General features: G+C 53.9%; 423 protein-coding genes, 5 pseudogenes and 2 riboswitches (2 of these 430 running past the window's edge). Of the genes and pseudogenes, 219 read left to right on the forward strand and 209 right to left on the reverse strand.

The window, feature by feature from the left end:
• Together gabT and gabP are read left to right on the forward strand one after the other, a co-directional pair.
• Nucleotides 1-1,272, forward strand: the 3' portion of a protein-coding gene (gabT, locus tag ACMGGP_RS20675) for a 4-aminobutyrate--2-oxoglutarate transaminase (protein WP_163641182.1). The gene continues 15 nt to the left of window position 1, outside the view; 1,272 of the gene's 1,287 nt are visible here — the last part of the coding sequence; its start codon lies off the left edge, out of view; it ends in the stop codon at nt 1,270-1,272.
• Between the two features lie 76 nt (nt 1,273-1,348).
• Nucleotides 1,349-2,764, forward strand: coding sequence for a GABA permease (gabP, locus tag ACMGGP_RS20680; RefSeq protein WP_167423134.1), 1,416 nt, complete (start codon nt 1,349-1,351; stop codon nt 2,762-2,764).
• 316 nt (nt 2,765-3,080) lie between these two features.
• On the opposite strand, the gene ACMGGP_RS20685 is transcribed toward gabP, so the two are convergent.
• The 3 genes from ACMGGP_RS20685 to ACMGGP_RS20695 all read right to left on the reverse strand — a co-directional run bounded on the left by ACMGGP_RS20685 (nt 3,081) and on the right by ACMGGP_RS20695 (nt 5,209).
• On the reverse strand, nt 3,081-3,383 hold the full coding sequence (locus ACMGGP_RS20685) for a YmdA family protein (RefSeq protein WP_062758956.1): 303 nt from the start codon (nt 3,381-3,383) through the stop codon (nt 3,081-3,083).
• 486 nt (nt 3,384-3,869) lie between these two features.
• Nucleotides 3,870-4,289 carry a bleomycin resistance protein gene (locus ACMGGP_RS20690; protein ID WP_061703275.1) on the reverse strand — a complete coding sequence of 140 codons (420 nt, stop codon included), beginning with the start codon at nt 4,287-4,289 and terminating at the stop codon, nt 3,870-3,872.
• Between the two features lie 38 nt (nt 4,290-4,327).
• Nucleotides 4,328-5,209 (reverse strand): LysR family transcriptional regulator, encoded by an 882-nt coding sequence (locus tag ACMGGP_RS20695; protein WP_498798822.1) that lies wholly within the window; start codon nt 5,207-5,209, stop codon nt 4,328-4,330.
• Between the two features lie 146 nt (nt 5,210-5,355).
• On the opposite strand from ACMGGP_RS20695, the gene ACMGGP_RS20700 reads away from it, so the two are divergent.
• The gene (locus ACMGGP_RS20700) at nt 5,356-6,207 is read left to right on the forward strand and encodes a Vmh family MBL fold metallo-hydrolase (protein WP_498798823.1); all 852 of its coding nucleotides are present in this window, start codon (nt 5,356-5,358) and stop codon (nt 6,205-6,207) included.
• A 90-nt stretch (nt 6,208-6,297) separates the two neighbouring features.
• On the opposite strand, the gene ACMGGP_RS20705 is transcribed toward ACMGGP_RS20700, so the two are convergent.
• Both ACMGGP_RS20705 and ACMGGP_RS20710 read right to left on the reverse strand, forming a co-directional pair.
• Entirely contained in the window at nt 6,298-6,969 is a 672-nt protein-coding gene (locus tag ACMGGP_RS20705) for a hypothetical protein (RefSeq protein ID WP_480255487.1), read from the reverse strand.
• A 281-nt stretch (nt 6,970-7,250) separates the two neighbouring features.
• Nucleotides 7,251-8,162: a LysR family transcriptional regulator gene (locus ACMGGP_RS20710; RefSeq protein WP_498798824.1), complete on the reverse strand. Its 912-nt coding sequence runs from the start codon at nt 8,160-8,162 to the stop codon at nt 7,251-7,253.
• A 97-nt stretch (nt 8,163-8,259) separates the two neighbouring features.
• On the opposite strand from ACMGGP_RS20710, the gene ACMGGP_RS20715 reads away from it, so the two are divergent.
• Nucleotides 8,260-9,318 (forward strand): SDR family oxidoreductase, encoded by a 1,059-nt coding sequence (locus ACMGGP_RS20715; protein ID WP_498798825.1) that lies wholly within the window; start codon nt 8,260-8,262, stop codon nt 9,316-9,318.
• 58 nt (nt 9,319-9,376) lie between these two features.
• On the opposite strand, the gene rluF is transcribed toward ACMGGP_RS20715, so the two are convergent.
• Nucleotides 9,377-10,255, reverse strand: coding sequence for a 23S rRNA pseudouridine(2604) synthase RluF (rluF, locus tag ACMGGP_RS20720; protein ID WP_498798826.1), 879 nt, complete (start codon nt 10,253-10,255; stop codon nt 9,377-9,379).
• Between the two features lie 103 nt (nt 10,256-10,358).
• Entirely contained in the window at nt 10,359-10,829 is a 471-nt protein-coding gene (locus ACMGGP_RS20725) for a GNAT family N-acetyltransferase (protein ID WP_033760746.1), read from the reverse strand.
• Between the two features lie 311 nt (nt 10,830-11,140).
• On the opposite strand from ACMGGP_RS20725, the gene sfnG reads away from it, so the two are divergent.
• Nucleotides 11,141-12,226, forward strand: a complete 1,086-nt coding sequence (sfnG, locus tag ACMGGP_RS20730; protein WP_498798827.1) for a dimethylsulfone monooxygenase SfnG — start codon at nt 11,141-11,143, stop codon at nt 12,224-12,226.
• Nucleotides 12,227-12,371: 145 nt separating this feature from the next.
• Here sfnG and ACMGGP_RS20735 read toward each other — a convergent pair whose 3' ends face one another.
• Nucleotides 12,372-14,345, reverse strand: a complete 1,974-nt coding sequence (locus ACMGGP_RS20735; RefSeq protein WP_498798828.1) for an autotransporter outer membrane beta-barrel domain-containing protein — start codon at nt 14,343-14,345, stop codon at nt 12,372-12,374.
• Nucleotides 14,346-14,549: 204 nt separating this feature from the next.
• A complete protein-coding gene (locus tag ACMGGP_RS20740; protein WP_064690918.1) occupies nt 14,550-15,440 on the reverse strand; it encodes a MurR/RpiR family transcriptional regulator in 891 nt (296 codons plus the stop codon).
• Nucleotides 15,441-15,899: 459 nt separating this feature from the next.
• On the opposite strand from ACMGGP_RS20740, the gene ACMGGP_RS20745 reads away from it, so the two are divergent.
• Both ACMGGP_RS20745 and ACMGGP_RS20750 read left to right on the forward strand, forming a co-directional pair.
• Complete coding sequence (locus ACMGGP_RS20745) at nt 15,900-18,020, forward strand: TonB-dependent siderophore receptor (RefSeq protein WP_498798829.1); 2,121 nt, start codon at nt 15,900-15,902, stop codon at nt 18,018-18,020.
• Complete coding sequence (locus ACMGGP_RS20750) at nt 18,007-19,149, forward strand: ABC transporter substrate-binding protein (protein WP_498798830.1); 1,143 nt, start codon at nt 18,007-18,009, stop codon at nt 19,147-19,149. Before ACMGGP_RS20745 ends, ACMGGP_RS20750 begins: the two co-directional genes overlap by 14 nt.
• Here ACMGGP_RS20750 and ACMGGP_RS20755 read toward each other — a convergent pair.
• From ACMGGP_RS20755 to ACMGGP_RS20775, 5 genes are all read right to left on the reverse strand, one after another.
• Nucleotides 19,138-20,121 (reverse strand): XdhC family protein, encoded by a 984-nt coding sequence (locus tag ACMGGP_RS20755; protein WP_167430111.1) that lies wholly within the window; start codon nt 20,119-20,121, stop codon nt 19,138-19,140. The genes ACMGGP_RS20750 and ACMGGP_RS20755 overlap by 12 nt on opposite strands.
• Complete coding sequence (locus ACMGGP_RS20760) at nt 20,118-20,684, reverse strand: nucleotidyltransferase family protein (protein WP_498798831.1); 567 nt, start codon at nt 20,682-20,684, stop codon at nt 20,118-20,120. Before ACMGGP_RS20760 ends, ACMGGP_RS20755 begins: the two co-directional genes overlap by 4 nt.
• 95 nt (nt 20,685-20,779) lie before the next feature.
• Entirely contained in the window at nt 20,780-23,164 is a 2,385-nt protein-coding gene (locus ACMGGP_RS20765) for a xanthine dehydrogenase family protein molybdopterin-binding subunit (protein WP_111534268.1), read from the reverse strand.
• Complete coding sequence (locus ACMGGP_RS20770) at nt 23,161-24,153, reverse strand: FAD binding domain-containing protein (protein ID WP_498798832.1); 993 nt, start codon at nt 24,151-24,153, stop codon at nt 23,161-23,163. The genes ACMGGP_RS20765 and ACMGGP_RS20770 overlap by 4 nt, the downstream gene beginning before the upstream one ends.
• Nucleotides 24,150-24,638, reverse strand: a complete 489-nt coding sequence (locus ACMGGP_RS20775; protein WP_022624540.1) for a (2Fe-2S)-binding protein — start codon at nt 24,636-24,638, stop codon at nt 24,150-24,152. The genes ACMGGP_RS20770 and ACMGGP_RS20775 overlap by 4 nt, the downstream gene beginning before the upstream one ends.
• Before the next feature lie 439 nt (nt 24,639-25,077).
• On the opposite strand from ACMGGP_RS20775, the gene ACMGGP_RS20780 reads away from it, so the two are divergent.
• Nucleotides 25,078-25,971, forward strand: coding sequence for a LysR family transcriptional regulator (locus ACMGGP_RS20780; protein ID WP_010246903.1), 894 nt, complete (start codon nt 25,078-25,080; stop codon nt 25,969-25,971).
• Between the two features lie 20 nt (nt 25,972-25,991).
• On the opposite strand, the gene ACMGGP_RS20785 is transcribed toward ACMGGP_RS20780, so the two are convergent.
• The 4 genes from ACMGGP_RS20785 to ACMGGP_RS20800 are packed head-to-tail and all read right to left on the reverse strand — an operon-like array spanning nt 25,992 to nt 29,420.
• Nucleotides 25,992-26,831, reverse strand: coding sequence for a metal ABC transporter permease (locus ACMGGP_RS20785; protein ID WP_346459415.1), 840 nt, complete (start codon nt 26,829-26,831; stop codon nt 25,992-25,994).
• Nucleotides 26,831-27,691 carry an iron/manganese ABC transporter permease subunit SitC gene (gene sitC / locus ACMGGP_RS20790; RefSeq protein ID WP_010246899.1) on the reverse strand — a complete coding sequence of 287 codons (861 nt, stop codon included), beginning with the start codon at nt 27,689-27,691 and terminating at the stop codon, nt 26,831-26,833. The genes ACMGGP_RS20785 and sitC overlap by 1 nt, the downstream gene beginning before the upstream one ends.
• A 2-nt stretch (nt 27,692-27,693) precedes the next feature.
• On the reverse strand, nt 27,694-28,509 hold the full coding sequence (locus tag ACMGGP_RS20795; protein WP_498798833.1) for a manganese/iron ABC transporter ATP-binding protein: 816 nt from the start codon (nt 28,507-28,509) through the stop codon (nt 27,694-27,696).
• Nucleotides 28,506-29,420 (reverse strand): metal ABC transporter substrate-binding protein, encoded by a 915-nt coding sequence (locus ACMGGP_RS20800; RefSeq protein WP_061902333.1) that lies wholly within the window; start codon nt 29,418-29,420, stop codon nt 28,506-28,508. The genes ACMGGP_RS20795 and ACMGGP_RS20800 overlap by 4 nt, the downstream gene beginning before the upstream one ends.
• A 458-nt stretch (nt 29,421-29,878) precedes the next feature.
• On the opposite strand from ACMGGP_RS20800, the gene ACMGGP_RS20805 reads away from it, so the two are divergent.
• The 4 genes from ACMGGP_RS20805 (at nt 29,879) to ACMGGP_RS20820 (ending at nt 31,549) form a co-directional block, all read left to right on the forward strand.
• Entirely contained in the window at nt 29,879-30,172 is a 294-nt protein-coding gene (locus tag ACMGGP_RS20805) for a hypothetical protein (RefSeq protein WP_061902332.1), read from the forward strand.
• Nucleotides 30,173-30,419: 247 nt separating this feature from the next.
• On the forward strand, nt 30,420-30,665 hold the full coding sequence (gene ycgZ / locus ACMGGP_RS20810) for a regulatory protein YcgZ (protein ID WP_010246891.1): 246 nt from the start codon (nt 30,420-30,422) through the stop codon (nt 30,663-30,665).
• A gap of 174 nt (nt 30,666-30,839) precedes the next feature.
• A complete protein-coding gene (locus ACMGGP_RS20815; protein WP_010670560.1) occupies nt 30,840-31,133 on the forward strand; it encodes a hypothetical protein in 294 nt (97 codons plus the stop codon).
• 161 nt (nt 31,134-31,294) lie between these two features.
• The gene (locus tag ACMGGP_RS20820) at nt 31,295-31,549 is read left to right on the forward strand and encodes a biofilm/acid-resistance regulator YmgB/AriR (RefSeq protein WP_010246887.1); all 255 of its coding nucleotides are present in this window, start codon (nt 31,295-31,297) and stop codon (nt 31,547-31,549) included.
• A 473-nt stretch (nt 31,550-32,022) separates the two neighbouring features.
• On the opposite strand, the gene ACMGGP_RS20825 is transcribed toward ACMGGP_RS20820, so the two are convergent.
• Nucleotides 32,023-32,217, reverse strand: a complete 195-nt coding sequence (locus tag ACMGGP_RS20825) for a hypothetical protein (RefSeq protein ID WP_010246886.1) — start codon at nt 32,215-32,217, stop codon at nt 32,023-32,025.
• A gap of 424 nt (nt 32,218-32,641) precedes the next feature.
• Here ACMGGP_RS20825 and ACMGGP_RS20830 point away from each other — a divergent pair, with 424 nt between their 5' ends.
• Together ACMGGP_RS20830 and ACMGGP_RS20835 are read left to right on the forward strand one after the other, a co-directional pair.
• Nucleotides 32,642-33,658 (forward strand): substrate-binding domain-containing protein, encoded by a 1,017-nt coding sequence (locus ACMGGP_RS20830; RefSeq protein WP_033779911.1) that lies wholly within the window; start codon nt 32,642-32,644, stop codon nt 33,656-33,658.
• 116 nt (nt 33,659-33,774) lie between these two features.
• Nucleotides 33,775-34,170, forward strand: coding sequence for a (R)-mandelonitrile lyase (locus tag ACMGGP_RS20835; protein ID WP_010246880.1), 396 nt, complete (start codon nt 33,775-33,777; stop codon nt 34,168-34,170).
• A 20-nt stretch (nt 34,171-34,190) separates the two neighbouring features.
• Here ACMGGP_RS20835 and ACMGGP_RS20840 read toward each other — a convergent pair whose 3' ends face one another.
• Complete coding sequence (locus ACMGGP_RS20840) at nt 34,191-35,075, reverse strand: LysR family transcriptional regulator (protein WP_010246879.1); 885 nt, start codon at nt 35,073-35,075, stop codon at nt 34,191-34,193.
• A 99-nt stretch (nt 35,076-35,174) separates the two neighbouring features.
• On the opposite strand from ACMGGP_RS20840, the gene ACMGGP_RS20845 reads away from it, so the two are divergent.
• Nucleotides 35,175-35,900, forward strand: a complete 726-nt coding sequence (locus tag ACMGGP_RS20845; RefSeq protein WP_498798834.1) for an SDR family oxidoreductase — start codon at nt 35,175-35,177, stop codon at nt 35,898-35,900.
• 46 nt (nt 35,901-35,946) lie between these two features.
• On the opposite strand, the gene ACMGGP_RS20850 is transcribed toward ACMGGP_RS20845, so the two are convergent.
• The 4 genes from ACMGGP_RS20850 to ACMGGP_RS20865 form a co-directional block, all read right to left on the reverse strand.
• Complete coding sequence (locus ACMGGP_RS20850; protein ID WP_029519590.1) at nt 35,947-36,687, reverse strand: YoaK family protein; 741 nt, start codon at nt 36,685-36,687, stop codon at nt 35,947-35,949.
• Nucleotides 36,688-36,898: 211 nt separating this feature from the next.
• Nucleotides 36,899-37,228 carry a DHCW motif cupin fold protein gene (locus tag ACMGGP_RS20855; RefSeq protein ID WP_498798835.1) on the reverse strand — a complete coding sequence of 110 codons (330 nt, stop codon included), beginning with the start codon at nt 37,226-37,228 and terminating at the stop codon, nt 36,899-36,901.
• A gap of 33 nt (nt 37,229-37,261) precedes the next feature.
• Nucleotides 37,262-37,954, reverse strand: coding sequence for an aspartate/glutamate racemase family protein (locus ACMGGP_RS20860; RefSeq protein ID WP_346464258.1), 693 nt, complete (start codon nt 37,952-37,954; stop codon nt 37,262-37,264).
• Between the two features lie 67 nt (nt 37,955-38,021).
• Nucleotides 38,022-39,182: an MFS transporter gene (locus ACMGGP_RS20865; protein ID WP_498798836.1), complete on the reverse strand. Its 1,161-nt coding sequence runs from the start codon at nt 39,180-39,182 to the stop codon at nt 38,022-38,024.
• Between the two features lie 134 nt (nt 39,183-39,316).
• Between ACMGGP_RS20865 and ACMGGP_RS20870 the strand changes: the two genes are divergently transcribed.
• Nucleotides 39,317-39,823, forward strand: coding sequence for a MarR family winged helix-turn-helix transcriptional regulator (locus tag ACMGGP_RS20870; RefSeq protein ID WP_010670568.1), 507 nt, complete (start codon nt 39,317-39,319; stop codon nt 39,821-39,823).
• 5 nt (nt 39,824-39,828) lie between these two features.
• Here the strand turns inward: ACMGGP_RS20870 and ACMGGP_RS20875 are convergent, their stop codons facing one another.
• The gene (locus ACMGGP_RS20875) at nt 39,829-40,431 is read right to left on the reverse strand and encodes a helix-turn-helix domain-containing protein (RefSeq protein WP_010246868.1); all 603 of its coding nucleotides are present in this window, start codon (nt 40,429-40,431) and stop codon (nt 39,829-39,831) included.
• 43 nt (nt 40,432-40,474) lie between these two features.
• Between ACMGGP_RS20875 and ACMGGP_RS20880 the strand changes: the two genes are divergently transcribed.
• Both ACMGGP_RS20880 and ACMGGP_RS20885 read left to right on the forward strand, forming a co-directional pair.
• Entirely contained in the window at nt 40,475-41,170 is a 696-nt protein-coding gene (locus tag ACMGGP_RS20880; protein ID WP_132499224.1) for a B3/B4 domain-containing protein, read from the forward strand.
• Between the two features lie 115 nt (nt 41,171-41,285).
• Nucleotides 41,286-41,606, forward strand: coding sequence for a hypothetical protein (locus tag ACMGGP_RS20885; protein WP_498798837.1), 321 nt, complete (start codon nt 41,286-41,288; stop codon nt 41,604-41,606).
• A gap of 294 nt (nt 41,607-41,900) precedes the next feature.
• Here the strand turns inward: ACMGGP_RS20885 and ACMGGP_RS20890 are convergent, their stop codons facing one another.
• Together ACMGGP_RS20890 and ACMGGP_RS20895 are read right to left on the reverse strand one after the other, a co-directional pair.
• Nucleotides 41,901-42,239 carry a type II toxin-antitoxin system RelE/ParE family toxin gene (locus ACMGGP_RS20890; RefSeq protein WP_010246865.1) on the reverse strand — a complete coding sequence of 113 codons (339 nt, stop codon included), beginning with the start codon at nt 42,237-42,239 and terminating at the stop codon, nt 41,901-41,903.
• Nucleotides 42,240-42,253: 14 nt separating this feature from the next.
• Complete coding sequence (locus ACMGGP_RS20895; protein ID WP_010246864.1) at nt 42,254-42,529, reverse strand: hypothetical protein; 276 nt, start codon at nt 42,527-42,529, stop codon at nt 42,254-42,256.
• A 456-nt stretch (nt 42,530-42,985) separates the two neighbouring features.
• Here ACMGGP_RS20895 and ACMGGP_RS20900 point away from each other — a divergent pair, with 456 nt between their 5' ends.
• Nucleotides 42,986-43,357, forward strand: a complete 372-nt coding sequence (locus ACMGGP_RS20900) for a RidA family protein (protein WP_498798838.1) — start codon at nt 42,986-42,988, stop codon at nt 43,355-43,357.
• A gap of 25 nt (nt 43,358-43,382) precedes the next feature.
• On the opposite strand, the gene ACMGGP_RS20905 is transcribed toward ACMGGP_RS20900, so the two are convergent.
• The 3 genes from ACMGGP_RS20905 to ACMGGP_RS20915 are packed head-to-tail and all read right to left on the reverse strand — an operon-like array spanning nt 43,383 to nt 44,601.
• Nucleotides 43,383-43,910, reverse strand: coding sequence for a DUF4865 family protein (locus tag ACMGGP_RS20905; RefSeq protein ID WP_498798839.1), 528 nt, complete (start codon nt 43,908-43,910; stop codon nt 43,383-43,385).
• A complete protein-coding gene (locus ACMGGP_RS20910) occupies nt 43,907-44,296 on the reverse strand; it encodes a tautomerase family protein (RefSeq protein WP_187496423.1) in 390 nt (129 codons plus the stop codon). The genes ACMGGP_RS20905 and ACMGGP_RS20910 overlap by 4 nt, the downstream gene beginning before the upstream one ends.
• Entirely contained in the window at nt 44,296-44,601 is a 306-nt protein-coding gene (locus ACMGGP_RS20915) for a carboxymuconolactone decarboxylase family protein (protein ID WP_010246860.1), read from the reverse strand. Before ACMGGP_RS20915 ends, ACMGGP_RS20910 begins: the two co-directional genes overlap by 1 nt.
• Nucleotides 44,602-44,697: 96 nt before the next feature.
• On the opposite strand from ACMGGP_RS20915, the gene ACMGGP_RS20920 reads away from it, so the two are divergent.
• Nucleotides 44,698-45,579, forward strand: coding sequence for a LysR substrate-binding domain-containing protein (locus tag ACMGGP_RS20920; protein ID WP_033779946.1), 882 nt, complete (start codon nt 44,698-44,700; stop codon nt 45,577-45,579).
• Here ACMGGP_RS20920 and ACMGGP_RS20925 read toward each other — a convergent pair.
• From ACMGGP_RS20925 to ACMGGP_RS20935, 3 genes are all read right to left on the reverse strand, one after another.
• Entirely contained in the window at nt 45,566-46,132 is a 567-nt protein-coding gene (locus ACMGGP_RS20925; protein WP_137241048.1) for a TetR/AcrR family transcriptional regulator, read from the reverse strand. The two genes, ACMGGP_RS20920 and ACMGGP_RS20925, sit on opposite strands and share 14 nt — an antisense overlap.
• A 127-nt stretch (nt 46,133-46,259) precedes the next feature.
• Nucleotides 46,260-46,391, reverse strand: coding sequence for a hypothetical protein (locus ACMGGP_RS20930; protein WP_022624561.1), 132 nt, complete (start codon nt 46,389-46,391; stop codon nt 46,260-46,262).
• A 143-nt stretch (nt 46,392-46,534) separates the two neighbouring features.
• Entirely contained in the window at nt 46,535-47,086 is a 552-nt protein-coding gene (locus ACMGGP_RS20935) for a GNAT family N-acetyltransferase (protein WP_498798840.1), read from the reverse strand.
• A 407-nt stretch (nt 47,087-47,493) separates the two neighbouring features.
• On the opposite strand from ACMGGP_RS20935, the gene ACMGGP_RS20940 reads away from it, so the two are divergent.
• The gene (locus ACMGGP_RS20940; protein ID WP_498798841.1) at nt 47,494-48,111 is read left to right on the forward strand and encodes a pyridoxamine 5'-phosphate oxidase family protein; all 618 of its coding nucleotides are present in this window, start codon (nt 47,494-47,496) and stop codon (nt 48,109-48,111) included.
• A 123-nt stretch (nt 48,112-48,234) separates the two neighbouring features.
• Here ACMGGP_RS20940 and ACMGGP_RS20945 read toward each other — a convergent pair whose 3' ends face one another.
• Nucleotides 48,235-48,630: a VOC family protein gene (locus ACMGGP_RS20945; RefSeq protein ID WP_498798842.1), complete on the reverse strand. Its 396-nt coding sequence runs from the start codon at nt 48,628-48,630 to the stop codon at nt 48,235-48,237.
• Between the two features lie 166 nt (nt 48,631-48,796).
• Nucleotides 48,797-49,804 carry a hypothetical protein gene (locus ACMGGP_RS20950; protein ID WP_062759005.1) on the reverse strand — a complete coding sequence of 336 codons (1,008 nt, stop codon included), beginning with the start codon at nt 49,802-49,804 and terminating at the stop codon, nt 48,797-48,799.
• A gap of 309 nt (nt 49,805-50,113) precedes the next feature.
• Here ACMGGP_RS20950 and ACMGGP_RS20955 point away from each other — a divergent pair, with 309 nt between their 5' ends.
• Complete coding sequence (locus ACMGGP_RS20955) at nt 50,114-51,304, forward strand: MFS transporter (protein ID WP_498798843.1); 1,191 nt, start codon at nt 50,114-50,116, stop codon at nt 51,302-51,304.
• Between the two features lie 109 nt (nt 51,305-51,413).
• The gene (locus ACMGGP_RS20960; RefSeq protein ID WP_498798844.1) at nt 51,414-55,940 is read left to right on the forward strand and encodes an ATP-dependent helicase; all 4,527 of its coding nucleotides are present in this window, start codon (nt 51,414-51,416) and stop codon (nt 55,938-55,940) included.
• Here ACMGGP_RS20960 and ACMGGP_RS20965 read toward each other — a convergent pair.
• The gene (locus tag ACMGGP_RS20965) at nt 55,905-56,852 is read right to left on the reverse strand and encodes a LysR family transcriptional regulator (protein WP_061703309.1); all 948 of its coding nucleotides are present in this window, start codon (nt 56,850-56,852) and stop codon (nt 55,905-55,907) included. The two genes, ACMGGP_RS20960 and ACMGGP_RS20965, sit on opposite strands and share 36 nt — an antisense overlap.
• A gap of 95 nt (nt 56,853-56,947) precedes the next feature.
• Here ACMGGP_RS20965 and ACMGGP_RS20970 point away from each other — a divergent pair, with 95 nt between their 5' ends.
• Nucleotides 56,948-57,802, forward strand: coding sequence for an aldo/keto reductase family oxidoreductase (locus ACMGGP_RS20970; RefSeq protein ID WP_498798845.1), 855 nt, complete (start codon nt 56,948-56,950; stop codon nt 57,800-57,802).
• A 39-nt stretch (nt 57,803-57,841) separates the two neighbouring features.
• On the opposite strand, the gene ACMGGP_RS20975 is transcribed toward ACMGGP_RS20970, so the two are convergent.
• From ACMGGP_RS20975 to ACMGGP_RS20990, 4 genes are all read right to left on the reverse strand, one after another.
• Entirely contained in the window at nt 57,842-59,341 is a 1,500-nt protein-coding gene (locus tag ACMGGP_RS20975; RefSeq protein WP_346441464.1) for an alpha/beta fold hydrolase, read from the reverse strand.
• Nucleotides 59,342-59,359: 18 nt separating this feature from the next.
• Nucleotides 59,360-59,920 carry a lipid IV(A) palmitoyltransferase PagP gene (gene pagP / locus ACMGGP_RS20980; protein ID WP_010246837.1) on the reverse strand — a complete coding sequence of 187 codons (561 nt, stop codon included), beginning with the start codon at nt 59,918-59,920 and terminating at the stop codon, nt 59,360-59,362.
• Nucleotides 59,921-60,262: 342 nt separating this feature from the next.
• A complete protein-coding gene (locus ACMGGP_RS20985; protein ID WP_010670588.1) occupies nt 60,263-61,714 on the reverse strand; it encodes a sugar porter family MFS transporter in 1,452 nt (483 codons plus the stop codon).
• A 199-nt stretch (nt 61,715-61,913) separates the two neighbouring features.
• On the reverse strand, nt 61,914-62,816 hold the full coding sequence (locus tag ACMGGP_RS20990) for a LysR substrate-binding domain-containing protein (protein WP_498798846.1): 903 nt from the start codon (nt 62,814-62,816) through the stop codon (nt 61,914-61,916).
• 197 nt (nt 62,817-63,013) lie between these two features.
• On the opposite strand from ACMGGP_RS20990, the gene ACMGGP_RS20995 reads away from it, so the two are divergent.
• From ACMGGP_RS20995 to ACMGGP_RS21010, 4 genes are read left to right on the forward strand one after another with little or no spacing between them, the layout of a single operon-like run.
• Nucleotides 63,014-63,763 (forward strand): SDR family NAD(P)-dependent oxidoreductase, encoded by a 750-nt coding sequence (locus ACMGGP_RS20995; RefSeq protein ID WP_498798847.1) that lies wholly within the window; start codon nt 63,014-63,016, stop codon nt 63,761-63,763.
• 54 nt (nt 63,764-63,817) lie between these two features.
• Nucleotides 63,818-65,116, forward strand: coding sequence for an MFS transporter (locus ACMGGP_RS21000; protein WP_498798848.1), 1,299 nt, complete (start codon nt 63,818-63,820; stop codon nt 65,114-65,116).
• A 12-nt stretch (nt 65,117-65,128) separates the two neighbouring features.
• Nucleotides 65,129-65,971 (forward strand): transketolase, encoded by an 843-nt coding sequence (locus ACMGGP_RS21005; protein WP_031292457.1) that lies wholly within the window; start codon nt 65,129-65,131, stop codon nt 65,969-65,971.
• A 1-nt stretch (nt 65,972) separates the two neighbouring features.
• Complete coding sequence (locus tag ACMGGP_RS21010) at nt 65,973-66,983, forward strand: transketolase family protein (protein ID WP_010246826.1); 1,011 nt, start codon at nt 65,973-65,975, stop codon at nt 66,981-66,983.
• Between the two features lie 1,144 nt (nt 66,984-68,127).
• Here the strand turns inward: ACMGGP_RS21010 and ACMGGP_RS21015 are convergent.
• The 3 genes from ACMGGP_RS21015 to ACMGGP_RS21025 form a co-directional block, all read right to left on the reverse strand.
• Nucleotides 68,128-69,099 carry a ParB family protein gene (locus tag ACMGGP_RS21015; RefSeq protein WP_010246824.1) on the reverse strand — a complete coding sequence of 324 codons (972 nt, stop codon included), beginning with the start codon at nt 69,097-69,099 and terminating at the stop codon, nt 68,128-68,130.
• 7 nt (nt 69,100-69,106) lie between these two features.
• Nucleotides 69,107-70,306 carry an AAA family ATPase gene (locus ACMGGP_RS21020; protein ID WP_010246822.1) on the reverse strand — a complete coding sequence of 400 codons (1,200 nt, stop codon included), beginning with the start codon at nt 70,304-70,306 and terminating at the stop codon, nt 69,107-69,109.
• A gap of 1,811 nt (nt 70,307-72,117) precedes the next feature.
• Complete coding sequence (locus ACMGGP_RS21025) at nt 72,118-73,047, reverse strand: RepB family plasmid replication initiator protein (protein WP_010246820.1); 930 nt, start codon at nt 73,045-73,047, stop codon at nt 72,118-72,120.
• 459 nt (nt 73,048-73,506) lie between these two features.
• Here ACMGGP_RS21025 and ACMGGP_RS21030 point away from each other — a divergent pair, with 459 nt between their 5' ends.
• Complete coding sequence (locus tag ACMGGP_RS21030; protein WP_498798849.1) at nt 73,507-74,877, forward strand: aldehyde dehydrogenase family protein; 1,371 nt, start codon at nt 73,507-73,509, stop codon at nt 74,875-74,877.
• A 3-nt stretch (nt 74,878-74,880) separates the two neighbouring features.
• Here the strand turns inward: ACMGGP_RS21030 and ACMGGP_RS21035 are convergent, their stop codons facing one another.
• On the reverse strand, nt 74,881-76,059 hold the full coding sequence (locus ACMGGP_RS21035; RefSeq protein WP_045139965.1) for an NAD(P)/FAD-dependent oxidoreductase: 1,179 nt from the start codon (nt 76,057-76,059) through the stop codon (nt 74,881-74,883).
• A 92-nt stretch (nt 76,060-76,151) separates the two neighbouring features.
• The gene (gene zigA / locus ACMGGP_RS21040) at nt 76,152-77,381 is read right to left on the reverse strand and encodes a zinc metallochaperone GTPase ZigA (RefSeq protein ID WP_064690942.1); all 1,230 of its coding nucleotides are present in this window, start codon (nt 77,379-77,381) and stop codon (nt 76,152-76,154) included.
• 119 nt (nt 77,382-77,500) lie between these two features.
• On the opposite strand from zigA, the gene ACMGGP_RS21045 reads away from it, so the two are divergent.
• The gene (locus ACMGGP_RS21045) at nt 77,501-77,839 is read left to right on the forward strand and encodes an ASCH domain-containing protein (protein ID WP_187513828.1); all 339 of its coding nucleotides are present in this window, start codon (nt 77,501-77,503) and stop codon (nt 77,837-77,839) included.
• Here the strand turns inward: ACMGGP_RS21045 and ACMGGP_RS21050 are convergent, their stop codons facing one another.
• On the reverse strand, nt 77,840-78,388 hold the full coding sequence (locus ACMGGP_RS21050; protein ID WP_033787216.1) for a helix-turn-helix domain-containing protein: 549 nt from the start codon (nt 78,386-78,388) through the stop codon (nt 77,840-77,842).
• Between the two features lie 111 nt (nt 78,389-78,499).
• On the opposite strand from ACMGGP_RS21050, the gene ACMGGP_RS21055 reads away from it, so the two are divergent.
• From ACMGGP_RS21055 to ACMGGP_RS21070, 4 genes are all read left to right on the forward strand, one after another.
• Entirely contained in the window at nt 78,500-79,168 is a 669-nt protein-coding gene (locus tag ACMGGP_RS21055; RefSeq protein WP_176442687.1) for an AzlC family ABC transporter permease, read from the forward strand.
• Entirely contained in the window at nt 79,165-79,488 is a 324-nt protein-coding gene (locus tag ACMGGP_RS21060; protein WP_089414698.1) for an AzlD domain-containing protein, read from the forward strand. The genes ACMGGP_RS21055 and ACMGGP_RS21060 overlap by 4 nt, the downstream gene beginning before the upstream one ends.
• Nucleotides 79,489-79,595: 107 nt before the next feature.
• Nucleotides 79,596-80,498, forward strand: a complete 903-nt coding sequence (locus tag ACMGGP_RS21065; RefSeq protein ID WP_236352436.1) for an alpha/beta hydrolase — start codon at nt 79,596-79,598, stop codon at nt 80,496-80,498.
• Between the two features lie 56 nt (nt 80,499-80,554).
• Nucleotides 80,555-81,247, forward strand: coding sequence for a DJ-1/PfpI family protein (locus ACMGGP_RS21070; protein ID WP_187491787.1), 693 nt, complete (start codon nt 80,555-80,557; stop codon nt 81,245-81,247).
• On the opposite strand, the gene ACMGGP_RS21075 is transcribed toward ACMGGP_RS21070, so the two are convergent.
• The 3 genes from ACMGGP_RS21075 to ACMGGP_RS21085 are packed head-to-tail and all read right to left on the reverse strand — an operon-like array spanning nt 81,233 to nt 86,341.
• Complete coding sequence (locus ACMGGP_RS21075) at nt 81,233-82,198, reverse strand: acyltransferase family protein (RefSeq protein ID WP_498798850.1); 966 nt, start codon at nt 82,196-82,198, stop codon at nt 81,233-81,235. The two genes, ACMGGP_RS21070 and ACMGGP_RS21075, sit on opposite strands and share 15 nt — an antisense overlap.
• The gene (locus tag ACMGGP_RS21080) at nt 82,191-85,253 is read right to left on the reverse strand and encodes an efflux RND transporter permease subunit (protein ID WP_498798851.1); all 3,063 of its coding nucleotides are present in this window, start codon (nt 85,251-85,253) and stop codon (nt 82,191-82,193) included. Before ACMGGP_RS21080 ends, ACMGGP_RS21075 begins: the two co-directional genes overlap by 8 nt.
• Nucleotides 85,253-86,341 (reverse strand): efflux RND transporter periplasmic adaptor subunit, encoded by a 1,089-nt coding sequence (locus tag ACMGGP_RS21085; protein WP_187511182.1) that lies wholly within the window; start codon nt 86,339-86,341, stop codon nt 85,253-85,255. Before ACMGGP_RS21085 ends, ACMGGP_RS21080 begins: the two co-directional genes overlap by 1 nt.
• A 514-nt stretch (nt 86,342-86,855) precedes the next feature.
• On the opposite strand from ACMGGP_RS21085, the gene ACMGGP_RS21090 reads away from it, so the two are divergent.
• Complete coding sequence (locus ACMGGP_RS21090) at nt 86,856-89,585, forward strand: cation-transporting P-type ATPase (protein ID WP_187511181.1); 2,730 nt, start codon at nt 86,856-86,858, stop codon at nt 89,583-89,585.
• Here the strand turns inward: ACMGGP_RS21090 and ACMGGP_RS21095 are convergent.
• The 3 genes from ACMGGP_RS21095 to ACMGGP_RS21105 all read right to left on the reverse strand — a co-directional run bounded on the left by ACMGGP_RS21095 (nt 89,574) and on the right by ACMGGP_RS21105 (nt 91,687).
• Nucleotides 89,574-90,605, reverse strand: coding sequence for an AI-2E family transporter (locus ACMGGP_RS21095; RefSeq protein WP_033760863.1), 1,032 nt, complete (start codon nt 90,603-90,605; stop codon nt 89,574-89,576). The genes ACMGGP_RS21090 and ACMGGP_RS21095 overlap by 12 nt on opposite strands.
• A 171-nt stretch (nt 90,606-90,776) precedes the next feature.
• Nucleotides 90,777-91,247 (reverse strand): RES family NAD+ phosphorylase, encoded by a 471-nt coding sequence (locus ACMGGP_RS21100; protein ID WP_045139959.1) that lies wholly within the window; start codon nt 91,245-91,247, stop codon nt 90,777-90,779.
• Nucleotides 91,244-91,687, reverse strand: a complete 444-nt coding sequence (locus ACMGGP_RS21105) for an Xre family toxin-antitoxin system antitoxin (protein ID WP_033760867.1) — start codon at nt 91,685-91,687, stop codon at nt 91,244-91,246. The genes ACMGGP_RS21100 and ACMGGP_RS21105 overlap by 4 nt, the downstream gene beginning before the upstream one ends.
• Before the next feature lie 153 nt (nt 91,688-91,840).
• Here ACMGGP_RS21105 and ACMGGP_RS21110 point away from each other — a divergent pair, with 153 nt between their 5' ends.
• On the forward strand, nt 91,841-92,089 hold the full coding sequence (locus ACMGGP_RS21110) for an aldo/keto reductase (protein WP_498798852.1): 249 nt from the start codon (nt 91,841-91,843) through the stop codon (nt 92,087-92,089).
• Nucleotides 92,090-92,123: 34 nt separating this feature from the next.
• Here ACMGGP_RS21110 and ACMGGP_RS21115 read toward each other — a convergent pair.
• Nucleotides 92,124-92,357: pseudogene (locus ACMGGP_RS21115) on the reverse strand (LysR substrate-binding domain-containing protein); the annotation flags it as partial.
• Between the two features lie 370 nt (nt 92,358-92,727).
• On the opposite strand from ACMGGP_RS21115, the gene ACMGGP_RS21120 reads away from it, so the two are divergent.
• The 7 genes from ACMGGP_RS21120 (at nt 92,728) to ACMGGP_RS21150 (ending at nt 98,783) form a co-directional block, all read left to right on the forward strand.
• Nucleotides 92,728-93,330 carry a TetR/AcrR family transcriptional regulator gene (locus ACMGGP_RS21120; RefSeq protein WP_498798853.1) on the forward strand — a complete coding sequence of 201 codons (603 nt, stop codon included), beginning with the start codon at nt 92,728-92,730 and terminating at the stop codon, nt 93,328-93,330.
• Nucleotides 93,331-93,380: 50 nt separating this feature from the next.
• A complete protein-coding gene (locus ACMGGP_RS21125; protein ID WP_498798854.1) occupies nt 93,381-94,280 on the forward strand; it encodes an alpha/beta fold hydrolase in 900 nt (299 codons plus the stop codon).
• A gap of 241 nt (nt 94,281-94,521) precedes the next feature.
• Complete coding sequence (locus ACMGGP_RS21130) at nt 94,522-95,709, forward strand: M20 metallopeptidase family protein (RefSeq protein ID WP_187493042.1); 1,188 nt, start codon at nt 94,522-94,524, stop codon at nt 95,707-95,709.
• A gap of 21 nt (nt 95,710-95,730) precedes the next feature.
• On the forward strand, nt 95,731-96,579 hold the full coding sequence (locus ACMGGP_RS21135; RefSeq protein ID WP_022624593.1) for an ABC transporter substrate-binding protein: 849 nt from the start codon (nt 95,731-95,733) through the stop codon (nt 96,577-96,579).
• A gap of 6 nt (nt 96,580-96,585) precedes the next feature.
• The gene (locus ACMGGP_RS21140) at nt 96,586-97,311 is read left to right on the forward strand and encodes an ABC transporter permease (RefSeq protein WP_498798855.1); all 726 of its coding nucleotides are present in this window, start codon (nt 96,586-96,588) and stop codon (nt 97,309-97,311) included.
• An 18-nt stretch (nt 97,312-97,329) separates the two neighbouring features.
• A complete protein-coding gene (locus ACMGGP_RS21145; protein ID WP_194709514.1) occupies nt 97,330-98,007 on the forward strand; it encodes an ABC transporter permease in 678 nt (225 codons plus the stop codon).
• Nucleotides 98,004-98,783 carry an ABC transporter ATP-binding protein gene (locus ACMGGP_RS21150; RefSeq protein WP_498798856.1) on the forward strand — a complete coding sequence of 260 codons (780 nt, stop codon included), beginning with the start codon at nt 98,004-98,006 and terminating at the stop codon, nt 98,781-98,783. The genes ACMGGP_RS21145 and ACMGGP_RS21150 overlap by 4 nt, the downstream gene beginning before the upstream one ends.
• 124 nt (nt 98,784-98,907) lie before the next feature.
• Here ACMGGP_RS21150 and ACMGGP_RS21155 read toward each other — a convergent pair whose 3' ends face one another.
• Complete coding sequence (locus ACMGGP_RS21155; RefSeq protein WP_158132408.1) at nt 98,908-99,633, reverse strand: glutathione S-transferase; 726 nt, start codon at nt 99,631-99,633, stop codon at nt 98,908-98,910.
• Between the two features lie 136 nt (nt 99,634-99,769).
• On the opposite strand from ACMGGP_RS21155, the gene ACMGGP_RS21160 reads away from it, so the two are divergent.
• Entirely contained in the window at nt 99,770-100,339 is a 570-nt protein-coding gene (locus ACMGGP_RS21160) for a TetR/AcrR family transcriptional regulator (RefSeq protein WP_033787231.1), read from the forward strand.
• An 89-nt stretch (nt 100,340-100,428) separates the two neighbouring features.
• On the opposite strand, the gene ACMGGP_RS21165 is transcribed toward ACMGGP_RS21160, so the two are convergent.
• Nucleotides 100,429-101,025: a TetR/AcrR family transcriptional regulator gene (locus ACMGGP_RS21165; protein WP_498798857.1), complete on the reverse strand. Its 597-nt coding sequence runs from the start codon at nt 101,023-101,025 to the stop codon at nt 100,429-100,431.
• 141 nt (nt 101,026-101,166) lie between these two features.
• Between ACMGGP_RS21165 and ACMGGP_RS21170 the strand changes: the two genes are divergently transcribed.
• Entirely contained in the window at nt 101,167-101,592 is a 426-nt protein-coding gene (locus ACMGGP_RS21170; RefSeq protein ID WP_010246770.1) for a RidA family protein, read from the forward strand.
• A gap of 98 nt (nt 101,593-101,690) precedes the next feature.
• Here the strand turns inward: ACMGGP_RS21170 and ACMGGP_RS21175 are convergent, their stop codons facing one another.
• Nucleotides 101,691-102,461 carry a helix-turn-helix transcriptional regulator gene (locus ACMGGP_RS21175; RefSeq protein WP_010670608.1) on the reverse strand — a complete coding sequence of 257 codons (771 nt, stop codon included), beginning with the start codon at nt 102,459-102,461 and terminating at the stop codon, nt 101,691-101,693.
• Nucleotides 102,462-102,564: 103 nt separating this feature from the next.
• Here ACMGGP_RS21175 and ACMGGP_RS21180 point away from each other — a divergent pair, with 103 nt between their 5' ends.
• Nucleotides 102,565-103,644 (forward strand): zinc-binding dehydrogenase, encoded by a 1,080-nt coding sequence (locus tag ACMGGP_RS21180; protein WP_029519261.1) that lies wholly within the window; start codon nt 102,565-102,567, stop codon nt 103,642-103,644.
• A 248-nt stretch (nt 103,645-103,892) separates the two neighbouring features.
• Here ACMGGP_RS21180 and ACMGGP_RS21185 read toward each other — a convergent pair whose 3' ends face one another.
• Nucleotides 103,893-104,474: a TetR/AcrR family transcriptional regulator gene (locus ACMGGP_RS21185; protein ID WP_010246759.1), complete on the reverse strand. Its 582-nt coding sequence runs from the start codon at nt 104,472-104,474 to the stop codon at nt 103,893-103,895.
• Between the two features lie 145 nt (nt 104,475-104,619).
• On the opposite strand from ACMGGP_RS21185, the gene ACMGGP_RS21190 reads away from it, so the two are divergent.
• A complete protein-coding gene (locus ACMGGP_RS21190) occupies nt 104,620-105,072 on the forward strand; it encodes a nuclear transport factor 2 family protein (protein WP_010670611.1) in 453 nt (150 codons plus the stop codon).
• Nucleotides 105,073-105,280: 208 nt separating this feature from the next.
• Here ACMGGP_RS21190 and ACMGGP_RS21195 read toward each other — a convergent pair whose 3' ends face one another.
• Nucleotides 105,281-105,649 carry a winged helix-turn-helix transcriptional regulator gene (locus ACMGGP_RS21195; RefSeq protein WP_050679222.1) on the reverse strand — a complete coding sequence of 123 codons (369 nt, stop codon included), beginning with the start codon at nt 105,647-105,649 and terminating at the stop codon, nt 105,281-105,283.
• 100 nt (nt 105,650-105,749) lie between these two features.
• On the opposite strand from ACMGGP_RS21195, the gene ACMGGP_RS21200 reads away from it, so the two are divergent.
• The gene (locus ACMGGP_RS21200) at nt 105,750-106,496 is read left to right on the forward strand and encodes an NADPH-dependent F420 reductase (RefSeq protein ID WP_341575695.1); all 747 of its coding nucleotides are present in this window, start codon (nt 105,750-105,752) and stop codon (nt 106,494-106,496) included.
• A 289-nt stretch (nt 106,497-106,785) separates the two neighbouring features.
• Here the strand turns inward: ACMGGP_RS21200 and eptA are convergent, their stop codons facing one another.
• Nucleotides 106,786-108,435 carry a phosphoethanolamine transferase EptA gene (eptA, locus tag ACMGGP_RS21205; RefSeq protein WP_167423248.1) on the reverse strand — a complete coding sequence of 550 codons (1,650 nt, stop codon included), beginning with the start codon at nt 108,433-108,435 and terminating at the stop codon, nt 106,786-106,788.
• 516 nt (nt 108,436-108,951) lie between these two features.
• Nucleotides 108,952-109,818, reverse strand: coding sequence for an SDR family oxidoreductase (locus ACMGGP_RS21210; protein WP_498798858.1), 867 nt, complete (start codon nt 109,816-109,818; stop codon nt 108,952-108,954).
• A gap of 109 nt (nt 109,819-109,927) precedes the next feature.
• Here ACMGGP_RS21210 and ACMGGP_RS21215 point away from each other — a divergent pair, with 109 nt between their 5' ends.
• On the forward strand, nt 109,928-110,803 hold the full coding sequence (locus ACMGGP_RS21215) for a LysR family transcriptional regulator (protein WP_061902305.1): 876 nt from the start codon (nt 109,928-109,930) through the stop codon (nt 110,801-110,803).
• Nucleotides 110,804-110,869: 66 nt separating this feature from the next.
• Here the strand turns inward: ACMGGP_RS21215 and ACMGGP_RS21220 are convergent, their stop codons facing one another.
• Together ACMGGP_RS21220 and ACMGGP_RS21225 are read right to left on the reverse strand one after the other, a co-directional pair.
• A complete protein-coding gene (locus ACMGGP_RS21220) occupies nt 110,870-112,105 on the reverse strand; it encodes an NAD(P)/FAD-dependent oxidoreductase (protein ID WP_498798859.1) in 1,236 nt (411 codons plus the stop codon).
• Between the two features lie 408 nt (nt 112,106-112,513).
• Nucleotides 112,514-113,122, reverse strand: a complete 609-nt coding sequence (locus ACMGGP_RS21225; RefSeq protein WP_498798860.1) for a dTMP kinase — start codon at nt 113,120-113,122, stop codon at nt 112,514-112,516.
• Nucleotides 113,123-113,559: 437 nt separating this feature from the next.
• Here ACMGGP_RS21225 and ACMGGP_RS21230 point away from each other — a divergent pair, with 437 nt between their 5' ends.
• The 6 genes from ACMGGP_RS21230 to ACMGGP_RS21255 all read left to right on the forward strand — a co-directional run bounded on the left by ACMGGP_RS21230 (nt 113,560) and on the right by ACMGGP_RS21255 (nt 123,732).
• Entirely contained in the window at nt 113,560-114,348 is a 789-nt protein-coding gene (locus ACMGGP_RS21230; protein ID WP_498798861.1) for an enhanced serine sensitivity protein SseB C-terminal domain-containing protein, read from the forward strand.
• Between the two features lie 553 nt (nt 114,349-114,901).
• On the forward strand, nt 114,902-116,119 hold the full coding sequence (locus ACMGGP_RS21235) for a cupin domain-containing protein (protein WP_033743902.1): 1,218 nt from the start codon (nt 114,902-114,904) through the stop codon (nt 116,117-116,119).
• A 606-nt stretch (nt 116,120-116,725) separates the two neighbouring features.
• A complete protein-coding gene (locus ACMGGP_RS21240) occupies nt 116,726-120,850 on the forward strand; it encodes a BapA prefix-like domain-containing protein (RefSeq protein ID WP_346455000.1) in 4,125 nt (1,374 codons plus the stop codon).
• 349 nt (nt 120,851-121,199) lie between these two features.
• Nucleotides 121,200-121,550 (forward strand): cupin domain-containing protein, encoded by a 351-nt coding sequence (locus ACMGGP_RS21245; RefSeq protein ID WP_250489331.1) that lies wholly within the window; start codon nt 121,200-121,202, stop codon nt 121,548-121,550.
• A gap of 200 nt (nt 121,551-121,750) precedes the next feature.
• A complete protein-coding gene (locus ACMGGP_RS21250) occupies nt 121,751-122,356 on the forward strand; it encodes a hypothetical protein (RefSeq protein WP_124890465.1) in 606 nt (201 codons plus the stop codon).
• A gap of 371 nt (nt 122,357-122,727) precedes the next feature.
• On the forward strand, nt 122,728-123,732 hold the full coding sequence (locus ACMGGP_RS21255) for a hypothetical protein (protein ID WP_498798862.1): 1,005 nt from the start codon (nt 122,728-122,730) through the stop codon (nt 123,730-123,732).
• Between the two features lie 217 nt (nt 123,733-123,949).
• On the opposite strand, the gene ACMGGP_RS21260 is transcribed toward ACMGGP_RS21255, so the two are convergent.
• The 3 genes from ACMGGP_RS21260 to ACMGGP_RS21270 form a co-directional block, all read right to left on the reverse strand.
• Entirely contained in the window at nt 123,950-124,363 is a 414-nt protein-coding gene (locus ACMGGP_RS21260; protein WP_498798863.1) for a hypothetical protein, read from the reverse strand.
• A gap of 188 nt (nt 124,364-124,551) precedes the next feature.
• Nucleotides 124,552-125,082: a GDYXXLXY domain-containing protein gene (locus ACMGGP_RS21265; protein WP_346455004.1), complete on the reverse strand. Its 531-nt coding sequence runs from the start codon at nt 125,080-125,082 to the stop codon at nt 124,552-124,554.
• Nucleotides 125,075-127,285, reverse strand: coding sequence for a DUF4401 domain-containing protein (locus ACMGGP_RS21270; protein WP_346455005.1), 2,211 nt, complete (start codon nt 127,283-127,285; stop codon nt 125,075-125,077). The genes ACMGGP_RS21265 and ACMGGP_RS21270 overlap by 8 nt, the downstream gene beginning before the upstream one ends.
• 241 nt (nt 127,286-127,526) lie before the next feature.
• Here ACMGGP_RS21270 and ACMGGP_RS21275 point away from each other — a divergent pair, with 241 nt between their 5' ends.
• Nucleotides 127,527-127,619: a terminase gpP N-terminus-related DNA-binding protein gene (locus ACMGGP_RS21275; RefSeq protein ID WP_072044066.1), complete on the forward strand. Its 93-nt coding sequence runs from the start codon at nt 127,527-127,529 to the stop codon at nt 127,617-127,619.
• Nucleotides 127,620-127,967: 348 nt separating this feature from the next.
• Here the strand turns inward: ACMGGP_RS21275 and ACMGGP_RS21280 are convergent, their stop codons facing one another.
• The 3 genes from ACMGGP_RS21280 to ACMGGP_RS21290 form a co-directional block, all read right to left on the reverse strand.
• Nucleotides 127,968-128,531 (reverse strand): TetR/AcrR family transcriptional regulator, encoded by a 564-nt coding sequence (locus ACMGGP_RS21280; protein WP_045139943.1) that lies wholly within the window; start codon nt 128,529-128,531, stop codon nt 127,968-127,970.
• A 250-nt stretch (nt 128,532-128,781) separates the two neighbouring features.
• The gene (locus ACMGGP_RS21285; protein WP_010670628.1) at nt 128,782-129,483 is read right to left on the reverse strand and encodes a glutathione S-transferase family protein; all 702 of its coding nucleotides are present in this window, start codon (nt 129,481-129,483) and stop codon (nt 128,782-128,784) included.
• A 510-nt stretch (nt 129,484-129,993) separates the two neighbouring features.
• Entirely contained in the window at nt 129,994-130,386 is a 393-nt protein-coding gene (locus ACMGGP_RS21290; RefSeq protein WP_498798987.1) for a helix-turn-helix domain-containing protein, read from the reverse strand.
• A gap of 341 nt (nt 130,387-130,727) precedes the next feature.
• Between ACMGGP_RS21290 and ACMGGP_RS21295 the strand changes: the two genes are divergently transcribed.
• From ACMGGP_RS21295 to ACMGGP_RS21315, 5 genes are read left to right on the forward strand one after another with little or no spacing between them, the layout of a single operon-like run.
• Complete coding sequence (locus ACMGGP_RS21295; protein WP_033780025.1) at nt 130,728-132,431, forward strand: ABC transporter substrate-binding protein; 1,704 nt, start codon at nt 130,728-130,730, stop codon at nt 132,429-132,431.
• A gap of 44 nt (nt 132,432-132,475) precedes the next feature.
• A complete protein-coding gene (locus tag ACMGGP_RS21300; protein ID WP_498798864.1) occupies nt 132,476-133,435 on the forward strand; it encodes an ABC transporter permease in 960 nt (319 codons plus the stop codon).
• Nucleotides 133,435-134,382 (forward strand): oligopeptide ABC transporter permease, encoded by a 948-nt coding sequence (opp4C, locus tag ACMGGP_RS21305; RefSeq protein ID WP_033780026.1) that lies wholly within the window; start codon nt 133,435-133,437, stop codon nt 134,380-134,382. The genes ACMGGP_RS21300 and opp4C overlap by 1 nt, the downstream gene beginning before the upstream one ends.
• Complete coding sequence (locus tag ACMGGP_RS21310; protein ID WP_122890147.1) at nt 134,379-135,359, forward strand: ABC transporter ATP-binding protein; 981 nt, start codon at nt 134,379-134,381, stop codon at nt 135,357-135,359. The genes opp4C and ACMGGP_RS21310 overlap by 4 nt, the downstream gene beginning before the upstream one ends.
• Nucleotides 135,356-136,330 (forward strand): ABC transporter ATP-binding protein, encoded by a 975-nt coding sequence (locus ACMGGP_RS21315; protein WP_122890148.1) that lies wholly within the window; start codon nt 135,356-135,358, stop codon nt 136,328-136,330. The genes ACMGGP_RS21310 and ACMGGP_RS21315 overlap by 4 nt, the downstream gene beginning before the upstream one ends.
• A gap of 304 nt (nt 136,331-136,634) precedes the next feature.
• Here ACMGGP_RS21315 and ACMGGP_RS21320 read toward each other — a convergent pair whose 3' ends face one another.
• Complete coding sequence (locus ACMGGP_RS21320; protein ID WP_187511162.1) at nt 136,635-136,970, reverse strand: nuclear transport factor 2 family protein; 336 nt, start codon at nt 136,968-136,970, stop codon at nt 136,635-136,637.
• A 236-nt stretch (nt 136,971-137,206) separates the two neighbouring features.
• Nucleotides 137,207-137,482 (reverse strand): annotated as a pseudogene (locus tag ACMGGP_RS21325) (integrase core domain-containing protein); the annotation flags it as partial.
• On the opposite strand from ACMGGP_RS21325, the gene ACMGGP_RS21330 reads away from it, so the two are divergent.
• Nucleotides 137,471-137,824 (forward strand): alpha/beta fold hydrolase, encoded by a 354-nt coding sequence (locus ACMGGP_RS21330; protein WP_207253817.1) that lies wholly within the window; start codon nt 137,471-137,473, stop codon nt 137,822-137,824. The pseudogene ACMGGP_RS21325 and the gene ACMGGP_RS21330 overlap by 12 nt on opposite strands.
• A 132-nt stretch (nt 137,825-137,956) precedes the next feature.
• Here the strand turns inward: ACMGGP_RS21330 and ACMGGP_RS21335 are convergent, their stop codons facing one another.
• Nucleotides 137,957-139,282 carry a hypothetical protein gene (locus ACMGGP_RS21335; protein WP_242640427.1) on the reverse strand — a complete coding sequence of 442 codons (1,326 nt, stop codon included), beginning with the start codon at nt 139,280-139,282 and terminating at the stop codon, nt 137,957-137,959.
• Between the two features lie 570 nt (nt 139,283-139,852).
• Between ACMGGP_RS21335 and ACMGGP_RS21340 the strand changes: the two genes are divergently transcribed.
• The 3 genes and pseudogenes from ACMGGP_RS21340 to ACMGGP_RS21350 all read left to right on the forward strand — a co-directional run.
• Nucleotides 139,853-140,257 carry a tautomerase family protein gene (locus ACMGGP_RS21340; protein WP_050679430.1) on the forward strand — a complete coding sequence of 135 codons (405 nt, stop codon included), beginning with the start codon at nt 139,853-139,855 and terminating at the stop codon, nt 140,255-140,257.
• Nucleotides 140,258-140,377: 120 nt separating this feature from the next.
• Entirely contained in the window at nt 140,378-140,830 is a 453-nt protein-coding gene (locus ACMGGP_RS21345; RefSeq protein ID WP_033760123.1) for a GNAT family N-acetyltransferase, read from the forward strand.
• Between the two features lie 466 nt (nt 140,831-141,296).
• Nucleotides 141,297-141,626: pseudogene (locus tag ACMGGP_RS21350) on the forward strand (NUDIX hydrolase); the annotation flags it as partial.
• A gap of 173 nt (nt 141,627-141,799) precedes the next feature.
• On the opposite strand, the gene ACMGGP_RS21355 reads toward ACMGGP_RS21350, so the two are convergent.
• Complete coding sequence (locus ACMGGP_RS21355; protein WP_033786794.1) at nt 141,800-142,702, reverse strand: LysR family transcriptional regulator; 903 nt, start codon at nt 142,700-142,702, stop codon at nt 141,800-141,802.
• Between the two features lie 118 nt (nt 142,703-142,820).
• Here ACMGGP_RS21355 and ACMGGP_RS21360 point away from each other — a divergent pair, with 118 nt between their 5' ends.
• Entirely contained in the window at nt 142,821-143,546 is a 726-nt protein-coding gene (locus tag ACMGGP_RS21360) for an SDR family oxidoreductase (protein WP_010670636.1), read from the forward strand.
• A gap of 406 nt (nt 143,547-143,952) precedes the next feature.
• Here the strand turns inward: ACMGGP_RS21360 and ACMGGP_RS21365 are convergent, their stop codons facing one another.
• The gene (locus ACMGGP_RS21365) at nt 143,953-144,279 is read right to left on the reverse strand and encodes an ArsR/SmtB family transcription factor (protein WP_010670637.1); all 327 of its coding nucleotides are present in this window, start codon (nt 144,277-144,279) and stop codon (nt 143,953-143,955) included.
• A 72-nt stretch (nt 144,280-144,351) separates the two neighbouring features.
• Here ACMGGP_RS21365 and ACMGGP_RS21370 point away from each other — a divergent pair, with 72 nt between their 5' ends.
• A complete protein-coding gene (locus ACMGGP_RS21370; protein WP_498798865.1) occupies nt 144,352-145,344 on the forward strand; it encodes a threonine ammonia-lyase in 993 nt (330 codons plus the stop codon).
• 205 nt (nt 145,345-145,549) lie between these two features.
• A complete protein-coding gene (locus tag ACMGGP_RS21375) occupies nt 145,550-145,990 on the forward strand; it encodes a GNAT family N-acetyltransferase (RefSeq protein WP_029519728.1) in 441 nt (146 codons plus the stop codon).
• 151 nt (nt 145,991-146,141) lie between these two features.
• On the opposite strand, the gene ACMGGP_RS21380 is transcribed toward ACMGGP_RS21375, so the two are convergent.
• Both ACMGGP_RS21380 and ACMGGP_RS21385 read right to left on the reverse strand, forming a co-directional pair.
• Nucleotides 146,142-146,762: a protein phosphatase CheZ gene (locus ACMGGP_RS21380; RefSeq protein ID WP_400368882.1), complete on the reverse strand. Its 621-nt coding sequence runs from the start codon at nt 146,760-146,762 to the stop codon at nt 146,142-146,144.
• Nucleotides 146,763-147,090: 328 nt separating this feature from the next.
• Entirely contained in the window at nt 147,091-147,774 is a 684-nt protein-coding gene (locus tag ACMGGP_RS21385; RefSeq protein ID WP_498798866.1) for a hypothetical protein, read from the reverse strand.
• A 631-nt stretch (nt 147,775-148,405) separates the two neighbouring features.
• Here ACMGGP_RS21385 and ACMGGP_RS21390 point away from each other — a divergent pair.
• Nucleotides 148,406-148,735 carry a hypothetical protein gene (locus ACMGGP_RS21390; protein ID WP_022624631.1) on the forward strand — a complete coding sequence of 110 codons (330 nt, stop codon included), beginning with the start codon at nt 148,406-148,408 and terminating at the stop codon, nt 148,733-148,735.
• Here ACMGGP_RS21390 and ACMGGP_RS21395 read toward each other — a convergent pair.
• Nucleotides 148,707-149,528, reverse strand: coding sequence for a DUF4225 domain-containing protein (locus ACMGGP_RS21395; protein WP_045139932.1), 822 nt, complete (start codon nt 149,526-149,528; stop codon nt 148,707-148,709). The genes ACMGGP_RS21390 and ACMGGP_RS21395 overlap by 29 nt on opposite strands.
• Nucleotides 149,529-149,964: 436 nt before the next feature.
• On the opposite strand from ACMGGP_RS21395, the gene ACMGGP_RS21400 reads away from it, so the two are divergent.
• Nucleotides 149,965-150,276 (forward strand): cupin domain-containing protein, encoded by a 312-nt coding sequence (locus ACMGGP_RS21400; RefSeq protein ID WP_010259799.1) that lies wholly within the window; start codon nt 149,965-149,967, stop codon nt 150,274-150,276.
• Here ACMGGP_RS21400 and ACMGGP_RS21405 read toward each other — a convergent pair whose 3' ends face one another.
• Entirely contained in the window at nt 150,277-151,014 is a 738-nt protein-coding gene (locus tag ACMGGP_RS21405; RefSeq protein ID WP_498798867.1) for an alpha/beta hydrolase, read from the reverse strand.
• Between the two features lie 171 nt (nt 151,015-151,185).
• Nucleotides 151,186-151,791, reverse strand: a complete 606-nt coding sequence (gene gstA, locus ACMGGP_RS21410; RefSeq protein WP_163641467.1) for a glutathione transferase GstA — start codon at nt 151,789-151,791, stop codon at nt 151,186-151,188.
• Nucleotides 151,792-151,920: 129 nt separating this feature from the next.
• On the opposite strand from gstA, the gene ACMGGP_RS21415 reads away from it, so the two are divergent.
• Nucleotides 151,921-152,811 carry a LysR family transcriptional regulator gene (locus ACMGGP_RS21415; protein WP_181955673.1) on the forward strand — a complete coding sequence of 297 codons (891 nt, stop codon included), beginning with the start codon at nt 151,921-151,923 and terminating at the stop codon, nt 152,809-152,811.
• A 196-nt stretch (nt 152,812-153,007) separates the two neighbouring features.
• Here ACMGGP_RS21415 and ACMGGP_RS21420 read toward each other — a convergent pair whose 3' ends face one another.
• From ACMGGP_RS21420 to ACMGGP_RS21435, 4 genes are all read right to left on the reverse strand, one after another.
• Nucleotides 153,008-154,525, reverse strand: a complete 1,518-nt coding sequence (locus ACMGGP_RS21420; protein ID WP_498798868.1) for a hypothetical protein — start codon at nt 154,523-154,525, stop codon at nt 153,008-153,010.
• A 230-nt stretch (nt 154,526-154,755) separates the two neighbouring features.
• Complete coding sequence (locus tag ACMGGP_RS21425; protein ID WP_424995671.1) at nt 154,756-155,718, reverse strand: YiiG family protein; 963 nt, start codon at nt 155,716-155,718, stop codon at nt 154,756-154,758.
• A 141-nt stretch (nt 155,719-155,859) separates the two neighbouring features.
• Nucleotides 155,860-157,719, reverse strand: coding sequence for a M48 family metallopeptidase (locus ACMGGP_RS21430; protein ID WP_422431278.1), 1,860 nt, complete (start codon nt 157,717-157,719; stop codon nt 155,860-155,862).
• A gap of 376 nt (nt 157,720-158,095) precedes the next feature.
• The gene (locus tag ACMGGP_RS21435) at nt 158,096-158,533 is read right to left on the reverse strand and encodes a DUF2628 domain-containing protein (protein WP_498798869.1); all 438 of its coding nucleotides are present in this window, start codon (nt 158,531-158,533) and stop codon (nt 158,096-158,098) included.
• Between the two features lie 401 nt (nt 158,534-158,934).
• Between ACMGGP_RS21435 and ACMGGP_RS21440 the strand changes: the two genes are divergently transcribed.
• Both ACMGGP_RS21440 and ACMGGP_RS21445 read left to right on the forward strand, forming a co-directional pair.
• Nucleotides 158,935-159,276, forward strand: coding sequence for a hypothetical protein (locus ACMGGP_RS21440; protein ID WP_498798870.1), 342 nt, complete (start codon nt 158,935-158,937; stop codon nt 159,274-159,276).
• 30 nt (nt 159,277-159,306) lie between these two features.
• Nucleotides 159,307-159,906 carry a hypothetical protein gene (locus tag ACMGGP_RS21445; protein WP_010259156.1) on the forward strand — a complete coding sequence of 200 codons (600 nt, stop codon included), beginning with the start codon at nt 159,307-159,309 and terminating at the stop codon, nt 159,904-159,906.
• A gap of 230 nt (nt 159,907-160,136) precedes the next feature.
• Here ACMGGP_RS21445 and ACMGGP_RS21450 read toward each other — a convergent pair whose 3' ends face one another.
• Nucleotides 160,137-161,255, reverse strand: coding sequence for an ABC transporter ATP-binding protein (locus ACMGGP_RS21450; RefSeq protein WP_052271250.1), 1,119 nt, complete (start codon nt 161,253-161,255; stop codon nt 160,137-160,139).
• Between the two features lie 325 nt (nt 161,256-161,580).
• On the opposite strand from ACMGGP_RS21450, the gene ACMGGP_RS21455 reads away from it, so the two are divergent.
• From ACMGGP_RS21455 to ACMGGP_RS21480, 6 genes are all read left to right on the forward strand, one after another.
• Nucleotides 161,581-162,801, forward strand: coding sequence for an extracellular solute-binding protein (locus ACMGGP_RS21455; protein WP_033780055.1), 1,221 nt, complete (start codon nt 161,581-161,583; stop codon nt 162,799-162,801).
• Nucleotides 162,802-162,842: 41 nt separating this feature from the next.
• Nucleotides 162,843-164,150 (forward strand): carbohydrate ABC transporter permease, encoded by a 1,308-nt coding sequence (locus tag ACMGGP_RS21460; protein WP_498798871.1) that lies wholly within the window; start codon nt 162,843-162,845, stop codon nt 164,148-164,150.
• Nucleotides 164,151-164,160: 10 nt separating this feature from the next.
• Nucleotides 164,161-165,012: a sugar ABC transporter permease gene (locus ACMGGP_RS21465; RefSeq protein ID WP_010259151.1), complete on the forward strand. Its 852-nt coding sequence runs from the start codon at nt 164,161-164,163 to the stop codon at nt 165,010-165,012.
• 3 nt (nt 165,013-165,015) lie between these two features.
• Nucleotides 165,016-166,209, forward strand: coding sequence for a glycoside hydrolase family 53 protein (locus ACMGGP_RS21470; RefSeq protein WP_033761006.1), 1,194 nt, complete (start codon nt 165,016-165,018; stop codon nt 166,207-166,209).
• A gap of 41 nt (nt 166,210-166,250) precedes the next feature.
• Nucleotides 166,251-168,326: a beta-galactosidase gene (locus ACMGGP_RS21475; protein ID WP_498798872.1), complete on the forward strand. Its 2,076-nt coding sequence runs from the start codon at nt 166,251-166,253 to the stop codon at nt 168,324-168,326.
• A 420-nt stretch (nt 168,327-168,746) separates the two neighbouring features.
• On the forward strand, nt 168,747-169,070 hold the full coding sequence (locus ACMGGP_RS21480; RefSeq protein WP_010259145.1) for a PTS sugar transporter subunit IIB: 324 nt from the start codon (nt 168,747-168,749) through the stop codon (nt 169,068-169,070).
• Nucleotides 169,071-169,153: 83 nt separating this feature from the next.
• On the opposite strand, the gene ACMGGP_RS21485 is transcribed toward ACMGGP_RS21480, so the two are convergent.
• A complete protein-coding gene (locus ACMGGP_RS21485; RefSeq protein ID WP_022624645.1) occupies nt 169,154-170,416 on the reverse strand; it encodes a maltoporin in 1,263 nt (420 codons plus the stop codon).
• A 265-nt stretch (nt 170,417-170,681) separates the two neighbouring features.
• On the opposite strand from ACMGGP_RS21485, the gene ACMGGP_RS21490 reads away from it, so the two are divergent.
• Complete coding sequence (locus tag ACMGGP_RS21490; RefSeq protein ID WP_033768647.1) at nt 170,682-171,752, forward strand: LacI family DNA-binding transcriptional regulator; 1,071 nt, start codon at nt 170,682-170,684, stop codon at nt 171,750-171,752.
• Nucleotides 171,753-171,936: 184 nt separating this feature from the next.
• Nucleotides 171,937-172,263, forward strand: a complete 327-nt coding sequence (locus ACMGGP_RS21495) for a hypothetical protein (RefSeq protein WP_010259140.1) — start codon at nt 171,937-171,939, stop codon at nt 172,261-172,263.
• Nucleotides 172,264-172,364: 101 nt separating this feature from the next.
• Here ACMGGP_RS21495 and ACMGGP_RS21500 read toward each other — a convergent pair whose 3' ends face one another.
• The 5 genes from ACMGGP_RS21500 to ACMGGP_RS21520 all read right to left on the reverse strand — a co-directional run bounded on the left by ACMGGP_RS21500 (nt 172,365) and on the right by ACMGGP_RS21520 (nt 176,783).
• A complete protein-coding gene (locus tag ACMGGP_RS21500) occupies nt 172,365-173,138 on the reverse strand; it encodes a COG4705 family protein (RefSeq protein ID WP_498798873.1) in 774 nt (257 codons plus the stop codon).
• 406 nt (nt 173,139-173,544) lie between these two features.
• Complete coding sequence (locus ACMGGP_RS21505; protein WP_010670658.1) at nt 173,545-174,288, reverse strand: SDR family oxidoreductase; 744 nt, start codon at nt 174,286-174,288, stop codon at nt 173,545-173,547.
• Between the two features lie 54 nt (nt 174,289-174,342).
• Nucleotides 174,343-175,446, reverse strand: coding sequence for an alkene reductase (locus ACMGGP_RS21510; protein WP_498798874.1), 1,104 nt, complete (start codon nt 175,444-175,446; stop codon nt 174,343-174,345).
• A gap of 53 nt (nt 175,447-175,499) precedes the next feature.
• Nucleotides 175,500-176,081, reverse strand: coding sequence for a TetR/AcrR family transcriptional regulator (locus tag ACMGGP_RS21515; protein ID WP_029519282.1), 582 nt, complete (start codon nt 176,079-176,081; stop codon nt 175,500-175,502).
• A 63-nt stretch (nt 176,082-176,144) separates the two neighbouring features.
• Complete coding sequence (locus ACMGGP_RS21520) at nt 176,145-176,783, reverse strand: TetR/AcrR family transcriptional regulator (protein WP_010259135.1); 639 nt, start codon at nt 176,781-176,783, stop codon at nt 176,145-176,147.
• A 233-nt stretch (nt 176,784-177,016) separates the two neighbouring features.
• Here ACMGGP_RS21520 and ACMGGP_RS21525 point away from each other — a divergent pair, with 233 nt between their 5' ends.
• Together ACMGGP_RS21525 and ACMGGP_RS21530 are read left to right on the forward strand one after the other, a co-directional pair.
• Nucleotides 177,017-177,400 carry a nuclear transport factor 2 family protein gene (locus ACMGGP_RS21525; protein WP_498798875.1) on the forward strand — a complete coding sequence of 128 codons (384 nt, stop codon included), beginning with the start codon at nt 177,017-177,019 and terminating at the stop codon, nt 177,398-177,400.
• A 433-nt stretch (nt 177,401-177,833) separates the two neighbouring features.
• Complete coding sequence (locus tag ACMGGP_RS21530; protein ID WP_033761029.1) at nt 177,834-179,081, forward strand: sensor domain-containing diguanylate cyclase; 1,248 nt, start codon at nt 177,834-177,836, stop codon at nt 179,079-179,081.
• Between the two features lie 358 nt (nt 179,082-179,439).
• Here the strand turns inward: ACMGGP_RS21530 and ACMGGP_RS21535 are convergent, their stop codons facing one another.
• Complete coding sequence (locus tag ACMGGP_RS21535) at nt 179,440-179,823, reverse strand: winged helix-turn-helix transcriptional regulator (protein ID WP_050679451.1); 384 nt, start codon at nt 179,821-179,823, stop codon at nt 179,440-179,442.
• A gap of 98 nt (nt 179,824-179,921) precedes the next feature.
• On the opposite strand from ACMGGP_RS21535, the gene ACMGGP_RS21540 reads away from it, so the two are divergent.
• On the forward strand, nt 179,922-180,650 hold the full coding sequence (locus tag ACMGGP_RS21540; protein ID WP_022624654.1) for an SDR family NAD(P)-dependent oxidoreductase: 729 nt from the start codon (nt 179,922-179,924) through the stop codon (nt 180,648-180,650).
• 250 nt (nt 180,651-180,900) lie between these two features.
• Here the strand turns inward: ACMGGP_RS21540 and ACMGGP_RS21545 are convergent, their stop codons facing one another.
• Together ACMGGP_RS21545 and ACMGGP_RS21550 are read right to left on the reverse strand one after the other, a co-directional pair.
• Nucleotides 180,901-181,287, reverse strand: a complete 387-nt coding sequence (locus ACMGGP_RS21545; RefSeq protein WP_498798876.1) for a hypothetical protein — start codon at nt 181,285-181,287, stop codon at nt 180,901-180,903.
• A 345-nt stretch (nt 181,288-181,632) separates the two neighbouring features.
• Nucleotides 181,633-181,833: pseudogene (locus ACMGGP_RS21550) on the reverse strand (amidase family protein); the annotation flags it as partial.
• A gap of 173 nt (nt 181,834-182,006) precedes the next feature.
• On the opposite strand from ACMGGP_RS21550, the gene ACMGGP_RS21555 reads away from it, so the two are divergent.
• Nucleotides 182,007-182,717, forward strand: a complete 711-nt coding sequence (locus ACMGGP_RS21555; protein WP_187511141.1) for a YnfC family lipoprotein — start codon at nt 182,007-182,009, stop codon at nt 182,715-182,717.
• 158 nt (nt 182,718-182,875) lie between these two features.
• Here the strand turns inward: ACMGGP_RS21555 and ACMGGP_RS21560 are convergent, their stop codons facing one another.
• From ACMGGP_RS21560 to ACMGGP_RS21575, 4 genes are all read right to left on the reverse strand, one after another.
• On the reverse strand, nt 182,876-183,424 hold the full coding sequence (locus ACMGGP_RS21560) for an aspartate/glutamate racemase family protein (RefSeq protein WP_498798877.1): 549 nt from the start codon (nt 183,422-183,424) through the stop codon (nt 182,876-182,878).
• A 500-nt stretch (nt 183,425-183,924) separates the two neighbouring features.
• A complete protein-coding gene (locus tag ACMGGP_RS21565; RefSeq protein ID WP_250489324.1) occupies nt 183,925-184,350 on the reverse strand; it encodes a hypothetical protein in 426 nt (141 codons plus the stop codon).
• Between the two features lie 61 nt (nt 184,351-184,411).
• Complete coding sequence (locus tag ACMGGP_RS21570) at nt 184,412-185,614, reverse strand: sensor histidine kinase (protein WP_498798878.1); 1,203 nt, start codon at nt 185,612-185,614, stop codon at nt 184,412-184,414.
• Between the two features lie 185 nt (nt 185,615-185,799).
• Nucleotides 185,800-186,477, reverse strand: coding sequence for a response regulator (locus ACMGGP_RS21575; protein WP_010259845.1), 678 nt, complete (start codon nt 186,475-186,477; stop codon nt 185,800-185,802).
• Nucleotides 186,478-186,683: 206 nt separating this feature from the next.
• Between ACMGGP_RS21575 and ACMGGP_RS21580 the strand changes: the two genes are divergently transcribed.
• Nucleotides 186,684-187,520 carry a MipA/OmpV family protein gene (locus ACMGGP_RS21580; protein ID WP_010259842.1) on the forward strand — a complete coding sequence of 279 codons (837 nt, stop codon included), beginning with the start codon at nt 186,684-186,686 and terminating at the stop codon, nt 187,518-187,520.
• 1,163 nt (nt 187,521-188,683) lie between these two features.
• Here ACMGGP_RS21580 and ACMGGP_RS21585 read toward each other — a convergent pair.
• Nucleotides 188,684-189,592, reverse strand: coding sequence for a LysR family transcriptional regulator (locus ACMGGP_RS21585; protein WP_010670668.1), 909 nt, complete (start codon nt 189,590-189,592; stop codon nt 188,684-188,686).
• A 121-nt stretch (nt 189,593-189,713) separates the two neighbouring features.
• Between ACMGGP_RS21585 and ACMGGP_RS21590 the strand changes: the two genes are divergently transcribed.
• The 3 genes from ACMGGP_RS21590 to ACMGGP_RS21600 are packed head-to-tail and all read left to right on the forward strand — an operon-like array spanning nt 189,714 to nt 192,666.
• On the forward strand, nt 189,714-190,643 hold the full coding sequence (locus ACMGGP_RS21590; RefSeq protein ID WP_010670669.1) for an alpha/beta hydrolase: 930 nt from the start codon (nt 189,714-189,716) through the stop codon (nt 190,641-190,643).
• A gap of 56 nt (nt 190,644-190,699) precedes the next feature.
• Nucleotides 190,700-191,680 (forward strand): TIGR03571 family LLM class oxidoreductase, encoded by a 981-nt coding sequence (locus ACMGGP_RS21595; RefSeq protein ID WP_010670670.1) that lies wholly within the window; start codon nt 190,700-190,702, stop codon nt 191,678-191,680.
• A 14-nt stretch (nt 191,681-191,694) separates the two neighbouring features.
• On the forward strand, nt 191,695-192,666 hold the full coding sequence (locus tag ACMGGP_RS21600; protein WP_080571089.1) for a nuclear transport factor 2 family protein: 972 nt from the start codon (nt 191,695-191,697) through the stop codon (nt 192,664-192,666).
• Here the strand turns inward: ACMGGP_RS21600 and ACMGGP_RS21605 are convergent.
• Entirely contained in the window at nt 192,649-193,578 is a 930-nt protein-coding gene (locus tag ACMGGP_RS21605; protein WP_022624662.1) for a LysR family transcriptional regulator, read from the reverse strand. The genes ACMGGP_RS21600 and ACMGGP_RS21605 overlap by 18 nt on opposite strands.
• Nucleotides 193,579-193,697: 119 nt before the next feature.
• Between ACMGGP_RS21605 and ACMGGP_RS21610 the strand changes: the two genes are divergently transcribed.
• The 5 genes and pseudogenes from ACMGGP_RS21610 (at nt 193,698) to hemH (ending at nt 197,879) form a co-directional block, all read left to right on the forward strand.
• Complete coding sequence (locus ACMGGP_RS21610; protein ID WP_010670674.1) at nt 193,698-194,795, forward strand: alkene reductase; 1,098 nt, start codon at nt 193,698-193,700, stop codon at nt 194,793-194,795.
• A gap of 339 nt (nt 194,796-195,134) precedes the next feature.
• Nucleotides 195,135-195,587: a GNAT family N-acetyltransferase gene (locus ACMGGP_RS21615; RefSeq protein ID WP_498798879.1), complete on the forward strand. Its 453-nt coding sequence runs from the start codon at nt 195,135-195,137 to the stop codon at nt 195,585-195,587.
• A 120-nt stretch (nt 195,588-195,707) separates the two neighbouring features.
• A pseudogene (locus ACMGGP_RS21620) lies at nt 195,708-195,788 on the forward strand (hypothetical protein); the annotation flags it as partial.
• A 199-nt stretch (nt 195,789-195,987) separates the two neighbouring features.
• Nucleotides 195,988-196,278 carry a Bor family protein gene (locus ACMGGP_RS21625; protein WP_010259114.1) on the forward strand — a complete coding sequence of 97 codons (291 nt, stop codon included), beginning with the start codon at nt 195,988-195,990 and terminating at the stop codon, nt 196,276-196,278.
• Between the two features lie 629 nt (nt 196,279-196,907).
• Nucleotides 196,908-197,879 (forward strand): ferrochelatase, encoded by a 972-nt coding sequence (gene hemH / locus ACMGGP_RS21630; protein ID WP_498798880.1) that lies wholly within the window; start codon nt 196,908-196,910, stop codon nt 197,877-197,879.
• A 255-nt stretch (nt 197,880-198,134) separates the two neighbouring features.
• Here the strand turns inward: hemH and ACMGGP_RS21635 are convergent, their stop codons facing one another.
• Nucleotides 198,135-198,659: a VOC family protein gene (locus ACMGGP_RS21635; protein WP_340279442.1), complete on the reverse strand. Its 525-nt coding sequence runs from the start codon at nt 198,657-198,659 to the stop codon at nt 198,135-198,137.
• Nucleotides 198,660-198,702: 43 nt separating this feature from the next.
• A complete protein-coding gene (locus ACMGGP_RS21640; protein ID WP_031292513.1) occupies nt 198,703-199,269 on the reverse strand; it encodes an NADPH-dependent FMN reductase in 567 nt (188 codons plus the stop codon).
• Between the two features lie 127 nt (nt 199,270-199,396).
• On the opposite strand from ACMGGP_RS21640, the gene ACMGGP_RS21645 reads away from it, so the two are divergent.
• Together ACMGGP_RS21645 and ACMGGP_RS21650 are read left to right on the forward strand one after the other, a co-directional pair.
• Entirely contained in the window at nt 199,397-200,326 is a 930-nt protein-coding gene (locus tag ACMGGP_RS21645) for a LysR family transcriptional regulator (RefSeq protein ID WP_033760048.1), read from the forward strand.
• A 172-nt stretch (nt 200,327-200,498) separates the two neighbouring features.
• Nucleotides 200,499-201,602: an MFS transporter gene (locus ACMGGP_RS21650; protein ID WP_498798881.1), complete on the forward strand. Its 1,104-nt coding sequence runs from the start codon at nt 200,499-200,501 to the stop codon at nt 201,600-201,602.
• A gap of 199 nt (nt 201,603-201,801) precedes the next feature.
• Here ACMGGP_RS21650 and ACMGGP_RS21655 read toward each other — a convergent pair whose 3' ends face one another.
• From ACMGGP_RS21655 to ACMGGP_RS21670, 4 genes are all read right to left on the reverse strand, one after another.
• Nucleotides 201,802-202,278 (reverse strand): glutathione peroxidase, encoded by a 477-nt coding sequence (locus ACMGGP_RS21655; RefSeq protein WP_033773751.1) that lies wholly within the window; start codon nt 202,276-202,278, stop codon nt 201,802-201,804.
• A 148-nt stretch (nt 202,279-202,426) separates the two neighbouring features.
• A complete protein-coding gene (locus ACMGGP_RS21660; RefSeq protein ID WP_498798882.1) occupies nt 202,427-203,461 on the reverse strand; it encodes an NADP-dependent oxidoreductase in 1,035 nt (344 codons plus the stop codon).
• Nucleotides 203,462-203,663: 202 nt separating this feature from the next.
• Entirely contained in the window at nt 203,664-204,446 is a 783-nt protein-coding gene (locus tag ACMGGP_RS21665) for an SDR family NAD(P)-dependent oxidoreductase (protein WP_498798883.1), read from the reverse strand.
• A gap of 75 nt (nt 204,447-204,521) precedes the next feature.
• Entirely contained in the window at nt 204,522-205,610 is a 1,089-nt protein-coding gene (locus ACMGGP_RS21670) for an alkene reductase (protein ID WP_498798884.1), read from the reverse strand.
• A 133-nt stretch (nt 205,611-205,743) separates the two neighbouring features.
• On the opposite strand from ACMGGP_RS21670, the gene ACMGGP_RS21675 reads away from it, so the two are divergent.
• Nucleotides 205,744-206,286, forward strand: a complete 543-nt coding sequence (locus ACMGGP_RS21675) for a TetR/AcrR family transcriptional regulator (RefSeq protein ID WP_498798885.1) — start codon at nt 205,744-205,746, stop codon at nt 206,284-206,286.
• Between the two features lie 180 nt (nt 206,287-206,466).
• Here the strand turns inward: ACMGGP_RS21675 and ACMGGP_RS21680 are convergent, their stop codons facing one another.
• Both ACMGGP_RS21680 and ACMGGP_RS21685 read right to left on the reverse strand, forming a co-directional pair.
• Nucleotides 206,467-207,267, reverse strand: a complete 801-nt coding sequence (locus ACMGGP_RS21680) for an SDR family oxidoreductase (protein WP_498798886.1) — start codon at nt 207,265-207,267, stop codon at nt 206,467-206,469.
• 433 nt (nt 207,268-207,700) lie between these two features.
• Nucleotides 207,701-208,327, reverse strand: a complete 627-nt coding sequence (locus ACMGGP_RS21685; RefSeq protein ID WP_498798887.1) for a LysE family translocator — start codon at nt 208,325-208,327, stop codon at nt 207,701-207,703.
• Nucleotides 208,328-208,799: 472 nt separating this feature from the next.
• On the opposite strand from ACMGGP_RS21685, the gene ACMGGP_RS21690 reads away from it, so the two are divergent.
• The gene (locus ACMGGP_RS21690) at nt 208,800-209,273 is read left to right on the forward strand and encodes an Lrp/AsnC family transcriptional regulator (RefSeq protein ID WP_010259098.1); all 474 of its coding nucleotides are present in this window, start codon (nt 208,800-208,802) and stop codon (nt 209,271-209,273) included.
• Nucleotides 209,274-209,764: 491 nt separating this feature from the next.
• Here the strand turns inward: ACMGGP_RS21690 and ACMGGP_RS21695 are convergent, their stop codons facing one another.
• A complete protein-coding gene (locus tag ACMGGP_RS21695) occupies nt 209,765-210,739 on the reverse strand; it encodes a nitrilase family protein (protein WP_498798888.1) in 975 nt (324 codons plus the stop codon).
• Between the two features lie 100 nt (nt 210,740-210,839).
• Here ACMGGP_RS21695 and ACMGGP_RS21700 point away from each other — a divergent pair, with 100 nt between their 5' ends.
• The gene (locus tag ACMGGP_RS21700; protein ID WP_498798889.1) at nt 210,840-211,715 is read left to right on the forward strand and encodes a LysR family transcriptional regulator; all 876 of its coding nucleotides are present in this window, start codon (nt 210,840-210,842) and stop codon (nt 211,713-211,715) included.
• A gap of 153 nt (nt 211,716-211,868) precedes the next feature.
• On the opposite strand, the gene ACMGGP_RS21705 is transcribed toward ACMGGP_RS21700, so the two are convergent.
• Together ACMGGP_RS21705 and ACMGGP_RS21710 are read right to left on the reverse strand one after the other, a co-directional pair.
• Complete coding sequence (locus tag ACMGGP_RS21705; protein WP_311973653.1) at nt 211,869-212,339, reverse strand: DUF1203 domain-containing protein; 471 nt, start codon at nt 212,337-212,339, stop codon at nt 211,869-211,871.
• Between the two features lie 308 nt (nt 212,340-212,647).
• Nucleotides 212,648-213,532 (reverse strand): LysR family transcriptional regulator, encoded by an 885-nt coding sequence (locus tag ACMGGP_RS21710; RefSeq protein ID WP_409390948.1) that lies wholly within the window; start codon nt 213,530-213,532, stop codon nt 212,648-212,650.
• Nucleotides 213,533-213,662: 130 nt separating this feature from the next.
• Here ACMGGP_RS21710 and ACMGGP_RS21715 point away from each other — a divergent pair, with 130 nt between their 5' ends.
• The 3 genes from ACMGGP_RS21715 (at nt 213,663) to ACMGGP_RS21725 (ending at nt 217,602) form a co-directional block, all read left to right on the forward strand.
• A complete protein-coding gene (locus tag ACMGGP_RS21715; RefSeq protein WP_409390950.1) occupies nt 213,663-215,048 on the forward strand; it encodes an amidohydrolase family protein in 1,386 nt (461 codons plus the stop codon).
• Nucleotides 215,049-215,562: 514 nt separating this feature from the next.
• Entirely contained in the window at nt 215,563-216,543 is a 981-nt protein-coding gene (locus ACMGGP_RS21720) for a DUF1852 domain-containing protein (protein WP_064690709.1), read from the forward strand.
• A 27-nt stretch (nt 216,544-216,570) separates the two neighbouring features.
• Nucleotides 216,571-217,602, forward strand: a complete 1,032-nt coding sequence (locus ACMGGP_RS21725) for a methionine synthase (protein ID WP_062759120.1) — start codon at nt 216,571-216,573, stop codon at nt 217,600-217,602.
• A gap of 127 nt (nt 217,603-217,729) precedes the next feature.
• Here the strand turns inward: ACMGGP_RS21725 and ACMGGP_RS21730 are convergent, their stop codons facing one another.
• Nucleotides 217,730-218,308: a helix-turn-helix domain-containing protein gene (locus tag ACMGGP_RS21730; protein WP_010247513.1), complete on the reverse strand. Its 579-nt coding sequence runs from the start codon at nt 218,306-218,308 to the stop codon at nt 217,730-217,732.
• A 63-nt stretch (nt 218,309-218,371) separates the two neighbouring features.
• Between ACMGGP_RS21730 and ACMGGP_RS21735 the strand changes: the two genes are divergently transcribed.
• From ACMGGP_RS21735 to ACMGGP_RS21745, 3 genes are all read left to right on the forward strand, one after another.
• Nucleotides 218,372-218,884: a GNAT family N-acetyltransferase gene (locus ACMGGP_RS21735; protein ID WP_498798890.1), complete on the forward strand. Its 513-nt coding sequence runs from the start codon at nt 218,372-218,374 to the stop codon at nt 218,882-218,884.
• Nucleotides 218,885-219,079: 195 nt separating this feature from the next.
• Nucleotides 219,080-219,709, forward strand: coding sequence for a LysE family translocator (locus tag ACMGGP_RS21740; protein WP_010247507.1), 630 nt, complete (start codon nt 219,080-219,082; stop codon nt 219,707-219,709).
• Between the two features lie 185 nt (nt 219,710-219,894).
• Complete coding sequence (locus ACMGGP_RS21745; RefSeq protein WP_337030045.1) at nt 219,895-220,323, forward strand: GFA family protein; 429 nt, start codon at nt 219,895-219,897, stop codon at nt 220,321-220,323.
• Between the two features lie 89 nt (nt 220,324-220,412).
• On the opposite strand, the gene ACMGGP_RS21750 is transcribed toward ACMGGP_RS21745, so the two are convergent.
• Entirely contained in the window at nt 220,413-220,967 is a 555-nt protein-coding gene (locus ACMGGP_RS21750) for a P-loop NTPase family protein (protein WP_495927736.1), read from the reverse strand.
• Nucleotides 220,968-221,242: 275 nt separating this feature from the next.
• Here ACMGGP_RS21750 and ACMGGP_RS21755 point away from each other — a divergent pair, with 275 nt between their 5' ends.
• From ACMGGP_RS21755 to ACMGGP_RS21790, 8 genes are all read left to right on the forward strand, one after another.
• On the forward strand, nt 221,243-222,130 hold the full coding sequence (locus ACMGGP_RS21755; RefSeq protein WP_498798891.1) for a hypothetical protein: 888 nt from the start codon (nt 221,243-221,245) through the stop codon (nt 222,128-222,130).
• Between the two features lie 268 nt (nt 222,131-222,398).
• Nucleotides 222,399-223,517, forward strand: coding sequence for an alkene reductase (locus ACMGGP_RS21760; protein ID WP_064690712.1), 1,119 nt, complete (start codon nt 222,399-222,401; stop codon nt 223,515-223,517).
• A gap of 16 nt (nt 223,518-223,533) precedes the next feature.
• Complete coding sequence (locus ACMGGP_RS21765; protein WP_010247494.1) at nt 223,534-223,848, forward strand: ArsR/SmtB family transcription factor; 315 nt, start codon at nt 223,534-223,536, stop codon at nt 223,846-223,848.
• A 248-nt stretch (nt 223,849-224,096) separates the two neighbouring features.
• Nucleotides 224,097-224,642 carry a cysteine hydrolase family protein gene (locus tag ACMGGP_RS21770; RefSeq protein ID WP_061703397.1) on the forward strand — a complete coding sequence of 182 codons (546 nt, stop codon included), beginning with the start codon at nt 224,097-224,099 and terminating at the stop codon, nt 224,640-224,642.
• A 63-nt stretch (nt 224,643-224,705) separates the two neighbouring features.
• Nucleotides 224,706-224,825, forward strand: a riboswitch (TPP riboswitch).
• 131 nt (nt 224,826-224,956) lie between these two features.
• Nucleotides 224,957-225,895: an FAD-dependent oxidoreductase gene (locus tag ACMGGP_RS21775; RefSeq protein WP_060679027.1), complete on the forward strand. Its 939-nt coding sequence runs from the start codon at nt 224,957-224,959 to the stop codon at nt 225,893-225,895.
• Nucleotides 225,885-226,082 carry a sulfur carrier protein ThiS gene (gene thiS, locus ACMGGP_RS21780; RefSeq protein ID WP_010247485.1) on the forward strand — a complete coding sequence of 66 codons (198 nt, stop codon included), beginning with the start codon at nt 225,885-225,887 and terminating at the stop codon, nt 226,080-226,082. The genes ACMGGP_RS21775 and thiS overlap by 11 nt, the downstream gene beginning before the upstream one ends.
• A gap of 2 nt (nt 226,083-226,084) precedes the next feature.
• The gene (locus tag ACMGGP_RS21785) at nt 226,085-226,843 is read left to right on the forward strand and encodes a thiazole synthase (protein ID WP_167423215.1); all 759 of its coding nucleotides are present in this window, start codon (nt 226,085-226,087) and stop codon (nt 226,841-226,843) included.
• 9 nt (nt 226,844-226,852) lie between these two features.
• A complete protein-coding gene (locus ACMGGP_RS21790; RefSeq protein ID WP_498798892.1) occupies nt 226,853-227,821 on the forward strand; it encodes a HesA/MoeB/ThiF family protein in 969 nt (322 codons plus the stop codon).
• Nucleotides 227,822-227,830: 9 nt separating this feature from the next.
• Here the strand turns inward: ACMGGP_RS21790 and ACMGGP_RS21795 are convergent, their stop codons facing one another.
• Nucleotides 227,831-228,244, reverse strand: a complete 414-nt coding sequence (locus tag ACMGGP_RS21795; protein ID WP_010670725.1) for an ASCH domain-containing protein — start codon at nt 228,242-228,244, stop codon at nt 227,831-227,833.
• Between the two features lie 252 nt (nt 228,245-228,496).
• Nucleotides 228,497-229,039, reverse strand: a complete 543-nt coding sequence (locus ACMGGP_RS21800) for a DsbA family protein (protein ID WP_167423214.1) — start codon at nt 229,037-229,039, stop codon at nt 228,497-228,499.
• Between the two features lie 317 nt (nt 229,040-229,356).
• On the opposite strand from ACMGGP_RS21800, the gene ACMGGP_RS21805 reads away from it, so the two are divergent.
• Both ACMGGP_RS21805 and ACMGGP_RS21810 read left to right on the forward strand, forming a co-directional pair.
• Entirely contained in the window at nt 229,357-229,626 is a 270-nt protein-coding gene (locus ACMGGP_RS21805; RefSeq protein ID WP_010247470.1) for a hypothetical protein, read from the forward strand.
• Between the two features lie 148 nt (nt 229,627-229,774).
• A complete protein-coding gene (locus ACMGGP_RS21810; RefSeq protein WP_031593382.1) occupies nt 229,775-230,302 on the forward strand; it encodes a sterol desaturase family protein in 528 nt (175 codons plus the stop codon).
• On the opposite strand, the gene crtB is transcribed toward ACMGGP_RS21810, so the two are convergent.
• From crtB to ACMGGP_RS21840, 6 genes are all read right to left on the reverse strand, one after another.
• Nucleotides 230,241-231,170 carry a 15-cis-phytoene synthase CrtB gene (gene crtB / locus ACMGGP_RS21815; RefSeq protein ID WP_031593381.1) on the reverse strand — a complete coding sequence of 310 codons (930 nt, stop codon included), beginning with the start codon at nt 231,168-231,170 and terminating at the stop codon, nt 230,241-230,243. The genes ACMGGP_RS21810 and crtB overlap by 62 nt on opposite strands.
• Nucleotides 231,167-232,645 (reverse strand): phytoene desaturase, encoded by a 1,479-nt coding sequence (locus tag ACMGGP_RS21820; RefSeq protein WP_010670728.1) that lies wholly within the window; start codon nt 232,643-232,645, stop codon nt 231,167-231,169. Before ACMGGP_RS21820 ends, crtB begins: the two co-directional genes overlap by 4 nt.
• Complete coding sequence (crtY, locus tag ACMGGP_RS21825; protein ID WP_498798893.1) at nt 232,642-233,802, reverse strand: lycopene beta-cyclase CrtY; 1,161 nt, start codon at nt 233,800-233,802, stop codon at nt 232,642-232,644. The genes ACMGGP_RS21820 and crtY overlap by 4 nt, the downstream gene beginning before the upstream one ends.
• Nucleotides 233,789-235,084, reverse strand: coding sequence for a glycosyltransferase (locus tag ACMGGP_RS21830; RefSeq protein ID WP_498798894.1), 1,296 nt, complete (start codon nt 235,082-235,084; stop codon nt 233,789-233,791). The genes crtY and ACMGGP_RS21830 overlap by 14 nt, the downstream gene beginning before the upstream one ends.
• Nucleotides 235,085-235,093: 9 nt before the next feature.
• Entirely contained in the window at nt 235,094-236,005 is a 912-nt protein-coding gene (locus tag ACMGGP_RS21835) for a polyprenyl synthetase family protein (RefSeq protein ID WP_250497559.1), read from the reverse strand.
• A gap of 215 nt (nt 236,006-236,220) precedes the next feature.
• Nucleotides 236,221-236,769, reverse strand: coding sequence for a YtfJ family protein (locus ACMGGP_RS21840; protein WP_498798895.1), 549 nt, complete (start codon nt 236,767-236,769; stop codon nt 236,221-236,223).
• 154 nt (nt 236,770-236,923) lie between these two features.
• On the opposite strand from ACMGGP_RS21840, the gene ACMGGP_RS21845 reads away from it, so the two are divergent.
• Nucleotides 236,924-237,151 carry a hypothetical protein gene (locus ACMGGP_RS21845; RefSeq protein WP_010247439.1) on the forward strand — a complete coding sequence of 76 codons (228 nt, stop codon included), beginning with the start codon at nt 236,924-236,926 and terminating at the stop codon, nt 237,149-237,151.
• A gap of 44 nt (nt 237,152-237,195) precedes the next feature.
• Here the strand turns inward: ACMGGP_RS21845 and ACMGGP_RS21850 are convergent, their stop codons facing one another.
• From ACMGGP_RS21850 to ACMGGP_RS21860, 3 genes are all read right to left on the reverse strand, one after another.
• Nucleotides 237,196-237,873 (reverse strand): pirin family protein, encoded by a 678-nt coding sequence (locus ACMGGP_RS21850; protein ID WP_498798896.1) that lies wholly within the window; start codon nt 237,871-237,873, stop codon nt 237,196-237,198.
• A 126-nt stretch (nt 237,874-237,999) separates the two neighbouring features.
• A complete protein-coding gene (locus ACMGGP_RS21855; RefSeq protein ID WP_498798897.1) occupies nt 238,000-239,730 on the reverse strand; it encodes a DUF2534 family protein in 1,731 nt (576 codons plus the stop codon).
• 45 nt (nt 239,731-239,775) lie between these two features.
• Nucleotides 239,776-240,195 (reverse strand): DUF2946 domain-containing protein, encoded by a 420-nt coding sequence (locus ACMGGP_RS21860; RefSeq protein ID WP_010247431.1) that lies wholly within the window; start codon nt 240,193-240,195, stop codon nt 239,776-239,778.
• A gap of 223 nt (nt 240,196-240,418) precedes the next feature.
• Here ACMGGP_RS21860 and ACMGGP_RS21865 point away from each other — a divergent pair, with 223 nt between their 5' ends.
• Together ACMGGP_RS21865 and ACMGGP_RS21870 are read left to right on the forward strand one after the other, a co-directional pair.
• Entirely contained in the window at nt 240,419-241,357 is a 939-nt protein-coding gene (locus ACMGGP_RS21865; RefSeq protein WP_498798898.1) for a D-2-hydroxyacid dehydrogenase, read from the forward strand.
• 214 nt (nt 241,358-241,571) lie between these two features.
• A complete protein-coding gene (locus ACMGGP_RS21870) occupies nt 241,572-242,501 on the forward strand; it encodes an Rpn family recombination-promoting nuclease/putative transposase (RefSeq protein WP_010670735.1) in 930 nt (309 codons plus the stop codon).
• A 138-nt stretch (nt 242,502-242,639) separates the two neighbouring features.
• Here ACMGGP_RS21870 and glsB read toward each other — a convergent pair whose 3' ends face one another.
• From glsB to fucO, 5 genes are all read right to left on the reverse strand, one after another.
• Nucleotides 242,640-243,560, reverse strand: coding sequence for a glutaminase B (glsB, locus tag ACMGGP_RS21875; RefSeq protein ID WP_029519319.1), 921 nt, complete (start codon nt 243,558-243,560; stop codon nt 242,640-242,642).
• 88 nt (nt 243,561-243,648) lie between these two features.
• Nucleotides 243,649-244,848 (reverse strand): CynX/NimT family MFS transporter, encoded by a 1,200-nt coding sequence (locus ACMGGP_RS21880; RefSeq protein ID WP_033787258.1) that lies wholly within the window; start codon nt 244,846-244,848, stop codon nt 243,649-243,651.
• A 175-nt stretch (nt 244,849-245,023) separates the two neighbouring features.
• Nucleotides 245,024-245,194, reverse strand: coding sequence for a YdgH/BhsA/McbA family protein (locus ACMGGP_RS21885; RefSeq protein ID WP_010247418.1), 171 nt, complete (start codon nt 245,192-245,194; stop codon nt 245,024-245,026).
• Nucleotides 245,195-245,298: 104 nt separating this feature from the next.
• Nucleotides 245,299-245,472 (reverse strand): GhoT/OrtT family toxin, encoded by a 174-nt coding sequence (locus tag ACMGGP_RS21890; RefSeq protein WP_010247416.1) that lies wholly within the window; start codon nt 245,470-245,472, stop codon nt 245,299-245,301.
• Between the two features lie 320 nt (nt 245,473-245,792).
• Nucleotides 245,793-246,941, reverse strand: a complete 1,149-nt coding sequence (gene fucO, locus ACMGGP_RS21895) for a lactaldehyde reductase (RefSeq protein ID WP_010247415.1) — start codon at nt 246,939-246,941, stop codon at nt 245,793-245,795.
• Nucleotides 246,942-247,199: 258 nt separating this feature from the next.
• Between fucO and ACMGGP_RS21900 the strand changes: the two genes are divergently transcribed.
• Nucleotides 247,200-248,837 (forward strand): dihydroxyacetone kinase subunit DhaK, encoded by a 1,638-nt coding sequence (locus ACMGGP_RS21900; protein ID WP_010247413.1) that lies wholly within the window; start codon nt 247,200-247,202, stop codon nt 248,835-248,837.
• Here ACMGGP_RS21900 and ACMGGP_RS21905 read toward each other — a convergent pair.
• A complete protein-coding gene (locus tag ACMGGP_RS21905; RefSeq protein WP_307595071.1) occupies nt 248,834-249,721 on the reverse strand; it encodes a LysR family transcriptional regulator in 888 nt (295 codons plus the stop codon). The two genes, ACMGGP_RS21900 and ACMGGP_RS21905, sit on opposite strands and share 4 nt — an antisense overlap.
• Before the next feature lie 257 nt (nt 249,722-249,978).
• Here ACMGGP_RS21905 and ACMGGP_RS21910 point away from each other — a divergent pair, with 257 nt between their 5' ends.
• The gene (locus ACMGGP_RS21910) at nt 249,979-250,527 is read left to right on the forward strand and encodes a YbhB/YbcL family Raf kinase inhibitor-like protein (protein WP_010247409.1); all 549 of its coding nucleotides are present in this window, start codon (nt 249,979-249,981) and stop codon (nt 250,525-250,527) included.
• Nucleotides 250,528-250,579: 52 nt separating this feature from the next.
• On the opposite strand, the gene ACMGGP_RS21915 is transcribed toward ACMGGP_RS21910, so the two are convergent.
• Nucleotides 250,580-251,446, reverse strand: coding sequence for an alpha/beta fold hydrolase (locus ACMGGP_RS21915; RefSeq protein ID WP_010247407.1), 867 nt, complete (start codon nt 251,444-251,446; stop codon nt 250,580-250,582).
• Between the two features lie 176 nt (nt 251,447-251,622).
• On the opposite strand from ACMGGP_RS21915, the gene ACMGGP_RS21920 reads away from it, so the two are divergent.
• The gene (locus tag ACMGGP_RS21920) at nt 251,623-252,210 is read left to right on the forward strand and encodes a CGNR zinc finger domain-containing protein (protein ID WP_010247406.1); all 588 of its coding nucleotides are present in this window, start codon (nt 251,623-251,625) and stop codon (nt 252,208-252,210) included.
• A gap of 53 nt (nt 252,211-252,263) precedes the next feature.
• Here the strand turns inward: ACMGGP_RS21920 and proP are convergent, their stop codons facing one another.
• Nucleotides 252,264-253,730 (reverse strand): glycine betaine/L-proline transporter ProP, encoded by a 1,467-nt coding sequence (gene proP / locus ACMGGP_RS21925; protein WP_010670739.1) that lies wholly within the window; start codon nt 253,728-253,730, stop codon nt 252,264-252,266.
• A 309-nt stretch (nt 253,731-254,039) separates the two neighbouring features.
• Nucleotides 254,040-255,218, reverse strand: coding sequence for an aminotransferase class I/II-fold pyridoxal phosphate-dependent enzyme (locus tag ACMGGP_RS21930; protein ID WP_498798899.1), 1,179 nt, complete (start codon nt 255,216-255,218; stop codon nt 254,040-254,042).
• Between the two features lie 219 nt (nt 255,219-255,437).
• On the opposite strand from ACMGGP_RS21930, the gene ACMGGP_RS21935 reads away from it, so the two are divergent.
• The 11 genes from ACMGGP_RS21935 (at nt 255,438) to ACMGGP_RS21985 (ending at nt 266,044) form a co-directional block, all read left to right on the forward strand.
• Nucleotides 255,438-256,250, forward strand: coding sequence for a MetQ/NlpA family ABC transporter substrate-binding protein (locus ACMGGP_RS21935; protein ID WP_010247400.1), 813 nt, complete (start codon nt 255,438-255,440; stop codon nt 256,248-256,250).
• Entirely contained in the window at nt 256,247-257,281 is a 1,035-nt protein-coding gene (locus tag ACMGGP_RS21940) for a methionine ABC transporter ATP-binding protein (RefSeq protein ID WP_010670742.1), read from the forward strand. Before ACMGGP_RS21935 ends, ACMGGP_RS21940 begins: the two co-directional genes overlap by 4 nt.
• Entirely contained in the window at nt 257,265-257,933 is a 669-nt protein-coding gene (locus ACMGGP_RS21945; RefSeq protein ID WP_010670743.1) for a methionine ABC transporter permease, read from the forward strand. Before ACMGGP_RS21940 ends, ACMGGP_RS21945 begins: the two co-directional genes overlap by 17 nt.
• Nucleotides 257,934-257,936: 3 nt before the next feature.
• The gene (locus ACMGGP_RS21950; protein ID WP_498798900.1) at nt 257,937-260,252 is read left to right on the forward strand and encodes a molybdopterin-dependent oxidoreductase; all 2,316 of its coding nucleotides are present in this window, start codon (nt 257,937-257,939) and stop codon (nt 260,250-260,252) included.
• 131 nt (nt 260,253-260,383) lie between these two features.
• Nucleotides 260,384-261,403, forward strand: a complete 1,020-nt coding sequence (locus ACMGGP_RS21955; protein WP_010670745.1) for an isopenicillin N synthase family dioxygenase — start codon at nt 260,384-260,386, stop codon at nt 261,401-261,403.
• Nucleotides 261,404-261,419: 16 nt separating this feature from the next.
• A complete protein-coding gene (locus ACMGGP_RS21960) occupies nt 261,420-262,229 on the forward strand; it encodes a MetQ/NlpA family ABC transporter substrate-binding protein (RefSeq protein WP_498798901.1) in 810 nt (269 codons plus the stop codon).
• Nucleotides 262,222-263,010 carry a methionine ABC transporter ATP-binding protein gene (locus tag ACMGGP_RS21965; RefSeq protein WP_050498567.1) on the forward strand — a complete coding sequence of 263 codons (789 nt, stop codon included), beginning with the start codon at nt 262,222-262,224 and terminating at the stop codon, nt 263,008-263,010. The genes ACMGGP_RS21960 and ACMGGP_RS21965 overlap by 8 nt, the downstream gene beginning before the upstream one ends.
• A complete protein-coding gene (locus tag ACMGGP_RS21970) occupies nt 262,998-263,666 on the forward strand; it encodes a methionine ABC transporter permease (RefSeq protein WP_022624728.1) in 669 nt (222 codons plus the stop codon). The genes ACMGGP_RS21965 and ACMGGP_RS21970 overlap by 13 nt, the downstream gene beginning before the upstream one ends.
• A 9-nt stretch (nt 263,667-263,675) precedes the next feature.
• Nucleotides 263,676-264,746: an iron-containing alcohol dehydrogenase family protein gene (locus tag ACMGGP_RS21975; protein ID WP_191923947.1), complete on the forward strand. Its 1,071-nt coding sequence runs from the start codon at nt 263,676-263,678 to the stop codon at nt 264,744-264,746.
• Nucleotides 264,747-264,843: 97 nt separating this feature from the next.
• Nucleotides 264,844-265,446 (forward strand): NAD(P)H-dependent oxidoreductase, encoded by a 603-nt coding sequence (locus ACMGGP_RS21980; protein WP_498798902.1) that lies wholly within the window; start codon nt 264,844-264,846, stop codon nt 265,444-265,446.
• Nucleotides 265,436-266,044: a TetR/AcrR family transcriptional regulator gene (locus tag ACMGGP_RS21985; protein ID WP_498798903.1), complete on the forward strand. Its 609-nt coding sequence runs from the start codon at nt 265,436-265,438 to the stop codon at nt 266,042-266,044. Before ACMGGP_RS21980 ends, ACMGGP_RS21985 begins: the two co-directional genes overlap by 11 nt.
• An 86-nt stretch (nt 266,045-266,130) precedes the next feature.
• Here ACMGGP_RS21985 and malG read toward each other — a convergent pair whose 3' ends face one another.
• The 3 genes from malG to malE all read right to left on the reverse strand — a co-directional run bounded on the left by malG (nt 266,131) and on the right by malE (nt 269,943).
• A complete protein-coding gene (gene malG / locus ACMGGP_RS21990; RefSeq protein ID WP_010247369.1) occupies nt 266,131-267,021 on the reverse strand; it encodes a maltose ABC transporter permease MalG in 891 nt (296 codons plus the stop codon).
• Nucleotides 267,022-267,171: 150 nt separating this feature from the next.
• Entirely contained in the window at nt 267,172-268,695 is a 1,524-nt protein-coding gene (malF, locus tag ACMGGP_RS21995; RefSeq protein ID WP_498798904.1) for a maltose ABC transporter permease MalF, read from the reverse strand.
• A 57-nt stretch (nt 268,696-268,752) separates the two neighbouring features.
• Nucleotides 268,753-269,943: a maltose/maltodextrin ABC transporter substrate-binding protein MalE gene (gene malE / locus ACMGGP_RS22000; protein WP_498798905.1), complete on the reverse strand. Its 1,191-nt coding sequence runs from the start codon at nt 269,941-269,943 to the stop codon at nt 268,753-268,755.
• Nucleotides 269,944-270,305: 362 nt separating this feature from the next.
• Here malE and malK point away from each other — a divergent pair, with 362 nt between their 5' ends.
• The 6 genes from malK to ACMGGP_RS22030 all read left to right on the forward strand — a co-directional run bounded on the left by malK (nt 270,306) and on the right by ACMGGP_RS22030 (nt 275,126).
• A complete protein-coding gene (gene malK / locus ACMGGP_RS22005) occupies nt 270,306-271,415 on the forward strand; it encodes a maltose/maltodextrin ABC transporter ATP-binding protein MalK (RefSeq protein ID WP_010247360.1) in 1,110 nt (369 codons plus the stop codon).
• A 43-nt stretch (nt 271,416-271,458) separates the two neighbouring features.
• Nucleotides 271,459-272,760 carry a maltoporin gene (locus ACMGGP_RS22010; protein ID WP_033760237.1) on the forward strand — a complete coding sequence of 434 codons (1,302 nt, stop codon included), beginning with the start codon at nt 271,459-271,461 and terminating at the stop codon, nt 272,758-272,760.
• 102 nt (nt 272,761-272,862) lie between these two features.
• On the forward strand, nt 272,863-273,801 hold the full coding sequence (gene malM / locus ACMGGP_RS22015) for a maltose operon protein MalM (RefSeq protein WP_498798906.1): 939 nt from the start codon (nt 272,863-272,865) through the stop codon (nt 273,799-273,801).
• Between the two features lie 188 nt (nt 273,802-273,989).
• Entirely contained in the window at nt 273,990-274,205 is a 216-nt protein-coding gene (locus tag ACMGGP_RS22020) for a type II toxin-antitoxin system Phd/YefM family antitoxin (protein WP_284672518.1), read from the forward strand.
• Nucleotides 274,206-274,304: 99 nt separating this feature from the next.
• A complete protein-coding gene (locus ACMGGP_RS22025) occupies nt 274,305-274,649 on the forward strand; it encodes a type II toxin-antitoxin system PrlF family antitoxin (RefSeq protein WP_033773852.1) in 345 nt (114 codons plus the stop codon).
• 6 nt (nt 274,650-274,655) lie between these two features.
• Nucleotides 274,656-275,126: a type II toxin-antitoxin system YhaV family toxin gene (locus ACMGGP_RS22030; protein ID WP_010247344.1), complete on the forward strand. Its 471-nt coding sequence runs from the start codon at nt 274,656-274,658 to the stop codon at nt 275,124-275,126.
• 189 nt (nt 275,127-275,315) lie between these two features.
• Here ACMGGP_RS22030 and malQ read toward each other — a convergent pair whose 3' ends face one another.
• Both malQ and malP read right to left on the reverse strand, forming a co-directional pair.
• Complete coding sequence (gene malQ, locus ACMGGP_RS22035) at nt 275,316-277,391, reverse strand: 4-alpha-glucanotransferase (protein ID WP_498798907.1); 2,076 nt, start codon at nt 277,389-277,391, stop codon at nt 275,316-275,318.
• A gap of 8 nt (nt 277,392-277,399) precedes the next feature.
• On the reverse strand, nt 277,400-279,802 hold the full coding sequence (gene malP, locus ACMGGP_RS22040; protein WP_324701063.1) for a maltodextrin phosphorylase: 2,403 nt from the start codon (nt 279,800-279,802) through the stop codon (nt 277,400-277,402).
• Nucleotides 279,803-280,084: 282 nt separating this feature from the next.
• On the opposite strand from malP, the gene malT reads away from it, so the two are divergent.
• From malT to ACMGGP_RS22075, 7 genes are all read left to right on the forward strand, one after another.
• A complete protein-coding gene (malT, locus tag ACMGGP_RS22045; protein ID WP_498798908.1) occupies nt 280,085-282,787 on the forward strand; it encodes an HTH-type transcriptional regulator MalT in 2,703 nt (900 codons plus the stop codon).
• Nucleotides 282,788-283,706: 919 nt separating this feature from the next.
• Nucleotides 283,707-283,853: a hypothetical protein gene (locus tag ACMGGP_RS22050; RefSeq protein ID WP_498798909.1), complete on the forward strand. Its 147-nt coding sequence runs from the start codon at nt 283,707-283,709 to the stop codon at nt 283,851-283,853.
• Between the two features lie 48 nt (nt 283,854-283,901).
• The gene (locus ACMGGP_RS22055; RefSeq protein ID WP_498798910.1) at nt 283,902-284,324 is read left to right on the forward strand and encodes a hypothetical protein; all 423 of its coding nucleotides are present in this window, start codon (nt 283,902-283,904) and stop codon (nt 284,322-284,324) included.
• Nucleotides 284,325-284,440: 116 nt separating this feature from the next.
• Nucleotides 284,441-284,689: a hypothetical protein gene (locus tag ACMGGP_RS22060; RefSeq protein WP_010670286.1), complete on the forward strand. Its 249-nt coding sequence runs from the start codon at nt 284,441-284,443 to the stop codon at nt 284,687-284,689.
• Between the two features lie 152 nt (nt 284,690-284,841).
• Nucleotides 284,842-285,087, forward strand: coding sequence for a hypothetical protein (locus ACMGGP_RS22065; RefSeq protein WP_498798911.1), 246 nt, complete (start codon nt 284,842-284,844; stop codon nt 285,085-285,087).
• Between the two features lie 642 nt (nt 285,088-285,729).
• Nucleotides 285,730-286,086 (forward strand): hypothetical protein, encoded by a 357-nt coding sequence (locus ACMGGP_RS22070; protein ID WP_010670287.1) that lies wholly within the window; start codon nt 285,730-285,732, stop codon nt 286,084-286,086.
• A gap of 384 nt (nt 286,087-286,470) precedes the next feature.
• The gene (locus tag ACMGGP_RS22075; RefSeq protein WP_045140149.1) at nt 286,471-286,956 is read left to right on the forward strand and encodes a GNAT family N-acetyltransferase; all 486 of its coding nucleotides are present in this window, start codon (nt 286,471-286,473) and stop codon (nt 286,954-286,956) included.
• A 183-nt stretch (nt 286,957-287,139) separates the two neighbouring features.
• Here ACMGGP_RS22075 and ACMGGP_RS22080 read toward each other — a convergent pair whose 3' ends face one another.
• On the reverse strand, nt 287,140-288,090 hold the full coding sequence (locus ACMGGP_RS22080; RefSeq protein ID WP_031592446.1) for an AraC family transcriptional regulator: 951 nt from the start codon (nt 288,088-288,090) through the stop codon (nt 287,140-287,142).
• Nucleotides 288,091-288,198: 108 nt separating this feature from the next.
• On the opposite strand from ACMGGP_RS22080, the gene ACMGGP_RS22085 reads away from it, so the two are divergent.
• A complete protein-coding gene (locus tag ACMGGP_RS22085; RefSeq protein WP_187494873.1) occupies nt 288,199-289,425 on the forward strand; it encodes an MFS transporter in 1,227 nt (408 codons plus the stop codon).
• A gap of 331 nt (nt 289,426-289,756) precedes the next feature.
• On the forward strand, nt 289,757-290,203 hold the full coding sequence (locus ACMGGP_RS22090) for a GNAT family N-acetyltransferase (RefSeq protein ID WP_157353375.1): 447 nt from the start codon (nt 289,757-289,759) through the stop codon (nt 290,201-290,203).
• A gap of 175 nt (nt 290,204-290,378) precedes the next feature.
• On the opposite strand, the gene ACMGGP_RS22095 is transcribed toward ACMGGP_RS22090, so the two are convergent.
• The gene (locus ACMGGP_RS22095) at nt 290,379-291,920 is read right to left on the reverse strand and encodes an MFS transporter (protein WP_498798912.1); all 1,542 of its coding nucleotides are present in this window, start codon (nt 291,918-291,920) and stop codon (nt 290,379-290,381) included.
• Nucleotides 291,921-292,041: 121 nt separating this feature from the next.
• Between ACMGGP_RS22095 and ACMGGP_RS22100 the strand changes: the two genes are divergently transcribed.
• Nucleotides 292,042-292,932, forward strand: coding sequence for a LysR family transcriptional regulator (locus ACMGGP_RS22100; RefSeq protein ID WP_498798913.1), 891 nt, complete (start codon nt 292,042-292,044; stop codon nt 292,930-292,932).
• Nucleotides 292,933-293,277: 345 nt separating this feature from the next.
• The gene (locus tag ACMGGP_RS22105; RefSeq protein ID WP_498798914.1) at nt 293,278-295,215 is read left to right on the forward strand and encodes a methyl-accepting chemotaxis protein; all 1,938 of its coding nucleotides are present in this window, start codon (nt 293,278-293,280) and stop codon (nt 295,213-295,215) included.
• A gap of 865 nt (nt 295,216-296,080) precedes the next feature.
• Here ACMGGP_RS22105 and ACMGGP_RS22110 read toward each other — a convergent pair.
• A complete protein-coding gene (locus ACMGGP_RS22110; RefSeq protein WP_033760284.1) occupies nt 296,081-297,100 on the reverse strand; it encodes a LacI family DNA-binding transcriptional regulator in 1,020 nt (339 codons plus the stop codon).
• A 709-nt stretch (nt 297,101-297,809) separates the two neighbouring features.
• Nucleotides 297,810-298,961 carry an aldo/keto reductase gene (locus tag ACMGGP_RS22115; RefSeq protein WP_262419640.1) on the reverse strand — a complete coding sequence of 384 codons (1,152 nt, stop codon included), beginning with the start codon at nt 298,959-298,961 and terminating at the stop codon, nt 297,810-297,812.
• A gap of 14 nt (nt 298,962-298,975) precedes the next feature.
• On the opposite strand from ACMGGP_RS22115, the gene ACMGGP_RS22120 reads away from it, so the two are divergent.
• Nucleotides 298,976-299,893, forward strand: coding sequence for an AraC family transcriptional regulator (locus tag ACMGGP_RS22120; protein WP_010670295.1), 918 nt, complete (start codon nt 298,976-298,978; stop codon nt 299,891-299,893).
• Between the two features lie 188 nt (nt 299,894-300,081).
• On the opposite strand, the gene ACMGGP_RS22125 is transcribed toward ACMGGP_RS22120, so the two are convergent.
• Together ACMGGP_RS22125 and uraH are read right to left on the reverse strand one after the other, a co-directional pair.
• On the reverse strand, nt 300,082-300,573 hold the full coding sequence (locus ACMGGP_RS22125; protein ID WP_010247306.1) for a GlcG/HbpS family heme-binding protein: 492 nt from the start codon (nt 300,571-300,573) through the stop codon (nt 300,082-300,084).
• A gap of 5 nt (nt 300,574-300,578) precedes the next feature.
• Nucleotides 300,579-300,989, reverse strand: coding sequence for a hydroxyisourate hydrolase (uraH, locus tag ACMGGP_RS22130; RefSeq protein WP_010670296.1), 411 nt, complete (start codon nt 300,987-300,989; stop codon nt 300,579-300,581).
• A 136-nt stretch (nt 300,990-301,125) separates the two neighbouring features.
• Between uraH and hprR the strand changes: the two genes are divergently transcribed.
• Together hprR and ACMGGP_RS22140 are read left to right on the forward strand one after the other, a co-directional pair.
• The gene (hprR, locus tag ACMGGP_RS22135; RefSeq protein WP_187506822.1) at nt 301,126-301,806 is read left to right on the forward strand and encodes a response regulator transcription factor HprR; all 681 of its coding nucleotides are present in this window, start codon (nt 301,126-301,128) and stop codon (nt 301,804-301,806) included.
• Nucleotides 301,799-303,157 (forward strand): heavy metal sensor histidine kinase, encoded by a 1,359-nt coding sequence (locus ACMGGP_RS22140; RefSeq protein WP_187506821.1) that lies wholly within the window; start codon nt 301,799-301,801, stop codon nt 303,155-303,157. Before hprR ends, ACMGGP_RS22140 begins: the two co-directional genes overlap by 8 nt.
• 263 nt (nt 303,158-303,420) lie before the next feature.
• Here ACMGGP_RS22140 and ACMGGP_RS22145 read toward each other — a convergent pair whose 3' ends face one another.
• The gene (locus ACMGGP_RS22145) at nt 303,421-303,753 is read right to left on the reverse strand and encodes a DUF1330 domain-containing protein (RefSeq protein ID WP_498798915.1); all 333 of its coding nucleotides are present in this window, start codon (nt 303,751-303,753) and stop codon (nt 303,421-303,423) included.
• Nucleotides 303,754-304,115: 362 nt separating this feature from the next.
• On the opposite strand from ACMGGP_RS22145, the gene ACMGGP_RS22150 reads away from it, so the two are divergent.
• From ACMGGP_RS22150 to yfiB, 4 genes are all read left to right on the forward strand, one after another.
• Nucleotides 304,116-305,021 carry a LysR family transcriptional regulator gene (locus ACMGGP_RS22150; RefSeq protein WP_124890551.1) on the forward strand — a complete coding sequence of 302 codons (906 nt, stop codon included), beginning with the start codon at nt 304,116-304,118 and terminating at the stop codon, nt 305,019-305,021.
• Between the two features lie 147 nt (nt 305,022-305,168).
• On the forward strand, nt 305,169-305,729 hold the full coding sequence (yfiR, locus tag ACMGGP_RS22155) for a regulatory sequestration protein YfiR (RefSeq protein WP_010670301.1): 561 nt from the start codon (nt 305,169-305,171) through the stop codon (nt 305,727-305,729).
• Nucleotide 305,730: 1 nt separating this feature from the next.
• A complete protein-coding gene (gene dgcN / locus ACMGGP_RS22160) occupies nt 305,731-306,939 on the forward strand; it encodes a diguanylate cyclase DgcN/YfiN (RefSeq protein WP_010247285.1) in 1,209 nt (402 codons plus the stop codon).
• Nucleotides 306,940-306,941: 2 nt separating this feature from the next.
• Nucleotides 306,942-307,415, forward strand: coding sequence for an outer membrane lipoprotein YfiB (yfiB, locus tag ACMGGP_RS22165; protein ID WP_124890552.1), 474 nt, complete (start codon nt 306,942-306,944; stop codon nt 307,413-307,415).
• 158 nt (nt 307,416-307,573) lie between these two features.
• On the opposite strand, the gene iolG is transcribed toward yfiB, so the two are convergent.
• From iolG to ACMGGP_RS22185, 4 genes are all read right to left on the reverse strand, one after another.
• The gene (gene iolG, locus ACMGGP_RS22170) at nt 307,574-308,584 is read right to left on the reverse strand and encodes a bifunctional inositol 2-dehydrogenase/D-chiro-inositol 1-dehydrogenase (protein ID WP_010670304.1); all 1,011 of its coding nucleotides are present in this window, start codon (nt 308,582-308,584) and stop codon (nt 307,574-307,576) included.
• Nucleotides 308,585-308,593: 9 nt separating this feature from the next.
• Complete coding sequence (locus ACMGGP_RS22175; RefSeq protein ID WP_010670305.1) at nt 308,594-309,421, reverse strand: TIM barrel protein; 828 nt, start codon at nt 309,419-309,421, stop codon at nt 308,594-308,596.
• A gap of 98 nt (nt 309,422-309,519) precedes the next feature.
• Nucleotides 309,520-310,968, reverse strand: coding sequence for a sugar porter family MFS transporter (locus ACMGGP_RS22180; RefSeq protein WP_010670306.1), 1,449 nt, complete (start codon nt 310,966-310,968; stop codon nt 309,520-309,522).
• 321 nt (nt 310,969-311,289) lie between these two features.
• Nucleotides 311,290-312,192 carry a LysR family transcriptional regulator gene (locus tag ACMGGP_RS22185; protein ID WP_010247278.1) on the reverse strand — a complete coding sequence of 301 codons (903 nt, stop codon included), beginning with the start codon at nt 312,190-312,192 and terminating at the stop codon, nt 311,290-311,292.
• Nucleotides 312,193-312,292: 100 nt separating this feature from the next.
• Here ACMGGP_RS22185 and ACMGGP_RS22190 point away from each other — a divergent pair, with 100 nt between their 5' ends.
• Both ACMGGP_RS22190 and ACMGGP_RS22195 read left to right on the forward strand, forming a co-directional pair.
• Nucleotides 312,293-313,360, forward strand: a complete 1,068-nt coding sequence (locus ACMGGP_RS22190; protein WP_124890555.1) for an SDR family oxidoreductase — start codon at nt 312,293-312,295, stop codon at nt 313,358-313,360.
• Nucleotides 313,361-313,448: 88 nt separating this feature from the next.
• Nucleotides 313,449-314,105 (forward strand): SDR family oxidoreductase, encoded by a 657-nt coding sequence (locus ACMGGP_RS22195; protein WP_033786953.1) that lies wholly within the window; start codon nt 313,449-313,451, stop codon nt 314,103-314,105.
• An 87-nt stretch (nt 314,106-314,192) separates the two neighbouring features.
• On the opposite strand, the gene fumA is transcribed toward ACMGGP_RS22195, so the two are convergent.
• Together fumA and ACMGGP_RS22205 are read right to left on the reverse strand one after the other, a co-directional pair.
• Nucleotides 314,193-315,839, reverse strand: coding sequence for a class I fumarate hydratase FumA (gene fumA, locus ACMGGP_RS22200; RefSeq protein ID WP_498798916.1), 1,647 nt, complete (start codon nt 315,837-315,839; stop codon nt 314,193-314,195).
• A gap of 156 nt (nt 315,840-315,995) precedes the next feature.
• Nucleotides 315,996-317,432, reverse strand: a complete 1,437-nt coding sequence (locus ACMGGP_RS22205; RefSeq protein WP_250489002.1) for an anion permease — start codon at nt 317,430-317,432, stop codon at nt 315,996-315,998.
• Nucleotides 317,433-318,092: 660 nt separating this feature from the next.
• Here ACMGGP_RS22205 and ACMGGP_RS22210 point away from each other — a divergent pair.
• Both ACMGGP_RS22210 and ACMGGP_RS22215 read left to right on the forward strand, forming a co-directional pair.
• Nucleotides 318,093-320,873, forward strand: coding sequence for a flavocytochrome c (locus ACMGGP_RS22210; protein ID WP_031592419.1), 2,781 nt, complete (start codon nt 318,093-318,095; stop codon nt 320,871-320,873).
• A gap of 63 nt (nt 320,874-320,936) precedes the next feature.
• Complete coding sequence (locus ACMGGP_RS22215) at nt 320,937-321,899, forward strand: FAD:protein FMN transferase (RefSeq protein WP_498798917.1); 963 nt, start codon at nt 320,937-320,939, stop codon at nt 321,897-321,899.
• On the opposite strand, the gene dcuR is transcribed toward ACMGGP_RS22215, so the two are convergent.
• Nucleotides 321,893-322,612: a two-component system response regulator DcuR gene (gene dcuR / locus ACMGGP_RS22220; RefSeq protein ID WP_009093030.1), complete on the reverse strand. Its 720-nt coding sequence runs from the start codon at nt 322,610-322,612 to the stop codon at nt 321,893-321,895. The genes ACMGGP_RS22215 and dcuR overlap by 7 nt on opposite strands.
• Nucleotides 322,609-324,198 carry a sensor histidine kinase gene (locus ACMGGP_RS22225; RefSeq protein WP_498798918.1) on the reverse strand — a complete coding sequence of 530 codons (1,590 nt, stop codon included), beginning with the start codon at nt 324,196-324,198 and terminating at the stop codon, nt 322,609-322,611. The genes dcuR and ACMGGP_RS22225 overlap by 4 nt, the downstream gene beginning before the upstream one ends.
• A 354-nt stretch (nt 324,199-324,552) precedes the next feature.
• Between ACMGGP_RS22225 and mqo the strand changes: the two genes are divergently transcribed.
• Entirely contained in the window at nt 324,553-326,199 is a 1,647-nt protein-coding gene (gene mqo / locus ACMGGP_RS22230) for a malate dehydrogenase (quinone) (RefSeq protein ID WP_498798988.1), read from the forward strand.
• A 73-nt stretch (nt 326,200-326,272) separates the two neighbouring features.
• On the opposite strand, the gene ACMGGP_RS22235 is transcribed toward mqo, so the two are convergent.
• Nucleotides 326,273-326,587 (reverse strand): VF530 family protein, encoded by a 315-nt coding sequence (locus tag ACMGGP_RS22235; RefSeq protein ID WP_498798919.1) that lies wholly within the window; start codon nt 326,585-326,587, stop codon nt 326,273-326,275.
• Between the two features lie 204 nt (nt 326,588-326,791).
• Here ACMGGP_RS22235 and ACMGGP_RS22240 point away from each other — a divergent pair, with 204 nt between their 5' ends.
• Nucleotides 326,792-328,105 (forward strand): MFS transporter, encoded by a 1,314-nt coding sequence (locus tag ACMGGP_RS22240; protein ID WP_498798920.1) that lies wholly within the window; start codon nt 326,792-326,794, stop codon nt 328,103-328,105.
• 279 nt (nt 328,106-328,384) lie between these two features.
• Here the strand turns inward: ACMGGP_RS22240 and ACMGGP_RS22245 are convergent, their stop codons facing one another.
• Nucleotides 328,385-328,519, reverse strand: a complete 135-nt coding sequence (locus ACMGGP_RS22245) for a hypothetical protein (protein ID WP_254920067.1) — start codon at nt 328,517-328,519, stop codon at nt 328,385-328,387.
• A gap of 387 nt (nt 328,520-328,906) precedes the next feature.
• Nucleotides 328,907-329,911 (reverse strand): NAD(P)H-dependent flavin oxidoreductase, encoded by a 1,005-nt coding sequence (locus ACMGGP_RS22250; protein ID WP_498798921.1) that lies wholly within the window; start codon nt 329,909-329,911, stop codon nt 328,907-328,909.
• A 168-nt stretch (nt 329,912-330,079) separates the two neighbouring features.
• Between ACMGGP_RS22250 and ACMGGP_RS22255 the strand changes: the two genes are divergently transcribed.
• The gene (locus ACMGGP_RS22255; RefSeq protein WP_191924013.1) at nt 330,080-330,955 is read left to right on the forward strand and encodes a LysR family transcriptional regulator; all 876 of its coding nucleotides are present in this window, start codon (nt 330,080-330,082) and stop codon (nt 330,953-330,955) included.
• A 152-nt stretch (nt 330,956-331,107) separates the two neighbouring features.
• Here ACMGGP_RS22255 and ACMGGP_RS22260 read toward each other — a convergent pair whose 3' ends face one another.
• From ACMGGP_RS22260 to ACMGGP_RS22270, 3 genes are all read right to left on the reverse strand, one after another.
• Nucleotides 331,108-332,574 carry a pyridoxal phosphate-dependent decarboxylase family protein gene (locus ACMGGP_RS22260; RefSeq protein WP_498798922.1) on the reverse strand — a complete coding sequence of 489 codons (1,467 nt, stop codon included), beginning with the start codon at nt 332,572-332,574 and terminating at the stop codon, nt 331,108-331,110.
• Nucleotides 332,575-332,588: 14 nt separating this feature from the next.
• The gene (locus ACMGGP_RS22265) at nt 332,589-333,974 is read right to left on the reverse strand and encodes a diaminobutyrate--2-oxoglutarate transaminase (RefSeq protein ID WP_022624771.1); all 1,386 of its coding nucleotides are present in this window, start codon (nt 333,972-333,974) and stop codon (nt 332,589-332,591) included.
• 472 nt (nt 333,975-334,446) lie between these two features.
• Nucleotides 334,447-335,022: a TetR/AcrR family transcriptional regulator gene (locus tag ACMGGP_RS22270; RefSeq protein ID WP_010670320.1), complete on the reverse strand. Its 576-nt coding sequence runs from the start codon at nt 335,020-335,022 to the stop codon at nt 334,447-334,449.
• A gap of 104 nt (nt 335,023-335,126) precedes the next feature.
• On the opposite strand from ACMGGP_RS22270, the gene ACMGGP_RS22275 reads away from it, so the two are divergent.
• Complete coding sequence (locus ACMGGP_RS22275; RefSeq protein WP_010670321.1) at nt 335,127-336,020, forward strand: ABC transporter six-transmembrane domain-containing protein; 894 nt, start codon at nt 335,127-335,129, stop codon at nt 336,018-336,020.
• A 141-nt stretch (nt 336,021-336,161) separates the two neighbouring features.
• Here the strand turns inward: ACMGGP_RS22275 and ACMGGP_RS22280 are convergent, their stop codons facing one another.
• Nucleotides 336,162-336,911: an NAD-dependent epimerase/dehydratase family protein gene (locus tag ACMGGP_RS22280; RefSeq protein ID WP_323170056.1), complete on the reverse strand. Its 750-nt coding sequence runs from the start codon at nt 336,909-336,911 to the stop codon at nt 336,162-336,164.
• Between the two features lie 293 nt (nt 336,912-337,204).
• On the opposite strand from ACMGGP_RS22280, the gene ACMGGP_RS22285 reads away from it, so the two are divergent.
• A complete protein-coding gene (locus ACMGGP_RS22285) occupies nt 337,205-338,401 on the forward strand; it encodes an MFS transporter (RefSeq protein ID WP_033760352.1) in 1,197 nt (398 codons plus the stop codon).
• A 424-nt stretch (nt 338,402-338,825) separates the two neighbouring features.
• The gene (cspE, locus tag ACMGGP_RS22290; RefSeq protein WP_003855207.1) at nt 338,826-339,038 is read left to right on the forward strand and encodes a transcription antiterminator/RNA stability regulator CspE; all 213 of its coding nucleotides are present in this window, start codon (nt 338,826-338,828) and stop codon (nt 339,036-339,038) included.
• A gap of 179 nt (nt 339,039-339,217) precedes the next feature.
• Here the strand turns inward: cspE and lplA are convergent, their stop codons facing one another.
• Nucleotides 339,218-340,234, reverse strand: coding sequence for a lipoate--protein ligase (gene lplA / locus ACMGGP_RS22295; protein ID WP_033786978.1), 1,017 nt, complete (start codon nt 340,232-340,234; stop codon nt 339,218-339,220).
• Between the two features lie 255 nt (nt 340,235-340,489).
• Between lplA and ACMGGP_RS22300 the strand changes: the two genes are divergently transcribed.
• From ACMGGP_RS22300 to ACMGGP_RS22320, 5 genes are all read left to right on the forward strand, one after another.
• A complete protein-coding gene (locus ACMGGP_RS22300) occupies nt 340,490-341,377 on the forward strand; it encodes a DMT family transporter (protein WP_498798923.1) in 888 nt (295 codons plus the stop codon).
• A 144-nt stretch (nt 341,378-341,521) separates the two neighbouring features.
• Entirely contained in the window at nt 341,522-342,751 is a 1,230-nt protein-coding gene (locus ACMGGP_RS22305) for an MFS transporter (RefSeq protein WP_050679371.1), read from the forward strand.
• A gap of 26 nt (nt 342,752-342,777) precedes the next feature.
• Complete coding sequence (locus tag ACMGGP_RS22310) at nt 342,778-343,839, forward strand: sugar phosphate isomerase/epimerase family protein (RefSeq protein WP_371006180.1); 1,062 nt, start codon at nt 342,778-342,780, stop codon at nt 343,837-343,839.
• 54 nt (nt 343,840-343,893) lie between these two features.
• The gene (locus tag ACMGGP_RS22315) at nt 343,894-344,874 is read left to right on the forward strand and encodes a LacI family DNA-binding transcriptional regulator (protein ID WP_498798924.1); all 981 of its coding nucleotides are present in this window, start codon (nt 343,894-343,896) and stop codon (nt 344,872-344,874) included.
• Nucleotides 344,875-345,038: 164 nt separating this feature from the next.
• On the forward strand, nt 345,039-345,764 hold the full coding sequence (locus ACMGGP_RS22320; protein WP_010670327.1) for a pirin family protein: 726 nt from the start codon (nt 345,039-345,041) through the stop codon (nt 345,762-345,764).
• A gap of 40 nt (nt 345,765-345,804) precedes the next feature.
• Here the strand turns inward: ACMGGP_RS22320 and ACMGGP_RS22325 are convergent, their stop codons facing one another.
• Genes ACMGGP_RS22325 through ACMGGP_RS22340 form a run of 4 tightly spaced genes read right to left on the reverse strand, consistent with a single transcriptional unit; the run spans nt 345,805 to nt 350,591 of the window.
• Complete coding sequence (locus ACMGGP_RS22325) at nt 345,805-346,626, reverse strand: alpha/beta fold hydrolase (RefSeq protein ID WP_010247190.1); 822 nt, start codon at nt 346,624-346,626, stop codon at nt 345,805-345,807.
• Between the two features lie 47 nt (nt 346,627-346,673).
• Nucleotides 346,674-348,302: an MFS transporter gene (locus ACMGGP_RS22330; protein ID WP_191917425.1), complete on the reverse strand. Its 1,629-nt coding sequence runs from the start codon at nt 348,300-348,302 to the stop codon at nt 346,674-346,676.
• A complete protein-coding gene (locus ACMGGP_RS22335) occupies nt 348,289-348,711 on the reverse strand; it encodes a DoxX family protein (protein WP_010670329.1) in 423 nt (140 codons plus the stop codon). Before ACMGGP_RS22335 ends, ACMGGP_RS22330 begins: the two co-directional genes overlap by 14 nt.
• Before the next feature lie 2 nt (nt 348,712-348,713).
• Nucleotides 348,714-350,591 (reverse strand): amidohydrolase, encoded by a 1,878-nt coding sequence (locus tag ACMGGP_RS22340; protein WP_010247182.1) that lies wholly within the window; start codon nt 350,589-350,591, stop codon nt 348,714-348,716.
• 287 nt (nt 350,592-350,878) lie between these two features.
• Between ACMGGP_RS22340 and ACMGGP_RS22345 the strand changes: the two genes are divergently transcribed.
• The 5 genes from ACMGGP_RS22345 to ACMGGP_RS22365 are packed head-to-tail and all read left to right on the forward strand — an operon-like array spanning nt 350,879 to nt 358,076.
• Nucleotides 350,879-351,571, forward strand: coding sequence for a hydrolase (locus ACMGGP_RS22345; RefSeq protein ID WP_498798925.1), 693 nt, complete (start codon nt 350,879-350,881; stop codon nt 351,569-351,571).
• Nucleotides 351,572-351,630: 59 nt separating this feature from the next.
• A complete protein-coding gene (locus ACMGGP_RS22350) occupies nt 351,631-351,852 on the forward strand; it encodes a XapX domain-containing protein (RefSeq protein ID WP_033773924.1) in 222 nt (73 codons plus the stop codon).
• A 2-nt stretch (nt 351,853-351,854) separates the two neighbouring features.
• Nucleotides 351,855-352,109 (forward strand): XapX domain-containing protein, encoded by a 255-nt coding sequence (locus ACMGGP_RS22355; RefSeq protein WP_010247172.1) that lies wholly within the window; start codon nt 351,855-351,857, stop codon nt 352,107-352,109.
• Between the two features lie 43 nt (nt 352,110-352,152).
• On the forward strand, nt 352,153-352,536 hold the full coding sequence (locus ACMGGP_RS22360) for a response regulator transcription factor (protein WP_010670332.1): 384 nt from the start codon (nt 352,153-352,155) through the stop codon (nt 352,534-352,536).
• On the forward strand, nt 352,536-358,076 hold the full coding sequence (locus ACMGGP_RS22365) for an AAA family ATPase (protein WP_498798926.1): 5,541 nt from the start codon (nt 352,536-352,538) through the stop codon (nt 358,074-358,076). The genes ACMGGP_RS22360 and ACMGGP_RS22365 overlap by 1 nt, the downstream gene beginning before the upstream one ends.
• Nucleotides 358,077-358,105: 29 nt before the next feature.
• On the opposite strand, the gene ACMGGP_RS22370 is transcribed toward ACMGGP_RS22365, so the two are convergent.
• On the reverse strand, nt 358,106-358,726 hold the full coding sequence (locus tag ACMGGP_RS22370; protein WP_033760375.1) for a response regulator transcription factor: 621 nt from the start codon (nt 358,724-358,726) through the stop codon (nt 358,106-358,108).
• Between the two features lie 821 nt (nt 358,727-359,547).
• On the opposite strand from ACMGGP_RS22370, the gene fdhF reads away from it, so the two are divergent.
• Both fdhF and ACMGGP_RS22380 read left to right on the forward strand, forming a co-directional pair.
• Nucleotides 359,548-362,520, forward strand: coding sequence for a formate dehydrogenase subunit alpha (gene fdhF / locus ACMGGP_RS22375; protein WP_498798927.1), 2,973 nt, complete (start codon nt 359,548-359,550; stop codon nt 362,518-362,520).
• Complete coding sequence (locus ACMGGP_RS22380) at nt 362,520-363,005, forward strand: helical membrane plugin domain-containing protein (RefSeq protein WP_050679362.1); 486 nt, start codon at nt 362,520-362,522, stop codon at nt 363,003-363,005. The genes fdhF and ACMGGP_RS22380 overlap by 1 nt, the downstream gene beginning before the upstream one ends.
• A 16-nt stretch (nt 363,006-363,021) precedes the next feature.
• On the opposite strand, the gene ACMGGP_RS22385 is transcribed toward ACMGGP_RS22380, so the two are convergent.
• Both ACMGGP_RS22385 and ACMGGP_RS22390 read right to left on the reverse strand, forming a co-directional pair.
• Nucleotides 363,022-363,432: a GFA family protein gene (locus tag ACMGGP_RS22385; protein WP_033769017.1), complete on the reverse strand. Its 411-nt coding sequence runs from the start codon at nt 363,430-363,432 to the stop codon at nt 363,022-363,024.
• A 156-nt stretch (nt 363,433-363,588) separates the two neighbouring features.
• On the reverse strand, nt 363,589-364,359 hold the full coding sequence (locus ACMGGP_RS22390) for a DeoR/GlpR family DNA-binding transcription regulator (RefSeq protein ID WP_301248267.1): 771 nt from the start codon (nt 364,357-364,359) through the stop codon (nt 363,589-363,591).
• Between the two features lie 120 nt (nt 364,360-364,479).
• Here ACMGGP_RS22390 and ACMGGP_RS22395 point away from each other — a divergent pair, with 120 nt between their 5' ends.
• Complete coding sequence (locus tag ACMGGP_RS22395) at nt 364,480-365,631, forward strand: MFS transporter (RefSeq protein WP_236352318.1); 1,152 nt, start codon at nt 364,480-364,482, stop codon at nt 365,629-365,631.
• Between the two features lie 82 nt (nt 365,632-365,713).
• On the opposite strand, the gene ACMGGP_RS22400 is transcribed toward ACMGGP_RS22395, so the two are convergent.
• From ACMGGP_RS22400 to ACMGGP_RS22415, 4 genes are all read right to left on the reverse strand, one after another.
• On the reverse strand, nt 365,714-366,355 hold the full coding sequence (locus ACMGGP_RS22400) for an NrsF family protein (protein ID WP_191920312.1): 642 nt from the start codon (nt 366,353-366,355) through the stop codon (nt 365,714-365,716).
• Entirely contained in the window at nt 366,342-366,896 is a 555-nt protein-coding gene (locus ACMGGP_RS22405; protein ID WP_236352317.1) for a sigma-70 family RNA polymerase sigma factor, read from the reverse strand. Before ACMGGP_RS22405 ends, ACMGGP_RS22400 begins: the two co-directional genes overlap by 14 nt.
• A 71-nt stretch (nt 366,897-366,967) precedes the next feature.
• Nucleotides 366,968-368,209, reverse strand: coding sequence for a protein-disulfide reductase DsbD family protein (locus ACMGGP_RS22410; protein ID WP_010247150.1), 1,242 nt, complete (start codon nt 368,207-368,209; stop codon nt 366,968-366,970).
• A gap of 24 nt (nt 368,210-368,233) precedes the next feature.
• Nucleotides 368,234-368,791 (reverse strand): peroxiredoxin, encoded by a 558-nt coding sequence (locus tag ACMGGP_RS22415; protein WP_010670341.1) that lies wholly within the window; start codon nt 368,789-368,791, stop codon nt 368,234-368,236.
• Nucleotides 368,792-369,159: 368 nt separating this feature from the next.
• Between ACMGGP_RS22415 and ACMGGP_RS22420 the strand changes: the two genes are divergently transcribed.
• Nucleotides 369,160-370,368 (forward strand): aldose 1-epimerase family protein, encoded by a 1,209-nt coding sequence (locus tag ACMGGP_RS22420; RefSeq protein ID WP_258996174.1) that lies wholly within the window; start codon nt 369,160-369,162, stop codon nt 370,366-370,368.
• Nucleotides 370,369-370,573: 205 nt separating this feature from the next.
• Complete coding sequence (locus ACMGGP_RS22425) at nt 370,574-371,674, forward strand: alpha/beta hydrolase family protein (RefSeq protein WP_498798928.1); 1,101 nt, start codon at nt 370,574-370,576, stop codon at nt 371,672-371,674.
• Here ACMGGP_RS22425 and ACMGGP_RS22430 read toward each other — a convergent pair.
• The 3 genes from ACMGGP_RS22430 to ACMGGP_RS22440 all read right to left on the reverse strand — a co-directional run bounded on the left by ACMGGP_RS22430 (nt 371,616) and on the right by ACMGGP_RS22440 (nt 374,888).
• Nucleotides 371,616-372,653, reverse strand: a complete 1,038-nt coding sequence (locus tag ACMGGP_RS22430) for a helix-turn-helix domain-containing protein (protein ID WP_346439756.1) — start codon at nt 372,651-372,653, stop codon at nt 371,616-371,618. The genes ACMGGP_RS22425 and ACMGGP_RS22430 overlap by 59 nt on opposite strands.
• A gap of 463 nt (nt 372,654-373,116) precedes the next feature.
• Nucleotides 373,117-373,512 carry a DUF4440 domain-containing protein gene (locus tag ACMGGP_RS22435; RefSeq protein ID WP_172609077.1) on the reverse strand — a complete coding sequence of 132 codons (396 nt, stop codon included), beginning with the start codon at nt 373,510-373,512 and terminating at the stop codon, nt 373,117-373,119.
• Nucleotides 373,509-374,888 (reverse strand): MFS transporter, encoded by a 1,380-nt coding sequence (locus tag ACMGGP_RS22440; protein ID WP_346441549.1) that lies wholly within the window; start codon nt 374,886-374,888, stop codon nt 373,509-373,511. Before ACMGGP_RS22440 ends, ACMGGP_RS22435 begins: the two co-directional genes overlap by 4 nt.
• Nucleotides 374,889-375,013: 125 nt before the next feature.
• On the opposite strand from ACMGGP_RS22440, the gene ACMGGP_RS22445 reads away from it, so the two are divergent.
• From ACMGGP_RS22445 to ACMGGP_RS22455, 3 genes are all read left to right on the forward strand, one after another.
• Nucleotides 375,014-375,925, forward strand: coding sequence for a LysR family transcriptional regulator (locus tag ACMGGP_RS22445; RefSeq protein WP_346439759.1), 912 nt, complete (start codon nt 375,014-375,016; stop codon nt 375,923-375,925).
• A gap of 452 nt (nt 375,926-376,377) precedes the next feature.
• Nucleotides 376,378-377,148 carry an ABC transporter substrate-binding protein gene (locus ACMGGP_RS22450; RefSeq protein ID WP_129063363.1) on the forward strand — a complete coding sequence of 257 codons (771 nt, stop codon included), beginning with the start codon at nt 376,378-376,380 and terminating at the stop codon, nt 377,146-377,148.
• A 37-nt stretch (nt 377,149-377,185) separates the two neighbouring features.
• Nucleotides 377,186-378,259 carry a DUF2817 domain-containing protein gene (locus tag ACMGGP_RS22455; RefSeq protein ID WP_045140107.1) on the forward strand — a complete coding sequence of 358 codons (1,074 nt, stop codon included), beginning with the start codon at nt 377,186-377,188 and terminating at the stop codon, nt 378,257-378,259.
• A 2-nt stretch (nt 378,260-378,261) separates the two neighbouring features.
• Here ACMGGP_RS22455 and ACMGGP_RS22460 read toward each other — a convergent pair whose 3' ends face one another.
• Nucleotides 378,262-379,035, reverse strand: coding sequence for a HalD/BesD family halogenase (locus ACMGGP_RS22460; RefSeq protein WP_061703469.1), 774 nt, complete (start codon nt 379,033-379,035; stop codon nt 378,262-378,264).
• Between the two features lie 99 nt (nt 379,036-379,134).
• On the opposite strand from ACMGGP_RS22460, the gene ACMGGP_RS22465 reads away from it, so the two are divergent.
• Nucleotides 379,135-380,043 (forward strand): LysR substrate-binding domain-containing protein, encoded by a 909-nt coding sequence (locus tag ACMGGP_RS22465; protein WP_122459803.1) that lies wholly within the window; start codon nt 379,135-379,137, stop codon nt 380,041-380,043.
• A gap of 98 nt (nt 380,044-380,141) precedes the next feature.
• Here the strand turns inward: ACMGGP_RS22465 and uca are convergent, their stop codons facing one another.
• The 6 genes from uca to ACMGGP_RS22495 all read right to left on the reverse strand — a co-directional run bounded on the left by uca (nt 380,142) and on the right by ACMGGP_RS22495 (nt 387,966).
• On the reverse strand, nt 380,142-383,753 hold the full coding sequence (gene uca / locus ACMGGP_RS22470) for an urea carboxylase (protein WP_498798929.1): 3,612 nt from the start codon (nt 383,751-383,753) through the stop codon (nt 380,142-380,144).
• 164 nt (nt 383,754-383,917) lie between these two features.
• Nucleotides 383,918-384,553: an urea amidolyase associated protein UAAP2 gene (locus tag ACMGGP_RS22475; RefSeq protein WP_010670353.1), complete on the reverse strand. Its 636-nt coding sequence runs from the start codon at nt 384,551-384,553 to the stop codon at nt 383,918-383,920.
• Nucleotides 384,554-384,563: 10 nt separating this feature from the next.
• Nucleotides 384,564-385,292 carry an urea amidolyase associated protein UAAP1 gene (locus tag ACMGGP_RS22480; protein WP_064690779.1) on the reverse strand — a complete coding sequence of 243 codons (729 nt, stop codon included), beginning with the start codon at nt 385,290-385,292 and terminating at the stop codon, nt 384,564-384,566.
• On the reverse strand, nt 385,289-386,074 hold the full coding sequence (locus ACMGGP_RS22485) for an ABC transporter ATP-binding protein (protein ID WP_033787023.1): 786 nt from the start codon (nt 386,072-386,074) through the stop codon (nt 385,289-385,291). The genes ACMGGP_RS22480 and ACMGGP_RS22485 overlap by 4 nt, the downstream gene beginning before the upstream one ends.
• Complete coding sequence (locus ACMGGP_RS22490) at nt 386,071-386,886, reverse strand: ABC transporter permease (RefSeq protein ID WP_498798930.1); 816 nt, start codon at nt 386,884-386,886, stop codon at nt 386,071-386,073. Before ACMGGP_RS22490 ends, ACMGGP_RS22485 begins: the two co-directional genes overlap by 4 nt.
• A gap of 24 nt (nt 386,887-386,910) precedes the next feature.
• Nucleotides 386,911-387,966 (reverse strand): putative urea ABC transporter substrate-binding protein, encoded by a 1,056-nt coding sequence (locus ACMGGP_RS22495; protein ID WP_256849652.1) that lies wholly within the window; start codon nt 387,964-387,966, stop codon nt 386,911-386,913.
• 60 nt (nt 387,967-388,026) lie between these two features.
• Nucleotides 388,027-388,125, reverse strand: a riboswitch (guanidine-I (ykkC/yxkD leader).
• 287 nt (nt 388,126-388,412) lie between these two features.
• On the opposite strand from ACMGGP_RS22495, the gene ACMGGP_RS22500 reads away from it, so the two are divergent.
• Together ACMGGP_RS22500 and ACMGGP_RS22505 are read left to right on the forward strand one after the other, a co-directional pair.
• On the forward strand, nt 388,413-389,462 hold the full coding sequence (locus tag ACMGGP_RS22500) for an ABC transporter substrate-binding protein (RefSeq protein WP_498798931.1): 1,050 nt from the start codon (nt 388,413-388,415) through the stop codon (nt 389,460-389,462).
• On the forward strand, nt 389,462-390,148 hold the full coding sequence (locus tag ACMGGP_RS22505) for a molybdate ABC transporter substrate-binding protein (protein WP_498798932.1): 687 nt from the start codon (nt 389,462-389,464) through the stop codon (nt 390,146-390,148). Before ACMGGP_RS22500 ends, ACMGGP_RS22505 begins: the two co-directional genes overlap by 1 nt.
• 70 nt (nt 390,149-390,218) lie before the next feature.
• On the opposite strand, the gene ACMGGP_RS22510 is transcribed toward ACMGGP_RS22505, so the two are convergent.
• The gene (locus tag ACMGGP_RS22510) at nt 390,219-390,800 is read right to left on the reverse strand and encodes a DJ-1/PfpI family protein (RefSeq protein ID WP_022624327.1); all 582 of its coding nucleotides are present in this window, start codon (nt 390,798-390,800) and stop codon (nt 390,219-390,221) included.
• 151 nt (nt 390,801-390,951) lie between these two features.
• Nucleotides 390,952-391,335, reverse strand: a complete 384-nt coding sequence (locus ACMGGP_RS22515; protein ID WP_498798933.1) for a cupin domain-containing protein — start codon at nt 391,333-391,335, stop codon at nt 390,952-390,954.
• Nucleotides 391,336-391,619: 284 nt separating this feature from the next.
• Between ACMGGP_RS22515 and ACMGGP_RS22520 the strand changes: the two genes are divergently transcribed.
• Nucleotides 391,620-392,417, forward strand: coding sequence for a MetQ/NlpA family ABC transporter substrate-binding protein (locus tag ACMGGP_RS22520; RefSeq protein ID WP_010247110.1), 798 nt, complete (start codon nt 391,620-391,622; stop codon nt 392,415-392,417).
• A gap of 26 nt (nt 392,418-392,443) precedes the next feature.
• On the opposite strand, the gene ACMGGP_RS22525 is transcribed toward ACMGGP_RS22520, so the two are convergent.
• Nucleotides 392,444-393,256 carry a phage antirepressor KilAC domain-containing protein gene (locus tag ACMGGP_RS22525; RefSeq protein WP_498798934.1) on the reverse strand — a complete coding sequence of 271 codons (813 nt, stop codon included), beginning with the start codon at nt 393,254-393,256 and terminating at the stop codon, nt 392,444-392,446.
• Nucleotides 393,257-393,646: 390 nt separating this feature from the next.
• Between ACMGGP_RS22525 and ACMGGP_RS22530 the strand changes: the two genes are divergently transcribed.
• Together ACMGGP_RS22530 and ACMGGP_RS22535 are read left to right on the forward strand one after the other, a co-directional pair.
• On the forward strand, nt 393,647-394,081 hold the full coding sequence (locus ACMGGP_RS22530; protein WP_010247107.1) for a 6,7-dimethyl-8-ribityllumazine synthase: 435 nt from the start codon (nt 393,647-393,649) through the stop codon (nt 394,079-394,081).
• A gap of 55 nt (nt 394,082-394,136) precedes the next feature.
• Complete coding sequence (locus ACMGGP_RS22535) at nt 394,137-394,610, forward strand: nuclear transport factor 2 family protein (protein ID WP_010247104.1); 474 nt, start codon at nt 394,137-394,139, stop codon at nt 394,608-394,610.
• A gap of 45 nt (nt 394,611-394,655) precedes the next feature.
• On the opposite strand, the gene ACMGGP_RS22540 is transcribed toward ACMGGP_RS22535, so the two are convergent.
• Nucleotides 394,656-395,051, reverse strand: coding sequence for a hypothetical protein (locus tag ACMGGP_RS22540; RefSeq protein WP_010247102.1), 396 nt, complete (start codon nt 395,049-395,051; stop codon nt 394,656-394,658).
• A 361-nt stretch (nt 395,052-395,412) separates the two neighbouring features.
• Here ACMGGP_RS22540 and ACMGGP_RS22545 point away from each other — a divergent pair, with 361 nt between their 5' ends.
• The 3 genes from ACMGGP_RS22545 (at nt 395,413) to ACMGGP_RS22555 (ending at nt 398,435) form a co-directional block, all read left to right on the forward strand.
• A complete protein-coding gene (locus tag ACMGGP_RS22545) occupies nt 395,413-396,183 on the forward strand; it encodes a MerR family transcriptional regulator (RefSeq protein ID WP_172609089.1) in 771 nt (256 codons plus the stop codon).
• Between the two features lie 122 nt (nt 396,184-396,305).
• A complete protein-coding gene (locus ACMGGP_RS22550) occupies nt 396,306-396,695 on the forward strand; it encodes a DUF1090 domain-containing protein (RefSeq protein WP_010247098.1) in 390 nt (129 codons plus the stop codon).
• 465 nt (nt 396,696-397,160) lie between these two features.
• Entirely contained in the window at nt 397,161-398,435 is a 1,275-nt protein-coding gene (locus ACMGGP_RS22555; protein ID WP_010247095.1) for a Glu/Leu/Phe/Val family dehydrogenase, read from the forward strand.
• A 42-nt stretch (nt 398,436-398,477) separates the two neighbouring features.
• Here ACMGGP_RS22555 and ACMGGP_RS22560 read toward each other — a convergent pair whose 3' ends face one another.
• A complete protein-coding gene (locus tag ACMGGP_RS22560; protein ID WP_033787030.1) occupies nt 398,478-399,647 on the reverse strand; it encodes an ROK family transcriptional regulator in 1,170 nt (389 codons plus the stop codon).
• A 297-nt stretch (nt 399,648-399,944) separates the two neighbouring features.
• On the opposite strand from ACMGGP_RS22560, the gene ACMGGP_RS22565 reads away from it, so the two are divergent.
• The 5 genes from ACMGGP_RS22565 to ACMGGP_RS22585 are packed head-to-tail and all read left to right on the forward strand — an operon-like array spanning nt 399,945 to nt 404,974.
• Nucleotides 399,945-401,192, forward strand: coding sequence for an extracellular solute-binding protein (locus ACMGGP_RS22565; protein ID WP_191919204.1), 1,248 nt, complete (start codon nt 399,945-399,947; stop codon nt 401,190-401,192).
• Between the two features lie 6 nt (nt 401,193-401,198).
• Nucleotides 401,199-402,110 (forward strand): ABC transporter permease subunit, encoded by a 912-nt coding sequence (locus tag ACMGGP_RS22570; RefSeq protein ID WP_250489035.1) that lies wholly within the window; start codon nt 401,199-401,201, stop codon nt 402,108-402,110.
• On the forward strand, nt 402,100-402,939 hold the full coding sequence (locus ACMGGP_RS22575; RefSeq protein ID WP_010670366.1) for a carbohydrate ABC transporter permease: 840 nt from the start codon (nt 402,100-402,102) through the stop codon (nt 402,937-402,939). Before ACMGGP_RS22570 ends, ACMGGP_RS22575 begins: the two co-directional genes overlap by 11 nt.
• Nucleotides 402,940-402,941: 2 nt before the next feature.
• Nucleotides 402,942-403,889 (forward strand): carbohydrate kinase family protein, encoded by a 948-nt coding sequence (locus ACMGGP_RS22580; RefSeq protein ID WP_010247086.1) that lies wholly within the window; start codon nt 402,942-402,944, stop codon nt 403,887-403,889.
• A gap of 2 nt (nt 403,890-403,891) precedes the next feature.
• The gene (locus tag ACMGGP_RS22585) at nt 403,892-404,974 is read left to right on the forward strand and encodes an ABC transporter ATP-binding protein (RefSeq protein ID WP_033760468.1); all 1,083 of its coding nucleotides are present in this window, start codon (nt 403,892-403,894) and stop codon (nt 404,972-404,974) included.
• 473 nt (nt 404,975-405,447) lie between these two features.
• On the opposite strand, the gene ACMGGP_RS22590 is transcribed toward ACMGGP_RS22585, so the two are convergent.
• On the reverse strand, nt 405,448-407,358 hold the full coding sequence (locus ACMGGP_RS22590) for a methyl-accepting chemotaxis protein (protein ID WP_498798935.1): 1,911 nt from the start codon (nt 407,356-407,358) through the stop codon (nt 405,448-405,450).
• A 552-nt stretch (nt 407,359-407,910) separates the two neighbouring features.
• Here ACMGGP_RS22590 and ACMGGP_RS22595 point away from each other — a divergent pair.
• Nucleotides 407,911-409,038, forward strand: coding sequence for a Fic family protein (locus ACMGGP_RS22595; protein ID WP_498798936.1), 1,128 nt, complete (start codon nt 407,911-407,913; stop codon nt 409,036-409,038).
• A gap of 68 nt (nt 409,039-409,106) precedes the next feature.
• On the opposite strand, the gene ACMGGP_RS22600 is transcribed toward ACMGGP_RS22595, so the two are convergent.
• The 15 genes from ACMGGP_RS22600 to ACMGGP_RS22670 form a co-directional block, all read right to left on the reverse strand.
• Nucleotides 409,107-410,501 (reverse strand): glycoside hydrolase family 1 protein, encoded by a 1,395-nt coding sequence (locus tag ACMGGP_RS22600; protein WP_124890588.1) that lies wholly within the window; start codon nt 410,499-410,501, stop codon nt 409,107-409,109.
• 12 nt (nt 410,502-410,513) lie between these two features.
• The gene (gene bglF / locus ACMGGP_RS22605) at nt 410,514-412,376 is read right to left on the reverse strand and encodes a PTS beta-glucoside transporter subunit IIABC (RefSeq protein WP_498798937.1); all 1,863 of its coding nucleotides are present in this window, start codon (nt 412,374-412,376) and stop codon (nt 410,514-410,516) included.
• A gap of 137 nt (nt 412,377-412,513) precedes the next feature.
• Nucleotides 412,514-413,347: a BglG family transcription antiterminator LicT gene (gene licT, locus ACMGGP_RS22610; RefSeq protein WP_010247080.1), complete on the reverse strand. Its 834-nt coding sequence runs from the start codon at nt 413,345-413,347 to the stop codon at nt 412,514-412,516.
• A gap of 615 nt (nt 413,348-413,962) precedes the next feature.
• Nucleotides 413,963-414,307 (reverse strand): YebG family protein, encoded by a 345-nt coding sequence (locus tag ACMGGP_RS22615; RefSeq protein ID WP_111534203.1) that lies wholly within the window; start codon nt 414,305-414,307, stop codon nt 413,963-413,965.
• A 158-nt stretch (nt 414,308-414,465) separates the two neighbouring features.
• The gene (locus ACMGGP_RS22620) at nt 414,466-415,260 is read right to left on the reverse strand and encodes an SIR2 family protein (protein WP_010247078.1); all 795 of its coding nucleotides are present in this window, start codon (nt 415,258-415,260) and stop codon (nt 414,466-414,468) included.
• Nucleotides 415,257-415,817, reverse strand: a complete 561-nt coding sequence (locus tag ACMGGP_RS22625) for a non-canonical purine NTP pyrophosphatase (protein WP_010247077.1) — start codon at nt 415,815-415,817, stop codon at nt 415,257-415,259. The genes ACMGGP_RS22620 and ACMGGP_RS22625 overlap by 4 nt, the downstream gene beginning before the upstream one ends.
• A 156-nt stretch (nt 415,818-415,973) precedes the next feature.
• Nucleotides 415,974-416,873, reverse strand: a complete 900-nt coding sequence (locus ACMGGP_RS22630) for an ABC transporter substrate-binding protein (RefSeq protein ID WP_498798938.1) — start codon at nt 416,871-416,873, stop codon at nt 415,974-415,976.
• Nucleotides 416,870-417,664 carry an amino acid ABC transporter ATP-binding protein gene (locus ACMGGP_RS22635; protein WP_022624346.1) on the reverse strand — a complete coding sequence of 265 codons (795 nt, stop codon included), beginning with the start codon at nt 417,662-417,664 and terminating at the stop codon, nt 416,870-416,872. Before ACMGGP_RS22635 ends, ACMGGP_RS22630 begins: the two co-directional genes overlap by 4 nt.
• On the reverse strand, nt 417,648-418,574 hold the full coding sequence (locus tag ACMGGP_RS22640) for an amino acid ABC transporter permease (RefSeq protein WP_010247074.1): 927 nt from the start codon (nt 418,572-418,574) through the stop codon (nt 417,648-417,650). The genes ACMGGP_RS22635 and ACMGGP_RS22640 overlap by 17 nt, the downstream gene beginning before the upstream one ends.
• A gap of 9 nt (nt 418,575-418,583) precedes the next feature.
• Complete coding sequence (locus ACMGGP_RS22645) at nt 418,584-419,102, reverse strand: GNAT family N-acetyltransferase (RefSeq protein WP_498798939.1); 519 nt, start codon at nt 419,100-419,102, stop codon at nt 418,584-418,586.
• A gap of 10 nt (nt 419,103-419,112) precedes the next feature.
• Entirely contained in the window at nt 419,113-420,054 is a 942-nt protein-coding gene (locus ACMGGP_RS22650; RefSeq protein ID WP_498798940.1) for an ABC transporter substrate-binding protein, read from the reverse strand.
• Nucleotides 420,055-420,065: 11 nt separating this feature from the next.
• Nucleotides 420,066-421,379 (reverse strand): LLM class flavin-dependent oxidoreductase, encoded by a 1,314-nt coding sequence (locus ACMGGP_RS22655; protein WP_022624348.1) that lies wholly within the window; start codon nt 421,377-421,379, stop codon nt 420,066-420,068.
• A gap of 80 nt (nt 421,380-421,459) precedes the next feature.
• Nucleotides 421,460-422,611, reverse strand: a complete 1,152-nt coding sequence (locus tag ACMGGP_RS22660) for an amidohydrolase (RefSeq protein ID WP_033768958.1) — start codon at nt 422,609-422,611, stop codon at nt 421,460-421,462.
• 23 nt (nt 422,612-422,634) lie between these two features.
• On the reverse strand, nt 422,635-423,633 hold the full coding sequence (locus ACMGGP_RS22665) for an MsnO8 family LLM class oxidoreductase (protein WP_033780263.1): 999 nt from the start codon (nt 423,631-423,633) through the stop codon (nt 422,635-422,637).
• Between the two features lie 553 nt (nt 423,634-424,186).
• On the reverse strand, nt 424,187-424,921 hold the full coding sequence (locus ACMGGP_RS22670; RefSeq protein WP_010247068.1) for a GntR family transcriptional regulator: 735 nt from the start codon (nt 424,919-424,921) through the stop codon (nt 424,187-424,189).
• Between the two features lie 576 nt (nt 424,922-425,497).
• Between ACMGGP_RS22670 and ACMGGP_RS22675 the strand changes: the two genes are divergently transcribed.
• From ACMGGP_RS22675 to ulaA, 3 genes are read left to right on the forward strand one after another with little or no spacing between them, the layout of a single operon-like run.
• Nucleotides 425,498-425,947, forward strand: coding sequence for a PTS sugar transporter subunit IIA (locus tag ACMGGP_RS22675; protein ID WP_010247067.1), 450 nt, complete (start codon nt 425,498-425,500; stop codon nt 425,945-425,947).
• 48 nt (nt 425,948-425,995) lie between these two features.
• Nucleotides 425,996-426,268, forward strand: a complete 273-nt coding sequence (locus ACMGGP_RS22680) for a PTS sugar transporter subunit IIB (RefSeq protein WP_010247066.1) — start codon at nt 425,996-425,998, stop codon at nt 426,266-426,268.
• A 39-nt stretch (nt 426,269-426,307) separates the two neighbouring features.
• Nucleotides 426,308-427,681, forward strand: a complete 1,374-nt coding sequence (gene ulaA, locus ACMGGP_RS22685; RefSeq protein WP_033773374.1) for a PTS ascorbate transporter subunit IIC — start codon at nt 426,308-426,310, stop codon at nt 427,679-427,681.
• 115 nt (nt 427,682-427,796) lie between these two features.
• Here the strand turns inward: ulaA and ACMGGP_RS22690 are convergent, their stop codons facing one another.
• Nucleotides 427,797-428,210 carry a helix-turn-helix domain-containing protein gene (locus ACMGGP_RS22690; protein WP_498798941.1) on the reverse strand — a complete coding sequence of 138 codons (414 nt, stop codon included), beginning with the start codon at nt 428,208-428,210 and terminating at the stop codon, nt 427,797-427,799.
• Nucleotides 428,207-428,518, reverse strand: coding sequence for a type II toxin-antitoxin system HigB family toxin (locus tag ACMGGP_RS22695; RefSeq protein WP_010247063.1), 312 nt, complete (start codon nt 428,516-428,518; stop codon nt 428,207-428,209). The genes ACMGGP_RS22690 and ACMGGP_RS22695 overlap by 4 nt, the downstream gene beginning before the upstream one ends.
• Nucleotides 428,519-428,958: 440 nt before the next feature.
• Between ACMGGP_RS22695 and ACMGGP_RS22700 the strand changes: the two genes are divergently transcribed.
• From ACMGGP_RS22700 to ACMGGP_RS22755, 12 genes are all read left to right on the forward strand, one after another.
• A complete protein-coding gene (locus tag ACMGGP_RS22700) occupies nt 428,959-430,512 on the forward strand; it encodes a pyridoxal phosphate-dependent decarboxylase family protein (RefSeq protein WP_010670382.1) in 1,554 nt (517 codons plus the stop codon).
• A gap of 10 nt (nt 430,513-430,522) precedes the next feature.
• Complete coding sequence (locus ACMGGP_RS22705; protein ID WP_498798942.1) at nt 430,523-431,815, forward strand: lysine N(6)-hydroxylase/L-ornithine N(5)-oxygenase family protein; 1,293 nt, start codon at nt 430,523-430,525, stop codon at nt 431,813-431,815.
• Nucleotide 431,816: 1 nt separating this feature from the next.
• A complete protein-coding gene (locus ACMGGP_RS22710; protein ID WP_124890596.1) occupies nt 431,817-434,171 on the forward strand; it encodes a GNAT family N-acetyltransferase in 2,355 nt (784 codons plus the stop codon).
• A 77-nt stretch (nt 434,172-434,248) separates the two neighbouring features.
• On the forward strand, nt 434,249-435,475 hold the full coding sequence (locus ACMGGP_RS22715; protein WP_187506785.1) for an MFS transporter: 1,227 nt from the start codon (nt 434,249-434,251) through the stop codon (nt 435,473-435,475).
• Between the two features lie 223 nt (nt 435,476-435,698).
• Nucleotides 435,699-437,333: a TIGR04028 family ABC transporter substrate-binding protein gene (locus tag ACMGGP_RS22720; RefSeq protein WP_187506784.1), complete on the forward strand. Its 1,635-nt coding sequence runs from the start codon at nt 435,699-435,701 to the stop codon at nt 437,331-437,333.
• Between the two features lie 12 nt (nt 437,334-437,345).
• Nucleotides 437,346-438,287, forward strand: a complete 942-nt coding sequence (locus tag ACMGGP_RS22725; protein WP_163763416.1) for an ABC transporter permease — start codon at nt 437,346-437,348, stop codon at nt 438,285-438,287.
• Nucleotides 438,284-439,135, forward strand: a complete 852-nt coding sequence (locus ACMGGP_RS22730) for an ABC transporter permease (protein WP_163763417.1) — start codon at nt 438,284-438,286, stop codon at nt 439,133-439,135. Before ACMGGP_RS22725 ends, ACMGGP_RS22730 begins: the two co-directional genes overlap by 4 nt.
• Nucleotides 439,132-440,751, forward strand: coding sequence for a dipeptide ABC transporter ATP-binding protein (locus ACMGGP_RS22735; RefSeq protein ID WP_159226820.1), 1,620 nt, complete (start codon nt 439,132-439,134; stop codon nt 440,749-440,751). Before ACMGGP_RS22730 ends, ACMGGP_RS22735 begins: the two co-directional genes overlap by 4 nt.
• Complete coding sequence (locus ACMGGP_RS22740; RefSeq protein ID WP_010670390.1) at nt 440,748-441,755, forward strand: putative FMN-dependent luciferase-like monooxygenase; 1,008 nt, start codon at nt 440,748-440,750, stop codon at nt 441,753-441,755. The genes ACMGGP_RS22735 and ACMGGP_RS22740 overlap by 4 nt, the downstream gene beginning before the upstream one ends.
• Nucleotides 441,752-442,852: an alkylhydroperoxidase domain protein gene (locus ACMGGP_RS22745; protein WP_498798943.1), complete on the forward strand. Its 1,101-nt coding sequence runs from the start codon at nt 441,752-441,754 to the stop codon at nt 442,850-442,852. Before ACMGGP_RS22740 ends, ACMGGP_RS22745 begins: the two co-directional genes overlap by 4 nt.
• 2 nt (nt 442,853-442,854) lie before the next feature.
• Nucleotides 442,855-443,994, forward strand: a complete 1,140-nt coding sequence (locus tag ACMGGP_RS22750) for an amidohydrolase (protein WP_187501437.1) — start codon at nt 442,855-442,857, stop codon at nt 443,992-443,994.
• A 20-nt stretch (nt 443,995-444,014) separates the two neighbouring features.
• Nucleotides 444,015-444,860, forward strand: a complete 846-nt coding sequence (locus ACMGGP_RS22755) for a VOC family protein (protein ID WP_498798944.1) — start codon at nt 444,015-444,017, stop codon at nt 444,858-444,860.
• Nucleotides 444,861-444,930: 70 nt separating this feature from the next.
• Here the strand turns inward: ACMGGP_RS22755 and fhuE are convergent, their stop codons facing one another.
• Entirely contained in the window at nt 444,931-447,153 is a 2,223-nt protein-coding gene (fhuE, locus tag ACMGGP_RS22760) for a ferric-rhodotorulic acid/ferric-coprogen receptor FhuE (RefSeq protein ID WP_498798945.1), read from the reverse strand.
• Nucleotides 447,154-447,597: 444 nt separating this feature from the next.
• On the opposite strand from fhuE, the gene pagP (ACMGGP_RS22765) reads away from it, so the two are divergent.
• A complete protein-coding gene (gene pagP / locus ACMGGP_RS22765) occupies nt 447,598-448,167 on the forward strand; it encodes a lipid IV(A) palmitoyltransferase PagP (RefSeq protein ID WP_498798946.1) in 570 nt (189 codons plus the stop codon).
• Nucleotides 448,168-448,185: 18 nt separating this feature from the next.
• On the opposite strand, the gene ACMGGP_RS22770 is transcribed toward pagP (ACMGGP_RS22765), so the two are convergent.
• Nucleotides 448,186-449,292 carry a tyrosine-type recombinase/integrase gene (locus ACMGGP_RS22770; RefSeq protein WP_498798947.1) on the reverse strand — a complete coding sequence of 369 codons (1,107 nt, stop codon included), beginning with the start codon at nt 449,290-449,292 and terminating at the stop codon, nt 448,186-448,188.
• Between the two features lie 295 nt (nt 449,293-449,587).
• Between ACMGGP_RS22770 and ACMGGP_RS22775 the strand changes: the two genes are divergently transcribed.
• Together ACMGGP_RS22775 and ACMGGP_RS22780 are read left to right on the forward strand one after the other, a co-directional pair.
• Nucleotides 449,588-451,774 (forward strand): TonB-dependent siderophore receptor, encoded by a 2,187-nt coding sequence (locus ACMGGP_RS22775; protein WP_033743907.1) that lies wholly within the window; start codon nt 449,588-449,590, stop codon nt 451,772-451,774.
• A 288-nt stretch (nt 451,775-452,062) separates the two neighbouring features.
• Entirely contained in the window at nt 452,063-452,287 is a 225-nt protein-coding gene (locus tag ACMGGP_RS22780) for a hypothetical protein (RefSeq protein ID WP_498798948.1), read from the forward strand.
• A 175-nt stretch (nt 452,288-452,462) separates the two neighbouring features.
• Here the strand turns inward: ACMGGP_RS22780 and ACMGGP_RS22785 are convergent, their stop codons facing one another.
• The 3 genes from ACMGGP_RS22785 to ACMGGP_RS22795 form a co-directional block, all read right to left on the reverse strand.
• Entirely contained in the window at nt 452,463-452,645 is a 183-nt protein-coding gene (locus tag ACMGGP_RS22785) for a hypothetical protein (RefSeq protein ID WP_073999505.1), read from the reverse strand.
• Nucleotides 452,642-453,280 (reverse strand): TetR/AcrR family transcriptional regulator, encoded by a 639-nt coding sequence (locus tag ACMGGP_RS22790; protein ID WP_158149870.1) that lies wholly within the window; start codon nt 453,278-453,280, stop codon nt 452,642-452,644. The genes ACMGGP_RS22785 and ACMGGP_RS22790 overlap by 4 nt, the downstream gene beginning before the upstream one ends.
• Before the next feature lie 171 nt (nt 453,281-453,451).
• The gene (locus ACMGGP_RS22795) at nt 453,452-453,763 is read right to left on the reverse strand and encodes an antibiotic biosynthesis monooxygenase (protein WP_498798949.1); all 312 of its coding nucleotides are present in this window, start codon (nt 453,761-453,763) and stop codon (nt 453,452-453,454) included.
• A 321-nt stretch (nt 453,764-454,084) separates the two neighbouring features.
• Here ACMGGP_RS22795 and ACMGGP_RS22800 point away from each other — a divergent pair, with 321 nt between their 5' ends.
• Nucleotides 454,085-454,597: a hypothetical protein gene (locus tag ACMGGP_RS22800; RefSeq protein WP_010247039.1), complete on the forward strand. Its 513-nt coding sequence runs from the start codon at nt 454,085-454,087 to the stop codon at nt 454,595-454,597.
• Nucleotides 454,598-454,747: 150 nt separating this feature from the next.
• Here the strand turns inward: ACMGGP_RS22800 and ACMGGP_RS22805 are convergent, their stop codons facing one another.
• Entirely contained in the window at nt 454,748-455,155 is a 408-nt protein-coding gene (locus ACMGGP_RS22805) for an ABC transporter permease subunit (RefSeq protein WP_498798950.1), read from the reverse strand.
• A gap of 270 nt (nt 455,156-455,425) precedes the next feature.
• Here ACMGGP_RS22805 and ACMGGP_RS22810 point away from each other — a divergent pair, with 270 nt between their 5' ends.
• Nucleotides 455,426-455,661, forward strand: the 5' portion of a protein-coding gene (locus tag ACMGGP_RS22810; protein WP_498798951.1) for a VOC family protein. It continues 145 nt past the right edge of the window; the window shows 236 of its 381 coding nt (coding positions 1-236); the start codon lies at nt 455,426-455,428; the stop codon falls past the right edge of the window.

Genomic DNA, 455,661 nt, shown 5'->3' on the forward strand with positions numbered 1-455,661 from the left:
AACCTGTTGCAGCAGCGCAAAGCACAGGCTCTCCCCAAAGGTATCGGTACGCTGTGCGACTGGTACGTTGCCCGGGCAGAGAACGCCACCTTATGGGATCAGGAGGGTAATAGCTGGATCGACTTCGCGGGCGGCATCGCGGTACTGAACACCGGCCACCGCCATCCACGCATTGAACAGGCGATTGCCGATCAATTAACAAAGTTTACCCATACGGCTTTTCAGATCACCCCTTACGAAAGCTACATCGCACTGGCCGAGCGTATTAATCAGCGGGTTCCCATCGCAGGTGCGGCGAAAACGGCCTTCTTCACCACCGGGGCGGAAGCGGTAGAGAATGCCGTTAAAGTGGCGCGTGCCTATACCCGCCGTCACGGCATTATCACCTTTGGTAACGCGTTCCATGGCCGCACCTTTATGACCATGGCGATGACCGGAAAAGTGGCGCCCTATAAGCGGGATTTCGGCCCGATGCCGCCGTCAGTCTTCCATGCACGCTATCCCAGTGCGGTTCAGGGGATCAGCATCGAGGCGGCACTGACCAGCCTTGAAGAAATTTTTACGCAGGACATTGCGCCTCATGACGTCGCCGCAATCGTGCTGGAGCCGGTGCAGGGCGAAGGTGGATTCCATGCGGCACCCGCAGAGTTTATGGTGCAGTTGCGGGAGCTGGCTGACCGGCACGGCATTCTGCTGATTGCGGATGAAGTCCAGAGTGGATTTGCCCGTACCGGCAAACTGTTTGCCATGGAACACTACCCGGTGAAGGCCGATATCATCACCATGGCGAAAAGCCTTGCAGGCGGGATGCCGCTCTCCGCGGTCGCCGGTCGTGCAGAGGTGATGGATGCACCTGCACCAGGTGGGCTGGGCGGAACCTATGCCGGAAACCCGCTGGCTATCGCCTCGGCCCATGCGGTGCTGGATGTAATAGAAGAGGAGCAGCTCTGCCAGCGCGCCGTTGATCTCGGTGCCCGGCTTGAAGCAGAACTCCAGGAACATCAACGCAAACATCCGGACATTGCTGAAGTGCGTGCGCTGGGTTCGATGGTGGCGATGGAGTTCTATCAGGCCAGCACCGCGCAGGCGGTTCAGAAGATGGCGATGGAACAGGGCTTGCTGCTGCTGACCTGCGGAGCCAAAGGCAACGTTATCCGCTTCCTCTACCCGCTCACCATTCCGGATGCGCAGTTCAGCCAGGCGCTGACCATTCTCTCTACGGTGATCAATCACTGTGTCGCACCCGCCGGACATCCCGTCGTCCCGGCCTGATTTCGCTGATGCGTTAACGCAAGTTCATCCCCGTTCGTCCGGCCATCCAGGCCGGACGTCGACAGGAGACGTTTACATGACGATGACTCAGAGTGCGAATGCAGATTCGCTGGCTCAAAACCTGAAACCGCGCCACGTGCGTATGCTCTCAATTGCGGGCGTGATTGGCGCCGGGCTATTTGTTGGCTCCGGCCATGCTATTTCTGAAGCGGGCCCCGCTGTGTTGATCTCTTATGCCGCTGCCGGTGCGCTGGTGGTCCTGATTATGCGGATGCTGGCCGAGATGGCCGTCGCCTCACCCGATTCAGGCTCGTTCTCAACCTACGCCGATAAAGCGCTGGGACGCTGGGCCGGATTTACCATCGGCTGGCTCTACTGGTGGTTCTGGGTGCTGGTGATCCCGCTGGAAGCCAACGCTGCGGGAACCATTCTTCATGCCTGGTTCCCCGATGTCGCCATCTGGCAGTTCACGTTTGCTATCACCCTGTTGCTGACCATTACTAATCTGCTCAGCGTGAAAAATTATGGTGAGTTTGAGTTCTGGTTTGCATTGATCAAGGTCGTTGCCATCATCCTGTTCCTGGGCGTGGCAGGTGCGGCAGTGTTTGGTCTGCTGCCTGACAGCAATACCAGCGGCCTGTCGCATCTCTATGACACTCACGGATTTATGCCGAATGGTATCGGCGCGGTAGTGGCTGCCATCCTGACCACCATGTTCTCTTTTATGGGCACAGAAATTGTCACGATTGCCGCCGCAGAGTCGAAGAATCCCGGCAAGCAGATTACTCAGGCGACTAACTCCGTCATCTGGCGTATTGCACTGTTCTATCTGCTGTCGATTTTCTTTGTGGTGGCGCTGGTGCCGTGGAATGCGCCAGGGCTGGTTGAACAGGGTTCATGGCAGACGGTGTTACAGGCGATGAACATCCCGCACGCCCGACTGATTGTCGATCTGGTGGTGCTGATGGCGGTGTGCAGTTGTCTTAACTCTGCACTTTATACCTCTTCGCGCATGCTCTACTCTCTGTCACGCCGCAAAGATGCACCGGCGGCTGCCTCACGCACCAATCGCAGCGGCACGCCGTGGATTGCTGTGCTGCTCTCTACCGCGGCTGCATTTCTGGCGGTGATCGCCAATTATCTGGCGCCCAGCGTGGTGTTTGAATTTTTACTGGCCACGTCGGGAGCGATTGCACTGCTGGTCTATCTGGTGATCGCTGCGTCCCACCTGGTGCTGCGTAAAAAGCGCGAGAAAGCGGGTGAAGTCCTGAGTTACCGGATGTGGTTATTTCCTGGCCTGACGTGGGTCACTATCCTGTTTATCGTCACGGTGCTGGTAATCATGTTGTTTGATGCGAAACATCAGGCTGAATTACTGGCAACCGGCGGTTTGACGCTGCTGATTATTACCACCAGCCTGGTGCTGCGTCGTAAAAAGGAGAAGCGTCAGAGCACGAAATATTTTACTCAGCGCTCTTCTGACTCTTACTGATCTTCACGCAAGCTTTTTATAAATTAAACCCACCTTTGACAGCAAAGGTGGGTTTTTTCTGCATATCAACAGATGCAACGCGTGTTAACCCTCAATTATGCAGGGGTTTAATAAGATGCGCACACTATCTGATGATCAATCCGGTAAAATGAATTCCCCGATGCTGACTTAAAAATTTCAAAGAAGATACTTCACTGGCTCTTAGTGACTTAATGATAAACCCTGTATTGGCTATGGGTTTATATCTTTAGGTTCCATGTCACCGTTGCTGCTAAGGCATTGCACTGTCGTTCAGAATAAAACCTCAAGAGAAGCGTTAAAGATAGGTAACGTAAAGTATCCCTTTGCTCTTTTCAGGATTAAACCAGTGCATTTTTACTTCCAGAGGTAACTTGGTCAGCGATTCGGGATTCATCAGGTCAGCAGTAGTGACCACAGCCTTACCACTGGCGGGATCAAAACAGTCAAACACGACAGGATTTTGTCCGACATTCATATTACATGAACCATTAGTAATGGCTCCGCTGAAGGTTATAGTGCCAGAATCTGAATCCGCAATAACCGGTCCGGCCAGGGCAATCAGCAGCGTGCTAATGCCGACAGATAAAAAAGATTTCATTGTGCGTCCTCCTGAGTATGTATCACCTGTTATCGGCTCACATTCCCAAAGATTAAGTGCTGAGTGAACGAATAAATGTAAATGTACGAACGCTTAGCCCAATGAAATCCCTTAAAAACCTTTGTTGAGAATAATCCTAATCCAGCCAGCTAACGAGAGTGTAGATCATCGCTGGATAAATTTTCTTTCTTACATTCATTTTTTTATTATGGCTTTGTAGCAGCAAATCACGGCCGCCTGTGACTTAATGACGCTTTGCAATAGTTAACACGCTATGCATAGCGCCTTCCGTTAGTGGAAAAGGTCATGATTAATGTGACGGTGGTAAACAGCAGGTAACTCTTCGCGCTTTAGATGACTTTACTACGCTGCTATTAAAGGCTTCCGTTGATCATGATTGAACAGTCAATATAAAATATCCGAAGAGAATGTCTATTTTACTCAAGCCATTCTCCTGCTGATTAATATTGCCAAAACACGTTCAGCTTATTCCAGATACTGGCTGAAACGCAGCAGATAACCATCGGGGTCCTGCACCAGAAACTCCCGCTGACAGGCGGTGGTCTCGCCGATGTCATAGTGGTTGTCCCGAAGCGGCCGATAGAGCGGAACAGCATGCTGCTGCAAACGCATCAGTACAGCCTGAACATCGTCGACTTCAATCTGGAAATTAATACCCCGCCCCAGCGGCCAGCGCAGATCGGCTATGTTCCAGCCCTGCGGATGGAACTGCTCAATCATCAATTGCACCTCTCCATAGCAGAGGTAAGCAAAATCAGGCTGCTGGCGCTGTATTCTCACACTGAAACCCAGCACCACGGTGTAAAAATGCAGCGAAGCAGTAAAGTCAGTGACGGTCAGTTCTGGCACCATAGGGTTCCAGTAAAGGGTTTGATTATCACTCATAGTAAGGTTCCATTTTGATCGGTTACTTTCCCCTCTCATCACCGGCTCTGGATTCTGCTTTGCAGCTCATCCAGCATCAGCCGCAGTGCGGCAGACTGGTGCTCACGCGACAGGTAAAGCCCCCATATGCCAATACGTTGCGGCTCATAATCGGGCAGTAATTTTACCAGCTTCCCTGCTTCCAGTGCGTGGCGAGCCTCCTGCTCAGGCACCATCGCTATCCCGCAATGCGCTATCGCCGCGTCACACAACAGTGAAGAGATACCCGCACTGAAATTTCCTCTGACGGCAACCGCGATTTTCTCCCCGCCAGCCGCCGTAAAATGCCAGCTCTGTCCGGCAAAGCGACTGTAGTAGAGGCAATTATGCTGAGCCAGATCGTCCGGGGTTTCCGGGTTACCCCGCGCCTTAAGATACTCAGGTGAGGCGCAGAGTACCGAATGACATTCGCCAAGACGGCGTGCGATCGCCCCCGGCTCTGGCGAGTCGGTGATGCGAATAGCGAGATCGATACGCTCACCAATCAGGCTTACTGGCTGATTGTTAATTTCCAGCTCGATGCGCAGTGCCGGATAACGCGCCAGAAAATCGGGGATCACCGGGCCGACAAGATGAAGAGCCGTAAAGTGGGCGCAGGCGATGCGAAGCGTTCCGGCCGGGACGCCCTGGGTGGTTTCCTGCTGGATCGCCTCTGAGATCAGGGCCAGCTGACGGGTTTTTTGCAGGATCGCCTCTCCGGCAGGCGTAAGGGTCAGCTGGCGCGAAGAGCGATGCAGCAGACGCGTTCCCGCCCACGTTTCCATCTCCTCCAGATAACGGCTGACCATCGGGCGGGAGATCCCCAGCGATCGTGAGGCAGCACTCAGGCTGCCCAGTTCACATATCCGGTTGAAAACGGCTGCCGCCGTGACTCTGTCCATCCACTCCACCTGTTCGGATTATGAAACTCAGCATCTCTGATTGCGGGAATTCTAACAGATAGCCAGATGCGTAGAATAGCACCACTGATACTGAACATTGCCCGTTACGCCTGCCTGAATGGGGCATTTATCTCTGAGGATCCTCAATGAAAACTACGCTGTTACCTGTGATGCTGGTGCTGGCCTCGGCCTCCGCCAGCGCGGCCACCCTGCAACTGCAAACCTATAATCCGCAGGAAAAGGGCATCTTTGCCGTCTCCTCAACGCTGGTTAGTGGGCCAACCGAAGCGATTTTGTTTGATGCCCAGTTCAGCACCCAGGACGGTGAAAAACTGGCAGAGATGATTAAAAAGAGCGGAAAAACGCTAAAGGAAATAGTGATCACTTCTGGCGATCCCGATTTCTACTTTGGTCTGGAGCCGATTGTTAAAGCCTGGCCGGATGTAAAGGTGGTTGCCGCGCCGGCGGTGGTGAAGCATATCCAGCAGACGCATGACGCCAAGCTGAAATACTGGGGTCCACAGATGAAGCAGGGCGCGCCGGATAAGGTGTTCGTGCCTGAAGTGACCCATCAGACCCGCTTTAGCGTCGACGGCGAGGTGCTGGAGCTGCGTCATCCGGAGCAATACGCCGCTTATATCTGGATCCCGTCTGCGAGCACCATTCTGGGCGGTACCGCCCTCTCCTCGGGCATTCATGTCTGGACGGCTGACACTCAGACCGTTCAGAGCCGCGCTGAATGGCGTCATATCCTGACCGAAATGCAGACGCTGAACGTGAAGAACGTGATTCCGGGTCACTATCTCGGTGCCCGTCCGGCCGGTTCACAGGCTGTGGATTTCACCCTGAATTATCTGAAGAGTTTTGAGGCGGCGCTGGCGCAACATAAAACCTCAGCGCAGGTGATTACCGCCATGAAAGCCGCCTGGCCGAAACTGGCAGAACCGGCTTCACTGGAACTCAGCGCCAAAGTCAATACCGGCGAGATGAAGTGGTAAACCCCGCTGAGAGGTCAGCTGACTACCGGGTTTGCAACGTTTAAGCAGACCCGGCTGAACCCATTGACCTGATCTGAAGATGCCCGGGCGCTATCTTTTAGCCAGATAGCGCCTGTCATCGCGCGCCTGCAACCGCGCCTCCGCTGGTGAGGGGAAGATATAGTGAAACAGATCGCGGTAAAAACTCAGGTGCTTCAGCAATCCTTCCTGTATGGATCTACTGATGTCTTTGATCAGAAATTCCTGGGTGGTGCTGAAGTTAGTCATGCTAAAAAAGGTTTTGTCATAGACGTTGACCACACCTTCCCATTTCATCACCTGCTCTTCCGGGGAAGCCCCTTCAGAGGCGACGAATATCCCTTTATGGGATTTCACACCCTGCTTGCTGATATAGGTAGTTAACGCATCATAGCCGCGCTTGTTACGCCAGCGGCAGAATTCGTAGGGCACATCATAATGGGGCAGCACAAAATCCGGACTACGAAAATGTTCATCACCAATTAACCCATCCAGCGTAACCGTGAAATGCAGAAAGTCCTGCAGGAAGTCGAACTGGCGGGTTTTAGTCAGTGTGACATTAATGGTGTAGTGACCTGCATGCACATACCAGTAATTGGTAAAGCCGGTGACCAGAATACAGAACGCCTGCCAGTCACTGAGTCTTCGATCCCCCGCCAGCCCCCTGAAACGACTGATCATCATCCGTGATTTGGGATGCTGATACGCTTTCAGCAGCGGATCGTTCATACCTTTCAGTAACATCAGGCACACTCCTTGATAGATTGCGCTTATCCTGCCACGCCCTGATCAGGGTGAAAAGTGTCGTTGGTCTGAATGTGACCCCCTTAAGATTGGGCGGGAGGCGTTGAGCGGACTGCGGGATTGGGGGAGAGGGGTTTTAAATTCTTCAGAGAGGGTAAACCGGAGGCATCGATAATGAAACAGGATGCCAGCCATACGGGCTGGCCTGTCAGAGCTTCGCGAGCGTCTTCAGCGTTTCTGGGTTCTGCTGCACCATGCGGATCAGTAAAACAGCCTGGGCGTTAGGTCTCGCCCTGCCCTGTTCCCTGCAACCGCACCAGCTCCTGAGTTAACAACGTGACCAGCTTCCGCACTTTATTCGGGATAAAGCGGGCATCGGGGAACACAGCATAAAGATAGCGGTCGGGAAGCCGCCAGTCCGGTAAAACCCGCACCAGTCGGCCGGATGCCAGCGCGTCTGCGCCGATAAGTGTTTGTAACCCACCGATCCCCAGCCCCGCTTCAAGGGCCTGCATCAATGCATCACTGTTTTTAGAACGAAATGCACTTTCCACCGGCACAGACACCCTCGTGGTCGCGGACACCAGCTGCAGCGGCGCATCGGGCGACACGCCGCTAAAACGTATGTGGGGATGGTGCTGCAGGTCACCGGGAGTTTGCGGCGTGCCGTTTCGCGCTATCCACTCAGGGGAAGCCACCAGCACGGTTTCAACCGTGGTGAGTGAACGGGCAGCCAGTGTAGCGGGCGGCGATTCGCTGAGGCGGATAGCCACATCAACGCCTTCACCAATGAGATCCGACAGGCGATCCTCCAGCGCAATATTCAGACGCAGCGCGGGATGCGCCTGCTGGAATGCAATCAGATGCGGCATAAGCCGCTGCCCGATGCCGCTCGGCAGTTGCATATAGAGTTTGCCGTGCAGAGGCTGCGATTCAGGCCGTAGTTGCTGCTCCAGCTCTTCCATCGCGCTGAGCAGCTGCCTGACCTGCTGCAGATAATGCTGACCCTGCTCCGTCAGCGCCATTTTTCGTGTGGTGCGGTGCAGTAACACAACCCCCAGCGCCTCTTCAAGCGCGGCAATCTGCTGGCTTACCGCCGACTGCTTCATGCCGTTTTGCCGGGCCGCCGCCGAAAAAGATCCCGCTTCCGCCACCCGGATGAAGGTCTGAATCGCATTCAGTTTGTTCTGCATTTATTGATTTTCCTGATAAGTGACATCCGGTTCAGGGGATTTAATCAGAAATAAACGCAGGTGAGAATGCGGCTTCTCTCTTAACAGGGCAATGATCATGAAAACGACGCAGGATAACAAGGTTGCGCTGGTGGCGGGTGCCAGCGGGATTGTCGGTCAGCAACTAAGTCAGGCACTGGTAGCAGACCACTGGCAGGTCAAAGCACTGACGCATCGGTCAGACTCTGCAGTCAGCGGAACAGAGGTTATTGCGGTTGATCTGCGCGATAGTCAGCAGTGCCAGCAACAGCTGGCATCACTCACCGACGTCACGCATATCTTTTACAGCGCCTGGCTGAACGCTTCTGACTGGGGAACGATGGTCGGGCCGAATCTTGCCATGCTGCAGAATCTGGTTCGGACAATGGAAAATGTCGCCCCACTTGAGCATGTCAGCCTGATGCAGGGATACAAAGTGTATGGCGCCCATCTCGGACGCTTTAAAACGCCGGCGCGGGAAAGCGATCCTGGTGTACCGGGTGCTGAGTTTAACGCCGCGCAGCTGAACTGGCTGAGCGCACAACAGCAAGATAAAGCCTGGCACTGGAGTGCGCTGCGGCCCGGTGTGGTCGGCAGTGACAGGCCGGGCAACAGCATGAACCTGGCGCTGAGCCTGGCGCTGTACGCTTCAATCTGTCGCGCGGCGCGACTGCCCTTACGCTTTCCCGGTTCGCCGGAAGCCTGGCACAGTATGGTCGATTTTACCGATGCCACTCTGCTGGCCGACGCGACGATCTGGGCCGCACGCACTTCTGACGCACGCAATCAGGCGTTTAATATCAACAATGGCGATCTCTGGCGCTGGAGTGAACTGTGGCCGGTCATTGCAGCGTGGTTTGAACTGGAGATCGCGCCGCCGGTTTCGCTGTCGTTCCGGCAACTATTTCAGGATTATCGTACGCTGTGGCGGGAAATCGCCGCTGCCGACGCGCTGCTCCAGCCCGATATTCTGGCGCTCAGTGATGGTGTCTTCGCTGATTTTGTTTTTGGCTGGGATTACGACATGTTTGGCGACGGCAGCAAGCTGCGGCGGGCGGGATTCCACGGTTATCGCGCAACGGATAAGATGTTCTGCGATCTGTTTGCCCGCTTCCGGGCGGCCCGGATCATTCCGTGATGATCCGCTGATTACAGATGCAGAGAGCAGGAAAGTCGCTCTCTGCATCGGGCCATTATTAGCGCCCTTTCTTCTTACGTCCCGGCTGTACAAAGCGCTTGCGTGAGGCACCGTTAGCATCCGCTTTTTCAGCGGGTTTCGCCGCACTCTTCTGCGGTTTTTTGGCGGCGGCCGGTTTCGCCGGAGCTTTAGCTTTCTTCGCTGGTTTATCTTCTGAAGAGGAGTTCTCCAGCAGTTTAAACAGCTCAACGAGTTCGTCGTCAGTGAGATCGCGCCATTCCCCCAGCGGCAATCCCTTGAGATTGACGTTCATGATGCGGGTGCGCTCAAGCTTCGTCACTTCAAAGCCAAAATGCTTACACATACGGCGGATCTGGCGATTCAGCCCCTGGACCAGCGTGATGCGGAAGACAAACGGCGCTTCTTTCTTCACTTTGCACTTTTTGGTCACCGTGCCCAGCATCGGCACGCCTGCGCTCATTCCGGCAATAAACTCATCGGTGATCGGCTTGTCGACCGTAACGACATACTCTTTTTCGTGGTTGTTACCGGCCCGCAGGATCTTGTTGACCAGATCACCGTGGTTGGTAAGGAAAATCAGGCCCTGAGAATCTTTGTCGAGTCGGCCAATCGGGAAGACGCGCTTGCTGTGATTGACGAAATCGCTGATGTTATCGCGCTCGCCCTCTTCCATGGTGGTGATAACCCCCACCGGCTTATTCAGGGCAATCAGCACCAGATCGTCTTCATCGCGCGGCTCGATAAGCTGACCATTGACCTTCACCACATCGCCTGCAAATACCTGCTCGCCTACAGTGGCGCGTTTGCCGTTAATGAAAACGTTGCCCTGCTCGATGTAACGATCGGCGTCACGACGGGAGCAGATGCCGCTCTCGCTGATGTATTTATTAAGACGAGTTGATGAGTCAGTCAGCATGATTCCTCCAAAAAACGCGGACTATACCTTACCGGCGGGGGCTTGCGAAGTCTTTGCACCGGAAACTTTTGCTCTGCTTTGCCAGCCTGACGGCAGCGGGCATTCACAGATCAATCGCCATCTCAGTACAGCGTAAATCGCTGCCCGCCAGCTTTGACGGATAGAAACTTTCGCCCAGCGGCCGGAAGCCATGCTGCTGGTAAAAGCCCACGGCGTTCGGCGTCGAAGCGAGCGTCAACCGGTGGTAGCCACGCTGCAGCGCCTCCGCTTTGATGGTGTCGATGATCAGCCCAGCCATTCCCTGTCCGGTAAATCCGGGCAGGGTAAAAATGGCTTCCACGCTGGCGGCGGCAAGGTCCAGCGATCCGGTAGCAACCGGCACGCCGTCCGGGCCATCAATCACGAAGAAGGGATTCATGCGGATCATTGCAGGAAAGCTGGCGGGCATGCGGTCTGGCGTCCAGGCGGCGAGCACGTCGGGTGGATAAGCATGCTGGCAGCCATGACGGATGGCCAGATTTCTGATGTTCCATAAATGGTGCGCCTCTTCGGGCGATGCCTGTCTGACAATCATAGTGCCCTCCGGCTCTGCAACAGAACCGCTACGTTATCACATCGCTTTGCGGCTATCTGCGAATACCGCCGGGTTCAGTGCCCCTGGCCTCGCCGCAGTTACGCGCGGTCATGAAGCGCTGCTGCATCAGCAACCGTGCTGTTTCTGTGTTGCTGCATTTGCAACAGCTCGCTTATGCAAAACTGGATTTTAATCCTTTAACTTCAATTATTTAATCTCTGGCATGGTTACTGCTTGGTCTTTTCTTTTATATCTGAAAGTTTGGAAGATTTAACTGTTCCATTAATCCAGCTATATGCCAGGAGTAAACCATGTCACTGAACCAACCTTTACAGTTCGCCTACTGGGTGCCGAATGTCTCGGGCGGACTGGTGATCAGTCAGATAGAGCAGCGTACCCGCTGGGATGCCGAATACAACCGCAAACTGGCGCAGATCGCTGAACAGGCGGGTTTTGATTACGCGCTGACGCAGATTCGCTTTACTGCAGGATATGGCGCAGATAATCAGCATGAATCGGTCACATTCTCGCAGGATTTACTTAGTCACACCTCGAAATTAAAAGTGATTGCCGCTCTGCTTCCCGGCCCGTGGAATCCGGTATTGGCGGCAAAGCAGATTGCCACTATCAGCCATCTTTATGGTCCACGCATCGCCGTTAATATTGTCAGCGGCTGGTTCCGGGGCGAATTCAAGGCAATTGGTGAACCCTGGCTCGATCATGAAGAGCGCTATCTGCGTTCAGAAGAGTTTATTCGCTGCCTGCGCGGCATCTGGCGTGAAGAGAGTTTTAGCTTTGCCGGCGATTTTTATCGCTTCCGCGATTACGTGATGAAACCCAAGCCGTTGTCACCGCTCCCGGAAATTTTCCAGGGTGGCAGTTCACGCGCGGCGCGCGACATGGCCGCCCGGGTGTCAGACTGGTATTTTACCAACGGTAATACCCCGGACGGCGTTCGTCTGCAGGTCGCGGATATCCGTGAAAAAGCCGGACGTCATCAGCATCAGGTCAGAATCGGGCTGAACGGTTTTGTGATTGCCCGCGAGAGCGAACAGCAGGCGCAGGCGGTGCTTCATGAGATCATCAGCAAAGCCAACCCGGATGCGGTAAAAGGCTTTCAGCATGAGGTCAAAAATGCTGGCAGTGCCTCACCCGAAGGAGAGGGGAACTGGGCGAAATCGTCGTTTGAGGATCTGGTGCAGTACAACGACGGCTTTAAAACCAATCTGATTGGCACACCGCAGCAGATTGCTGAACGTATTATCGAACTGAAGCAGGCCGGAGTGGATCTGCTGCTGCTGGCATTTCTGCACTTTCATGAAGAGGTCGAATTCTTTGGCTGCGAAGTGATACCGCGGGTCCGCGAACTGGAGGCGCAGGCTTTGATCGAAGCGTGAAAAAGGTACGCCACAGAAGAGAGTTATACCCGACTGCATCCGGGGTGTGATGAACGCTCAGATCTGCTGCAACGTCGCCCGCCGCTATCATTATGAGAGCGACGGACAACGTCTGCAGGGCTTTTCACTCCGCAAAGCAGATCCGTTAAAAGCGGGCGTTAAGCCCGACGTTCCATGTCACCTGATGCATGTCGCTGTTGCCTGTTACCGCCGAGACGCCCGCAAAGGCATTCACCGAGGTGCCAAGCGGCACGCTCGCACCCACCGCCATATCGATCCAGTTATCATCACTGGAATCGCTGCTGCGGGTAAAGGCGGTGCGGGTCGATTTCAGTCCGGCGGTGACCGCCGAATCGCTGTCACCAAACTGGTGATTGTAGCTGACCTGCGCCCAGGGATTGATCAGCAAATCTTTGCTGTCGATACGCCAGCCCACTGCGCCGATTTGAGAGTGCAGCGTCTGGTCGCCAAAGCGCATTGAGGTGCTGCTGTTGCCTTCCTCTTTATAGCCATCGACCTGGGTGTAGTCGAGCGCATAGCTGGCCACCGGGCCAGTAGAAACATAGCTACCCAGCGGCAAATCCCAGCCGGTCTGCAGCCGCATTCCCAGCACCTTACCATTGCTGTTGCCCTTTTCCGTGCGGGTCGCCGGTCCCAGCCTGATCTGACGCTCAATATCATCAAAGTCGAGATCGGCATAATGGGCGTCCGCATTAATCCATCCCCGATCGAGATAATTCAACTGACTCCAGAGTGCCACCAGATTGCCGCGTAAACGGTAATCAAAGCGCGACGAGGGATCCTGACGTTGCGAGGTCGTAGAGAGCATGGCACCGGCCTGCCAGTGATCGGTCAGCTGATAGCCCACACCCACGGTGCCGCTGGCGCTGGTCGCATCGCCATCCTGCAGGCTGTCGCCGCGGAAATCACGCTGCTGCCCGGCATAACCGCCGAAAACAGTAAACTCGCCAGCACTGGCGGGCTGCTGACGCTGCTGCTGCAGATGTCCATCCAGCGTATTGCGCGCATCGCCCACCAGCATCGACGGCGCCTGACTCAGTGCAGCTACCTGCAGCGGCGCATTCAGCACCGACTGAATGTAATCGGCGATCAGCGCATGGACCGCCGGGCTGGGATGCAGTCTGTCTGCAAACAGATACTGCTGTGACTGCGAAAATCCTGTCGTCGAGGAGGTGCAGTCCATCGCCGAGACACCTGGCGGACAGGCCATTCCGGCCGTATTCGTGAGTCCATACAGGCCCGGATTATCGATCACCTCATTAAACAGGCCATTGATATCCACTCGTGCGATGTTCCCGCGTGCGGTCACCAGCCCCTGCTCTTCAGCCTGGTTGTAACGGTCGGTGAGTGTCGCCGCCTCCTGACTCAGTAACTGCCAGGCGGCAATCAGCTGCTGCGCAATGGCATCCCGGATCAGCGGGATTGAAGAGATTTGTCCGGCCGCCTCGCCAAGCGCGGTTTCAATCGCCTGCTCTCTTGCGGCACGGTCAGGCGTAGTGGTAGTGCTCAGCGACTGAAACAGCGCCGCCGTGGCAGGTTGTGCCGAGGGGCCAAGCACCTGCAGAATCGCCTGCAGCAGGGCGGGCGTTGCCCCTACATTGGGTACCGTCGGTACAATCACCGTTCCGGCTCCGGCATCCAGCAACCGGCTGACCTGTGAGGCCGCTGCACTGGCGCTGTTATCCACTATCTGCCGGGCAGCGAGGGGGGCAAGAGCCGCCGCCGCTAAGTCATTGCCGCCAATCCAGTGAATATAGAGACCATCCGAATCAGCCCGCCCGCCCCGCGCCGCAAGGTAGTTATCAAGCTGATCCTGAGTGTTAAACAGGGGATTAATCGCAGGCACCGCAACTGCGCCACCTTCGGCATAGTTGTTTCCGCCCTGCGATGAAGGGCGCAGGTTATCACCCAGCGACTGCGCTACGATCTCGTCATAGAGCGGATGGGTCGCGCCATCATAGGTAAAGCGCCCGACGTTCCCGCCATCACTCAGGCTATCGCCAAAGACGGTGAGGTCGCTCCAGGCCATCGCAGGCAGCGGCGACAGCAGGCTCAGGGTGGCACAGCAGAAAAGGTATTGCGCGTGAAGGGGTTTCATCAGCAGCTCCGCACAAATCAAATGAAAGTCAGAATGAGTAAGAACCGCGCCGGCTGGCGCAGCAAGCTGTAAGCGTAGACGGCTGAGGAAAGGGGTGGCAGAAAATACGGGATCGCGCTCGCAAAGCGGAGAAATTTGACTTAAAGATCAGCCGTGCTGGTTCAGGTGAAATACCGGGAACCCACCACGGCGTCGTTACACTGGCTACTTTTTGCTGGCGGGCTTCAGCCCGCGATTAAGATCCTGTAACCGTTTCATCGTCTTAACGGTACGCTGTGGCAGCGTTGAGGCAACGGACAGGATCAGCATCTCCAGACAGACCATAATCGTGCCGTGCAGGGGAATGCGTCCCTTCTCGCCGCCGCGCGGCACATTGATTACGACATCCGCCTCGCGGGCGAAAAAGGAATCGGTGGCGTTGGTCAGCAGAATAATCGGAATATCCAGCCGCTTCGCTTCACGTACCACGGTTGTCCCTTCCCGGTGCGCCGACTGTTGCGCCATCATGATCAGCACGTCGCCACGCTGTAGCGCCAGCATCTGCTCTGCCAGCGCAATTCCAGCGCGGTTAAGGGAAAAGGCGGGCAGACCGATACGGTTGAGCAGCCGCACGCTGTAGTCCGCCAGAATACCAGAGGCGTTGATGCCGAAAATAGCGACCTGCCGCGCTTCGCCCAGCAGCGCCACGCTATCCGCTACCGCCACCCGATTCATTGGCTGCGACAGCACCTCACAGGCGTGACGGTGGCCCTCCAGCACAAAGTCGATGGCGCTGTTCACATCACTGGTCACCTCACTGACGGTGGTAATCATCTTATCTTCAGAGGTCAGCGAAGGACCAAACCAGGCCTTTAGTGTCTGTTTGAGGTCACGCAGTCCGCTAAAGCCCAGCGCCTGAATCGCGCGGATTACAGTGGCATCAGAGGTGTGATTCGCCACAGCGATCTCCATCGCGGTGCTCTCCAGCACCGTTTCCCGCTGCTGATCGATATAGCGCGCCACCGCCAGCAGGCGGGGTGAAAGCTGCTTTTCACGGGCGCGAAGACGTTCTGCCACCACATCCACTCTGTTTTTAACGGGCCTGCTCTGTTTCATGCTGCACCTGCAACTGGGGTTAACGTGTGAAAAGGCTCATTGCTAGTCTGGCTAAATAGATAGTTTCAGGGCCGGGAGATGTAGTAAAAGCGTCACGCTGTTTTATATTTCACCTGAAGAAGATGTGGATTTAACCAAAAACCTCACCTTCATATAAAAATATATTCATTATTTTCAATAGGATAAAAATTCCAGCCAATCTTTTTGCAGCGATAAACGATACGGCAAAAATGTAGTCAATTCTATTCAATTTATGTTTACTACTACAATAGCGGATGTTTGAATGATTCTCAATTACAGATGAGAAAGGTTGTCGTCCGGCCGGCATAATGACCTTGAAGGCCTGATACTGATCTCCTCTGTTTAAACGCTGCATATTGCAGAACACCTCCAGGGTAGACCTGCAAGACAGACAGATTGTCAGTCGTCAGGTCCTTTGCTTCAGATACGAAAAGAAAAATGAAAAACAAAGACTCACGATATCCGGCCCGGCACCCCGCTCTGGTCGTGGCGATCTGCAGCAGCATCATGCTGCCACAGGTCAATGCAGCAACCGACAGCGCCCCGGATATGACCGTGACCGCGGATGCCAGTTCAGAGGGAAATTACAGCGCCAGCCAGAGTAGCGTTGCCAGTAAAATGCCGACCGCGCGGATCGATGAGGCGCAGTCGGTCAGCGTGGTCACGCAGCAGCAACTGGACGATTACCAGGCAAGCTCACTGGCGGATGCGATGCGCTTTGTCAGTGGTGTGACCGAAGCGAACACGCTGGCTGGCACCGAAGATGGCTTTGTACGACGCGGATTTGGCAGCAACGCCGATGGCTCCATCTACCGGGATGGCATCCGCAGCAGTCAGGGATTGAATTTCGATGCCACGACCGAGCGGGTTGAGGTGCTAAAAGGCTCCTCCTCGCTGCTGTATGGCATTCAGAATCCGGGCGGCATTATCAATGTAGTCAGCAAAAAGCCGCAATACAGCTGGCACTCCAGCGTCAGCGGACGTTACGCCAGTGAAGGTGGCGGTGCGGGCACCCTGGATGTCACCGGTCCGCTGGGCAACGGCTTCGCCTTCCGGCTGATCGCCGAAAAGCAAAATCAGGATTACTGGCGCAACTTTGGCAGTGAAGAGCACACACTTCTGGCACCCTCTCTGCAATGGTATGGCGAGCAGGCAAGTTTTCTGATCAGCTATGCCGACTACCGCTATGACATTCCCTACGATCGCGGCACGGCCTTCATTGACGGCAAGCCGATCGACATCGGTTATAAAGATCGGCTGGATGACAAAGCCAATCACGCCTGGGGCCATAACAAAACCCTGAATGCTCATTATGACTGGCAGTTTAATGATGAGTGGCGCACCCGGTTAACCCTGGGCTGGAACCAGCGGCGCTATGACAACAATGAAGTGCGCGTGACGGCGGTGAACGCCAGCAGCGGCGTGGTCACACGTCGCGCCGATGCCAATCGCGGGTTTAACCACAAAACCAAATATCTGAGCTGGGATCTGCTGGGTAATCCCGAAATTCTGGGTATGCAGCACGCGCTGGTGGTGGGCACCGACTATGAGATGAACCAGACTTATCGTGCCCATCAGTATCAGGGCAAGGTCAACCGCCAGTTCAACTATTTCACGCCTGAATATGACCTGCTGTCACCGGTCACGGACGCCAGCACGGAAAATAGCGCAGCCGCCAATAACCTGAACCGCATTCATAGCCGGTCGCTCTACGCCAAAGACAGCATTTCTGTGTCACCCGACTGGATTGTGGTGCTGGGCGGTCGTTATCAGCATTATGAACAGCGCGCCTCGCGCGGCTTTAATCCGCAGGTGGAAACCCTGAATGATGAGGGTAATAAGTTTCTGCCGCAGGCGGGGGTGATCTACAAATTCACACCTGATCTCTCTTTCTACACCAGCGTCAGTAAGTCGTTCACCCCGTCAACCGACGTGGATGATGATGGCAATGTCGGCAAACCGGAACAGGGCACCAGCTGGGAAGTTGGCAGTAAATGGCAACTCTCGCCGAAACTGTTCGCCACCGTCGCGCTCTATCGGATAGACGAAAAAGCGATGTCGCTGAATATTAATGGCAGCACGCGGGCCATTGATAAAGCCCGATCGACCGGCGCTGAGTTTGAGCTGAACGGCGAAATTTCACCCGGCTGGGATTTGAGTGCGAACTACAGCTATGATCAGGCAGAGATCGTAAATGACCGGGTTAATCCGGATAACAATGGTAATCGTCTGCAGAATGCGCCGCGCCATGCCGGTGCGCTCTATCTCAGCCATGAGATGCAGATCAGCAGCCTGCCCGGCTCGTTCCGGCTCGGCGGAGGCGCACGCTATGTCGGCAGCCGTGCAGGCGATCCCGATAACAGTTTCACCCTGCCCGACTATGTGGTGGCAGACAGTTTCGTGGCATGGAACAACCGCCTGTTCGGTGAAAAAACGCAGCTGCGTCTGAACATCAATAACCTGTTTAACCAGCACTATTACAGCTCAAGCGGCGGCAACCTGCGCGTCCGTGAAGGTGAAACCCGCAATCTGATGGTACAGGCCCGTGTTGAATTTTAAATCGCTGCGCTGTGCGTTATTAATGCTGAGCGTGATACTGGCCAGCGCTGGCGCACACGCCCGCACGCTGACCGACATCACCGGCCGCGAAGTAGAGATACCCGACCATCCGCAGCGTATTGTGCTGGGTGAAAGCCGGATGCTCTACAGCGTCGCGCTGCTGACGCCCGGCAATCCGCTGCAGCATATCGCTGGCTGGCCACAGGATCTGAAAAAGTATGATCCCCAGACCTGGCAGATTTTTGCCAGTAAGTTTCCGCAGATGGAGGACATTCCGGTACTGGGTCTGGATGGCGTCAATGACATGAATCCCGAACAGGTGATCGCACTGAAACCGGACCTGGTGATCCTGCCGCAGCTGGCGCGCGGCAGTGAAAGCGGAGCAGTGCTGGAGAAGATGCTCAGCGCGGCGCATATCCCGGTGGTGAGGATCGATCTGCGGGTTGAGCTGCTGAAAAATACCGAGCGCAGCATGACCCTGCTGGGCGAGGTGCTGAATCAGCCCCAGCGGGCTGCTGACTTCAATCGCTTTTACCGCAGCCACATGCAGCGCATTGAGAACCGACTGGCGGACTATCACGGAGCTAAACCTAAAGTTCTTTTGCAGCTGCATCTCGGGCGGCGCAGTGAATGCTGCGTGACGTCGGTGAATGGCAACCTGGGTGAGCTGCTGCGCTTTGCCGGGGGCGACAACATCGCCAGTCAGCAGATCAAAGGCGTGTTCGGACGGCTGAGTGAGGAGAGTGTGATTGCGGCACAGCCCGACTTTTACTTCGCCACCGGCACCGGCAGCGCCGATGAAGCGGGAGCCTTAAAACTCGGCCCCGCCGTCATAACAGCGCAGACCCGGCAGAGCCTGCTGGCGCTGACCGGTCAGCAGAATGCGCTGAAGCAGCTGACGGCATTGCGGGACGGTCATGCCGGGGCAATCTGGCACAACTTTTACCTCAGTCCGTGGCACGTGGTAGCGACAGAATTCTTCGCCACCACGCTCTATCCGCAACTGTTCCGCGATGTCGATCCTGAACAGACATTGCGGCAGCTGTTCCATGATTTCCTGCCGATCCCCTATTCGGGCAGCTACCTCTATCGGCTCGCACCGAAGGCGACGCCGGACTCAGGCGGCTGATAGCCCGCGATTTTTCACCCGGACGATATCGGCCATCACCGACAGCGCAATCTCCGCCGGGGTTTTGCTGCCGATAGGCAGGCCGATGGGCGCATGGATGCGGTCCAGTTCGGCACGATCCATGCCGGCGATCTGTTGTAGTCGCGCCCGTCGTTTCTCGCTATTTTTCGCCGAGCCCATGATGCCGATATAGAACGCGGGTGTCGCGATCGCCTCCATCATCGTCAGGTCATCAATGCGGGGATCGTGGGTCAGTGCCACAATCGCCACCGCTGCATGCGCGCCGTTCAGCTCCAGCCAGCGCGCCGGATGCTGTGACACCAGCGTCACGTTGTCCGCAGCGCTGAAGTGGCTCTCCAGCTCCGTCAGCATCTCCGGTCGGTGCTCACAGACCCGCACGTGAAATCCCAGCATCTGCCCGAGCCGGATGCACTCATATGCCACAGTCGAGTAGCCCGCGATCAGCAGTTCCGGTATCGCACCAACCGGCAGTAACATCTGCTGTTCACTGGCATCCAGCGCAGGCAACACCCTGTCAGGGGCGAGCACTTCCCACTGCGCACGTTCGCCGGGTCGTATCATTTTCACCATCGGCTGCTGTCCGCTCAGCGCGCGCTGCATGGCCGTCAGCAGCGCCAGCGTGGCATCATCGGGCGGCAGAAACTCAATGACGATCTCCAGGCTGCCGCCGCACGGCAGGCTGACGTCAGGACGCATTCCGCCTTCACCGTACCGCACCCGCTGACTGCTGGCGCGATAGGCTCCTGCCGCCAGTTGCGCCAGAAAGTCCTCTTCAATGCAGCCGCCCGACAGCGATCCGCAGTAAGCACCCGTTTCGTTGACCGTCATCAGGGTGCCAGGCGCGCGCGGCGAAGATCCATAGGTGCGCAGCACCGTGCAGAGCCAGACCTGCTGACCCGCCAGGCAGCTGCTCAGTGCCGCATTAATCACACGTTGATCCAGCGTAATCATGAAAATTCCTTTATTAACTGCAGATCAGCAGGGAGATCGATATCACACAAACAGCCGCGATCCTGAAGCGGCAGCCGGACGGCGAGTGACTTCACCGCCGCCTGCGGCCCGGCATCGCCCTGTAGCGTGCTCAGCATCGGGTAGCAGGGGTTCTGAAAGCCCACCGGATGGCCCGGCCTGCCGTCAATCCACGGCCTGACGATCGGCGCGTAAGCCAGCGCAGCGCTGACGGCGCGGTAACTTTCAGGCGTGACAAACGGCATATCGCCCAGCGCAATCAGCCAGCCGTCATAGTCACGGCTGGCTTTGACACCTGCGGCGATCGATTCGCCCAGCCCGCCGCTGTCACACAGCACCAGGGTAGCCTGCGAGCAGAGCGCCTTAAGTGCAGCGGCGTCCGGGCGCGTGACCACAAACAGGTCAAGACCACTGGCAACGGCCTGCTCCAGCGTGCGTTGCAGCACCGGTTTGCCATCCAGGTCGGCCAGCAGCTTATGCTCACCCGCCTGCTGGCGAAAACGGCGACTCAGCCCGGCGGCCAGCACAATCAACGCTATCTTCACTCTTTCTCTCCGCTAAGCGTGAAAAACGGGCGCAGGTTTCAGCCCGCGCCCGCATATCCTCACATCGACCTGCTGGCAGCAGGTCAGGAACAGGCTCAGATAATCTTATCGAGAGTAATAGGTAAGTCGCGCACCCGCTTACCGGTGGCATGGAACACCGCATTACTGATCGCTGCCGCCACGCCCACGATACCCAGCTCACCCACGGCTTTACCGCCCATGGTGGTCGCCTCAAAATCGGGCTCGCCAACGTTGATGGTGGTAATGCTCGGGATGTCACCGTTAACCGGCACCAGATAGTCCGCCAGGTTGTTGTTGATCACCCGACCATTGCGTGGATCGACGATGCCCTCTTCCATCAGCGCCTGACCGACGCCCATGATCATGCCGCCAATCCACTGGCTGCGCGCCAGTTTAGGGTTGTAGAGACGACCGCTGTCGAGCGCCGCCACCATCCGTTTGACCCGGATAGTGCCGAAATCTTCATCGACCCGCACTTCCACAAACTGCGCGCTCCAGCTGTGGGCCGAGAATTTTTCAGGGCGGCTCATGTCATTAAGGTTGCGCACCATCTTGTCGCGCTCGCTCTGTGACAGATCGTCCGGGAAAGTGCCGCCTTTCACCGTCAGACTCTCCGCCGGTGCCAGGCTTGCCAGCCGGGCAAATGAGACCGCCAGACCGCTGCGCAGATTATGCTGAACCCCGTCGCCTTTCAGCGTGAGCTGAGATGCCGGAGTGCCATTCAGTGGCGACTGTGGCAGCTCGCTGGCGAGTTTCAGCAGCTGGTCGCGCATTCGTCTGGCGGTATCGTTCACCGCCGCGGTCACGTTGCCCGCAAGCTGCGATCCACCTGCGACACCGGCACGCGGCAGCTCAGTATCACCCAGCTGAACCTCAATGGTGGTGGAGGCGACGCCAAGAATGTCGGCAGCGGTCTGCGCCAGGATGGTATAGGTCCCGGTGCCGATATCCGCACCGGCGCACTGCACCACAAATTTACCCTGTGGGGTCAGGATGATTTTTGCCTCAGCAGGCAGTTTGTTGACCGGATAGGTGCCAGAGGCCATGCCCCAGCCAATCAATTCACGCCCTTCGCGCATCGACCGCGGCGTCATAATGCGCTTATCCCAGCCAAAGGCCTCAGCCCCTTTCTGATAGGCTTCTTTCAGGCGACGCGAACTCCACGGCAGATCGAGCTGATAATCTTTGTCCGCCCAGTTGCGCAGACGCAGTTCCAGGGGATCGATATTCAGGGCATAGGCCATCTCATCCATCGCCACTTCAAGACCAAAGGCGCTGGGGTTTTCGCCTGGCGCACGCATCCAGCCTGGCGTCACGGTATTGATCGGCCTGACCTGATGCTGGGCGGAGACGTTGCCCACCGCATACATGCGGGCGGTGACTTTGCTGCAGTTCTCAGCAAACACATCGATTAATGAGGTTTCACTGAAGCTGCGCTGGATAATCGCCTGGATTTTGCCGTCACGCGAGGCACCCAGTTCCAGCTGCTGCGAGGTGGCGGGACGTCCGCCCAGACCGGTAAAGGTCTGCGGTCGGGTCAGCGACACTTTGATAGGACGCTTTAGCGCCCGCGACGCCACACTGGCCAGTGCGACGTGGGTGTAAGGCACCGGCTTGGACCCAAATCCCCCGCCGACATAGGGCGAAATGATCCGCACATCTTCAACGTCAATGCCCATCCACTCGGCGATTTCCACCTGCGCGCCTGCCACCCACTGACTCGGCTCCCAGACGGTAATGCGTCCATCCTGCCACTCAGCGACACAGGCGTGCGGTTCCATCGGCATGTTGTATTCGCGCGGCGTGGTATAGCGCTGGCTCAGACGCACCTCGGCCTGCTGCATCGCCGCCTGTGCATCGCCCATATCGATATCCTGTTTCGATACCGGTTTCGGTTCGACACCCTCATCGGTGGCAAAAATCAGTGCAGGCGAGGTTTCATAGTCGATCTCCACCAGCGAGGCGGCATAAGTTGCCTGCTCAAACGTCTCTGCCACCACCAGACCGATGTTCTGGCCGTTGTGAATAATCACATCGTCCTGAATCGGGGTATAGGTTGACTGCGCCGCGCCGCCGTCTGCAATCGCGGTAGGTTTGTTGATCTTCAGGCTATTCAGATGGGTATAAACCGCCACCACTCCCGAGGCCTGCTGCGCCTTTTCCGTCGACATCCGGCTGATACGGCCGCTGGCAACAGTAGACTGGATCACCACGCCATAGAGCGGATTTCCCGGCTGATGTTCTACCGCATACCGCGCCTCACCGGTGACTTTTACTTTGCCGTCACCCCGCGAGCGCCCGGCGCCCAGTCCCTCAATCGGATCGGTGGTTTCTGGTTCTGCCGTGGCAGTATCACTGGCACTGGCGCTTTGCATACTCAGACCCAGGCTGCCCGCCGCTGAGATCGCCGCCGTCGCCTTCAGTAACTCCCGACGTGATTTGTCATTTACGTCACTCATGCGGTTTCTCCTGCTGCCATCAGCGCACGTGCAATCACACGCGGCGCCAGTTTTACTTTATAGGCGTTGTGGGTCAGCGCCTGCGTCTCCTGAGTAATCCGTTCTGCCGCCTGGAAAACCGTCTCTTCATTAAACGGCTGGCCCTCCAGCGCCTGCTCCACCGACCTGACCCGCCAGGGTTTGGTGGCGACGCCGCCCAGCGCAATATGGACCTGACGCATCACGCCGTTCTCCAGCGTGAAGCCTGCGGCCGCGCTAGCTGCAGCAAACTCATAAGAGCTGCGGTCACGGACTTTAAGATAGTGTGAGTGTCGCAGTGACTCGGTTTGCGGCACTTCAATGGCCACAATAATTTCGTCATCGCGCAGATCGTGCTCACGATCAGGTGTGTCACCCGGCAACAGGAAGAAATCATCAATCGCGATGCGACGGGTTTCGCCCTGCTGATTCTGCAGGACCACGATGGCGTCAAACGCCACCAGCGCCACCGCCAGATCGCCGGGATAGACCGCGATGCAGCTGTCGCTGGCGCCCAGGATGGCATGATTGCTGTTAACGCCATCCAGTGCGGCGCAGCCGGAACCCGGATTGCGTTTGTTGCAGGCGGAAAAGGTCGCCGCATCGCGGTAATAGGCGCAACGGGTACGCTGGCGTAAATTACCGCCCAGCGTGGCCATGTTACGAATCTGCGGTGACGCGGCCTGCCACAGGCTGCCGTAGATGGCTGGCGCGTTCTGCTGGCAGGCGGGATGATCTGCCAGGCCGCTCATGGTGACCAGCGCGCCGGCCGTGATCTTATCGTCGTCAAACTGCAGGTTTTTAAGCCCGGCCAATCCAGTGATGCCGATGAGCTGCGGCGGCGTGAAGACCCCACACTTCATCAGATCGAGTTGTGTGGTGCCCCCTGCCAGAAACTGGCTGCCAGACTGCTGTTTCAGGGCTGCGGCTTCCTCAGGCGACTGCGCGACTTTCCAGCTGAATTCATTCATGCGGACTCCTTCGCCATCTCTGCTGCGGCCTGTTTAATCGCATCCACAATGTGCGGATATGCTCCACAACGGCAAAGGTTGCCGCTCATATACTCACGGATCTCATCTTCTGAACCCGCATGGCCCTCTTTGATGCAGGCGACGGCGGACATAATCTGACCCGGTGTACAGTAGCCGCACTGGAAGGCGTCATTCTCCATAAAGCAACGCTGCACCGGGTGCAGCTCACCTTCGGTGGAAGCCAGCCCTTCAATGCTGGTCACTTCGGCGCCATCCGCCTGAGCCGCCAGCGTCAGGCAACTCAGCACCCGCTGGCCATTAATCAGTACCGTGCAGGCACCGCACTGCCCCTGATCGCACCCTTTTTTGGTGCCGGTCAGGTTAAGATGCTCACGCAGCGCATCAAGCAGGGTGACACGGGGATCGACCTGCATCTGCTGCGACTGACCATTAACCTGCATTGTTAGCGATATTTTTTCCGACATTGTCTGCTTCCCATTGTTGGGGGCCAAAAGATTTAATTTTTTATAGGTTTATTTCTGACGGGGTTCGAATCGGGGGAAAATCGTGATAACCCTAATCTTTACGCGCGTATCTCTGCTTTAAGGTTTAGCAGCTTTTTGGCAATTTTGCGGGGAAGCCGGGAAAAGTAAGTGTTATCTGAATGGCGGAGCGAGGTTGAATCAGGATAAATACGTGTTCATACAACGCTCATCTAAATGATTTTATTAATTTTATTGAAAAAAACTTTTATAGCCGTCGTTCATAGGGTTTATCTGTGCACCTCATTAATCCTGCCGCGAAATGTGCAACCCTGAAAGACTATTTCGGGTCTGATAGCAGGTCGGGTAGCGAAGCCGTAGTTAACGTCGATAAATCGGCCTGTCCCGACCAGGATAACCGATCAAACAGGTCAGAGGGCCTATGCTGAAAGAAAATTTTAACGATCTGATCTATCTGGTGGTGGTAGCAGAAGAGCGCAGCTTCACCCGGGCAGCGGCGAAGCTGGGTGTGTCGCAGTCGGCACTGAGCCACGCGATTCGCGCTCTGGAAGAGCGTCTTAGCGTCCGGTTGCTGACGCGCACTACACGCAGCGTTGCCCCGACAGAAGCGGGTGAACGGCTGATCACTACCCTCGCCCCGCTGTTCAGCGAGATTGAGTCTGAACTGGTCAATGTCACTGACAGTCAGGGTAAAATCTCCGGCAACATTCGTATCACCGCAGGCGAACATGCGCTCACCTCTACACTCTGGCCGCTGCTCAGGCCCTTTCTTCAGCAATACCCCGATGTCCATGTTGAAGTGTCGGTGGATAACAGTCTGACCGATATTGTTAGCGGCCGTTTCGATGCGGGCGTGCGACTGGGTGAGCAGGTCGAAAAGGATATGGTGGCGGTGCGCATCGGGCCGGACTGGAATATGTGCGTGGTGGCAGCCAGCAGCTATTTTGATCAGCACGGCAGACCTGAGACTCCCTATGATTTACAGCATCATAACTGCATCAACCTGCGGCTGCCGACGCTGGGTGGCCTCTATAACTGGGAGTTTATGCGTGATGGCAAGGAGATCAGGGTCAAAACGCAGGGTCAGTTAATTTTTAATCATCTCGCATCGCGCATTGATGCCGCACTGAGCGGGATGGGGATCTGCTATGTGCCGCAGGATAGCGTTGCGGAACACCTTAAAAGTGGCCGTCTGGTTCAGGTTTTGGCTGACTGGTGTGAGCCTTTTCCGGGTTATTATCTTTACTATCCCAGCCGCAGACAGCACACCAGCGCCTTTACACGTTTGATTGATGCGGTGCGCTATCGCGGTTGAGAGACAGCCGCGATAGCCAGTCAGCTGGCATTAAGCCGCTGTCGTTCAAGCTGCCGCGTTTTGCGGTCTGAAATCACCATCGCCACGATAAACACCAGTGCAAACAGCACCACGATCGTGGGTGCTGGCGCGCTGTCGATAAAGAACGAGAGATAGACCCCACTCAGCGACACCAGCACCGACACCACGACCGCCACCAGAAGCGCATGTGAAAAGCGGCGGGTAAGCAGAATTGCGATAGCACCGGGTGCAATCAGCAGGGAAATCGACAGGATAATCCCTACTGCTTTCAGCGTAGCCACAATGGTCAGCGAGACCATGCAGAGCAGCCCATAATGCAGCCAGCGTGCGGGTAAGCCAGAGACCTGTGCCTGCTGCGGATCAAAACTGAACAGCATAAAATCACGCCATTTCACCGCAATGACCCCGACGATCACCGCTGCGATAAGCGAGGTCTGAATTATGTCAGCGCCCGTAATACCCAGCATGTCACCAAACAGAATGTGATCAAGATGCACCTCCGGTTTCACGGCGATATAGAGGATCAATCCCACCGCGAACATGCCGGAGAAGACGATTCCCAGCACCGTATCCTGCTTGATGCGACTGTTGTCCTGCAGAAATCCACTGGCAACGGCACAGAACAGACCTGCGACAAACGCACCCACCGCCAGCGGCAGCCCGGCCATCCAGGCGAGGACGATGCCGGGGAATACCGCATGGCTCATGGCATCGCCCATCAGCGCCCAGCCTTTCAGCACCAGAAAGACCGACAGCAGCGCACAGGGGATCGCCACCACCAGCGCAATCAGCAACGCACTGTTCATAAAAGCGAACTGGAAAGGTTCAAAGATCCACATCAGCCAGGCTCCTTTTCGGGACGATGGCGGCCACGACGCCGGTTAGCCAGCAAGCCATGTTTGGGCGCAAAGACAAACGCCAGCAGGAACAACAACGTCTGCGCCACCACGATGATGCCGCCCGTTGCGCCATCCAGGTAGTAACTCGCCCACGCACCGAGAAAACTGGTGATACTGCCAATCGCTACGGCAATCATCAGCAGACGCGGGAAGCGGTCGGTGAGCATCCAGGCCGTCGCGCCTGGCGTCACCACCAGACAGATCACCAGAAATGCACCGACGGTTTGCAGCGCCGCCACGGTTGAGACTGCCAGCAGGGTAAAGAAGAGGACTTTCAGTCGTTCAGGACGCAGTCCGATAGCGCGCGCGTGATTCTCATCAAAGAAGGTGACCATCAGATCCTTCCACTTAAACAGCAGAATGATGATCGACAGCCCGCCAATCAGCGCCAGCTGAAGTATATCTGCGGGCGCAATCGCCAGAATATTGCCGAGCACAATGGTCTGAATGTTTACCGCGGTCGGATTGAGCGACACCATAAACAGACCCAGACCAAAGAAGGAGGAGAAGATCAGGCCGATGATTGCATCTTCTTTTAAGCGGGTGCGCTGATTGAGTAACAGCATACTGCCCGCCGCCAGCCCACCTGAGAGAAACGCGCCCAGCGCAAAGGGCAGTCCCAGCATGTAAGCACCCGCTACGCCCGGCACGATGGAGTGCGACAGCGCATCGCCAATCAGCGACCAGCCTTTGAGCATCAGATAGCAGGAGAGAAACGCACACAGGCCGCCGACCATGGCGGAGACCCACATCGCGTTGAGCATGTAGTGATAACCAAAAGGCTCCAGTAACAATTCCATGGTCAGTTTCCGTCTTCAGGTGCCGTACGTGGCGCAATAAAAGGCCGCTCATCGTCGGTGATAATCTGATCGTCCAGCCCTTTCACCATCACATGACGCAGCACCCCACTGAATGCACGCTCAAGGTTGGCGGCGGTAAAGGTGGTGCGCGTCGGGCCGCTGGCCAGAATGGTGCCTTTGACTATCACGGTGTAATCGCAGAACTCCGTGACCGATCCCAGATTATGCGTTGAGACCAGCATGGTCTTGCCTTCATCGCGCAGCTCACCCAGCAGGCTGATGATTCTGGCCTCAGTCTGAACGTCCACGCCGGTAAACGGCTCATCCAGCAGGATAACGCTGCCCTGCTGGGCAATGGCGCGCGCCAGAAATACCCTTTTCTTCTGTCCGCCGGAGAGTTCACCGATTTGACGATGGCGGTAATCCAGCATATCGACCCGCGCCAGCGCATCACTGACAATCTGCTGGTCGTGCGGTTTCGGTCGACGCAGCAGGCCCATATGACCGTAGCGACCCATCATTACCACATCTTCCACCAGCACCGGAAAAGACCAGTCCACCTCTTCCGACTGCGGCACATATGCGACCAGACTCTGACGCAGTGCTTCACGAGTTGGCATGCCGAGCACTGAGATGCTGCCGCTGGCGAGCCGGACAAAGCCCATCAGCGCTTTGAACAGGGTTGACTTACCTGAGCCATTGACGCCCACCAGCGCCGCAATCGATCCGCCCGGCACGCTGAAGCTGGCATCATGCAACGCGGTGTGACCGTTGCGATAGGTCATGGTGACATCCGAAACAACGATGGTGTCTGTCATTGCGCTTTCTCTCCCGCTTTAATGCCCTGCGCCAGCGTCTCCGTGGTGACTCTGAGCAGATCCAGATAGGTCGGCACCGGTCCCTGAGCGTTGCTTAATGAGTCGACGTAAAGCACCCCACCGTAATGCGCACCCGTTTCCCGCGCGACCTGGCGGGCTGGCTTATCCGACACGGTGCTTTCACTGAACACCGCTGGAATAGCATTTTTCTTCACCTGGTCGATCACTTTTCTCACCTGTTGCGGCGTGCCCTGCTGATCAGCATTTACAGGCCACAGGTAGAGTTCTTTCATACCCAGGTCGCGAGCCAGATAGGAGAATGCGCCTTCGCTGGTCACCATCCAGCGTTTATCCTCCGGGATGTCGGCAATCTGCTGGCGAAGCGGATCCAGCGCTGCGGTGATTTTTTGCTTATAGGCGGCTGCGTTCTGACGATAGGTCTCCGCATGCGCCGGGTCATATTTCACCAGCGCATCACGGATATTATCGACATAGATCAGCGCATTGTCCGGAGACATCCAGGCGTGCGGATTTGGTTTACCGTTATAAGGCCCCTCGCCGATACCGATCGGTTTTACCCCGGCAGAGACAATCACTTCCGGCACCCCATCCAGATGCTGATAAAAGCGCTCAAACCAGCGTTCGAGATTAAGCCCGTTCGCCATGATTAACTGCGCACCCTGCGCCCGTTTGATATCGCCGGGCGTCGGCTGATATTCGTGTATTTCAGCACCCGGTTTGGTAATGGAAGTGACTTCGGCCGCATCGCCCGCCACGTTTTTTACCATGTCAGCGATGACCGTAAACGTCGTCACTACCTTAAATTTTTCTGCTGCATAGCTGCTGGTCGCCATCAGGGTTGTCAGTAGCGCACTCAGTAGCATTATGGTTATTTTTCTTTTCGGGACCATAGGGCGATCTCCAGAGGTGATTAAAAACAGAACATAATTAGCATAGGCTATTTTTTATAGCACAGGCTATACCTTTGTAACAGCGAAGGGTTGTGAAGTTTCTTCAGCGTCCGGGCCCGAACGTGAAGTTTTGTAAGCGAGTCGCTTTACTTGTTGATATGTAAAAATTTAATTTCAATGATGGGAAGTTTATGGAAAGCGTGACGTATAGCTATAACCGGGTTTTACGCCTTTCTTATACCCGGCTGCGTAAACTGCAAAAGCGATAACAGGATTACAAAAAGGCCATCCTGGCTGTGCAATTAACCGAACAGCGTTCTGACACCGGGCGTCACCCACATGACACGCACAGCAGACCGACAATTAAAATAATCTTATTGATAGGCTGAATTGATTAAGCTTCGTAAATTTTTTTGCTACAGTTAATGTTACTTACCGCAATCACCCAGGAGGATAATTTGTATTTTTCCAGCGACGAAAAAGCGAATGTCATCATTGGCGAAGCCGCAATGAACCTGTTTAATGCCGGTCAGGAAGTGAATGTTGAACTGCTGATTAATGAGCTAAAGGTCATGGCTGACTCTGAAGTTAATGAGAGTCGCCTTGAGCAGATGCAGCATGCGCTTCAATGGCTGATGGGGTTCAAAACCATCGGTTCTCGCAGCACCGCCCCGGCGAACTGGCTTGCCAAAACCATTGGCAAAGAGCCCGCTGCTCCCGTCTCTGCTGATGACATCTTCTTTAAACACTAACCCAGGTCTGCCGTTCCTCTCCGGCCTTAATATTCAGGTCGGAGCGTCGCTGGGGTGTTAATGATACAAGAATCTGGTACAATTTTTACCTCGCTACAAACTCCTCGTAACACCCTGTTTTAAAAGCCTTAGCACTTTTTGCACAAAAAAATTAATCCCAAAAATCCAAAATTCTGTACAAGTTTTGCAAAGATGTATAACTTGCGCATCCAGAGTGCATACATTTAAATCACCTGAGGACAACAACATGCGTCAGAACGGACAAGCCCCGGAAACGATCAGCGATATTGCCCGTTACTTCAATCAGGCCAGCTCACCGTCGCAACAGGAGACGCTGGGTTCGGTTGTGGTGGAAATTCTGCGCGCAGGTCACAGCCTTAGTCGGAAAACGATTTGCAGTAAACTGCTGAGTCGCCTTGAACTGGCTGCCACGCCAGAAGAAGAGAGTCATCTGCATGAACTCATTGCGATGCTTTTTCGTCGCGAAGATTAATGCCCTCTCACGGTCGTGTATGTTAATCAGGACGCCTGTTTCAGCCATCACCCAGGAAGATCTATCCTAGCAATAAAGCCCAGTTCTGCTTCCCGTATCGGGTGCACTAAGTCGCACCCGCTGACGCATACGGACCCGCAGCATGGCCATTGATTCGCAATCAGAGAAGCCAGTATGTACAGAAGTGAAGATGAGAAACTGACAGATGTTATGATCGGCGAAGCCGTTCTGACATTACTCAAGTCAGACAAACCGGTATCCAGCAACGCCTTAATCGCACAGCTCGAACTGATGGCTGCTGATGCTGACGACGCCGTGAAAGTGTCAGTGATTCGCAAAGCCATCACTGAAGTCCGTAATGGTATGGTTGCCGCGCGCAAACGCGTGCAGGGCGACGGTGCCGAACGTGATAACACGGCTCATCGTATGAACAGTGATGGCCCGCCTGAAGGTTCGAAAAAGCACTGATTGAGCGTACTGCGTACCTGATACATGCGGCTAATTTTAAGCGAAGCGGCAGACCTGAACAGAATTTTTAAGGCGGGCTGGGCAAAACGAAAACTGCGCCTACACTCGTTTTTGACTTCAACCATTGCATCTGACCCATTTTCCTCAGAGAAAGAAAAATCATGCAGCATTCATCATCAGATTCTTCAATCATTGACTACTTCCGTAGCGCAGGCGATCAGCTTGCTCCGGAAACTGAACTGCTGGGCGCAGTGATTCGTGACATTGTTGCTGATCAGGGACGTGTAACCAATAAAGCGATCATCCTCTATCTGATCGCGGAACTGGAATGCACTTCAGATGTTGTCAGGCTGGATGTGTTACGCAAAACGCTGGAAATCGTGGTTGGCCGCACGCCAGACGATACCGGCATCTGATACGCCATTCTGCGTTACCTCTGGTAACGCAGGATACTCTTCCCCCTCGCCCGCTTTTGTTTCCTTCCCTCAATTTCGCTGTATACCCGATATGCCACACAGAAATTATCCGATATAAAAATTCTTTTGCAGGTTAATGATGTAGCAGGGATTTGATCCCGACGATAACGCTTTTTTGCAATCATGCCAGAGGATGATCATTCAGGCTTAATAAGACCTGCCAATGAAAAGGCGAACTTCTTTATCAGAAATTCGCCACCCCTAATGAATAATCAACAGAAAGATCTGACTGACATTTTTAATGCGGTCATCAACCGTCACGCTGAATAAAAAAGAAACAAACGACTCACAAAAAATCCGTTTTAATGGCTGCCAGCAATATGCAATGCCTCTTATTCTCGCCGATGTCAAAGGTAGCAGGGCCGCTATCATGACACAGGCCGGGACAACGCCCGGCATCAGGCCTGGCAACCTTAATGCATCTTACGAGTGAAAAAGCTTATCGCTTCCTGACACAATGCTTTCAGCCTGCTGTCACGCGTCTCTTCGCTCAGGCGAAACAGCGCGTCCGTAATGTCGTGGAAATGAACCGGCTCTCCCGCCTTGATCAAATCACTGACTACCGCACCAACCAGCGCACGGATTTCATTATCGTTGTCGTACTTCACACGACCTCCCGATGGTGTATGCATATACAGTCTATCATTAGCGGGAGCCAAAAAACAAAAAAGCCGTCAAGCGGGAAATATAAGCGAAGCGGCAAAAAGGTTATTAACTATACAACCTCAGAATATTATCTTGCTTTATTTTCACCCCATGCAGCCCTGAAGCTATAAATAGCCAAAACGTGGTAGCAACCGCTGTAATCTATTTATGCCCATGTATATTGAGAGTTGGATAGTTATATATCGCGGAAACAGACTTTTGGCTGAATGTGTTATAAACACTTTTTCGACTCACTGTTTTTTGCGATAACCTGCGCGGCAGGCTTCCCTGCCTGATATGTTCTGACCAGCCTGTGTTAAATGATCATCTGACAATGGCCAGCAGTATGATAAAACTATCGTCATCCTCTGGTGTCACGAGCAGCACATGGCTAAATTTACCCTGAAACAGATTGCTGCCCAGTCGGGACTCAGTCTGGCGACCATCGACCGGGCCCTGCATCAGCGCGGCAACGTGCATGCCACGACCCAGCACCGAATCCAGCAGGCGATAGCGGACCTGGAACTGATGCAAAAAGCGGGACTCGCTAGGGGAAGAACGATCTATTTCGACGTCATCATGCATACACCTGACCGCTTTCAGCCACTGATACGTGAGGCGTTCAGCAGTCAGATTGCCAGTTTTACTGCCTTTAAACTTCAGCTGCGTTTCCACTTCGGCGCGAATTTGACTGCGGAGGCGATTAACGCGCTGCTGAATAAAAAAGCGTTGCATAGTCACGGCGTCATTCTTAAGGCAGCCTGTTCTGGTGAACTTCATCCCACCCTTGAATCACTGCTGAAACAACGCGTTCCGGTGGTCACCATGATGAGTGACCTGCCCGGCAGCGCGCGCCTGCGCTATATCGGCATGGATAATTTTGATGCCGGTAAAGTGGCGGCTTTTCTGATGTCAAAATGGCTGCGGGTGAGTCGTTCACATATTGTGGCTGTGACCGGCAGTCACGATTTCATTGGCGAACAGGAGAGAATTCAGGGGTTTCAGCGAGCAATGCAGGAGTTTGCGCCCCAGCATCAGGTGAGCGTGGTGGCAGGCGGTTATGGCATTGACGCCCGGATGCAGCAGTCGGTGACACAGTTCTTGCAGAGCCATCCGGATGCAGATGCGGTCTACACAGTCGGTGGCGGTAATCCCGGCATACTGCGCGCTTTTGCCGAACAAAAGCGGACGGTTAACGCTTTTATTGGTCACGATCTCGATCGTGAGAATCGTGCACTGCTGCAGGCCGGTAAAATTGATGCATTAATCGAGCATAATTTACAGCTTGATGCGCTGCACGCCTTCAGAACGCTGCTGTCGTTTCATGGATTTTTGCCCGCCTCAGAACCGGCCGCACCCTACTCTAAAATCAACATCATCACCCGTTACAACATGACAGCCTGAAAAACTGTCTGGCAATTAATGAGCCCTGCTCATAACCGTTTGCCGACTAAGCGGGCTAATCACGCTCCGGCTTGCCGGTTACACTGTGCATGACACGTTAACAACAGGAGTGAGTAATGAAAATTATCGCCAACGGATCGCTGCCTTCGCGTAAAGGACCTGCTGAATATTTTACCGGCACGGTTCGGATTGATGCACCATTCCAGGCAACCGAACCCGCCCGCGTGGGTGGCGCAACGGTGACTTTTGAACCGGGTGCCCGCACCGCATGGCATACCCATCCACTCGGGCAAACCCTGATCGTCACGCATGGCCAGGGCTGGATTCAGTGTGAGGGTGAAGCCATTCAGGTGATGAACACCGGTGATATCGTCTGGATCCCGGAAAACGTGAAGCACTGGCACGGTGCAACGCCGGATAACGCCATGACGCATATTGCTATCGCTGAGTCACTGAACGGCTCGCCGGTTGACTGGCTGGAGCAGGTCAGCGATCAGCAATATCAGCGCTAAATCAGACGTGCACTCTGTCGCTAAAGTCTGACGTGATCGATCAGCGCCCTCAGCTTGGGGGCCAGATTTTTGCGGCTGGGAAAATAGAGATAGAAGCCGGCAAAGGCAGGCAACCATGCATCGAGCAGGGTCACCAGTTCGCCACGTGCGATGTAAGGCTGGAAGGTTTCTTCCATGCCAAAGCTGATGCCGCCCCCGGCGCAGGCGGTGCGAATCATCACCCCCATGTCATTTGTGGTGAGTTGCGGATTGACGGCAACATCAAACTCGCGTCCCTGCTCTGCGAACTCCCAGCGATAAGGGGCCAGACCAGGCCCTTTTCGCCAGCCGATGCAGCGATGATTGACCAGATCCTGAGGATGTTGCGGCGTGCCTGCGCGAGCCAGATAGGCGGGTGACGCCACCGCCACCTGACGCTGCGCATTGGATACCGGCACCGCAATCATATCCTGAGCAATCACCTCCCCCAGCCGCACACCCGCGTCATAGCCCTGCCCGACAATATCAAACTCCTCATCGGTGACGGTGATATCCACCTCCACCTGCGGATAAGCGGTAATAAAGCTTGCCAGCAGTTCTCCCCCCAGCATCCGCTCAGCAATCGAGGAGATCGCCAGCCGCAGCTGGCCCCGAGGTTCCGCAGCCAGTTCGGCAATATCGGTCACGGCGCGATTGAGCTGGTTGATCGCCGGCGCCACTTCGGCATAGAGCCGCTGTCCGGCTTCTGTCAGCTGAACCGATCGTGTGGTGCGCTGCATCAACGTGATGTTAAGCCGGTCTTCCAGACGCCGCAGACTCTGGCTGATCGCCGGACGCGTAACACCCAATTGTTCTGCGGCCAGCCGGAAATTTCGCGTCTGCGCCACAATCACAAAAACTTCGAGAGCATTTTTATCGGCATTCATTGGTCAGATTGAGTTACCAGTGCGTAAAGCGTTCGGTGGATTATCTTTATAATCCAGTCGCCGTATGATCGCCAGTGACAACCTGACTGGAGAAACAAAATGACTCAGAAAGTGATTTTAATTACCGGCGCCTCAAGCGGCATCGGTGCAGGCATTGCACGTGAACTGGCGAAAACAGATGTCATTCTGCTGCTGGGTACGCGGCGGGAAAGCCGCCTGGCCGCGCTGGCTGAAGAGCTGCAGTTCAATGGTGCAGAGGTGGCGATCAAAGCGCTTGATGTAACGCGCCGCGAAGAGATGACGCAGTTCGTTGAGTATGCGCTGGAGAGATGGGGCCGGGTGGATGTAATGATCAATAACGCCGGTATTATGCCCTTGTCACCGATGGCGTCGCTGCGGGTGGAAGAGTGGGAACAGATGATCGACGTAAACATCAAAGGGGTGCTGTATGGCATTGCGTCAGTGTTGCCGACCATGCTGGCCCACCAGCGCGGCCACATCATCAACGTCGCGTCGATAGGGGCGCTGGCCGTGTCGCCCACCGCAGCCGTCTACTGCGCCACTAAGTTTGCGGTGCGGGCGATTTCCGACGGATTACGGCAGGAGAACAGTCAGCTACGGGTGACCTGTGTCCATCCCGGTGTGGTTGAGAGCGAGCTGGCATCAACCATTACCGATCCGGCAGCCGCCGAGGCGATGCAGCACTATCGCGCTATCGCGTTGCAGCCGGACGCCATTGGTCGCGCCGTTCGCTATGCCATTGAACAGCCTGAAGAGGTGGATGTGAACGAAATCGTGGTGCGGCCAACCCGAACGCAGCAGTAAGCAACCCGCCCGATGCGCTGTGTGCATCGGGCGGGCGGTTTTACTGTCAGTAGAGGCTTCTGCGGGTACGCTGCACGGTGATGGCGATGGCCGTCAGTGCCACCAGCATCAGAAATATCCCCAGTCCAACCATGGCGTTAAAGCCATAGACTTTAAACAGCAGCAGACCGGCAATACAGCCGCTCAGGAATGAAAACACGGTAGTCAGATGGGTGTGCAGAACCTTCTGGAAAAAGCGACGATCGTCGGTTTCAAGATGCACGGCGTGAGAAGTATGGGCAAAGATCCACGACCCCAGCGCAATACCCGCATCGGTCAGCGTGCCAGTAATGTGGGTCGATCTGACGCGGCCATTGGAGAGCTGCGTCGAGGTCGCATTATGAATCCCCATTAAAAAGCCCAGCATTAACAGCACTTCCCCGTTAAAGCTTGGCCGGTAGAACACGATTTCAAAGATTGATGCCGCCGTCAGTGCCGCCCCTTCCGCCAGAATGATCAGACAGAATATGGTGCGTAACTTATGTCTGATCCCCACTACCACCGCCAGCCGGGCAACGGTACAACCCAGCACAAAGGCAATAATCAGTGCCATCAAAAACAGCATGGTATGGAGGTCGCTGGTGGTCACTTCCTGGGAGATTTGCGACGTGTTACCGGTCATATGCGATGGAAAAAATCCAAACGCGCCCAGCGCCATGGCATTAAGGATGCCGGCGGTGGTGGCAAGCACCAGCGCCAGCAGTCGATCTTCGGTATGCGAACGAACTTTCTTCTTTTTTATCAGCACAGGCTTCCCCACCTCAGGTGAATGCAAAACGTTCTTATAAGGCTTCCAGCATACAGCCTGATGGAAATTATTCCTGTCAGAACCAGATAACTCTGATGAAATAAACCATTAATTTTGCTGATTTTTATAAAGCTGATTCAGTTTACTTTTAAAAGTGTCAACGACGCGATGATTCACCAGCAGGTGATCACCAGAGAGGCTGATGGTGAACTCAGTCAACGATGAAGAGTTGCGCGCCTGTGGACGTAAAGGAGCGATGTGGTTCAGCATCGTCCGCCACCTGATAGCTGACGCCCGGTGTCAGCACGAAACGGCGACCATCTGCCAGTTCAGTGTGCAACTCACCCGCCATGCACAGCAAAATATGGCCCTTTGTGCACCAGTGATCGGCGACATAGCCTGGTGAATAGTCGACCATCCGCACCCGGATATCGTTAAACTTCACGGTTCGCCAGGTCGCCTGCCCCTGGTCGCCGGGATGAATCGTCTCTTCAATCTGATCCCACCGGGTCAGGCCAAACGGCAGATTTTCAATTTTCATGCGATTCCCTCAAGGTTAAGTGCAGGATAAACGTCAGGCCAGCGCCTGGGTAACGGCCTCTTCCGCGTGGATAAGCGTGGTATCAAACAGTGGCACGCTGGCATCCGTGGCATCCACCAGCAGTGTGATTTCGGTGCAGCCGAGAATAATGGCCTCCGCCCCCTGCGCAACCAGCTGCTGCATGATCTCCCCATAACGGCGACGCGACGCGGGATTGATCTCGCCCAGACAGAGCTCGTGGTAAATCACCTCATGCACAAAAATCCGATCCTCTCTATCCGGCGTGATCACCTCAAGACCAAACTGCTGCTGAAGTCGCCCGCGATAGAAATCCTGTTCCATGGTGAATCGCGTCGCCAGTAATCCGACCTTACGCACCCCGGCCTGCTGAATGCGCCGTCCGGTGGCGTCGGCGATATGCAGCAGCGGGATGCCCGTTGCGGCGCTGATTTGTGTTGCCACTTTATGCATGGTGTTGGTACAGAGTACGATGAACTGCGCGCCAGCCCGTTCCAGATTGCGTGCCGCTTCAGCCAGTATCTCTCCCGCCTGCTGCCAATCGCCCGCGGCCTGTAGCTGCTCAATGCGCTGAAAATCCACGCTATAGAGCACCAGCTCCGCCGAGTGCAGGCCGCCCAGCCGCTGTTTAACCTGCTGATTGAGAATACGGTAATAAAGCGCGGTAGACTCCCACGACATACCGCCTAACAGACCAATGACTTTCACAATGCACTCCGGGTTCAGGGGTTTTATTCCAGCATGCCAGATCGACATTGATCGGCAACGGCTTTGTTCAGTTGATACTGTTCTGAGGTCTGAAGCGTCGGGCAATCACCATCAACAGCACCACGCCAGCGCTCATGATCAGCCAGGCCTGGGTCATTGACGTGCCGCTATCACGCACCCAGCCTGCCAGCAGCGGCATCAGAGCCGCAATCAGATATCCGCCTCCCTGCACGCGTGACAGCAGAATGCCCGCCTCTCTGGCACTGCGCGCATGATCCAGCGTGACAATCAGCGACAGCGGAAAGAGCGCTCCGATGCCCGTACCCAGTAACAGTGAAGAGAGTATCGGCATCGTGCCCGGGTAAAAGACCAGACTCAGCAGCCCCAGCAGCAACAGGGCCAGCACGCCGAGCAGCAGCGGACGGCGATCGGGAAAGCGATGTAACGTCGCCGAGACGATGAATCCTGCCACCACTTCGGTTAACGTCAGCGCGGCGAGCAGATAGCCACTGTGGCGAGCACTCCAGCCCAGTTGAATATAGAATGGCGGCAGCCAGGCCAGCACCAGCGTATAAGCACCCGTGCCAATGCCGAAAAAGAGCATCAGCAACAGGGTACGCCGCACAGGCAGCGTCGCTGCATCAGAGGCCACGCTCACCTGCGGCGATCGTCTGACTAAAGTCAGCCAGATCAGCAGTGTGACCAGCGTTAACCCGCCGGAAAGCGCCAGCGCGGGTTGCAGGCCCAGCCATGAAAACAGCGGGTCGGCACCGGCAGCAGTCAGTGCCGCGCCCGCCATAATGCCCGTGCTGAACAGCGCCATCAGCGTCGCCGCGGCCTCAGCAAAGCGTTGCCGGATCAGAGCGGGCATCAGCGCCTGTATCACGCCAATTCCTGCGCCCCCCGCCAGCGCGGTGAGCAGCAGCTGAGAGGGAGTAAGCGTAACCCCGCGCCACAGGCAGGCAAACGTCAGACAGAGCAAACCGGCGGCGATTCCCTTTACCGGCCCGATGCGGGCGATCAGCCACGGGCCAGAGAGTGCGGCCAGGCCCATCATCGCCACCGGCAACGTGGTCAGCAGACTGAACGTCGTCGCCGACAACCCGGCCTGCAGTTGCAACACCGGGAACAGCGGGCCGATAATCGCCAGCATTGGGCGCAGGTTCAGCCCGATAAGAAAAGCGATCACGGCAAACAGAATGGGGAACAACACCTTATTTTTCATCATCGACGCCTTAACAGAGGATTGGCGATGACAGCAACGGGCTGCCAACATTTATCTTAACGTTAAGATAAATTCCCCCCGGTGTTAAGAGGCTGCGCACAACCCGACAACATAACCACAATATTTAAAGGTGATTTATGCATGACCATATTGATTTCGTTGTCAGTCAGTGGGACGACGCGATGCCCGATCTCGACGCCTCTTCAATGCGGATCTTCGGCAGGGTGCTGCGTCTGATGAAACATCTGGCGAAAGCGCGCAGTCAGGCACTGGAGCCTTTTGGTTTTCAGGAGGGAGAATTTGATGTGCTGGCGACATTGCGACGGGCGGGATCGCCTTTTCGCCTGTCGCCCACCCAGCTCTACCAGGCGCTGCTGGTGACGTCCGGTGCGATGACAAATCGTCTGAACCGGCTGGAGCAGCAGCATCTGATTGAGCGTATTGCCGCGCCAGAGGATAAGCGCAGCATGCTGGTCGGGCTGACGCCGCACGGGCAGCAGCAGATTGAGCATGCACTCCGCGTCCATACCGCTACGCAGGAGGCGGTGCTGGCACCGCTTGGCGCTTCAGAGCGTGCCGAACTGGAAAGGTTGCTGAAAACGCTGCTGCTGGCGTGTCCAGGCGAAGCGACCGCCGCAGAATAGCGCCGTCAGCGCTGCAGTTCGGCCACTGTCATGGTGAAGATAACCGGCAGGTGATCGGCACTGGCATAGGCATGCGGCATATCGGTTCGCGCTACGGCTGCACAGCCCTGCTGCACCACCAGGGTCTGCTCACCCACCGTTAAGGCGAGCGTGCCCTGCTCGACATGCAACAGTTCGAGTGTGCCTGAGGAGTGACCGGTTGAACGGAAAGCTTCGCCCGCAAACATCTGCCAGCGCCAGAGCTCGATCATATCCGGCCCACGGGTTCCCGCCAGCAGCTGCGCATAACCGCCCTGCTCGCCCTGCCACAGCCGGGGCATTTCGCTGTTCTCAATCAGCCAGACGTCAGGCGCATGCGAAACGTTGACGATGTCTGCCACCGAGACGCCCAGTGCGGCAGCCACTTTACAGAGAATGGCAATGCTGGGGTTAGCGGCGCCCTTTTCGATCTCCACCAGCATGCCTTTACTGACGCCAGCCCGGCGCGATAACTCATCCAGCGAGAGTTTCTGACTTTTACGCCAGCTTTTGATGCTGTCCGAAATAGCCTGATTGACACTGGCGACATCGGCACCCGCATCGGTCGTTATATTGACTTTTTTGGTCATCAGTCATTACTATGAAATAAATTAGTCACTGAGAGAGTATCCGATGTTATCTGTTCACCCGTCAATCGATCCTGCTGTTTTCGCGCTCGCTCCCGCCTTTCGTGCCATGAGTATTGTGGTGGAAGCCACACCGATTACCCGACCAGACGTTGCCAGCGATGCACTGAAAAGCGCATGCCAGCAGGTGTTAAATGATGATGCGACGTGGGCAGACGCGCATCTCGCCGCCTGGGCTGAGGTATTTAAAGCCTTTGGTGCCAAAGCGAAACGTACACCCTGTTCGGCAGAAGCATTGCGTAAGCGTGTGCTGCGGGATGGCGCATTGCCTGCCATCGATCCGGTTGTCGATCTCTATAACGCCATCAGCATTCGTTATGCGCTGCCGGTCGGAGGTGAAAATATCGAGGCCTATGCTGGCGAGCCACGCCTGGTGATAGCTGACGGCAGTGAACGTTTCGATACCGTTAAAGAGGGCGAGGTGGTTTATGAGTCGCCGGAACCGGGCGAAGTGATCTGGCGCGACGATCAGGGCGTGACCTGTCGCCGCTGGAACTGGCGTCAGGGTGTAAGAACCCGACTGGATGCCAGTGCGCAGCAGATGTGGTTCATTCTGGAAAGTCTGCCCGCTATGCCGCTCTCCGCGCTGCAACAGGCCAGCGACGATCTGGTTTCGGGATTACAGCAGATGATGCCGGGTGCGCAAATCAGTACGACGCTGATTGAAGCGCCAGCAAACTGAACATTGCCTCAACAGCGGCTGAACAAGGTTAACGGTGAGCGGAAACTGTGGCAGGATACGCGCCCTGCGTCTGGCCATACCCGGCTGACTTAACGGCACTCAACCGGTGACTAAAATGGCTAAAGTAAAATATATCCTGCCCCTGCTGCTGATCCTCGCCCTGACCGCCTGGTGGTTTATCCCACAGGACAGTGAGGAAGATAAGGCGTATTACGTCGCGGTGTTCTGCGCGATTGATCATGATAGTAAGCAGCCCCTCGACCGGCAGATGCAGAACGTCATTGAAGGCGGCAACTCTGATTATGCGCTGCAAAAAATCACTTATAAACCGGGGCTGGGCAGCAGCGTGATTGCTCGCTGGCAGCAACTGACACCTGATGAGCAACAGCACGCCGTGCAGGATAACCTCGCCTGCCAGCAATTGCTGAAACGCTGATTTCTGACGGGCGTGTTCATATCGTTATTCATATGATTTCGCGCTGGTCATCATTATGGCCGCGCCCGTCCTGGCTTATCCCTACGCATCTGAAATTACCGTGTTTTTTGTCTACGACTTACAGGTAAGCGGGCTTATGAATCCCTGATAACCTGATGCCGGAAGAATATGGGCTTATGGCTGAGAATCCGCAAATCTCAAAAATTGAGTGAAACTAAAACGGGGATGCTGACAGTGGCACTTACGTTCATAAGCTTTCATTATGCAAAAGCCCGCATTAGCGGGCCCTGAGCGTCATTTCAGTATGTTGTATCTGTAGAGCAAATTTCCGAAATCCTGTTTCATGCTAACGAAAAGAAGAATCTGGATAGTATTGTCCACGAAATCGTACAGAACACGATACTCTCCTTCAACATCAAGACGTTCGCGTAACAAAAGCCCGCGCTCTGAAAGATAAGCATTGTAGCGATACCTTTCAGGATCCTGACTGATATTGTCGACTGAATCCATGAGTAGATTATCGACAAATGCAGCCGCTTGCTGCGCCCCAACTGTTCCGCTCTTATAGGACTCAATGTCCTTGAGACACTGTTCAGCCAGAGGCGCGATTACCAGCTGATATTGTTCTGACACTCCAAGCCTCTCTATTATTTTCTTGCGGCACGTAACCTTCCCAGAACGTCTTCAGGGGTCATGCCTTTGCCATCAGCGACTTCCTTTTTAGCTTGCAAGGCCAGCTTGAAAAGGGCGTTTATGTTTCTTTCCTGCTCGATCTCTCTAATCTCAGCCTGACGCTCAGCAGCAGTCTGGATGAAGAGTTCAGAGACGCCGTTTTTTGTTACGTATACTCCTCCTTCGAAGGCGGCAGCATTTCCGAGACTGTCTCTGGCAAGCTTCTGGGACATGGTTTGATTTGAGTTCATACATGATTTCCGATTAGACAGGACGGGTAAAATCAAAGGGATTGCCGGTAGAGCCATCCAGATTTCATCGTTGATTAAAAAATTTCACAGACCGTAAGATTTGAACTGCCCCTCTCTTTTCCGAGGGTCATAGGATGAATATAACCTACGAGTGAAATCGTGTACATATTTATCCACCCTATCCACGTTACTGAATCTGGATGGCAAGGCATCGTCCTGATAGGTTTAAAATCAGAAGGTAGTCATGCTATTCAATGTATTGTATATAGCACGCAACACAGGATCGGCGTTGATGTCTGAAATCGACTGAAATCGTCAAAAGATCGCCTTAACCACCAGCAATCACCTCTTCTGCCTGTTGCCGATTTGTTAACACAACCCGCTATCGACTCTCAGCCTGCTTTAATGCCAGTAGCCTGTATGGTATGAAATCACTTAAAAGAGGAAAATATGACGATGCCAGAACGCAAAAATTATCCGCAACTGGGCGAAGTAAAAGCGCCTTATGTCCACGCAGTGAAACATGGCGTGACGCTGTATGTCTCTGGGCTGACCGCTTTCGGTACGGCGGCTCAGCAGGGAGATATGGCTGAACAGGCAGAGGCTATTTTTGATCAACTCAGGGCGGTTGCCGCGGCTGAGCATACGTCGCTCGCAGCGCTGCTGAAGGTCACGATATTCATCACCTCTTTCACAGAGATCACCGCGCTGCGGGAAGTGCTTTATCGCAACTACGGCGAGCATCTGCCCGCCAGCTCGCTGGTACAGGTCAGCGGACTTTTCTCCGCTGACCTGCGCATAGAGATAGAAGCCATTTTTGCCCTGTGAGTAGAAAGCAGCGACATTCCCGATGCTAGAGTTGCAGATCCGCGGCGGCTGCACCCCGTGCCAGATAACCGATCCGATAGACTTCCTGCTCGCCAGCGGGGCGCTGGTGTGAAGCGTTAACGTCTACTCCCTGCCAGCGGCTCACATCCCAGGCGCTGATCCCTGTTGTTACCGGCAGTGTCGTAAGGTCTGAATGCGGTGGAATCGACCAGCGGTTCAGCGTTATAAAGCGGGCATCGGCCAGATCCGGCATGTGGGTCTGCCCCTCAAGCGCCAGCCAGCTTTCGATGATCGGCCAGCCAAAATCCCTGACCAGCGTCGCAAAGCCAGGACTTTGCAGGAAACGCTGCATACCACTCGCCTCCCGCCAGAAATAGAGCGGCGCATAACGGTTTTCATTCTGTCCGTCATCATCACGGCAGGTGTAGAGATACGCCTTGGCCACCAGCCCTGGAAAGCCATCAAGCCGGGCTCCGTTCAGACTGATGCGCTGTTCGATGATGCCCATGTCGTAGTCAGCGGGCAGGGTAAAACGGTAGTGCATGATAATCATAACGCCTCCTGTGCCAGCATCCGGCCGCCGCTAAAGCTCCACTCTTCGGTGCTGTTAAACTGAATGATGATCATCACGTCGTCAGGATCGATCGCCATCTCCGCCTGAAGCGTCGTACAGAGTGAATGATAAAACTGCTGCTTCTGTTGTCGGGTTCGCGGTCGGCCTGCTGTCACCTGAAACAGCACGAAATTATCGCTACGCCCGCCGCTGAGATAGTGACGATCAAATACCCGCTGTCCGGCGGGCAGCATCTCAATCACCTGAAAGCAATCATGCTCAGGAACGTCAAATTCTGCGACCAGCGCCTGCTGAAGCAGCGTGGAGATCTGATGCAGAGCCGCCTCGCTGTAGCCCTGACGCAGGGTAATTCGGGTATAGGGCATCAGTGATTATCCTCCAGATAACCCAGCGCGGTGACGGCGGCGGGCCAGCCTGCGTAAAACGCCAGATGGGTGAAGCTCTCCACCAGCTCATCCTGCGTCAGTCCATTTTGCCGGGCGAAATCGATGTGCCACGGCAGCTGCTGGACCCGCCCCAGCGCGGTTAACGTTGCCAGCGTCAGCAGGCTGCGTTCACGCGGTGACAGCAGTTCGCGCTGCCAGATATCGCCAAACAGCACCTGCTGTGTCAGTTCGGCTAGTTTTGGCGCGCGCTGCGCCAGTGTTTCCCGATCAAGCGATTTTTTCATTGCACACTCCTCAGTGGTGAGACAGAGTGTCACTCAGGCCTTCAATCCTGAAAATCAAATTAATCAGCTCTTACCATCCATAATTACAGGACAATAATGAACAAGGTACCGGAGTCCCTCGATATGGATGCGCTGCGCAGTTTCGTCGCGGGCATTGATGCCGGCAGCTTTGCCCTGGCGGCACAGCATCTGTGTCGGTCTGCCTCGGCCGTCAGTGCGCAGCTTAAGAAACTTGAGCAGCAATGCGGCACGGCGCTGGTGATGAAAAAAGGGCGGCATGTGCAGCTGACCCGCAGCGGTGAACAGCTGATGAGTTACGCCAGACGCCTGCTGTCGCTGAACGATGAGACATTGCGGGCAGTGAAAGGCGAAGCGTTACAGGGCGAAATACGCATCGGGATGCAGGAGGATTTTGGCGAGGCATTGATGCCGGACATTCTCGGCGCGTTCAACCGGCAGCATCCGGAGGTGATGCTGACCGCACGCGTCGACAGAAATCTGCCGCTGCTTACGGCGCTGGCCCGTCATGAGCTGGATCTGGCGCTGCTGTGGCAGGCAGAGCAGCAGGCTGGCACGCAGTTAATTGGTCAGTGTCCGTTAGCCTGGATACAGCATCCGGCGTTTGATCTGGCGGGATATCTGCAGCGCGGCGAGCCGCTGCCGCTGGTGGCATTCGATGCGCCGTGTGTCATGCGATCGCGCGCCATCGAGGCGCTGGATAAGGCAGGTATTCCGTGGCGGGTAGTGTTCACCAGCCACAGTCTTAGCGGGATCTGGGCGGCATTACAGGCCGGGCTGGGCATCACCCTGCGCACCCGCGCCGGGTTGCCGGAGACGCTGGTGATTGAATCACACCGGCTGCCAATGCCCGGCTATCTGGGTATCGCGCTCGCCCGCTCAGATCAGGGTGACGATCCGGCGCGAGCACTCTTGCAGCATCTGATCACGCAAGCCGCCCTGCCCTTTATTCAGCGCTGACTGCTGTCTGAAGTGCCCGCTGAACCAGAGACGAACAGTATTCTGCTGAGATGTCGCGGTCACCGAACAGAATATGAAACATCACCGGCGCCACGACCACATCGATGATGCGATCAACGTCAAAACCTGATTCGCCGCGTGCCTCAGCCCGACTTTTCAGTGTTTCAAGATGCTGATAGGTAAACCCACAGCATTTCTGGCTCGCCACTTCAGCCTGACTTCCTATCACATCAGCCAGAAGCTCACGACCGACTTTGGACGACATCTCTTCAGCATACTGCTGGATGAACGCGGTAAGATCGCCGGCCGTCGATCCGGTATCTTCCGGTTCTGCAATGGGCCGCATCCGTGCCACGGCCACATCCGCCAGCAACTGGGACAGATCGCCCCAGCGCCGATAGATCGTGGAAGGTGTCACACCCGCCTGTTCGGCGATCATCGGCACTGTAATAGCTGAACGATCAAGCGTTTCAAGCAAGCGGTTAACGGTATTATGCACTTCCGCCTGAATACGTGCGCTGCGCCCACCCTGCCGAATCATCTCCCTCGCCATCTCTTTCTCCCGCTTTTATCAGCCTGAACGTCATGGTTAAAGCAACGAAGTTGCATTAACAGATACCGGCAGTGTACCGCATCTCAGGCTGAGCAGGCGCTAATGTGTGCTATCGGGCGATTGAGAATCAAGGCTGCAGCTTACTCAGGACAGATTTAACCGGCTCGGCGGTGAGACGTGACGAACGGTTATCTGATGCGCCTATCCATAAAAGACTGACTGCCATAACTGCTGAAATAAAAATTGTACGAATATCCATAAAGCCTCCCCCTGATTAAGATGGCTAAAGTAATCCACACAGCGGAGTATTAATCGCGGGATAAGAGAGGGTTTAAAGGGACCTGGTGCGAAAAGGTGGCGCAGATTTCGCCACGCCTGAATCACAAACGGGAAAGATCAAACTTATTCGGTAACGATGTTGCCAGCCGCAAGCCAGTCACGTCGTGTCAGGGTGTACATCAGGCTGGGAGGCAACCCCTCAGGATCGTCGACCTTTTTCAAAAAGGTCAGGCCCGCTTTTTCCAGTACCCGCCGCGAAGCCAGATGGTTTTCGCGCGTCACACCCGTAATGATGCTCAGCCCGGCCTCTTCGAATCCGTAGCGAATGGCTCTGCGGGAAAGCTCGGTGGCATACCCTTTTCCCCAGGCAGCAGGCTCAAACCGGTAACCGAGATTATTCGTCTGACGACCGTCAAACTGGCTTCTGAAAACGCCCCCAAAGCCAATGATTTTATCCGGATGGGCTTTCTCAAATATCGTCCAGTCGCCAAAACCCTGTTCCTGATAGCTCTGTAATATGCGCTCTATGGCCTGAATGGCATACGTTCTGTCGGGCCATGGACCTCGCGGGTTAAATTTATGCGTTTCGGGGTCGCCATAAATTCTGAAGAGGTCGTCAAGATCCTCGCGAAGAGTATATCTACAGAGCAGCCGCTCTGATTCCCAAACCATCATGCGCTCCTTTTGGGTGCTGAATAAGCAATCTTTACTCTTTATATCAGCAACTTCTGCTGTCACCAACTCTGTTAATACGCTTAACGAACGGCGGCTAATTTCAGTGCACAAGTCGCGGTTTTCGTGCTCATCTGATTGCAGAATATGGACCTCTCATCAGAGGCTGTCACTACGTTGTGTTGTGCTTCTGATATTGGTAAAGGGTGGAAAGAGGTTGCCGCCCCAGGTAATAAGCTGTTTTAGCGGCGGGAAGACGGGTTCACCTGGGGCGATTGCCATAAAGGGTGGCGCACGGGTTCTGAATACGCTGCATGGGTGTTAAAGTGCTGCTTAAACTGGCGCGTCGGGTCTGTGTAGTCTCACCTTCAGCGTTATGAGGATCTGAATAGTGAAAGGAAAGTGCAAAAATGTCTGAACAGAGCAGCATTATCACTGAACTTACCGAACTTGAAGGTCTTTACGGCACGGTCGCCCGGCCCTCTGTCGCTAAAGAGACGGATCATATTCATCCCGCCTATCGTCCGTTTATCGCCGCCTCGCCTTTTGTGGCGCTGGCAACGTCGGGGGCTGAGGGACTGGATGTTTCACCGCGCGGCGATCCGGCCGGATTTATCGAAATCGAAGATGACAAGACCCTGTTATTACCCGACAGACGCGGCAATAACCGCATCGACAGCCTGCGCAACATTCTGCATGACAATCGGGTAGCGCTGCTTTTTCTCATCCCTGGCATTGGCGAGACGTTGCGCGTGAACGGCACAGCGGCGATCAGCACCGACCCGGCGCTGCTTGAGCGCTTTGCCATCAACAATCAGCTGCCAAAAACCGTATTGCGCATCACTGTGGAGAGCGTTTTCTTTCAGTGCAGCCGGGCGATTATTCGCTCCGGATTATGGGATGCCGAAACGCAGATCTCACGGCAGTCGCTGCCCAGCACCGGTTCGATCCTCAAACAGATTGCAGAGATTGATGGCGATGCCTACGACAAAGCGCTGCCTGAGCGATTGAAGAACTCACTTTATTAATCGCCGTTCAGGGCCTGGAGGCTTAACTTCCTCCAGCGTGCTGATGAGTGAAGTACTTATACTTTCGGAGCGGAGATCACAGTGCGCCTGCAGTCACGCCTCTAAGCGCAAACTGCGATAGCGTTACGCAAAGCTCTCCAGTATCTGCTTTGCATGCAGGTAGTCGTAAGAGGTCACTTCAATTTTATTATTACTGAGATCGCTGAAATAGACGGACATCGACACGTCGTGGTCACTGACGCTGAAAGGGATTTTATTCTTACGGAGTACAGGCATAAGTTCGTTGAAAGATGAGGCTGCCACCCCGAAAGCCACCGTATGGCCTGGTGGCTGAGATTTTCGCAGGAAAAGAGAGAGTGATGCCCTGTTATTTCTTATGACCAGCGGCCCACCCTGTTCAAACCAGAAGTACAGGGAAGGGTCGCGTTCAAAGCCCAGGATCTCGTTGTACCACTTTTCTGCCTGTTCAATATTTTCAACGTAGAGATGGATATGATCGATCTCAGCTATCTTCATCATCTGGCTCCCTGATTGTTATTAACAGTGAGACTCGCCGAAACATTATTGATAAACAACCCGAAAAGCACATGACAACATGAAATTTACCATGATTCTTTATGGCGGACAGAGATTACCCTAAAGGCTCCTGCGACAATCATATTGCTTAGCTTGTTTAATTAAAGCCTCACTTATCCTTTTTTAAGCAGACCAGTGCAAACCTTCCTCGTTCCGCTACAGATTCTGATATATCGGAAGCCAGTTGAGTGGCCATGGAAAAGGCTTCATCACATATATTTTCTAATTCTTTAATCAGCATTTCTCCGGCTATACGCCGTACCATCGGTGAGCGGTCAAGTATGGCCATCCTTAAGATATCAATAAAAGGCCTGGAAACGGCTATTGTTTTTTCATTTAAAACAGGTACACGCCGTCGTACGCCAAAGGCTTTATCAATCCACTTCCATTCCATCCCCTCGGACCAGATAATTTTGCCTTCGAACAGGCAGCGGTACGCCTTCGCACGCAGTGAGGGCTGAATGGAGGATTCAGCAATCTCAGACAGAAAATTATCTAATACTGACGTGCGTCCTGCTTGGGTAAAGACAGTTGCAGCAGGCCCCGAAGAAGTGCAGATAAGTCTTTTTTTCAGAGAGGCAGTGACGTTCTCCATTGAAATAATGTCTGTGAGTACCTCGTGTTCCTTCTCACCCGCTCTTCCCCATGAGGTCCAATAGGGAAGCGTTATAAACAAGACATCCACGATAACTTCCGGGTCAGAAGCTGCTGCGATTGAGGGAAGTGCTTCACGGGCGGCTTCTCTCACCTGAGGAACCCAATCATTTAACCTTCTGACGGCTAAGGCAAATAAAAAACTGTTGGGTGCACCAACTGATAATGTTCGTAATGCGCGTTCCCGCCGAAAACCATCTGCATGACATAAGTCCATCCACCTGAGAGAACCCACCTGCTGGATCTCAGCACCTGTCCGTTTATAACCTGATGTATAAAAAGATGAGTCAATCTGCCAGCGTATTAATCGCTCCCAGTCATCAAGACTTTTCAATGGCAGTTGTGACGTTGCAGCCACGAAAGCTGATATATCAGGCCGTATTCTCTGATAAAAAATATCGAAGGTGAGTGATTTTTTGACTGCTTCAGTAACTTCCTGTTTAAGGCTTTCCTGCAATAGCATGCGCCCTTTTCCCCAAATTAAATTTATAAAGGTTTGAGCTTATCTATAAAGTCACGGTGGCCCAAAGTCAACGTGCCTCTGCCAGCACATGAACTCCCGTCAGTAGAGGGTCAGTACATCAAATATCCTGATAAAAGGCTTGCCTCTGTCAAAAAGCAGACGTAACACCTTGAAGAGCTCTCACCGTTACAAACTCTCAGACACGCCTTCAGCCCCACCGCAATAAACGTTAAAGCAAAGATATTGCATTAAGGTTCAGATAGCCGTATACCTTATTAAAAGCTAATACTTTGCATTAAGGTGATTTCCATGAACCCCACATTGACGCCTCAGGCTGCTGCCCGCACCACGCTTTTCAGTTTTACCGGTGCGGCGCTGATCTCCGCCACCAGCAGTGCGCCAACGCCGCTCTACCCACTTTATCGCAGCCTGTTCCATCTGACGCCGACCATGCTGACGTTGATCTTTGGCGCCTATGCTTTCGCGTTGCTGGCCGCGCTGCTGACGGTGGGTAAAGTGTCCGACTATACCGGCCGCCGTCCGCTGATGCTGCTGGCGCTGGCGATCAATGCGATCGCGCTGGTGATCTTTATGACTGCCGGTTCTGCGGCGACCTTAATCGCCGCCCGGCTGGTGCAGGGCTTTGCTACCGGTATTGCCTTGCCGACCTTTGGTGCCAGCCTGATTGACGCCAGTAAAACCCGTGGGCCACTGCTGAACTCATTCACCGCCTTTCTGGGGATGACGCTGGGCACGCTGGCGGGCGGCATACTGGTCACCTTTGCGCCCTTTCCCACGGTGACGCTCTATGCGCTGCTGCTGCTCCTGATGCTGGTTGCCATGGCGCTGTTGCCGCTGATACCAGAAACCATTGCGCCTCAGCCGGGTGTTCTGGCCGCACTGCGACCTCAGGTCAGCATACCGCGACGCGCGCTGGGCCCGCTGTTAATGGTGACGCCGGTTAACATCGCAACCTGGATGCTGGGCGGATTTTACCTTTCACTGATGCCCTCAATGGTGGCGAACGCAACCGGCCTGACATCGCCTTTTATCGGCGGCTCGATTGTGGCGACGCTGATGCTGAGCGCAACGGCAGCAGTATTTCTCTTTCGCCCGTTACCGCCTGCGCGGGCATTAGTTATCGGTACGCTGATGCTGATAGCGGGCGTCAGCGTCACGCTTGCGGGCCTTTCTCTGCACAGCGTGGCCTGGCTCTATCTCGGCACTGCCATTGCGGGTCAGGGATTTGGATCGATTTTCTCCAGCGTGCTGAAGATCATTATGCAGTTAGCTGAAAGTCATGAACGCGCCGGACTGTTCTCCGCCTTTTTGATCAAAAGCTATCTCGCCTTTGCCCTCCCTGCGATTGCCGCCGGAATGGCAGCGCCGCATATCGGGCTGAACCAGACCGCCTGGTTCTATGGCATGACTATTATCGTGCTGGCACTGGTGTCGCTGCTGGCGATCAGAGGTCGCGCTTTAGCCGGAGCGGCCAGTTAATAAACCCGCCCGACGCGGCCAGATATCTGCCGCGTCATCCACAAACGGCAATTTTCACTTACACTCAACGGATTAATTTCAGGCGCAGTTGCTGCGTGATACCGTGAGTATGATGTCGAAATCCCAATCTGATGCGGTTTTAGCCCGGTTTTCATCCGCCACACGACGCTGGTTTTCTGCCACCTTTGCTGCACCCACGCCGGTGCAGCAGGCGGCATGGCAGGCGATAGCCAGCGGAGGGCATGCGCTGGTGATCGCCCCGACCGGTTCAGGGAAGACGCTGGCGGCTTTCCTCACCGCCATCGACACGCTGTTTCAGTTCCGAACCGCGCAGCCCTCACCTGCACGTGAAACGACCACCCGCATACTCTATATTTCACCGGTTAAAGCGCTGGCCGCGGACGTACAGCGCAACCTTAATCTGCCGCTGGCAGGCGTTTACGCTGAGCGGCAGGCGCTGAATGAGCCAGAGATCACTCTGAATATCGGAATGCGATCCGGCGATACGCCCGATGCAGAGCGCGCCAGGCTGGTGCGCCGCCCGCCCGATATCCTGATCACTACACCCGAGTCACTGTTTCTGATGCTGACCTCAAAAGCGCGAACGACACTACAGGGCGTGGCCACGGTCATCGTCGATGAGGTGCATGCGGTGGCGGGAACAAAGCGGGGTTCCCAGCTGGCGCTGAGCCTGGAGCGGCTGGATGCGCTGCTGCCACAGCCCGCCCAGCGTATCGGGCTTTCCGCCACGGTACGACCGGTTGAGCGGGTGGCCGCCTTCCTTGGCGGCTGTCAGCCCGTTCAGGTCGTTAATCCGGCCGCCGATCGGACGCTGCACCTGACCATCGAGGTTCCGGTCGAAGATATGACCGATATCGCCAGCCCCGATGACCTGACCGGTGAAGCCACCTCTGCCAGCGGTTCGATCTGGCCGCACATTGAAGCGCGCATTCTGCAGCAGGTCATGTCCCATCGCGCCACGCTGGTGTTTGTGAATTCGCGTGGCCTGGCGGAAAAGCTGACTGCGCGGCTCAATGCGCGTTATCTGGCGCAGCAGACAGCCGCTGGCGATCGGGATGCAGAACCGGACGACAGTGATGATCTTATTGCCCGCTCGCACCACGGGTCCGTCTCGAAGGAGCAGCGAGGCGAGATTGAAGCCGCACTGAAGCTGGGCAGACTGCGCTGCGTAGTGGCGACTTCCAGTCTGGAACTTGGCATTGATATGGGACCGGTGGATCTGGTGATCCAGGTGGGCGCACCGCTTTCAGTCGCCAGCGCACTGCAGCGCGTGGGACGCGCCGGACATCAGGTTGGCGGCGTATCAACCGGTATCCTGTTTCCGCGCACCCGGCGCGATCTGCTGGATTCGGCCGTCATATTGCAGTCGATGCGTGCGGGCCAGCTCGATGCGCTGGCTCCGCCGCGTAACCCGCTCGATATTCTGGCGCAGCAAACCCTGGCGGCCGTCGCAATGGATCCCTTACAGGTCGATGATTGGTATGCGCAGGTCTGTCGGGCCGATCCGTTTCGCACTCTGTCGCGTCGGCTGTTTGATGCCACGCTCGATATGCTGGCGGGTAAGTTTCCCTCAGACGCTTTTGCTCAGCTGCGGCCGCAGCTGGTGTGGGATCGTCAGAGCGGATTGCTGACGCCGCGACCCGGCGCTCAGCATCTTGCAGTGACCAGCGGCGGCACCATTCCCGATCGCGGCATGTTCAGCGTCATCCTGCCGGAAGGCGAAGAGCAGGCTGGCTCACGTCGTGTCGGCGAACTGGATGAAGAGATGGTCTATGAGTCGCGGGTAAATGACATTATTACCCTGGGCGCAACGTCGTGGCGGATTCAGCAGATTACCCACGACCTGGTACTGGTGGTGCCTGCGCCAGGCCGTCCGGCTCGTCTGCCTTTCTGGCGCGGAGAAGGTGTGGGTCGCTCGGCCGATTCGGGTGCCAGCCTCGGGCTGTTTCTGCGTCATCTGAGTACGGCTTCACCGGTGGACGCGCAGGAGCAGTTGCGCGCGCTGGGGCTGGATGCCCGCGCAGTCACAAATCTGCTGGCTTTGCTGGCTGAACAACGCACCGCGACCGGCGTACTGCCGGACGATCGCACATTGCTGATCGAACGCTGCCGTGACGAAATCGGCGACTGGCGGGTGATCCTGCATTCGCCCTGGGGAAAGCGGGTCAATGCGCCCTGGGCGCTGGCGATTGCCGCCCGAATCCAGCAACGCCTGGGCATTGATGCTTCTGTTGCGGCCAGCGATGACGGCATCGTGGCCCGCTTTCCCGCCAGTGAGGGAGTGTTACCCGGCGCTGACCTGTTTATGTTCGACGCCGACCAGTTGACCCGGGAGATCACTGAGAGTGTCGGTCAGTCGGCGCTGTTTGCCGCCCGCTTCCGTGAATGTGCCTCACGCGCTCTGCTGCTGCCGAGGCGTAATCCGGGCAAACGTTCGCCGCTCTGGCAGCAGCGGCTGCGCGCCGGTCAATTGCTGGAAGTTGCACGACAGTATGACGATTTCCCCATCCTTATCGAAACCACACGCGAATGTCTGCAGGATGTCTACGATCTGCCTGCCCTGCACCAGCTGATGGAACAGATGGCACAGGGAAAGGTAAAGCTGGTCGAGGTGACGACCGAACAGCCCTCCCCTTTTGCCGCGCCGCTGCTGTTTGGCTATGTTGCAGAGTTTATTTACGCCAGCGACGCCCCCCTGGCAGAACGGCGCGCCTCACTGCTGGCGCTCGACAGTAACCTGCTGGGTGAGCTGCTCGGCCAGACCAGCAAGCGTGATTTGCTGGCACCTGACGTCGTTGAGCAGGTTGAACAGGAACTGCAGCGCATCGATTCCCGCTATCAGGCGCAGCACACCGAAGGCATTATCGATCTGCTGCGCGATCTTGGCCCGCTCCCGGTTGCCGGTATTGCGGCACGTTTCAGTGGCAACGCCCAGCAGATCGCGGAAGCCATAACGCAGTTCGCGGCCGCGCAGCGAATGATTACGGTCACCCTCGCTGGTGAAGAGCGCTGGGCGATCATTGAAGATGCAGCCCGCCTGCGCGATGCACTGGCCGTTGTACTGCCTGACGATCTGCCCGAAACATTTCTGGAGCCGCAGGCCGATCCGCTACGCGATCTCATTAATCGCTACGCCCGAACCCATACCCTGTTCACTGCCCGACAGCTGGCCACGTATTTTGGTCTGGGTATCGCCATTGTGAATGAGGTGCTGCTTTCCCTGCATCAGCAGGGTAACCTGCTCAATATGGGTTCGCCAGAGGGGGCATCGGAAACGGAGTGGGTTTCCACAGAGATCTTCAAACGGTTACGCTTACGTTCACTGCAATCAGCACGTGAAGCAACCCGGCCTGTTCCACCTGCCGCCTGGATCAACCTGCTGCTGGAGCGTCACGGTGTGCTTAATACGCAGCGTGAAGAGCATCAGGGGGTTAGCGGGCTGTTGCGGGTAGTTGAGCAACTTGCGGGCGTGCCGCTACCGGCCTCGCTGTGGGAGTCACAAATCCTGCGCGCCAGGATAGCCGACTATCAGCCCGCGATGCTCGATGAACTGTTAGCCAGTGGCGAGGTTACCTGGTGCGGACATAAAGCGCTGGGTCAGAATGATGGGTTGATCTCGCTGCACCTCACGGAATATGCCGCTGAAACACTGCCGGTGATTGACACCACACAGCCTCTGACGCCGACTCAGCAGGCGACTCTCGACGCCCTTAGCCGGGGTGGCTCGTGGTTTGTTCATGAGATCATGGCACAGATGGACGAGGCAGAGACGCAAACCACCGACGTTTATGCTGCCCTGTGGCAACTGGTGTGGCAAGGCTATGTCACCGCCGATAGCTGGATTGCGGTGCGTGGGCTGCTGACCACGCCAGGCGCCCCCCGTTCACGTCCCACGCGTACCCTGCGCACCCGTTTTGGTCAGCGTTTTACCCCGGGCGCACTTTCTGCACGCCGACCGGCGGTCAACACGCTGGCTGGTCGCTGGTCGCGGATTAACCGACAGGAGATTGATCCTGCCCGGCTGGCCCTGTCGCTGGTGGAAAATCTTCTCGACCGTTATGGGGTGATCAGCCGGGGTAGCGCGATATCGGAGCAGATCCCCGGAGGATTCCCGGCGTTACAGCCGGTATTACGCAGCATGGAAGATGCCGGACGGCTGCTGCGTGGCCGGTTTGTCGCTGGTGCGGGTGGCGCGCAGTTTGCCTACCATAACACCATTGAGCGGCTGCGGGAGCTGGCAGAAAAGCCGCTGACCGCGACGGTGGCGCTGGCCGCACCGGACCCGGCGAATCCATTTGGTGCGTTACTGAGCTGGCCGCTCCACGCCAGCGGCATCCGCCCGACCCGCCGTCAGGGGGGTCGCGTGGTGATTGCAGGCGGCGCGCTGGTACTCTACCTGACGCCGGGAGGCAAAGAGTTGCTGACATTCACCGACGATCCCGCGCTGCAGCAGGTCGCGGTGGCGGCGCTGGGCCTGGCACTGAAGCGTGAAAAGCCCGCGAGTTTCACGCTTGAGAAGGTAGATGGTGAACCGGTTTCGCAGTCACCGCTGCTTAACGCGTTGCGACATGCCGGATTTTCACGGGTGCCACAGGGGTTTAGCTGGTATAGCTGAGTTGTTTTCGCGCCCGTTTTTTTCGCGCACAAAGTCGATAAATGCCTGAAGCGGGGCGGGGATCAGGCGGCGATCGTTGTAATAGAGCCACGGACCGGAGAAAGTCAGCCACCAGGGTTGCAGCAGCGGTTCCAGCCTGCCGCTGTCAAGGGCTGGCCTGAGCCACTCATCAAACAGATATATCACGCCGCTTCCGGCGATGGCCGCCTCCACCGCCAGATCCATTGCGCCACCGACCGAAACCACCAGCGGCCCGCTGGTTTCAACGCTGATCTCTTCGCCCTCGTGGCTGAAGGTCCAGTCAGCCATGAGGCCGCTGGCATAACGGCCACGCAGACAGCGATGATGGATCAGGTCGCGCGGATGTTCCGGTCGGCCATGTTCTGCCAGATAAGCCGGAGAAGCCGCCAGCGCGAACCGTTGCTGTCTGGGGCCAATTGGCATCGCCACCATATCCTGCTCCAGCCGCTCATCATAACGAATCCCGGCATCACAACCGTCACGAAAGACATCCTGCACGCTGCTCTCCGCCACAATTTCCAGCCGGATGTCGGGATAACGCTGCAAAAATTCTGGCACCAGCGCGGGCAGTACCAGCCGCGTAGCACTGACCGGCACATTCAGCCGCAGCGTGCCACCAGGGGTGTTTCGGTAGCGATTCACCGCATCCAGCGCGGCGTTAACTTCATTGATCGCGGGCAGCAGACGTTCCATCAGCGCCCTGCCCGCTTCGGTTAACACCACGGTGCGGGTGGTACGGTGAAACAGACGAATACCCAGCTGTTGTTCCGCCCGTCGTACCGCATCGCTCAGGCGTGACGCATTGCTGCCGGTGACGCGTGCCGCTTCCCGAAACCCTCCCGCTTTTGCCACCGCCACGACGGCATCCAGCAGCGCCATATCGATCGCCATTGTGCATCACCCCGTACAGTCTGTCCTGATTTCACCGGATAGTTGCACAGCTGAATCACCGTTACAATTGATCTACATTCACGCAGGAGGTTTTCATGTCAAACACCACCATGACTTTTACGTTAGGCGATCGTGAAGTTAACCGTATCGGCTACGGCGCAATGCAACTGGCCGGGCCGGGCGTGTTCGGCCCGGTAAAAGATGAAGCCCGGGCAATCCAGGTTTTGCGCGATGCTGTCGCGGCAGGCGTTAATCATATCGACACCAGCGACTTTTATGGCCCGCACGAAACCAACCAGCTGATTAAAAAGGCGCTCCATCCCTATCCGCAGGATCTCTGCATTGTCACCAAAGTGGGTGCCCGCCGCGACGCCAAAGGCGGCTGGCTGGCGGCGATGGAGCCAGAGGCGCTGACGCAGGCAGTGGAAGATAACCTGCGCAACCTGGGGCTGGATGTGATTGAGGTGGTGAACCTGCGCAGTATGTTGCATCCGGCCAGGCCCAAAGAAGGCTCTCTTAAGCCACAACTGGAGGCGCTGCTGGCGTTACAGGCACGCGGACTGATTCGCCATATTGGACTGAGTAACGTTACCGCCACGCAGATCGCAGAAGCTCAGGCGATGACGCCGATTGTCTGCGTGCAGAATATGTATAACCTGGCGCATCGACAGGATGATGAGCTGGTGGATCAGCTGGCGCAGCAGGGAATTGCGTATGTGCCGTTCTTCCCGCTGGGCGGCTTCTCTCCGTTGCAGTCGGATCAGCTTAATGAAGTGGCTGCATCCCTGAATGCCACGCCGATGCAGGTCGCGCTCGCGTGGCTGCTGCGGCGATCGCCAAATATTCTGCTGATTCCAGGCACCTCTTCCCCGGAACATCTTAAAGAGAATCTTGCCAGCGACAGCCTGGAACTGTCGGATGATGTGATGGAAATGCTGAACGCTATTTAACATCAGGCCCGCACGATGCGGGCCTGATGCTGTACTGATTCAGAAACTGCTGAGACAGGCCGCAAGTTGCGGCTTGTCGCTACAACTGATGTGGTGATCGATTCGGTTAATCATATAAGGATAAAACGGGTTAGAGGTGGCGCGCATAATCGAGTCCAGCCCGACAATCAGCACCGCACTCTCGCCGCGCAGTGACAACGTCCCAAAACTGATACCAAACTCATTCTTCTGCGCGGGCGCGCTGCCATATAACCCATCCTCGGCCGGGAATGGAATCGCAACGTGCGACAGTGAGTAGAGACCCGCCGGATAGGCAATTGCCAGCGGCTGAATCCGTTCCTGCATCTCTCCCGCGGGAACGCTTTTCGTCACCATCTCCAGTGAGGTGGCGGAGGCATTGGTGATCACTGTGGATGAGTAATTCCGACGCGCCGCAGGCAACAGCTGATTAACCGCGGTATATGAGGAGTGGCGGAATAACGGACTGACGCTGACCGCCTGATTGATATCGAACAGCACCAGTTCGCTGCCGTTCACTGGCAGATAATTATAGAGCGAGCGGATGACCGAAGGCGTACTGACGGTGGAATCCATGACCGACTGAAAGGTTAGCACGGGCGGGAAACCGGAGAGCTGCTGATTACGCGCATATTGGAGGATCTCTTTCTGCAGCGCCTGCGTCAGCAAATAGGTCTGCCGGGCAGCGTGAACCGGAAAAGAGTTGTATTTAAACGGATTAAACTCCGGCACGATATTCAGCCAGGCCGTTTTCGAGAAGGCAGGGAAAACAGAGGGCAACCCGGCAACACCTGCGAACCGGGCAAAACGAGTCACACCGATCATCGGCGATAACAGAATCAATTGCTGCGGACGACGCAGCGTGTGATCGCCCAGGCTGTCGAGCGCATATTTTACCGCCAGCGCCCCGCCGTTCGAGAAACCCACCAGATGCAGCGGCGTCTGCGTGCCCGCCAGCCGGGTCGCTTCCCGCACCGCCAGGCGTGTGGCGGCCATCCAGTCCTGCCAGTCAACATCGGTCAGACCCGCAGGCACCGTACCGTGACCCGGTAACCGTATCGCCACTGCCACATAACCCTGCTGACGGTAAGCCTCTGCCACATGCCGCAGACTGTAAGGACTGTCGGTCAGTCCATGTAACAGCACCACCGCACCGCGCGGCCTGCCCGTCGGTTGCAGAATATAGGAACGGTTCCAGTCCTGCGCAAAATGCCCCGGATAGATCATGCTGCCAGCATAGTATCGGTTGAGTGGCGTTTTATCTTCCGCATCCAGCCGGTTGCTGACCTGCTGCTTCATCTCGTCGAACAGATGATTTTCGGCCTTGAGGTAGTCGGCATAGGTCGCATTATCAAGCTGTTCTACTGTCAGTTCATGCGGGACCCAGGTGTGCCAGCGATGTAACTCCGGCCCGCGCTCCGCCTCATAGATTCGAATTATCAGTAGCAGCAGTAACAGTACTCCAGACGCAATCGCAAGGCGCCAGAGCCTGCGGGTGACGGTTTTCCACCTCCGGGTCATAAATCCTTTCCTGAAAAATTAAAATGCATAGCGAAACCACGCGAACAGCACGTTGCCATTATTGTACGTGCCCGGAATATAGGTGAACTGTACATTCAGCGCCTTATAACCGGCAGAGAACAGCGGCAGAATAATCGGTAGCGGAATATAGTTACCAAAATCTTCGCGTGCGGTGATGCCGGCGGTTAATCCCGCGCCAAGACGAAAGTCCTGATTCGAACCTGGATACCAGCCCTTTTCCCAGCCATAACCGACAATCGGCTGCCACTCATTGTGTGAGTCTTTGAAAGCCATTGCATAAAGCGCGCTCCAGTTGCCGCTGTCGCTGTAGCGGGAAATGCCCAGACCGCCTCCCCAGGGATTCTCGTTATAGTTATCGGTTTTTTCTTTGTCGTACATAAAGCGGGCGTGCCAGCTGATAAATGGCAGGTAGAGATCGGTATGCTGAGGCGCGTTCCAGGTCTGCGCAACATCGTCAGTGAATCCATTCCACCAGGAGGAGATTGGTGTGTTTTCAGCATGCAATGGCGCAGCAGTCAGCAATGCGGCAAAAACTGCCGTGGTGGTTGAAATTTTCATAGTGCCTACCGGTCAGCGTGCGGAGCAGATGAAAAATGAGTATAGCGCAGAGCCTGAGGCAATCTTTGTCAGCGGTCATGCTTCGCTTAACCGGTAGTTTCTGAAGACAATAACGACAGCTTATTCAGTCAGGGTCTGGCGATTTCAGCCTGAAATCGCCAGACCTGTTTGAAAATTAATCGAGGAAAAATGGCTGATTACAGTGAATGTTGTCTGCTGGGATTTAGTGAGGATAAGGACCGGGAAAATGCGGTGCAACGGTATGTAAGTAAGAAGATAACAAGATAAGGAGGTAAGGAGGTAAAACCGGATTCAGCCGGTGGGCTAAATCCGGTGGGAGACTCAGGAGGCTTCAGCCTCTTTCGGCTTTTCACCAAACTTCTCTTTCATGTGTGACTCAATCTCTTCCAGGCTTTTGCCCCGCGTCTCTGGCACCATCGCCATCACGAAGAACAGCGACCCGACGTTAATCGCGGCAAAGATGAAGAAGGTGGTGCTACCAGCATATTCCATTATCGGTGGAAAACCGAAGGCGACTATCGCGTTAAAGATCCACTGTAGTGAGACAGCGCCGCCGGTTAATACGCCACGCAGCTGCATCGGGAACAGCTCCGACATCATCAGCCAGTAGACCGGCGAGATGCACATCTGCATGCAGAACAGGAACAGCAGAATACAGGCCAGGGCGAGGTAGCTCTGCATCAGGCTGGGAGCGATAAAGGTCATCACGCTGCCCAGCATAATCTGCGAAGCGACCACCAGACACAGGCCGGTAATCAGCATCGTCCGGCGCGGGAAGCGACTAACCGCCCAGATACCGACAATCGCCGCCACCACTGAGACCACGCCGTTACCGATGGTCGCGGCAATCGAGGCGCTGGTGCCAAGTCCGGTCTGTTTAAGGATGATCGGGGTGTAATACATAAAACCATTTACCCCGGTGAACTGGGCGACAAAGCCCAGACCGACGCCGATAACCATCAGGCGAATCACCCACTTTTCACGGATCAGGGTTTTCGCATCCGGCCCACGTTCCGCCGCCCTCGCCTGCTTCTTCATCTGCGCCATCTCATGGCGCACTTCACGCGGCGTTTCACGCAGATACTTCAGGATCTTTTTAGCCTCTTTCAGACGCCCTTCCGCCACCAGCCAGTGAGGTGAGGCGGGAACGAAGAACGTGCCGATAAACAGCAAAAGACCCGGTACCATGGCAATTGCCAGCATGTAGCGCCACAGGTGCTCATCATGCAGCAGATAGCTCAGCAGCGTACTGGCAACATAAGCAATGAGCTGTCCGGTAACGATCATCAGCTCATTGCGGCTGACCAGCGGCGCACGCAGGCGCGGTCCGGCAATTTCGGCGATAAACACCGGCACGGTAGAGGAACCGCCACCGACCGCAATCCCCAGCAGGAAGCGCATTGCCACCATGACATTGACAGAAGGCGCCAGCGCTGTTCCCAGTGAACCCAGCACAAAAATAACCGCCAGGCTGCGTAGTGTAATACGCCGGCCAAACCGGTCAGAGAAGAAACCACTCAGGAAAGAGCCTATCGCGGCACCGAACACCAGCGAAGAGGCTACCAGCCCTTCAGTGAATGAATTCAGTCCAAGTCCACCCTGATCGGGTGGTGAGGTCATGTAGGGTAACGCACCCGAGATTATCCCGGTGTCATAACCAAAAGCCAGCGCGCCCATAGTGGCAACCAGTACCACTAAAAAAATGCGCTGGCGTACCGTATCCGCAGGCGCGTGATCACCCGCTTCACCAGAGTCTGGTGTATTCGTACTCATAATATCCCTGCCATTAATTAGTTAAACATCCGTTTGATTAAATTTCATACGGAATAGAAATGGAACATATTTACCGAGTGGGTAAAGAAGTGTAGACGGTATTTAAAAGTTAGCTTTAGCAATGCGATTTTTATAACAGGGATAGTTAACCGGATAAATAAGCCGGCGCAATAATGACGACGTGAAAGTTATTTTAACATTAGGTTAACACTTTCAGTTCCTGCTGGATCCAGCTCAGGAAATGCGCGACGCGGGGAAACTGGGCAAATCCACGCGGGAAGACCAGATGATGGGCGCTGACGGGCAGACTCTCCTGTTCGGACAAGACTCTGACCAGTTTTCCACTGCGCAGATAATCCTCCGCCAGCAATTCACTTTCAAATATAAGACCGTGGCCTAACATCGCCGCCTCAAGACTCATATAAGAGCGATCAAAGCGAAATAACCACTCTTTATCTGGCTGAGGTAATTGCTGAGAAGCAAACCACTGCGGCCACTGAATAAGCGGCGACTCCGATAATATCAGCGCATGATGAATTAAATCAGCGGCCTGATTAACAGGATGTTTTTTCAGATACTCAGGCGAGGCCAGCACCGACATTCTTTCGTGGCGGATCGTTTTAATCTCGAATGAGTTCCAGTCCGGGAATCCATGGCGTATCGCAATATCAATATTGTCGCGGCTGAAAGATAAATTCTCGTAAGAGCAGGAGAGCGTGAGCTGAAACTCGGGATAGCTGTCGCGAAATTTATGGATGCGCGGCAACAGCCACAGCAGACCGAAACTGGGCGCGCAGTGGATCCTGAGGTTGCTGCGGGCTTTCTCGTTACTGATGCGTGCAGTCGCCTGCGTCAGACTCAGCAGTATCGGACCAATCTCCCTGAGGTAATGCTCACCCGACAGCGTCAGCACTACGCCCTTTGCCGAACGATTAAACAGAATACAGCCCAGTTCACGCTCCAGTTTTGCCAGCTGATGACTGGCCGCCGAAGGCGTAATACTTAATTCCTCGGCCGCACGCGCGACATTACCAAAATGGGCCACCTGCTCAAAAACCCGCAGTGATTTAATCGAAGGTAAGTGATCAGACTGCTTTCCCATCCGCCTCTCCACACTGGAATTTTGTGATGTGTGCCCATTTTTAAATCGCAGAATTGTTAACTGCATCAAACCAACAAATTCATTCAGCATCAAATGAATTTTTTTGCATTGCCAATATTAGCCGCTTTATCAATTCTGATCGTGACCCTGCCGGTAGCGATACCGAACCACTAATAATTATTTTTCTGGAGTGGACAATGTTACTCGAAAATAAAGTTGCGATTATTACAGGTGCCGCCTCTCAGCGCGGCATTGGCCGGGCAACAGCCGCCTGTTTTGCTCAGCATGGCGCGCGCGTGGTAGTGCTCGATTTAGATCGGCAGGCCGCCCAGGCCAGTGCACTGTCTTGTGGTGACGGGCATCTCGGCCTGGCCACAGATGTGACCGATCCCCTCTCTGTTCGTCGTGCCATCGACCAGGTTCTTGAGCACTTCGGCCGTATTGATGTGCTGGTCAACAATGCAGGTATTACTCAGCCGGTTAAAACACTGGAAATCGGCATCGAGGATTACAACCGTATTCTTGATGTCAATCTGCGCGGCACGCTGCTGATGTCTCAGGCGGTGATCCCCACCATGCAGCAGCAGAAAGGCGGCAGCATCATCTGCCTGTCCTCGGTCTCAGCACAGCGCGGCGGCGGGATTTTCGGTGGCCCGCACTACAGTGCTGCTAAAGCGGGCGTTCTGGGCCTGACTAAAGCGATGGCGCGCGAATTTGGCCCTGACCAGATACGCATTAATGCCCTGACGCCCGGTCTGATCCAGACGGACATCACTGGTGGCCTGTTACAGGATGAACGCCGCCACGCCATTCTCGACGGAATTCCGCTCGGCCGACTTGGCACCGCCAGTGACGTCGCCAACGCTGCGCTGTTTCTCGCCAGCGATCTCTCCGGTTATCTCACCGGCATCACGCTGGATGTGAACGGCGGCATGCTGATCCATTAAATAGCGCCCTTCCCTGCCCGCACGCCTGGCGGGCTAACTTCGGGAGTGAACACCATGACCACGCTTAATCTGGGCGCAGCCTCTGCTGCGCGCGATATCACCTACCGCAAAATTGCCTGGCGCCTGATGCCCTGGCTGATGCTCTGTTATCTCTGCGCCTATCTTGACCGCGTCAATGTGGGCTTCGCTAAATTACAGATGATGGATGATTTGTCTCTCAGCGAAACCGTGTATGGACTGGGTGCCGGGATCTTTTTTATCGGCTACTTCTTCTTTGAGGTGCCGAGTAACCTGATCCTGCACCGTGTCGGCGCACGCCGCTGGATTGCCCGCATTATGATCACATGGGGAATCATCTCGGCCCTGTTCGCCTTTGTAGAAACCGCATGGCAGTTCTACCTGCTGCGCTTTCTGCTCGGCGTCGCCGAGGCCGGTCTTGCGCCAGGTTTACTGCTCTACCTGACCTACTGGTTTCCATCACACCGTCGCGCGCGTATGACCGTGCTCTGGTTTGTCGCCATTCCACTTTCAGGGATGATTGGCGGCCCGCTCTCAGGCTGGATTATGGCGACCTTTGCAGGCTTTCACGGATGGGCCGGCTGGCAGTGGATGTTTATGCTGGAAGCTATCCCCACCCTTGTTATGGGATTAGTGGTACTGCTGGTTCTGAAGGATCGTGTTGAACAGGCAGAGTGGCTGGACGAAGATGAGAAACGCCGGGTGCGCGCCGATCTGGATGAAGATAATCAGCAGAAAGCCTGTCATGGCACGGTAAAAGCCTTTGTCGCCGACCGTCGTCTGTGGCTGCTGGCGCTGATCTACTTCTGTGTGGTGATGGGTCAGTACGCCCTGACGTTCTGGTTACCGACGCTGGTGAGAAACTCAGGCGTCAGTGAACCGCTGCATATTGGGCTGCTGACCAGTCTGCCTTACCTCTGCGCCATTATCTTTATGCTGCTGGCCGGGCGCAGTGGCGACCGCTATCGTGAACGCCGCTGGCATCTGATTGTTCCGATGCTGATCGGACTCACCGGACTGACGCTGGCAACTCTGCTGAGCCATAGCGTCTCCCTGTCACTGCTCTCCCTTTGTATTGCCGCTGCGGGCATTCTTTCCGCCTCATCGCTGTTCTGGATGTTGCCGACCAATCTGTTAGGTGGCGTCTCTGCCGCCGCAGGCATCGCCGCCGTGAACTGCATTGCTAATCTGGCCGGTTTTTTCTCACCGTGGCTGATAGGCACCATCACCACCGCAACCGGTACGCCCGCTTCCGGAATGTACTTTATTGCTGCCGTCCTGCTGGGTGGCGCGCTATGCGTGCTGCGCATCCGGGCAGCGGACGTTAATCGTTAATCAGGAGGTAATATGACTGACTCTCGTCACGCTTCACACGTGCTCTCATTGCAGCAACGAGCCACCAATATTCGCCGCCATGCCTTATTAATGGGGCAGATTCAGGGGCAGGGATATATCGGTCAGGCGCTGGGTGCCGCCGATTTGCTTGCTGTCAGCTATTTCCACGCCATGAATTACCGGCCGGATCAACCTGAGTGGGAAGACCGCGATCGCTTCTATCTGTCGATTGGCCATTACGCTATCGCCCTTTACGCCGCCTTGCTGGAAGCAGGCGTGATACCTGAAGAAGAAAGGGAAACTTATGGGACTGATGAGAGCCGCTTGCCGATGTCCGGCATGGCTGCCTATACCCCAGGCATGGAAATTACCGGCGGTTCACTGGGTCATGGCTTAGGTATTGCTGTGGGTGCCTGTCTGGGGCTGAAACAGAAAGGCTCGCAGGCACGAGTCTATAACCTGCTTTCAGATGGTGAACTCAATGAAGGCTCTACATGGGAAGCGGCAATGTCCGCCTCACACTGGCAACTTGATAACCTGATCGCCCTTATCGACGTCAACAATCAGCAGGCTGACGGCCATAGCAGTGAGATTCTCGCTTTTGAACCCATAGTGGATCGCTGGCAGGCTTTTGGCTGGTACACCCAGCGGGTTGATGGCAACGATATCTCTGCTTTGCAGGCCGCCTTTGATGCAGCTCGCAGCTGGCCCGAACCCCAGCCGCGCGTCATCATTTGCGATACCCGAATGGGCAAAGGGGTGCCGTTTCTGGAAAGTCGTGAGAAAACCCACTTTATTCGGGTCGATGCCGATGAGTGGGACAAAGCCCTGACTGCACTTGAGCAAGGAGTCTGAGATGAGTTCACAACCGCAAAAAAAACGTCTGACCACATCCGCCATGATCGCCTCGATCGCCGCTGAAGGCCAGCCCACGGTTTCAGCTCCTTTTGGGCATGCTCTGGTCTCTCTGGCAGAGCAGCGCTCAGATGTGGTGGGGCTGACGGCTGATTTAAGTAAATACACCGATCTGCACCTGTTCGCAGAGGCTTTTCCGAAACGCTTTTATCAGATGGGCATGGCGGAACAGTTACTGATGAGCGCCGCAGCAGGTATGGCGCGTGAAGGCTTTATGCCTTTTGTCACCACTTATGCCGTCTTTGCTTCCCGCCGCGCTTATGACTTTATCTGCATGGCCATCGCCGAAGAGAATCTGAACGTTAAAATCGCCTGTGCGCTGCCGGGCCTGACCACCGGTTATGGACCGAGTCATCAGGCGACTGATGACCTGGCAATCTTCCGAGGCATGCCGAACCTGACTATCATCGATCCCTGCGATGCACTGGAGATTAGCCAGGTGATACCGGCTATTGCTGAACATCAGGGCCCGGTCTATTTACGCCTGCTGCGCGGTAAGGTTCCGCTGGTGCTGGATAAATATGACTATCGCTATCAGCACGGTAAGGCTCAGCGCCTGCGCGGCGGTAAGCATGCCATTATTATCAGCAGCGGATTGATGACCATGCGGGCGCTTGAGGCCGCTGAAGCGCTGGAGAAGCAGGGGATTGAGGTCGGTGTGGTTCACTCACCCATGATTAAGCCTCTGGATGAAGAGACCATCCTGCGTGAGGCGGGAGTAGCACTGCATCATAACCAGCTGGTTATCACCGCTGAAAATCATTCGATAACCGGTGGCTTAGGCGAAGCTATTGCCGGTCTGTTAATGCGAAACCATGTGACGCCGCGCTTTAAACAGATTGCGCTGCCGGATGCTTTCCTTGCAGCAGGCGCACTACCGACGCTGCATGACCGTTATGGCATCTCAACGGATGCCATGGTTAAGCAAATCACCGCCTGGCTTGAAGCCTGATTCATATCAAAACCGGGCCTGGCCCGGTTTTCTTCTGCATAGGTTCGGTTCTGCCGTGGAAGATCATCATTGCATTACGTCACTTCACATCGGTCTGATTACTGATTGCAGTGGTCAGCACTCTCTGCGCATCAGCAACTACGCTGTATGCCGATAACAGCCACTGATAACCCGGTTCAATGCCATACAGACGTTATTTCTCGCCATTCACTGTAAACAGCAGTGCAGTGAGCCATCGCCTTTTATCAGGTAGGCCGATAGGGGCTCTTCGTCCGTAAGCTGCCGATTTCATCTGCTTTACCCAATACAGTGAATCTGATGCCATGCAACTACCTTTCCGTCATGAGCAGACTGTGACAATCTTTTCGCGCTGATCAGGTTTTAATGGAGTTCCCTGCCAAAGCTGCATCTTGTATCGCACCTCTTCAAAAAAAATTTTATCGCGCAGAAAAAGTTATCCACTTTTTCTGTGGATAAGTGAGGGATAGTTTCTGAGTATCTTTTTTCACTCTCTGTTCAGGACTTTACTGCTCTCAAGATACGCCTCTTTTCTGATCTTATCCGTTCGCCCTCAGGCCTGAAACGAGGGAGCGTTTAACTGCAGGCATGGCGATTTCAGGCTGAAATTTTTTAATCTTTTATACTAAAAACAAACAGTTAATTACGAAATATCGCTGGCGGGCTAATGTTTGGAGAAAGGCTAAGCAGAGGGTTTAGCGGAGTGTGTGAAGCCGGTACGCTGTGACTGAGGTTTAGTAAAGTTGATTGGTCACTAATGAACCAGCCCCGGAAAATCATTACTTGCAATATTCTGACCGTCGGATGCGCGCTGGCGGCGATGAGATTCATCAACGATAGCATCAGACGAAAAACGTTATCTCTGTTTATAGTGACCTGTGCGGTTTGGAAGCGGCTTCGGTATCTGGCGAAAGAGTTCAGCGAAGTGGCGATTTCATGCAGTTTTTCAGCAAGACACAATAGATTAATTTATTATATTTCAATAGCTTAACCATGAATTCACACTTGAAAATCTGGCGATTTCAGCCTGAAATTTGGGTGTCCGCCATCTCTTTTAACGACGACTCGCTACAAAAATCGAAAAAAAAGCCAGCGTTTATCGCTGGCTGATTTGAGTGCATATACGTTAACGGTTGAGATATTTTTTCAGGGTCTCCGCAATAACTTTATCCAGCTCTTCCTGCAACTCTTTCGACTGCCGGTTAAATTCATAACTGAACATCCGTCCGCGTACCTTTTTTCGGGCGAACCGATCTTTATCAGCAAAAGACCAGAGCGCAGTCGCCTGGGTTTTATCTTTCTCCGGTTCTTTGATCAGAGTCTGGCTGCCCTGTCGAATCAGACGCAGAATATGATTTTTAAGCTCGTCCTCGGCCAGACCTTCACGGGCACAGACCACATCAATTTCCCTGGAAATGGATTTGATCAGAGCTTCAACGCTTTGCCCGGACTCACTCAACTTGTCAGCAGCCTGTAACAACGCTTTATAGTCGGGATAGGTCAGCTCAGCGTGATTAGGAAAAAGTGAAATCAAATCTGATGGAACGCTGGCGGCCTGCAGGGCACGCGTCACTTTCGCCTGGGACAAACCCTGATTTTCAGCAATCTCCTTCTGCGACAAACCGCCATCTTTAAGTGTTAACAGACGCATACCCACTTCGCGCAGATTGTGTTCCCGTGCCGTCTGAATATCCTGCGCCAGTCGGCGGGCTTCATCAGCGGTGATGGCCGCGTCAGTGATCAGCACGTCCAGGCCGGTTTTGCAGTAGAGTGCGGCTGCACGACGACGTGAGCCATCCAGGATTTCGATGCGGTCATCGCGCATCACGCCAATAGCGGGAAAGAACTGCTGCAGCTTAATGGTCCGGATAATGTCGCGCAGCGAATCAGGTGTCAGGCCTGCCTGATCGCGACCGTTGGTTTCCATTGTGACGAACGTTTTGCTTTCAACGTCGCTGGCGGCAATGCGTTCAAAGCGAAACAGGGCGCGCTTGCCCGTTGCCAGAACGAATGTCTGGTTGTGCTGGCTGTCTGGCGTGTCATTTTCCAGTGGAGTCTGGCTGAAGGTTCTGCCAATCGTAATTCTTTTTGCGCTCATACAAACCTCAGTTCAGGCGAATAAATTCGATACGGTCGAAGACGGCTTTAGCAAAGTCTTCTGCGGCGGATCGTGCATTCTTCAACGCTTCGCTGCTGCCGACGTAGGTCGAAGGATTGGCGGAGATAACCGTATCAAAGGATTCGCCACAACGTTCGAAACCATCAAGGCGGGGAAGGGCAGCATCAAGCATGTCGCCACCAAAAATCTCTTTTGCCAGGCTATGACAGAGTTTGTGGTCTGCTTTATTGGAGAGCTTCGACATGAAGCCAATATTACCCTGCAGCCGACAGGTCGCGCCGGAGTCTTCGATAATCGCAATCAGTTCCGGAAGACGTGTCAGGTATTTTAGTGTCGAGTGAAAGTCTACCTGAGCCGGTGGCACTGGAGTCATCAGAAGATCAGACGCTGCAATCGCATTCTTCAGGAAAGCATCAAGATGCGGGCCGCTATCGATAAAGATGAAGTCATAATCTTTTTTCAGTTTGGCAATAACGTTGTCATACAACACGGCGTGAACGTTCTGTTGCGGAAGATGCTCAGCACAAAGCTGATCCCAGCTTGAGGCGATAAAGGCGTCATCAATCGATGCTGGCAGCACATCCACACCCGGAATGATCGACGGAACTATAAACTCGTTGACCAGCTCATCTCGTGAGACATTCTGCAGCATTGCCTGCGCCGCAGTCGCTTCCACCAGCCCGACGGAGCGCTCGTGGTTCAGAAACATGGTTGCTGAGGACTGCGGATCAAGGTCGATAACCAGGATGCGCAAATCTTCAAAAAGCAGATGGGGATGTGCGCGCAACGCATGTGCCAGCGAGACGGTTGAAACCGTTTTGGAGACACCGCCCTTCAGATTACCGACAAACAGGGTGTAAGCGTCACTATGGCGATCGCGATACTTCGGCACGCCACGATGATGATAGATATCGATAATATTCTGAATCGACATAGCATATTTAACGGAAGAACCGGCCGCACGTTTATCAAATTGATAACCGCTCTCTTCCATCTCATTGACTGCGTAATCCACACTGGCTCGGGTCAGTTTGGGCAACTTTGCCAGCGCCGCTTTGGCATAGACCTGATAGTAGGTATTTTCATGCAGTTCCTGCTTTTGCGCCTGAATTTGCTCGGTGAGGCTTAGCAGCATGCGTTCTGAACGCTGCGCAACCTTCATCACCTGCTTGTCATCATTAGCCATAGTTGCTCCAAACATGTAGGATTTATGACTTTATACAGAAATCCTGCACGTGAGGCAATAAATTATCTTCTCAACATAATCTCCGTTTTTATGTAATCACACGGGTTTTGGTGAGCTTCATCACATTATTTCGTCTGGCCGAATATATTTTGCAGGTTAATTGCGGTCAGCATTCACTGTAATCAGCAAAACATTTACTGTAGTGAGCAAACAGGTTTAAAAAATCATCAGACAAACTGGGAACAGTGAGCGGGAAAGGGGAGAACACAGAAGACGAACCTTGAGATCAAACGTTCACTGTAGTCAGTAAAGCTTGTGTCTCTTTCGGTGACGCTATGGAGCAGGCGAAAGAGCGATGGATACATTGATAAATGGATTTCAGGCAGTGACTGCAGGTTGCAGTGCTGATCTTTGCCACTGCATCACTTCAACATTCACTATAGTCAGTAGCGTTTTACGTGTTCAGCTCTGTGAAGAGCAACGTTCACTGTAATCAGTAAACTTGCCGATCAGGAGCCAGAAGAGGGAGCAGGGCAGAGTAAACGTTCACTGTAGTCAGTAAGGATGGGTTGAAAAATCCTTAGCGGATGATAAAAGCATCGGAATCTGGAGAGGGAATATACACCGGCAACGTCACAACCGACTCTGGTCTGCGATACAGAAGCGTAAAGCCCATAAACGTTCACTGTAATCAGTAAATCCAGAAAGCAGTAAACATTCACTATAGTCAGTAACATCACAAACAGAAGAGGCATTAGAAGGAGAACAACCGCGCAAACATTCACTGTAGTCAGTAGTCAGCAGTAAGTAGACAGAAGCGATTCTGTTCTGAATCAGCGCGTGCCGACAGGGTCGTAATATGAGTCAGTAGTTAGCAGTAAGTAGACAGAGGCGATTCTGTTCTGCATCAGAGTGTGCCGACGTTGTTCCGAGTCATGAAGTGACCAGACCTTGCGAGCAACGGCTTCTTCTGTCGCCCTTCAGCCAGTCATGCACCAGCCCCGTATCGTATACATCAGCAATGCCGTCAGCAGGTTCACTTTAACGTTCACTGTAATCAGTAGAATGCACGATGCCTTCAGGTACACCGCAGCAAACATTCACTGTAATCAGCAGAACGTTCACTGTAATCAGTACAAGATTAGCATCTCGCCATGGCAGTTATGACTCGCTTAAGACCGGACATCTGGCAACAACGTTCACTGTAATCAGTAGCGATTCGGAAAGCCGTTAAAGAGATTCAATGGTGAGGCGAGGGTAGCGCCCATCAGCAAACATTCACTGTAATCAGTAACAGTGTCACGCTGTTCTCTATGGTTACGTGTGTCATTCAGGTCATACGTATCATGTGAATCACGCTGAGCAGACCCCTCATGGTAAACCGCATCCAGCCCTGATTTGCTGGCCAGCCAGTAATGCTCTTTGAGAACAGGGCAGAGCAAAGGCATTCACTGTAGTCAGTAAAAAGGATTCACTGTAATCAGCAGAGAGAGGCTTAGCCAACCGAAGTAAGGGCATTCACTGTAATCAGTAAACACAGTATAATTGAGTGCTAACCAATATGAGAGTAAGCACTAACTTACTTATAAGCCCTTGTTATCAGGCGCATTGAAGGGGGGTAGGGTCTGAACACACTTTTGCACGGCGGCCCGGATACTGATTACAGTGAACGTTACTGATCACAGTGAATCTCTGGAGAGTACTGATTACAGTGAATGAAGAGTGGATGAAGAGTGGATGGCGCAATGTCACCGGTGACGCAGAAAGTGACACTGCCACGCAGGAATACTGATTACAGTGAACGTGAGGGGTTAATCATCAAACTCGATCTCATCCAGCGAATCGATGCTCTCCAGATTACTGATGCCATCAAGCTTAGGCGTACGGCTGTGGATAATAAAAAAGACTGAGCGGCCACGCTTCACTTCTGAGTAATCCAGATAACCGATCTCTTTCAGCTGCTCCATCGCGCGCCGCACGACATGGTTCTGCGTGGTGGTCTTAGAGCCGAGGTTCAGGCGCATACGCAGGCGTGCAAGCGAGATAGGCGCCGGATTGGTTGGCAGGCTTTCCAGGAAGGTGTAAAGCGCCTGCGCAGACTCTTTACGCTTCAAACGGGATATTGCACGGAGCTGAAGCAGGACCTTGTGGTCGAAGTTATAGAGTTCGAACAGCTTGGGGTCGGCCTGGATGCGCACAATATCTTTTTCGCGATCGTAATAAGCAGACTGAACAAGGTGGGTGTGATAGGCCTTGCCGTTACCTTCAAAAGAGAGCGTATTGGTCGCGATACGGCGCAGAGAGGCATCAAGACGCTTGCGCAGGGCGGCTGAAGAGTTGGCAGAGGGAATGCCACACATCTTAACAAAGTCGATAAACGGCAGCGTGACAGTATCGCCTTTGGTCGGATAGCGGGAAAACGATTGAATAATACCCGCCCAGGTTTTGAAATCGTTATCCATATCCAGCCGCGCGCCGGTAATGGTAATCTTTTCGTAGCCTTCCGCTTTCACCAGCGTCAGATTCTTCAGCTCTTTCGTCGCATCCGTTGATGCCATCGCACCGGATTTACCGCGTGCAGTAGATTTCAGCGTCGGCACGAACAGCCCAAGACGCATTAAAGCGACAGGCTGAACGGTATTATTCTTGTTGGGATGAAGCTGAATAACTTCACCGCTGTTTTTTGTCACTGACAGAAAAGGTTCAAGTAACGCTTTGTTTTCGTTGTCTTTATCTGCCATGGCGTAAGATCTTCATTCTGTGGATGAAAGGGATCGTTTTCTGACTACAGTGAACATTAGCACTGTTTACAGTGAACATTCTACCTGGTACAGTGAATAAAGTACTGATTACAGTGAACACTTTACTGATTATAGTGAACGCGATCACCCTTTCAGCCCTTGTGGGGTGCGGCCTGCGACGATCGGGGATCTCTTAGGATCTCTATATGATCTATTAAGGATCGTTTATTAGGATCTGGTCACTGTATAAGTGGAAAACTTAAGGCGTAACATCATTTTCAGACGTGCTGACCACCAGCAAAAACTGGCCCGCAATCTGCCCACTGCATGACCGACTAATCGGCAATAGCTGCATTCATTCTCAATCGATAAACAACTTCCTCACTATTATTCATTTTTCATCATCAACTACAGCGCGTATCGTCTCTCCATCACTGACAGAATGAGGAAAACGGCACCATGACTGAACATGCCTTATCACGTAACCCTACAACTGGTGAAATTCTGGCACGCTATCCTTTGCAGAACAGTGCAGAGCTGGAACAGACACTAACTGAAAGCGCATCTGCTTTTGCAGCATGGAAACAGAGCAGCATGACGGACCGCGTTCGCGTATTACGTCAGCTTGGCGAACAGATCCGTCTGCGTGAGCAGGATCTTTCCCGCATGATCACCCTTGAGATGGGTAAACCCATTGCACAGGCACGCGCTGAAGTTCTGAAATGCGCTAACTTATGCGACTGGTATGCGGAACATGGCCCTGCAATGCTGGCCGATCAGCCTACTCAGATTGCCGATGCGTGGCAGCGATTCCGTCCCATCGGGGTGATACTGGCTGTGATGCCATGGAATTTCCCCCTGTGGCAGGTTCTGCGGGGCGCAGTGAGTATGTTGCTGGCAGGCAACACCTATCTGCTTAAACACGCGCCTAACGTCATGGGAAGCGCCACACTGATGGCTGAGCTGTTCAGGGCAACCGATCTGCCTACTGGCGGCTTTAACCTGATCAACGTTGACAACGATGGTGTCTCCGTAGCCATCAAAGATGACCGCATTGCCGCCGTTGCCGTTACCGGAAGTGTCCGGGCTGGCGCCGCGATCGCTGCACAGGCGGGCGCAGCACTTAAGAAAACCGTGCTGGAGCTGGGTGGATCCGATCCCTTTATCGTGCTGGCGGATGCCGATCTTGATGAAGCGGTTAAATCAGCCGTTATTGGACGTTTCCAGAATACCGGGCAGGTGTGTATGGCTGCCAAACGCTTTATTGTGGAAGCTCCGATCGCTGAAGAATTTGAAAAACGCTTCACTGCCGCGGTCCAGGCACTCACCATGGGCGATCCGCTGGATGAAAATACCTTCCTGGGCCCGATGGCACGCGCCGATCTGCGTGACGAACTGGATGGACAGGTAAAGGCCACGCTGCGTGAAGGTGCACGTCTGGTACTGGGCGGCGAGAAAGTGGCAGGGCAGGGTAACTACTACGCGCCGACCATTCTCGCTGATGTCACCAGCGACATGACCGCGTTCAGGCAGGAGCTGTTTGGCCCGGTAGCCGCTATTGCGGTCGCCAGGGATCCACAACATGCGCTGGAGATCGCCAACGACAGCGAATTTGGCCTCAGCGCCACCGTCTGGAGCGGTAATGAAGAGATTGCCGATCGGCTGGCGCTGCAGCTGGAAGTCGGTGCTGTGTTTATTAATGGCAACGGCGCGTCCGATCCGCGCGTTACCATTGGTGGTGTGAAGAAAAGCGGCTACGGCCGTGAACTGTCGCACTTTGGTGTGCACGAATTCTGTAACGTGCAGACCGTGTGGAAGAATCGTCGCTAGTGTTTACTGTGCCGATGGAAGATAAGCGGGCGCTGTTTTAGCGACCGCACTGAGCGGACGCAGCAACCGATGCGGTGCAAACGCACTCAGCATTGGTGAGCCTGTGCCGCTCAGCATCTCCTCAGCCACCAGTCTGCCCAGCAATGGGGCAAGTGTCATGCCGCTATGGCTGATCATCAGATAAACGCGTGCTGACTCGCTGATGTAGCCTAATGCCGGCAAGCCATCTGCCGGACGCGACCGCTGTCCTGTTTCAATCCGCTCAATTCTCGCGCCTTCCGTGTTTTTAAACAGCCGCCGCAATCGACGCAGCATCTCTTTGCCAATCAGTCCATCCGGCGAGACCGGCCGCGCCGGATCGGCATGCTGATCCAGATCCAGCGCCTGCAGCATCAGACGGCCACCGCCATCCGGCCGCACATTCAGTTCCGGGGTAATCAGATTGCATTTAAGTGGGATCGGCAAAGGCTGGGTCTGCGCCAGAAAACTGCAGGCAACAGGATCGGCTCGATTCGCATCGGTCATCGCCAGTTCAAGCCCGCACTGACTTATCAGTTCCGGTGCCCAGCGGCCGGTCGCCAGTACCAGCTGATCGCCGCGCCATTCATCACCACTGGCCAGCGTAAGATGGACATCCTGCGCCGATTCAGTGAGCGTCGTCACTTCATTGTTGCAGACCAGCTGCCCGCCACTGGTACGCAGGTCTGCCAGCAGAGAGGCGATAAACAGGCTCGGATAAAGCAGACACTCCGACGGGAAAGACCAGGCGTGCTGAACGCGGGGATCAAGCCGCAACTCGGGCATTGCACCCAGAAGTGCGGCGCGGCTACGTTTCTCTACGGGGTAATCGAGCGTCGTAAGCTTTGCTGCGCGCTGCGCCAGCTGGCGCAGGGATGATTCATCGGCCGCCCACTCCAGCGTGCCGGTTTCCAGCAGCCATCGGGGTGATGCAGGATGGCTTGCCTGCCAGCGCTTGTGCTCGTCTATCGCATGGGCATTAAGATCATGGTAGCTGGTGGGTTCTTTGCCGTTGGCATTGACCCAGGCATAGCTGATCTGACTGGTTCCGCTGCCAGGATAGTTTTTATCGAAGACGGTGACCTGTGCGCCCCGTCGCGACAATGACTGCGCGACGGCTAAACCCAGCACGCCTGCACCGATTACGGCAATACGTTGTGGCATATCTGGTCTCTCCTGAACAGGGATTAGTGGAAAACTGCTACCCGCCGGTTCGTTTACTATTGCGAAGTCAAAGAAGTACGTCAACCGCAGCGTCAGGCGGTGGTTTCATCGAACCATGCGGGCACCGGATCGGCCAGGGTGATCCAGTGTTCAGGCCCCGCAGCCATCTCCTGTGGTGTCAGCAGCGCATGATCCAGCGCGGCACGGACGCTCTTCTCGTCCATCTCAATGCCGATAAAGACCAGTTCCTGGCGCGCATCGCCGGTACCTTCCTGCCACTGTTCAGCGATAAAGTTGAGCGAATCTGCATCCTGTGGCCATTCAGTCCGCGGCACGCTGACCCACCAGCGCCCGGCATAACCCTGACGTGCCACCGCGCCCGCCTGCGACCACATTGCGGCATATTCCGGCCGACTGGCCAACCAGAAGTAGCCTTTAGAGCGGATAACGCCGTCAAGCTGGTGGTTTACTGCATGCCAGAAACGCTGCGGATGGAACGGACGACGGGCGCGATAGACAAAGTTACGAATGCCATACTCCTCCGATTCCGGCTGATGCTCACCGCGCAGGGTCTGCAGCCAGCCGGGTGCCTGCGCTGCCCGGTCAAAATCAAACCGGCCGGTATTCAGCAGGCAGTCCAGCGGAACCTGCCCAAACTCACTGTTCACAATAAGCGCGTGCGGGTTAAGCGCCTGCAGCATGCCCTTCAACTGGTGCAGCTGCGCCGGGCTGAGCAGGTCCGTTTTGTTCAGCACCAGCAAATCACAAAACTCAATCTGATCCACCAGCAGATCAACCACTGAGCGCTCATCCTGCGCGCCCAGCGATTCGCCACGTGACTGCAGATCATCGGCTGAACGATAATCGCGCAGGAAGTTAAAGCCATCGACTACGGTGATCATACTGTCCAGCCGGGCATAGGCTGACAGACTTTCACCCGCTTCATCTTCAAACGTAAAGGTTTCGGCAACCGGCAGCGGTTCAGAAATGCCGGTAGACTCAATCACCAGGTGATCGAAACGCCCGGCCTGAGCCAGACGTTTTACCTCCAGCAGCAGATCTTCACGCAACGTGCAGCAGATGCAGCCGTTACTCATTTCGACCAGCTTTTCATCGGTGCGGGAGAGCTGCGCGCCGCCATCGCGCACCAGCGCAGCGTCAATATTAATTTCAGACATATCATTGACGATCACCGCGATCCGCCGTCCTTCGCGATTGTTCAGAATATGATTAAGCAGGGTAGTTTTACCGGCACCGAGAAAGCCGGAGAGAACGGCAACCGGCAGACGAGGATCGTCGGATGTCAGAGCAGAGAGTGTCATGATGTTACCTGTAAGAACGGGATTATAGATACGTTATAACATAACATTAGTGAGTTTGTTTTCAATCCTGATTTGTGTTTTTGTTGTGGGTACCAATGAGCGTTTAAAAGGGAGTGGAAATGCAACAACTCACGCTTGTCCCGCGTCTGATGCCAGCCGTCAGGTCCGGAGAGAAAACCTCGACGATTCGCTGGCATGAGGGCGATATCATCATGGGTCCGCTGAGACTGGTGAATCAGCACGATGAAACGGACGCGGTAATCGTGTGGGTGAAGCAGGTCGACACGCTGCGCTTAAGCGAAGTCGCCGCGACGCTGGGGAAACAGGAGGAATGGCCTGATGAGGTGCTGCTGGAAGGGATGCGCGAGCACTATCCTGAGATCAGGCTGAGCAGTGAGGTGCAGCTAATCACTCACCTCACGCCCGCAGAAACCCTGCAGAAGCTCACTAAACAGTGATCAGCTGTGCTCAATCACCAGCAGCGCCATCGTATCGGCTTCCAGCGCCCGAAAGATATGCAGCTCATCGCCCGGATAGGTAATGTAATCACCCACATTCAGCTCCACCGCACTGTCGACCGGACCCACCAGCGCACGCCCTTTAGCGATAATAATATGCTCAATGGTATTGGGGATATGGGGCTGTGAAATGCGTTCGCTGCCGGGCTGAACTTCCAGCAGATAGATATCACGCCGAACGCCGGGCGGGCAGGAGGCCAGCAAAACGGCCTGATAATCGGCAAGATCGGCGGTAACCGTCAGGCCCTCTCCACGCCGAATCACCTGCAGACGACGCGCATCCGGCTCCAGCAGACGTGAAAATGGAATGTTCAGCGTTACGCAAAGCGACCACAGGGTTTCAATGCCCGGATTGCCATTACCCGCTTCCAGCTGTGACAGCGTAGATTTGGCGATCCCTGCTCTGCGCGCCACTTCAGCCAGTGAAAGACCGGCTCGCTGACGTTCACGTACTAAGGCATTGGCAATAATGCTGATAGGGGTATTCAAACGCACTCCTGATAACCTGAATGTTTTTTATATCGAACATAACGTTCATCTTGTAAAACGCTTTCGCGGTGTTCATTATATCGGATTATATGTTCATTATGAGACAGAGTGATGCTTTTTCCGCAAATGCAGTTGCTGGACAAAGGGGTGATCAAAGCGATTTTTCTGGTCTGCCTGGCTGATGGAATTGTTGGTTTATCCTATGGCTCGCTGGCGTCGGCCGACGGGTTTCCGCTCTGGGTGCCGCTGGCGCTCTCAACGCTGGTGCTGGCGGGGGCGTCGGAGTTCCTGTTTATCGGCATTGTGGCCGGTGGCGGCAGTCCATTTACCGCCGCCGCAGCGGGCCTGCTGGTAAACGCACGTCATTTGCCGTTTGGCATCGCGGTCAAGGATCTGGTGGGGCAGGGTCCGTCAGGCTGGCTGGGCTGTCACATCATGAACGATGAAAGTGTGGTGTTTGGGATTTCTCAGCCGCAACTGGCGCAGCGCCGCAGTGCTTACTGGCTGTGCGGTATCGGTATCGGCTTGATATGGCCGGTCAGCGTCATGATCGGGGCAGCAATCGGGCAGTTTATTCCTGATGTCTCGGTGATCGGACTGGATGCGGTGTTTCCGGCGATCCTGATCGCCCTGATCTTCCCGGCACTGCGCCAGCGACGCACCCGGCTCCCTGCGACCGTCGGCGCGCTGCTCTCCTTGCTGGCGACGCCACTGGTTCCGGCGGGCATGCCGGTGCTGTTTTCACTGCTGGGCCTGCTGACATGGAGATCGCGCAAATGACACATCAGGGAATGATTATCGCCGGGATTGCCCTGCTGGCTGTCGGAACCTATCTGATGCGGTTTGCAGGCGTCAGGCTGGGAAACCGTCTGCCGATCAGCGAGCGCACCCAGCAGATGCTCTCCGATGCCGCCACGATATTGCTGCTGGCGGTAGCGGCCACCACCACGCTGTTTGAAGGCCAGCATTTTGCCGGTGTGGCACGGGTGGCGGGTGTAGGCTTTGCCCTGTTGCTGGCGTGGCGTCGGGCGCCGCTGATTATGATTATTCTGGGGGCGGCGGCAATGACGGCGCTGTTGCGTTTTCTCGGCGTGCCCTGAGGATGTCATTAACCCCGGCAAAAGCGGGGATGTTATCGCGGTGAAAATTTGTCAGGATGGCACTCTCTCAGGCGTGATTAGCCCGATAACCTTGCAGGGATTGCTGAATGAACACTATCCGTACCTGTTTCCTCCTGATGCTGCTGACCGTGATGACAGCCGGTTTAACCGCCGTTCCGGCCATTGCCCGACCCGATATGCGTCCGCTGGGCAAGAACATCGCCGACACAGGTTCCGCCTGGTATCGCTTCCAGAGTAAAAAGTTTGTCTCACAGGATGGGGAACGGCACTATCGGGTGTGGCTTGCTATCCCCAAAAGCGATGCGCCGCCAGGCGGCTATCCGGTGCTCTGGCTACTGGATGGCAATGCGGCGATGGCACATTTGACAGAACCTCTGCTTAAAAAGCTGAGCAGCGGCACGCCGCCAGTGCTGGTCGCGGTAGGTTACGACACCCATTTGCCCTTTGATGTGGTGGCGCGTAATTACGACTACACCCCACCCAATGATGCGCCTGATACTCTGGTCACTCAGCCTCATGGCCGCAAAGGCGGAGGCAGCCATCAGTTTCGTCAGCTGCTGCTGAACACAATTGTCCCGTGGGCAGAACGCATTGCGCCCAGTAATCCGCAGCGGCGTGCGCTCTGGGGTCACTCCTACGGCGGACTGTTCGTGCTGGATACCTTCTTTCATGCCGCCTGGTTCAGCCATTACTTTTCGGCTGCTCCCTCGCTGAGCTGGAATCATCAGCGCATTCTTACCCTGGCCCGACGCGCCGACGCCGGACCGCTTAAACATCTGTCGCTCTATCTGATGGAGGGCGATGGCATCACCGAACGCCGAACCGGCCACTCTGACGATCTTCAGCAGGAAGAGCGTGCACTTACCGACATCCTGCGCCCGAGCGGTGCCAGACTGATTCTGACGCGTTATCCCGGTCAGAGTCACGGCCAGATATTACCCTCATCGCTGGTGGATACGCTGGAAATAGTTTCCGGTAGCCGGGATTGATATCTGACCGGGCATCGCGGCATGATGGCGTTTCATCACCTGCCCGGAGTTCACGCATGAATCGTCCGCTACAGATTGGTCTTTTGCTGTTCCCTGATGTCACTCAGCTCGACTTAACCGGCCCGTGGGAGGTGTTTGCGCGCACGCCTGGTGTCGAATGCCATCTCATCTGGAAAGATCGCCAGCCGGTGCGTTCCGATCGCGGCCTGTCGATATTGCCGACCACTACGTTTGCAGATTGTCCGCCACTGGATGTGATCTGTGTGCCTGGCGGGCCGGGACAGATCGCCCTGATGTCGGATGACGTCACGCTGAATTTCCTTCGTCAGCAGGCCGAACAGGCGAAGTGGGTTACGTCGGTCTGTACCGGTTCGCTGGTGCTGGGGGCCGCCGGACTGCTAAAGGGATATCGTGCGACCTCGCACTGGAGTTCCATCGATCAGCTGGCACTGCTGGGCGCGGAGCCGGTCAGTGAGCGGGTGGTGCGCGACCGCAATCGTATCAGCGGCGCAGGCGTGACCTCTGGTATCGATTTTGCCCTGACGCTGGTGGCAGAAATTGCGGGTGACGCGGTGGCGAAATCGGTTCAGCTGCAGATGGAATATGATCCTGAACCGCCGTTTACCAGCGGTTCGCCGCATACCGCATCGCCACAGGAAGTGGAGCAGGCGCGGGCGAAAATGGCTGAGTTTCTTGCCACTCGTCGTGCGGCAACCGAACGAGCCGCCCTGCGACTACAGGCTGATTAGCTTACTGACGCCGGGGATGCGCAACAGCAGCAGTGACAGCGCCATTGAGAAGATTAACGTCAGGGCGATGACCAGCAGTTTATCGCCCAGCGTCTGGATGCGGATTGCCGCCGCCAGCAGGCCAAAAATCAGATAGTGCAGGATATAGACGCCGGTCATGGTCTTCCCCAGGGTCGTCAGAAACGGCGTCAGCCACTGGACTTTTTCCGGCAGGCGAATGGCGTTAATGCTGATCACAATCAGCACCACCAGCAGATAAACCTGCGAGCCCGTCAGCACCACATCGTTATGGGTCGCCAGAAAACGCGCAAGAAAGTAATGACGCTCATACAGCCAGGTAAAGAGATAAACCGCGGGCAGCAGCAGCAGGCTGATCTTTATCACTCTGGGTGATGTCAGCAACTGCATCACGCGCGGCGCGGCCATCAGCCGACCTGTGAGGTAGTAGAGCACCCAGGTCCAGATTCGGTATTGCGGCAGCAGCGATAAGGCCCGCTGGCCCGGGTAGAGGCTGGCGAGCAGGTCATAGGCAAAAGCTAACACCAGCAGCAGTAAAATCCCCGATGCCATCAGCCCAAGCCGCTGAATGAGTCGGTCAATCAGCGGATGCGACACATAAATCACAATCAGCGCAATTACAAACCACGGCTGAATCAGATAGCCCTTATGATGCATCCCGGCAAACCAGAAAAAGCTGAACCAGAAGATAAAAATCAGCAGAATGCGGCGAATTTTGCCGAGCTGCCACGCGGGCGTATGCAGCTCACCGGCGTCGATATAGCCGCTGAGCAGAAAATAGAGCGGCGTGGCGATCGTCGAAACAAAACTCAGCACGTTCAGCGTCAGATTAATGTCGTAATGGTAGCTATCGTAGCTCTGGTAAAGCGTGAAAAACGAGACGGCGGTGATACAGGCCAGCGTCTTCAGCATTGCCAGTCCGCTCTTATTCACCGTGCGCCTCCCGGCCATGGAAGCAACGATAGATGACCGGCAGCACCAGCAGGGTCAATACTGTCGCGAACCCGAGGCCAAAAATAATGACCACCGCCATGCTCTGGAAAAAGACGTCGCGCAGCAGCGGCAGCAGGCCCAGCACCGTGGTGAAGGCGGTCAGCAGAATAGGACGCAGACGTGAGGTCGCCGCATCAATAATCGCCAGCTGCAGCGATTTCTCCTGCCGGAACAGCCTGATCTCCTCAATCAGCACGATCCCGTTACGGATCAGCATGCCCGACAGGCTCAGCAGCCCAATCAGCGCCATAAAGCCAAACGGAATACCGGTGAACAAAAAGCCACAGGTGACGCCAATCAGCGCCAGCGGCGCGGTGATCCAGATAGCGACGGCGTCGCGCAGCGAGTTAAACATCAGCACGGTAATGATGAACATCGCCAGGAATCCCACCGGCAGCGAACTCAGCAGCCCGCTCTGCGCTTCACGTGAACTCTCCAGCTCACCTCCCCATTCAAGCCGGTAGCCCGCCGGGAGTTTAAGCTGGTCGATCTGTGGCTGAACCCGCGCCACCACCTGTGCGGAGGTTAACCCTGAAGCGGGATCGGGATCGGTCTGCACCGTCAGCACGCGCGTACGATCGCGGCGCATAATCAGCGGATTCTCCCACTCCAGCCGGAAGTCGGAAATCACATTGCTCAGTGGCACAAAGTGCTGCAGGGCGGCACTCCACAGCTGAATATTCTCGATGTGATCGACACTCTGCCGCTCTTCATCAGCCGGATAGAGCATCACCGGCATCAGCCGCGAACCGTCACGGAAAATGCCCACCGCGTCACCGCTGAAATTCATTCTCAGCGCCTGATCGATGTCACGTTTATCGATACCCAGTTCCTGACCACGCAGCGCCGAATAGACCGGGCGGATCACTTTGCTGCGCTCCTGCCAGTCATTGCGCACCGGAAACGTTGAGCCATCCGCCAGGAAAATGGCATCCAGCTGGCTGCCGATGTGGCGCAGCACTTCGGGATCGGGGCCGATCACCCGCAGGGCAATGGCGCTGTCACTGGCGCTGCCAAACTGGATACGTTTGATGCGCTGATTCACCTGTGGGAAGTTCTGCTCAATATAGGCCTCGGTTTTCAGCGCCAGCGCATCAAGCTGTCGGCCATCCTTAACCCGCACCATAATCTGGGCGAAGTTGCTGTACTGCCGTGCCGCGTCATAGGTCAGGGTAAAGCGCAGAGCGCCCTGGCCCACCGTCGTGACCGTGGCTGCGACCTCAGGATCCTGATTAATGAACCGGGCAATATCCGCCGCCGTATTCGCGGTGTAATGAATATCGGTGCCATAGGGCAGCCAGAGATCGGTGAAAAAGACTGGCGTGCTGGAGGAAGGGAAAAAGTTCTGCTTCACCATGGTAAAGCCATACAGCGACAGAGCCAGCAGTGCCACCATTACCGTCAGCGTGGTCAGGCGGAAACGCAGCAGGCCGCCCAGCGCCTGACGATAGAGCCGGAATACGATGCCCTGATAAGGCGTGGAGGGTTCAGTTTGCTCAGGCTGAGCCGTGCTGCGGCGCTTCTCACTCCAGTTGATAAATACCGGCGTTAAGGTCAGCGCCGTGACCCAGCTCAGCATCAGTGAAATCAGCAGCACCTGGAACAGTGATTTACAATATTCGCCGGTCGAATCCTGCGACAGGCCAATCGGTGCAAAGGCGAGAATTGCAATCACCGTGGCACCCAGCAGCGGCAGGGCAGTGCGCCGCACCATGCGGGCAATGGCCTGCTGTAAAGGGTGCCCGCGCTGATGATCGATTTTGACCCCTTCGACCACCACAATGGCATTATCCACCAGCATGCTGAGCGAAATAATCAGCGCGCCCAGCGACACCCGCTGCAGCTCAAGTTTAAACAGGTACATGATCAGGAGTGTGCCAAGCACGTTAAGCGCCAGCGAGGCGGCAATCACCATGCCGCTGCGCAGGCCCATAAATAGCAGCAGCGTTCCCACCACAATCGCCAGCGCCATCAGGAAATTGAGGATAAAGCCATCAACCGACTGTTTCACCTCATGGGCCTGGTTATAGAACACCTTCAGGCTGATACCGGCGGGCGTATCCTGCTGATAATGCGCCATTCGGGCGGAAAGCGCGTCGCCAACATCAATCACATTGACGCTAGGCGCGAACGAAATGCCGATAGCCAGAGCCGCTTCACCGTCTGCGAAGTAGATATTGGCGGGATTGTCGGTAACGCCACGCGTCAGGGTGGCGATATCGCGCAGATGCACGTTCTGTGGGTTGCCAGCGGGCAGAATCGGCAGATTAGCCAGATCGTCCAGCGTCTGCAGTTCGCCGGTGGGATGAAAACGGATCGATTCGCTGTCGACCCGCAGCGTTCCGGCACTGGCAACGCTGTTATTCCGGCTCAGCAGATCGGCCACGCGCTGCGGCGTCATACCATAGGCGGTCATTTTGCTGGCGGAGAGAGCGATGCGGATCTCCTCCTGCTCGACGCCCGCTACTGCAACTTTAGCCACACCCGGCACCAGCACCAGATCGCGCCGCAGCTGATCGGCGTAGTTGCGCAGTTCGCTGTTGGTAAAGTCTTTACCGTGAATGACGAAGAAGTAGCCGTAAACATCGCCGAAATCATCGTTAACCAGCGGGGCCTGAACGCCAGGCGGGAACTGCCGGGCCGCATCGCCGACCCGACGACGTAACTCATCCCAGATTTGCGGCAGCTGATCGGCCAGATAGCGGGTATGAATATTAACGGTAATCTGCGACAGGCCATTGCCAGAAATGGACGTGACATTGTCCAGCGACGGCAGGCGCTGCAGCGCATTCTCCAGCGGCAGCGTTACCTCCTCTTCAACCTGCTGTGCGGACGCGCCGGGATAGTGGGTGACAATTACTGCCGACTTAATGGTAAACAGCGGATCTTCGAGGCGGCCAATGTTGAGCAGCGCATAGATTCCGCCCACGCCCAGCAACAGAATGACCATCCAGATGCGAATGGGTTTATCAAGAAAATGCTCCTGAATACGCATTATAACCCCCGCTCGCGCTGCCAGATGCGCACCGCTTCACCGTCACGCAACTCACCCACACCGGCGGCAACGATACGGTCGCCCGGCTTCAGCCCGCTGATGATTTCAATGCCCTGGGCGGTGAGACGACCCACTTCGACAGGTCGATCTTTGATGCGCAGCGCCTCGCCATCCTGCTCAACCAGCCAGACGTGCGGCTGATTGGTGGGGCTGCGATCGGGATTGAACACCGCCGCCGCAGGCACGACCAGACGCGGCTGGACAGGGGCATTTGGCAGGTTATGCAGCCTGACGCGAACCGATCCGCTGAGGCCGGCAACGCCAGGGAGATCAGCCGGACGCGGCATGGTCAGCACCACCTGATAGGTCAGCGTGGCGGCATCCGTCTGGCTGGTATGCTCTTTGTATTGTGCGGTGAAAAAGCGGCCTGGCAGGGCGTTAAACTGCACCTCAGGCTGATAGTCAATATTCTGGATATCGAGGCTGGTGAAGAGGGTTTCGGGCAGCGTAAAGATGACGTCGAGCAGATCGGCACGGGTCAGCAGCGCAATGGGCTGTCCGGCGGCCACGACCTGATGATTACGCGCCTGTACCCTTGCAATCACGCCATCAAACGGCGCGCGAAGGCTAAGAAACCGTAACTCCTCCTGTGCGATTTTCAGCGCAGTCGCGGCGGCATCGCGATTAGCACGCTGCACATCCATTTCAGACTTTGAAACGGCGCTGCGCTGGGCCAGCGTATTGAAGCGCTGAAATTGTCGCTCCGCCAGTTGCAGTGCAGTCTGGCGGTCGCGTACCCGTAGTTTCGCATCTGCATCATTCAGGGTAGCGAGAAGCTGTCCCGCTTTCACGGGCGTTCCGTCACGAATATTAAGCTGTACCAGCTGGCCTGCCCGTTTAAACGCAAGATCGGTATTATCACCCGCCTGAATACGCGCAGGAAATACCCGGATATTTTGAGCGATGTCCGATTCAAGGGTGAAAGTTTTAATTACGCGGGGCGGGGGAGCATCCGGTTCTTTTTTTTCATCGCACGCTGTCATAAAAAAACAACAGAGCAAAATGAGGATAACCTTGCGTTTAATCATTTTCTTCGCCTTAACATCAGCTTTTAAACTGCGGTTTGATAAGCATTAAGGCGTAATAAACCCTGATGCTTATCGCGACCGGGATAAACTTATTTTTAATCTTCGTCATATAAGTTTAACGAAGCGGCAGAGCCGCTTCGCCTGAATCGGCTTACGCCGCCATCTGAGAGACCACCAGCCAGGTCAGTAAGCCCACCAGAGTCGTTGCGGCGACCGCGAGAATAACGAAACCGCAAAGCATGATAATGCTCTGTTTTTTCATCAGAGTTTCCTTTTGCGAGCCAGAGTATAAACCGATGCACACTGCATCAGCATACTTAAACCTTAGCTAAACAAAAACAACGTTGTCATTCTCATAATATAGGTTAGATTTAATTTAGCCATTTTATGTTATTCGTCAGACGTTTCTTACGTAAATATGATATCGGTCATTACCTGCAGGAGGGGCTGCCTGCAAAATGCATGTCTTTTAATTGCGCCTTTATTTCATCGCTAAATGGCACGAGGTTTATATATGCTAAATAATGATAAGCAGGATAAAGCGTTTGCTTTATCTGAGCGCCCCTGGTATCAGCGTAGTGTGGCAGAGATATTCTCCGAACTGCAGAGCTCATCAGCAGGATTATCCACCGCCACTGCGCAGGAACGCCTGCAGAAACACGGTCCCAATGCCCTTCCGCAAAAAGCTGAGAAATCGGCTCTGCTCAAATTCATCGCGCATTTTAAAGATGTGCTGATCTATATTCTGCTGGCCGCGGCGGTGATCACCGCGATCATGGGTCACTGGGTCGATACCTTTGTCATTATCGGCGTGGCCGTCATTAACGCCCTGATCGGCTTTATTCAGGAGAATAATGCCGAGAAGTCACTGAAAAGTATTCAGAACATGCTTGCCAGTGAAGCGATGTTGGTACGGGATGGCAAACAGGTCACGGTCGCGACGCGCGATATTGTGGTCGGTGACGTGGTGATGTTACGCCCCGGCGATAAAATCCCGGCTGATCTGCGACTGTTTGAGGTCAATAATCTGCGGGTTGAAGAGGCGATTCTCACCGGAGAGTCGACGGTGGTGTCGAAGAACACCGATACGCTGAGCGGTGAAAAATCGCTGGGCGACCGTCTGAATCTGGCTTTTTCAGGCACTACCGTCAGTTCCGGCACCGCCGCAGGCGTGGTGATCGCCAGCGGCGGTGATACTGAGCTGGGCCATATCAACGAAATGATCAGCGGCATAAAAGAGGTTAAAACCCCGCTGCTGGTGCAGATCGACAAACTCGGTAAAGCGATCTTTTTCATCATCCTGCTGATGATGGTCGCCCTGTTTATCTTCGGCTATCTGCTGCGTGACATTCCACTGGGCGAGTTGTCGCTGTCCGTCATCAGCCTGGCGGTTGCTGCGGTTCCGGAAGGTCTGCCTGCCATTATCTCTATCATCCTGTCGCTGGGTGTGCAGTCGATGGCACGCACCCAGGCGATTATCCGTAAGCTGCCGACTGTTGAAACCCTGGGCGCGATGTCGGTGATCTGCTCCGATAAAACCGGCACGCTCACCATGAATGAGATGACGGTGAAAGCGGTGGTGCTGGCGAAGAGCCGCTGGCGCGTCAGCGGAAACAGCTATGAACCCAAAGGGGAGATTGTTGCTGAGCAGGGCGACGCAAGTGGACTCTCTGCGGCACAGGATCCGCTGTTTCAGCAGTTCCTGCATGCGGTAGACACCTGTAATGAAAGCCAGCTGCGTCAGGAAAGTCAGGGACACTGGACGATTGTTGGCGGCCCAACTGAAGGCGCGCTGAAGGTGCTGGCGGCGAAGGGCCAGACGACACCTCAGCCGGTTGAGGTGGTGAGCAAGCTGCCGTTCGATTCCCTCTATAAATATATGTCGGTCAGCTGTGTTGCCAACGGCGAATCTTATGTGCTGCTGACCGGTGCGCCAGACGTGCTGCTGACGCTATGTCAACAGCAGCAAACGCCGGAGGGTGCAGAGCCGATAGACCGTGCGTACTGGGATGCCGCCATCACCACCTACGCCAGCGAAGGGCTGCGCACCGTTGCCGCCGCCTGGAAGAGAACCTCTGCACCCGTTACCGCGCTGGATCATGCCGATCTGAAAAGTGACATGGTGCTGCTGGGTCTGGCCTGTATGATGGATCCCCCACGTCCCGAGGCGATTGCCGCCATTGACGAGTGCCAGAAAGCGGGCATTCGCGTCAAAATGATCACCGGCGACCATCAGGAAACCGCTATGGCGATTGGTCAGATGCTGGGAATCGGCAACAGCCAGGCTGCTATCACTGGCTACCAGCTTGAACACATGAGTGACGCCGAACTGGCGGACGCGGCAAAAACCTATGACATTTTTGCCCGCACCAGCCCGGAACACAAACTGCGTCTGGTGAAAGCGCTGGAAGCGAGCGGCGAGATCGTCGGCATGACCGGCGACGGCGTCAATGATGCTCCGGCGCTGAAACAGGCCAACGTCGGTATTGCGATGGGTATTAAAGGCACCGAGGTGACAAAAGAGGCGGCCGATATGATTCTGGCCGACGATAACTTTGCCACCATCGCTGCGGCAGTCAAAGAGGGACGTCGGGTTTACGACAACCTCAAGAAAACCATCCTGTTTATTATGCCCACCAACCTGGCGCAGGGTCTGCTGATTATTATCGCGATTCTGATGGGCAATCTGCTGCCGTTAACCCCGGTACAGATTCTGTGGATGAACATGGCAACATCCGCCACGCTGTCGTTTGGTCTGGCGTTCGAGCCTGCTGAAGCGAATGCGATGCGCCGGCCGCCGCGCAATGTCAAAGCGCACGTGATGGACGCTTACGCCATCTGGCGCGTGGTGTTTGTCGGTCTGCTAATTTCAATCAGTGCCTTTGTGCTGGAAGCCTGGCTGCAACCGCGTGGCTACAGTGCCGAGTTTATCCGTACCGTGCTGCTGCAGATGCTGGTGACTGCGCAGTGGGCCTACATGCTTAACTGCCGTAACTCGGATGGCTTCTCACTGGATCGCGGTCTGCTAAAAAATCGCGGTATCTGGCTGGTGACGCTGGTACTGATTGTCCTTCAGGCGATCATTATTTATGTGCCATTAATGAACACGCTGTTTGGTACCCGTCCACTGCCGATCAACTACTGGCTGATTTCGCTGATTGTCAGTATCGCGATCTTCATCATAGTTGAGATTGAAAAACGCCTCACCCGCGCATGGCAGGTGAAGACGCCATCACTGAGTTAATTCTGTCTCCGGGTCCTGCTGCGGATAGCTCGCCAGCAGGACCTTTTTAATCAGATAGGTCAGTGGAATAGCCAGTATCCCGCCCGTAATCCCCAGTAACGCCTGCCAGAACAGAAACGCCAGCAGCTGCGTGGTCAGCGCCAGATTGAGTCGCTTCCCAATCAGCAATGGTTCGATCACCGAACTCAGACAGAGGTTCAGCACCACAAAGAATCCAGCTACCGCCAGCGCGATCTGTAAATCAAACATGATGTAACTCTGGATCACCGGCGGAATCGCGGCCAGAAAGGAGCCAAGCACCGGCACGTAATTAAAGATGAACATCAGCACGCCCCAGAAAAAGGCAAACTTCAGCCCGATCAGATGCGCACCGACGCCCACGATTAACCCGCCCAGAATACTGGTCAGCGTTTTCACTCTGGCATACACAATCACGCTCTGAATTCCCTCCTGCAGCGCCAGATAAAAGGCCTGATGTTTTCCCTTTACCCGCTGTTGCAGTGCAGCTTTCAGCAGCGGCATCTCATAGAGCATAAACAGCAGCATCAGGAACACCATGATCCACCATGAGATGACGCCAGGGATTTGCGTCAGAAATGCAGTGACAATGCGCACTATCGCCCCAGCATCCACAAAGGTCAGCAACTGGTCGGGCGTCATACCGATATCAAGCCGGGCAAAGGCCAGCGTCAGCTGTTCAAGCCGTGCCGCCAGCAGCACGGGCGCCTGACGGCTGAGCTGCATTAAATCGGGCGTCAGCACGGTTAACTTGAGGATAGTGACCACCATGATCAACAGCATCAGCATAATCACCAGAAGTGACGAGACGATGCGCGGTATGCGGTTGTTTTCCAGCCGGGTAATCAGGGGATCAAGCATGATGGCCAGTAACATCGCCAGCAGAACCTGATTGATCAGCGGTGCTGCCAGATAAAGGCCGGTCAGAATAATGGTCAGACAGGCGAGGATAAACAGCACGCGTGCCAGTGGCGGCCAGAGGGTGAACCAGCTCAGTCCCATGATTGGGCTCCTTCAGCAAAGATAAGCTGCAGTATAGATGAGGCTTAAGCTTCAGTGCCTTGCGTCAGGTCAGAGGGAGAAAGGCTTGTCTCAGGGCTTAAGAGACGATCATCGGTGGCTCCTGACCCTTGTTCAACGCACGAATGCGCGACCAAAAGCTATCCGGATAGTTTATTTACGATCCGGTTTCAGCCGACGATCAAACCGGAACGGAATGGCCTCAGCCTGTTGAACTATCCGGAAGAACTCGGGATGTTCAGGATTCAACAGGTAGTTATATTCTACAGGGGAGAGGGCACTGGGAACACGCAACGCAACCGCATCGCAGGCAGAGCACCAGGCGTCTCCATAGTCAGCCAGTTCTGCCGGTGCGTCTTCATCGGCCCAGTTTGCAGGCAACTCAGTGATATCAGCGGTCTGAATCAGCACATCGGGAACATCGATGCGCAGAAGTGTGAAAGCATCCAGGATGTGTGCTGAGTGCAGATGGACCAGTGTTTCCAGCAAAGTCAGCGATGCTGTTTCAGAAACATAAACCATGGAGATGCCGATGCTGTTCCAGCGGCCGCCCGCCTCTTTTGCGCCAAATCCCGTCCAGGCTGTCGAAAGATACTTTGTCTTGGTCAGCCTGTAGAGAATCAAGAGTAAACTCCGTGCTCCAGGCGCGTGATTAATTTCATGACCTCGTAAGCCCCGGTTTCAGACGCCATCAGTTCTGCGGGCATTTTCCAGCTCAGCGCCCTGTTAGGCTCATTCAACCATTTTTGCGCTTCATCCTTATCACCTTCGAACAGTTCAACTGCGCGATCAATGACACGGATAATACGTACCAGTCGTTCACTTTGTTCAGCGCTGAATTTCGCTTTCACGCTTCGGCTGAACGTCGTGGAGGGAATACCGGACATTTTGCGCAGGTCGTTTTGCGTAATCTTCGCCCAGTTGACGATCAGGTGAGCTACGTTGCCATCAAGGCCTTCATTAATCTGGCCCAGCAGGGCGACACCATCAGCGTTGTTCAGGCCTGCGGCCTGCCATAAGCGTGGCGGCCTGGTTTTGTTCGCAGAAAAGCTGAATGTTTTCATCTGTCACCTCCAATTGGTCATTTAACTATAACCATTTGGTGGGAGGGGCGCAAATTTCAGGATCTGATAAATCAGGAAAGCCGGTCACTCTGAACCTTTCAGGGTCATGTGTCAGATCAAGTCGCGACTCACACATATTCATAAGTTTCATTAATGGGTGAACTGGCTGCCGGAAAAGGGGTTACGTCTGCACAAATAGCACTGGCATGGTTGCTGGCACAAAAATCGTGGATTGTTCCCATCCCCGGCACTACTAAACTGCACCGGCTGGATGAAAACCTGGGTGCTGCCGACATCACGCTTTCACAGGACGACGTGCGGCAGATAGAAGAGGCGCTTGAAACGATAGAAATCGTCGGCGAGCGTTACTCCCCTGAGCATCAGGCTCGTGTGGGCCGTTAAGATTCAGGCGGGTCTGCATCGAATTGCAGACCCGCTATTCCGGGTGCTGTTTACGGCTCGGATAACAGAGATAATAACCGGGAAATGCAGGGCACCAATCCTGCAGAATCTGAATTAGCTTTCCGGATTTTACATGCTCCCTGATCGTATCTTCAGGAACACAGGCAATACCAAAACCCGATAATACGGCATCGATTCTTTCTGACAGAAAATTAAACGTGACCTGTCCTTCAACTCTGACACGTAACGATTTTCCTTCCTTCACGAACTTCCAATGATAAAAGTTTTAATTTCGGCCATACGAGAGTTTGAGCTGCATGCTCCCCTGCGGATAAACGGATATTGCCAGAGAGCGTTCCATTGAGTTGAACCTGAAATTCATGCTCCTGCTCAAGATCGGCAATACGTGGCTCAGATAGGCCTGATTACATAACGCGAGATTAAAACGGCGTGCCTGACGTGCCGAACATGTCTGGGCCTATGCCTTTCACGCGCCGTCGAAACGGTGTTTTATCTGAGAAGGTCATGGTGAGGGGCGAGTTCCATTTCCAGGCGAGCCCCAGGCATAAGAAAGCCTTTATCTGGCGGACAAATCAGTCTATCTTTAAGGAAATGATCATTCTCTAATGGTGTTTGTGATGAACGATAACCGTTATAAAGAGCGGGGACGACCGCGGGCGTTTGATACCGATGCGGCACTGGACAGCGCAATGCTGGTATTCCGGCAAAAGGGCTATCACGCCACTTCGATCGGCGATTTGGGCCAGGCTATGCAGCTCACTACCGGCAGCATCTATAAAGCTTTTACCGACAAGCGCACGCTGTTTGCAAACGTCTTTGCTCGCTATCTCTCAATGCGCAACAGCAGTTTAGCCGCGCGGCTGGCGCAATGTGAAAATGGCCGTGAGCAACTGGCGGCGCTACTCAATTTTTATGTGGATTCAGTGCGCGATGTCGAAGGTGAGCGCGGCTGTCTGGTGGCTGTCAGCGCCGTGGAGCTGCAAACTCTGGATGAGGAACTTGCCGGAGCCGTCAGCGCGGCGCTGATACGCAACCAGCAGAATCTGCAGCAGATAATCAGCCTGGGTCAGCAGGATGGTTCGGTCAATCCTGCACTGGACAGAGACGCCACCGCTTCGCTAATGCTTTGCATTGTTCTGGGGATGCGGGTCGCCGGTAAAGTTGCTGCGACCCGGCCCGATGCCAGCATCATCCCCCTGGCGCTGAAGTTACTCGACTAAATTTTTTACTCATTAAGGAAGTGATCGTTTCCTTATTGTCCGGAGGTTTTATGCACGTATATCCACTCTACCAGCACCATTTTATTAACATTGACTCGCAGCGGCTACACTACCTCAGCGCAGGCAGTGAACACGCTGAGGCTGTGGTTTTGCTCGCGGGTTTCCCGCAAAGCAGTTATGCCTCGCGGGAGGTTATTCCCTTGCTTGCCAGCCGCTTTCATGTGATCGCACCCGACCTGCCAGGGCAGGGTGATTCTGACTTTCCAGCCAGTGGTTACGACACTGACAGCGTGGCAGAGCGCATACTGGCGCTGCTGAACCAGCTGGGTATCAAACGCTTTCATCTGGCCGGGCATGATATCGGGGCGTGGGTCGCCTGGTCACTGGCGGCAGGCCATCCCGAAAAGGTTAGCCGTCTCGCGCTGCTGGATGGCGGTATTCCCGGTATCACGCTGCCTGACTTAATGCCAATGGTGGGTGATAGCGCCTGGAAAACCTGGCATTTTGGATTTCACTGTGTGGATGATTTACCGGAAGCGCTGATCACTGGCAGAGAGGCGATCTACCTCGACTGGTTTTTTAACCGTAAGTCAGCCAATCCACATCGCATAGATGCGGCGGCCCGTCATGAATATTTGCGCGTTTTTCAGCAGCCCGGGGCCCTGCGGGCCGGACTGGCTTTTTACCGCGCTTTCGCACAGTCGGCAGAGCAGAATCGACAGCGCGCGTTAAAAGGCAAACTGGCTTTACCGCTGCTGGCTGTCAGTGCCGACCAGGGATCGATACCCGATATGGCCACCCCGCTGCGCACCGTAGCGCATCAGGTAAGCAGTGAAACTGTTCTCAACTGCGGTCATTTTATTCCCGACGAACAACCCGAGAAATTAGCGGAAATACTGGCAGACTTCTTTATTCCCTCTCCGGATAAAAGCGAAGTATCACCTCAGTGACAGTAGTGAAAGTAATGTCGTGTGGCGGATTATTAATATTATTGCTGATCCGCTGTTATCTCATACAGGTTTCCAATAAATAACACTATCTTATTGATTTTTAAGTATGTAGAGCAGGCTGTTGCGCGTTGCTTTCTGTCGCGTGCTGTGAATAAATAAACGGTCATCAACGTCCGTCATCAGGATGAGATTAAAATAGCGGTCGGCAGCAGAGTGCCGATCGCATATTGCCGGGGCTGCTATGAATCAGGAAAAAGCACGACTGGCCGGGGAAATAAAAGCCAGAGTTAATGAACTTGAATCGCAGTTAGTGGCGATTCGACGTGATATCCATGCGCATCCGGAATTAGGCTTTGATACGCTGCGCACCGCCAGTCTGGTCACAGAGTATTTGCAGGCGCTGGGACTTAATCCCCGCACCGGCGTTGGCCGCAGCGGTGTTGTGGTGGACATCGACGGTGCAGAGCCGGGTAAGACCCTGCTGTTGCGCGCCGACATGGACGCGTTGCCGATCCATGAGCAGACCGGTTTACCGTTTGCCAGCCGCTATCCCGGAAAAATGCACGCCTGTGGGCATGATATTCACACCGCAACGATGCTGGGTGTCGCAACGATCCTGCCGCACTATCGTCAGCAGCTCAAAGGCCGGGTCCGGCTGATATTCCAGCCCGCGGAAGAGACGCCAGAAAGTGGCGCTGAGGCGATGATTGCGGACGGCGCGGCAGATGGCATCGACTGGGCCGTGACCCTGCATAACAAGCCTGAACTGGCTGCGGGGGAAGTCGCCCTGACGCGCGGGGCCAGCACTGCCTCCAGCGATGAATTCGACGTTACGGTGCATGGCGTATCGACCCACGCGGCACGTCCTCACATGGGCACCGATCCTATCATCGCGACCGTGCATCTCATCAGCCAGCTACAGACCCTCATCTCGCGTGAACGCGATCCCGCTCACTCCGCCGTATTAACCATCGGGCACATTCAGGGTGGTACCACCCACAATATCATTCCCGATAGCTGCCTGTTTCAGGGCACCATCCGTACTAAGTCGCCGGAAGTACGCACTGCTATGGAAACCTCGTTTAAACGGATGTGCGAAGGGGTGGCGCTGGCGCAAAACGTACGGGTGGAGGTTAACTTCCAGCGTGGCGTGCCGCCTCTGATGAATGACGATCGCCTGATCGATTCACTGGAACAGATTCTGTCGCATCAGTTTGATAAGCCTATCATCGCGCAGCCCAGCGCCAGCTTTGGAGCCGAAGATTTTTCACTGTTCACGGAACGGGTACCGGGCTGCCAGATTCATATTGGATCGGCCACGCCGGGCCGTGACGATCACCTGCATAACTCCGACTATCAGCCGGACGAACGCAGCATTACCGCCGGGACGCAGGCGCTGACCCGCCTTGCAATTGATTTACTCTCTTAATAATAAATAAATGAGGTTTATATGATGATGCGTAACCGCCTGTTCACGGCTTCTCTGACCGTGGCACTGCTCGCCACTTCCGCGTTCAGCCAGGCGAAAGATTTCGGCACCCTGAAGTTTGCGACTGAAGCGGCTTATCCTCCTTTCAACCAGACCACACCGAGTGGCAAAATCGTCGGCTATGAGCCGGATATGGTGGCGGAGCTGGCTAAACGTGCTGGCTTTAAATATGAAATCATCGCCCAGAAATGGTCGGGCATGATCCCAGGTCTTATCGACGGTAAATATGATGCGGTGATCGATGCGGTGACCGTAACGCCAAAACGTGCTGAAGCGATCGATTTTACCCATCAGTACACCGTCAGCGTCTCCAGCTTTGTGACTGCGAAAAAAAGCCCGCTGGCCACGCTGCCAGGCAGCGGCACGATTGTGACGGCGGATGATGACGCCGGCATGAAAAAAGCGATCGACGATCTGAAAACCACCTTCAAAGGGAAAACCATCGCGGTGCAGGTCGCCACCATTCAGGCGGATTTCCTGCAGAAATACCTGGGCGACGTTGCCACTATCCGCACCTATCAGGCGGGTCCTGAAACCTTCGCCGACCTGATGAATGGCCGGGTGGATGCCGTCATGGCGTCTCGTACCAACCTCAACGCCTTTGTGAAAAAACATGCTGAGGCGATCAGCAGCAGCGGCTATGGCTTCTCCGGTGGCGTGCTGGGCGCAGGCTCGGCGATTGGTCTGCGTAAAGGCAACAGTGAGCTGCAGCAGGTGCTGAATCAGGCGCTGGACTCCATGATCAAAGATGGGACGCTGAGCAAACTGTCGATCAAATGGTTTGGCGAAGATGTCGCGCCGAAAGCGTAACCGCTGATGCTGATGAATATTGACTGGCAGATACTGGGCTTCGGGGATGAGGGCTGGGGTGGCGTGCTGCTTAACGCCGCCGCCGTCACCGTCAGCGTGTCACTCTGCGCCTGGCTACTGGGTGCGTTGCTGGGCAGCGTGCTCTGCTGGATGCAGATTGCCGGTTCACGCTGGCAGCAGCGACTGGCGGCAGGCTACATCACTCTGTTTCGCGGCGTGCCGGAACTGCTGGTGATCTACCTCTTCTACTTCGGTGGACGACAGGTGGTCTCCACCGTGGGCACCGCGCTGGGCTTCCAGGGACCGTTTGATGTGAACGGTTTTGTGGCGGGCGCGATTGCCATCGGGCTGATCTCCGGAGCCTATCAGAGCGGGGTATTCCGTGGCGCCTTCTACGCCATTCCCGGCGGAACGCTGGAGGCGGCGACCGTGACCGGCATGGGACGGCTGATGATGTTTCGCCGCATTATCGTGCCGCAGGCGTTACGCACTGCGCTGCCCGGCATGGGCAACCAGTGGCAATCGGTGATCAAAGAGTCGGCGCTGGTCTCGGTAACCGGACTGATGGAAACGATGAACCAGGTCTCCACCGCAGCCAACTCCACCCAGATGTCCTTTTTCTTCTACAGCGTGGGTGCGGTGATCTACCTGATTATCACCACCTGTTCCGATATGGTTTTCCGCTACGTGGAAAAGTTTGCGATGCGCGGTCAACAGCGCGTGAAGGGGTAAGGAGTCCACGTGGATATCATGTTTTTACAGCAGACGCTGCTGGCGCTGCTGAAAGGATTGCCGCTGACCATCAACCTGGCGCTGCTCTCACTCTTTGGCGGCGGCGTGCTGGCGCTGCTGCTTAACCTGCTGCGCATGACGCGTGTCGGCAGCGTTTTCTGTCGCTTCTACGTCTGGCTATTTCGCGGTACGCCACTGCTGATCCAGATCTTTATGGTCTATTACGGCCTGGGCAGTTTACCGGCGGTGCGGGAAAGCTTGTTCTGGCCGCTGCTGCGCGATCCCTACTGGTGCGGCTTACTGGCGCTGATTCTCAATGATGCCGCCTATACCTCGGAGATCCTGCGCGGCGGGCTGCGTGCCGTCAGTCAGCAGTCGCTGGAGGCCGCTAAAGTCTCAGGCATGTCGTCGTATAAAATCTTTACCCGCATCACCTTACCGATTGCGATTCGACAGGCATTGCCGGCCTACAGCAATGAGATCATCTCGATGATCAAAGCAACGTCGCTGGTCAGCACTATCAGCCTGATGGAGATGACCGGCATTGCCGACTCGATAGTCTCTTCCACTTTCCGGGCGCTGGAGGTGTTCCTGAGCGCGGCGGTGATCTACCTGATACTTACCATGCTGGTCAGCAAAGGCGTATCGATGCTGGAACGACGCTTATCACCTTACTATTTTGGAGCACGCTCATGACCGCACCTACCATCATGCTGAGTCATCTCAGAAAGAGTTATGCGGGACACGAAGTGCTGCACGACATCAGCCTGACCGCGCAGGATGGCGATGTGATATCGCTGATTGGAGCCAGTGGGTCGGGGAAAAGTACGCTGCTACGCTGCATTCCGTTTCTTGAAGTGCCGCAGGCAGGCGAAATTGCGGTAGGCGAGGTGAACGTCACGCTGGATAACGCCGACGAAAAACTGAGCCGCGAGCAGCGCCGTCGCATCAAGCTGATGCGAATGCAGCTCGGCTTTGTATTTCAGAGCTTCAACCTGTGGCCGCATAAAACGGTGATGCAGAACATCATTGAAGCGCCGGTTCATGTGCAGAAGCGCAGCCATAAAGAGGCGATTGAAGAAGCAGAAGCGCTGCTCCATAAAGTGGGACTCTATGCAAAACGCGATGCCTGGCCGTCGCAGCTTTCCGGCGGACAGCAGCAGCGTGTGGCGATTGCACGGGCGCTGGCGCAGCAGCCGAAAGCAATACTGTTCGATGAGCCAACTTCCGCGCTGGATCCGGAGCTGGTGGGCGAAGTATTGCGGGTGATCCGCAGTCTGGCGGAAGAGGGACGTACCATGATTATCGTCACCCATGAAATGGGCTTTGCGCGCGACGTGTCGAACAAAGCGGTGTTTCTGCACCAGGGAATGATTGAGGAGTCAGGTTCACCGGAACAGGTGTTTTTCGATCCGATCTCGCCACGCTGCCGCGCCTTTGTGAACAGCCACTTTGAGCGTAATGCAGGCTGAAGCGGCGTTCTGATAAGGCTGACGCGCGGAAATTTCATGTTTTGAGATCACAAAACCCCGGAAGATTTTCCGGGGTTTTTTTAATAGCCGCCAGACCACGTTATCCAGAACGATCAGCGCGATCTTACGCCCGGTCCTGAGACGATGCAGCAGCAGCAGGGCGGCCCGCTTCAACCATTGCCTGCCATTGCTGATAGCTGGGGCGGCTCTGGATTTTTGCATACCACGCTTTCAGGGCGCGACACTCGTCAGGAACAGCAAGATTCACCAAAGCCGCGAAAATCATTCCGCCGGTTACGGCGATATCCGCCATCGAAAATGTATTGCCCGCGACATAAGGTTGTGAGCGTAAAACGCCGTCAAAGTAGTGCATCCCTCTGATGGCCTTTTCACGCATCTTCGCACCCCATTCCGGATTCTGAAAGAGCTCCACCTCCGGCCCCAGTCCTGCTGTGGCATGATGGAAATAGACGCTGACCGCATCAAGAAATTCGATCTCAGCCCGTTTGGTCATCATATGGATAACGCCTTTTTCTGCCGGCGTGACGCCAGTCAGAACCGGATTCTCATCCAGCACATCGAGATATTGCGTAATGGCGGTGCATTCAGCGATCAGCGTTCCGTCATTCAGCGCTAGAACCGGCAGTGTTCCTGAATAATTGATCGCTAAAAATTCAGGTTTTTTATGCTCACCTTTCCACAGGTTGACCGGAATAAATTCGACCTCAGAAAGTAATCCCTTTTCCGCCAGGGCAATCCTGACCCGTGCAGGATAAGGGCCATCATACCAGTCATAAATCTTCATCGCGGGGAGTGACGGAACTGCAGATGCATTGTGGATATCAGTCATGATTGAGTTACCTACCTGTCAATTGGTAGGTGGATTGTGATGCCGAACTTTTCTCCTGTCAATCCCTGTCTACCAGTTGGCAGGTAAATATTTTCCCCTTATAATGCGTCTCCACCTCCTGAAGGAAAACTGAGTTATGAGCCTGAACGCGCGTGAAGCCATTCTGGCCGCAGCAAAAAGTGCTGCCCAGAATCATGGCTATAACGGGATTAATTTTCGCAGCATCGCTGACGAGGTAGGCATCAAGAATGCCAGTATCTATTATCACTTCGCCAGTAAGGCCAATCTGGGAGCCGCGGTTGCCAACCGATACTGGCAGGATACGGCTGAGGATTTAAAGACTATACGCGAGCAAAGTGCCTCACCGGATGAAGCGTTGCAGCGCTATCCGCAGATTTTCCGCAAGTCGCTTGAAGATGCCAACCGGCTCTGTCTCTCCAGCTTTATGGCGGCGGAATATGAAGATCTGCCCGAGGAAGTGAAGCGTGAGGTTCAGTGTTTTGTCGATGCGAACGTCGAGTGGCTGACAGAGGTCCTTTGCGAAAAGTCGCCCGATAACGCGGAGAAAAATGCGCAGCGTGCGCTGGCAATTTACACCGCAGTTGCTGGCGCGCAGTTAATAGCCCGCACGCGCCAGGATATAACCATTTTTGATAACCTGATTGCGACCTATCAGGAGAGCGGCCTGATTCCGCTGTCACACTGAATTAAAACGACACCGCGCCTGAAAGAGATGCAGGCGTCAGCACTCAGAGCTTCAGGGCTATCAGTGAAAGCAGCAGTGAGCATTCAGGGTTAAATCGCACTATGGCGCAAGCCGCCTGCCAGTTTTGTGAACACGTCGATCATCTTTGGCAGCGCCTTTTCCGGCTCGCTGCTGGAAGCGACCCACAGTGCGGCATTCAGCGCCGCGCTGTTCAGCAGATGAGCGGCGGCATCGGCGTCGACCGGCTTCATTATCCCGCTGTCGATAAGACGGGTAATCGTTTCACGCGTGGCTTCCAGGCAGCTGTTCTGGCTGGGCCATTGGGAAGGATCTCCCAGAAAAGCCGGGCCATCGCGCAGCACAATGCGTTGCACTTCGGCATCCATTGCCATGCGGATGTAGGCGATGCCTTCAGCCACCAGCTTTTCCCACGCATCGCTCACCCCAGACGCTGCCGCTTTAGCCTGCTGGGCCATTTCGCCATCAACCTGTGCGACGACCGCCGCAAGCAGCCCCTTTTTATCACCAAAATTGTGGTAGAGCGCCCCGCGTGTCAGACCTACGCTGGCCGTCAGTTCATCCATTGACGCAGCGGCAAAGCCTTTTTCGGCAAAGGCTTTGCGTGCTGCTGCAATCAGTTTTGCCCGGTTCTCTTCCATTGTTTCAGCGCGACGTTTAACGGCCATACACTCTCCTTTCACATACGCGAGGTATATTAATTGACATACTCGGCGTATGTGTGATTAATGTGACATACGCCGCGTATATTAAATCAAACTCGTGTGCGCTGCATCCTGCAATCCGCTAAAGGCTATTGAGGAAATTCTATGATCACCCGCGAACCCATTTTTCCTGCTAATCGTCACGCTCTCTATGAGCAACATGGTTATTCAGCGGCTATCCGCTCAGGTGATCTGCTGTTTGTCTCTGGTCAGGTGGGCAGCCGTGCCGACGGCACGCCGGAGCCCGATTTTGCTGCTCAGGTAGAACGGGCATTTGAAAATCTGGCAGCCACGCTCGCTGCGGCAGGGTGTACCTTTGACGATCTGATCGATGTCACCACGTTTCACACCGATCCGGAGCAACAGTTCGAAACCATCATGCAGATAAAGCAGCGCGTTTTTCCGCAGCCTCCTTATCCTAACTGGACAGCGGTGGGTGTGACGTGGCTGGCGGGATTTGATTTTGAAATTAAGGTGATTGCGCGCATTCCCGATCAACGGGACCAACGGAGCCTGTCACAGAGTGCATAAAGCATGAGTGGCAATCTGCCTGGCCTGAAACGGGTAGCAAGGGGATAGCGAACGCGGTCAGCTATCCCGCTATGAACCAGGTGGAGGAAGAAGAAATGTTAACCTTCAGGAACATATATCGACATCTTCAATGAGTGCGCATCATTCGACATAAAACTGGAATAACTAAAGGTTCTCCTCACACCATCCTTGCCTGTCAGGCACTTTACTCCGGAGACGGGCGCTGCGATGACATGCTGGTTCCACCATTCGCTGAATTCCTGGCACTCGTGCTCAAGTCGGGTAATGAGTGACTGAAAAGCGGGGTTGTGCGCATTTCGATCGTAGTCAGCATGAAACAGACCCAGCATTCTCTGGGCTTCCTGATGCCATGTCTCGCCGAACAGCGTCCGGGCCTCAGAGGTGGTCAGCATGAAAATCAGGATGTTCCTGTCTTCATCGGATAACAGGCTGAAATCTGTGATCAGGTCTGCTGCTGCGCTGTTCCAGACCAGCACGTCCCAGTGTGCGTTGGTAATGTAAGCGGGTTCTGCTAAGCCCTGAATCAGTTTTATCAATCCCTCAGTAATGACCGCGTCGTTGTCGGGAACGGATTTCCTGCGGGTCAGCGACTGCAGATGCAGTACTTCAACTTTATCAAGCTCAAGCGCCCGGCCAAGCGCACTGACAATGCGATCAGAGAGCGTCTCCACCCGTCCCTGTTCGATTTTCGTATACCATTCTGTGCTGACGCCAATCCTGGCCGCGACTTCTTCGCGTCTTAATCCCGGCGTGCGACGCCTTTCACTTGTTCGTAATCCCTTGTTATCAGGCTTGATGCGAGCGCGGCGGGAACGCAGGAAATGACTTAATTCACTTTTTGGCTGCATGGGTTAACCTGGTCGTGATTTATACCTGTATAAAACTAGTCTATTCTCGCCGCTGTTAAGGCCTTTTATAGTCACCTTCTCTACATAAGATGAGGGTGAAACTATGAAAGCAGCTGTGCTCGAAGCGTTCGGGAAACCACTCAGCATTCAGGATGTACCGCCACCGATCCTCGGAACAGGGGAGGTGATTGTGGATGTTTTTGCGGCACCGATTCTTTCTTACGCCAGAGAGGTATTCAGTGGCGAAAGAAAATATCTTTTACCCCCACCGGTTATTCCCGGCTGTGGGGCAATTGGTCGGGTACGTGAAACCGGCCCCGATGCGGCCTGGCTTAAACCCGGCGACTGGGTTTTTTGCGATCCGACAGTCCGATCGAGAGATAACGCTCAATCACCTGAAATCGTATTGCAGGGCTGGAGTGCACGAGGTGAGGGCGGGCAAAAAATCCAGCAGTATCATTTGAATGGCAGCTTCGCTGAACAGATTCGTGTTCCCACTGAAAACGCACTGCCAATCGGTAATATCGATCCTGCTGACGCCTCAGCCTGGTGTGCCATCAATACGTTGCTGGTGGCTTATGGCGGTTTGCTGGCCATGGAGCTTAAAGCCGGTGAGAACGTGCTGGTAAGTGGGGCCACCGGTAATTTCGGTAGTTCAGCGGTTCTGGCCGCTATCGCAATGGGTGCCAGTAAAGTCATTGCACCCGGACGCAACCCGCAGGTTTTACAGGATCTCAGGAAACGGTTTGGTTCGCGGATAGAAACCGTCACGCTGAGCGGCATGGCCGATAAAGATATCAGCGCGATGAAAAGCGCGGCGGGTGGGCCAATCGATGCCGTGCTCGACCTGCTCCCGCCTTCAGCTGAGGCATCGGCGGCGCGCAACGCCATTATGTCGGTAAGGCCTTATGGTCGTGCTGTGCTGATGGGAGGCGTTGGCATGCTGGGCGGCGATGATCTGGCACTCCCTTATCCGTGGATCATGCGTAATCTCATCACGATTAAAGGACAGTGGATGTATGAACATGAGGCTGTTTACACACTGGTGGGGCTTATCCGGGCAGGACTGCTGGATCTCAGCCATTACGCAGTAACGGAATTTGCACTGAGTGAGATTAATCATGCCATTATTCACGCAGCCGAAAATAGTGGCCCCTTTAAACTGACGGTAGTTCGTCCATAACTTTCTGTAATCAACAAAGGTCTCTGCGCCTGTTTCACGCATCAGGGCTTCATGTCGCCCGGAGACCACAGCAATAAACCGTGCGTCCCTACATCGGGCAATCTGCACCGCAAGATGTCCACCGCCGCCTCCCGCAGCGTTAATCAATACGGTTTCCCCTTTAATGCAACCGGCACGTGGGGAAAGATGCAAAAGATTGGGGGCATCATGGCCGGTTTTTCTGGATCAGCGACAAGGGTGTCCCGGGGTCATCGGGACCAGCCAGAAACGACATAATCCACCATCGGCTGGAGTTTCTCTCTCGTTACGCCAGCCTTGGCCTGAACAGCCATGCCCTGCGCTATAGTCATAAGGTATTTAGCTAACATTTCACAATCAGCGGATGAAGAAAGCTCGCCCTCGTGCTTTGCACGTTTGAGCCTCTCCAGCAAAGCCGTCTCCGAGCCAATGCGGCGAGTGATCAATTCCTGGCGAATGGTCTCAGCCCCCTCTGAACATGCCAGAGCGCCATTAATACCGAGACATCCCCGGCATTCACCACCGAGCGTGTGAGTATCCAGCATGCCATTAAGAATGAGTCGCACCGCATCATGAACGTTTGGTTCCTGGAGTGCTCCGGTCATAAAAGCCATATATCTGACTTCATATCTCTCCAGCGCTTTACGGAAAAGGCTCTCTTTGTTTCCAAAGGTGGCGTAAAGACTCGGACGCGCAACGCCCGTCGCACGTGTCAGGTCATCAAAGGAGGTGCCTTCGTAACCGTTTTTCCAGAACACCACCAGGGCTGCTTCTAAAGCGACCTCCGCGTCAAATTCCCTATGTCTTCCCATTTACCCTCCGATTCTATAACGGTCATTATAAAAAAATTGACGGGCTGCGTCCAACTCTGTAGTAATAATACTGTAACGACCAGTATTGAATTTTTTTTGCTGGCGCAGATGATAGCGTCTGGCCCGAAACAGAGAAGGGAAGAGCATGAACGAAGAGCAGCAAAACCAGCGCGTTGCCGTTGTTAAGGACTATTTTCGCAAACTTGACTCGGGCGATTCGTCAATGATGGATCTTCTGACAGACGACATTCAGATCTACTTTCCAAAGTTCGGTGTGGGATACGGAAAAGCTGAAGTGGCTCGCGCCGCTCAGGGAATGATGAGCACCCTGCAAAAGATCGAGCACGACTTCGAGCGGATGAATATTCTGGTTGCGGGCGATCATGTTGTCGTTGAAGGGTTTGAGAGTGGAATCAGCGCTAACGGAACGCCCTGGCCTGTAAAGGATCGCTCTGAAGGCCGTTACTGTAACGTTTTCCAGTTCGATGGGCTTAAAATTAAGCGGCTTCACATCTATACCGATCCCGATTTCAACAGCACGCATGAAGAGCGATTTTTGTGGCCAGCGGTCGGCATGACCCGTTCAGATGACATCTGATTGGTGAAGTGACATGCGTTCAGGATGGATCTCCATGCTGACGCAGCTGCTAACCTGTGCAATCACTATCGAGCTCTTTGCACTCTTGGCGCGGTTCCTGAAGCGTTTAAGCTCATACTCATGTTAAGTAAATCGACGTGCCTGAGAAGATATTTTAAGCGTTTTCTGCGCTCAGCCACATCGGTATAACTGGGTTGAAATGCGAGCTTCAGGCGCCATCAAGCCCCAGCGTTTCACGACGCAGGAAGGCCCAGTCAATCAGAGCAGTCATTGATGGCCCAAGCGCTTTTCCCAGATCGGTAAGTGAGTACTCAACACGCGGAGGGACTTCGGGATAAACCGTGCGAGTCACGATGCCATCCTGTTCCAGTTGCTTAAGCTGCTGGATCAGCATTTTTTGATTTACGCCCTCAATCCGGCGCTCCAGCTCGGAAAAGCGCAGCGGGCCTTTAGCGGCGAAAAGCTGACAGATAATAATTGTCTTCCATTTACCTTCAATAATCTTCAGCGCTTCGGTGGTAGCCTTAGCCCACACCAGTCGCTGCTCCGGAATATCACAACGCCAGTCTCTTTCCATACTTACCTTCAGGTTAGTAACCCACTATTTTGTCGGTTCTTGTTGTTTATTCAGTGAATATATAGGGTATCTCACTTCAACACAGAATCAGGAGCGAAATATGAAAATCGGCGTAATTGGCACAGGTAATATCGGTGGTACCCTGGCACGGAAGCTCAGTGAAGCGGGGCACAAGGTAAAAATCGCTAATTCACGCGGAGTTGATGGCGTGCGTGGTTTTGCGGGTGAAATTAATGCAGAACCCACAGACATCAGGGGAGCGGTTACAGACGTCGAAGCCGTGATTCTCTCCATTCCGCTGCCGGCACTTAGCAGCCTGCCTGATGGGCTTTTCGATCACCTTCCACCCCATGTCCCGGTGATCGACACCAGCAACTACTATCCTGGCCTGCGCGATGCACCGATTACTGCACTGGATAATGGGCAGACCGAAAGCGAATGGGTTCAGGAGCAAATCGGGCATCCTGTGGTTAAAGCTTTTAATAACATCCTTGCCGACTCGCTCGCCGATCTGGGCCAGTCGCAGGGAAGTCGGGGTCGTCTGGCAGTTGCCGTAGCGGGAGATCATCCTGATGCTGTGCAGACGGCCATGTCACTGGTTAACGACACCGGTTTTGTTCCTGTGTTCTCTGGGACTATCGCTGAATCATGGCGTCAGCAGCCCTGCACACCTTGTTACTGCTGTGACTGGGAAGCGCCCGTGATGCTGCGAGCTCTGGCGTTGGCCAGAAAGGGAGAAGGTCAGGCTCGGTTGCCACAGCTTTATGCCAGTTTCGCGACGCTGGGTGATGCACCCTCTCATCAGGATATTATCGAAAACAACCGTGCCATAAACTGGCCGGTTTGAATTGCGTGGGAAGGATAATCTGTCTGCATTGCAGATCTGGCTAAGGTGACTTAATAATTCACTGATTTCGTATTCTTTATCGGCACTGCCATAATCATGATGCCGTTGAGGCTCGCGTCGGGTTCGCTTTAATCAATATCAGATAGCCACACTGTGTCGTTCAGGTGAGAGAAATCTCTGAGCAAACCTGACTGTGATAATCGACGGCCAATGGTTTATCACCCGGCCCTTTTGATTTTGCAGATATCGTCCTGTCAGATTAAAGCCCCGTTCCGGGGCTTTATCACTCTCATTTTTGACCCGACTTATTTCTGCATGACGCCACTATATCGTCAGAACTGACATATTCCCGGGTCTGAACACCTGTAATGCCCAGCATGGTTGAGAAAAGGTTGTCCTGAGAATATTTTTGCGTGGTGGCTTGCTGGCTCAGGCACTTGTAGTCCACGGCATAACGCTGCTGGTAATCGGGCGAAAGCCAGATAAGCAGCGGCACGCGAGTCTGGGCTTCAGGCGCGATAGCATAGGGCAGGCCATGCAGATAGACACCTTTCTCTCCCAGCGACTCACCATGATCGGAAAGATAAACCAGACTGGTCGTAAACTCCTCCTGATGGGCTTTGAGTAATTCAATCGCTTTGTCGACGATATAGTCCGCATACAGGATGGTATTGTCATAAGTATTAATCAGCTGGGCCTGAGAACATTCCTGAATCTGTTTGGTTTCACAGGTGGGCGTGAATTTTCGGAACGCCGGGGGGTAACGATGGTTGTAGGTTGGCCCGTGGCTGCCAATAGTATGCAGAACGATAAGACCATTGCCCTGAAGCTGTTTGATATACTCCTCCAGACCATGGAAAAGCACCTCATCATAGCACTCGCCTTTAATACACATTCCCGGAAGATTCAGGGCTGTCATATCCTGATTAGGGACCCGATCGCAGGCCCCTTTGCATCCCGCATCGTTCTCATTCCATAAAACACTCAGCCCTGCACGCTGAATAATATCCAGTAGCCCCTCCTGATGACTGGCCAGGGCATCATCGTAGTGCTTGCGCGGCATGTTCGAAAACATGCAGGGAACGGAGACCGCCGTGGATGTGCCACAGGAGGAGACGTCAGGAAAATAGACGACGTCATCTTCCGCCAGCAGTGGATTGGTTGGCCGTGAATAACCTCCCAGAGAAAAATTGGCGGCGCGTGACGTTTCACCCACAACCAGAATCGTCAGGTTTTTTTTAGGGCCGTTCAGCATGTGGGGGAGTTGATGCGCATCTTCGCCTATTTTCACCAGGGGAAGATTCGCCCGCTCGCGGTGATTATAGTAAGAGAGCGAGGCGGCAATAAAATTAGACGGACTCAGGGATTTCACCAGCTCGTGATTATTACGAAACAGTGAGGCGTAATCCTTATAAAACAACATGGCTATCACGGCTATCAACACAACAGAAATCACCAGACTTAAAGCGCGCTCAAGCACTCCTTTCCACACCGGAACCGACTTTTTAAACGCGGGCCAGAAGGCAAGTACAGCCATAAAAATGCCGGTAAAAAATATTACCACTATCATCTTAGGCGTCAGCAGCGCCATGCTTTCTGCTGGCGTGGTATCCACCATGTTGGTGATCATTGAACGGTCAAGAATGATGCCATAGTGCTGAATAAAGTACTGAGCCGTGGCAGAGACAAAGATAAATAGTGCAATGGTTATCCTGTCCAGCCAGAGAAATGAGGCAATAGTCACCACAATATTGATGACGCTAAAAGCCACAAGGGGCATGGAGAACAAAAAAAGAATATTTTTAAGCTCATTTAGCGGTATAAGTGAATATGCCTGCCGGTAAAAGGCGAGATTGAGAAAAACCGAGATATAAATTGAGAATAATATAATAAACGTAACGCGGTGCATCACGGGCTGACTGATTGTGAATCGTGGCATAAAGGTATTCCGTAACCTTGAAAAAATTGAGCCAATACAGATTATTTCTGAATTGATTAGTGATAATTAATAAAATTCATGTGCTGTGAACCACAGGTAGAAGAAGCTAATGACTATGATCATAGAAATTACCACTGTAAAACATTCACTTGATGATGGTCTGAGCATGACAGGTGCCTGGGAAAGAAAGGGTTCATAATTGTGAATGTTAAGTAAAAATTAACCTTTTGCTACAGTTTGTGCGGTTAACTTTTCTATTATGTGGTCGGGTTCACACTTTTACGGTGAAGATGCTGAAAAGGATAAGATAGGGGCGTGAGATAATTGAGACGCCAGAGAGCAGCTGTCGCCGAAGATAAGAACAGGCACTCACAGAATAAATTGTGTCAGTACCTGTTGATACTGCTCAGTACAATCTATGAGCCGCTGAATTCCCCAACTGAAAGTGGTGCATCGTAATAGTTAGCATGCGCAGCATTGCTCTACAGGCTTGTCCTTAAGCCTGAGAGATCCAGATTACTCTCCGGCGAGTGCGGTAATAAAGTCACGATAGGTATGCAGTGGGCGGCCAAGCAGGGTGACCAGACGTTCCCGGTCGCCCTCTTGTGGAATCATCCCATCACTGACGTAACGTTCAGCCATCAGCCGCATTTCATACGCCATCCAGCGCGGCATAAACTCCGCCATATTGGCTTCGAATACATCCGGATTATCTCCTCCATAAATTACCGGACGGCCCAGAAGCTGTTGCCAGGCTGCTGCTGCCTCTTCTCCGTTGAGCGTATCCGGCCCCACGAGATTGAGCGTTTCGACCGGTAATTCTTCGCTGGCCTGGTCGCGCCTTATCAGTTCAATTGCCGCCACTTCAGCAATATCCCGTGTATCGACCATTGCCAGGCCAGTCATGCCGATCGGCATCGGGTAAACGCCGTGGTTGATGATCACATCTTTGATCATCACCTCATTATCGATGAAGTAGGTGGGGCGCAGAATAGTAGCGCTAAACCCCATCTCTTTCAGCATGCGCTCGACACCATATTTGACGGCAAAATGCGGCACGTTAACCGAAATGTCTGCGCCAAAAACCGACAGGTAGACGACACGCTTAATGCCGCACTCTCTGGCAATATTGAGCGTGATGATTGTCTGCGTATATTCATCTGCAGCGACCGCGTTCAGTAAAAAAAGCGTTTTGATGCCGCTGAAGGCGGCGCGCAGGGCGTCGATATCCAGCAGATCGCCTTTAACAACGTCGACATTGTCCGCAAAGCCCGCTTTTGCCGGATCGCGTGTCAGAACACGGAAATCAGCACCGCGGTGGATAAGCTGATCGACAAGGTGGCGGCCAACACGGCCAGTGGCGCCGGTAACAAGAATCGTCATGATGTTTATTCCATAATGTCTGGGTGGGTGTGAGCAAACAATAAGCCGATCCATTTCCCACGAATAGACGCTAATATTGAGACGAGTTGTTCCATAAATGAGACAGCCTGTGGATATTAACGCGCTAAAAGATTTTCATCTGATTGCCGCCTGGGGAGGGTTGGGTGCTGCCAGTCGCGCCAGCGGAAGGCCCAAAGCCACGCTATCACGCAGGCTGGCTGAACTTGAAGAGGCGGTTGGTGTGCGGCTGATTGAGCGGGGCGGCCAGCGACTGCGGGTCACCGATGCTGGCGAACGTTTGCTGGCACGCACCGCCGGGCCAATACAGGAGATTGATGAAGCCGCGCGATCAGCACGCGACGAGCGGACAAAGCCTGCGGGCACCCTGCGTATCGCCGCACCGCTGCTGTTTTCGCAACTGGCGCTTGGCGGCCTGCTGGCTGCGTTTCAGCGACGCTATCCTGACATCCTGATTGAAGCTATTTCAGAAGATCGCATGAGCGATCTGGTGGATGAGCAATTTGACGTTGCTATTCGTATTAATCCACAGAAAAACAGTTCGCTGGTCGGCCGGTGTTTTGCCCGTGATAAGCAGGTGCTGGTGGCGCTTCCCGCGCTTGTCATGCCAACAGGCGATCCGCATAACCCGCCGGAAATACCGGCAGTTGTGATGTCAACGTTTCAGCCTGGTGAGCTCTGGGCCGTACAGGACGGAGAGCGATGTTTTACGCCACAGCCTCTGATGCGTCTGTCATCCATTCTGACGCTCCGGGACGCCGTTCTGGCGGGTGCTGGTGCGGCGATGCTTCCGCAATCCCTCGTCAGCAAACAGCTGGAAGAGGGAGAGCTTGTCTGCTGGGGAGAGGAGGAAAATCTTACTGAGCTCTGGGTGCTGCACACTTCCCGCCATCTCCAGAGCATCAGGGTTAAGGTTTTCGTGGAATTTATCTGTGAACACTATCCTGCGGGCTGGTTCGTGACCTGAGCCGCAGGGTTCAGGGGATTAACGTCAAACAGCCTATGCCGCTTCCCGCCCATACCAAAAGGAGGATCAGACCTCTTTACGGCCCAGATAACGCTCTTTCATCAGTGACAGTTTTATGCCGATATCCAGCGCCGGCGATGGCGGCATAAAACTGGCCTTACCCAGCGACAGCATATCCGCAATATATGGGTTGTCCTGTTTCATCATGAAATCCGCCAGAAGACTGCCCGCCACGGTCTGTTTTGAAACACCTGCACCGTTACAGCCACTCGCCGTACAGATAAATTTGTTCAGCATGCCCCATTCAGGCGCGCTGTTTCGCGTAACGCTGATGGTGCCGGACCAGGTATGGGTTATCTTCACACTGCCCAGGGTCGGATAGACTTTATGAAATAAGCGCTGATGCAGCTGGGTTGCCTGCCAGGTCTGCGCGGCATTCACCTGACCGCTGAGTGCGGGTATTACGTGCTGGCGAATCAGGAAACGGCGGTCTGTGGTAAAACGGAAGGTTGCACCGGCAATCGCATTAACCGGCGTAAGCCCCCAGCTCTGCATAGGAGGCAGGGTGGCCAGTTGTTCATCCGTCAGCGGATCGGTAATGCTGGCGAAGGTCGCCATTGCAGCCTGCCGCGAAAGCCCGGGTCGCAACTCGGGCGATAATGCGTTGGTGGCCAGCATCACCTTTGGCGTTTTGATGATGCCAAACGGTGTCAGCACTTCAGCCATGCTGCCGTAGCGAATCCCCAGCACCGGCGTATTATCGAAGCGTTGAATATTTTCAGGTAAAGAGTGGTTTAGCCCGGCGATCAACTGCGCCGGATTAATCAGCACACAGCCAGGTGTATATATCCCTTTGCTGTAAAAGCGCGTACCAAGTTTTAAGTAAAGCTCTTCGCTGTCTGACATCTGCCATGGCTCATCCATTAAATCGAGCTGGCTGGCGTACTCTTTTAAAATACGATCACTGCCACGTTCAGCCTGGCAGTGATATTTACCGACCTGTTCCCAGTCGCACTGAAGATGATGCTGAGAAATAACCTGCTCCAGCTGACGAATGCCTTCCTGAAGCAGGTTACGGTAAGCGTTGGCCTTTTTTAATTCAGCGGTCGAACTGCCAATATTATGAGGCAGACCGATAACAAACCCGGAATTACGTGCCGATGCGCTTTCCCGTGTGCTGTGCGCGTCGACGATGATAATTTTCAGGTCGGGATTAATTTCAGCCAGGCGTCGCGCAAAGGCAACACCTGAAAACCCCGCGCCGACGATAACCCAGTCGGCAGTGATATCCTCTCGCAGCATGGGCTGCGGCGTAAAACAATGCTCACCCGCAGGCCAGCCCAGTTGATTGTGATTAAATGGTATCGATGCGTAGCGCAATTCCCTGTGCCTTATCTGAAAAATAAAGCAATTTTATAAGTTAAAGCGGGATATCTGTGCCAGCGGTAATCTGATTATTGTTGATTTCAGACAAGTAAAATTCAGGTGGATGATTTTTGAGTTAACAACCAAAGGTGACACGAATTTTCGAAGAAGAGATGATAACGCGACTGTTATGTGTTTTATTTGCTGGTGTCAAAGACCGAAACCAGTGATCTGCAAAGCGGTATTCATAAAGCGCGAGCAGGGGAGAGCGAAACGGAACAGGTCGCGCTGTTAACTGGCAATTTCGAGTAGGAATCAGCCCCTGAAACGGATAACTGTAGGGCATCAAAGCGTTTTATAGATTTCAGCAATGACCTGCATCGTTGCCTCTTCTATAGTTCCTTCATTGCGACATAAAAACCAGCCGTGGTTAGTCATCTCCTGCTCGAACGCTCTGGTGCAAGCGACATGCTCTTCCAGCCTGTGAATCACTGTACTCCCCAGCCCACGCGATCGTGCCGCGGCTCGTTCCCATGAAATCTCAGGTGCCGTGACCACCCCGACATGCAGATCTGGCGCTCGCACATTGAGCTTAATGTTTCGCTGCAAAATCTCTGCAAAGGGCACCATCCGCCGAAACGCGGCATCAGACGGATACCAGCGATCCATCAGGATAATGCAGTTCCCGGGCTGTTTAGTGAGTACATTCTGTGAAATCCAGGCACGGCTAACGGCAAAGCGTTCACAAATATCCTGTTCAAGATCAACGGAGGGATTTCTGGCGAGCCTGTTAACCAGTGCCATTGTTTCCACCCTGAAGGGATCGCTTTTTTGCTCGCTAAGTCGGATCACCTTCCTGTTATCTGCTCTTAGCACTTGCGTAATGGACTCCAGCAGAGTGGTTTTACCGGTTCCCTTGGGCCCATCCAGAGAAACAAAAAGCTGACGACTCATGCCTGGAATGAGAATTGAGGAAAGATTTTTGTGAATCGTGCATCCGGTAAAAACATCTTATTTTCCTGGTTTAATAGCTGAAGTTACATCGTTCTCTGTAGCAGTATGGCATGTCAGCGTGAGCATGATTTTAAACAAACACTGATAAACACGCTGGTAACGGTTCTGACTCACGAGTTTATAGAACAGGATGTTAGTCAGATAAGCTTAATAGTTGAGGCCTGTGCGGTGTAGTTTAAGGGAAGCGTCTGGAAAACGGAAAAGATCGTGCCTGTTCTGCCATTTACCCATTCAAACGCATGTCCTTAATCGCAATAACGAGCCCTCAAAGGCAATCCCCCGGTACGTGCAGGAATCTGGCGAGTAGAAATTATCTATATTATGCTCATAAGCCCTTGTTAAATTGATCCTAATCCAATCCTGCCTAAGGTGGTTAAATGTCTGACGAAAGGGAAATCAAACTGGAGACTGCTTTAAAACTGGCGGCCGATCATCCAGCAGAACGACCTGAGTTTTACCGGGTACTGTTAGATTCATCTCTTTACGTCCTGGGTAGTTCCGGAGGGGCAACGGGTGATGGTGAGGTCGAACTAAAGGCGGGTGAGAATATCTCGATTCAGCACTGGGAAAAACCGGATGGAACGCCTGTCATTCCGGTATTCAGCTCGCTTGCCACCCTGCAGCGCGCCATCAGCCAGGAAAGTAAATACATGAAGTTGCCTGCCAGAGCCTTTTTTGAAATGACGCGGGGAGAGGGTGTGTTTCTTAATCCCAGGTCGGATTACGGAAAGGAGTTTGTGCCGGAAGAAATAGAAGCCATGCTGGCGGAAGGAACGGGTCGCCTGCCGCAGACAAGGGTGGTTGAGGAAGAAACACAGGTATTAGTGGGAGTACCTGCCGTTGTTCCGGACAGGCTTCTGAAAGAGTTATCAGCCTGGTTTGCAAAATGTCCCGGGGTCAGCCGTGCATTCCTGGTTTTAATGCACGACCCGTCAGTCGATGATAAACCGCATTATCTGGTGGGGGTGGAAATGAGCGGTGATGTGCAAGAGGTGATGCGTGATGCGGGTCTTGTCGCAGCGGATACCTCTCCGGATGGGCAGGCGGTGGATCTGATGCGCCTTGGCCAGAACGACAAAGGTCTGGACTCACATATCAGGTCGCAGTTTACGCCATTCTATGTGCGGAGCATGAAGCAAAAACTAAAGGGCATGTTTGGACGCTGAACGGCTTCTGAATGTTGTCTTGTAACCAGCGTAGTAAATCGGGGGTGACTTTGATCTCCGGTTTCAACAGTGCCAGTGATAGTGACTGAAATAGGTGATCCAGGGCGGATTTATCTATGTCCGCTATGAGTGAGGAGTGGACTTTATGCTTCGGGCTTAATCAGGCGTAACAGAGCGGCCCTGCACATGCGCCTCGTCTATCTGAGTACGTGCGTGAAAGCTCACGCATCAAAGGCTCAGGCCTCGTTAAACCCCTCAATTCGTAAAAATTCTTATCAGCAGTTACCGATCACCGGGTAAATGAAAATCAAAAAGACCCACATTAATTGACGATTAGTGCGCTTAAGCACAGGATAATCCCTTTATAACTATACGTTGATTAAACAACATTAATCTTTCTTAATACATTCAATTATCTTTACTATTTGCGTGAAAACTGCACTCTTTCCACAGTGTTACAAAGTTGTTTTTCCCTCCGCATTCACCCCGCTTATAACTTTATGGCGGTAACAAAAATAATACCGTTTATAAAAGATTCTTAAGAGGGATGAATATGAAAACACTGACAAGAAGACATTTTATGGCTTTTGCTGCAGGAGGAACGGTCGCGCTTGCGGCGGGTCAGGCCATGGCACATGACAACGGCGTAAAGACGTTTCCGGCAGGGAGCGGAGGACGAGATCCCGGGCCACATGATCCTATTCGTGAGGCTGAAAGTCCGGACATCGTAAATCCGCCCGTTACCGACAGCGGAACGCTGCCAAACCTTCACTTTTCTTTCAGTGATGCGCACGTACGCAAGGGAAGCGGTGGCTGGACGCGTCAGGTGACGCAGCGGGAGCTGGGCATATCTACGACGATTGCGGGTGTGGACATGCGCCTCAATGCCGGAGGTATTCGCGAACTGCACTGGCATAAAGAGGGGGAGTGGGCTTACATGACTTATGGCAACGCGCGGATTACCGCTTTTGACGCCAGCGGAGGATGGTTTGTTGATGATATCGCTGCAGGTGACCTATGGTATTTTCCGCCCGGTATTCCCCATTCGATTCAGGGTCTCGGTCCCGACGGCTGTGAATTTTTACTGGCTTTTGACGACGGAAATTTTGATGAGGATAGCACTTTTCTGCTGTCAGACTGGTTAAGGCATATTCCCCCGGAAATTCTCGCCAAAAACTTCAGGGTTCCGGTATCTTCATTTTCTCACCTGCCTTCACCTGATGATGAGTACATTTTTGCCGGCAACGTTCCGGGCAGCCTGGAATCAGACAGTATAAAAGGCGGGGTGAAGTCGAAAATCCGCTTTACCCACAAAATGCTGGCTCAGGATCCGGTACGCGCGCCGGGAGGAACCGTCAGGATCACGGATTCATCCAATTTTCCGGTTTCAAAAACGATTGCTGCCGCACTGGTGGAAATTGAGCCAGGCGGACTGCGCGAGCTGCACTGGCATCCTAACAATGATGAATGGCAGTATTACCTTGAAGGAGAGGGACGGATGGGGGTCTTTGCATCATCCGGTCAGGCAAGGACTTTTGACTACCGCGCCGGCGATGTGGGATATGTTCCTTTTGCTATGGGACACTACATCGAAAACACCGGTAAGGGACCACTGCGTTTTCTTGAGCTTTTTAAAAGTGATTACTATGCCGATATTTCGCTTAACCAGTGGCTCGCCAGTACACCAGCTGAACTTGTCCGGCAACACCTGCACCTGGATGAAGAGTTTATGAACATGCTTTCACTCAAAAAGAACCCGGTGGTGAAGTAACCGGCTCAGTCGTTACCTGATTAATAAGGATTGACGCTGACCTATTCCTGTTTAAATTAAAGTGTCCGCTTTTAGCATAAAGCGGACACTTATATCGGTAATGCAATATCTCACCTGCCACTTAAAATGGTGCAATAGCATCAGCATTGCTCTTACAGGGATGGGGAAGTCGTTACTAAACTGAGACAGCAGGGCAGTTAAATCATCAGGAAGCATCTGCTATTAACAGGGGACATTTCCAGATTTTACCTGGTAGCCAGACATGAAAACGAAGTTTAGCTTATGTCTATCCAGCATCAACTATTCACTTTTCCTGACGATACGTCGTTGAAGTCAGTAAAGGTTAATTGAGCCGATGCCCGGACTCTTGCAAAGAATGGTACTTTTTATTTTGCCAGCAGAAATAATCTGTTTTCAAAAACGAATATTTAATCTGGCTCTGGTTATGCCCTTTATTGTTGCTACGAATTGCGTTTAATGCGTTGAGTGCCGGCTCTGCCTCAGCACCTTTATTGGCGCTGGCCGTTGCGTGCCTGAAATAAGTAAAGCGTCGCTTTATTTCCAACGGCATTGCCTACTTAATAACTGGTATATAAGGAGATTTCCATGGCATTTTCAGGAACGGGCCGCGCCACGGTCATATCGCTGAAAAGCGGTCACCCATTGTCTCAGTCCACTGAAGGAAAATCACAATCTATTCTGAGCGAACCCGCTCTTATCACGCTGCAAAGCTCACCTTCTCAGATTTCTTCTTTTCAGAAACAGGGTGACGATCTCATTCTTAACCTGCACGAGAGCGATACGCTTCGCTATCAGAATTTCTTTACTGAGGTTGCAGGCCAGCAGAGTAAAATGCTTTTCCAGCAGGGAAGTTTATTTCAGGAGGCACAGTTCAGCACAGACGTTTCCGGCGATGCTCAGACTGTCACCACGCTGACACCTGTCTGGCAATCTCCAGCTTCTGCAACATCTCCAATGCCATTCCCTGCCAGTCCAGAGTCAGATCCCGCGTTATCAGTGGTAGAGTCTTCCCAAAGCCAGATTCTGATCCCGTCAGGCACGCCGTTAAACGGAGCAGCTGTCGCCCTGAGGGCGACGACCAGTGAAGCCGATTCAACCTTAACGCTTACGCCCCAGGTTGAGTCAGCAACAGCTTCAGATGCCCCCGCCACCTCCGACGCTATGAAGGCCAGCCCCATTCCATTACCGGCGCTGACTCTTGATCCGGTTACCGGCGACAATGCGGTCAGTTACCAGGAGGGGATATACGGGATTATCTTCACCGGCTCCGCCGCCCATCTCCCCTCCGGCACGCCGGTTGAACTGACCCTTGACGGCAGAACCTGGCAGGGCAGCGTCTACCAGGATCAGTGGCAGGTTCAGCTCTCTGACAGCGACGTGAAAACTATCAAGGATGGCAACTATACCATTCAGGTCAGTGCAACGGATCTGAATGGAAACAGTACCAGCCTCAGCCAGAATCTGCTGCTGATTACCCACTACAACAGCAGCAACCCAAAAGTCACCGTTAACGACATCACACTGGCGGATGCGGTCCAGCATGACGGTCAGACCTGGTACGTTATCAGCGGCACGCTTGAAGCGCCGCTGCCGCTTAAGACTTTTGCGGTGCAGGTTTCTGATACCTTCCACTGGAATTATGCCGTGGTAGAGGCAGATGGCAGCTGGCGCGCGGAAATCAGCGCGTCGGAGCTTTCCCAGGGCGGCAACTTCCTGTCGTTTGGCGTGCTGGATGGCGCCGGAAACTGGTTTGAGCAGAGTGGCAATGTCACAGCCGACCTTATTACGCCCGTTGAAGGCGGCAATGGGGTTCCGCCGGTTATCGATGACAATCCAACGGATGGTGGCAATACGCCACCCGCCGATGGTGGCACGCCGATTCCGCCTGTCAGCACGCCCCCTTCTTTAACCATTAACAGTTTTACTGGTGACGGCGTGTTAAGCGCTGAGGAGAAGCTCTCCCCACAGACGTTCAGCGGCACCACAGCGAACCTCGCCGCAGAGAGCACGCTGACCATAATGCTGAACGGTCAGACCTATACCACAACGCTGGCCGCTGACGGCAGCTGGAGTGTTACCCTGCCGTCTGCCGATCTGCAGGTGCTGCCGGTAGGGTCTAACCACATCAGCGTAACCTTTGAAAACAGCGTTGGCGGTACGACCACCGCAAACAAAGTCATTACCGTAGAGGCGTCAGCACCGCCATCAGACGCTATCCCGCCACAGCCGACTATAGACACGCCGTTTGTCGACGGGTTTATGAACGCACATGAACGCTTCGAGCCTGTTACGCTGAGCGGCTCCACTGGTGTGACCGGGGCGGGCCAGAAGATCGATCTGACCGTAGATGGTGTTCACTATGCGGGCGCTGTGGACAGTCTGGGCAACTGGCTTGTCTCACTCTCCACCGGGCAGCTGATGGAAGCAGATTTAGCCGAGGGGAGTCATTCCGTTACGCTAACCGCCACCGATCGCTGGGGCCAGTCCGGTATTACGGAGACGACGTTTATTACCGATACGCAGGATCCTCTTGTCACGATTAATACACTGGCAGGGGACGGGGTGATCGATAGTCATGAAATCAGCAGCCCGCTGGTGATCTCTGGCAGAGGCGAAGCCGGCAGCACGATTGAAGTTAATTTTGGGGCCTCCCACTGGAGCGGCATCGTCGATCAAAATGGCCAGTGGCAGTTCTCAGTTCCCGCGGAAACGCTGCAGGGAATGGAGGAAGGGAGCTACCGTGCTATTGCTGAAACAACCGACGAAGCGGGAAACAAAGGTTATGCCTCAGCAGGCGTGCAAATCTTCGCTACTGAGGCGTTGCCGCAGCTGACCCTTGATCCGATCACCGGCGACAATGCGGTCAGTTACCAGGAGGGGATATACGGCATTATCTTCACCGGCACTGCCGCCCATCTTCCCTCCGGCACGCCGGTTGAACTGACCCTTGACGGCAGAACCTGGCAGGGCAGTGTCTATCAGAATCAGTGGCAGGTTCAGCTCTCTGACAGCGACGTGAAAACTATCAAGGATGGCAACTATACCATTCAGGTCAGTGCAACGGATCTGAATGGAAACAGTACCAGCCTCAGCCAGAATCTGCTGCTGATTACCCACTACAACAGCAGCAACCCGAAAGTCACCGTTAACGACATCACGCTGGCGGATGCGGTCCAGCATGACGGTCAGACCTGGTACGTTATCAGCGGCACGCTTGAAGCGCCGCTGCCGCTTAAGACTTTTGCGGTGCAGGTTTCTGATACCTTCCACTGGAATTATGCCGTGGTAGAGGCAGATGGCAGCTGGAGCGCGGAAATCAGCGCGTCGGAGCTTTCCCAGGGCGGCAACTTCCTGTCGTTTGGCGTGCTGGATGGCGCCGGAAACTGGTTTGAACAGAGTGGTTACGTCACAGCGGATCTGACTTCTCCGGTCAGTGATAACAGCGGCGATCCGTTGCCACCGGTCACCCCCGATAATCCCACCGATGGAAGCAATACTACGCCAGTGGTCGATATTCCAGGTCAGCCTGCACCTGAAATTGATACGCCATTTGGTGACGGCTGGCTGAACCGTGCGGAGAAAAAAGAGGGCTCGATGCTGACCGGCACAACGGGCGTCACCGGCAGCGGGCAGACGGTATCGGTGATTATTGGTGGTAAACATCACAATGCGGCAGTAAGCGACGACGGTCACTGGAGCCTGCCACTGGCGCCGGGGACGATGAAAACAGGTTTCGGCAAGGGGCAGCATGACATTGTCGTGACTGCTAGCGACGCGGCTGGCCATACGGCTACGATAACGACCAGCTATCAGGTGGATGTCTGCGCACCCAAAATCGCTTTTACTCACCTCACAGAGGGGCAGCAAATCAACCTTGCCTCCAGCCATGATCAGCATGTATCAGGTACGGGTGAAGCCGGTGATATTGTTACTGTCAGGCTTGGCGACCACGAGTGGCAAACCAGTGTGACCAGCAAAGGCACGTGGGCCGTGCAGCTTGAAACGCTGGACGCACTCACGCCTGAACCGGGAGAGCACAGGATAACCGCAACTATTCGTGATGCTGCCGGAAACGTTAACCTCGTTTCGCAAAACGTCGAGCTTTATATGGCCGAGCCGCAGCCGAAGCTGAGTATTGCAACCGCAGCGCAGGACAACCTGATCAATGCCACAACTGTGATCAGCAGCAACACAGAAGATGGCAGCAATTCGGAAAGCCATAGTGCTATCACACTGGAGCACGCGTCTCTTCATCCTGATATGGCTGACAATCTCCATCTCTCTGGAACAGTAAACAGTGAAACGCTCTCGCTTTTATATTCAAATCTGCACACCAGCCTGAACGGTGCTGCCGATGACGATTCGTTTCAGCTGAATGGTGCGCATGAGGCGTTTGATTTTGCCACGCTTGGGCTGAGATCAGGCAACGCTGAGGTCATTAATCTGGGCGCTTTCAGCAGTAATAGCGTCAATCTGGGGCAAAAAGAGCCGTTGCCAATGAACGACAATGCGAGTGAGGCGCCGACGATAAAAGACGCGGACGGCAATGTGGTTACGCTAAGTAACATTGAAGGCGGCGTCTGGAGCGAGGATGGGCAGCGTATTAGTAACGGTCAGCAGTACGACCTGTATCACAATGCCTCTGCCAGCCATGAAGGTTCGCTGGCTGATATCCTGATGCAACATAATCTTCACTTAAAACTGGCTTAAATCAGATGGCCGGGGCGGATTTTCTTCCCTGGCCATTTTCCGCAATTAAGATTGCCAGTGAAGCGCATACGAGTGCCCAGCGTAGCTATTCTCTAATGGCGTGCGAACCTACGCTGCCGGTATAGGGAAGACTGACGTCAGGCTAATTTCCGCTATGAGCGAAAAGCGGACATTATAGGCAGATAAAATTCTGCTTTCCCAATACATTGATAACTACCAGATATATTGAACGATGCAGTTCAGATCTTTAGGTAAATAATCAAAAGCATAACCTGTTGAGAATCGATACTACATCTCGGTATCACTTTCTTAAGATGTTGATAGATGGGCGCGTGTAAACAGGAGAAGGATGATGATTTCAAAGGAAAATGCAGAGCATTATTTCTGGGGCGACAATTGCGATGGTTGGTATCTGGTAAACCGTCAGGATATGCTGGTTATTCATGAGAAAATGCCTGCCGGCACTTCTGAAAAGCGACACTTTCACTCCGTTTCCAGACAATTTTTCTTTGTTCTCGATGGTGTTCTTTCAATGGAACTGGAGGGTAAGATGCATAATATTAAAGCCCTGCAGGGGCTAGAAATTCCACCGGGGTCAAAACATCAAGCCAGAAACGACACTGAGTTTCCTGTAGAGTTTATTGTAATTTCGCACCCAACGACGCGAGGAGATCGTTCTGACCTTCCTTCATCCTGCTGACGAATTATGAACACCGCAATGGCTTGTCTTAAGGTAAGGACTGCGCGCCAGGTGTTAACTTAACTGAGTATTTGCAACGCCTGCTTCAGGCACAAACCTGACCTGCGTTTCGGTAGGTCCGCTATGAGCGAAAAGCGGAACATTAAAAATAATGACATTGCTCAGACCCCATTTCCGCAGCTGACTAAAGTGAAAATAAAATGAACAAAAGCAGTCTTAAAGCGTTTTCCCTGTTACGTGTTCTGACGTTGACGTGTGTGCCCATGTTTTTACTGGGTTGCGCCAGTGCACTTTGCCCTTTTGGCACCACTGAAGGCACGGTACCGGACTTTAAAAATAGTTACTGGAGATCCACAGATAAAAAACCGGCTAAGACTAATGAACAAGTCCTGGAGGAATGCACCCATGCTGCCGATGCTGAGGAGCAACGGCTTTCGCAGATCTATCTGCAGATGTGTAAAACCGGACGTTTAACCGCAGAAAATCAACAATTTGCACAGAAATTACTCGGCAATCCACTCTATTCTGGCCTGGAACCAGTAAAAGCCGTCCCCCAGCATCAATCAGATGATTCAGTTGAAGCTCAGCTGAAATGGTCGATGTCTTATAGCGATAATCCTCAGGAGTTCAAAGAAAATTGTGGCTCTTACATTGAAAATAACGCAGCGGAACGGTCCAGCACCATGCTGGGTTTACAGGCGGGCCGTTACAAAGAGCAGGTTTTTAAACAGTGCATGGCAGAAAACCATATGGCGCTCATTGTTCCAAAAACTGAATTCAGTCAGTGCAAGTCGATAGGGTGGTAAGCAACCACAGGCCTGACCTCTATACCAGGCAAAATATAATGTGTCCGCTAAAACTCATCATCTATTTATGTCTGTAAACCGGGTTCATTAGCCGTGCCCAGCACACCGGGGTTTTTAAACCTGCGCCACCAGACAAGGAAGCATGGGAAGATGAGAAAATGATTACACTGAAGATTTACGCTCCGTACCCCAAAGAAACAGTGTTATGTGGGCAGATATAAAATTAAATGCGGGCTATGCTGCAGAATGCATGATCCCGGAAAAGCATTAATTATGTTGAATAGCGTTCATGCCAGGCGGCGCGCTTGCCGTTTACCTTCGGTCTGCACTATCTGATGTGATACCAGGATAGCGGTTAAAGGGAATAACACATGAAGTCAAACCATAGTATCTTTGTCAGGATAGGGTTAATTATTGGAGTGTTTCTGATTTTTATTTTCTTAAAATATATTTTCGATGCAAGTCGGCCAATGCAAAGCGATGTGCGTGGCAGGCCTGTCCTTAATGTCTGTAGCGAATCTGTTCATGGTAAATTTAACCAGAATGGTGAGAGAGATAACTTATTTCAGGTAAGTCAGCAATGTTCAAATGATATACGGCCTGTTTTCAGTAACTATGTATCCATTAAGAACAATATTTACTGGGTGAGTAAAATTAATTACGAACACTCTCCCTGCATTACTGGGGCGGGCGATACTTCAGGTTTAATTTATAACATCACTTCCTGGGGTTGCTTAACAGCAAAGCCCATGCAGGTCAATAAAATAGAAAAGCGCGATCTTTATTTAGTGGCTAAATACTCCTCTACGTTTCGACCGGTTAATTACGTTAAGACTACCCGGCCATACTGGCAATCGGAACAATTAGCGAGCTACGCGCAAGATGAATCGTCTGTATATTTCCGGAGCGAGAAGATAAAAGAGGTTAACCCGGAAGATTTCCAGGTTATTTTTCCATTTGGAAAGGATGATAAATGGCGTATTTACAATGTCTTCAAAAGTAATGGCTCAACCTATGTCGGTGGCTATAATGTTGGTGATTTAGATCTGAGTAAATTTCATCTTCTTTCTGTTGTCTCCTGTCCGGAGCATGGGCTCACCAGATGCACGGGATATAGCAATCCAGATACCTTTTTTCGTGCGGGAAACTGGGGGCGCGGAGTGATTGGTCACATCGGGAATGATGTCATCTTTTTACAGCCCGAAGTGATAAGTCGCTTCTCAAATATGGTTTCACCAGACATGTTTATGTTTGCGTCATCCGAGCGTATTTATCTGTATACTTACAGTAAATTTTACGAAGTGGTTGAAGGGGAGGCAGGATTACAAAAGAAACTTGTCGAGATGGATAAACAGTATTTCGAGCGGAATCCATGATTATCTGGCAGGCAAAATGTGATCACGTGCTGTCTCGTAAACATTATCTAATTAACATCCAGGTGAGTCTGTAATTAAAACTGCTCTCAGGGGGGGGGAACATCCGAATTCCGACACTCTGGACTCACCTGTTTCTATATGTCTGGCTGAAAAATGATACCATTAGTTCTTTTCATTAACGGTCCTGCTGCCCCGATCCTGATTGATATGATACGCATCAATCCCAGTAAACCAGATAAGCAAGTGCGGCAGCTGAACAGAAGGCATAGGGGCTTAAAAGCACAATATCCGAATAAGGCGTTTCACATATCCTGATAACAGGCCATGCCAGTACAACCAGCCACATGAAGAGCGCAGAGCATATGATAAAAAAGCTCCCCTTCAGGGAAGCGTCAGGATAAAATCGCTTTGAAATCATCGCTAATGGCATGCCGATTATTAAAGAGCCCATCGTGGTCCCAATAATACTCGTCATAACGATGAAAAAATAAGTAAAAATTAAACCCACTACGGGTGTACTGCTTTTCCCCAAGGAAAGATAGGTTAAAACCAGTAATGAACCCACGACACTACTAAATATTGCTGATATCACAGATATCCTAATCCAGTTGTCGTCAATAATGTTCGGCATAATTTTCTCTATGTCTGAGCAGCTATATTGATGCAGCGTACCCGCTTAAATTTTCGGCACGAGGCTTGATCGCAAAACAGGATGCCGGCGCAGCATCCTTTTGCCGACCTGTGACGGGCATCCGGGCAATAAGGACATTAAGGCCGCCTGTCAGGTTTTTGGGGCAGGTCAGTGAGCGTCTCGCATCCTTAAGGCTGAATCACCTTACCCTGCTCATCAAGCAGATCCGTCAGGAGTGCTGTGCCATCGCTTCCCACCCGAAATGCCCCGTAACGCGCCTGGGCGAATCTGTCGGTATGACCTTCCTGAAAGAAATAAGCGTTAGTACCGACGGTCAGCGAGCCATCATGCTGATGGTACTTCACCCGTAGCTGATTTGGCTGCAGAGGTTCACCCTGATCAAAACGGGCCTGAGTCGCATGACGCTGCGCATCGAGGTCAACAATCAGGGTTCCGCTGGTGGGCAGGCATGGCGCTGACAGGGTCGCGCCACAGGACTCAGCCTGTTGATACAACGTCAGTTCCAGTGGGCGGGTGAGGGCATAATTCAGCGCCATGTAATCACCCTGCATCAGGGATCGCGGGTCAACCGGGGCAAGAGGTAAAATCATGACCGCGCCTTGCTTCAGCAACTGCTCTTTTTGCCAGATACTGACATTGACGGCTATCAGCGCCAGCGCTATCACAGCGCCAGCCAGCCATCGGCTCTGTTTATGCATTTTCACTGGCACCTCCGATTTGTGCAGGTAATACTTTTTTGACTCCCCATGCCAGCCCCAGTAAAACCAGACCACTGACCAGCAGCAGCAGGGATTTCTGCAGCAGAATTACCTCCAGGAAGTAATACCAGCCAATGACATACAGCACCATGAAACCGCCACTCACTACCAGCAACCCCATACTTCCCTGATAACGTGCCATCAGAATTAACCACAATCCCAGCCCTATACCCGGTGCATAGAGGGCTGCGGCCCCGCAGATAAGCGCAGCGGGCAGCGTGATAATCGAAAACAGCGGCTGTCTTCTGTGCCTTTTCTGACTGAGCGCACTCAGCACTAAGCCAGCCGCGATCCCTGTACCTGTCCCAGACTGAAGCGTGGAAAATTGCGATGCTGACCAGAGGAAATCCGTGAGATAAGCCGCGTTTATCCCAAGGAAACTCAGCAACATCAGACCACACGGGATGCCATACAGCAGAGCATGTACCGCGTCAGCATACGGCCCTGCCTGTAACCTCAACTGATGACTGACAGTCCACATCCACAAAAATATAACCGCCGCCACCAGTACGGACACAGCAAGTCGTGCAGCCATCGGAGACAGGTAAAGCCGGGCCACAGAATGGCCCGCCAGCACCAGGAAAAAGGTCAGGGCAGTGATGGCCATAAACCGATAAGTACGGTCGGGCATCGCCATCGCCATCGCGGCCAGGATCGGCAAGGCAGTCAGTGAACTCAGCATAATAAAGCTGGCATCATTGCTCTGGATTTGCAGCAGAACGCCAGTTATCAGCCCGCACGTTGCCGCAATCGCCCATGCCAGCCCGAGATGATGTTTACCGTCATGCTGACTGCTTAACAGGCCACGCGCAATGGCGGCAAGCAGCAGCGAAGGAATAATAAGGGTCGCAGCGTTCGGGTCTTCCAGCAGATCAGTGGCATAGAGCATCAGTATCATCAGTAACAGAATGATGATCGCTGCCACCCAGCCTCCGACGCTTAGCGCCAGCCTCAGATACCAGGGCAGGTCGGATGCGTGACCGCGCTGCTTAATTTCCTCAACCTGCGAGGCGCTCAGCAAACCCTGCTGACGCAAAGTGTCTGTCAGTAAGGTCAGCCTGGCCGGAGCCAGATCGATTGGCCCCTTTTCAACCAGTTTGCGTTGCCATTTCAGCAGAATTGAACCATTTACCGCCACCCAGAATGCCATCAGGATGCCAGTCAAAAACAGATCACCCGTATCGTAGGCTAAAAGGAATAACTGCATGATTAGCGCACAGCCAACCACGGTCAGGCTGGCGATGCCCAGCGTCAGCATGCAGAGATCCGGATAGCGGTAACGGTACAGGTAATAACCTGCCAGCAGGGTGATCACCCAACCGCCCGTGATATAAGGAAGGTGGTCACCGCCGGCCCAGTCAGAGAGGTTCCCGGCCACAATGGCGGTCAGCTGAAGCAGTAAAAATCCCACCATGATTCGCGAGAACCAGCGGCTTGCCAGCCAGCTCTCGGGCTGATGCGTTATCGCGCGCCACGCCAGCGCTTCCCTGACAATCAGGCAGGCTGCCAGCAACGCCAGATATGCGTAGAGCACAGTGGTCGGGAGCCTGGCTAAACTGTCAGACGCGGCGAGATCCAGCAGTGACGACGGCAGGGTGTTGTAATAGAGCTGGAACGCCAGGTTAGCGACCAGCCAGCTGCAAAACCACAGGCTGTTTTGCCGGGCAATCAGCGCCAGCGGCAGAAGAACGTATAACCAGGCCCGGAATAGCTCCCAGCTGTCAGCACCGGTCTGATAAATCTGTCCATACAGCGCAAAAAGGGCACCGAAGCTTAGCCCTGTCGCCAGTAATGCGTTGCGTGCCAGCGTGCTGTACCAGCGCCACCAGACAACCACCGCCAGCGCGACGATCAACAGCTCGGCCAGGGCAAATTTCGCCATTTTCGGCAGCCAGGCCCAGTTCCAGGCAATAAAGAACACCGCTCCGGCAACCAGAGACAGTAATCCCAGACAGGAAAGAACCGGGATAAGAAACTGACGCCACTGAGCATCTGACGGTCTGATTCCACAGAAAGCAAAGATACGCTGGCAGGTCTCCGGGGTCAGGCTTCCTCCTTTCAGCAGGCGTGCGATCTGGCGACAAAGATACTCTGCCGTCCGTGACGGCATCCCGGTGATGCCATCGGGTGCAAGCTCCCTCATTCTTTCCCTGCCTCTGTTTGCGGTATGACTTTGATGATGAAGTTAACAGCTGTTCTTCCCTGCGATCAATTCGCGTGTCGGTCAGTGACGCTCTGCTGAGCGGCCGATAATTTTGCTGAACAAATGTAAACATCTTTTCCAGGATATAACAGCGTAAATCAAAGGCGAGGGGGGAACTCTGCGCAATCTGCCGCATTATTGTGATCAAATGGTGTCGCGGCCGTATTTGGGCTGCGTGAACATGACATCCGCCCCCGACGAACGCGATCCCCGCAGGCAGGCTTTACTGCTGTACTCTCAGGGTTACCGCATCACCCGCATTGCTGAAAGGTAAGAAGCGTAATGATTATCAGGTGACTGAGCAGGGGAAGCTTACGGTTGATGATAAGCTTATTGCCACGACTATTGGCCAGAAGCCGCTAAAGAAACCGCAGTCGGACAGCAAATTGTGGATTGTTAGCTACCTGAACCGCTGAAATAAACGCTTTCCTGAACCGAGGTTTCACTCCTTTATTGCAGGTGATGATGAGACACGGCGTAATACTTTTACCCTGGCCCGTCGCGCATTGATTCAAAGGGGTGAGTTCCTGAGTGGAAAAGCGCATACGCTACCGGACGCCGCGCCGCATTGGGCGCGCGTGCAGAAAATCGCCCATTCGCTGAATCGGATTGCGGGCAGTTGCTATTCTGGCAGAGGTCCGAAGGCGCTGTATGAATCCACCAGTGAATCAAAAAGCGAGATATCTGAGCGACTTCTGGCGATAAGCTGGGCACCGGCAATGGCCGTGAAAATTGCACGTGCTCTGGATTCACTCTCACCTGAATCGCACACCTTCGCAGCCACCAGCAGTCTGTTCAGCCATGCAATGTTCACATCAGCAAACTTCTGTATTTCTGCATTCATTTCAGGAGGTAAGGTATCTTTTTCAGCGCCCATGAAACTGCCCAGGCAGAGACGATTTTCGGCCTCAAGTGATCTTCGGAAGATTTCAGGAAAGCGACGCAGCGCGTCAATGGGTGATGGGCTTTCTGATTCGATCATCTCGAGTGCGAGCGCACCGTCCTCCCAGTATCGTCTGGCAACGGCAATACCCAACTCGGCTTTGCCTGGAAAATAGTAGTAAATACTCGCCGCTTTGATACCCACATCCTGCGCGAGGTCGCGGAAATTCAAACCGTTATAGCCCTGAGATTGGGCAATTTTCCTGGCCGCCTGCAAAATGGCTTCCCTGGTGTTGACGCTCATCTTGATGCCTTTGGTATTGGGATGATCTCTTAAATAGAGAATGCTAATTTACAGCAAACGCTTACCGGGTGACAGGGTGATTGCCATGGAAAACAGTAAGTTCAGTGCATCCAGGGTGCTCAGGCAGACGTCATTGCATCATGGTTTAGCAAGTAACATCGACAGCCGACGCTATCATAAGCACTCTGGTCACCGGGAAAGTCAGTAGATAACGAACCCGGCGTACCGCAGTTTACATCGAGTGGCGCTATTACCGGGCTGGCGAATCCAGCTCAGGAATGCCGCTGTTGCGATCGGCGTAGGCCGCCTGGAAGGCAGGACGTTTTGTCCAGCGCTGCCAGTAGGCATCTAAGAACTCAAAACGCTCGTCCAGTGGAGTGGCATTGACCGGGAATTTCGAGAAGGCGATCGCGGTTGCCAGAGTAATATCCGAGAAGGTCGGCGCATCGCCGCCGAGCAGCCATTCGCGGCCGTCTGACAGATGGCGATTAACCAGCGCGGCGTGAGCCAAAGCTTCTTTACGGCAGTGTTCACCCCAGGCCTCATTTTTGGTCAATTCCAGCTTGAAGCCGAGGCCGGTGTGCAACACGTGGAACGCTGTAACGATGCGGTACAGGATATGCACCCACACCCGGTTATCCCACATATTATCCAGCCCCTGTTCCAGTGCTGTTTCTCCCATAATCTTGCGGCCCGGATACTCCTGATCAAGATAGCGAACGATGGCAGCCGTTTCAGAAATATAACTCCCGTCAGCGAGTTCAAGGGTAGGCGTTTCGCCCCACGGATTCATATTCAAATGTCGCCAGCCACGCTGCTCTCCTCCAGGGGACATGTCATAGATGGTCTCGGCAAACTGGTCAGCGATGCCCTTTTCATGCATGAAAAGCCGCAGGCGCTGTGGATTAGGAAAGGCCGAGGGTGATGTAAAAAGCTGAAGTTTAGCAGTCATGGTCGATCCTACAGGTTGATGGTTGGGGTATCTAACTAACGTTAGGTAGGCAAACATTAGCGGGCAAATCAACACACGTCAACATCTGTCTAACACTTGTTAGGTTAATTTTTTGGTGACCTTCATGCTTGATACGATATTTCAGCGGAGGCATAGCTGAAGGAGGGGGACAATGACGCCCGAGGGTTGAAAAATGCAAATGAGTGGAGAGGCTCGATTCAAACGGTTTTTCAGGTGAGTTACATACTGGCAATTGCTGCCGACTGGTTGCTGGCCAACAGGAAGAGCCGGCTGATAGTCCGGAAGCGCAAGGGCCACGGGGTGAGGTAGTAGCGGTTAGATCAACCCATGAAGCCGACTGGTGTCGGCATCATCACTGGTCACAAAAATGAGCGGCCGCTGTGAGCCAGGAGCGGACGTGGGGATTTCAAATACCTTAAAACTGCATGTAAAAAGTAACAGGATCGGAAAAAGACTGTTTCATACAGCAAGCATTCTGTATTGACTCATTTAACTCTGATTTCTTTCATGTTTGTCGGGTATGACTATTTTCACCTGTGACAATCCTGGCGTTAAGTTAACGCTGGATATCGTGAAATTCCGTCTCTGACATTCGGTGATCGGTAAACTCCAGCAGGCACACTCTCTCCTGCTCTTTGGCACAGACAAACATAGGCCCAGTGTAGTGGTAAACCAGTGAATGACTATAATCTGAGAGGGAGCTGCGCCAGTGAGCCGCTTGTAGATGTAACCAAACCCACTCAGGGATTCGTAGCCATTGTCCAGTGCTACGTCAGTCGCCGCACGTCCGCTTTTCAGCTCCTGCAGGGCAATATTTACCCGCTGCATTCGCTGGAAGGCCTGAAAAGTGATGCCGTGCTGTTGCAGGAACCAGCGCCGCATCCGCTCCGGGCTGATTCCATGCTGACGAAGATCCGCATCGGATATACGGGATTTGATATCGCGCCTGACAAGCGCAAGCGCCTGTTCGACAAACAATGGCGCGCTGTGCCGTGGTTTTTCACATTATTGATTGTCAAACCCCTTACGATATCAGAACTCTTCGACTGCCCCGCGTAATGTCTCATCTTCTTTAGATGAAATTAAGCATTGCTTTCTTATAAATCTACTAATGATAATTTGCTATAAGCCAGATTGTTTCGTTGTTAGACAGGGGGCGGTGCGGCTTTTATCTTTCGTCATGATTTGTAAATTCCATACAAACATTTGATGAGGGAGCCATTTTGTCCATCCTACTGAAAAGCATAAAAACAAAACCCACGCGTTTTACTCTGGCGCTTAAAATCGCGTTACTCAGCAGTATGGTGGCTTTCTCTTCAGCCTCTTTCGCCGATGTACCCTTAAAAGAGGGCATTACACCAGCCACCGATGCCAGCCAGATTCCGGCAGTGGCTAAGCTGCGTAAAGACACTGTGGTGGCTGGTATCTCTGAACCGCAGGGTATTTTTAACCCTTATTTCTTTGTTAACGGCTGGGACGAAAACGTCACCAACGTGATTTTCTCACGTCTGATTGACTGGGATAGCCACGGTAAGCTGGTGCCAGGCCTGGCCGAAAGCTGGAGCGTTAGTCAGGATAACAATGTCTATACCATTAAGCTGCGCCCACACCTGACTTTCAGCGACGGCTCGCCCCTCACCGCCGAAGATGTGGCGTTTACCCTGACCGTGCTGCATGACCCGAAATATGATGGCGATACTGACATCACCCTCGCCAACATTGTGGGCGGCGCGGAGTATAAAGCCGGAAAAGCTGATAGCGTCAGTGGCCTGAAAGTGATCGACCCGCTGACATTACAGGTCACCACCGGGCAGCCTGGCGCGACAACGCTGGCGAAAATTGGCGGCCCGGTGTTGTCGAAAGCGTATTATGGGAAAGGGTATCAGCGCGGCAATCTCGACTATCTGCGCATGTTGCACGGTAAACCGCTGGGCAACGGACCGTATGTCTATGACAAATATATTCCGGGCCAGGAGATTCGTTTCCACGCCAATACCCATTTTTACCGTGGCACACCACCGACGCCGCGCTTTATCTACCGCGTAACCAACCCGTCCACTAACTTCCAGTTGTTCCAGACCGGCGAAACCGATTACGACTCGTTTACTTCTCGCCCTGATGATATCGAACAACTGAAAATGCTGGGCTTCGCCAATATCAACCTGTTTGGCTCCAGTGACTACAGCAAAGTGGAATTCAACGTACGTCGCCCGGCGTTGCAGGACGTGAAAGTGCGACAGGCGCTGATTTATGGTCTCGACCGCCAGAAGTTGATTGATGTGGTTTATCAGGGCTATGGAAAAGTGGCAATTGAACCTATTGCCCCGATTTCATGGGCGTATAACACAGATGGCGTGAATCCATACAAATTTGACCCGGCACAGGCGAAGAAACTTCTTGATGAAGCGGGCTGGAAACCGGGGCCTGATGGCATCCGCGTGAAGGACGGTAAACGTCTGGAGTTGACGCTGCTGGTGAGCAAGAAAGTGCTGAATGATGCGCTGATCCCCATCGCCAAAGAGAACTGGCAGCAGATTGGCGTGCTGTTGAAGCCGCAGGTGGTGGATTTCAACGCCCTCATGGCACAGCGTAAAGCCGGTAACTATGACCTGGCCTCTTTCAGCACCAGCACACTCAACGATCCACATGATGGCGTGTGGGATTACTACAGCACGGAAGCGAAAGAGTCCGGCTATAACAATCCGCAGGTTGATAAGCTGATCAACGAAGGTAATGCGGTGCTGGATGTGGAAAAACGCAAACCAATTTATCACCAGCTGTATAAAGTGCTGGCGGACGATCCGCCGGTGATTCTGCTGGGTAACCGCGAGATTTTATCGGCCAGTAGTGCCCGCGTCACCGGCTTTAAACCAGATATCTACAACGGGCTGACCGGTAGCCTGCCGGATGTGAAAATCATTAAATAACAGTAACAACTGCCGGGTCTCCCGGCAGTTGTCATGAGAAAGCTATGCGAAATTTTATCCTCAGGCGACTGTTGCAAACCCTGCCAATGCTGCTGCTCGCATCACTGATTATTTTTATGCTTTTCGCGAAAACGCCAGGCGACTTTATCGACGGTAACATTACCCTCACCGCTGCGCGCGCCGCCGAACTGAAAGCTATTTATGGACTCGATCAACCGATCCTTACCCGCTATCTGCATTGGCTCGGCCAGTTGCTGCGCGGCGATTTGGGGTTCTCGCTGCAATACCAAATTCCGGTGAGTCAGCTACTTAACCAGTACATCTGGAACTCTTTCCTGCTGGCAAGCGTTGCGCTGGTGTTTTACTGGAGCATCGGGCTTGCGGTGGGCATTGCCTCGGCGCTGAAACCCAATTCGCTGTTCGATCATCTGGTGAGCGTGTCGGTGTTCGCCGCCATGTCTTTCCCAACCTTCTTTCTCTGCCTGTTGCTTATTAAGTGGTTCGCAGTCGATCTGCACTGGTTGCCAGTGGGCGGCATGACCAACACCGGCAGCGACGATAACGGCTGGGTGTGGGTGATGCAGGTTGCGGCGCATCTGGTGTTACCGGTCATGGCGCTGGTGATGTTGCAGGCGGGCAGCCTGACGCGCTATTTCCGTGCCAGCATGATTGACGTAGTGAAGATGGATTTTATCCGCACCGCGCGTGCTAAAGGGCTGCGCGAACGCACAGTGATCCTTAAACACGCGCTGCGCAATGCGTTGCTGCCAATCATCACCCTGTTAGGTTTTGAGCTGCCGGGGTTGTTTTCCGGCGCGATCATCACCGAAAAGGTGTTTAACTGGCCGGGCGCAGGGCATATTCATATTGATTCTCTGGCCGCCCGCGATTATCCGGTGCTGATGGGGTTCACCCTGTTTCTTGCGGTATTAACCATTGTGGGCAACCTGATTGCCGATATATTGTACGCGTGGGCCGACCCGCGCATTCGCGTGAGGTCGTGATGTTCGGTTCCCTTTTCTCTACGAATCGCCGCTTACGCAAGGCGGTAATTCCGGCGATGGCGCAGGCCACACCTTCTCCGTGGCACCAGGCGTGGAAAGCGCTGCGCCACAATCATCTGTCGATGCTGTGCCTGGTTCTGCTGGTAATCATGACCATCTGGTGCGTGCTGGGCCCGGTGTGGTCGCCGTGGAAAGATGACGCCACCGATGCGCTGATGATCAACAAACCGCCTGGCGCAGAACACTGGCTGGGCACCGATTTTCTTGGCCGCGATATTTATACCCGCCTGCTGCTTGCCGGTCGTATCTCGCTGATTATTGGCCTGATGACCATGCTACTTTCGGTGGCTCTGGGCTACCTGCTGGGTGCGGTATCCGGCTATGCCGGCGGCTGGACGGACAAACTGATTATGCGCATGGCGGATCTGGTGATGACGATCCCCAGCCTGCCGCTGCTGATTGTTGCCGGAGCGATGTTGTCTGAGCTGGATTTTTCGTCTGATTCGCGCATCTACATGGTAGTAGTGATGCTTAGCTTGCTGGAGTGGCCGAAGCTGGCGCGGCTGGTGCGCGGGCAAATCCTGTCACTGCGCGAACGTGATTTTATGCTGGCGACGCAGGTCCTGGGCCTCTCTTCGCGCCGCCGCCTGTTCGGTCATCTGTTGCCGAACACCATACCCATTCTGGTGGTGATGGCGACCATGGCGGTGGCCAACGCCATCCTGATGGAATCCGCGCTTAGCTACCTCGGCCTTGGCGTCGTACCGCCAACGCCCTCATGGGGCAATATGATGGACGCGGCCAACAGCCTGATCGACTTTCAGCGTCGCCCATGGCTGTGGATGCCGCCGGGCATTGCCATTTTTCTGACCGTCATCGCCATTAATGTGCTGGGCGATGGCCTGCGCGATGCGCTGGATCCGAAGATGAAACGGAGCCTGAAATGAGCGAGCCGCTAATTACCTTTAATAACTTATCCATCTCCTTCGCCAGCGAGCAGGGGCGTGTGCGCGCTGTACAGGATGTCTCCTTTACCATTCAGGCAGGGCAAACCATTGGCGTTGTTGGTGAATCTGGCTGCGGCAAAAGCGTTACCGCCATGTCGCTGATGGGACTGTTACCGCCGCAGGTTGCGCGTATCGACGGCGGAGAAATCCGCTTTGAGGGCACCGATCTGCTTGCCCTGAAGCCGTCGAAAATGGCCGATCTGCGTGGTAATCAATTAGCGATGATCTTTCAGGAGCCGATGACAGCGCTCAATCCGGTGCTGACCATTGGCGAGCAGCTTTGTGAACCGCTGATACGCCATCGCGGCGAAACACCAAAAGCGGCCTGGACGCACGCCACGCAACTGATCACCGATGTCGGACTCGGGCGTGCGGAGAGTCTGATGGGTTGCTATCCGCATCAGCTTTCCGGCGGCATGTTGCAGCGCATCATGATTGCCATGGCGTTAAGCTGCCAGCCGAAGCTGCTGATTGCCGACGAGCCAACCACGGCGCTGGATGTCACCGTGCAGGCGCAAATCCTACGCTTACTGCGCGACCAGGCGCGGGCGCAGCAGATGGCGCTGATGCTGATCACTCACGATTTGGGGGTTATCGCGCAGATGGCGGAACATGTCGTGGTGATGTACGCCGGGCGCATCGTTGAGCAAGGCCCGACTGCCGATGTGCTACACAACCCGCTGCACCCTTATACCAAAGGGCTTATCGCATCGCGCCCTGTTCCGGGCGAGCGCCGACGCCGCCTCTACTCCATTCCCGGACAGGTGCCTGACCTGGCCGAACTGCCGCCGTACTGCGCGTTCTATGATCGCTGCGAACGTAGAACCGCGCAGTGCCACGCGGTCATTCCGCCGCTGATCGGGCATACGCGGCAAGCCGCATGTATTCACAGTGAGTTAGCGGAGCCTATCGCATGAGCCAGCAATATGTTATTGAAGTGGACGAGTTGAAAAAGCATTTCTCGCTACGCGACGGGATTTTTGGTCAGAAAACCGGACAGCTACGCGCTGTGGACGGCGTCAGTTTTAACATTCGACCTGGCACTATTTTTGGCCTGGTGGGCGAATCCGGTAGCGGTAAAACCACCGTAGGACGCACGCTGCTGGGGCTTTATGACAAAACGGCAGGTAGCGTGAAGTATCGTGGTCAGGAGTTGCAGGATCTGACGCCGAAACAGATGCGCGCGCTGCGCCCGAAAATCCAGTTGGTATTTCAGGATCCTTACAGCTCGCTGAATCCACGCATTCGAATAGGTGATGCAATTGGGGAAGCAATGCTGGAACACACGCTGTGCAGCAAAGAAGAACTGCGCGACAAAGTGCTGGAGGTAATGAAAATCTGTGGACTGGCGCCGCAGCATTACAATCGCTTTCCCCATGAGTTTTCCGGCGGCCAGCGCCAGCGTATCGGCATCGCCAGAGCGCTGATTCTCAACCCGGATTTTATTATTGCCGACGAACCCATCTCGGCGCTGGATGTCTCTATTCAGGCGCAAATCATTAACCTGTTTTCCGATTTGCGTGATGACCATGGCGTTACCTTCCTGTTCATCTCTCACGATCTCGGTGTCGTGGAGCATTTGTGTGATGACGTGGCAGTTATGTATCTGGGGAAACTGGTGGAAACTGCCAGCCGCGATGCGCTGTTCAGCCAGCCGCTTCACCCCTACACCCAGGCGCTGCTGGCGGCGGTGCCGACGCTTGCCCCTGGAAGCTTATCCGTGCCGGTGGTGCAGGGGGAAATTCCGGATCCTTCGCGCCCGCCCTCTGGCTGTCGCTTCTCTTCTCGCTGCCCGCAGGCAACAGTACGCTGCCGCACAGAAATTCCGGAACTGCGCGAAATGCGCCCCGGCCATCAGGTGGCGTGCCACTGGGTGCAGTTGACGTAATAAAAAAGAGAGGATTCATCCTCCCTGGTTGATGGAGTCTGACGTTCAATGATGTAAAAAACCACGCCAGTCAGTATCAGAAATTAATCCTGATACGACCCTGTCTGAAAAGGTCATAAAAACCTATCTGACCTGCTCCCAGCAAACTGACATAGCAATGTAAGCAAGTTCCGCTTCTGGTAAAAAACTGCCTGCTGAAAAAGGCGGATGTCCGCTATTAGCGAACAGCGGACCTTTGACAGCGTTTCTCACTCAATGTGAAAACTGGGATACGTTAGCTCTCAACCAGCGATTAAACGCACAATCAGGGGAAATAGAACCATGCTGTAGAAATGAGGTCATTTTTGATTTCAAAAACAGCAACGCTCTCCAGAGGCTGTTCAGATAAACCATATATTAATTCGTGATCGAAAACTTTATTACCCATTACGATTCTGGAAATAAGTTCTGCTCTAAGCAACGGATTGTTAAAGCGATTATTCATGTAAAACTCACGTAATGATTCTTTACCAACAGTTGAAGGACGCTCACTTGGCATCCGATAACCTTTGAAATCCTCTGAAAAGCAAGACATGAATGCTTCAATATTGTGTGCATTATAGGCTTCAAACTGAGCTTTAACGGGTGAATCGGTAGACATAAAAGCACCTCATATGATTTTATATTCATTTTAATTGCATATAAAATCATACGAGGTGCGTAATAACAAGTTCAAAAATAAACTGAGTCAAATTTTGATGCAGTCCGCTTCTGGCACAAAGCGGACGCTAACACCGCCTTCTTTGTCTGCTATGAGCGAGAAGTAGACGCTCCATCACTCATATCAGCCGAACTGACAGGCAATACATGACCTGCCCCCAGTATTAGATACAACCGTCAGTTTGTAATGTCGGTTTGTTTACCTTCACATTTTCCATATCGCCACCGTGCTGCAAACTCTGATGGCGTCTGATAATTCAGCGCGGAGTGCGGGCGGCACTCATTATAATCCTGACGCCATTCACTGATGGTTTTCCTGGCATGACTGACGTCACTGAACCCGTGTTCATTCAGGCATTCATCGCGAAAGCGTCCATTAAAACTCTCAATAAACCCATTCTGCGCTGGCCTGCCCGGCTGGATTAAGCGCAACTCAACACCATGCTCAAAGGCTCATTGGGAGACGAAGAATACAGTGAGTTCAGACGAGCCATCTACGATCCGGAAACGGTACATGGGATGATAGAGGGCTATCGCGCCGGTCTGGGTATAGACAATAAACACGAACTTCATAATCGTCAGATCGGACGGATGATTGCATGCCCGACTCTCTGTTTATGGTCAAAATACGACGATCTGGAGGCGTTATATGGCGACATTGTGGGGATCTGGAAAAACTGGACACCCGATGTTACGGGTGAAGCCATCGCCAGCGTTCACTATATGGCAGAAGAGGCACCATACGAATTAACAGCCGAACTCCGTCATTTTGTTTTACAGCACGTCCCACCCTGAAATAACCTCTAGCTGCGTCTGAGACATATAATCGACCGATCGCTGGTTCTGACCGCGAGAGTGCATGACTTAACCCTCAGGGGATTATTCAACAATCAGGCTCACCGACTAAAGCGGCGAGCCTGATTATTATTAACGTATCACTTTGACATCTTCCAGCGTGACCAGGCTTTCAGGTTTACCACTTATTTGCGTCGCGACCGGGACAAAAATATTGAGGTCCTGCATCCAGGCAAATTTATCACTGCTACCTGGTTGTCCTTCGTCAGTTTCATCACACTTAACCAGCAGATATTTCCCACTAAACTCAGGTGAAATTTCATGCGCCTCCCCCTGATCGGTTACGTCGCAACGTAACGCTGAAGCAGTGACTTTCTTATCGGCATCAATGCTTTCCCATTTCGCCTGATAGCGTTGTCCGGTCACTAACGGGAAGCGCAGATCCGTCTGCAACGTGTTGAGCCTCGAAGCACCATTACTGATGGACATAGTGAACTTCAGCTGTAGCTGATTAGCCAGCGTTAAACGTTGCACCGTCCAGATACCATAGTCTTCCAGCTTGCGTATATAACCATCTGCTTGTGCATCCAGCTGTACTTTAACCTTACCCAGCGCGCTGACCGTGGTATAGCGAACCTGCTTAAAGCGCGGAAGCGCCCAGGGTTTAATCAGTGACTGTGCCTGATGCTCCATTGCCGCTGAAAGAGGAAATTTACTCAGCCATTGCGGATTATTATTGTTCAGATCGGGCATTGATGGCCCCATCAGCGTTGATGCGGGTTTATTAGTCGCAGGGACAAAGTGTCCTTCGGCTCTGAAGGTTTTTCCTGCGGGTAACTTGCAGAGTTGCTCAAAGCGTTGTGTCATTTGGCCGTCAATTTTAAAGCTACTCTTGCGGCGAATGATATCAGCAGTGATGAGTGAATCGGTAACGCGGCCTTCACTGTCGAAGTTCATCGCAGCAACAGCATCACCCTGATGGGTTTTACAGTTATACAGGTAATGCTCAATCTTTAATTCAAGCGGGGCGTCATAAGGCGGTTCCCAGATGATATCTGCAAAGTCATATCCCATGCGCACCGATAAAATATTACCAATATGCTCAATGCTATTCACATCGACAAGATTGGTAGTACCGTACTCAGACGTGGCTGATAATTTTTCCCAGCGTGCATCTTTTATGGGTAACTGACAAACCTTGCGAATATCCTCTGCCGTCATTTGACTGTCATCCTGTGCCGGCGCATAGCGGAGGTAACTGTTGCCGTAAAAGCGAGCTTTAGTAAGCCCGCTCTCATTCAATAAATCCTTGTACAGAAGCTGTGCCGTGCCGTGCTTACAATCAACGGATCGCCATTGCTGAGCTGTTTTTCCATTATTGAAGTTTAATGACACCATGTAATTCACACGATCGTGGATTTTGGTGACCGAAAAAGGGTTAGTTTTGCCGCCGTTCAATACAGGATTATCCGCAGCCTGAACCAGAGAAAAGGGCAGCAGCGTCAGAAAAAAAAAGTGGGCGGATTAAAGGGCGTACGCAGTACATACATGTTCCTTCATATAGTGTAAGAAATGGAGTTATCGACATCAGAAACGGGATCGTTAGTGTTACGCGCCAGAAAAAACATAGCATGAGGTTGGTGCTGCCGCTTTTGCATAAAATTGACAGCTGCTTGTCGTGCCGCATGCGACGAGAAAAAGAACTTCATTCCGGCAAACAAACGGAGTGCGTCATCAACGACATTGCATTGTTCCGCCCGGTTTATCATTCAGTCAGAACAGATAATTACCTGTCCGCCCGGCTAAGCGAAACCCTACAATTTTACCTTTGTTCTGAATATACCAATGGGCGTTCGCTACTGGCACAAAGCGGACTTACACGTTGGCCCATGTCCGCTATGAGCGAGAAGGGGACGAAAGTTGCCCTCACGTTTTTGATTATGCCATCTTAGTCATCTCGTATCGTTCAAAAAATGTGGCAACACTTTTAATAATCAAGCTAAGTAATGACACATTTAAGGAATCATTATGCCTGGAATAACGCTCACATTGTCTGGTTGCAATGATCAAAAATTAACCAAAGATTGTGTGCTTTTAGCTACTCAAATCACATGTGAGATATTGAAGAAAAACAGCTTTGAAACCATGGTCATAGTAAGACATGTGGACGATGATGACTGGTTTATTGATGGCAAGAGTCTGGCTGAATGGGGGAAAAATTCGTTTAGACTTGAAGTTACTGTCGTGGATGAAACATGTAGCAAAGATCAGAAAGCAGCGTTTCAAAAAGCAATTTACAAAGCTATGGAACAAGCTATTGGTAACCTACATCCTCAGTCAAATGTGCATGTTATTGATTGTAAAGCTGCTTCATATGGATATACAGGGATAACGCAAGAATACAGATATCAGCATAAAGATGAGTTTTACTAACCAAAATTTCTTTTCTATTACCGTTAATGTGGCGCATGGGAAGTATGAGAGTGCCATTGTCATACTGGACACAATCATAATTCTGTCCAGACTATGCAGATTGAAATCACTGGAAAAATCATGGATATCCAACTCATAAGCGTCACCCCGGACAGCCCAGGATTTGCTGAGTTAAGATCGCAGAGCATGGCTGAAGGATTTAACATGTTACGCCGACTGGAAGATAACTGGCTTAGCGGACAGAACCGCTTTGATAGACCCGGAGAAAAACTAATTGGGGCTTCAGTAGATGGAGTAATCGTTGGCGTTGGTGGACTCAACATCGACCCGTTTACGCTAAAAAATGGCATCGGACGTCTGCGACATCTCTACGTAGACTCAGGATGGAGGAAAAGGCAGGTTGGCAGCGCCCTGCTCAGTGAGATACTTAAGGATTCTGGCCACTGGTTTGATTTTATCAACACAAACGCTCCTCAATCGGCATTCACTTTCTATGAACGAGCTGGCTTTGTTGCTTTGACGGGCATAGAAAAAGTCACGCACCATCTATGCCTCAGAGACCCAGCGCGTTGATATAGTCACGTCATGGATAGACCGCATTTTCTGTCCACTGAACCACTTTTCAGGAACGCCTGCCGAGATACAGCCCTGACTTAACCAAACCGAACCAATTTCAGGGAAATCAGAGCCATTACAGTTAAATCCGCACCGCCCTGGACACACTGCGTTTCTGACCAGGCATTCAGAACGGCGGCTTAAACATCTTCAGGAAATCAAAGGAACTGACTGGCAGCTTTGAGCGAAAAGCGGACGTTGTGTAAGATTAAAGCTGTAAGAAAATACAGACCTATAGGCCGATTCAGGCTGCAATTTATGTTTATATAAATATCAAGAATTAGTATTTAAGCTTTTTTAAGGGGGGTACGTGCGCATTCGACCATCATCTCGACTGATCATTGTTTCGCCTGATAATCGCGTCCTGCTCTTTAGGTTCTGTCATAAAGATGGAGCTCTGAGATGAAAAACATACTGGGCAACACCGGGTGGAGGGCTTGAAAAAAATGAATCTTTTGAGCAGGCCGCTATACGCGAATTATTTGAAGAAACGGGTTTGATAAGGACATTAACAGGACCACAGATAGCGTCCCAAAACTTCACAATGATGCTACCCAGTGGGGAGACTGTACTTGCTGAAGAGCGTTTCTTTATGATTGATGCAAATACAGTTGAGCTCGACCACTCAGGGTGGAGTAGCAATGAACAGGAAGTCATACGCGATTATCATTGGTGGACAATTGAAGAGCTCATACACACCAATGAGACAATTTTTCCACGCGATTTAATCATTAACATACTTGAAAGGGAGTAAGCCGGACCTTCAACATTAACTGCAACATGATACCCTGAACGTCCGCTTCTGGCACAAAGCGGTCTGAAACGCGGACCCATGCCTCCAGTGCGTTTTAACCTGCCACAACCTGTCAAAAAAGAGGTGAGCTTGTTAGCCGAGCTCAATATCGACTGGCGGGCCTGCTACTGCAGTCAATCGAGCGGTTCAGGCATTGACTGTACCTTTTTCAGGAAATCCACAAAAGCGCGCAGAGGTGCTGACATAAAGCGGCTGGGAAAGTAGAGCCAGGGACCTTCAAATTCGGGCCACCACTCCGGAAGCACAGGCAGCAGTTCACCCGTCGTAAAGCAGGGCTGCAGCCAGTTTTCAAAGACGGCGATAATGCCCTGACCCTTTTTTGCCAGCTCAATTGCGCCTGATGCGCCATTGACACCGATAGTCAGACGACCAGCAGGGTTGACGCTGACGGTTTCTCCGTTGCGTTCAAATTCCCAGGGTATCAGCGCGCCGCTGGAATACTTAAGGCGGATGCAGTGATGTTCGGCCAATGCCGTCGGGTGAACGGGGAGACCGCGCGAAGCAAGGTAGTCGGGTGCCGCCGCGAGAGCCAGACGCTGGCGGCGAGGGCCGACAGGAACGGCAACACTGTCCCGGGCCAGATGTTCGCCATAGCGTATGCCTGCATCGCAGCCTTCCGCCGTGGCATCAACTAGGCGATCGTCCACCATAATCTCCACCCGCAGCAACGGATGGCGATCGAGAAATTGCTCAAGCAGGGGCGGAAGAATATCGACCATCACCGCACCCGTCACGTTCAGCCTGAGTAGCCCGCGCACCTCCCGTTGAGAACTTGCCACGTCATTCATCACCGATCTCATTTCGCTCAGCAGAGGTGCCATGCGATCGGCCAGCATCCGGCCTGCTTCGGTGGGCGTTACGCTGCGGGTTGTGCGGATAAACAGCGGAACGCCCAGGCTGACTTCCAGCGCGGTAATCCTCTCACTGACCGTTGAGGGTGCCAGGCCTAACGTTTTAGCTGCGGCCCGGAAACCCTGACCCCTGAAGACGGCAAGAAATATCGCGACATCATCCATCTCAACTTCCGTTACTGTTCGCTTTTCCGAACAGCGTATTCGTATTGCGGCCTCTTATCAAACAGCTCTGAGAGATTTATAACTCAGATACACCTGCATAAATCACTGAGGCAACAACATGAAGAAGAGAACGGTTTTAATTACCGGCGCAAACAAAAGTATTGGCTTTGAAACGGCCAGAGTGATGGGGAAACTGGGATTTAATGTCTGGCTGGGTTGCCGCGATGGGGGGCGCGGTCAGGATGCTGTCAGCCGGTTGCTGTCGGAAGGCATTAAAGCGCGGCTGGCTATCATTGACGTGACAGACCAGGAAAGTGTTGATGCGGCTGTCGGGCAGATAAAGTCAGAAGATGGAAAACTAGATGTGCTGATCAACAATGCGGGTATTCCCGGAACCTGGCCCATCGCGCCTGAGTCGCAGAGCATCAGCGATATTATGACGGTGTATAACACCAACGTTTTCGGCGTCATCAGAGTAACGCAGGCTTTTCTGCCGCTGCTCAAACTGGGTGAGGAACCCCGGATTATCATGGTCAGCAGCGGGCTGGGATCGCTGGAATGGGTATCTGACAAAGCGCATCCTTACTCTCAGGTAGCGGCACTGGGCTATACCAGTTCAAAAACGGCATTAAATGGCGTTACGGTGGCATTTGCCAATTCACTGTCTGAGTATGGCATCAGCGTAAACGCAGTTGACCCGGGATATACGGCCACCGATTTTAACGGACATACCGGTTATCGAACTGTATCCCAGGCGGCCAAGGGGATCGTCTGGCTCGCTGCTGAAGTATCCCAGACAATCACCGCAGGATTCTTTTTGGATGGAGAGCGTGCACCCTGGTGAATCTCGTCTAATAAAAGCATTCCACCAGCCTGAATGGGGCAGGTTGGTTGACGGGTTGCGGCAGAACGCCAGGCGTGTCGTGCGCAGTCGGTTCTCAAATATGTCCGAATCATCCTGAAGGAAAATAAGCGGCTCAATGTTTCTTAGCGCATCTGAATGTAATTAATGGCCGCCTCAGGCACGGATCGTACAGAAAGTTAGGTCATAAGGTCCGCTTTGAATGAAAAGTGGACCCAGACCTACAGCCTGGTCATCAGCCGGGGTAGTTTCTAAAGTTAAACGGCAGTTTTGCAAAAGATGACAACAGATAACGATGACCGAATTAATTTATCTGAAAGGCGGTCACGCCAGGAGCGAGATACACACACACTGGATTTACTGCCCTGTAAATACACATACTGACCAATTATGGCTGTTCAGGTGAATCAGTCGCCTGCTTCCCATATCCAGACAACATTGCCGTAGCTTCATCCATCCGTTGTCGATCAAGTTTATAGAACACCCAGTTCTTGATACGTTTCGATGTCACAATCCCAGCCTTAGCAAGAATTTGCAGATGGCCTGTCACGGTGGGCTGACTCAGACCAATTTTTTCGGTGATAAATCCGACACACACACCATCCTTAACCAGATCGCCGTCCTGCTGCACCGGAAAATGTGACTCTGGATCGGACAGCCATTCAACAATCACGAGCCGATGCTCATTACCAAGGGCACGAAAAATATCGGCCATTAATGTCTTTGAGTTGTGCATATAGTCAATCGCCTATATAGTCATTTTCTTATATAACTTTAGGGGCATACTATGACAAACCACAGACAAAGGCTAACAGACAGTGTCACGCTGAAAGATATTTATGCAGCTTCCGGGCGAAATAAATCAACAGTATGCAAAACTCCGCTGGAGCTTTCGCACCCGCTGTCTGCTCTTGTCGGGACGGAGGTCAGGCTTAAGATGGAAAATCTTCAGCATACGGGTAGCTTTAAGCTGAGAGGTGCTGCAAACGTTCTTGCCAGTCTTAATGCAGACCAGCGACGTGCCGGCGTCATCGCCCCGACGGCAGGGAATCATGGTTTAGGGCTTGCCTGTGCGGGACATGCGGCAGGCATACCCGTATCCATATTCTTACCGTTTTCAGCAGACCCGATTAAGGTTTCTGCAATGAAAAGTTATGGTGCGCAGGTTACGTTTTTTGACAACATTGAAGATGCAAGGCAGGAAGCCATTGTCGCAGCGCAACAGTCCGGCGCTACGTTCGTCTCAGCCTACAATAATCAGCAGATGATTGCCGGAGGCGGCACCGTCGGTCTGGAAATCATGGAAGACTGGCCAGACGCTGACGTTATTCTCGTGAACATTGGCGGCGGCGGGCTGGCCTCCGGTATCGCAACAGCCATCAAGGGCATAAACCCTGCAGCCGAAGTGTGGGCAGTGCAGAGTGAAGCAAGCCCGACGTTTGAGCGCTGGAAAGAAGCTGGTGAGGCGATCCCAGTGGAAATATCGTCGTCAATCGCCGAAGGCATAAGTGGCTATATAGAGCCTGAAGCGATGACCTGGCCACTCATACGCGATCGCGTCGATCGTGTTCTTCTGGTTTCAGAAGTCGAAATTAAAGCAGCGATGCTGTTAATGCTTAATCTGCACAGCCATGTTGTAGAGCCTTCAGGCGTACCCGCAGTTGCGGCAGCCATCCGTTATGCAAAAGAACTGAGCGGGCGTAAAGTTGTCTGTGTGGTGAGCGGTAGAAACATATCGGGTTCCCGCTATCTCAAATTAGTTAATGAGGCGTCACTATGAAGAAACAGAGCGGAGTTAAGGTCGGCTGAGCTCATATTGCACAACGTTCTTATCATAACGGCTTCATTCATTACGCAGGCTTTGAGGTAGTGCCGCCTTTGACGGCCTGCCGTTTAACAGCCTTTTCGCTTAAAATTCTATGGTTCGTTTAAGGGAATGTCAGGCATCATCAAAAAATATTTTTGTCATACAAGGAGTAGGACTAATGAATATAAATATAAGAACAGCCCGGGCTTCTGATGTTGATAGTATTTTCGAAGTCAGAACCTCAGTACTCGAGAATTATTTGAGTCGTGAAGAAATGCGTCAGCTGGGGATCACCGAAAGCGTCGTGGCCGATATGATTGAAAAGAATTTATGCGCCTGGGTTGCGGCTGAAAACGAAAAAATAGTCGGCTTTTCAATGATTTTGCCGGATGAAGGCTGTCTTTTTGCGGCCTTTGTTCTCCCGGAATATGAAGGCCAGGGGATAGGTCGCAGGCTGGTTTTTCTCGCCGAGCAGGAATTATTCAAACATCATGAGATTGCCTGGCTGGAAACCGATAAAAATAGTCGCGCGGCGAAATTTTACATGCAGCTCGGCTGGGGCAATAAAAAAGAGATTAACGATACCGATATCAAACTGGAGAAATATCGCAGCGTGTAATCCACTGCCATTTTCATAAACGTCTGCCTCTGGCATAAGGCGGACGTTTAGCCAAAATAACATCTTTGCTGTCAGCAAGACCAATTGGGTGGCCTGGCGAAAATCTCTAATCATTAATCGTCCTTTCTCAGAGCGATTTTATTACGTCGGCTTACATTCCCAGACTGGCCAGCAGGTCGTCCACATCATCCTGACTGGCAGGAGTCTCTGGTGCGGAGGAAGGTTTAGACGGCGCAGTGCGTTCGGCGGTGCTGTGTGAGCCGGTATTATCGCGGATGACCTGTATCAGCTGCTGCTCAGCCTGATTCAGCACGGCCATCATAGCCTGCACAATCTGTCCTGTGAGGTCCTGGAAGCCCTGTGACATCATAATCGCGTGCAACTGCTGTTGCGTCAGACCCGTGACGCGGGGGACATCATTCAGCAAGGCAACGGTATCTGCCGCTAATGCCTGGGTCTGTTCTTTGTCTGGCAGCGTACCGGAAGTGGCATCCCAGCGTTGCGTGAGTTTCTCCGCTTTTTCTCCCAGATCGGTTTGCAGAGGCTGCGTGATTTCCACGCTGTTGATTACGCCCTCTGCTGCTTCGCGGGTCATTGTGACGACATAACCCAGCCTTTCACGGGCGTTAGGGATGCTTCCCGCCACATCGGCGATGGTTTTATCAAGCCCCAGCTGTTGCAGACTGTCGCGAAGCTGCCGCAGGATGAAGCCAGCACGCGCCGTAATTTCGCCAATCTCCTGATGCTTACTATGGGTGTCGGATGGTGACATGGATGTTGTTTCCTGCGTACAGAGTTTCGATACCTGAGGTTATCGGCAGCTCGCGGCGGTTTTTTAAATTTCCTGAGGTTTTTACTGGTGTAAAAAGTGACATGATGTGAATGAGACACCATAGAGCTAACGACATCAGGGTTGTAAAAGGCAGAAAGTGTTGCGCGCAGGCCCTGTTTTTTCAGCCGGAGGGGGGTGTCAGGTATAGAGCGGAATGTGGGCGGGTTAATGACTGTTTTGAGCGAAAAAAGGGGCGTATTACCCACTTCTGAAACGTTTACGCGAGGACAGGCAGTATCTTATTTATCATGTAATTTCTTCGTCTTAATTAATCCGCCAACGGATAACATTTTGTCCAGTTGTAGTTAACCCTCGCCAGTTTTAATTCTCCATCTACATCCCCAAAATTAATGGTCTGACGTCCATAAATAAACTCACGCACGGGTGCAGGTAAAAAATCAGCGCCGTAGCGCAGAATCGTGCTGTGCCAGAAGGGTGCCGGTAATGGGCTGCCGGTATGACGCATCAGCAACTCATTTTTCCAGTGCGAATCCAGAACTTTTTCGCAGAATGAGTGGCGCATGGCTATTGCCGAACTATCAGGGATCCCCGCAAGCAATAACTGACTGGGCAATGCAACTAACCGCAGATCTCTGATAACAATTTTTATCGCATCAAATCCGCTCCAGATATTCGTCAATTCATCGATTTTTTCGGGCAATGGCTCGTTTTCGTTATAGAGCGGCAGAGTCAGGGGCAGGAAGGTAAAATGGAAACCCTGTGTGGGCAGAATATCGGCAAGGGGATCATCCTTTGTGAGCTGCTGTAATTCACAAATAAGACGTGAGACATCAAAGGTCACCGGCGGCTGAATGCCCGCTGCAAGAGCCAGCCTTACAGGATCGTAGTAGTTCCCCTCTTTAACAGCCCCAACTCCTGCATTTTCCGACCAGATGGAGAGGGTGTTCTCGTTGGCAGAGCGATACAAGCTTTCCAGATTTATCGATTTCATTACAGACCTTTGGCATTGGTATGAACAGAGGCGATTCGTCATTAATAGTATTTCTGTCTGGTATTTTAGGCTATTCGATTAATTTTTAAGGGATAATAAGGATTTGAGAAGTGAGTTGTTATTACTGCCCATAACTTATCAGGCATATCCCCTTTGCTGACCGCAAACATATCACCATATTTTCAACGTCTCGCACATCTTTAAGGATAGCGTTGCGTCGATTCGTCCAGGTCACAGGAGATGGCGAACGCAGTCTACCCGTACAGTGGCCACTGATGACCAGTTAGCGAACAGATTTAAACGATTGTATTACATGGTTATTCATGGTCAGGATGACGGGTCAGGGCTGGCTGATGAGTTGGCAATCCCTCAGTAAATGCCAACAGTATCTGGAAATCCCGATTAGCCGCAGCTGTTTCGCGGTCAGGATTACATCCACAAGGGGCACTATCTGATAGATCAGGAAAAGCGCACTGGTACATCATGCTGATCCCAGCTAACCACCCGCTCTGTGGATAATGGACGTTTACAAGTATCACGCGACAGAAAGCCTGCGCTTCACGGGTTTTTTAGTGCCGTTTTCAGGTAAACTTGCTTAAGCTATTCAGGTAATTTTTAAGGATGAAAATCTATGAAAGTGAGTGAAAAAGCACTACTGGAATCCGGCTTTAGTCATGCAGATCTACTAAAACTGAAAAACAATATGGCTAATTATGGTGGCTCACTGGATTCCATGATCCATGATCTTGCTAACCGCTTTAACGCCTCGAAGTGGATTACTATTATTGCCTTTATCATACTTGCTCTTACGCTGATGCTGGCATCCGTAGATACCAGCATCACGCTGGCGGCCACACTTGCGATTGTATTGCCTTTTATATGGTATTTAGCCCCAGCAAAGCTTGCATACAAGTCATGGCGCTATCGCAGAATCACGGCTCATTCAGAGCAGCATCAGTGACATACATAAGGTCAAATATGACCTTAGCTTTAACACCATAACCGACTATATTCATTGTGAGTTTTGGACGGCTCATAGTGCTGACTTTCCTGAAATAATCCGCGGGCAAATATCTGAACAGACGCCAGGTTCCAGGGCGTCTGAACAGACCGAATACGCTATAGGCATTTGCAACAAGCGAGATTGATTTATAGATTCCCAGCCCGCTATCAGGGCTGAACCCCATGAATGCAGCAGTGGACATAGCGGCATCAGCAACCAATCCTTCAGACTGTTTGTTATCCATTACATAGTGCGCAATTTCTTTGCTTATGCCGTTCGCACCATCAGTAACTAAAACTGCACCGGCCAGAACGCCCAATGGTGTCATAGTTCCTATAAGGGTCAGGCCAGCAGCTATTTCAGCCCCCGACAAAACTACATTTACAGCCGAAATGACATACCCGACAATTTTATTATTTTCCCTGACGAACTCCACTTTGGCATAGAGTTTCGCCGTTTTCATGCGCAGCATTCTGTCCTGCTTCTGAAGGTTTTCCGTTTCTTCCCTCAGATTTTTAATACAGGCTATGCATTCTTCTTCTGATTTTGCACGTCGGGCAGACGCAAACTGCTGCTCAACCAGATCTCTGATCTCCTGAACAAACTTCACCTGAGTCATGCCATTCGAAAGATGGACTGAGGACACATGATTAGCTGTATTAATCAGCTTTCTGGCCTCAAGGTTAATCATTGTTTCAGCCCAGTTTTTACTTCTGCCTGAGCGCATCATTTCGATCAATGCTACATCCATTTATCTTCTCCCTGTACATAATATCGCCGATAATACCCCATTATTTACAGGTGTAAACCGTCGTTACAGTTGAAAATATGTTGCTTCGGATAACACGTTAGAGGATGAACTATCAGGATTTATTTCAAATGATCGTGGCTCTCACACTTATACAGAGGCCATTCGCATGACAGCGAAAACCGACCCAAAGCGAAACTCATGCAATTGAGATCGCCAGCGCATCGGCCGCGTTACGCTTTATCAGCATGTCGCGCCTGTCTGGCCGATTCAGTAAAAGAGGGCAGGTCAAACTGATCGTCACAACCCCCGCTCTGCCCCTAAACGGACAACCAGAGGACAGATCAGGACAACAGATGCCTGACGTATAGAATCGATCAACTCTCTCTGATATTGATGATGTCGATGGCGTTAAATCACTCCTGTTGAGAGAGCTAAAATGAATTTTTATTGCAGTAAGGAATTTACCGGTTCGAAGGCCTGGGACTCACAGCATATTGCCAGCTTCGATAATGTCAGCGTGAAACTTCACTGGACCGATCAGCCTTATAAGTGGCACATCAACGATGGTCAGGAGGTTTTTGCTGTCATGGATGGATGCGTTGAAATGCAATATAAAGAGCAGGGCGAAGTTAAAAGCCGGGTACTCAACGCTGGTGATATTTTTTATGCCAGTGAAGGGACAGAACATATTGCGCGTCCACAGGGCGTCGCCCGCGTGCTGGTGATTGAAAAAGAGGGATCGGTTTAATTAAGGTGATTCATTATCTGGCTGAGCCAACAAGCCAGTGACAAAACGGGCGATCTCTTCTCCCAGATTGATAAGAAAGGCGTCGCGTGATGGGTGGGTGTCAGTGATATGCGGCGGCAGGATGTTCATGAAGGTGAAATGCCCGGCATCTTTAACCACGCAAAGTTTTGTCTCAGTTCGATTATCTAATTCTTCTTTGATGAACAGCGCTTGCGATGGCGGTGTCAGGGTGTCCTTCTCGCCAGTCCAGATCCTGACAGGCACTTTCACGGAGGCGAGGGCCGAGGGTGCTCTGAAAAAATCCGCAGGTGGCGCTAACAGCACCAGTTGATTCAAATCCTGTCTGCCTGCATATGTCACCTTCTCTCTGGTGCGAGTCCAGGCCGTCGCCCCGGCGTGCATCAACAGAATCACGGTGCCGAGTGAGTGCCCGACGCCGGTAATCGAGGCATAATGTTGACAAAACGCATCGCGGGCGAGGACAAGTCTTTGGCTGCGTTCCAGTAAGTCAGCCTTTGAGGGCGTGGAAGAGGTTAACCGTTCGAAATGGGGCGCTACCACTGAAATACCATTGCGGCTAAAGGTCTGCAGAAGCTCAAGATGACGCAATGGACTTCCGCCAGCACCTGCTGCAAAAAGGATACACTGGCTGGCCTCATTCACCTTCAATAACGTGACGTCAAAATTCCTGTCGGCATGCCTGATGACAGAGGTTTCCGCCCTGGTATTGTTAATCATAAAGCCGACTCCCCGCTAAAAGGTCAGTCTGGAGATACTAACCTGTTCCCGGTGAAACGATAAATTTCCGTCTGCTTCTGGCTCCAGACTACTGTTATGCAAGGTGTAAGCAGCAAATCAAAGCGGACCGGTTATTCATACTCTGGCGTCAGGCCACCAATCTGTCCGCGCTTACTGCGTCGCCTCTGCCCATAATGCCGCCTGTACAGCAGGGCGCGCATTGATATTTGCTCTGTACGCCAACAGCGCAGGCCAGCGATCTAGTTCAATGCTGAAGAACTTACACCAGCCCAGTACAGTGAAAAGGTAGGCGTCAGCAACGCTGAATGATGGCCCCATCAGAAACGCTTTTTCGGCGAGCGTATCCTGCAGAAAGTCGAACCGCCGGAAGAGCTTTTCACGAAACAGTGACAGGACAGCGTCGGGCAGTGCCTGGTTAAACAACAGAGCGGAACCCGCGTGGATTTCACTGGTAATGAAGTTCAGCCACTCCTGCAGTCGAACACGCGCCCAGCTGCCTGCTGGCGGTGCCAGCCCGCTTTCCGGCCTCAGGTCGGCGAGGTACTGCACAATCGCCGGCCCTTCAGTCAGTATCTGCCCGTCGTCCAGTTCCAGTGCAGCAACATAGCCCTTGGGGTTGATAAGGCGAAAGTCGCGTCCGTCAGAGGTGAGCTTGCTCCTGTTATCCACTTTAACCAGCTCAAACTCCAGTGCGAGTTCACGCAGCACGATATGGGGTGACAGCGAACAGGTATCCGGGGCGTAATAAAGTTTCATGTCTTCTCCGTTAACATTGAAAGCGATGTGAGATTCTCTTTGTCGTTACGGAACAGACTGTGCTTAACGCAGAGAATTCTGTAAAATTAATGCTTCAAAAGTTAACTATTAGCTGAGCTACTGATAACCATGATGAATCTTCTGCACTGGCGCTTGCTGGTGGCGGTGGCCGATGCCAGCAATATTTCGCGTGCTGCTGAAACGACAGGCATGACACAGTCCGGTGCCAGCCAGGCTATCGCCCAGTTAGAGTCATCACTCGGGTTCCCGGTATTCGTGCGTGAGCGCCGGCACATCGGTGTTACCGCGCTGGGAGAGCAGGTCATTGAACATGCCAGAATTATGCTGTCGCAGCTCAGCGCGATCCGCGTGCTGGCTGATGAGAGCCGGGGTTTAAAGGGCGGACGCATCTGGCTTGCCAGCTTTCCCTCTGTGACGTCCACTCTCCTGCCTGGCCTGTTGCGTAACTTCCGGCGTCTGCATCCGGGCATTGAAGTGGTGGTGCTGGAAGGGACGGATGAAGAAGTTGAGGAGTGGCTTGCAGCGGACACCGTTGAGCTGGGGGTGGTAATGAACCCCACACCCGGACGTGCTGATGTGATACTGGGACAGGACGCATGGGTCGCCGTCATGCCAGCCAGCGCTCCGCACATCGGTCAGTCAGGCGCGAACGGTATAACCCTGCAGGAACTGGCAGACCAGCCCTTTGTGCTTGCAACAGGCGGATGCGTCGTTAATGGCAAAAGCCTGATGGAACAGTCAGGATTCCACCTCTCTGACGTGCGCGTAAAGGTCCGCGACTGGATCAGCGCCTGCATGCTGGTGCGTGAAGGCATGGGTGTCGCGCTGGTGCCGGAATCAGCCCTGCCAGCGGAACGGCGCGGCCTGTCAGTGATGCCGGTCATCCCGCCTCTGCACCGTGAATTCGGGCTGGTCTGTTCGCCTTCCGGAAAAGCTTCTGGCGCGACGCAGGCGCTCCTGAACGGACTGCGTAAAGGGCAGGGTAATATCTCCGGATAAACCCACTGCACAGCTGACTTTATCCGCCGTTACCCGATCATAAACAACAGAATGGCTGGCTGGGAAAGAGAGATCGGCAGACTCTCCCGACCGCGATCCTTTCTCAACTCGCGTCTTAACGCTTTGCCGCATAGGGTGATCGGGGCGAATAACGGTTTTATGGCGTGGCGGAACACGCCTGAATCATCGGGATGGCTCAGAATTCGCGTAACTGGTCGAACAGCTGATACAACCGCGGCTGATCCACAAGCGTGGCGCCTTGCTCGCCCAGTTTCTGCTCCAGCGGGTTCAGAACATCGCACAGCACACTGTAGATCTCCTCACGCTCGACCGTCTCAATCGTCTTTGAACGCCGGTCGATGAGATTAAAGGCTTCGGTGTAGGCGGTTACAGCGGCGGTTAACAGGCTCGCCACATCCATGCTGCTATCGATGATGTTCGTGGCAGCCCGCAGGTTTTTGTAAGCCAGCGCTGCTTTTTTGGCATAAGTGGCCGAAATATGTTCGCGGCCATCCCAGTCCCGGAAAGGATTGTGCAGATTCTCAGCCAGCCATTCCGGCTTGCGTGCTTTACTCAGCGAGAGATCCAACCCCTGAGTTGTCGCCTTTTTATAAGCGGTTCTGACAGAGCTGATCACGTCAAGCGGGACGCTGGTCATCCACAGGCATGAGAGATTGGGCAACGCTTCTGGTGAGGGAAAGTCAGCCGCGCTGAAGCCAAACAGGTCGAAGAAGGTCAGCATCTGCAACTGTGGCAGTGCGGCAATACGATGCATATTGCTGGCTACGCCGGGATTTCCCCAGATGCGCAGCTCAGTTAAGCAGGTAAAGCGCTCAACGACTGACGCCAGGTCAATCTCTTTAACGCCTGTCAGTGACAATGCCCTGAGCCGGTCAATACCCTGCAGCACAGGCAAAGTCTGCGAACATTGCAGGCACAGATTGCGTCCCTCCTGATCGGCCTCTACCTGAAAACCTGAAGAAGGCGTTGCGGTGAGTGACAGCAGGGAGAGATCAGGATTCAGACGCACGCAGCTGACGCCTTCAGGGTGCAGAATAAAACGCGACAAACGAGTCGCCCCGACATCGATTTCGCTGACGACAGCGGATTGCCAGTGCAACTCATTAATGAAGTCATGCTGCTGTATATAGGCCATCAGTTCCGGGGTGCCATGGCGGGTTTCGATGGTCATCAGGCAGGGCAGGCGATCCAGTTCAGAGAGATCGGTCAGGGTTTGCAGGAGGTGGTCATTGATACGGGTGGTGTCCTGGCGAAGTGTGTGGCCGCCGACAACCACGTTGTGCGCGCCTGAAGCAGCCTTGAACCGCACACGGCTGGCCGGGTCGATCTTCTCCCAGTTTCGCTGACCAACAAGACTGTCTCCCACGTCCCAGCCGAACTTGTAGGCGTTTACTTCCTGATCTGCCAGCGGCGGCAGGTTGGCAATTAATACATGTCCCGGTGGGACATTGGCGGAGACATAACCGTGATCGAAGCTGTCTTTGACAAAATAGTAGCTACAGCGCAAAGGCTGCATACGGCTGGCTTCCGCCCTGTCAGGCAAATGATCACCTGCCCAGTCGAGCTGGAGTATGGCTGCAAGGACTTTACCTCTGGCATTAGCAGGCTGCTGGAGGTGTGTCACCTGACAGGCGACGTACTGCTGCAACTGCGGGGAATACACGCTGTAGATATCGCCGACCTTTGCTTGCACTCTCACTCCTCTCAGTCAAAATCTGATATAGCGCGCATCCTGCTCAGGGGTGCGCTTTGCCACGGATCTCAGATCCATCCAGCACACTAGCCTGGCATAACGTTTTAACGAAATGCTGGCGCGTGAACATTTTTATTTTTTTTTCGCGGCAGGTGACAGCGTCAGTCGGGTTGCACGCAGCAGCCCGACTGACGAAGCCTGCCCGGAGGCATGCGGGGCAGGTATTCAGCTTACAGGCGGTTACCGGCCTCAACCAGTTCGTTATAGGATTTTAAAACACGCATCGGTGAACCCGATACCATCCAGCCTGAATTGCCGCTTCCTTTCAGCAGACTCTGCTCACCCGTGCTGTAAGGTGTTTTATCGCGAATCCGACGCATGCGATCCTTGCAGTCTTTCAGGAAAGTTCCGGCATTATCCTGGAAGATGGACCAGGTTAATGGCTTGCCCGCTTCGCTGGCCGTTGCCTTTTCTGCCTCACTCAGCAGCGTACTGTAAGCATCAATCGCTTTTGTCATCTCTGTCACGTCGGGAGCGGAAGAGGTAAACAGGGTCGCCAGCGGTTTGGCCTGTGTGACTAATGCCAGGCGGTAGTAGCGACTATGACGGCCCTCAGACTTTTCAATCTCAACGAGTTGCGCAGCAACGACCTCATTGTTCTCTTTTTCAACTTCGGCACCGAACTGGTCGCTGGATTTCATAAAGCTGTTAAACGCCTTCATGAGTGGCGGATGCATTTGTTTGGCTTTCGCGAAGCCATCATCCTTGTAATCTTCCTGACTGTAGTAAAGATGAGCCTGCGAAACCAGCGGCTGCAATGTCGTTAAATCCGCCAGATACTGTGTTGCTGCAGCATCCAGCGCCGGTAACGTCGGTTTAGCCTTTGATGCCTGATTGATGGCTTTAGTGCAGCTCTCCAGTTCATAAGGCGTGACCTCGCCCAGTACGTTGACGCTGCGCTCTTTGCCGGTTGGCCCCTTTTCAGCATTCGCCATCCAGCTCACATAGCGCAGGGCACTATCGCGAACCGATCCATCCGTAGTGTTAAAGCAACCCACATAGGCGTTTAATTTTGTGGTGAGTTGCGCAGCGCTATCCTCCGCAACAGCCTGGGGTTGACTCTGCGGGGCGGGTTTTGCATCCGCTTTGTCACTGTTGTCACATGCTGCCAGCGGCAGCACAAGGGCAGTCACCAGCATCCCGGGTATCATGGCCCTGCTTGCTCTTTTAAACACAATCGTTCCTTTATTTATGTGGTCAGAAATAGAGAATGAAAATAAATGTTCGCATTGGCTCCCTTTTCAGCTGCGAGGAGGGAGCCGATGACAAACGGGTTATGCGCTTTGCGTCGCTGCCGCCGTTTCTTCTTTCAGCAACGCCCTGACTGTCTGATGACGATGCCAGTAATAGCCGAGGGTGTTTTTAAAGGCTTCAATCTCCTTTTTCAGGCCCGGCAGAGGGATCTCACTGCGTTTTTTTCCCTGCGAGTTTGGCTGCACATGTTGCACGTAGAGCTTATCCCGGCCGAAGCTACGAATGACGTTGATGTTTTTAACGTTATCCCACTCCAGCACTTCGCCGGTTTTCGGCGACACGATGCCCTGCCAGGTGATGACGATCTGCGAGCCATCTTTCAGGGTATAAGGAACATTGGGGAAATGCTTCAGCACCAGCGCGGTTTCCATTTCACCATCAGGTTGATAGCGCCAGGCCAGGCTCTCTTCATGCACAGAAGAGAAGTCGCGCTCATATTTCTGCCACAACTGCTGTTCAATCTCGTTGGCAACCGGCATCAGATCGACCCAGCTCTGGGCCGGGAAATCGGCGGCGATCGCTGCATAGTCAGCTTCGTTAATCTCATATCCTACGTTGCGCATCCTTTCCGCCAGCGGCGGGTGTGAATCAAACGGGTGCGGCACATTCTGCTCACGGATGACGCTGATAAAGTCCGGAGAGGCGACATGTTCTGGCAGACCGGCAGCAATAGCTTTACTGATCCCCAGTTCATTTTCGTGCAGCGTCTGATTATTAAAGAAGTTTCGCTCAACTTCATTCCGGTAGCTGGCATACGCAGATACTTTGATCAGTGATTCGATAATCGCGGCAGGGGAGACCAGCGTTGATGCATTGCGATCCGCGACAAACTCACGTTCACGGCTGTTACGCTGCCACGCCAGTTCAAACAGCATGCGATAAAGATAGAGCGGATAGAAGACGATCAGCGTGGCCACATTCTGACCCATCAGCTGCATATAGAGATCAAACCGATGCAGTTTCGGTCCCAGTAATGCGCCGGAGGCGGTGTCGCCTTCATGCAGGTGGGTCAGCTCATGGACCATCACGCCATCAGCCTGCGCAACGGTGAGCTGACGCAGGAGCGGAATACTGACATAGAGCTTACGGCCGGTGAGCGGATTCCCATTCACGTTCAGCGGAGCTTCGGTCACGTAGAAGTTGGTGTCGATACCCGCAACAATATGATCGGGTGGCGTGGTGCCCACTCTGGCGGCGAGCATATCAATCTGTGACCAGAGTGCCGGGGCCGCTTCGCGGGTCACGACTTCGCCTTCAATACTCTCTTCCGGTGGGAGTTTTTTGAAGATGCCTTTAATCATGTAATACATACCGGCCAGCACCAGCAGTCCTACTGCCATCACCAGTTTGGGATAGTAGGTCTGCGTGAAGAAGGCGGTGCCCCAGAATGAGAGCCATACCAGCATGCCGCCCTGTACCATGACTTCCAGCGAACAGGCCAGCATCAGGAACTTGCGGGCCAGCGCCAGGCTGATAACCTGTCCCTGGCGGCTTTTAAAGGCCAGCGCACTGAACAACAGCACCATCAGCAGGACAGCGCCGCTGCCGATCAGTGTCCAGAATGCCACTTTATCCATCATGTAGAACTGCCACAGTTCGGATTGCGGTTCGCAGACGGCGTTTTTGTAATCCTGCAGATTTTCATCTACCGGGCCGCAGACACTGGAAGGCGGGTTCTGCTGCAGAAACGCCTGTAGTTTGTCCGTATCCTGATGTTGTTCCCGCGCATCGTCCATGAAGAACTGCGTGTATTGCTGATCAAGTTGTTTGTTGCCATATTCAGCAAAAAACAGGGTAATGACAGGGACGAGAAACAGTGTGAACAGCAGCCAGAAAAATACCTTTAGATAACCCTTTTTCAATTCCGTTAATGTATTCAAAATAGTAACTTCCTGCATGTCTATGAAAGGGAGAAGCTGCTGCTATCAGGAAATTCCGAAAAGAATATCCTGGCCCCGGTTAAACGGTGCGGAAATATTTATGCGAGCTTCACGATATTATAATTATTGCAGAGCGATTATAAGCCAGCCTGAACCCGTTTTGAAAAGGTATAGACGGATATTTTCGGCGATTTTTTTCTTTTCCGTCAGGTTATTTTTCTGGCGGCTTCCGGTGGTTCTGCCACGACAGCACTAATTTGAGTTAGTGCTCATCACTTATTCTGTCCGGTCTCCTGACCGATGGCTAATCCCCGCCATCTGTCTGCATCAGATACACCATAATCCTATATTTTACCATCAGAGCGGTGCGAAAAAATTACCAGCGCATCCCTTTGAAGGGATTCCAGCCGTTATCGCCTTTTTTCTCTTTCAGGTAATAACTGTAATTGGTGCTCATGCCGTACAGGGCATTAAAGCCATAGCCCAGGCCAACCTGAAGATACCGTGGAAATTCCATGCCCGCTATCGCTAAGGCGATGATCAAAATAGTATAAACAACTACCATAATTAAAATCAGCATGATGTTCTTCTTCCACAGGCCGAGTACGAACAGATAAATCGGGCCGAAAAGGAAGGCAATTAAATTCATGTTCACTTTTAATTTTTGCCTGAAAGGCAGTTTTTTCAATGCCTGTCTGAAGCCTGGTGTACTGGGAGCACCATGAAGGTCGAAAAAATCAAATCGGGTCTGCCATTTCGCACTGTACTCTTTAGTTGCGTTTACTTTATTATTATTTTCAATAGGTTGATTCATGGTTGCCTCAATATCCTGCGCAGAAAACTACAGAGACCGACACTGTTTCAGACGGATGACAGCCGCATGAATGGTGCTTATCGACCGCCAGAACAGCGCATAAGAATTTTAAAAACAGGGAAGCCGCGTTAATTCGCACCAAAATAATATCGGTACGGTACAAATAGCCATGCTACACCCTGGGTGCGCTATTAGCTGCACGGGTGCCGGATTCAGGTTAAACAACAATATTTGAAAATAAATCCATCAGAATCAGTAATGTGAAAATTGCACAGGCCGGACATCTCCTGTGCTGGATGTAATTGATATTAGCACCAAAGAAAATATCGCCACAATGATAAAAATATGTTAATTTTCAAAAAAAATATTCCTCGTTCCTCACACCTTAGAAGGATATAAAGATGATCGCATGGAGCGGAGTGGGTTTTTTCGTCGCAGTATTAATTTCTGCCGCCTACCTCCTGTGTAAATGGCTGTTAGATATTTATTACTACGACGGTTTCTTTGTCTCCCATCTATGGGCGACAGGGGCTACGCTGATCGTTTCTGCCCTTTTTTGTGCGGCCTTTGTCTGGGTGCTTCGGCAGGAAAAATGGCTGGACTCCCTTGCACAAGCAACGAAAAGCCAGCCAATGATGGCCCCCGAAAAAACCCACAACTTCTTTTTTATTCCCGTTCTCTACTGGCCGCTTATTCTGTTTCTGCTCGGCTCAGGGATCTGTATTTACGACCTGACCCGATAACACTTCACATCACTGATACAGGCCATACTGATGCTGTATCAGCGAAATGGAAATATCATCAATACGAAGGAGTTCATGGTGAAATTAAGAAAATCATTAAACATTATGGGTGCGATCTGCCTGGCAACTGCCATCGGGGCTACTTCTCTGATGGCATCAGCCGCTGAGACAGCACCAGCTGCAAACACGCAGACTCAGACGATCTCTTTGCTGGATGGCAAACAGACGTTCAAACTGCAGGGCTATGAAAAGCAGCCTGTGCCGGGCGGCGGACCAGGCACCATGTATGTGAACAAGCAGGAAAAACGCGTATTGATCATTGGCGAAGAAGAGATCCCATTGATTGCGCGCGGTGGCAGTGACGCTGATTTTCTTGAAGGCGGGAAGTCTATCAAAGACAAGCAGAAGCAGGCTTCACCTTCTTATACGGTGATCAGTGAGAAAACTGAAAATACCAACGGTTTGCCGGTCTATCATATTGAAGCCACCGACAAAATGGGTGGCAACGATGTGCAACAGGCGACGCTGCTGGCGGTCGCCAACAAGAAATTCACCGTTATTCAGGTGATTTCAAACCACAAAGACAAGGCTGGCCACCTGAAAGCAGTAAACAATATCCTCGGTAAGTAAGGCCTCAGTCGATAAGCCCGGTTAGCTGATCGACCCGGATAAGGGGTTGCCGGTGGGGTTCATGAGTTTACTCAGAACACACCTGCAATGCCTTGTCTGAACAATGCTCAGGCGTCATCACGGCTTGCCCGCAAACCCCTTTCCTGACCTCTTTCTTCAGGCGTTATGCCAGGCCTGAAAACAGAAAAGGCCGTCTCCGGCCTCTCGTTAACGCTCTGCAAACATCTGCTTCAGGCTGCGCGAACCTGCGGCATCGCTATATCCGCGCTGATACGAGCACCTTCAGCATCAAACACCATGCAGTGGTGCGGATGGAAGGTGGGGCGCAGCGTCTGATAAGGACGGAAATGCACATCGCCGGGCAGCAGCATCTTGAAGCCGTCGTGGCCGTGGCTCTGACCAAACAGATAGGTGTTGTTGCCAAGTCGCTCAACCACTTCGCAGTGGAAATTGATATTCAGTGGCGCATCGCCGTTGATCTGCAACTGCTCCGGCCGGATACCCAGCGTGATCTCATCACCAGGCTGCAACTGGCGGATGGGCGAGGGGAGCTGCAGCCGATGCTCGCCGTCATTGATCAGGGCGACAAGGCCAGCAGGGCCGCACTGCTCCACGCGCGCAGGCAGGAAGTTCATCTTAGGTGAGCCGATAAAACCGGCGACAAAGCGGTTAATCGGGTTGTAATAGAGCGCCATCGGTGAACCCACCTGTTCAACCTTGCCGTAGTTCATGACCACAATCTTATCGGCCAGCGTCATCGCTTCCGTCTGATCGTGCGTCACATAGACCATGGTGGTTTTCAGCTCCTGGTGCAGCTTCGCAATGTGCAGCCGCATATCGACACGCAGCTCCGCATCCAGGTTCGATAAGGGCTCATCAAACATAAACACCCGGGGATTACGCACGATTGCGCGACCAATGGCGACACGCTGACGCTGACCGCCGGAAAGCTGCTTTGGTTTACGATCCAGCAGATGCGCAAGCTGTAGCGTCTTCGCCACCATCTCTACCTGATGCTGAATCTGCGCTTTCGGCAGGCCGTTCACCTTCAGGCCGTAACCGATATTTTCCGCCACCGTCATATGCGGGTAAAGCGCATAAGACTGAAACACCATTGCCACTCCACGGTGCGAGGGTGCGACATCATTCATGACCTCATCACCAATCAAAATCTCACCGTCACTGATCTCTTCCAGCCCGGCGATCAGCCGCAACAGTGTGGATTTACCGCAGCCTGACGGACCGACGAAGACCGCAAACTCACCGGCCTCAATATCAAGCGCGATATTTTTCAGCGTTTCTGTTTTACCAAAGCGTTTGGTGACGTTTCTCAATCTGATGCTGGACATGCTGATCCTCATGGCAAGGGATTTGGCGGCTGAAATGTATGACGTATAACAGTTTGTCTTTTTACACGTCAGCCCTGATGGTGCCTGCGCTGACTATATCGTTCCGCCAGAGTGCGCCCTACCGCTGATTTTGATTTCTGTAATAGCGATCACACATTGATGCGAACGGGCTGGAGCGTGGTACGCATTCCGCGTAGCGTATGGCTAAAATGCGATACGTTATTCACACTTCATATGCTCAATAATTCCTTGTTCAGCATGTGCCTGAAAAAAGAACATCAGCAAATGACAGCTTAAAATGTCATACCTTCACACGAGGACAGTAATGAAAATCAAAATCAGCGTTACGCTACTTCTTTCCGCATTGATGCTTAATCAATCCGCCTGGGCCGCTCAGCAACTTACCGTCTGGGAAGACATTAAAAAATCAGACGGCATCAAAACGGCGATCGCCGATTTTCAGAAACAGTTCGGCGTTGAAGTAAAAGTTCAGGAGATGCCGTTTGCACAGCAGATTGAGAAGCTGCGTCTTGATGGCCCGGCGGGTATTGGCCCGGATGTCCTGGTGATCCCTAATGACCAGCTCGGCAGCGCGGTCGTACAGGGATTACTGGCACCGCTGAAAATAGATGCAGCAGAGCAGAGCGCTTACACCCCCTCAGCAATGGCGGCTTTCACACAGAACAGTGTGGTCTACGGCGTACCCAAAGCGGTGGAAACGCTGGTGCTGATCTACAACAAAGATCTGCTGCCGTCGCCACTGAAAACGCTGGAGGAATACCGTGCCTTCTCCCAGAAGCAGCGTGAGGCGAAGCAGTATGGCCTGCTCGCTAAGTTTGACCAGATTTATTACAGCTGGGGTGTGATGGCTCCGATGGGCTCTTACATCTTTGGCAAAGACGCCAAAGGCGCAATTAACACTCAGGATATCGGTCTGAACACCCCGGGCAGCGTTGAAGCGGTGACTTATCTCAAGCGCTTCTTCAGTGAAGGATTGCTGCCAGGCGGCATCATGGGCGACAACGGCCTCAACGCCATCGATTCGCTGTTTACCGAGAAGAAAGCGGCGGCGGTGATCAATGGGCCGTGGGCATTCCAGCCCTATCAGGCTGCCGGAATCAACTATGGCGTGACACCGCTGCCGCTGCTGCCTAACGGCAAGCCGATGAGCTCCTTCCTGGGCGTCAAAGGCTATGTGGTCTCTACCTGGAGTAAAGATCAGGCGCTGGCGCAGAAGTTCCTCACCTTCATCAACCAGCCGCAGTACGTGAAAGAGCGTTATCAGAAAACCCAGGAGATCCCACCGGTCACCGCGCTGATGAACGATCCGATTATCAAAGATGATGAGAAGGCCAACGCGGTCGCGGTGCAGGCGGCGCGTGCGTCAGCGATGCCAGGCGTGCCGGAAATGCAGGAAGTGTGGGGGCCAGCTAATGCTGCCCTGGAGCTGAGCGTATCCGGCAAGCAGGAGCCAAAAGCGGCACTGGATAATGCAGTGAAGCAGATCACCATGCAGATTGAAGCGATGCAGGCCAGCAACCAGTAATGCAGGTTCACGGGATAACCGTACAGGATAAGGATCAGGGTGTGGCTATATCTTCCGATGAAAATCTGGTGACGGCTAAGCGTCCGCGTCGTCATGCGACCTCCGGTGCGCTGTTGGCACTGCTGCCTGGCTTCGGCCAGTTTTACCACCGCCAGTGGGCTAAAGGGCTCTGTTTTCTGATTTTGCTCAGCAGTTTTACCGGCGTCTTCCACGATTTTCTGCGTGAGGGATTCTGGGGGCTCTATACGCTGGGCGAATCGGTGCCGCGTGATAACTCCATTTTTCTGCTGGCAGAGGGCATTATCAGCGTACTGATTGCCGCCTTCGGCGTGGCGGTCTGGGGAGTGTCAATGCGCGACGCCTGGGTCAATGGCGTCAGGCGCGACAAGGGTCAGCAGCTGAACAGCGTGCGCCAGCAGTATCAGTTACTGCTGCGCGATGGCTTCCCCTATCTGATGATTTCGCCAGGCTTTATTCTGCTGGTGTTTGTAGTGGTGTTTCCGATTCTGTTCGGTTTCGCCATCGCCTTCACCAACTACAACCTCTATCACACGCCACCGGCAAAGCTGGTGGACTGGGTGGGGTTCAAAAACTTCATCAACATTTTTACCCTGTCGATCTGGCGCTCCACCTTCTTTGATGTGCTGCAATGGACGGTGGTCTGGACACTGCTCGCTACCACGCTGCAGTGCACCGTGGGCGTCATGCTGGCGATTCTGGTCAATCAGAAGGACCTGCGCTTTAAGCCGCTGATCCGCACCATCTTTATTCTGCCGTGGGCGGTGCCGGGCTTCGTCACCATTCTGGTCTTCGCCGGAATGTTCAACGACAGCTTTGGGGTGATCAACAACGCTATTCTCGACTTCTTTGGCATTGCACCCAAAGCGTGGATGACCGATCCATTCTGGACCAAAACCGCGCTGATTATGATGCAGACCTGGCTCGGTTTCCCGTTTGTGTTTGCGATGACTACCGGCGTCCTGCAGGCGATCCCTAACGATCTCTATGAGGCGGCGATCATGGACGGTGCCAGCGCCTGGACGCGGCTGAAAACCATCACGCTGCCGCTGGTGCTCTACGCCATTGCGCCGATCATCATCACGCAATACACCTTCAACTTTAATAATTTCAACATTATCTATCTGTTTAACAACGGCGGTCCGGCGGTGGCGGGGTCGAATGCCGGAGGAACCGATATCCTGGTGTCGTGGATCTACAAGCTCACCATGTCGTCGTCGCAATATGCTATCGCCGCCACTATCACCATTTTGCTGTCGATTTTCGTGGTAGGTCTGGCGCTGTGGCAGTTCCGCGCGACCCGGTCGTTTAAACAAGATGAGATGGCGTAAGGAAGCAGTTATGGCGAAGTCCGGCAGTATTAAACGCGAAAGGTGGATACGCCTGTCGCTGACCTGGCTGGTGGTGCTGGCCGTCTCGGCCATCATTATCTATCCGCTGGTCTGGACAGTAGGAGCATCCCTGAATGCAGGTAACAGCCTGCTCAGCAGTTCGATCATTCCGGAGAATGCGTCGCTGCAGCATTACCGCGACCTGTTCAATGGCACGGTGCCTTACCTGACGTGGTACTGGAATTCGATGAAAATCAGTTTCCTGACCATGGTGCTGACGTTGATCAGCGTCAGCTGTACCGCCTACGCTTTTTCCCGTTTTCGGTTCAAGGGGCGGCAGAACGGACTAATGCTGTTTCTGTTGTTACAGATGATCCCGCAGTTTTCGGCGCTGATCGCGATTTTCGTGCTGTCGCAGCTGCTGGGGTTGATCAACAGCCATCTGGCGCTGGTGCTGATCTACGTTGGCGGGATGATCCCGATGAACACCTGGCTGATGAAGGGTTATCTCGACTCGATTCCCAAAGATCTCGATGAGTCGGCGCGCATGGACGGTGCGGGCAACTTCCGCATCTTTGTTGAGATCATTATGCCTCTGTCGAAGCCGATCCTGGCGGTAGTGGCGCTGTTCTCCTTCACCGGCCCGCTGGGTGATTTCATCCTCTCCAGCACCATTCTGCGAACGCCAGAGCAGTTCACGCTGCCGATTGGCCTCTATAACCTGGTGTCGCAAAAAATGGGCGCCAGCTACACCACCTATGCCGCCGGTGCTGTGCTGATCGCCGTGCCGGTGGCGGTGTTCTATCTGGCCCTGCAGAAATACTTCGTTTCTGGCCTGGCCTCAGGCAGTACTAAAGGATAAATCATGACGCCAAAAACATTGATTCTCGCCCTGGCACTGGCCTGGGCGACACCGCTGCTCGCCGCCGATCAGCCTGTCATCGGCTCTGCCGGGCCGTGGCCAGCCGATTTTATCAAAGGTGCGGATATCTCATCGCTGGCTGAACTGGAGAAGCAGGGTGCGAAATTCTACAACGCAGATAACCAGCAGCAGGATGCCATCGCCATCCTGAAAGCCAGCGGCATCAACACCATACGGCTGCGGCTGTGGGTGGATCCCCGCGACGGCAGCGGTCAGACCTACGGTGGTGGCGGCAACGATCTGGCGACCACGCTGGCGCTAGCGAAGCGCGTTAAAGCGGCGGGCCTGAAGCTACTGCTGGATATTCATTACAGCGATTTCTGGACAGATCCAGGCAAGCAGTTCAAGCCCAAAGCCTGGCAGTCGCTGCCTTTTCCGCAGCTGGAAACCCAGGTTCATGACTACACCCGTGACACCATCGCTCGTTTCAAAGCGGACGGTGTGATGCCGGATATCGTGCAGATTGGCAATGAACTTAACGGTGGCATGCTCTGGCCGGAAGGCAAAAGCTGGGGCCAGAACGGCGGTGAGTTTGATCGGCTGGCCGGTCTGCTGAAAGCCGGGATCAGCGGGGTGCGTGAGAATCTCAGCGACCCGCATCAGGTGAAGATCATGCTGCACCTGGCTGAGGGCACAAAGAACGACATGTTCCGCTGGTGGTTCGACGAGATCGTTAAGCGTGATGTGCCATTCGATGTGATTGGCCTATCGATGTACACCTACTGGAACGGCCCCATCAGCGCCCTGAAAGCCAACATGGATGATATCTCCCGGCGCTATGACAAAGACGTGATGGTGGTGGAAGCGGCCTACGGCTACACGCTGGAAAACTGCGATAGCGCGGAGAACAGTTTCCAGGCCAAAGAGGAGCAGGCGGGCGGCTATCCCGGCAGCGTAGCAGGCCAGGCGGCTTATCTGCACGATCTGATCAAAGCGGTGCTGGCGGTGCCGGACCATCGCGGCAAGGGCGTGGTCTACTGGGAACCGGCGTGGATCCCTGCGCCCGGCAATACCTGGGCGACGCCCGCTGGCATGAAATATATCCACGACGAATGGAAACAGGGTAACGCCCGCGAAAACCAGGCGCTGTTTGACTGTCACGGCAAGGCGCTGCCTTCGCTGCAGGTTTTTCATTAACCATTAGCGCAAATGCTGATGTCTACCTCTGAGGAACAGGTATGAATAAATTTCCCCCGCTCAGCGCACGGGTTAACCGGCTGCTGCATGGTGCTGACTACAATCCCGAACAGTGGGCGCACCAGCCGGGCATTATTGATGACGACGTCATGATGATGAAGCAGGCGAACTGTAACGTTATGTCGGTGGGTATTTTCAGCTGGGCGAAGCTGGAGCCGGAAGAGGGGCGCTATGAATTTGGCTGGCTGGATGAGGTGATTGATACGCTCTGGCTGCAGGGGATATCCGTGTTTCTTGCTACCCCGAGCGGGGCCAGACCAGCCTGGATGTCGCAGGCGTATCCGGAGGTGCTGCGTGTGGGGCGCGATCGCGTGCCGGCTCTGCATGGTGGTCGTCATAACCACTGCATGATCTCGCCGGTGTATCGCCAGAAAGTGCAGGCGATGAACAGCCGGCTGGCTGCGCGTTATGCGCATCATCCGGCGGTGCTCGGCTGGCATATTTCCAATGAGTATGGCGGAGAATGTCATTGCGATCGCTGTCAGCAGGCGTTTCGCAGCTGGTTGCAGCGCCGATATGAGACGCTGGAGAACCTGAATCTCGCCTGGTGGAGTGATTTCTGGAGTCATACCTACAGCGACTGGTCACAGATTGTGTCGCCAGCGCCACAGGGTGAGATGTCGATTCACGGTCTGAATCTGGACTGGCGGCGGTTTATGACCGATCAGGTTACTGACTTCTGTCGTGAGGAGATTAAACCGCTGAAGCAGGCCAATCCCGATCTGCCTGCGACCACCAATTTTATGGAATATTTCTACGACTACGATTACTGGAAGCTGGCACCGGTGCTCGATTTTATCTCCTGGGATAGCTACCCGATGTGGCATAACGAGAAGGATGAGACCACGCTCGCCTGTTATACCGCGATGTACCACGATTTGATGCGCACACTGAAGCAGGGCAAGCCCTTCGTGTTGATGGAGTCGACGCCGAGCGCCACCAACTGGCAGCCGACCAGCAAGCTGAAGAAGCCGGGGATGCATATTCTGTCGTCACTGCAGGCGGTGGCCCATGGTGCGGACGCGGTGCAATATTTTCAGTGGCGCAAGAGCCGGGGTTCGGTCGAGAAGTTTCATGGCGCAGTAGTCGATCATGTGGGTCATCTTGATACGCGCACCGGTCGTGAGGTGATTGAGCTGGGCCGGATGCTGGCCGCAATGACGCCGGTGATGGGCAGCCGGGTTGAGGCGCGGGTGGCGATTATTTTCGACTGGGAGAGTCGCTGGGCGATGGATAATGCGCAGGGGCCGCGCAATCTCGGACTGCATTATGAGCGCACAGTGAACGAGCACTATCGTGCTTTCTGGGAGCAGGGCGTGGCGGTGGATGTGATTAACGGCGACTGCGATCTCAGTGGTTACGATCTGGTGATTGCGCCGATGCTGTATATGGTGCGGGATGGTTTTGCGGCGCGGGTGGAGCAGCATCTTGAGCGGGGCGGGCATTTCGTTGCCAGCTACTGGAGCGGCATCGTGAATGAGAGCGATCTGTGTTATCCCGGTGGCTTCCCGGGGCCGTTGCGGCCGTTGCTTGGCATCTGGTCAGAAGAGATCGATAGTCTGACTGATGAGGAGTTTAATGGTGTACGCGGGGTGCGCGGCAATGAGCTGGGTCTGAGTGGGCCTTATCAGGCGCGAGAGCTTTGCGAGCATATTCATCTGGAAGGGGCAACGGCGCTGGCCAGCTATGAGAGCGATTTTTATGCCGGTACCCCGGCGGTGACGGTGAATCGCGTGGGTCAGGGCAAAGCCTGGTATATCGCGTCGCGTAATGATCTGTCGTTCCAGCGGGATTTTTATGGTGCGTTGATTAAGCAGCTGGCGTTGCCGCGCGCGCTGGCGATTGATCTGCCTCCGGGCGTGGTCGTTCAGCGGCGCACTGATGGCGAACAGGCGTTTCTTTTTGTGCAGAATTTTACCGGTCAGGTGCAGCAGCTTTCGTTGCCTGCTGGGCTCAGCGATTTGATCGATGGCTCGGTTGTGGGGGAATCGCTGGTGCTGGCGCCGTGGGGATGTCGCGTTCTGAGTGTGATGCTAACTGAAGGCGCAAGCCTTTGACGTTAGTTTAATGCCGTTTGCTGGCAGGTTTAGCATCGGCTCAGGGGGCCAGTACCTTCCGCAAAGACGCAAAAGATGGCATCCCTGCCAGCTCAACACGGGCAATTACGCACCTCATCCCTGAGGTGCGCCCGTTCCCGGGCCAACGCGTTGCGTTGTTCAAAAACGCTCCCGGCGTTTTTGTCCCTGGCCCGTGATGCTTTGCTACAGGTACTGGCCCCCATCGCTTTGCGCATGGGAGTTGTCTGTTGGAAGTTTTGGACCGGCTTTAATTGCGGACTTTGTGGCGGAGGAATAGGGTTTGAGGGCAGGAAGAGTGTATTTTCTGTGAGTGCCCTGAAGCCATTCCCCCTCGTTTTCGTTTATCAGTCGTGAGTGGCGGGCAGCAGCCCGCCTTTTTATTATCTGGAGGAGAACAACATGGTGAGTCTGAAATCGTTTAAGCAATATTTCAGTCGGCAGCCGCTGACGGCGGAAGAGGTTGAGATTGACAGTGCGCTGCTGGAGCGTCTTGTAGAGTGCTTTGGCGGGCGTGAAAATATTCAGCAGGTGGACGCCTGTTTAACCCGGCTGCGGGTGAAAGTGACATCGCTGAGGGCGGTAGATACGGCAGGATTACAGAAGGCGGGGGCGATTGGCGTGGTGATTCTGGGGCAGGAAGTTCATGCCATCTTTGGTACGCAATCCGACCAGCTGCGTCAGTTGCTGGAAGCCCGATTCTTCAAGCCGCTTCAGCCGGAGTAAAAAAAATGGATAACCGTCGCCGGTTATCCAAATAAGCCCCTGCATAAGAGCTTAACAATGATCACAATGAGGAGACTGCTTGGTTACCACCAGGCTTCGACCTGTACGCCGAAGTTCCAGGTGTTGTTACTGGTGTTGTCCTGGAAACTGTGTCCGTCTTCTGAGTCATTCAGGTAAGAGGCAAACAGACGCAGTTCCGGGCGTGACATAAATTCGGGACCGGCTGCGAGACCCAGCGCCAGCGTATATTTCTGACCCGCCTGTTTATAGTCACTGCCCACTTTGTTCTCATCTTTCTGCCAGAAACTACCCACTTCGCCGATGCCGCGGACATACTGTGTGAACTGATACTGACCACGACCCACCAGCGACAGCAGGGTGCTTTTGCTGGTCTGCGCGGTGACGTCATCCGCTGAACCCCAGGTAAAGACCTGATTCAGGGAGAACTTGTCGGTGATTGGCAGCAGGCCGGTATTGATTACGCGGTAGCCGGTGGCATCGCGGGTATCGTTCCACATGTCATACCAGCCGCCGCCCTGTGAAATCATGTTTTGTGCCAGGCCTTTATTGGCATACTGGAATACCAGTTTCTGATAGCCGCCCCACATATCCTGACTGATTTCACTGGTGAGCATAACGCCGTTTTCCGCATCATACAGGCCACCATACTCTTCCTGCTTTTTAGTCGTGTTCGGCATGGCGTAATCAATACCAAACTCGGTCCAGGCGCCGCTCCACGGTTTCCAGCCAGCATACCGAAGATCGAGGTAGTTAATGTTGACGTCGTTATCGCCATCCACCCTGTAATCGACGTCATTGGCATCGCCACGGATCCAGGCAAAGGAGATCGCGCCCGGGCCCAGAGTGTAATTTTCGATACCCGCACCGGAGCCGGAGATATTCCAGTATTTGGTATCAATGATGTGCAAATCGTGACGCTGGTAGTAACGTTTACCGCCCCAGATCACCGCATTCTTGTCACCCGGCACCAGCCCTTTAATCTGCAGATTAAGCTGACGCAAACCAAACTGCGCATCGTCACCGAAGGTGGTTTCGTTATCGTTAGAACCGTCGGAGAACATGCTGACCATGGTGTCGACGTAAAAACTGACGTCATCCTTTTTGTAGACTTCGCTGCCCAGCTCAACCTCGCCGTAGGTGTCGGCTTCATTGCCGAGACGGCCAATCTTGTTCTTTTGATACTCTTCAATACCGCCATCCTGCGATACGCCAACGCCACCACGCAGATAGCCATGGAAATCAATGTTGTCGATAGCAGCATAGAGCGTCGGGGAGGTCAGGGCCGCAGCAAGCGCCACAGCAGCAGTACGTAACCTTGTTTCCATGTTATCCTCAATTTTATTTGTAATACGTTCACATGACAGCGGAAGTTAACGCTTTTTGTCAGATGAGTGACAAACAAAATCGCGATAATGTGTGATGCAGTGCAAATAAAGTGGCGGTATTTGTAACGATTAGTGAATCAGATCACCAAATCTCGTGATGTGAAGGTATGACTTTTACTTTTTATCTGCGCAATGTGACTGCGGTAACCTGGCTTATTCGGCTGCTGTGATACCATTCCGCCATCGGTAATCAGGGATGCGAATTATGAAATCAAAAAATGCCACCTTAGAGGATGTCGCCCGCCATGCTGGCGTCTCTTATCAGACGGTTTCGCGGGTTTTGAATAAGTCGGCAAACGTCTCAGAATCAACGCGGCGCAAGGTGGAGAACTCTATTGAAACCCTGCGCTACGTGCCAAACAGACTGGCGCAACAGCTGGTGGGTAAGCAGAGCACAACGCTGGGTCTGGTGACCACATCGCTGGCGTTGCATGCTCCTTCGCAGGTGGCCGCTGCGGTTAAACGATATGCCAATGCCGCTGACTATCAGGTGCTGATCGCCATGATTGATGAGAACGTCAATCAAAGTCTGCAGAACTGTATCAATGAGCTGAAGTCGCAGCGCGTGGATAAGGTGATTATCAACGTTCCGCTGGAGAGCAGTGATGCGGAGCAGATCGTGCAGGAGAACGACGATATCCTGTGCCTGTTTCTTGATGTTGATCCCTACAGCGCGGTGTTTAACGTTTCGTTTAACCCGGCTGACGGCACCCGTGCCAGTGTCAAATATCTCTACGAGCAGGGGCATCGGGAATTTGCTCTGCTGGCCGGGCCAGAGCAGTCCGTTTCTGCCAATTTGCGGTTAAAGAGCTGGCTGGATACGCTGGAGAGCTATCGTCTGAAGCCGGTCAGCGTCAGCCACGGTAACTGGGATGCGCAAAGTGGTTACAACGGCGTGCTGCAACTACTGCGTGAAGCGCCGGAGTTCAGCGCGCTGCTGGTGGGAAATGATCAGATGGCGCTGGGTGTGCTGAGCGCGCTGCATCAGCGCGGTGTAGCGGTGCCGGGGCAGATTTCGGTGATTGGCTACGATGACACCTATGAAAGCGCCTTCTTCCATCCGGCGCTGACCACGGTGTCGCTCGATCTTGATTTACAGGGCAAAGAGGCGGTCGCGCGTCTGTTGTTAGCCAGTGAGCAGGATGAGCAGCGTTCCTCTTCTATCCTTCCGGCAAAACTGGTGGTACGCAGCTCGACGGGTATCGCCGGTCAGCAGCAGCGTGATCTGAAGCAGATTGCTGAGCAGCTGCGGCTGCTCGCCAGTCGTCTTGAGTAGCAGAGCACCGCAAGCAGATAAAAAAAGCATAAGAACGCGCCGCTGCTATGCTCAGATCAGGATAACGATTCTGCATGTCGGAAAATTATCCGATCACTAAATCGGTCAGTGAACGGGCATTCTGCTTCGCGGTAATGCAGCCGACACGTTCAGCCCGGTTTCTCTACTCTCAGGGAGTGACATTATGCTGTGGCTTGAACAGGGGCTTTACCTCAGGATTGAAGAGTTAGCGCATGGCCCCAGGCCACTGCCGCTTTCCAGCGGTTTTACCCCGCAGACGGCTTATCGCGCGCTGGGCTGTTTTAACCCCTCTGAAACATCAGATGCTTACTACATTCTTTCAAATGACCGCGATGAAATATGGTTCATCTGTAACCGTCATCTGAGAACCGTTTTCCTTGATGCCAGCAACACGGCGTTTCGGGTGAAAATGCAGGAGCCAGCAGAGAGTCTGCCGGTACTCTCTGCTGCACCCGATGGTCAAATCGTCTCCTTTGAGCGCTCTGTCTGATGTAGCCTGTTACGCATCAGATAATAAAAAAGCCGCCATCGCTGGCGGCCCTGATTACGTTTAAGTCGATGCGTTATCTGTACATCTGCCAGTAACGTTTTTTAACTCGCCGTGGCGGTCTTGATTGCCGGACGCTGGGGCAGTATTACCAGAAGAGCGATGATGATTAGCGCCAGCGTCAGTGAGGCACCGTAGCGGCTTAGCGCGAGTCCGCCTGAGGCAAGGGGTTTGTCCAGAAAGTCGCCGACCACGGCACCCAGTGGTCGGGTCAGGATAAAGGCCGCCCAGAAGAGTCCCGTACGCGAAAGTGATGTAAAGCGGCTGGCCGCCCAGATGATTGCCAGCGCGCCAACAAATAGCAGTATCCCGCCATCGTAGCCCAGCCCTTCAGTGTCTGCCGTCCAGTCACCTAAGGCCGTGCCCAGGGTTTGTGAAAACATAATAGTGACCCAGTAAAAACTCTCTGTGACGCCGTTGCTCACTGAACTGACCGCAACCGTACCGCAGGTGATTTTCCACAGGAAAAGCGAAAGGATAAGCAGTGTGCTCAGCAGCACGGTGCCTCCTAAATATCCTATGCCCAGTGAGCGATCGGCAAAGTCTGCCATCGTCGTGCCGACGGTGGTTGTGGCCACCACGGTGAACCAGTAAATCCATTTGTTGAAACTGTGGCGATTTATCTGCACCACCACCGCGATCAGAAAGATGATGGCGAAAATCAATGTCCCGGTCAGGTAACCGAGATTCATCGACATGGTCACCGCATCGCCGCCGGTTTCACCCAGGGTAGTCGCAGCGATTTTGGTTAACCAGAAAGCCGCGGTAACTGCCGGAACTTTACTGAGAGCGTGAGAAGCTGTGTTGTTATTTTGCATAGGGTGATACTCCGGAACAGCCCAACATGGGCTAATACAGAGACGATGTTATAAGATTAATCTTAAGAAAAGGTTAAGCTAAAGAAAACTATGACAGGAATTTTGATCACAGCTTGTCACTCGCTAAACCGGTATTTACCCTATGATTTAATGTAATATTTGCCCTGTCGGAGTGCAGTGTTTGGGCTGTTTCCCCTGTTAACCTATAAGAATTAATTCTGAGTTACTCTGTTTTCTTCTTAATTTTCAGGCGATGCAACGAGTGATAGCCCGGCGGGTTAATCAGGTAAAAATTGCAGAAAAAGTAGCATCAGGGCGTGCGAGCCATGCCGGGGTAGTATTGCCCTGATAATCAGCATCGGGGCAGGGTGGATGGCATAGCAACCCCGACGCTGTTATCCGGATATCACCAGTTTTGTCTGGTGGGAGAAACGATCAGGTCGTTGACGGTAACGTTCTGCGGCTGATTAAGTGCATATACCACCGCATTAGCCACATCCTGTGGGCTGATGGCTAATTTATTGAGTTCCTGAGCCACTTTACGGCCCTGAGGATCGCCGACTTTATCGGCCCAGCCGGTATTGATAACGCCAGGGCTGATGGTATTGACGCGTATCCCGTTATTAACCCCTAAGTCTTTGCGCATCGATTCTGTCATGGCATGGACGAAGAATTTTGTTGCACTGTAAACCCCTGCACCCGCATCAACCTGATGACCTGCAACCGATGCCATATTCAGGATCTGTCCCTCATTTTTCTTCAGCATAACGGGTAACACAGAGGCAATGGCGTTCAGATAGCCTTTGATATTGACGTCGACCATTTTGTTCCACTCTTCCCATGCAACGTCACTCCAGCTTGAGAAAAGCATCAGGCCCGCATTGTTAATCAGTATGTCTATGGAGCCGAAGGTGTCACTGGCGAACTTCACCAGCGCCTGGGTTTCTTCCAGACGCGTAACATCGGTTACCAGGCCGACAGCGCGTCCCCCTTCAGCTTCAATCTGGCGTACCAGCGTATCAAGGCCGTTCTGGTCCAGTGCTGCCGCCACAATATTCACGCCATGACGCGCAAGTTCCCGCGCGGTAGCCGCACCAATCCCGGAGGATGCACCCGTAATAATGGCTGTTTTCTGTTGCAGGTAATTCATTTTTAATTCTCCTTCTGGTGAAAGGGGCGGGTAGTCACCCGCCATAAACCGTTATCAGCAGCTGGCTTCCGGCCAGTCGGTATAACCCTCTGCACCACCGCCGTAATAGGCTTCTTTCGGCGCGATGGTCAGCGCGGCACCGTAACGCAGACGCTTAACCAGATCCGGGTTGGAGATGAACAGGCGTCCAAAGGCAACCGCATCAATAATTCCGGCGTTGCGGCGGCTGATGGCCATCTCAAGGTCATAGTTGTTATTGCCAATAAACGGACCGTTGAACTGGGCGCTCAGCGCGTCCATGTCCACATCGGCAGGCACATCACGAGAGGTGGCCGTCGCGCCTTCAACGAAGTGCAGATAAGCCAGGTTGAACCGGTTAAGTTGCTGAATGAGGTAGCCGTACATCGCCATAACATTGCTGTCTGGCGGGGTGTTACCGGCATCAGGCGTGACCGGAGAGAGGCGGATACCGACTTTGTCATTGCCCCAGATGTTGATGATGGCTTCTGTCACTTCCAGCGTCAGGCGGGCGCGGTTTTCAATAGAGCCACCGTAGGCGTCAGTACGGTGATTGGTGGAATCACGCAGGAACTGATCGAGCAGGTAACTGTTGGCGGAGTGCACCTCAACGCCGTCAAAACCGGCACGCAGGGCATTTTCAGCTGCACGTTTATATTGCTCAATAATGCCGGGGATTTCTTCTGTTTCCAGCGCCCGCGGCGTCGATACCGGCACAAAACCGTTTACGGTGTAAGTCTGTCCATCAGCTTTAATAGCAGAAGGTGCAACCGGACGCTGGCCCTCAGGCTGCAGTTCCACGCTTGAAAAACGGCCCACGTGCCATAACTGGCAGACGATTTTGCCGCCTTTAGCGTGAACCGCATCAGTGACTTTTTTCCATCCAGCCACCTGCTCTTCGCTCCATATCCCCGGCGTAGCGGCATAGCCGCGTCCCTGCTGAGAGATGTTGGTGGCTTCAGAAATAATCAGGCCAGCCCCGGCACGCTGTGCATAGTAGGTAGCATGGAGTTCATCAGGCACACCCTCTTCACCGTAACGGCTACGCGTGACCGGTGCCATGACAATGCGGTTTGACAGCTGAAGGCTGCCCATCGAAACAGGTGAGAATAAATCGGTACGGGTACTGTTGTCAGTCATATAAACCTCTTAATAGTTGACCGGTCGTCTAGTAAATGGATAAAAAAAACCGGCTACCCAAGTAGCCGTGTTGTTGCGTTCATTGCCTGACTGAACGCTTTGTCAGGATCGTGGATTTTCGCCATCAGGGAAGCCCCCAGCCAGAGCTGATAGAGTTCTTCTGCCAGTTCAGTGGCATCCGTTACGGCGGGCAGGGAGCCATCTTCCTGACCGAGCCGGAGGCAGGCGGCAATTTTGAGCACAATTTCATGGGTGCCCGTTGCCAGCACATGCCGCATGTTATCGTACTGGTCGCAGACTTCCGCCCCCAGCTTGACCACGAGACATTTACTTTCAGGCAGGTCTGCGCCCTGGGTGGTTTTCCAGAAGGTAAAATAGCGCAGCAGTCGCTCTCTCGCCGTTCCTGTTCCGCCTAGCTGATGCTCTACTTCCAGCAAATAGTGGCTGAAGTAGTGCTCCAGCAGCGCCTCTGCAAACGCTTCCTTCGACGGAAAGTAGTAATAGAACGAGCCTTTTGGGATATCCGCCGCTTTTACAATCTCGGAAATCCCGACGGCGCTGTAGCCCTTATGAGTAATGATCGCCCTGGCCACATCAATGATGTGCTGCCGCATATCTGTCACGTTTCTTTTCATAATGTGCACACTCTAGTGAAAAACTGACCGGTCGTCTAGTAACTTTTAACCTTTTTCATGCTTTCAGTTTCTGATTGTGAGCGGGTGAAGCAGTCGGGTGGCGTGCTGGCCGATCAATTTCAGGCTCTGAAGCGTCGCACCGTCTTTCGCCTCTATCGACATGCCTTCCAGCAGCGTATTCAGAACGGTAGCCAGCGCGACGGTGTTGGTATCTGCGGGCAGTTGCTTCTCCTGAACCGCTCTGACCAGCCTTTTTTCAAACAGATCTTTTCCTTCCTGCCTGAGAACGCTAACCGCCCTGACAACATCCGTCGATTCTGCTGAAACATTGATGGCTGCCAGCACCACCATGCAGCCGCAGGGCGCTGAAGGGGAGAGCAGAATATCGGCTGCTTCGCTAAAGAAACCGTCAATCGCTTCACCAATATCCTGCCTCTCATCAAGCCGCAGCCAGGTCGCTTTCCAGTACTTCGTTTCGTAGTAGTTCACGGCCTCCAGAAAAAGTTTTGCCTTGTTGCCAAAGGCGGAATAGAGGCTGGGTGGGTTGATTTCCATGGCGGCGCAAAGTTCGGCAACCGATGCCGGCTCAAAACCTTTGCGCCAGAAAAGATCCAGCGCCTTCAGCAACGCTTTATCACGGTCAAAGCTTCGTGGCCGGCCTTTCGGCTTTTCAGTGGCAGCAGGCTGGTCAGGTATTTTCATAGACGGCCTCAATCATTCTCTTGACATATTACATAGTGATCACTATACAATAATACTATTACGTAGTGCTCACTACAGAATTAAATCGACACAGTGGCTCGCCTTTTATCCCGCCTGCTCTTCCCCGGCAGGCTGATGTCGCGCTGAGTCGGTACATGTCTGTGTCAGAAAATATCACCCAAAAGCGGGGTGTCTGAAGGGATACCTTGTTAATCAGAACGGAGAGAAAACAGATGAATAACACGACCTATGTGCAGGACTATAACGCCATCGTGGCAGTGCTGAATCAGTATAACGAGGGAGGAAAGCAGGCGAAAAGTGAGCTCATGAAGCCCGCTTTCAGCGACAGGGCGACCATTTTTGGTCTCGACAGTGACGGCAACCTCAGCGGCGGTCCAGTTCAGGGATTGTTTGACACCATCGACACCGCATTCCGTCCTTCACCCGAAGCAAAAGCGGCTATCGTGCGCGTAGATATTGTTGGGTCTGCCGCCAGTGCCCGCATCGACACTGACGACATTTCTGGTTTCCGTTTCACTGATTTTTTTAACCTGCTGAAAGTGAATGATCGCTGGACCGTGGTCAGCAAGATCTATCACACACATACGGCAGACTGATCCAGGTCTGGTCAGCTGACCGTTGCAGCCTGCGTTTGCTGCGGGCTGCAAAAAGGGATTGAGACGACTAAAACAGTAAGGTGATTTTACGCCTGATTATCCGGTTGCTATTAATCAACATAATCATACCCCAGCGCTTTTGGCAGAGGTGGCATCATTAAAGATTCTGGCCCGATCGGCCGATAAACACTGGCTCATACTTCTGACACTGAATCCCGGATTCGCTCACTTTTGTGCGGGCAGGGCGGCACCTCAGCAGCTGCAGACGGACAAGCGCAGCGTCAGCCGCCGTCAATGGCGGGTATTCTCGCAATGGTGAACCTGTCTCCGGATCCTCCTTCAGCTACAGGCGGACATTAACGGTTATAATCAGGTCTGTAGCGACGAGTATTGAGCCTGTTTAATATCGTCAGCTACGTCGGAGTCGGCCGCCATGAACACAATGATCAAACCCTCTTTTACCGCTGTCTGGTCTACAGATGCCCAGGGTATCTGCGTCGCCAGTCAGGAAAGCCCTGCTGGTCTGATGCCTGAACTAAAGGGTGTGACGCTGAGTTCATGGCTGAGACTGGCACAGGCCGACGACGATGCAAAGATCGCGCTGCAACTGACCGCCGCGCTTGATTTCCTGACGCCTTTTCATATTGAAGTGCCGATCAACTGTCTGGATGGCAAGACGCGTCGGGTTATTGTATCTGGCCTGCCGGATCGCCAGCCTGGCACGTCCCGTCTGCAGTATAACGGCTTCATTCTTGATGTGACCGGACAGCGTAAAGCGCTGGAAGATGCGCTGCGCACGGCGGCAGAATATCGTCTGTTAATTGAAAACAGCACCGATCTGATTGCCCATTGCGACGCGGATGGCCGGTACGTTTCAATCTCGCCCTCTTATAGCGAAATGATTGGCTGGACAGCCGAAGAAGTTGTCGGTCAGCTGGTGGTGGATTTCCTGCATCCCGATGACCGCGGCCCCGCTTCTGAAGCTCTGGCCTGCATCTTCAGCGGGGGAGTGCTCCCGGACGTCGTTGAGGTGCGCAAGCTGCATCGTGACGGCCACTATATCATTCTGGGCACCAAAGCCTGTGGCGTCATCAATCCCTCTACCGGCAAAAATATTGGTGCAGTTCTGGTGTCGCGCGACATTACGCGAGACAAAGAGAGGATGCGCAATCTGGAGAAGCTGGCAACGCTGGACACGCTGACCGGGCTGCATAATCGTACCTGGATCAACGACCAGGTCGGGCGCATGCTGGCGAAGGTGGATGATGAGGCCTATACGACGGTAATGTTTATCGATCTGAATGGCTTTAAAGCGGTGAACGATTTGATGGGCCACGCGACAGGGGATGCCTTGCTGCAGCAGGTCAGTGAACGGCTGCAACGCTGTATGCGTCCGGGCGACTCACTGGCGCGACTGGGCGGAGATGAATTTGTTGTGGCGGCAAAGTGCAGAAATCGCGATACAGCCGCTGCCATTGCCCTGCGTATTATTGAAAGTCTGCACGCGCCATTCGCCATTGATAATATGGATGTGCGCATTGGCGCGGCTATCGGTATCAGCCTTGCCCGCTTTGGGACGGCATCGGCCAAAATATTATTCGAAAACGCGGATAAAGCGATGTACCAGGCCAAAGCCCGACGTGATGGGTCGTATCAGTTTTTTGAGTCAGAAGAGCCTTAGTCGATGCATATGATTGCTGGTATGACCTTCCGGATTTGAAGGTAATAGATCTTACGTTTAACGCTTTGCCGCCTGTTCCCGCAAGGATACATTTCCTGAACGCCTGATTAACCCGCCTTCTATTCTGAAACCGCGCGCCACGTCAGAAAGATTTTCTGTTTCAGGCACAAAAAGAAGTCTGTTGCTGATGACCAACATCTATGTGCGAGACAGGCTACTGAATTCCCTCAAACGTCTGTGATGGACTGGCCTGAGTGACTTCGCGGAACTCCGCGTACGGTCACTTATTGTTCCTGCTGGACTCATCTGGTCATTAACCTGACGTTATCGACTTGCAGGAACGCCACCCTGGCGGAGTTCATACAGACTCATCGATATCCCGTCCATTATCATAAACCGTCTGCGCCTGTTCCATCACTCCCCCATGTTGCTTTGCCCAGCTCACCAGCGCGATAAAAGGATCCTGCAACGTTCGGCCCAGCGGCGTAATCGCATATTCCACCGCCACAGGGGAGGAGGCAATCACGTGGCGGCTCACTAATCCATTGCGTTCCAGCCGTCGTAATGCCTCCGTCAGAGACTTATGTGTGATGGGGTCGAGCCTGCGCTTGATGGCGTTAAAACGTGAGGGCTGGGAGCACAACACGGTCAGGATCAGTACTGACCACTTGTTTGCCACCTGTTCCAGGATAGGGCGCGTGCTGTTGATCTCGGCCAGCACTACGGTGATATCAGTGGTCATTTGGTTTCCTTGAGGATATCTGGTGTACATCAGGTGCGTAATTGACACTAAATATAATAAATATACCATCAGGTGTCTAACCCCTATCCGGAGTGGTAATGATGAAACTAAGTGGAAAGATCGCCCTGGTCACCGGTGGTAGCAGCGGTATTGGCCTCGCTGTTGCTCGCCGTTTTGTTCAGGAAGGCGCACGGGTTTTTATAACGGGCCGACGTGAAGCACAGCTGGCTGAGGCTGTAGCGCTGATTGGCGGTGAGGTCGAGGCGATTGCGGGTGACATCACCCACACAAGCGACCTTGAGCGTCTGTTTGAAACCCTCAATGTCAGGGCTGGCAGACTTGATATCCTCGTCAACTCGTCTGGCGTGTCAGAACCTGCGAACCTGCAAGAGACCACGGAGGAGCACCTTGATCGCATCTTTGATCTGAATGTGCGTGCCATGGTGTTGACGGTGCAGCACGCGGTACGGCTCATGGGGGAGGGCAGCAGCATCGTGCTGGTGGGGTCGATCGCGGGAAGCATTGCTAATCCTGGCTATGCTGCCTATTCCGCCAGCAAGGCAGCGGTGCGATCCTATGCCCGCACCTGGAACAGCGAGCTGGCACCGCGTGGCATCAGAGTTAATACACTCAGCCCTGGCCCAACTGATACACCGATGTTTAGCCAGGCCAGCGATGAAGTCAGGCAGACACTCAGCGAACGGATCCCGGCAAAGCGGCTGGGTAATCCTGATGAAGTCGCGGCTGCGGCCCTGTTTCTGGCCTCCGATGAAAGCAGTTACGTCAGCGGCACCGAACTGGTGATTGATGGCGGGATGACTGCATAGGGGATTAGCGGCGGACGTTGCGGGGTTGCTCGATGTCATGGGGGAGGGTTTTGACTCATTGAGAAGCTCTCCCCATGCTATTCCAGCTAAGAACATTTCTAAGACTGGTATTTCATTCCTGGATTTGTTCTGGTCACCCTTTATTATTCAGATTCAGAAATAACTTCGCAGCGTAAAATCATATTGCGTCAGTTTATTATTTCTGTTGGATTTTCACTTTCGGGAGACCAAAATTTAGTACTCATTGTATTCATTGTGAGGCAGAACGCCGGTCCATGATTTCTTTCACGTAATGCTCTATAACAATGTGATGTTCATGGCTTATCTGAGAAATGAATGTTTGCAGGAAATCGGGTGTGGAGTGAAGGGTGTTCGTGACCAGTTTATCGAAGTCTTTCTGGGTGAAGTGGTCATAGCCTTTTAGCGTCGAACGCTGGAGAAAAGTATGCGCAGTAATTTCGAGCACGGCACGTCTGTAATCATCGGAAAGCAGAATATCCAGATCGTGCCGGCTGATCTCAAAGGCAAATTCATAGCTGATAAAACCAGAATCGACAGGCAATGAGTAGGTCAGTTTACCTTCCTCCTGTGTCACATGAGGTTCGTATCCGTCACCCATGAGGCGAACTGATTGCATATTAATCCTCCTTCTATTTCAGCCCTGAGTTGTTACTTCAGCAGATTAAAACCACCGATATCGATATTATTCCGCTTCTGACGACGAGCGCAAATACTCACAACATCAGATCGTTTGATAGCGTAAGTTCCCGGTTGTTCACCTGTTCGCTAACGGCAAAACTGACAAAGTGGTATGCCTGTTACGGAGGGTCATGTCAACCGTGAGCAGTGAGCTAAAGTTTTCCAGGTGACTTTATGAGCCGGTCGCCTCTCCCCGCTATTTTTGAGACAAAAAATAGCAGAGAGGAGGTCATCGCTTACACGTCCTGGAAAAAAGCATCAGGCGATGCTTCTGAAAGGGTCTTTAGCGACCAGCCCACACCGCTGGTTTTCTTGTCTGCCACGGATAGGCGCTTTCAAGCTGACCCGCCTGTGCCAGCAATAAGTTCTCCTGATTAAATTCTGCGCAGAACTGCATGCCAATCGGCAGATTACGGGAAGAAAGGAAGCCCAGAGGAACAGACATCGCGGGGGTTCCGCACACGTTCGCCAGCGCAGTAAACGGTGACTGATTGAAAACGTGATGTTAGCGCATCGACTGGCTGCTTTGAGCGAGGAGCGGACGCTTAAATTGTGACATGGAAGCATCTCGATTATTCGTGTCTTTACGCATAGAATTTGATAACTTGAGTTGCCCCACCACCTTAGAGTGCGATCCTACTAATAAAGGAATAAATAATGAAAGCAAGGTTGCTTTTAAGTCTATTACTTTTGGCAATGTCATTTAATGTCGCTGCATTTACTCAATTCAAACCAGCAGTCTTAAATGCTGCTCTTTTGTTCGAGCATGATGCAACTACCGGGAACGTAAAACATAGCCTCCAGTGGATCCGAGATATTTACGGTAAACTTCAGGCGATGACAGAAGTTAGATACGATCGTAACGGGTGCTTTACTAATATCAACATGGTTGATAAGGCAAATGGCCATGAATTCCATTTGGTAAACAAAGATGGTGTACTGACCTCTTTTAAAGGTCAGAGTATTACCGGAAAAATCAATGAACGCTGCGAAATCACTGAGCTTGAGGATGAAAAAGGCAATTATGTACTCAGCTATAATGTGCGCGGATTGCTTGAAACAATCGCGGACAAAGACACGGGCGAAGTTGTAAAGCGATATGAATATCACAATAGCCAATTTCCTGTGCGTATAAGAAACTATAAAGATCGGAAGGACACGCGTATCTTTTATCCATCCGGAAGTGCGCAATTTGTTGACTCAGAGAGCGTATCAAAAACAGGGGACTTAATTGTCCGACTGAAGCAAAGCTGTGCTTACACCGCTGATGGTAATGCAGATAAATGCTCGCTGATCGCCTCCACTAAAGACGACTATCGTAGCTCAATCTTGATATGGATCTCTAATCACGAAACGGAATATTTCTGAATCTATTAAAAATATCAAAGCCAACGCAACCTCTCCCGAGAGATTGTCCTGCTTCCTAATTTTTAATGCCATTGAAATATTATCAATGTCCGCTCCCAGCACGAAGCGGACAAGCTAACTGAGCTAGAGGCCGCTATGAGCGAGGAGCGGACATCAGGTTAGCCGGTATTATGGGTGCCGCCTGTAATTTTCCCGGACATACGTCTGTAGTTTTTAATGGTCGCACTGGAAAGGCTTGCTGCCGTATCTACGATGACAAAGCTGAAAGTGTTTTCAGTTATCAGGGGACTAAGATCTGTACAGGCAATAAGAAGAGCCTCCACATTAAGATTTGCCACTACAGACATTAAATTCATCCACTCTGCCTGTACACCGGAGTCATGAAAACCTTTCGTTTTAATCCGTCCAATTAGCGATGTGGTCATCTCACGAAGCAGAGGTGGATCAATAATCTCTTTGCCAGAAGCTTCTATCCGCGCCTGATAAAAACCCGCTTCCAGTGTAGGTTCCGTAGCCAGTACAGCAATCCTGGTTGCCTCTGCAGGCAGTGACTCAAGTGCAATGTCTGCGATATGCAGAAGTGGGATACCGGAGCTCACCGCCTTCATTTCGGCAAAGTAGCAGTGCGCAAGATTACAGGGAACAGCTATCAGACTCACTTTGGCCCTGACGAGTTCGGTAATACCCTGCTGCAGGGTTGCGATCATCGCATTATCATCAACTTTCTTGCCAGGTCAGAAAGGTGTCGGTAACGAGATAATATGCATTTTAGGAAAATCCATATCATATTTCGCTCCGTACCCGATGTAACAGTCTGTTACCAGCATATCAACGAAGGGGGCTGTGGAGCGGGGTCCCATTCCTGCAAGCACACCTATAGAAAAAGTCATTGTCAGTGCCTCCTTTTAAGATCTTCTTTCCGCTTAACAAATTATCGATAAGTTGCCTGCAAAATTACAGACGAACGGAATGAACATGCCGGAGGTCACTCAGAAAGGTGCAGGTGAACTGCCGCAATTGATCAACACATCATGATGCGGAGAGAGCAGGCTTCAGGCACAAAGCGGACCTACGCTCCGGAAGGTCCGCTATGAGCGAATAGCGGAAGTTTGAAGTGGCTCTCACCTCTGATGAAGGTATTACTTAGAATTGCGGTGTTAATCAATGTGGCGCAAGTCATATAACTGGAATGCTTCGCGGTGTCGCGCTAGCACGTTTTATCGCCGTCAGCCCAGCGCTTGATATCAATTATCTTTGGTGACCGGATTCCCGTGCTCAAGACGTTCTTGGTTGTATAAAGGGAGACCTGTGCGTTGTCACCATGCCGACTTTCGATCTCAATTAGCGTGTTATTTATCAACAATCCCTGTGAAAGGAACTTTTGATTAATCTCCCCTGCTTTGCGTTCACCATCAAATTCGCTCAGTACGATGACCGGATTTCCTGAATATGCCTCATATTCGAGGCACTGTCTTGCCATGTACCTTAGGGTTCGATAAGTATCAGATGAGCCTGCCTTGCTCACGAAACTGCCGTCAAAAGAGGATTGGCTGCTTTTTAGTTCACTGACCGTAATAGCGCACCCGCTTAGTGAGAGCGAAATTAACAGGCTTGCAAGAACAACGTATTTCACGTTTAACTCCATCATTCAGGTAACGGCCATTCGCCGGGGCGGATCAACGTTGTCCTTGCTTTCAGGCGGACTTGTGATTTGGGAAATCAACCGAAACCATCAGCCCACCTTCTGCCGACGTACTGAGGCTTACGCTGCTGTTGTGTTGCTGCGCAACGGCTTTAACGATGGCAAGCCCCAGCCCACTCCCGCTTTGCAGCTGGTTAGGATCACGAAAAAATCTGTCAAACACGCGCTCCCTCAATTCAACGGGAATGCCAGGCCCTGCATCTGAAACACGTAACTGCGTGGATTGATTTAAGGATCGTAATTCCACCTCAATCCTCCCGCCCCAGGGGCTATACTTCACGGCATTTTCGACTACGTTATCGATAAGCGACATTAACCGTTCCCTGACGCCAGTCACCCAGATTTCCTCTTCGGCGTAAAATTCAAGTTCAATCCTGCGTTCCGCCGCGAGCGGTGCCAGCCCGGCCATACGTTCTTGTATGAGCGTTGTCAGCGGCAAAGGCTCCATAACCATGTCAATGCGCGCTTCGCTGTGCATCAGCAGCAGCAACTGATTGACCAGACGAGCCGCACGGCTGTTGCTGCGAACAATGCCCGCAAGCAACTCTTTTTGGCTGTCACTGCTCACATAAGATTCCAGCGCCTCAACATTGATTCGCATCGCCGCCAGGGGGGTACGCAACTCGTGAGCGGCATCGGCAATGAAAACGCGTTCCCGTTCAGTGCTTTCCCGCACCCTGGCAAGAAATCCATTAACCGCGTCAACCATCTGGCGAAGCTCCCTGTGCTTTGGCACTGCTTTTAAGGGCGAGAGATCGTCCGGCGTGCGTAAGGACACTTCATTTACCACTTTATTCCATGGGCGCATTGCAATGCGGATCGACAGCCAGGCAGGGAACAAAAGAAAAGGAATGCATACCAGCAGCGGCATCACGTAGTAGCCACGCGAGTTCAGATAGATAAAGAAATTCCAGCCTCCAGCAGGGGTGATAAGCGTGACCTCTGTGTCGACGTTCCCGGACTTTAAGGTACGGCTGTTCCAGGCGCGACCATCACTCTCCACGCGCTCAATTTTTCCATAACGGCTGTTTATCACTCCGACTGGCGCACCATCAGAGGCATAAATTATCTCTTTATTCTCGCGTACGATAAGGCTGATTGAGAGTGCTGGATCTTCACCGCCGCCATAATTTTCCCGTACTGCCTTACTTAATGCAGCCAGCACATGCGTTCGCTCCTGCGGGCGATCGTCCATACTCTTAACCACAGTAAAAATGGTTTCGTACGTCTTGCTGCCCGTTAATATCGCCGGACTACGTAAGTCCTCCCACAAAACGTAAGTCAGAAAAAGACACCAGAGCAGAGTGAGCAATAGCATCTGCGCTACCATAATTCGCCGCACGAACGTTGGGGTTCTCAGATGGCGCCAGACATTTCGCATCAACCTGCTCCCTTCTGAATGGGTACGGTATCAATGACATACCCAACGCCCCTCACCGTTCGTACATAGCCTTCGCCGATTTTGCGACGCAAATTCCCCATATGCACATCAAGCGCATTACTCATATTTTCTTTTGCGCCGAAGATCCTTTCTTCCAGAAAACTGCGAGTAAGCACGCGGTCAGTGCGTAACATCAACGTTTCAAGCAGCGCGTATTCACTTGCCGTCAACTCAATATGCCGTGCATTCACGGTCACGCGTCGTGTGGGCACAAAAAGTGATAATCCCCGAAGTTCTATCGCCTCGTTCTGAAAACCATAACTGCGGCGCGCAAGCGCTCTCACCCTCGCCAGCAACTCGGCGAGAACAAACGGTTTGACGAGATAGTCGTCTGCACCCGCGTCCAGCCCGGAAAGGCGATCGTGCAGTGTGCCTCGCGCCGTCAGGATGATCACGGGAATGCCCTTGTGCTGCTGACGCAGGCCCACCATCAGACTCATGCCATCGCCGTCGGGTAATCCGAGGTCGAGCAACACAAGTTCAGGCACGCAGACATCAAGCTGATGCAGCGCATCCTCTTTGCGGCGAACCCATATAACATCAAATCCTTGATCTGCAAGGGCAATACGTATGCCGTTACCGAGATCCAGGTCGTCTTCAATCAGGAGTATTTTCACAATGGTTACGGTATCAGCAGTGAATGAAGAACGTCTGAAGAAAAAAACGGTATCAGGAAATCTATCAGCTTTGCAGCATCTGTGGTTGCTTCACCCTTTCTTCATTTTTGGCTCATGAGAACTTTAGCGGGCGCATTCAAAATGAACGTTCTGGCGTTTACAACCCGCTTGCATCGTAATCATTTGAATGCATAAGGACTTCTTTAATGAGAAATAACACACTGCGTCATAAGTTCCCCCTTTCACTCACGGGGTACAGCCTGAAAAAAATGTTGTCGGGCGCAGTCCTGGCGTTACTGACCACCCCGATACTGGCGGCAGCACAGAATCAGGGCAACGCGTTGACGGTGGGAGGCGGCGCGAACGTGACGCCACGTTATTCTGGTTCGGACAAAAGCCGCGTCACGACTTCCCTGGTGCTTGATTACACCATGGAAAATGGTTTCTTCGTCAGCTCCACGCGGGGCATCGGTTATGGCAATAACATCGGCAAATTCGATTACAACGCTGCGGTGAGCTATCGCGCAGGCCGTAAGGATCGTGACGTGGACAGTGACTCCCTAAGCGATGGCAGCGACTATTTGCGAGGTATGGGGGATGTCAAAGGCTCGGCTCTCGGTGTATTTGGCTTGGGATACGGGGTGACCGACTGGCTTAATTTGCAATTGCAGGCTGAAGTGCCATTTTCTGAGCAAAACAATGGCACGGCATTGCATTTTGGCATTAATAGCCCGCTCTATACCTCACCGAATAATACAGTAACGCTGGCGCTGACCGGCAGCTGGGGGACGGACAAATACATGCAGACTTACTACGGAGTCAGTGCATCTCAATCGGCTGCATCAAGGTTTATCCGATATGATGCCGGATCGGGAATTTATGCCTGGTCGATGAATCTTGACTGGACACACAAGTTCAATGAGGACTGGAGCGTGATTGCCGCAGCAGGCGTTACGCAGTTAACGGGAGATGCGCGCAATAGCCCGATTGTGCAACGAGAAATATCACCCACAGGAAGCCTGCTGGTGACATACCACTTCTGATCGTTATTCAATGTGTGTTTCCCGCCAGCTTATGGCTCTTCTCTGCCAATAAACACGCTTTCTAATCCACCCTCTTTTCAGCTAACGGGGCAGTACGCAACAGATTGCAAAACCTAAAGCTTCAGCCCCGAACATGTATAACATCTGTTCACCTCCGCTGGCGCAACAGCAAAAGCGCGCGCGCCGAAGAACATGCCTACCTTGCTGGTGTTGCGGAATTCGCCAGCAATGCATCGGCGATATCCAGTATGGACCGCAGCGATCGATATGCCGGAGATAATAGTGACATCCCTCGGCGGCATTTGAATACTCTGCAATCCGGCGATGGCGTCGCCATGAGTCCCTGGCAGCATGGCGGCAATCCCTATTCCCCGATGGCACATCTGCGCCTGAACGTCCCGACAGGTGCTGGTGAACATGCACCGCGATTGAGGGAATCTATCGGGCAACCAGGCGACGTAAAAAAAGCGGGATGTACCGTATTAATAAGAATAAGCCCAGTGTCGTACATACAATGAAGCGAGCATGCGATAGAGCGAGTTGCCTGCCTCCGCCACGGTGATGGATTAAGACTCGGAGTAAAGACGGTCACAAGGATAATGCCGACTACTTACTTTTTGAGAACAGTCTCGGACATAAGCTTAACTATACCCACTCAGAAAATGATATGGCTGTAGATTGCTCCCTGCATATGAGTACATCTTGATGTCAGTAATGTCAGCTTATGGCACCAAGCGGCCAGTCTCATCAGGTGCTGGGTCCGCTAAGAGCGAACAGCGGACATTGCCAGAAGCATTTTATGAGAATTATCAGGGAGCAGATCGATCTTGGGATGTTATGTTAAGCAACATATTAGTGAAAATCTAAACAGGATGTCATTCCAGTGAATGTAAACACTTGCCAGACCTGCGGCCAACCGGTGAGCAAAACACCAGAAACTATGAATTTTGACTGTGGCGGCGATTGTTTATATTGCATGGCTCGCCATGGTGATCCAGACGCAATTGAGGCTATTGAGAGACTTACTGGCAAAAAAGTTAATGTCTGGGGAAGTTTATATAGTTCAAGTGAGGCTAAGGGACGGTCATGAGCGAACAGCGGACGTGGAACCTGTAAATGAATGCCACATAACTGCGTTTGGAAGTCCTGTACGGACATTTCCCTTATTCCCAGGGTAAGCCTTGCTCCCAGCTTTCAACCAGCAGGTCGATAAAGGCGCGAATGCGCGGGGATAAATGTCGTTTACTGGGGTAAATGATCCGAACAGGTTCAGGGGGGAAGGGATAGTCCTCAAGCACGGGTATTAATTTACCGCTACGCAAATCTTCTCCAAGCAAATAGGTTGGTAAGTGGACTATACCAAATCCGGAAATTGCCGATGCCCGCATGGCTTCCGAACTGTCGAGGTTTAGCCGCCCGGGTCCTTCATACACAAAAGTGCCTTCCGGAGTCGCAAACCGCCAGCTGCGTCTCTTTTCTGCACTCAGAAGAAAAATAGTGTCATGCCTGGTTAAGTCTGAGGGCGTTTCTGGAATGCCCCGTGAGGACAAATATTCGGGAGATGCACAAGTGACAATGTGCTGCGAAGCAATCGTTCGGGTAAGAATGCGCGAATCATCGCGAGGTTCACCGATGCGAATGGCAATATCAAAGCCTTCTTCAATCAGGTCGACAAACCTGTCGCTAAAGGACACCTCCGCACGAAGCTCCGGCCACTTTTTCAGATAAACATCAAGAATGGGAAGGATATGGTGCTGACCAAAAGAAAGCGGCGCACTCAGCCGGAGAGTCCCCGTTGGCTTACCTCTGCGCATGGCCATCGCGGCATCAACCTCTTCCAGGTCATCCAGTATCTGTCGGCAACGCTCGAACATGATCCTCCCTTCATCGGTCAGACTCAGACTCCGGGTGGTACGGTTCAGAAGGCGAACCCCCATGCGCGTTTCGAGCCTGACAATACTCTTACCAATGGCAGAACGTGTGAGCCCGAGGGAGCCCGCTGCGTGGGTGTAACTCCCGGCTTTTACCGCCGCGACGAACGCGGCGATATCACCAATGCTGTTGATCTCCATGCTTTATATATCCTCTTTAATACGGGCGTTAACGTACCCCCATACGGGAAGCACATTCCCCAAATGTTTATATATTATAGATTCCTGTTATTTTTTAACGCAAATACAAACAGGAATAAAAATGCTGAATCAACAAACCAAACAAGCCGTAAAAGAATGGTCAGAAAGCCTGGCCGGCCTGGGTCCAATCCTTACCGGTGAGGATACCGTAACGCCTATGAGTGAGGTGCGTGACGCCTACACCCGTATGCTGGCCAAAAATCCTGCACCTTCCGGTGTCAGTTTTGCTGAGGTAGACATGGGAGGCGTGCCGGGAACGCTGGTAACCCCCGACAACCTTGAAACTGATGCCATCGTTATGTACATCCACGGCGGTGCTTACATTGTCGGTGAACCGGCGGGCTATCACGGCATTGGTGGTAACTACGCCAGCATGCTGGGCGCACGGGTTTACATGCCGGATTACCGTCTGGCACCGGAGTATCCCTTCCCTACGCCCGTTACCGACACTGTTCGTGCGTATGAGTGGTTGATTGAGCAGGGCTTTGACGCCAGCAAAATCGTACTGGCGGGCGAGTCTGCGGGCGGAGCGATGGTGGTTACCGTTATGGTAGCTGCACGTAATAAAGGCCTGCCGCTTCCTGCTGGCGGTGTTTCCATTTCCCCATGGGCCAACCTTGAGCACACGGGCGTCTCCATGACCAACCGGGAAGGCCTTGATCCTCTGAACACCAAGGCAGGTCTGGATTTCCTGGCACGCACCTTCCTGGGCGATGCGTTGCCTAATCACCCAATGGCATCACCGGTGTTTGCCGATGTGACAGGTCTGCCGCCGGTGCTGGTTCAGATTGGCGAAAACGAACTGATGCTGAGCGACGCTATGCGGCTCGCAACTCATCTGGGCGATCACCGGGTTCGCGTAAATCTGGAAGTCTGGCCGGGTATGTTCCACGCATGGCATTTCTTCTCCACGCTGCAGCCAGAAGCGGTGCAGGCACTGGAAAGCTCCGTCGTGTTTATGAAGCAGGCCCTGCAGGATGCAGCGAAGTAATCATCAGTGATGAACTAAATAACGGGCGCAACTGATTGCGCCCGTCAGGAGTGAAAATGCCCCCTTTACAGACACAACTCACTTATCCGCCGGATCTTGCCTCACATAGCGCATATAAGCGCGTATTCAGCCCGGGCCGACTGACCTTCGGCTTTATTATGCCACTTGAAGGTTATCCGGATTCACCTTTCCCAACTCTGGAGGATCATCAGGCGCTGGCAAAATTTGCTGATGACGCCGGTTTTTCCGCTCTCTGGATGAGAGATGTACCCTTTTATGACCCGCGGTTTGGTGACACCGGACAAATGCTGGATCCTATGGTCTACCTTGGATTTCTTGCCTCCCAAACTAAACGCATAACCCTGGGTACTACCGGTATGGTGTTACCTCTGCGGGACCCGATTATATTGGCCAAGCAGGCAGCCTCTGTGGACCAGCTAAGTGGTGGGCGCCTTCTGCTGGGATTGTCCAGTGGGGATCGCGCTGTAGAATATCCTGCGTTTGGAGCCGATTATGATAACCGTGCCGAACGCTATCGGGAGGCGTTTGGTCTGATTAAAACCGTCAGTGAGACGTCCTTCCCGGTGGCTGAAACGGCGTTTTACGGAAGGCTTTCAGGCAACCTTGATCTTATTCCTAAACCTTTTAAATCCCGCATTCCGATGATTGTGGTAGGGCGGGCGCGGCAGGACCTGAGCTGGATAGCTGAAGAAAGCGACGGATGGATATGGCATCTGAGTGACTTCTCAACGCTCCCGGAATTGCTTGAATTCTGGCGTGGCGATTACGATGACAATCGTTTCAGACCTTATGGCTATGCCACCTTTTTTGACCTCGATGCTAACCCTGACGCCCCGCTTCGCAGATTGATGAATGGCATCACTGTCGGCCGCAATGCGCTGATAAAGCTATGGAAGGAGCAGGAACGCCAGGGGGTAAACCACGTTGCGTTAAATCTGAAACCGCTGACACGGCCCGCAGCCGAGGTGATGGCTGAAATGGCAGAATTCGTGTTACCCGAGTTTCCTTCTGAATAAACGCAGGACAATAAATGAACAGTTCATTTCATTCTTCGGTGCAGAGCCTGATTAGTTTTTGTGAAACCTGGTCAGGAAATGCTTGCTCAGACAATAGCCAATGGCTGGACCCCTCGGTCAGATTAGTCAGCAGTCATCGTGGAACAGTTTCCGGCCGTGAAAATGTCACCGCCCTTTTGCAAAATGACTTTGCTGACCTGGATAACGTATCCGTTACGCTGACAAACACCGTTGAGCGCCGGAACGATAAAGATTACGTCGCCAGTGCATACCTGCACGGGCAGGCTTCGCGCAAAGGTTCCGGACGTCATAACCAGGTGCGGTTTGGGGGGACGGTCGTGATGAGGGCAGGCACAGATGAGTCCCAACCTGTTATCCATACTCTTCACCTGCAAATAACCTGGACTTCAGGTGCAAGGCAGTTGTTATCGGGATGGCTGCTACCGGCTGAAGAATCCGGCTGGCATCAGGGATTTCCGCAAGTCGCCATCATCAGTGAACTTGACGCCCCCTGGCATATTGTGCCAGAAAACCACCGTGATACGAGTGAAGAACAGGGAGTCATCGATACCTGGTATCGCTATGCGTGGGCGCTGGACCAGGCAGATTTCAAACTTTTCAGCACATGCTTTAGTGAAAATGCTGCGGGTAATTTTACCCCCCTGGGCTACATATCAGGGAGGCGGAATATTATTGCCGCAATGAAAGCCTTCCGGCTTCCGTGGCCCTGGATGCAGCATTATGGTGAACCGCTGAAAGTATGTATCCAGTCCGATCGTCAGTCGGCCATCCTGATAATAGGCCGTATTATCGCGGAGAAAACACACGACTCAGGGGAGCGCGAAATCTACGGCGCGCATTACCGGGTTGGAATGGAAAAGGATTCTCACAATCGTTGGTCAATATGCTGGAGCGAATATAATCCAGGCTGGCTTTCAACAGACGATGTATCCGGTATTGATACCGCATTACCGCGTAACAGATGAACGCTGCGCGCTCGGCAAGCGTGCCGGCAACTCTTTTTTCAGTTCTTCAATCAAGGCTCTCACTTTAGGAAGGACCGTGTGAGTCCTGGGCCAAATTGCAGAAATGGGGGTGGGCGGTGCCTGAAATGTGGGTAGAATTGCACGAAGCTGCCCCTTTTTGATGGCATCACCGCATAACCAGTCCGGAAGTTGCGTCACCCCACATCCGGCAATAGCCGCTTCCAGCATGGCTTGACCATTATTAAAACGGTAGGCTGAGGAAACAACATGCCTTACAACGTGTCCCTCTTTACCCCGGATTAGCCAGTAAGTTTGCCCGTCTGACGGTAACCCTGAAATGCATCTGTGTGATGAAAGCTCACGAAGATCAATGGGGGTGCCTGCTCGTTCAAGATAGCCCTCAGAGGCGCAAATGGTAAGCCTTTGCTCGCCCAGGCGGGTGGCAACCAAATCACCTGAGTCAGGCAGGGGGCCAAGCCTCAGCGCCAGGTCAAAGCCGTCTGTCGCCGGGTCGCGAACCCGATCACTGAAATCAACTTCGATATTCAGGGCCCGGTATTTTAAAGCCATGATATTGAGTAAGGGCATAATGAAAAGGTGCCCAAAGGCCACGGGAACCGTCAGCCGCATCAGTCCAGATGGCTCGACTATTCCCGCCTCTATTCTGCTTTCGGCATCTGAAATCATATCCAGAGCAGCAGTGCAGCGATTGAAATAGATCTCACCTTCCGGTGTCAGCGACAGGCTTCGCGTACTGCGGTTGAGTAAACGAACCCCCAGCCGAATTTCAAGACGCTTGATGCTTTTGCTGAGTGCAGAACGCGTCACGCCTAAACCCTCAGCTGCAGCAACGAAACTGCCTTTTCTGACGACTTCAGTAAATTCCTGTACGCCATTGAGTTGTGCCGTCACAAATATTGGTTCCTTTATCTCAACACTGAGGGGCTTTTTGCCCAGGTAATCATGGCCTTCAAATAAGGATAAGATCGTTGCTAACAGATTTTTACCATGAAATGGCTTCAGGAGACAGAATGAGCGAGTTGCTGAATATCTTTACAATGAATGGAATAAAGCTTAGCAATCGTGTCGTTATGGCACCAATGACACGATCGCGGGCCTATAACCTTGTTCCCACTGACAGTATGGTCACCTACTATCGCCAGCGCGCAACAGCAGGTTTAATTGTTTCCGAAGGTTCACCTGTTTCAATGGAAGGCCGTGGACAGGCTTACACGCCGGGAATTTACACTGACGAACAGATAGTGGGCTGGAAAAAAGTTACTGAGGCAGTACATGCGCAGGGTGGGAAAATATTCATCCAGCTATGGCACGTAGGACGTTCCTCTCACATTGCTCACCAGCCTGATGGGCAGGCACCGGTCAGCTCCGTATCACGCGTTGCAGAAGGCTGCACCACTCACATTCCCGGTGATAACTGTCAGTCTGTACGCGTATTTCACAGCCAGCCCCGCGCATTAGCAACGGATGAAGTCCCGCGAATAACGCAGGATTTCGTTCGGGCGGCTAAAAATGCTATCGAGGCGGGTTTTGACGGTGTGGAGATCCACGCGGCTAACGGCTACATCTTCGAGCAATTTATCAATGGTGGACTTAACGACAGAACAGATCGTTATGGCGGTAATATTGCCAATCGTCTGCGGTTTACGCTGGAAACTGTGGATGCCGTCTCTGCAGCCATCGGGAGTCATCTGACAGGTATCCGTATTGCGCCCTATGGCCGTCTGCAGGATATGCATGCTTTTGATGATGAGCAGGATACCTGGTTATCTTTGGCTATCGAACTGCGTCGTCGACATCTCGCATATGTGCATTTGAGCGATCAGGAATCACTCGGAGCTCAGGCCATTCCAGCTGGCTTCCTGACAAAGTTTCGTGAGGCCTACGAGGGAACTCTTATTGTCGCGGGCAGCTATACACAGGAGCATGCAGAACTGGCACTCAGAGAAGGATATGCCGACTTAATCGCATTTGGGCGTCCTTTCATAGCCAATCCTGATCTCGTTAATCGCATGAAAAATGGGTGGCCGATAGCTATTCCTGATAAAGATACGTTCTATACCGGGCGAGATACAGGTTATATAGATTATCCCACGTATCACGTGGATTAAGTTCCCATAAGCTGGAATGTATCCGAAATGCCTCCGATCCTAAAACAGCTCCGGTTTTCACGCGATTGGGAGAGGAGTTATTCAATTAATAGTTAAAATTCCAAATAAATAAATTTCAAATAATTACTTCGTTAGCGTGGTTTTACATCATGGGCCTTCAAATCCCGTGTCCGTTTTTGGCACGAAACGGAGGCTGGTGTCAGGCCAGCTATGATCGAGGAGCGGACATGACATCCCAAGGATGGTTTGAATAAGTGTTGTCCCATCACCCGTTTTAGGCTGATGCTTTCCTTAACAGGATGCTTTAAGTTGGTCACATTTATCCTGCAGGATATAACCATGATAACAGTAGAAAAATCAGATCCATTTTCGTCAGAGTCCCATCGCTTAGTCGAAGTTCTATCAGCAGAACTTGCCGCTATTACTGGTGATAACGGCAAAAGCAATTTCACCGTCGAAGCAATGAGTGATGACAATGCTTTATGGGCATTAGCAAAGAATTCTCAAGGCAAAGCTTTGGGATGTGGTGCTATACGGCCATTAACTAAAAGTATAGCCGAGATTAAAAGGATGTTTTCAGACCGAAGTGCGTCAGGGATTGGCGTTGCTTTACTCACTTTTCTTGAAAAATCTGCAAAAGAGATGGGATATATCGAAATTAGGCTGGAAACCCGACACATCAACTATCGTGCTGTAAATTTCTACATGAAAAATGGTTATGTCCCTATCGAGAATTACGGCCCATATATAGGCAGGGCAGAAGCTGTCTGTTTCTCAAAGGCATTACGCTGACTATATTAATTGGAACTGATGTCCGCTTCTGGCACGAAGCGGACTGACGGCAGCCCAGGGTCCACTATGAGCGAGAAGCATAAGTCGCTGCTGCGTGAGCCGGAATAGTGCTTTGGTGGTGCGGCGGGCGAGAAGAACAGTCCGCATTCAAAAAGCTTTCTCGATGGCGTCAAAAAGTTCTTCTACGATTTGACTCGCTAAGCGGAAACGCTGCGGTAAACATAAAAAGCTCCTGCTGTGCAGGGGCTTTTTTTATTGCTGTACGATTCAGCAAAACGTATCCGTTAGGCGTACTTAAAAATTTTTCTCATGTTTCCGCTTTCGTTGTCGATAACCTGATTGCTGGCTGAGTGATGATTTCACTCAGCATTTTTTTTCATTTCAGGCGATAAGGATATTTATGAACAAGCTTTGTGTTGCGGCGTTGTTGGCTCTGAGTTTAACCGGCTGTGCGCAGCAGACTTTCGTAATGAAACAGAATCAAGTTGGCGCGGCGACGAAAACCACCAGCCAGCCGTTCTTTGTTTCAGGTATCGGTCAGCGTAAGAGCATTGATGCGGCGCAGGTGTGCGGCGGCCAGGAAAAAGTTAACCGGGTTGAAGTGCAGCAGACGTTTGTTAATGGCTTACTGAGCGTGGTGACGTTTGGTATCTACACGCCACGTGAAGCGCGCGTTTATTGCGCCATCTGATAATGCCTCAGGCCGGTTCGCCGGCCTAATCCTGCGCCTGTTATTAAATCGCATTAGTATATTGTAACTATTAAATTCTGCTCTCGCACCGCTGCGCGGCTCGCCTGCTGACGACGATATCCGAAACGAGTTCAGGCAACGTCGTCCAGCCTGGTAAAAGCAGTGGTAAGCTGTTGATGCGTGTCAGGCCGCTTTGAGCGAGTAACGGACATTGCTAAAAGCGTTCTGTAAGAATTGACAGGGAGCAGGTAAGTCGCCTTCATCACTTATACGCATAAAAAGATCAAGCCTAAGGCATGCATCTGCGCGGGCATCCAGATGCGGTTTTCTCACCTCCTCCAGCTAACTCCTCCACACGCCGACTTCAATAATGACGTCGCGTAGCCCCGCACCGGTTAAATCTGACGATAGAGAAAGTAATGTTTTCACTGATGATTTGTCCTAAAATCATGATCATTGAGTAAAAACGATTGCTGCAATCAGACTCATAGCATCATAAGCCGTGAAACAGTCAATCTGCATTTCAATTATTTCTACAAAATGAGGTCAAATTGAGGCCTTTAAGACAAGCTGCTACGGAGTGACTGGCATGAGTGAGTTAGTGACAATGGCCTTGAGGATCCCACCTGATGACGAATAAACAGGGTGTTTTGATTGTTAACCTTGGAACACCAAAAGAACCAACGCCTGTTGCAGTAAAGAAATTTTTATCTAAATTTCTGCATGACTACAGAGTGGTCGACTTACCAAGAATCATTTGGTGCCCCATTCTACATGGCGTGATTATCCCATTACGTGCAAGGCGAGTGGCGAAATTATATTCTTCGATTTGGATGGAGGAAGGCTCCCCTCTCATGGTTTACAGCGTCAGGCAAGCCCGTGCGCTTGAAGAAGTGACAGGTATGCCCGTCGAGCTGGGGATGAGTTATGGCGAGCCCAGTATAGGTAGTGCAATTGACAGGCTACTGGAAAAAGGCGTCGATAAAATTATCGTCATTCCTTTGTATCCCCAGTTTTCATCTTCGACCGTTTCTTCTGTTTGGGATAGCGTGAGCCGTCACCTGCAGATAATGAAGAACCGGTATACACCCTCCATAAATTTCATCAATGACTATGCCGATCACCCTGCCTACATTGAAGCGTTAAGAGCATCCGTTCAGGCATCTTTCGAAGCTAACGGCGTTCCAGATGCATTGTTAATTTCATATCATGGTATACCGGTAAGGTTTGTCAAAGAAGGGGACCGATACCAGGAAAGATGTGAGTTAACGACAAAATTACTCATTGAAGCAATCAATATGCCGTCACTGAAAATATTGATGACGTTCCAGTCAAGATTCGGCAGAGAGCCATGGTTAACGCCTTTTACTGATGAGACAATTAAAAATCTACCGAATGAAGGAATAAAAACCCTGCAGGTAATCAGCCCGGGGTTTGCATCAGACTGTTTAGAAACGCTTGAGGAGCTTGATGAGCAGAACAGGGAGATTTTTATGCATGCGGGTGGTACATCGTTTACTTACATACCGGCGCTTAATGATAAACCGATTCATATCGAGATGCTGCGACAACTTGTGAACCTTAATCGGTTTCAGGGATGATTTTCACACTCTTGTGAGCGGATGTTGCAGGTGTCAACATTCATAGTGAAACCAGAAGTGGGCCCTCCCGGACATGTATGTGATACGTGCCGGGGCGGCGTTATAGGGGCCGCCTGGAAACCCGCTACTCCAGCTGCAAGCAACTGTCTTGTACGAGGGTATGAGTCGGAGATTATTCGTGGGCAAGTCAGCTATGAGCGAGGAGCGGACGTTTAGTATTTACGGGTACGCCTGCGCTGGCGCACCCGGTTACACTCAGGGCTTCCAGCGGCGCAGAGAGGTATGGTCTTCATACGGCAGCTTTGAAGGTAAAGAAATTAGTTCAATGACGCTACCCCACGGCGTGCGGCCGTAGCAGAAAAAGTTCTTCTCTCCCACCTCAGTTGGAAACATCAGGGGCTGAGGAGAAGTAAACATTTTCCCGCCAGCCTGCTCGAACAGGCTGATAGCCCCGTTGATGTCATCAACGTAAACAGCAAAATGCTGCAGGCCATAATCACTGGGTCGCACGGGCTGACTCTGCTCTGGCCCCTTCATTTCAAAAAGTTCCAGTCCCGGGCCGTGCTTCAGCTTCATCATTCTGACCGTGGTAATTTTCGTTCCCGGGAACAGGTTCAGAATATTTTCCGTTTCTTCGCCTTTTACGTCATCGTCTGAAGGCGAGACGGAGTCATAAATAACTTCTGCACCAAAGGCGTCAGAAAAGAAGCGGGTAGCCTCATCAATATCAGAAACGGTAATGCCGACATGGTCCATACCGCGAATAACGTTGGTAGACATAGTTTTCTCCCTGTGGTTGTTCAGATGTGAGTGATGTTATTAATCAGCCCTGGCGGGCCGCCATTGTCGCGAGCGCACTAAGCTGAGCCGAAATATGGTCACGGGTGTCCGCATCCGTTATGCGGCCGGATTTTGGATCAAGCCGGGATGAGGCCTGTCCAATCATGACCTCTGGCTTGTTAAGCACTCTGCCGTCAAGAAAGACCAGAATCTGACGCAGGTGATACTGCGCCCTTGCGCCACCTATGGCACCGGGTGACGCAGTGATTATGGCGACAGGCTTACCGGCGACAGGGGTATCCGGAAGACGTGAAAGCCAGTCCAGCGCATTTTTCAGGGCACCCGGCACAGAATAGTTATATTCAGGTGTGACAATAATCAGGCCGTCTGCTGCCGCTATCGCTTGTCCCATTTCCACAACCGATTCAGGAAACCCCTGAGCCTGCAGGTCAGCGTCGTAATGCGGTATTTCCCCGACAGAACTGAGCGCGCTGACATCCACGCCTGCCGGCGCCAGCAGGCTAAGATTGCGGGCTACGACGGCGTTAAAAGAATCCGCGCGAAGACTGCCCAGCAGTGAGACAAATTTCAAAGGTCTTGTCTGTGACATGACTGCTCCCTGTGTTTTTAATATGGATACGCCGACAGGTGCCGGCACTTTGTTTTCAAACTGACTTAAGCCTGGTATAGAATTACACATCGATAAACACGCTATGAGTCGCCAGAGAGTCAACTTTATGTCTACCGGGTTTACAGCCGAATCCTTGCGAGGGATCACTACTTTTGTCACAACGGCCAGGTCCAGCAGCTTTACTGAAGCTGCGGAGCAATTGGGCATTACAAAATCTGCCGTCGGAAAAAGCGTGGCGCGGCTTGAGGAGAGGCTGGGAACGCGTCTGTTTCACCGCTCAACCCGTAAGCTAAGCCTGACCAGTGACGGAGAGGCCTATCTCACCAGTTGCCTCTCTGCGCTGGAAATTCTGGACTCGGCTGAAAATACGCTCAGCCGGCGGCAGGACAATCCTGCCGGAACGGTGCGTATAGACATGCCAGCATCATTCGGACGCAATCTGATGATGCCGGTGCTGCTAGAAGTGATGAATCTTTATCCAGCCCTGCGTCTGGTGTTGACCTTTAACGATCGTCTGATTGATCCGGTTGAGGAGGGCGTTGACCTGGTACTGCGCCTGGGCGAACTGCAGAGTACCGATGAGCTGATTGCGCGTCGTCTGAGCCGGCAGCGCCTCATGCTCTGCGCATCTCCCGCTTATGTTGAGCGGCATGGTCAGCCCTTTGATGTCGATGCGCTAAAAAAACACTGCTGCATTATGGGGTACCGGCGGGGGGCACCGCTTGCCTGGCGGCTGCGGCCAGCCGGGGAGCGGGAAATAAAGTTTATCTCGGCCTCGGCACACCAGATAAGCGACGGAGACGCCATGCTTCAGGCCTGCCTGGCAGGAGCAGGTATTGCCCAGTTTCCGGAATCGATGGTGAACAGCCATATTGATGAGGGCAGGCTTGTTGCTGTTATGCCCGATCATATGCCCGTACCCGTCGGGCTGAACGTTGTCTGGCCCCGGACAAGGCATCTGATCCCCAGGGTCAGGCTTATTGTCGATGAACTGCTGAGTAAGGCCGAAAAAGGATACTTTGGCACTCTTAAGTAGAATTTTTATCACCACTCAGGCGATTTCAGGGCTGTTTATCAACTCTAAGCAAGCTTATATCCTGTCTGTCCTGCTGCCATCGCCGTGTCATGTGCCGGTTCTCTAAACGAAAGCCGGCACGTGTTATGCGCAGCTCAGACAAAAAAATAGGTTAACTGACAGGATATTTGTTATGCCACTTGCTCTCTGGGCGCTGGCGATTGGTGCATTCGGTATCGGTACGACTGAATTCATCATTGCCGGCCTGCTTCCCGTTATTGCCGCTGATTTCAACGTTACTATTCCCGTAGCCGGAAATCTGGCAACGGCTTATGCGCTGGGTGTTTTTGTCGGCGCGCCGGCCCTGATTATTCTGGGCTCAAAAGTGCCCCGAAAAGCCATGCTGGTTTTTCTGATGCTGCTGTTTGTGGCGGGTAACCTCGTTACGGCCTTTGCGCCCACGCTGGGCATTGCCATTCTGGGCAGGATCATCACGTCTCTGACTCACGGCGCCTTCTTCGGTATTGGTTCGATCATTGCTGCCGATATGGTTGCGCCATCTAAGCGGGTAAGGGCGATTGCATTCATGTTCATGGGACTGACCGTAGCAAATCTTATTGGTGTTCCCGTCGGTACCTGGATCGGGCAGCATCTTTCCTGGCGGGATGCTTTTATGGTTATTGCCGCAATTGGAGTTGTTACGGTTATCAGCGTCGGTATGCTTATCCCGCATCAGCCCCGTCCGGTGAACCATAATTTCGCACACGAGTTTAATGCCTTCCGCAACGTCAATGTTCTGCTGGCGATGGGCATAACGGTCTTTGGGCCGGGTGCATTTTTTACCTCCATTACCTATATCGCACCCATGATGATCGGGCTGGCCGGATACAGCGAAAGCAGCCTGGCATGGCTGATGCTGCTGTTCGGTCTGGGGCTATTTGTCGGTAATCAGTTGGGCGGCAGATATGCCGATCGCGCGCTTATGCCGATGCTTTACGTCACCCTGGCTGCTCAGGCCCTAGTCCTGCTGGTATTTAACTTTACTGCCCACAACCAGGTCATGTCAGCGGTCTGTATTTTTCTGATGGCTGCGTTTGGGTTTGCGACCGTGTCCCCCATCCAGAAACTGGTGATGGACAAAGCGCGAGCGGCAGGGGCTCCGACGCTGGCTGCAGCCGTTAACATAGGTCTCTTCAATCTCGGTAATGCCCTGGGTGCATGGCTAGGAGGGGCAGTTATAGCGGCGGGCTTTGTCTTCAGTCGCCTGACTGGGCAGGCGCGATACTCTCGGTTATAGCGCTGATTCTGGCGGTTATATCCGGACTGACTGACAAAACCGGGCATAGCGCTGCTATGCGTTCTGCTTCTCACAGTGAGTAACGTCTGCTTCTGGCCCTGAACAGACGTCGATGAGTTAAATGCGCTGCCAGGTGGAGCGGAAAGAAACAGTTTACTGGTAATCCCGTCATTGACAGTGAGATGGTAAAACACCTCACTTAAAGAGCAGCAAGAATGGCGGATTCCATTTTCTCCGGGGTGGTGGTCGGGGCAAAGCGTTTGATCGGTTTTCCGTCGCGCCCGATCAGGAACTTAGTGAAGTTCCACTTAATACGACCACCCAGCACGCCGGGTAATTCATCTTTCAGGTAACGGAAAATCGGGTGCGTTGAGGTGCCATTGACCTCAACTTTCCCGAACATCGGAAAACTCACACCATAGTTGATGTGGCATGTCTGCGCGATTTCTTCGGCACCGCCGGGTTCCTGCTTTCCGAACTGGTTGCAGGGAAAACCCAGCACCACCAGCCCCTGCGCGGCGTACTTTTTATAGAGCGATTCAAGACCTGCGTATTGTGGCGTGAATCCACAATGGCTGGCGGTATTAACCACCAGAACCACCTTGTCAGCGTAGTCGGCCATCGGAATAAGCTGGCCATTCAGACTGGTGGCAGTGAGTTGATAAAAGGGAGACATGTCGCAATCCTCAGAGCAAAAACCGTGTGACGTTAACATTACCACAGAGTGCATAACGAGAGCGGGGTCTGGGAAGCAGATGCTTAGTTAGCAGGTCACGCATCCTGGCTTCAGGTGCTACCACCTGAGTTAATGACTATTTCCCACGTCAGATTTGGTTGTTATTCCTGATGATTTTAACCACGACTTTACCCTTTGCATGTCCCTGTTCAAGGTAAGCCAGGGCATCTTTTGTGTCTGCAAATGGGAACACCCTGTCGATTACCGGTTTGATGTGTTTTGCTTCTATAAGTTTGCCGATTTGGGTGAGTTGATCGCCATCAGGACGAACAAAGAGAAATGAATAATCCAGACCGCGCTTTTTTGAAAGGCGCATAATTTTGCGGCTCATCAGGGCAAAAATCATCCGCAGGATGATATTCAGCTGCCGGGCTCGCGCGAAATTAACGTCTAATGGACCGACCAGAGAAACAATCTTTCCACCAGGTTTAAGAATCTGCATGGATTTTTCAATGGAATCCCCCCGCAGCGTGCCGAGTACGAGATCGTAGCCACTCAGCACGGTTTCAAATTCCTGCTTTTTATAGTCGACCACTTCATCTGCGCCCAGCCGACTCACCCACTCTACGTTGGCTGAACTGGTCGTCGTCGCTACCCTGGCGCCAAGATGCTTTGCCAGCTGAATCGCAATAGTGCCAATCCCTCCCGAACCTGCCGGAATAAACACTTTTTGGCCTGGCCGCAGATGTGCTCTCTCTGTAAACGCCTGCCAGGCGGTGAGGCTAACCATCGGCAGTGAAGCAGCCTCAATGAAATCCAGATTTTCAGGCTTAAAAGCCGCGAGACTTTCAGGAACGCATGCAAAATCGGCGAGTGAACCTGTTCCCCTGTCGAAAATGCTGGCGAAGACTTCATCGCCCGGCTTGAAATGTGTCACCCGACTTCCTGTTGCAATCACCACGCCTGACAAATCACTGCCCAGCGTCGCCGGAAGTTTAAAATGCAGAATCGGTTTGAAAATTCCGCCGGGGATCATGTTATCAATGGGATTCAGACCAACGGCATAGACTTTTACCAGGATTTCATCGGCACCGGGGGAAGGGTAATCTACATTTTCAAATCCCAGCTCAGGTGACTTCCCGTAGCGTTTAAACGTAAAGGCTCGCATCGTCCTGGTTTTCATTTGGTGTTTATCCTCTGATGTTTAGCACTGACCTACTTTCAGGTGCCTCTGTTGCTGAGCAAAAAAGCGGCTCCGGGGAGAAATGTAATAAATAATGGAATAAGGTTTTGCCGGTTAATATGCTCATGCCGCCATTAAGACATTCATGGTCGATTTACCGCTCAGCAGAACCCTGTAAAAGGTTCTGCTGAGCAGGGCTTGGCTAAAGGGTTTTGTATCGCTCTGCGGCCTCTTCCTGTCTGATGTCCGAGATCAGACCCTGACGGGAGGCATCAAGAACATCCCAGCGATCAGCTTTATGTAATGGCGGAATCGTCACGTGTTCGCGGCGGTCAAAACCCGCCAGAGCGGCGTCAACCAGTTCGCCCACTTCCATCATTTTTGAGGAGTTACTGATGTCGATACCGGCACGATCCCAGATTTCGGTGTACGTACCTGCAGGGAGCACCGCCTGGATATAAATGCCTTTTGAAGAGAGCTCAACGTTCATTCCCTGAGAGAGGAAAAGAACAAAGGCTTTTGTTGCGCCGTAAACCGTCATTGCAAATTCCGGGGCGAGTCCGACTACGGAACTGATATTGACGATCGAACCTTCTCCGGCTTCTGCGAACCGGCGTGCTGCAGCAGTGGCCAGTCTCGTCAGGGCAGTGACGTTAAGCGCGATAAGGCGTTCGATGGAATCAGGCGTCTGCTCGGTAAACGTGCCGGACTGAGCGATACCTGCGTTATTGATAAGAGTGCCTATCCGCGTGTCTTCCCGGAGGCGTGCTTCAACAGCAGCTAAATCACTCGCCAGCGTGAGGTCGGCAGGCAGCACATCGACGGAAATATGATTTTCCTGTCGCAGCCGTTCAGCAAGCGCCTCTAATTTCAATTTGTCGCGAGCAACCAGAACAAGGTCATGTCCACGACGTGCAAAGCGCTCAGCGTAAACAGCACCAATACCCGTTGATGCGCCTGTAATGAGGACTGAAGTACGAGTCATAATTTTATCTTCTTCATTTGTTTGATAAAAATCGCTGTTAGCGATGTAGGGTTAACCGTGATACCTGAAGAGTGATTAACTGTTACCGCTAAGCGATGGATAGTCGGTGTAGCCCTCCGCACCTCCGCCATACAGTGTTTCAGGATTAAGCCGGGCCAGAGGTGCTCCCGACTTAAGTCTTTCGACAAAATCGGGGTTAGAAATGAAGGGGCGACCGAATGCGAACAAATCGGCTTTGTCCTGTGCAAGATGGTCAGACGCCAGCGCCAGGTCATAGCCATTGTTACCGATGTAGGTGTTTTTAAAGCGGCGACGCAGCGAAGCGTAATCGAACGGTGAGACATCACGGGGACCTCCCGTCGCGCCTTCAACAACATGCAGATAAACGATACCTGAAGCATCAAGTTGCTCTGCCAGGTAGTCATATTGTGGCTGCGGATCGCTGCATGAAATCGCATTAGCAGGTGAGACCGGTGAGATGCGAACGCCCGTCCGCGCTGCGCCGATCTCATCTTTCACGGCCTCCACGACCTCTAGTAGCAGACGCGCACGATTCTCAACTGAACCGCCATATTCATCTGTGCGCTGATTGGCACCATCTTTCAGGAACTGCTCAAGCAGATAGCCATTCGCACCGTGTATCTCTACGCCATCAAAGCCTGCGGTAATGGCATTGGCTGATGCCTTTCTGAAATCGGCAACAATGCCTTTTATTTCCTTCAGCTCAAGCGCTCTGGGTTCTGAAACATCAACAAAATGGTTGTTCACGAAGGTTTTGGTTTCAGCACGGATAGCTGACGGCGCGCCTGGTGCGGCACCTTCTGGCTGTAAATCGACATGTGAAATTCGACCTGTGTGCCACAACTGCACAAATATCCGTCCGCCTTTGTCATGTACCGCGTCTGTGACTTTACGCCAGCCCTCAATCTGGGCCTGCGTGTAGATCCCCGGCGTATCCTGATAGCCCTGCGCCTCTGCTGAAATCTGGGTGGCCTCGGTAATCAGTAACCCTGCTGTGGCACGCTGAGCGTAGTAAGTCGCTGCCAGTTCACCTGGCACCAGGCCTGCGCCTGCCCGGTTACGTGTCAGCGGAGCCATCACGATGCGATTCGCAAGCGTGACAGATCCCAGTTCATAGGGCTGAAATAAGGATTGATTCGTCATGGTTATTCCTTTGCGGATTAGCGGGTCAGTAAACTGATTTAATGATGATGATCGTAATCATTAAAGTCAACTGGTTTGATTATGATCATCATCAATGTATACTTAAACTCAGTTTCAGGAGGAAAAGATGAAAGTGTCAAAAGAGCAGGTTCGCGAAAACAGGAACCGAATCGTTGAAACGGCGTCAGAACTTTTTCGTGAGCGGGGTTACGATGGGGTAGGCGTCGCTGAACTGATGTCAGCCGCAGGGTTAACGCATGGCGGGTTCTATAAGCACTTTGGGTCGAAAGCCGATTTGTTAGCCGAAGCGATGAACTGCGGCTTCGCGCAATCGGCGGAAAAAACTCAGGGTGTGAGTCGGGAAAAGTTCGTTGAATATTACCTTTCCCGCCAGCATCGCGATGATATGGCAAAGGGGTGTGTCATGTCGGCCCTGGGCACCGATGCAGCGCGCCAGTCTGAATCCATCCGCGAGACCTTTGCGGCCGGAATTGAACGACAGCTTGCCGTTTTAGAAACGGAACAGGTCACGCGTGCGGATCTGATCAATACGCTCGCGCAGCTTGTGGGTGCCCTGATGCTTTCGCGTGCCTGCCCGGATAATTCCGGGCTTGCTGATGAAATTCTGGAGGTCTGCCGTACGCGTCTGATCAGCCCGGATGCCTGTAAAGATTGAATCGATGCTCTTCCCGTTCAACCTTACTGAAGCCGTTGCGGCATGGACTGAACGCACCAGCCCGCTGGCGTTTTATTATGAACGGCGGGAAAGCGTAATCCGGACTTCCCGTTCCGGATACCATTCCCATCAACGGGCTATCGATCAGTCGGCCATCCACCTGGGACAGTGACGCATCACTCAGCCGTTGTCGCGGAATCCGGGATAAAGGCTCATTCCACCATCGATAAAAAGCGTGGTGCCATGAACGTAATCAGAGAGATCACTGGCAAGCCAGACGACGGCATTCGCCACATCTTCAGCCGCACCGATACGCCCGTAAGGGATGAGCTTTAACAGCGCTTTGCCCGCTTCACCCTGGGTGCTTTCCTCGTTGATGGCGGTAGCGATAGCGCCGGGTGCCACTGCATTGACACGAATACGTTCTTCACCCACTTCCTGAGCCAGCGTTTTCATCAGCAAGTCAACGCCGCCTTTTGATGCGGCATAGTTGACGTGTCCGGCCCAGGGAATGAGCTGGTGAACCGAACTCATATGAATAATCTTACCGACAGCTTTGCTGATGTCCTGGCGATGCTCCTGCCGCTTGAACTGCCGCAGCGCAGCGCGCGCGCAGAGGAACTGGCCAGTCAGGTTCACGTCCAGAACGGTATTCCAGTCCTCTAGCGTCATCTCAATGGACGGGGCATCTTTCTGCAGTCCTGAGTTCGCCACCAGGATATCCAGCCTGCCAAATTCCCTGATCGTCTGGTCAAAAAGATTCTCTACATCCGCCTCTTTCGACACGTCACCTTTGACAGCAATTGCACGGCCTCCATCGGCGCGGATTTTCTCAGCCAGCTCCTCGGCCGGTTCCGTCTGGCTATGGTAGTTAATCACTACACAGGCCCCTTCTTTAGCGAGTGCTTCTGCGCAGGCATAGCCGAGACCCGAGCTGGCACCGGTAACCAGCGCAACCTGATTTTTGAGAGAAAAGATCATGAGGCATCCTTATTTCTGTAAATGATGAGCGTCTTAAACCCGGCCGGCATCATCAGGAGAGTGAATATCGATGTATCGCTGACACTACGACGTCCAGCCACCCCCAAACTGATTAATCGGCTAGCCGGATCGGGCGCATGGGCCTGAGTCACTGAATTATAGATGTGAAGTACAGGGTTAGCCGCTAATGCGCCCTGGGTGGATAGTCAGGAAACGTTGAAGCAGGAACATAAGCAGTAAAAAATGGGATATCTGAAAGGCAAAAAAGCAGCTATCAGAAGATAGCTGCTTTTGACGCTCTGGCTTTTCTGGCTGGAATCCCTTTTACTATTTATTGCTTATTGCCTGATAACCAGGCCAGAGCTTGATCATTTTCTATCAAGACCACGAGACCGGCCCCATTTTCCTGAGGCAGAGGAGGTGGTAATGAACGCTAAAGAGTCTTTACCACCATTCCAGCCGCGGCCAGCATCATGATGGTACCGGCTGAACGGAAAAGGAGTCGTTGCGCTTTAGCGCTGGTCAGGAGGTGGCGTACCCTGAGGGCTGCAAAAATAAAAACGGCTCCCACACTCAAAAGGACTAACACGGTAAGCGGAACAAGCAGTCCTCCCCACATCTGAAAAGATACATTATCGAGAGAGATAACCAGAGGCAGTATAGCCAGATAGAAAGCGATGGTTTTAGGGTTTCCCAGCGTTATGGTCAGTCCTGAAAACCAGGCTGATGCCAGTTCTCGTTTTGTCGCTTTTTGATCGATATTTATTGCCTGAGGCTGGTGGCACCAGAACTGCCATGCCAGCAGGCATAGAAAGAGTGAGGCAGCCCAGTTAATCAGCGTAAAGAGAGAGGTATAGGTATGAGCGATCACCGCCAGACCAAATACCGCCACAGATAAATAAATCAAATCTCCGAGAATGAGACCGGCCAGCATCGTAAAGCCTGTTATTGCGCCCCCACTCACGCTGCGAGCGACTAATGCAGTCATCCCCGGACCCGGAATTGCAGCAGCCAAACCGAGCGCAGCAATATAAGATAGTATTTCAGTAGTTCCTGACATAGTTATTCCTGTTGAAATGCACTTCGGTAAAAGGGAACAGCGTTAGTTGTTCAAAAATGCCTGGTTATGAACGATGGTTGTCATATAAAAAGCTTAATTAAGGGTTAAAGATATGCATCCTTTTTATCAGTTGGTTTAACGTTGAAAGTGCAGGTTCGATTATTCCAAAGCGGATATTGCTGCATTAATTTAACTACGCAGATGACAAGTTTAATTTTCATGTGCGCGCAGTGCTTTATCCGATCCTCTCTTCAAGAGATGATCAGATTCCTGCATTCTTTAAATTAAATTGGACTATATGCATTAAATCAGGGTTCAGTTTTCCCTTATATTGTTTGTAATAACAGGCTGGAAAAGTAAATGTATTATGCAGCAGGAAAGCGGAAAATTGTTACCTATATTATTTACTTAATGCCTGTTTTTAGGTAAAAGCAACCCTAAACCACCTCCATAAAGAAAGGAATTTCCCCTTATGACGCTCAGCTCGACAGATATGAAAATTCTCGAAATTTTACAGGACGATGCCCGGGTAACTAACCAGGTGCTGGCGGAGAAGATAAACATTTCAGCATCTCCCTGCTGGCGCAAAGTTCGTAAGCTCGAGGAAGATAAAGTGATTCAGGGCTATCGTGCTGTTCTTGACCGCAAGAAAATTGGGCTGGGAGTAATGGTTTTCATTCGGGTCGTCATTGACAGCCATAGCGAAGCGGAGGCCAGAAAATTTGAAGAGGAAGTGACTGCCCTGGAGGATGTGGTTGCCTGTTATAGCATCGGTGGGGATGCTGACTTTCTGCTACAGGTTGTGGCTTCAGATCTGGACTCCTATGCTGATTTTGCAATGTCAGTGGTACGCAGATTGCCAGGAATTAAAGAAATGCAGAGTATGTTTGTGCTTAAAGAGATCAAACCACTCGTTAGTTATCCTATTAAGAAAATCTCTGAGTAGTCTATTGCTGACGGGATGCCCAGTGACTGATTATCAATTCCGCATAGAGCGGATTTAATGATCAGGCACGCTACCTGCGTTATTCATCGCACAAAACTGTTATCCGGCATGATCTTACACAAGTTAATAGTGGCATAGCGTTAGCGAGCGTGCTGACTCTCCTCATTTTTCTGCTTTAACAACACGAGTATTTGTGATGACTTGATTGTTGATAACGACCAATAGTGCCTTTCAAACCGGAGCAGCCAGCAGCTTAAACTTTAATTCATAGCCTCTCTTCAGCCTCTGTCAGCTTAAAAAGAGACGCTTATTTACATGAAATTATGCCATCAATCTTCCCCCAGCCATAAAGTCCATGCTTTACCGTGACGATAACCGTTGTACCGGGATTTGCCGGCGTAGTTTAAGCTTTAATGTCAGGGCGGGGTTTTCACGATGCCGCGCACTGACAATCTTTCTTGCGACTGGTTGATTTCAGTCGCCGAGCCTATTTAAGGCGTCTCATCAGAAAATCGGGCGCTAATCGCATCACGTTCGTAGCCCTGCGGTTGTGTCAGAATATGGTATAAATCAGGACGGCGACCATGGATCCAGCGACGTCCGGTACTCATTGCAAGCAGACTCAAATCAAGGTCAGCGCTGACCATAAAATCTTCCGCTGCCCAGGTTTCATTAATGATTCTTCCATAGGGATCCAGGATCATTGCATTACCTGTGCGCACCTCATCATCATCTGCACCTACGCCGTTACTGAAGAGAATAAATAAGCCGTTGTCATGCGCACGAGCTGGCAGCCACCTCATCAGCCATTCCCGACCATTTGCCCCTTTGAATGCAGCAGTAATTTCTTCCCTTCGCGTTTCCCGTTCCGCCCAGAGCGTCAGCGGAATGGGTTTCATCGCATAAGGACTGCGGGAATCGGTACCGCCTGTCTGATGTGGCGCGAGAAGAATATCTGCACCCAGCAATGCCGTTGCACGCACATTTTCTACCAGATTATTGTCCCAGCAAATGAGGATACCTACTTTTACTCCCCAGGGCGTTTCAAAAACGGTAAAGCGGTCACCGCTGCTGATTGACGGATGTTCAAAAGCGTGGAGTTTGCGATGAGTGTGCATTGAGCCGTCCGGCATACAGGCAACATACGCATTATAGAGGCGGCCATCATCGGCTCTTTCGATAAGCCCGGCGCCAATCAGCATTTGATGTTTCATCGCCAGGGAGCGAATCAACGTAAGGGAAGGACTCCCCTCGATCGGCTCGGCGAGAGCAGTTACCTCAGCCGAGGTGAGTTTGGGTACATGCCAGTAGCCGGTAATACACATTTCCGGGAATGTGAGGATTTTCACCTGCTCAATCGCTGCCTGTTCAATAAATTTCTCCATTATCAGCAGATTATAATTTTTGTCATTTGCCAGATGCTGAAATTGCACGGTGGCAGCTTTTAAGGATGTATGGTTGCTCATGGTACTTCTCCGGTAGTAATCGAAACTGAATTACATAACCATTGCTGATAACTGTATAATCAAAACATTTCCGGTTTCGATAACCTTTTGGAATGTAAAAATGAACATCCGCTTGCTTAAGGCCTTTTTGATACTGGCTGAAAAAAGAAATTATGCCGACGCGGCACGGGCGTTGTTTATTTCGCAACCTGCATTGACCAAGCAGATTAATCTCCTTGAGTCCCTGGTGGAAACGTCACTGTTTACGCGGGGGCGACATGGAGCCACACTCACGAGCGGTGGCAGATGTCTGCTGCCAGAGGCTGAAAAAGTGGTCAGGCAAACCCGATTATTTATGCATCATGCAGAGCGGGTTTCAAAAGGGATTGAAGGGCATATAGCCGTGGGGTTCGGTCTCTCAAGTTTTTACCTTGCACCACGCTGTATGGCAGAATTTCGTCGGGAGTGTCCGGGGATAGAGATGTCATTGACAGATCTTCCTTCCTTCCAGCAGTACGAACTTTTGCAAAATGATGAGCTCCAGGTCGGTTTTGTCAGAGTTCCGCCTCCTGTAGCGCTGGATTACCTGCCATTGTTTACCGATCGGTTGGTTTTGATTGCGCCTGCAAGTTCACCTTCAGTGCCTGCTGATGACTGGCTGAAGAAACGCCCTCTGTTGCGACTTCATGCCGAGCGAGGACGGGGTTTAAATGCGCAAATTGATCGCTTTCTTCATGACAACGCGCTTTTCATATCATCCACTCAATTGAGTGATGATATACAAACTATTGTCGCGCTGGTCATCGCGGGCACGGGTGTTGCCCTTGTGCCATACAGTGTTATGCATATTGCACCGCCGGAGCTGGTTATTATTCCGTTAACAGGTGAGTCAATAAGCTGGAAAGTTGGCATTGCCTGGAACGCGAACCACGAGGATATAATCCGTGATAATTTTATTGCCAGTATTAAAAAGGGCATCGCGCTTCATGACGTCTGACCCTCCAGAAACAGGCACTCCTTTTGCCATATTGGATAGGGCAGGATTACTGACATAATTCTTAGCACCTTCTTCAGAAGATGGTCATGATACGGAAGCGACCCTGGAGACGAATAATTTCCTGTTGCGGATAGGGCTTCTCAATACAAACCGTCATTCAAAACGTTCTGCACAGCAGGAATAGCATCCCCGTTTCGCATTATGTATCTGTATATAACTAATCTGCGGATCGGCAAAAAAATGGCCGATGAGCTTTTCAGCAAGTTTCCCCTCAGCTATATCCGCCTCTTTTAAAAAATGCTTTCCGTCATAGGCCCTTAATGACAGCGTTCTGCTTAGCAGGACTTCAGGTAATTCATTGATGTAAATGCCTTGCCGGGTGCATCCTTCCCATATATAGATTGCATGAGTACCAAAATAGGGCGTGTCGGCAGGCTGATAGATGTGATTAATCAGGAGGGCGCTTTCTCCAACGGGGATATCGCACAATGAGATTCTGTCGGGATAACCCGGATAGCACTCTACCGTTTGTCGTACTGCATGGTGTTTTCTCAGATATTCATCGCTCTGTCCAAAAAGATGAGCAAATTGCCCGGCGTTCAGGCCAGTAATTTGGTATTTCATAGCATCCCTCTCTTTTCACCGTAACACCGCGAACAATGACGTTATCGAATACTGTGAGGAGAAACTCGCCGTTATCGGTCAGGGAAATATCAGTGATGTTGTTAAACGAAATTCAGGAGTCGATGCCGATTGTAGAGAAACAGAGCTGATAAAAATGCGTGCACCTGAGTAGCCCGGCAAACTTAATTTTAGCGGTTTCTGTTTTTGCTCACGGTTTATACCGCTACAGGCAGGGTAGCGGATTGTTAACCGGACATTGACTCGGCCGCTTAAGGCGTGTGCAGCCATGAACTTCAGAATCACCATTATCAGATGATTTCGTCCATCCACTCTGCAAACGCGCGCACGGCGGGAGAGAGAAAACGCTGATGCGGATAGAGCATTGTCACCGGCACTGAGGACGGCTGCCAGTCGGCCAGAACCTCGATCAGCCTGCCTTGCTGAAGATGCTCAGCGATCACATTCTCAGCAAGCTGTGCCAGTCCGAAGCCATCAAGACACATTTTGATATAGAGGCCCGTTTCGTTAACGGCTGCATCTCCATTTACCGGGACGGAGATGCTTTCAGTGCCACGCGTGAAACGCAGTTCATTCGTCCGTCTTCCCGTGCTGGAAAAGTAATGAATCGCCCGATGCTGCGACAACGCTTCCGGCGTCTCAGGGACACCATACTCCCTGAGATAGTCCGGAGAGGCGCAGGTTACCCAGCGAAACCGGCCAAGCGGACGGGCAACCAGTGTGGAGTCCGTTAATTCCCCGGTTCTGATGACGCAATCTACGCCATCGTGAACAAGATTAACCTGTCGGTCACTGACCCCAATCATCAGGTAAATATCCGGATAGCGCCGGTGAAAATCTTTCAGTTTCGGCATAACGATAAAATGGGCGATCCCGCCAGGCATATCCACCCGCAGCCTTCCCTGGGGGCGCCTGACAGATTCGGTCAGGCTGGATTCGGTGTGTTCAATCAACGACAGGATCTCCCGGCACTGCGCCAGATACTGCAAGCCTTCAGGAGTGAGGCTGACGCGCCTTGTCGTCCGGTTAAGCAGACGCACCTGCAGATATTTCTCCAGTGTTTTAATCGTGCTGGTGACGGTGGAAGCGGGCAGTGACAATGTTTCTGCCGCGCGCACAAAGCTTCCGGCTTCAGCGACCCGCGTAAAAATCTGCATAGCCTGGATTCGGTCCATTCTCTGGTTCCCCGCCGGAGGTGCATTTTATTATTCGAGAATTATGAATGATGAAAACATTTTAAGCATCTTTTTCGGGGTAATGGCGTGGCGTATCGTTTCCCCATTAATCAGGAAAGAGGCAGGTTTAATGACCGACTACATCAGAAATATTGTTAACAAACAGAATGTCACTTCACAGATAACGTTAATTCGTGGCGCGACGATACTGAGCATTGATGAGCACGTCGGTAACATTGAACGCGGTGATATTCTTATCAACGGTTCAACAATTACCGCCGTAGGCCCGAAACTGGATGCGCCGGATGCGCATGTCATGGATGCGACCAATATGATTGCCATGCCGGGAATGGTCGATTCTCATCGTCACGCATGGGAAGGACAACTGCGCCGAATTAACCCAAATGCTACCTGTCTGGACGACTACAGCGATGCCACGCACTTCTCGTTCGCTAAATATTATCGTCCTGCCGATATCTACGTCGGTAACCTGCTGACGGCGCTGGGTGCTATTGACGCTGGCATCACCACGATGATTGATAATTCGCACAACAGCCGTACCGCAGCGCATTCCGATGCCGCCGTCGAGGCCCTGCTTGATTCCGGTATTCGCGCAATCCATGCCTCCGGCGCACCGGTAGCAGGCGAATGGGATAAAGCGCACTGGCCGGGTAACTGGCAGCGCCTGCAGGAGAAGTATTTCACCAAAAGCCCTGAAAGCCTGGTTACTCTTGCGGTCATGGCCCAGCTGGAGCCAGAGTTGTGGACCGAGGCCCGCAGGCTGGGACTGTCGATTGTCACTGAGTTCTTTGGTGCGGAGATGGGGGCTGAACTTAAATCACTGCATCAGCAGGGGCTGCTGGGTCCGGACAATATTTTTAATCACTGCACAGCGCTGCCTGACGAAGGGTGGAAAATTCTGCGCGAAGCCGGTGTCCGGGTAAACGTCTGCCCGCGCTCTGATTCGCACTATGGTATCGAAAGCGGGATGTTCGCTATGGAGGCCGCGCAGCGCCATGGCATCAACCCGGGCCTGAGCGTTGACAACGAAACCTCATACAGCACCGACATGTTTATGGAGATGCGTGTGGCTTTTTACCTGCAGCGGGTGATGGGCATGCACCAGCAGCAGTGCTGCAATTCTGAACATGCGCTGAAAACGCTTCCGGCGGCACAACTCCTTAAAGCCGCGACTCTTGATGGCGCGGGCTGTGCAGGTCTGCAGGATAAAGTGGGCAGTCTGACGCCAGGCAAACAGGCTGATCTGATTCTGATTAACACCCGCGACCTCAACCTCTACCCGTCCGGCAATGCCTTTGGCACGGTGGTTCATGCCGCAGAGCGTAGCAACATCGACACCGTCATGATCGGCGGACGCATCGTCAAACAGAACGGTAAGGTACTGGGCGTAGACAGAGCGCGACTGCGTACTGCCATTGATAATTCGCGTGAGCACCTGTTTACCGCCTCTGGCTACCAGCCTGACATTTTTGCTGACACCTTCCTGGCGCTGTAGCAGGCAGACTGCTGCCCAGTCTGACCTTGCCAGTGATAGCGGGTCCGGCAGTATTTATGGTGGGGAATACTGATTTTACGCAACCGTGCAGCGTTCCGCGTCGACCGGCAACATCAGCGAAAATCTCCGCCTGAAACTGGCCAGCCTGTTTTACGTACGCTGGCGCACTACGGATAATGTCGCGATTGATTAAGATAGTCTCTGCGTGAGACTCTTACGCTTTGTTTTATCAGGTACAACGCATACCCCCCTTAGTGCGAGGCTTTTTACACCCGGATTTTACATCAGGTGTTAAAAGGCTCGCAGCCTCATGAAAATTTTCCCGCTTTACTGCCCCAACATGAATTTCCTTCATGTTCGTTGAAATTTAATCACTTTTTTTCAACCGGGTGTTGAGGCATAAAGTAAGAATTGTTAATAACTTTGAGTCATATGAATAGTTGTAAAGGGATAGCCACGCTGGATAACCCTTAAAAGCAACAACGCATATCAGCGACCAGGATACCCGATAGCGATGAACAACTTAGCCTTTACCCTCAAGCGCATTCGTTTCGACGAAAACTATAATCCTTCGAAAAATACGCGGGCGACGACTAACTTCGCTAATTTAGCGCGCGGCGAAAAACGTCAGGAAAACCTGCACAACGCCCTGGTGATGATCGACAATCGTTTCAACTCTCTGGCGCACTGGGACAATCCAAAGGGCGACCGCTACTCAGTTGAACTTGAGATTATTTCTGCTGAGCTGAATCTTCGTCCCGGAAGCAGCGACGAATCGTTCCCGGCGATTGAGATTTTAAAAACGCATATCGTGGATCATAAAACCGGTCAGCGCACCGAGGGGATTGTCGGCAATAACTTCTCTTCCTATGTGCGTGATTATGATTTCAGCGTTGTTCTGTCAGAACATAACAAAGGTCAGACTGAATTCAGCCTGCCGGATGATTTTGGTCAGCTGCATGGCAATATTTTCAAAAGTTTCGTGAACTCAGCGGTCTATAAAGAGAACTTCAGTAAATCGCCGGTTATCTGCCTGAGTGTATCGAGCAAAAACACCTACGTGCGCACCGGTAATCAGCATCCGGTATTGGGCATTGAATATCAGCAGGATGAACCTTCCCTGACTGACTTCTATTTCGGAAAAATGGGTCTGAAAGTGCGTTTCTTCATGCCGCAGGGCAGTGTTGCGCCGCTGGCTTTCTATTTCCACGGTGACCTGCTCAGCGATTACACCAATCTCGAGCTGATCAGCACCATCAGCACCATGGAAACTTTCCAGAAGATCTATCGCCCTGAAATTTACAACGCGAATTCTGCTGCGGGACAGTGCTATCAACCCACGCTGCAGCATCAGGATTATTCGTTAACCCGGATTGTTTACGATCGCGAAGAACGCAGCCGCCTGGCCGTCGAACAGGGTAAGTTTACTGAGACGCATTTTATTAAGCCGAATCAGACACTTCTCGCGCAATGGTCTGCTGAATTCGTTCTTTGATTAATTAAATATAGAAGGTCACCTGCTATGAAAACCTTATTACCGACATCTACTGCTGGCAGCTTGCCTAAACCCTCCTGGATTGCGCAGCCAGAGGTGCTCTGGTCACCCTGGAAACTGCAGGATGAAGAGTTAGTTGACGGCAAAAGAGATGCGTTGCGTCTGTGTCTGGACGATCAGGTTCGGGCCGGTATTGATATCGTCAGTGATGGCGAGCAGACCCGTCAGCACTTCGTGACGACGTTTATTGAACACCTCAGCGGTGTGGATTTTGAAAAGCGTGAAGTGGTTCGAATCCGTAATCGCTATGATGCGAGCGTCCCGACCGTGGTGGGTGAAGTCTCACGTCAGAAGCCCGTGTTTGTTGAAGATGCGAAAATCCTGCGTAAGCTGACCGATCGTCCTATTAAGTGGGCGTTGCCGGGTCCGATGACGATGATCGATACCCTTTATGACAATCACTATAAAAGTCGCGAAAAGCTGGCCTGGGAATTCGCAAAGATTCTGAATCAGGAAGCCAAAGAATTAGAAGCCGCTGGCGTGGATATTATTCAGTTTGATGAACCTGCGTTTAACGTCTTTTTCGACGAAGTGAATGACTGGGGCATCGCCGCGTTGGAGCGCGCTATCGAAGGTCTGAAGTGTGAAACCGCGGTTCATATCTGCTACGGCTACGGCATTAAAGCGAATACAGACTGGAAGAAAACTCTGGGTACAGAGTGGCGTCAGTACGAAGAGGTCTTCCCTAAATTACAGCGTTCAGCTATCGATATTGTCTCACTGGAGTGTCAGAACTCGCGGGTTCCGATGGATCTGATCGAGCTGATTCGCGGTAAGAAGGTGATGGTCGGTGCCATCGATGTGGCAACCCATACCATCGAGACACCTGAAGAAGTGGCGAATACGCTGCGCAAAGCGCTGCAGTTTGTGGATGCTGAAAATCTCTATCCTTCAACCAACTGCGGCATGATTCCACTGCCGCGTCAGGTTGCTAATGGCAAACTGCATGCGTTAAGTGCTGGCGCTGAGATTGTCCGCAGAGAGATTCTGGGGAGATAATTTTTCCCTAAGCAGATTCAGTCCGGCTGACGATTTGATTCCTGAAAGGCGATCAATAGCCGGACTGAGTAACAATCATCCCTCTGCTAATGGCCGATTTACTCAGGGATTTATGCCGTCTGCCTGCTCAGGCAGGCCGGAGTACGATAACGGCATATCGACAGCCCTGAGTCGTTTTATTTCTGAACACGCAATCAGCTGGATCGCCCAGTTCCAGACAGTCGCCAGCAGCCATCTCATAGGTGCTGGAACCTGCTTCAAAAGTCAGCGTCCCTTCAATTACCCATATCAGCTGGCGTCTTGAAACATAGGAGATTGCCGGCATCGGCACAGCGGTATTTGCCGGCAGTTCGACACTGACCAGATCGACCGGCATCTCGCCCGGTGAAACGTGGCGACGCAGATAGCCGGTTTCCGGATCCTGCCACACCGGCTGATTTTCATGCCTGACCAGCGTCCCGGTTTGCACTTCAGTCTGAGCAAGCAGCTGAGAGATGGTCATATCAAACGAGCCTGAGAGACGCGCTAACAGAACCGCCGTCGGGCTGCTCTCCCCACGCTCAATCTTATGGATCATCGCCCGTGAAACGCCTGAGTTATCAGCCAGCTCGGTAAGTGACCAGCCGCGTTTTTCCCTTTCCTCTTTTACCTTCTGACCGATGCGGAAGTTCAGGCTGTCTTCTTTGCTGGACTTTTTATCTAACATAATGGATAACTATCATAGTGAACAATTCATCTACTTTAGTGAGTGAGCAAAGGGGTGTCCACCATGATTATCCGTGCGGCTGTAGAAAGCGATGCTGAAATCATCGCAGAGATTTATAACGATGCGGTGCTTAACACCACAGCCATCTGGAATGAAAATCGTATTGATGTGGCTAACCGCATCACGTGGATAAACAGCCGCCAGCAGGCCGGTTTTCCTGTGATTGTGGCGACATACGACAATGATGATCCCGTGCTGGGATATGCCTCTTATGGTGACTGGCGTCCCTGGGACGGATATCGTCATACGGTTGAGCATTCGGTTTATGTTCATAAAGATGCACGAGGTAAAGGCGTGGGTGCCGCCCTGATGCAGGGGCTTATCCAGCTTGCTCGCGAAGCCGGGAAGCACATTATGGTGGCGGCGATTGAATCGGAAAATGCGGCATCCATTGCCCTGCATAAAAAACTGGGATTTATTGAGTCTGGCAGAATGACGGAGGTTGGAACTAAGTTTGGACGCTGGCTGGATTTGACATTTTTGCAGCTGCGTCTGGATGACCGTAAACGACCCTGAGTTGTCCCTTAAAGCGAATCCTTTGATGATACTTCCGGCAGGATGCCGATCCCCGCAGAAGAAAGCTATGTCTGGAAAACGTTTGATTGCGCAGATCGTTTAAAGTGAGAAACGAAGTCGCAGCGAACCAGGAGATAGCAAATTTGCACGTCAGCCGATATAACAGATAAATAACAACCCATCGCAGAGGACATCATGGCGCTTTCGCACGAATTAATCCTGATCTTCACCACCTACTTTGTCGCTACAGCCAGTCCCGGGCCAAGTAATATGGCGATAATGGGAACGGCAATGAAAAAGGGCAGGGGTGCCGCACTGGCGCTGGCTGCGGGTGTCGTGAGTGGTTCGATGCTCTGGGCGCTGCTGGCCGCCTGCGGTGTGCTGACAGTGCTGGCCACCTTCGCACAGTTGCTGATCGTGTTAAAAATTGGCGGAGGGTTATATCTGTTATGGCTGGCGTTTAAAGCCGGCAAATCTGCTTTACGCCGCACTGAGGCCAGCGATTTTAAAGCCAGCGATGAGCGTGTCGCGTATGGCAGACTGTTTCGTCAGGGTATCCTGATGCATATCGGCAACCCCAAAGCGATTCTTACCTGGGTGGCCATTATGTCGTTTGCACTGAAGCCGGATGTGGTCGCCGCCACGCTGCCGATAATCATCTGCGGCTGTGCGGTGATTTGCGTGGTTGTGTTCGGCGGTTATGCTCTGCTGTTCTCAACCGCCATGATGGGCGCATTCTACCGTCGCATTCGTCGCGGACTCGATGCGCTATTAGCCTGCTGCTTTGCGCTGGCAGGGCTGAAACTGGTATTCAGCCGCAGTTAATACTGATGAAGGTGTACGAGGGGTTATCCGCTTCTGGCTCAAATCCGCAAAAGATCATGTAATGAGCCGGAGCGGCATTAAATTAACAAGGTTGCGGTAGCGCTTCAGCAGCCCCTTACTTTAACACCACTATGATCAGGCAAGTAGTCAGACAAACCAGGAATCTGAGTGAACAGGATGATGAAATGAAAGGCGCATGTCTGTGTGAAACCGTTGCTTTCGAAATATCAGTAACCCCCACGCGCTATTACCGTTGTCACTGTTCTTTGTGCAGAAAACAGAGTGGAACCGGCTATAACCTGGCAACGATCGTAAAAGAGAGTGACTTTAGCTGGGTTTCCGGGGAGAGCCAGATCGCGTCATGGCGCAAACCCACAGGTTATCGCAACGATTTTTGCGCCAGCTGTGGCTCCACAGTGCCTAACCGGTTGCGTGGCAGGCCTTATATCTGGCTTCCGGTTGGTTTACTCAATGAGCCTGCCGATATGCAGTGCACTGGTGATTATTGTACTGATGACGCCATGCCCTGGGACACAATCCGTTCAGAGACAAATCATGCCGGGCCGGTAGAATCGCTGGACTCTCTTCTGACGAGCTTAATGCTTTTTGATTGATGGCAGTGATGCTTCTTTGTTATTCAAAAAGTTACTGAGTCAAAGCGACCCCATTAACGGAAAACAGACGTTATTCCGGCAGCCTGTGTTCATCGATCATTTTTCGTTAGCTGTAATCCCCAGTAGTCAGAACAGGCTTTAACATCGCGAGGAGAAGGAAGCAGAAGTTTTGGCAGTCTGACCTGGTCGTAAAGCTTTTTATGGCGCTTTCGATTCTGCGGGGCAGTACGGAGAATATATTTCAGCATCTCCAGGTTCATCTGCTCTCTGCCCATCCCCAGACCGCCAATACGCGGCGTGGATGAATAACATCTGCGAATGTACCGCAGCAGTGCCACTGTCACTTTTACATCCAGCAGAATTAAGCCTGTGGCTCGAGCGAATCGTACTTCAATGCATTTGGTGTAATTACCCTCCATCACCCATCTTTCCTGGCTCACCGCTTCAGCATGCAAACGGAGAAATTCTGCCGGTGCTCTGGGCATCCATTGACTGTCCGGAATATGGTGAAGCTGATCCAGATGAACTGCTGGTAGATCTGTTTTGCGAGCAATGGCCTCAGCTAAGGTCGATTTTCCGCTGTTCGATGGACCCATAATACAAATGCGTGGCCCAAGCGCGTCTAATGGAAGTGCACTATTCACAACGTTTCCTCTGAATTAACCCTGTCTGAAAATGGATAAATGCGTACTGCTCTGAAACTTTCCTGTGCACCCCGCAAAGTCTTAAACGCTGCCGGGAGCCGTTGGCTGGTCAGCCTGGGGATTCTGAACCTTTTCTGGATCAAAGTCAGGCCGCAGCGGCGATGATAGCCAGACTTGCCCTGAGACGTCTTAACCCAGGCAGCAATAAGATTTCGGTAAAGATTGGTTACATTTTGCCGATAAATTGTTCAACCAATCAAACCGTAGAGGGCATTATGGGGTTAATCAATGGCGTGACAACAGAGGTGGCAAGAGGATATTTAGCCACGCTCACCGTAACAAACAGATCTGAGAACACGACTAAAGAAACTATTACCGGAAAAGAATTACCTGCCAGTGTGGTGGTGATCTCATCCGAGGCAAGAGCGCGCCTGGTGCAGGCTATCGCTGAGCCCGTTACGGCAGAGCAGCAGGCTAAAAATTCAGAGGAACTGGCAAAGACAAAGTCATCCGGTGAGGGACCGTCCGTTAACCTCGGATATGCGTTATTCAACGATCCTTACACCAGCTGGGACGCCAGAACATTTACTCCGCTTCTGAGTATGACGGCTGCTAATACGCAGACCGCTATGGATGAGTTTGCCGCTGCACTCCATGAGGTGCTGGCTGAAGGCCAGGTGGGCCGTAATCAGTACGATAATTCGGATACCTCGGAAGCCATGGCGCTGACCCTGACGCAGTCTAAGCTCCATAAACTGATAGAAAAATATGTCTCCGGCGATAACCAGAAGCAGGCGAATGAGATTGCTGATGAGATGATAAGCGTCAAAGTCGCCATTCGTGAACGTCAGACGTTGCTGGGAGCACAGGATACGCTGGCGTTAGCCATACGTCATGGAACACGCGACATGCAGGAGAGCGCACGTGACTATCTCAGCCAGGTTAAGAGCGCAACCGCACGGCCACAGGTGGAGCTGGCCGGGATGATGGAAGCCATGAAGTCGGGCCGTGATATGGACTCTGTCTTCAGCACCTTTGCCGATTTGATTCGTGCCACGCCGAATCCTGACAACAAAGCACAGCCCTCCATTGATGGCGCACTCAGTCAACTGGAGGTTTATCGCCAGCAGTGGCAGGCGTTCACTGAAAAATACGCTTCTTAATGTTCTTATGATCCTGCAGGCAGCACCTCCGTCCCGGCGAAGCAATTTGCCTGAAAGCGGCGTCTGCAGGATCTCCTCCTGACGTTACGCAGTCAGGCGCTGCGATGAGGGACTGTTAATCCCACGCGCTGTCACCACTCCACCCAGAAAGTGACCCTCTGCCAGAAACCACAGATACCGCCCTGGACAAAAAGCACAGATTACACATTTACAAATTTAAATGTGTAAATATAATGTCGCCTCTTCACACATCAGAGGACTTTTTGTCATGCCGTCACTTTTTACCCCCTTGAATCTGGGCGACCTTCAGCTTCGTAACCGCATTGTACTGCCGCCGCTGACGCGCTGCCGCAGTGAACAACCGGGCAACATTCCCGGCGAGATGATGGTGGAGTACTACCGCCAGCGTTCCAGCGCGGGACTGATGATCACCGAAGGCACCCAGATTGAGCCTCGCGGGCAGGGCTATGCATGGACGCCGGGGATCCACAGCGAAGCGCAGATCGCCGGCTGGAAAAAGGTTACAGAGGCAGTACATCAGCAAGGGGCCACGATTTTCTGCCAGCTCTGGCATGTTGGCCGCGTGTCGCATAATGAACTGCAGCCGGGCAAGCAGGCACCCGTTGCCCCTTCAGCCATTGCAGCCGATAACGTCCGGGTATTTATTGAAACCGGACCCGGCGCCGGCATATTGACCGCACCCAGCGAGCCACGCGCACTGACTACATCGGAAGTTAAAGAGATCGTAGAGCTTTACCGACGCGCGGCGGAGAATGCCAAAGCGGCCGGTTTCGACGGTGTGGAACTGCATTCCGCCAACGGTTATCTGATTAACCAGTTTATTTCTGAGCACACCAACTTCCGTACGGATGAATATGGCGGATCTGCTGAGAATCGTCTGCGCTTCCTGCGAGAAGTCGTTGAGGCGGTCAGCTCGGTATTTGGCAGCCACCGCGTTGGCGTCAGATTTGCGCCTCTGTTTACCAGTACCGACGAAGAGCGCGTCTATCTCGGCCTGGTTGAAAGTGATCCACACGCGACCTACATCCGCGCAGCAGCACTGCTGAACGAGCTGGAAGTTGGCTATCTCTCCATTGCTGAAGCCGACTGGGACAACAGTCCGGAGATGCCAGAGAGCTTCCGTGTCGCGCTGCGGGAAATATTTCGCTCTCCGATCATCTATTCGGGTCGCTACACGGCTGAAAAAGCGCAGCATGTGCTGGAAAAAGGCTGGGGCGATCTGTTTGGTTTTGGCCGCTCATTTATCGCTAATCCCGATCTGCCCGCGCGGATTAAATCAGGATATCCGCTGAATGAGGTCGATCACGCCTCCCTGTATGGCGGCACTGAGAAAGGCTATACTGACTATCCATTTTACCCATCCTGATATTCTGTGAGGCGGCATGTCCCCCGAAAATGCCCTGAAGTTACTGTCCAACCCGACCAGAGTGGCAGTGCTGAAGTGGCTTAAAAATCCTGACGAAGCGTTTGCGGGCTATACCCAGCTCTATCCCTTCGATCAGTATGGCGTCTGTGCCAGCCTCATACAGGACAAGGCGGGCTTATCACAGCCCGCCACCTCGTTATGCCTGAAAGCACTTCACAATGCGGGGCTGGTTGAAGCCAGCAAAGTCGGAAAATGGACTTACTATCGCCGCGCCGAACCGCGCATTCGTGAAATAACCGATGCGGTAACCCAATCGCTGCAGGCGCTTTAAAAGCGACGGCGTACAGGGTAATGTAGATGTCAGCACCATCCTTCTGAGGGTGACTTCACCGAACGCATTAACTCAGGGTCAGAAAATGTTTATGTCAGTTCTGTCTTTCACAACCGTCACCACCACCACCGCCTCTGGCGGCGGCGTGAGCGACTCTGTGACTGGCACCTGACACAACAGATTCTCACTCCCCGCCGAACCGGACGGGGAGCTGTTCTCCGTTCTTAAAAACTGAATGGAGACAGGTCATGGTTACATCTGAAAGTGCACTTTTAATTATCGACATGCAGCAGGGCCTTTTTAATGGTCCCGAGGCTCCCTTCGCCGCAAATTCGATCTTGTCGAACATCTCACTTCTCATTACTAAAGCCCGGGCTTCTGCCGTCCCCCTCTTTTTCGCACGCCATATCGGCCCGGATGATTCCCCTTTTAACGAGCAAAGCCCGCTGACGCGCCTGATCCCGGAATTGCAGGTTAACCCGCAGAGTGATGTCGTCTTCACCAAAAGATATCCCAGCTGTTTCAGGGATACTGGCCTGCAGCTTCAGCTGAGGCAAAAGGGCATTAAGCAACTGGTGATTGCGGGGATGAAAACGGAGTTCTGTATTGATACTACCTGTCGGGCAGCCCCGGAGCTGGGTTTTAACGTCGTACTGATTTCCGATGCGCACACCACCGTCGATAATCCCCACCTCTCTGCGGAGAAGATTATTGCGCATCACAACCAGACGCTGGCGGGCCCCTTTTTGACGCTGGCAACCGCAACTGACTGGCATTTCGGTTCTGCCGGTTAAGTCCGATTTTCTGACCCGGTTCCATGCAGTCTGCTTGACGAAGCTGTCTGCTTAACTTACAACTAAACCCGTCAGGGGAGTCTCGCCAGAGAGACTGAGAGGCTAATAGCGCACCGCGCGGCTTAGCGACCCTTAGAACCTGACCCAGTTGATACTGGCGTAGGAAGACGGGTATCTCATCAGATACTTGCCGCAGGGGCGCATTCGCAACGTTCCTGCCTTTTCCCTCTGTATCACGGGTCTTCGTTAACGGATAACGAGGCCAAAATGAAAAATCTCATCCTGAATCTTTCTTTTCCTGTCCGGTGGACACCATGAGCCGCTGGTCGGTGCTCGGCAGTGGCGTGGCCGGGCTTTGTGTCGCCACGCTGCTGCTGGAGCGGGGAGAAACGGTCGAAGTTATTACTCAGCCTGACTGCCGTGCGGCCTCGCACTGGGCGGGTGGCATGCTCGCGCCCTGGTGTGAAGCAGAAAGCGCACCGCCACAGGTGATCGAATGGGGCCAGCACGCGGCCAGCTGGTGGGCGAAACGCGTTGATGGCGTGGAACAGCAGGGCACGCTGGTGGTTGCTCCGCCGCGTGACAGCCGCGAACTGACGCGCTTCGCCAGCATGACGCAGCAGCATCAGTGGGTCTCTCCCGGTGACATTGAACCCGCACTGGAAAACCGCTTTGCCCGCGGCCTGTTTTTCGCCGCAGAGGCGCATCTCGAACCGCGCCGCGCCTTGCAGCAACTGCGCGACAAACTGCAACAGGCTGGCGTCCCCTTTCACAGCGGTAAACCCGGCGGCAAAATCATCGACTGCCGTGGCATCCACGCCACCGATCGGCAGCCAGCCCTGCGCGCCGTGCGGGGCGAAATGGTGATCCTGCACACATCCGACGTACAACTCTCCCGTCCTGTCCGGTTGCTGCACCCACGCTTTCCCTGCTATCTGGTACCGCGTGCCGGGGGCCACTTCATGCTGGGTGCCACCATGGTCGAAAGCCACGACAGCAGCCCGATCAGCGCCAGGGCGATGATGGAATTGCTCAGCGCCGCTTACAGCCTGCATCCGGCACTGGCCGAAGCGCGGATCGTGGAGAGCGGCACCGGTCTGCGTCCTGCTTACCGGCAGAACCTGCCGGAAGTCCGCTACGAAAATGGCCGTTTCTCACTTAACGGCCTCTACCGCCACGGCTTTTTGCTGGCCCCGATCATGGCTGAAAAACTTATGTTGCAACTGACTCAGGAGATGACTCATGCGCGTTGAACTGAATGGCCGCACGATTGAAACCGGCGCAACGACGCTGGCGGAGCTTATGGCGGAGCAGCAGATCGATCCGCGGACCGTCGCCACCGCGCTGAACGGGGAGTTTGTACCGCGTAGCCGCTATGCCAGCCAGCAACTTGAGGCGGGCAACCAGCTCGAAATCCTGTCACCGATGCAGGGAGGTTAACCATGTTCTATCAATTTACTCCGCAATCCCGATTTCTGCTCGGCACGGCCGGTTATCCGTCACCGGACATTCTGCAACAGGCGATCAACGCGTCAGGCGCGGAGATTATTACCGTCAGCCTGCGACGGGAAGGCAGTGAAGGCGGCGCTTTCCGCACGCTGCTGCAACAGCTCAACAAACGTATTCTGCCGAATACGGCGGGCTGCCACACGGTGAAAGAGGCGGTGACGACGGCGCAGATGGCGCGTGAACTGTTCGACACACCGTGGATCAAGCTGGAGGTGATTGGCCATGCCGACACGCTGCAGCCCGATCCTTTTGCGCTGGTTGAGGCCGCACGGATTCTCTGCGCTGACGGGTTCCAGGTGTTTCCCTACACTACGGAAGATCTGATTGTCGGCGAAAAATTGCTGGAAGCGGGCTGTGAAGTGCTGATGCCCTGGGGCGCGCCGATCGGCTCTGGCCAGGGGCTGCGTAATATCGAGGGACTGCGCGCTATGCGTGCGTGGTTTAAAGATGTGCCGCTGATTATTGATGCGGGCATTGGCGCGCCTGGCCAGGCGGCTCAGGCGATGGAGATGGGTTTCGATGGCGTGCTGCTCAACACGGCGGTGGCAAAAGCGCGCGATCCGGTGCGCATGGCGGGTGCCTTTGCTGCTGCGATCCACGGCGGACACGAGGCGTTCCAGGCGGGATTGATGGAGCAGCGCGACATGGCGTCTGCCTCTACGCCCATTTTTGGTCTGGCACAATTCAGTTAAGGAGCAGCGATGGAGCGTTATCAGCGACAGACGATGTTGCCAGAGATTGGTGAAGCGGGGCAGCAGCGGCTGAGCAGGGCAAGGGTGCTGGTGGTGGGGGCGGGCGGGCTTAGTGCGACGCCGCTGCCGTTACTGGCAGGCGCGGGTGTGGGATTTATCCGTCTTTACGATGGCGATCGGGTTGAACTGCACAACCTCCACCGGCAGACGCTGTTTGGCGTCGACGATGTGGGTCAGCAGAAAGTATTTTGCGCTCAGCGTGCGCTGGCGCAGCGCAATCCTGACTGTCGCGTTGAGGCGCATCCACACGCGCTAAGCGCCAGTCAACTGCCGCAGGCGCTGGAGGGAATCGATCTGGTGGTGGATGCGGCGGATAACTTCGCTATTACTTATCAGCTCTCCGACGCCTGTTATCCGGCAGGCCTGCCGCTGATCTGCGCCTCGGTGCTGGGACGCAAGGGCTATGTTGGCGGATTCTGTGGCGGTGCGCCTGGCTATCGCGCGCTGTTCCCGCAGCTGCCCACGGCCTCGGGTAACTGCAATACTGCAGGCGTAATGGGACCGGCGGTAGCGACGCTGGGCGCAATGCAGGCGCAGATGGCGCTGAGCGTATTGTTAAAACTGACGCCATCGCCGCTCGGCTGCATGATCCACTGTGACTTTGTTGACTGGCATATCAGGCAGTTTCGTTTTGATGACGCACCTGAACCTGACGCGCCCGGCACGCCCTTTATTGATCGGGCCATGCTGATGGAGGATGATTGCATAGTGGAGTTGCGCAGCCTGGAAGAGGCACCGGTCAGTGTGGCCGAGCGGGTGGTGCGAATTCTGCCGCAGCAGATAGCGGCCTGGCAACCGCCGGTCAATCAGCGTGTGGTTCTGGTGTGTGCCAGTGGCATGCGCGCAGCCCAGGCGGCTGAGAACCTTGCCGCGCGGGGGATTGCGCGGCTTGCGCTGGTGGCGGCAAACACCCTGTAGCGTGCCGGTTTAGACTACCTCGACCAGCTGGAACGTCTCGAAGATCAGCTCCATTTCGCTGTGAAAATAGCCAGCGCGCTCGAAGTAGCGCTGATGTTCCTGACGCCAGTGGTCGAGGCTCAGATCGCCTTCACCCTCCAGCATCGCCATCTCTGGCGTGACGCGATCAAAGCGCGTCAGGAACAAGCCGGTGGTGCGGATCACGCAGACGGGCTGCTGTTCGCCGTTGAGAACAATGCTGTAACCGCCCGGTTGAGGCAATGCTTCCTGATCCTGCCAGCTCCGCAACGACCCGCAGGTGGCCACTTTCTTACCGGCAATAATCAGCGTTGCGAGCTCGCTGGCTAATTCCGGGGAGTCACCAAATGCATCTGTGAAGGCACCCGGATATTTGTCCTGCAGTTGTTGCAGCGTCATCGTCATCAGCAAATCCTCAATGAATTAGGCGTGCGGGCCCGGCGTAACGTCAGGTTATCGCCATGCAGGCCAGCGGTGCCGTTAAGATGAACAACAGCAGCGGCTTTAATCCCACCGTCTGCTGCTGATAGCGGTACAGCTTACCCGGCCTCCACATGGGAAAACAGGCTTAATTATCAGGATATTGAGTTTGAGCGTGAGTGGGGTCGCAAAGGAGAGACTCAGTCTGGCGCGGCCGGGCACAGCCGCGCACTAATATTAACGAATCAGAAAGCTTGCCCAGTGCGCTATATCGTCACCGCTGCTGATTTCGGGCTGTACCAGACCGTTTACCATAAAGGTCGGTGAAACGTGAATGCCGTTCTGACGGGCATACTTGCAGTGCCATTTAATGGCGTTCTGCAGGTCGGGCTGATCAAACGCGGCGCTGGCATTCACGCCGCTGTAATCTTTCAGGCGGGCGAGGATCTGATTCGGCGTGGCATCGCGGTTCGGACCGGTACAGTGGTCGGTGAACTCAAACTCTTCACGATGATCGGCTACCGCCTGCATCACCTTTTTCGCGGCCTCTTTGCTTTCGCAGGCGGCGGCAAGGATATAGCGCACTATCAGCCCGGAATAGAGGTGCCACGGCTGTGATTGCAGACGGATCTTCAGGGTGATGTTCTCTTCACCTACGTGCGCCAGTAACGCGTCGAATTTATTGAAGGCGCGCACCGAAAAAGGACACGTGGGTTCCAGAAAGACTTCAAAGATTTCAGGGCCGTGGCCCCATACCAGTACATCAGCGTGCTGACTCATCGACAACTCCTTGAACATTAACCACACGGGAAACCTGTTTACCCTGGCAAATCCCTCTGACATCAGCCAGTTAAGAATCAGCTGTAATTGTTACAAAAAACAGCAATCAGCTGATGAGTCGCGTGTAATACGCGACAGGCAGGTCCATTAGTCGTTAGAATTGCCAACTTTGGCATTTTCAACTGCTGGCACGGCGTAGCCGCCCACGAACAGCTATAGTTGTCAGCAGTGTGCAATCTTTTGCAGGATGCAGCCATTTAAGCTGCTTCACTGCTGTTTGTTTGCCCGGAGCTGATAAGCGTTAGAAGAGGTTAATTTTGCATACCGATCTCACCTGGAAAACTCTCCATCACGTCATCAATCAGACGATCTCTGACATGCTTGACGAGCAGCAGACCATTGATGTGTTATCACTGCGCGCCCGGCTGCATGAACTGGCTGAAAAAGAGGAGGATGAGGTCATGCTGCTCTGTTACTGGCAGGCGAGCAAAATTCTGATGCGCTTACCCACGACCGTCACCGCCAGTCAGTTAATGACCGCGGCACGCCACGCTTTTCGTACCCCGCTGAATCACGATCTGCTTTAAAGGCTGCGTCCTACACAAATATCAGGATGGTCCTCACTCAAGCTTCAACAGCGTGTTCCCTTATTTTTCTCCTGAACACTGTTTTCCCCAATCTCTGTTAAAATTGAACCTCTGCGCCACTTTGCAGGATGCATGTTCGGGAGAAACTATGTTGTGGATTTGGAATGCCCTGATTGTTCTGGTCACTGTTATCGGAATGGAGATAACGGCTGCACTGGCGCACAGATACATTATGCATGGCTGGGGTTGGGGCTGGCATCTGTCACATCATGAACCGCATAAAGGCTGGTTTGAGGTTAACGACCTCTATGCCGTAGTGTTCGCCGCTCTGTCGATCTTGCTCATTTATCTGGGCAGCACGGGTGTCTGGCCGTTGCAGTGGATCGGCGCGGGTATGACGCTCTACGGCCTGCTCTATTTTATTGTGCATGACGGCCTGGTGCACCAGCGCTGGCCATTCCGCTATGTTCCGCGCCGGGGTTATTTACGCAGGCTTTATATGGCGCACCGCATGCATCATGCGGTACGAGGCAAAGAGGGCTGTGTCTCGTTTGGCTTTCTTTACGCGCCGCCGCTGTCAAAACTGCAGGCGACGCTGCGAGAACGTCATGGCGTTAAACGGGGCGCTGCCAGAGGTCAGCGGGGCGTGGAGCGTGACGCGCCACCCGGGAAGTAACCGCCTGACCCGATGCCGCCACCAGCAGTGCCAGTTTCTCTGGCGTGCTGGTGGACTGGCGTTGATCCCACGCCTGTGAACCCGCCTGAACCACCTTCATACCGATTTTACGATAGACCTGCTGCGCGGTAGCAATCGCCCATGCTGAACGCAGCGGTAAACCCGGCAGGCCAGCCGACGCCGATCGATAATAGGGCTCTGCCGTTTCCACCAGCCGACGGGCGACGCGGCTTAATGCCTGGCGATTTTGCGGATCGGCCAGATTCTCTCGGGTCAGCCCCTCTTCAGCCAGCCACGCAGCGGGCAGATAGCAGCGTCCCGCTTCAGCATCTTCAACGATATCGCGCGCAATATTGGTCAGCTGAAACGCCAGACCGAGATCGCAGGCGCGATCCAGCGTGGCGTTGTCGCGTACGCCCATAATCTGCGCCATCATCAGGCCAACCACGCCCGCGACGTGGTAACAGTAACGCAGCGTATCATCCAGCGTCTGATAGCGTGTCTCATGCACGTCCATCGCAAAGCCCGCCAGATGATCAAAAGCGTAAGCAGGCAGAATATCGTGTGCCATTGCCACCTCCTGAAAGGCCGCAAAGGCGGGCTCATGCATCTGGGACCCGGCATAGGCCTGACGCGTTTTCATCTCCAGCTGCGCCAGGCGCTGTTCGGCGGATTGCAGCGATGGCGTATCGTTGCTGAATCCCAGGACCTGATCGTCAATCACATCATCACAGTGACGGCACCAGGCGTAGAGCATCAGCACGCTGCGTCGGGTTTTGGCATCAAACAGTTTTGACGCGGTGGCAAAGCTTTTCGATCCCACCTCCATGGTGTCTACGGCATGATCGAGCAGTGACGGACTATTCAAGCCAGATCCTCCAGCATCAATCCTGCGGTAGCCTTGGCCGAGCCAATCACGCCTGGAATACCCGCGCCAGGATGGGTACCTGCACCGACCAGATAGAGATTATTAATATTTTTATCGCGGTTGTGAGGCCGGAACCAGGCGCTTTGCGTCAGGATCGGCTCCACCGAGAAGGCCGAGCCCTGATACGCATTCAGCTCATCGCGGAAATCAAACGGCGTGAAGATGCGATGCGTGACCAACTGGCTACGCAGGCCCGGCATATAGTGCTGTTCCAGATAGTCAAAAATGCGATCGCGCAGGCGCGGACCTTCAACGGCCCAGTCGATATCGGCGGTGCCGAGGTGCGGTACTGGCGCCAGCACGTAGTAGCTGCCGCAGCCCTCCGGCGCCAGTGAGGGATCGGTCACGCAGGGCGCATGCAGATAGAGCGAGAAGTCCTCTGCCAGGCCATCTTTGTTAAAGATCTCATCAATCAACTCACGATAGCGCGGACCAAAGCAGACCGTGTGGTGCGCCAGCTGATCGTGATGATGATTCAGGCCAAAATAGATCACAAACAGTGAGTTGCTCATGCGTTTGTTTTGCAGTGATCGTCCCTGCGCCTGCGAAGCGGGATGCTGGCTCAGCAGTTCGCGGTAGGTGTGAACCACATCTGCGTTGGAGGCAACCGCGCGGGTTGGGAAGACCCGGCCATCTTTCAGGTGTACCGCGGTAATCCTGTTTTCCTGGGTCTCCAGCCGGGCAACGCTGGCATTGAGCTCCACTTCGCCGCCCAGATCTTCAAACAGTTTCACCATGCCCTGCACCAGCGCGCCCGTGCCACCGCGCGGGAACCAGACGCCCCATTCACGTTCCAGCGCATGAATCAGGGTATAGATTGAGGAAGTGGCAAACGGATTTCCGCCCACCAGCAGTGAGTGGAAAGAGAAGGCCTGACGCAGATGCTCATCTTCAATGTAGCTCGCCACTTTGCTGTAAACGCTGCGCCATGCCTGAAGTTTTGCCAGCTGAGGCGCGGCCCGCAGCATGTCGCGGAATGACAGAAACGGCACGGTGCCAAGCTTCAGATAGCCTTCAGCAAACACCGCTCGGGAATAGGCCAGAAAGCGACGATATCCTTCAACGTCACGCGGATTAAACGCGGCAATCTGCGCTTCCAGCGCGGGCTGATCGTTGTCATAACTGAACACCTTGCCGGACTCCCAGCAGAGGCGATAAAACGGCTTCACCGGCATCAGCTCGACATAGTCAGAGAGCTTTTTACCCGCGAGGGTGAACAGCTCTTCAATGGCGCTGGGATCGGTGATTACCGTGGGGCCGGCATCAAACGTGAAGCCCTGATCCTGATAGACATAAGCCCGGCCGCCCGGCTTGTCACGCTGCTCCAGCAGTCGGGTGGGAACGCCTGACGCCTGAAGGCGAATGGCCAGGGCCAGACCACCAAAGCCTGCGCCAATTACTGTAGTTCTATTCATTGCATCGCCTGTTGACGGTGAGGAGTCATAATAGCCTGTAACGCCGCCAGAACGGGGACCGGGGGCTTGCCGCTTAAGATGCGCAGCCGATCAGGCAAAGTGAGTTTTCCCGCATAAAAACGGGCGATCAGACCTTCGGGAAGGCCGTAAAAACGTTGCATCACCTGCCAGCGCTGGTCAGCCGGGCCCGCCAGAAACAGCATACGGTTCAGCATGCGGAAGAAGCGCTGTTGCTGCCAGGCCTGACTGGCGAATTGCTGAATGATGGCGTGCAGGGTCTCAGAGGTAAACGTCTGCATCTGCGCCAGCCGGTCAGCCAGAGCAACCGCCAGTGGCAGAGAATAGCCGGTAGTGGGATGGAATAAACCGGCACGCAAACCGCTGCAGGGCAGATCGTGTTTCTGCCAGAAGGCGGCCACGTCGCCAGTCAGCGTAATGGGTAACGCGCCTTGCTCTTCGCGTAGCAGCCGGTCTAATCGCCATCCCTGCTGCGCGGCATAGTCGCGGATATTCTGACGGGCGCGATCGCCTTCCAGCGTGGCGTTATCTATGTAATGGGTATCTTCAATCAGCAGGGTGTCTGCAGAAAAGGGCAGGCTGTAGACAAAGCGATAGCCTGCCTGCTGATCTACCGTGGCATCCATGATGATCGGCGCGGTCAGGCCATGTGGCTCGCTGAGCTGCCACTCCTGTCCGACAAACGACTGGAAGCCCATGCGCAGCGCGGCATCGGGCTGGTAGCCACGGCCATCAATCACTGCGTCACTCTCCAGCACCCGGCCATCGTCCAGCGTAACCGCGCGTGAAGCGATGCTCGCAACCCGGGTATTCAGCAGCAGATCCGGCGCAAACCTGTCGCGGATGACCTGCGCGAAGCGCTCCGCAGTCACGCAAAAATAGCCACTGTTCAGGCTGCGACTGCGTTGGGGAAAGCGGACCTCATAACCGGACCAGTGATGTACTACCAGCGGAGCGATCCAGCGATGCTGCGTTTCGGTGAGATCTTCCGCATGAAACGACCAGGTGTGATTGGCACCCGGTTCACGTTCGGCGTCAATCAGCAGAATGCGCAGGGAGGGCCGCTGCTGTCTCAGGCGCAGGGCGATCAGCCCGTTGGCCAGCCCCGCGCCCACCAGAATCAGATCATACCGCGGCATAGTCTCTCCTGGTGAGCACCGGCTGGCGGGTCAGCATCGCCTGTTCGACGATGTCCGCCGCCAGGGTGGTTCCGCCCGCCTGACGAAGTGCGCTACGCAGCGTTTTCATCTGCTGAACGTAGCTTTCATCAGCCAGTAAGGTCTGGAGCTGACGTGCCATGGAGTGGCTGGTGGTAAAGCGTGAGGCGCGACGTCCGATACCGTGCCAGACCACTCTGGCAACCACACCCGGCTGATCAAAGGCCAGCGGGATCGTCAGCAGCGGCGTCAGGTGGTTAATCCCATCCAGCACCGTATTCATGCCGCCGTGCGTAATGGCAAGATCGGCCTGCGCCAGTGCAGCCGCCTGGTCGGCAAAATCGACCACCTGAACATGGCTGGCCTGCGCCAGTTTCTCCGCCTGGAAAGGTGACAACCGACCGCAATGCGCCAGCAATAACTGAGCATCGATCTCCTGGCAGGCGCGGACGATGGTTTTAAACAGGCCGTAGCGATGTCCCTGCAGCGTGCCGAGGGAAGCAAAAATGCGCGGTCTGTCACCATGCGGGAAGTAGCGAGGCTGCGCCTCGGCGGGTGCCGGTTCAGTGGTACGCAGCGGGCCAACCGAATGGAAATGATCGGGTAGCGCCTGGCGGGGAAAATCCAGTTCCGGGATCAGCTGGCTGATCTGCGCCAGCGGTGAAAAACAGTGATGCAGTTTTTCCCGTGGGGCTAATCCCATCGCATGAGCGTTGCGGGCGATCACCCGATCGTGACGTCGCATCAGCCAGTCATAGATTTTTTCACTGGTGCGATAGCGTTCCCGTGCCTGATCGGTTCTGGCATAGTCAAACGGCATCACGGCCAGCGGGAAATCCGCTTCACGGTTAAGTGGCAGCGCACAGGCAACCGAAACATAAGGCAGGTTCAGCGCTTCAGCCGCCAGTGCACCGGCAGGCTCCATCTGATCGACGATCACGCCATCAATCGCCAGCGTGCTCAGCACCACGGGCAGTTCACGACAGAGCATATCGGTGCTGCGGGCCATCTCATTGATCAGTTTCAGCATTGAGGGGCCGAGAGGATGCGCCGCCAGTTGCAGGGTGTGTGCCAGACTGCCCGCCGGATGCGAGGCTAAACCCAGCGGGAAAAAGCCGATACGGCTATCGGTGAGTAGCGCGCCAACGTCCGTCTGCTGGATGAAAGTGATCTGGTGTCCGCGTGCGATTAAGGCCTGGCTAAGGTGCTGAAGCGCCTGCACATGGCTATAGAAAGGCGGTGCAATGACCGCAAAGTGGCTCATGCAGCATCCTTAACTGACGGCAGCGAGTTTTTTCTCAAACCAGGCCTGAACAAAATGGTGTGTGGCATAACCGTCCTGGCAGGCCGATAACAGATGCTCGCTGGCGCAGCGCAGATGATCGCGCAGTCGCGTTTCAACCGCCTGTGGTCCCAGCAGATTCACCAGCGTTGATTTCCCCTCATCCTGATGGGCATCTTTACCGGTGTCGGCCATGCCGTCAGTGAGATCGTCTAATAACTGGAAAGCCTGACCAAGATTAAGCGAAAAACGATGCAGCTGTTCGCGGGCTTCACCTGAGGCTTCAGCCACAATAGAGGCCATCTGCATGGAGGCGCAGAACAGGGTGCTGGTTTTATAGTGATTGGTCATCAGAATGGCGTCAGCGCTGCGTGGCTTGTCACCTTCGGAGAGATCCTTAAACTGCCCCTGCACCAGCCCCTGCATGCCGACTGCGTGGGATAATTCTGCCACAGCGTCGGCTCTGGCGGTTGCCGTTAAGCCTTCTGCCGCAGCGACCACGCCGAATGCCTTACTCAGCAGGGCCACCGCGGCCAGAATCGCGACATGTTCACCATACTGGCAATGAATGGTCGGACGTCCGCGACGCAGTTGCGCATCATCCATGCAGGGCATGTCATCCAGAATCAGTGATGCGGCATGCACCATCTCTACCGCGCAGGCGAGATCAAGCAGGCCGGCAGGCGTGGCGTTGCAGCCCAGATCGCGCGCTGCCAGCAACAACAGCAGTGGACGGATACGCTTTCCTGGTGCCAGCGCACCGTCGCGCATGGCAGCGCCCACTAAGTCACGTTCGCTTTCAACCGGTAAAAGCTGATCAAGCCGTTGCTCAATGTCGTTCAACAGGCTGGCTGCATCGCTGTGTATGAAATTGACGTGTTGTTCTGCACAGACCGTCATCATGGCTGTCCTTATCTACAGAGGAAGTCACAGCAGGTCGAATGATTCGATGCCATCTTCAATAATCGTCCCCGACTGCCATAGCATAGTTGGCAGGTTTTCAAAGAACGGCGGGTTAATCCATTACAACTAAGAGTAGTTCACAATAATAAAAATGTCGGAGAATTCAGCAGCCTTCCGCGTTTTGCGGCGATAGCCGGATGGGCATTATGCGTGATTTAACCCAGTAATGCGCGTAGCTGTTTCATCACGCTGGCGACATCCTCCGCAGATAATGCGCCATCTTTAGCAAAGCGCACAATGCCTGCCGGATCAATCACCACCACGGACGCGCTTTCCGGCTTAAGATGCCAGCTGTGCGCGGTTACGCCACTGCTGTCGATAATGAATTGCTGCCACGGTGCCGCTTTTTTACTGGAAGCGATGCTGCGCACCACAAAAATGGCACTGCCAGGCAGCGCATCGTCAGTATTCACGATGGTAGTGGTCTGAAAACGGTCACGCGGCAGGCTGGCCTGCTGAATGGCTTCGATTAATCGTGCACTCTGATCCTTCGCTGAGAGACGACCCGCCACATGAATCACCAGACGCACTTTTCCGGTCAGAGTCTGACTGTTCCAGCGCTGATAATTTATGTCGCCCTGATTCAGCACCATTTCGCCTTTATCGGCAACGAAGACAGGTGGTACAGGCTGACCAGGGATCAGGGTGTGAGCGGTGGCAAAGCCGGAAAACAGCAGGGCAATCATCAATCCATAATGGCGCACGGGTTCCTCACTTCTTTCTCGGTTTGCGTCAGACGCGGTGAACGCTCTCATTAGCAGGCAGAAGATTAGTACCACATCTATGTTTCAGATCAATAAAAGCATTCAGGATTTGGCCTGAAAATGCAGGGGAGATTGTGTTTACAGGAGGTGGGAAATGAGTACAGCATTGATGACATTACCTGAATTTGCCCGTTATATCGGCATTGCCACCCCAACGCTGGCGCGTGCCTTTTGCTGCCGGGGATCGCTGGCGGGTGTGCCGCTGCCGCAGGCGCTGGATGATGCTCCGCTGACGCAACGCCACTGGCTGCGCGATGATGTACGTCAGTTCGATCATGCCTATAAACGGGTTCAGGCGATGCAGCAACGTAGCACGCTTTAATCTGCTTAAAGCAAGAGATGAGCGCGGGAAGTTCCCGCGCTTTTTTATGCAAAATTATCGGGCTTTATCAGGAAGCAGACCAGATTGGCATCCCGATCGCCCACGATCTCAATGCTGGAATCCAGCCCGCTGACGGCATCACCGCGACCCAGTCGCAGATCGCCGACGCGAATAATCCCTTCAAGCACGGTGAGATAAGCGACAAAGCCCGGCATCGACGGCACGTCCAGCGTATGGTTGCGCTCAAGCAGTGTGTCGAAGATGTAGACTTCCTGGCGAAGTTCCAGCGGCGCATCAGACTCTTCCGGCCCGGCCAGTTCGGTCCAGCCATTGGTCATAATGCCCTGATCGCGCTCCAGCACCTGGGTCATCGCTTCACCGCCCTGCTGTGCAGGCCGGATAACCGCCTGCAACAGCTCCGCTTCATACAACGGCACCGACTCTTCATATTGAACGCCATCACCCGCGTTCACCACCATCACGCGTTTTGCAGAGAGCTGGGTACGTTCGCCATTACTGTCCTGATGCTGCATCGAACCACGCCACAGGTAGGTGAAAACTTCTTCATCCTGATGCTGCTGCATCGGAATCCGGGCATCGAGTTTTAGCGACATCAGATCAACACTGACCAGCGGGCTTAACGCCTCGCCAGGACGCTGGCGCCGGACGGTAAAAGGACCGTACTCAAACAGTTGTTCAGGATTAGCTCGCACAATGTTCATGATTTGCTCTCAAATAAAGTGACTCATAACAACGATCATAGACCTCAGGCGGAGAATGAGAAGCCGGGAGTTTTGCCCGGCTTCGTCAGTTATTTTGAATAATAGAGTTTAGGGTGTCTTGCCAGCTTACTTGCCCTGTTCGTCGCTCTCACCGAGGAAGAAATACCAGAGTGGAATCGACAACAGCCCGGTAAAGACGGTGGAGTAGAGCAGGATCATCATCGCCTGGGTGATATACATGGTCAGCGACCAGTGACTGAAGGGGATCTGATACTGATCAATCACTCCGCCAATCATCGCATTCGCCATCACCGTAATGACAATCAGCGCCAGCACCGTCACGCTGCGCAGAAAATAGCGCATCTCTTTGCGCTTCCCGGCAAAACGCGACTGGACGATGGCCAGCGGCGACTGTTTGTCCGGAGCGACATCCACGCGGACGACCGCGGCGCGCTGTGCGCTGCGCCAGCGCTGAATATCCAGCAGCACCAGCACCAGCAGGCTGATACCCATAACGGGCAGGGCATATCCCAGCGCCAGCATCACTATCAGGCTGGTGCCCTGCGCATAGCGCGGCAGCGCTAGCCAGGCGGATAACAGCGTCTGCGAGGGGTTGAGCTGCGGAACAGCCGGGCGACGAATCCACCACATGCGGTAGCCCAGCACAATCATTGTGCAGAGTCCAAAGCCAGACAGCGCCAGAATCAGCTGATTAGGCAGGCCAAACAGCATGCCCATATGCGCATCCACGCCCCAGCGGGTCAGTTTCGCCACCAGCGGGAAGCTGGCGAACTCAACGCGGTCAACCACGCTAAAATCAGTCGGGTTAATTGAAACCGCATCGACCTGGCTTGGCCAGCTGCGGTCAATCTCCGAAACCGTCCACGCCTGTTCAGCGTTCTTAGGCTGGCGTAGTTCCAGTTTCGCTGCGTGCAGTCCGGCCTGACGCGCCGCTGCCAGCGCCTGATCCCAGCTGGCATTCGGCTGATTGAGAATCACAGGCGCAGCGGTTTTCGCTGGCATGGTCATTCCGGACATCGTCATCCCTTCCATTGCGCCGCGATGGTCAGCATGGGGATCGGCGGCTTCAGCGGGCGCGTTACCGTTTAGCGCGGTATTAACCTGCGGCGTTTTCCAGCCAAAGTCGCTGCGCATCTTTTCAATATTATTGCCCGCCCACTGTGACCAGGTCAGCCCGGTTACTGAAAAGAACACCAGTCCGATTGCCAGCAGCAGCCCCAGCGTGACATGCCAGTGACGGGTTGCCGCGAAGCCGCTCCGTGCTTTACTGCGGATGCGCGGCGGCCGGGTGCCGGACCATAAGACAATCCCACCCAGCGCAGCGACCCACAGCCAGGAGGCTGCCAGTTCACTGTAGTTTCGGCCAAAATCACCCAGCAACAGGCCGCGATGCAGCTGATCCAGCCACATGCGCAGCGGCAGCACACCGCTGGTGCCATACACCGTCATATCGCCTTTCACCTGCAGGGTGTAGGGGTCAATAAACAGCGATCGTGATTCCGATGGGCCAAGCTGTGGCTCGGCAAACTGCACGCGGGTTGTATCCTGCGGGCCGGGTGCCGGACGCACAGCGTAAATGCGTGCTGATTCACCGGCACGGGCTCGCGCAGCGGCAATCTGGGCGGACAACGGTTGGGCCTCACCCTGGGCATCGGTGGTCAGGGCATCATGGTAGATAGCCTGTTCCAGTTGCGGCGTCAGAACGTAGAGCGTGCCGGTGAGTGCCGCGACAAAAATAAACGGCGCAATAAAAAGGCCGATATAAAAATGCAGGCGGCGAAAGAGATTAAACACCGTGCCGCGCGGTGCAGGGGACATTTCCTGAGAAGAGGACATAGCATTCCACACTTTTCAAAAGACAAAGACGATCAGGTGACGTTGTCACGCAATCGGATTAGTAAGCAGTGAGTGTGACGCGATAAAGGGTGGCGCGCGCGGTCGATGAAGACGCAGCAGCCGTTGCCATTGGGGTGGATTGATAGCCGCTGGCGGCGGGGCGCGGCTGATCAGGCACATCCACCAGATAAACGGGATAAAAACCCAGAGCATCAGCGGAACATGCACCAGCAGATCGCAGTAGCCACAGGCAAAGCCCGGGCCCATCATCATCCCGTGATCCGCCATCGACATCTCGCTGTGATGATCCATCATCGGCATCTCTGCGCTCATGATCGAAGCGCCTTGCATCCTGGCATGATGTTCAGCGAGATTCTTTGAGATCATCGGTGCAACAAACAACAGCAGCACGGCCAGTATCGCAATACCGGCGGTGAGTCGTTGTCTGAGTGAAGATCCCGGCATGATTTCAACGGTCGTATGAGGTCAGAATTCAGGGCGGCAGTGTAACGCGAAGGGAATAAAAGAGTTAAATAAAGTGGCATTTGTTCCGAAAAATTTCGCACTCTTTGAACATTTTCACTTTAATTTCAGCATCATTTAACTTAGTTGTTACTCGCGGTGCACATACAAATAACATTAATCATTCGCCTGCGGTTTAACCAAACCTGATGAAGGAATAAAAAAAATGAAAATTGTAATGCTGGATGGTGACACGCTGCCTGTACCCCTGCCGACCGGTCAACTGCAGGCTGACTGGGAGATTCGCGCGCAGACTCCGGCTGAAGACATTGTGTCTTCGCTGGCGGGCGCAACGGTCGCTATCACCAATAAAGTGCCGTTGCGGGCTGACACACTGCAACAACTGCCTGAACTGCGTTTTATCTGTGTCGCAGCGACGGGCTATGACTGTATCGATCTTGATGCCTGCCGCGCACGCGGCATCGTGGTCAGTAATGTTCCAGGCTATTCAACTCAGAGCGTTTCAGAGGCGGTGATAGCCGCGATTTTTGCCCTGCGCCGTCAGCTGATGGCGTATGCCAGCAATACCCGCATCGACTGGCCCCAGGCTAAGCACTTCTGTGTGCATCATCAGCCGATAGGGGATATTGGCGGTGCCACGCTGGGCATCGCGGGTAAAGGCGACATCGGCCAGGCGGTCGGCAGGCTGGCCCAGGCGCTGGGAATGCAGGTGCAGTACGCCGAGCGAAAAGGCAGTGAAAGGGTGCGTGACGGTTATATCAGCTTTGAGCAGATGCTGGCGACCAGCGACATCATTTCGCTGCACTGCCCGCTGAGTGACAGCACCCGCCAGATGATTGATCGCGAGGCGCTGGATAAAATGAAGCCACAGGCGCTGCTGATAAACACGGCTCGTGGCGGACTGATTAACGAAGCCGATCTTGCTGCCGCGTTAAAGCAGGGGCAGATTGGTGGTGCGGCGCTGGATGTGCTGAGCAGCGAGCCGCCCGCTCCGGATAATCCGCTGCTGGCGGATCTGCCAACGCTGCTGCTGACACCGCACATCGCCTGGGCAAGTCGCAGCGGCGTAGAGAATCTGGTGGCTGGCGTGATGACCAATATCGCGGCCTTTATTCAGGGCGAGCCAATTAATGTGGTGAGCTGAGTCAGATGGAATAGTTTTTAATGCCCGACAGGGGTTGATATTCAGAGCAACCTCGTAGATTTCAGGAAAAGCGTTTTACGCTGTTTAGTCATCAGGGTATTAATTTCATTATTTCCATCAGGACTTTAAACGTTCGTGCGCTACAGGAATTAGCGTCTTTTACTGGCTGAATCAGCCGTTGTAAGCGCTTCAGGAACAGAAAGGATTCTGGCCGGTGAAAAAGAAGAACAGCACGCCTGTGCCTCATGATGCCACATTCCGGCAATTTCTGACTCAGCCGGATATTGCCCGGGATTTCATGGAGCTGCATTTGCCGCCAGAGCTGCGCATATGCTGTGATCTCAGCACGCTGAAACTGGAGTCGGGGTCATTTGTCGAGGATGACCTCCGGCAGTACTTCAGCGACGTGCTTTACAGTCTTAAAACAACCGCTGGCGATGGATATATCCATGTACTCATTGAGCATCAGTCTGTGCCAGACAAACATATGGCATTTCGGCTGATGCGCTATGCAGTGGCTGCCATGCAGCGCCATCTTGAAGCAGGGCATAAGCGGTTGCCGCTGGTAATTCCCGTACTGTTTTACACTGGCAGACGCACTCCCTATCCCTATTCGACCCGGTGGCTGGATGAGTTCGACGCCCCGGCGCTGGCGGACAGGCTTTACAGCCGCAGTTTTCCGCTGGTCGATGTCACGGTGATTCCTGACGATGAGATCATGCAACATCGCAGCATGGCGGCTCTGACCCTGTTGCAGAAGCATATCCGGCAGCGTGATCTGGCTGAAATGATGGACAGGCTGGTAACCATTTTGCAGGCTGGTTATCACTCTTCATCACAGGTGATAACGCTGGTACACTACATTGTACAGGCGGGTGAAACATCGGACGCCAAAGCCTTTGTACGGGAGCTGGCACAGCGTGTGCCCCAACACGAGAACGCACTTATGACTATCGCACAACAGCTTGAGCAGATAGGGCTTGAGAAAGGCATTGAACAGGGTATTGAACAGGGACGGACAGAAGGTAGTCGTGGAGCAAGCCTCAGAATTGCCCACACCATGCTGAAGAGTGGCATGGATCGCAATACCGTTATGCGGATGACTGGTCTGAATGAAGACGATCTGGCGCAGATTTCGCACTAATTAGTTTTTTGAGTTCTGATTATCGCTGACGACTCAAATCGCCAGCGGACTACACGGAAAATGCAAAATCAGCTTCCCGAAATCATGGGAATCCCGCCGCATTTCACCACAGCGAGCCTGTGACTTGCGCGCTCAGACTCAGAATATCGATCGCCCCAGCTTCTCGGTCAGCAATTCCAGCACAGCGGTACCGGCCAGAGAATTGCCCGCGCTATCCAGCCCAGGCGACCAGACGGCAATGCTCATCTCACCTGGGATGATGGCAATAATCCCGCCACCCACGCCCGATTTTGCGGGCATCCCGACTCTCCACGCGAATTCGCCAGCGCCGTCGTACATCCCGCTGGTGATCATCAGTGCGTTAATTTGCCGCGCCTGACGTGGAGTAATCATCTGGCTGCCATCCAGCGTTTTGCCCTGATTCGCCAGATAGATAAACGTGCGGGCCAGCTCAACGCAGTTCATCGACAGGGAACAGTAGTGGAAATAGGTCTGCATCACGCTGGTGACATCGTTGTCGAAATTTCCAAACGACTTCATCAGCCAGGCGATCGCTGCATTGCGGGCCGAATGTTCGAACTCAGAGCGGGCAACGTGGCGATCGTAATTGATATCGGACTGCTGACTCAGCTGGCGCACAATTTCCAGCATTCGCTGACGCGGGGCGGTCAGTCGGGTTTCCAGCAGATCGCAAATCACCAGCGCACCGGCATTAATAAACGGATTACGCGGCTTGCCCTGTTCCAGCTCCAGCTGAACCAATGAATTAAATGGCTGGCCAGAAGGCTCTTTGCCGACCCGCTGCCAGATTTCGCTGTCCTCATAGCGGGTCAGTGCTACGGTCAGAGAAAGCGCCTTGGAGATCGACTGAATCGAAAAGCGCGTTTCAGCATCGCCCGCCTGAAAGAGGGTGCCATCACGCAGGCAAACCGCTATTGCCAGATGATCGGCAGCCACATCCGCCAGCGCAGGGATATAGTCAGCCACCTTTCCCTGATGGATCAGCGGACGCACCTGATCCAGGATCTCCTGCAGCAGAGCATTATTCAGTTCAGACACGCACATTCTCCCGTCGATTCCCGCCGACCCGTGATGCTAAGCATCCGCGATCGGCGAGTCATTTATTGTTAACGGCTCCGCCGCATTTTCAGCTAATGGGTTTTGACTGCGCTGCCAGCGGAGCCAGCAGCATCTGTAACAGGCTCAGCATTGCCAGCACGCTGAAGGGCAGCGTCCAGTTACCGCTCTGCTCATGGAGCACGCCAAAGAACAAAGGGCCAAGTGCCGCCAGCGCATACCCGACACACTGTGCCATGCCCGACAGCTGTGACGCCTGACGGTGATGAGTGGCTCGCAGATTAAACAGTGAGAGGCAGAGCACCAGTGATGCGCCTGCGCCCAGTCCGGCCAGTGTCAGCCAGATGACGGCCCACTGCGGATTGAACAATAGGCCCAGCATGCCGAGGAAAATGCCTGATGAAGCAATGAACGCGGTAAGCCGGGCATCTTTTACGCGCTTCAGCGCCACCATGCAGCCCAGGTTAGCGACGATCGCAATTGCCTGATACCAGAACAGCAGCCAGCCTGCGTGGGCCTGACTGAAGCCGTTATCCTGGGCAAACAGCGTAAACCAGTCAATCAGGGTATAAAACGCCAGCGATTGCAGCGCCATAAACAGTGCGATTTGCCAGCCGCCGGGCGTTCGCCACGGATGGCGATATGCAACGGGCGCGTCGGCGGACGCTGCGGTTGACCGCCGTTGACGTAACAGCGGCAGCCAGACGAGTAGCGCAATCAGCCCCGGTAGCGCCCAGACAACCAGCGAGAGTCGCCAGCCTGCCGCTGAAAGCTGGCTCAGCGGAACGGCAATGCCAGATGCCAGGCTGGCAGTAATCGACATGGTGGCGGCATAAAGGCCAATATATTTAGCAGTGTGGGCGGTGAAATCGCGTTTAATCAGTGGCGGCAGCAGCACGTTGGCGGCGGCAATACCTGCGCTGAGCAACAGCGTTCCGCTCCACAACGCCGCTTCAGCAGGCAGCCAGCGCAACAGCGAACCGGCAGTGATCAGGCATAGCGCGCCCCATAAACTGCGCTCAAGCCCGACGCGATTTCCCAGCCAGGCGGCCAGTGGGGCGAGCAGGGCAAACAGCATCAGTGGAATAAAGTTAAACAGACCCGCTTCACCGACACTCAGGCCAAAGGTCTGGCGGATATCCTGTAGTACCGGGCCGATGACAGTAATGGGCGCACGAAGATTAGCCGCGGTCAGCAGCAGGACGAACAAAAAAAATGTGGCGCTGGAATACGCAGCGAGAGGTTTAGCTGGGTGTTGTACAGGCATCATGGCAGGGATCATCACATGCAGCAGTGCTGCGGGGGCGTTGGTTGACGTTAACGCTTACGCATCAGAATTGATGTCTGGGCGCTACTTTACTGACCGGTTAGCAGCGTGTAAAGCCTTGTTATGCGATGAAATAGCGTAATTGAGATCTCACAGCAGCGATCGCCTTGTGACAGGATCAATGGAATTCAGGTTCAGGGAAATGACCGCAGTCGTTCTGGCTGGGATTGGAGCCTGGCTGGCAGGTCTGTTGGCGGGTTTCGGCCGCCGGAACCGGTTTTTCAGCATGCCATGGGGCACTACAGGCACTGAGAAGAGAAACCAGAATCATCACACTGATAACGCGCATATCCGCTCCTTATTAACCGTCATGAACAAGGCCACGTCGGTGATCGGCGGTTTGCAGGTCAGGGACGTCTTACCTGAGTGTGGTATCTAAGGGGATAATGTCAATTAAAACAGAGCAAACATCAGCGCGACAGGAAAACTCATCGGCCAGGTGGCCCCCACCAGAAAGGCGCTCAGCAGTTTGATGCTCAGCTTATCTTTGGCGATGAAGAACGTGATCAGCGTAGCGATCAATGCAACAACGGCATAGAAAATTAGCATACCCTGGTACAGTGTCATTGATATCTCCGCAGCGTCATTAAGGTTTTCGCTGCGCATGATGCGGATTTTTGTGATCCAGATCAAGTGAATCAGGGTTTAGCATCTAAAGAAATCATGGGTAAGGGCAGTTGGTTCGCTCGCTGAACTTCATCGTAACAGCGGGCGATTTCAGGCTGAAACCAGGCAGGATAAACGCGGCTAAAACCTTGGCTGATGCCGTAAGTCAGACTGAACAACCTCTGGCGAAGGCTCCCGGATTAAGCGTTGCCATGACGTAAAAAAGCCCGCCAGCGAGGACGGGCCTGTTATCGGCAGTGCATCACTACAGGATATGCGCTTTAACTCTGGCGGTATAACGCCATCACGTCCTCCAGGTCCGGCGTACGTGGGTTGCCGCCGGTGCAGACATCATCCAGCGCGGCCTGTGCCAGTGCAGGGATATCCGCCTCTTTTAAGCCCACTTCACGCAGCGAGCGGGGAATACCCACATCGCGACAGAGCTGACGCACCGCGGCGACCGCCGCTTCCCGTGCCTGATCCAGCGACAATGACTCAACCTGTTTCACACCCATTGCACGGGCAATGTCGCGATATTTTTCGCCAGTGCCTGAGGCATTCCACGCCATCACCTGCGGCAGCAAAATGGCATTGGCTACGCCGTGCGGGACATTGTAAAAAGCGCCCAGCGGGTGTGCCATGCCATGCACCAGACCAAGGCCGACATTAGAGAAACCCATACCGGCCACATATTGTCCCAGCGCCATCTGCTCAACTGCCTCAATATTTCCTGCCACCGATTCACGCAGTGACTGGCTGATAATCTCAATGGCTTTGAGGTGTAGCATATCGGTCAGGGTCCAGGCTCCGCGTGTGATATAGCCTTCAATGGCATGGGTTAGGGCATCAATACCGGTCGCAGCCTTCAGCGACGCTGGCATGCTCGCCATCATCTCCGCATCAATGATCGCCACTTTCGGAATGTCATGGGGATCGACACAGACAAACTTACGGCGATTCTCTTCATCGGTAATGACGTAATTAATCGTCACTTCTGCGGCGGTGCCTGCCGTGGTCGGGATGGCGATGATCGGCACGCACGGATGACGGGTGGGGCTGACGCCTTCCAGGCTGCGGACATCTTCAAACTCAGGGTTATTAATAATAATGCCGATCGCCTTGCTGGTATCCTGTGGTGAGCCCCCGCCAATGGCGATCAGGTAGTCGGCACCTGACTCTCTGAACACCGCAACACCCTGCTGCACAACCCGAATGGTAGGATTCGGCACCACCTCATCATACACCGCCCAGTCAAGCTGATGTTGCGCCAGCAGATCGGTCACCCGCTTCAGCGCACCCGCCGCGACCAGCGCTTTGTCAGTGACGATCAGTGCTTTTCGCATCCCGCGACGTTGTACCTCTTCCGGCAAATGGCGCAAAGCACCAGCACCAAACCAGGCGGTTTCATTGAGAATCATACGTTGGGTCATTAAAACATCCTCTGTTAACAAATGAATTTTTACCATCCGTGATCCCCGGTTCATGTTCTGCGCAGAACCTCTCACTTTCAGGTAAAGACATTTGATAAAAATCAATCAATTAGTAAAAATCACTGCGTCTGTGTCAGCTGGTTTCCGTGCGGTATGTCTGAAATCAGGCTACAGATCTGTTGATGGATTTCTCACTGTCGTCAGTGGTATGTAACACTGGGTCATCAGCAAACCCGCATGCCTATGAGGAAAGAAGACATGACCCGATTCGTAATGAATAAAAAGGATGATCTCGTCGACAGCGCGTTAGATGGCATGATTTACGCCAGCCCGTGGCGCAATCTGGTCCGGTTGCAGGTCGATCCGCGCATTCGCATCGTGATGCGTAATGACTGGCAAAAACAGCAGGTCGCGCTCATTTCCGGTGGTGGTTCAGGCCATGAGCCGGCCCATGTCGGCTTTATCGGCAAAGGGATGCTGACGGCTGCCGTCTGTGGCGATGTTTTTGCTTCCCCCAGCGTTGACGCGGTTTACAACGCCATCATCAATATTACCGGTGAGGCGGGATGTCTGCTGATTGTGAAAAACTACACCGGGGATCGCCTCAACTTCGGTCTGGCGGCAGAAAAAGCGCGCAAAGCGGGATTCAGCGTCAATATGGTGATTGTCGGTGATGATGTTGCGTTGCCCGATAACCCTCAGCCACGCGGCGTCGCGGGCACGTTGCTGGTGCATAAAGTGGCGGGCTTCGTCGCAGAGCGGGGTGATGACCTGACGGCGGTGACCGAGGCAGCAGAGGCAGCCAGTCGTGCTATCGCCACCATGGGCGTTGCGCTCTCAAGCTGCCATCTGCCGGATGAACAGACCGGCCAGCGGGTGCCAGACGGCAGCGTTGAAATGGGGCTGGGGATTCACGGCGAACCGGGTGTTGACGTCATGCAGACGCAAAACAGTCAGCAGATTGTGCAGCACCTGCTGGAGAAAGTGATGCCGGACAACGATCAGCCACGCGCGCTGTTAATCAATAATCTTGGCGGCATGTCCGCGCTGGAGATGAGTCTGGTCACGCGTGACCTGATTGAGTCGCCGCTCAGCCGGGGCAGTGATTATCTGATTGGCCCGGCTCCGCTGATGACCGCGCTGGACATGAAGGGCTTTTCCGTCACCTCCATGACGCTGACGCCGTTGTTCGAGGAGGCGATTTGCGCGCCGGTTGAGGTCACCGGCTGGGTTCAGGCGGTTAAAGTCGCGCCGCTGCAGCCGGTTAACGCGACAAAAGAGGCAACAGCGCATCCGGCGCAACCCTCAGATAACCCGACCGTCGCTGCGTTTGTTAACAGCATCTGTGAAACCCTGATCGCCAGCGAAAGCGAGCTGAACAAACTGGATGCGCAGGTCGGTGATGGCGATACCGGTTCGACCTTTGCTGCTGGCGCACGCCAGATCCAGCGCGAATGTGCAGATAATCAGCTGCCGTTAAATGCCTTGCCCGATCTGCTCGCGGTGACGGGTGAGCGACTGGCTACGGTGATGGGCGGCTCCAGCGGCGTACTGATGGCGATCTTTTTCACTGCTGCTGCGCAGCAGCTGGCCGAAGGCGATGCGCTGCCCGCGGCCCTGCAACAGGGTCTGGAGAAGATGAAGCAGTATGGCGGGGCACAACCAGGAGATCGCACGCTGATTGATGCGCTGCAACCGGCAATCGAGGCGTTGGTGGCGGGTAAATCGCTGGCAGAGGCGGCTGATGCGGCACAGCAGGGCAGTGATGCAACCGCCAGCATGGGGAAAGCAAAAGCGGGCCGATCATCTTATCTTAACAGTGCTAACCTCAACGGCGTGTCTGATCCGGGTGCCGTCGCTGTCGCCAGGGTCTTTGCGGCATTAAAAAAACTTTAGTGCTGTCTCGACGCTAAACGCGTTTGGAGAAAGGCCAGTAACTGGCGGTTTACTTCGCTGCGCTGACGGTGCTGCGGGTAAACCGCATTCAGGGAGAGCGGGGGCGGCAGATAGTCGTCCAGCACGGTCACCAGCTCACCGCGTTGCAGGGCTGTCTCAACGATAAAGGCGGGTAACAATACCAGTCCTAAGCCTGCCAGTGCGGCATCACGCAGAACCTCGCCATTGTTACTCACCATCGGGCCCTGAACCGCCAGCCACTTCGGTTTACCATTGACCTGCAGTTCCCAGCCATTCTGACCTTCACGTCCGTAGCGCAGACAGGCATGTTGCAGCAAGGCTTCTGGCTGCTGCGGCACGCCTGCCCGTTCCAGATAGCGGGGGCTGCAGCAGATAACCCGCTTCAGCTCGCCGAGCGGACGGGCAATCAGTGTGGAATCAGCCAGCGTACCGATGCGAATCGCCATATCAACGCCTTCGCCAATCACATCGGCATAGCGGTCAGCCAGCTCAATATGAAACTGCAATGACGGATGGTGGCTCAGAAATTCGGCAATCAGGGGGGAGAGGTGGCTCATGCCAAAGGACATCGGCAGATTGATTCGGAAGGTGCCGCGCAGCGCCTGCTGCTGCTCTGACACCGCCAGTTGCGCTTCCTGAATCTCATCCAGAATGCGCTGAGCATGTTGCGCGAACAGTAAACCTGCATCCGTTACAGACAGCTTACGGGTGTTACGGATCAGCAGTCGTACCCCTAATGATGCCTCCAGCGCAGCCATGCGGCGGCTGACATACTGTTTCGATAGCATCAGATGCTCAGCTGCTGCAGTAAAGTTGCCAGCATGCATTACGGCAACGTAAATCCGGAGATCTTCAATCTGCATAGTGTCCACTTATCGGTGACAGTGACGATGATTCAGGCGAAACTTCAGCCAGACGCGTTAACTTATATCGGGTAATGCGTCACAGGGCAACGCGCCAGCTCTCTCAGCCAGCGCGACGGAGATCATAGATTTGCCGTTTCCTTACCCCTGAACAGGCGGTCAGTCGGGTCAATCGCGTTAAAGCCGTTATAGTAATCAGGCTGTGACGCAATCCATACGGAACATAATCTCTTGAGTAATCTGATAAGGAGTGGCTGGTGAAAAAATTACTCTGCGCGACGGTGCTGGCCGTTTTGCCAATGACCACGCTGGCGGCGTCGGTATTTACGCTGCAATCACAGGACTTCAGCGATAATGCGCTACTGGATAAAAAGTTTGCCGGTGCCAATAAAAGTAATCCTTCCTGTACCGGTGAGAATATCTCTCCCGAATTGAACTGGTCTGCGATTCCGGCGGGCACCCGCAGTCTGGCTCTTCTGATGACCGATCCGGTCGGGGCCAAAGGGCTCGGCGTTACCCACATGGTGGCCTATAACATTCCCGCCAGCCGCTCGTCATTTGCGCAGGGTGCTCTGACAAAGGGCAAGGACTACACCGGCGGAAAAAATACCCCAGGGACGCTGCACTATTATGGCCCTTGCCCGCCTGCAGGCAGTGGGCTGCATCACTATAACTTTGTGCTGATCGCCACCGATTTGCCGGTGGGTCAGTTGAAAGCGGGGTTAACCCAGGCAGAGCTGGTTGCACAGCTGAAAGGCCATGCGCTGGGCGCGGCCAGCACCGTTGGCCGCTTTAGCAATGAGTGACCTGCACGCTTGCAGAGGCAGCGCTGAATAGCCTGCCTCTGCGCGCAGCGGGTCAGTCGCCACTGAACATCTCGCGGATGCGCGACGCAATGTGATGCGTGTGCGTCTCCAGCGCGAAGTGGCCGCTATCCAGCATCTCGACCACCGCCTGTGGATTATCCCGCTGCCAGGCCACTGCGCCCGGTGGAATAAAGAACGGATCGTGCTTGCCCCAGATCACCAGCGTTGGCACCTGCTGCTGGCGAAAGAACGCCTGAAATTCCGGATAACGTTTCAGATTACTGGCGTAATTGAGAAACAGGGCCTGCTGAATATCTTTGTTACCGGGGCGCTCCATCAGCAGAGTATCCAGGGTATAGGTTTCCGGGGCGATCTGCTGCGGATCGCTCACCCCATGCAGATACTGCCACTTCACCCCTTCCAGCGTCAGGATGGCGTCACGGATCACCTGACCATTTGCTTCGCTGGGATCGTCCCAGTAGGCGCGGACCGGCGCCCAGGCCTCTCCTAATCCCTCAAGATAAGCGTTACCGTTTTGTGATATCAGTCCGCTGACGCGATCGGGGTAAGCCAGTGCCAGTCGCAGACCGGCAGGTGCGCCATAGTCGAAAACATACATCGCATAACGTTCCAGCCCCAGTGCATCGACAAAGGCGGTCAGCGTCTGGCCAAGCGCGTCGAAGGTCCAGGAATAGTTGCGCTCAGCAGGCACTTCAGTGAAGCCAAAGCCCGGCATATCGGGTGCGATGAGATGAAATTTATCGGCCAGAAGCGGGATCAGATTGCGGAACTGATGTGAAGAGGTGGGAAAGCCATGCAACAGCAGCAGTACCGGCAGGGAAGGATCGCCCGCTTCGCGATAGAAAATATTGACGCCATCGGCCTGCTGGTAACGATACGAAATGGATTGATCACGCATGCTGAACTCCTGTAACTGGTTAAATGATGTTTATGGGGTTACTAAGAGTCATTATGCAGCCAGAATGTAACCTGTCAAATCAATTTATGATGGTTACAAAAGGTGCAGCGTAACTATTCAAATAGTACTTTGTCGGTTACAGTGGCCTCAGCAGAGTTAACAAGGGAGGCAATATCATGGCGGAAACGCAATCACACACCGCCCAGGGACCGTGGTTTCTGGCCGATCATCCGGCGCTGGATTTCATCAATACCCTGGCCATCGTGGAAGGCCAGCCGCACGACTTCTGGCAAACCGATCAGGATGTTGAAGCCTGGCTACACCAGGCCGGACTGGCACCAGATGCCCCGGCTCCGCAGCATGAACCGGGTGCACTGTTGGAAGCAGCGCGTCACTTACGTCAGATCATTCGTGATAACGTGCAGCAGCACAAAGCGGGAGAGGGCGTTGATATTCAGGCGCTGAACGCCTGGCTGGGTGAAGCGACCAGCCATCTGCAAATGACCGGGGAGCCGGGTGCCTTAAAAATCAGGCGGGTCTATGCGGGCCAGAGTGTGATGCAGCGGCTGGGACAGGTTGCGGAACAGGCTGCGATGTTGCTGGCGCAGGAGGATTTCAGCAGAGTCCGTGGCTGTGAACATCCCGCCTGTACACTGTGGTTTTACGATCGCACCAAAGCGCATCGCCGCCGCTGGTGCAGCATGGCGCTGTGTGGCAATCGGGCGAAAGTGGCGCGTTTCAGGGCAGTTAAATCAGCTGGGTAAACAGATCGGATGGCAGATAAAAAAACACCCTGCAGAGCAGGGTGTCAGAACAGTTATTTCGCGGTGGTCGCTGATGGCTTGTGCCGCTTGCGCAGCTTGTCGATCAGGCGATGCGCTTCCGCTTTGGTCGCTACCGCAGGGGATGAACCGGTCAGCGGTTGACGGGCTGTTTCACGTACCGTCAGAATGGTGAGCAGGCCAATCACGCCCGCGCCCATCATGTAGTAAGCCGGCATCATATTGTTTTTAGTGGTATCCACCAGCCACGCGGTAATCAGCGGTGTCGTACCCCCAAACAGCGATACCGAAAGGTTGAAGCCGATGGCCAGCGCACTGTAACGGATATCGGTAGTAAACAGCGCAGGCAGCGTCGAAGGCATAGTGCCGCTGAAGCAGGTGTGCAGTACACCCAGAATCATCAGGCCGCCAAATACCGCCCACATATTACCGGACCCGATCAGCATAAAGCTCGGGATGGCGAGCAGGATCAGACCCACCGCACCAAAGGCAATCACCGGACGACGACCGATGCGGTCAGTCCAGCGACCCCACAGCAGCGTCAGCGGCATCATCACGAACATCGCCACCATCACCAGCAGCAGGCCACTCAACTCTGGCAGACCCAGCACGCCGGTCAGATAGCTCGGCATGTACGAGGTCAGCATGTAGTTAGAGACGTTAAACAGCAGTACCAGACCGATACATTTCATCATCGGTGCGCGGTATTTGCTCAGCATCTGCATCAGCGTCAGACGCGGCTTGCTTTGCTCCAGTGCTTCCTGTTTTTCCATGTGCTGCTGGAAAGCCGGAGTCTCTTCCAGCTTCAGTCGCACATAGAGACCAAACAGGCCCAGCGGCGCGGCGATAAAGAACGGCACGCGCCAGCCCCAGGACATCATCGCCTCATTCGACATCACGGTGGTCATCACCGTGACCAGGCTGGCACCCAGCAGGTAACCACCGATGGTGCCGAATTCCAGGAAGCTGCCCATAAAGCCCCGGCGTTTATCGGTAGAGTACTCCGCGATAAAGGTCGCTGCGCCGCCATATTCACCACCGGTTGAGAAGCCCTGGATCAGACGTGCCACCAGCAGCAGAATCGGTGCCATGATGCCTATTGAAGAGTAAGCCGGGATCAGACCGATACAGAACGTACCAATCGACATCATGATCATCGTCATCGCCAGCACTTTCTGCCGTCCGATGCGGTCACCCAGCGGGCCAAATACCAGGCCGCCAATCGGACGTACCAGGAAGGCCGCGGCAAACGTACCAAAGGTGGCGATTAGCTGCACCGCGTTGTTGGCATCCGGGAAGAAGACTTTGCCGATGATCACGGCGAGATAGCTGTATACGCCAAAGTCGAACCATTCCATCGCATTACCTAACGCAGCTGCGCCAACTGCACGCTTCAGCATGTCGTTGTCGATTACGGTAATGTCGTCAACAGTCAGCTCTTTTGGCTTCCTGTTCCAGAAATGTTTCTTTGGGTGTTCAGACGATGAGTTTCTGGTGTCCATATTCTCCTCAGGTGCATCAATGAAGGAGTCTTATAGCTTTCGCAGCCGCAAACAATGTTCAGAAGAAACCGTGGAAATGAAAGCTATAAGAAGCCGAATAATTTTTAAGTGAAGCGGCAGAAACCGCAGCCGGTAAACTCTAGACTACGATTGTAAGTTTTTGCAAGTTTTCAGCCGAAATAACTGCATTTACTGACAAACCCAGCATAGTGAACTTATTCACGCCTGCTTACGGGTCTGAACATTTGGTAATAACTTGCGGCTGGTGCTCTGGTTATATCTGGAACTGGTTTTCCCGGTGCTGATGCGCTACTTAAACAGTTTCAGTTCGTCGATGCGATCCAGCGCCTGCAGTAATTGCTCCGTCCCGGTTGTCAGGCTGATGCGAATATAATCACGACCCGCTGCGCCAAACCCGTTACCCGGTGCCACCAGCAGATGACACCGGGCCAGTAGCAGGGCGGCGAATTGCTCCCCGGTGAAACCAGCTGGCGCTGCCAGCCAGAGGAAAAAGGTGCCCTGACGGGCGCGAACCGGCCAGTGCATTGCTGCCAGCCTGGCTAAAATCACTCTGCGCCGCTGATGGTAATGCTCTGCCAGCAAGCTGAGTTGTTCAGCGGGCAGCGACAACGCGGTGATGGCGGCATCCTGCACCGCGCCATACACCGTGCTGTAGCTATGAGTATGAAGTTTTTTAAATGCTGCAATCATCGAGGCGTTTCCCACCGCAAATCCCACCCGCCAGCCTGCCATGAGTGCGCTTTTTGACAGCGTGTAGATTTCCACGCCCCAGGCTTTGCCATCGGGCTGTGCCAGCAGACTCAGCGGCTGTTCGCCCGACTCACTGCCCAGCGTGGCATAGGCGAAGTCATGAATCAGCGGAACATGATGCTGGCGGGCGAAGGCCAGCGCGTCGGCGAACAGCGCGGCTGTCGCCAGTGCGCCAGTGGGATTATGGGGATAATTGAGCAGCAGCAGACCGGCACGCGCCGCGACCTCGTCCGGCACCTGGGTGAAATCGGGCAGGAAATCATTGCACGCCTCCAGCGGAATGCCATAAAAATCGGCACCTGCCTGACGGGCCGCTGAGCGGTAGAGCGGATAGCAGGGATCGGTAGAGATCAACACCTGCCCCGGATTGAGCAGGGCGCGGGGAAAACCGTTGACGCCAATGTGCGCGCCCTGGAACAGCGCCACTTCAGTTTCAGGATCGAGCGTGACGCCGTAGTGACGCTGGTAAAAGGCTGCGATAGCACGGCGCAGCGCGGGTTTGCCCCAGAACGAGGGATACTCATGGTTCTCCGGTTTCGCTGCCGCAGCCTGTAATGAAGCGATTACCGCGGGCGGCGTTGGCTGACGTGGACTGCCGGAGGAGAGATCGATCAGCGGTAACAGCGCATCATCCAGTTGTGCTGCCTGCTTTTCAAGCATGCTGAAGAGGTTCTCTTCCAGCCCTGCGACCATCTCTGAAGCTGCAAACTCCGCCATATCTCTCCCGCAATAAACAGTGTTAAGCGAGGAAGGATGACACAGCTGACATTAAAATCTTTAGCAGAAATAACGCTGTTATTTGCAAGGATTCGAATATCCAGCATGTGACTATCGTTAGCATAAATAAGCCAAAGTCGGGGCTGGGTTTTGCCTGTTCCTCTCCGCGATGGCTGTGATTAAATCGATCGCTCTCACAATAATGAATCAGGGCAAACAATGCAGATCACATCCCGGGGAATTATTCTGGCACTGACCACCGCCAGCCTTTTTATTTCTGCCGCTCAGGCAGCCGACCAGAAGAAAATACGGATTGGATTTAATCCAGGGCCTTATAAAGAGCAATTTGAAAAAGGCGTCGCGCCCTTATTAATCAGGCAGGGGTATACTCTGGAGTATAAAGATTTCAGTGATGGAATTCAGGTTAATGATGCTGTTCATCGCGGGACGATTGACGCCAATATCATGCAGCATCCTGTCTATCTTAAGTCGGTAAATGACCGGCTTGGCATTGATAACGTTGGGATTGTGCAGGTGCCGACCCCGCCAATGGGGCTCTACTCTGGGCGCGTGAAAACGCTGACTCAACCCGCGCCGGGCAGCACGGTCTCTGTGCCCAATCAGCCCTCAAATGAGTACCGGGCGGCGCTGTTACTCCAGAGCATCGGCTGGCTCAAAATCAGCCCCGATAGCGATGCTGCCACTTTTTCGCAGAAAAATATCACGGAAAATCCCTACAAAATCGTGCTCAAAGAGATGGATAACGCTCAGCAGGTGCGTGCACTTCCCGACGTTGACTATGGAGTCATTCAGGGCAACTTCGCGGTATCCAGTGGCATGAAACTCAATTCGGCACTGAAACTGGAAGCGGCAACCAGCCAGTTTATTAACGTGGTGACGGTTGCCGGTAAAAATAAGCAGGCTCAGTTTGCCCGTGACATTATTGCCGGCTACCACTCAGCAGAATTTAAAAGCTATATCACCGGTAATGCGCAGTATGCGGGCTATCTGCTGCCAGATTATTTCAAATGAGTCAGGTAGCCATTGCGTTTCGCCATGTCAGCAAAACGTTTGCGCGAAACGGTGCAGAAGTGCAGGCGCTGAAGGAGATTAATCTGCGCATCAACCAGGGTGACATCTTTGGCGTCATCGGCACCAGTGGAGCCGGAAAAAGTACGCTGCTGCGCCTGATTAATCACCTGGAGACTCCCACAACCGGCTCGGTTGAGGTGCAGGGTGAAGCGTTACAAGGGATCAGCAAAAAGCGCTTAATTCAGGTCAAAAAGCAGATTGGCATGATCTTCCAGCACTTCAATCTGCTCAATGCCCGAACGGTGTTTCACAACGTCGCCATCCCACTGATTTTACAGGGCCGGGATAAAGATTTTATCGCCACCCGCGTGGCGGAGCTGCTGGCGTTTGTTAACCTCAGCGACAAAGCCCACAGCTACCCGGATGAACTCTCCGGCGGTCAAAAACAGCGCGTCGGAATTGCCCGCGCGCTGGCAACCAATCCCGCGATTCTGTTGTGTGATGAGGCGACCTCCGCGCTGGATCCCCAGACCACGGTACAGATTCTGCTGCTGTTACAGGAGATTAATCAGCGTTACGGCATCACCATTGTCCTGATCACCCATGAGATGTCGGTGGTCCAGAAGATCTGCAACCGGATGGCGGTGATGGAGCAGGGCCGTATCGTTGAACAGGGCGATGTCCTGTCGCTGTTTGCTGAACCGCAACAGTCGGTGAGCGCCAGCTTTGTGCAGTCCGTTATTCACGATCGCCTGCCACAGCAGACCCTTGCGCTGTTAAGCCAGCATCCGGCTGTCGACGTGTTGCGGCTGGAGTTTGTCGGCAGCACGGCACAACAGCCGATCATCAATCGCCTGATCCGTGAACATGAGGTTGAAGTGAATATCCTGTTCGCCAGCATGACGGAAGTACAGCGTACCATTCTGGGTTTCATGATTGTGCAGATCAAAGGCGAGCCCGCAAGACGCGAGGCGGCCATCCAGTTTCTCATCGCGACCGGAGTGAAAATCAGTGATGTCAGAACTCTTTGAAACCGCCGTTACCGGCGATCAGTTCCTGACGGCGATGCAGGACACGCTGATTATGGTGGCGCTGTCGCTGGGCTTTGGTTCGCTGCTGGGCCTGCCGCTTGGCATTGTGCTGGTGATCTGTCGTCCGGGTGGGATACAGCCGAATCGACTGGTACATCAGTTGCTGAACCCGATCGTGAATATCATCCGTTCACTGCCGTTTATTATTCTGCTGATCACTATTCTGCCGCTGACGCGCCTGCTGGTGAACACCACCATCGGTACGGCGGGGGCCATTGTGCCACTGGTGATATTTATCGCGCCCTATATTTCACGGCTGGTGGAGAATGCCCTGCTGGAGGTGGATGAGGGCATTCTGGAGTCAGCCAATGCGATGGGTGCCACCACGCTGCAGACCATCTGGTATTTCATGATACCGGAAGCCGCCTCGTCGCTGGTGTTAGCCCTGACCACCGCCACTATCGGCCTGCTGGGTGCGACGGCGATGGCGGGCACGGTGGGCGGCGGCGGCATTGGCGACCTCGCCATCACTTACGGCTATCAGCGCTTTGATGCCTTTGCCACGATTTCGACTGCGCTGGTGCTGATTGTCATTGTCCAGCTACTGCAAACCCTGGGTACGCGTCTCTCGCGCCGTATCCGACGCGAGTGAGCCATGAAAAAGAATGATTTAGCTGTTATGCACTGGGGCACGTATCACGTCACCACCGAAGGGGACACGCTGACGTCGGTCAGGCCGGTGGCGTGGGACCGTAATCCCTCTGCGATCGGGCAGTCGTTACCGGGCGCGGTGCAAAGCGAAACCCGGGTCAAAAATCCGGCCGTCAGGCTCGGTTATCTCCAGAACAGAAGCGCATCCCGCAACGGGCGCGGCAAAGAGCCGTTTGTGGAGGTGAGCTGGGATGTTGCGTTGCAGCTGGTGGCGGAGGAACTGGAGCGTGTCAAAACAGAGCACGGCAATCAGGCGATCTACGCCGGCTCTTACGGCTGGTCGAGTGCCGGACGTTTCCATCATGCCCAGAGCCAGCTTCATCGATTCTTTAACCACTATGGCGGCTACACCGCCAGCACCAACACCTACAGCATTGCGGCCGGTGAACGCACGCTGCCGCACATCATCGGTAACCTGGATGAGTTACAACGTCACCATACCCATTGGCCGGTTCTGGCAGAGCACTGCGAACTGTTTGTGGCTATCGGGGGTTTGCCGCTGCGCAATGCGCAGGTCAATGGCGGCGGGGCTAATGACCATGCGCTTTCTCATTGGTTAACCACGCTGCGGCAAAATGGCACCCGATTTATCAATATCAGTCCGGTCAGAAACGATCTCGCTGGGGTGGCGGATGCGGAGTGGCTGGCGATACAGCCCGGCTCCGATACGGCGCTGTTACTGGCAATCGGGCAGGTGTTAATTACTGAATCTCTCTATGACGCGCCATTCACAGAACGTTACACGGTGGGCTTTGACCACTATGCCGCCTACCTATTGGGTGAACGCGACGGTATAGCTAAAACGCCAGAATGGGCCGCTCCGCTGACCGGGCTGGCGGCCGCGGAAATCCGTGCGTTGGCACGGCAGATGGCGGCGCATAAAACGATGGTGAATATTGCGTGGTCAGTGCAGCGGGCGCGGCAGGGCGAGCAGGCTTTCTGGGCCACCGTTGCGACTAGCGCTCTGCTGGGTCAGATCGGCACGCCCGGCGGCGGGCTGGGCTTTGGTTACGCCTCAACCAATCTGGCCGGTGCCGCCCGGCGACAGTTTTCCGGGCCTCGTCTGCCCGCCGGTCATAATCCGGTGCAGGAGACGATTCCGGTGGCACGCATCGCCGACATGTTGCTCAATCCCGGAGGGCACTATGAGTTTGATGGGCAACAGCGGGTCTATCCCGACATCCGGCTGGTCTACTGGGCGGGCGGCAATGTCTTTCATCATCATCAGGATATCAACAAGCTGATACGCGCCTGGCAGCGGCCGGACACTGTAATTGTGCATGAGCAGTTCTGGACGGCGCAGGCAAAATTTGCCGACATCGTGCTGCCTGCGACCACGTCGCTGGAGCGTGAAGATATTGGCAGCGCCAGCAACGACGGTTTTATCATCGCCATGCCGCAGCATCTGCCGCCGTTTGCAGCTGCAAAATCGGATTACGCAATTTTTGCCGCTCTGTCGCAGCGGCTCGGTTTTGCTGACGCCTTTACGCAGGGGCGTGATGAGCGCCAGTGGCTTCAGTCACTCTATGAAGATTCCCGGCCACGCGCGGCAGCGCAGGGCATCGAACTGCCGCCCCTTGAGGCGTTCTGGTCACAGGGAGTGGTGGAGTATCCCGCGCCAGAGACGCCGCAGATCCTGCTAAAAGCGTTTCGCGATAACCCGGAGTCAGCCCCGCTCAGCACGCCGTCGGGGAAAATCGAGCTTTTTTCTCAGCAGGTGGCCGATTTCGGGTATGACGAAGCGCCCGGATTTGCCTGCTGGTATGCGCCGGAATACCAGGCGCAACAGCAGGAAAAGCAGCAGTGGCCGTTGCATCTGCTCTCAAGCCAGCCACGGACCCGGTTGCATAGTCAGTACGATCATGGACGGGTCAGCCGGGCCACCAAAATTGCCGGGCGTGAGCCACTCTGGATGCATCCTGAAGATGCTGCTGCGCGCGGCATTGAGGAGAACAGCATCGTAAAAGTCTTTAACGGACGCGGCGCGCTGCTGGCGGGCGTGCATCTGACGCAGGATATCCTGCCGGGTGTCGTACAGATGTCGACCGGCGCCTGGTATGACCCGCTCGATCAGCAGGAGGGCCAGCCGCTGGATAAACACGGCAATCCCAATGTGCTGACCCAGGATAGCGGCAGTTCACGACTCGGCCAGGGGTGCAGTGCGCAGACCTGTTTTGTCGAGATTGCGCTTTATCAACAGCCTTTGCCTGAGATTACGGCATGGTTACCGCCGGCATTCGTGGCGTGGAGCGCAGAGTAATCTGCGGGTTTAAAGCCCGCGGCGTGGTGGGATATTCCCATCCGTCGCATATACATAGCAGGATTAGTTGGTAGTTAACGCATAAATGAAATGGCAGTGTAAAGCGATTCCATGCCAACAGAGTGTCAATCATGAGCGCGTTAACCACAGCAGAATTGCCGGTAATTGATTTCGCATTATTGTCAGGTAATCAACAGCAGCAGCAACAGGTCCTGGAAAAATTAAGCCAGGCCGCGCGTGATGTCGGTTTCTTCTATTTAATCAATCACGGCATCGACCGTGAACTATTAGATGAGGTTCAGCACGTCGCGCGGAAATTTTTTGCCCTGCCACAGGCGGATAAATCCGCAGTGGCGATGGCGAACTCGCCGCATTTTCGCGGCTATAACCTGGCGGGGGTTGAAATAACCCGCAGCCAGCCTGACTATCGCGAGCAGTTTGATATTGGTGCGGAACGGGAAGCGCTGCCCGTTACCGCCGATTCACCCACCTGGCAACGGATGCAGGGGCCGAATCAGTGGCCTGAAGCCTTACCTGAACTGCAAACGGTGGTCACCCGCTGGCAGCAGCAGATGACAGCGGTGGCGCTGGAGCTGCTGCGCGCCTTTGCCGGGGCACTGAATCTGCCGCGCAACGCCTTCGATAACCTCTATGGCGACTATCCCAACGAACATATCAAACTGATCCGTTATCCGGGCCGCACGGAGGGCGAATCACGCCAGGGTGTTGGCGCGCACAAAGATTCAGGCTTCCTGACGATGTTACTGCAGGACGATCAGCCGGGCTTACAGGTGGAAGTGACGCCGGACAACTGGATCGATGCCTCACCACTGCCGGGCGCGTTTGTGGTGAACATTGGCGAGCTGCTGGAGCTGGCAACCAACGGTTATCTTCGCGCAACGGTGCACCGTGTGGTGTCGCCACCGCAGAGCAGCGAGCGCTTATCCATCGCCTTTTTCCTTGGCGCGCAACTCGACGCCGTGGTGCCGATCTATCAACTGCCTCCTCAGCTGGCTGAACTGGCACAGGGACCGAGCAGCGATCCGCTTAATCCGCTGCTGCGCGAAGTGGGCTGGAACTACCTTAAAGGCCGGCTGCGTTCGCATCCGGAAGTTGCCCAGCGTTTCTACCCCGAACACAACACCCACTGATAACGATAAGAGATAAATGATGATGATTAAAAAGCGCTTTCTGGCCCTTGCCGGTCTTTCACTGCTGATTGCCCAGAGTTTACAGGCCGCGCCGCTGCGCGTAGCGGCCGATCCGCTGCCCCATGCGGAAATCCTGGAGTATGTCAAAACCCTGGATCCGAAACTGGATCTCAAAATTGTTGAGCTGAGCGGGGGCGTGAATGCCAATGAGCTGCTGGCCGCCGGGGATGTGGATGCCAACTACTTCCAGCATCTGCCTTACCTGAAAGATCAGGAGAAGGCGCTGGGGAAAACCTTTGCCGTGGCCGCCAGTGTTCACATCGAGCCGCTGGGTATCTATTCGCGGAAAGTGAAAAGTTTAGCGGCGCTACCTGAAGGGGCCAGCATTGCGGTACCGAATAATACCACTAACCTGAGCCGCGCACTCTGGCTGTTGCAGGACAAAGGGGTGATCAAACTCAACGCGCAGGGTGAAACGGGTTCGACGCTGGTGACGCCGAAAGATATCAGTGATAACCCGAAGAAAATTAAGATCGTTGAGATTGAGTCGCCGCAACTGCCACGCTCGCTGGATGATGTGGATGCCGCAATTATCAACGGCAACTACGCGCTTGAAGCCGGTCTGACCCCATCGAAAGATGCGCTGGGACTGGAGTCTGCAGCACATAATCCCTACGCCAACCTGCTGGTAACGACGCCAGAACTGGCGAAAGATCCCCGCGTGTTACAGCTGGCGAAAGATCTGCGCTCGCCGCAGGTAGCGGAGTTTATCCGTAAAAATTATCAGGGCTCAGTGATTCCGGTTGCGGACCAGCAGCATGATTAAACTCAGTCATCTCAGCAAACAGTATCCTGGCGCATCTGCGCCAGCGTTAGACGACATCTCACTCACCATCGAAGAAGGGACCATCTTTGGCATCCTCGGTCGGAGCGGAGCGGGAAAAAGTACACTATTGCGCTGCCTCAATCGGCTGGAGAGTCCCACCAGCGGCCTGATTGAAATTGACGGGCAGGATCTCGCTGCGATGAGCCTGGCGCAACTGCGTCAGCAGCGACAGCAGATGGGGATGATCTTCCAGCACTTCAATCTGCTGCATTCGCGCAACGTGCAGGACAACGTCGATCTGGCGCTGGAGATTGCCGGTGTGCCTGCGGCTGAACGTCGCGAGCGGGTCGCATCGCTGCTGAAACTGGTGGGGCTGGCCTCCTTTGCTGCGGCCTGGCCGTCGCAGCTCTCCGGTGGACAGAAACAGCGCGTCGGCATCGCCCGCGCGCTGGCCGCCCGACCCCGTTATCTGTTGTGCGATGAGGCGACCAGCGCGCTGGATCCCGAAACCACCACTTCGATTCTCGATCTGCTGGCCGATATTCAGCAGCAGCTCAATATCACCATTGTATTGATCACCCATGAAATGGCGGTGGTGAAGCGGATTTGTGACGGGGCGGCGCTGCTTGAGAATGGCCAGCTGGTTGAGAGCGGCAGCCTGAGCCAGATCATGGGACGTGAAGAGGGACGCCTGCGCAAAATGCTGCTGAAGGATGGCGAAGCAGACCGGGCGTTTATCGAAAAATATCAGCATGAGGCGTTAACCCGATGCGTAGCATGAGTAGTGAGCGGTTTCAGGAACTGCTGCTGAACGCCACTGGCGAAACACTGTATATGGTGTTGCTGGCGGCCCTTTTCACGGTCGCGATAGGGCTGCCGGTGGGCGTGCTGCTGTTTCTGACCCGGCCAAAAGGCATTCTGCCCAATCGCGCGATTTCACTGCTGCTGAATACGCTGGTAAATACCGGACGCGCCTTGCCGTTTGTGGTACTGCTGATTGCGCTGATCCCCTTTACCCGTCTGCTGGTCGGCACCACGCTGGGCAGCACTGCCGCCATTGTGCCGATTACGCTGGGGGCATTTCCCTTCTTTGCCCGCATCGTGGAGAACGCGCTGGATGAGGTCGACCGCGGCCGTATAGAAGCGGTGGTATCAATGGGCGGTACCCTGTGGCATATCGTCAGCCGTGTGCTGCTGCCGGAAGCGCTTCCCGCGCTGGTGGCGGGCGTTACCCTGACGATTGTGATGCTGATTGGCTTCTCGGCGATGGCGGGTGTGGTTGGCGGTGGCGGGCTGGGCGATCTGGCGATTCGCTACGGTTATCAGCGTTTCGATAACCAAATCATGGCGGCCACCATTGTGGTGCTGCTGGCGCTGGTGATGCTTATTCAGAAACTCGGCGACCGGCTGGTACGCTCGCTGGCTTATCGTCGATAAGGAGCAACCATGTTTCGCGTGATGTCGCCGAAAGGCTATCTGCAACGGCCAGGGCTGCGGGCCGGGGTGGGAGAAATTATCCGGCCGCTTGCCTCGCATATTCACATCTTCACCTCGCCGCGGGCCTGGCAGGCGGTGAATCCTGACATGAGCATAAGTCTGGAACGGGCGGGGATCCGCTGGCAGCTCGACACGCTGACCGGTGAGTGTACCGATGCGGCGATTGCTGCGCTGCAACAGCAGGTGCAGACGCACGGCGCTACCCTGATTCTGGCTGTGGGTGGCGGGCGGGTGCTGGACTGTGCCAAAGCGGTCAACGACGCGCTGCCGGATATCCGGCTGGTGAACTTCGCCACGCTGGCCGCCACCTGTGCCGCCTGGTCTCCGCTGGCGATTATCTATGATGAGCGCGGCGGCCATCTGCGCAGCCAGCCGCTTAATGCCATGCCGGAGCGGATTCTGGTGGACAGCGAGGTCATCGCCCGCAGCGAGGTACGCTATCTGCGGGCCGGGATCGTGGATGCGCTGGCCAAATGGTTTGAATTTGAGCCTTATCAGCGACAGACGCCGCACCAGCTGGCGCTGGATCTTAAAGTCGCAGCCGCCTGGCAGGCGGTGACGGTGCTGAAACGCTGGGGAGACACGGCGGTGGCCGATAACATCAGGCAGCAGGTCACCCCGGCGCTGGAGAAAGTGATTGAAGCCAACATTGTGCTGGCGGGGCTGGCTAACAGTATTCAGGATGAGATGGCAACCCCCGGTTTTGCCCATATCATCCACGATCGCCTGACTCACCAGCCAGAGCTGCATAACTGGCTGCATGGTGAAAAGGTCGGCTTTAGCTTGCTGGTACAATCCTGGATTGAACAGCAGGGTAAGCAGGTGGAGCCTGAACTGCTGGCGCTGCTGCGCCGTTTCCACTCTCCCCTGACGCTGCCTGCGGCGATTAACGCGGACAGGGTAAGAGAGATTGCGCAGCAGATCCATTTCCCCTCCGCCAGCCTGGCGCACCTTCCCTTTACGTTCGATCACCCTCTGCTGGAGCAGGCCTTGCTGGCGACTTCTGCGTTTAAACAGTAAGTGCGGTGAGCGAATCGATCAGTGGTCGCCGCTTGCTAACCTACCAATAGTAACTTACCTTTAGTAGCTTAATGACTAATCAGGTAAGGTGACGACGATGCATGCATTAATAGTGACTTCCCATCCCAATCAGGACGCTCACACCCACCGCGTGGCGGGCCAGCTGGCGCAGGGCATTATCGCGACAGGCCATCATACGGCTGAAAAGGCCGATCTGGCGGCAGAAGGGTTTGATCCACGTTTTACGCTCAGCGATCACAGACATTTCAACGGTCTGGCGCCGACGCCTCCCGACGTGCTGGCAGAACAGCAGCGGCTGGATCGTGCCGATGCACTGGTGCTGGTCTATCCGGTCTACTGGTGGTCATTTCCGGCACAGCTTAAAGGCTGGATAGACCGCGTCTTCATCGCGGGCTGGGCCTTTGATGAGCAGGATGGCCATATCGTAAAACGCCTCGGCCATCTTCCCGTGCATCTGCTTGCGATTGGCGCGGCTGACACCCGAACCTTTCTGCGGCGCGGCTATTTCGCCAGCATGCGGAATCAGATTGATCACGGCATCTTTGACTATTGCGGTGCGCCGGTGGTGACCAGTGAACTGTTGCTTAGCGGCGATGAAGGTTATCCTGAGTCACACTATCAGCTGGCGCATCAACTGGGCCAGCGTCTGTTCGCCCATCAGGAAAAACATGACCGTTGAAAAAACACCCCGTAAGCGTCTGACACGCGAGACACGACGCAGGCAGTTGTCAGACGTCGCGTGGCAGATAATGCAAACCGAAGGCAGCGAGGCACTGACGCTGGCCAGAGTCGGCGACGCGGCGGGGGTCAGTAAACCGGTGGTTTATGACCACTTCACCACCCGTCATGGATTGCTGGCGGCGTTGTATGACGATTTTGATCGTCGCCAGACCGAAAAGATGGAAGCGGCGATGAATGCCGCACCGATGGTGATGCAACAAAAAGCGGAAGTGCTTGCGGCCTGTTATGTGGATTGTGTGATGACGGAAGGGCGTGAGATTCCGGAGTTGCTGTCAGCGCTCAGCACCTCGCCGGAACTGGCTGCCGTCAAACGCCACTATCAGCTCGACTTTATCGCCCGCTGTCAGCGCTGGTTTGCCCCTCTGGCTGGCAGCAGCGGCATTCCGGAAGCAGGCATGTGGGGCTTGCTGGGGGGCGCGGATGCCATCGCAGGCGCGGTGGCACGCGGCGATGTCAGCAAACCGGAAGGAGAGCAGGCGATCACTGCCATGGTCGTGGCGCTGGTGGCAGGCAGCCGTGCGTCGGAATCGGATTAGCATAAAAAAGGCGGCCCGCAGGCCGCCGAATCCTTCAACCACAACAGGCGTTGTGTAAGTAGTGGCAACGTACAATGATGATCGTTTTAGCCTTTCACTCCGCCCGCGGTTAAACCGCTCACCAGCCAGCGCTGCGCCAGCAGGAAAACCAGGGTGATCGGAATCGCGGAGAGCACCGCCGCAGCGGCGAAATCGCCCCACAGATAGTTCTGCGGATTGAGGTACTGCTGCATCCCGACCGCCAGGGTGTAGCTGTTTACATCTCGCAGCAGCAGCGAGGCGACCGGCACTTCAGTCACCGCGGCGATAAACGCCAGAATAAACACCACCGCCAGAATCGGCACCGACAGCGGCAGCAGCACCAGCCGGAACGCCTGCCACGGCGTTGCGCCATCCAGCGCGGCCGCCTCTTCCAGTGACCCGTCGATGGTTTCGAAATAGCCTTTGATGGTCCAGACATGCAGCGCGATACCGCCCAGATAGGCGAAGATCACCCCACCGTGGGTGTTCAGCCCGATAAAGGGCAGATACTGACCGAGACGATCAAACAGAGCATAGAGCGCCACCAGCGACAGCACCGCCGGGAACATCTGGAATATCAGCATTCCTTTCAGCAGGCTGGCACGGCCGGTAAAGCGCATACGGGCAAAGGCATAGGCGCAGGTGGTAGAGAGCGCCACGATGCCCAGCGCACTGATTGCCGCAATCTTGATCGAGTTCCATAACCAGAGCAGCACCGGGAAGGGCGGCGGTGTCACCCGGCCATCCGCATGTTCCACGCTGAAACCCAGCGCCAGCCGCCAGTGCTCCCACGAGATCTGCTCCGGGATCAGGCTGCCGGTGGCGAAGTTCCCGGCACGCAGCGAAATCGCAATCACCATCAGCAGGGGAAAGAGAATCGCCGCGATAAATAACAGCAGCAGCAGATGCGTGGTGAACAGACGCAGCCGTTGCGATTTCGGTTGTACCATAGCCATAACAACTCCTCAGAGCCTGGTCCATCAGGCTATTTTATTTGTCAGTCTGAACCCGGGCAGTGCTCACAATCCTCACCTCCCAGGTTGCGGTTGTTCCACGCTCTTCGCGTCCGGACTGCCTGCAACCATGACGCCTGTCGGGCCAGACGCTTAGTCGAATTTCATCCGCGAGGCTTTCAGGTTAATCACCGCCAGCGCACCCACCAGCAGGAAGATCAGCGTGGCGATAGCGGCGGCCAGCCCAAAGTCCTGCCCGCCGCCGCCTTCAAAGGCGATGCGCCAGGTGTAGTTCACCAGCAAATCGGTGTAACCGGCTGGCGTGGTGGTGCCGAGGCGATCCGGCCCGCCGTTGGTGAGTAACTGCACCAGCACAAAGTTATTAAAGTTAAAGGCAAAGCTGGCGATCATCAGCGGCATCAGTGGTTTCAGCAGCAGCGGCAGAGTTATCAGGAAGAAGTTCTGCAGCGGTCCTGCACCGTCCATCGCCGAGGCTTCATAGAGATCGTCCGGAATCGCCTTCAGCAGGCCCATGCAGAGGATCATCATGTAGGGGTAGCCGAGCCAGGTATTGACGATAATCAGCATGGTGCGCGCCAGCGTCGGGTCGCTGAACCAGGCCGGCTTTACGCCAAACAGCGCGCTGAGCATCACGTTGATTTCACCAAAGCTCTGGTTGAACAGTCCTTTGAAAATCAGGATCGAGATAAACGCCGGCACGGCATAGGGCAGAATCAGCATTACCCGATAGACCGCTTTGCCGCGCAACGCCTCCCACTGCACCAGACACGCCAACACCATCCCCACCGCGACGGTCAGCACCACGGTGATCAGCGAGAAGAGTAGCGTCCAGCCAAATATCGCCAGGAACGGCTTCTGAATCCCTTCGTCAGTAAACACCCGCACGAAGTTTTTCCAGCCGGTATTCACGGTAAAGCCGGGACTCAGGGTTTCGTTCGCCCAGCTGCCGTCGGCGTTAATCGCCTGGTAGAAACCAGTCTGCGGATTAGCGCGATAGCGCGCGTTGCTCTGCTGATTGATCAGCTCATTCTGCGCACCCACCCGATAGAGCGGCTGGGTGCCGGAGAACTGGCGCAGCGAAGTCATCCGCAACTGACGACCATCCGGCAGTTCAGCCCGGATCTGGCTCAGCGCCTGACGATGGGTCGTGATCGCTCTGAAGTTCGCCCGTTCACCTGACGGTGGTGCGGCAGGGGCCATTTTCAGCGTCTGTTCAGCGCCAAACTGAAACGGCGGCGAAACATAGTCTTTGCCATCATTCAGCACCAGCTGCCAGCGATCGCCGGCCGGGAACAGAGAAAAACTGACTGCTTCACCCGACTGGAAGGTGCGGCCCAGCAAAACCTGCTGCGCCCGTTCAAAGGTGAGCTGGTTGCTGCTGCTATAGTTGGTAAAGGCAATGGCAATCGTGCAGGCAAGGGGAAACAGTACAAACAGCGCCATTCCCGCCACGCCGGGATAGACATAACGCCACGCATAGGCGCGACGGTTAGCAAAAATCCACAGTCCGGTCGCACTGAGGATCAGCGTCAGCAGCGCAAACAGATATTCGCCCTGCGCGTACATCAGCACCAGCAGATAGCCGACCAGCAGACAGCAGATCCCGATGAGAACGCTTTTCAACAGCACACTGCGCGTTTTCGGTTTTCCTGACATGATGCGGTTTTCCTTAACGGTCACTCAAGCCGGGTTGCCCCGGCTGCAAGGGGAGAATTACTTCTTCAGACGGGCCTGAGCATCTTTCAGTGCGGCGTCGACGCTCTGACGACCGCCCAGCGCGTTCAGGGTAGCGGTGCGCATCGCATACCAGAATGCCGCCATCTGCGGGATATTCGGCATGATGTCACCCTGACGGGCGTTGTTCATGGTGGCGGCGATACGCGAATCTTTTTCCAGCGTCTGCTGGAAAGATTTCAGCGCCACAGCACCCAGCGGCTTATCTTTGTTGACCGCATCCAGACCGGTGTCAGTCAGCAGATAATTCTCCAGGAACTCTTTCGCCAGCTCTTTGTTAGGACTGGCGGCGTTGATCCCGGCACTCAGCACGCCGACAAAGGCCTTCGACGGTTTACCGTTCAGGGTTGGCAATTCGGTGACGCCATAGTCTATGCCGCTCTTGTCGAGGTTGCCCCACGCCCACGGACCATTAATGGTCATGGCGGTTTCGCCTTTGTTAAAGGCGGCCTCAGCAATCGAATAATCGGTGTCCGCATTCAGGGTTTTGGCTTTAACCTGATCGACCAGGAACTGCATGCCCGCTTTAGCTCCGGCGTTATCGACGCCGACATCCTTCACGTCATAATGTCCGTCGGTGAGCTTGAAGGCGTAAGCCCCGCCTGCGGCCAGCAGCGGCCAGGTGAAGTAGGGCTCCTGCAGGTTAAACATGATGGCGCTTTTGCCTTTGGCACGCAGTTGCTTGTCGAGACCGGCAATCTCTTCCCAGGTTTTTGGCGGGGTCGGCAGCAGTTTCTTGTTGTAGATCAGTGACAGCGACTCAACGGAAATCGGGTAGCCAATCAGCTTGCCTTCGAAGCGCACCGCGTCCCAGGTGAACGGGAAAAGCTTCTCGCGGAAGCTGGCATCCGGCGTGATCTCAGCCAGCAGGCCTGACTGCGCATAGCCGCCGAAACGGTCATGTGCCCAGAAGATAATATCCGGGCCATCGCCGGTCGCCGCGACCTGCGGATACTTCTCTTCCATTTTGTCAGGATGTTCGACCGTGACTTTGATGCCGGTCTCCTGCTCAAATTTCTTACCCACTTCGGCAAGGCCGTTGTAGCCCTTGTCACCGTTGATCCAGATGACCAGTTTACCTTCCTCAATTTTTGCCATCGCGCTGGCCGAAAAGAGCACGGCAGAGAGGGCAGAAAGGGCCAGAATTCTTGCTCCGGTTTTCATCGTCATAAATCCATCCTGTTAGCGGAAGTGGTGAATGCTGTACCGGCATCATTGTGCTTATCCGCCACGGCTTCTCATCCTCCTCTGCTCTACGCCCCTCGGCCTGCCGCTGTGATCGCGCTGGCAAAAAGCCCCTCAAGCGGGCGCTTACGCGACAAAAATTCCTGCGGGTCTGCGTTAGCGATCACAAAAAAGCGCGTCAGCGTGCGGGCCGCGGCGTCAGCCCGCGTTTCTCCTCCTCCCGCCTCCTCCCCCAGCGGAATGCATTGCGGTGGAGGATGTTACCGTCAGTTTCCTCTCGCATAGTGAGCCCCGGAACCCGTCTGCCGCTGGGCAGACACGACTATGCAGCTAAGAGGGAAGGGATCATGGCGAGCGTTGTGTTACGCAATGTCACGAAAGCCTGGGGCGATACGGTGGTGTCGAAAGATATCGATCTCACTATTCGTGAAGGGGAATTTGTTGTTTTCGTCGGCCCATCAGGCTGTGGCAAATCGACGCTGCTGCGCATGATTGCCGGGCTGGAGACCATCACCAGCGGCGAGCTGTTAATCGGCGACCGGCGCATGAATGAAGTGCCGCCCGCCGAACGCGGCATCGGCATGGTGTTTCAGTCCTATGCGCTCTATCCCCATCTGTCGGTGGCGGAGAACATGTCTTTTGGCCTCAAACTGGCCGGGGTGAAAAAAGCGGAGATCCAGCAGCGGGTTAATCAGGTGGCGGAGATTCTGCAACTGGCGCATCTGCTCGATCGCCGTCCTAAAGCCCTCTCTGGCGGGCAGCGTCAGCGCGTGGCGATTGGCCGCACGCTGGTGGCGGAACCGCGCGTCTTCCTGCTGGATGAACCGCTGTCGAACCTTGACGCCGCGCTGCGCGTTCAGATGCGCATTGAGATCTCCCGTCTGCATAAGCGCCTGAAGCGCACCATGATTTACGTGACCCACGATCAGATCGAAGCGATGACGCTGGCCGACAAAATCGTGGTGCTGGACGCCGGACGCATTGCGCAGGTCGGTAAGCCGCTTGAGCTGTATCACTATCCCGCCAACCGTTTTGTCGCCGGATTTATCGGCTCACCAAAAATGAATTTCCTGCCGGTCAAAGTGACCGCCACCGCCATCGATCAGGTTCAGGTGCGGCTGCCGAATCAGCAGCTGGTCTGGCTGCCGGTTGACAGCGCCGGTGTGCAGGTCGGCAGCAACATGTCACTGGGTATTCGCCCGGAACATCTGCTCTCCAGCGATATCGCCGACGTCACCCTGGAAGGGGAAGTGCAGGTGGTGGAACAGCTGGGGCATGAAACACAGATCCACATCGAGATTCCCGCTATCCGTCAGAACCTGGTTTACCGCCAGGAGGACGTCGTGCTGGTAAAAGAGGGCGCCATCCTCGGTATTGGCCTGCCGCCCGAGCGTTGTCACCTGTTCCGCGAGGACGGGAGCGCGTGCCGCAGGCTGTATCAGGAGCCGGGTGTATAGCCCTGCCAAAAACAATAAAAGCAATGACCTCAGGAGATAGAAAATGTTAACTCTGCGCAAACTTCCCATCGCCGTTGCCGTCGCGGTGGGAACCCTCTCCGCCCCGACGATGGCGGTTGATTTTACCGGTTACGCCCGTTCCGGCATTGGCTGGACCGGCAGCGGTGGTGAACAGCAATGTTTCCAGGCCACCGGCGCTCAAAGTAAATACCGTCTGGGCAACGAATGTGAAACCTATGCCGAACTGAAATTAGGCCAGGAAGTGTGGAAAGAGGGCGACAAAAGCTTCTATTTCGACACCAACGTGGCTTACTCCGTGGCACAGCAGAATGACTGGGAAGCCACATCGCCCGCCTTCCGTGAAGCCAACGTAAAAGGTAAAAACCTGATCGACGCGCTGCCAGGCTCTACCATCTGGGCCGGTAAGCGTTTCTATCAGCGTCATGACGTCCATATGATCGACTTCTACTACTGGGATATTTCCGGTCCGGGTGCCGGTCTGGAAGATGTCGATCTCGGCTTCGGTAAACTCTCTTTCGCCGCAACCCGTTCATCTGAAGCGGGCGGCTCTTACACCTTCTCCAGCGATCGTATCCGTGACTTCGCCACCAGCACTGCCAACGACGTGTTTGATGTGCGTCTGGCCGGTCTGGAAACCAACACCAACGGCGTGCTGGAGCTGGGTGTCGACTACGGTCGCGCTAATGCCCGTGACGACTACCGTCTGGAAGAGGGGGCTTCTAAAGATGGCTGGATGTTCACTGCTGAACATACCCAGAGCATGCTGAAGGGCTATAACAAATTCGTACTGCAGTATGCCACCGATGCGCTGACCTCTCAGGGCAAAGGCGTGCCGCAGGGCACCAGCCTCAACAACAATGGTGACATGTATCGCATCCTCGACCACGGTGCGATCTCACTGGCCGAACGCTGGGATCTGATGTACGTCGCTATGTACCAGAACATCGATCTGGACAACAACCGCGGCACCGAGTGGTACACCGTGGGTGTGCGCCCGATGTACAAATGGACGCCGATTATGAGCACGTTGCTGGAACTGGGCTACGACAACGTCAAATCGCAGCAGGCTAACGAACGCAACGGCCAGTACAAAGTGACGCTGGCGCAGCAGTGGCAGGCGGGCGACAGCATCTGGTCACGTCCGGCTCTGCGTCTGTTCGCGACCTACGCCAAATGGGATGAAAAATGGGGCTACAACAAAGATAACTCAGGCGATCTCACTACCTTCGCCTCTGCGGACACCAGCGGCAACGGCATCCTGACCAACAGCCGTGGTAAAGACGATGAAGTGACCTTCGGTGCGCAGATGGAAATCTGGTGGTAAGCCAGCACCTTTTCTGACAGGCGCGCCTGCGCCTGATGGATCTCTTTGGTCGCGGTGTGCCATTGCCTGGTTCACGCCGCGACCTGCAATAAGGTAGACATAATGAAAATGACAAAACTGGCTGCACTCTGCCTGAGTGCGGCGTTACTGACAGGACACGCGCTTCCCGCCCTGGCGGATGTCAATCTGGTGCCGCAGGATCTCTCGTCCGCACCGGTCGTGGCACCCGAAACACTGCAACGCCTGAGCTGGCAACCGTTGGCTGCTTCTCAGACACAGACAACAAAACTCGCTAACAGCGGACAGACGCTGAATGCGCCACACATTGCCGGTCCGGTCGCGGCCTACAGTCTGCCCGCCAATATCGGCGAACTGACGCTGACGCTGAGCAGTGAAGTGGCGAACGGTCAGGTTTTCGCGCCGAACGTGCTGGTGCTGGATGAAAACCTGCGTCCTGCGGCCTGGTTTCCCAGCCGCTACTTTACCTATCAGAAGCCGGGCGTGATGGCGGCAGATCGACTGGAAGGGGTGATGAAATTAACCCCGGCGCTGGGTCAGCAAAAAATCTACCTGCTGGTGTTTACCACCGACAGCGATCTGACACAAACCACCACGCTGCTTGACCCGGCCAAGGCCTACGCGCAGGGCACCGGTCATGCGGTACCGGATATTCCCGATCCCGTCGCCCGCCACAGCCGGGAAGGGACAATCAAGCTGAAGATGCAGACCAGTTCCGGCTCATCCATTCTGGTCGGGCCGCTGTTTGGTTCATCCGGCCCGAGCGCGGTGACCGTCGGCAATACCGCACCTGCGGCAGCGTACAGCGCAGCACCGGCGCCTGCACCCGCCGCAGCGCCCGCGCCAAAAGCCCGTGCGGAACCGATCATGAGCGACACCGAGATTTACTTTAACCAGAAGATCAGACAGGCAGTGAACAGCGGTAATATCGATAAGGCGCTGAAACTGCTGGATGAAGCCGAGCGGCTGGGTTCCACCTCTGCACGGCAGACCTTTATCAGTAGTGTTAAAGGCAAGGGGTGAAGCTGCCCCGACAATACTGATGTTGTTCCATCTGGTGCGCTGCGGCGCACCTTTTTTTGTTGCAGAGATCCTGATTGCATGATTTTTTTGCGTGGTTTTACGCATTGCGTAAGTCATGCTGTGGGCAATAGCGTTTGATGAATATAGGCTAACTAAGCTGTTTCAGGGATGACTTTTCTGGAGGCTATATGCGAAGTTACACGACAACACAGGCCCGAAAATTTCTTGCTGAAATCATGGATATCGTGAGGGCGGGTGAGCCTGTGATTATCACCCGCCGGGGCGGCTCTGCTGCTGTGCTTATCAGTCGCGAAGAGTTTGATGTCTGGCAGGAAATAAAACAGGGTGCCAATTTTTCAGTCGATACGGAAAAGCGTAATCAGAAACTTTTAATGAAGACTTAGTAACAAAACATTCGCTCTTATCGCGATCAATGCATTTGCATTGCCAATGCACTTGCATTACTGTTGCGCTATCTTGTTTTTTTCTAGTGAGAATCCGCAATGGGAACTCTGACTCATGCAAACATCTCTCTGCGTGCTTCATCAAAACTGACAGCGCGCAGCCAGACCACTATCCCTGCCGCAGTTCGTGATGCGATGAATCTGCAACCTGGTGAGAATATCGAATACGCTGTTCTGCCGGGCGGCAAAGTCCTTATTACCCGTCAGGAAACGGTGACTGATGATGATCCAGTGATGGCGAGCTTTCTGAGTTTTCTTGCTGCTGACATACGCAACACACCTGCAAATATTAAAACGCTGGATCGAGGATTATTAACTCGCATTACATCGTTGACCGAAGGTATGGACGTTGATTTGGATGCTCCACTCATGGACGATGAGTAATTAAGTATGGAAGACAGCACGGTTATAAATGGATGGCACGTTTATGTTCATCCCTGTTTTGAATCGCAGCTGATTGCGCTGACCAATGAAGTGGAGTTACTCAGGGCTAAATATCCTGAAAGTTACCAGCGAAAAGCGACGACGAAGCTTTTAGCCGCTGTGTTTAAAGTTATCAATAGTGAGATTTGCGCCGATCCACATCAGGCAAAGTTTCGCCAGGGCGATACGCTGGGAGAACAAAATAAGCATTGGTTCCGTGCAAAGTTTTTGATGCAGTATCGTTTGTTCTTTAGATTCAGCGAGCAACATAAAACCATCATCCTTGCATGGATGAATGACGCTGAGACCAAACGTGCTTATGGCAGTAAGCGTGACGCCTATAAAGTATTTTCAGGAATGTTGCATAACGGCTATCCACCTGACGACTGGGCATTGCTGTTAAAGCAATCTCAGGATTGGGCGAATACAAATTCTTAAGTTCATTAAATCCTGAACAGAATCCGGTGTGCTTTTTTCAGACGCTCGTGCTCAGGGTGATCTTATCACTGTTGAGAGGCGCTGATTACAGTAGCAGAGTGCGAGCCGTTGCCGGCCCGCACGCTGTAATAACTGAAAATTATGTAAAACAGGCTGCGTCAGAGACGAGTCTGAGTCGCGCGTTGACCTTCAATTGCGCAGTAGTCGCTTCCGGCGTGCCGTCAGATCACGCAGCAGCGTGTCAGTGGCAGGATCGCTGAACAGCGTTTCCAGCGTGGCGCTGAGCTTGCGTCGCCAGTTCGGATATTCATCGCTGGTGCCCGGAATATTGACCGGCGCTGCCATATCCAGCCAGTCCTCCGGTTGCAGTCCCAGCAGGGCGCTGTGGCTATCAGCCAGATAGCGCTGCATCGCCCGGTTTAATGCCTTGCTCATGCCGGTGCGACGTGCATCGCGTCCGGCACGTTTCGGCAGGGCACCAACGCGATGCAGACTCTGCAGCAGCGCCTGCTTTGCCCGCAACCGATCCTGATATAGCCCGGCCAGCACCACCTTGTCGGGATAGAGGCCGAGTTGTGCGCCGGTGGTCAAATCATCGCTCTGCCACCAGCCACGCAGCGTCGGAAGATCGTGAGTAGTCGCGACCGCCATTGCCTGCCGTGGCCATTCGGCGGGCGGACGGAAACGCTGGGCTGACTCCTGCTCAAAATAGAGCACCTTATAGGAGTAGACCCCGCCATCACGCAGCTTATCGACAATCGCTTCCGGCACCGTACCGAGATCTTCGCCAATTACCATGCAGCGATGACGCTGACTTTCCAGCGCCAGAATCGCCAGCAGATCGTCGATGGGATAGTGCACGTAGGCACCGTGCATCGCGCTATCACCGGCCGGAATCCACCACAGCCGCATTAGCGCCATCACATGGTCAATGCGCAGTGCGCCGCAGTGGCGCATGTTGGCGCGCAGCAGGGCGATCCACGGCTCCCAGGCGCGCTGACGCATCACCTGCGGATCCATGGGCGGCAATCCCCAGTCCTGGCCGCGCGGGCCGAGAATATCGGGCGGCGCACCGATGCTGGCCTCCATGCAGTAGAGATCGCGCTCGCTCCAGGTCTCTGCGCCACCCTGCGCAACACCCACCGCCAGATCGCGGTAAAGTCCAATCGGCATCTGCTGCTGCTGGCAGATGTCCCAGCAGTCGGCAAACTGCTTCGCGGCCAGCCACTGCAGCCAGAGCCAGAAGCGCACCTGATCGGCGTGCTGTTGCAGGAAGGCCTGCACGGCCGGACTGCCGGGATCCTGCAACGCCTCCGGCCACACCGGCCAGCCCCAGCGATCACTATCCTGTGCTATCTGATCGGCGTGCAGCGCATCAAACAGCGCCTGATGCTGAAGACTCTCGCCTCCTTCACGTATAAATCCATTAAACGCCTGCACCTCGGGATCGCTGGCGTCACGCTGAGTAAACTGCGGCCACGCCAGTCTCAGCGCGTCCATTTTCAGCCGGGTCACCGCCGCATAATCCACCCAATCTGCTGCGCGAGCCTGTTCCAGCGCCTGCTCTGTTTCCGGACGTTGCCACCAGGCCTGAGCGGCAGCGCTCTGCCGGAAGTCAGTGACTGCGCTCACATCGATGTAGAGCACATTAAGCCAGCGCCGGGACGAGGGGCTGTAAGGGCTGGCACTCTCCGGGCTGGAGGGAAACAGCGCATGGATAGGGTTAAGACCGATAAACGCGCCGCCGCGTGCGGCTACCTCCGGCAGCATCCGGCGCAGATCGCCAAAGTCGCCGATTCCCCAGTTCTCCGCCGAGCGCAGGGTATAGAGCTGCACGCAGGCGCCCCATATTGACTCACCTGCCAGCAGGGCCGGGGGTTCATAACAGCGGGCCGGGGCAATTATTATCCGGCACGACCACTGCTGCGCACCCTGTTGCAGCGTCAGCTCATGATAGCCTTCAGGCAGCGGCGGCAGATGCAGCGGCTGAGCGGGCTGGCAGCGACCTGAGCTGATTTCACCTGCTTCACTGGTGAGATGCCAGTGGGCATCGTCAGCGAGCTGTGGTGACAGGCTCAGAAGATCGCCGCTGCGAAAAATCACCACCGGTGGCAGCGGCGTGCTCAGCGGATGGGAAGGCTGCATCACCGCCAGCAAACGCTGGCGGGTCAGGGTCGGGATCGCCTGTGGCTTGCCGTGAGCATTGATATACTCAGCGGCGATGCCCGCCCGGGAGAAATCGTCCATAACCGGATCTGTTTTCATGGCGTTCCTTAGCGTTTCGCTTGCCAGATGCGCTGCTGGTAATCGCGGATAGCGCGATCGGAGCTGAACATGCCACAGCGTGCGGTATTGAGGATGGTGGCACGTGTCCAGGCCTCCTGATCGCTCCACAGCGCTTCTACCTGCGCCTGTGCGTCAAGGTAGGGCTGGAAGTCAGCCAGTACCAGATAGGGATCACCGCCTTCCGGGCCGAGACTCTGCAACATCGCATCAAAGGCGTGGCAGTCGCCCTGGCTGAAGGTGCCATCTTCCAGCGCCAGTAAGACCTGATTGAGCTGCGAATCTTTCTTGCGCCACTGCGCCGGGGCATAACCGTCTGCTTTTAACGCCACCACCTGTTCCACGGTATGCCCGAAGATAAAGATGTTCTCGCTGCCAACCTGCTCAGCGATCTCGACGTTCGCTCCATCCAGTGTGCCTATGGTCAGTGCGCCATTCAGCGCCAGTTTCATATTTCCGGTGCCGGACGCTTCTTTACCGGCGGTGGAGATCTGCTCAGAAAGGTCGGCGGCGGGAATCAGCCGCTCGGCGACGGAGACGTTGTAATCGGGAATAAACACGACTTTCAGCCGGTCACCGATACGGGGATCCTGATTGATCACCTCGGCCACTTTGTTGATGGCATAGATGATGTTTTTCGCCAGTGCATAGCCGGGCGCGGCTTTGGCACCAAACAGCACCACGCGCGGCGTCCGGTTAGCCTGCGGATCGGTGACCAGCGTCTGCCACAGCGCAATGATGTGCAGCAGGCTCAGATGCTGGCGTTTGTACTCATGCAGTCGTTTGATCTGTACGTCAAACAGCGCGGTAGGGTCAATCTCAATGCCGGTCCGCTGTTTTACCCAGTGCGCCAGCGCGACTTTGTTCTGCTGCTTGATGGCGCGATATTCCGCGCAGAAGGCGGCGTCATCCGCAAAGGCTTCCAGCCCCTGCAAGGCATCGAGATCGTTCAGCCAGGGTTTTTGCAATGTCCGGGTGATCAGGGCACTCAGCGCCGGGTTGCACTGATTGATCCAGCGGCGCGGCGTAATGCCGTTGGTCACGTTGTGGAATTTCTCCGGCCACATCTGGTGATATTCCGGGAAGAGATCCTGCACCACCAGTTTCGAGTGCAGCGCCGCCACACCGTTGACCGCGAACCCGCTGGTGACGCAGAGGTTTGCCATCCGCAGCTGGTTATTATGCACCAGCGCCAGTCTGGCCCACTTCGCTTCATCGTCCGGCCAGCGCGCGGTGACAGCCGTTTTTAGCTGCGCGTTCAGGATATTGATGATCATCATATGGCGCGGCAGCAGGCTGCGCACCAGACGCACATCCCAGCACTCCAGCGCTTCCGGCATCAGGGTGTGATTGGTGTAGGCAAAAGTGTGCTGTGTGATCTGCCAGGCGCGATCCCAGCTCAGCTGATGCTCATCCAGCAGCAGACGCATCAGCTCCGGGATGGCCAGCGTCGGATGGGTGTCATTAAGCTGGATCACTTCATGATCGGCCAGGGTTTCGATGCTGCGGCCGGCCCGATGATGGCGACGCAGAATGTCAGCCAGCGCGCAGGCGCACTGAAAATATTGCTGCATCAGACGCAGTTTTTTACCGTTCTGATGATTGTCATTGGGGTAGAGCACTTTAGTCAGTTTTTCAGCATCAATACCCTGTTGTTCCGCGCGCAGAAAGTCGCCGTCGTTAAAGCGACTGAGGTTAAACGGCTGGGCATGTTTCGCCTGCCATAGACGCAGTGGCTGGCTGATACCATTCTGATAACCCACCACCGGCAGATCCCAGGCTTCACCGAGCAGTTCAAACGCCGGTTGCCACTGTGGCTGACCCGCAACCGTCACCACTTTACCGCCCAGCCCGACCCGCACGTTAAGCGCGGCGTTGTGGTTAAACCACGGATAGCGGTCGCGCTGCCAGTCATCCGGGCCTTCAATCTGCGCGCCCTGTTCGAAGCGCTGGCGGAACAGACCGTACTGATAGTTCAGACCGTAGCCCGTAGCGGGCTGACCCACATTCGCCATGGAATCCAGGAAACAGGCTGCCAGGCGACCCAGGCCGCCATTACCCAGCGCCGGATCTGTTTCGGTTTCCAGCACGTCAGTGAGTGAGATATCCCAGGCGGCCAGGGCCTCGTTGACCGCGTCATACCAGCCCAGGTTCAGCAGGTTGTTGCCGGTCAGGCGACCGATCAAAAACTCCATCGACAGATAGTTAACATGGCGCAGTTCTGTCGGGGCCGGGGGAGCAGGCTGCGCGACCAGCATATCGGCCAGCGCACCGCTGAGTGCCTGCCACCACTGTGTCGTGGTCATCTCCTGCGCATCGCGCAGGCCAAAACGCTGCCACTGACGGGTCAGGGCAGCATTGAACTGAATCGGGTTGAAATCGGGCTGTGTCATGGTTGATGTCCTGTGAAAACGGAAAATGGATCAATGTGGCGACAGTCTGCCCGCGCGGAAACCCTCGCTCATCCTCCTGCAAAGAATTAGCGGAGGAGGATGGGGAGGGTGGAGAGGATGAGGCTAATCCGAAATCGTTGAAGGAGTGTGATTGCGCACGCTTTTGTAAAGTTTAATTAATGGGTTTGCTTGCATTCATCTGACGAAATGCTGAACCTGTGTAAGGAATAATTACGAAGCGTAAAATAATGATGCGCTCGACAAATGGAGAAACGCGCGCCCATGTTAATACCCGCTAAACTCAGCCGCCCGGTGCGTCTTGAAGGCACTGTGATTCGGGAGAGATTGCTGCAAAAACTCACCGCTGCCGGTAACTATCGGCTGGTGCTGGTCACCAGTCCGGCGGGCTACGGTAAAACCACACTGGTGTCGCAGTGGGCGGCAGGGAAAAGCGATCTGGGGTGGGTTTCTTTAGATGAGGGCGATAATCAGCCGGAGCGCTTTGCCGATTACCTGATCGCTGCACTGCAACAGGCCACCCACGGTGGCTGTCCGCGCAGTGAACTGCTGGCGCAGAAGCGGCAGTATGTGAATCTCAATGCGCTGTTTTCTCAGCTCTTTATCGAGCTGGTGGAGTGGCAGCAGCCGCTGTGGCTGATCGTTGATGACTACCATCTGATCACCAATCCGGTGATCCACGACGCGATGCGCTTTTTCCTGCGCCATCAGCCAGAAAATCTGACGCTGATTCTGATGTCACGTAACCTGCCGCAACTCGGTATCGCCAACCTGCGGGTGCGTGAGCAACTGATTGAACTGGGCAGCCAGCAGCTGGCTTTTACCCACCAGGAGGCGCGACAGTTTTTTGACTGCCGACTGGCGGCCCCGCTGGAAAGCGAAGAGAGCAGCCGACTCTGTGATGATGTAGCGGGCTGGGCCACTGCGCTGCAACTGATCGTACTGTCGGCGCGACAGGGTGCCAGTTCGGCTCAGCATTCCGCCCGGCGTCTCTCTGGCATTAATGCCAGCCACCTCTCCGATTATCTGGTTGAGGAAGTTCTGGATAACGTCGATCTGCCTACCCGCCATTTCTTACTGAAAACCGCGCTGCTGCGTTCAATAAACGATGAACTGATCGCCTGTGTCACCCGCGAAGAGAACGGCCAGATGCGGCTGGAAGAGATTGAGCGTCAGGGTCTGTTTCTGCAGCGCATGGACGATTCAGGCTGCTGGTTCAGCTACCATCCGCTGTTTGGTAACTTCCTGCGTCAGCGCTGCCAGTGGGAACTGGCGGCGGAACTGCCCGCGCTGCATCGGGCTGCGGCAGAGAGCTGGATGGCGCAGGGTTTTCCCGGCGAGGCGATTCATCATGCGCTCGCCTCTGGCGACGCCACTATGCTGCGGGACGTGCTGCTGAAGCACGCCTGGACGCTGTTTAATCAGAGCGAGCTGCCGCTGCTGGAGAACTCCCTGAAAGCACTGCCGTGGGAGATGATGCTGGAAAATCCAATGCTGGTACTGCTGCAGGCGTGGCTGATGCAGAGTCAGCATCGCTTCTCAGAAGTCGACAGTCTGCTGGCGCGTTTTGAACAGGCCAGCCGCTGCGAGATCGATACAGCACTGCGCGGTGAATTTAATGCGTTGCGCGCCCAGGTGGCGATTAACGATGGTAATACCGATGAAGCGGAGCGGCTGGCGAAAGTGGCGCTCGACACCCTGCCAGCGAGCCGTCACTACAGCCGCATTGTGGCAACCTCAGTGCATGGTGAAGTGATGCACTGCAAAGGCGAGCTGGATGATTCACTCAAACTGATGCGGCAGACCGAACAGATGGCGCGGCGCGATGAAGTGTGGCACTACGCCCTCTGGAGCCTGATTCAGCAGAGCGAGATTCTGTTTGCTCAGGGCTTTTTGCAGGCAGCCTATGAGATCCAGAGCCGCGCCTTTGTGCTGGTCGACGAGCAGCACCTGGCGCAGTTCCCGCTGCATGAGTTTCTGCTGCGCATCCGCGCTCAGTTGCTGTGGGCCTGGGGACGGTTGGAAGAGGCGGAGCAGGCGGCCCGGGAAGGCATCAAAGTACTGAACGGTTTCCAGCCGCAGCAGCAGATTCAGTGTCTGGGATTGCTGGTGCAGTGCTCACTGGCACGTGGCAATCTGGATAACGCCCGCAGCTACCTGAACCGGCTGGAAAACCTGCTGAACAATGGCAACTGGCACAGCGACTGGATAGCCAATGCCGACAAAGTCCGGGTCATTTACTGGCAGTTGACCGGCGACAGCCAGAACGCCCGTGACTGGATGCGGCAGACGCCTAAACCCGCCTTCGCCAATAACCATTTTCTGCAGGGACAATGGCGGAACATCGCCCGCGCGCAAATCCTGCTGGGTGATGTCAGCCAGGCGGAAGTGGTGCTGGAGGAGCTGAATGAGAATGCCCGTGCCCTGCGCCTGATGAGCGATTTAAACCGCAATCTGTTGCTGCTGAATCAGATCTACTGGCAGACCGACCGCAAAGCGGAGGCGCAGCGTGTCCTGATTGAGGCGCTGAAACTGGCGCGCAGCACCGGTTTTATCAGCCATTTTGTGATTGAAGGCGAGATGATGGCGCAGCAGTTGCGGCAATTGATTCAGCTGAATACCCTGAATGAACTGGACAGCCACCGTGCCCGGCGCATCCTGCTGGAGATCAACAAATATCACCGTCATAAATTCGCCCATTTCGATGAAGGCTTTGTCAGCCGGTTGCTTAACCATCCTGACGTGCCGGAGCTGATCCGAACCAGTCCGCTGACGCAGCGTGAATGGCAGGTGCTGGGATTAATCTATTCTGGCTACAGCAACGATCAAATCGCCGGTGAGCTGGCGGTGGCCTCCACCACCATCAAAACCCATATCCGCAATCTCTATCAGAAGCTGGGCGTCACCCATCGCAGCGAAGCGATGAATCAGGTGCAGTCGCTGCTGAAAATGATGGGCTATGTCTGACGACAGGCGTATTCAGGGGCGGCTTTAGCCCGCTCCGCCGCATAACAGCACACCGTCGAAACAGGCGGTCTGTATCAATGGGAAGCGGGGCAGTTACTTTACTGCGCAACATGCAGCTCTGATTTGCCGGATTTCGGGCCCTGATTTCTTCCAGCCGGTGCATAAATATCACATGCATCAGCGCGTTACGGGCTTCACCTTTATTCAGCCCCGCGAGGTCCCGCCTGCAGCAGTTAGGGTAGTGCTTCCTGAAATTACGGATTTCTGAGGTTCAGGAAAATTAATTCTGAGTGGTTAAACAGTGTCCCCTTACCATACCTCTTAAAAGTCAGATGAATTATAGAAAATGATATATGCTTTTGCTTTTTTTTGAGTTCAGGATTGTCATTCCCTGCTTATGAAAAAAGTGCCTTAATAAAAATGCAATATGTATTATTTCATGAAAAGAGTAAATTGTTAGCAGGGTAATTATTAGCCTTTAATGTCATTAGCTATTAACTAGTTAGTTAAAAAATAGCATCCCCGAAAATTTTTTTTAAAATTAAACGAAAACATTCTAAAACAACGAAAACGTTTCATTACACTCCATAGTTTTTATTTTTTAGATAATTTACTTTTAATGAAATAGCTCATTAGCTATGGGGTGGGCCAGCGATTATCTCATGTATTTATTATCTTTAAGGATGGATTATGAGACATAAAAAATTAACGCTTGCTTTGGCTGTTTTTGTTCTCTCTGCGGCGCGACTTGCAGTCGCTGCACCGTTACATAACCAACCGTTTACGAATCACTCCCCACAGACCTTCTTACTTGTCGGCGATGCTAATGGAGGTGACGGCGGCAACGGGGGTTCTGGTTCTAATTCTCCTGGTGGCCCTGGCGGCGATGGAGGAAATAACAGCGCCAGCGGTAACGGGAATGGCAGCGGTAATGATAACGGCACTGGCAACGGCTCCGCTAACGGTAATGGTTCCGGAGACGGTGACGGCGGCGGTGATGGTGGTGATAGCGGTGGTGGTGGTGGTGATGGCGGCGGTGCGTAATCAGGCTGCAGAATCTAACTAAAAATGGTCGCCTCATGAAGGCGGCCATTAATTAAAGGATGAAACTTCTATGTCAAAGCTACACAACACGCTGATTTTTTTTCCACTATCTGCAGGGCTGCTCCTTTCCCTGCCGGTATTCAGTCAGACACTCCCGCAGGACGCTATTCAGCTGTCTGCCTGTGAGAGCCTGAACGGACAAGATGGGAACGGCAGTTCGCCTGATGGAGAAAGTGGTAAAGACGGCGTGCCCGGTACAGGCTGTCTGAACGGAGGTAACGGCGGTAACGGTTCTGCTACAGGTGGTAACGGCGGAAATGGGGGAAATGGGGCAGGCGCCGCGACTGAACCCTACCATAAACACCACAAACATCATAAAAATGGACAGGGTAGCGCCAATGGTGGCAACGGGGGTGATGGTGGTTCAACTGACAATGCGCCCGGAGGTGCTGGCGGTGATGGAGGTAACAATGACCAGTCAGAACATCTGTAAACGATACCGTACCCTACTAAGGTGCTCCACTCTGATACTGGTGATTTTTACACACTACGGTTATGCCTCTCCGGCCTCCCCGATTCCTTTTCCTGATTCCTTATCACTGATTTCTGATGGTGGAAACGGCGGGGACGGTGGTCCGGGCGAAAACGGAGGGGATGGCGGTAACGGCGGTAATGCTGGTACAGGCTCCAACTCAAATGGCGGAGATGGCGGAAATGGCGGCACTAACGGAGCCGATGGAGGGGATGGTGGCAACGGAGGAAGCGGGAACAACTCATCCGGTGGTGATGGTGGTGATGGTGGTGATGGTGGTGATGACGGTGATAGCGGTGATAGCGGCGGCGGCATATAAGTCATAGCGCAGAGGATGATATGAAAAACCTTCTCATGAAAGCTGTATATCTCATTATTCTCACCTCAGCATTACTGAGACCTTTCATGGTCGTACTCACGGTAACCTCTTCTCTGGCGGCCGGAATATTCAGCACTGCGGCATGGGCAGACGGCGACGGTGGCGACGGTGGTGACGGTGGCGGTGACGGAAACGGGGGAGACGGAGGGAATGCTGGTTCTGGCAGCAACGGAAATGGCGGCGACGGCGGTAATGGTGGTGAAAACGGAGGAAATGGAGGGAACGGCGGTAATGGTGACGGATCAGGTAATGGCGGAAACGGAGGCGATGCGGATCCTGGCGGCGTCGGCGGGCAGGGTGGCAGTGGCGGGAATGAGGGAGGACATGATGGTTCTCCCGGAATGAGTGGAGCTAAATAGTTATCCCTATGCAGTTAACGTGGTTTGCCGGAGGTTGATGACCCCGGCGACTTCATGCATACAGACTAAGCAGACAGCAAGGCAATGCTGAGACACCGGGTTGCCAGGCCTGAACTGCAAAGCCGGTGAAGTCATATCAGTCGTTTTTACCGGCACCAGTAAATCCCGATCTTCCTTAAAAGACATCGCATAGTGTCAGCCTGAGTGATGGCAGTTTATCCGGCACCACCCAACGATCCATTTCCCGCCCGGCCTCTGCCGACTCCTGTGACATAACCCCGGCCTCTTCTGCAGGGGAACGGGTTGAATCGCGGCATGCTGGTCACAGATGTTATGTTGCATTAGAGCTGAAAGCCGTTCTTATCAGGCCAGGATATTAAGGATCGCAACATAAAAAGAAGATACATGTGGTGAGTGTCCGCTATGAGCAAGGAGCGGACGTTCCGTTCTTAATGACTGACTGTTACCATTGCATCCAACATAGCACCCGGCTCATCTAACCTTACCCACAACAAAAATTAATATCCATAAATCAGCTCTATACACGTATGACATCACCAACTCCTCAAGTCACAAAATATTTTGCTGATAACGATTTTTTAACGATCCAAAGTCCTGGAAGACAGATATGAATAAATTTGTTTATTGTATGATTGCTTTGTGTTTTTCCGGTTTATGTTCCGCAGCTGAAGATTTAGGCTTGGGGACATATTTATGTGATGTCCGGATAACCAGCTCTCATACAGAGACGCAGCTTTTGCCAAAAGCTGCTGTCGTTGAAGACAATGGAAGTAACTACAAAGTGAAAATGCTGGGTAATGAGGTAACATCCCCAGCGCTTGAAAGTGTCATGGGTGGTATTAAACAGCAGGCTACTGTTAACGGAATAACCTTCGTAAGACGTCCTAATTACGATGATCGTTTTATCATCGAAAATGCGCATTCCGGCTTCTTTTATAAAATGAGAAACTGCAAAAAAAACTAATATTTTTTCCGCTGATGCTTTAAGCATTAGTATAGGATGGCTTTTAAATTAATTGTGTTTTAAAAGTCCCTGTTTACTATATTATCTTGATTGTGAACCTCATATCTTTGCAGCCATGTTATGATTAAAATGCTTCGACAAATTGCTGTCACCTATTCGGCCGATGAGCAATTTAAACTGCTATCATGTCCGTATGCCTTCCAGTTTAACGTTCAAGCTGTATTACCTTTGTATTAATTTCTGGCAACAGCAATGAGGCGGGCCAGACTAAGTTCAGATTTATGTACGCTATGAGTGAGGAGCAGCCATGACCCCAGGGATGGTTTGAATAAGTGATATCCCTTTACCCGTTTTGAGCTGATGCTTTTTTTAGCAGGATGCTTTATGTTGGTCACACTCATCCTGCAGGGTATAACCATGATAAAAGTAGAAAAATCAGATCCATTCTCTTCAGAATCCCATCGTTTAATCGAAATGCTATCAGCAGAACTTGCCGCTATTACTGGTGATAACGGCAAAAGCAATTTCACCACCCAAGCAATGGGTGATGACAAAGCTTTATGGGCATTAGCAAAGAATTCTCAAGGCAAAGCTGTGGGATGCGGTGCTATACGGCCATTTACCCAAAATATAGCCGAGCTTAAAAGAATGTTTTCAGACCGAAGTGAGTCAGGGATTGGTGGTGCTTTACTCACTTTCCTTGAAAAATCAGCAAAAGAGATGGGATATATCGAAGTTAGGCTGGAAACCCGCCACATCAACTATCGTGCTGTAAATTTCTACATGAAAAATGGTTATGTCCCTATTGAGAATTACGGCCCATATATAGGCAGGACAGAAGCTATCTGTTTCTCAAAGGCATTGCGCTGACTATATTAATTGGAACTGACGTCTGCTCCTGTCACAAAGTGGACTGTCATCGGGCTGATGACCGCTATATGCCAGTAGCGGACACTGTTTTTAATGTGATTCATTTTGTTCTGCACTTCCTGGAGCACAAAGGAAGTAAAACTACGTAGCGATTATTGCTATCCCCGCTAAGGATAAAACCCATTAGCTAAGCAAACGAACCGCGCCTGGAGACTTGCCCGTAACACGCTTAAAAGCCCGGCTGAAAGCAGCCTGAGAGGAGTATCCTAACCGTTGCGATGCGGTGTCGACGGTAATATTTTCTGACGACAGCCAGCGGACAGCGAGATGCATCTTTACTTCTGTTGCATACCGTAGCGGTGGGACGCCGATAGTGGTCTGAAACCTTTCGGCGAATGCGGAGCGGGATATATGCGATTCGGCGGCGAGTTCTGCCACGCTCCAGTCCCGGCCCGGTTCGCGATGAATCGCCAGGATGGCCTGAGCCAGACGCGGATCGCGCAGTGCTGCAGCCAGGCCAGGGCTATTGCCGCAACCGTCTTCCACCCATCCTCTGATAAACATCGCTCCAGCCACATCGGCAAGCCTGGCGAGAATACCTGCATAACCCACGCGTCCGGAGCATATCTCACGCTTCATCGCATCAAGTATATGCATGAGTCCCGGCCACTGAATCCCCTTTGCATCGGCATGCATAATTTCAGGCAGCACATCCGCCAGCCGCTGCATGCTTCCCAGATCAATTTTCATGCAACCAAAAAACAGCACAGCGCCTGGCGTTTCCTGAGTACTCGGGCAGGTATCAATCCCACTCACTTTTTCATCCAGTGGTGCCGTTTCAATATTGTCGATATCCAGCACGTCGGCGGCTGTTGCCGACAAAAGTTGATGCCGTTCGCCGTGGGGAAGAAATACAGCCTCTCCGGCTGAAAGCGTAAGAACTTCGCCGTTTGCACTATGGAGCACCATCTCCCCCACAGCGACGTAGTGCAGATAAGCATGACCGGGCCTGCTTGCGAAGTTCAGGCCAAACGTATCTCCCGTCTGGATACGCTGATATCGCACGCCGTATAGCCGCAGGCCGGAAAGCAGCTCGCTGATGAGTTCTGATGACAGAGCGAAGGATGAAGTCATATGCCTGTTCGGGTTTTGGGTAAAAAAGTGAGGGGTTTAGAGCATAGATCATCCAGCTGCGCCTGAATAGACTTCTTCTCCTGAAACGACTTTCCAGGAGACTTAGAAATGACGGATGAAACTTCTATCAGGGTTCACAAAGAAAGAGTGCAAAGAGATGAGAAAATCCAGCCAGCCTGGCTTGCGGTTTTTTCGTTAACCATGGGTGTTTTTGGCCTGCTCACCGCAGAGTACCTGCCTGCCAGCTTATTAACGCCTATTGCACGGGATTTGGGTGTGTCAGAATCTCTTGCAGGACAGGCCGTAACAGTGACGGCGGTGATTGCGTTATTTGCCGGATTACTGATACCGCGATTAACGCGTGCGCTGGACCGGCGCGTCGTGTTGTTGAGCTTTACCGCCCTTATGATCTTCTCAAATCTGCTCGTGGCGCTCTCTTCAGGTATTGTCATGCTGCTGGCAATGCGCATCCTGCTGGGTATCGCGTTGGGTGGATTCTGGAGTATGGCAGCGGCGGTAGCGATGAGGTTAGTGCCGGAGAGGCTGGTACCGCGGGCGCTGTCGATCATTTTTAGTGGAATCGCGGTAGGTACTGTTGTTGCCGTACCGCTGGGAAGTTATATGGGCGAGATGTCTGGCTGGCGTAGCGCGTTTATTGCCGCTGCTGCGGTTGGCGCACTCTCTTTTATTTTTCAGTGGCTGACGCTGCCCGGAATGCCGCCGGTAGTCAGGACCAGGACGGCATCCGTATTTTCTCTGCTCCAGAGGCCGGGCGTGAGCGTGGGCATGCTGGGGTGCGTGCTTGCACACACCGGCCAGTATGCGCTGTTTACCTATATACGGCCTGCGCTGGAAGGACTCGCACACATAGATGCAAAAGGGCTGGCGTTAATACTTCTGGTGTTTGGCGTTGCTAACTTTATCGGGACACTGTCGGCAGGGTGGCTGATGGAACGCAGCCTGCGTTTTACGCTGATTATTATGCCTGCTCTGGTGGGAGCTGCGGCACTGGGTATGATCACTCTGCCGTTATCAATCGCCGGGCTTACGGCGCTGGTCATGCTGTGGGGGCTGGCATTTGGTGGCATACCGGTGGCGTGGTCAGGTTGGGTCGCCCGGACTCTTCCTGATGAGGCCGAGAGCGCAGGGGGTATGGTGGTCGCCGCCGTTCAATCCTCCATTGCCGCGGGTGCAGCAATAGGTGGCCTGATATATGGCCTCAACGGGGTGACGGGGGTATTCATTACAGCTGCCTGTATCATGCTCACTGCTGCGCTGGTTATTGCATTCCGGGTCAGAGTCTCGTCATCAGCTGAAGGAACGCAAAGCATATAATTTCAGTGACATTTAAGATGTCAGGACACCTCAATCGAGCATCTTAAGATCCCCGGACCGTACAGCGTTCCGGGCCTGCTGGCTGAGTGTGATGGCAAAGGGGCGGGTTAACTGCTGAAGCTGGTTAAATGCGTTTTGAGCGAGGAGCGGAGCTTAGCAATAATCAGTAAGTGCCGTTTACTCGCTATTCTGAAATATCACCATTCTCAGTGGTGATTCAAACGTGCAGAGAAAACATTCCTTAACAGAGAAGCTTGAAAAACAGTTTCCAGGTGATATCTTCAACACATAACTACCTCATCAGGAAGACAGTGTGATTACTCTCAGGAATATGAATGAAGAAGAATTCGTAAATTATCGTTCTCTTTTCATCCATGAATATTCGCAGGATCTGCAAAACAATCGCGGATATCTTTCCGAAAAAGCACGAATCAAAGCCATAGAATCTATTGATACAGTGTTAACAAAGGGAGTTGTGACCCCGGCTAATCAGCTGTGGTGTATCCAACAGCCTGATGAACCAGAGGACGTTATTGGCATCCTCTGGCTGTCGATCACCGGGTCATCAGCCTGGATAAGTGATTTCTACATTTATCCTGACTGGCGCGGCCGTGGATTCGGTGGTCTGGCCTTATGCGAAATGAAAAGATTGCTAAAAATAATGAACATCGATGAGGTCGGACTTAGGGTAGCTCCGAATAATGCCTCAGCCAAAGCACTGTATCAGAAGAATGGCTTTCATATTACCGGCATCAATATGTCTCAAAATTTAAAATAAATAATTTAATAAAGCGTTCTTACCAGTAGCCAAAGAGAATATCTTTTTTAAAGACCCCGCCGTGCAGCGCCTCATAATACACATTTGAGGAAATATTTTTTACGACACACTGCATTATTCTCCATAACCCGCTGAGCAAAGAACGGCCCCTTAATCACAACGGGTTTAGGATTTTTCACTCATCTCTGGCCAGCGTATTGCCTGCAGCACAGCCTTGCCTCTGCCGACCCAGCGTGATCCAGACCATCAGCGCGCAAATCAGCGTGACAGCAGCCAGAACTCTAAAAAGAAACGTATACGCAGTGTCATAACTGTCCTGAAGCAATAATCGTGAAATACCGGGTAACATCGCAGCGGCCTGCTCAGTACTGCCGCCCCCCAGCCATGCGGCAGCCTGGTGAATGACCTCTGGCGCATACTCGTGAACGGTGTTTTTCAGATTCAAATCATTCATTTCTGTTAAAAATGCTGACGCCATCGCCAGAGCGATCCCTTCTCCGGCAACGCGAACGGTATTAAAGAGGCCTGCGGCCATGCCCGCTTTCTCCACAGATACAGCTGAAAGTGCCAGACCATCCATCAGTCCCCATGGAAGCGCAGCGCCGGTACCCGTCATAATCAGTGAAAGCACAAGAAAATTACTGCTGTTACCCGGTAGTGCGTATCCGAGGAAAAGCAGCCCGACTGATGCAATAATAAGTCCCGCAGCTGAAACGGTTCCCGGAGAAAACCACCTTGTCAGCAGTGCCGCAATGGACGGGAAAACCAGCATTGGAGACGTCAGCGCCATAAGATAAAAAGCGCTCCGGGACTCACTCATCCCGTCACCGCCCATAAAATGCAGCGGAATAATAATCAGCAGCACAACATAGCAATAGCATGTTGCTATCGGCAGTAGCAGAACGCCGGCAAAGCGCGGGCGCAGCAGCAGAGAGATATCCAGAACAGGATTTTCAACCCCCAGGCAACGCACTACAAACCCGCTGAAAAGCAGCATGGCGGAAATGAAAAGGGCGAGTGTGGGAAACGATAAAAACCCAAAGGCAGGTATAAGCATTACCGCTGATGTAAATAACATCAGGGCTGCAGTAAACATGATTAATCCTGTGCCGTCTGGTTTCTGATGTCCGCTCTCTTCTGATGCTGGCAGAAACGCAGCACCGGTCAAAAGTACAATGCCTGAAAGCAGAGCTAACATGGCATACAACCATCTCCAGCCCAAAGCATCCGTAATGAAACCCATCAACACAGGGCCGAACGCCAGGCCCACGCCAAACATAGTGCCAAGTACGCTGAAGGCCCGTGTCCTGTCCGGACCTTCATAGAGACGGGCCAGTGCGGCGCTGCCGCTGGCCAATATCAAGGCCGCCGCAAGACCCTGCAGTGACCTGAACAACCCAGCCATAAAGATATCCTGTGTCAGGCAGATCATAACGCTGCTCAGGCAAAACAGGGCTGAGCCTGCGGTAAAAATGCGCTTTCTGCCAGTAACATCCGCAGCAACACCGGCTGACAACAAAAAACTGCCGAAAGTCAGCATAAATCCATTCGTCAGCCATGACAGCGCGGCAGGCGAGCCGCCAAGAGCCTGTTGTATTGCCGGCGTGGAGATTACACCACCGGTAAAGCTTAACGGCAGCAATATAGCCGCCAGATAGACAGAAAAGGCTGCCATATCCCTGGCATATGGACTGGGTGTTCTGGCTGAAGTTGCCATTGGGTGACCTTATGTTCTCGAAAAGCGGATGGGTTAACAAACTTCAGCAATGTTATTGCAGACATCAGAGTGAATAAATACACTGAAAATCTCTTCTTAACGGACATTAAGTTTATAATCAATGGACAGTCTGACCTCTCTTACTTCGTTTGTCCGGACAGCGGAGACGCTGAGTTTTGTACAGGCCGCAAGGTTGCTTGGGATTTCTGCCTCAGCAGTCGGGAAGAATGTCGCCAGACTTGAGCATAAACTGGGCGTACGTCTCTTAAACCGCAGTACAAGAAACGTGAGTCTGACAGCGGAGGGTGCTGCTTTATTAATCCGCTGCCAGCATATCCTTGAGCAATTACAGGAGGCGGAGTCAGAACTGACGAGCAGCTTAGCGCAGCCTGCCGGGAAGCTCAGGGTTTCACTTCCTGTCATTGGCTACAGGTTGCTCCTTCCTCTTCTGCCGGACTTTTCCCGCCGTTATCCTCATGTAGAACTCGATCTCGATTTCAGCGACCGGCTGGTAAACATCATTGATGAAGGATTTGATGTAGCCATACGAAGCGGTGAACTGACGGACTCCCGACTGAAATCTAAAAAGGTTGGTGATTTTCGTTTTGTGCTCTGCGCCAGCCCTTCCTATTTGAATGAATATGGCGTACCCGGCTCGCCAGCGGATTTAACAATGCACAGGTGCATTTCTTTTCGTTTTCCCTCAACGGGGCTGCTCCAGCCCTGGGAACTGCGCGGTATGTGCCCGGGTACTGACTTGAGGACAGCCCCTGTACTGACCGTAAATAATATAGAGGCTTCTGTTCGCCTGAGCCTGTCAGGTATGGGGATTTGCTATGTGCCCGGTTTTGTCGTTCGCGAATCTTTGAACACGGGGCAACTGAAAGAGGTATTGCCAGGTAGCTGTACCAGGCAGGGGGTTTTCTCGGCACTCTGGCCAGCCAGCCGGTATCTCTCACCGAGAATACGCTGCTTTGTCGATTTTATTGGTGAGTCCGGCCTGTCTCTGTAATCTGTACCAGGCAGTTAATGCTTTCTGAAATCGTATGCACTTTTATGCTTATCTTAAAATCATGAACGTCCGCTCCTGGCACAAAGTGGACATGAATCATGTATAAAATTCGTTAAGAGAGAAGTTGATATTAACAATCTTTCCTACCTCTTATGAGGTAATTGTTAACATCAGTATTGTCTAATTACTGGGTAACAGGTTAGACCTTGTTGCGATTCAACCTAAATATTCTCTTTCTTACGCCTGCTATAAAGTTAATGAATAGTTAACCGATAATGATGATTAAGATGCTTTTAATCTGCATTATTTGTGTTCTTATAAAAATTAATTCAGCAGGGTGTAAAAATGAGTAATATTCTTAACAATATTAATCTTACCGCTAAGTTTGCAATTCTGGGCTTGTTTTGCCTTGTTCTTTTTTCAGTTCCTACCGTGCTTTTTGTGTCAGAAGGTAATAAATATATTCAGGACAAGCGGAAAGAAGTAACAGGAGTGCCTGCTGAAAACAAAATCCTTGCCCTGTTGAATCTGATACAGCGCCATCGCGCTGAAACAGCCCTCGCTATTGCGCAAAAAAATCCTGCCACCTCATCGCGTCTAAGTGTTAGAGATGACATTGTTACTATCACCGATGCCATCAAGAAAGAGATGGCGCAGACAGAAGGCAGTGCGGGTTTAATCGAAAAAATCAATGGGGTGCGTGCACAGTGGGACGCGCTGCAGCAGGACATTGATGCTTCGAAACTGAATCAAACGACCAGTCTTGACGCACATGCGCAACTCATCCGCAAACTTCTTAACACAAACCGCGACGTGCTGGATTTTTACGGTTTGTCGCTTGATTCAGATATCAGTACGTACCGCCTGATTATCAGCAATTTCTCATCATTGCCTGAGCTTACCGAAAGTCTGGGTAAAATTCGTGCGTTCGGGACTTCACTGCTTGCCAGGAAAGAAGCCGTTAGTGAGGCTGACTCTGTCCGTATGGAATCATTAATCAGCACGGGTGCCTATAATCTGGATATGTTTGCTCAGGACTCAGAGAAGCTTTTTTCGTCTGATACAGGGCTGAAGCAGAAATTCAGTGCCGATGCAGACGCGGCCGTGCAGGAAGCCCAAAATGCCCTGAAAACTGCAGGGGCGTTATTTATTAGCCGCAGTATGACGAATCAGAATCCTCAGGACTATGCCGCAATTTTTACCAGCGCGATTAACAGATTCAGCACCTACGCGATTGCGGGCGGTAATGAACTGAATGACATGCTGAACCAGCAGATTACGGACCACCGGAATGCACAGTATGGTTTGCTGAGCGTTCTTCTCTTTATGGTCCTGCTTTCTGTCTTTTTCGCATTGATCATTATCCGTTCTGTTACACGACCTATCGGTACCGCGTCAAAGCTTGCGCTTGAAGTAGCAGAAGGCGATCTGACAGCATCTTTTTCCGTGACAGGACGCAATGAAACAGCCGGTCTGCTTAAGGCATTACTGCAGATGAGTCAGCGCCTGACGGTGACGGTAGAAAACATTAAATCTAATGCCGTCACCATTGCCACCTCATCTGAGGAGATTGCCCGCGGTAACGGCGATCTTTCTGCGAGGACGGAAGAACAGGCTGCATCACTGGCTGAAACAGCCGCCAGTATGGAACAGCTCTCTTCGATCATCGGCAACAATGCTGAAAACACCCGCCATGCTGCAGAAATGGCCAGCTCGGCTACCAGCGCGGCATTGCGTGGCGGTCAGGCAATGGAATCAGTGCTGGGTTCCATGGAAAAAATCAGCAGCAGTGCAGGGCAGATTAAGGAAATCATTTCTGTCATTGATGGGATTGCGTTTCAGACGAATATTCTCGCGTTAAACGCGGCTGTTGAAGCTGCCCGGGCCGGTGAGCACGGTAAAGGCTTTGCCGTTGTTGCGGCGGAAGTCAGGTCGCTGGCACAGCGCTCGGCTGGCGCGGCGAAAGAAATTAAAGGACTGATCGAAAAGTCTGTGGAGAATGCTGAGCAGGGCATTTCGATGGCCCGGGATGCAGGTGAAAAAGTGAAGGAGAGTATGGATGCGATTGAACAGACAGCACAGCTGGTGAGAGAAATTTCATCTTCTTCAGAAGAGCAAAGTGCAGGGGTATCGCAGATAAATATTGCCGTTACTCAGATGGATCAGGTCACACAGCAGAATGCCGTGCTCGTTGAAGAGTCAGCATCGTCTGCTGATGAACTTGCAAGTCGAGCCGCTAATCTGAGGGACGCTGTTAGCGTGTTCCGCACAAACGCTGGTTAAAATTTCCGTTAAGTGCTTCTTTTATATGTCTGTAAACGGCGTGCTGTCGGCGCATTTCTGAGGTCTGTCATCTCAGTAACAGTATCTCATAAGCCATCCTACGGGATGGCTTAATTCCTTCCTTACGTAACTTTGGCACAAAGCGGACATACGTGCTGCAAGGTCCGCTTTGAGCGAAAAGCGGCCGTCAAATGTACGATGACAGTGTAGTTTTGCCAAAATAGACATAACATACCTATCGCACATGCAGGCGACAGGCAAAAAACCGCCATCTGAGTGGGTCAGCTGCGGAAGCAGCCGGGGAGAAAAGGTTATGCATCCCGGAAAATCCGGCGTTCAGCGAACGCTGTCACCTGTAAGCCTTGCTAAAAAAAAAGCGAACGGCACAAACCATGTGCTGCCGATCACGTAACGCCGAGAGAAGAATAAAAAAACCGCCGTGCAGGCGGTTCAAAGAGGTATTCAGTGGCTTTTGCTCTTATCGTGGCCGGTCGGAGCAGCCGCCGTTTGAGCTTAATGATAAAAGGCATCGGCAAGATAGCAAGCGTATCTCGGGCAGCGTTCCGGACGGATCCCACGGTATCTGCAGGATAAATAACCCGCTTTAGGCAAAAAAAAACCGCAGGGGGCCGAAGACGTGCAGTGGCTGAAAACTCCTGAATCCCTGGCCTGGTGTTGGCTTGCCGCTTATCTTGAATCTACTATGTGTAGTATCGATAGTAGCTTAGAAAACTACAACATATTGTATCTGCGACAGCTCGTTGCGGTCCGACATTCAGAGTTATAGGGGTTTTACCAACCAGCGGAAGATTAAGAGTACTAATGAGGGGGCCATTATTCTGAATCAATCGTAACCAATTTTATATCACCTATAATTTTCAGGAGTGTACAGCATAAAATCAACCTTTCCTGACTTATATTCATCAGGCTGCTCACCCATTTCAAGATAATGTAGCGCCAGTGTTATTGCCAGCTGAGCATGCCTCAACGTATTTTGATCTATGGTCAATGTCAGCACTCGTTGTTCGAGTAATTGCCGTGTTGTATTGTAAAGTTCATGAGTGACGTAAACTACTTTACCTCTAAGATTATAATCATTCAAAATCTCACTAACCTGAGTGTTACCCATGCCTGTATTATAAATTCCGACAATATCTTTATCAGATGCAAGGGTTCGGTTTAATAAAAGACTGATAAGCTCCCGTTCATCCTGACTGTAAATAGGTTCGCGCACATTGATTTTAGGATAAAATTTCTGCATTACTGAAATAAAGCCATCGACACGCTGACGATGGACTGCGTATTGCGTACGGCCGCTAATTATCACCACGTCCCCATGTGATGGTAGCATACCACCAAGTACAAAGCCTGATGTACGGCCTGCGCTATATTGATCAATTCCTACGTGGCACAATCTATCAGATCCTGGTAAATCTGCCACAAGGGTTATTACCGGGACACCGCGAGATTTACACAGGGTCAGCATTTCATAAATAAGTGGGCTCTCATGTGCAAATATAATCAAAGCGTCCATTTTTTTACTGCTGGCTTCAATGTGTTTTGCCATTTTTTCCGGAGAAGCTTCAGAGAATAAAGTTTTATGAAGTGTTATTCTGCGATAGCCTAAGTTATCCGCCAGCATGGAAAAATCTTTAGCAAGCTGTTCGAAAAAAAAAGATTTATTACTGCTCAACAGGACCTCAAGCTGCCAGGAGGGTCTATGCTTTTCCGGCAGAATACGCTTAAGTCCCGCATCACGGGCGGCCTTGAGTATTAGATTCTCCATGGCCGGCGATACTCCACCCCGATCATTAAGCACCCGATCAACTGTTGCAACACCTACACCTATTTTCTTTGCAAACTCAGTAATAGTTAATTTTTTCATATTTTATCGTATTTACTTTAACAGGTTTCGTCACTATCAAACTATAGTAAGTAATCTATAACACTGCCAGCGTTACAATCTTAACTTCAATTTATATTCTTTTCACATAAAAGACAAATAAATTTCACTTAAAATTAAGAGTAACACTCCAACAAAACTCTACTTTAAGAAATACATAAAACTTACTCGCATAAAAATTAACTTGAACTTATAGAACTTTTTCAAAAGCAACGCTGCGAGACATCGCATTCCTTACGAACAAATCAGCCGACTCTAAGTTTGACCAAAATGGCATTTAATTTTTAACAGAATCATATCATTAAACAATGAGTAGAATTATTTGCCACAATAAATAATGGCAATATTTAAAGTATTATTTACTCTGGATTTTTAACGCGATTTAAATATAGACCCTTTTTTCATGCAACAAATAGATGCATATGAAAAACATTAATATTCAGCCTTACCATGTCAATCAGCTTTTATATTAGATTATACTTAATAATAGTTTGATAGGATAAAATTTTACTCTCTACGAAAGTTTTCAGCCGGCGTAAGGAACTAACAGCATGAGTGAGTTAAATTGAAGATGTTAACAGCAATAGATGCTAACCATAATGTTCACTGCCTGAGTCAGCAGAGCCCGTCAGGAACCCGGACTCAGCAAAGTTATTAAAAGCTTAGTTATTTTTATAGCTCTGAGCCCGTGTTAAACAGGGGATTCACCTAATATCCAGTTAGGCCCGGTATCAGGAAAGCCTGCCGGATAGCGGCTCGCGGCATTATATGACTGAATCCATCCGGGATAACGTGTACCCGGATGACTGACCTTGTCCAGCATTTCTTTTTCCTCCTCGCTGAGATTAACAGACAGCGCGCTAAGGTTATCTCTGAGCTGATGCACATTGCGCACACCCGCTATGACGCTCGTCACCTGCTTAGAAGACAGCAGCCAGGCTATTGCGATGCTGGCAGGAGTAGTGCGGTGTTTTTCAGAAATTGTTTTGAGAACATCCACGATGTCCCATGCCAGGCTTTTATCAACGGGTGGAAATTCAATTTTTGCGCGTCTTGCAGAGGCCTCATGACTACCACTGCGGTCAAATTTGCCTGAAAGCAGGCCTCCTGCAAGAGGGCTCCAGCATAACAGTCCGGTTTGGCTATCCTTAATTGCCGGAAGGAGTTCATGTTCAATGTCGCGGCAGGCCAGTGAATAAAAAGACTGTACGCTGGCAAATTTCTCCAGCTTATGTTCACCTGAAATACCCAAAGCTTTGGCAATCTGCCAGCCGGCATAATTCGAACAGCCTATATAGCGAACCTTGCCCTGACGCACCATGTCGTCCAGTGTCCGCAGAACCTCTTCAATCGGTGTTACGGTATCAAAATTGTGGACCTGATAAAGGTCAATGTGATCGGTCTTAAGCCTTTTAAGGCTGGCTTCCAGCGCCTGCATAAGGTGATAGCGCGACTGCCCTGCATCGTTTGCGCCCGCATTCATTCTGCTGTGCGCTTTTGTTGCAAGAAAAACCTGACTGCGTCGCTGTGCCAGCACTTCGCCCAGCACGCTTTCAGAGCCCCCCATACCGTAGATATCCGCGGTATCAATAAAATTGATGCCGGCGTCCAGCGCCTCACCAACGATAATGTCCGCCTCTTTGCCCGTCAGGCGGCCGATGGCATTACCGGCGGCATTATCCGCCCCGCCAAATGTCATCGTCCCGAGACAAATGCGTGAAACATAAATCCCAGTTTTACCCAGTTCTGCGTATTTCATTTTGTTTTCTCCGTTAAGTTTCAAATGATAATGACGCAGACAAACGCTTTCTTTTATTATAGAAATCCCTTTTTTATTATTCATTCGTCCAGGAAGTTATGGATCCGTTGTCTGATATTCTTTCACTTCTGAAGGCAGAGGCCATCCTTACGGCCCGTATGGAAGCACGTGGCCCCTGGGCAATGCGGTTTCCCTCTTATAAACACATTAAGTTCGGCACTGTGCTTGAGGGGAAATTCTGGCTTTGGATGGACGGAATGCAGCCTCTGCTGCTTGAAAAAGGGGACTTCTATCTTCTGACTTCGGGTGACGCTTACTGCTGTGGCTCAAGTCCGGCATTGATGGTAAGTGACGGACGGCAGATATTCTCTTCTCACCGTGAAGCGGATGGTGTGGTCCGCTACGGACAGGGAGAACTTATCAGTGAGGGGATTGGGGGGAGATTCGTATTTGAGGAGGCTTCCAGCCCGCTGCTTTTAAAACATCTGCCTCAGGTGCTGGTTTCACGACGAGAGGAAAGTTCTTCTCCTGCACTCACCGCCCTTATCACTTTGCTTTCGCATGAAACATCAGCGCTTCGTCCCGGACACGACATTGTGGCCAGTAGCATGGCAATACTTGTTCTGGTGCAGATGCTGAGGGAATACTTAGAGATTAATCAGAAAGGGACATCCTGGCTGAATGCCCTCGGTGACAGGAAAATAGGACCCGCACTGACACTGATACATTCTTCTCCATCTGCAGACTGGACGCTGGCAAGTCTGTCTGCAAAATCGGCTATGTCCCGCAGTGCGTTCGCCAGTAGGTTTCATCAGCTTACCGGTTCAACGCCCGGGAATTATCTGACGTCATGGCGAATGGAGCTGGCATGCGCTGAACTCAGAAAGCATCACTTAAGTATTACTGAGATAGCCAGATTAACCGGATATAAATCTGTTCCCTCTTTTTCTCTGGCCTTCAAACGTCATACCGGAAGAACGCCAGGAGGCTATCGTAATCTGCATAAGAACTGTTAACAGGCCACTCCGATAATTGTCTTTTTAATGCATATGCATAATTATCAAAAATTTATCGCAGTATTCAAATATACAATGTCCGCTTCTGGCACAAAGCAGCCGTTCTGGCGGCGACTTATCTAAACAACATGGGGAACAGTTTATTCCCCATGTATGGCAGGAATATACCCGCCGCGCGTTCATCATGATTACGGTTGCTTGCTGTTACCCAGCACTTTGTTAATCGCTTCGGTCCCACATTGATCGTCGGATTCCGCGCCGCCGGTGCCCGCCATGCCGATAGCGCCGATCCACTGGCCGCGATATTGCACCGGCACGCCGCCGCCAAGCAGCAATAGCTCATTAACCGTATTCAGGTTGACGCTTTCCGGTGAGGATTGCGCCTTTATGGTCAGTTGTCTGGTTGGCGTTTTGGTGGAGAGCGCAGTAAACGCTTTACGCCATGCCGCCTGAGTGTTGTGCGGCCCCACGTTGTCATCCCGCATCAGCGTGACCAGATTTCCACCCCGATCTACCACGGCGACTACGCCTTGACGATTCATATTATGGCAGGCGGACAAGGCCTCCGTTGCCAGTTGATTACTCAGCGCCTGCGTCATGTCATAGACGGAGGCTGGCTCAGCAGCGAGCGCCACGGCAGGTCCGGTAGTCAGCATCAATGCCAGCAGTAAACGTTTCATTTATTTCAGCTCCCGCGATAGGTGGAATATCCGTACTGGCTCAGCAGCAACGGAATGTGATAGGTGGTCGTGGTATTGGTGATATGGAACTCCACCGGGATTTCGGGGAAGAAACTCTGCTGTTGATGTGCCGCAAAATAGTGACCGGTTTTAAAAATCACCCGATAATCACCCGCCTCAAAGGGCTTTGCTGGCCAAAGGGCATCAATCCGACCCTGCTGATTAGTATTGGCGGTATTCAGTACTTTCCAGCTTTCTCCATGTTTCTGCTCAAGCATTACCTCAACCTCTGAGGCCGGCAGCCCGGTCTGCTGGTTCAGCACGTGAACGCTCAGCGGATTTTTACTGGCCGCGAAGGTGACCGCGGGAACGGCAAGCAGCGTAGTGAGGGCCAGGGCAGTGAGACTCTTTTTCATTTTTTAATACTCCGGTGTTAATCACCCCGCTGTTATACCTGTACGGTTGTTCGTTCTGCCTGTCAGAAAGATGACCATATTGTCTTCTGTGGCTGAAACACTGTGGCGGTCATAAATTTCATGGCAAACTGCGCCGATGAAACTATTACTGATTGAAGATAACCAGAAGGCGAGCGCCTGGGTGCGTAAGGGGCTGGAAGAAGCGGGCTATATCGTGGATTACGCCGCAGACGGCCGGGATGGCCTGCATCTGGGGCTGTCACATCCCTACAGCCTGGTGATACTGGATATTATGCTGCCGGGGATGGATGGGTGGCAGGTGCTGAAAACCCTGCGTACCGCCAGTCAGATTCCGGTAATTTGCCTGACTGCCAGAGACTCGGTGGATGATCGGGTGAAAGGGCTGGAACTGGGGGCCAATGATTACCTGGTTAAGCCGTTCTCTTTTGCAGAGTTGCTGGCTCGGGTAAGAAATCAGCTCCGGCAGCAGCAGCCGCACAGTAGCGTACTACGGGTGGGCGATCTGGTGCTGGACTCAGCGCGCTTTCAGGTTCTGCGTGACGGTGTCACTCTTGCACTGACGCGCAAAGAGTTCATGCTGTTAGGGCTGCTCGCCAGCCGTCACGGTGAGATTCTGCCGCGGACGCTGCTGGCCAGCGAAATATGGGGCGTTAATTTCGACAGTGAAACCAATATCGTCGATGTTGCTATCCGCCGCCTGCGCCGTAAAGTCGACGACCCCTTTCCTAAAAAGCTCATCACTACGGTAAGGGGCATGGGATATTGCCTGTCAGAAAAAGGAGGCGAGGGTGACTAGCCCTTCTCTGACGCTGCGGCTGACGGCGATTTTTACGCTGATCATGGCGATGGCCTGTGGCGGCATCAGCCTGATTCTGTATAAAGCGTTACGCAGTGAACTGGTCTGGCGGGACGATCAAACATTGATTAACCGGGCGGCGCAGTTAAGACAACTGCTTGAAGATGGTGCCCATCCCAGCTCGCTGCCGCTTTACTTCAATCGGATGGTCGATATCCATCAGGACATTCTCAGCATCCGCTCGCAGCATGAGCAAAACGTCAGTATTAATCATACCGGGATAACGTTGCCCGCGATCTCGCCCACGCCGGTCAGCACGCCACCCAGTGAGAAACAGCTGCACCGCTGGATCAATGCGGATAAGACGGAAGCGTCGGCGTTAAGCCTGCAGGCAAACTCCTCGCTCGGGCCGGTAACCATTACGCTTGCCCGGGTCGCGCGGGAGCGAGCACTGATGCTGGAGCGTTATCGCCAGCAAAGCATTCTGGTTTCACTGGCGGCCATATTGCTGTGCGCCGCAGTCAGTCCGCTGTTGATTCGCAGAGGGCTAAGGGCGATCGGCCGGTTAAGTAAGATCGTGGCAGAAACGGCCAGTGACCGGTTAAATCAGGCCGTGCCGCTTCAGGCTATCCCGCAGGAGCTCCTACCGATTGGCAATGCGCTTAACGCTATGCGTCAGCGCTTATCCACGGACTTTATCCGTCTGACCCAGTTTGCCGACGATCTGGCCCACGAAATCCGCACGCCCATTAATGTGCTACTGGGCCAGAATCAGGTCGCGCTGGGTCATGAACGTTCAGCCGCTGAATATCAGACGCTGCTCGAAGGCAACATTGAAGAGCTTGAGAGTCTGTCGCGTCTCACTGAAAACATTCTCTTCCTGGCTCGCGCCACGCACCACAATATCAGACTCAATAAACAGGACTTCCTGCTGCAGGATGCGCTGGAAGCGCTGATCGACTTTCTTGAACCGGTTGCGGAAGAGCAGGAGAGGGCCATTGAGCTGAGCGCCGCAGGCAGCCTCACCGCAGATAAAATGCTGTTCCAGCGTGCGATGAGTAACCTGCTGATCAACGCCATTCGTTATTCGCCAGAAAAAGGGACGATTCAGGTCAGTACCTGTCATCACGCTGACTACGTAGAGATTGAAGTGTCGAACGCGGGCGAAGCGCTGGAGGAGCCTGAAAAATTATTTGAACGCTTCTGGCGGGGCGATAACGTCCGTCATACGGCCGGAAGCGGGCTGGGACTGTCGCTGGTACGCGCCATCGCCGCTTTACATGGCGGAAGTGCTTACTACCGGCATGAGAACGGGCACAATATCTTTGGCCTGCGCCTGCCCCGAAAGTGAGTGTCTGTACGAAAAACCTCATCCGTGCAGCTTTAATGAAAGCAGAGGGGGATGGAAGCGATCTGCGGAAGTCATAAAGTCAGACGCAGCCACCCCCTTGCCTGTTGCACGTTACCTAACCGGCACGGTGGTCAGGTAGCGTCAATTACCAGAATATACCTTGTCACTTTCTCGGGTAAATCCCGGCACCAGTGAGCATACTGGTGACATCCTGCAGGCCCCAGGTTCGCTGGAGTCTGCATCGGCACATGACGGTGAAGTGTTTAAAGGCTGGCCCCTTCAACCAGCACAAACGTCCCGTGCGCAGCCCCTGCACGCAACAGCCTGGCAGCCTGATACGCAGGGCTTTCATAAAAACCTTTGGCTTCGGCAAAAGATTCGAACTCAAATACCACATGCCGTTCATGCGCCTCTCCCTCCAGATTTTCATACTGCCCTGACCAGGCAACGATCTTCGGATTAAACGCCTGCATGGCTTCGCCTGCAGCTCTGGCATAGTCAGCGTATGCGACAGGGTCCGATACGGTCACGTGAGCGATTAAATAACCTTTGTTCATTTCTCTTTTCCTTCCTGACAGGGGGTTAAAATCCAGCATAAGGCAGCGCGACTGGCGTTAACCAAATCCGGAATGGGGGCTAAGTTTTCAAATCTTCCTTCGGGTTAACGGATTGAGTGGTGAGTAACAACCTTTTCACTGAGTGCTTCCCGATCCCCTGAGCAATGTTTGCCGCGAACCGACAGTGCTCTGAATGATGCGGGGATCTGAGCCAGTGCTTATGTACACAAATCTGCATGGCAGTTCGCAACGGCGTTAAGCCTTTCAGAGAGACGATTCACCCTCATAACGTTCAGATCGCGTTCTGCAATATCCGCGGTGTGAAAGCAGTCTATTACCCATTAATATGGTGATAAATAACGTAAGAAATAACGCACTGTTACTCTGAAGGAGAACAATGAATGAAAAACCTTGAGGCGCTGATTATTTTTGCACGCGTGGCGGAAATGAAGAGTTTTACTCAGGCAGCTGAAAGCCTGGGAATTCAGAAAGGACGCGCCTCACTAGTGGTGCGCGAACTCGAAAGGGAGACAGGCGCGACGCTTCTGCATCGCACCACGCGAACAGTGCAGTTAACGGAAGATGGACGGGCTTTTTACTCACGCGCCCGCGATCTGTTATCGGAAGCCGAAGAATTACAGTCCATGTTCTCTCACGAGGGGATGTCACTGCGGGGCCGGATACGCGTTGATATGCCTGCCGTGCTGGCACAATGCGTGGTAATCCCCGCGCTGCCGCAGTTGCTGGAGGCACACCCTGAACTGGAGATCGAGCTTTCAAGTACCGATCGGCGCGTTGATTTAGTTCATGAAGGATTTGATTGTGTCATCCGTCTGGGGCCAATCGTTGATGACACGCTTATTGCTCGCCCGCTGGGGCAGCTGCGCATGATCAATGCCGCCAGTCCCAGCTATCTGGCGCGCTTTGGGATACCGCAGACGATTGATGACCTTCTCAGTCAGGGCCACCAGATGGTTCATTACCAGCGGAGCTTTGGTTCGAAGCCAGATGGCTGGGAGTATCCGGCGGATGACGGCTATCAATTGCTGATGTTACCCGGCGCCATAAGGGTAAATAGCGTACCGGCCTATCATGAGGCGGGACTGGCCGGGCTGGGCTTGATCCAGGGCGGTTACTCAACACTGGCGCCCTATATTGAGCGCGGTGCGCTGGTTGAAGTCCTTCCCAATCTGTGTCCTGAGCCGCTCAGTGCCTCTTTTGTTGTCGCACACCGACGAAATCTGTCGCGGCGTGTCAGAGCCTTTATGCACTGGACCGAAGAAATTTTAAAACCTTATTTTGACTGATAGCACAGTGATTCTTACGCCAGATAAAAGTACAACAACAGGGTATGTGGCGAACCAATCCAGAAGTACAATTTTAATCACCGCTATGCTAATATTTCCGCGCTTATTAAGGCGTCCTGCCATGCGTAGAATTTTTGGGAACGCAGTATGATCGATAAATATCAAATTCATCATGACGTCGATGTGCTGCTTTTCATACGCCACATCTGCAAACTCGTTTATACGGGACTTATTTTGCTGCTGCTTATTCCTCATATTGCCAGTGCCGAAATAAAAGATGGCAAAGCCAATGATATCGTCAGTGGTATTATCAGCTTCACCCAGTGGACGGGCTTAAAACAACCGCCTCAATTATGTATTTTTTCTTCAGCCCGGCATCTCTCCTTGCCGGACAATGCCTCCTCTGCGGCAGCCACATTCACCGTTGTTTATCTTGCCAGCGCAGGCGACCTGCCGTCGCACAGATGCGACGCCGTCTATTTCGGCGATCAGACGTCACAACAGCAGGTGGACCTGATTCAGCAGTTTAAGGGCAGAGCCGTCCTTACCCTCGCGGAGAACAATGCGGATTGCACGCGGGGCGCCGCGTTTTGCCTGATTTTTCATCCGGGCCACACGCTTTTTTCCGTTAACCTTGATTCGCTTGCCAGAAGCGGTGTCAGGGTGAGTCCGGACGTGCTTTTGCTGTCCCGCGAGAGAAGCGAATAAAATGAAATTCGATAAATTAAGAAATGACAAATCATCGATACGCAATAAACTGCGAAAAATAAGCACCATCAACGCTGCGGTGATATTACTGTTGTGCTGGCTGTTGCTCTCTTCGACGTCGCTGCTATTCATTAAAAATTACGAGAAGCGAAACCTTGAATTAATCGGCGCAACCCTCAGCACCACGCTAACCGCTGCGACCGTTTTTTCCGACAGTTACGATGCGCACAATAAAATTGCACGGCTCGGCAATGAAGGGATGTACGCGTCTGCGAAACTGGTCACTAAAGATCAAATTGTTCTGGTCAACTGGCATGCTCAGCAGGAGCAGACGGGCTGGTATTCGCGGTTATTACGTGAGTGGATTTATCTTAAACCGCTTAACGTCAGTATCATTCACTCTGACGTTGCTGTCGGTACATTAACGCTGGAAGGCACCGTGACCGGCGCGGTGAGTTTCATTCGATACTCCTTCATGATTCTGACCAGCGGTATGCTATGTGTACTGATTATCTCCCTTTTGCTGAGTGAATTTCTGCATCGGGGTATGCTCGCTACACTGCGCAACATTACCAGCTCGATTCACTATGTGATTCATTCCGGTGATTTTTCCTTGCGTATACCGGAGAGCACGACGAGTGAGTTTCAGCTATTTTCAGATGATCTCAATTCGTTGCTGAGGGAAATGCAATCGCTAAAGGCTTCGCTTATCCGAGATAATCGCTCGCTGGCAGCCAAAGCGCTGGAGGACCCGTTAACCGGTCTTGCAAACCGCAGCGCGTTTGCTGCTCACCTTTCCCGGCTTCTCGACCAGCAATATGCTGAGGAGCGTTTTGCCTTACTCTTTCTTGATGGCGACCGCTTTAAAAGTATCAATGATAACTGGGGCCATGCCGCCGGGGATGAGGTATTAAAAGCGATAGCAGCACGGCTGTTATCACTGGCATCTGAACAGGATCTAGTCGCCCGGTTAGGTGGGGATGAATTTGCCATGCTGGTGAGCAGTCAGGTCAGTGAGGAGCAATTACAGCAACTCATGCAGGACATCCATGACCTCATCATGGAAAAAATCATCCTTGCAGAAGGTACGCCGATAAATACCTCGGTTACCATTGGCTACGCCTGGTCACAACACGGCGATACGGTTGAGTCTATTCTCGAACGCGCTGACATGAATATGTACAAAAATAAGCGAACAAATAAGGCTTAAAGATGAAAAAAAATATTTCCCTGATGCTGCTTATTTTGGCGCTGGTCGGTTGTCAGTCTAAAGAACGTTTTAGTGAGGCGCAGATCGCAGCGATGAAGCGTGCGGGATTCACTCAAAATAGGGAAGGCTGGGGATTAGGCTTATCAGATAAGATCCTGTTTGGTGTAAACGAATCAGAACTTACACCCTCCAGCAAAAGTAACATTCAGGGGATGGCAAAAAACCTGGTGTCGACCGGTATTAAGCATGTGCGAATTGACGGGCACACCGATAATTACGGCAAACCGGATTATAACCAACAGCTGTCGCTAAAAAGAGCTAACGCAGTCGCGGCACAGTGGGCGGAAGGGGCTGCTATACCGCGCGAAAATATTATCACACGTGGATTAGGCATGAGTGCACCGGTTACCAGTAACAATAGTGCACAGGGACGCGCGCAAAATCGGCGTGTGGCAATTGTGATTACTGCGCCGTGATAATGAGTTAACAGTGGGCTGTGCTGCGCGCTCAGGCCGGTATGACTCAATGTCCTGCCTGGCGGCTTTATTCGGTTACCGATGATGCGTGAAGCGCCGCTGGAAAAGATGAAACGGAGGGGGAAATGCACGGCGGAACCCGCCGTGCAGCGTTGCTATCAGCGATAAAAAGCCGGTCTTGCTGGCATAGTGACCGGCACAATCTCACCGGAAGTCTGGGCCGCGACGCAGGCATCAGCGGCCACCGCGGCGGCGTAGCCATCCCAGGCTGAGGGACCGGTCATCTCACCGCTGATGACGTTGTTGATAAATGCCTGTAACTCCACGTCATACGCATCGATAAAGCGCTTTTTCCAGTCAGTCAGAATGGTGGTGGAGAGCTTAGCCGCGCTGCGAAGCTGCACAGAGACCGGCTCCGGCAGACGAGCAATGCCGCTTTCACCCACCACTTCACACTGAATGTCGTAACCATATTCACAGTTCACGAAGATTTCGACATCAATGCGCGCCCCTTTGGTGGTCTCAAGCAGCACGATTTGCGGATCGCGCAGATGTGACGACGCCTTACGGGTTTTACGCGGGAAGATCACCTGCACGCTGGCATAATCATCATCCAGCAGCCAGCGCAGCACATCGAGTTCGTGGATCAGGGTGTCGGTGATCGCCATGTCGGTGGTGTAGCTGTCGCCCACTTCCGGGTTGCGGTGTGCGCAGTGCAGCATCAAAGGCTCACCAATTTCGCCGCTGTCGATCACCGCTTTTAGTGCGCGATAGCCGCTGTCATAAGGGCGCATAAACCCGACCTGCACCAGCTGACGTCCTGCCTTAATTTCTGCTTCCACAATGTTCATGCAGCCCTGCGCGGTGACCGCCAGCGGTTTTTCGCAGAACACCGCTTTACCCGCCTCAATGCAGGCCAGCACGAAGGCTTCATGCGTCGGGCCCCAGGAGGTGACCAGCACCGCATTGACCTGCGGATCGTTAATCAGATCGATAGCATTGTCATAAATACGCGCTTCCGGCGTCAGCTCGTTAACGATTTGCTGGCAGTTTTCACGGTTGATATCGTTAAGCGCCACCACGCGCGCATTTTGTAACACGGTGCTGCAACGGCGGATGTGTTCGCGACCGATTGCGCCGGTGCCGATGACGCCAATATTAATAGTCATGATAATTCCTTAAGCTGAGTAGTTTAACAGCTGGATGCTGTCGCGAATTTCGCGGGCAATGTCCGCTTCCTGCCAGCTGTTCATCACTGAGGAGAACGGCTCAAAGGCGTAAAGGCCGGTGTAACCCATCTTCTCCAGTCGCTCGACCTGCTGCTTACTGCGCAAGCGGTCGTCCGCGCTGAGCATGATGCGCTCTTCGTCGGTTAGCTGATTAACCGGGCGCGGGTCGGTGACGCCGGAAAGGTGAACCAGACCGATCTGCTGAATATCGATCTCCTGTTCGAAAGTCTGTTCCGCATCTTCAAACAGATGATGATGGAAGGTATCGATCAGCAATCTGAATGGCACACCCGCTTCATGGATCAGCGTCTGAGCCTGAGTTGCTGAACGCAGCGAGCTTTGCGGGAAGCCCAGCGGTTCCACCAGCCCCTGAATTCCTGCCTCAGCGAACAGCGGGGCCAGGGTTTTCAGCGCGCTTACGGTGTCGGCAGCGCTGATCGGCGTGCCGTCATTAAGCGGGCAGAGCACCAGCGATTCAGCGCCGACCGCCTGCGCATCACTTAACAGCTGGCGGGTGCGTTGCAGCACCTCTTCATTCAGCTGATTAAAGGGATAGAGCGCATTAATGGTGACAATCCGGATGCCTGACTCACGCGCCAGGGCTTTTACCTCGTCGCCGCTGAGATCGTCGGTGACGCGGCCGCTGGGCATATCATTACGCAGTTCGACATTATGGATACCGAGCTGGCTGACCAGTTTAAAAAACTGCGGAAGGGTGAGGCTGGGCGCAATTTTACGGTTGATGCAAAAGCGCGCGTTGGGAATATTCAGGCTCATAACAATTTCCTTGAATGTAGGGGTACAGTGTTAATAGCAATCGGGTAGTCAGCGTAATGACGCGGGCCGTGGATTATTCAATACAGACGTTTCAGGCACTATTTTTTGCCGTTGCCGTTATAAAGCGCATAGAAATAGTGCTCGACCTGCTCAAGACTTCTTCCCCGGGTCTCGGGAATAAACTTCACAACAAAAACAGAACCGCCGATGCCGATAGCCGCGAATATAAAGAAGGCTCCGGCCAGACCAAATGCGGCTAATAACAGCGGGAAGGCCATGGAGATGGCGAAGTTGGCGATCCACAGTGAGAAGACAGCGCCACCCATACAGATGCCACGCATCCGTGCGGGAAAGATTTCCGACAGCAGCAGCCAGGTAACAGGAGACAATGCGCCCTGCTGGAAGCAGAGGAACATCAGCATGCCCGCCAGCACCAGATAAGCCCGCAGCAGGTTGACCGTGCCGTTGAGGTATTCCGGCATCAGCCAGCAGACCAGCCCGATAAAGAACAGGCAGCAGGTGCAGCCCATCTGTCCGATTAACACCAGCGGACGGCGTCCCACTTTGCCGATTAGCCAGATACCCGCCAGCGTCATCACCACGGAGATCACGCCATTGGCGATGGTGGCGAACAGCGCGGCATCGTTGCTCAGTCCGGCAGCGGTCAGCATGGTGGGGGCGTAATACATAATGGTATTCACCCCGGTCAGCTGCTGGATGGCGGCAATACCCACGCCCAGCAGGAAGATTTTCATCAGCCAGGGTGTGGCGAGATCGCGCAGGCGGCCTTTGCCACGCTGACGGTTCTCTTCAATGGTTTCCTCAATCTCTTCCAGCTCCCACTCGACATCTTCGGCGGCACGGGTTTTTTCCAGGACCTCGCGCGCTGCCTGACTGCGGCCTTTCATTACGTGCCAGCGCGGGGTTTCAGGCATAAAAATCATGCCGATCCAGAGCAGAACAGCAGGGACAATCGACAGCGCCAGCATCCAGCGCCAGGTATTTTCGCCGCCCCAGATATCGTTAAAGGTGGCGTTGGAGATGTACGCCAGCAACTGACCGCTGACGATCATCAGCTCCTGCAGGGTGACCAGCTGGCCACGTTTATTGGCGGGGGCGATTTCTGCGATGTAGACCGGCACGGTCGCGGCAGCACCCCCCACGGCAAAGCCCAGGAACAGGCGAGAAGCGATCATCCAGGTGACATCAGGCGCCAGCGCCGAGCCGACAGCGCCAAAAGCGAAGATAAGCGCCAGCGCAATGATAATGCGTCGTCTGCCGAGGCCATCCGCCAGATGACCGGCTGCCAGCGCGCCGAAGGCTGCACCAAACAGCAGGGAGCTGGTGACCAGCCCGGTAGTAAATGGGGTGAGATGCAAATCGCCGCGCATAAACAGTAATGCGCCTGAGACTACACCGGTGTCATAACCAAACAGCAATCCACCCAGGGTGGCGACCAGCGCAATAATCTTCACAAAAGGCTCGGTGCGGGTGGTGCTATTTGGACCGGATGCCGGGTTCGACGAGATATAAAGTTCTTTTTCCATGAATACTCCTGGTAATAACGGCAAAGACAAAACGTCAGAACATGAAGAAGACATCACCCTACTGATATTTTTATTTCGGGTTAAATTATATTTGAAACTTAGTTTTCATTATGTGAGCTCAACCCTTCCGCCATTTTTATTTTGATGGGATTCCATCAGGGCGAAAATAAAAACATTAAATTTAAGCGGGTTATAGGGGAGATCGATAAGTTACCGGCGGTTCAGGCAGGGAAGAACAGGGGGAAATCAGCGTGTAGAAAGATTAAATGATCGCAGTCAGGATGAAACATCCCAACCGCGATAAACAGATAGCAGGGTGGGTTAGCGGATTTCCAGCGCGGTGAGCGCCGATAACAGTGCATCGACCTTAGGCAGGAACTGTTTACGGCGTGGCCACACCACGCTCAGCGTCAGCCCCTCGGGCTGCAACTGCGGCAAAATTATCTCCAGATCGCCCTGTTTCACGGCATGCTGAATCAGCCACGAGGGCATTTGTGCCACACCCAGCCCGGCGATGACAGCCTGCAGCTGGGCATCAACGTCGCCCAGTGCCAGCCGGTACGGCACCTCGCGCCAGTGCGGCTGACCATCTTCGGTGGTGAACAGCCAGGGTTTGGTGCTGCCATCTACACGCTCATAAAGGATGGCGCGGTGGTTCAGCAGCGCCGCCTCATCTTCAGGTCGTCCCTCGCGTGCCAGATAAGCGGGTGAGGCACAGAACTGCATCTGCTCGCGGCCCATATTACGCCAGCCCAGCGAAGCAGGCAGGTCGGGCGCGCCGCCGATCCGTACCGCCACATCCACGCCCTCTTCAAACAGGTCAACAAAGCGGTCAGAGAAACTCAGGCTCAGAGCCAGTTCCGGGTGTTGCTGACAAAAGGGCATCAGCAGCGGCATCACATTGAGGCGGCCATAGGTGGTGGGCACCGCCAGGCGCAGGCGACCGGAAGGAATCGTTCGCTGTGCCGCCAGCACCGCTTCGGCTTCGGCCAGATCCTCCAGAATGCGCAGGCAGGTCTGGTAATAGGCGCTGCCCGCGTCGGTGAGGTGCAGGCTCCGTGTGGTGCGCTCCAGCAGTCGCGAGCCTAATCGTGTCTCCAGGCGGCTGACGCTTTTACTGATCGCCGATCCGGTCACGTGCAGACGCTCCGCAGCGGCGGTAAAACTGCCACACTCTACGCTGGCAACAAACGGCAGAATATCTTTGAGGCGATGATCGTGCATCGATTAATGAACTCAGGTTGAGAATGCTGTGAATAAATGCCAGAGATAAGAACTGAATTCTCTATTAGGCTTAGCATTACGCAAAATGAGGAGAAATCAAATGAAAAAGCATGCTTTGATTGTGGGCATCAGTGGCGTTATTGGTCGCGGACTAGCAGATAAATTACAGAAGGAAGGCTGGCAGGTCAGCGGTCTGTCACGCGGACGTGGCGCGGTACCTGAAGGTGTCACCAGCCTGACGGCCGATCTGACCGATGCGGATGCCGTCCGTGACGCGCTGAAGACAGTGAAACCGGATGCGCTGTTCTTTAGCGTCTGGGCGCGTCAGGAAAATGAAAAAGAGAATATCCGCGTTAACGGCGGCATGGTGCGGAATGTGATTGAAGCACTCGGCGACCGTTTACAGGGTTCGCACGTGGCGCTGGTAACCGGACTGAAGCACTACCTGGGTCCGTTTGAAGCTTACGGAAAAGGCGCTGTGCCAGTCACGCCGTTCCGTGAAGAGCAGGGCCGTCAGCCGGTCGATAACTTCTACTACGCGCAGGAAGATGAAGTGTTCGCTGGTGCAGAGAAGTTTGACTACCGCTGGAGTGTGCATCGCCCGCACACCATCATCGGTTATGCCGTGGGCAATGCGATGAATATGGGTCAGACACTGGCGGTCTACGCAACGCTGTGTAAAGAGAAAGGCTGGCCGTTTATCTTCCCTGGCTCACCTGAGCAGTGGAACGGTGTCGTTGATATGACCGATGCGGGCCTGCTGGCTGAGCAGCTGCACTGGGCGGCGACCTCACCTAATGCCGCTAATCAGGATTTCAATGCGGTAAACGGCGATGTGTTCCGCTGGAACTGGATGTGGCCAAAACTGGCTGACTATTTCGGCATTGAAGCAGCGGAATACCCGGCGCAGATGATGCCGCTGGAAGATCGCATGCAGGAAGCCGCCAGTGCGTGGCAGGCGATTGCAGAGCAGCATCAGTTGCGTGAATCGGATGTCACCAGACTGGCTTCCTGGTGGCATACCGATGCCGACCTGGGACGTCCGATGGAAGCCTTTACCGATATGAGTAAGAGCCGCAAAGCGGGCTTCACCGGCTATCGCAGCACGCTCGACTCCTTTATTCAGCTGTTTGATAAGCTGAAAGCGGAAAAAGTGATCCCGCAATAACCCAGCAGGCGCCGCATCAGGCGCCTGTTTTGTTTCTGACTGATAGCTATACTCTGGCACTCAATCAGTAAATAGAGGATTGGATCCTATGGCGACATGTTTCATTATCGGCGCAGCGGGCAAAGTGGGCCAAAAGCTGACTCGTCAGCTGAGCAGTAAAGGCCATACAGTGACGGCGCTGCACCGCAAACCGGAACAGGCAGAGACGCTGCAGTCCGCAGGTGCTAAACCGGTGGCTGGCGATATTCAGCAGCTGAGCGTGACGGCACTGGCAGATCTGATGACCGGTCACGATGTGGCTGTCTTCACGGCGGGTGCGGGCGGTGCCGGGATCGAGCTGACCAATGCCATTGACGGAGAAGGGCTGAAGCTGGCGGTTGCCGCAGCAGAGCAGGCGGGGGTATCACGCTTTATGCTGGTTTCCGCTTTCCCGGATGCGGGCCGCGGTAAAACTCCCTCAGAGGGATTTGAGAATTACATGCGGGTGAAGCGTCTGGCGGATGCGGAGCTGGTAGCGAGTAAGCTGGAGTGGGTGATCCTGCGACCGGGTACGCTGACCGATGAAGCCGGTACCGGCCGGGTTCATGCCGATCTGGCGATTCCGTATGGTGAGATCCCGCGCGAAGATGTGGCGGCGACACTGGTCGGCCTGATTGAAAATCCGGCGATTAAGTATCAGATCATCGAACTCACCAAAGGTGATGTGCAGATTGATGTGGCGTTGCAGCGGTTGCAGCGGGGCTAAAAAAGGCTCGTTATCACAGCCAATACGCCTGAATGCGTAACAAATAAAAGCCCCGAAGTCGGGGCTTTTTTCTTCTTAACGCATGTGCTACTTAACGCATTTCGCGCAGTGCGCGCGCTCAATGTGCTGGAAGAAGTCGTTACCTTTGTCATCGACCAGGATAAAGGCAGGGAAGTTCTCCACCTCGATTTTCCAGATCGCTTCCATTCCCAGCTCGGGATACTCCACGCATTCCAGACTTTTGATGCTCTGCTGCGCCAGCACCGCTGCCGGTCCACCAATGCTACCGAGATAGAAGCCGCCATGTTTATGACAGGCATCCGTCACCTGCTGGCTGCGATTGCCCTTGGCCAGCATGATCTTACTTCCGCCGTGCGCCTGCAGCAGATCCACGTAGGAATCCATACGACCGGCAGTGGTCGGGCCGAGTGAACCAGAAGCATAACCTTCAGGCGTTTTCGCCGGACCAGCGTAATAGACCGGATGATCTTTGATGTACTGCGGTAATCCTTCGCCGTTATCGATGCGCTCTTTGAGTTTTGCATGTGCAATATCGCGCGCCACGATAATAGTGCCGGTCAGTGACAGGCGGGTTGAAACCGGATAAGCAGACAGTTGCGCCAGAATCTCTTCCATTGGGCGGTTGAGATCAACCTGCAACGCTTCACCTTCGCCCTGCTGACGCAGTGCTTCCGGGATCAGGCGGCCTGGGTTGGCTTCCAGTTTCTCAATCCAGATACCTTCACGGTTAATCTTCGCTTTGATGTTACGGTCAGCCGAGCAGGAGACGCCCATGCCGATCGGGCAGGAGGCGCCGTGACGTGGCAGACGCACCACGCGGATATCATGTGCAAAATATTTGCCGCCAAACTGCGCACCCAGACCGAGCTGCTGCGCCGCTTCCAGCAGTTCCTGCTCCAGCTGAACGTCGCGGAACGCCTGACCGTGCTCGTTGCCTTCAGTGGGCAGCCCGTCGTAATAGTGAGTTGAGGCGAGCTTCACGGTTTTCAGGGTGCTTTCTGCCGAGGTGCCGCCGATGACAAACGCAATATGGTAGGGCGGACAGGCTGCGGTGCCGAGGGTATGCATCTTATCCACCAGGTAATTTTTCAGCTTGCCCGGGCTCAGCAGCGCTTTGGTTTCCTGATAGAGATAGGTTTTATTGGCGGAACCGCCACCTTTAGCGATACAGAGGAACTTGTACTCATCGCCATCCACGCTGTAGAGGTCGATCTGCGCTGGCAGGTTAGTGCCGGTATTCACCTCTTTATACATATCCAGAGCGGCATTCTGCGAATAGCGCAGGTTATCTTCGATATAGGTGTTGTAGATACCCTGTGACAGCGCAGCTTCATCACCGCCGCCGGTCCAGACGCGCTGGCCCTTTTTGCCCATGATGATCGCGGTGCCGGTATCCTGACAGGTTGGCAGCACGCCTTTGGCGGCAATTTCAGAGTTTCTTAAAAACTGCAGGGCGACATATTTATCATTGTCGCTGGCTTCCGGGTCATCAAGGATGGAGGCGACCTGCTGCTGGTGGGCCGGACGCAGCATAAAAGAGGCGTCGTGGAACGCCTGCTGGCTCAGTAACGTCAGCGCCTGAGGATCGACTTTAAGGATCTCCTGACCCTCAAACTCGGAGACGGAGACATGCTCACGACTCAGCAGATAGTATTCGGTATCTTCGTGGGACAGCGGGAAAGGGTTCTGATAGACAAAAGGCTTGTTCGACATTTTTTCTCACTTAATGACCGGCTGAACCTCCGCGGACAGGCTGCGGGGCGCAACATCATAGGCGAATTAATTGTTTATTATGCTTCCCCACCGCGGGTGCGGTGGGGAAGTGCAGGAATGGTATCTTATAACGCGTTGATCTGCATGTTGTATCCGTCAGAACAACCACACCATCCACGGATAGGCAATCAGCATCATGGAGCCTAAGAAGATGGCACCGAAGATGGTTCCCAGACGCCAGTAGTCTTTGGTAGGCAGATAACCGCTGCCGTAGTAAATCGGGCTTGGACCCGTACCGTATGGCGTGATGATGCCCATCACACCCAGAGAGGTACACAACATCAGGCAGAAGACCGGCATATTGATGCCCGGAATGGAGGCTGCAATGGTCAGCATGGCCGGTAACAGCGCGGTGGTGTGTGCGGTGGTACTGGCAAACAGGTAGTGCAGCAGGAAGAAGGCGATTAACAGCACCACGGCCGAAACCTGTGGGTCATAACCCTGCAGCAGCATGCCACCCTCTTTACCTAACCAGGTAATAAAGCCAACGCGGGCCAGACCATCGGCCAGTGCCACCAGGGTGGCGAACCAGGCAAAGGTGTTCCAGGCCGGTTTATTACTGGTGATGTCATTCCAGGTCAGTACGCCGGTCCACAACATCAGAACGACCACCAACAGCGCCGCCATGGCAGGTTCGATCCACGAGGTGGCGAAAATCCACATCAGCAGTGCACAGACTACAAACACCAGCAGCAGGATTTCATTGCGGGTCAGTCTGCCCAGTTTTTCCAGTTCAGCGATGGCCCATTTCGGCACTTCATCATTGATTTTAACTTCAGGTGGGTAGAACCAGTAAGCCAGCAGCGGCATGGTCAGAATCAGCAGCACACCCAGCGGCAGGAAGGCCAGGAACCACATGCCCCATGAGATATCAAAACCGACGATGCTTTTTACCAGTGCCAGTGCCAGCAGGTTAGGTGCCAGCGCAGAGAGGAACATGGAACTGGTAATACAGGCCGCGGTAATCGCTACCCACATCAGATAGGAACCGATTTTTCGGGCGCTCGGGTCGTTAGGTTTAGAGCCGTAAAGCGGCGGCAGGTTGGCGATAATCGGGTAGATGGTACCGCCACTGCGCGCGGTATTTGACGGCGTAAAGGGCGCAAGAAGCAGGTCAGCAAAGGTAATAGCATAACCCAGTGTCAGACTGCGGCGACCCAGATACTTCACCAGAATCAGGGCCAGGCGGCGACCAAACTGCGTTTTGTCATAACCCGCGGCGAACATAAAGGCACCGAAGATCAGCCAGACCGTGGAGTTGCCGAACCCACTTACCGCCCATTTGAACGACTCACTGGCGACTTTGAATTTCGGGTTAGCCAGTTCAGCCGGGCTGAAGAGCAGAAACTGGCTGAACAGCGCGATGACTACCACGCCGGTCAGGCCGATCACCGCGCCTGGCAGGGGTTCAAAAATCAATCCGACAATCACGCCGACGAAGATGGCGAAGAAGTGCCAGGCGTAGGGTTCGAGTCCGGCTGGTGTGGGCACCAGCAACAGCAACACGGCAACGAGCACCGGCAGAGCAAGCATGATAGCTTTCTTTTTACCCGGCGCCGCAGGTGCGACTTTTGGGGGTTCAGTTACAGCTGAGAGTGGTTTCATAGTATTTTATCTGCAAGTTAAGAAGAATGCGATTTGCGCCCCGGACCTTCACTGATGACTTTCTTTCTTATTCTTAATAGTGTGAATAAACCGCGATGCACTGATTTTTTAATCGACTGCTTAGCTATTGAGCTGCATTTTTAAATCCATGTAAATATGATGCGATTTTTGCAAATATAGATTTTGATCCAGATCAAAGAAATTAATTCATTATTCCCCATTTTTAACATTTATTTTTTATTTATATTTACGGCATCGACATTTTGACGGTTCTGTGAAGCTGGTCGACAAATCATCAGCTAACGCAAACTGAATGCCCTGCTTTAACTTCTTGATGATAAACGATTTATTTTTTATGTAAACGAATGGTTGATTTTTGGTTACCCATGGTTAACAATTAATATAACTTCACTTTATGCATTCGGCAAATAAAAACTCTAAATGATTTAAAAGTTAAAAAAGTAAATTTATCGCTTATGAAAGCAAAGAAAAGGGTATATTAGTCTCATGACATCGGACCACTTAATTAAGCGATAATTTGCGTCCGCTAAAAAATTTCCAGACTTTTAAATCTTGGAGTTTATCGCAATGAAATCTCTCACCCCCATCCTTAATCCACTGACCCTGCCTAATGGCGCTGTGTTGAAAAACCGACTGGTAATGGCACCGATGACCACCTGTACCGGCTTTTATGACGGTACGGTCACCAGTGAGCTGGTCGAGTACTATCGCGCACGTGCAGGCAGCATCGGAACCGTGATCGTTGAATGCTGCTTCATTGACAACCGTGGCCCGGCATTTCCGGGTGCCATTGCTATCGACAGCGACAACAAAATCCCTGGTCTGAAACGCATCGCGGACGCGATTAAATCTGAAGGCTCTACGGCCATTTTGCAGATCTATCACGGCGGCCGTATGGTGGAACCGGAGCTGATTGGTGGCAAAACGCCGGTTGCGCCAAGCGCCATCGCGGCACCGCGTGAAGGGGCAACCAAACCCCTGGCGCTGAGCGCCGAAGAAGTCGAAACCATGATCACCAAATTTGGTGATGCGGTGAACCGCGCTATCAAGGCCGGTTTCGATGGCGTCGAAATTCATGGTGCTAACACCTACCTGATTCAGCAGTTCTATTCGCCGAACTCTAACCAGCGCGATGACAAGTGGGGCGGCAGCCGCGATAACCGCGCACGCTTCCCGCTGGAAGTGCTGGAAATCACCCACAAGATGGCTGAGCGCTTCGCCCATAACTCTTTCATCATCGGCTATCGCTTCTCGCCGGAAGAGATCGAAGTGCCCGGCATTCGCTTTGACGACACGCTCTATCTGCTGGAAAAACTGGCGGCGCGCGGACTCGATTACGTCCATTTCTCGGTAGGTCAGCTGCTGCGTCCGTCAATTGTTGATACCCAGGATCCGACGCCGCTGATTGAGAAGTTCGTCGCGATGCGTTCGCCTGTGCTGGCAAAAGTGCCGGTGATTGGTGTTGGCGGCGTCGTCAATAAAGCCGATGCCGAGCTGGCGCTGGAGAAAGGCTACGATCTGGTGGCGATTGGTAAAGCCTGCATCGCTTACCCGAACTGGGCTGACCGCATCATCAATAACGAACACCTCGATCTCTACATCGACAGCAACAAACGCGAAGAGCTGCAGATCCCGGAACCGCTGTGGCGCTTCTCCCTGGTCGATGCGATGATCCGCGACATGAGTGAATCGGGCCGTAAATACAAAGCGGGCGTCTATCAGGAAAAAGTCGAAGCCGAAGCGCTGAAACTGAAAATCAACGTCACGCTGGATACTGACCGTATCACTGACATCTCGCTGGTGCCGGATGACACCCTGGATGTGGACTTCACCACCACCTTTGAAAGCCTGCGTAGCCGCATCCTGGTGGCCAACAGCCCACACGTCGATGCGATTACCGGGGCGACTACCCAGAGTGAGGCGCTGAAAAAAGCGGTTTCACGCGCGCTGACCACCTCCAGCAAAGAGCATGTGATTGAAGAGGGCGGCAACCCTAACGCACCGCAGAATTACGATGTGGTGATTGTGGGCAGCGGCGGCGCCGGCCTTGCGGCGGCTATTCAGGCGCACGATGAAGGGGCGCGCGTGGTCATCATCGAGAAGATGCCGACCATTGGCGGTAACACCATTAAAGCCTCAGTGGGCATGAACGCCGCGGAAACCCGTTTCCAGAAACTCAAAGGCATCGAAGACAGCAAAGAGCTGTTCTACGAGGAGACGCTGAAAGGCGGTCAGTTTAAAAATAATCCGGTGCTGCTGCGTGAGTTTGTAGAGCTGGCACCGGAGGCGATTGAGTGGCTGGCGAATCACGGCATTGAGCTTAACGACATCACCATCACCGGCGGGATGAGCATCGATCGTACCCACCGTCCGGCGGATCGTTCAGCGGTGGGTGGCTTCCTGATCAGCGGTCTGGTTAAAAACATCAACAGCCGCAATATCGAAGTCCTGCTGGAAACCTCAGTCTCAGAAATCCTTTATGAGAACGGCGCGGTAGCGGGTGTGAGAGTGGTCGATGAGTACAACGACAGCCGTATCCTGAACGCGAAAAGCGTGATTGTGGCGACCGGCGGATTCAGTGCGAACCGTGAACTGGTAGTGAAATATCGCCCTGAACTCGATGGCTTTGTCACCACCAACCACAAAGGTGCCACCGGCAGCGGTATTGCCATGCTGGAAAAAATTGGTGCCGGTACCGTGGATATGGGCGAAATCCAGATTCACCCAACGGTTGAACAGACCACCTCTTATCTGGTCTCTGAATCCATTCGTGGCGGCGGTGCTATCCTGGTCAGTCAGGCGGGTGAGCGCTTCTACAACGAAATGGAAACCCGCGATAAAGTCTCGGCGCAGATTATCGCCTTGCCAGAGAAGAGTGCCTGGATTGTGTTTGACGAGCAGGTGCGGATGAATAACAAAGCGGCTGACGAATATATCGCCAAAGGCTTTGTAGTCAGCGCGCCAACCGTGGCAGAACTGGCGGTGAAACTCAACATGAGTGAGCATCATACGCTGGAAGCCACGCTGGCCCGTTACAACAACTTCGTTATCATGCAGAAAGATGAAGACTTCGGTCGTCAGACCGCGCTGCGTCATCCTCTGAGTGAAGCGCCGTTCTACGCGATTCGTGTTGCACCGGGCGTACACCACACCATGGGCGGCGTCACCATCGACACCACCACTGCGGTGCTGGACAGCCAGAAACAGGTGATTAACGGCGCCTGGGCCTGTGGCGAGGTGGTTGGCGGCATCCACGGCGCGAACCGCATCGGCGGTAACGCAGTCGCCGATATCATTATCTTCGGCATTCTGGCCGGTGGTAACGCCGCCGCTTACGCCCGACGTTAAGGGTCGTCTCCGGCATCCGCGCTCTGCGGATGCCGCTCTTTTCTCTCTAAAGCAGAGTCGCCTATGTTAACTGATGCGCGTGTCTATGCTTACTCCGCTGTCTTAATGGGTTCACCCATCCTGCTCAAACTCTTCAACGATAATCAGACCCTGGCCGGACAGGTCTTCCGCCTGATTAAACAGCAGGAGAATCTCTTCACGGTTAACCGCGCGGCGTCGGAAGTGATGGCGATTAATCACGCGGCAGGGCAGCATCCGGTGGTCGTGAGTCAGCCGGTGTTTGACCTGATCGCCTGCGCGCATGCGGTGAGCCTGCTGCCCGACAGCCTGTTTAATCTGGCTATCGGCCCGCTGGTGAAATGCTGGAAAATCGGCTTTCAGGGCCACCGTGTTCCATCAGAGACAGAACTTCAGGCGCGTATGGCGCTGACGAATCCGCATGACGTTATTCTTGATGACGCAAGCCGCAGTGTCATGCTGGCGCGACCTGGGATGGAGATTGACCTGGGCGCCATCGCCAAAGGCTATATCGCCGATGTTGTGCAGGCTTTTTTGCGCCAGCAGCAGGTCAGCAGTGCGCTGATTAATCTGGGGGGAAATGTGCAGACGGTGGGTGCGCCGCCAGAAGAGGCGGGCTGGGCAATCGGCCTGAAAAAACCATTTGGTGAGGCCGATGAGCTGATCGGGGTGATCGGGGTGAATAATCGCTCGGTGGTGACATCCGGTATCTATGAGCGTTATTTCGAGCTGGATGGCGTCTGTTATCACCACATCCTCGACCCGCGAAGCGGTTATCCGCTGGATAACGACCTGCTGAGCGTCACCGTGATCTCTGAACGTTCACTGGATGGCGACATCTACACCACGCTGCTTTACGGCCTCGGCGTTGAACAGGGCATTGCCTGCCTGGCGGAGCAACCGGGCATTGAAGCGATATTTGTGACCCGTGACAGGCAGGTGATCTGCTCGTCACAACGTCACTTTTCTTTTCAGTTACTGGACACCGATTACCGGCTGGTTCACTGACAATATTGTTTGAGTAAAGTGTGATACTCCGGCTGCAGGCGATAGCGATAAACCGGACGGCCCGTGACCCCATAATGAATGCTGGTGAACAGAATATTAATCTGCGCCAGCCAGATCAGATACTTGCGGCAGGAGACGCGAGAGATATTCACCTCGGTTGCCAGTTCGTCGGTGGAGAACTCGGTACCCGGATGGGCGTCGATCCACAGACACAGCGTGCGCAGCGTCTGCGGTGTTAATCCTTTCGGCAGTCGCTTCTGCTCGCTGGCCCCCGGCGGATTGCCATGCAACAACTGATCAACGTCCGACTGCTGATAGAACTGATGATTATCCATCAGCGATTTTTTCTGTCGCCAGCCAGTCAGCGCCTCTTCAAAGCGGGCAAACTGGAAAGGCTTGATCAGATAATCCACCACACCGTAGTTGAGTGAGGTTTTGATGGTGGCGGCATCTGCTGCTGACGAGATAATAATCACGTCAACCGGACGTCCTGCGCTGCGCAGTTCCGGTAACAGGTCGAGACCGTTCTCCTGCTGCATATAGATATCCAGCAGGATCAGATCAACCTGAGGTTCGGCCTGCGCCAGCCGCTCTTTGGCCTGCTGTAAGGTTGAGGCGGTGCCGCAGCAGGTAAAGCCTGGGATCTGCCCGATATAACAGCGATTCAGCTCGGCTACCATGGCGTCATCATCGACAACTAACACATTGATCATTGGGTAATCATTCCTCTCTCCCACGGAAGTTGTACTAAGAATTGGGTGAATACACCCGGTTCCGACTCGACACTGACACTGCCGCCCAGGCTTTCGGTCTGCTGCTTAACCAGAAACAATCCGACACCGCGATCTTCGCCTTTTGACGAGACGCCACGCTCAAAAATGGCGCTGAGCTGCGTGCCGTCGATCCCGGGTCCGTCATCACTTACTTCACAGGCTAACCAGCCATTCTGATAATGCAGCAAGAGGTGGATCTCCCCTTCGGTTTCCGGATCCAGCGCCTCAAGCGCATTTTCAATTAAATTGCCCAGCACCGTAATCAGTACCGCGCTCTGCTCCTCGCTGCCGCAGTCGGGCAGAAAACTCGCCTCATCGATAATCAGCTGATGGCCTTCATCGGTCACCCGGTTGATTTTGCTGAGCAGGAAACCCGCAATGATGGGCGATTTGATCTTTTGCAGCAGCGAACCAATCTCCGTCTGATAGGCGTTGGCGGTTTTCAGGATGTACTCTTCCATCTGCGCATAGTTTTTCATATGCAGCAGGCCCAGAATGACATGCAGCTTGTTCATGAACTCATGGGAACGTTCACGTAACGCGTCTACATAGTTTACCATGCCGTCCAGACGCTGCATCAGCTGGCTGATTTCGGTCTTGTCCCTGAAGGTGGTCACCGCGCCGATAATGCGGTCACGACTGCGAACCGGCACGGTATTGCTGATCAGGATGCGATTACCCAGCGTCAGCTCCTGATCGTGCCAGGCTTTGCCCGCATGCAGCGCATCCTGCTGATGGCGGTGCATCACGCTCTCTTCAGCAATCAGATCGCCGCTTAATGGCATCTTGCGGGTGGTCTCATGCAGCAGCTGCTGCGCCGCGTGGTTAATCAGGCTGACGCGTGACTCATCGTCGACCGCAATCACACCCTCTTTAATAGAATTGAGGATCGCCTGACGCTGCTCGAACAGGCTGGAAATTTCGTGCGGCTCCAGCCCGAGCAAAATGCTCTTCAGGCGCCTGACCAGAATAAGAATCCCCAGCAAACCCACCAGGCCGCCAAATAAGACAGTCCAGACGATGTTCCAGCGGCTTTTGGCAATCTGCGCCGCCACATCATTCAGCGCAATGCCGATCGCCACCACGCCAATCTGCTGATGCTCTGCGTTATAAACCGGGGTAAATACCCGCAGTGCCTCTACCAGCACGCCGTGATTTACCGCCACATTTTCCCGCCCGCTGAGGGCCGGATAGATATCGTTGCCGACAAAATGTTTGCCAATCACCGCCGCGTTTGGGTGTGAAAAGCGAATGCCACGCATATCCGTCACCACCACAAACAGCAGGCCGTTGCGTTTGCGCGCGGCTTCGGCCAGTGGCTGAATCTGGCTGCTGCCATCCGGTAACAGCAGCCCACGCTGGACTTCAGGGCTGTCTGCCAGAGTGCGTGCCACCGCCATCGCTTTATCTTTAAGATGCGACTGAGCAAAGTTATCGATCTGCACAAAATAGAGCAGATGGACAGCAAGCAGCACGGTGACGATAACCGCGGTCATCATCAGGGTGGTCAGGGTACTGAGTTTCATGGGTCGTTTAGTCACGGCATGTCGGTTCTGTGGTTGGCTTGTCATTGGCGTTCAGCACGGGTGGAAGATCGCCCGGAAACATACGCTAACTGACCGCATCAGTACAGTTTTAGCGGTCTGCGCGCGGGCAATCGCCGGAGAACAATATTTGTGTTAGGGGATTGTATAATTCAAAGGACACCCTTAATGTGTGGTTAAAATATGTGAGCAATTCGGTAAGCCTTTTGTAATTAAATTAAGGCTAAATTGCTATTTTTAATTTTATAACTATTTTCACATTAACTCACAAATAACATTATTTTAAACTTTAAGGACTTTTTTTAACCAGTACCGTCTGAGCTGTAGATTAAAATGATGAATTCAAAGAAAGTTATCCCCACTCTTTCCCTCGCGGCCTTGTTAGTTTCTTCAGCACTGCATGCTGAAACTTCACCAGAAAAAACCGACGTCCTGTTAATTGGTGGTGGCATCATGAGCGCCTCAATGGGCACCATGCTGGAAGAGCTGCAGCCTGGCTGGAAACAGATCATGGTTGAGAAGCTGGATGGTGTGGCACTGGAATCCTCTAACGGCTGGAACAACGCCGGTACCGGTCACTCTGCCAATATGGAGCTGAACTATACGCCAGAGCGTAAAGACGGCTCGATCGACGTGACGAAAGCGCTGGAAATCAACGAAGCCTTCATGGTTTCACGCCAGTTCTGGAGTTCGCAGGTCAAAGAGGGTGTGATGCACGATCCGCGCTCTTTCATCAACTCAACGCCACACATGAGCTTCGTCTGGGGCGACAACGTCGACTTCCTGACTAAACGCTATGCGGCGTTACAGAAAACCGCGCTGTTCCAGGGCATGAAGTTCTCTACCGATCACAAGCAGATCGAGCAGTGGGCACCGCTGGTGATGGAAGGTCGTGATCCCCAGCAGAAAGTGGCCGCAACCTGGACGCCAGTTGGCACCGACGTAAACTACGGTGAAATTACCCGTCAGCTAATCGGCAGCCTGAAGAAGAATGACAACTTCCGTCTGGAAACCTCGTCTGAAGTCACCGATTTCAAACGTAACGGCGATAACTCGTGGCACGTCACCATTAAAGATGCCAAAAACGGCAACGAGCGTGCGGTTGACGCGAAATATGTCTTTATTGGTGCTGGCGGCGGCGCGCTGAAATTACTGCAGAAGACCGGCATCCCGGAAGCGGAAAACTATGCAGGCTTCCCGGTCGGTGGTTCATTCCTGGTAACCGAAAACAAGGCGATTGCCGATCGTCACCTGGCGAAAGTATACGGTCAGGCGTCTACCGGAGCACCACCGATGTCCGTTCCGCATCTGGATACCCGTTATCTGGATGGCAAACGCGTCGTGCTGTTTGGACCTTTTGCGACCTTCTCAACCAAGTTCCTGAAAAATGGTTCACTGTTTGACCTGCTGAGCACCACCACTACCCATAACATCGTGCCAATGACCGATGTGGGTATGGATAACTTCGACCTGGTGAAATACCTGGTTGGCCAGGTGATGCTGACAGAAGAAGATCGCTTCGAAGCGCTGAAAGAGTACTACCCGGACGCGAAGAAAGAGGACTGGAAACTGATTCAGGCCGGTCAGCGCGTACAGATCATCAAGAAAGATGCTGACAAAGGTGGCGTGCTGAAACTGGGTACAGAAATTGTGACCGATCAGCAGAAAACCGTGGCGGCACTGCTGGGTGCTTCTCCTGGTGCATCGACCGCTGCGCCTATCGCGTTAAGCGTGATGCAGAAACTGTTCCCGGAAGAGTTTAAGTCAGCGGAATGGCAGGCAAAAATCCACAAGATGATCCCAGGCTACGGTCAGAAACTGAATGACAACGTGCCGATGCTCCAGCAGGTATGGAATGACACCGCTGCGACTCTGCAGCTGACCACACCGCCGGTTATCAACATGGATGGCAAAGCAGCCGAGGCGCCAGCAGCACAGCCTGAGCAGGCAGCGCCTTCAGCGAAGCACGACATGGCGCTGTAACAGCGACCTGACGTAAAAAAAGCCCGCACAGGTTATCCTGCGCGGGCTTTTTTATTGCCGCGTTGTCTGCCCGTTACTCCGGCTGGTTACCGCGCCAGTTGCCCCAGGGATCTTCTGCGGGTGCTTGATCCGCCTCTTCAGACGGTGCTTCGCGGGAGGCCGGTTCCTCTTTTAACGAGGCGAGATAAAGCGCTTCGACTTCAGCCCGCGCCCAGGGCGTGCGCCGCAAAAACTTCAGGCTTGATTTAACACTCGGATCGCTTTTAAAGCAGTTAATGTTGATCCGTTTTCCCAGCTCCGCCCAGCCATACTGCGCGACTAAACTGTTTATCTGCATCTCCAGCGTTACGCCATGCAGAGGATCTTTTGAGGTTTGTGCGTTCATCATCTATCCGCCTGATTCATTCAATGCCGCACATCCTGACAATCGTAAAGCCGTTGTGCAAGGCGTGAAGGTGAAAAAGGGCATGCCGTGGCGCGTTAAGCGCAGATTTCTGTGTCTGAGTTAACGTGACAGGCAGAAGAGTGCGCAGGCGTGCGGCGATTGTGCTAATCATAAGCGACTGATGATGCTCAAAAAGGATCCCCTGCCATGTCTGTGCCCGTCGATAATCTGCTCAGCTCCGCCAGCCGTAAACGTGCTCTGATTGCCGGTTCGGTAGGTAATTTCATTGAATGGTATGAGTTTGCCGTCTATGGCTTTCTTGCCACCGTGATAGCGCAGAACTTTTTCCGGCTGGAAGGGGAGTCAGCGCTGACCGGGCTTCTGCTGACCTATGCGTCATTTGCCATCGCCTTTTTCTTCCGTCCACTCGGAGCAATCATTTTCGGCCGGATGGGTGATCGCATCGGGCGCAAACCCACGCTGATTTTTGTGTTAATCATGATGACGCTGGCGACGGCGGCTATCGGCCTGGTGCCCACCTATGCCCAGTTGGGCATCCTGGCGCCGCTGATCGTGACCGGTCTGCGTATTCTGCAGGGTCTGTTCGCGGGGGGTGAGTATGGCGGGGCGGTATCGCTGATGACCGAGTTTGCACCGCGCGGTAAGCGGGGCCTTTATGGGGCGTGGCAATCTTTTACTGTGGCGCTGGGATTACTGGCTGGCGCGGGCATCGTAGCGCTGCTCTCACTGCTGCTGTCGCCGGAGCAGATGCTGAGCTGGGGCTGGCGCATCCCGTTCTTCATTGCCCTGCCGCTGGGTGTCATCGCGCTCTGGCTGCGGGTTCAGATGGAGGAGACCCCGGCGTTTATTCAGCAGCAGGCAAAACCCGTTGTAAAAGTTGACGCCAGCCTTGGCGATACGCTGAAAACGATCCTGCTCGGTATCTGTCGGCTGATGGTCTGGTCGGCGGCCGGTTACACCTGGCTGGTGATTATGCCGACGTACCTGCAGGCATCGCTGCACACCGGTTTTAACCAGGCGTTGCTGATTGCGGTGATATCGAACCTGGGCTTTGCTGCCACCATCATCCCGGCCGGCATGCTGAGTGACAGGATTGGCCGCCGTGCGGTGATGGTGACAGCGGCGGTATTGCTGCTGGTGCTCTCTCTGCCGCTGCTTAACATACTTCAGGCAGAGAGCACCGGGCTGCTGCTGAAAGCGCTGGTGGTGTTTATCGCGGGCGGAGTAGTCGGGTTGCTGGCCGGAGCGGGGCCTGCAATGCTGGCAGAGATGTTCCCGACGCGGGTGCGTTATACCGGACTGGGTCTGGCCTATTCGCTTTCTAACGCGGTGTTTTCTGGCTGTGCCGGATTGATCATCACCGGGTTGATTAAACAGACCGGTAATCCCGATATCCCCGCCTGGTATGTGATGGCGACTGCGCTGGTCAGTATTGTTGCGTTGATGACCCTGAACAAAGATGATCATCTGCGGCTACTGGATGAGCCACCGTCGCGCTAAGTGTCGGCAAGCAAGCTGAGCGGGAAATTCAGGCTGCATAAGTGTTATGCAGCCTTTTTTACTGACAGGTCTGCCGGGAAGGGCAACAAACAAGCCTGCTTATCAGAAATGCAGCTGTAATATCACTGGCGTAACGTGCCGCTCTGTTCAGGCCGATGTAACAGGGTTTTATTCCGTAAGCGATTCAGCCGGATCAACGTCACTGACCTTCTCGCGTCATCAACACCGCCAACAGGTCTGAAGCCAAAGAGGATGCTGGAGAGAAGGATTCAGACAAGGTCATTCACTTTGCGATGATGGCAAACTGAAAACCTGATCACGGCAATTAACTTTATGAGCATGGTTGTCGGCAATAATGATGACAGCAGCCATAATCATACCGAGAAGAATGATAACTATTTTACGCAGGAGCATAAGCGTTAATTCCTGTGAAATTAAACTATTCTTATCTGTAATATGTTATTCAATTTTATCAGTGACTTAACGTGAGTGTTGATTAATTATGGCTGAAGTAACATCTTTATATATTGATCGCGATGCGGTTTTCCAGACTCTGCTGAAATAAAGGCGTCATGCAAATTATAAAATAAACGAAATCTAAATGAGGGAATAAAAGCTGTTAATTTATCTTGTGTCTGTTTGACTGAAAAGGGTTGAACCTGTATGGCTTCAGGCTGTGAAGAGGAAAAGCTGAATAACGGCCCACAGTTGAATACTGCGGGCAGCACGCTGGACCCGGTCCGGACTCATCCGACAACCGGATCCCGCTGGTGGCGGCAGTCATCACTAACTTTAAACAGATTACAGACTGAGAACGGTGTCGTCAGATTTCTGTTTCTCCGGCTGAGTGATGAAATCCTGTGCCAGATCGGCGACGATGGCTGCAACGGTTCGCACCGATTTGATCATCGAGATGCCGGTGCCTGTCGAAACGACGCCTTTGTCAAAATTGCCCAATCGCATCGCCTGCCATAAAGAGTGGTAGCCATTCATTGCAGTGAACAGCGTTTCACGGTCAGCGCCCTGCGCATCAAGTTCTGCCAGCCTGGGGCCGAGCGGCGTGGGCAATGTCCGGTAATAAGCGGGCAGGGTGCGGAAAAGTAGCAAATCTTCTGCGCTCGATGAAACAATCAGCTGCTTAACCTTCTCATCCGCCGGGTTCTCCTGCGCGGTTAAAAACAGGCTGCCTATCCAGACGCCTTCTGCACCTAACGCCATGGCTGCACGCACGCCCCGCACATCCCCAATGCCGCCAGCCGCCAGCACCGGAATTTTCACACTGTCAGCGATCATGGGCACGATACTGAACGTTCCGATAATTCGTGATGGCACGGTGCCGCCTTCATCAAATCCGGTGGCGACAATGATATCGGCGCCAAGTTTTTCGGCCTGTTGTGAATTGGCAACGTCAGGCGTCAGCGCACGATAAAGGATTTTGATGCGATGTTGTTTCAGAAATTCGAATATTTCGGCATCAAGCACTTCATTAACTAAAACGACCTCCACCTTCTCTTCAACAAACATTTCAGCTGTTGGCCGCCAGAAACTCATATCCGGCCCATTGATCAGGGTTGCCCCAAAAGGTTTATCGGTCAGCTGTTTGGTTTTTCTGATTTGCTCACGCATGCGCTCCAGCGCCATGAAACGAGAGTCCGGCAATGTATCCTGCCCGGCGTTGGGGCCAATTATGCCTAATCCGCCTGCGTTTGATACTGCGGCAACAAACGTTGCATTGGTCAGAAAGTACATGGGTGCCTGAATAATGGGATAGCGAATATTCAGAATTTCTGTCACACGGTTTTTCATGGTTTTTCCTTATCCGGATACTGTGTAGCCAGACTTATTCGTTAGAAATAAGAGTTTTTTACGGGCCGTTTTATTTTTATTCTCTTAGCCAAAACAGGGAGTTTAATAGTTGAAAATAAGAAGTAAATGGTCAGAATTGGGTACATGTTTGCCAGATATGGAAAGATAATGGATCTCAACGCGACAAAACTCTTTATTGCAGTCGTTCAGGCAGGCAGCTTTTCAGCGGCAAGTGAGAGAACGGCTATCCCCATCTCTACGCTGGTGCGGAAAGTGAACGAGCTGGAGCAGGCACTGGGTGTGCAGTTACTGGAGCGATCAAAGAAAGGGGTCAGGCCGACCTATAAAGGACAACAGTTCTTTGAGCAATCGCGACCTGGCCTGGAATTGCTGGAAGAGGCCACCAAAACGGTCAGGTCTGCGCACAAACTGGCGGGCAAACTGCGAATATCGGTGCCGCCTGACTTCACCATCTGGTGGGAATTGCTGCATGCGTTTCAGCAACGCTATCCTGATATCAAAGTGTTTTGCCACTCAGGGGAAAGAGTGGTGGATCTGTTTGAAGATGGCATTGACGTGGCACTCAGGCTGGGCGAGTTGCATACCGAAGATGTGATTGCCAAACCGGTTATGAATGTCGAGGCATGGTTTGTTGCCACGCCTGAACTGGCTGAACGCTTTGGACATCCGCAGACGCTGGCGGCGCTGGCGACGTGTCCGATAGCCAGCTGGGAAGGGCTTAACAGTGGTTCCTTTGAGTGGGTATCCGGAGACGAGAAGGTAAAATTTGAGCCGTTTTTTTCCTCGAACAACACGCAGGGCCTGCGCCATTACGCACTGAGCGGTGCCGGAGTATCGCTGTTGTTTGATTTTTTAGTGAAACCTGATGTGGAGAGCGGGAAGCTGGTGCGGTTGTTGTCCGATTATCCGACTCACTCGATGCCTTTACATCTGGTCTATGTCCGGCACAAACATCCTTCAGCCATCACACTCGCGTATCTGGAGTTTTGTGCCGAATGGGTGAGTCAATACAAGATCGGATAGGGGCTACACAAAAGGGTCAGAGGCAGAGGTGTCCGGCAAACCAGCACACAGGCACTGTAGCCTCACCGATGAATGAAAGGGATAAACACAGAAAAAGAAAAGGCGCCCTGAGGCGCCTCTGATAGTGACCTTAACGCCACTATTTCCACTATTTACACCAGCTGCTGTGCCGTGGTTTCCACCAATGTCAGCAACACTTTGATATCTTCCAGCGTCACTGTCGGATTCAGCAGGGTCATCTTCAGGCAGGTCACGCCATCGAACTCGGTCACACCAACGTTGGCGCGGCCCGATTCCAGCAGGGCATCACCGATACGCTGATTCAGCAACGCAATATCCGCACTGCTGAAGTGCGCCAGATGCGCCGGACGATAGCGGAACAGCACGCTGGCCAGCTGCGGTTTCATCACCAGCTCCAGCGCAGGCTGCTCACCAACGTACTGTGCAACCTGCTGTGCCAGCGTCACACCGTGATCGATGATTTCGGCATACTGTTTCTGACCCAGTGCTTCCAGACCCATCCACAGTTTCAGTGCATCGAAACGGCGGGTGGTCTGAAGGGATTTGGATACCAGATTCGGCACACCCTGCGCTTCATCAAACTCAGAGTTCAGATAGGCCGCCTGGTAGCGCATCAGCTCATAGTGGCGCGCTTCCTTCAGCAGGAAAGCACCACAGCTGATGGTCTGGAAGAACTGCTTGTGGAAGTCCAGGGTAATGGAATCGACCAGCTCAATGCCATCCAGATAGTCACGATACTTTTCTGAGAGCAGCAGCGCGCCGCCCCAGGCCGCATCGACGTGCACCCAGATGTTCTCTTCGGCCGCCAGCGCCGCGATTTCGCGCAGGGGATCGATCGCACCGGCATCGGTAGTACCCGCCGTGGCAACAATCGCCAGAATGTTTTCACCGTTGGCTTTGGAGGCTGCCAGCTTGTGGCGCAGGTCATCCATATCCATGCGGGCAAAGCGATCGCATTTCACCTGCGTCACGGATTGATAGCCCAGACCCAGCAGCGCCATGTTCTTCTGAACCGAGAAGTGCGCATTCTCTGAACAGAAGACTTTAATCTTCTTCAGGTCGCCGGTTAAACCATCCTGCTGAACAGAATGACCCTGACGGGCAAACCAGGCGTCACGCGCCAGCATCAGACCCATCAGGTTACTCTGGGTGCCGCCGCTGGTGAATACGCCCGCGTCGCCGGACTGATAACCGACCTGGGTGCGCAGCCACTCAATCAGCTTCATCTCAATCAGGGTGGCTGAAGGTGCCTGGTCCCACGAATCCATACTCTGGTTGGTGGCGTTAATCAGCACTTCCGCCGCCTGGCTGATAACCAGGCTCGGGCAGTGCAGATGCGCCACACACTGCGGGTGATGAACCGACAGGCTGTCTTTGAGGAAGTACTCAATGGCGCGTTCAATCGCAGCCTGGTTGCCCAGGCCCTGAGGATTGAAGTCCAGCTTAATGCGCTCGCGCAGCTCTGCGACGGTTTTTCCCTGATACATCTCAGGTTGTTCCAGCCACTTCACGACGGCCGCGCTACTCTGGGCAATCGCCTGCTGGTAGGCCTCGGTACTCTGTGCTGAGGCCGCCAGAATCGGGTTTAACCGGGACATTGCATTCACTCCACTCAAACTGGTTTCACGCCAGCTGAGAGCAGGGCGTTTTCAAATTTATCCATAAACACGTCCAGTTCTGCATCTGTGATCAGCAGGGACGGCAGCAGACGTAATACGCTGCCGTGACGTCCGCCACGCTCCAGAATCAGGCCGTTCTCAAAACATTTTTTCTGTACCAGCGCGGAGAGCTCGCCGTCTGCCGGGAAGCTGCCCATGTGATCAGCGGCTTCGTCAGGTTTCACCAGCTCAATGCCGATCATCAGACCCAGACCACGCACGTTGCCGATTACCGGGTAGCGCTGCTGCAGCTCGCCCAGTTTGCCTTTCAGCCATTCGCCCTGTGCAGCGACTTTGTCAGCGATGTTGTTATCTTTCAGCAGTTTCAGCGTAGTCAGGCCGGTCGCCATTGCGAGCTGGTTGCCACGGAAGGTGCCGGTGTGGTGGCCAGGAGACCAGGCGTCGAACTCTTTCTTAATGCCAAGTACCGCCAGTGGCAGACCGCCGCCGACCGCTTTTGACATCACGATGATGTCCGGCTCAATACCGGCGTGCTCAAAGGCGAAGAATTTACCGGTACGGGCAATGCCCGCCTGCACTTCGTCGATGATCAGCAGAATGCCATGCTCTTTGGTCACTTTACGGATGCGCTGCAGCCACTCAGCCGGAGCCGGGTTAACACCGCCTTCGCCCTGAACTGCTTCCAGAATGACGGCTGCCGGTTTGCGAACGCCGCTCTCAACGTCGTTGATCAGGTTTTCGAAGTAGTAGGTCAGCGCTTTCACGCCCGCTTCACCGCCAATGCCCAGCGGGCAGCGGTAGAGGTGCGGATAAGGCATGAACTGCACTTCCGGCATCAAGCCGTCGACGGCTTCTTTCGGTGACAGGTTGCCGGTAACCGAAAGCGCGCCGTGGGTCATGCCGTGATACGCACCAGAGAAGCTGATGATGCCGGAACGACCGGTGTGTTTTTTCGCCAGTTTCAGCGCCGCTTCAACGGCATCCGCGCCCGACGGGCCGGTAAACTGCAGGCAGTACTCTTTGCCCTGACCCGGTAATAACGAGAGCAGGTACTCAGAAAACGCATCTTTTAACGGCGTGGTTAAATCAAGAGTATGTAACGGCAAGCCGCTGGTAATGACATTTTGAATGCTCTGCAGAACGTCTGGATGGTTATGACCCAATGCCAGCGTTCCGGCACCTGCAAGACAGTCGAGATACTGATTATTCTCGACGTCTGTGATCCAGACACCCTGTGCTTTCGCAATCGCGAACGGCAATTTGCGAGGATAACTTCGAACGTTTGATTCAAATTCAGCCTGACGGGCTAAATAGGTTTCATTGGTTGCGTTTAAGTTCTGTGCATTCAAACTATCAATACGGACTTTATCCGTCATCATATCTCTCCTACAACCGGGACGGGCGTAGCGTCGCAGTTGAATAAATGTATTTAAATTGGGGTATGTGTTTTAAGCGCGGCCAATATAGGTGTTTTTAAGGTCCGACTCAATGTTTAATTTTATCGGCAGATAACAGATTCTTTGCTATAGGAATCAATCATTTGGTGAGTTTGTGAACGTATACATTATTGCCGCTTCGCTAGTCCGTTGTTAATAAGTGGCGTAAAAACACCAGCTTACCCTGCGCGGGGCGTGCTAAGTCAATGATAATAATCTGTGTAAATAGCTGTTTCCGGGGCAAAACGCTATCAAAAAGGGGCCTTTTCAGATGGAAAAAGCATAAGTCAGTTTGACTGAAGAAGCTGCATTTATAGCGGGTTAAAAGCGCAGACCAATTAAAATAATAAACCTTTTATTAACATTTAATTAAAATCTGGCGTTGTTAAAGCCTTTATAACGCGTCAGATCCACGTTACGACAGGAGATGATCAATAAACTGCGTTAAGTCAGCCATCCCTTCGCTTGCCTTTTTCTCCGACGGATTGATGGTCAGCAAATCGGCATAGCCGTTAAGCATCGCACTGATTTGCCGGGCGGTGCGCGGTATATCGGCACAACGCAGCGTTCCATCTGTGACGCCGTCACGAATTATCTCCTCCACCAGCGCCTGCCACGCTGCCGTCATTTGTTCTGCCAGCGCGGCATAGGCTTCGTGATGCGCAGCCATCTGCCAGAATGAAGCATAAAGTTGCCAGGTTGCATCCGGTGCGCTCGGCAGATGACTTTCGAACAGCGTCAGCAACCTCTGGCGGGGTGTGAGTAGAGTCAGGGAGTCAGCAAAATTTTCTAAATCCACGTGCATAAAGCGTTCAAGCGCTGCCAGGCAGAGCGTCTGCCAGTTGCTGAAATAGTGATAAATATGACTGCGTGAAATGCCCACCGACTCAGTGAGTTCCCGAGTGGTCACTTTTTCGATCCCTTTCTCGATAAATAACACTATCGCGGCATCCAGGATTTTGGTTCTCAGTGCTTCAGCTGACTCTTTCATCTCTCTCTCAATGAGTGTCACGTTGACTTTGAGCAACTGCTCAAATAGACTGCTTTTCGTTCTTGAGCAACCGCTCAAGACTCATGATATCAGAAACAGAAACTATGCATTCCTCAAAAACGATCCTGCCGGTAGCAAAACCCCGCAGCGCTATTCTGACATTAAAAATGCTCGGCCGTCGCCATAGCCGCAAGCTGTTCCTCACGCTGCTGCTGGTGGTGGCGGAAAATGTCATGTATCTCCTCTATCCGCTGCTGGCGGGCTTCGCTATTAATGCGATTCTCTCCGGCAGGACCTGGCATGCGGTGCTCTATGCGGTGATGGTGTTTACCATGTGGGCCATCGGAGCGGCACGACGCAGCGTCGATACCCGCACCTTTGCCCGTATTTACGCCGGGCTGGCCGTGCCGGTGATTGTGGCACAGCGTAGCGAAAACCAGAGCGCATCCACCATTGCCGCGCGGGTGGCCTTGTCACGCGAGTTTGTCGACTTTTTTGAGAAACATCTGCCGGTGCTGATTACCTCGCTGGCCTCTATGACCGGCGCCGCGGTGATGCTGCTGGCTATCGAGTTCTGGACCGGCGCGGGTTGTCTGGCGATCCTGTTGTTCTTCGCCTGTTTCCTGCCGGGATTTACCCGCAAAAACGATGTGCTGTTTGGTCGTCTGAATAACCGGCTGGAGAAAGAGGTGAGCTTTGTCAGCAACGCTAACGCTGCGTCACTGGACCGTCATTATGGCGTGCTGGCCAGCCTGCGGATCCGTCTCTCCGATCGGGAAGCCTGGGGTTATCTGGCCATCGGTAGCGTGGCAGCGCTGCTATTTGCTGTCACCATTGCGGTAATGTCGAACCGTGGCGGGACCAATGCGGGTCACATCTATTCGGTGATGACCTATATGTGGATGTTTGCCATGAGCCTGGATGATGGCCCACAGCTGCTGGAAAAATATTCCCAGCTGAAAGACATAGGTCGCCGGGTAAATACCGGCACGCACTGATTTGGCCGATTCATGCGCTGCCTTCTTTTGGGCGTTGTCTCAGTTGAGGGCTCAAGCAGCCGCCGGAGGGACCGGCGGCAACGGAGGTGAAGAATAACGAGCCGACTCGGGACCGAAAGCGATCACGGCTCAGGGGAGGGGCTAATAATCCAGCTCACCTGGCGCAAATGCTCTGAAAGCGTTATCAGACGGCGTATAGCCCAGCACTTCTCGCGTCTGTGTCAGATCAAAGCGCTTAAAGCGGTTATCGGAAATGCCGTAGCCAATAAAGAAGGTGATCTTCTCTGCCTCAACAGCGCCAGTCAGCAATCTGACGGCATCTTCCGGACTCAGCCATGCGCTGTAATCCCTCGCATTATGCAGGCTGTTATCCAGTGCAGGTTCAAACGCCCCGATTCTCAGCGCCACACAGCTCAACCCGTGCTGGCTGGCATAGAAGGCGCAAAGTGCTTCACCATAACATTTGGTGACGCCATACAGATTCGCGGGAGAGACGACCATGCCGGGATGTATCTGGACATCCGCCGGGTAGCCCTCAATGGTCTGCGCACTGCTGGCAAAGACCAGACGACGACAGCGGTGCTCAGCTGCTGCCTTGAGTATCCAGGTCGTAGAGAGAATATTGGCGGGCAGCAGATCGTCGAAACTGGCCTGCGCATCCGGGATACCGGCGAGGTGGATGACGGTATCGACAGGCTCTTCAGCCAGTAATTTCTCCGCCGCACCAGGTTGTGACAGATCCGCCACAATAAAACGATGGGGTGCGGGTATCGTGTAATCCGGCTCACGTAAATCGGTCAGGATAAAACGGTAGTTGTTCTGGCTGGCCGCAAAGAAAGTGCGCCCGATGCGCCCGCTGGCACCGGTAAGAAGGATAACTCTGGTCGTCATCTGCTGATCCTGTTATGCAAAAGAAGCGCTGAGAGGTCAGTTAAACAGAGATTCACGACTCAGGCCTGCGTAGCTTCCCGGATTGTGATCTTAAACAGGTCGCTATGCGCCAGAGTTGCACGGATAAAGACCCATGTTACCGTAGCCTTCACTGTGCGCCAGATCACATAAATGGGTTGCTAAGCGCAGCCTGACTTTTTATAGTCTGCCCGCTTCAACCGGACGGGAACACGCTCTGCTTTCTCTCTCCGCCTCACTTCAGTTTTTTCAGTTCTGGCCATTGGGAATCAATTTTGTTAAGAAAAAATCATAAAACCGACGATGCCGGTTTTGTCCGCTGGGCATTACTGGCCCTCGCGCTGGGCGGCTTTGGCATCGGTACCGGTGAGTTCATCATGATGGGCCTGCTGCCAGATGTTTCACGCTCCCTTGCGATTACCGAGCCGCAGGCGGGCAACGCTATCGCCAGTTACGCACTGGGCGTGGTGGTCGGTGCGCCGTTTATTGCGGTGCTGGCGGCGCGAATGGCACGTAAATCGCTGCTGCTGATCCTGATGGCGCTGTTCAGCATCGGTAATGTTGCCAGCGCGATGGCCGACAGCTATCACGGCCTGCTCGTGGCGCGTTTTCTGACCGGGCTGCCTCACGGCGCCTACTTTGGTGTGGCATCGCTGGTAGCCGCCTCGCTGGTGCCGATTGAACGTCGTGGCCGCGCGCTGGCGTCACTGATGCTGGGACTGACGGTGGCGACCCTGATTGGTGTGCCGCTGGGCTCCTGGATAGGTCAATTATTTAGCTGGCACGTGGTGTTCACCTTTGTGGGCGCAATTGGACTGCTAACCTGCCTGCTGATTGGCCGCTATGTTCCTTACACGCCTGGCGATGTGGATGCGCATCCGCTTCGGGAACTGGGCGCGCTGAAAAACGCGCAGGTGCTGCTGACCCTGCTGGTGGGGGCGGTAGGATTTGGCGGGATGTTCGCTATCTTCAGTTATATCGCGCCGACGCTGATTAACATTGCTGGCATCTCCCCCTCGCTGATCCCCTGGGCGATGGTGGCGTTTGGGCTGGGAATGATCATCGGTAATCTGGTGGGTGGCCGTCTGGCTGATGGCCCGGTGCTGAATATTATTGGCTGGACGCTGTTATGGAACGTGCTGGTGATGCTGGCCTTCCCGGTGCTGGTTCAGCATGTGGCAACTGGCCTGCTGGCTACGTTCCTGATCGGCACCTGCTCAGTGTTGCTGCCGTCATTGCAGATTCGCCTGATGGATGTCGCCAATGAGTCGCAAACCCTGGCGGCTGCGATGAATCACTCGGCGTTGAACATTGCCAATGCGATGGGCGCTTATCTTGGGGGCCTGACGGTGTCGCTGGGCTATGGCTGGATCTCAACAGCGTGGGTGGGTGTTGCGCTGGGCGTGGCCGGTCTGATGGTCTTTGTGCTCACGGCGCGTCATGCTGCCCGTCAGCAGACTCAACTGGCCTGATATGAGTAAAGCAGGGCGCAGCGATACTGTTTATCGCTGCGCTTTATTAGTACAGGGCCGCCGTATTATTTTTCAGCAATGATTAACCGCATTATTATTTACTCTCTGACCGTTCAGCGAAAATTATCATTCTGTCAGCCCTGATATTTCAAAATGCTCGGAAAATCAACAAGGGCGCTCCGGACGTCTGGATGTTAAAAGTAAATTAAAATAATGTTTGCTAATGTCGGTGAGGCGTGGCTTAATAGCGTCATCGGTTTGGAACACAGACCTTATCAAAGCAGTTTTAGTAAAGCAGTCCTCAGTGCAAGCGATATCACAAGATACCCTTATTCATGAGTCTCCTCCTAAAAGCCTGGTAAGTTACCTTCTGAAAGACAGGCCATCTTCGCCACTTTGTGGCTCATAAATTAAGGAATTATCGATGTCTAATAAAATGACTGGTTTAGTAAAATGGTTTGACGCTGGTAAAGGTTTCGGTTTTATCTCTCCTCAGGATGGCAGCAAAGATGTATTCGTACATTTCTCTGCAATTCAGAGCAACGATTATAAAACTCTGGACGAAGGTCAGCAGGTCGAATTCACTATTGAAAACGGCGCTAAAGGTCCTTCAGCGGCAAACGTTGTCCCTATGTAAGCCTTAATTATCAATAGTGCTTATCAACGCGTGATGGCAATAGCCTCAGCAGATAAGCCTGATATTGATAATTAATTAAAACCCGCCTTGTGCGGGTTTTTTGCGTTTATGATTTGCCTGATGCTTACGCGATGTTTTTTGCCCGCGCCAGATATCGGCGCGGGCCAGTAAAAAAATGTTCAGCGCACGCTGGCGACCAGCCACTGCTGCAATTCTGTCAGCTCCGCGCGTTGCTCAGGGAAATCCGCAATAAGCTGATTCAGCACCGGTTCAAGGGCATCGGGCCGATAGGTCACACCCTGCAACCGCTGCGCCAGCGCTTCCAGCGGCGCAGGGTTAAGGCTGTCGCTGAAGATCTGACAGCGGCTGATCACGCCGCGTTCTACATCGAAATGAATCTCCACACCGCCCCAGACAAAACGCTGGTCCAGCAGATGCGAGAAATCGGGTGCCTGACCGAAATTCCACTCCCAGCTACTCTGCTTTGCGAACTGCTCTCTGAAACCCGGCAGATCGGGCAGGGCGTCGGGAGAGATCCTCTCTGGCTCACAGCGCTCACCGTAATAGTTGAAAAATGCGTCCGTCACCGCGGAGCAGATCGCCTGATAGCCGATACCCGGCGTTAACTCCGCCAGGTTGGTCACTCTGGCGCGCACTGAGGTAATCCCCTTCGCCTGCAATTTCTTCACATCCGGATTAAGGTAATCCGCCAGGCGAGAGAGGTCGGCATCCATCAGAATAGTGCCGTGATGGAAACCGCGATCCGGCGTTTCACGGTAGGCTGAACCGGATATTTTGCGCAGCCCGTCAGCGGTGTTCACCACTAAGTCATTACGGCCAGAAGCCTCCGCGGGTACGCCAAGCGAAGTCAGTGCGCGCAGGATGATCTCAGTCGAGACGCTTTTATCATACTCCGGCTTGCCGGCCATAAAGGTAAAACAGCAATTGCCGAGATCGTGAAACACCGCGCCACCGCCGCTGCTGCGACGTGCCAGCCGGATGCCATCTTCCGCCATTCGTCGGGTATTGCACTCTTTCCACGGATTCTGTGCCCGCCCGATCACCACCGTTTCCGCATTACGCCACAAAAACAGCACCCGCTGGGTGGCCGGCATCTGGCGGAAAATGCACTCTTCTACCGCCAGGTTAAACCAGGGATCGTTGGATTCAGATAACAGTAAACGCAGCGTGGACATCGGTGACTCCCGTTCCTTAAGAGAAGAGGCCCATAAAGCAGGGCAGAAGGCAGAGTGTACCAGCCGGGAAACGGGACTACATGCCTCTTCATGCCGTGATGCTGCGGCAAAAAAAGATAAAATGCCGTCTGCAAGGTAATCGCGGCAGATTGGAGAACAACATTATGACAATATGGATAAGGAGTGTGCTGATTCCCCTGCTTATTTTCCCTTTGAGAGAACAAAAACCGTATGAACGCTTCCGCTGGCATAGCGATGAAGATCACCGCTGCATTAAGTAGCACGCTGATGCTGGCCTGTGTAAAAGAACTCGATGGGGCGATACCAGTCGGCGAAGTAATATTTTTTCGCTCGCTGCTGGCACTGGTGCCGCTGTTAATCTGGCTGCGCTTGCAGGGCAGCGTGCTGGACGGCATTCGCACCCGCAATATCCGGGGGCATTTTGTGCGCGGGCTGGCCGGAACCGGTGGACTCTATTTCAGTTATCTGTCGCTGCTCTACATTTCTCTGACAGACGCCACGGCTATCAACTATGCCGCGCCGCTGTTTACCGTGCTGCTGGCGGCGCTATTTCTGCACGAAAAAGTGCGTCACTATCGCTGGGTCGCGGTCTTTACCGGTTTCAGTGGCATTCTGGTGATGTTCTCCGGGCATCTCACACTGGCGCGTCAGGCGACATTTTCCCTTTCTGCATCGGTGGGTATTCTGCTGGCGTTGATGGCGGCCTTCTGTACTGCCTGTGCGCTGGTGCAGATCCGCTTTCTTAACGGCAAAGAGAAGCCGGGCGCCATCGCTTTCTGGTTCGCTATCACCACGGCCTTAACGTCGCTGGTCACGCTGCCAGGCGGCTGGAAAGTGCCGCATGGCAATCAGCTGGCGTTACTGGTGGGATGTGGGCTGCTGGGCGGTATCACTCAGATTCTGATGACTCTGAGCCTGCGCTATGCTGAAGCGTCCTTGCTGGCCCCGTTCGACTACACCACCTTAATCTGGTCAGTGGCGGTGGGTTATCTGCTGCTCGGCAATCTGCCAACCTCCACCACGGTGATGGGTGCGATTCTGGTGGTAGCAGGCGGCCTTTACTCGGTGCTGTATGAGCGTTACCGCTTCCGTAAAGCGCGGATAGTTAATGCCAGTCGCTGATCGGCCCGCCCGGCATCGCCTTGTTATTTCCAGAGTGATAACGCAGAGTTAATAATTTGTGATCGCGGCGAAGGAACAGTCGGCTGCATTCGTTTACGTTGTGAGCAATCAGAATGTAATCGATTACTTATTCGTGAGGTTCCCATGATTGCAACAGTGCAGGAGAGAGCAGGCCAGCAGATGCAGCATAAGCTGCTGGTGCCGCGCCTCTCTCTGATGATGTTTATGCAGTTCTTTATCTGGGGCAGCTGGTCGGTGACGCTGGGGCTGGTAATGACCCGTCACAACATGCCGTTGCTGATTGGGGATGCGTTTTCGGCCGGACCTATCGCCTCAATTCTCTCGCCGTTTGTGCTCGGTATGCTGGTGGATCGCTTTTTTCCCTCGCAGAAAGTGATGGCGGTGATGAACCTGGCGGGCGCAGCGATTCTCTGGTTCGTGCCCCAGGCGCTAATCGCGGAGAATGGGGCGCAGCTGATCGCACTGTTATTTGGCTATACACTCTGCTTTATGCCGACCCTGGCGCTCTCAAATAACATCGCCTTTCACAGCCTCGCCAGCAGCGAGAAAAGCTTTCCCATTGTCAGAGTTTTCGGCACCATCGGCTGGATCGTGGCGGGGATCTTTATCGGCGTGACCGGCATTGCTGACAGCGTGGCAGTGTTCCAGCTGGCGGCGCTCTGTTCTGTATTGCTGGCTATCTACAGCCTGACGCTGCCACATACGCCGGCTCCGGCCAAAGGATTGCCGTTAAAAGTTCGCGATCTCTTCTGCGCCGATGCCTTCGCACTGCTGCGACTGCGTCATTTCCTGGTCTTTGCGCTGTGTGCCACCCTGATCTCTATTCCGCTCGGCACCTACTACGCTTTTACCGCCTCCTGGCTGGCGGATGCCGGTATCCGGGAAGTGAGCACCCTGATGTCACTGGGTCAGATGTCTGAAATTGTTTTCATGCTGATTATTCCACTGCTGTTCCGCCGTCTTGGCGTGAAAGTCATGCTGCTGATTGGGATGACAGCGTGGTTTGTCCGCTATGCACTGTTTGCGCTGGGCATGAGTGATGAGACGCGCACGCTGATTTATCTGGGCATTCTGCTGCATGGCGTCTGCTATGACTTCTTCTTTGTGGTGGGATTCATCTACACCGATCGGATCGCCGGTGAAAAGGTCAAGGGGCAGGCGCAGAGCATGGTGGTGATGTTCACCTACGGCATCGGCATGCTGCTGGGATCGCAAATCTCCGGTGCGCTCTACAATCAGCTGGTGGCGGGTAACGCCAGCCCAGAGAGCTGGGCGATATTCTGGTGGATCCCTGCCGTGGCGGCTGCGGTGATTGCGATTATTTTCTTCTTCTCATTCAAATACCGTGATTAAGCGGTAACTGAACTCAGGAGTCACAGATGAAAACAGTTAAGGGACCCGGCATCTTCCTGTCTCAGTTCATTGCCACCCAGCCGCCTTTTAACTCGCTGGCGGGGCTGGCGGAGTGGGCCGCCGGGCTGGGATACCGGGCACTGCAGATCCCCTGCCACCAGCCCGCTATTTTCGACCTTGAGCAGGCAGCGGTCAGCCAGACTTACTGCGACGAGGTGCGGGGAACACTGGCCGGTTTCGGACTGGAGATCAGTGAGCTTTCAACGCATCTGGAAGGGCAACTGGTTGCCGTGAACCCCGCCTACGATCTCGCTTTTGATAATTTTGCGCCTGCCGCGCTGCGAGGCGATCCCGCCCGGCGTACCGACTGGGCCATCGCTACGCTAAAGCGTGCGGCTGCTGCTTCTGAAAAACTCGGCCTGCGCGCACATGCCACCTTTTCCGGCTCGCTCGCCTGGCCCTGGTTCTATCCCTGGCCGCCACACCACGAAGCCCTGTTTGATGAGGCGTTTGCTGAGCTGGCGCGCCGCTGGCTGCCGGTGCTGGATAGTTTTGACCATCACGGTGTGGACCTCTGCTATGAGATACATCCCGGCGAAGACCTGCATGACGGTGTCACGTTTGAGCGCTTTTTGTCAGAGGTGAATCACCACCCGCGCTGCAATATCCTGTTCGATCCCAGCCATCTTCTTCTGCAACACATCGACTATCTGCAGTTCATCGACCTCTATCATCCGCGTATCAAAGCCTTTCACGTTAAGGATGCGGAGTACCAGTTAAATGGACGCAGCGGAGTATATGGCGGTTATCAGCCGTGGCTGGCGCGCGCAGGACGCTTTCGCTCGCCGGGCGATGGCCAGATCGACTTCAGCCGCATTTTCAGCAAACTGGCCCAGTACGACTATGACGGCTGGGCGGTGCTGGAGTGGGAGTGCTGTCTGAAGGATGGCGAGACCGGGGCGCGTGAAGGGGCAGAATTCATCCGCCGGCATATTATCCCGGTGGCTGACCGCGCTTTTGATGATTTTGCTTTAGCAGAGAACGCCCCTGCGGTGCGCCATCAGCTGGGTCTGGATCGCGACGTCTGAGGCGGCATGGATTCAAAGGTTTTCTTCGGGTGAGTTAAAAACAGAGGGATCGCTATGTCTATTCAGAAAATCGCCCGGATGGCGGGTGTTTCGGTTGCCACCGTTTCCCGTGTGTTGAATAACAGCGACAGCGTAAAACCGGCTAACCGGCAGAAAGTCCTTGAGGCGATCGAAGAGAGCAACTATCAGCCTAACCTGCTGGCGCGCCAGCTGCGTACGGCGCGCAGCTCGATGATTCTGGTTCTGGTTTCCGATATCTCTAACCCATTCTGCGCAGAGGTGGTCAAAGGCATTGAGGAGCAGGCGGAGAAAAATGGCTATCGCATCCTGTTGTGTAACTCGGGCGCGGATATTGCCCGTTCGCGATCCAGCCTGCAACTGCTCTCCGGCAAGATGGTGGATGGCATTATCACCATGGATGCTTTCAGCAAGCTGCCGGAGCTGAGCCAGCTGATAGGCAAGGCACCCTGGGTTCAGTGCGCCGAACATGATGATAATGGCCAGATCTCCTGCGTCGGGATTGATGATGACGTCGCTGCGCAGTCAGTGGTGCACTATCTGGCCGGACAGGGACGTCAGCGCATTGCGCTGATCAATTACGACCTCCGCTACCGATATGCCCGCCTGCGTCAGCAGGGCTACGCACATCAACTCAAAGAGCAACAACTGGCATGGCAGGCCATCGCTTACGCCAGTGAGTTAAGCTTCAGCGCCGGAAAAGCCGCGATGAATCAGCTGCTGGCGGGCGAGACACGACCTGACGCCGTGTTTGCGGTTTCAGATACGCTGGCAGCGGGTGCCATGGCGGCGATACAGCAGGCGGGTCTGCGGATACCTCACGACATTGCCGTGGTGGGTTTTGACGGCAGTGAACTGGTCGACATGGTATCGCCGCCGCTGACGACTCTGGCTCAGCCCTCCAGGGAGATTGGCCGTCGTGCCTGTGAGCTGGTGCTGCAAAAAATCATCCGGCCAGACTCTCCGCCACAATGTGTGATCATGCAGGGAGAGCTGGTGGTGCGAGCCAGTAGCTGAAGGATTAATCCGCAAAACCTGGCCCCGCTATAACCTCGCCCTTATTGTCTACTAAAACGCGACAGTCATTGCTAATTCACGCTATTGTGTGACTACCTGGTTTACTTATATGCTGTTTCCATCGAAGGGCATTCGCACTTCCCGAATCAACGAAGGGGCAGAATATGATTGAGCAAAGATTGTCAGAGCAACGCGGCGTGGGCGATCACGGCTGGCTGAATTCACGTCACACCTTCTCTTTTGCAAATTACTGGGATCCAAAGCAGGCGGGCTTCTCAGATCTGCTGGTGATCAACGATGATCGGGTAGCCAAAGGTCGCGGTTTTGGCGCCCATCCTCACAGCAACATGGAGATTATCTCCTATGTGCTGGAGGGCGCGCTGGAGCATAAAGACTCCATGGGCACCGGCTCTGTGATTGTTCCCGGGGATGTGCAGCTGATGAGTGCCGGTAGCGGTGTGACTCACAGTGAGTTCAACCACTCGGGCACCGAGGGTGTTCACTTTCTGCAAATCTGGGTGGTGCCGGCAGAAAAAAATAGTCCGCCAGGTTACCAGCAGGTCTCCGTCAGCGAAGCGGATAAACGCGGTAATCTGCGACTGATTATTTCGCCGGAAGGTGAAAACGGGGCACTACGGGTGCGCCAGGATATTCGCATCTATGCGGGACTGTTCCAGGGGGATGAGCAGCAGACAATCACTCTGCCGGACGACCGCTATGCGTATATTCATGTGGCGCGCGGCAGTGTCAGGGTAAATGGCCTGCAATTTAGTGCCGGAGACGGTGCGCGGGTTCGCAATGAGAAAACGCTGTCGTTCAGTCACGGTGAAGGAGCGGAGGTGTTGTTATTCGATCTGCGTCCCAACGAAGTGAATCATCCAACCCGTTAAAATGAAAACTGCGCGGCTGTCACCGCGCAGTTTTTTTGCATCACTGTGCGTTAAGAAACGCCAGCAGATCCTGATTCAGTTGATCCTGATGCGTCACCGCAAAACCGTGCGGCGCATTGTCATAAACCTTGAGTTCAGCACCTTCAATCATCTCCGCTGCCACTTTGCCGGTGGATTCAAACGGAACGATCTGGTCGTTGCTGCCATGAATCACCAGCGTCGGCACATTCACTTTCGCTACGTCAGCACGGAAATCGGTCTCAGCAAAAGCGGTGACGCAATCAACAGTGCTCTTCAGCGAAGCGAGCAGCGCGATGTTCAGCGTCTGCGTCATGACGCCATCAGAAACGGTCTGTCCGGCATTGGTACCATAAAACGGCGTAGCGAATTCTTTGATAAACTGCGCGCGATCCTTAAGCAGGCCATCACGAATCCCTTCAAACACCGACATATCGACACCCTGCGGGTAGTCTGCCGTTTTGCCAAAGATTGGCGTGACGGCACCGAGCAGCACCAGTGCCGCGACGCGATCGCTACCATAGCTGCCGATATAGCGCGTGACGTCGCCGCCACCCATTGAGAAACCCACCAGCGTCACATTCTGCAGGTCGAGATGGGTTATTAAATCGTTGATGTCAGAAGCAAAGGTATCGTAGTTATTACCGGTCCAGGGCTGATCAGAACGACCAAAACCACGACGGTCAAAGGCGATAACCCGATAACCGTGCTCCGCCAGGAAGTTCATCTGGCTGTCCCACATATCGGCATCCAGCGGCCAGCCGTGGCTGAACAGAACCGGCTTACCGGTGCCCCAGTCTTTGAAGTAGATCTGTGTGCCGTCGGTCGTTTTAAAGGTGCTCATGGTATTGCCCTCTGTATGACGTGATGGATGAAAAGATGGTGTGCCAGTCACGCTGGCGCCACCAGATAGCGAACCTCGGGTGAATGTTCACCCTGATGAAAAGCGAAAACCCGTCGCTCTATCTTTTTGTCGTTGATGGTGTAGCGCTCTTTCTGACGCAGATGCTCAACCCAGGAGCCGACGACAAAGGTCTCAACGAAAATGCCGGGCTGCAGAATATCTTCATACAGTGACCAGTTGATGGCGCCACCGCGACGCCTGACCCGCCGCATATCCTGCATGCAGACGGTAAAGGCATGTGCATCATCAATAGTAATCCGGTATTCGTAATTCACCATCACCGGGCCGCGTTCATGACGAATATCCAGTGCGGGCGCGTTGACGCCATCACCAATCATATCGAGATTAAGGTCGGGATCCTGGTCGAGCCGCCAGCGCCAGACGGTGCTGCTGGCCAGCACCATGCCCAGTGCGGCGATGCAGAGCGACAGCGGAATGCTGAAGTGCGAGGCGAGCTGTCCCCAGAGTGCGCTGCCAGCGGTCATGGAGCCGAAGAACACCGTCAGATAGACCGCCAGCGCGCGAGCTTTTACCCATTTCGCGGCGCTGCGCTGTGCGCCGAGATTCAGCGTCGAGAGCACGGCAATCCAGGCAAATCCGGTAAAAAATTCAAACGCATTCAGTAGCCAGAAGTGACGTACAAAAGCCAGAGCCAGCATGGTCAGGGCGAAAACAAGACTGGCGAGTACCATCAGGCGATCGGAGCTCAGGTGACGACGCAGGCGCGGCAGCAGCACCGCGCCGGTAATCGCGCCAACACCGATACAGGCCAGCATGATGCCGTAGCCGCCAGGGCCAAGGCCGAGTTCACGACGCGCCACCAGCGGCAGTAATGCCCAGCCCGCGCTGCCAAACAGGAAGAAGGCAAAGGTTCGCACCAGCACATTACGCAACACCGGTGCCGCGTGAACGTAGCGCAGTCCGGCACGCACCGCCGGAAAGAAGTGTTCGGGCGGGAGGCGCTGCACGCTCGGCTCCGCCTTCCAGCGCCAGAGCACCCAGGCGACGCCCAGCACTGATAGCGCATTCAGCAGGAAGACCATCCAGGGACCCGTGAACGAGAGGATCAGGCCACCCAGCGCCGGGCCGATGGCACGACTGATATTAATACCGAGTGAGTTAAGGGCAATGGCCGCGCCCAGCTCCGGTTTCGACACCAGATCCGGCACTACCGCCTGAAATGGCGGTGAACTCATGGCGGCCCCGGCGCTCAGCAAGAAGGCTGCCACCAGCAGCACCTCGGGAGTGACATGGCCGGTCCAGGCGAGTACCGTCAGCCCACAGGCGGCGATAAAGGTCCATAGCTGGGAAAACAGCAGATATTTGCGGCGGTCAACGATATCCGCCATCACGCCTGAGGGCAGCGCGAACAGGAACATCGGCAGGCTGCTGGCCGCCTGCACCAGCGCCACGGCCAGCGGATCGGCACTCAGCGTCAGCATGCTCCAGTTCACACCCACATCGTTCATCCATGAACCGATATTGGAGACGACGGTGGCGATCCACAGCATGCGGAACACCGGCCTGCGTAGCGGCTGTAACGGCGAAATCTCGCCAGCGGCCTGGACCTCAGGCTGCTCCTGCTCCAGTTGGTGGATATCATTAACCTGCGCCATGACGAACCCCCTGATGTTTCACCGCGCCGATTCGCCAGCCGCCAGGCCCGGTCAGCGCCAGCGTGGTAAAGATAATCAGCAGCAGCCAGCCAAACTGGCCTTCCGCCAGTGACCAGCCAGGGTGTACCACCAGCATCGCGACCAGCAGCACCGCGATGATCGGCAGGCAGGCAATCCGGCTACCCCAGCCGAGAATAATAAAGATCGGGCAGATGACTTCTGCCACTATCGCTGGCAGCAGGCTCATCATCGGTCCCAGACCAAACGGGTCTTCTATACGCGTCAGTTCTTCGCTGAAATGCAGAATTTTCGGCAGTCCATGCACCTGTAACAGCAGCAGACTGCCGGTCAGGCGCAGGAAGAACAGCCCCGCGTTGATGCGGGGCGATTGAGTGATAGCGTTATTCATGATTAAAACGCGAAGCAGCTGCAGCCGAGCGCGCCCCAGAAGGCGTTATCTTCGGCGACCGGAACGCTGGAACCACGGGCGATCTCATGCGAGTGGCGATGAACACCGCAGGGGCCGCTGCAGTGGTGCACAGCGGGCATCATACCCGCACGGCTCTGCGCAACCGGCGGAGCGCTGCGATAGTGACCAGGCACATTCACCACCGGTGACCACTCAGGCAGAACCGGAATAGCGGGCGGCGCATCCGCGCTGAACGATCCGGCGGCATAGACAATATTGCCATCCACCACCGTCAGCACTGACTCAATGCCTTTAATTTCCTCTTCCGGCACGCTGAAGAAGTCTTTGCTCAGCACGGCCAGATCTGCCAGAAGACCTACCTGAATCCGACCTTTTTTATTTTGCTCGCTGGAGAACCAGGCGCTGCCCTGTGTCCAGAGCATCAGCGCCGTTTCACGGTCAAGGCGGGCATTGACGTCATACATCTGCATGCCGCCCACGGTGCGACCGGAAACCAGCCAGTAGAGCGCGGTCCAGGGGTTATAACTGGCGACGCGGGTTGCATCGGTGCCGAGTCCGACAGGGACGCCGGTTTCCAGCATTTTCTGAACCGGTGGGGTATGGCGGGTGGCTTCAATGCCGTAGCGTTCGGCAAAGTATTCGCCCTGGAATGCCATGCGATGCTGCACCGCAATACCACCGCCCAGCTCTTTGATACGATCGATATTGCGCTGAGTAACGGTTTCCGCGTGGTCAAAGAACCAGTGCAGACCATTAAACGGGATATCGCGGTTGACCTTCTCAAAGACATCCAGCATCCGGCTGATCGACTCGTCATAGGTTGCATGCAGACGGAAAGGCCAGCGATGTTCCACCAGATGACGCACCACGCGCTCCAGCTCATCCTCCATGCCAGGCGCTAAGTCCGGACGTGGCTCCAGAAAATCTTCGAAATCGGCGGCCGAGAACACCAGCATTTCGCCTGCGCCGTTGTGACGGAAATAGTCGCTGCCCTGACCTGGCGTCAGCATGTCCGTCCACTTCTCAAAATCTTCCAGTTCATGACCCGGACGCTGAGTGAAGAGGTTGTAGGCGATACGCAGCGTCATCTGCTTTTTCTGATGCAGTTCAGCGATCACTTCGTAATCTTCGGGATAGTTCTGGAAGCCGCCGCCCGCATCAATCGCGCTGGTCAGACCCAGTCGATTCAGCTCGCGCATAAACTGACGGGTCGAGTTGACCTGCTGTTCCAGCGGCAGTTTCGGTCCTTTGGCCAGGGTGGCGTAGAGGATCATCGCATTGGGACGGGCGATCAGCAGGCCGGTGGGATTGCCGTTGCTGTCGCGCTGGATTTCGCCACCCGGCGGGTTCGGTGTCTCTTTGGTGTAGCCGACGACTTTCAGCGCTGCGCGGTTGAGCAGGGCGCGGTCATAAAGATGCAGCACGAAAACTGGCGTGTCGGGGGCCGCTTCGTTGATCTCATCCAGCGTCGGCATCCGGCGCTCGGCAAACTGGAACTCGGTCCAGCCGCCTACCACACGCACCCACTGCGGTGACGGCGTGCGCAGCGCCTGCTCTTTCAGCATTCGCAGCGCATCGGCAACCGACGGAACCCCTTCCCAGCGCAGCTCAAGGTTGTAGTTCAGACCACCACGTATCAGGTGCAGGTGGGAATCGTTCAGGCCCGGCACGGCGGTGTGACCTTTCAGATCGATCACTTTGGTGCCGTCGCAGTGATACTCCATCGCCTCTGCCAGTGTGCCTACCGCAACGAATTTGCCATCACGAATCGCAACCGCTTCTGCCACCGGATTGCTGCGGTCAACAGTATGAAATTTGCCATGGGTCAGTATCAGTTCTGCTTTACCCAGCGTAACCATAGATCATCCTCAACGGGGTTGTCCGACGTAGTGCGGGACAGGAAGTGCCGCAGATAACAGGGCACGAATAAGCCGGATTATGGTGAGCGGGTTAATGCGTCGTCTAGTTATACAGAGGGATACCTATACCTTCGTATAGTTATACGCAGAGATAATAGTTTGCCTTCGCCCGTCGCCCTACACTGCGACCAGACAGCCAGCAGCAGGACGTTAAACCTGCACTGATCGTCCTTTTGCTCCGCGCCAATTGGCGAAAATTCCGTTACATAACCTCTATGGGTGAACGCATGTCCAACGCTAAGCTTGAAGTCCTCACGCCACATAACAGCCAGATTATTTTCATCGACCAGCAGCCGCAGATGGCCTTTGGCGTGCAGTCGATTGACCGCCAGGTGCTGAAAAACAACACCGTTGCGCTGGCGAAGGCGGCGAAAGTCTTCAATATCCCCGCCATCATTACCACCGTCGAAACTGAAAGCTTCTCTGGCCACACCTATCCTGAACTGCTGGATGTGTTTCCGGGTCAGGACATTCTGGAGCGCAGCTCAATGAACTCCTGGGATGACCAGAAAGTGCGTGATGCGCTGGCCGCGAACGGCAAGAAAAAAGTGGTGGTGTCCGGTCTCTGGACGGAAGTGTGTAACAACAGCTTTGCGCTGTGCGCAATGCTGGAAGGGGATTACGAGATCTATATGGTGGCGGATGCGTCAGGCGGCACCACCAAAGAAGCGCACGACTACGCGATGCAGCGCATGATTCAGGCGGGTGTGGTGCCGGTCACCTGGCAGCAGGTCATGCTGGAGTGGCAGCGTGACTGGGCCAGCCGGGACACTTACGATGCGGTGATGAACATCGCCAAAGAGCATTCAGGTGCCTATGGCATTGGTGTGGATTATGCCTACACCATGATACACAAAGCACCGTCACGTCAGAAAAGTGAACATCGTACTCTGGCACCGGTTCACGCACCGGTCCGCTAAGGGGCGTCCTGCTGATCGGCTTACGTCTGCCGGTCAGCAGGCATAACAGGAGTCCGGTTATGAATCCTTTACTACTTTCTCTGGCTGCAGGGGTATTGATTGGCCTGCTTTACGGCCTGCTAAAGGTGCGTTCACCGGCTCCGCCCGCGATTGCGCTGGTGGGGCTGCTGGGGATGTTGCTGGGTGGGGCGCTGGTGCACGCAGTCTTGCCCGCAGAGCATACGACCACCCTGCAGCGATCGGATGCGCCGTTTGTTACACCTGTTTCGCGGGTAAGCTGAACATGTTGAAATCCTACATTATTTCTCTCACGGTGGGGCTGCTTGCCGGGGTAATCTATGCCCTGATCAACGTGAACTCTCCGGCACCTCCGGTTATTGCTTTAGTGGGACTGTTTGGCATGCTGGTGGGTGAGCAGTTGATTCCGCTGGGTACGCGTCTGTTCCGCCGTCAGCCTGTGACGCTGAAGTGGTTTCGCCATGAGTGTGTGCCAAAAATCAGTGGGACACCGCCACCCGATGGCGATGACCACCCTTAAGTCCTCGCGTGCCGTACGATGAGGCGTTTCAGAGGATAACTGCATGGCGCTGTCACAGCGTATTGTCATTGTGGACGATGAACGCGCGGTCCGCAGTGGACTTAGCAATCTGTTGCATTCAGACGGCTATTCGACCCGACTATTTGAGTCAGGTGAGGCGCTGCTGAGCGATGACGATGCGCTTTCAGAGGTGGGCATGCTGATCATCGATGTCGGACTCAAGGGCATGTCCGGCTTTGAGCTGTTCACTATTTTGAAACAGCGGGCAGGTCTGCCACCGGTGATTTTTATCTCAGCAGATCTGGAAGAGACCACCCTGTGGTATGCCATTGCCTTGGGTGCCGTGACTTTTTTGCGAAAGCCGATTGATGTTGATACGCTGCTGACACTGATCCGTTGCGAGTTATCTCAGGGAAAGGTGCGCTGATGAGCATGCTTTCGGTTAATTTTCAGGAGAGTGACGACGCAGGGATCGCGATTGAAGATTTCGACACGCTGACGCCGCTGGCGCAGGATGGCTGTCTGCTCTGGATGCTGGCGCGCCGTCACTCAGGTGAGTCACTGATAATCGCCACCGGACAGAGTGACGACGTCACGTTTCAGGCGACGCAGCGGTTGAAAAATGAGCGAGCGCTGGCCGCTTATCTTTCGCCCCGCTGGGCCATCACCGCGACGGGCACCACCCGTTACCTCAACCGCTATGCGCTGATCTACCCCACGTTTCCGTTTCGCAGCCTGGCGAATAACCTCGCGACCCCTCCCGATAAAATCGCTGACTTCCTGCAGGTTGCATTGCAGCTTTGCTACACGCTCGGCCAGGCGCATCATCAGGGCATCGTGCATGGGGATATCAAGCCAGGCCATTTTTTTATCAGCGACGATGGCCGGTTCCGGCTGGGCGGATTTGGTCTCGCCTCGCTGGCGGCGCAATCGGCGGAAAAAAACAGCCTGCGCGTCTCAGGCGGTACGCTGGCCTATATGTCACCTGAACATACCGGCCGCACGCCGCATCCGGTCAGCAGCCTCAGCGATCTCTACAGTCTGGGTGTCGTACTGTATGAGTATCTCACCGGTAAGTTGCCGTTTGGCTCACCGGATGCGGGGGAGGCGGAGTGGATTCATCATCACATCGCCAGCGCACCCCGGCCAGCCGGACAGGTCAGAGAGGATGTGCCGCCGATGCTCTCTGTGATTCTGCTGCGTCTGCTGGCAAAGTCACCTGCTGACGGGTATCAGACCGTGCAGGGGCTGATGGCTGATTTACGCCGCTGTCAGGCGACGCTGACCGCAGAAAACACCATTGCGCCGTTCACGCCCGGTCTGCAGGAGCGGTTCAGCACCAGTTTCCGGCCCGAGACACTCTTCACGCAACATCCGCAGGCTCGCGTGCTGCTGACGACGCTGGATGCGGTCAACCGTACCGGCACGCAGAGCCTGGTGATGCTGAGCGGTGCGCCCGGCTCGGGTAAGTCCGCCATTATCGCTTCCGCCCTGAAAACCCTGCAGCACCGACAGATTCTGCTGGCCGCCAGCAAGGCCGATCAACATTCGCCTGCAGCACCTTATGCCGCAGTCGCCTCAGCGTTTCGCACAGTCACGCTTTATCTGCTGGGATTGTCAGCCCTGGAGCTAAGCAAATGGCGGGTTCGCCTGTTGCGCTTGCTGGGTGGCTATACCGATTTAGCCATTGAACTGGTGCCTGAACTAAAACAGCTGCTGAATATCCGGACAATGCAGCCGGTGGTGCGCCATGCCCCGGACGCCCGCGAGCAGTTTAATCAGATGGCGTCTGCGCTTATCCAGGCCTTTGCCACGCCGGGCCGTCCGCTGGTGATGCTGATTGATGATGTTCACTGGGCAGACAATGCCACGCTGCAACTGCTGGAAAATCTGATTACCCGTAATGAGCATCTGCCTTTTATGCTGGTGCTCGCCTTCCGGGAGGGTGAGTCGATGCCCTGTCCGATGATTGCCGGGTTTCTGCTGCGCCTCAGAGCATCAGCGGCACGTGTCGTGGCGCTGACGCCGCAGCCGCTCAGTGTTAAAAGCATCACCCGCTGGCTGGCGGGAATGCTGCATACCCGTCCCGGCGGCAATCGTGAGCTGGCACAGATTATCTTTGAGAAAACCGGCGGTAATCCGCTCTCGATGCAGGAGTTCTTCCGTCAGGCGGTGGATGATGGGGTGATTGTCTATCGTCAGAACCCGCTGAAGTGGCATTACGACTGCCAGGCGCTGATTGCGCGTCAGTACACCGACAATGTGGCGACGCTGGTATTAAATCAGCTGGCGCGGATGCCGGAGGCTACACGCCAGCTGCTGGGTTCGCTGGCCTGTCTGGGGGCCAGCGGCGAGCTGTCTTTATTAAGTCATATCAACGCGACGTCCGTATCGCGGATTCAGCAGCAGCTTGAGCCTGCCGTCAGCGGCCGTTTTATAACCCTGACTGGCGGGAACTACGCCTTTACCCACGACCGCGTGCATAACGCAGCGTTTTTACTGCTCGACCTCCTGCAGCAACACTCTCTTCATCAGCAGGCGGCGGCATGGCTGTCGGCCGCGGTTGTAAATGCCGATTACAGTGAGACGCTGTTCCGCGCGGCTTATCACATCGGCATGATTGCTGAACTGCCGCTAAGTGTCGCAGATCGTGAACGCTATTATCCCCTCTGTTTACGTGCTGCGCAGGGAGCGAAACGTGCCGGAGATTATCTCTCGGCGCTGCGCTATCTGCGCAGCGCCCAGCAACTCAGCCAGCGGATGGTGACCGGCAATGACTTTATGCTGGGCATTGATGAGGCGGAGTGCGAATTTCTGCACGGTAATCTCACGACCGCGCAAAAGCTTTGTACCCGACTGCTGAGTGAGCCAGGCACGCTCAGTGAAAAATCGATGGCAGCCTGTCTCTCTGCTGAAATTCATATGCGTCAGTCCGACAACCATCTGGCGCTGGAAACTGCGCTCGCCTGGCTGGCTGTCTTTGGTGTGTATCTCAGGCGTGATCCGGACGACGCGGAGATTGACGCCGCCTGGCAGGCGATCAGGGTGCGGATCGGCGATTCTCCGCAAGCGGCTTTTTCCCACCTGCCACGCAACACCGATCAGGAAACTGAGTCGGTGCTGAACCTGATGGCCAGCACCATTTTTGTCTCCGCCTACGACTGCCCGCAGCTGCATCTGTTGCTGGTCTGCCGGATGCTGGAGATGACGCTGGATCACGGCGTGACCGGTGCTTCTGCGTTTGGTCTCGCCTGGTTCAGCGTGCTGATCAGCGAACGCTATCAGGCCTGGCATTTTGGCTATGCCTGCGGCCGGGTGGCCCGTGAGCTGGTGGAGCAGCATGACTTTACCCGCTATAAAGCCCGCACGCTGCTGCCTCTGGATCAGCTGGGGATCTGGACGCAGCCGCTGGATGTGGCCGTAGAGAGTGCCCGTGATAGTTTTCGCGTCGCGGTGATGCACGGTGACCGTTCCTTTGCCTGCCTCTCGTTGCGTCATCAGATCATGAACACGCTGACACGCGGCGATCATCTGGAGTCGGTCATGACCTCCATTGAGCGCGGACTCGCTTTTACCCGCAAAACCTTTTATCCCGATGTTGAAAACGTGCTGGTCATGCAGAAGCAATTGGTGATGCAACTGCGGAACAGCAACGGGTTCAGGGCAGGCGATCGCGATGGCGCTTTGCCGATGGTGGCGGGCAGCGAGCCGGGCGTGATCTCTGGCCCAAAAGCGATGGTGCTGTTCTGGGCGGGGTTGTATCGGGGAATGGCGCATTTCTTTGCGGCAGAATACCGGGAGGCGCTGCGCTGTTTTGCAGAAATTCGTCCGCTGACCAGCGCAGTGCCCGCTTACATCTACCTGATGGATATGCATTTTTACAGCGCACTATCCCTGAGCCTGCAGCCCGGTGCGGCTGACAGCAACACGCTGCGCTGCGATCTGGACAAATTTGCGGGCTGGGCCGACCTCAATCCCGGACTCTTTGCTGATAAATATGCCCTGCTCAGGGCAGAATGTGCGCGTCTTGAGGGCAACACGGGTGAGGCGCTGAAGCAGTATGAAAATGCGATCTGTCTCTCCCGCCAGGGGGGATATCTGCACATTCATGCGCTGGCGAATCAGCTGGCTGGCCGCTACTGCAAAGCATTACAGCTAGATACCGCCGCCGATGCCTACGTTAAAGCGTCGATGAGAAGCTGGGAGAGCTGGGGCGCGCTGGCGATGGTACGCCAGCTTGAGCAGCACTATCCGCATCTGACCACGCCGATGCAAAACAGCGCGGTCGCGACCATTCCCTTTACGCAGGATGCCTCGTTCTACGACCTGGAGAGTGTGCTGACCGCCGTGCGCGCCCTGACGGAGGAGATCAACCTTGATCGGTTGATTCATACCCTGATGCGCATCCTGCTGGAGCGGGCCGGTGCCCAGCGCTGTCGGCTTATCCGGATTCTGGATGGTACGCTTCCGGAAACGCAGGCCTGGGCAGAAAGCACGGCTGATGGCGTGCGGGTGCAGATTGTCAAAGAGCGCCCCGTCGCAACTGACCTGCCGCTATCGGTACTGGCCGCGGTGATCCGTACCGGTCAGGAGATACGTACTGGCAAGCCGGAAGATTTCAGTCCGTTCAGTCAGGATCCTTACCTGGTGGCCTCGGGCGCTGCGGTGTTATGTGTTCCGATGTTCAGGCAGGCCAATATGGTTGGGGTGCTCTATCTGGAGAATCGCCTGATGCCCGATGCGTTCACGGCTGAGCACTCCCACATTGTTAAAACGTTGAGCGCTCAGGCGGCGGTTTCGCTGGAGACGGCGCGCCTCTACGCTGAACTGCTGGAGGAGAACAACCATCGGCGACGGGTTGAAAAGCAGCTGCGCGCCAGCAAAACCTCACTGATGCTCGGCGAGAAGATCAGTCATACCGGCACCTGGCGCTGGGAAGTGGCAGAGGACATGATGATGGTGTCTGAAGAGTATGGCCGTATTCTGGGCCTGCCAGCCCATCAAAAAGGGTTGTCGATGGCAGATTTTCTGACCCGCGTTCATCCCGATGATTATGAGTGCATCAGCGAACTGGTGACCCACAGCGTCAGTCAGGGACGTAGTATGCAGGCTGAGTTCCGTGTGCTCAGGCCGGATGGGGAATGCCGTTATATCAAAGGTATCGGAGAGCCGGTAGAAAACTTCCCCGAGGTGAAAGAGTACTTCGGCACCATTTCCGATATCACCTCGCAGCGCCAGGCAGAAGATGCCGCGCGCATGGCCCAGGCGGATCTGGCCCGTGTAACGCGCGCCACCACAGTCGGGCAACTGACTGCCTCAATCGCACACGAAATTAACCAGCCACTGATGTCGATCGTGGCCAATGCCGGTGCCAGCCTGCGCTGGTTAAAGCGTGAACCGGTGATGCTGGAGAATGCCAGCAGCAGTCTGGATGAAATTATCAAAGAGGGAAAACGTGCTGGAGAGATAATTCGTGGCCTGCAGGCGCTGACCCGCAATCATGAATCGAGCTTTGCCTCGGAAAACCTCCATCTGATCGCTCGCGATATTCTGGCGCTCTCCCGGGTGGAGCTGGAGCGACGCGGAATTTCGCTGGAGCTGAAACTGAGGGCCGGAAAGGCGGATATCTATTGCGACCGCGTTCAGATTCAGCAGGTGCTGCTGAATCTGGTAATCAATGCCATCGATGCCATGTCCGACGATTTACCGCGCGCGGCGCTTTTGCGGCTGACGTCAGAGAACCCGACGCCGGACACGCTGCGTTTTGAGGTGCTGGACAGCGGTTGCGGCTTACCTGATGGCGTGCGTGAACGGATTTTTGAGTCGTTCTACACCACGAAGAAAAGTGGCATGGGCATGGGATTAACCATCAGCAAAGGGATTATCAAAAAGCATTGTGGTGAGTTAGGCGCAGAGAACAGGGCGGAAGGCGGCAGCCGTTTCTGGTTCACTCTGCCACTGGGATAATCGTATTGAGGACAGGTGTCTGCCTGGCCTTAGCGGCGTCGGGTATGATCAATATTGAGCCGCTCTGCCGCCCGCACCAGATCGGTGAGCGACCGCGCCTTCATCTTCTCCATCACCCGCCGCTTGTGAACTTTAGCTGTGATCTCACTGACGCCCATTTCGGCGGCGATCTGCTTATTCAGCAGGCCGCTAATCGCCAGCAGCATGACCTCGCTTTCACGCGGTGTCAGGGTCTGATGTCGCTCCAGTATCTCCCTTCGCTCCTCGGAAGAGGCCATATTCTGCCCGGCGATTTGTAAGGCTTCTGCAACCGCCTGCAAAATACGATCGGGATCGACAGGTTTAGTCAGAAACTCATAAGCACCGGTTTTCATCGCCCGCACTGTGACCGGAATAGTCCCGAAGCCGGTTAAGAAGATAGTGGGAATGGCGTAGCCACGATCGATCAATGCCTGTGCGACATCAAATCCATCTGCACCAGGCAGATTAATATCCAGAATCAGGCAACAGGGAAGGGGAGTAAAAGCGTGAGCCAGGAAATCATCAGCCGATGAAAAAGAGATAACCGTGTAATCGTCGGCAGTGAGCAGATTACGCAGTGCAGCAGTCACAGCAGCGTCGTCGTCAACGATATAAACGATGGGATTCATAGGGACCTCGTTTCAGCCAGGTATTTACTGATAATTTAATTAAGCATGACGCGTAAAGAGGCCCTGATGAGAAAGCGTCGGGCAGGGTTAACAGGATATTACCATAACAGTTATCATTATCATCTTATAATTATCAGCTTGTTAAAATTAAGATAAATGGCTGATAGGTATGACTAAAATGTGAGCGTCAACTCTGGGGTGGAGCGCCACTGTTCTGGGCGTAAATGCTGATAACTGTCATTTGATCGACATAGCTATGCCATAAATTGTTCGCTCACTCACGGGCAGGAGAATAGTCCCGTTTAATAGCTAAAATAATCCATAAACCCGTTATCCAGATTAAATCGTTTCAGCCTGATATGTACCGGAATAAGTTAGTGGCGGTACGTAATTAATTCGGAAGTAGTCTGTTAACTCGCGGCGGTCCTGATAATTAATTTGCCTGAGGGCAAAACGACGGATTGATAAGCGTACCGATCTTTACCCTGCGTCTTATAGCGAAAGAATATAGTTGATTATATAGTTACAACATACATTATGCTTGGTTATTAACCCTCAACTTCACCATTGTGCGGCCAGTGCTTATCAACGCGAAGCCTCTGTGCCAGATTCTGACGATCAGCCGGGTAAAACCTGACCCGTATTTAGCCGGTAAGAAGTCATTACATTTAAAAAAGCCTTATCTGTCAGCAAGTAACCTTGATAAGCGTAGCGGTATTCATGGCGTGGCTGCTAATCCTCACTAAGCTTGTGAAGCAACCCTTTAAATAGAGGGAGATTTTCCATTCGGTAGATCGTCGCAATGTCGTCATGAGGCTTATATGAGTCAAAATTACTGCACCATTATCTACAATGGTGAACGGTTAAAAGGGTTAGCTGATCAACCGCTAATCGATTTTCTGGATGCTCAAGGGAAAAAACTACCTCATGTCTGTTACCACCCGGCGTTGCCACCGCTGCAAAGTTGTGATGTCTGCTGGGTAGATGCCAACGGCGAGCGGGTTCGCGGCTGCACGCTCCGCACTGAAGAGGGGCTGGAGGTGCAGAGTGAAGGCAGTGCGCTTAAGGCCGCGCAGCAGGAGGGAATGGATCGGCTTCTCAATCGTCATGAGCTTTACTGTACCGTCTGTGAGCACAACACCGGCGACTGCACGCTACATAATGCCGTGGCTGATATGCACATTCCGATTCAGTACTATCCTCATGAGCCCAAGCCCTACGCGAAAGATCATTCCAATCCTTTTTACACCTACGATCCTGACCAGTGCATCTTATGCGGTCGCTGTGTCGAAGCGTGTCAGAATGTCGAGGTCAATGAGACGCTGTCGATTGACTACACCCAGGCGCATCCTCGCGTGCTCTGGGATGGCGGAACGGAAATCGCCGGTTCCAGCTGCGTTAGCTGCGGACATTGCGTCACAGTTTGCCCATGCAATGCGCTGCTGGAAAAAACCATGCAGCCAGACGCAGGCCCCTTTACCGCGATGGATGAAGGGCTGAAGCGTCCGCTGATCGACTTTGTTAAAACTCTGGAAAATAGTATCGGCATGGAGCCGATTACCGGCGTTTCGAAAATCGATGTGGCGCTGCGCCAGTCGGAGATCAAACGCACCAAAACCGTTTGCACCTATTGCGGTGTAGGCTGCAGCTTTGAAATCTGGACCCGTGACCGCCATATCCTGAAAGTTCAGCCGGTCGCCGAAGCCCCAGCCAACGGCATCTCGACCTGCGTTAAAGGTAAGTTCGGCTGGGACTTCGTCAACAGCCCGGAGCGCCTGACTACGCCGTTGATCCGCGAGAATGGTCGTTTCCGGCCTGCCAGCTGGGATGAAGCACTTCAGCGGGTTACCGAAGGATTACAGGGTATCGCTCAGAATTATGGAGGCGATGCGATTGGCTTTATCGGCTCCAGCAAGGCCAGCAATGAAGAAGCCTATCTGACCCAAAAAATCGCCCGTTTAATTTTTGGCACCAACAACGTTGATAACTCCTCGCGCTATTGTCAGAACCCGGCCACAGAAGGGCTGTTCCGCACGGTGGGCTACGGCGGAGATGCCGGGACGATTGAGGATCTGCAACAGACCGATTTGATCGTGCTGGTCGGCAGCAACCTGGCCGAGAACCATCCGGTCATTGCTTCTCACATCAAACAGAGCCACAAACATCGCGGTCAGAAACTGCTGGTCGTTGATCCGCGCCGTCATGAAATGGCGGAACGTGCTGACTGCTATCTGCGCATCCGACCGGGTACTGACCTGGTCTGGGCCTCGGCGATGGCAAAATATATGTTCGATCACGGTTATGCGGATGAGGCTTTTCTGGCCCAGCGGGTCAACCAGGTTGATGAGTACCGCGCCTCACTCGCTCCCTTTACGCTGGCCTTTGCCAGTGAGACATGTGGACTGAGTGAATCAGAACTGATTGAAGCAGCGGAAATGATCGGCCAGGCGGGCAGTGCCTGTGTGTTGTGGGCGATGGGAATTACCCAGCACAGCCACGGGGCAGACACCAGTACGGTGCTGTCGAACCTGCTGCTGGTCACCGGCAACTATGGCCGGCCTGGCACCGGCGGTTATCCGATGCGCGGACACAACAACGTACAGGGCGCCAGCGACTTTGGCTGCCTCAGTAATCTCTATCCCGGCTATGAAAAAGTCACTGACCCAGCGGTGCGCGAAAAATGGGCGCGTGCCTGGGGCGTCTCGCCTGAAGCGCTTTCCGATCAGCCTGGTGCAGATAATTTCAAAATGGTGCAGCAGGCCGGTGAAGGCAAGATTCGTGCAATGTATATCACCGGAGAAGAGACGGCGTTTGCGGATGCCGATGCCACTTCGGTGCATGCCGCCTTCAGCAAGCTGGAATTTATGGTGGTACAGGACATTTTCATGTCACGCACTGCCGAATTTGCCGATGTGGTGCTGCCCGGTGCGCCCAGCGTGGAGAAAGAGGGCACGTTTGTGAACACCGAACGGCGAATCCAGCACTTTTCACCCGCCATGAAGCCGCTGGGTGATAGTCGTCCCGACTGGGAGATCTTTACCGATCTCGCCGCCCGTCTCGGTCATCCGTGGCATTACCCGAACCCAGGCGCGATTATGGCGGAAGCGGCAGGCATCGCAGAGATTTTCGCGGGTGTTAGCTATGAGCAACTGGTCGGCTGGCAGTCCCAGCTCTGGCCCGTCAGCGCCGCAGGCGAAAGCACGCCGCGACTCTACACGGAACGGTTTAATTTCCCGGATGGCAAAGCGCGACTCTATCCGCTGAGCTGGCAACCGCCCGCCGAGCAGGAGGATTCACAGTATAATCTGCTGCTGAATAATGGCCGGATGCTGGAGCATTTCCAGTCGATGAATCAGACCGGGCAGGGTGGCCGCATGATGTCGCTGTCGCCAAATGCCTTTGTTGAGATCTCACCGGAGCTGGCCGCCGAGCGCGCGCTGAACGAAGGAGAGTGGGTACGCATTACCTCGCGGCGCGGATCGCTGGATGTGCCTGTTGTGATCACTGAGCGTGTAGCAGGCAACGTGCTGTTTATGCCGATTCATCATGGCAAAGATGGCGTCAACGCCCTGACTGGCGAACATCACGATCCCGACGTCAACACACCAGCTTATAAAGAGATTGCCGTAAATATGAAGCGCGTTGATCGCCGGTCGCAGCCTAATCCGGTGCCACTACACAACTTCCGTCACGGCAGTCGTACGCCGCTGGATCACCTGCCGATAGAGCAAAAATGGCAGCAGGCTGGCTATCGGGAACCGCCTGAACATGTCGAAAAACCGGAGAAATTCTAATGGCAGAAAGGATGAAATATCAGGTCCCGCCGACACCTACTGAGCCGACCGCCCGGGAAGCGATGGATGAGCTAATCGAAAATCTTCACCAGCACGGTTTTCTGCGGCTGGCGAACGACCTGGTTAAATCAAATAGCGAGGTGGGGAAAATCCTGGTTTCGGGCCTTAATCAGCCGGGTACGCAGAACGCGCTGCAGAATCTCTCGCTACTGATGATGACGCTGGGCAGCGTGCCGCCAGAACGGTTTAATCATCTGCTGTTGGCCGTTCGCGATGCCGCGATGGCCGTTAAACCAGCACGCGATGAGGCCCGTCAGGAAAAAGCTGCGCCGGGCATCCGCGGCATTATCCGGTTACTCAATGATGAGGATCTGTGGCGCGGACTGCGCCCCATCTTCGCGGCGCTTGAAGTCTTCTCACAACAGATCGACCGTGAAGAGCAGAAGCCGATTACCCGCTTCAGTGGCAAGCCCACACGGGAGTAGTTCAGCCTGCGATCGTTCAGGATTGCGTGGGGGTGTAGATCAGATGACCGGCTACACCGCCCGCGCCGCCATCTTTTGGATGATTGATACCATCGGAGACCGGGACATCGGTGAAATCAAACGGCGAAACCCCCTCAAGGCAGGCGACATTCACCCCGAACTGATCGGGCTGTGAGCGGCTCTGATGAAAGGTGTAAATGCCGCAAACGGAACAGAAGTAGTGGCCCACCTCTTTGCTGTTGAAACGATACTCTGTGAGCTGCGCTTCACCGCGGGTCAGCTCCACTTTTGTCGCAAATACCACCACCGCGCCGCGCATCCGGCAAAACGAGCAGTTGCAGCGGCGCACCGTATTAAATCCATCCTTCAGCGTCACCCGGTACGCCACCGCGCCACAGTGGCATTGTGCTGTCATTTCATTTTGCATCGTGATCTCCTGTGTAGTAAAACCAGCCAGCTTTCAGCCTACGCCAAAGCCTGGGATTTGGCAGCATCGGGTGCGGATTTGTCGACCATTAGCACAGCCAGGGCAGGGTGCGTTCATCGGGTTCGTCTGCGACACGATTTATTTCATCACCCCGTATCAGACAGTAATAAGCGTCATCTCTTCCGCTTCAAACGCCTCAAGCAGTTCTTTATCGAGCTTCTCTTCCACGACGAGCGTTGAAATTTCACGGCATTTCGCCACGCTGAATCGCGCTACGGCAGGGATTTTATCCGCTGTCAGCCCGACAATGATCTGATTGCTTTGCGCCATGGCAACTTTCTTGAATTCGCAATCCGCATAGTTAAAACCGGTCAGACCGGCCTCCGGACTCATGGCACAGCCGCCAATAAACGCCTGATCAAACAGAATGCCCTGGATCTGGTTGATCGCGGTTTGCCCGACCGCGCCGCCGGTGCTCTTCTGTATCTGCCCGCCCAGCATAATCACCTCCGCAGCAGGATGGTTGATCAGTAGCGCAGCAATATCGGGTGCATTGGTGACGACGGTGATATTCAAATCTGGTGATAGCGCCTGTGCCAGCGCCAGATTGGTCGTACCGGCATCAATAAAGATGCAGCTATTGGTTTTCACCAGGCTGGCACAGCGCTGCGCGATCAGGGCTTTTGCTGCGTGATCGTGAGCTTTCCGGCTGACAAAGCTGCCCGCCTCCTGCAGCTGTAACACCGCACCGCCATAGACCTTTTTACATAAACCCTCTTTACTGAGTTCATGGAGATCGCGGCGGATAGTGTGCTCTGACACGGCCAATTGCCTTGCAAGGTCAGCGCAGACCACCCGTCCTTTGTCCTGCAATATCTCACGAATCAGCGCTTGTCGCTGCTGCGGGAAAGCTGCATAATCGAGCATATAAACCTCAAAATATTCATAATCGAGCTATAGTGAGCATAATCGTTCACTGCCGGGCAGGGAGTCAATAGCGATCTCTCAGTCCTGTCAGCTCTCCACGACATCCCTCAAAGGAATGCAATGGCTAATAACGTCTCTTCCACGCTGGCAACACGCATCATCTTTTTTATAGCCGGATTTATCACCGCGACCTGGGCGGTGATTGTGCCTTTCGCCCGCAGCAATACCGGGGTTAATGAGGCGCAGCTCGGCACCTTGCTGCTTTGTCTTGGCGTCGGCGCGCTGATTGCGATGCCGGTGACGGGCTGGCTGACCAGCCGCTTTGGCTGCCGCCGGGTGATTCTGGTCGCTGTCGCGCTGGTCATCATCAGTACGCCATGGCTATCGGTGCTGAGCAACCCGCTGTTGCTGGCGCTGGCGTTGCTGGTTTTTGGCGTCGGCATCGGAGTAACCGACTGCGCCATGAACATCCAGGCGATCCTGGTGGAGAAGCAGGCGGAAAAGCCAGTCATGTCAGGCTTTCACGGCATGTATAGCGTGGGCGGCATTGCCGGCGCGGGCTTTATGACGCTGCTACTGGCGATGGGTTTTAGCGTGCTGACCGGCTGTTTGCTGGCGGTCGCGGCGGTGATTATCATGACGCTGGTCAGCGCATCGGGCTTACTCACCTACGCGAACCCCGCTGAAGGCCCGGTGTTTGCTGTTCCGCGCGGCAGCGTACTGATTATCGGCATCATCTGCTTTGCCGTCTTCCTGACCGAAGGCACCGTGCTGGACTGGAGTGCTGTCTATCTGACCGACGTCCGGGCCATTCCGGCGTCACTGGGCGGACTGGGCTATACCTGCTTTGCCATTGCGATGACCGTGGCGCGTCTGACGGGGGACCGGATTATCTCATCGCTGGGACGTTTACCGGTTGTGCTGGGCGGCGCACTGATTGCCGCCGCTGGCATGGCGATGGTGACCTTTATCGCCTCCTGGCCGATGGCGTTGCTGGGCTACACCCTGGTCGGCGCAGGCTGCGCCAATATCGTGCCGGTAATGTTCTCCGCCGCCGGACGTCAGACGGTGATGCCGCAGGCGGTCGCCGTGCCTGCCATTACTACTCTGGGCTATCTGGGGGTCCTGAGCGGGCCAGCCGTGATTGGCTACGTGGCGCATTACACGCATCTCGCTTTCTCATTTTCACTGATTATGGCGCTGATGCTGGTTGTCGGTGCGGTCTCTCTGACCCTGGACCTGGGCCGTAGCCGCGCGGGGGAAAATGCATAAAATTACCCAGTTCGCGCTCCTGAAAGAATTTCATTGAACGGGGCGCAAAGTCATCTTCAGGAGGAACGGAAGCGGCCTGCCATTACTCTCCCAGCCTGACCCAGCGGCGGCCTGTCAGCACCGTCAGCGCGACGATGGTGATGCCCGCAGCCAGATGCATAGAAAAATCGATGGCGTGCAGATGGGTATCGTGGCACAGCGACAGCAGCATCGATGAGGTAAACGCACTGCCGCAGCCGCTCAGCGCCAGACTGCGCGCGGGATAGAGGGATCGGGTGCGCTGCAGGGCGAAGACGGACATCAGCATCATCGGGACACTGGCCGACAGCATAAACAGATAACAGTGCATCCCTTCACCCAACCGGTTCGCGCCCGATGGCGGTGCTGAAGATGACATATTGATCAGATTCAGCACCAGCCACATCATCGCCATCAGCAGCGGCCAGCGCAGGCTGATCGGTTTTCTGCCTGCAATACTCAGCGTAAAGGCTGCCGCCAGCGTGCTGCCCGCGATGATGAGTGACAGCAGCAGGGCAACCAGCGCAAAAAACGCGCCAGGCTGCGACCAGTCAGTGAAACGGCTGTGAAATGCCCAGCTGGTCAGCGCGCCACAGGGCAGGGCAAGGGCAATCCAGCCCGCGACACGCCAGGCGGTAGGCCAGACGCGCTGCACCGGCTGGGCAGACGCGCTGAGCTGATTAATTAACTGGTCATGATTTCTCATGATGACCCCGTCCATATTTACGAAGGTTGACCATTGCGCGATGCAACAGAGATTTAACCGCAGAGAGCGACTGATTAGTTTCAGCTGCTGCCTGCGCCAGGCTCTGCTCGCGCAGATGCACGGATTCGACGATCTCCCGCTGGCGTTGCGGAAGGTTATCCAGATAACCGGAGAGGATATCCGTATCGGCTGAGGACTCTGCACTTGCAGCGGGTTGTCGTTGCAGCTCTTCCTCATCCTGTACTTCCTGGCGACGGCCGCGATGGCGCATCGCATCAATGGCCCGGGCAGAGGCGATGGCAGCAACCCAGGGGAGTATCGGACGCTGCGGATCGTAGGTATGCCGCACCCGATGGATCGCCAGCAGCGTCTCCTGAATCACATCCTCGACCAGTCCCTCATCACGGATTTTTTTGCATACCAGTGCCCGGATGGCCGGAACCATCGCTTTCAGTAACTGGTTATAGGCAGCTCTGTCACCCGCCTGCGCCCGGGCCATTAATGCTGGCCACTGCTGTGCGCGTTGATCAGTTTCTGGCATCGATCATCAGCAGTTCATCACGCTGTCGCCGCGCCCTGGCCACGCGCCAGGCAATCGTTTCATCAGTAATCTCAGGATTTATTTCCTTTTTCTGTTGCCTGATTCAGCGCTGAAATCACAATGCCAGGCGTCAGCACCTGGGGCAGTACCTCAGGTTTACCGCCGTCAGCCGGATAGACCACGTAGAGCGGTAATCCACCGCGTCCGAAATCGCTCAGCGCCTGTTCAACATCGGGATTGTATTTGGTGGAATCCGCGACCATATAAATGGTGTTGGTTCGCGCCATCGCCGCTTTTACCGCCTGCGTCGAAAGCGAAGTACGATCGTTAACCTGGCAGGTAATACACCATGATGCGGTAAAGTTCACCAGTATTGGTTTGCCCTGACCTTTGATGGCATCAACGTTCTGGGGCGACCAGGCCACAGCGGCGGCAGCCTGTGAGGCGGTTGCCGTTTCAGCCGGAGCTTCGGCAAACCTGTTCAGGTTCAGTAACGGCACTACGACCAGCGCCAGGAAGAATGCGGTCGCCACATGCAGCACCCAATGACGCTGTCCCATCATACGGCGTTTCTGCGCCATGCCATACAGCCAGGCGGCGAAACTAAACAGTAAACAGCAGGCCAGAATGGCAGCCAGCGCCGCCGATCCCGCCTGACGTTCAAGTACCCAGATCAGCCAGCCCACCGCGCCCAGCATGGGAAACGCCAGCCCCTGCTTTAAGGTGATCATCCAGGCACCCGGTTTTGGCAAAATTCGCGCCAGCACCGGGAAGAATGAGATGAGGGTGAAGGGCGCAGCAAAGCCCAGCGCCAGTGAAATAAAGATCACCAGACTGATCAGTGGAGGCTGGGTAAGCGCATAGCCTACCGCGCTGGCCATAAAGGGCGCGCTGCAGGGAGTCGCGACAATGATGGCCAGCGCACCAGTCAGAGCTGAACCGACTAAACCACCGCGATCGCCTCCCACTTCGCCAACCCGCTGTACCGATAATCCTACTTCAAACAGACCGAGCAGGTTCAGCGCCGACCCAAGCATCACCAGAATCAGTGCGGCGATGACCAGCGGCGATTGCAGCTGGAATCCCCAGCCCACCGATGCACCGCCCGCCCTGGCCAGCAACAGAACTGCGGTCAGAGCGACCATCGTCACGACTACGCCCAGCAGAAAGGCCAGGCCTTCGGCTCTGGCGTGGGAAGGTGATTCGTGATGGCGGATCAGGCTCAGTGCTTTCAGCGAGATCACCGGAAACACGCAGGGCATGAGGTTCAGAATAATGCCGCCAAGGAAGGCGGCTGCAATCGCAGTCAGCATGATGTACCTGCTCTGAAGATGAAGTTATGCCGGATTGGCCTGACGGTATTTTTTAACGGCATCCATCGCTTTCTGGATATGCGTATCAGGATTTTTATCGGTGAAGCTCAGCAGGATTTTGCCATCGGGCGCAATCACGTAAGAGGTACGGTCTGAAAGCTTCTGACCTTTCATCTCCATGGTGCTCTTATATTCTGCCGCCACTTTGGCACCGGGATCGGCTGCGACGGTGAATTTGTCACGGCATTCAAGCTGCGAGAATTTCGCAATCTGATCGGTATTGCCCGCCGTCACGCCAATGACGGTCGCACCCTGCTTTTTAAATTCATCGGTCGCTTCAGCAAAATCGTGTGCTTCCAGCGTACAGCCTGCACTGAAAGCAGCAGGGAAGAAGTAGAGGACAACCGGGCCTTTCTGCAGCGCCTGTTGCAATGAGAAGGTGGTCGATTTACCGGCCAGCGCGGCTTCCAGTTTAAAGTCCGGTGCTTTTTCACCGACCTGTAACGCTGCAAAAGCAGATGTTGCCGGAACACTCAGTGCCAGCAGCGTAGCGACGGCCAGGGTTTTCAGGGTGTTTTTCATTGGCTTTACTCTCTCCATTGACGAACAGACGGAGTTGTCTGACGTCCCTGATAACAGGTTCGTTTAAAAATGGAAAAAGTTGCGCGTTTGAAGATTTTTTTTAAATTATTTTTTAAATAGCGCTTCATCCGCCGTCGTTATCAGATCCCTCTTTTTGAGCTGAATCGAATAAAGCTAATGTCAGCAAATTTCACCTGATTCGCTGTAGTTATTCTTCTCTGGCCTGTAATCACTGTGATTTGGTCCACAATAATAGGTCTAATTCCCTTCCTTTTCTCAACAGGTGAGCATCATCACGTTTATCTTCAGTCCCATTAAGTAAATTTCCCTTACGGAATGAAAAAACGATTCAGCCAATGGGATGACTTATGAAGATTAAACTGGCGTTAACGGTACTGGCAGTGCTGGTTTCAGGTTCTGCAGCGGCGAAAACCTGGGTGCTGACGAGTGCTGAACAGGGCACCGAGCAGGGAAACTGGAAGATTTCCAGCAGTGAGCTGAAGTCTCAGGGCAAACCGTTCAGCATCGAACAGAAAGTCCTGCATGGCGGCAAGCAGGAAGGCAGTAAAATAGTGACGATCCGCAGCGAGGATGGCCTGACCATCACGCTAAGCCCGACACGTGGCATGAATTTACTGCGTGTTGAAGGCTTTGGCACCCGTATGGGCTGGGATTCACCGGTTAAAGAGGTCGTCAATCCTGCCTTCATCAATCTTGAGAGCCGCAACGGTCTGGGCTGGCTGGATGGTTTCAACGAGATGATGGTGCGCTGCGGCTACGAATGGACCGGCCATCCGGTCACCGATGAAGGCCGAATCTATACGCTGCACGGTAAAGCGGGTAATACGCCGGTTTCTCAGCTGGAAGTTGAAGTGGCCGATACGGCACCACACGAAATCCGTATTCGCGGCCTGATTAAAGAGAGCACCTTTAAGAAAGCTGATTTGCAGACCATGACCGAGCTGCGTTATGTGCCAGGCAGCAACAGTTTCAGCCTGCATGATGTGTTAACCAACCACGCCGACTATCCGCACGATTACCAGATCATCTATCACAGCAACTTCGGCAAACCTATTCTTGAAGAGGGCGCACGCTTCCTGGCGCCGATGTCCGGCATCAGCCCGTTCAATGACTACGCGAAAGCCGGGTTAAAAGAGTGGCAGACCTATAAAGGTCCGACCAAAGACTTCGATGAGATGGTGTTCAACATCAAGCCACTTTCAGACAGCAATCATCAGACCGTCGCTGCGGTGATAAATAAAGCGGGCAACAGCGGCGCATCCATTCAGTTCGATACGCGTCAGCTCCCGATGCTGACCTTATGGAAAAATACCGACACCCTGAAACAGGGCTACGTGACCGGCATCGAACCTGGTACCAGTTACGCCTATCCGGTCACCATTGAACGTGAACAAAAACGTGTGAAGCAACTGCAACCGGGTGCCAGTACGGCATTTGATCTGACTTACACCTTGCTGCACAGCAGCGAGCAGGTTAATGACGTTGAGAAACGCATTAAGGGCATTCAGGGCGACACGAAGATTGATGTGAGCGAGACGCCAATAGCGAAAGAGTAACTGGAATGAATGAAATCCCGATGACGTGAAGTCGCGTGTCGGGATTTTTTTTAGATTTGAGAACGGATTTTATGACTTACAGGCTGCCGCGCCATGGATATTGCTGGTCGTGAGCGGCACCATAAAACAGAAGCAGACGGATAAATAATCACTGATTTTGCAAATTTGAAGACCTGGATCGTGTAAGAGGACGCATTCGTACGTTGTGGCAGATTACAAATATGTCTTCATTTATCACAGCAAGGCATCAATGATGTTCAGAACAGTGTTTATAGCAGCATCGGTATTACTTTTCTGCTGGCAGGTCCAGGCATCCCCGGGTTTTCGCCAGATGACAGTGTCAGACACCCAGAGAGAGCCTCTGAAAGTAGCGGTATGGTATCCGGCGATTCAGAATGGAGTAAGTGAAACTGTTGGAGAAAATGTCGCTTTTGTCGGCGTTGAGATTATCCGTAACGCCACACCCGTTTCGGGAACGCATCCACTTGTAGTGATTTCACATGGATTTAATGGAAGCTGGAAAAATCTTTCCTGGCTTGCTGCAGCGTTGGCCGCTCAGGGATACATTGTGGCTGCGCCTGATCACCCCGGTACGACAATCTTTAATCATAATCCTGAAGACACCAGAAAACTATGGCGTCGTCCTGGTGAAATATCCCGGGTAATTGATTTCGTCGGTCGATCTTCTGACTTATCTGGCGCAGTAGATGATAAGCGCATTGCGGCTATTGGGCATTCTCTTGGAGGCTGGACAGTCATGTCGCTGGCTGGAGCGCGTTTTGATCCTTCGTTGTTCCTGAATGACTGTCAGCAGCATGTCCTTCGCGGTGACTGTAAGCTGACGACCAAACTTGGAATAGATGACGTTACTGCGCATAAACTTTTGTCATCTGACAATCTTGATACAAGAATCAAAGCCGTCGTGACACTTGATGCTGGATTAGCGCCAGGTTTTACCCCTGCTAGCCTGAGCAAAATTAACATACCCGTGCTTATTCTCGCGGCCCGTAATGACAAGCTGGGTCAGTTGCCTGCTTCTGAGGAATCTGAGTATCTTGCTGATAAAATGCGCGGATCATTGCGACAATTCAGTATCATCAAGGGGGCGACTCATTTCAGTTTTATGCAGTTATGTAAACCAGGTGCAGAGAAACTTATTGACGATGAAACGCCGGGCGATGGCATTGTTTGTCAGGACGACAAGGGTGCTAGCCGATCAGAACTACATCAACTGATAACGACTAAAATCACACTTTTTCTGAATTCTGCACTGAGTTATCACGCGCCTGCTGACGAAATAGACTAGGGGAGAGGCCTGAAAGGCGCTGGAATTCACGATTGAAATTAGACTTAGTCATGAATCCGCACTCCAGCATGATATGAGTAACGGGCAAAGAAGTGTTAAGCAGTAGCTCTTTTGCCCGTTCAACCCTGAAACCATTGATCCACTGCGATACATTACACTGTTTAACCGAGTTAACGGCTGCAGAGAAATTACGGGCGGGTATGCCGGTTTTCCTTGCCAGTAGAGCAAGCGTCAAATCGGGATTCAGGTAGAGCTCTGTTTCATGGACCTGTTTTTCGAGCATCATATATAACTCAGTCATATCTGCCGCTGGAGCTTGATCATCGATCTTGTCTGTTTTTTGCCCGATAACAGGTTCAAAGCGCTGGGATGAGTTTAAAAAGCCGAAAATAATCGTGCCGACAATGGGCAAGAGCGCAAGTTGAGTGATGAGGATGATCGAAGTGGCATGTTTTCCACCGCTGATACCAAAGTCAGTTGCAATGAGAACGTCTGTCAGCGCGGAGAGACACAGAAAGCCGCCTGCGAAAAAAGTCAAAGTAGGATGCTGAGCTATTGCGCCCAGAGTATTGAGCCTTATAGGTTTTCCACTAATCACTGCTTTTCTTAGCAGGGCGAATCCATAGCTGAAATAAAGCATACTGAGGATGAAGTCAGTAGCAGGTGCCCATACCAGCCTGATCACTAGCGATACTATTGCGGGTACAAGCAAAATCAGTAAGTCATGTTTACGTCTTTCTTCGCTTAGCGGGACGAAACTGTGCCATGCAATGGCAGGTAAAAACATTGCCAACACACTCTGCACATTTCTCAAAATCTCAGAGTCATACTCCCAGCGGATCGTATTAATCGAAATAAGAACGATACAGGCAGAAAGAAAACGCAGCGTGCCGTTGTTACGTTGTTTTCCGGAATAGATTGTTGCCATCAGCAACAGCAGAGCAAGAAGTGTAATGACAGGAAAAGGCACTGAGAGCATGGGTGCAGAACCAGAGCAGCAAATTTCCTGAATGATTACACAATTGCCTGCGGGTTGTCTTGTTTGACAGGGGGCGTTAAATGCAGGGCTGGAGCTTCCATAAAGCGAGATTTCGCCACTATTTCAGCATTATCAAACTGATTAGCAGCAGACAGGATAAGAGGGGATGACTACGTTATCGTTAATTTAACATAAGATAGATTATGCGCACTTAAGGCAAGGCGGTAACATAGAGGCTAAAGCTCTAAGCTAACCTTATCCGGGCGCTTCAGACAACCTGCTGAAGCCCCTTGTATAACGGCCTCTGGTGCGGAATTTTCACGATCAATAAAGCCGTCACCTCACCACCACTGTATCTCTCACGGCGATCGGTTCAGGATAGACAGTGGCGATGATCGCTGGTTTAAGAGCACGCTGTTGCTCTCAATCCGTCGCGCCCTGACACACTGCGAATCGACAGCATCTACGGCTTAGGGAACGAAGTCTCGTGCAGATGTCGCCACAAAATCTTGCCAGCATTATTTACCTCGAACACAACCGTAGAAAACCGCAGTGTGGCCTCCTGGCCCGGAAGCTGCTGCAACTCCTTATATACCACAGTGGCGTTTCCTTCACTCTCAGCAACCATCTGCATGTCGCAGATATCAATCGCTAAACCCGGACGTGCACCGCGCTGAGTGCGGAAAAACCCATTTAGTGTCGTGAAATCCAGTAAGGCACCGCCCGGTGTCACCATGGAATATGCAGGACTAAAACGCGCTAAAAGTTCCTCACAAACCTCATCATGTGCTTCTTTGTTACCCAGCCAGTTGCGAATCAATTCGTGGGCGTCCAGTACTTCCTTAAAATAACGGTTCATTTTTGGTCCCCTTTAAGCATAAAAATAACCTTCTGATTTGAAATGCGTAAACAGCACAGAAGCGGAATCACAGCGCTGAATGCCGCTATAACAAAACAGAGGTGATAAGCGTGTTCTTCAGGCATGCCGCTATTCGCAATCAGGTTGAACAGCAGGCTGACCAGCGTAACGCCGAGACAAAAACTGAGCTGGCGATTGATATTCCAGAGTGCGCTGGCATCAGCAAGTTCGCTGTCGGTGATGTGAATAAAAGCAGAACTCTGAGCCGTGCTGCTACACAGGCTGCCGCCAAATCCCATCAAGGCGAAAGCAAGTACAAAGACTAAGCTGTCCGATGTCTGGCCAGTCAGCGCCAGCAGGCCAATACCCAGCGCCTGAAACAGACACCCGGTGATAAATAGCGGGCGTGGTCCCCAGAGGTTGAACGTCTTACCTGTCAGACTAATTGCCGCAAAGGAAGCCAGAGACCATGGCAGCATGAGCGCGCCGACATTGCTGGCATGCATACCCAATTGATTTTGCAGGTATAGCATAGTGATCATACTGACGCCGGTGAACACGCCTGGTATAAACTGATAGATCAGCATTGCGGTGTGTAAGAGCGGATCCTTTATCAGATGCAGGTTAATGAGTGGATGGCTTTTTCGAAGTGCGTCCCACACATAGCCCGCCAGAGTAAGGACGCCAGCAAGCAGCATCATCGCCCCCTGATAAAGCCTGTCAGCATCGCCCAGGTAAGTCAGCCCGAGAAGGATCAGCGTGAGCGCGGTACAACCACTGACTAAACCCACCAGGTCCAGCGGTTCAGATGAGTTCGCCGGTTTGTCTGCTTTGAGCCAGCATCCCGCCAGCAGCAATGCCGCAACCGCGAGCGGCAGGCTCACAAGAAAAACCCAGCGCCAGCTAAGGCTCTCAACCACTATTCCACCAACAGCTGGCGACAAGGCGGGTGCCAGCAATGCAATCAACATCACGACTGACGATAACTTCGCACGTTCATTGCTTCTGTATAACGCATAGGTCATCGTCTGACCGATGGGGATCAACAGTCCGCCGCCGATGCCCTGTATCCATCGGAAGGCGATGAGCTGAGAAACTGACGTTGATGCCCCCACACCACAGGTGCCCGCAATGAAAATAAGCAGTGAGAGCATGAACAGACGTTTTGCGCCCATGCGCCGTACCAGCCAGCTACTGAGCGGTATGACCAGCGTCAGGCCTAAGATGTAGCCATTACTGATCCATGCCAGCTGGTTAACGGGGGCATCAAAATGTCTGCCAATCTCTGGATAAGCAACATTGGCGATAAACATGTTGACCAGATCAATAAAAAATCCCAGCAAATAGACACTGGCAACGCGCACACGATAGCTCATTTTTTTCCCAGACAGATCAGCGTAAGGCGCGCAGTATAGGTGCTTAAATTATCGGGATAAATTCACTTTACGTTGTTACACTGTCAAAAATATTTTGACAGTAAGCTGTCGTTTAAGGGTTAACGATGATCAATATGCAACGGCTGGGGATCTTTGTCGCGGTAGTCGAGGCAGGCAGTTTTACAGGTGCAGCTCAGACACTCGGGTTAACTAAAGCCGTTGTGAGTTTCAATATTAAACATCTCGAAGAGGAGCTGGGTGTCTCGTTACTCATCAGGAGCACCAGACGCGTTTCAGCCACGGATACGGGTGAAAGATTTTATCATCGTTGCCTTCAGCTTCTACAGGATGCGGAAAGCGTATTAGAGGATGTGAGAAGTGATCACGCTGGATTAAGCGGGACACTCCGGATCACAACCACTCTGGAATATGGCGCTCGTGTTATCGTCCCTGCCCTGGCTGGCTTTGCAGCCCAACACCCACAGTTACGCATACATCACGCCTCATCATCAAAAAACGACGACCTGATTGCCGGCCGCTTTGATGTGGCGATACGACTTGGGCATCTTGCCGATTCCAGTCATCACGCCCGCCTTATCGATCAGTTTGATATCCTGGCGGTCGCTGCACCTTGTTATCTCAACAGCCTGAATGAAGCGTCTATCCGGGATCTTTCACATCTCGCGTCAGCAAAATGGATTGCGCATAGCCGTTTATCGACGCCACTCAGCTGGCAGGTGATCACGCCCGAAGGCGAGTCTGTGCTGATGAGCGCATTTCAGCCTGCCATGATCACGGCTGACAGTGCCTCTTCTTTGCTCGCTTTTACTTTAGCCGGTGCTGGCGTGGCGATTCTGCCCGCCTGGCTGGTACAGGATGAGATTGAAAAAGGTGGATTAGTACGGCTACTGCCCGATCATCAATTCCCCCGTCAGGGAATTTACGCGCTCTACCCTAATACTCGTCATGTGCCAGAAAAAGTACGCGCGTTTATAGATTTCCTGCATGAACGTTTGGCGCTCTACAGCAGAAAATAAGCGCATCCATCACATTATTCTGATGGGCTAACCGTTAATTTATCTCAACTGATTTAAATCCCATAAACTTTATTTTATGCAGGGCGGGAAGGTAAATATTTACTGTCTGGCTAATGACAATTCAGTTTAACGCAGGCGCATTACTTAATTCCCTGTCCTGATAAATCACTGCTGCGCGATAACCTGAAAACTGGCGCTGGGGCTTGTCTTGTTATCCCATCCCCAGCGCCTGCGGCTTCAGGCCCGGACCTGCGTCACACCCTGGTGTGGCTCAGTCATTTGATGCACAGTATTAAGTAAAAATTAACGCCGTATAAATAATTCGCACAGTATCTTAATAACATAAGATTTTAATCTGGATGATTGCGGTTTATTCGCTGGCAGGAAAACAGGTCGCATGTTATTAAATTTGAATGTCGCGCTTAAATTCATTTGCATCCGGGAATTAAAACATGAAAAAGAGCTTATCCCTCGCATTACTGTTTTCGCTCACAACAGTTAGTCACGCGGCACTGGCGCAGCAGACCCTGCGCTTTGGCGTTGACCCTACGTTCCCACCGTTTGAATTCAAGGCGGCTGATGGATCATTACAGGGCTTTGATGTTGATCTGGGCAATGCCATCTGCGCTCAGGCAAAGGTGAAGTGCCAGTGGGTGCAAATGGGTTTTGATAGCAGCATCCCTGCCCTTCAGGCGAAGAAATTTGATGCCATCCTGTCAGCGATGTCGATGACCGATAAGCGTCGTCAGCAGGTGGCTTTCAGCGATATGTTGTACAACACGCCCAGTGCTTTACTGGCACCGGCTGCCAGCACGCTGACGACCGATGTTGCCTCATTGCGCGGTAAGACGATCGGTGTGGCACAGGGCACCATCCAGGAAACCTATGCCAAAACCAAATGGGAGCCGGAGGGCGTTAAAGTCATCTCCTATCCTAACCAGATGGAAGTTTATCCGGATCTGGTCGCCGGGCGTCTTGATGGCAGCCTGGCCAATGCGGTCTCTGCTGAACAGGGATTCCTGACCTCAGCCGAAGGCAAGCCGTACGCCATCAAAGGGACCCTGGTGGATAAAGTGATTTTTGGTGATGGCGTGGGTATCGCGCTACGCAAAGGAGATGAGGCAAACCTGAAGATGATTAACGCGGCACTGGCGGAGATGCATAAAAACGGGACTTATGACCAGCTCACCAAAAAATATTTTAAATTCAATGTTTATCCCTGATCCGCACAACGTGAAGAATCGCAGGAGTATGAAGACTATGGCGTTGCCCGAATACCACGTTCAGCGCGCGCGCTTTATGGCAGCGACGCAGAGCAAAGGTGCTGAGACGACCTCTTATCCGCATCCTCTGCCTGGTCCTCTGGGAGAAGCTCTGTATACAGACGTGGCACGGATAGGACCGGCCAGCGCATCACGTCTGATGCTGGTCGTTTCCGGCACTCACGGCGTTGAAGGCTATTATGGTTCCGATTGCCAGATAGCCTGGCTCGAGACCCTGGATGAAAAAGCGTTGCCCGCTGATACCGCGCTGTTGCTGATTCATCTGCTCAATCCATGGGGCGCGGCGCATTTACGGCGCGTGAACGAAGACAATATTGATCTGAACCGTAACTTTATCGATTTCAGTCAGCCGCCTCCTGCTAACCCGGATTATGCACAGTGGCACGGTATTTATCATGGCGACCGTGCAAGCGCCGATCGGCAACTGGCCGACGCACTCGAGGGCGCGGGCTGGCAGGCGGTTAAACGTGTCACAGAAGCCGGACAGTATAGTTTTGCTGACGGCTTTTTTTTCGGCGGTGAGAAGCCCTGCTGGTCACACCTTACGATGGCGGCAATCGTTGAACAGCATCTCTCTGTGGCGAAAACCATCATCAGCTTTGACCTTCATACCGGGGCTGGCGCATGGGGGCATCCGATGCTGCTCTCTATTGCGGAGCAGCGTTATACGGCGCATGACTGGGGCAAAGCCATTTACGGTGAGTGGCTGACCTTATTGTTTACTGGTGCCGGACGTGACAGTGTAACTGGTGTAACAGCAACGGCAACAGGCTATCTGTCGCACTATCTGCTGACGTCACTGGCTGACACCCGGATTTTGCCTCTGGTGGTGGAATGCGGGACTTACGAGGGTCAGGATATGCATCAGCGGGTGCGTGAAGATCACTGGCTGCACCTCTATGGCGACCCTGCCAGTGCGGGCGGCCAGGTGATAAAGCAGCAACTGGTCGAGGGGTTCTGGCCAGAAGATGCGGACTGGCGTGCATTGGTGGCTTTCCGCACGCAGCAAATCTTTCTGCGCGGCTGGCGTGCCCTTGCAGACACGCCATGATGTCATAGTCTGCCGTAAAAGGTCATACGCGCGGTTTCTGACAACGCAATATCCGGCTGCGTATTATAAGCCAGCACGGCCAGCATCCGGGTGACCTCGCCTTCAGTTGGGGTCACGCGGTGCAGGGAATTACGGCCACGAAACAGCACCAGATCCCCGGCATCTATCTCCAGCGCGTCAACGGTCTGGCGTTCTTCCAGCACTGCGTCGACACCGGCAAAGTTCATCTCACCGGCATCGGCATCCCGCAGATCTTTCACATACTGAAACACGCCGCCCGCCAGCGGTTTCTGTACCAGTAAGGTGATGGCAAATGAGGAGTTGTCGAAGTGCCAGCCCAGCTCCTGACCGTGTGATGCATAGTGCAGGTTGATCGAGGAAAGCGGGTCAGCATAGGGATAGAGCGCTTTTTCACCCAGCACATCGCACAGGAAATGTTTGAACAGCTCATCATTATAAAGCTGGCGCAGCGGCGAGTCGGCAGCGATAACATCATCAGTGATGCAGCCTTTGGTGCTGATCACATCCCGATTACGCGGATGCTCAGCACTGAAAGCGTCATCAGGTTTCATCAGATAGACATTGTGCTTGCTGCGGGTGTGATAAGCCTGGTGACGTTGTGCATTGCCCTCTTCGATGATCGCCACTAAAGCGTGTGGTTTTAAAAATTGACGCAGTACCAGCGCGCCGGACTGGTTTAACTGTTCACGACAACGTTGACGCCAGCCATGATCGGCCAGTGGATGAAGATCGAGACGGACAAGGGAACCAGACATAGCAACAATTCTCATGATGAGCAGGTGTGATGTTACTCTACCGGTCGCCTGCAACGCTGCGTAACGATAAAAACTTAATGCCCTGATAAGGAAGAGTTAATGCCTGCCCAATTGCCAAGGTTGCCAAAGATCAGCGTCATACAGTCATTTAAAGTGGCTGCCGAACTGGGCAGCCTGGCAAAAGCGGCCGCTCAACTGGCCTTAACCCCGGCGGCAGTCAGTCAGCAGATTCGCCAGCTGGAGGAGCAACTCGGCAGCGCCCTGTTTTTACGTACGCAGAGCGGCGTGATGCTGACCGAAACCGGCAAAGAGTATCTGCGCTATGTCACTGAGGCGTTTGATATTCTGCATCTCGGTCAGCAAAACATCCGCCATTCGGCCAGCGCGCCAAAACTCACGGTTTACACATTGCCGGCGCTGGCGTCCAAATGGCTGTTGCCCCAGCTGGCGAGCTGGCGCGACCATTGCCCGAATATCGATCTCTCGTTACACGGTACGCATTCTCAGGTCGATTTCACCGCGATGCCCGCCGATTTTGTGATCTGCTTTGGTGAGGATCGTTACCCGCAGTCAGATAAGCTGAAGTTGTTTCATGATGACGTGCTGCCGGTGGCCAGTCCTGCTCTGTTACATCGCTTTACGCCGGAAACGATCTTAAGCCAGGCGCCGCTGATCCACCTCGACTGGGGTAATGAAGGCCGCTTTCTGCCGGACTGGCGAAGCTGGTTTCAGGCTAAAGGCATGGACGAACCTCTGCCGCAGCCCGCATTCAGCTTTAATCTGACCTCGCTGGCGATTGATGCGGCCGTCGCGGGAGCTGGTGTGCTGCTGGGGCAGCGACGCCTTATCGCGGCGGAACTGGCACGGGGCGATCTGGTGGTAGTGGATGATCTTTGCCTGCCGCTGAGCAAACCCTATTACCTTGTCTGGCCGCAACGCACCCTGAGCCAGCCAGGCAGTGAGGCGATGATTAGCTGGTTAAGCCAACTGGGCGCGAGCTGCGAATAGCCCTTCGCCATGATCGGACTCGCCTGCGCCCGCCAGTCTGGAACCATCAGCGGGCGCAGGGTCAGATTATCACTGCGCCACGAGGTGATCAGATGTCATCATCCATCCGCATTATCCTCAACAATCACCGCCACGCGTTGCCCTGCACGTACAGCGCTGCCTGGCTGCACACTGACCTGCTGAACAATGCCGTCGCACGGCGCCAGAAGCGGGATCTCCATCTTCATCGACTCCAGCACCACCAAAATATCGCCTTCCCGCACCCGGCTGCCCGCCGTCGCCTGCACCTGCCATAAATTGCCGGAAACCGGGCTTTCAACCCCCTGCTCGCCTGGCTGCAGCGGCGCGTCGCCGCCTTCATCGGCCACACTTTCCTGGCTGTCGAAATGGGCCTGCCCGCTGGCGATCCAGCGGTCACGTTCCGCATTGAACGCGGCTTGCTGGTGATCGCGAAACAGACCAATACTCTCCGCTTCACGGGCGAGGAAATCCTGATATTCCGCCAGCCGCAGCGTGCTGTGCTCGATGCGCAGCGGATAGCGACCGAGGGGAAAATCGCGGCGAATCTGCAACAGCTCACTGGCTGAAACCGGATAAAAACGGATCTGATCGAAAAAGCGCAGCAGCCAGGGTTTACCGCCAAAATCGGCGACTTCATGATACCGGTTCCACATCTGCAGCGTGCGGCCGACAAACTGATAGCCGCCTGGCCCCTCCATGCCATACACACACAGATAGGCACCGCCGATGCCAACCGAGTTTTCCGCCGTCCAGGTGCGGGCCGGATTATATTTTGTCGTCACCAGCCGATGACAGGGATCCAGCGGCGTGGCGACCGGCGCGCCGAGGTAGACATCGCCCAGCCCCATCACCAGATAGCTGGCTTCAAAGACCGTGTTCCAGACAGCCTGCTCATCTGGCAGATCGTTTATACGGCGGATAAATTCCAGATTACTCGGGCACCACGGCGCATCCTGCCGCACGGTGGTCATATATTTTTCGATGGCCTTCTGACAGGCCGGATCGTCCCAGGAGAGCGGCAGATGCACCACGCGTGTGGGAACCTGAAGGTCATCACTCATGCAGACCCTCTCCCACTCACCGCGCACCCACATCAGCAGCACGTCGGGCGTCAGCGTCTCCGGCTGAAAGTGGATTTGCAGCGAGCGGATCCCCGGCGTGATATCAATAATACCGTTGCGGGATTGCGCTTCCAGCGCCTGCATCAACGCATGAATGCGAAAACGTAACACCAGATCCAGTTCCGGCTCGCCAGCCTCCAGCAGCAGATGCGTATCACCAGAGAGGCGCGCCACCAGGCGTTTATCCGCTGCGCCGCAGGTCATCACGATGGGCGAAATCAGCGGCGCAGACTGCCAGTCCGTTTCCTGTGGCTGGAGCGTGGTCAGCTCGGTGCGTCGGCCCTCTGCCAGTCGGCGGGCGGTAGGAATATCCACCGCGACAAACTGCACTTTGTCACCGGCTTTGAGCTGTCCCAGTTGCCAGAGGTCAGCCTCGATTACCGTCACCGGGCAGACGAACCCGCCAAGGCTCGGGCCATCCGGCCCCAGGATCACCGGCATATCACCGGTAAAATCGACCGCGCCGATCGCGTACGGATTGTCATGGATGTTTGAGGGGTGCAGCCCTGCTTCACCACCGCTATCGCGGGTCCAGATTGGCTTTGGCCCGATCAGGCGAACGCCGGTGCGGCTGGAGTTAAAATGCACTTCCCATTCTGTGGCAAAAAACGTCTCGATATACTCCGGCGCAAAAAACTCAGGCGCACCGTGCGGACCATAAATGACGCGCAGCGTGCGCACCGTAGCAAGCTCTGTGTGCAGTCCGACGGGCAGTTCCGTTCCGGTTGCGCTTGCAGAACGCGGAGCGAGATGCAGCACGTCACCGCTACGCATTGCCCGTCCGGCATGTCCGCCAAACTGACCAAGGGTGAAGGTGCTTTTGCTGCCTAAATAGTCCGGCACCTGAATGCCGCCGCTCAGACAGAGATAACTTCTGACGCCCGCGCCACTTATCGCGCCCAGCTTCAGCGTTGCCCCGGCCGGAATGGTAAATACAGAATTCATTGACTGTCCGACGCCATCCAGTGTGACAGTGAGCGGCGCGCCAGAGATCACCGCCTGAATCTCAGTGTTAAATTTCAGGGTGGGTCCATTCAGGGTGATTTCCAGCGCGGCGTCACCCTCCTCATTGCCCAGCAGACGGTTGCCCAGACGCAGTGCGCGATCGTCCATCGGCCCCGACGGCGGCACGCCCACCGCCCAGTATCCCAGACGTCCGGGATAGTCCTGAACGCTGGTCTGGGTTCCGGCACTCACCACTTCAACCGTTGCCGCCTGATAGGCGAGCTGCTCCAGGCAGCGGGTCCAGGGTTCGCCAGCCGTAAAGGGCGAGAAGGCCAGAATCTGCAACAGATAGAGGCGATTGGTTTCTACGCCATAGAAACGGGTCTCCGCCAGCGCCTGTGACAGGGTGGCGATGGCTTCCTCGCGAGTGGGGCGCCAGGTGATAACTTTTGCCAGCATCGGGTCGAAGAATGGCGGGACTTCACAGCCGGCTTCCACCCAGCGGTCAATACGCAGGGTTTTACCCTCGGCTGCCGGAAAGAGGACCTGGGTTAACAGCCCTGGCGAAGGCTGGAACTGCCGCCCCGGATCTTCCGCATAAATTCGCGCCTGCACGGCATGGCCCTGAGGATTCAGCGCGGCGGCTAACGCATGAAGCGGAGGAAGATCGCCTGCTGCCAGCTCAATCATCCACTGCACCAGGTCAACGCCCCACACCTGCTCCGTGACGCCATGTTCAACCTGCAGCCGGGTATTCACTTCAAGAAAATAGAACTGCTGCGCCCCGCTGTCATAGACAAACTCAACTGTCCCGGCGCTGCGATAGTTCACCGCTTTTCCCAGCGCGATAGCCGCCGCGCATAAAGCCTCCGCCATACCTGCTGGCAGATTCGGCGCTGGCGTCTCTTCGATCACTTTCTGGTTACGCCGCTGTACCGAGCAGTCGCGTACGCCCAGCGCGATTACCTCGCCCTTGCCGTCACCGAAAATCTGCACTTCAAGATGACGGGCGCGTTCGATATATTTTTCGAGAAATACCCCGGCATCGCTGAAGTTGTTCTGGCCGAGGCGCTGGACCGTTTCAAACGCCTCTGACAGCGCATTCGCATCACGACAGACCCGCATACCGATGCCACCGCCGCCCGCGGTGCTTTTGAGCATTACCGGATAGCCGACCCTCTCTGCGGCGCGGCGGGCTTCGCTGATATCCGCCAGCAGTTCACTGCCTTCCAGCAACGGCACCCCTTCGGCTTCCGCCAGCGCGCGGGCCGTGTGTTTCAGGCCAAAAGTCCGCAACTGCTGCGGTGTGGGGCCGACAAAAATCAGACCGGCAGCCTCGCACGCCTCAGCAAAGGCGGCGTTTTCCGAAAGGAAACCGTAGCCAGGATGAATCGCTTTCGCCCCGCTCTGCTGCGCGGCGGCGATGATCTTTTCCGTCACCAGATAGGTTTGTGCAGCCGGGCCTTCGCCAAGACTTAGCGCCACATCCGCCTCGCGGATATGTAAACTGCTCAGGTCGGCTTCGGAGTAAACGGCGACCCCTTTCACCTGCATGGCACGCAGCGTGCGCAGGATGCGACAGGCGATAGCACCGCGATTAGCAATCAGTAAGGTATCAAACATAAGCGAACTCTCAGGGATGCGGGTCGTCCCGCAAAATTCGATATTCCCTGGGGCCGTCCCCGGGGCTGACCGGCACGTAACAGGCGTACGCCGGTGGTGTGTTGAGAGGTCTGGCGCAAAAGGCTGAGAAACTCAGTCCCGCTTGTCGCCATGGCAACGCTGACTCAGTTCCACACCAGCACTTCGGCGGGCGTCGGGTTCCAGCCGTTACAGGGGTTATTCAGCTGCGGACAGTTGGAGATCAGCACCATCACATTGCATTCGGCTACCAGCTCAACGTATTTGCCGGGTGCCGATAGCCCATCTTCAAAGGTCAGACCGCCTTCCGGCGTAACCGGAACGTTCATGAAAAAGTTGATGTTGGCACCGATATCACGTTTGTGAAGGCGGCCATCGTGCAGGCAGGCGCAGAGAAAGTTATCCCGACAGCTGTGCATGTAGCGCTTATCCTGGGCATAGCGCACGGTGTTGCTCTCCTGCGAGCAGGCTCCGCCCAGGGTATCGTGACGACCGCAGGTGTCGGCGACGATAGTCAGCAGCGGATTGCCGAGATTCGAATAGAGCACGCTGCCGGTGGTCAGATAGACGTTTCCCTGACGACGCAGCGTGCGCTGAGGATCGTAGCGTTCCCGCGGGTTATCGCTGTTATAGAACAGGGTATCAATTGCCTGATTCCCTTCGAGGTCGAGCAGGCGCAGCGTCTGCCCTTTTTTCACTTCGAACAGCCACGGCTCGCCTGCCGGTATCACGTGGCGATAGACGGCATCTTCAGGACGACGATCAGAGTTGATAAGGGTCATCGCAGCCTCCTTACAGGGCAAAAAGTTGGGTGTTATGAAGCGCGCGCTGGTTTTCACCGCGCGTGACCATCGCTTCGCTGACGGCCTGCATATCGTCGGCCTGATACCAGCTCAGCTGAACCGGTCGCGGGAGATAGTCAGCGGCGGTATCCTGCGGATGTGGCAGCGCGGTCAGCACCATCAGCACGTCCATGGGTGCGTACAGTTCAGTGAAATCGCCGGCGCGGCTGTTGCCCGCGCTGAACCGGAAGCGGCCCTTCTCATCAACCGTGACCTTGCTGAAAAAATTGACGACCATCAGCAGATCTTCCAGGCCCAGATCCCATTTGCCCATCTCAACCAGCAGATTATCTGTGCCGTTGCGGTAGAAGCCGTTGCGCAGCTCCTGATAGCGTCCGGCTCCATACTTATCGTGCGCTTCCGCCGCGTTGAGAACGCCGCCAAACGGGTCGTGCCAGCCGCAGCTATCCGCCACGATCGCGGCCAGTACGCGTCCCATGTCGGAATAGAAACAGTGCCCGGTGGTCAGGCGAGCCGTATGCTGGCCTTTCAGGGTGTCCGGCAGATTCAGGCGTTCACTTTTCTCGTGGGGATTGAGCATCATCATGCTGACGTTCGCGCCGCCCTCGATGTCGGTCAGGCGCAGGATTTGCCCTTTGCGCAAAATCAGCGAGGTGTGCCCTCCGCCAGGCAGCTGCTCTTCGCGCAGGCTCGGAGCTGAATGAAAAAGTGCGGTCATTGAGCGGTCTCCTTGAAGGGATAAATGTTGTTTTTACTGCCGGTTGCCAGCTGCGACAGCCGCGTTTCATTAAGCGGGATGTCGTAAGTGATACGCGCGCCCCAGGCATTGGGGGCCTGAGGATCGATGCGCACTTTGTCGAAAACCAGCAGCCGGGTGCCAAGATTGAAGCCTTCGGCAAGGTCGTGAGTGACCATAAACACCGTCATGCGGGTTTCGCTCCAGAGCTGGAGCAGCAGCGCATGCATATCTTTGCGGATGCCGGGGTCCAGCGCGCCGAAGGGCTCATCCAGCAGCAGTACGCGCGGCTGCATCACAAAAGCCTGCGCAATGGCCAGCCGCTGCTGCATCCCTCCCGAAAGCTGCGCCGGATATTTATCGAGCGAATGGCCCAGCCCGACTTTCTCCAGCATCTGTTTTGCCTGCTCACGGGCATGGCGTTTTCGGGTGCCAAACAGCCGGCCAGTAAACGGTGAAGCCGGAAGTTCGAGGCCAATGGCGACGTTATCCAGTACATTGAGATGAGGAAAAACCGAATAACGCTGAAACACCACGCCACGGCTGCGATCGGGTTCCGCGCGCAGCTGTTCGCCATCCAGCGTGATTGTTCCCCGTGTCGGCCTTTCCTGCCCCAGCAGCAGGCGTAAAAACGTCGACTTACCACAGCCGGACGCCCCCACCAGCGAGCAGAATTCACCTTCTTTGACCTGCAGATTGATGCGTTCCAGCACCACGTGGTCGCCATACTCCTGCCAGATATTTTTGATATCGATAAAACTCATTCCCGGCCTCCTTCCGCCCAGGGGAAACAGACTTTGTGCAATTGACGCAGGGCGAGATCCATCAGCCACGCCAGCAGCGTGATCCAGATGACATAAGGAATGATCACATCCATCGCCATATAGCGACGAACCAGGAAAATGCGATAGCCCAGTCCGGCGGTTGCGGAAATCGCTTCGGCGGAGATCAGAAAGAGCCATGCGGATCCCAGCAACAGGCGCAGCGAGGTGATCAGCCGCGACAAGAGCTGCGGCAGCACAACCCGCAGCACCACCGTCCAGCTGTTCGCCCCCAGGGTTTGTGCTTTGATAAACAGCTCTGCGGGGATTTCCCGCGCCCGATGTTCAAGGTCGCGCGCCAGCATCGGCGTAATCCCGATAACAATCAGCATCACTTTTGACAGCTCATCCAGCCCGAAGACGATAAACAGCATCGGCAGGAGCGCCAGCGGCGGGATCATCGACACCACGGTCATAAAGGGTGACAGCGCCGCGCGACTCATCGGGAAGACGCCCGCAGCAACACCGATGCAGAGACCAATCAGTGAAGAGTTCGCCAGGCCAGTCAGCAGACGGCTTAAGCTAATCCACGTATCCGCCCACAGCAGATATTCGCCGCTGCGCTTGTCCGGCGTGAAGGCCATCCGATCAATGGCGGCGATCATCTGTGACAGTCCGGGCAGCAGTTTGTCGTGTGGGTTGGCTTCAAGACGCACCGCCGAACTGATAAACCAGACGGCGATCAGCAGTACAAAAGGTAATAGCATCAGCGTCAGGCGCATTCCCTGCCGGGGATAGCGGTTGATGTGGCGCATGGCAAATACTCCTGAGATCGGTGATTACAGCTTGCCCGCAGCGGCCATCTTCAGATAGCTGTCGTCAAAGCGCAGTTTGATGTTCGCTGTATCACCGACGGTGATGTTGCCAGGGAAGCTCATGCCGATGAAGTCAGCGCTTTGTGCACCCTCGCCCAGTAATCCCTTATCAAAGGAGAACGCGGCGACGCGCTGCATGGTTTTCGCCAGATCGGGGGAAGAAACAAATGTCTGGGTTTCGGCTGGGGTCCAGAACAGATGGGTGGTTTTCAGCTGCGCCTTGTATCCGGCGAGGTCAGTACCGGAATCGGCAGCCATCGCGCTCAGCGCCTGCGCATCTCCGGCCTGCATTTTCGCCATCATCTCAAACCAGGCCCCGGTCAGTGCCTTACCCAGCGCGGGGTTATCTTTCAGGGTCTCGGTGTTCACCACCATCATGTCAATCAGTTCGCCCGGCACGGCCGAAGAGCTGAACACCTCTGTGGTTTGCGGGGTTTTCTTGATCACTGAAAGCTGTGGATTCCAGGCAACCGCCGCCTGCACGCCGCTGGTACCAAAGGCGGAGACGATATCGGCATCGGAGGTGTTCACGACCTTAACGTCTTTTTCATGTAAACCGGCCTTCTCCAGACCGCGAACCAGCAGGTAGTGCGAAACCGACAGCGCAGGAAGATAGACAGACATCCCTTTCAGGTCGCTGAGTTTTTTGTTTACGCCTTTCAGCACCACACCGTCATTGCCATCAGAGAAGCTGCCGGTGATCAGCGCTGTGGAATCAATGCCGCCCGCCGCAGGTATGGTCAGCGCATCCATGTTGGTCATGGTGCAGCCGTCGAACTGACCCGCGGTGTACTGGTTGATCGACTCGATATAGTCATTGAGCTGGGTGATATGAATTTTGATGCCGTATTTGCTGGCCCATTTATCGATGATTTTCTCGTTGCTGATGGTGCCCCATGGCATCCAGCCCGCATAGATGGTCCAGCAGATATTGAACTCTTTTTTGACCGCGGCGAAAGATGGCGCGCTGACCAGCAGCGTCAGCGACAGAATAAGCGTCAGGAGGGGTGATTTTTTCATGGTTGACCTCTGGTTGGCACAAAAAAACGGGAGCAGCGCAAGACACCATTTGGTGCCGCTGTCTCCCGGGCTTTTGTCCCGCCGTGTAACCTCGCAGAGGTCGCCAGCTCTCGGACCAGACATTCACCTGCGTGAACCGGAACCCTAGCCAGCTATTTGCTATCAATTGTGTCGAACGCTGCTTACTGTTCAGACTTCAGCAAATGGCGTGCCAGAAATTAACTTACGTAAAATCAGAGAAATAGAGAGAGCATAATCCAGAAGGCACCGGGATGGTGAGTCAGTAACGGGCGTTGCACATTATCAGTGCCGGACAGGCAAGAGATATCAGAACCCTCAGTCAGTCTCTTTTCGTACTCACATCTATGCCGGAATGCAGACCCGGACCGTGACGCCCATCACTTATCGCTATATAATCCAATGCATAACGTATTTGAGGATAGTTAATGAAGCGCTTCTGGCAGGCATGCACACTCGGTTTACTGATACTCCTTCCGCTCTCTTCCCAGGCATCGCGCCAGATAACCGATCAGACAGGCCGCCAGGTCACGATTCCTGACCGTGTTGATCGTATTGTGGTGCTTCAGCATCAAACGCTGAACCTGCTGGTGCAGATGAACGCGACCGATAAAATCGTCGGTGTGATGGCGAACTGGAAGCTGCAACTTGGCGACAGCTATGCCCGCCTGGCTCCTGAGCTGAATCAGAAAGCGACATTGGGGGATCTAACGCATGTTGATCCCGAAAAACTGGTGGCGCTGCATCCGCAGGTGGTGTTTGTGACCAACTACGCACCGCAGGAGATGATCGACAGCATTACCGCGCTGGGCATTCCGGTGGTGGCTATCTCACTGCGTCATGACGAGCCGGGTGAAAAGGCAAAAATGAACCCGTCTATCCGCGATGAGGAAATGGCCTATGACAAAGGATTGCGTGAAGGGATTACGCTTATCGGCGAGATCATCAATAAACCGGCAGAAGCAAAAGCGCTGATTACGGCCACCGATGAGGGCCGCAAAATCGTCAGCGATCGCCTGAAGGATGTTCCGGCGGAAAAACGCATTCGCGCCTATATGGCGAACCCGGAACTGACCACCTACGGCTCAGGAAAATATACCGGCCTGATGATGCTGCATGCGGGCGCGGTCAACGTCGCCGCAGCGACTGTAAAGGGATTCAAAACCGTGTCGATGGAGCAGATAATCGCCTGGGATCCGCAGGTGATTTTTGTGCAGGACCGTTATCCCTCCGTCGTGAATGAAATCAACAGTTCACCACAGTGGCAGGCTATCGACGCGGTAAAAAATCATCGCGTCTGGCTGATGCCGGACTACGCCAAAGCATGGGGTTATCCAATGCCGGAAGCGATGGGGATTGGCGAATTGTGGATGGCGAAAAAACTCTATCCGCAGAAATTTCAGGATGTGGACATGAATAAGCTGGCCAATAAGTGGTATCAGCGCTTCTATCGCACCGCTTATCAGGGAACAGAGTGATGCGCGTACTGGCGGCGGGCAGCCTGAAAGCGGTCTGGCCCGCGCTGATGGCGTACTTTCCTGAGCCAGTTGAAACCCGGTTTGGCCCCGCCGGTCTGCTTCGCGAACGGATTGAAGCCGGTGAGCCCTGCGATCTCTTTGCTTCAGCCAGTGAGGAGCATCCGCAAAAATTGCTGAACGCTGGGCGAGCGCTGGCAGTCATACCGTTCACAACTAATAAACTCTGCATCACGGTTCGCAGCGATCGGCTACAGGCGGGAGACGACTGGTATCAGCTACTCACCCGCGACACACTGCGGATCGCAATCTCTACACCCACAGCCGATCCCTCTGGCGACTATGCGCAGGCCCTTTTCACCCGGATGGGCAAAGCCGGTGAAGCGGTGCGCCAGCGCGCAAAGGCACTGGTGGGTGGGCGTGACTCTGCACCGATTCCCGCAGGCAGGCTGGCGGCAGAATGGATTATCCTGGAGGATCAGGCGGATCTGTTTATCGGTTATGCCAGCCATCGGGCTGCCCTGAGCCAGATTGCCGGGCTGACAGTCGTTGATATCCCTGCGGTTTTCAATCCTGTTGCGCGCTACGCCTGTGCAGTCATTACGCCAGAGGCGCGTCGGCTGGTGGATTTTTTAGAATCGGAGCAGGCAAAAAAGGTACTGCGGGAAGCGGGGTTTGGCGGGGAGTAAATGCCTTTTCTGTCGCGGATGACTTTGCGCCCTGCCAGCATCTCGCTTTAAGGGCGCGAAACACCGCTCATTAAAGCTTAGCGAAATCCACCTTAAGCTTGTGACTGATATGTTCAGCCTGCTCGGTGGCACTATCAGCGTCGCCAGTCAGGATAAAAGCGATCGCGAAGGCGAAATCAAACGCCGCGCCCAGATCCTGTCCACTCAGCAAATTGCCATCTTTCACTACCGAGGCATTAACGTAAACGCCATCGGTAACACCTTCTGATGACGTCCCAGAACTGACATAGCGACGCCCCCTTAAAAGACCCTGTGGCGCCAGCACTCTGGCCGCTGCGGAGCAAATTGGGCAGACCAGGCGGCCCGCCTCATCATGGCGGCGAATAAAATCTATCACTGCCGCATTTGCCGCCAGATTTTTGCTGCCGTCAGGACCACCCGGCACAATCACCGCATCAAATAATCGCTCCCGATTCGCCTCCAGCAGTTCATCGGCGACAACCTTCACATGATGATAACTGTTCACTTCGCGATAGGGCTGACAGGCCAGGGTTGTAACCTGAACGCCCAGGCGTGAGAGGATGTCGAGAGTGATAATAGCCTCAGCTTCTTCAAAGCCTGGGGCAAGCAGCAGAGCAACATTCTTATCCATGAAAATTCCTTTTTAATTGGTGTGGATGAAGCAGAGAGCGTTTAATCCTGGTCTGTGCAGGCGCACCCTTTACTGATCCGAATCAAGTCTGAGCAGGGTTTTTAAACGGCAGCGGGCGACACTACCGTGGAGCGTCATGAAGTAAGTGCGTTTAAAACTCTTCCGGCTCGCCCGGCAGTGGCTCGGTCAGTTCCTGCCCCTTTACACCGGCATAGGTAATCACCAGTTCGGCTGGCTCATCCAGTGTGTAACCGCGATGCGCACTGTTGACCGTCTCATTGAGGGCTTCACCCGCATGGAAGGTGCGCTGTTCGCCGCTCTCTTTATCCTCAACAATCAGGGTGCCGGAAAGAATAAACGCCGCATTCGGCATTGGATGGGTATGCCAGGGCAATGACGTATGGGCAGGTAGTGAGAGCCGCATAACGGTCAGCTCAGGTTCGCCGGTGGGATAGGCCTCAAGAACGTCACCGTTCCAGGCCTGGCTGCTGCGCATCACTTCAACCGCGTTAACTTCGTTATCTTGCTTCGACATGGTTAATCCCTGTTAATAATCAATAGAATGCCAGTAGTGACCGATAGGTAAGCTTAGAAGAAAACTGTGTTGATGCCCGCCTGCGTTTTAATAAGCCTGTTAACAGGAATTTTCCGCCAGCGAACAGAGGGATGAAAACCGGCCATTAGCGGACTGGCTGAATGACTGATTAATTAATGTTCAATATTTGCGTTGTGGTTATAAGATATATTCCTCAGTCAGTACGCAACCTGTGAGTTCTGTATTATCTTTGAAGCCATCAACCACCTGAGGGATTTCTGATAATGAAAGGTCTGTTTACGGCATTACTCGCCAGTTCTGTTCTACTATTATCCGCCTGCTCAAAAGATGACGATAACAAAGTTAAAGTTGCGATTAATACCGGGCCTGATGAAGCAATCTGGCAGGTGGTAAAGCAGGTGGCGAAAGATAAATACAAGCTCGATGTCGAAGTGCTTAACTTCAATGACTATGTGCTGCCAAATGAAGCGCTGAATAACAAAGAAGTTGATGCTAACGCCTTCCAGAGCCTGCCTTATCTGGAATCACAGTCTAAAGAGCGCGGCTATAAGTTTGCGGTAGTGGGTAAAACGTTCGTCTTCCCGATTGCTGCCTATTCGCACAAAATCAAGAACATCAGTGAGCTGCAGAATGGTGCCACTATCACCATCTCTAACGAAGCCACCACGCTGGGACGCAGCCTGCTGCTGCTGCAGGCGCAGGGTCTGATTAAACTCAAACCGGATGTGGGTTATTTACCGACCTCACTGGATATCATCGAAAATCCAAAAAACCTGAAGCTGGTTGAAGTGGATACACCACAGCTGACCCGCACATTAGACGATCCCAACGTGACCCTGTCGATCATTAATACTAATTTCTCGGCTCAGGCTGGATTATCAGCGCACCGCGATGGCTTATTTATGGAAAGTGCCTCATCGCCTTACGTCAATGCGCTGGTATCACGTGAAGATAATAAAGACAGCGATAAAATTCAGAAGCTGAAGTCAGCGCTGCAGTCACCGGAGGTGGCGGCTAAAGCCGAAGAAGTTTACAAGGGTGATGCGATTAAAGGCTGGTGAGTTGCCCGATAATCGATCATTAAAGATCAAAAAAGGCCGCACTCTGTTGCGGCCTTTTTTATATCTGCACTTTTACAGGCACATCTGCCAGCACTTATACATCCGCGCCAGCCCGCAAGATCACAGGAACGGTTACGCAGCTGCGCCTTTGGCTGAGCAGAGAGGTGCCCTGCCCACAGACTGGCGACCCATTTCACCCCTTTAGACGTAAAACGTGCCTGAGAGAAAGCGTGCTGATTTTCGCCCGTGCCGGTATGCAGCGTAAAGTAGCCGGCCTGCATATGGTAGTGCTGCGGCGTCAGGGTGCCTTTTGCGCGATACATAATGTTGCGCTCCAGCAGAAACTGGCGAAACTCCGGTTCTTTCACTTTCAGCATTTTGCAGAGCTGCCGAAAACCCAGCGAGTCATCAACCTCAACGAAGTTATCAAAGAACGCCGCCTTGGGTGCCGAGAGAGCCAGCTGCTGCTCCGCCGCCTGACGCTGTTCAAACTGCTCAGCCCAGGCGCGAGCGGCTTCAGCCGGATTGGTAAAGTCAGGCAGATGGGTCGTCTTCTCGCGGTCCTGCCAGCGATCCAGCACTTCTGCAGTGAAGCCTGGCGACAGGCGTGCCACGGCCAGCAGCGAGTCACGCTTGCACAGACGGTACTCCTGACGCACTTCCCCTTCCCGCTCATACTCATTCACGCTGAGCGGCTGGGAGAGACGCTGAGCCGTCTCCAGACTTTTGATTAACCGCTTCACTTCTCCGTGTGTAATACCGGTCATCTGAGCCAGTTCACGACTGCTCATTGTGACCGATTGTTCCAGAGATTTGAGGCTTTCAGTTGAAATCATCATGGGTTCACCCCTCGCTAACGCTACCAATACCCGGCGGGCAGTCGATTAATTATACAAATACCTGTTCAAATATCCAGTGTTTTATTTAAGCAATAACGTAACTGGAAGCTGTTACGCAAACAACAGGGTGTGAGGCGGTTTGGCGGGCTGAAGCGTGCGTGCTGAATGCCTTGCAGGAGGCGTTGCAGGCTTTTGCGGCAGCATAAGCGGGTAATCCATCGCTCAGTTATTTACATATAATCACAATGTTGGACACAGACTCTTTACATTACAGTATAGTGAAGGCTGTCAGCAGGTTACAGGCCTGCCGGGCGCACTATTTTTGATTCGGGGTGCAGAGGCGCAATCTGGCCCGTTACCACTGGATGTCACCTTTTACTGGAGTAAGTCATGCAGCCGTTGAAAGTCGCCTTTATTAAAGCTAACTGGCACAGCGAAATCGTTTCTCAGGTTCTGACAGGATTCGAACAGGAACTGGAAAGCCGCGGTACCTCATACGAGATTAAAACATGGGATGTTCCGGGCGCTTTTGAAATGCCGCTGCTGGCGCAACGCCTGGCGCAGACCGGCAACTACGATGCGATTGTCTGTGCAGCACTGGTGGTGGATGGCGGCATCTATCGCCATGATTTCGTCGCGCAGGCTGTGGTAAGTGGTCTGATGCAGGCACAGCTGGCAACCAATGTGCCCGTCTTCTCGGTGTCACTCACGCCGCATAATTTCCAGCCATCGGCCGAGTTTATCGACTTCTATACTCAGCATTTCGTGAAAAAAGGTCAGGAAGCGGCGCGTGCCGTCTGCCAGATTCACGCCCTGGAACTCTGATACGATTGTAACGAATGCTGACAATGCGTTTGCCTGCGCTGTTAAGGAGAGAAAGTTGGAAAATACACGTCCGCCTCTACCGCCATTTACCCTGGCTGCACAGGCGATTGAAAAAGTCCGGCTGGCTGAGGATGGCTGGAACAGCCGGGATGCGGAGCGAGTCGCTCTGGCCTATTCAGCGGACAGTAAATGGCGCAATCGCGATACCTTTCTGACCGGCCGGGCAGAAATCATCGCCTTCCTGCAGCAAAAATGGCAGCGGGAGCAGCAGTATCGGCTGATTAAAGAGTTGTGGAGTTTTGACCAGAACCGGATTGCGGTGCGGTTCGCCTATGAATGGCATGACGAGCAACGGCAGTGGTATCGCTCATATGGCAACGAGAACTGGGCCTTTGATGAGCAGGGTTTAATGCAGCAGCGTTATGCCAGCATCAACGATCTGAAAATCAGTGAAGAACAGCGGCTGTTTCACTGGCCGCAGGGCCGACGCCCTGACGACCATCCTTCACTGAGCGAACTGGGCTTATAGCGCCTGCCCTTCCAGCGGAGAGCGCAGCTCTCCGCCGTCATCCACTCAGCCCTGCTCGTCCTTGTTCTCAACAAAGGTCGCTTTGTTGCGTGTGACCGTATAAGCCACTTTTTTAACATCTTCCGGTGACGTGGTCACTTCTACCGGTGCAATGGTCACCCGACCCATACCAAACAGAGTGGGGACATAGCCACCGACCTGGTGTTTTCCGGCCGGAACATGCAGCAGCATGCTTTCGCCGTTAGGTAATCTGCCGGCGTCTTTACCATCTACAGTCAGGAATACACTGGAGCCATCATCTGCGCGGGTCTTGATGTGTGAGACATCAATCTGCGTCGGGCCAGCAGCAAATTCATCTGGCGCATCGCTGGCGGCATGTTTTGCACAGCCAGTCAGTACAGCAGCAACCGTTACAACGGCGAGACTAAAACGATAACGCATTGGACACTCTTTCTCCTGATCATCAGAACCCGCTATTTTAGCGATTTAGCGGGAGGATGTAAGTGGGATAAGAGTCGGCATGCTCTTAAAAGAGGCTTAAAAGTACCGATTTCCCGGTATATTTGCGTAAAGAATATTTACTGAATAAATAAACAGTATTTTTATTGCCTGATCGCAGCGCTTTTAACCTGCTGATCAGCATAAATTTAATCGGAGAATAACAACGAATAAGCGTAGCGTCACAGGCACATAGCGCCGATTTGCCTTAACTCTGCCTCTGTTAATTGACTGTTATAAGGTTCATAGTGGTTGTTCATCCCCGGTTAATCCCGGCGGCCTTCCCCTCTACAGAGGGCACGATATGCATTCTTATACCACCGATACTGTTTGCGCCATAACCGGCACCCATCCCGCTAACCTGAAGAGCTGGATGAAGCAGGGATTACTGACGCCGCAGCAGTATCAGGAACGCTGGAGTGATCATCACCTCAGTGAAATCCAGACCCTGGTTGGCTTAACGGCCACTGGCGCGACGCTCGACGAAATCTGGCAAGGTCAGCAGGCTGCTTCGACGGTCACCACCTATGGCTGGGCGGCGCGCAAAGGCGACCTGCTCTGGCAACTGGAATTTGGCACACCGCTGTCGCTTTCACGCCAGATGCACACGATGTCCAGCCATTATAGCGGTGATGATTTCGTCATTAATCTGCTGCGGCCGCTGAGCGCCTGGCTTTACGCCGATCTCCGTCGGGGAGCGTCACGTCGCCTCAACCGTTTTGAGCAAAGCGTGCAGCAGCAGGCGGATAAAGTCATGCGCGCCTCATCGCGCAAGGAATCTTCTATTCCTCTGTTTCTGGAAGCGGTGAGCGTACTTGATAAAACCGAAATCTGGCTTGAAGCCATTCGTCTTACTGCGATGGGCTTTAATGTCGAGGTTGACTCGCGTGCAACCGGACAGCCAGCCGTTAAAACTGACCTCCATCAGCATCATGTGATGTGGTGTGGTGCCGGCATCAGCCAGCAGATGCAGGACTATTTTGAACAGCAGAGTCTGGATGGCCATCCGGTAATGCTCAGTGGACCTGATTGTAACCTGCAATTTGCCCAATCCAACGCCTCCAGCGCTGCCTGACAGCAGGCAGCGCCTTCTTTACCCCTGTTTTTCCGCGCCAGTAAATAATTTTTTTCGTTAAGAATCTCTTAAGGTGGTTCCGTATACTGGTGCCACAACCCTGACTCATTGACGAGACTAAGATGAAAAAGACCTTACTGACCTTCAGCCTTCTCCTGTTACCACTCACTTTTACTGCTGCTCACGCGGCCTCTGGCCTGACCGGTTGTGCAGCCAAAAAGCAGGAGATTGAGACCCAGCTCTCTTTTGCCCGCCAGCACAATAATACCCATCAGGTTGCCGGCCTTGAAAAAGCGCTTAGCGAAGTAAATCAGAACTGTACCGAAAGCAGTCTGCTAAAGCAGCGTCAGGAAAAAGTGGCAGAGAAAAAGTTGAAGGTACAGGAACGCGAACAGGAACTGGCTAAAGCGAAAGCAGAAGGCCGCAGCGCCAGCAAGATCCAGAAGCGCGAAGATAAACTGGCTGACGCTCGCCAGGAACTGAAAGAAGCCGAGCAGGCTCTGCATCAGTAAAACTCATTCTGGCCAGCCACTGCGCTGGCCCGTTATTCTCCCTTCCCCAGCCCTGACCCTCTCTCCTTTCTAAATACCTGATTAGCCTGCGCTATTAACGTCCAATCCATTACTTTATGTAATCCTTTGATTACTTATTCTCATGCACTTAATTGGTGCAGTAAAGTCAACATGGTTACGATCAATTATTTAACTTTTTGAACGCCCTCAAAGATTTGAAAGATAGCGATATTTCCTGTCCTATGCAGAAATTACGCACTCCACGCGCATCTTTATTCGTCTGTAAGGGGCCAGCAATACTAATCTATTCACTTACCCTGCCCCAAAACAGGGCATTACTGCGTTGTGTCATGGCTGATGCCACATCTTATTTGTTTCAGTAGTGTTAGATTATGTCGGCGCAATGCAATGCGCTCTCCATCCACGGCTCCACACAATAAATAACTTCATTAAGAAAGGTTTTTTATGGATAAGTTATCTTATGCGTCTGAAAGCAGCACATCTGCCTGGTCCACCTATTTACAGCAAATCGACCGGGTTGCGCCCTATCTGGGCGATCTTTCACGTTGGATAGATACTTTGCGTCATCCAAAACGTGCGTTGATTGTTGATATTCCTCTCCAGATGGATGATGGCTCAATTCGCCATTTCGAAGGCTATCGCGTTCAGCACAACCTTTCGCGCGGCCCAGGAAAAGGCGGTATTCGCTACCATCCGGATGTCGACCTTAATGAAGTGATGGCGCTCTCCGCATGGATGACCATCAAATGTGCGGCGGTTAACCTGCCTTATGGCGGCGCTAAAGGCGGCATCCGCGTTGATCCGTTCAAACTGTCCGACGGTGAACTTGAGCGACTGACCCGCCGTTACACCAGCGAGATCGGCATCATCATCGGGCCGCAAAAAGATATTCCTGCGCCAGACGTCGGGACCAACAGCAAAGTGATGGCGTGGATGATGGATACCTACTCCATGAACCACGGTACAACGATTACCGGCGTTGTCACGGGCAAACCGATTCATCTGGGCGGTTCACTGGGGCGTGAAAAAGCCACCGGTCGCGGCGTGTTTATTACGGGACGCGAAGTGGCACGCCGTGCAGGTATTGAAATTGAAGGCGCACGCGTTGCGGTCCAGGGCTTCGGTAACGTCGGCAGCGAAGCGGCACGCCTGTTTGATGAGGCGGGTGCTCGTGTGGTAGTGATTCAGGATCACACCGCGACGCTGTTTAATGCCGATGGCATCAACATGGCTGCCCTGACCGAATGGCAGATCGCCAATAAGCAGATTGCCGGTTTCCCTGGTGCGCAGAGCATTGATAAAGAGGCGTTCTGGACCACAGGGATGGATATTCTGATCCCGGCGGCACTGGAAGGTCAGATTACCCGTGAGCGTGCTGAAGTCCTGAGTTGCAAAATCGTGCTGGAAGGCGCAAACGGCCCGACCTATCCGGATGCCGATGACATGCTGGCCACCCGCGGCATTATCGTGGTGCCGGACGTGGTCTGTAATGCCGGTGGCGTGACCGTCAGCTACTTCGAGTGGGTTCAGGACATGGCCAGCTTCTTCTGGAGCGAAGATGAGATCAATCGTCGCTCAGACAAGATCATGACGGAAGCGATGGTACACGTCTGGGAAAAGTCGAAGGAGAAAGATTGCTCGCTGCGTACCGCGGCCTATATCGTGGCCTGTGAGCGTATTCTGATGGCGCGTAAAGATCGCGGTATCTACCCGGGTTAATGCCTGTGGCGCTGTTGCCTGCAGCAGCGCCCTTTTCCCTGACTACTTCATCAGCACCTGAAACTTCGGATTAAATTCATCGAAAATCGGTAAAGCGGCGGCGCCGAGAGCGGCTGTATCGCTGCCGGTCATGCCAATTTTTAGTCGCATATCGTTAAGGTAACGTCCGCGCACCGACTGATAAAGCGGCGGCAATCGCTGCACCATCTGCTCCAGCAGCGGCGCAGGCATCATCCCGCCAATAATTACCGCCTCAGCATCAAACACCGACTCCAGAATATTGATCGCCTGACGTAACGGCGTCGTCACATTCTCAATCCATGCGGTAAAACGCGCGGGTTCAATCTGTAACAGATCTTCGGGCAACGCCCGCATTGGATCGAGACCGCAGAATTCATAAGCGGCCTGCAGCGAGACGTAACGCTCCAGACAGCCCTGATTTCCGCAGTAGCAGTCGCGACCGCCCGGCTCGACCACAATGTGTCCGATTTCGCCCGCATTATGGGCGTGGCCGGTATAGATATGACCATCGGTGAAGATCCCCGCGCCCAGGCCGGTGCCGATATAGAGATAGATAAAGGAGTTCAGGTGGCGCGCTGTGCCGTGAAAGCGTTCGCCGATGGCGGCGACCGTAGCATCATTTTCCAGCGTCACCGGCAGACCGCTAATGGTGGCGAGTTCAGCCTCGATATCGACCTGCTCCCAGCCGTTCAGCGTGGTCGGCCCCACTGATGAAATGCCCTCCACACCAAAAGGCCCTGGCATCACCACGCCAATCCCCAGCACTTTCTGCCACTGAGTACCCAGGAAGGCGCGCATCTCCTCCAGCACGCTGGCAATGCACGCCAGGGTGGCAGCAGGCTGGGGCTTTTGCACCATAACGAGGCGGCGGAAACGCACTTCGCCGCTGAGATCGACCAGAACCAGCAGCAGCGTCTGGTGATCAAGATGGATGCCGATCGACCAGGCACTGGTGGGATTGAGCGTAACCGGAATTGAGGGCTGACCACGCCCGCTGCGGCGCGGCTGGCGGCTGGTCAGCAGTTCGGCCTGCTCCAGTTCCGCCACGATATTCGAGACGGTCTGCGGCGTCAGCGCCGTCATGCGGGCCAGTTCGGCACGGGTCAGTTCACCGTGCAGGCGAATGGCTTCAATCACCACACGCCGGTTGTGCGCCCGCGCATGTTCAAGGTTGGTACCCGAGGTTTTCATGTTGTTTTCCATTTCAGCGGGACCCGACAGTATTGGTCTCCGAATGCATTCGGGCAAACAATATCTTTGATGCTGCACGCAATTCTCGCGCATCAGGATAGGCAATTTTGCCATAAAAGCGCAGTCTGAGTTTCAGCGTTGTTACGGCTTTGTTGCAATGTCCTCCGGCACTGTGGCACGCCGTTTGCTTAGATTCAGACAGGTCAGTTCACCCACTGACCAAAATTATGCCCCCGATTAAATCAATCAAATTGATTTAATTAACCGACAGCCTGTTGCTGCACAGTGGAGAAGACCATGTCACAGCGTTACACACCCCAACTAAAAGCCGGTTTTGCCGCCTTACTGATGTTAAGCGCAGGCAGCGCGGCGGCGGCCAGCCAGATCAATGCCCTGTTTATGACCCAGGCGGCTTACAGCGAAAATGATATCCGCGCGATGACGCAAAATTTTCAGAAGCAGCACCCGGATGTCACCGTCAATCTGGAGTTTGTTCCTTATGAGGCGCTGCACGACAAGATTGTGGCAGCGCGTGGCGCGGGCGGCAATGGCTATGATGTGGTGCTGTTCGATGCCATCTGGCCAGCGGAATTCGCCCGTTTCGATTTGCTGCAGGATGTCAGCGCACGCATTACGCCAGAGGATAAAGAGAAGGTCTTCCCGGGCGCGATGAACACCGTGGTTTATAAAGGTAAAACGCTGGGTATGCCGTGGATCCTCGACACCAAATACCTTTACTACAACAAAGCGATGCTGGCTAAAGCGGGCATCACCACGCCGCCACAGACCTGGCAGCAGGTGCTGGATGACGCGAAGATCATCAAGGATAAAAAGATTGTCACCTGGCCGCTGGTCTGGAGCTGGTCCCAGGCTGAGGCACTGGTGTGTGACTACACCACACTTGTTTCAGGCTTTGGTGGTCAGTTCTATCAGAACGGCAAGCTTAACTTCTCCAGCCCGGCTTCACTCAAGGCGCTTAACCTGATGAAAAGCTCGCTCGATAAGGGCCTGAGTAACCCGGCGTCGCGTGAATATCTGGAAGAGGATGTGCGTAAATCGTTTTCTAATGGCGATGCAGCTTTCGCGCTGAACTGGACCTACATGTACAACATGGCCAACGATCCGAAGCAGAGCAAAGTGGCGGGCGACGTTGGGATCATGCCTGCGCCCGGCGATGCGCCAGGAAAAGTGGGGGCGGTAAACGGCTCAATGGGGCTGGGGATCACCAAAGGCAGCACCCATGCCAACGAGGCGTGGCAGTACATTCAGTACATGACCTCACAGCCGGTACAGAATCAGTATGCGAAGCTCAGCCTGCCGATCTGGAAATCCTCTTATCAGGATGAAGCAGTGAAAAAGGATCAGGAGAGCCTGATTGCCGCGGCGGACAAATCGCTAAACGTGATGCTGTCACGTCCGGAGACCGCTGACTATTCCCGTCTGTCGAACCAGCTGCAACAGCAGTTACAGCAGGTGTTGCTGGGTAAAGCCCCGGCGCAGGACGCGATGGCGACGGTTGATAAAAGCGCCGCCCGGCTGCGTTAAGGAGTTATGATGCTGAGTTTGCGTCAACGCGAACAGCGTCAGGCATGGGTGCTGCTGGCACCCATGTTGCTGGTGATGCTGCTGTTAACCGCCTGGCCTCTGCTGCGTACCATCTGGCTCAGCTTTACCGATGCTGCGCTGATTGGCAGTGGTGAAACGCCTGCATGGATTGGGCTGGAAAACTATCTCTATGCGCTTAGCGATCCCGACTTTCGGGCGTCGATCTGGCGCACACTCTATTTCACCCTTGTGTCTGTCACCGTTGAAGGGATTATCGGCGTGCTGGTGGCGCTGCTGCTGAATCAGAAATTCATCGGGCGCAACGTTTTGCGGGTGCTGGTGATTCTGCCGTGGGCGCTGCCGACCATCGTCAACGCCATGATGTGGCGGCTCAACTTCAACCCTGATTACGGCAGTATCAATGCCCTGCTCAGCCAGCTCGGTATCATTGACGGTTATCGCAGCTGGCTGGGATCGCCGGAGGCGGCGCTCAATGCAGTGATGTTTGCGGATATCTGGAAAAACTATCCGCTGGTCACCCTGCTGGTGCTGGCGGCGCTGCAGTCGATCCCCGAGGATCTGTTTGAAGCGGCACGACTGGACGGTGCCTCCGCCTGGCGGCGTTTCCGGGCGATTACCTTCCCGGCGATTGTTGCACCGCTCGGCGTCGCGCTGGTGTTACGCACCATCGATGCCTTCAAAATCTTCGACATCATTTACGTGATGACGCGCGGCGGCCCGGTGGACAGCACCAAGACCCTGAGCTTTTTCGTTTATCAGGAGTCGTTCAGCTATCTGCGTGCCGGCAGCGGTGCCGCCTACGCGATACTGATGACCCTGATGTGCGCCCTTCTGATCACGCTCTATCTGCTGATGTTATGGCATCAGCGCCGCCGGAGTACCGCTTATGAAAACTAAACTGCGACGGGTCCTGCGTTACGGGGCTGCGATGCTGGTCGCCGTCAGCATTCTGGCCCCGATGGGCTGGCTGTTTCTGATGAGTGTCAGTTCTGCCAGCGATCTCTCCCGCGTGCCGCTGGAGTGGCTGCCGCGTCAGTGGGATTTCAGCCGCTATCAGGGGCTGGTTTCGCTGGCACCGAATCAGCCCGGCAACGTTTTTCTGCACGCGCTGGGCAACAGTTTGCTGGTGGCGACGGTGGCCACAGCGATCTCGCTGCTGCTGGCGATACCCGCGGCGTTCAGCTTCTCACGCTACAGTGGTCGTGATGCCTGGCTTTCCGGCGCTCTGGCAATCTATATGGTGCCGCCCGTGGCGTTTGTGCTGCCGCTCTACTTTCTGCTGCAACAACTGGGGCTGCTCAACACCCGTCCCGGCCTGGTGATGGTCTACTGTTCGCTGATCCTGCCGTTTCTGACCTGGATGCTGAAGAACCAGTTCGACTCACTGCCACGTGATATCGAACAGGCAGCACGGCTTGATGGCCTACGCTTCTGGCAGGTTCTGCTGCGCATTACGCTGCCGCTGGCAAAGCCGGTGCTGGGCGCTGCCGCGCTGTTCGGCTGGCTGCTCGCCTGGGATGAGTTTTTCTACGCGCTGCTGTTCACCAGCAATATTTCGGCACAGACCCTGCCGGTCGCCATTGCCGGTTTTACCGCAGGACGCGCGACCGATGACGGGCTGATCGCGGCAATCGGCATTCTGGCTTCGGTGCCGCCACTGTTTATTGCCATCTGGTTGCAGAAGACGCTGGTCAGCGGTCTCACCAGCGGCGGAAGTAAGGGATAATTATGGTCACTACCCTCACGCCCACCCTCTATGTGGTGGGCAATATAAATGTTGATTTAATCATGAGTACGCTCAGCGACTGGCCGCAGCGCGGCACGGAAGTGATGCTGCAGCACAGCGAGTTACGTCCCGGCGGGTCCGCAGGTAACTGTGCGCTGGCGCTGGAGGCGATGCAGGTGCCGCATCGGGCCATTGCCAATCAGGGCGACGATGGCTTCAGTCACTGGCTCGCCAGTCACTTTCCTCATAGCGCTGCATACTGGCCGCGCTATGCCTGTGAAACCTCGCTGACGGTAGGCGTGACCCATCCCGATAACGAACGCTCGTTTCTCAGCAATCACGGCCATATTACCGTGCTGACCGCGGACGATGTGCTGGCCCAGTTGCCGTCGCAGGCGACGCCGGGCGACATCGTCCTGCTGTGCGGCACCTTTCTCTGTCTGGAACTCTATGATCACTACCCGGCGCTGCTGGCCGCGCTGCAACAGCGTGGCTTCTGTGTCGCCGTGGATACCGGCTGGCCGCCTGCGGGCTGGAGCGATGGGCTTCGCTTACAGATTGGCAACTGGTTAGCGGACTGTGACTGGCTGCTGCTGAATGAGGTGGAAGCGCTGGGCTTATCGGGCGCAGAACTGCTGGATCAAAGCGGTAAACAGCTGGCGGCCCGGCTCAGTGGTCGCGGCGGCTGTGTGATTAAGTGTGGCGCAGAGGGCGCACGTCTCTGGTCTGCCGCCTCTGTGCAGTATGCTGCTGCCCAGCCGGTGACGGTGGTAGATACCATTGGTGCCGGTGACAGTTTTAATGCCGGTTTTCTTACTGCACTGCTCTATCACCAGCCATCGCACACGGCGCTGCGCTGGGGCATTGAAGTGGCATCACAGGCGATAAGCAGCTCTCCGCGCCGCTATCCCAGCTGGCAACAACTCCAACTATCAAATGAGGTGCGCTGACCATGGCCAGTGTTGAACTTGTACAGGTGGCGAAGCGCTACGGTAAACAGAGCGTGCTGCACCCGCTGGATTTAACCATCCCTGATGGCAGTTTCACTGTGCTGGTTGGCCCCTCCGGCTGCGGCAAATCAACCCTGCTGCGGCTGCTTGCCGGTCTGGATACCGTCTCTGACGGGGCGATCATGCTGGATAAAAAACAGATTAACGATCTCGATCCTGCTGACCGGGATATCGCCATGGTGTTTCAGAGCTATGCGCTCTATCCGCATCTCACCGTCGCGGAGAATCTGGCGTTTCACATGCAGGTGAAAAAGGTGAAGCGCGAGGAGCAAAAAAGCAAAATCGCCCGCATTGCCGGCATTCTCGGCATCGATCAGCTGCTGCAGCGTTATCCAAGAGCGTTGTCGGGTGGACAGCGGCAGCGCGTGGCGATGGGCCGCGCCATGGTGCGCAATCCGCAGGTGTTTCTGTTTGATGAGCCGCTTTCTAATCTTGATGCGCAGTTACGCATGGAGCTGCGGGCCGAGATTAAGTCGCTGCATCAGCGTTTCAAAACCACCATGGTCTATGTTACCCACGATCAGGTCGAGGCGATGACGCTGGCGGATCAGATTGTGGTGATGAAAGAAGGGGTCATTGTGCAACAGGGTGCACCGCTGGCGATTTATGACCGCCCGGTTAACACCTTCGTGGCGCGGTTTATCGGGTCACCGCCGATGAATCTGCTGGATGCCCGTTTCCAGACACGCGATGGCCTGCCTGGCGTCTGCTGTGGCGAGCAGTGGCTGCCGTTGCCGCGTCGCTGGCACAGTGCGGCACAGCAGCAGGCCGATCAGCCGGTCACGCTTGGCGTACGACCCCACGATCTGATTTTTGATGCCAGCGGGCAACCGGCGGCGGTCAATATTGTTGAGATCACCGGCGAATCGACCCTGCTACATCTGAACTGGCAGGGTTTCCCGCTGCATATGCAACTGACCGGCCGCAGCGATGCCGTGCCTGGCGGCACGCTGCCGGTTACCGTTAATCCGGATAAAATGCACTTGTTTGATGCCAGCAGCGGCATGCGGCTGACGGAACAGTGATAAAAATAAACCCGCCAGCGGTAATGTCAGTCAGTTAAGCGACAGATGATAACGCAGTCTGGTACCGGGCAGGGGCCTGCTCTGAAACTTCAGTGTGTATTGTTAAAAAAGGGCACGAGAGTGGAGGCCTGAACGCCTCTGCTGCTGAAAGGGCTATCCGCAGCGCTGAGGCGTGACGTTGGGCCAGAAGTCCACGCCGGGAAGCGTGGACAGTTCGGGGCCGGCCAGGGAGGGCCGATCGCGAACGGTTCGTCGGCACGACGTCAAAGCCGAAGGTACCGCGTGAGCGGCGCGAGGACGGCCCGGCAGCAGCAGAGGTGCGCTGGCCCGTACTGCGGCTCGCTCGCCCGGAAAAAAAGGCTGTCACGTTTAACCGTGACAGCCTTTACAAATCTAATCTTAACTGATCAGCATTACGCCAGCGGCGAGTTTATTTTGTGAAGCAGAGTCTGGATCAGGAAACATACGCCTGCTTACGCCAGATGAAACTGCTCTACCGTCTGTGACAGCTGCTGCGCCTGATCCTCCAGCGAACTGGCCGCAGCCGACATCTGCTGCACCAGCGCGGCGTTCTGCTGGGTGACGCCATCCATTTCATTGACGGCAATCGTTACCTGACTGATGCCACGCGCCTGTTCGCTTGATGCTGTGACAATCTCACCGATAATCCCCTGCACCGAATTCACCGCCTGCATCATCTCCTGCATGGTTTTACCGGCATCGTTTACCAGCCGGACGCCGCTCTCGACCCGCACGCTCGACTCTTCAATCAGTGCGCCGATCTCTTTCACCGCGTTCGCGCTGCGCTGGGCCAGATTACGCACTTCAGAAGCCACCACCGCAAAACCGCGTCCCTGCTCACCGGCACGTGCAGCTTCTACAGCCGCGTTCAGCGCCAGAATATTGGTCTGGAAGGCAATGCTGTTGATCATGGTTGTAATGTCGCCGATCTTTTTCGAACTGTCATCGATCTGCGCCATGGTCTGCACCACTTCACCCACCAGCGAGGCACCACGACTGGCGATGTGGGTAGCGTTTTCAGTCAGGCTGGTCGCCTGCTGCGCGTTATCGGCATTCAGGCGAATCGTGGCGCTGATCTGCTCCATGCTGGCTGCGGTCTGCTCCAGCGCGGCGGCCTGTTGTTCGGTGCGTGACGCCAGATTGAGGTTTCCGCTGGCAATTTCACCCGCCCCCTGGCGTACTGATTCACTGGAATCTTTAATCTGCCCGACAATCTGCCGGAGCTGGCTTTGCATGGTATCCAGGGCGAAAAAGAGGCTGCTGCGATCGCCGTTTTTCACCACAATCGCGTTATCCAGCTTGCCATCGGCGACGGCCAGCGCAATATGCGCCGCTTCAGCCGGCTCACCGCCAATCGGACGCAACACTTTACGGCTGAACAGCATGCCCAGCACCGTCCCGACCAGCAGAACGCTCACGACCATCAGGATCACCGCCCACATCAGCTGCCGGTTTGAGGCGGCCATCACCTGACTGACCGGTGCCACCACGCCCAGATACCAGGGTTTGTCGCTGTTACCTATCATCACCGGCTGCCAGGTGACTAAAGCGTCTTCACCCAGCACGGCATCAAATCGCTGGACGACTTTTGACGTAAAACCCTCTTTTTCGCCTTTCCAGGGCTTCCCGGCTTCATCTTTCACCGGCGAAGAGACCACATTCCCGCCGTTAGAAAGCAGCAGCGCATAGCCGCTTCCCTGCCAGGGTTTGATCTGATTCACTTTCTGTTGCAGTGATGCCAGTGAAATATCAGAGGTAACGATCGCCTTTAAGGTGCCCTGATCGATAATCGCGGCGGCGACGGAGGTGAGCAATGTTGGCACGCCGTTATAGGCATAGCTATAGGGTTCGGTGAGCGTATCTTTTTGTGTTTTTTGCGGGATCAGATAGTAATCGCCCTGACCCGGTGTCAGATAGGAGAGCAGCGGATGCATCGAGTAATTACCTGACGCGTCACGATCGACAAAAAAGGCATAACGGCCCTGCGGTGCCTGACCCGGCTGTGAAGCGAACTCGGCATCACGGCCATCAAACGCATTCTGTTCAAATATCACTGACATCGACAGATAGTCAGGGTTAGCACGCAGCGCATACTCCATCACCTTATCGGCCGCTTTGCGATCGGTAATGCCGACGTGGGGCAAGGCGATCAGACTTTGTCCAAGGTGACTCGCGACATCACGGGCATGGCTCAATTCCTGCTGCACCTGTAAGGCACGGCTCTGCGCAATCTGCTGCAGATATTGTTCGGCCAGCGCCTTCTGCTCTTTACCGGATTGCCAGCTGAGAACCCCAATCGTCACGGTAAATCCCAGCACTATCGTTAAACCACCCATGATCAGCATCTGGGCACGGGTACTCATTCTTTTCTTATGTGTTAACTGACTGACCATAGTGCTTCCCCTGAAATTTACCTGGCTCAATACCTCCTTGTAGTTATGGTGCTCCTGAGATCATCTATCGGCGGCGTTTTTTTGAACTTTAATGGCCATTTCCCCGCCGTGATGGGGGTCTCACAGCGCGTGATTACGGGAAGTTGATCGCAAAGGGATTATGGCGCAGCGAATGAACGGCCTTTTTTTGATCTGCAACAATACTGGTGCCCGCCATTACTGTCAGTTTATGTCAACAGTTGCTGTAGCCCCCTTATCGCAGTGGAGATAGAACAATGATCGGTAAATCAGGATTAGCTGTTGGGATGGTTGTCTGGCTGGCATATGTCGCCTGGATCGTTCACTATTATTCAGACACCTTTATGCAGTTCTCCCGCTAAGCAAACAGGACCTTCGGGTCCTTTTTTTTGCCCATAATTCCGCGTGATTAGCCTGTGAGCCAAATATTCGCTATTATCGACTCATTCCGTGAGCCGAATAACCTCTTTTATTCGGCTCATCCACCCTTAGCGTGAGCCGATTATGAGCGTTACCTGGATCTGGCAACAGCCGGACTGGCCCCATTTTCAGTGGCAGGACGCCGTGCTGTTACCGCGCCTGCGCCATCTGCAGCAGCAGCGCGGATTGCTGCTGGGCCGTGCCAGCCTGAATTCAGACAGTGAAACCCAGACGATGGATACCCTGCTCAGCAATATCCTCTCCTCTTCCGCGATTGAAGAGGAGCGGGTCAACGTGCAATCGGTCCGCTCATCGCTGGCGCGTCGGTTAGGCGTGACGGAAGAGCAGCCCTATCCGGTCTCCGATCGTTCAGAAGGCCTGGCTGCCATGATGCTCGATGCCATCAACAACCGCAGCCAGCCGCTGACGCCTGAGCGTCTCTGTCAGTGGCATCGCTGGCTTTTCCCTGCCGATGAGTGGACGGTGCAGCGCCTGAGCGTCGGCACGCTGCGCGGCAGTGAGCCGATGCAGGTCATCTCAGGTCGCATCGATCGTCCCACGGTGCATTTTGAAGCGCCGCCGCGACAGGGACTGGAGCCGCAGCTGGCGCAGTTTATTGAGTGGTTCAACAGCAGTCAGCATGATGTGATGCTGGACCCGTTGCTGCGCGCCGCCATCTGCCACCTCTGGTTTGTCACCCTGCACCCTTTTGATGATGGTAATGGTCGTATCACGCGTGCGTTAACCGATCTGGCGCTGGCGCAGGCCGACAGTCAGAGCATCCGGCTGTATGCCATGTCACCCGCCATTCTGACGCAGCGTGCCGGTTATTACCGCATCCTTGAGCAGACGCAGAAAGGCGGCCTGGATATCACTCACTGGCTGGTGTGGTTTCTTGATATCCTGGATGAGAGTCTGCAACAGGCGATGAACGTCATCGATCGCACTCAGATGAAAGCGCGTTTCTGGCTGCGGCATCAGGGGATGGGATTGAGTCCGGAACAGGTGAAAGTGTTGAACCGGCTGCTGGATGGCGGCGAGCAGGGTTTCGAACTGGGGATCAGCGCCAGTCAGTACCAGAAGGTCGCCAAAGTGAGTAAAGCCACCGCGACCCGTCATCTGGCCGATCTGGTTGAAAAAGGCTGCCTTTACCGGCTCGAAGGCGGAGGCAGGAGTACCCGCTATCAGGTTAACACCCGCGAGAAGCCCTGAACCGGGCTGTTTTGACTGCTAACCGGGAGTACATCGCGCTCGTTGTGATGTACTCCTGAGTGCGGGAATTACTCTTTAAGTGAAGCCCCGTTGGTCGCAATGACCTCTTTATACCAGTAAAAGCTTTTCTTCCGGCTGCGGGCCAGCGAACCTTCACCAGTATCATCGCGGTCAACATAAATAAAACCGTAACGCTTAGACAATTCGGCTTTTGATGCGCTGACAAGATCGATAGGTCCCCAGCTGGTATAACCCATGACCTCCACGCCATCGTCAATGGCCTCACGCACCTGAACCAGATGATCGTTGAGGTAGCTGATGCGATAATCATCCTGCACGACGCCCGTTGCATCCGGTATGTCTTTGGCGCCCAGTCCGTTCTCAACAATAAACAGCGGCTTCTGATAACGATCCCACAGCAGATTCAGCAAGTTACGCAAGCCCACCGGGTCAATCTGCCAGCCCCATTCAGAACTCTGCAGGTGAGGATTGGGCACCATGCTCAGAATGTTACCCCGCATCTGCTGATTCAGTGCTTCATCGGCGGTCACGCAGCCGGACATGTAATAGCTGAACGAGATAAAATCGACGGTCGACTGGAGTATCTGGCGATCGGCATCCGTGATATCCAGCTGAATATTATTCTCACGAAAGAACCGCAACATATAGCCCGGATAAACACCACGGCACTGAACATCGCCAAAAAATTGCCATTTCCGGTTCTCCTGCAGCGCTTCCAGCACATCATCAGGCTTACAACTGAGTGGATAGACCAGCCCTCCCAGCAGCATATTGCCAATGCTGGCGTCCGGGTTAATCTCGCGACAGGCTTTCACCGCCAGCGCACTGGCGACCAGTTGATGATGAATCGCCTGATACACCTCAGCTTTGCTGCTGGTTTCCGGCAGACCCACACCGGTCATCGGCGCGTGAAGCGACATGTTAATTTCGTTAAAGGTCAGCCAGAGTCTGACTTTATTCTGGTAGCGGGCAAACACCGTACGGGCATAATGCTCAAAGAAGCCAATCACCTGGCGGTTACCCCAGCCACCATACTGCTTCACCAGGTGCCAGGGCATCTCATAATGTGACAATGTAACAATTGGGGTGATGTGGTGTGCGGCCAGCTCGTCGAATAGCCGGTCATAAAAGGCCAGACCGGCCTCGTTGGGTTGTTGCTCATCACCGTTCGGGAAGATGCGCGTCCATGCGATTGAAACCCGCAGACAGCTGAACCCCATCTCTGCAAACAGCCTGATATCGTCCGGGTAGCGGTGGTAAAAGTCGATCGCGATGTCTTTGAGGCTTTGGCTGCCCTCAACGCGCTCCGATACCGGGCCAAAAATTCCCTGTGGCTGAACGTCAGAGGTCGAGAGGCCTTTGCCCTCTTCACGCCATGCGCCTTCTACCTGATTAGCGGCAACAGCACCGCCCCATAAAAATGAATCCGGGAAAGTTTTCATCCTGTTCTCCTTTTATTGACGAGTGACGCTGAGTAAAGGCGTACCTGCAGTGACCGCGGTCCCTGCCACAGTCATCACCTCAGGATACTCATCGCTGTTAGTGATAATGATCGGTGTTGCCAGGTCATATCCGGCATCAAGAATGGCCTGACGATCGAACTCCAGCAGCAGATCGCCGGCCCTGAATGTGTCGCCCACTTTTACATGTGCCGTGAAAGGTTTGCCGTCGAGCCTGACGGTATCGATACCCACATGGATCAACAGCTCAATCCCGCTGTGACTCAGGAGTCCTATGGCGTGTCGGGTCTGAAACAGGGAGGCCACCTCACCCGCAAAAGGCGCAATGACTTTATTATCAGAAGGGATGATGGCCACACCCTGTCCCAGCAGGCCACTGGCGAAGGTTGGATCGGGAATCTGACCAAGCCCCAGAACGGTGCCCGTCATCGGTGACAGAATGTCATCTTCGCCAGGGGTAATCGGGAGCGTTGCGTCTGGCGCCGTGTTTCGGGGCATGCCCGCTACCAGCGTCATGCCGCAACCTAGTATCAGCGCGAGTAGCGTCCCGGCAATACCGCCCCATAACGTGGAATCCACACCGCCAGGTGGGATCATCTGTGCGATGGTAAAGATGTTGGCAAAACCAAATGAATAAACGTGGGTGCTGCTGAGGCCGACAATGGCACCGCCAATAGCGCCCGCCACGCAGCCAAAGATAAAGGGACGGCGCAGCGGCAGATTAACGCCATAGACAGCCGGTTCAGTGATACCAAAGATCCCTGCGGTCACGGATGAACCCGCCAGCATCTTCTGTCGTGCATCCCGACTGCGCAGAAACACCCCCAGCGCCGCGCCAACCTGGCCCATGACAGCAGGCAACAGCATAGGCAGCATTGAGTCATGCCCCAGTACGGCAAGATTGTTGATCATCAGTGGCACCAGTCCCCAGTGCAAACCAAAAATCACACAGACCTGCCACAACGCGCCCAGGGCAGCACCAGCCAGCCAGGGTGCCAGCGCATAAATCCACTGGTAGCCGTTCGCCAGTATCTGACTTAAGCCCGTGGCCAGTGGGCCAATCACCAGGAAGGTCAGCGGCACGGTGACGCTCAGACAGATCAGTGGCGCAAAGAAGTTTTTCATGGAGGCGGGAAGTCGCCGGCTGCTCTGCTTTTCCAGCCAGCAACTTACCCACGCGGCGAGAATAATCGGGATAACGGACGCACTGTAATTAAACCAGGTTACAGGGATGCCGAGAAACGCGTCCGTCATTTCACCGGACTGCTGGCTGGCATTAAAAGCTGCAATCATCGTCGGGTGGGTCAGCGCCCCGCCAATCACCATGGTAATAAAGGGATTGCCGCCAAATTTCTTCCCGGCGGTGTAGCCCAGCACCAGAGGAAAGAAGAAAAACAGGGCATCACTGGCTGCAAACCAGATTTTATACGTTCCACTTTCAACAGAAAGCCAGCCACAGACCACGGCCAGCGCCAGTAAACCTTTTAGGATCCCGGAGGCGGCGAGAATGCCGATAAACGGGGTAAAAATGCCTGACACAATGTCGATCAGATGATTGAAAACATTACCCCCGGTCTTTTCCCCTTCTGTTGCTGCAGAAAGCTCATCAGCCAGCCCCGCTTCACTACGCACAGCCTGCCAGACATCATGAACGTGGTTGCCAATCACCACCTGAAACTGCCCGCCGCTTTCAACGACCATAATAACGCCCGGATTTCTCTTCAGTCCTTCAGCATCGGCTTTATGGTTGTCTTTCAGTTTGAAGCGTAACCGGGTGGCACAATGAACCAGACTTACGATGTTCTCCCGGCCACCAATATGGCTGAGGATATCCTGCGCCAGCGTGTGATATTCCATCTCGATTTCCTTACAACCGATGCCTGCGGACATCAGTTAACTGAGCCAAAAATGAAAAAAACCTGAGAACGTCCTCCTTTCAGAGTTCGCGCTCAGGTTTTGCCTGCGTTAAGCAGTAACAATCCGGTTTATAGAGCTTATTGCCCCTCTTTTCTCACCCGTTCGATGTTAATGGCGAGAAACATGATCTCTTCTGCGGTCAGATCACGCTGATAGCTTTGTTGCAGATGCTGCGCGATTTTCACCGCACATTTCCAGGCTTTGGGATAGTTATCTTTTACTGCTGTATGCAGCGATACATCGTCATCGTCCACCACGGTACGCGTCAGCATCCGTTGAGCAAAAAACTTCAGATGAGTGACAAAACGCTGGTAACTCAGCGACGATTCGATGTACTCCAGCTGCAGTTGATACTTCACCAGTTGCAGAATCTCCTGCATAACCCGGGTGACATGCATCACTTCCGGCATTTCATTATTGAGCTGCGCCGTCACCAGATGTAGCGCGATAAATCCGGCTTCATCCTCCGCCAGTTCGACATTCAGACGACGTGAAATGATAGCCCTGGCCTCCTGACCCAGTTCGAACTCTTTGGGGTAGAGGCGTTTGATATCCCATAGCAACACATTTTTAATTGCCAGACCTTTTTTCTGCCTTTCAATGGCAAAGTAGCAGTGGTCGGTCAACGTGATATACAAGCTCTCCTGCAATGTCCCCAGACGTTGTGTTGCCAGATCAATAATGCGGTCGCAGGTGGTCATCACTTCTGGAGGGATCTGGTGTAACAACTCCTCCAGACGACGTACCAGCAGATCACTTTGCAGCGCAAATACCTTCTCAATGTGCGCAGCGTTGAGACTGTCACCGATGCGCTTCTGGAAAGCCAGTCCACGCCCCATCACGACCTGTTCGCGTCCCTGCTCATCCTGAACCATCACCACGTTGTTATTAAGAATTTTGGCGATTTTCATCGGAACCCCAGAAACAAAAAAACCTGACATCCGACAGAGGCCAGAAGTCAGGTTTTGCCTGCCTAAGCAGTAACAATCCAGTTCGGGAACTCTATCAGTTTTAGTCGTGACCTCAATCTGTCAGAGCAAAAAGCGTGACAGCGATCGAAATCCTCTTATTAACTTAAAAAGTGACTACCGTGTTGAGTTCAGTCGCCCAGGCATCGTGCGTGTGGCGATACCCGCCGGACGAGACCAGTATTAAAGCCGGGGGTGCGGTTCCGGGCAGCAAAAGGGGTATGACGCTCAGTGGAATGAAAACTCACGTTATGGGAGGAAGATAGTCATGCGAGGAAGGTCGTCTGAAAAATCGACTAATGGACTGCAGCGTTCATTAACTGCCATTTAGCGATTAAAAACACACCGCTTTGAACGCTTTTGTCACTGATCACAATATTTTGATTTATCGGACGAAAAGCCCTTAATGTGTGAAATCGTTCTGTTGAGCGTCAGAGCCCGTTATGCAGGGTAAAAGAGTGGAAGGAAGATTATCTGTAAAAAAGTTAGCAGGAGAACAGCTCAAACCGCTATTCAGAAACAGCAACGCCGGAAGGTTCGCTTCCGGCGCTGTTGAGATTACGCGGCTTTAACGGCGCGCACTTTCTTTGCAGCAGGCTCTTCCTGCGGCTCATCCGCGCTATCGTCTGAGACAGCTTCTGGCTGAGAGACGGGTGCTGCTGCCGCTTCCGGCAGTTTGCTGGTGCGCAGAATATGCTGAACGGCATCTTTCTGCTCTGCAATCAGCAGGCCCAGCGTTTCCGCCTGAGATTCTTCCAGTGCAGGTTGATGCTGTAACAGCCAGTCGGTGAAGGCTTCGGCCATATCGAGCATTTTGTCGTAGGCATCGGCCTCTTTCTTATTGGCAAACGTCATCTTCTCTTCACCCTTTCTGACTACTACAAATTTTGTTTCAACAGCCATCTTTTCGCCCTCAGGTACTGTGTATACATACAGTATATCATGCCGATCCTGCTTTGCCAGCAGAGAATAGAGTTTATCGGTTGTGCACGGGCTAACCTTAACCTGGCACAGTCTTTTTTCATTTTTCCTGACACATTCTCCGCCGCGAGGGTCGGCGGCTACACCAGCAGCTCTTCAAGAAACATCGCCAATGCCTTACGGGGATCGTCCTCTTCCGAGACGATCACCTCAATCCCCCACTGCCCCAGCACCTCTTTGGCCACTGGGTTGTTCCGGTTAGTGAACAGGTACGATTTTGGCCGGGCGGTTGCCAGCCCGGTGCGGCCCCACATCTTGGTCAGACGGTAAAACAGCAGGCGAATATTGAAATCACTTATGCTGTAGCCGACAAACAGCACTGAGTTGCCCATCACATCGTGAGTCAGTTTGATGTCGAGCGGCGAATCAAAATAGAGGCGTTCAAAATAGCTGCTCTCATCGAGCACGATTGAGGTGTCATCATCAAAATCACCGTGCAGCTTGATGATGTGACGCTTATCTTCGGTGAGAGAAACCAGGTCCGCGGCGTTTGCCACTTTATAATAGGGTACGCCGTGCGCTTCATGCGCCGCTTCCAGCCAGCGATCGTAATTGGTGGTGTAGATACGCGAGAAGTTACCCTGGGTAATCATGGTATGAATTTCAGAAGAGCGGACATCAATATCGGGGCGATGCCATTCGCGATCCATCCAGCTGCGCAGCGGGCCAAGCGAACCTTTTTTCTGTTTGTAATACTCCGCCAGCGACAGGTGCGTGCCATAGGTATTGAAGATTTTTGGATCGTAACCCAGCTCATTAGCAAGATGCGCAATCAGTTCATGCCACTCGGGCAGGCCAAAATTGCGCGAAATACCGGCACCGGCAAACAGAATCAGTTTGCCGGAATCATAGGCGCGTTTGAGTTCAGGTTTCATGCCATGCCCCGCGAGGTTTTTAAAAAGGTGGCGAAGCGATCCAGCGCGATGCGCCGCATCGAGATCTCATTCTTGAGTTCGCCCATTTCAGCAAACGTCTGCTCATAGCCTTCGGGAATAAAGACGCAGTCCCACTGAAAGCCGCGCGTTCCGGCAGGTTTCGCGGCGATAGTGCCGCGCAGTTCACCCGAAAACTGGTACATTTTGCGGCCATCGCAGTAGCCCAGTACCGTTTTGGCCGTCACGGCCTGGCTGTCGAGCCCCTGCACCAGCGCGGTAAAGCGCTCAGCGTCCAGGCGGTTCCAGAAGATGCGGGTCAGACCGGCGGGCAGGCCATTGAGGCCATCCAGATAGAGGCCGGTATGCTCTACAAACAGCGGTCGCCCAATCAGCGAAAAGGCTTTGGTCAGTTTGTCGCGTACCAGGTCGAGTTCGTTTTCAGTCTGAATTTCTTCGATGCGACGGGCGATGGGCAGAACTTCGACCCCGACAGGTTCGAGTATTTTGCGCACCTCCGCCAGCTTTTGCTCATTGGCAGAAAGGAATCTGATTTTCATGGGGCTTCCAGGTCAATTACTCCGCCACGCAGTGAGGATTTTACGGAAACAGGCGGGCAGGATAAATCACTAACGCTGGAGAGTGTAGTTCAATTCTGTGCTCATCAGGTTGAAGTGCGCAGAACCGGCCGCAGCAGGCGAGCCGGTTCTGCAGACTCAGTAAACAATGCCGGGTGGATTCACCGTGGACTGAGTGATGGCCTCATCCTGTTCGCCCCAGCGTGCCAGCACCTGCTGATACTGCCCGCCTGCGATGGTGCCATCCAGCGCAGCCTGCAGCGCGGGTGCCAGGCCATTGCCCTTTTTGGTGGTCACGGCAACCCAGGCGCGAAACGGTCCGCTGCCAACCAGCTTTGTCTGTCCGAGTGACGCCACTTTCCAGGCCGCCATAGAGTGAGGGCCAAACATCGCATCTGCCCGTCCCGACAGCAACGTCAGCGTCGCGGAGGCATCATCAGTCAGGTAAATCGGCGTTACCGCAGGCAAACCTTTAGCCCGGTTCTGCTCATCCCAGCTCAGTAAAATACGCTCCTGATTGGTGCCCGAGGCGACGATAATCCGCTTACCGGCAATATCCGCCGGACTATTAATCTTGCTGATATGACTGTCGCTTTTCACCGCAAAAGCGTGGTTGTCGGCGCGATACGTCGCAAAATCGAACTTCTTCTTGCGCTCTTCGGTCACGGCAATATTGAACATCGCGACATCATAGCGTCCGGCGCTGATGCCCAGCGGCCAGTCCTCCCAGGAAGCCGGAACCAGCCTGAGTTTCAGCCCCAGGCTATCAGCAAGGAGTCGGGCGATATCGGGATCGCTGCCGATCCGCGTGACGTTATCAGACGCCAGCAGCGACAGCGGCGGCGAGTTGGTCGCCGAGGTAGCGACCGTCAGGGTGCCCGGTTCAATAAAGCGGTAATTGGCCGGAATTTTACCAATAGCCTGCGGATTGGCCGGGGCATGAATCGGCGTCTCGTTTTGCAGGACATCGAGCTTCTCAGCCGCAGAACAGGCCAGCGCCGGAAGCAGCGTCAGAACCGTTAACGTTAATGCCCTCATAACACGCGCGCCAGAAAACGGCGGGTGCGCTCATGACGCGGATTATTGAGCACCTGGGTGGTGCTGCCCTGTTCCACAATCCGGCCATCCACCATAAAGACCACGTTATCCGCCACTTCCCGGGCAAAGCCGATCTCATGCGTCACAATCACCAGCGTAGTGCCGGAACGCGCCAGCTTTTTAATTACATCCAGCACTTCGCCCACCAGTTCAGGATCCAGCGCCGAGGTCGGCTCATCGAACAACATGACCCGTGGATTGAGCATCAGCGCACGCGCAATCGCGATGCGCTGTTGCTGCCCGCCCGACAGGTGACGCGGCCACGCATCGGCTTTATGCCGCAGCCCTACAATATCCAGCAGTTCGCCCGCACGCTGTATCGCTTCCGGTTTCGTTAACTGACGATGGGCAATCGGCGCTTCAATCAGGTTATCCAGCACGCTGAGGTGTGGGAACAGATTGAAGTTCTGGAACACGTAGCCGACGTTGATGCGCTGGCGCAGAATCGCCTTCTCTTTCAGTTCATACAGCTTATTGCCGCGCTGCTGATAGCCGATGTAGTCGCCATCAATCTGAATAAATCCTTCGTCGACCCGTTCCAGATGATTGATGGTGCGCAGCAGCGTGGATTTACCGGAGCCGGACGGCCCGAGGATCACCGTGACGGACCCCGGTGCCAGTGACAGCGATACATCATCCAGCGCTTTATGTTTACCAAATCGTTTACTGACGCCGGTGATGCTGATGGCACCGGTAGTGTGTGAGTTGCGGTAATCAATGGCTTCGGACATGGCTGATCTCCTCGGTCGGATGAAGTGGCGTGACGCGGTTGCGCCATTGTCGCCAGCGCGACGGTTGCGGTTCACGGGTGACGCTGCGGGCCATCCAGCGTTCGGCGTTGTACTGAATCACGGACAACACGGTGGTGATAATCAGATACCAGGCGGCACCGACCATCAGCAGTGGGATTACTTCCTGATTGCGGTTGTAGATCATCTGGATGGTGTAGAACAGCTCCGGCATCGCCAGCACATAAACCACGGATGTGCCTTTCGCCAGACTGATGATCTCGTTGAACGCGGTGGGAATAATGGCGCGCAGCGCCTGCGGCAGAATGATGCGGAAGGTGCGGCGTGTGGCGGAGAGACCCAGCGCGGACGCGGCTTCCACCTGACCGTGATCGACGCCGAGGATCCCGCCGCGAATAATTTCCGCGCTGTAGGCCGCCTGCACCAGCGTCAGACCGATAACGGCTGCCTGAAACTGCCCCAGCACGTTAATCGTCTGATACGCCCCCCAGGAGAGGCCGGTAAACGGAATGCCGACAGACAGGGTGTCGTAGAGATACGAGAAGTTATAAAGAATGATCAGTACCACAATCAGCGGCAGTGATCTGAACAGCCAGATATAACCCCACGCCAGTGTACTCAGCAGCCACGATGAGGAGAGACGTGCCAGCGCCAGCAGACCGCCCAGAAACAGACTGAATATCGTACCCAGCAGCGTCAGCAGCAGCGTCTGGCCCAGACCGTGGAGGATCACCGGATCAAAGAACCAGCGGGCAAACACGCTCCATTCCCAGCGCGGATTAAAGGCCACTGACTGCACCACGCCTGCCAGAATAAACAGCGCAACGATAGCCCCTGCCGTGCGTGCCGGGTAGCGTGCCGGCACCACCTGCAGATGTTGATGTTTGCTCATGGTCACCTCTTAACTTGCCGTGGCGACGTTATAGACGCCGATCACTTTGATAAAACGCAGTCGTCCGTCGTGCGGCGGCTGGCCATAACGCTCCAGATCCCCGCTGAGATCGAACTGTGGCTGATAACCGTGACCGGTATAGAGCCGCACCGCCTCCGGCTGACGGAAGCCGGTGGTGAGAAACAGCCGCTGATAGCCCGCCTGTAAGGCGCGACGCTCCAGCTCCTGTAACACCACCAGCGCCAGCCCCTGACGCCGCAGATCGCTGCGGGTCCAGATGCGCTTCAGCTCGGCGGTCTGCGGGTCATAGGGTTTATAAGCGCCCATCGCGATGATCTCGCCGTCACGCTCCAGCACGATAAACAGCCCCTGCGGCGGCAGATACCATTCGGTCAGCTCCTGTTCCAGCTCGTTACGACGGGAAAAATAGTCGCCATAGCGTGCGGAATATTCGCCAAACAGGCCGCCCAGGATCGGTTGCAAATCCGGCGCGTCGGGTGAAACTTCGCGAAAAGTGGATTCACTCATGGTCAGCTCCTTAGTTGCCCAGCCCGGCGGGATTGATTTCAGAACGATCGATCTTCTCAACACCTTCACCCCAGCGGTTCAGCACCTTCTGATAGTCACCGTTGTTGATCACGCCGTTCAGCGCGGTGCTGATCGGTTCCGCCAGACCGCTGCCTTTCTTCACGGTAACGGCAATGTGCGCCGCTTTGGGCCAGCCGCCATCGACGCTGCCGACCAGACGGGTTTTACCGGTCAGTGCCGCTTTCCAGGCACCAATCACATTGGGACCAAAGAAGGCATCGGCCCGGCCTGCCTGCAGCGCCAGCGTCTGTGCGGCATCATCTTTGGTATATACCGGCGTAAAGGCTTTCAGGCCTTTAGCCTGATTCTCTTTATCCCACGCCAGCAGAATCGCCTCCTGATTGGTGCCGGATCCCACAATGATCCTCAGCCCGGCAATATCTTCTGCTTTGGTCAGTGACTTTATCGGGCTGCTGGTTTTGACATAAAAGCCCAGTGAATCTTTGCGGTAGGTGGCGAAGTCGAACTTCTCTTTACGATCTTTGGTCACGGTAATGTTAGAGATCGCCGCGTCATATTTGCCCGAGGCCACGCCCAGCGGCCAGTCTTCCCATGAAGCTGGCACCACGTTGAGTTTTAATCCCAGGCTGTCAGCCACCAGCCGGGCAATATCCACTTCGCTGCCAAGCAGGGTTTTATTGTCATCGGAAAACACCGTTAACGGCGGGGAGTTCAGCGCTGCGACTGCCACGGTAAAAGAACCCGGCACCACAAAACGATGACCCGCAGGCAGCTGCGCGATCGCCTCCGGATTCTTCACGGTATTGATCGGCGCTTTGTTAGCTTCAAGGCTGACGCGCTGGCCGTTATAGGAGACGCTGGTATCTTCAGCCAGCGCATGGCTACTGGCCGCCAGAATAAGCAGGGCGATAAGACGCGATGTTTTGTTCATGGCTTGTGCTCTTATTGTGAGGTGAACTGATTAACGGGTTGTTTCAGGGCGAAGCTGTCACGAAGCGTGCTGCCCGGATAGTCGCGGCGCGTCAGGCCGCGAGCCTGCAGAATCGGCACCACACGGTCGACAAAACGTTCAAAGGTATCGGGCGTGCCGCCATTAATGATGAAGCCGTCAGTAGCCTGGGTTTCAAACCAGAGCTGCAGGCCATCCGCCACCTCTTCCGGCGTGCCGTGAAACAGCGGGCGTGGTGTTGCCGCTTCCAGCGCGGCCTGGCGCAGGGTATGTCCATGCTGCTGTGCTTTGCGTTTGATCTCGTCGGTGGTGCTGCGGAAGCTGTTCTGACCGATGTCACCGATATCCGGGAACGGCTGATCCAGCGGATACTGTGAGAAGTCGTGATGGTCGAAGAAACGCCCGAGGTAGTTAAGTGCATCGGTAATCGACACCAGCGCCGCCGTGGTCTGATACTGGCGCTCCACGTCCTCGGCATCATCGCCAACAATCACGCTGACACCCTGGAAGATGTGCAAATCGTCTGGCTGACGGCCATTCGCCACCAGTTGCTGTTTCACATCCTGGTAAAATGCCTGCGCCTCTTCACGCGTCGGCTGATGGGTGAAGATGGCGTCAGCATGACGCGCCGCCAGTTTTTTACCGTCGTCGGACGCGCCCGCCTGGAAGATAATCGGACGACCCTGCGGCGTGCGGGCGATGTTCAGCGGCCCCTGTACCTGGAAGAAATCACCGTGATGATCGAGCGTGTGCAGCTTCGCCGGATCGAAAAATTGTCCGCTCGCCTTATCACGCACAAAAGCATCCTGCTCCCACGAATCCCACAATCCTTTCACCACCTGCAGATACTCATCGGCAATGCGGTAACGCAATGCGTGCTCCGGGTGCTGCTGACGCGAGAAGTTTTTGGCCGAGCCTTCCAGCGGTGACGTCACCACGTTCCAGCCCGCACGCCCGCCGCTGAGATGATCAAGGCTGGCAAACTGACGCGCCACGGTGAAGGGCTCGCTGTAAGAGGTCGATACCGTGCCAACCAGCCCCAGATGTTCAGTGACGCCCGCCAGCGCTGAGAGCAGCGTCAGCGGCTCAAAGCGATTCAGAAAGTGCGGGATCGACTTTTCGTTAATAAACAACCCGTCGGCGACAAACAGAAAATCGAGTTTGCCCTGCTCCGCCTTGCGGGCAATTTTTTTGGCGTAATCCAGATTAATACTGGCATCGGCCTGCGCCGCCGGATGGCGCCAGGCGGACATGTTTCCCGATGCGCCATGCAGAATGGTGCCCAGCCGAAGTTGTCTTGTGGTCATGATGCTCTCTCTTTTTTTGTCGTAGCGATGCCCGACGACGGTGGTCAGAACCGTCGTGCTTTAGCGGGTTGCAGATGAATTCAGTTCAGAATGGCTTCCCGACATCGCGCGTTAAGATGTTGCAGCGCCTGGCGGGCCAGTCGGGCGAAGTAGTCGGCGGCGGGCGCAATCAGCGCCTCATCCGGGGTAAAGCTGGCATGGTGCAGACCAAAGTCACTGGCGCTGCCGATGCTGACAAACGCCCCCGGCACCTGTTGCAGATAAAAGGCAAAATCCTCCCCCAGCAGATGGAGATCGGCGGTCTGCACCCGATAGCCCGCCTGCTGCGCCACTTCGCTGCTGAAGGTCGCCCAGTGCGCATCGTTGATCAGCACTGGCGGGCCAGGATGCCAGCTCAGGGTTGCCTGCGCGCCATTGGCTTCGGCGAAGTGCTCAACCAGCGTGCGCACCCGCTGTTCCAGTTCGGCGCGCACCTGTAAATCGTGGGTTCGGGCCGTGCCGCCAAACTCAACGCCGCCGGGTAATACATTCCAGCTTTTGCCGCCGTCGATGCGGGTAATGCTCAGTACCAGACTGTCCAGGGCACTGAAGCTGCGGCTGGTGAGTCCCTGTAACGCCTGGATAATCTGGCTGGCCGTCACAATGCTGTCGACACCCTGCTCCGGATACGCGGCATGTGCGCCTTTGCCGGTGACGCGAATAATAAATTTGTCAGCATTCGCGTAGAACGCCCCGCTGCGGGTGGCAAAGGTGCCGACGGGCAGCGAAGGCTCGTTGTGCATCCCGAAGATAGCCTGCACCTTATCCAGTACGCCTGCCTCAATGAACTGACGCGCCCCGCGCGCTATCTCTTCAGCGGGCTGGAACAGGATGCGCACCCGGCCAGCTAACCGATCGGCTTGTGCGTTGAGTTGTAACGCCGCGCCCAGCATCACCGCGCTGTGCAGGTCATGACCGCAGGCGTGCATCACGCCAGGATGGCGGGAGTGAAAACGCACCCCGCTCGCCTCATGGATCGGCAGCGCATCGATGTCGGCGCGCAGCGCGATCACCGTCTCTCCGCTGCCAATTTCTGCCACCAGGCCGGTTTCCAGTGGATAGTCCAGCAGCCGGATGCCCGCCGCCTGCAACCAGCCCCGCAGTCGCGCGGTGGTGGCAAATTCCTGACCCGACAGCTCCGGCCAGGTGTGCAGTTCGCGTCGCCATTCAATCAGTTGTGACTCAGGGTTCATGATGACTCTCCACTGACGGGGATTCAGGCTGCGACCAGATGATGCGTGGCCAGCAGTTCAAGTGACTGCAGACGTGCAACCGGCTCGGTAATCGGCGTGTCGATAACAAACTCATCAATGTCAAAATTATGATGCAGCGCGTCCAGCTGGGCATGAACCTGCGCCGCCGTGCCTTTCAGAAGTGACGGCGTGCGCGGCTCAATCTGATAATCGCGGTATCCACCCTGACGCACATAGCGCTCCGCCTGCTCAAGGCTGGCGACGTTGACGCTCGGGCCATCTTTCACCGCTACATGGTAGTGACGAAGATTGGCTACCAGCAGGTCAGCCCCGGCGGGTGAGTCGGCTACCACCACCTGCACGGCAACCAGGGCGCGCTGACCCTGGCTCAGGCGGGAGTAGGTACTCAGCGCATGCTCCAGCAACTGGCGGTCGCCATTAAGGTGAGCGGCAAAGACAAACTGCCAGCCCAGACTCGCGGCCAGCCGGGCGCTCTCTTCACTGGCACCCAACAGAAAACGGTTCGCCGGACGTGACGGCAGTGGCGTGGCGGCTAAACCCTCATCGTCAGGATCAGCCTGACCGGGCTTCAGCCAGCTATCCAGCAGCTGAAGCTGTTCGGCAAAGCTCCCTTTTTTAGCGGCATCAACACCTTGTTGCAGCGCATGGGTGGAGAGTGGAAGTCCGCCCGGCGCTTTGCCCACGCCGAGGTCAATACGGCCCGGTGCCAGCGAAGCGAGCAGGTTAAAATTCTCTGCCACTTTATAAGGGCTGTAGTGCTGCAACATCACGCCGCCCGATCCGACGCGAATATGTCGTGTCTGGGCAATGATCCAGGCAATCAATACCTCAGGTGAAGGACTGGCCAGCTGCGCGGTGTTGTGATGTTCCGCCAGCCAGAAGCGGTGATAACCCCACTCCTCTGCCCGCTGCGCCATCTGCAGCGTGCGCTGCAGCGCCGCGGTGGGTGATTCACCCTGCAGCACGGGCGCTTTATCTAACAGACTTAATCGATATGCCATTCACCTGGTCCTTGTTTATTCCGGTTGCAGACCAGTGTGCTGCGCAGTCGATCATTGGTAAAACATCATATTGTTTTATGCATTATTGATTTCGTCATAATGGAGAACAGTGAGAAGTGAAAGAGGGAAAACGGGCTCTGAAACAGGTAATCAGGCAGATATTTTGCGTATAACGCTATTTGTTGCCTGATATTCAGGTGAGTAAAATCGGCGAACTGGCAAAGGTTTGCAGAAAATCGTCTTACGTATGGAGAGATGACAGCTGTTGTTAGCCGCGACTGCAGAAATTCAGACAGCCTGAATTCATGGCATTGAAATACATTCTTCACAGGATGTTGAAGCACGGGTCGCCAGATAGATAAATAAGCATATGAAGAATGCAATTGAGTCAGAGATAACTCATTGCAACTGCCAGATGATTTACAGGACCTTATACATTATCCGGAATTAAGATCCTCTACTGTAATGAGAGGTGTAAACCGGGCATGAATCTGTCTGATAGGGTCATATCCGGGCACAGCAAAGCATTGAGCCCAGAAACAAGATTATTTTTCTAAGGCCGTTGCGAATTTTGTTTCAACGGGAAAAATCGGGTGTTGATAAGCGCCACATTGACTTCACATGGAACGCCGTCGTCGAGATAAACAGTTTCATTAAGCTGAATGACAGCATCCCCTTCCGCTAAATTAAGCAGTGTAAGCGACTGTGTATCCGTAAGATTGACGGCCGTTAAATGCTGGTCCCTTAGCTGCACTTTCTTACCGGTAACTTCTTCAATGTAGGCATATTTTGACAGTTCCAGCTTGCTGAACTCCATGCTGCTAAACATATTAACCGGCAGGTGAATATGTTCCAGAGCTACCGGGATGTCATCGAAACACATCAGGCGTAAAATTTTATAGATCTGATCGCTGTTTTTAATACGCAGCGCCTGAGCGATATCAGCAGAAGGAACCTTGATTATGCTGACCGATATGATTTTCCTTACACCTTTATGACCATTTCTTTGCGCCTGATAATCAAAAGGTGAAAGCACATGATATCGGTTCGCCTGGCTACTCATTTCCGTGGAACCGACAAAAATACCCGACCCTTTAACCCGGTAAATTCTCTGCTGCTCCACCAGAATGCGTGTGGCTTCACGCACCGTTGCGCGAGTAATGCCGATACTTTTGGCAATTGATATTTCGGTATCCAGTTTCTCTCCGGGTCGAAGGCCATCATCCTTAATTTTATTGAGGATGTAATCAACAACCTCTTTTTGTTTTTCAGTAATGCCATCAACCATTGGCTTTCTTCCCGTTTGAGTGAAGGACAGACTCCCTCTAATCCGTGTCAGTACAGTTCTGCCTGACATTGCCGGATGAGTACCACTTCCGCTAGCTGAATATGTGATCAACTTATCAAATTGGCACTGATGTTAAGCCTGATAAGCAATATTTTAACTTTACATGTTGTGTCCGTACACGTCGAAGGACATCATCAGGATGACTAGACACCTTTAACATGTACAGATGTGATGACCGTTGTGAAATATAACCCCATCTGAACAATGAGAAAATATTTTTTTAATAACTACATGAAAATCATGACTTTTAAGGATGTTACCTCCTTTTACTACATTCGATTTTTGTCTCGCTCTGCTGACAGAAAGTTTATCTAAAAAAGTGATAACGGGGGTTTTGAGGGAAACTGACTGTACATACTCAGGAATTTATGAAAAATCGGAATGCATAACAGGCCCTGTTCCGGTTGAGAAAATTTTATATGAGATGGGTTATGCGTAACCGGGAGCAGGCAAACGCCACACGGTTTATGCGTTTAGTTAAATTTTATTGCGCATTTAAACAGGAGGAGTAAGACGATGTCACACCTGGCTAAGTGGTTAAATAACGAGAAAATCCAGTACGTCGAAAGCGTGACTGACTGGCAGGAAGCGTTAGTTATTGCGGGACGTCCTCTGCTCAGTGAGGGCGCAATATCGCAGGATTATATTGATGCGATTATTCAGCAAAAAGAGGAGATCGGCCCCTTTTTTGTCATCGCGCCGCAGATTGCCATGCCCCACGCACGCCCGGAACAAGGCGCACACAAACTGGGGTTGTCGATTGTGCTGCTGGGTACAGCAGTGAAATTTGACTCCGAAGAAAACGATCCGGTGAAGGCTATTTTCATGTTTGCCGCACCGGACAGTAATAGCCATATCGAAATGATCTCCCAGCTGGCGGAAGTGCTGTCCGATGAAGAGATCATGGCGCAGATATTCAATGCGAGCAGCAAAGAAGCGCTCATGACGATTTTATCAGGCGTTTAGTCTGCCCGTTGAAACGCGACTTTTAATCATTAGTTAATGAGGTTTGATATGAAAATTATGGCGGTGTGTGGTTCAGGTTTAGGCAGCAGCTTCATGATGGAAATGAACATCAAGAAAGTGCTTAAAACGATCGGTGTTGAAGCTGAAGTGGAACATTCGGATCTCGGCTCTGTCACCCCCGATGTGGCGGATGTTTTTGTTATGGCCAAAGACATTGCTTATAGCGCAAACCTTCCTGAACAGAAGGTCATCATCATTAATAACATCATTGACCTGAAAGAAGTGGAGCAGAAAATACGTGAGTATTTTGAGAAAAAGTGACGCTAATAATTAGATAAACACCTTACCCTCGAGGTTAATATGTTTACTCAAAATCTTTTGCAGTTCGTCGTCGACGTGCTGAAAGTGCCCTCTATATTAGTCGGACTGGTGGCATTTTTCGGACTGATTGCGCAGAAGAAGCCGTTTCCTGATGTTATCAAGGGCACGGTAAAAACTATTCTGGGCTTCCTGGTGCTGGCAGGCGGTGCGACCGTTCTGGTCGGTTCACTGACGCCACTGGGCGACATTTTCAAACATGCGTTTGATGTTCAGGGCATCATTCCTAATAACGAAGCGATGGTCTCTATCGCTCTGGCAAAATATGGTGCGCCTACCACGATGATCATGGCCTTCGGCATGGTCGCCAACATCGTTGTCGCCCGCTTCACCCGACTGAAATATATCTACCTCTCAGGGCATGTGACGTTTTATATGGCCTGTATGATCGCGATTATTTTATCGGTTGCCGGTTTTGAAGGTATTCAGCTTATTTACACCGGGTCACTGCTGTTGGGCATTCTGATGGCCACCTTCCCGGCAATCGCCCAGCCCTATATGCGTAAGATCATTGGTGGCGATCATGTCGCGCTGGCGCATACCGGGACAATTGGCTATGTCTTATCAGGCTGGATCGGCTCTTTGGTAGGTAAAGGATCTAAATCCACCGAAGAGATGAACATGCCAAAAAACCTCAGTTTTTTGCGCGACAGTACCATCTCAATATCTCTGACGATGATGATTATCTACTTAATCCTGTCGGTATCTGCCGGTAAAGACTATGTAGAGGCTAATTTCAGCAATGGTCAGAACTACCTGGTTTACTCCTTTATCCAGGCCATTACTTTCGCGGCGGGTGTCTTTATCATTCTGCAGGGTGTGCGCTTAATCCTGGCTGAAATTGTCCCTGCCTTTACCGGCTTTTCAGAAAAACTGGTTCCGGAAGCCAGACCGGCGCTGGATTGCCCGATTGTCTTCCCCTACGCCCCGAATGCGGTGCTGGTTGGCTTTATCTCCAGCTTTGTCGGTGGCCTGGTGGGGCTGTTTGTTCTCGGTCAGCTGCATTGGGTATTGATTCTGCCGGGTGTGGTTCCTCACTTCTTCTGTGGCGCTACGGCTGGCGTGTTTGGTAATGCGACCGGCGGCAAGCGTGGTGCGATTTGCGGTGCCTTTGCTCATGGCCTGTTAATCACCTTCCTGCCTGTCGCCCTGCTGCCGGTACTCGGACAGATAGGGCTGACCAACACCACCTTCTCGGATACCGACTTCGGCGTCACCGGCATCCTGCTGGGTAATATGGCTCACTTTATGGATAAGGGAACCATTACTATGATTATCACCGGCATTTTTGGCTTGTTAGTGATTTATAACTTTACGGCTAAAAAGAAGGTGCCTGTAGAAACGAATGCAGGGTAATAGTAACGCTTAATGGCAACCAGAAAGGGCAATGAGCGCTTTCTGGTTGTTTGCGGAATACCTTCATCATTCAGTTTCCAGAAAAAAAACCGCACTCATATAAGTTCAGGCTAAGTTATTCAGCGAATGCTTCAAACGGCAGGTTAAAACGCGCTGCCAGTCGGGCTTTATGTTTATCCGTCAAAGGACGATCACCACGCAGGATACGACTGACATAAGAACGCTGCCCTATTTCATCCGCAAAAGAGGATTGAGTCAGGCCGTGCTGATCCATGATGACTCGCAAAAGTGCTACTCCGCGCGGAATAGCATCAGTACGCGCGTTAAACGCAGCGAACTCAGGGGCGCTGTTTTCGTATCGGGCGACTTTATCAGACAGTATCTCTACTAACGGGCTGTCCGGCTGGTGCTCAACCAGATATTCAATCAGTTCCAGCGCCTGCTCGTAGTCCCTTTTATCGGTACTGCCTCCCAGAAAGGGAACAATTCTGACCAGGTCATTGGTCGCCTGGATTGCTTCGGTAATCATTCTTTACTCTCCCGGTACTTCTTCACCAGCTTGTCATATTCCGCATGCGTCACGATGTGTTTGATAAAAATTTTGCCGCGATCAAAGTCAGCATAAAACATGATTCTCAGGCTGTTTCCGCCCACATCGATTACCCACCACTTTTCCCGGTACTTCATGCGGTCAAGGCTCTGAAAGCGAATTTTCAGCGCATCTGGCGTGGCAAAGTTTTCGTCCCTTAGGACCAGATAAGCCGCATCCAGTGCGGAGGCATGATTTGGATAAATTATTGCCGCTTCCCTGAACGGCCCTCTTGAGATGATATGCATTTTTCTCTCAAACTTTCCATGTTGGAAACATTCTAACCCACAAAGCTAATGTTTCCAACATGGAACACACGCAGATGAGTTCTGAATGAATTGCTGGCGCTAAACCGCGTAAAAAAAGGATTATTCCGATCCAGAAAAGTGATCAACATCACATTTTCAACATTAGACATATTAATAAATAAAATTTAACAACAAAACATTTGAATGATAATGATTAACATTTACACTCTCATCCGCATATAACAAAGCGTTTAACGCTGCCAAATCCACAAATAATATGCGGTATTTACTCTTTTTAAGGTGAAAACACTAATCCATTTAATGGTCAGGGTTTTTATCTGGTTAGTTAGTTTTATGTTTACTGGAGTTGTTGAGCGGACATCCAACGCTGCTGACCTTACGTCGGCAGGGTCACTGGTATTAACGCACAGGAACTGAACATGCTTTTACGCTCATCCACTCAGGCGGCACAGGATCTCGCGCCAGCATCCAATGCCAGCGGTGCCGAAACGGCTATTTTTAACGATCAGCAACTGGCGGCCTGGTCGCAGCAGACTCAGGAGGTGCTGGCGCTGATGACCCGTACCGTTACCGGCGTTGAGAAGCCTTTCAGCGGTATCCTGCCCCATGAACTGGCGGCGGAATTCAGTGAGGTCGATCTCGATCGTCCGCTGGGTAACAACGATGACGCCCTGACAGAGCTGAGTCAGCTCTATCTGCGTGACGCCGTCTGGTTTCACCACCCTAAATATCTGGCGCACCTGAACTGCCCGGTCGTGCTGCCCTCTCTGATGGCTGAGCAGATTATGGCGGCGGTGAATAGCTCGGTCGACACCTGGGATCAGAGCGCAGGCGGTACGCTGATTGAGCAGAAGGTGATCGACTGGACGCTTGGCCGCATCGGCCTGCCTGCCGGATCTGATGGGATCTTCACCAGCGGTGGCACCCAATCCAACCTGATGGCAATGCTGCTGGCGCGTGATAGCTGGTGCGCGGCACATCATCCGGGGCATCTGATTAAGCATCGCGGCCTGCCTGAGACCGCGTCGAAATGGCGAGTGTTTACCTCAAAACTCAGCCACTTCAGCATCCAGAAATCGATGGCGATTTTAGGGCTGGGCTATGACGCAGTTATCGCCGTTGATCACGACGCCCACTACCGTATGGACGCAGCGTGCCTGGCTAAGGAGATCGAGAAATGTCGCAGTGAAGGGCTGATCCCGATTGCTGTGGTTGCCACCAGCGGCACCACGGACTTTGGCAGCATCGATCCGCTGCCGGAGATTGCCCGTCTTTGTGACAATTATGGTTTGTGGATGCACGTTGACGCCGCTTACGGCTGTGGGCTGCTGGTCTCAGAGAATCATCGCTCACGCCTGAATGGCATTGAACGGGCTGATTCCGTCACCGTCGATTATCACAAATCTTTCTTCCAGACCGTCAGCTGCGGTGCGTTCTTTGTGCGGGACAGCCACAATCTGAAGCATGTCACGCACCATGCAGATTACCTGAATCCGCTCAGCGCCCAGCAGGAAGGCACACCGAATCTGGTCAACAAAAGCATTCAGACCACCCGCCGATTTGATGCGTTGAAAATGTGGCTGACCCTGCGCGTGATGGGTCCGGCGGCGCTGGGAGACGCTTTCGATACGCTGATAGAGCTGACACAGGCGGCTCATGAGCGGTTAACTGCGCATCCTGCTATCGAAGTGCTGCACGCGCCTGAGCTGACCACCCAGATTTTCCGCTACGTGCCCGGCAAAAACGCCAGCGACGCACAGATCGACGAAATCAACGCCGCTATCCGTAAAGCGCTCTTCCGCTCCGGCAACGCAGTGATTGCCGGAACCAAAGTCGATGGGCGTCAGTACCTGAAATTCACCCTGTTAAATCCCACCACGACCATCGCCGACATCGAAGATGTGCTGAGCCTGATCGCGCACTATGGCCGCGAGCAGGTACGTGCGTCTGCGCTGAACGCGGCGAAACAGTGAGAGCTCTGAAATGAATAATTCCGTTTACGATTTTATTGGTATCGGTATCGGCCCTTTCAACCTGAGTCTGGCCTGTCTGAGTGAGCCGGTTGAGGGACTGAACGGTCTTTTCCTGGATGAGAACCCGGGCTTTGACTGGCACACCGGCATGATGCTGGAAAATGCCCATCTGCAGACGCCGTTTATGGCCGATCTGGTGACACTCGCCGATCCGACCAGCCCTTACAGCCTGCTTAACTACATGAAGGAAAAGGGGAAATTATACTCTTTTTATATCCGTGAAGACTTCTTCCTGATGCGCAAAGAGTATAATCAGTACTGCCAGTGGGCCAGTTCGCGGCTCTCTAATCTGCGCTGGAACAGCCACGTTGAGTATGTCAGCTACGATGAGGCGGCTGGCGTCTATCAACTCCAGGTCACCAACACCCGGAATGGTCAGAAACAGAACTATCTGGCACGACATCTGATCCTCGGCACCGGGCCAAAAGCCTGGATGCCGGAGTGCAGCCAGCCGCACCGCCAGCGCCTGACGCACTCAAGCCACTATCTGGTCAACAAAGCGGAACTGCAGCAGAAGCGTTCCATCACCGTGCTGGGCAGCGGCCAGAGCGCGGCAGAAATCTACTACGACCTGCTGACCGATATCGACCGCTTTGGCTATCAGCTCAACTGGATCACCCGCGCGCCGCGCTTCTATCCGCTGGAGTACACTAAGCTCACGCTGGAGATGACCTCGCCGGAGTGGGTCGACTATTTCCACGCGCTGCCCGCCAGCACCCGCGACGAACTGAATGCGCGCCACAAGAATCTCTACAAAGGCATCAACAGCAGCCTGATTAACGACATTTATGACCTGATGTATGTAAAACAGCTCGACGGCGATCTGAACGTTAACCTGTTTACTCACTCGGCGCTGACCGCTATGCGCTGGCTGCCACAGGGAGAGTTCGAGCTGACGCTGTATCAGGAGGAGCAGGATTGCACCTTCACCCGTCGCACCGAAGGACTGGTGATGGCGACCGGCTATCACTACCAGCCACCGATGTTTTTAGAGGGCATCAACGCCCGCCTGCGCTGGGATGACAAAGGCCGCTACGACGTGCAGCGCAACTACAGCATCGATTATCACAATCAGATCTTCGTGCAGAACGCCGAACTGCACACCCATGGCTTTGTTACGCCGGATCTCGGCATGGCCTGCTACCGCAACTCGGTGCTGCTGCGCGAACTGACCGGACGCGAGGTCTACCCGATCGAGCGTCAGATTGCCTTCCAGACCTTCCCGGCTAAATCGGAGCACTGAGATGAGTTCACAAACACTGTTCAGCGCCGCCCGCCCCGCAGGCCAGTTCACCCTGAGGCCCATGCTCGCCAGCGATGCGCCGCTGATTCATAGCTGGGTCACCCGCGATTACGCCCGCTTCTGGGGCATGCAGCAGCAGAGCCTGAATCAGGTCGCTGAGTTCTACCAGACGCTGACTGCAGCCGATCCCCATGCTGCGCTGATTGGTTGCTGCAACGACCAGCCGGTCTGCCTGATTGAGTGCTATCGCGCCTGCGACGATGAGGTCGGCAAATTTTATCCTGCCGCACCCGATGATTACGGCATGCATATTCTGATAGCCCCCGCCAGCCAGCCGATCAGAGCCTTCAGCTGGCAGGTCTTCACGCTGGTGATGGACTACATGTTCAGCCGCCCCGAGGTGCGCCGCGTGGTGGTAGAGCCAGATGTGCGCAATGAGAAGATTCACGTGCTGAATAAGCGTGCCGGGTTCCGCTATCAGCACACCATCGACATGGGTCATAAAACCGCCTGGCTGGCCTTTTGCCAGCGGGAAGATTATCAACACGCGTTACTGCAGGAGTCGCAGACTATGAACACCCCCTCTTCGCTGATGAACGGTACACATCTGACGGGCGACCAATGGGCGCAGGCAAACCGCATGCTGATCCGTAAAGCGATTGCCGAGTTCGCGCATGAGAAAATCATTACGCCACAGGAGTCGGGCGACGGCAGCTATCAGCTTGCGGTGCCAGGCGGTGAAGCGAGCTACCATTTCCGGGCGTCGCGGCTGGCGCTGGATCACTGGGAAATTGACGCCGGCTCACTGCGCAAGCAGGAGAACGGTCGTGATCTGCCGCTGGATGCGCTGAAGTTTATCGTGGAGTTTAACGGGGAGATCGGTATTACACAGGCACTGCTGGCGACCTACATGGAAGAGATCAGCAGCACGCTGTGCAGTAGCGTTTATAAGCTGCAGAAGAATAATCCTGACAGCCAGGCGCTGGTCTCAGCCGATTTCCAGACGGTGGAAGCGGCGATGACCGAAGGCCATCCCTGCTTTGTTGCCAACAACGGGCGTATTGGCTTCGATGCCCATGATTATCTGGCGTATGCGCCCGAGGCCGCCGCGCCCGTTCACCTCATCTGGGTCGCGGTTCATCGCCGCAACGCCCATTTCTCCAGCCTCAGCGAGCTGAGCTATGAGCAGTTGATGCGTGATGAACTGGGCGACACCACCCTGGAGCAGTTTACTGCGCAGCTGGTGAATAAAGGGCTGGCGGTTGAGGAGTATATCCTGATGCCGGTGCATCCGTGGCAGTGGCAGAACAAACTGCTGACCGTATTTGCGGCGGACATCGCCAGTCACGATATTGTTTATCTCGGCACCGGAGACGATGCTTACCAGGCGCAGCAGTCGATCCGCACCTTCTTTAACCGCAGCCAGCCCACGAAGCGCTACGTGAAAACCGCCCTGTCGGTGCTGAACATGGGCTTTATGCGCGGACTGTCCCCCTACTATATGGCGACAACGCCTGCGATAAACGGCTGGCTGGAACAACTGGTTGCTGGCGATGCGTGGCTGAATCGCTGTGATTTCCGCATCCTGCGCGAAGTCGCGGCGGTCGGCTATCACAACCGCTACTATGAGCAGGCGATCAAAGGCGACTCCGCCTATAAAAAGATGTTCGCTGCGCTGTGGCGGGATAATCCTGCGGCCAGCCTGCAGCCCGGCCAGCGTCTGATGACCATGGCCTCTTTCCTGCACGTCGATCACCATCAGCAGGCACTGCTGCCAGCGCTGATAGCGGATTCTGGTTTGCCCGCGAAGCAGTGGATAGAACGCTACCTGACCTGCTATCTCAGCCCGCTGCTGCACTGCTTCTATCAGCATGACCTGGTGTTTATGCCGCACGGTGAAAACCTCATCATGCTGCTGGAGAACAACGTGCCGGTCAGTGCATACATGAAGGATATCGGCGAAGAGATCGCCGTGATGAATCCGGATGCGGTGCTGCCGGAAGGCGTGCAGCGTCTGGCGGTGGATGTGCCGGAGAACCTGAAGCTGCTCTCGATCTTCACCGATGTGTTTGACTGCATCTTCCGCTTTATCAGCGCGATTCTGCATCAGTCAGGAACGCTGCCGGAGGAAGAATTCTGGCAGGCGGTGGCGCAGTGCGTGAAGGATTACCAGCAGGCGCACCCGGAGCATGCCACTAAGTTCGCGCGCTATGACATGTTCGCGCCGGAGTTTACCCGCTCCTGTCTGAACCGCCTGCAGCTGGCGAATAACCAGCAGATGATAAACCTCGCCGATCCCGCTGAGAATCTCAAGTTCGCCGGAACGCTGAACAACCCGATTGCCCGCTGGCGATAAGCGTTACACCGTCACGCTGAAATTATGCGGTCACCCTGGTGGCCGCTTTTTTAATGGCTTTATCGCAGGTATCCGTAATGGTTTCTTTCGAACCGGTCGCGCAACTGACCCGACGACATCTGATCTTCCCGCTGTCGCTGGTGTTGTTTGAGTTCGCTACCTATATCGCTCACGACATGATCCAGCCCGGCATGCTGCTGGTGACTCAGGAATTTAAGGTCGGGCCGGAGTGGGTCTCTACTTCGCTCACCGCCTATCTGGCCGGTGGCATTATGCTGCAATGGCTGCTTGGCCCCCTCTCTGACCGTATCGGGCGGCGTCCGGTGCTACTTAGCGGCGTGGCCTTTTTTATGCTCTCGTGTGTGGCGACGCACTGGGTGCAAAGCATTGAGCAGTTCGTCCTGCTGCGTTTTCTGCAGGGCGTCAGCCTCTGTTTTATTGGCGCGGTAGGCTACGCGGCGGTGCAGGAGGCGTTTACGGAATCGCTCAGCATCAAAATGATGGCGCTGATGGCCAACGTCGCCCTGCTGGCCCCGCTGGCCGGTCCGATGGCGGGCGCGGCTTTTCTTACCGTAGGTGAATGGCGCACCCTGTTCTGGCTGATTGGCGCTGTCGCGGCGCTGGCGCTGGCGGGTCTGTGGTTTGCGATGCCCGAAACCGCAGGCGACCGGCAGAAACCGCTGTCGCTGCGATCGATTATCAGCGGTTACGCGGCGTTGCTGAAGGATCGTCAGGTGATGCGTGGCTCGCTGGCCATCGGACTGGTCACTGTGCCCTGCATCGCATGGGTCGCATTGTCGCCGGTGATTTTAATTCACGATGCGGGACTCAGCCGCATCGACTATGCGTTATTACAGCTGCCGGTCTTCGCCGCCATGATTGCGGGCAACCTGACGCTGGGACGCTTATCCAGCCGTCTGCCCATTGAACAGCCGTTACGGCTCGGTGCCTGGCCGGTGGTCTGCGGGCTGGCAATCGCAGTAACCGCTACCGTGCTAAATCCGCAAAGCTATCTGTGGCTGACTGCCGGAATTAGCCTCTACGGCTTCGGTGCCGGGCTGGTCAGTGCCGGACTTTATCGCATGACGCTTTTTTCCAGCAGCGCCGGAAAAGGCAGCGTGGCGGCGATGCTCGGCATGGTGAGTATTCTGATTATTGCGCTGGGCATTGAAGCAGCCAAAACCGCGTATTTTAGTTACGGCACCGGCGGCTTCAGTGTGGTGAACCTGATCTGCGGTCTGCTGTGGCTGGTTCTGGTCAGCGCTTTTCTGCGTGCAGGCCAGCGGAAATTGTGCGCGGAATAGCGGACCCTTATGAATCCGCTGTGTGCCGTTGATAAAATATAACCCGGCAGGATGGCAGAAATTTATTTGCCATCCTGCAACTGAAATAAAGAGATTACATCCCGCCCAATCCCGCATTTATTTTTTTCAGATAAGCTTTGACCAAATCGTTACTTTATCTGTGTGTTGCGTCATTCGATGATGATTCCGCCTGCTGAGGCAATTGATAACAAAGGAATTCACCATGAAGACGTTATTTCCCCTTAAACCACGCGCACAAACGCTGGTTTTTACTTTACTTGCCGGGACTCTGACCTTTAACGCGGGGGCTGCACCGGTCAAAGGCGGTACGCTGATTTATCTTGAACAGCAGGCACATACCAACCTCTATCCGCCTGCCGGTGGCTTTTACCCTAATGGCGGCATTCTCAATCAGATCACCGATAAATTAACCTGGCAGAATCCCGAAACGCTGCAGGTTGAACCCTGGATTGCAGAAAGCTGGACTACCAACGCCGACAAAACCGAATACACCTTTAAATTACGGCCTGGCGTGACTTTTTCCGATGGCACACCATTAGATGCGAACGCGGTGGCGAAAAACTTTGATACCTACGGGCTGGGAAATAAAGCGCTGCGCCTGCCGGTATCGGAAGTGATTAATAACTATGAACGCAGCGAGGTGATCGACCCGCTGACGGTGAAATTCTATTTCAAAAAACCCTCGCCCGGATTTTTACAGGGCACCGCCACCATTGGCTCTGGCCTGGTCTCGCTGAGTACCCTGGCGCGCAGTTTCGATCAGCTGGGCGATGCCCGTCACATTATCGGCTCCGGCCCGTTTGTAGTTAGTGATGAGAAGCTCGGTCGGGAGGTGGATCTGGTAGCGCGTAAAGATTATCAGTGGGGACCGAAAAACATTCAGCAGCAAGGCCCGGCCAATCTGGATGCGATAAAAGTGATCGTGACGCCGGAAGACAGCGTGCGCATCGGTGCACTGCTGGCGGGCCAGGCAGGCCTGATCCGCCAGGTGCAGGCCTACGACGAGAAGCAGGCTAAAGATCAGAACTTCCCGGTTTATGCCGCGCCGACCCGTGGTGTAAACGACAGCCTCAGCTTCCGTCCGGATAATCCGCTGGTCAGCGATATCCGGGTGCGTCAGGCGCTGCTGCACGCCACCAATGCGAAACAGGTGGTTGATACGCTCTTCTCGCCGAACTATCCGCAGGCAACCTCGGTCGTGGCCACCACCGCCGCCGGCTACGTCAATCTGGCGGACAAACTCACTTTTGATCTGACAAAAGCGAAGGCACTGCTGGACCAGGCGGGCTGGCAACCGGGTGCCGATGGCATCCGTGAAAAAGCAGGCCAGCGACTGGCGCTAACCGTCTATGAATCACTGCCGCAGCCGCAAAACAAAGAGGTGCTGCAACTGGTGGCACAGCAGTGGCGCCAGGCGGGCGTCGCCCTCAGCGTTAAAGCGGGCGATGCCGGCAGCAAAACGCTGGATAATCTCGACCCCCTTAAGACCCCGCTGAACGTCACCGAAGTCGGCCGCGCCGATCCCGACGTGATCAAAAGCAGTTTCTATCCGGCTAACCGCGACAACCTGCTGCAGAAAGGCGGCTCCAGCGACAAAGTGAAAAACTTCCGTGATGACAAGCTGAACCAGCTGCTGGTCGCCATCTCCGCTGAAGTTGACCCGGCAAAACGATTACAGCTGACCGGTGACGTTCAGCGGTATCTGCTGGACCAGGCCTATGTGATTCCGATCTTCGAAGAGCCGCAGGTCTATGCCGGTGCGCCCTGGCTGAAAGGGGTCAGTTTTGAAGCGGTAGGCCGTCCGGCACTCTATGGCGCCTGGCTGGAAAAACAGTAACCGGAGGTGAGGATGCGTCATTATCTGCTGCAACGTGCTGGCCTGGGTGTATTGGTCCTGTGGGCCGCGTTTACCCTGTCGTTTGTGCTGCTACAGGTGCTGCCAGGCGATGCGGTCCTGATCAAGTTTCAGAATCCGGATCTCGGCCTGAGTCCGCAGCAGATTGCTGAGATGCGTCAGGCCTATGGCGCGGACAGCCCGCTGTGGCAGCAATATCTGCACACGCTGGTGGCGATACTGCACGGCGACTTCGGCTATTCGGTGCAGGCGGGCGTGCCGGTCAGTGAACTGCTGACCAGCAATCTGCCTGGCACGCTGCGACTGGCCCTGTGCGGCTTTTTGCTGGCGACACTGCTGGCATTCGTGCTGGCGACACTGTCGCGGCTGCCTGCCCTGCGCGGCCTGCGTAATCTGCTGCAGTCACTGCCCGCGCTGTTTATCTCAGTGCCGACCTTCTGGCTCGGCATAGCCCTGATTCAGCTCTTCTCATTCCAGCTGCGCTGGATCCCGGTAATCAATCCCTCACCGTGGCAGGGACTGATTCTGCCCATCATTACGGTCGCCGTTCCGATCTCAGCGCCGCTGGCTCAGATTCTGTTGCGCAGCATCGATGAGGTTGCAACCCGGCCTTTTGTGGCGGTGGCGCGCGCCAAAGGGGCCAGCGAGCACTACGTGCTGTGGCGGCACATCCTGCGCAACGCCATGCTGCCGGTGCTCACCGTGGCGGGCTTGCTGCTGGGAGAACTGATTGCCGGTGCGCTGATTACCGAAACGGTGTTTGGCCTGGGTGGTCTGGGACAGCTGACGCAGCAGGCGGTGAACAATCAGGATGTGGCGGTGTTGCAGGCGGTGGTGATGATCTCCGCGCTGGGTTTTGTGGTGATCAACCTGCTGGTGGATCTGCTGATGCCGCTGTTTGACCCGCGCTTACAGCTGTTACGAGGTGCAACATGAGTCTGGTTGATTACGCTGCCGCGCGGCAACCCGTGGCGGCAAAGAGGCGCACTTTACGGTTTTCGCCGGGCCTGTGGATCGCCGTTTCAGTCATGCTGCTGGCCGTACTGGCGGCCCTGTTCCCGGCCCTCTTTACCCAGGCCAGCCCGATTGAAGGCGTTGCGGGTGCACAGCGACTCGCACCGCAGGCCGGACACTGGCTCGGCACCGATCAGCTTGGCCGCGATCTCTTTGCCCGCATCGTTTACGGCGCGTCACATTCACTCTCCGCCGCCGTCATGGCGGTGGCGATCGGACTGCTGGCTGGTACCGCGCTGGGTCTGGTGGCAGGAGCTATCGGCGGCAAAACTGAATCAATTGTGATGCGCGCAGTGGATGTCCTGCTGGCGATTCCGGCGTTGCTGCTCTCTCTGAGCGTGCTGATTTTACTCGGCTTCGGCACCCTGAATGCCGCATTAGCGGTGGGCATTGCCTCCATCGCCAGCTTCGCCCGACTGGCATGCGCCGAAGTGGTGCGCATTCGTCACAGTGAGTATGTCGAAGCGGCTTACGGCAGCGGCGGCCGCTTTTTCAGCGTGCTGTGGCGTCACATTCTGCCCAATGCGCTGACGCCGGTGATCGCCTATGCCGCCCTGCAATTTGGTCAGGCGATTCTGGCGCTGTCGACTCTGAGTTTCCTTGGCTACGGCACCCCGCCGCCGGTGCCGGAATGGGGTCTGTTAATCGCTGAAGGGCGTAATTATCTGGCTACCGCCTGGTGGCTGACCACTTTTCCTGGTGTGGTGGTGGTCGCTGTGGTGCTCGCAGCCAACCGCATCAGCCAGCAACTTTCAGGAGGACGCCGATGAGCGCTCAGCCGTTACTCGCGGTCAACAATCTGACGCTAAGCTATCGCAGCGGCAACCGTTGGCAGCCGGTGGTACATAATGTCAGCTTCGAGCTGCAGCCCGGTGAGATGGTGGCGCTGGTCGGGGAGTCCGGCTCCGGTAAAACCACTACCGCACAGGCGATAATGGGTCTGATGGCGGAAAATGGCCGCCGCGAAGGGGGCGAAATCCTGCTCAACGGCGTGGATATCAGTCAGTGGTCGCAAAAGCGCTTCGATACCCTGCGCGGGGCGCGCATCAGTCTGGTGCCGCAGGATCCCGGTAATTCACTGAACCCGGTGAAAACGGTCGGCGAACAGGTGGAAGAGATCCTGCGACTGCACCTGAAATTACCGTCAGCGCAGCGCCAGCAGCGGGTGGTTGACCTGCTGAATCGCGTCGGCCTTAGCCATCCGGAACAGCGGGTTAAGCAGTATCCGCATCAGCTGTCGGGTGGCATGAAGCAGCGGGTATTGATCGCCATTGCTCTCGCCCTGCAGCCGGAGATCATTATTGCGGATGAGCCGACCAGCGCGCTGGATGTCACGGTGCAAAAGCGCATTCTCGATCTGCTGGACAACCTGCGGCAGGAATCCCGCACCGCCGTGCTGTTTGTCACCCACGACCTGGCGCTGGCGGCGCAACGCGCAGATCGTATTATCGTGTTTCGTCACGGCGAGATTCAGGAATCGGGCCGCACTGAACAGGTTATCAGCGCGCCTGCTCATCCTTATACCCGTCAGTTACTGAATGATGCGGCACCACAGCGACCCGCCAGAGTTAAATCTGCAACCGCCCGTTTTTCTGCCCCCGCCATCCGGGCAACCGGCGTGATGAAAAGCTTTTCGCTGGGCAAACAGCAGCGTTTGCAGGCGCTGAACCAGGTCAGCTTTCAGGTGGCGCGCGGCACTACCCATGCACTGGTAGGCGAATCCGGCTCAGGCAAAACCACGCTGGCGCGCATCGTTATGGGTTTTGAAACCGCAGACAGCGGCGAGGTGACGCTGGATGGCATCGTGGTCAACGGATTACGCGGCGAGGCGCTGCGTCAGCTGCGGCGGAAGATCCAGTTTGTCTATCAGAACCCATTTGCCTCGCTCGATCCGCGTCAGACGCTATATGCAATTATTGAAGAGCCACTGCGTAATTTTGAGCGACTGAGCCGCAGTCAGCGCCGTGAGCGCGTAGAAGGGATGACCACGCGGGTGGCGCTGCCGCTCTCTCTTCTGTCACGTCAACCTCACGAACTTTCCGGCGGTCAGCGGCAGCGTGTGGCTCTTGCCCGGGCACTGATCTGCAAGCCGGAGATTCTGGTACTGGATGAGGCGACCTCGGCGCTGGATGTCACGGTGCAGGCGCAAATCCTCGACCTGTTGCAACAGCTTCAGGCCGAACTGGGTCTGACCTATCTGTTTATCACGCACGACCTGGCGACGGTGCGACAGATTGCCGACAGCGTCACGGTGTTAAAAGCGGGCGAAGTCGCAGAGCAAGGTGACGTTGTCACGATTTTCAGTGCGCCACAGCATCCTTATACCCGGGAATTAATGGCTGCCATTCCTCCGCTTATTCCCTTAACCCACAAGGAGTCAGCATGAGCCGACGTCTCGGATTTTTTACCCGGCTGCTGGATAAGGTGCCGGCGAAACAGCGCTATCAGCTGGCCACCGAACAGATCCAGCATGCCGAACGCTGCGGATTTGATAATGCGTGGATTGCTCAGCACCATTTTCATCAGGATGAGGGTGGTCTGCCGTCGCCGCTGCTCTTCCTGGCGCATGTCGCCGCGCAGACCCGCACCATCCGGCTCGGCACCGCCATCATCACCCTGCCAATGGAAAATGCGCTGCGGGTGGCTGAAGATGCCGCAGTACTGGATCTGCTGGCAGATGGGCGGCTGGAGATCGGGCTGGGCTCCGGTGGCACGCCGGATTCGTTTTTGCCGTTTGGTCTGACCTTTGCCGAGCGCGGTGCCGCTTTTGCCGACCATCTGCATACGCTGCTCAGTGCCTGGCGCGGGGATTCACTGGGGCATCCTGATAATCATCTCTATCCCGCCGCGCCGCAGCTTGCCGGACGGGTGTGGATCGCCACCTTCTCGGTTGAGGGCGCGATCCGTGCCGCTCAGGGCGGCCATGGCCTGATGCTGTCCCGCACCCAGCCGCGTCCGGCGGGCCAGCCTGAGCTGCCGCTGGATGCATTGCAGAATCCGCTGATCGATGCCTATCTTGCGGCACTTCCTGCGGGAACCACTCCGCGCATCCTCGCCTCCCGTACCGCATTCGTGGCCGATTCTGACCGCTATGCCCGTCAGGTAGCTGAACCGGGAATTCGTCAGCAGGCTGCGCAGTATCGTGGCGAATTACGCGGTGAACGCTTTGATGACCTGCTGGCGCAGTTTGATGCCCATGTTGGCGGCATCGATCAGGTGCAGCACTCGCTGGCGCAGGACAGCACACTGGCGCGCGTCACCGACATCTCATTTCAGGTGCATTCGGTTGAGCCTTCGCATGCCGACACGCTGCGCTCGATTGAACTGATTGCCCAACATCTTGCGCCCGCGCTTCGTGCCGCTGGCGAACCTCACAGGAGAATTTCATGAATCAACCTGACGATTTGATCGCCACACTGGCAGATATCAATCCCGATTCCGAACTGGCCCATGCGCGCCAGACACGTCACGCCGCCACACAACATGCTCAGGGTAGCTACACCCTGTTGTTTAGCCAGGGTGATGAAGATTTTCCGCTGGCGGAGCGCCGTCTGCTGGCCGCACAGGTTGCCGGCTGGCATGCACAACCCGGCCTGCAGGCGCACTACCAGCCACAGGAGAGTCTGGCCGGGAGTGATCGGATCAACGCGGCACAGGCTTTTGCCCATCGCCTGACCTTTGAGCCGGTTACTGCTGCTCCCGCGCATCTGGAGGCTTTAAAACAGTCGGGCTGGAGCCTGCGCGGCATTGTCACACTGGCACAGCTGGTGGCATTTGTCAGTTTTCAGAGCCGGTTGCTGACGGGTCTGCGCAGCTTACAGGGCGATGAGGCGTCGGGTGAGGTTGCCCCGGTAGTCGCCGGTCACTGGCACGAGGCCTTACATACCGCCAGCGGCAAAACTGCCCTGACCGCGTTTACGCAACAGGAACTCGGCTGGGAGCCATGGCTGCCGGCAAAGCCGCTGACGGAATTCAGCGAGGAAGAGCAGGCGACACTGGCAAAATTCGGTCACACCGACTCCGACTATTTTCGCCTGCTGGCGCGCAATCTGCCGTTGCTGGAGCAGCGCACCCTGACCGATAAAGGCATTTTTTATACCGCAGGAGGGCTGCCACGCGCCGAGCGCGAACTGGCTGCCACCGTGGTAAGTAAGGTCAACGGCTGCATTTACTGCGTCTCAGTCCATGCGCGTAAAGCCAGCCAGCTCTCAAAGCAGGATGAAGCGGTACAGAAGCTGCTGAATGTTGCACCCGGCGCGGTGTTATCTCACGGACACGCCGCGCGCTGGCAGGCGATCATCGAATTCTCAGCAGCGCTGTCGCTGACCCCTGCCCAGCCGACACAGTCCCAGCTCTCTGCACTGCGTGAACAGGGTCTGGATACGCTCGCCCTGCTCGATCTGATTCAATCAACCGCCTTTTTTGCCTGGGCTAATCGCCTGATGCTGACGCTGGGCGAACCTTTTCTGCCGGAACAACAGGGATAATCATGACTTTGCCTTTAACCGACCAACTGGTGCAGTGGCGTCGCGAACTGCATCAGCATCCTGAACTTTCGAATCATGAATTTGCCACCACGGAACGTATTACCCGCTGGCTGGAGCAGGCCGGGATCCGGCTGTTGCCGCTGGGGCTGAAAACCGGCGTCGTGGCTGAAATCGGTCATGGCGAACCTCTGATCGCCCTGCGCGCGGATATCGATGCGTTACCGATTGAAGAAACCACCGAACGCCCGTGGCGATCACAGCAGCCGGGCGTGATGCACGCCTGTGGTCACGACGTTCACAGCGCCGTGATGCTCGGCGTGGCGTTGCAGCTGAAACAGCAGGAAGACACGCTGCCAGGCCGGGTACGGATTCTGTTTCAGCCCGCTGAAGAGACCTTTAATGGCGCACGTCAGCTGATTGATGCCGGTGCGCTGGATGGCGTTCAGGCGATATTCGGCCTGCACAACGCGCCCGACCTGCCGCTGGGCACGCTGCGTAGCCGGGCAGGTGCGTTTTATGCCAACGTAGACCGCTTTGTTATCCGCATTGAGGGCAAAGGCGCCCATGCCGCGCGACCGCAGGAGGGCATCGATTCGATTGTAATAGCCAGCCATATCGTAACGGCTCTGCAGACCCTGCCGAGCCGGGTATTCAGCTCGCTGGAAACGGTGGTGCTGAGCGTGACGCGCTTTACCGCCGGAAATACCTGGAACGTGCTGCCACAAAGCGTTGAGCTGGAGGGCACCGTGCGCACCCACAACGGCGAAATTCGGGCGCAGATCCCGCACCGCATGCGATCCCTGATTCAGGGTATTGCCGCCGGGTTTGGTGCGACCGCCGAACTGGAGTGGACTGAAGGACCGCCGGCCCTGATTAACACGCCAGGCTGGGTGGATGTTGCGCTGGACGTTGCCCAACAGAGTGGCTATCTCGCGGAGCACGCTGAGTCGCCGCAGATGGGAGGAGAAGATTTTGCCTTCTATCTGCAGCAGGTTCCGGGGGCGTTTGTCAGCATCGGCAGTGCCAGCGAATTTGGTCTGCATCACGCCGCCTTCGATCCTGATGAAGCGTTGATTGGCCCGGCGGTGGACTACTTCACGCAGCTGGTGCCACGCGCGTTGCAGATTGTGGCGGCGCAATGACGAAAAAAAGGAGTGCTGCTATGTCAGTTCAGGTTCCACAACCGATTCTTGATCATGCTGTGATTAATGTGGCCGACCAGCTCGACAGCGCCAGCGCGCGCTTCCGAAGGCTCGGCTTTCAGCTCACTGAACGGGGTCATCACTCTCTGGGATCGAGTAATCACCTGGCTATTTTTGGTGAGAACTACCTGGAACTGCTGGGCTATGAGACGGGCAAAGGGAGCCAGCGCGCCGATCTCTGGCAATCGCCGCTGGGATTGAGCGGTCTGGTGTGGAAAAGCAGCGATGCAGAGAGTGAGTTTCAGCATCTGCAACGGCAGGATCTGGATGGCGATCCGCCAGCGGCCTTTCACCGTCCGGTCACCCTGCCCGACGGTTCGGTGAGTGAAGCGCACTTTCGGACCGTACGGATTCGCCCTTCGCTGGTACCCAATGGCCGCAGCTTTTTTTGCCAGCATCTGACGCCCGAAGCGGTATGGCAGCCGGCATGGCAGCGTCACCCCAATGGCGTGCGTAATATCAGTGAGTTTGTGATTGTCGCGCAGGATCCGGCGCTTTCAGCGCTGGTCTATAGCCGCCTGTTTGGGGCCGCTAAAGTGCTCGCCTGTCCCGAAGGCGCCTTTGTCCTGCGCGCGAGTGCTGCCACGGTTCGTTTTGCTTCGGCAGACTATGCGCAGCAGCGATTTGGCCCGCTGCCGGAAGACTATGATGGCAGCGCCCGGATGGTCGCGCTGGGTTTTGAGACGGAGGATCTCGGCCTGGTTAAACGCGCGCTGGTGAAGGGTGAAATTGCCTTTCATGAGCAGCCCGAGGCGATTGTGGTGGAGTCTTCAGAAGGTTTTAACCTGGCACTGCGGTTTAACTGAGTACAGATTCAGGAGGGGATGAAAAACGCCTCAACTGAGGCGTTTTTCACAGGCTTTACAACGACACAAATCAGAAAGTGTAGCTGGCGGTCACTGAGAAATTACGCGGTTCGCCGTAGACTACGGAGCTGGCCACGTTAGTGTCATACTCTTTGTCGAACAGGTTATTGAGGTTGCCCTGCAGAGACAGATTTTTGTTCACCTGATAACGGGCGAAGAGATCAACCAGCGCATAGCTGCCCTGACGGGCACGCCAGGTGCCATTGCCTTCCGGGCCACCGACGTCATTCCAGATATGTGTCTGCCAGTTCACGCCGCCACCCAGCGTCAGCTGCTGCAACGTCGGCAGGCGATAGCTGCTGAACAGGTTAAAGCTGGTCTGCGGCAGTTGCGGGTTAAAGGTGCTGCCATCGCGGTTTTCCGCAATGTAGCGCGTGCCGCCCAGGGTCATCTGCCAGTTGTCGGTCAATGCGCCGTTGACTTCAAACTCCACGCCACGACTCACCACGCCTTTACGGCCAATGTACGCGACATCACCTGACCCCTGAACCGTCTGAGTGGTTGCTTCACCGACATTATCCAGCTCGGTGCGGAACACCGAAATCGAGGTGGTGAAGCGACTATCCATCCAGTCAGATTTCAGGCCTGCCTCGTAGTTTTTACCGATGATCGGCGACAGGTAATCGCTGTTTCGGTCGCGATAGTCCTGTGGCTGGAACACCGAGGTATAGCTGGCGTAAGCCGACCAGTTTTCAGCGAAGTCATAAATCAATCCGCCGTAAGGGGTGGTGTTATTTTCTTCCATTTCACCACCAGGCGTTTCACGGTTCCAGTTGGTGTAACGGGCACCGATAATCAGGTGCAGCGGATCGGCGAGCGACAGACGGGTCGCCATATAAGTCGATTTCTGGCGAACCAGTTGGGTATCGCTGGCTGGCAGACGCGGCGTCCAGGCCGATTCCGGATACTGACCGTTAAACTCGTTGTAGTTGCCCAGCGACTCTGATGAGATATTCTCAAAGGTACTGAAGTACTTGTTATCCTGGCGGGTGTAATTGACGCCGACCATCAGCTCATGCTGACGACCCAGCAGTTCATAAGGACCGCTGGCGAAGGCATCAACGGCATCCACTTTGCGTTTACCGGTGTTGTAACCAGTCCCGCCTACCACCGGATAGTTGGCATAGGAAGAGACGCCCGCCCCGGTGTTACGATCGAAATAGCCATCAAGATAGATCTGCTTACTGTCGAGGCGCATCTCGTTGTGCGCGCCGTTCAGTGTGATGTTCCAGCCGTTGTCGAAGTCCTGTTTCAGGTTCACAAAGACTTTACGGTTCTCTTTATCGTTGTAGGCCCAGTCAGGTGCGGTGTTGTAGCCGCGTCGGGTATGTATCTGCGTGCCGTCTGTGTACCAGCGCGGTGCGCCACCCCACATAGTGGAATCCGTATTGACCTGGCTGAATTCATAGCCGACCGAAAGCGTGGCAGAGTCGGTCAGGTCAGCGTCAACCACGCCATAGATAAACTGTTTTTTGGCGCCGTAGCGCTCTATGAAGCTGTTGTTATCCTGCCAGCCCGCGATCAGCCGGCCACGAACATTGCCGGAGTCACTGAGCGGAGCCGAGAGATCGGCCACGTAACGCTGCTTATTCCAGCTGCCGTAACTGGCTGAGACAGTGCCGCCGAACTCTTTGCTGTCGGCGTGTTTGCGCACCATATTGATGGCAGCTGATGGATTGCCCGGTCCGGTTAACAGACCGGTCGCTCCGCGCACCACTTCAACGCGCTCATACATTGCCATATCGGTCTGCGCATCGCCCAGGTTCCAGCGAGCGGCAAAGGCAGTAGGAATACCATCGACCATGTAGTTGTCGATCATAAAGCCGCGCGCATAGTAGTTGGTGCGATCCATATCACCACTGATACCGCGAATACCGGTGGTATTTGCGAGCACATCATTCAGCGACTGGAGTTGCTGATCGGCCATACGCTGCTTACTGACGATGCTGACTGACTGCGGGACATCACGTACGGTGCCCAGCATTTTAGTGCCCGCACGGGTAACCGGTACGCTGTAATCAGTGGCGGGCGAAGCGGCTACGGCATCATCGGCTGACGCGCTGACCGTCATAGTCTGGTTATCGCTGGCAGCGGGTGCGCCGGTCTCTGCGGCATGAGCAGCGTTATGCGCCAGCGACGAGGCGACGATGACAGCCAGCAAGGAGAAGCGGAATGGACGTTGCAGAGCAGAAGTGTCCGTTGCCCTGGGGTGTTGAAGATCGAAAGCGTTCATTAATTCCTCAATTATCTTTATGTTTTTATGCTGCCACTGTCACGACCATGCTTCCTGCGGACATCGCTGCCCTGCTTATGGTTTGAGGAACCAGAAACCTTTCCCTGAGCGCCTGCGCGCGGGTGTGATGAACTTCTAAAACAAATGAGAAATATACGCATTGCGATTATCATTGCAAGATTTTGTTAGCAAACAATACGAATTTTTTCAGGGAATTGTCTGCGTGTGAAAGACGGCTGGAAGATGATAAAGACAGGGAGGCGTTTATAGGGTCAGCACGCCTGCTGACTTGTCAGAGCAACAGGGCTGCTGCATCATTATTTGTTAAAGATAAAATCCTGTAATGGCCGTTCATTGAACTGTAGTTGTCACTCCTGATACCACAATATCTGCCTTAAATCTTTTATCACCTTATTTAACACCAGATATTGCAGGAATTTGTACGTGCGCAAAATTTCAATGCTTAAAGCGCTGATAACGACCACCGTTTTCAGTGTTTTTTCAGCCCACTCCGCCACACTTGTGGAGACCGTGAGTGCGGACTGGGATAATTTCAGTGATAAAGTCGCCACAACCTGGCAGCAGCCAGAAGGTTACGACTTTTATCTGCCCGCGATTACCTGGCACAACCGTGCCACTTACGATCGTGAACACATCAATAAATATAATGAAAGGCCCTGGGGCGCGGGCGGAGGTATCTCCCGCTACGATGAAAAAGGGAACTGGAACGGCATCTACTTAATGGCGTTTAAGGACTCCTTTAATAAATGGGAGCCCTTTGGTGGCTATGGCTGGGTGGCAACATGGCGTCCGCTGGCCGACCAGAATTTTCACTGGGGAGCGGGTTACACGGCGGGCTTTACCGCACGGCACAACTGGGATTATATTCCGGTGCCAGCGATACTGCCGCTGACCTCTGTCGGCTATGGCGATCTCGATTTCCAGATGACCTATATTCCCGGCACCCATAACAACGGTAACGTCTATTTTGCCTGGCTGCGCTACCACTTCTGACAGTTGCCGATATAAGCGTTAGCGTGACATCGCCATGAGCGAGAGATCGTCCAGCGTGAGGGTTTCGCCATCATAGCGATGACGCAGCAGATGGTAGCTTTCGCATTCAATAATCTGCTCTACCGCGTCCGAAAAGATAGTCATGGCGCTGCGCATCTGACTCAGATAGTCATGGGTGTCATAGACCCGATCGATTCCTTCAAGCGCATGGTTCATGATTTTTCGGGCGACGTCATTAGGCGTGTCGAGCGCTGAGAGTTTTGAACGCGCAGTCCTGCGCAGATCGCGCGGGGTAAACGCCTCCAGTCCCAGCCCACGGGGAGCGCGGATCATCCGGCGAAGTGCCTGGTTCAGCGCGCCTTTTGACAGCGGCTGTTGCGGATCGCGTGGCGCGGGCACCAGCCAGGGTGAGGCTGGTTCGGCGGCGCGCAGCAACGCTTCGATGCACTGACGCATCAGCGGTGAAATGGGCAGCACATGCTCCCGCTGCGACTTATTGCGCGTACCCTGCATCCACAATCCTAATTGCAGATCGAACTCCGCTTTCTGCGCCTGCACAATTTCATCCGGCCGCCGGGCGCTGACCAGGCATAAACGCAGCGCCCAGCGCGCCTGTTCCGAGAGTGCCCAGTTATCCAGCCCGTGCCAGAACACCCAGATTTCTGCATCGGTAAGTTGCCGACTGCGCGGCGGCGTAGCGCGACCCGCGACATCACGCTTTTTCATTGAAGCTATGGGTGAATGATCGAGATAGCCCTGCATCTCGGCCCAGGCAAGAAATTGTTTGGTCAGCGCGAACACCCGCCGCGCCTCCTCTTTTTTACCGTCGGCGATCAGAATGTTATAGAGCCGGTTAAGGCGTAAGCGGTTCAGCGTTTTGAGTGGCTGCGAACCGATCTTCGGCAGGACATGTTTCAGCAATGAGGAGATGGCGATCTCAGGACGCCGCCGACTTATCAGCAGCGAGAGTTTTACCCAGACCTTCATCACCTGCTCTACCGAGCCTTCATCGCCAAAATTATCCAGCTCGCTGAGTGAAGCCTTTTTAACCTGCTCCAGCCAGATCAGTACATGGCGGCCTACGTGGGCTGAACGCGCAGGGATCTGTGTCAGATCTGGGGTCACATTTATACCTGTTTGTCACTGCAGAGCGGGCCATTCTATCCATTGTTTATCTATGACTCCAGACCTAATAAGTCTGGAGTCACAAAGACGCGTTCTGATGAAATCTGAGGAAGTTTTCGGGTGATGACCAACAAGTAAAACTAACGTCACTTCTCCCTTCTGGTCACGGTTATGGGGAATAAATAGCCCATTGTTATGGAATGTAAAGGTGGCTTACCGCGATATACAATGATAACTATTATCATTATCATACGCATTTGCTTACATGCCTTAATACTTCAGGGAGATTTTCTAAGTGAATGTAACCATGCGTGTCCATAAGCGCCCTGTTGCGCTACTGCTGGCCGGTTTATTGAGTACCTCTGCTAACGGCGCTAATCAGGAAGAGACAGAAAAGCTGGCTGATGATGAGACGATGCTGGTCACCGCTGAACAGGAGCTGAAACAGCAGCCTGGCGTTTCGGTGATCACCTCGCAGGACATTGAGAAAAACCCGCCGGTCAACGACCTTTCCGACATTATCCGTAAAATGCCAGGCGTTAACCTTACCGGCAACAGCGCCAACGGCGTACGCGGCAACAATCGTCAGATCGATATTCGCGGCATGGGGCCGGAAAATACGCTGATTCTGATCGATGGTGTGCCGACCACCTCGCGCAATTCGGTGCGTTATAGCTGGCGCGGCGAGCGCGATTCCCGCGGTGACTCAAACTGGGTACCACCAGAGATGGTTGAACGGATTGAAGTGATTCGTGGACCGGCGGCAGCGCGTTACGGTTCCGGCGCGGCTGGTGGCGTGGTTAATATCATTACCAAACGCCCGACCAATGACTGGAGCGGATCGCTGTCGCTCTACACTAACCAGCCGGAAGATGATAAAGAAGGCGCAACCCGCCGCGCTAACTTTAACCTGAGTGGTCCGCTGGCGGGCGATGCCCTGACCATGCGGCTCTATGGCAACATCAACAAAACCGACAGCGATGCTTTCGACATTAACCAGTCACAAAATGGTTCTGCCGCCGCCGGTCGTGAAGGCGTCCGCAACAAAGACATCAATAGCGTGCTGTCGTGGAAGATCACGCCATTACAGGTGCTGGATTTCAGCTACGGATACAGCCGTCAGGGCAACATTTACACCGGGGATACCCAGTACAGCAACGGTGCCGGTAATGCCTTGATCGAATCTCTCGATGGTTCGGAAACCAACCGTCTGTATCGTCAGACCTGGGGCCTTGCGCATAATGGCATCTGGGACTGGGGACAATCTAAGCTCACCTTTAACTATGAAAAAACCAATAACACCCGCCTGAATGAAGGCACGGCGGGTGCGGGTGAAGGCCGGATCAACAGCAACACGTTCTCAACCAGTCGCTTTGAAAGTTACCGGGCAGGAGGCGAAGTCAGCTTCCCGCTGGAACTGCTGCGTGAACAGACCGTTACGCTGGGAGCCGAGTGGAACCGAGATGAGCTGAACGATCCAAATTCAATGAACGGCACCAGTGCGCCTGGCGTATCCATCGACGGTGTCAGTGGTGATGCGGGCAGCCGCAACAGTAAAAACAGCGCAACGCTGAGCTCACTCTATTTTGAAGATAATATTGCTGCGACCGATAGCACTGAAGTGATCCCCGGTCTGCGTTTTGATTATCACGACACCTTTGGTGCGAACTGGAGTCCGTCGCTCAATATTTCTCAGGCTCTGGGAGAAAGTTTTACCCTGAAAGCGGGTATCGCCCGTGCGTTTAAAGCCCCTAACCTTTATCAGTCCAGCGAAGGCTATTTACTGGCGACGCGGGGAAATGGCTGTCCGATCAACGTTACCCGTGGCAGTTGTTATCTGCTGGGTAATGAAAATCTCGATCCTGAAGTCAGCGTAAATAAAGAGTTGGGTATCGAGTTCAGTCAGGATGGCTATATTGCGGGTATCACCTGGTTCCGCAATGACTATAAAAACAAAATCGTCTCAGGGACGGAAGTATTGGGTTACGCCTCAAATGGCAACAATATCCTGCAATGGAGTAACGGCGGCAAAGCGGTAGTCGAAGGTCTGGAAGGCAATTTCACTATCCCGCTGGTCAGTGACGAGCTGGAGTGGCGGACTAACGCAACTTATATGATCGAGTCGAAGGATAAAAAGACCGGCAATCCGCTGTCGATTATTCCTGAATACACGATCAATACAATGCTGGACTGGCAGGTGACGCAGGATTTCTCCACTAATCTGAACTGGACGATGTATGGCCGTCAGAAACCACGCCAGTATGCGGAATCCCGCACAGAAAACAATTCAATGTCGAATCGCGAAGTTGGTGCTTATTCAGTATTTGGGATCAATTTTAATTATGACATCACCAAAAATCTGCGTGCCAATGCCGGGATTAATAACCTGCTGGATAAACAGCTATATCGCGAGGCTGATGGCGCATCGACCTATAACGAACCGGGACGCGCTTATTATGCCGGGCTGACAATGTCCTTCTGATCTGCAGCAGCGCTTCCCGGTGGAGGCGCTGTTTTATCTTCATCGACTAACCTCCGGTTTACACTCTCCCCGTTTTATCTTCTCAATGTTGATCTCTGGCTGCCGCTTAACGAGCCGGAAAGTATCTGACTCACGGGTATGGCATTAAATACTTACATTCCCTCTGGAAAGCGTAACGACAGGTAACTAATGTCGTGATTCCTGTATCCCGGCCAGCGAAACACCCCAGAGTGCGGCTATGCTCTGTCGGGTTCAACCTGCAACTATAACTAACTATCAGGATATTAAGTGATGAAAAAATTATCAGTTATCGTTATTGCTACCGGACTGTTTTTGTCGGTGAATTTACAGGCTAATGCCCAGGGCTGTCTTAAGGGTGCTGCAGTAGGCGGCGTCGCAGGTCATGTTGCTCATCATGGTGTGGCCGGTGCCGCAGCGGGCTGCGCAGTCGGTCATCATATGGCGAAGAAAAAACAGAAAGAGGCTGAGCAAAATCAGCAGTCTCAAAAATAAGCTGAGGTTGTAGCATCAATGTAAATCAGCCGATTACCGGGCAATGATGATGTCCGGTGATCGCTGAGTGATAACTATTCTGACTCTGTTGCATCGCTAAAGTATGGCGCATTAAGGGCGGCCGGTTATGGTAATTATGTTTATTTGAACTCGATGTCTTTAAAGGTGCAGTGATTTAGGTGAGTGACCAGAAATTTGAATAAGGTACGCATATTTTTAATTCAGACAGTGGAAAACGTCTTTTGAAAAAACGTCCTTTATCGACCCAGCCGCACAATGCCATGCCATCTTCATATTCAATTACCACCATTATTCTTCTTCTTTTTCTTCGCCGAACAATGGTGCCCACTTCAATCATGCGGATGCCTTAACCGCACTATTGCCGGTTACGTCATGGGTATCTGAAAGTATCGTTCTGACAATGAAGTCATTACTTTTTCTCAGATCTCCAATCGCTGGCTGGAGTTTTCCATATATCCGCATACCTTCCAGCATCATGAAAATGCTTTGAGCCATGACTCGCGCATCTTCATCCTGGCGAAATACCCGCTGATCCTGGCCTCTTTTTAAGATGTTCTCTATCTCGTTAATTAAATGGTTAAATTTAAAGGAAACTTTCCCTTTAACCTCTTCGTCTCCGGGTAAAAGTTCACTGGCTGCCGCAATAGTAAAGCACCCTTTCTCTCCGGCAGGAGCAGATGATAACTGAGCCACAAATTCGAGCGTTTCTCGCAATGCAGCTTCTGGCGACATTTCTTCATTTCGTTTCACTGTCCTTGAAATGCCTTCATCCATATATCGCTGCAAAGCAGCCAGGTAAATAGCACGCTTATCGGGATAAAGTTTATAGATGCTGGCACTTGCCAGACCCGATGCTTTCATAAGATCAGCCATAGATGTTGCCTGATATCCCTTCTGCCAGAAGCATTCGAGTGCGGTGTTGAGGAACGCCTCTGGATCGAATTCTCTGGGTCTGCCTGCTGATGCTTTCATAAGGTTCTCCTGTGCTGACGATTGATTGTAGATCGATCAATCTACAATTAAAAGGCTTTATCTAAACCTTGCGTTATAAGTCATGCTTTTTGCCTGGTAAAATTTTATGCTGAGTCAGCGGACAGGTTCAGGTGAGTCATTGGCCGCCTTCTGGCGGCGGCAGGCAAATACTTATAATGGGATTACAGTCTGGACCTGATGCTGAAAAACGTAGGGATCTGATAGCAACTCATATTCTTCATCGTCCGGATAGGTAACAGCAATTTGATACTGTTCGCCTGCAAAGGCTTTGATGGCTTCTAAATCTTCCCAGTACGTCGCAAGGAACAAATGTTCCCACTCACCCTGCGTTTCTCTGCGTACATACGCTCCCAGATTCCCTGGCGTCGCTTCTGAATGTTCAACACCAGTCTTCTGCAAGTGAGTTGCAAAACCTTCAGCGTGCCTGGCCGGTACGCATCCGTGCCATGTTCTGACAATCATGTTGCTATCCTCATGTTGTTGAAGGGTTTTAACCATAACATGACAATGCAGGAACAACGATTCGTTCTCTGGGGGTGTAAGATGGAATATTAATAAATTACTTACCGGCTAGTTGACCATAAACAGAGCGTCGGGCATACAAACAATCGCCCATTTTGACCATCATAAAGCTCATGCTTTTTGTCTTAAGAAAGACCGACGTGATAACCTTCGAACATACGATAATTTCGCCTGACGTTTGGTTTACCATGAGAACTAACCGGTTCAGGGAACTGCCGCTTATCAGCGCCAAATACTTAAGACTCAGGGAGAGAGCTGCCAATGAATACCTATTCAACCCGCCGTTTCGCGCTGTTAATTACCGGAGTGCTTGGCTGCTTATTTACTTTTTTTGTGTGGCGCAATGAAATTGACCGTAATACCTTTCTGACTCAACCTGTGCTCGACGCATTATGGTGTGCCGTCCTGCCGCTGGGACTGGCTCTTTTTTTTATTATTAAAAAATGGGGTAAAGGTGAGGCTGTCAACGGCATAATGAATAACATCAAACTTTTCGCAGGGTCCGTTCTGCTGATGGCCTTTTTTAGCTATATGCTGCTGACCACGGTTATCTGGCTTCTTCCGGGCACCCTCAGCAAGTATACCGCTTATAGCGAGTTTTCGGGCGGCGGGCGTCACGACTGTTCGGGTGTTGAGGTTAACGATCCGGACCTGCAAAGACGGATAAAGGTCTGTGAACCCGTGGGCAATTATTTTGCCGGCGGAACGGTTCGCGTGACTAAACGAAGCAATGCGGCAGGCATGAGCATTGTTAACGCTAAAATCAAAGAGTAAACGTCATTACGCAGCTCGGGGCCTGAGTACCTTCAGGCCCACACATAAACAGCATGATTTCTTTATACAACAGCCGTCATTCTTTTGTTAAAACTCAGAACTCGATATCTTCCAGGCTGAAGATTTCAGTCTGATCATTGTAGGAAAAAATTATGCCAGAATCACAATCACCATCGTGAGCAATACCCAGCCTATGGCGTGAATATCTTTATGCATGATAGCCTGAGCCAGATAGCCGCCTACGCCGGGCAGCGTATAAGCGTTATTGCCCACGGTGATCGCTTCGGAGGCCACGAAAAAGAACCAGCCACCAGACATTGACATCATCATGTTCCAGATCAGCCCCGGAACGGCAAAAGGCACGTCCAGTTTCCAGAAACATTGCCATGCTGTCAGATGGAAACTGCGGGAAACCTCCACCAAATCCGCAGATACGGTGCGTAACGATTGATAGAAGCTAAAGGTCATGTTCCATGCCAGGCTGGTGAACAATGCGAAGATCGCCGCCAGCTCTACGCCCAGTACCTGTCCAGGAAACAGCGCAATAAAGAACGTCACGGTAAAAGAGATTTAGCCTAGCACCGGAACGGATTGCAGAATATCGAGTGTGTATGAGTAAATCCCTCAAACTTTTTTTTATACCCGCGCCATGAATTTATAAAAATTATAGGCTGATGTCAGCTGATGTATCTTTATTGCAACGGCTGAATACTGTGATGACTGAATCAATTCACTTAAACCAGGGATACTCGTTTGTGTTAAAACAATGTTTCAAGGCAACCAGGCCTGAAACATGACGGAGCAGAAATGAGAACGCAGAAGCGATGTATGGGATATGTGGCCATCGTGGTTGATGACTATGATCGGGCAATTGAGTATTACACCGAAAAGCTGGGTTTTACCCTTGTTGAGGATACACCGCAGCCAGGTAAACGCTGGGTTGTAGTTACACCTGACCCTGAAAGCGATTGCAATCTTCTTCTGGCTCGCGCTTCAGATGACAGACAGGAAGGTTTTATCGGCAATCAGTGCGGCGGAAGAGTATTCCTTTTTCTGCAGACGGA

Origin of the sequence: Curtobacterium sp. BNK-1 (assembly GCF_048685235.1) — a bacterium.
GTDB lineage: Bacteria > Pseudomonadota > Gammaproteobacteria > Enterobacterales > Enterobacteriaceae > Pantoea > Pantoea agglomerans.

Bases quoted from the DNA above. Each gene is read 5' to 3' on its own strand.
- gabP (WP_167423134.1), top strand. From the start codon at position 1,349: ATGACGATGACTCAGAGTGCGAATGCAGATTCGCTGGCTCAAAACCTG.
- ACMGGP_RS20685 (WP_062758956.1), bottom strand. From the start codon at position 3,383: ATGAAATCTTTTTTATCTGTCGGCATTAGCACGCTGCTGATTGCCCTG.
- ACMGGP_RS20690 (WP_061703275.1), bottom strand. From the start codon at position 4,289: ATGAGTGATAATCAAACCCTTTACTGGAACCCTATGGTGCCAGAACTG.
- ACMGGP_RS20695 (WP_498798822.1), bottom strand. From the start codon at position 5,209: ATGGACAGAGTCACGGCGGCAGCCGTTTTCAACCGGATATGTGAACTG.
- ACMGGP_RS20700 (WP_498798823.1), top strand. From the start codon at position 5,356: ATGAAAACTACGCTGTTACCTGTGATGCTGGTGCTGGCCTCGGCCTCC.
- ACMGGP_RS20705 (WP_480255487.1), bottom strand. From the start codon at position 6,969: ATGTTACTGAAAGGTATGAACGATCCGCTGCTGAAAGCGTATCAGCAT.
- ACMGGP_RS20710 (WP_498798824.1), bottom strand. From the start codon at position 8,162: ATGCAGAACAAACTGAATGCGATTCAGACCTTCATCCGGGTGGCGGAA.
- ACMGGP_RS20715 (WP_498798825.1), top strand. From the start codon at position 8,260: ATGAAAACGACGCAGGATAACAAGGTTGCGCTGGTGGCGGGTGCCAGC.
- rluF (WP_498798826.1), bottom strand. From the start codon at position 10,255: ATGCTGACTGACTCATCAACTCGTCTTAATAAATACATCAGCGAGAGC.
- ACMGGP_RS20725 (WP_033760746.1), bottom strand. From the start codon at position 10,829: ATGATTGTCAGACAGGCATCGCCCGAAGAGGCGCACCATTTATGGAAC.
- sfnG (WP_498798827.1), top strand. From the start codon at position 11,141: ATGTCACTGAACCAACCTTTACAGTTCGCCTACTGGGTGCCGAATGTC.
- ACMGGP_RS20735 (WP_498798828.1), bottom strand. From the start codon at position 14,345: ATGAAACCCCTTCACGCGCAATACCTTTTCTGCTGTGCCACCCTGAGC.
- ACMGGP_RS20740 (WP_064690918.1), bottom strand. From the start codon at position 15,440: ATGAAACAGAGCAGGCCCGTTAAAAACAGAGTGGATGTGGTGGCAGAA.
- ACMGGP_RS20745 (WP_498798829.1), top strand. From the start codon at position 15,900: ATGAAAAACAAAGACTCACGATATCCGGCCCGGCACCCCGCTCTGGTC.
- ACMGGP_RS20755 (WP_167430111.1), bottom strand. From the start codon at position 20,121: ATGATTACGCTGGATCAACGTGTGATTAATGCGGCACTGAGCAGCTGC.
- ACMGGP_RS20765 (WP_111534268.1), bottom strand. From the start codon at position 23,164: ATGAGTGACGTAAATGACAAATCACGTCGGGAGTTACTGAAGGCGACG.
- ACMGGP_RS20770 (WP_498798832.1), bottom strand. From the start codon at position 24,153: ATGAATGAATTCAGCTGGAAAGTCGCGCAGTCGCCTGAGGAAGCCGCA.
- ACMGGP_RS20775 (WP_022624540.1), bottom strand. From the start codon at position 24,638: ATGTCGGAAAAAATATCGCTAACAATGCAGGTTAATGGTCAGTCGCAG.
- ACMGGP_RS20780 (WP_010246903.1), top strand. From the start codon at position 25,078: ATGCTGAAAGAAAATTTTAACGATCTGATCTATCTGGTGGTGGTAGCA.
- ACMGGP_RS20785 (WP_346459415.1), bottom strand. From the start codon at position 26,831: ATGTGGATCTTTGAACCTTTCCAGTTCGCTTTTATGAACAGTGCGTTG.
- sitC (WP_010246899.1), bottom strand. From the start codon at position 27,691: ATGGAATTGTTACTGGAGCCTTTTGGTTATCACTACATGCTCAACGCG.
- ACMGGP_RS20795 (WP_498798833.1), bottom strand. From the start codon at position 28,509: ATGACAGACACCATCGTTGTTTCGGATGTCACCATGACCTATCGCAAC.
- ACMGGP_RS20800 (WP_061902333.1), bottom strand. From the start codon at position 29,420: ATGGTCCCGAAAAGAAAAATAACCATAATGCTACTGAGTGCGCTACTG.
- ycgZ (WP_010246891.1), top strand. From the start codon at position 30,420: ATGCGTCAGAACGGACAAGCCCCGGAAACGATCAGCGATATTGCCCGT.
- ACMGGP_RS20815 (WP_010670560.1), top strand. From the start codon at position 30,840: ATGTACAGAAGTGAAGATGAGAAACTGACAGATGTTATGATCGGCGAA.
- ACMGGP_RS20820 (WP_010246887.1), top strand. From the start codon at position 31,295: ATGCAGCATTCATCATCAGATTCTTCAATCATTGACTACTTCCGTAGC.
- ACMGGP_RS20830 (WP_033779911.1), top strand. From the start codon at position 32,642: ATGGCTAAATTTACCCTGAAACAGATTGCTGCCCAGTCGGGACTCAGT.
- ACMGGP_RS20835 (WP_010246880.1), top strand. From the start codon at position 33,775: ATGAAAATTATCGCCAACGGATCGCTGCCTTCGCGTAAAGGACCTGCT.
- ACMGGP_RS20840 (WP_010246879.1), bottom strand. From the start codon at position 35,075: ATGAATGCCGATAAAAATGCTCTCGAAGTTTTTGTGATTGTGGCGCAG.
- ACMGGP_RS20845 (WP_498798834.1), top strand. From the start codon at position 35,175: ATGACTCAGAAAGTGATTTTAATTACCGGCGCCTCAAGCGGCATCGGT.
- ACMGGP_RS20855 (WP_498798835.1), bottom strand. From the start codon at position 37,228: ATGAAAATTGAAAATCTGCCGTTTGGCCTGACCCGGTGGGATCAGATT.
- ACMGGP_RS20865 (WP_498798836.1), bottom strand. From the start codon at position 39,182: ATGATGAAAAATAAGGTGTTGTTCCCCATTCTGTTTGCCGTGATCGCT.
- ACMGGP_RS20870 (WP_010670568.1), top strand. From the start codon at position 39,317: ATGCATGACCATATTGATTTCGTTGTCAGTCAGTGGGACGACGCGATG.
- ACMGGP_RS20875 (WP_010246868.1), bottom strand. From the start codon at position 40,431: ATGACCAAAAAAGTCAATATAACGACCGATGCGGGTGCCGATGTCGCC.
- ACMGGP_RS20880 (WP_132499224.1), top strand. From the start codon at position 40,475: ATGTTATCTGTTCACCCGTCAATCGATCCTGCTGTTTTCGCGCTCGCT.
- ACMGGP_RS20885 (WP_498798837.1), top strand. From the start codon at position 41,286: ATGGCTAAAGTAAAATATATCCTGCCCCTGCTGCTGATCCTCGCCCTG.
- ACMGGP_RS20895 (WP_010246864.1), bottom strand. From the start codon at position 42,529: ATGAACTCAAATCAAACCATGTCCCAGAAGCTTGCCAGAGACAGTCTC.
- ACMGGP_RS20900 (WP_498798838.1), top strand. From the start codon at position 42,986: ATGCCAGAACGCAAAAATTATCCGCAACTGGGCGAAGTAAAAGCGCCT.
- ACMGGP_RS20905 (WP_498798839.1), bottom strand. From the start codon at position 43,910: ATGATTATCATGCACTACCGTTTTACCCTGCCCGCTGACTACGACATG.
- ACMGGP_RS20910 (WP_187496423.1), bottom strand. From the start codon at position 44,296: ATGCCCTATACCCGAATTACCCTGCGTCAGGGCTACAGCGAGGCGGCT.
- ACMGGP_RS20915 (WP_010246860.1), bottom strand. From the start codon at position 44,601: ATGAAAAAATCGCTTGATCGGGAAACACTGGCGCAGCGCGCGCCAAAA.
- ACMGGP_RS20920 (WP_033779946.1), top strand. From the start codon at position 44,698: ATGAACAAGGTACCGGAGTCCCTCGATATGGATGCGCTGCGCAGTTTC.
- ACMGGP_RS20925 (WP_137241048.1), bottom strand. From the start codon at position 46,132: ATGGCGAGGGAGATGATTCGGCAGGGTGGGCGCAGCGCACGTATTCAG.
- ACMGGP_RS20930 (WP_022624561.1), bottom strand. From the start codon at position 46,391: ATGGATATTCGTACAATTTTTATTTCAGCAGTTATGGCAGTCAGTCTT.
- ACMGGP_RS20935 (WP_498798840.1), bottom strand. From the start codon at position 47,086: ATGATGGTTTGGGAATCAGAGCGGCTGCTCTGTAGATATACTCTTCGC.
- ACMGGP_RS20940 (WP_498798841.1), top strand. From the start codon at position 47,494: ATGTCTGAACAGAGCAGCATTATCACTGAACTTACCGAACTTGAAGGT.
- ACMGGP_RS20945 (WP_498798842.1), bottom strand. From the start codon at position 48,630: ATGATGAAGATAGCTGAGATCGATCATATCCATCTCTACGTTGAAAAT.
- ACMGGP_RS20950 (WP_062759005.1), bottom strand. From the start codon at position 49,804: ATGCTATTGCAGGAAAGCCTTAAACAGGAAGTTACTGAAGCAGTCAAA.
- ACMGGP_RS20955 (WP_498798843.1), top strand. From the start codon at position 50,114: ATGAACCCCACATTGACGCCTCAGGCTGCTGCCCGCACCACGCTTTTC.
- ACMGGP_RS20960 (WP_498798844.1), top strand. From the start codon at position 51,414: ATGATGTCGAAATCCCAATCTGATGCGGTTTTAGCCCGGTTTTCATCC.
- ACMGGP_RS20965 (WP_061703309.1), bottom strand. From the start codon at position 56,852: ATGGCGATCGATATGGCGCTGCTGGATGCCGTCGTGGCGGTGGCAAAA.
- ACMGGP_RS20970 (WP_498798845.1), top strand. From the start codon at position 56,948: ATGTCAAACACCACCATGACTTTTACGTTAGGCGATCGTGAAGTTAAC.
- ACMGGP_RS20975 (WP_346441464.1), bottom strand. From the start codon at position 59,341: ATGACCCGGAGGTGGAAAACCGTCACCCGCAGGCTCTGGCGCCTTGCG.
- pagP (WP_010246837.1), bottom strand. From the start codon at position 59,920: ATGAAAATTTCAACCACCACGGCAGTTTTTGCCGCATTGCTGACTGCT.
- ACMGGP_RS20985 (WP_010670588.1), bottom strand. From the start codon at position 61,714: ATGAGTACGAATACACCAGACTCTGGTGAAGCGGGTGATCACGCGCCT.
- ACMGGP_RS20990 (WP_498798846.1), bottom strand. From the start codon at position 62,816: ATGGGAAAGCAGTCTGATCACTTACCTTCGATTAAATCACTGCGGGTT.
- ACMGGP_RS20995 (WP_498798847.1), top strand. From the start codon at position 63,014: ATGTTACTCGAAAATAAAGTTGCGATTATTACAGGTGCCGCCTCTCAG.
- ACMGGP_RS21000 (WP_498798848.1), top strand. From the start codon at position 63,818: ATGACCACGCTTAATCTGGGCGCAGCCTCTGCTGCGCGCGATATCACC.
- ACMGGP_RS21005 (WP_031292457.1), top strand. From the start codon at position 65,129: ATGACTGACTCTCGTCACGCTTCACACGTGCTCTCATTGCAGCAACGA.
- ACMGGP_RS21010 (WP_010246826.1), top strand. From the start codon at position 65,973: ATGAGTTCACAACCGCAAAAAAAACGTCTGACCACATCCGCCATGATC.
- ACMGGP_RS21015 (WP_010246824.1), bottom strand. From the start codon at position 69,099: ATGAGCGCAAAAAGAATTACGATTGGCAGAACCTTCAGCCAGACTCCA.
- ACMGGP_RS21020 (WP_010246822.1), bottom strand. From the start codon at position 70,306: ATGGCTAATGATGACAAGCAGGTGATGAAGGTTGCGCAGCGTTCAGAA.
- ACMGGP_RS21025 (WP_010246820.1), bottom strand. From the start codon at position 73,047: ATGGCAGATAAAGACAACGAAAACAAAGCGTTACTTGAACCTTTTCTG.
- ACMGGP_RS21030 (WP_498798849.1), top strand. From the start codon at position 73,507: ATGACTGAACATGCCTTATCACGTAACCCTACAACTGGTGAAATTCTG.
- ACMGGP_RS21035 (WP_045139965.1), bottom strand. From the start codon at position 76,059: ATGCCACAACGTATTGCCGTAATCGGTGCAGGCGTGCTGGGTTTAGCC.
- zigA (WP_064690942.1), bottom strand. From the start codon at position 77,381: ATGACACTCTCTGCTCTGACATCCGACGATCCTCGTCTGCCGGTTGCC.
- ACMGGP_RS21045 (WP_187513828.1), top strand. From the start codon at position 77,501: ATGCAACAACTCACGCTTGTCCCGCGTCTGATGCCAGCCGTCAGGTCC.
- ACMGGP_RS21055 (WP_176442687.1), top strand. From the start codon at position 78,500: ATGCTTTTTCCGCAAATGCAGTTGCTGGACAAAGGGGTGATCAAAGCG.
- ACMGGP_RS21060 (WP_089414698.1), top strand. From the start codon at position 79,165: ATGACACATCAGGGAATGATTATCGCCGGGATTGCCCTGCTGGCTGTC.
- ACMGGP_RS21065 (WP_236352436.1), top strand. From the start codon at position 79,596: ATGAACACTATCCGTACCTGTTTCCTCCTGATGCTGCTGACCGTGATG.
- ACMGGP_RS21070 (WP_187491787.1), top strand. From the start codon at position 80,555: ATGAATCGTCCGCTACAGATTGGTCTTTTGCTGTTCCCTGATGTCACT.
- ACMGGP_RS21080 (WP_498798851.1), bottom strand. From the start codon at position 85,253: ATGCGTATTCAGGAGCATTTTCTTGATAAACCCATTCGCATCTGGATG.
- ACMGGP_RS21085 (WP_187511182.1), bottom strand. From the start codon at position 86,341: ATGATTAAACGCAAGGTTATCCTCATTTTGCTCTGTTGTTTTTTTATG.
- ACMGGP_RS21090 (WP_187511181.1), top strand. From the start codon at position 86,856: ATGCTAAATAATGATAAGCAGGATAAAGCGTTTGCTTTATCTGAGCGC.
- ACMGGP_RS21095 (WP_033760863.1), bottom strand. From the start codon at position 90,605: ATGGGACTGAGCTGGTTCACCCTCTGGCCGCCACTGGCACGCGTGCTG.
- ACMGGP_RS21105 (WP_033760867.1), bottom strand. From the start codon at position 91,687: ATGAAAACATTCAGCTTTTCTGCGAACAAAACCAGGCCGCCACGCTTA.
- ACMGGP_RS21110 (WP_498798852.1), top strand. From the start codon at position 91,841: ATGGGTGAACTGGCTGCCGGAAAAGGGGTTACGTCTGCACAAATAGCA.
- ACMGGP_RS21120 (WP_498798853.1), top strand. From the start codon at position 92,728: ATGAACGATAACCGTTATAAAGAGCGGGGACGACCGCGGGCGTTTGAT.
- ACMGGP_RS21125 (WP_498798854.1), top strand. From the start codon at position 93,381: ATGCACGTATATCCACTCTACCAGCACCATTTTATTAACATTGACTCG.
- ACMGGP_RS21130 (WP_187493042.1), top strand. From the start codon at position 94,522: ATGAATCAGGAAAAAGCACGACTGGCCGGGGAAATAAAAGCCAGAGTT.
- ACMGGP_RS21135 (WP_022624593.1), top strand. From the start codon at position 95,731: ATGATGATGCGTAACCGCCTGTTCACGGCTTCTCTGACCGTGGCACTG.
- ACMGGP_RS21140 (WP_498798855.1), top strand. From the start codon at position 96,586: ATGCTGATGAATATTGACTGGCAGATACTGGGCTTCGGGGATGAGGGC.
- ACMGGP_RS21145 (WP_194709514.1), top strand. From the start codon at position 97,330: ATGTTTTTACAGCAGACGCTGCTGGCGCTGCTGAAAGGATTGCCGCTG.
- ACMGGP_RS21150 (WP_498798856.1), top strand. From the start codon at position 98,004: ATGACCGCACCTACCATCATGCTGAGTCATCTCAGAAAGAGTTATGCG.
- ACMGGP_RS21155 (WP_158132408.1), bottom strand. From the start codon at position 99,633: ATGACTGATATCCACAATGCATCTGCAGTTCCGTCACTCCCCGCGATG.
- ACMGGP_RS21160 (WP_033787231.1), top strand. From the start codon at position 99,770: ATGAGCCTGAACGCGCGTGAAGCCATTCTGGCCGCAGCAAAAAGTGCT.
- ACMGGP_RS21165 (WP_498798857.1), bottom strand. From the start codon at position 101,025: ATGGCCGTTAAACGTCGCGCTGAAACAATGGAAGAGAACCGGGCAAAA.
- ACMGGP_RS21170 (WP_010246770.1), top strand. From the start codon at position 101,167: ATGATCACCCGCGAACCCATTTTTCCTGCTAATCGTCACGCTCTCTAT.
- ACMGGP_RS21175 (WP_010670608.1), bottom strand. From the start codon at position 102,461: ATGCAGCCAAAAAGTGAATTAAGTCATTTCCTGCGTTCCCGCCGCGCT.
- ACMGGP_RS21180 (WP_029519261.1), top strand. From the start codon at position 102,565: ATGAAAGCAGCTGTGCTCGAAGCGTTCGGGAAACCACTCAGCATTCAG.
- ACMGGP_RS21185 (WP_010246759.1), bottom strand. From the start codon at position 104,474: ATGGGAAGACATAGGGAATTTGACGCGGAGGTCGCTTTAGAAGCAGCC.
- ACMGGP_RS21190 (WP_010670611.1), top strand. From the start codon at position 104,620: ATGAACGAAGAGCAGCAAAACCAGCGCGTTGCCGTTGTTAAGGACTAT.
- ACMGGP_RS21195 (WP_050679222.1), bottom strand. From the start codon at position 105,649: ATGGAAAGAGACTGGCGTTGTGATATTCCGGAGCAGCGACTGGTGTGG.
- ACMGGP_RS21200 (WP_341575695.1), top strand. From the start codon at position 105,750: ATGAAAATCGGCGTAATTGGCACAGGTAATATCGGTGGTACCCTGGCA.
- eptA (WP_167423248.1), bottom strand. From the start codon at position 108,435: ATGCCACGATTCACAATCAGTCAGCCCGTGATGCACCGCGTTACGTTT.
- ACMGGP_RS21210 (WP_498798858.1), bottom strand. From the start codon at position 109,818: ATGACGATTCTTGTTACCGGCGCCACTGGCCGTGTTGGCCGCCACCTT.
- ACMGGP_RS21220 (WP_498798859.1), bottom strand. From the start codon at position 112,105: ATGCTGCGAGAGGATATCACTGCCGACTGGGTTATCGTCGGCGCGGGG.
- ACMGGP_RS21225 (WP_498798860.1), bottom strand. From the start codon at position 113,122: ATGAGTCGTCAGCTTTTTGTTTCTCTGGATGGGCCCAAGGGAACCGGT.
- ACMGGP_RS21230 (WP_498798861.1), top strand. From the start codon at position 113,560: ATGTCTGACGAAAGGGAAATCAAACTGGAGACTGCTTTAAAACTGGCG.
- ACMGGP_RS21235 (WP_033743902.1), top strand. From the start codon at position 114,902: ATGAAAACACTGACAAGAAGACATTTTATGGCTTTTGCTGCAGGAGGA.
- ACMGGP_RS21240 (WP_346455000.1), top strand. From the start codon at position 116,726: ATGGCATTTTCAGGAACGGGCCGCGCCACGGTCATATCGCTGAAAAGC.
- ACMGGP_RS21245 (WP_250489331.1), top strand. From the start codon at position 121,200: ATGATGATTTCAAAGGAAAATGCAGAGCATTATTTCTGGGGCGACAAT.
- ACMGGP_RS21250 (WP_124890465.1), top strand. From the start codon at position 121,751: ATGAACAAAAGCAGTCTTAAAGCGTTTTCCCTGTTACGTGTTCTGACG.
- ACMGGP_RS21255 (WP_498798862.1), top strand. From the start codon at position 122,728: ATGAAGTCAAACCATAGTATCTTTGTCAGGATAGGGTTAATTATTGGA.
- ACMGGP_RS21260 (WP_498798863.1), bottom strand. From the start codon at position 124,363: ATGCCGAACATTATTGACGACAACTGGATTAGGATATCTGTGATATCA.
- ACMGGP_RS21265 (WP_346455004.1), bottom strand. From the start codon at position 125,082: ATGCATAAACAGAGCCGATGGCTGGCTGGCGCTGTGATAGCGCTGGCG.
- ACMGGP_RS21270 (WP_346455005.1), bottom strand. From the start codon at position 127,285: ATGAGGGAGCTTGCACCCGATGGCATCACCGGGATGCCGTCACGGACG.
- ACMGGP_RS21275 (WP_072044066.1), top strand. From the start codon at position 127,527: ATGACATCCGCCCCCGACGAACGCGATCCCCGCAGGCAGGCTTTACTG.
- ACMGGP_RS21280 (WP_045139943.1), bottom strand. From the start codon at position 128,531: ATGAGCGTCAACACCAGGGAAGCCATTTTGCAGGCGGCCAGGAAAATT.
- ACMGGP_RS21285 (WP_010670628.1), bottom strand. From the start codon at position 129,483: ATGACTGCTAAACTTCAGCTTTTTACATCACCCTCGGCCTTTCCTAAT.
- ACMGGP_RS21290 (WP_498798987.1), bottom strand. From the start codon at position 130,386: ATGCGGCGCTGGTTCCTGCAACAGCACGGCATCACTTTTCAGGCCTTC.
- ACMGGP_RS21300 (WP_498798864.1), top strand. From the start codon at position 132,476: ATGCGAAATTTTATCCTCAGGCGACTGTTGCAAACCCTGCCAATGCTG.
- opp4C (WP_033780026.1), top strand. From the start codon at position 133,435: ATGTTCGGTTCCCTTTTCTCTACGAATCGCCGCTTACGCAAGGCGGTA.
- ACMGGP_RS21310 (WP_122890147.1), top strand. From the start codon at position 134,379: ATGAGCGAGCCGCTAATTACCTTTAATAACTTATCCATCTCCTTCGCC.
- ACMGGP_RS21315 (WP_122890148.1), top strand. From the start codon at position 135,356: ATGAGCCAGCAATATGTTATTGAAGTGGACGAGTTGAAAAAGCATTTC.
- ACMGGP_RS21320 (WP_187511162.1), bottom strand. From the start codon at position 136,970: ATGTCTACCGATTCACCCGTTAAAGCTCAGTTTGAAGCCTATAATGCA.
- ACMGGP_RS21330 (WP_207253817.1), top strand. From the start codon at position 137,471: ATGCTCAAAGGCTCATTGGGAGACGAAGAATACAGTGAGTTCAGACGA.
- ACMGGP_RS21340 (WP_050679430.1), top strand. From the start codon at position 139,853: ATGCCTGGAATAACGCTCACATTGTCTGGTTGCAATGATCAAAAATTA.
- ACMGGP_RS21345 (WP_033760123.1), top strand. From the start codon at position 140,378: ATGGATATCCAACTCATAAGCGTCACCCCGGACAGCCCAGGATTTGCT.
- ACMGGP_RS21355 (WP_033786794.1), bottom strand. From the start codon at position 142,702: ATGGATGATGTCGCGATATTTCTTGCCGTCTTCAGGGGTCAGGGTTTC.
- ACMGGP_RS21360 (WP_010670636.1), top strand. From the start codon at position 142,821: ATGAAGAAGAGAACGGTTTTAATTACCGGCGCAAACAAAAGTATTGGC.
- ACMGGP_RS21365 (WP_010670637.1), bottom strand. From the start codon at position 144,279: ATGGCCGATATTTTTCGTGCCCTTGGTAATGAGCATCGGCTCGTGATT.
- ACMGGP_RS21370 (WP_498798865.1), top strand. From the start codon at position 144,352: ATGACAAACCACAGACAAAGGCTAACAGACAGTGTCACGCTGAAAGAT.
- ACMGGP_RS21375 (WP_029519728.1), top strand. From the start codon at position 145,550: ATGAATATAAATATAAGAACAGCCCGGGCTTCTGATGTTGATAGTATT.
- ACMGGP_RS21380 (WP_400368882.1), bottom strand. From the start codon at position 146,762: ATGTCACCATCCGACACCCATAGTAAGCATCAGGAGATTGGCGAAATT.
- ACMGGP_RS21385 (WP_498798866.1), bottom strand. From the start codon at position 147,774: ATGAAATCGATAAATCTGGAAAGCTTGTATCGCTCTGCCAACGAGAAC.
- ACMGGP_RS21390 (WP_022624631.1), top strand. From the start codon at position 148,406: ATGAAAGTGAGTGAAAAAGCACTACTGGAATCCGGCTTTAGTCATGCA.
- ACMGGP_RS21395 (WP_045139932.1), bottom strand. From the start codon at position 149,528: ATGGATGTAGCATTGATCGAAATGATGCGCTCAGGCAGAAGTAAAAAC.
- ACMGGP_RS21400 (WP_010259799.1), top strand. From the start codon at position 149,965: ATGAATTTTTATTGCAGTAAGGAATTTACCGGTTCGAAGGCCTGGGAC.
- ACMGGP_RS21405 (WP_498798867.1), bottom strand. From the start codon at position 151,014: ATGATTAACAATACCAGGGCGGAAACCTCTGTCATCAGGCATGCCGAC.
- gstA (WP_163641467.1), bottom strand. From the start codon at position 151,791: ATGAAACTTTATTACGCCCCGGATACCTGTTCGCTGTCACCCCATATC.
- ACMGGP_RS21415 (WP_181955673.1), top strand. From the start codon at position 151,921: ATGATGAATCTTCTGCACTGGCGCTTGCTGGTGGCGGTGGCCGATGCC.
- ACMGGP_RS21435 (WP_498798869.1), bottom strand. From the start codon at position 158,533: ATGAATCAACCTATTGAAAATAATAATAAAGTAAACGCAACTAAAGAG.
- ACMGGP_RS21440 (WP_498798870.1), top strand. From the start codon at position 158,935: ATGATCGCATGGAGCGGAGTGGGTTTTTTCGTCGCAGTATTAATTTCT.
- ACMGGP_RS21445 (WP_010259156.1), top strand. From the start codon at position 159,307: ATGCTGTATCAGCGAAATGGAAATATCATCAATACGAAGGAGTTCATG.
- ACMGGP_RS21450 (WP_052271250.1), bottom strand. From the start codon at position 161,255: ATGTCCAGCATCAGATTGAGAAACGTCACCAAACGCTTTGGTAAAACA.
- ACMGGP_RS21455 (WP_033780055.1), top strand. From the start codon at position 161,581: ATGAAAATCAAAATCAGCGTTACGCTACTTCTTTCCGCATTGATGCTT.
- ACMGGP_RS21465 (WP_010259151.1), top strand. From the start codon at position 164,161: ATGGCGAAGTCCGGCAGTATTAAACGCGAAAGGTGGATACGCCTGTCG.
- ACMGGP_RS21470 (WP_033761006.1), top strand. From the start codon at position 165,016: ATGACGCCAAAAACATTGATTCTCGCCCTGGCACTGGCCTGGGCGACA.
- ACMGGP_RS21475 (WP_498798872.1), top strand. From the start codon at position 166,251: ATGAATAAATTTCCCCCGCTCAGCGCACGGGTTAACCGGCTGCTGCAT.
- ACMGGP_RS21480 (WP_010259145.1), top strand. From the start codon at position 168,747: ATGGTGAGTCTGAAATCGTTTAAGCAATATTTCAGTCGGCAGCCGCTG.
- ACMGGP_RS21485 (WP_022624645.1), bottom strand. From the start codon at position 170,416: ATGGAAACAAGGTTACGTACTGCTGCTGTGGCGCTTGCTGCGGCCCTG.
- ACMGGP_RS21490 (WP_033768647.1), top strand. From the start codon at position 170,682: ATGAAATCAAAAAATGCCACCTTAGAGGATGTCGCCCGCCATGCTGGC.
- ACMGGP_RS21495 (WP_010259140.1), top strand. From the start codon at position 171,937: ATGCTGTGGCTTGAACAGGGGCTTTACCTCAGGATTGAAGAGTTAGCG.
- ACMGGP_RS21500 (WP_498798873.1), bottom strand. From the start codon at position 173,138: ATGCAAAATAACAACACAGCTTCTCACGCTCTCAGTAAAGTTCCGGCA.
- ACMGGP_RS21505 (WP_010670658.1), bottom strand. From the start codon at position 174,288: ATGAATTACCTGCAACAGAAAACAGCCATTATTACGGGTGCATCCTCC.
- ACMGGP_RS21510 (WP_498798874.1), bottom strand. From the start codon at position 175,446: ATGACTGACAACAGTACCCGTACCGATTTATTCTCACCTGTTTCGATG.
- ACMGGP_RS21515 (WP_029519282.1), bottom strand. From the start codon at position 176,081: ATGAAAAGAAACGTGACAGATATGCGGCAGCACATCATTGATGTGGCC.
- ACMGGP_RS21520 (WP_010259135.1), bottom strand. From the start codon at position 176,783: ATGAAAATACCTGACCAGCCTGCTGCCACTGAAAAGCCGAAAGGCCGG.
- ACMGGP_RS21525 (WP_498798875.1), top strand. From the start codon at position 177,017: ATGAATAACACGACCTATGTGCAGGACTATAACGCCATCGTGGCAGTG.
- ACMGGP_RS21530 (WP_033761029.1), top strand. From the start codon at position 177,834: ATGAACACAATGATCAAACCCTCTTTTACCGCTGTCTGGTCTACAGAT.
- ACMGGP_RS21535 (WP_050679451.1), bottom strand. From the start codon at position 179,823: ATGACCACTGATATCACCGTAGTGCTGGCCGAGATCAACAGCACGCGC.
- ACMGGP_RS21540 (WP_022624654.1), top strand. From the start codon at position 179,922: ATGATGAAACTAAGTGGAAAGATCGCCCTGGTCACCGGTGGTAGCAGC.
- ACMGGP_RS21545 (WP_498798876.1), bottom strand. From the start codon at position 181,287: ATGCAATCAGTTCGCCTCATGGGTGACGGATACGAACCTCATGTGACA.
- ACMGGP_RS21555 (WP_187511141.1), top strand. From the start codon at position 182,007: ATGAAAGCAAGGTTGCTTTTAAGTCTATTACTTTTGGCAATGTCATTT.
- ACMGGP_RS21560 (WP_498798877.1), bottom strand. From the start codon at position 183,424: ATGATCGCAACCCTGCAGCAGGGTATTACCGAACTCGTCAGGGCCAAA.
- ACMGGP_RS21570 (WP_498798878.1), bottom strand. From the start codon at position 185,614: ATGGACGATCGCCCGCAGGAGCGAACGCATGTGCTGGCTGCATTAAGT.
- ACMGGP_RS21580 (WP_010259842.1), top strand. From the start codon at position 186,684: ATGAGAAATAACACACTGCGTCATAAGTTCCCCCTTTCACTCACGGGG.
- ACMGGP_RS21585 (WP_010670668.1), bottom strand. From the start codon at position 189,592: ATGGAGATCAACAGCATTGGTGATATCGCCGCGTTCGTCGCGGCGGTA.
- ACMGGP_RS21590 (WP_010670669.1), top strand. From the start codon at position 189,714: ATGCTGAATCAACAAACCAAACAAGCCGTAAAAGAATGGTCAGAAAGC.
- ACMGGP_RS21595 (WP_010670670.1), top strand. From the start codon at position 190,700: ATGCCCCCTTTACAGACACAACTCACTTATCCGCCGGATCTTGCCTCA.
- ACMGGP_RS21600 (WP_080571089.1), top strand. From the start codon at position 191,695: ATGAACAGTTCATTTCATTCTTCGGTGCAGAGCCTGATTAGTTTTTGT.
- ACMGGP_RS21610 (WP_010670674.1), top strand. From the start codon at position 193,698: ATGAGCGAGTTGCTGAATATCTTTACAATGAATGGAATAAAGCTTAGC.
- ACMGGP_RS21615 (WP_498798879.1), top strand. From the start codon at position 195,135: ATGATAACAGTAGAAAAATCAGATCCATTTTCGTCAGAGTCCCATCGC.
- ACMGGP_RS21625 (WP_010259114.1), top strand. From the start codon at position 195,988: ATGAACAAGCTTTGTGTTGCGGCGTTGTTGGCTCTGAGTTTAACCGGC.
- hemH (WP_498798880.1), top strand. From the start codon at position 196,908: ATGACGAATAAACAGGGTGTTTTGATTGTTAACCTTGGAACACCAAAA.
- ACMGGP_RS21635 (WP_340279442.1), bottom strand. From the start codon at position 198,659: ATGTCTACCAACGTTATTCGCGGTATGGACCATGTCGGCATTACCGTT.
- ACMGGP_RS21640 (WP_031292513.1), bottom strand. From the start codon at position 199,269: ATGTCACAGACAAGACCTTTGAAATTTGTCTCACTGCTGGGCAGTCTT.
- ACMGGP_RS21645 (WP_033760048.1), top strand. From the start codon at position 199,397: ATGTCTACCGGGTTTACAGCCGAATCCTTGCGAGGGATCACTACTTTT.
- ACMGGP_RS21650 (WP_498798881.1), top strand. From the start codon at position 200,499: ATGCCACTTGCTCTCTGGGCGCTGGCGATTGGTGCATTCGGTATCGGT.
- ACMGGP_RS21655 (WP_033773751.1), bottom strand. From the start codon at position 202,278: ATGTCTCCCTTTTATCAACTCACTGCCACCAGTCTGAATGGCCAGCTT.
- ACMGGP_RS21660 (WP_498798882.1), bottom strand. From the start codon at position 203,461: ATGAAAACCAGGACGATGCGAGCCTTTACGTTTAAACGCTACGGGAAG.
- ACMGGP_RS21665 (WP_498798883.1), bottom strand. From the start codon at position 204,446: ATGACTCGTACTTCAGTCCTCATTACAGGCGCATCAACGGGTATTGGT.
- ACMGGP_RS21670 (WP_498798884.1), bottom strand. From the start codon at position 205,610: ATGACGAATCAATCCTTATTTCAGCCCTATGAACTGGGATCTGTCACG.
- ACMGGP_RS21680 (WP_498798886.1), bottom strand. From the start codon at position 207,267: ATGATCTTTTCTCTCAAAAATCAGGTTGCGCTGGTTACCGGTGCCAGC.
- ACMGGP_RS21685 (WP_498798887.1), bottom strand. From the start codon at position 208,327: ATGTCAGGAACTACTGAAATACTATCTTATATTGCTGCGCTCGGTTTG.
- ACMGGP_RS21690 (WP_010259098.1), top strand. From the start codon at position 208,800: ATGACGCTCAGCTCGACAGATATGAAAATTCTCGAAATTTTACAGGAC.
- ACMGGP_RS21695 (WP_498798888.1), bottom strand. From the start codon at position 210,739: ATGAGCAACCATACATCCTTAAAAGCTGCCACCGTGCAATTTCAGCAT.
- ACMGGP_RS21700 (WP_498798889.1), top strand. From the start codon at position 210,840: ATGAACATCCGCTTGCTTAAGGCCTTTTTGATACTGGCTGAAAAAAGA.
- ACMGGP_RS21705 (WP_311973653.1), bottom strand. From the start codon at position 212,339: ATGAAATACCAAATTACTGGCCTGAACGCCGGGCAATTTGCTCATCTT.
- ACMGGP_RS21710 (WP_409390948.1), bottom strand. From the start codon at position 213,532: ATGGACCGAATCCAGGCTATGCAGATTTTTACGCGGGTCGCTGAAGCC.
- ACMGGP_RS21715 (WP_409390950.1), top strand. From the start codon at position 213,663: ATGACCGACTACATCAGAAATATTGTTAACAAACAGAATGTCACTTCA.
- ACMGGP_RS21720 (WP_064690709.1), top strand. From the start codon at position 215,563: ATGAACAACTTAGCCTTTACCCTCAAGCGCATTCGTTTCGACGAAAAC.
- ACMGGP_RS21725 (WP_062759120.1), top strand. From the start codon at position 216,571: ATGAAAACCTTATTACCGACATCTACTGCTGGCAGCTTGCCTAAACCC.
- ACMGGP_RS21730 (WP_010247513.1), bottom strand. From the start codon at position 218,308: ATGTTAGATAAAAAGTCCAGCAAAGAAGACAGCCTGAACTTCCGCATC.
- ACMGGP_RS21735 (WP_498798890.1), top strand. From the start codon at position 218,372: ATGATTATCCGTGCGGCTGTAGAAAGCGATGCTGAAATCATCGCAGAG.
- ACMGGP_RS21740 (WP_010247507.1), top strand. From the start codon at position 219,080: ATGGCGCTTTCGCACGAATTAATCCTGATCTTCACCACCTACTTTGTC.
- ACMGGP_RS21745 (WP_337030045.1), top strand. From the start codon at position 219,895: ATGAAAGGCGCATGTCTGTGTGAAACCGTTGCTTTCGAAATATCAGTA.
- ACMGGP_RS21755 (WP_498798891.1), top strand. From the start codon at position 221,243: ATGGGGTTAATCAATGGCGTGACAACAGAGGTGGCAAGAGGATATTTA.
- ACMGGP_RS21760 (WP_064690712.1), top strand. From the start codon at position 222,399: ATGCCGTCACTTTTTACCCCCTTGAATCTGGGCGACCTTCAGCTTCGT.
- ACMGGP_RS21765 (WP_010247494.1), top strand. From the start codon at position 223,534: ATGTCCCCCGAAAATGCCCTGAAGTTACTGTCCAACCCGACCAGAGTG.
- ACMGGP_RS21770 (WP_061703397.1), top strand. From the start codon at position 224,097: ATGGTTACATCTGAAAGTGCACTTTTAATTATCGACATGCAGCAGGGC.
- ACMGGP_RS21775 (WP_060679027.1), top strand. From the start codon at position 224,957: ATGAGCCGCTGGTCGGTGCTCGGCAGTGGCGTGGCCGGGCTTTGTGTC.
- thiS (WP_010247485.1), top strand. From the start codon at position 225,885: ATGCGCGTTGAACTGAATGGCCGCACGATTGAAACCGGCGCAACGACG.
- ACMGGP_RS21785 (WP_167423215.1), top strand. From the start codon at position 226,085: ATGTTCTATCAATTTACTCCGCAATCCCGATTTCTGCTCGGCACGGCC.
- ACMGGP_RS21790 (WP_498798892.1), top strand. From the start codon at position 226,853: ATGGAGCGTTATCAGCGACAGACGATGTTGCCAGAGATTGGTGAAGCG.
- ACMGGP_RS21795 (WP_010670725.1), bottom strand. From the start codon at position 228,244: ATGACGATGACGCTGCAACAACTGCAGGACAAATATCCGGGTGCCTTC.
- ACMGGP_RS21800 (WP_167423214.1), bottom strand. From the start codon at position 229,039: ATGAGTCAGCACGCTGATGTACTGGTATGGGGCCACGGCCCTGAAATC.
- ACMGGP_RS21810 (WP_031593382.1), top strand. From the start codon at position 229,775: ATGTTGTGGATTTGGAATGCCCTGATTGTTCTGGTCACTGTTATCGGA.
- ACMGGP_RS21820 (WP_010670728.1), bottom strand. From the start codon at position 232,645: ATGAATAGAACTACAGTAATTGGCGCAGGCTTTGGTGGTCTGGCCCTG.
- crtY (WP_498798893.1), bottom strand. From the start codon at position 233,802: ATGCCGCGGTATGATCTGATTCTGGTGGGCGCGGGGCTGGCCAACGGG.
- ACMGGP_RS21830 (WP_498798894.1), bottom strand. From the start codon at position 235,084: ATGAGCCACTTTGCGGTCATTGCACCGCCTTTCTATAGCCATGTGCAG.
- ACMGGP_RS21835 (WP_250497559.1), bottom strand. From the start codon at position 236,005: ATGATGACGGTCTGTGCAGAACAACACGTCAATTTCATACACAGCGAT.
- ACMGGP_RS21845 (WP_010247439.1), top strand. From the start codon at position 236,924: ATGAGTACAGCATTGATGACATTACCTGAATTTGCCCGTTATATCGGC.
- ACMGGP_RS21850 (WP_498798896.1), bottom strand. From the start codon at position 237,873: ATGAACATTGTGCGAGCTAATCCTGAACAACTGTTTGAGTACGGTCCT.
- ACMGGP_RS21855 (WP_498798897.1), bottom strand. From the start codon at position 239,730: ATGTCCTCTTCTCAGGAAATGTCCCCTGCACCGCGCGGCACGGTGTTT.
- ACMGGP_RS21860 (WP_010247431.1), bottom strand. From the start codon at position 240,195: ATGCCGGGATCTTCACTCAGACAACGACTCACCGCCGGTATTGCGATA.
- ACMGGP_RS21865 (WP_498798898.1), top strand. From the start codon at position 240,419: ATGAAAATTGTAATGCTGGATGGTGACACGCTGCCTGTACCCCTGCCG.
- ACMGGP_RS21880 (WP_033787258.1), bottom strand. From the start codon at position 244,848: ATGATGCCTGTACAACACCCAGCTAAACCTCTCGCTGCGTATTCCAGC.
- ACMGGP_RS21885 (WP_010247418.1), bottom strand. From the start codon at position 245,194: ATGCGCGTTATCAGTGTGATGATTCTGGTTTCTCTTCTCAGTGCCTGT.
- ACMGGP_RS21890 (WP_010247416.1), bottom strand. From the start codon at position 245,472: ATGACACTGTACCAGGGTATGCTAATTTTCTATGCCGTTGTTGCATTG.
- fucO (WP_010247415.1), bottom strand. From the start codon at position 246,941: ATGACCCAACGTATGATTCTCAATGAAACCGCCTGGTTTGGTGCTGGT.
- ACMGGP_RS21900 (WP_010247413.1), top strand. From the start codon at position 247,200: ATGACCCGATTCGTAATGAATAAAAAGGATGATCTCGTCGACAGCGCG.
- ACMGGP_RS21905 (WP_307595071.1), bottom strand. From the start codon at position 249,721: ATGCAGATTGAAGATCTCCGGATTTACGTTGCCGTAATGCATGCTGGC.
- ACMGGP_RS21915 (WP_010247407.1), bottom strand. From the start codon at position 251,446: ATGCGTGATCAATCCATTTCGTATCGTTACCAGCAGGCCGATGGCGTC.
- ACMGGP_RS21920 (WP_010247406.1), top strand. From the start codon at position 251,623: ATGGCGGAAACGCAATCACACACCGCCCAGGGACCGTGGTTTCTGGCC.
- proP (WP_010670739.1), bottom strand. From the start codon at position 253,730: ATGGACACCAGAAACTCATCGTCTGAACACCCAAAGAAACATTTCTGG.
- ACMGGP_RS21930 (WP_498798899.1), bottom strand. From the start codon at position 255,218: ATGGCGGAGTTTGCAGCTTCAGAGATGGTCGCAGGGCTGGAAGAGAAC.
- ACMGGP_RS21935 (WP_010247400.1), top strand. From the start codon at position 255,438: ATGCAGATCACATCCCGGGGAATTATTCTGGCACTGACCACCGCCAGC.
- ACMGGP_RS21940 (WP_010670742.1), top strand. From the start codon at position 256,247: ATGAGTCAGGTAGCCATTGCGTTTCGCCATGTCAGCAAAACGTTTGCG.
- ACMGGP_RS21945 (WP_010670743.1), top strand. From the start codon at position 257,265: ATGTCAGAACTCTTTGAAACCGCCGTTACCGGCGATCAGTTCCTGACG.
- ACMGGP_RS21950 (WP_498798900.1), top strand. From the start codon at position 257,937: ATGAAAAAGAATGATTTAGCTGTTATGCACTGGGGCACGTATCACGTC.
- ACMGGP_RS21955 (WP_010670745.1), top strand. From the start codon at position 260,384: ATGAGCGCGTTAACCACAGCAGAATTGCCGGTAATTGATTTCGCATTA.
- ACMGGP_RS21960 (WP_498798901.1), top strand. From the start codon at position 261,420: ATGATGATGATTAAAAAGCGCTTTCTGGCCCTTGCCGGTCTTTCACTG.
- ACMGGP_RS21965 (WP_050498567.1), top strand. From the start codon at position 262,222: ATGATTAAACTCAGTCATCTCAGCAAACAGTATCCTGGCGCATCTGCG.
- ACMGGP_RS21970 (WP_022624728.1), top strand. From the start codon at position 262,998: ATGCGTAGCATGAGTAGTGAGCGGTTTCAGGAACTGCTGCTGAACGCC.
- ACMGGP_RS21975 (WP_191923947.1), top strand. From the start codon at position 263,676: ATGTTTCGCGTGATGTCGCCGAAAGGCTATCTGCAACGGCCAGGGCTG.
- ACMGGP_RS21980 (WP_498798902.1), top strand. From the start codon at position 264,844: ATGCATGCATTAATAGTGACTTCCCATCCCAATCAGGACGCTCACACC.
- ACMGGP_RS21985 (WP_498798903.1), top strand. From the start codon at position 265,436: ATGACCGTTGAAAAAACACCCCGTAAGCGTCTGACACGCGAGACACGA.
- malG (WP_010247369.1), bottom strand. From the start codon at position 267,021: ATGGCTATGGTACAACCGAAATCGCAACGGCTGCGTCTGTTCACCACG.
- malF (WP_498798904.1), bottom strand. From the start codon at position 268,695: ATGTCAGGAAAACCGAAAACGCGCAGTGTGCTGTTGAAAAGCGTTCTC.
- malE (WP_498798905.1), bottom strand. From the start codon at position 269,943: ATGACGATGAAAACCGGAGCAAGAATTCTGGCCCTTTCTGCCCTCTCT.
- malK (WP_010247360.1), top strand. From the start codon at position 270,306: ATGGCGAGCGTTGTGTTACGCAATGTCACGAAAGCCTGGGGCGATACG.
- ACMGGP_RS22010 (WP_033760237.1), top strand. From the start codon at position 271,459: ATGTTAACTCTGCGCAAACTTCCCATCGCCGTTGCCGTCGCGGTGGGA.
- malM (WP_498798906.1), top strand. From the start codon at position 272,863: ATGAAAATGACAAAACTGGCTGCACTCTGCCTGAGTGCGGCGTTACTG.
- ACMGGP_RS22020 (WP_284672518.1), top strand. From the start codon at position 273,990: ATGCGAAGTTACACGACAACACAGGCCCGAAAATTTCTTGCTGAAATC.
- ACMGGP_RS22025 (WP_033773852.1), top strand. From the start codon at position 274,305: ATGGGAACTCTGACTCATGCAAACATCTCTCTGCGTGCTTCATCAAAA.
- ACMGGP_RS22030 (WP_010247344.1), top strand. From the start codon at position 274,656: ATGGAAGACAGCACGGTTATAAATGGATGGCACGTTTATGTTCATCCC.
- malQ (WP_498798907.1), bottom strand. From the start codon at position 277,391: ATGAAAACAGATCCGGTTATGGACGATTTCTCCCGGGCGGGCATCGCC.
- malP (WP_324701063.1), bottom strand. From the start codon at position 279,802: ATGACACAGCCCGATTTCAACCCGATTCAGTTCAATGCTGCCCTGACC.
- malT (WP_498798908.1), top strand. From the start codon at position 280,085: ATGTTAATACCCGCTAAACTCAGCCGCCCGGTGCGTCTTGAAGGCACT.
- ACMGGP_RS22050 (WP_498798909.1), top strand. From the start codon at position 283,707: ATGGCAGCGGTAATGATAACGGCACTGGCAACGGCTCCGCTAACGGTA.
- ACMGGP_RS22055 (WP_498798910.1), top strand. From the start codon at position 283,902: ATGTCAAAGCTACACAACACGCTGATTTTTTTTCCACTATCTGCAGGG.
- ACMGGP_RS22060 (WP_010670286.1), top strand. From the start codon at position 284,441: ATGGTGGAAACGGCGGGGACGGTGGTCCGGGCGAAAACGGAGGGGATG.
- ACMGGP_RS22070 (WP_010670287.1), top strand. From the start codon at position 285,730: ATGAATAAATTTGTTTATTGTATGATTGCTTTGTGTTTTTCCGGTTTA.
- ACMGGP_RS22075 (WP_045140149.1), top strand. From the start codon at position 286,471: ATGTTGGTCACACTCATCCTGCAGGGTATAACCATGATAAAAGTAGAA.
- ACMGGP_RS22080 (WP_031592446.1), bottom strand. From the start codon at position 288,090: ATGACTTCATCCTTCGCTCTGTCATCAGAACTCATCAGCGAGCTGCTT.
- ACMGGP_RS22085 (WP_187494873.1), top strand. From the start codon at position 288,199: ATGACGGATGAAACTTCTATCAGGGTTCACAAAGAAAGAGTGCAAAGA.
- ACMGGP_RS22090 (WP_157353375.1), top strand. From the start codon at position 289,757: ATGAATGAAGAAGAATTCGTAAATTATCGTTCTCTTTTCATCCATGAA.
- ACMGGP_RS22095 (WP_498798912.1), bottom strand. From the start codon at position 291,920: ATGGCAACTTCAGCCAGAACACCCAGTCCATATGCCAGGGATATGGCA.
- ACMGGP_RS22100 (WP_498798913.1), top strand. From the start codon at position 292,042: ATGGACAGTCTGACCTCTCTTACTTCGTTTGTCCGGACAGCGGAGACG.
- ACMGGP_RS22105 (WP_498798914.1), top strand. From the start codon at position 293,278: ATGAGTAATATTCTTAACAATATTAATCTTACCGCTAAGTTTGCAATT.
- ACMGGP_RS22110 (WP_033760284.1), bottom strand. From the start codon at position 297,100: ATGAAAAAATTAACTATTACTGAGTTTGCAAAGAAAATAGGTGTAGGT.
- ACMGGP_RS22115 (WP_262419640.1), bottom strand. From the start codon at position 298,961: ATGAATAATAAAAAAGGGATTTCTATAATAAAAGAAAGCGTTTGTCTG.
- ACMGGP_RS22120 (WP_010670295.1), top strand. From the start codon at position 298,976: ATGGATCCGTTGTCTGATATTCTTTCACTTCTGAAGGCAGAGGCCATC.
- ACMGGP_RS22125 (WP_010247306.1), bottom strand. From the start codon at position 300,573: ATGAAACGTTTACTGCTGGCATTGATGCTGACTACCGGACCTGCCGTG.
- uraH (WP_010670296.1), bottom strand. From the start codon at position 300,989: ATGAAAAAGAGTCTCACTGCCCTGGCCCTCACTACGCTGCTTGCCGTT.
- hprR (WP_187506822.1), top strand. From the start codon at position 301,126: ATGAAACTATTACTGATTGAAGATAACCAGAAGGCGAGCGCCTGGGTG.
- ACMGGP_RS22145 (WP_498798915.1), bottom strand. From the start codon at position 303,753: ATGCTGGATTTTAACCCCCTGTCAGGAAGGAAAAGAGAAATGAACAAA.
- ACMGGP_RS22150 (WP_124890551.1), top strand. From the start codon at position 304,116: ATGAAAAACCTTGAGGCGCTGATTATTTTTGCACGCGTGGCGGAAATG.
- yfiR (WP_010670301.1), top strand. From the start codon at position 305,169: ATGATCGATAAATATCAAATTCATCATGACGTCGATGTGCTGCTTTTC.
- dgcN (WP_010247285.1), top strand. From the start codon at position 305,731: ATGAAATTCGATAAATTAAGAAATGACAAATCATCGATACGCAATAAA.
- yfiB (WP_124890552.1), top strand. From the start codon at position 306,942: ATGAAAAAAAATATTTCCCTGATGCTGCTTATTTTGGCGCTGGTCGGT.
- iolG (WP_010670304.1), bottom strand. From the start codon at position 308,584: ATGACTATTAATATTGGCGTCATCGGCACCGGCGCAATCGGTCGCGAA.
- ACMGGP_RS22175 (WP_010670305.1), bottom strand. From the start codon at position 309,421: ATGAGCCTGAATATTCCCAACGCGCGCTTTTGCATCAACCGTAAAATT.
- ACMGGP_RS22180 (WP_010670306.1), bottom strand. From the start codon at position 310,968: ATGGAAAAAGAACTTTATATCTCGTCGAACCCGGCATCCGGTCCAAAT.
- ACMGGP_RS22185 (WP_010247278.1), bottom strand. From the start codon at position 312,192: ATGCACGATCATCGCCTCAAAGATATTCTGCCGTTTGTTGCCAGCGTA.
- ACMGGP_RS22190 (WP_124890555.1), top strand. From the start codon at position 312,293: ATGAAAAAGCATGCTTTGATTGTGGGCATCAGTGGCGTTATTGGTCGC.
- ACMGGP_RS22195 (WP_033786953.1), top strand. From the start codon at position 313,449: ATGGCGACATGTTTCATTATCGGCGCAGCGGGCAAAGTGGGCCAAAAG.
- fumA (WP_498798916.1), bottom strand. From the start codon at position 315,839: ATGTCGAACAAGCCTTTTGTCTATCAGAACCCTTTCCCGCTGTCCCAC.
- ACMGGP_RS22205 (WP_250489002.1), bottom strand. From the start codon at position 317,432: ATGCTTGCTCTGCCGGTGCTCGTTGCCGTGTTGCTGTTGCTGGTGCCC.
- ACMGGP_RS22210 (WP_031592419.1), top strand. From the start codon at position 318,093: ATGAAATCTCTCACCCCCATCCTTAATCCACTGACCCTGCCTAATGGC.
- ACMGGP_RS22215 (WP_498798917.1), top strand. From the start codon at position 320,937: ATGTTAACTGATGCGCGTGTCTATGCTTACTCCGCTGTCTTAATGGGT.
- dcuR (WP_009093030.1), bottom strand. From the start codon at position 322,612: ATGATCAATGTGTTAGTTGTCGATGATGACGCCATGGTAGCCGAGCTG.
- ACMGGP_RS22225 (WP_498798918.1), bottom strand. From the start codon at position 324,198: ATGAAACTCAGTACCCTGACCACCCTGATGATGACCGCGGTTATCGTC.
- mqo (WP_498798988.1), top strand. From the start codon at position 324,553: ATGAATTCAAAGAAAGTTATCCCCACTCTTTCCCTCGCGGCCTTGTTA.
- ACMGGP_RS22235 (WP_498798919.1), bottom strand. From the start codon at position 326,587: ATGATGAACGCACAAACCTCAAAAGATCCTCTGCATGGCGTAACGCTG.
- ACMGGP_RS22240 (WP_498798920.1), top strand. From the start codon at position 326,792: ATGTCTGTGCCCGTCGATAATCTGCTCAGCTCCGCCAGCCGTAAACGT.
- ACMGGP_RS22245 (WP_254920067.1), bottom strand. From the start codon at position 328,519: ATGCTCCTGCGTAAAATAGTTATCATTCTTCTCGGTATGATTATGGCT.
- ACMGGP_RS22250 (WP_498798921.1), bottom strand. From the start codon at position 329,911: ATGAAAAACCGTGTGACAGAAATTCTGAATATTCGCTATCCCATTATT.
- ACMGGP_RS22255 (WP_191924013.1), top strand. From the start codon at position 330,080: ATGGATCTCAACGCGACAAAACTCTTTATTGCAGTCGTTCAGGCAGGC.
- ACMGGP_RS22260 (WP_498798922.1), bottom strand. From the start codon at position 332,574: ATGTCCCGGTTAAACCCGATTCTGGCGGCCTCAGCACAGAGTACCGAG.
- ACMGGP_RS22265 (WP_022624771.1), bottom strand. From the start codon at position 333,974: ATGATGACGGATAAAGTCCGTATTGATAGTTTGAATGCACAGAACTTA.
- ACMGGP_RS22270 (WP_010670320.1), bottom strand. From the start codon at position 335,022: ATGAAAGAGTCAGCTGAAGCACTGAGAACCAAAATCCTGGATGCCGCG.
- ACMGGP_RS22275 (WP_010670321.1), top strand. From the start codon at position 335,127: ATGCATTCCTCAAAAACGATCCTGCCGGTAGCAAAACCCCGCAGCGCT.
- ACMGGP_RS22280 (WP_323170056.1), bottom strand. From the start codon at position 336,911: ATGACGACCAGAGTTATCCTTCTTACCGGTGCCAGCGGGCGCATCGGG.
- cspE (WP_003855207.1), top strand. From the start codon at position 338,826: ATGTCTAATAAAATGACTGGTTTAGTAAAATGGTTTGACGCTGGTAAA.
- lplA (WP_033786978.1), bottom strand. From the start codon at position 340,234: ATGTCCACGCTGCGTTTACTGTTATCTGAATCCAACGATCCCTGGTTT.
- ACMGGP_RS22300 (WP_498798923.1), top strand. From the start codon at position 340,490: ATGAAGATCACCGCTGCATTAAGTAGCACGCTGATGCTGGCCTGTGTA.
- ACMGGP_RS22305 (WP_050679371.1), top strand. From the start codon at position 341,522: ATGATTGCAACAGTGCAGGAGAGAGCAGGCCAGCAGATGCAGCATAAG.
- ACMGGP_RS22310 (WP_371006180.1), top strand. From the start codon at position 342,778: ATGAAAACAGTTAAGGGACCCGGCATCTTCCTGTCTCAGTTCATTGCC.
- ACMGGP_RS22315 (WP_498798924.1), top strand. From the start codon at position 343,894: ATGTCTATTCAGAAAATCGCCCGGATGGCGGGTGTTTCGGTTGCCACC.
- ACMGGP_RS22320 (WP_010670327.1), top strand. From the start codon at position 345,039: ATGATTGAGCAAAGATTGTCAGAGCAACGCGGCGTGGGCGATCACGGC.
- ACMGGP_RS22325 (WP_010247190.1), bottom strand. From the start codon at position 346,626: ATGAGCACCTTTAAAACGACCGACGGCACACAGATCTACTTCAAAGAC.
- ACMGGP_RS22330 (WP_191917425.1), bottom strand. From the start codon at position 348,302: ATGGCGCAGGTTAATGATATCCACCAACTGGAGCAGGAGCAGCCTGAG.
- ACMGGP_RS22335 (WP_010670329.1), bottom strand. From the start codon at position 348,711: ATGAATAACGCTATCACTCAATCGCCCCGCATCAACGCGGGGCTGTTC.
- ACMGGP_RS22340 (WP_010247182.1), bottom strand. From the start codon at position 350,591: ATGGTTACGCTGGGTAAAGCAGAACTGATACTGACCCATGGCAAATTT.
- ACMGGP_RS22345 (WP_498798925.1), top strand. From the start codon at position 350,879: ATGTCCAACGCTAAGCTTGAAGTCCTCACGCCACATAACAGCCAGATT.
- ACMGGP_RS22350 (WP_033773924.1), top strand. From the start codon at position 351,631: ATGAATCCTTTACTACTTTCTCTGGCTGCAGGGGTATTGATTGGCCTG.
- ACMGGP_RS22355 (WP_010247172.1), top strand. From the start codon at position 351,855: ATGTTGAAATCCTACATTATTTCTCTCACGGTGGGGCTGCTTGCCGGG.
- ACMGGP_RS22360 (WP_010670332.1), top strand. From the start codon at position 352,153: ATGGCGCTGTCACAGCGTATTGTCATTGTGGACGATGAACGCGCGGTC.
- ACMGGP_RS22365 (WP_498798926.1), top strand. From the start codon at position 352,536: ATGAGCATGCTTTCGGTTAATTTTCAGGAGAGTGACGACGCAGGGATC.
- ACMGGP_RS22370 (WP_033760375.1), bottom strand. From the start codon at position 358,726: ATGAATCCCATCGTTTATATCGTTGACGACGACGCTGCTGTGACTGCT.
- fdhF (WP_498798927.1), top strand. From the start codon at position 359,548: ATGAGTCAAAATTACTGCACCATTATCTACAATGGTGAACGGTTAAAA.
- ACMGGP_RS22380 (WP_050679362.1), top strand. From the start codon at position 362,520: ATGGCAGAAAGGATGAAATATCAGGTCCCGCCGACACCTACTGAGCCG.
- ACMGGP_RS22385 (WP_033769017.1), bottom strand. From the start codon at position 363,432: ATGCAAAATGAAATGACAGCACAATGCCACTGTGGCGCGGTGGCGTAC.
- ACMGGP_RS22390 (WP_301248267.1), bottom strand. From the start codon at position 364,359: ATGCTCGATTATGCAGCTTTCCCGCAGCAGCGACAAGCGCTGATTCGT.
- ACMGGP_RS22395 (WP_236352318.1), top strand. From the start codon at position 364,480: ATGGCTAATAACGTCTCTTCCACGCTGGCAACACGCATCATCTTTTTT.
- ACMGGP_RS22400 (WP_191920312.1), bottom strand. From the start codon at position 366,355: ATGAGAAATCATGACCAGTTAATTAATCAGCTCAGCGCGTCTGCCCAG.
- ACMGGP_RS22405 (WP_236352317.1), bottom strand. From the start codon at position 366,896: ATGCCAGAAACTGATCAACGCGCACAGCAGTGGCCAGCATTAATGGCC.
- ACMGGP_RS22410 (WP_010247150.1), bottom strand. From the start codon at position 368,209: ATGCTGACTGCGATTGCAGCCGCCTTCCTTGGCGGCATTATTCTGAAC.
- ACMGGP_RS22415 (WP_010670341.1), bottom strand. From the start codon at position 368,791: ATGAAAAACACCCTGAAAACCCTGGCCGTCGCTACGCTGCTGGCACTG.
- ACMGGP_RS22420 (WP_258996174.1), top strand. From the start codon at position 369,160: ATGAAGATTAAACTGGCGTTAACGGTACTGGCAGTGCTGGTTTCAGGT.
- ACMGGP_RS22430 (WP_346439756.1), bottom strand. From the start codon at position 372,653: ATGCTCTCAGTGCCTTTTCCTGTCATTACACTTCTTGCTCTGCTGTTG.
- ACMGGP_RS22435 (WP_172609077.1), bottom strand. From the start codon at position 373,512: ATGAACCGTTATTTTAAGGAAGTACTGGACGCCCACGAATTGATTCGC.
- ACMGGP_RS22440 (WP_346441549.1), bottom strand. From the start codon at position 374,888: ATGAGCTATCGTGTGCGCGTTGCCAGTGTCTATTTGCTGGGATTTTTT.
- ACMGGP_RS22445 (WP_346439759.1), top strand. From the start codon at position 375,014: ATGATCAATATGCAACGGCTGGGGATCTTTGTCGCGGTAGTCGAGGCA.
- ACMGGP_RS22450 (WP_129063363.1), top strand. From the start codon at position 376,378: ATGAAAAAGAGCTTATCCCTCGCATTACTGTTTTCGCTCACAACAGTT.
- ACMGGP_RS22455 (WP_045140107.1), top strand. From the start codon at position 377,186: ATGGCGTTGCCCGAATACCACGTTCAGCGCGCGCGCTTTATGGCAGCG.
- ACMGGP_RS22460 (WP_061703469.1), bottom strand. From the start codon at position 379,035: ATGTCTGGTTCCCTTGTCCGTCTCGATCTTCATCCACTGGCCGATCAT.
- ACMGGP_RS22465 (WP_122459803.1), top strand. From the start codon at position 379,135: ATGCCTGCCCAATTGCCAAGGTTGCCAAAGATCAGCGTCATACAGTCA.
- uca (WP_498798929.1), bottom strand. From the start codon at position 383,753: ATGTTTGATACCTTACTGATTGCTAATCGCGGTGCTATCGCCTGTCGC.
- ACMGGP_RS22475 (WP_010670353.1), bottom strand. From the start codon at position 384,553: ATGACCCTTATCAACTCTGATCGTCGTCCTGAAGATGCCGTCTATCGC.
- ACMGGP_RS22480 (WP_064690779.1), bottom strand. From the start codon at position 385,292: ATGACCGCACTTTTTCATTCAGCTCCGAGCCTGCGCGAAGAGCAGCTG.
- ACMGGP_RS22485 (WP_033787023.1), bottom strand. From the start codon at position 386,074: ATGAGTTTTATCGATATCAAAAATATCTGGCAGGAGTATGGCGACCAC.
- ACMGGP_RS22490 (WP_498798930.1), bottom strand. From the start codon at position 386,886: ATGCGCCACATCAACCGCTATCCCCGGCAGGGAATGCGCCTGACGCTG.
- ACMGGP_RS22495 (WP_256849652.1), bottom strand. From the start codon at position 387,966: ATGAAAAAATCACCCCTCCTGACGCTTATTCTGTCGCTGACGCTGCTG.
- ACMGGP_RS22500 (WP_498798931.1), top strand. From the start codon at position 388,413: ATGAAGCGCTTCTGGCAGGCATGCACACTCGGTTTACTGATACTCCTT.
- ACMGGP_RS22505 (WP_498798932.1), top strand. From the start codon at position 389,462: ATGCGCGTACTGGCGGCGGGCAGCCTGAAAGCGGTCTGGCCCGCGCTG.
- ACMGGP_RS22510 (WP_022624327.1), bottom strand. From the start codon at position 390,800: ATGGATAAGAATGTTGCTCTGCTGCTTGCCCCAGGCTTTGAAGAAGCT.
- ACMGGP_RS22515 (WP_498798933.1), bottom strand. From the start codon at position 391,335: ATGTCGAAGCAAGATAACGAAGTTAACGCGGTTGAAGTGATGCGCAGC.
- ACMGGP_RS22520 (WP_010247110.1), top strand. From the start codon at position 391,620: ATGAAAGGTCTGTTTACGGCATTACTCGCCAGTTCTGTTCTACTATTA.
- ACMGGP_RS22525 (WP_498798934.1), bottom strand. From the start codon at position 393,256: ATGATGATTTCAACTGAAAGCCTCAAATCTCTGGAACAATCGGTCACA.
- ACMGGP_RS22530 (WP_010247107.1), top strand. From the start codon at position 393,647: ATGCAGCCGTTGAAAGTCGCCTTTATTAAAGCTAACTGGCACAGCGAA.
- ACMGGP_RS22540 (WP_010247102.1), bottom strand. From the start codon at position 395,051: ATGCGTTATCGTTTTAGTCTCGCCGTTGTAACGGTTGCTGCTGTACTG.
- ACMGGP_RS22545 (WP_172609089.1), top strand. From the start codon at position 395,413: ATGCATTCTTATACCACCGATACTGTTTGCGCCATAACCGGCACCCAT.
- ACMGGP_RS22550 (WP_010247098.1), top strand. From the start codon at position 396,306: ATGAAAAAGACCTTACTGACCTTCAGCCTTCTCCTGTTACCACTCACT.
- ACMGGP_RS22555 (WP_010247095.1), top strand. From the start codon at position 397,161: ATGGATAAGTTATCTTATGCGTCTGAAAGCAGCACATCTGCCTGGTCC.
- ACMGGP_RS22560 (WP_033787030.1), bottom strand. From the start codon at position 399,647: ATGAAAACCTCGGGTACCAACCTTGAACATGCGCGGGCGCACAACCGG.
- ACMGGP_RS22565 (WP_191919204.1), top strand. From the start codon at position 399,945: ATGTCACAGCGTTACACACCCCAACTAAAAGCCGGTTTTGCCGCCTTA.
- ACMGGP_RS22570 (WP_250489035.1), top strand. From the start codon at position 401,199: ATGATGCTGAGTTTGCGTCAACGCGAACAGCGTCAGGCATGGGTGCTG.
- ACMGGP_RS22575 (WP_010670366.1), top strand. From the start codon at position 402,100: ATGAAAACTAAACTGCGACGGGTCCTGCGTTACGGGGCTGCGATGCTG.
- ACMGGP_RS22580 (WP_010247086.1), top strand. From the start codon at position 402,942: ATGGTCACTACCCTCACGCCCACCCTCTATGTGGTGGGCAATATAAAT.
- ACMGGP_RS22585 (WP_033760468.1), top strand. From the start codon at position 403,892: ATGGCCAGTGTTGAACTTGTACAGGTGGCGAAGCGCTACGGTAAACAG.
- ACMGGP_RS22590 (WP_498798935.1), bottom strand. From the start codon at position 407,358: ATGAGTACCCGTGCCCAGATGCTGATCATGGGTGGTTTAACGATAGTG.
- ACMGGP_RS22595 (WP_498798936.1), top strand. From the start codon at position 407,911: ATGAGCGTTACCTGGATCTGGCAACAGCCGGACTGGCCCCATTTTCAG.
- ACMGGP_RS22600 (WP_124890588.1), bottom strand. From the start codon at position 410,501: ATGAAAACTTTCCCGGATTCATTTTTATGGGGCGGTGCTGTTGCCGCT.
- bglF (WP_498798937.1), bottom strand. From the start codon at position 412,376: ATGGAATATCACACGCTGGCGCAGGATATCCTCAGCCATATTGGTGGC.
- licT (WP_010247080.1), bottom strand. From the start codon at position 413,347: ATGAAAATCGCCAAAATTCTTAATAACAACGTGGTGATGGTTCAGGAT.
- ACMGGP_RS22615 (WP_111534203.1), bottom strand. From the start codon at position 414,307: ATGGCTGTTGAAACAAAATTTGTAGTAGTCAGAAAGGGTGAAGAGAAG.
- ACMGGP_RS22620 (WP_010247078.1), bottom strand. From the start codon at position 415,260: ATGAAACCTGAACTCAAACGCGCCTATGATTCCGGCAAACTGATTCTG.
- ACMGGP_RS22625 (WP_010247077.1), bottom strand. From the start codon at position 415,817: ATGAAAATCAGATTCCTTTCTGCCAATGAGCAAAAGCTGGCGGAGGTG.
- ACMGGP_RS22630 (WP_498798938.1), bottom strand. From the start codon at position 416,873: ATGAGGGCATTAACGTTAACGGTTCTGACGCTGCTTCCGGCGCTGGCC.
- ACMGGP_RS22635 (WP_022624346.1), bottom strand. From the start codon at position 417,664: ATGTCCGAAGCCATTGATTACCGCAACTCACACACTACCGGTGCCATC.
- ACMGGP_RS22640 (WP_010247074.1), bottom strand. From the start codon at position 418,574: ATGAGCAAACATCAACATCTGCAGGTGGTGCCGGCACGCTACCCGGCA.
- ACMGGP_RS22645 (WP_498798939.1), bottom strand. From the start codon at position 419,102: ATGAGTGAATCCACTTTTCGCGAAGTTTCACCCGACGCGCCGGATTTG.
- ACMGGP_RS22650 (WP_498798940.1), bottom strand. From the start codon at position 420,054: ATGAACAAAACATCGCGTCTTATCGCCCTGCTTATTCTGGCGGCCAGT.
- ACMGGP_RS22655 (WP_022624348.1), bottom strand. From the start codon at position 421,379: ATGACCACAAGACAACTTCGGCTGGGCACCATTCTGCATGGCGCATCG.
- ACMGGP_RS22660 (WP_033768958.1), bottom strand. From the start codon at position 422,611: ATGAACCCTGAGTCACAACTGATTGAATGGCGACGCGAACTGCACACC.
- ACMGGP_RS22665 (WP_033780263.1), bottom strand. From the start codon at position 423,633: ATGGCATATCGATTAAGTCTGTTAGATAAAGCGCCCGTGCTGCAGGGT.
- ACMGGP_RS22670 (WP_010247068.1), bottom strand. From the start codon at position 424,921: ATGGTTGATGGCATTACTGAAAAACAAAAAGAGGTTGTTGATTACATC.
- ACMGGP_RS22675 (WP_010247067.1), top strand. From the start codon at position 425,498: ATGTCACACCTGGCTAAGTGGTTAAATAACGAGAAAATCCAGTACGTC.
- ACMGGP_RS22680 (WP_010247066.1), top strand. From the start codon at position 425,996: ATGAAAATTATGGCGGTGTGTGGTTCAGGTTTAGGCAGCAGCTTCATG.
- ulaA (WP_033773374.1), top strand. From the start codon at position 426,308: ATGTTTACTCAAAATCTTTTGCAGTTCGTCGTCGACGTGCTGAAAGTG.
- ACMGGP_RS22690 (WP_498798941.1), bottom strand. From the start codon at position 428,210: ATGATTACCGAAGCAATCCAGGCGACCAATGACCTGGTCAGAATTGTT.
- ACMGGP_RS22695 (WP_010247063.1), bottom strand. From the start codon at position 428,518: ATGCATATCATCTCAAGAGGGCCGTTCAGGGAAGCGGCAATAATTTAT.
- ACMGGP_RS22700 (WP_010670382.1), top strand. From the start codon at position 428,959: ATGCTTTTACGCTCATCCACTCAGGCGGCACAGGATCTCGCGCCAGCA.
- ACMGGP_RS22705 (WP_498798942.1), top strand. From the start codon at position 430,523: ATGAATAATTCCGTTTACGATTTTATTGGTATCGGTATCGGCCCTTTC.
- ACMGGP_RS22710 (WP_124890596.1), top strand. From the start codon at position 431,817: ATGAGTTCACAAACACTGTTCAGCGCCGCCCGCCCCGCAGGCCAGTTC.
- ACMGGP_RS22715 (WP_187506785.1), top strand. From the start codon at position 434,249: ATGGTTTCTTTCGAACCGGTCGCGCAACTGACCCGACGACATCTGATC.
- ACMGGP_RS22720 (WP_187506784.1), top strand. From the start codon at position 435,699: ATGAAGACGTTATTTCCCCTTAAACCACGCGCACAAACGCTGGTTTTT.
- ACMGGP_RS22725 (WP_163763416.1), top strand. From the start codon at position 437,346: ATGCGTCATTATCTGCTGCAACGTGCTGGCCTGGGTGTATTGGTCCTG.
- ACMGGP_RS22730 (WP_163763417.1), top strand. From the start codon at position 438,284: ATGAGTCTGGTTGATTACGCTGCCGCGCGGCAACCCGTGGCGGCAAAG.
- ACMGGP_RS22735 (WP_159226820.1), top strand. From the start codon at position 439,132: ATGAGCGCTCAGCCGTTACTCGCGGTCAACAATCTGACGCTAAGCTAT.
- ACMGGP_RS22740 (WP_010670390.1), top strand. From the start codon at position 440,748: ATGAGCCGACGTCTCGGATTTTTTACCCGGCTGCTGGATAAGGTGCCG.
- ACMGGP_RS22745 (WP_498798943.1), top strand. From the start codon at position 441,752: ATGAATCAACCTGACGATTTGATCGCCACACTGGCAGATATCAATCCC.
- ACMGGP_RS22750 (WP_187501437.1), top strand. From the start codon at position 442,855: ATGACTTTGCCTTTAACCGACCAACTGGTGCAGTGGCGTCGCGAACTG.
- ACMGGP_RS22755 (WP_498798944.1), top strand. From the start codon at position 444,015: ATGTCAGTTCAGGTTCCACAACCGATTCTTGATCATGCTGTGATTAAT.
- fhuE (WP_498798945.1), bottom strand. From the start codon at position 447,153: ATGAACGCTTTCGATCTTCAACACCCCAGGGCAACGGACACTTCTGCT.
- ACMGGP_RS22785 (WP_073999505.1), bottom strand. From the start codon at position 452,645: ATGATTGAAGTGGGCACCATTGTTCGGCGAAGAAAAAGAAGAAGAATA.
- ACMGGP_RS22790 (WP_158149870.1), bottom strand. From the start codon at position 453,280: ATGAAAGCATCAGCAGGCAGACCCAGAGAATTCGATCCAGAGGCGTTC.
- ACMGGP_RS22795 (WP_498798949.1), bottom strand. From the start codon at position 453,763: ATGATTGTCAGAACATGGCACGGATGCGTACCGGCCAGGCACGCTGAA.
- ACMGGP_RS22800 (WP_010247039.1), top strand. From the start codon at position 454,085: ATGAATACCTATTCAACCCGCCGTTTCGCGCTGTTAATTACCGGAGTG.